Source organism: Pseudomonas sp. Tul2A7, assembly GCF_054790505.1.
The window spans coordinates 1-456251 of record NZ_CP186499.1 but is presented as its reverse complement, the minus strand read 5'-3'; the positions used below and the strand labels follow the sequence as shown (position 1 = coordinate 456251).

General features: G+C 58.9%; 420 protein-coding genes, 5 tRNA genes, 1 pseudogene and 1 riboswitch (1 of these 427 running past the window's edge). Of the genes and pseudogenes, 238 read left to right on the top strand and 188 right to left on the bottom strand.

The annotated features are described in order from the left end of the window. On the bottom strand, window positions 1-1441 hold the 5' portion of the coding sequence (locus tag ACOYXJ_RS02130) for a S9 family peptidase (protein ID WP_460367656.1). 614 nt of this gene lie to the left of the window's left edge; the window shows 1441 of its 2055 coding nt (coding positions 1-1441); it begins with the start codon at window positions 1439-1441; the stop codon falls past the left edge of the window. Between the two features lie 226 nt (window positions 1442-1667). Between ACOYXJ_RS02130 and ACOYXJ_RS02125 the strand changes: the two genes are divergently transcribed. From ACOYXJ_RS02125 to ACOYXJ_RS02115, 3 genes are read left to right on the top strand one after another with little or no spacing between them, the layout of a single operon-like run. Next, window positions 1668-2165, top strand: coding sequence for an MFS transporter (locus tag ACOYXJ_RS02125; RefSeq protein WP_095119087.1), 498 nt, complete (start codon window positions 1668-1670; stop codon window positions 2163-2165). Between the two features lie 15 nt (window positions 2166-2180). Then, window positions 2181-2957 (top strand): class II glutamine amidotransferase, encoded by a 777-nt coding sequence (locus tag ACOYXJ_RS02120; protein ID WP_007911322.1) that lies wholly within the window; start codon window positions 2181-2183, stop codon window positions 2955-2957. A gap of 12 nt (window positions 2958-2969) precedes the next feature. Next, window positions 2970-3512, top strand: a complete 543-nt coding sequence (locus ACOYXJ_RS02115) for a DUF2937 family protein (RefSeq protein ID WP_034153178.1) — start codon at window positions 2970-2972, stop codon at window positions 3510-3512. A 109-nt stretch (window positions 3513-3621) separates the two neighbouring features. Here the strand turns inward: ACOYXJ_RS02115 and ACOYXJ_RS02110 are convergent, their stop codons facing one another. Further along, window positions 3622-4533: a LysR family transcriptional regulator gene (locus ACOYXJ_RS02110; protein WP_460367653.1), complete on the bottom strand. Its 912-nt coding sequence runs from the start codon at window positions 4531-4533 to the stop codon at window positions 3622-3624. 159 nt (window positions 4534-4692) lie between these two features. Here ACOYXJ_RS02110 and ACOYXJ_RS02105 point away from each other — a divergent pair, with 159 nt between their 5' ends. The 4 genes from ACOYXJ_RS02105 to ACOYXJ_RS02090 all read left to right on the top strand — a co-directional run bounded on the left by ACOYXJ_RS02105 (window position 4693) and on the right by ACOYXJ_RS02090 (window position 8409). Beyond that, window positions 4693-5979: an MFS transporter gene (locus ACOYXJ_RS02105; protein ID WP_150708174.1), complete on the top strand. Its 1287-nt coding sequence runs from the start codon at window positions 4693-4695 to the stop codon at window positions 5977-5979. Window positions 5980-6041: 62 nt separating this feature from the next. Beyond that, a complete protein-coding gene (locus tag ACOYXJ_RS02100; RefSeq protein ID WP_460367651.1) occupies window positions 6042-6794 on the top strand; it encodes a 5-oxoprolinase subunit PxpA in 753 nt (250 codons plus the stop codon). Next, window positions 6791-7495 carry a 5-oxoprolinase subunit PxpB gene (gene pxpB, locus ACOYXJ_RS02095; protein ID WP_460367649.1) on the top strand — a complete coding sequence of 235 codons (705 nt, stop codon included), beginning with the start codon at window positions 6791-6793 and terminating at the stop codon, window positions 7493-7495. Before ACOYXJ_RS02100 ends, pxpB begins: the two co-directional genes overlap by 4 nt. Next, complete coding sequence (locus tag ACOYXJ_RS02090) at window positions 7492-8409, top strand: 5-oxoprolinase subunit C family protein (RefSeq protein WP_460367647.1); 918 nt, start codon at window positions 7492-7494, stop codon at window positions 8407-8409. Before pxpB ends, ACOYXJ_RS02090 begins: the two co-directional genes overlap by 4 nt. 107 nt (window positions 8410-8516) lie before the next feature. Here ACOYXJ_RS02090 and ACOYXJ_RS02085 read toward each other — a convergent pair whose 3' ends face one another. Further along, entirely contained in the window at window positions 8517-9695 is a 1179-nt protein-coding gene (locus ACOYXJ_RS02085; protein ID WP_007911295.1) for a vWA domain-containing protein, read from the bottom strand. 12 nt (window positions 9696-9707) lie between these two features. Next, window positions 9708-10553 carry an AAA family ATPase gene (locus ACOYXJ_RS02080; RefSeq protein ID WP_134177678.1) on the bottom strand — a complete coding sequence of 282 codons (846 nt, stop codon included), beginning with the start codon at window positions 10551-10553 and terminating at the stop codon, window positions 9708-9710. Window positions 10554-10754: 201 nt separating this feature from the next. On the opposite strand from ACOYXJ_RS02080, the gene ACOYXJ_RS02075 reads away from it, so the two are divergent. Continuing rightward, window positions 10755-10985 carry a DUF4160 domain-containing protein gene (locus tag ACOYXJ_RS02075; protein ID WP_460367644.1) on the top strand — a complete coding sequence of 77 codons (231 nt, stop codon included), beginning with the start codon at window positions 10755-10757 and terminating at the stop codon, window positions 10983-10985. Continuing rightward, entirely contained in the window at window positions 10973-11470 is a 498-nt protein-coding gene (locus tag ACOYXJ_RS02070; RefSeq protein WP_150795740.1) for a helix-turn-helix domain-containing protein, read from the top strand. The genes ACOYXJ_RS02075 and ACOYXJ_RS02070 overlap by 13 nt, the downstream gene beginning before the upstream one ends. Here ACOYXJ_RS02070 and ACOYXJ_RS02065 read toward each other — a convergent pair. Beyond that, window positions 11467-12543: an AsmA family protein gene (locus ACOYXJ_RS02065; protein WP_460367642.1), complete on the bottom strand. Its 1077-nt coding sequence runs from the start codon at window positions 12541-12543 to the stop codon at window positions 11467-11469. The two genes, ACOYXJ_RS02070 and ACOYXJ_RS02065, sit on opposite strands and share 4 nt — an antisense overlap. Window positions 12544-12670: 127 nt before the next feature. Between ACOYXJ_RS02065 and cysK the strand changes: the two genes are divergently transcribed. Both cysK and ACOYXJ_RS02055 read left to right on the top strand, forming a co-directional pair. Further along, window positions 12671-13645: a cysteine synthase A gene (gene cysK, locus ACOYXJ_RS02060; RefSeq protein WP_095119080.1), complete on the top strand. Its 975-nt coding sequence runs from the start codon at window positions 12671-12673 to the stop codon at window positions 13643-13645. Between the two features lie 184 nt (window positions 13646-13829). Next, complete coding sequence (locus tag ACOYXJ_RS02055) at window positions 13830-14768, top strand: aspartyl/asparaginyl beta-hydroxylase domain-containing protein (RefSeq protein ID WP_038358439.1); 939 nt, start codon at window positions 13830-13832, stop codon at window positions 14766-14768. A 273-nt stretch (window positions 14769-15041) separates the two neighbouring features. Here the strand turns inward: ACOYXJ_RS02055 and ACOYXJ_RS02050 are convergent, their stop codons facing one another. Further along, complete coding sequence (locus ACOYXJ_RS02050; RefSeq protein WP_150795742.1) at window positions 15042-15575, bottom strand: hypothetical protein; 534 nt, start codon at window positions 15573-15575, stop codon at window positions 15042-15044. A gap of 449 nt (window positions 15576-16024) precedes the next feature. On the opposite strand from ACOYXJ_RS02050, the gene ACOYXJ_RS02045 reads away from it, so the two are divergent. Beyond that, window positions 16025-16888 carry a DMT family transporter gene (locus tag ACOYXJ_RS02045; protein WP_150795743.1) on the top strand — a complete coding sequence of 288 codons (864 nt, stop codon included), beginning with the start codon at window positions 16025-16027 and terminating at the stop codon, window positions 16886-16888. 88 nt (window positions 16889-16976) lie between these two features. Here the strand turns inward: ACOYXJ_RS02045 and ACOYXJ_RS02040 are convergent, their stop codons facing one another. Continuing rightward, window positions 16977-17885, bottom strand: a complete 909-nt coding sequence (locus ACOYXJ_RS02040; protein WP_460367638.1) for a DMT family transporter — start codon at window positions 17883-17885, stop codon at window positions 16977-16979. An 85-nt stretch (window positions 17886-17970) separates the two neighbouring features. Further along, window positions 17971-19596: a methyl-accepting chemotaxis protein gene (locus ACOYXJ_RS02035; RefSeq protein ID WP_460367636.1), complete on the bottom strand. Its 1626-nt coding sequence runs from the start codon at window positions 19594-19596 to the stop codon at window positions 17971-17973. A gap of 396 nt (window positions 19597-19992) precedes the next feature. Here ACOYXJ_RS02035 and aceK point away from each other — a divergent pair, with 396 nt between their 5' ends. The 5 genes from aceK to ACOYXJ_RS02010 all read left to right on the top strand — a co-directional run bounded on the left by aceK (window position 19993) and on the right by ACOYXJ_RS02010 (window position 28332). Beyond that, window positions 19993-21714, top strand: coding sequence for a bifunctional isocitrate dehydrogenase kinase/phosphatase (gene aceK / locus ACOYXJ_RS02030; protein ID WP_150795746.1), 1722 nt, complete (start codon window positions 19993-19995; stop codon window positions 21712-21714). A gap of 274 nt (window positions 21715-21988) precedes the next feature. Beyond that, the gene (gene hrpA, locus ACOYXJ_RS02025) at window positions 21989-25900 is read left to right on the top strand and encodes an ATP-dependent RNA helicase HrpA (protein WP_460367634.1); all 3912 of its coding nucleotides are present in this window, start codon (window positions 21989-21991) and stop codon (window positions 25898-25900) included. A gap of 328 nt (window positions 25901-26228) precedes the next feature. Continuing rightward, on the top strand, window positions 26229-27350 hold the full coding sequence (locus tag ACOYXJ_RS02020) for a beta-ketoacyl-ACP synthase III (protein WP_150795748.1): 1122 nt from the start codon (window positions 26229-26231) through the stop codon (window positions 27348-27350). A gap of 137 nt (window positions 27351-27487) precedes the next feature. Further along, window positions 27488-28099, top strand: coding sequence for an RNA polymerase sigma factor (locus ACOYXJ_RS02015; protein WP_460373079.1), 612 nt, complete (start codon window positions 27488-27490; stop codon window positions 28097-28099). After that, entirely contained in the window at window positions 28093-28332 is a 240-nt protein-coding gene (locus tag ACOYXJ_RS02010) for an anti-sigma factor family protein (RefSeq protein WP_150795749.1), read from the top strand. Before ACOYXJ_RS02015 ends, ACOYXJ_RS02010 begins: the two co-directional genes overlap by 7 nt. A gap of 174 nt (window positions 28333-28506) precedes the next feature. Here the strand turns inward: ACOYXJ_RS02010 and ACOYXJ_RS02005 are convergent, their stop codons facing one another. Beyond that, complete coding sequence (locus ACOYXJ_RS02005; RefSeq protein ID WP_460367631.1) at window positions 28507-29829, bottom strand: putative porin; 1323 nt, start codon at window positions 29827-29829, stop codon at window positions 28507-28509. 283 nt (window positions 29830-30112) lie between these two features. Here ACOYXJ_RS02005 and ACOYXJ_RS02000 point away from each other — a divergent pair, with 283 nt between their 5' ends. After that, window positions 30113-31237: a GNAT family N-acetyltransferase gene (locus ACOYXJ_RS02000; RefSeq protein WP_460367629.1), complete on the top strand. Its 1125-nt coding sequence runs from the start codon at window positions 30113-30115 to the stop codon at window positions 31235-31237. A gap of 112 nt (window positions 31238-31349) precedes the next feature. Here the strand turns inward: ACOYXJ_RS02000 and aqpZ are convergent, their stop codons facing one another. The 5 genes from aqpZ to ACOYXJ_RS01975 all read right to left on the bottom strand — a co-directional run bounded on the left by aqpZ (window position 31350) and on the right by ACOYXJ_RS01975 (window position 36549). After that, window positions 31350-32045 carry an aquaporin Z gene (aqpZ, locus tag ACOYXJ_RS01995; protein WP_460367627.1) on the bottom strand — a complete coding sequence of 232 codons (696 nt, stop codon included), beginning with the start codon at window positions 32043-32045 and terminating at the stop codon, window positions 31350-31352. A 280-nt stretch (window positions 32046-32325) separates the two neighbouring features. After that, window positions 32326-34158: an ABC transporter ATP-binding protein gene (locus ACOYXJ_RS01990; protein WP_456023294.1), complete on the bottom strand. Its 1833-nt coding sequence runs from the start codon at window positions 34156-34158 to the stop codon at window positions 32326-32328. A gap of 88 nt (window positions 34159-34246) precedes the next feature. Next, window positions 34247-34804, bottom strand: a complete 558-nt coding sequence (locus ACOYXJ_RS01985; RefSeq protein ID WP_095119068.1) for a peptidylprolyl isomerase — start codon at window positions 34802-34804, stop codon at window positions 34247-34249. Window positions 34805-34807: 3 nt separating this feature from the next. Continuing rightward, window positions 34808-35611 (bottom strand): alpha/beta fold hydrolase, encoded by an 804-nt coding sequence (locus tag ACOYXJ_RS01980; RefSeq protein WP_460367625.1) that lies wholly within the window; start codon window positions 35609-35611, stop codon window positions 34808-34810. A 14-nt stretch (window positions 35612-35625) separates the two neighbouring features. Beyond that, window positions 35626-36549, bottom strand: a complete 924-nt coding sequence (locus tag ACOYXJ_RS01975; RefSeq protein ID WP_007914443.1) for a LysR family transcriptional regulator — start codon at window positions 36547-36549, stop codon at window positions 35626-35628. Between the two features lie 49 nt (window positions 36550-36598). Between ACOYXJ_RS01975 and ACOYXJ_RS01970 the strand changes: the two genes are divergently transcribed. From ACOYXJ_RS01970 to ACOYXJ_RS01955, 4 genes are all read left to right on the top strand, one after another. Then, a complete protein-coding gene (locus ACOYXJ_RS01970; protein ID WP_150795642.1) occupies window positions 36599-36913 on the top strand; it encodes a 3-phosphoglycerate kinase in 315 nt (104 codons plus the stop codon). Between the two features lie 230 nt (window positions 36914-37143). Beyond that, complete coding sequence (locus ACOYXJ_RS01965; protein ID WP_460367622.1) at window positions 37144-37743, top strand: FMN-dependent NADH-azoreductase; 600 nt, start codon at window positions 37144-37146, stop codon at window positions 37741-37743. A 270-nt stretch (window positions 37744-38013) separates the two neighbouring features. Continuing rightward, on the top strand, window positions 38014-38436 hold the full coding sequence (locus ACOYXJ_RS01960; RefSeq protein WP_095119064.1) for a hypothetical protein: 423 nt from the start codon (window positions 38014-38016) through the stop codon (window positions 38434-38436). A 116-nt stretch (window positions 38437-38552) separates the two neighbouring features. After that, the gene (locus ACOYXJ_RS01955; RefSeq protein ID WP_150708190.1) at window positions 38553-39419 is read left to right on the top strand and encodes a carboxylate/amino acid/amine transporter; all 867 of its coding nucleotides are present in this window, start codon (window positions 38553-38555) and stop codon (window positions 39417-39419) included. 106 nt (window positions 39420-39525) lie between these two features. Here the strand turns inward: ACOYXJ_RS01955 and ACOYXJ_RS01950 are convergent, their stop codons facing one another. After that, window positions 39526-40824, bottom strand: a complete 1299-nt coding sequence (locus tag ACOYXJ_RS01950) for a mechanosensitive ion channel family protein (RefSeq protein ID WP_102900304.1) — start codon at window positions 40822-40824, stop codon at window positions 39526-39528. A gap of 191 nt (window positions 40825-41015) precedes the next feature. On the opposite strand from ACOYXJ_RS01950, the gene ACOYXJ_RS01945 reads away from it, so the two are divergent. Further along, window positions 41016-42356 carry a DEAD/DEAH box helicase gene (locus ACOYXJ_RS01945; RefSeq protein ID WP_007914470.1) on the top strand — a complete coding sequence of 447 codons (1341 nt, stop codon included), beginning with the start codon at window positions 41016-41018 and terminating at the stop codon, window positions 42354-42356. Between the two features lie 52 nt (window positions 42357-42408). Here ACOYXJ_RS01945 and ACOYXJ_RS01940 read toward each other — a convergent pair whose 3' ends face one another. The 4 genes from ACOYXJ_RS01940 to ACOYXJ_RS01925 form a co-directional block, all read right to left on the bottom strand. Further along, window positions 42409-43008 (bottom strand): hypothetical protein, encoded by a 600-nt coding sequence (locus ACOYXJ_RS01940; protein ID WP_460367619.1) that lies wholly within the window; start codon window positions 43006-43008, stop codon window positions 42409-42411. 12 nt (window positions 43009-43020) lie between these two features. Further along, complete coding sequence (locus ACOYXJ_RS01935) at window positions 43021-43605, bottom strand: papain-like cysteine protease family protein (protein WP_186612739.1); 585 nt, start codon at window positions 43603-43605, stop codon at window positions 43021-43023. Window positions 43606-43867: 262 nt separating this feature from the next. After that, window positions 43868-44143 (bottom strand): hypothetical protein, encoded by a 276-nt coding sequence (locus tag ACOYXJ_RS01930; protein ID WP_016985949.1) that lies wholly within the window; start codon window positions 44141-44143, stop codon window positions 43868-43870. Window positions 44144-44216: 73 nt separating this feature from the next. Beyond that, window positions 44217-44951: a DUF899 domain-containing protein gene (locus ACOYXJ_RS01925; protein ID WP_460367616.1), complete on the bottom strand. Its 735-nt coding sequence runs from the start codon at window positions 44949-44951 to the stop codon at window positions 44217-44219. Window positions 44952-45126: 175 nt separating this feature from the next. Here ACOYXJ_RS01925 and ACOYXJ_RS01920 point away from each other — a divergent pair, with 175 nt between their 5' ends. Continuing rightward, on the top strand, window positions 45127-45519 hold the full coding sequence (locus ACOYXJ_RS01920; RefSeq protein WP_095119060.1) for a transcriptional regulator: 393 nt from the start codon (window positions 45127-45129) through the stop codon (window positions 45517-45519). Between the two features lie 121 nt (window positions 45520-45640). Here the strand turns inward: ACOYXJ_RS01920 and ACOYXJ_RS01915 are convergent, their stop codons facing one another. From ACOYXJ_RS01915 to ACOYXJ_RS01905, 3 genes are all read right to left on the bottom strand, one after another. After that, window positions 45641-46510, bottom strand: coding sequence for a DUF6279 family lipoprotein (locus ACOYXJ_RS01915; RefSeq protein WP_460367614.1), 870 nt, complete (start codon window positions 46508-46510; stop codon window positions 45641-45643). Window positions 46511-46588: 78 nt separating this feature from the next. Then, on the bottom strand, window positions 46589-47305 hold the full coding sequence (locus ACOYXJ_RS01910) for a TorF family putative porin (RefSeq protein ID WP_122600180.1): 717 nt from the start codon (window positions 47303-47305) through the stop codon (window positions 46589-46591). Between the two features lie 207 nt (window positions 47306-47512). Further along, entirely contained in the window at window positions 47513-47701 is a 189-nt protein-coding gene (locus ACOYXJ_RS01905; protein WP_016985943.1) for a hypothetical protein, read from the bottom strand. Window positions 47702-48041: 340 nt separating this feature from the next. Here ACOYXJ_RS01905 and ACOYXJ_RS01900 point away from each other — a divergent pair, with 340 nt between their 5' ends. The 3 genes from ACOYXJ_RS01900 (at window position 48042) to ACOYXJ_RS01890 (ending at window position 50503) form a co-directional block, all read left to right on the top strand. Further along, on the top strand, window positions 48042-48878 hold the full coding sequence (locus tag ACOYXJ_RS01900; protein ID WP_038363672.1) for a CvfB family protein: 837 nt from the start codon (window positions 48042-48044) through the stop codon (window positions 48876-48878). 46 nt (window positions 48879-48924) lie between these two features. Further along, window positions 48925-49329 (top strand): DUF2177 family protein, encoded by a 405-nt coding sequence (locus tag ACOYXJ_RS01895; RefSeq protein WP_460367611.1) that lies wholly within the window; start codon window positions 48925-48927, stop codon window positions 49327-49329. A gap of 205 nt (window positions 49330-49534) precedes the next feature. Then, window positions 49535-50503, top strand: coding sequence for a DMT family transporter (locus ACOYXJ_RS01890; RefSeq protein ID WP_460367609.1), 969 nt, complete (start codon window positions 49535-49537; stop codon window positions 50501-50503). Here ACOYXJ_RS01890 and ACOYXJ_RS01885 read toward each other — a convergent pair. Then, complete coding sequence (locus ACOYXJ_RS01885; RefSeq protein ID WP_460367607.1) at window positions 50448-51629, bottom strand: MFS transporter; 1182 nt, start codon at window positions 51627-51629, stop codon at window positions 50448-50450. The two genes, ACOYXJ_RS01890 and ACOYXJ_RS01885, sit on opposite strands and share 56 nt — an antisense overlap. A 104-nt stretch (window positions 51630-51733) precedes the next feature. Here ACOYXJ_RS01885 and ptrR point away from each other — a divergent pair, with 104 nt between their 5' ends. Continuing rightward, window positions 51734-52627 carry a putrescine utilization regulator PtrR gene (gene ptrR, locus ACOYXJ_RS01880; protein ID WP_102901747.1) on the top strand — a complete coding sequence of 298 codons (894 nt, stop codon included), beginning with the start codon at window positions 51734-51736 and terminating at the stop codon, window positions 52625-52627. A gap of 142 nt (window positions 52628-52769) precedes the next feature. After that, window positions 52770-52898 (top strand): PA1414 family protein, encoded by a 129-nt coding sequence (locus ACOYXJ_RS01875; RefSeq protein WP_007914492.1) that lies wholly within the window; start codon window positions 52770-52772, stop codon window positions 52896-52898. Window positions 52899-53003: 105 nt separating this feature from the next. Here the strand turns inward: ACOYXJ_RS01875 and ACOYXJ_RS01870 are convergent, their stop codons facing one another. The 6 genes from ACOYXJ_RS01870 to speB all read right to left on the bottom strand — a co-directional run bounded on the left by ACOYXJ_RS01870 (window position 53004) and on the right by speB (window position 58582). Then, entirely contained in the window at window positions 53004-53252 is a 249-nt protein-coding gene (locus ACOYXJ_RS01870) for a phosphopantetheine-containing protein (protein ID WP_034153223.1), read from the bottom strand. A 43-nt stretch (window positions 53253-53295) separates the two neighbouring features. Next, window positions 53296-54021 carry an MBL fold metallo-hydrolase gene (locus ACOYXJ_RS01865; protein ID WP_460367604.1) on the bottom strand — a complete coding sequence of 242 codons (726 nt, stop codon included), beginning with the start codon at window positions 54019-54021 and terminating at the stop codon, window positions 53296-53298. 86 nt (window positions 54022-54107) lie between these two features. Beyond that, entirely contained in the window at window positions 54108-55487 is a 1380-nt protein-coding gene (locus ACOYXJ_RS01860; protein ID WP_422608522.1) for a sodium:solute symporter family protein, read from the bottom strand. A gap of 152 nt (window positions 55488-55639) precedes the next feature. Then, window positions 55640-57142: a purine-cytosine permease family protein gene (locus ACOYXJ_RS01855; protein ID WP_460367602.1), complete on the bottom strand. Its 1503-nt coding sequence runs from the start codon at window positions 57140-57142 to the stop codon at window positions 55640-55642. Window positions 57143-57198: 56 nt separating this feature from the next. Further along, window positions 57199-57621: a YybH family protein gene (locus tag ACOYXJ_RS01850; RefSeq protein ID WP_460367600.1), complete on the bottom strand. Its 423-nt coding sequence runs from the start codon at window positions 57619-57621 to the stop codon at window positions 57199-57201. A gap of 10 nt (window positions 57622-57631) precedes the next feature. Continuing rightward, window positions 57632-58582 (bottom strand): agmatinase, encoded by a 951-nt coding sequence (speB, locus tag ACOYXJ_RS01845; protein ID WP_003222717.1) that lies wholly within the window; start codon window positions 58580-58582, stop codon window positions 57632-57634. A 396-nt stretch (window positions 58583-58978) separates the two neighbouring features. Here speB and ACOYXJ_RS01840 point away from each other — a divergent pair, with 396 nt between their 5' ends. Then, window positions 58979-59872 carry a LysR family transcriptional regulator gene (locus ACOYXJ_RS01840; protein WP_007956593.1) on the top strand — a complete coding sequence of 298 codons (894 nt, stop codon included), beginning with the start codon at window positions 58979-58981 and terminating at the stop codon, window positions 59870-59872. Window positions 59873-59877: 5 nt separating this feature from the next. Then, the gene (locus ACOYXJ_RS01835; RefSeq protein ID WP_460367598.1) at window positions 59878-60474 is read left to right on the top strand and encodes a tRNA-uridine aminocarboxypropyltransferase; all 597 of its coding nucleotides are present in this window, start codon (window positions 59878-59880) and stop codon (window positions 60472-60474) included. 114 nt (window positions 60475-60588) lie between these two features. Here ACOYXJ_RS01835 and ACOYXJ_RS01830 read toward each other — a convergent pair whose 3' ends face one another. From ACOYXJ_RS01830 to ACOYXJ_RS01820, 3 genes are all read right to left on the bottom strand, one after another. Beyond that, a complete protein-coding gene (locus ACOYXJ_RS01830; protein ID WP_095119047.1) occupies window positions 60589-61950 on the bottom strand; it encodes an HlyD family type I secretion periplasmic adaptor subunit in 1362 nt (453 codons plus the stop codon). A 10-nt stretch (window positions 61951-61960) separates the two neighbouring features. Continuing rightward, a complete protein-coding gene (locus ACOYXJ_RS01825; protein ID WP_095119046.1) occupies window positions 61961-64120 on the bottom strand; it encodes a type I secretion system permease/ATPase in 2160 nt (719 codons plus the stop codon). 156 nt (window positions 64121-64276) lie between these two features. Then, window positions 64277-65635: a TolC family outer membrane protein gene (locus ACOYXJ_RS01820; RefSeq protein ID WP_095119045.1), complete on the bottom strand. Its 1359-nt coding sequence runs from the start codon at window positions 65633-65635 to the stop codon at window positions 64277-64279. 532 nt (window positions 65636-66167) lie between these two features. Between ACOYXJ_RS01820 and ACOYXJ_RS01815 the strand changes: the two genes are divergently transcribed. The 4 genes from ACOYXJ_RS01815 (at window position 66168) to ACOYXJ_RS01800 (ending at window position 81683) form a co-directional block, all read left to right on the top strand. Further along, complete coding sequence (locus tag ACOYXJ_RS01815; RefSeq protein WP_460367595.1) at window positions 66168-74771, top strand: retention module-containing protein; 8604 nt, start codon at window positions 66168-66170, stop codon at window positions 74769-74771. 389 nt (window positions 74772-75160) lie between these two features. Further along, on the top strand, window positions 75161-77092 hold the full coding sequence (locus ACOYXJ_RS01810) for a hypothetical protein (protein ID WP_460367593.1): 1932 nt from the start codon (window positions 75161-75163) through the stop codon (window positions 77090-77092). 133 nt (window positions 77093-77225) lie between these two features. Then, window positions 77226-79175 carry a hypothetical protein gene (locus ACOYXJ_RS01805; RefSeq protein WP_460367591.1) on the top strand — a complete coding sequence of 650 codons (1950 nt, stop codon included), beginning with the start codon at window positions 77226-77228 and terminating at the stop codon, window positions 79173-79175. A gap of 228 nt (window positions 79176-79403) precedes the next feature. Then, on the top strand, window positions 79404-81683 hold the full coding sequence (locus tag ACOYXJ_RS01800; RefSeq protein WP_460367589.1) for an autotransporter outer membrane beta-barrel domain-containing protein: 2280 nt from the start codon (window positions 79404-79406) through the stop codon (window positions 81681-81683). A 65-nt stretch (window positions 81684-81748) separates the two neighbouring features. On the opposite strand, the gene ACOYXJ_RS01795 is transcribed toward ACOYXJ_RS01800, so the two are convergent. The 5 genes from ACOYXJ_RS01795 to ACOYXJ_RS01775 form a co-directional block, all read right to left on the bottom strand. Beyond that, window positions 81749-86269, bottom strand: coding sequence for an Ig-like domain-containing protein (locus ACOYXJ_RS01795; protein ID WP_460367587.1), 4521 nt, complete (start codon window positions 86267-86269; stop codon window positions 81749-81751). Window positions 86270-86732: 463 nt separating this feature from the next. After that, the gene (locus ACOYXJ_RS01790; RefSeq protein ID WP_460367585.1) at window positions 86733-87092 is read right to left on the bottom strand and encodes a DUF6124 family protein; all 360 of its coding nucleotides are present in this window, start codon (window positions 87090-87092) and stop codon (window positions 86733-86735) included. 780 nt (window positions 87093-87872) lie between these two features. After that, window positions 87873-90419: a hypothetical protein gene (locus ACOYXJ_RS01785; RefSeq protein WP_460367583.1), complete on the bottom strand. Its 2547-nt coding sequence runs from the start codon at window positions 90417-90419 to the stop codon at window positions 87873-87875. A 123-nt stretch (window positions 90420-90542) separates the two neighbouring features. Further along, a complete protein-coding gene (locus ACOYXJ_RS01780) occupies window positions 90543-90938 on the bottom strand; it encodes a YbaN family protein (RefSeq protein WP_150708304.1) in 396 nt (131 codons plus the stop codon). Between the two features lie 10 nt (window positions 90939-90948). Then, window positions 90949-91536: a UPF0149 family protein gene (locus ACOYXJ_RS01775; RefSeq protein ID WP_007919726.1), complete on the bottom strand. Its 588-nt coding sequence runs from the start codon at window positions 91534-91536 to the stop codon at window positions 90949-90951. A 395-nt stretch (window positions 91537-91931) separates the two neighbouring features. On the opposite strand from ACOYXJ_RS01775, the gene recQ reads away from it, so the two are divergent. The 3 genes from recQ (at window position 91932) to ACOYXJ_RS01760 (ending at window position 96895) form a co-directional block, all read left to right on the top strand. Further along, window positions 91932-94061, top strand: a complete 2130-nt coding sequence (gene recQ, locus ACOYXJ_RS01770) for a DNA helicase RecQ (protein ID WP_460367580.1) — start codon at window positions 91932-91934, stop codon at window positions 94059-94061. A gap of 502 nt (window positions 94062-94563) precedes the next feature. Beyond that, a complete protein-coding gene (locus ACOYXJ_RS01765) occupies window positions 94564-94998 on the top strand; it encodes a MarR family transcriptional regulator (protein WP_016984207.1) in 435 nt (144 codons plus the stop codon). Window positions 94999-95125: 127 nt separating this feature from the next. Beyond that, the gene (locus ACOYXJ_RS01760) at window positions 95126-96895 is read left to right on the top strand and encodes a FimV/HubP family polar landmark protein (protein ID WP_460367578.1); all 1770 of its coding nucleotides are present in this window, start codon (window positions 95126-95128) and stop codon (window positions 96893-96895) included. A gap of 119 nt (window positions 96896-97014) precedes the next feature. Here ACOYXJ_RS01760 and ACOYXJ_RS01755 read toward each other — a convergent pair whose 3' ends face one another. Then, the gene (locus ACOYXJ_RS01755; RefSeq protein WP_110720007.1) at window positions 97015-99204 is read right to left on the bottom strand and encodes a patatin-like phospholipase family protein; all 2190 of its coding nucleotides are present in this window, start codon (window positions 99202-99204) and stop codon (window positions 97015-97017) included. Window positions 99205-99275: 71 nt separating this feature from the next. Here ACOYXJ_RS01755 and ACOYXJ_RS01750 point away from each other — a divergent pair, with 71 nt between their 5' ends. Continuing rightward, window positions 99276-99563, top strand: coding sequence for an Rdx family protein (locus ACOYXJ_RS01750; RefSeq protein ID WP_150708300.1), 288 nt, complete (start codon window positions 99276-99278; stop codon window positions 99561-99563). Here the strand turns inward: ACOYXJ_RS01750 and ACOYXJ_RS01745 are convergent. Then, entirely contained in the window at window positions 99557-100450 is an 894-nt protein-coding gene (locus ACOYXJ_RS01745; protein WP_460367576.1) for a DMT family transporter, read from the bottom strand. The two genes, ACOYXJ_RS01750 and ACOYXJ_RS01745, sit on opposite strands and share 7 nt — an antisense overlap. A 183-nt stretch (window positions 100451-100633) precedes the next feature. Beyond that, entirely contained in the window at window positions 100634-101398 is a 765-nt protein-coding gene (locus tag ACOYXJ_RS01740) for an AraC family transcriptional regulator (RefSeq protein ID WP_460367574.1), read from the bottom strand. 135 nt (window positions 101399-101533) lie between these two features. On the opposite strand from ACOYXJ_RS01740, the gene ACOYXJ_RS01735 reads away from it, so the two are divergent. Further along, window positions 101534-102349 carry a UDP-2,3-diacylglucosamine diphosphatase gene (locus tag ACOYXJ_RS01735; protein WP_095122780.1) on the top strand — a complete coding sequence of 272 codons (816 nt, stop codon included), beginning with the start codon at window positions 101534-101536 and terminating at the stop codon, window positions 102347-102349. 121 nt (window positions 102350-102470) lie between these two features. On the opposite strand, the gene ACOYXJ_RS01730 is transcribed toward ACOYXJ_RS01735, so the two are convergent. Next, window positions 102471-103061: an HD domain-containing protein gene (locus ACOYXJ_RS01730; protein ID WP_150795337.1), complete on the bottom strand. Its 591-nt coding sequence runs from the start codon at window positions 103059-103061 to the stop codon at window positions 102471-102473. Window positions 103062-103075: 14 nt separating this feature from the next. Continuing rightward, entirely contained in the window at window positions 103076-103387 is a 312-nt protein-coding gene (locus ACOYXJ_RS01725; RefSeq protein ID WP_150795336.1) for an Mpo1-like protein, read from the bottom strand. Window positions 103388-103551: 164 nt separating this feature from the next. Here ACOYXJ_RS01725 and ACOYXJ_RS01720 point away from each other — a divergent pair, with 164 nt between their 5' ends. After that, complete coding sequence (locus ACOYXJ_RS01720; protein ID WP_460367571.1) at window positions 103552-104613, top strand: AraC family transcriptional regulator; 1062 nt, start codon at window positions 103552-103554, stop codon at window positions 104611-104613. Here the strand turns inward: ACOYXJ_RS01720 and ACOYXJ_RS01715 are convergent. Further along, the gene (locus ACOYXJ_RS01715; protein ID WP_150795335.1) at window positions 104570-106024 is read right to left on the bottom strand and encodes a TrkH family potassium uptake protein; all 1455 of its coding nucleotides are present in this window, start codon (window positions 106022-106024) and stop codon (window positions 104570-104572) included. The genes ACOYXJ_RS01720 and ACOYXJ_RS01715 overlap by 44 nt on opposite strands. A 121-nt stretch (window positions 106025-106145) precedes the next feature. On the opposite strand from ACOYXJ_RS01715, the gene ACOYXJ_RS01710 reads away from it, so the two are divergent. Then, on the top strand, window positions 106146-106712 hold the full coding sequence (locus tag ACOYXJ_RS01710) for a nitroreductase family protein (RefSeq protein ID WP_123376276.1): 567 nt from the start codon (window positions 106146-106148) through the stop codon (window positions 106710-106712). Window positions 106713-107056: 344 nt separating this feature from the next. Here the strand turns inward: ACOYXJ_RS01710 and ACOYXJ_RS01705 are convergent, their stop codons facing one another. From ACOYXJ_RS01705 to ACOYXJ_RS01680, 6 genes are all read right to left on the bottom strand, one after another. Next, window positions 107057-108397 (bottom strand): sensor histidine kinase, encoded by a 1341-nt coding sequence (locus tag ACOYXJ_RS01705; protein WP_460367569.1) that lies wholly within the window; start codon window positions 108395-108397, stop codon window positions 107057-107059. Between the two features lie 174 nt (window positions 108398-108571). Then, the gene (locus ACOYXJ_RS01700) at window positions 108572-109012 is read right to left on the bottom strand and encodes a Spy/CpxP family protein refolding chaperone (protein WP_460367567.1); all 441 of its coding nucleotides are present in this window, start codon (window positions 109010-109012) and stop codon (window positions 108572-108574) included. Window positions 109013-109243: 231 nt separating this feature from the next. Next, window positions 109244-109921, bottom strand: coding sequence for a response regulator transcription factor (locus ACOYXJ_RS01695; protein WP_016987937.1), 678 nt, complete (start codon window positions 109919-109921; stop codon window positions 109244-109246). 7 nt (window positions 109922-109928) lie between these two features. Further along, window positions 109929-110339: a translation initiation factor 2 gene (locus ACOYXJ_RS01690; RefSeq protein ID WP_038363742.1), complete on the bottom strand. Its 411-nt coding sequence runs from the start codon at window positions 110337-110339 to the stop codon at window positions 109929-109931. Window positions 110340-110449: 110 nt separating this feature from the next. Then, a complete protein-coding gene (locus ACOYXJ_RS01685; RefSeq protein ID WP_008021382.1) occupies window positions 110450-110749 on the bottom strand; it encodes a YciI family protein in 300 nt (99 codons plus the stop codon). Window position 110750: 1 nt separating this feature from the next. Then, window positions 110751-111350 carry a septation protein A gene (locus ACOYXJ_RS01680; protein WP_007919675.1) on the bottom strand — a complete coding sequence of 200 codons (600 nt, stop codon included), beginning with the start codon at window positions 111348-111350 and terminating at the stop codon, window positions 110751-110753. A gap of 87 nt (window positions 111351-111437) precedes the next feature. On the opposite strand from ACOYXJ_RS01680, the gene ACOYXJ_RS01675 reads away from it, so the two are divergent. From ACOYXJ_RS01675 to rluB, 6 genes are all read left to right on the top strand, one after another. After that, window positions 111438-112301, top strand: coding sequence for a PHP domain-containing protein (locus tag ACOYXJ_RS01675; RefSeq protein ID WP_460367564.1), 864 nt, complete (start codon window positions 111438-111440; stop codon window positions 112299-112301). A 13-nt stretch (window positions 112302-112314) separates the two neighbouring features. Further along, window positions 112315-112944: an L-threonylcarbamoyladenylate synthase gene (locus tag ACOYXJ_RS01670; RefSeq protein ID WP_460367562.1), complete on the top strand. Its 630-nt coding sequence runs from the start codon at window positions 112315-112317 to the stop codon at window positions 112942-112944. Between the two features lie 123 nt (window positions 112945-113067). Then, the gene (locus ACOYXJ_RS01665) at window positions 113068-113766 is read left to right on the top strand and encodes a segregation and condensation protein A (RefSeq protein ID WP_172828192.1); all 699 of its coding nucleotides are present in this window, start codon (window positions 113068-113070) and stop codon (window positions 113764-113766) included. A gap of 11 nt (window positions 113767-113777) precedes the next feature. Then, window positions 113778-114773 (top strand): SMC-Scp complex subunit ScpB, encoded by a 996-nt coding sequence (gene scpB, locus ACOYXJ_RS01660; protein WP_460367560.1) that lies wholly within the window; start codon window positions 113778-113780, stop codon window positions 114771-114773. Between the two features lie 143 nt (window positions 114774-114916). Beyond that, window positions 114917-115108, top strand: coding sequence for a DUF1289 domain-containing protein (locus ACOYXJ_RS01655; protein ID WP_007919669.1), 192 nt, complete (start codon window positions 114917-114919; stop codon window positions 115106-115108). Window positions 115109-115251: 143 nt separating this feature from the next. Continuing rightward, window positions 115252-116472 (top strand): 23S rRNA pseudouridine(2605) synthase RluB, encoded by a 1221-nt coding sequence (rluB, locus tag ACOYXJ_RS01650; protein WP_095122761.1) that lies wholly within the window; start codon window positions 115252-115254, stop codon window positions 116470-116472. A gap of 130 nt (window positions 116473-116602) precedes the next feature. Here the strand turns inward: rluB and ACOYXJ_RS01645 are convergent, their stop codons facing one another. Both ACOYXJ_RS01645 and ACOYXJ_RS01640 read right to left on the bottom strand, forming a co-directional pair. Further along, a complete protein-coding gene (locus tag ACOYXJ_RS01645) occupies window positions 116603-117568 on the bottom strand; it encodes a M29 family metallopeptidase (RefSeq protein WP_331695127.1) in 966 nt (321 codons plus the stop codon). Window positions 117569-117639: 71 nt separating this feature from the next. Continuing rightward, complete coding sequence (locus ACOYXJ_RS01640) at window positions 117640-117777, bottom strand: hypothetical protein (protein ID WP_003222780.1); 138 nt, start codon at window positions 117775-117777, stop codon at window positions 117640-117642. A gap of 893 nt (window positions 117778-118670) precedes the next feature. Between ACOYXJ_RS01640 and ACOYXJ_RS01635 the strand changes: the two genes are divergently transcribed. After that, entirely contained in the window at window positions 118671-120089 is a 1419-nt protein-coding gene (locus tag ACOYXJ_RS01635; RefSeq protein WP_095122757.1) for an amino acid permease, read from the top strand. Window positions 120090-120157: 68 nt separating this feature from the next. Here the strand turns inward: ACOYXJ_RS01635 and ACOYXJ_RS01630 are convergent, their stop codons facing one another. After that, window positions 120158-121507, bottom strand: coding sequence for a serine hydroxymethyltransferase (locus tag ACOYXJ_RS01630; RefSeq protein ID WP_460367557.1), 1350 nt, complete (start codon window positions 121505-121507; stop codon window positions 120158-120160). A 533-nt stretch (window positions 121508-122040) separates the two neighbouring features. On the opposite strand from ACOYXJ_RS01630, the gene ACOYXJ_RS01625 reads away from it, so the two are divergent. Together ACOYXJ_RS01625 and ACOYXJ_RS01620 are read left to right on the top strand one after the other, a co-directional pair. After that, the gene (locus tag ACOYXJ_RS01625; protein WP_095122793.1) at window positions 122041-122646 is read left to right on the top strand and encodes a helix-turn-helix transcriptional regulator; all 606 of its coding nucleotides are present in this window, start codon (window positions 122041-122043) and stop codon (window positions 122644-122646) included. Beyond that, the gene (locus tag ACOYXJ_RS01620; RefSeq protein ID WP_007919658.1) at window positions 122630-123508 is read left to right on the top strand and encodes a queuosine precursor transporter; all 879 of its coding nucleotides are present in this window, start codon (window positions 122630-122632) and stop codon (window positions 123506-123508) included. Before ACOYXJ_RS01625 ends, ACOYXJ_RS01620 begins: the two co-directional genes overlap by 17 nt. 53 nt (window positions 123509-123561) lie before the next feature. Here ACOYXJ_RS01620 and queC read toward each other — a convergent pair whose 3' ends face one another. The 5 genes from queC to ACOYXJ_RS01595 form a co-directional block, all read right to left on the bottom strand. Continuing rightward, window positions 123562-124260, bottom strand: a complete 699-nt coding sequence (gene queC, locus ACOYXJ_RS01615; RefSeq protein ID WP_007919656.1) for a 7-cyano-7-deazaguanine synthase QueC — start codon at window positions 124258-124260, stop codon at window positions 123562-123564. A gap of 373 nt (window positions 124261-124633) precedes the next feature. Beyond that, entirely contained in the window at window positions 124634-125035 is a 402-nt protein-coding gene (locus ACOYXJ_RS01610; protein WP_460367555.1) for a hypothetical protein, read from the bottom strand. Window positions 125036-125151: 116 nt separating this feature from the next. Further along, on the bottom strand, window positions 125152-125703 hold the full coding sequence (locus tag ACOYXJ_RS01605; protein ID WP_460367553.1) for an Imm15 family immunity protein: 552 nt from the start codon (window positions 125701-125703) through the stop codon (window positions 125152-125154). Then, entirely contained in the window at window positions 125704-130281 is a 4578-nt protein-coding gene (locus ACOYXJ_RS01600) for an RHS repeat-associated core domain-containing protein (protein WP_460367552.1), read from the bottom strand. Between the two features lie 115 nt (window positions 130282-130396). Next, window positions 130397-130660: a PAAR domain-containing protein gene (locus tag ACOYXJ_RS01595; RefSeq protein ID WP_108225915.1), complete on the bottom strand. Its 264-nt coding sequence runs from the start codon at window positions 130658-130660 to the stop codon at window positions 130397-130399. A 412-nt stretch (window positions 130661-131072) separates the two neighbouring features. On the opposite strand from ACOYXJ_RS01595, the gene arfB reads away from it, so the two are divergent. Then, complete coding sequence (gene arfB, locus ACOYXJ_RS01590; RefSeq protein WP_007920134.1) at window positions 131073-131486, top strand: alternative ribosome rescue aminoacyl-tRNA hydrolase ArfB; 414 nt, start codon at window positions 131073-131075, stop codon at window positions 131484-131486. Here the strand turns inward: arfB and ACOYXJ_RS01585 are convergent. From ACOYXJ_RS01585 to phhA, 6 genes are all read right to left on the bottom strand, one after another. After that, entirely contained in the window at window positions 131483-132670 is a 1188-nt protein-coding gene (locus tag ACOYXJ_RS01585; RefSeq protein WP_460373077.1) for an MFS transporter, read from the bottom strand. The genes arfB and ACOYXJ_RS01585 overlap by 4 nt on opposite strands. 114 nt (window positions 132671-132784) lie before the next feature. Beyond that, a complete protein-coding gene (locus tag ACOYXJ_RS01580) occupies window positions 132785-132967 on the bottom strand; it encodes a hypothetical protein (protein WP_038364048.1) in 183 nt (60 codons plus the stop codon). 70 nt (window positions 132968-133037) lie between these two features. Continuing rightward, a complete protein-coding gene (locus ACOYXJ_RS01575; RefSeq protein ID WP_263597615.1) occupies window positions 133038-133169 on the bottom strand; it encodes a hypothetical protein in 132 nt (43 codons plus the stop codon). A gap of 271 nt (window positions 133170-133440) precedes the next feature. Beyond that, on the bottom strand, window positions 133441-134634 hold the full coding sequence (locus ACOYXJ_RS01570) for an amino acid aminotransferase (protein WP_460367549.1): 1194 nt from the start codon (window positions 134632-134634) through the stop codon (window positions 133441-133443). Next, window positions 134634-134990: a 4a-hydroxytetrahydrobiopterin dehydratase gene (locus tag ACOYXJ_RS01565; protein ID WP_003222798.1), complete on the bottom strand. Its 357-nt coding sequence runs from the start codon at window positions 134988-134990 to the stop codon at window positions 134634-134636. Before ACOYXJ_RS01565 ends, ACOYXJ_RS01570 begins: the two co-directional genes overlap by 1 nt. A 117-nt stretch (window positions 134991-135107) precedes the next feature. After that, window positions 135108-135899: a phenylalanine 4-monooxygenase gene (gene phhA, locus ACOYXJ_RS01560; RefSeq protein WP_150692169.1), complete on the bottom strand. Its 792-nt coding sequence runs from the start codon at window positions 135897-135899 to the stop codon at window positions 135108-135110. A 373-nt stretch (window positions 135900-136272) separates the two neighbouring features. Here phhA and ACOYXJ_RS01555 point away from each other — a divergent pair, with 373 nt between their 5' ends. The 53 genes from ACOYXJ_RS01555 to ACOYXJ_RS01295 all read left to right on the top strand — a co-directional run bounded on the left by ACOYXJ_RS01555 (window position 136273) and on the right by ACOYXJ_RS01295 (window position 193783). Continuing rightward, the gene (locus ACOYXJ_RS01555; protein WP_460367547.1) at window positions 136273-137838 is read left to right on the top strand and encodes a sigma-54-dependent transcriptional regulator; all 1566 of its coding nucleotides are present in this window, start codon (window positions 136273-136275) and stop codon (window positions 137836-137838) included. Between the two features lie 300 nt (window positions 137839-138138). Then, window positions 138139-138879, top strand: coding sequence for a flagellar basal body rod protein FlgF (locus tag ACOYXJ_RS01550; RefSeq protein WP_038363771.1), 741 nt, complete (start codon window positions 138139-138141; stop codon window positions 138877-138879). Between the two features lie 45 nt (window positions 138880-138924). Next, on the top strand, window positions 138925-139710 hold the full coding sequence (gene flgG / locus ACOYXJ_RS01545; RefSeq protein WP_007920118.1) for a flagellar basal-body rod protein FlgG: 786 nt from the start codon (window positions 138925-138927) through the stop codon (window positions 139708-139710). A gap of 52 nt (window positions 139711-139762) precedes the next feature. After that, on the top strand, window positions 139763-140458 hold the full coding sequence (gene flgH / locus ACOYXJ_RS01540) for a flagellar basal body L-ring protein FlgH (protein ID WP_038363773.1): 696 nt from the start codon (window positions 139763-139765) through the stop codon (window positions 140456-140458). A 27-nt stretch (window positions 140459-140485) separates the two neighbouring features. Next, window positions 140486-141574, top strand: coding sequence for a flagellar basal body P-ring protein FlgI (locus ACOYXJ_RS01535; protein WP_042704956.1), 1089 nt, complete (start codon window positions 140486-140488; stop codon window positions 141572-141574). An 11-nt stretch (window positions 141575-141585) separates the two neighbouring features. After that, window positions 141586-142878 carry a flagellar assembly peptidoglycan hydrolase FlgJ gene (flgJ, locus tag ACOYXJ_RS01530; protein WP_460367544.1) on the top strand — a complete coding sequence of 431 codons (1293 nt, stop codon included), beginning with the start codon at window positions 141586-141588 and terminating at the stop codon, window positions 142876-142878. 24 nt (window positions 142879-142902) lie between these two features. Continuing rightward, window positions 142903-144948: a flagellar hook-associated protein FlgK gene (gene flgK / locus ACOYXJ_RS01525; protein WP_102900438.1), complete on the top strand. Its 2046-nt coding sequence runs from the start codon at window positions 142903-142905 to the stop codon at window positions 144946-144948. 13 nt (window positions 144949-144961) lie between these two features. Then, entirely contained in the window at window positions 144962-146530 is a 1569-nt protein-coding gene (locus tag ACOYXJ_RS01520) for a flagellar hook-associated protein 3 (protein ID WP_095122737.1), read from the top strand. 108 nt (window positions 146531-146638) lie between these two features. Continuing rightward, window positions 146639-150232 (top strand): glycosyltransferase, encoded by a 3594-nt coding sequence (locus ACOYXJ_RS01515; RefSeq protein WP_460367542.1) that lies wholly within the window; start codon window positions 146639-146641, stop codon window positions 150230-150232. Between the two features lie 1166 nt (window positions 150233-151398). Then, on the top strand, window positions 151399-152172 hold the full coding sequence (rfbF, locus tag ACOYXJ_RS01510; RefSeq protein ID WP_095122733.1) for a glucose-1-phosphate cytidylyltransferase: 774 nt from the start codon (window positions 151399-151401) through the stop codon (window positions 152170-152172). After that, on the top strand, window positions 152154-153236 hold the full coding sequence (rfbG, locus tag ACOYXJ_RS01505; RefSeq protein ID WP_150795321.1) for a CDP-glucose 4,6-dehydratase: 1083 nt from the start codon (window positions 152154-152156) through the stop codon (window positions 153234-153236). Before rfbF ends, rfbG begins: the two co-directional genes overlap by 19 nt. Continuing rightward, on the top strand, window positions 153233-153793 hold the full coding sequence (gene rfbC / locus ACOYXJ_RS01500; protein WP_102900440.1) for a dTDP-4-dehydrorhamnose 3,5-epimerase: 561 nt from the start codon (window positions 153233-153235) through the stop codon (window positions 153791-153793). Before rfbG ends, rfbC begins: the two co-directional genes overlap by 4 nt. Continuing rightward, window positions 153790-155016 carry a class I SAM-dependent methyltransferase gene (locus ACOYXJ_RS01495; RefSeq protein WP_150795319.1) on the top strand — a complete coding sequence of 409 codons (1227 nt, stop codon included), beginning with the start codon at window positions 153790-153792 and terminating at the stop codon, window positions 155014-155016. The genes rfbC and ACOYXJ_RS01495 overlap by 4 nt, the downstream gene beginning before the upstream one ends. Then, entirely contained in the window at window positions 155013-155864 is an 852-nt protein-coding gene (locus ACOYXJ_RS01490; RefSeq protein ID WP_460367539.1) for an NAD-dependent epimerase/dehydratase family protein, read from the top strand. The genes ACOYXJ_RS01495 and ACOYXJ_RS01490 overlap by 4 nt, the downstream gene beginning before the upstream one ends. Further along, window positions 155861-156931 (top strand): class I SAM-dependent methyltransferase, encoded by a 1071-nt coding sequence (locus ACOYXJ_RS01485; RefSeq protein ID WP_460367537.1) that lies wholly within the window; start codon window positions 155861-155863, stop codon window positions 156929-156931. Before ACOYXJ_RS01490 ends, ACOYXJ_RS01485 begins: the two co-directional genes overlap by 4 nt. Window positions 156932-156948: 17 nt before the next feature. Next, complete coding sequence (locus tag ACOYXJ_RS01480) at window positions 156949-157686, top strand: cephalosporin hydroxylase family protein (RefSeq protein WP_093439633.1); 738 nt, start codon at window positions 156949-156951, stop codon at window positions 157684-157686. 54 nt (window positions 157687-157740) lie between these two features. Continuing rightward, the gene (locus ACOYXJ_RS01475; RefSeq protein WP_460367535.1) at window positions 157741-160656 is read left to right on the top strand and encodes a glycosyltransferase family 2 protein; all 2916 of its coding nucleotides are present in this window, start codon (window positions 157741-157743) and stop codon (window positions 160654-160656) included. 23 nt (window positions 160657-160679) lie between these two features. Beyond that, complete coding sequence (gene pseB, locus ACOYXJ_RS01470) at window positions 160680-161681, top strand: UDP-N-acetylglucosamine 4,6-dehydratase (inverting) (protein ID WP_460367533.1); 1002 nt, start codon at window positions 160680-160682, stop codon at window positions 161679-161681. Continuing rightward, window positions 161678-162835: a UDP-4-amino-4,6-dideoxy-N-acetyl-beta-L-altrosamine transaminase gene (gene pseC, locus ACOYXJ_RS01465; protein ID WP_460367531.1), complete on the top strand. Its 1158-nt coding sequence runs from the start codon at window positions 161678-161680 to the stop codon at window positions 162833-162835. The genes pseB and pseC overlap by 4 nt, the downstream gene beginning before the upstream one ends. A gap of 31 nt (window positions 162836-162866) precedes the next feature. Next, window positions 162867-163487 carry a pseudaminic acid biosynthesis-associated methylase gene (locus tag ACOYXJ_RS01460; protein ID WP_150795315.1) on the top strand — a complete coding sequence of 207 codons (621 nt, stop codon included), beginning with the start codon at window positions 162867-162869 and terminating at the stop codon, window positions 163485-163487. Beyond that, the gene (gene pseF, locus ACOYXJ_RS01455) at window positions 163484-164179 is read left to right on the top strand and encodes a pseudaminic acid cytidylyltransferase (RefSeq protein WP_102900447.1); all 696 of its coding nucleotides are present in this window, start codon (window positions 163484-163486) and stop codon (window positions 164177-164179) included. Before ACOYXJ_RS01460 ends, pseF begins: the two co-directional genes overlap by 4 nt. Beyond that, on the top strand, window positions 164176-165681 hold the full coding sequence (gene pseG, locus ACOYXJ_RS01450; RefSeq protein ID WP_460367528.1) for a UDP-2,4-diacetamido-2,4,6-trideoxy-beta-L-altropyranose hydrolase: 1506 nt from the start codon (window positions 164176-164178) through the stop codon (window positions 165679-165681). Before pseF ends, pseG begins: the two co-directional genes overlap by 4 nt. Continuing rightward, window positions 165674-166726, top strand: coding sequence for a pseudaminic acid synthase (gene pseI, locus ACOYXJ_RS01445; RefSeq protein ID WP_460367526.1), 1053 nt, complete (start codon window positions 165674-165676; stop codon window positions 166724-166726). The genes pseG and pseI overlap by 8 nt, the downstream gene beginning before the upstream one ends. A gap of 226 nt (window positions 166727-166952) precedes the next feature. Further along, window positions 166953-167879, top strand: coding sequence for a ketoacyl-ACP synthase III (locus ACOYXJ_RS01440; protein ID WP_095122707.1), 927 nt, complete (start codon window positions 166953-166955; stop codon window positions 167877-167879). Window positions 167880-167966: 87 nt separating this feature from the next. After that, the gene (locus ACOYXJ_RS01435) at window positions 167967-169256 is read left to right on the top strand and encodes a motility associated factor glycosyltransferase family protein (RefSeq protein ID WP_460367522.1); all 1290 of its coding nucleotides are present in this window, start codon (window positions 167967-167969) and stop codon (window positions 169254-169256) included. After that, window positions 169253-169519 (top strand): hypothetical protein, encoded by a 267-nt coding sequence (locus ACOYXJ_RS01430; protein WP_095122704.1) that lies wholly within the window; start codon window positions 169253-169255, stop codon window positions 169517-169519. Before ACOYXJ_RS01435 ends, ACOYXJ_RS01430 begins: the two co-directional genes overlap by 4 nt. Before the next feature lie 242 nt (window positions 169520-169761). Continuing rightward, window positions 169762-170613 carry a flagellin domain-containing protein gene (locus ACOYXJ_RS01425; protein ID WP_007920059.1) on the top strand — a complete coding sequence of 284 codons (852 nt, stop codon included), beginning with the start codon at window positions 169762-169764 and terminating at the stop codon, window positions 170611-170613. A 73-nt stretch (window positions 170614-170686) separates the two neighbouring features. Next, entirely contained in the window at window positions 170687-171043 is a 357-nt protein-coding gene (locus ACOYXJ_RS01420; RefSeq protein ID WP_007920057.1) for a flagellar protein FlaG, read from the top strand. Between the two features lie 82 nt (window positions 171044-171125). Further along, a complete protein-coding gene (gene fliD, locus ACOYXJ_RS01415; protein WP_095122703.1) occupies window positions 171126-172568 on the top strand; it encodes a flagellar filament capping protein FliD in 1443 nt (480 codons plus the stop codon). Between the two features lie 129 nt (window positions 172569-172697). Continuing rightward, complete coding sequence (fliS, locus tag ACOYXJ_RS01410; RefSeq protein WP_095122701.1) at window positions 172698-173096, top strand: flagellar export chaperone FliS; 399 nt, start codon at window positions 172698-172700, stop codon at window positions 173094-173096. Between the two features lie 11 nt (window positions 173097-173107). Further along, window positions 173108-173404, top strand: coding sequence for a flagellar protein FliT (locus ACOYXJ_RS01405; protein WP_095122700.1), 297 nt, complete (start codon window positions 173108-173110; stop codon window positions 173402-173404). 172 nt (window positions 173405-173576) lie between these two features. Further along, the gene (locus ACOYXJ_RS01400; RefSeq protein ID WP_007920053.1) at window positions 173577-175052 is read left to right on the top strand and encodes a sigma-54 dependent transcriptional regulator; all 1476 of its coding nucleotides are present in this window, start codon (window positions 173577-173579) and stop codon (window positions 175050-175052) included. A 127-nt stretch (window positions 175053-175179) separates the two neighbouring features. Continuing rightward, complete coding sequence (locus ACOYXJ_RS01395; protein WP_180988111.1) at window positions 175180-176373, top strand: sensor histidine kinase; 1194 nt, start codon at window positions 175180-175182, stop codon at window positions 176371-176373. Between the two features lie 5 nt (window positions 176374-176378). Continuing rightward, window positions 176379-177770: a sigma-54-dependent transcriptional regulator gene (locus tag ACOYXJ_RS01390; RefSeq protein WP_460367517.1), complete on the top strand. Its 1392-nt coding sequence runs from the start codon at window positions 176379-176381 to the stop codon at window positions 177768-177770. Between the two features lie 128 nt (window positions 177771-177898). Beyond that, window positions 177899-178228: a flagellar hook-basal body complex protein FliE gene (gene fliE, locus ACOYXJ_RS01385; protein WP_095122696.1), complete on the top strand. Its 330-nt coding sequence runs from the start codon at window positions 177899-177901 to the stop codon at window positions 178226-178228. Between the two features lie 15 nt (window positions 178229-178243). Next, on the top strand, window positions 178244-180031 hold the full coding sequence (gene fliF / locus ACOYXJ_RS01380; RefSeq protein WP_038363829.1) for a flagellar basal-body MS-ring/collar protein FliF: 1788 nt from the start codon (window positions 178244-178246) through the stop codon (window positions 180029-180031). Then, window positions 180024-181043 (top strand): flagellar motor switch protein FliG, encoded by a 1020-nt coding sequence (gene fliG, locus ACOYXJ_RS01375; RefSeq protein WP_016771079.1) that lies wholly within the window; start codon window positions 180024-180026, stop codon window positions 181041-181043. Before fliF ends, fliG begins: the two co-directional genes overlap by 8 nt. Window positions 181044-181047: 4 nt before the next feature. Then, entirely contained in the window at window positions 181048-181854 is an 807-nt protein-coding gene (fliH, locus tag ACOYXJ_RS01370) for a flagellar assembly protein FliH (protein ID WP_095122693.1), read from the top strand. After that, a complete protein-coding gene (gene fliI, locus ACOYXJ_RS01365; protein WP_095122692.1) occupies window positions 181844-183202 on the top strand; it encodes a flagellar protein export ATPase FliI in 1359 nt (452 codons plus the stop codon). Before fliH ends, fliI begins: the two co-directional genes overlap by 11 nt. Window positions 183203-183208: 6 nt before the next feature. Next, entirely contained in the window at window positions 183209-183661 is a 453-nt protein-coding gene (gene fliJ / locus ACOYXJ_RS01360) for a flagellar export protein FliJ (RefSeq protein ID WP_034153294.1), read from the top strand. Window positions 183662-183851: 190 nt separating this feature from the next. Beyond that, entirely contained in the window at window positions 183852-184157 is a 306-nt protein-coding gene (locus ACOYXJ_RS01355) for an STAS domain-containing protein (RefSeq protein WP_095122690.1), read from the top strand. 5 nt (window positions 184158-184162) lie between these two features. Further along, window positions 184163-185866: an ATP-binding SpoIIE family protein phosphatase gene (locus ACOYXJ_RS01350; RefSeq protein WP_460367513.1), complete on the top strand. Its 1704-nt coding sequence runs from the start codon at window positions 184163-184165 to the stop codon at window positions 185864-185866. Window positions 185867-185897: 31 nt separating this feature from the next. Then, entirely contained in the window at window positions 185898-186245 is a 348-nt protein-coding gene (locus tag ACOYXJ_RS01345) for an Hpt domain-containing protein (RefSeq protein WP_150795309.1), read from the top strand. Between the two features lie 104 nt (window positions 186246-186349). After that, window positions 186350-187711: a flagellar hook-length control protein FliK gene (locus ACOYXJ_RS01340; protein WP_460367511.1), complete on the top strand. Its 1362-nt coding sequence runs from the start codon at window positions 186350-186352 to the stop codon at window positions 187709-187711. Between the two features lie 299 nt (window positions 187712-188010). Next, on the top strand, window positions 188011-188514 hold the full coding sequence (gene fliL, locus ACOYXJ_RS01335) for a flagellar basal body-associated protein FliL (RefSeq protein ID WP_007920033.1): 504 nt from the start codon (window positions 188011-188013) through the stop codon (window positions 188512-188514). A gap of 9 nt (window positions 188515-188523) precedes the next feature. Further along, a complete protein-coding gene (gene fliM, locus ACOYXJ_RS01330) occupies window positions 188524-189492 on the top strand; it encodes a flagellar motor switch protein FliM (RefSeq protein ID WP_007920032.1) in 969 nt (322 codons plus the stop codon). Window positions 189493-189548: 56 nt separating this feature from the next. Next, window positions 189549-189998 carry a flagellar motor switch protein FliN gene (gene fliN / locus ACOYXJ_RS01325; protein WP_095122682.1) on the top strand — a complete coding sequence of 150 codons (450 nt, stop codon included), beginning with the start codon at window positions 189549-189551 and terminating at the stop codon, window positions 189996-189998. After that, window positions 189999-190451, top strand: a complete 453-nt coding sequence (fliO, locus tag ACOYXJ_RS01320; protein WP_460367508.1) for a flagellar biosynthetic protein FliO — start codon at window positions 189999-190001, stop codon at window positions 190449-190451. Further along, entirely contained in the window at window positions 190451-191209 is a 759-nt protein-coding gene (gene fliP / locus ACOYXJ_RS01315; protein WP_460367506.1) for a flagellar type III secretion system pore protein FliP, read from the top strand. The genes fliO and fliP overlap by 1 nt, the downstream gene beginning before the upstream one ends. Further along, a complete protein-coding gene (gene fliQ / locus ACOYXJ_RS01310; protein WP_041072975.1) occupies window positions 191206-191475 on the top strand; it encodes a flagellar biosynthesis protein FliQ in 270 nt (89 codons plus the stop codon). Before fliP ends, fliQ begins: the two co-directional genes overlap by 4 nt. A gap of 3 nt (window positions 191476-191478) precedes the next feature. Continuing rightward, window positions 191479-192264: a flagellar biosynthetic protein FliR gene (gene fliR / locus ACOYXJ_RS01305; protein ID WP_038363857.1), complete on the top strand. Its 786-nt coding sequence runs from the start codon at window positions 191479-191481 to the stop codon at window positions 192262-192264. Between the two features lie 3 nt (window positions 192265-192267). Continuing rightward, window positions 192268-193407 (top strand): flagellar biosynthesis protein FlhB, encoded by a 1140-nt coding sequence (gene flhB, locus ACOYXJ_RS01300; protein WP_460367504.1) that lies wholly within the window; start codon window positions 192268-192270, stop codon window positions 193405-193407. A gap of 139 nt (window positions 193408-193546) precedes the next feature. Then, window positions 193547-193783 carry a hypothetical protein gene (locus ACOYXJ_RS01295; protein ID WP_034153303.1) on the top strand — a complete coding sequence of 79 codons (237 nt, stop codon included), beginning with the start codon at window positions 193547-193549 and terminating at the stop codon, window positions 193781-193783. Window positions 193784-193949: 166 nt separating this feature from the next. On the opposite strand, the gene ACOYXJ_RS01290 is transcribed toward ACOYXJ_RS01295, so the two are convergent. From ACOYXJ_RS01290 to ACOYXJ_RS01280, 3 genes are all read right to left on the bottom strand, one after another. Further along, a complete protein-coding gene (locus tag ACOYXJ_RS01290) occupies window positions 193950-194309 on the bottom strand; it encodes a DUF6124 family protein (protein WP_102900463.1) in 360 nt (119 codons plus the stop codon). A gap of 822 nt (window positions 194310-195131) precedes the next feature. Then, on the bottom strand, window positions 195132-197444 hold the full coding sequence (locus ACOYXJ_RS01285; RefSeq protein WP_460367501.1) for a hypothetical protein: 2313 nt from the start codon (window positions 197442-197444) through the stop codon (window positions 195132-195134). Window positions 197445-197712: 268 nt separating this feature from the next. Then, on the bottom strand, window positions 197713-198072 hold the full coding sequence (locus ACOYXJ_RS01280) for a DUF6124 family protein (RefSeq protein ID WP_150795304.1): 360 nt from the start codon (window positions 198070-198072) through the stop codon (window positions 197713-197715). Window positions 198073-198659: 587 nt separating this feature from the next. Between ACOYXJ_RS01280 and ACOYXJ_RS01275 the strand changes: the two genes are divergently transcribed. Beyond that, window positions 198660-199328: a hypothetical protein gene (locus ACOYXJ_RS01275; protein ID WP_460367499.1), complete on the top strand. Its 669-nt coding sequence runs from the start codon at window positions 198660-198662 to the stop codon at window positions 199326-199328. Window positions 199329-199552: 224 nt separating this feature from the next. On the opposite strand, the gene ACOYXJ_RS01270 is transcribed toward ACOYXJ_RS01275, so the two are convergent. After that, complete coding sequence (locus tag ACOYXJ_RS01270) at window positions 199553-200020, bottom strand: hypothetical protein (protein WP_150794384.1); 468 nt, start codon at window positions 200018-200020, stop codon at window positions 199553-199555. Between the two features lie 691 nt (window positions 200021-200711). Here ACOYXJ_RS01270 and flhA point away from each other — a divergent pair. The 14 genes from flhA (at window position 200712) to ACOYXJ_RS01200 (ending at window position 215140) form a co-directional block, all read left to right on the top strand. Continuing rightward, on the top strand, window positions 200712-202841 hold the full coding sequence (gene flhA, locus ACOYXJ_RS01265) for a flagellar biosynthesis protein FlhA (RefSeq protein ID WP_095119910.1): 2130 nt from the start codon (window positions 200712-200714) through the stop codon (window positions 202839-202841). 11 nt (window positions 202842-202852) lie between these two features. Beyond that, the gene (gene flhF, locus ACOYXJ_RS01260) at window positions 202853-204193 is read left to right on the top strand and encodes a flagellar biosynthesis protein FlhF (RefSeq protein WP_008077677.1); all 1341 of its coding nucleotides are present in this window, start codon (window positions 202853-202855) and stop codon (window positions 204191-204193) included. A gap of 116 nt (window positions 204194-204309) precedes the next feature. After that, the gene (fleN, locus tag ACOYXJ_RS01255; RefSeq protein ID WP_003222917.1) at window positions 204310-205140 is read left to right on the top strand and encodes a flagellar synthesis regulator FleN; all 831 of its coding nucleotides are present in this window, start codon (window positions 204310-204312) and stop codon (window positions 205138-205140) included. Next, window positions 205137-205877, top strand: a complete 741-nt coding sequence (fliA, locus tag ACOYXJ_RS01250; RefSeq protein WP_093439777.1) for an RNA polymerase sigma factor FliA — start codon at window positions 205137-205139, stop codon at window positions 205875-205877. Before fleN ends, fliA begins: the two co-directional genes overlap by 4 nt. 166 nt (window positions 205878-206043) lie before the next feature. After that, window positions 206044-206415, top strand: a complete 372-nt coding sequence (locus tag ACOYXJ_RS01245) for a chemotaxis response regulator CheY (protein WP_161986607.1) — start codon at window positions 206044-206046, stop codon at window positions 206413-206415. A gap of 18 nt (window positions 206416-206433) precedes the next feature. Next, the gene (locus ACOYXJ_RS01240) at window positions 206434-207222 is read left to right on the top strand and encodes a protein phosphatase CheZ (protein WP_007920000.1); all 789 of its coding nucleotides are present in this window, start codon (window positions 206434-206436) and stop codon (window positions 207220-207222) included. A 54-nt stretch (window positions 207223-207276) separates the two neighbouring features. Then, window positions 207277-209547, top strand: a complete 2271-nt coding sequence (locus tag ACOYXJ_RS01235; RefSeq protein ID WP_150794385.1) for a chemotaxis protein CheA — start codon at window positions 207277-207279, stop codon at window positions 209545-209547. A gap of 49 nt (window positions 209548-209596) precedes the next feature. Beyond that, entirely contained in the window at window positions 209597-210745 is a 1149-nt protein-coding gene (locus ACOYXJ_RS01230) for a protein-glutamate methylesterase/protein-glutamine glutaminase (protein ID WP_038363876.1), read from the top strand. Further along, window positions 210745-211485, top strand: a complete 741-nt coding sequence (locus tag ACOYXJ_RS01225; protein ID WP_008077689.1) for a flagellar motor protein — start codon at window positions 210745-210747, stop codon at window positions 211483-211485. Before ACOYXJ_RS01230 ends, ACOYXJ_RS01225 begins: the two co-directional genes overlap by 1 nt. Before the next feature lie 12 nt (window positions 211486-211497). After that, entirely contained in the window at window positions 211498-212388 is an 891-nt protein-coding gene (gene motD / locus ACOYXJ_RS01220) for a flagellar motor protein MotD (protein ID WP_034151519.1), read from the top strand. Between the two features lie 43 nt (window positions 212389-212431). Then, complete coding sequence (locus tag ACOYXJ_RS01215) at window positions 212432-213220, top strand: ParA family protein (protein ID WP_007919990.1); 789 nt, start codon at window positions 212432-212434, stop codon at window positions 213218-213220. A gap of 2 nt (window positions 213221-213222) precedes the next feature. Then, window positions 213223-214170, top strand: coding sequence for a CheW domain-containing protein (locus tag ACOYXJ_RS01210; RefSeq protein WP_460367494.1), 948 nt, complete (start codon window positions 213223-213225; stop codon window positions 214168-214170). Between the two features lie 90 nt (window positions 214171-214260). Continuing rightward, window positions 214261-214746 carry a chemotaxis protein CheW gene (locus tag ACOYXJ_RS01205; protein ID WP_095050193.1) on the top strand — a complete coding sequence of 162 codons (486 nt, stop codon included), beginning with the start codon at window positions 214261-214263 and terminating at the stop codon, window positions 214744-214746. 1 nt (window position 214747) lies between these two features. Further along, window positions 214748-215140, top strand: a complete 393-nt coding sequence (locus ACOYXJ_RS01200; protein WP_093103420.1) for a DUF2802 domain-containing protein — start codon at window positions 214748-214750, stop codon at window positions 215138-215140. Between the two features lie 123 nt (window positions 215141-215263). Here ACOYXJ_RS01200 and ACOYXJ_RS01195 read toward each other — a convergent pair whose 3' ends face one another. Further along, complete coding sequence (locus ACOYXJ_RS01195) at window positions 215264-215593, bottom strand: EscU/YscU/HrcU family type III secretion system export apparatus switch protein (RefSeq protein ID WP_016987484.1); 330 nt, start codon at window positions 215591-215593, stop codon at window positions 215264-215266. After that, complete coding sequence (gene fliK, locus ACOYXJ_RS01190; RefSeq protein WP_460367491.1) at window positions 215590-217164, bottom strand: flagellar hook-length control protein FliK; 1575 nt, start codon at window positions 217162-217164, stop codon at window positions 215590-215592. Before fliK ends, ACOYXJ_RS01195 begins: the two co-directional genes overlap by 4 nt. Window positions 217165-217361: 197 nt before the next feature. Here fliK and ccmA point away from each other — a divergent pair, with 197 nt between their 5' ends. The 12 genes from ccmA to ACOYXJ_RS01130 all read left to right on the top strand — a co-directional run bounded on the left by ccmA (window position 217362) and on the right by ACOYXJ_RS01130 (window position 225566). Further along, window positions 217362-217997 carry a cytochrome c biogenesis heme-transporting ATPase CcmA gene (ccmA, locus tag ACOYXJ_RS01185; protein ID WP_016987486.1) on the top strand — a complete coding sequence of 212 codons (636 nt, stop codon included), beginning with the start codon at window positions 217362-217364 and terminating at the stop codon, window positions 217995-217997. After that, window positions 217994-218662: a heme exporter protein CcmB gene (gene ccmB, locus ACOYXJ_RS01180; protein ID WP_008083427.1), complete on the top strand. Its 669-nt coding sequence runs from the start codon at window positions 217994-217996 to the stop codon at window positions 218660-218662. Before ccmA ends, ccmB begins: the two co-directional genes overlap by 4 nt. A gap of 78 nt (window positions 218663-218740) precedes the next feature. Continuing rightward, window positions 218741-219496, top strand: a complete 756-nt coding sequence (locus ACOYXJ_RS01175; protein ID WP_016987487.1) for a heme ABC transporter permease — start codon at window positions 218741-218743, stop codon at window positions 219494-219496. Beyond that, entirely contained in the window at window positions 219493-219669 is a 177-nt protein-coding gene (gene ccmD / locus ACOYXJ_RS01170) for a heme exporter protein CcmD (RefSeq protein WP_460367488.1), read from the top strand. The genes ACOYXJ_RS01175 and ccmD overlap by 4 nt, the downstream gene beginning before the upstream one ends. Next, window positions 219666-220121 carry a cytochrome c maturation protein CcmE gene (gene ccmE, locus ACOYXJ_RS01165; RefSeq protein WP_007919964.1) on the top strand — a complete coding sequence of 152 codons (456 nt, stop codon included), beginning with the start codon at window positions 219666-219668 and terminating at the stop codon, window positions 220119-220121. Before ccmD ends, ccmE begins: the two co-directional genes overlap by 4 nt. 3 nt (window positions 220122-220124) lie before the next feature. Then, entirely contained in the window at window positions 220125-222113 is a 1989-nt protein-coding gene (locus ACOYXJ_RS01160) for a heme lyase CcmF/NrfE family subunit (protein ID WP_127926331.1), read from the top strand. Then, a complete protein-coding gene (locus ACOYXJ_RS01155; RefSeq protein ID WP_095119917.1) occupies window positions 222110-222646 on the top strand; it encodes a DsbE family thiol:disulfide interchange protein in 537 nt (178 codons plus the stop codon). Before ACOYXJ_RS01160 ends, ACOYXJ_RS01155 begins: the two co-directional genes overlap by 4 nt. Beyond that, the gene (locus ACOYXJ_RS01150) at window positions 222643-223113 is read left to right on the top strand and encodes a cytochrome c-type biogenesis protein (RefSeq protein WP_460367485.1); all 471 of its coding nucleotides are present in this window, start codon (window positions 222643-222645) and stop codon (window positions 223111-223113) included. The genes ACOYXJ_RS01155 and ACOYXJ_RS01150 overlap by 4 nt, the downstream gene beginning before the upstream one ends. After that, complete coding sequence (gene ccmI, locus ACOYXJ_RS01145; protein WP_460367482.1) at window positions 223110-224312, top strand: c-type cytochrome biogenesis protein CcmI; 1203 nt, start codon at window positions 223110-223112, stop codon at window positions 224310-224312. The genes ACOYXJ_RS01150 and ccmI overlap by 4 nt, the downstream gene beginning before the upstream one ends. A gap of 25 nt (window positions 224313-224337) precedes the next feature. Then, complete coding sequence (locus tag ACOYXJ_RS01140; protein ID WP_016987493.1) at window positions 224338-224742, top strand: hypothetical protein; 405 nt, start codon at window positions 224338-224340, stop codon at window positions 224740-224742. 207 nt (window positions 224743-224949) lie between these two features. Continuing rightward, window positions 224950-225162 (top strand): type II toxin-antitoxin system HicA family toxin, encoded by a 213-nt coding sequence (locus tag ACOYXJ_RS01135; protein ID WP_401046269.1) that lies wholly within the window; start codon window positions 224950-224952, stop codon window positions 225160-225162. After that, on the top strand, window positions 225162-225566 hold the full coding sequence (locus tag ACOYXJ_RS01130; protein WP_460367479.1) for a type II toxin-antitoxin system HicB family antitoxin: 405 nt from the start codon (window positions 225162-225164) through the stop codon (window positions 225564-225566). Before ACOYXJ_RS01135 ends, ACOYXJ_RS01130 begins: the two co-directional genes overlap by 1 nt. Before the next feature lie 69 nt (window positions 225567-225635). Here the strand turns inward: ACOYXJ_RS01130 and ACOYXJ_RS01125 are convergent, their stop codons facing one another. After that, complete coding sequence (locus ACOYXJ_RS01125; protein WP_460367477.1) at window positions 225636-226823, bottom strand: MFS transporter; 1188 nt, start codon at window positions 226821-226823, stop codon at window positions 225636-225638. 243 nt (window positions 226824-227066) lie between these two features. On the opposite strand from ACOYXJ_RS01125, the gene ACOYXJ_RS01120 reads away from it, so the two are divergent. Continuing rightward, window positions 227067-227687, top strand: coding sequence for a hypothetical protein (locus ACOYXJ_RS01120; protein WP_460367474.1), 621 nt, complete (start codon window positions 227067-227069; stop codon window positions 227685-227687). A gap of 243 nt (window positions 227688-227930) precedes the next feature. On the opposite strand, the gene ACOYXJ_RS01115 is transcribed toward ACOYXJ_RS01120, so the two are convergent. From ACOYXJ_RS01115 to gcl, 8 genes are all read right to left on the bottom strand, one after another. Continuing rightward, the gene (locus ACOYXJ_RS01115; protein ID WP_150794393.1) at window positions 227931-228929 is read right to left on the bottom strand and encodes a sulfate ABC transporter substrate-binding protein; all 999 of its coding nucleotides are present in this window, start codon (window positions 228927-228929) and stop codon (window positions 227931-227933) included. Between the two features lie 103 nt (window positions 228930-229032). Then, window positions 229033-229857: an ion transporter gene (locus tag ACOYXJ_RS01110; protein WP_038363916.1), complete on the bottom strand. Its 825-nt coding sequence runs from the start codon at window positions 229855-229857 to the stop codon at window positions 229033-229035. Between the two features lie 21 nt (window positions 229858-229878). Next, window positions 229879-230793: an urea transporter gene (locus tag ACOYXJ_RS01105; protein WP_460367472.1), complete on the bottom strand. Its 915-nt coding sequence runs from the start codon at window positions 230791-230793 to the stop codon at window positions 229879-229881. A gap of 138 nt (window positions 230794-230931) precedes the next feature. After that, window positions 230932-232347, bottom strand: a complete 1416-nt coding sequence (pyk, locus tag ACOYXJ_RS01100; protein ID WP_110720781.1) for a pyruvate kinase — start codon at window positions 232345-232347, stop codon at window positions 230932-230934. Further along, window positions 232344-233618, bottom strand: a complete 1275-nt coding sequence (locus tag ACOYXJ_RS01095; RefSeq protein ID WP_460367469.1) for a glycerate kinase type-2 family protein — start codon at window positions 233616-233618, stop codon at window positions 232344-232346. Before ACOYXJ_RS01095 ends, pyk begins: the two co-directional genes overlap by 4 nt. Window positions 233619-233781: 163 nt before the next feature. Beyond that, complete coding sequence (locus ACOYXJ_RS01090) at window positions 233782-234675, bottom strand: 2-hydroxy-3-oxopropionate reductase (protein ID WP_007919937.1); 894 nt, start codon at window positions 234673-234675, stop codon at window positions 233782-233784. Window positions 234676-234835: 160 nt separating this feature from the next. Continuing rightward, on the bottom strand, window positions 234836-235618 hold the full coding sequence (hyi, locus tag ACOYXJ_RS01085; RefSeq protein ID WP_460367467.1) for a hydroxypyruvate isomerase: 783 nt from the start codon (window positions 235616-235618) through the stop codon (window positions 234836-234838). 138 nt (window positions 235619-235756) lie between these two features. After that, entirely contained in the window at window positions 235757-237532 is a 1776-nt protein-coding gene (gene gcl / locus ACOYXJ_RS01080) for a glyoxylate carboligase (RefSeq protein WP_460367465.1), read from the bottom strand. 268 nt (window positions 237533-237800) lie between these two features. Here gcl and ACOYXJ_RS01075 point away from each other — a divergent pair, with 268 nt between their 5' ends. Then, entirely contained in the window at window positions 237801-238241 is a 441-nt protein-coding gene (locus ACOYXJ_RS01075; RefSeq protein ID WP_038363926.1) for a GlcG/HbpS family heme-binding protein, read from the top strand. 213 nt (window positions 238242-238454) lie between these two features. After that, complete coding sequence (locus ACOYXJ_RS01070) at window positions 238455-238913, top strand: REP-associated tyrosine transposase (RefSeq protein ID WP_150794398.1); 459 nt, start codon at window positions 238455-238457, stop codon at window positions 238911-238913. A 114-nt stretch (window positions 238914-239027) separates the two neighbouring features. Here the strand turns inward: ACOYXJ_RS01070 and ACOYXJ_RS01065 are convergent, their stop codons facing one another. Continuing rightward, on the bottom strand, window positions 239028-239633 hold the full coding sequence (locus tag ACOYXJ_RS01065) for a TetR/AcrR family transcriptional regulator (RefSeq protein WP_007919931.1): 606 nt from the start codon (window positions 239631-239633) through the stop codon (window positions 239028-239030). A gap of 135 nt (window positions 239634-239768) precedes the next feature. On the opposite strand from ACOYXJ_RS01065, the gene ACOYXJ_RS01060 reads away from it, so the two are divergent. Beyond that, window positions 239769-240683, top strand: a complete 915-nt coding sequence (locus tag ACOYXJ_RS01060; RefSeq protein ID WP_460367462.1) for a DUF808 domain-containing protein — start codon at window positions 239769-239771, stop codon at window positions 240681-240683. Window positions 240684-240857: 174 nt separating this feature from the next. On the opposite strand, the gene ACOYXJ_RS01055 is transcribed toward ACOYXJ_RS01060, so the two are convergent. Both ACOYXJ_RS01055 and ACOYXJ_RS01050 read right to left on the bottom strand, forming a co-directional pair. Then, window positions 240858-241646: an MlaA family lipoprotein gene (locus ACOYXJ_RS01055; protein ID WP_095119931.1), complete on the bottom strand. Its 789-nt coding sequence runs from the start codon at window positions 241644-241646 to the stop codon at window positions 240858-240860. Further along, window positions 241639-242937 carry a serine/threonine protein kinase gene (locus ACOYXJ_RS01050; RefSeq protein WP_095119932.1) on the bottom strand — a complete coding sequence of 433 codons (1299 nt, stop codon included), beginning with the start codon at window positions 242935-242937 and terminating at the stop codon, window positions 241639-241641. The genes ACOYXJ_RS01055 and ACOYXJ_RS01050 overlap by 8 nt, the downstream gene beginning before the upstream one ends. A 224-nt stretch (window positions 242938-243161) precedes the next feature. Between ACOYXJ_RS01050 and ACOYXJ_RS01045 the strand changes: the two genes are divergently transcribed. Continuing rightward, window positions 243162-243530, top strand: coding sequence for a hypothetical protein (locus ACOYXJ_RS01045; protein WP_460367460.1), 369 nt, complete (start codon window positions 243162-243164; stop codon window positions 243528-243530). 95 nt (window positions 243531-243625) lie between these two features. On the opposite strand, the gene ACOYXJ_RS01040 is transcribed toward ACOYXJ_RS01045, so the two are convergent. After that, entirely contained in the window at window positions 243626-245221 is a 1596-nt protein-coding gene (locus ACOYXJ_RS01040) for a glycoside hydrolase family 17 protein (RefSeq protein ID WP_460367458.1), read from the bottom strand. Between the two features lie 285 nt (window positions 245222-245506). Here ACOYXJ_RS01040 and ACOYXJ_RS01035 point away from each other — a divergent pair, with 285 nt between their 5' ends. From ACOYXJ_RS01035 to ACOYXJ_RS01025, 3 genes are all read left to right on the top strand, one after another. Continuing rightward, complete coding sequence (locus ACOYXJ_RS01035) at window positions 245507-246358, top strand: glycine betaine ABC transporter substrate-binding protein (RefSeq protein WP_095119935.1); 852 nt, start codon at window positions 245507-245509, stop codon at window positions 246356-246358. Between the two features lie 241 nt (window positions 246359-246599). Next, entirely contained in the window at window positions 246600-246911 is a 312-nt protein-coding gene (locus ACOYXJ_RS01030) for a DUF485 domain-containing protein (RefSeq protein WP_007919908.1), read from the top strand. After that, window positions 246908-248566 carry a cation acetate symporter gene (locus tag ACOYXJ_RS01025; protein WP_016987517.1) on the top strand — a complete coding sequence of 553 codons (1659 nt, stop codon included), beginning with the start codon at window positions 246908-246910 and terminating at the stop codon, window positions 248564-248566. Before ACOYXJ_RS01030 ends, ACOYXJ_RS01025 begins: the two co-directional genes overlap by 4 nt. A gap of 1185 nt (window positions 248567-249751) precedes the next feature. On the opposite strand, the gene gltA is transcribed toward ACOYXJ_RS01025, so the two are convergent. After that, window positions 249752-251041 (bottom strand): citrate synthase, encoded by a 1290-nt coding sequence (gene gltA, locus ACOYXJ_RS01020; protein ID WP_007919904.1) that lies wholly within the window; start codon window positions 251039-251041, stop codon window positions 249752-249754. Between the two features lie 362 nt (window positions 251042-251403). Between gltA and sdhC the strand changes: the two genes are divergently transcribed. The 10 genes from sdhC (at window position 251404) to brnQ (ending at window position 264375) form a co-directional block, all read left to right on the top strand. Continuing rightward, window positions 251404-251778, top strand: a complete 375-nt coding sequence (sdhC, locus tag ACOYXJ_RS01015) for a succinate dehydrogenase, cytochrome b556 subunit (RefSeq protein WP_038363944.1) — start codon at window positions 251404-251406, stop codon at window positions 251776-251778. After that, window positions 251772-252140 carry a succinate dehydrogenase, hydrophobic membrane anchor protein gene (gene sdhD, locus ACOYXJ_RS01010; protein ID WP_007919900.1) on the top strand — a complete coding sequence of 123 codons (369 nt, stop codon included), beginning with the start codon at window positions 251772-251774 and terminating at the stop codon, window positions 252138-252140. The genes sdhC and sdhD overlap by 7 nt, the downstream gene beginning before the upstream one ends. 3 nt (window positions 252141-252143) lie before the next feature. Next, a complete protein-coding gene (gene sdhA / locus ACOYXJ_RS01005; protein WP_007919889.1) occupies window positions 252144-253916 on the top strand; it encodes a succinate dehydrogenase flavoprotein subunit in 1773 nt (590 codons plus the stop codon). 11 nt (window positions 253917-253927) lie between these two features. Then, window positions 253928-254632, top strand: a complete 705-nt coding sequence (locus ACOYXJ_RS01000; protein ID WP_007919888.1) for a succinate dehydrogenase iron-sulfur subunit — start codon at window positions 253928-253930, stop codon at window positions 254630-254632. Window positions 254633-254883: 251 nt separating this feature from the next. After that, complete coding sequence (locus tag ACOYXJ_RS00995; RefSeq protein WP_093439917.1) at window positions 254884-257715, top strand: 2-oxoglutarate dehydrogenase E1 component; 2832 nt, start codon at window positions 254884-254886, stop codon at window positions 257713-257715. A 42-nt stretch (window positions 257716-257757) separates the two neighbouring features. Beyond that, window positions 257758-258978 carry a 2-oxoglutarate dehydrogenase complex dihydrolipoyllysine-residue succinyltransferase gene (gene odhB / locus ACOYXJ_RS00990; protein ID WP_460367453.1) on the top strand — a complete coding sequence of 407 codons (1221 nt, stop codon included), beginning with the start codon at window positions 257758-257760 and terminating at the stop codon, window positions 258976-258978. A 97-nt stretch (window positions 258979-259075) separates the two neighbouring features. After that, window positions 259076-260512: a dihydrolipoyl dehydrogenase gene (gene lpdA, locus ACOYXJ_RS00985; protein WP_034156249.1), complete on the top strand. Its 1437-nt coding sequence runs from the start codon at window positions 259076-259078 to the stop codon at window positions 260510-260512. A 182-nt stretch (window positions 260513-260694) separates the two neighbouring features. Continuing rightward, complete coding sequence (gene sucC, locus ACOYXJ_RS00980; protein ID WP_007919879.1) at window positions 260695-261861, top strand: ADP-forming succinate--CoA ligase subunit beta; 1167 nt, start codon at window positions 260695-260697, stop codon at window positions 261859-261861. Beyond that, a complete protein-coding gene (gene sucD / locus ACOYXJ_RS00975) occupies window positions 261861-262742 on the top strand; it encodes a succinate--CoA ligase subunit alpha (protein ID WP_008082972.1) in 882 nt (293 codons plus the stop codon). Before sucC ends, sucD begins: the two co-directional genes overlap by 1 nt. 319 nt (window positions 262743-263061) lie before the next feature. Then, entirely contained in the window at window positions 263062-264375 is a 1314-nt protein-coding gene (brnQ, locus tag ACOYXJ_RS00970) for a branched-chain amino acid transport system II carrier protein (protein ID WP_460367450.1), read from the top strand. A 95-nt stretch (window positions 264376-264470) separates the two neighbouring features. Here the strand turns inward: brnQ and ACOYXJ_RS00965 are convergent, their stop codons facing one another. Continuing rightward, window positions 264471-265697: an NHL repeat-containing protein gene (locus ACOYXJ_RS00965; protein ID WP_150794403.1), complete on the bottom strand. Its 1227-nt coding sequence runs from the start codon at window positions 265695-265697 to the stop codon at window positions 264471-264473. Between the two features lie 233 nt (window positions 265698-265930). On the opposite strand from ACOYXJ_RS00965, the gene ACOYXJ_RS00960 reads away from it, so the two are divergent. Together ACOYXJ_RS00960 and ACOYXJ_RS00955 are read left to right on the top strand one after the other, a co-directional pair. Continuing rightward, window positions 265931-266668, top strand: a complete 738-nt coding sequence (locus ACOYXJ_RS00960; RefSeq protein WP_095119943.1) for a DUF599 domain-containing protein — start codon at window positions 265931-265933, stop codon at window positions 266666-266668. Continuing rightward, window positions 266668-267069, top strand: coding sequence for an MAPEG family protein (locus ACOYXJ_RS00955; protein WP_460367447.1), 402 nt, complete (start codon window positions 266668-266670; stop codon window positions 267067-267069). Before ACOYXJ_RS00960 ends, ACOYXJ_RS00955 begins: the two co-directional genes overlap by 1 nt. Window positions 267070-267146: 77 nt before the next feature. Here the strand turns inward: ACOYXJ_RS00955 and ACOYXJ_RS00950 are convergent, their stop codons facing one another. Continuing rightward, the gene (locus ACOYXJ_RS00950) at window positions 267147-267383 is read right to left on the bottom strand and encodes a hypothetical protein (protein ID WP_102900808.1); all 237 of its coding nucleotides are present in this window, start codon (window positions 267381-267383) and stop codon (window positions 267147-267149) included. Between the two features lie 158 nt (window positions 267384-267541). On the opposite strand from ACOYXJ_RS00950, the gene ACOYXJ_RS00945 reads away from it, so the two are divergent. From ACOYXJ_RS00945 to ACOYXJ_RS00930, 4 genes are all read left to right on the top strand, one after another. Beyond that, window positions 267542-268018, top strand: a complete 477-nt coding sequence (locus tag ACOYXJ_RS00945) for a PaaI family thioesterase (protein ID WP_460367444.1) — start codon at window positions 267542-267544, stop codon at window positions 268016-268018. Beyond that, window positions 268015-268467: a PaaI family thioesterase gene (locus ACOYXJ_RS00940; protein WP_460367442.1), complete on the top strand. Its 453-nt coding sequence runs from the start codon at window positions 268015-268017 to the stop codon at window positions 268465-268467. The genes ACOYXJ_RS00945 and ACOYXJ_RS00940 overlap by 4 nt, the downstream gene beginning before the upstream one ends. 82 nt (window positions 268468-268549) lie before the next feature. Continuing rightward, a complete protein-coding gene (gene htpG / locus ACOYXJ_RS00935) occupies window positions 268550-270454 on the top strand; it encodes a molecular chaperone HtpG (protein ID WP_077572237.1) in 1905 nt (634 codons plus the stop codon). 68 nt (window positions 270455-270522) lie between these two features. Continuing rightward, complete coding sequence (locus tag ACOYXJ_RS00930) at window positions 270523-271251, top strand: dienelactone hydrolase family protein (RefSeq protein ID WP_460367440.1); 729 nt, start codon at window positions 270523-270525, stop codon at window positions 271249-271251. 217 nt (window positions 271252-271468) lie between these two features. On the opposite strand, the gene ACOYXJ_RS00925 is transcribed toward ACOYXJ_RS00930, so the two are convergent. After that, on the bottom strand, window positions 271469-272335 hold the full coding sequence (locus ACOYXJ_RS00925) for a pirin family protein (RefSeq protein ID WP_460367438.1): 867 nt from the start codon (window positions 272333-272335) through the stop codon (window positions 271469-271471). A gap of 61 nt (window positions 272336-272396) precedes the next feature. Beyond that, the gene (locus ACOYXJ_RS00920) at window positions 272397-272813 is read right to left on the bottom strand and encodes an OsmC family protein (protein WP_150794410.1); all 417 of its coding nucleotides are present in this window, start codon (window positions 272811-272813) and stop codon (window positions 272397-272399) included. A gap of 129 nt (window positions 272814-272942) precedes the next feature. Here ACOYXJ_RS00920 and ACOYXJ_RS00915 point away from each other — a divergent pair, with 129 nt between their 5' ends. Next, complete coding sequence (locus ACOYXJ_RS00915; RefSeq protein ID WP_460367436.1) at window positions 272943-273998, top strand: amidohydrolase family protein; 1056 nt, start codon at window positions 272943-272945, stop codon at window positions 273996-273998. Between the two features lie 130 nt (window positions 273999-274128). After that, entirely contained in the window at window positions 274129-275754 is a 1626-nt protein-coding gene (locus tag ACOYXJ_RS00910) for a methyl-accepting chemotaxis protein (RefSeq protein WP_460367434.1), read from the top strand. A 532-nt stretch (window positions 275755-276286) separates the two neighbouring features. Here ACOYXJ_RS00910 and ACOYXJ_RS00905 read toward each other — a convergent pair. The 3 genes from ACOYXJ_RS00905 to purM are packed head-to-tail and all read right to left on the bottom strand — an operon-like array spanning window position 276287 to window position 278717. Next, window positions 276287-277000: a DUF3108 domain-containing protein gene (locus ACOYXJ_RS00905; RefSeq protein WP_102900814.1), complete on the bottom strand. Its 714-nt coding sequence runs from the start codon at window positions 276998-277000 to the stop codon at window positions 276287-276289. Between the two features lie 8 nt (window positions 277001-277008). Then, complete coding sequence (purN, locus tag ACOYXJ_RS00900) at window positions 277009-277659, bottom strand: phosphoribosylglycinamide formyltransferase (RefSeq protein ID WP_102900815.1); 651 nt, start codon at window positions 277657-277659, stop codon at window positions 277009-277011. Beyond that, window positions 277659-278717, bottom strand: a complete 1059-nt coding sequence (purM, locus tag ACOYXJ_RS00895) for a phosphoribosylformylglycinamidine cyclo-ligase (protein WP_034156237.1) — start codon at window positions 278715-278717, stop codon at window positions 277659-277661. Before purM ends, purN begins: the two co-directional genes overlap by 1 nt. A gap of 373 nt (window positions 278718-279090) precedes the next feature. Here purM and ACOYXJ_RS00890 point away from each other — a divergent pair, with 373 nt between their 5' ends. From ACOYXJ_RS00890 to ACOYXJ_RS00870, 5 genes are all read left to right on the top strand, one after another. After that, on the top strand, window positions 279091-280149 hold the full coding sequence (locus tag ACOYXJ_RS00890) for a DUF2066 domain-containing protein (protein WP_460367430.1): 1059 nt from the start codon (window positions 279091-279093) through the stop codon (window positions 280147-280149). A gap of 34 nt (window positions 280150-280183) precedes the next feature. Next, window positions 280184-281257: an AI-2E family transporter gene (locus ACOYXJ_RS00885; RefSeq protein WP_102900818.1), complete on the top strand. Its 1074-nt coding sequence runs from the start codon at window positions 280184-280186 to the stop codon at window positions 281255-281257. Window positions 281258-281464: 207 nt separating this feature from the next. Continuing rightward, the gene (hda, locus tag ACOYXJ_RS00880; RefSeq protein ID WP_007919828.1) at window positions 281465-282169 is read left to right on the top strand and encodes a DnaA regulatory inactivator Hda; all 705 of its coding nucleotides are present in this window, start codon (window positions 281465-281467) and stop codon (window positions 282167-282169) included. 214 nt (window positions 282170-282383) lie between these two features. After that, window positions 282384-283001: a C40 family peptidase gene (locus tag ACOYXJ_RS00875; RefSeq protein WP_007919826.1), complete on the top strand. Its 618-nt coding sequence runs from the start codon at window positions 282384-282386 to the stop codon at window positions 282999-283001. A 220-nt stretch (window positions 283002-283221) separates the two neighbouring features. Then, window positions 283222-283758 carry a C40 family peptidase gene (locus ACOYXJ_RS00870; RefSeq protein ID WP_095050233.1) on the top strand — a complete coding sequence of 179 codons (537 nt, stop codon included), beginning with the start codon at window positions 283222-283224 and terminating at the stop codon, window positions 283756-283758. A 134-nt stretch (window positions 283759-283892) separates the two neighbouring features. Here ACOYXJ_RS00870 and ACOYXJ_RS00865 read toward each other — a convergent pair whose 3' ends face one another. Both ACOYXJ_RS00865 and ACOYXJ_RS00860 read right to left on the bottom strand, forming a co-directional pair. Beyond that, entirely contained in the window at window positions 283893-285206 is a 1314-nt protein-coding gene (locus tag ACOYXJ_RS00865; RefSeq protein WP_460367427.1) for a PQQ-dependent sugar dehydrogenase, read from the bottom strand. 66 nt (window positions 285207-285272) lie between these two features. After that, complete coding sequence (locus tag ACOYXJ_RS00860) at window positions 285273-285857, bottom strand: hypothetical protein (RefSeq protein WP_150794416.1); 585 nt, start codon at window positions 285855-285857, stop codon at window positions 285273-285275. 163 nt (window positions 285858-286020) lie between these two features. After that, window positions 286021-286250: riboswitch (cobalamin riboswitch) on the top strand. A gap of 81 nt (window positions 286251-286331) precedes the next feature. Between ACOYXJ_RS00860 and cobO the strand changes: the two genes are divergently transcribed. The 14 genes from cobO to ACOYXJ_RS00790 all read left to right on the top strand — a co-directional run bounded on the left by cobO (window position 286332) and on the right by ACOYXJ_RS00790 (window position 297927). Further along, window positions 286332-286943, top strand: coding sequence for a cob(I)yrinic acid a,c-diamide adenosyltransferase (gene cobO / locus ACOYXJ_RS00855; protein WP_003223053.1), 612 nt, complete (start codon window positions 286332-286334; stop codon window positions 286941-286943). Next, window positions 286940-288340: a cobyrinate a,c-diamide synthase gene (locus ACOYXJ_RS00850; RefSeq protein WP_460367425.1), complete on the top strand. Its 1401-nt coding sequence runs from the start codon at window positions 286940-286942 to the stop codon at window positions 288338-288340. Before cobO ends, ACOYXJ_RS00850 begins: the two co-directional genes overlap by 4 nt. Further along, window positions 288337-288987 carry a 5,6-dimethylbenzimidazole synthase gene (gene bluB, locus ACOYXJ_RS00845; protein WP_460367423.1) on the top strand — a complete coding sequence of 217 codons (651 nt, stop codon included), beginning with the start codon at window positions 288337-288339 and terminating at the stop codon, window positions 288985-288987. The genes ACOYXJ_RS00850 and bluB overlap by 4 nt, the downstream gene beginning before the upstream one ends. Then, entirely contained in the window at window positions 288984-289892 is a 909-nt protein-coding gene (cbiB, locus tag ACOYXJ_RS00840) for an adenosylcobinamide-phosphate synthase CbiB (protein WP_064117343.1), read from the top strand. The genes bluB and cbiB overlap by 4 nt, the downstream gene beginning before the upstream one ends. Then, on the top strand, window positions 289885-290877 hold the full coding sequence (gene cobD / locus ACOYXJ_RS00835) for a threonine-phosphate decarboxylase CobD (protein ID WP_460367421.1): 993 nt from the start codon (window positions 289885-289887) through the stop codon (window positions 290875-290877). The genes cbiB and cobD overlap by 8 nt, the downstream gene beginning before the upstream one ends. Continuing rightward, the gene (locus tag ACOYXJ_RS00830) at window positions 290874-292325 is read left to right on the top strand and encodes a cobyric acid synthase (RefSeq protein WP_460367419.1); all 1452 of its coding nucleotides are present in this window, start codon (window positions 290874-290876) and stop codon (window positions 292323-292325) included. The genes cobD and ACOYXJ_RS00830 overlap by 4 nt, the downstream gene beginning before the upstream one ends. 148 nt (window positions 292326-292473) lie before the next feature. Further along, on the top strand, window positions 292474-292995 hold the full coding sequence (gene cobU, locus ACOYXJ_RS00825) for a bifunctional adenosylcobinamide kinase/adenosylcobinamide-phosphate guanylyltransferase (protein WP_150794421.1): 522 nt from the start codon (window positions 292474-292476) through the stop codon (window positions 292993-292995). After that, on the top strand, window positions 292992-294047 hold the full coding sequence (gene cobT / locus ACOYXJ_RS00820; protein ID WP_460367417.1) for a nicotinate-nucleotide--dimethylbenzimidazole phosphoribosyltransferase: 1056 nt from the start codon (window positions 292992-292994) through the stop codon (window positions 294045-294047). Before cobU ends, cobT begins: the two co-directional genes overlap by 4 nt. Beyond that, window positions 294044-294619, top strand: coding sequence for an alpha-ribazole phosphatase family protein (gene cobC / locus ACOYXJ_RS00815; RefSeq protein WP_460367415.1), 576 nt, complete (start codon window positions 294044-294046; stop codon window positions 294617-294619). The genes cobT and cobC overlap by 4 nt, the downstream gene beginning before the upstream one ends. Before the next feature lies 1 nt (window position 294620). Then, on the top strand, window positions 294621-295352 hold the full coding sequence (locus ACOYXJ_RS00810; RefSeq protein WP_460367413.1) for an adenosylcobinamide-GDP ribazoletransferase: 732 nt from the start codon (window positions 294621-294623) through the stop codon (window positions 295350-295352). A gap of 174 nt (window positions 295353-295526) precedes the next feature. Further along, on the top strand, window positions 295527-295931 hold the full coding sequence (locus tag ACOYXJ_RS00805; protein ID WP_007919794.1) for a MarR family winged helix-turn-helix transcriptional regulator: 405 nt from the start codon (window positions 295527-295529) through the stop codon (window positions 295929-295931). Between the two features lie 53 nt (window positions 295932-295984). Beyond that, entirely contained in the window at window positions 295985-297193 is a 1209-nt protein-coding gene (locus tag ACOYXJ_RS00800; RefSeq protein WP_460367410.1) for an MFS transporter, read from the top strand. Then, window positions 297190-297312, top strand: coding sequence for a hypothetical protein (locus tag ACOYXJ_RS00795; RefSeq protein WP_256586225.1), 123 nt, complete (start codon window positions 297190-297192; stop codon window positions 297310-297312). Before ACOYXJ_RS00800 ends, ACOYXJ_RS00795 begins: the two co-directional genes overlap by 4 nt. A gap of 54 nt (window positions 297313-297366) precedes the next feature. Then, a complete protein-coding gene (locus ACOYXJ_RS00790) occupies window positions 297367-297927 on the top strand; it encodes a glutathione peroxidase (protein ID WP_007919788.1) in 561 nt (186 codons plus the stop codon). A gap of 179 nt (window positions 297928-298106) precedes the next feature. Here the strand turns inward: ACOYXJ_RS00790 and ACOYXJ_RS00785 are convergent, their stop codons facing one another. The 3 genes from ACOYXJ_RS00785 to ACOYXJ_RS00775 form a co-directional block, all read right to left on the bottom strand. Beyond that, a complete protein-coding gene (locus ACOYXJ_RS00785) occupies window positions 298107-299378 on the bottom strand; it encodes an OmpP1/FadL family transporter (protein ID WP_102900832.1) in 1272 nt (423 codons plus the stop codon). Between the two features lie 146 nt (window positions 299379-299524). After that, window positions 299525-300007: a hypothetical protein gene (locus ACOYXJ_RS00780; protein ID WP_460367407.1), complete on the bottom strand. Its 483-nt coding sequence runs from the start codon at window positions 300005-300007 to the stop codon at window positions 299525-299527. A gap of 274 nt (window positions 300008-300281) precedes the next feature. Beyond that, window positions 300282-300506: a hypothetical protein gene (locus tag ACOYXJ_RS00775; RefSeq protein ID WP_034156218.1), complete on the bottom strand. Its 225-nt coding sequence runs from the start codon at window positions 300504-300506 to the stop codon at window positions 300282-300284. Between the two features lie 962 nt (window positions 300507-301468). On the opposite strand from ACOYXJ_RS00775, the gene ACOYXJ_RS00770 reads away from it, so the two are divergent. Then, on the top strand, window positions 301469-301792 hold the full coding sequence (locus ACOYXJ_RS00770; protein ID WP_095119969.1) for an SEL1-like repeat protein: 324 nt from the start codon (window positions 301469-301471) through the stop codon (window positions 301790-301792). Window positions 301793-301967: 175 nt separating this feature from the next. Continuing rightward, entirely contained in the window at window positions 301968-303332 is a 1365-nt protein-coding gene (locus tag ACOYXJ_RS00765; RefSeq protein WP_191622669.1) for a DNA recombination protein RmuC, read from the top strand. 110 nt (window positions 303333-303442) lie between these two features. Here the strand turns inward: ACOYXJ_RS00765 and ACOYXJ_RS00760 are convergent, their stop codons facing one another. Together ACOYXJ_RS00760 and ACOYXJ_RS00755 are read right to left on the bottom strand one after the other, a co-directional pair. Next, the gene (locus tag ACOYXJ_RS00760; protein WP_460367404.1) at window positions 303443-306913 is read right to left on the bottom strand and encodes a hybrid sensor histidine kinase/response regulator; all 3471 of its coding nucleotides are present in this window, start codon (window positions 306911-306913) and stop codon (window positions 303443-303445) included. 258 nt (window positions 306914-307171) lie between these two features. After that, a complete protein-coding gene (locus ACOYXJ_RS00755; RefSeq protein WP_460367402.1) occupies window positions 307172-307714 on the bottom strand; it encodes a TetR/AcrR family transcriptional regulator in 543 nt (180 codons plus the stop codon). 91 nt (window positions 307715-307805) lie between these two features. Here ACOYXJ_RS00755 and ACOYXJ_RS00750 point away from each other — a divergent pair, with 91 nt between their 5' ends. The 4 genes from ACOYXJ_RS00750 to ACOYXJ_RS00735 all read left to right on the top strand — a co-directional run bounded on the left by ACOYXJ_RS00750 (window position 307806) and on the right by ACOYXJ_RS00735 (window position 312586). Next, entirely contained in the window at window positions 307806-308993 is a 1188-nt protein-coding gene (locus ACOYXJ_RS00750; protein ID WP_460367400.1) for an MFS transporter, read from the top strand. A gap of 50 nt (window positions 308994-309043) precedes the next feature. Continuing rightward, complete coding sequence (locus ACOYXJ_RS00745; RefSeq protein WP_460367398.1) at window positions 309044-309355, top strand: cupin domain-containing protein; 312 nt, start codon at window positions 309044-309046, stop codon at window positions 309353-309355. 105 nt (window positions 309356-309460) lie between these two features. Beyond that, entirely contained in the window at window positions 309461-310612 is a 1152-nt protein-coding gene (locus ACOYXJ_RS00740) for a TDT family transporter (protein WP_460367396.1), read from the top strand. A 99-nt stretch (window positions 310613-310711) separates the two neighbouring features. Beyond that, entirely contained in the window at window positions 310712-312586 is a 1875-nt protein-coding gene (locus ACOYXJ_RS00735; protein WP_460367394.1) for an MFS transporter, read from the top strand. Window positions 312587-312700: 114 nt separating this feature from the next. Here the strand turns inward: ACOYXJ_RS00735 and sugE are convergent, their stop codons facing one another. The 3 genes from sugE to rdgC all read right to left on the bottom strand — a co-directional run bounded on the left by sugE (window position 312701) and on the right by rdgC (window position 315169). After that, window positions 312701-313015 (bottom strand): quaternary ammonium compound efflux SMR transporter SugE, encoded by a 315-nt coding sequence (gene sugE / locus ACOYXJ_RS00730; RefSeq protein ID WP_003223093.1) that lies wholly within the window; start codon window positions 313013-313015, stop codon window positions 312701-312703. Between the two features lie 119 nt (window positions 313016-313134). After that, entirely contained in the window at window positions 313135-314100 is a 966-nt protein-coding gene (locus tag ACOYXJ_RS00725) for a bile acid:sodium symporter family protein (protein WP_460367391.1), read from the bottom strand. Window positions 314101-314248: 148 nt separating this feature from the next. Beyond that, window positions 314249-315169 carry a recombination-associated protein RdgC gene (gene rdgC / locus ACOYXJ_RS00720; protein WP_007919763.1) on the bottom strand — a complete coding sequence of 307 codons (921 nt, stop codon included), beginning with the start codon at window positions 315167-315169 and terminating at the stop codon, window positions 314249-314251. 159 nt (window positions 315170-315328) lie between these two features. Here rdgC and ACOYXJ_RS00715 point away from each other — a divergent pair. The 5 genes from ACOYXJ_RS00715 to ACOYXJ_RS00695 all read left to right on the top strand — a co-directional run bounded on the left by ACOYXJ_RS00715 (window position 315329) and on the right by ACOYXJ_RS00695 (window position 317460). After that, window positions 315329-315404 (top strand) — tRNA-Val (locus ACOYXJ_RS00715). Window positions 315405-315423: 19 nt separating this feature from the next. Continuing rightward, window positions 315424-315500: transfer RNA gene (locus tag ACOYXJ_RS00710), tRNA-Asp, on the top strand. 200 nt (window positions 315501-315700) lie between these two features. Further along, window positions 315701-315776, top strand: a tRNA-Val gene (locus ACOYXJ_RS00705). Between the two features lie 19 nt (window positions 315777-315795). Next, window positions 315796-315872 (top strand) — tRNA-Asp (locus ACOYXJ_RS00700). 205 nt (window positions 315873-316077) lie between these two features. Further along, window positions 316078-317460 carry a hypothetical protein gene (locus ACOYXJ_RS00695; protein WP_460367389.1) on the top strand — a complete coding sequence of 461 codons (1383 nt, stop codon included), beginning with the start codon at window positions 316078-316080 and terminating at the stop codon, window positions 317458-317460. Here the strand turns inward: ACOYXJ_RS00695 and ACOYXJ_RS00690 are convergent. Then, on the bottom strand, window positions 317442-318605 hold the full coding sequence (locus ACOYXJ_RS00690) for a catalase family protein (protein WP_460367387.1): 1164 nt from the start codon (window positions 318603-318605) through the stop codon (window positions 317442-317444). The two genes, ACOYXJ_RS00695 and ACOYXJ_RS00690, sit on opposite strands and share 19 nt — an antisense overlap. Beyond that, complete coding sequence (locus ACOYXJ_RS00685) at window positions 318602-320410, bottom strand: di-heme-cytochrome C peroxidase (RefSeq protein WP_460367385.1); 1809 nt, start codon at window positions 320408-320410, stop codon at window positions 318602-318604. Before ACOYXJ_RS00685 ends, ACOYXJ_RS00690 begins: the two co-directional genes overlap by 4 nt. Before the next feature lie 269 nt (window positions 320411-320679). Between ACOYXJ_RS00685 and ACOYXJ_RS00680 the strand changes: the two genes are divergently transcribed. The 7 genes from ACOYXJ_RS00680 (at window position 320680) to ACOYXJ_RS00650 (ending at window position 328759) form a co-directional block, all read left to right on the top strand. Continuing rightward, window positions 320680-321396 (top strand): FKBP-type peptidyl-prolyl cis-trans isomerase, encoded by a 717-nt coding sequence (locus ACOYXJ_RS00680; protein WP_007919751.1) that lies wholly within the window; start codon window positions 320680-320682, stop codon window positions 321394-321396. A 294-nt stretch (window positions 321397-321690) separates the two neighbouring features. Continuing rightward, window positions 321691-322146 (top strand): YkvA family protein, encoded by a 456-nt coding sequence (locus ACOYXJ_RS00675; protein ID WP_016987828.1) that lies wholly within the window; start codon window positions 321691-321693, stop codon window positions 322144-322146. Window positions 322147-322258: 112 nt separating this feature from the next. Beyond that, window positions 322259-322600, top strand: coding sequence for a helix-turn-helix domain-containing protein (locus ACOYXJ_RS00670; protein ID WP_095119981.1), 342 nt, complete (start codon window positions 322259-322261; stop codon window positions 322598-322600). Next, window positions 322597-322968: a hypothetical protein gene (locus tag ACOYXJ_RS00665; RefSeq protein WP_003223109.1), complete on the top strand. Its 372-nt coding sequence runs from the start codon at window positions 322597-322599 to the stop codon at window positions 322966-322968. The genes ACOYXJ_RS00670 and ACOYXJ_RS00665 overlap by 4 nt, the downstream gene beginning before the upstream one ends. Further along, window positions 322969-323376, top strand: a complete 408-nt coding sequence (locus ACOYXJ_RS00660) for an SEL1-like repeat protein (protein WP_460367381.1) — start codon at window positions 322969-322971, stop codon at window positions 323374-323376. Between the two features lie 239 nt (window positions 323377-323615). Next, on the top strand, window positions 323616-328385 hold the full coding sequence (locus ACOYXJ_RS00655; RefSeq protein ID WP_460367379.1) for an RHS repeat-associated core domain-containing protein: 4770 nt from the start codon (window positions 323616-323618) through the stop codon (window positions 328383-328385). Then, window positions 328382-328759: a hypothetical protein gene (locus ACOYXJ_RS00650; protein WP_401047233.1), complete on the top strand. Its 378-nt coding sequence runs from the start codon at window positions 328382-328384 to the stop codon at window positions 328757-328759. Before ACOYXJ_RS00655 ends, ACOYXJ_RS00650 begins: the two co-directional genes overlap by 4 nt. A 43-nt stretch (window positions 328760-328802) precedes the next feature. On the opposite strand, the gene ACOYXJ_RS00645 is transcribed toward ACOYXJ_RS00650, so the two are convergent. Further along, the gene (locus tag ACOYXJ_RS00645) at window positions 328803-330593 is read right to left on the bottom strand and encodes a bifunctional diguanylate cyclase/phosphodiesterase (protein WP_460367377.1); all 1791 of its coding nucleotides are present in this window, start codon (window positions 330591-330593) and stop codon (window positions 328803-328805) included. 132 nt (window positions 330594-330725) lie between these two features. Next, a complete protein-coding gene (locus tag ACOYXJ_RS00640) occupies window positions 330726-332810 on the bottom strand; it encodes a carboxy terminal-processing peptidase (RefSeq protein WP_174244439.1) in 2085 nt (694 codons plus the stop codon). Between the two features lie 138 nt (window positions 332811-332948). Between ACOYXJ_RS00640 and ACOYXJ_RS00635 the strand changes: the two genes are divergently transcribed. Next, window positions 332949-333911: a zinc-binding dehydrogenase gene (locus tag ACOYXJ_RS00635; protein WP_460367374.1), complete on the top strand. Its 963-nt coding sequence runs from the start codon at window positions 332949-332951 to the stop codon at window positions 333909-333911. 133 nt (window positions 333912-334044) lie between these two features. On the opposite strand, the gene ACOYXJ_RS00630 is transcribed toward ACOYXJ_RS00635, so the two are convergent. The 6 genes from ACOYXJ_RS00630 to ACOYXJ_RS00605 form a co-directional block, all read right to left on the bottom strand. Beyond that, the gene (locus tag ACOYXJ_RS00630) at window positions 334045-334698 is read right to left on the bottom strand and encodes an HAD family hydrolase (RefSeq protein WP_007916329.1); all 654 of its coding nucleotides are present in this window, start codon (window positions 334696-334698) and stop codon (window positions 334045-334047) included. Window positions 334699-334732: 34 nt separating this feature from the next. Further along, entirely contained in the window at window positions 334733-335722 is a 990-nt protein-coding gene (locus ACOYXJ_RS00625) for an ABC transporter ATP-binding protein (protein WP_102901195.1), read from the bottom strand. Continuing rightward, window positions 335719-336519: an ABC transporter permease gene (locus ACOYXJ_RS00620; protein ID WP_007916333.1), complete on the bottom strand. Its 801-nt coding sequence runs from the start codon at window positions 336517-336519 to the stop codon at window positions 335719-335721. Before ACOYXJ_RS00620 ends, ACOYXJ_RS00625 begins: the two co-directional genes overlap by 4 nt. Beyond that, window positions 336506-337342, bottom strand: coding sequence for an ABC transporter permease (locus tag ACOYXJ_RS00615; protein WP_172604543.1), 837 nt, complete (start codon window positions 337340-337342; stop codon window positions 336506-336508). The genes ACOYXJ_RS00620 and ACOYXJ_RS00615 overlap by 14 nt, the downstream gene beginning before the upstream one ends. 5 nt (window positions 337343-337347) lie before the next feature. Continuing rightward, window positions 337348-338154 carry an alkaline phosphatase family protein gene (locus ACOYXJ_RS00610; RefSeq protein ID WP_460367371.1) on the bottom strand — a complete coding sequence of 269 codons (807 nt, stop codon included), beginning with the start codon at window positions 338152-338154 and terminating at the stop codon, window positions 337348-337350. A 181-nt stretch (window positions 338155-338335) separates the two neighbouring features. Beyond that, window positions 338336-339403: an ABC transporter substrate-binding protein gene (locus ACOYXJ_RS00605; protein ID WP_007916337.1), complete on the bottom strand. Its 1068-nt coding sequence runs from the start codon at window positions 339401-339403 to the stop codon at window positions 338336-338338. A gap of 350 nt (window positions 339404-339753) precedes the next feature. Between ACOYXJ_RS00605 and ACOYXJ_RS00600 the strand changes: the two genes are divergently transcribed. Further along, on the top strand, window positions 339754-340467 hold the full coding sequence (locus ACOYXJ_RS00600) for a UTRA domain-containing protein (RefSeq protein ID WP_007916338.1): 714 nt from the start codon (window positions 339754-339756) through the stop codon (window positions 340465-340467). A 743-nt stretch (window positions 340468-341210) separates the two neighbouring features. On the opposite strand, the gene ACOYXJ_RS00595 is transcribed toward ACOYXJ_RS00600, so the two are convergent. From ACOYXJ_RS00595 to minC, 8 genes are all read right to left on the bottom strand, one after another. Next, window positions 341211-342545 (bottom strand): amidohydrolase, encoded by a 1335-nt coding sequence (locus ACOYXJ_RS00595; RefSeq protein ID WP_460367368.1) that lies wholly within the window; start codon window positions 342543-342545, stop codon window positions 341211-341213. Window positions 342546-342609: 64 nt separating this feature from the next. Further along, window positions 342610-344763: a mechanosensitive ion channel family protein gene (locus ACOYXJ_RS00590; RefSeq protein ID WP_460367366.1), complete on the bottom strand. Its 2154-nt coding sequence runs from the start codon at window positions 344761-344763 to the stop codon at window positions 342610-342612. Window positions 344764-344840: 77 nt separating this feature from the next. Next, window positions 344841-345017 carry a hypothetical protein gene (locus ACOYXJ_RS00585; RefSeq protein WP_175559679.1) on the bottom strand — a complete coding sequence of 59 codons (177 nt, stop codon included), beginning with the start codon at window positions 345015-345017 and terminating at the stop codon, window positions 344841-344843. 186 nt (window positions 345018-345203) lie between these two features. Then, window positions 345204-346493 (bottom strand): M18 family aminopeptidase, encoded by a 1290-nt coding sequence (locus tag ACOYXJ_RS00580; protein ID WP_034151767.1) that lies wholly within the window; start codon window positions 346491-346493, stop codon window positions 345204-345206. 179 nt (window positions 346494-346672) lie between these two features. Beyond that, complete coding sequence (locus ACOYXJ_RS00575; RefSeq protein WP_007960625.1) at window positions 346673-347308, bottom strand: RluA family pseudouridine synthase; 636 nt, start codon at window positions 347306-347308, stop codon at window positions 346673-346675. Window positions 347309-347399: 91 nt separating this feature from the next. After that, window positions 347400-347654 carry a cell division topological specificity factor MinE gene (minE, locus tag ACOYXJ_RS00570; protein WP_003223146.1) on the bottom strand — a complete coding sequence of 85 codons (255 nt, stop codon included), beginning with the start codon at window positions 347652-347654 and terminating at the stop codon, window positions 347400-347402. Next, a complete protein-coding gene (gene minD / locus ACOYXJ_RS00565; RefSeq protein WP_007913953.1) occupies window positions 347654-348466 on the bottom strand; it encodes a septum site-determining protein MinD in 813 nt (270 codons plus the stop codon). The genes minE and minD overlap by 1 nt, the downstream gene beginning before the upstream one ends. Window positions 348467-348635: 169 nt before the next feature. Next, the gene (gene minC, locus ACOYXJ_RS00560; RefSeq protein ID WP_026000431.1) at window positions 348636-349373 is read right to left on the bottom strand and encodes a septum site-determining protein MinC; all 738 of its coding nucleotides are present in this window, start codon (window positions 349371-349373) and stop codon (window positions 348636-348638) included. A gap of 117 nt (window positions 349374-349490) precedes the next feature. Between minC and ACOYXJ_RS00555 the strand changes: the two genes are divergently transcribed. The 3 genes from ACOYXJ_RS00555 to ACOYXJ_RS00545 all read left to right on the top strand — a co-directional run bounded on the left by ACOYXJ_RS00555 (window position 349491) and on the right by ACOYXJ_RS00545 (window position 354494). After that, window positions 349491-350423: a lipid A biosynthesis lauroyl acyltransferase gene (locus tag ACOYXJ_RS00555; RefSeq protein WP_095050911.1), complete on the top strand. Its 933-nt coding sequence runs from the start codon at window positions 349491-349493 to the stop codon at window positions 350421-350423. A gap of 35 nt (window positions 350424-350458) precedes the next feature. Further along, complete coding sequence (locus tag ACOYXJ_RS00550; protein WP_460367362.1) at window positions 350459-351628, top strand: patatin-like phospholipase family protein; 1170 nt, start codon at window positions 350459-350461, stop codon at window positions 351626-351628. A 73-nt stretch (window positions 351629-351701) separates the two neighbouring features. Continuing rightward, window positions 351702-354494: an RHS repeat domain-containing protein gene (locus ACOYXJ_RS00545; protein ID WP_460367360.1), complete on the top strand. Its 2793-nt coding sequence runs from the start codon at window positions 351702-351704 to the stop codon at window positions 354492-354494. A 69-nt stretch (window positions 354495-354563) separates the two neighbouring features. On the opposite strand, the gene ACOYXJ_RS00540 is transcribed toward ACOYXJ_RS00545, so the two are convergent. From ACOYXJ_RS00540 to puuE, 8 genes are all read right to left on the bottom strand, one after another. Next, window positions 354564-355349: an outer membrane protein OmpK gene (locus ACOYXJ_RS00540; RefSeq protein ID WP_095119997.1), complete on the bottom strand. Its 786-nt coding sequence runs from the start codon at window positions 355347-355349 to the stop codon at window positions 354564-354566. A gap of 372 nt (window positions 355350-355721) precedes the next feature. Next, a complete protein-coding gene (locus tag ACOYXJ_RS00535) occupies window positions 355722-356507 on the bottom strand; it encodes an outer membrane protein OmpK (RefSeq protein WP_016982869.1) in 786 nt (261 codons plus the stop codon). Between the two features lie 163 nt (window positions 356508-356670). Beyond that, the gene (locus ACOYXJ_RS00530) at window positions 356671-358029 is read right to left on the bottom strand and encodes a nucleobase:cation symporter-2 family protein (protein ID WP_110721145.1); all 1359 of its coding nucleotides are present in this window, start codon (window positions 358027-358029) and stop codon (window positions 356671-356673) included. A 167-nt stretch (window positions 358030-358196) separates the two neighbouring features. Further along, entirely contained in the window at window positions 358197-359504 is a 1308-nt protein-coding gene (locus tag ACOYXJ_RS00525; RefSeq protein WP_460367357.1) for a urate hydroxylase PuuD, read from the bottom strand. Between the two features lie 51 nt (window positions 359505-359555). Beyond that, window positions 359556-360059 carry an ureidoglycolate lyase gene (locus ACOYXJ_RS00520; RefSeq protein WP_034151759.1) on the bottom strand — a complete coding sequence of 168 codons (504 nt, stop codon included), beginning with the start codon at window positions 360057-360059 and terminating at the stop codon, window positions 359556-359558. A gap of 141 nt (window positions 360060-360200) precedes the next feature. Then, on the bottom strand, window positions 360201-361196 hold the full coding sequence (gene alc / locus ACOYXJ_RS00515) for an allantoicase (protein WP_007913974.1): 996 nt from the start codon (window positions 361194-361196) through the stop codon (window positions 360201-360203). Between the two features lie 87 nt (window positions 361197-361283). Then, entirely contained in the window at window positions 361284-361799 is a 516-nt protein-coding gene (gene uraD / locus ACOYXJ_RS00510; protein WP_150794448.1) for a 2-oxo-4-hydroxy-4-carboxy-5-ureidoimidazoline decarboxylase, read from the bottom strand. Then, complete coding sequence (gene puuE / locus ACOYXJ_RS00505; protein ID WP_038366990.1) at window positions 361796-362722, bottom strand: allantoinase PuuE; 927 nt, start codon at window positions 362720-362722, stop codon at window positions 361796-361798. The genes uraD and puuE overlap by 4 nt, the downstream gene beginning before the upstream one ends. Window positions 362723-363142: 420 nt before the next feature. Here puuE and uraH point away from each other — a divergent pair, with 420 nt between their 5' ends. Then, on the top strand, window positions 363143-363496 hold the full coding sequence (uraH, locus tag ACOYXJ_RS00500) for a hydroxyisourate hydrolase (protein ID WP_008080901.1): 354 nt from the start codon (window positions 363143-363145) through the stop codon (window positions 363494-363496). A 144-nt stretch (window positions 363497-363640) separates the two neighbouring features. Here the strand turns inward: uraH and ACOYXJ_RS00495 are convergent, their stop codons facing one another. The 9 genes from ACOYXJ_RS00495 to ACOYXJ_RS00455 form a co-directional block, all read right to left on the bottom strand. After that, entirely contained in the window at window positions 363641-365416 is a 1776-nt protein-coding gene (locus ACOYXJ_RS00495; RefSeq protein ID WP_460367353.1) for a hypothetical protein, read from the bottom strand. Between the two features lie 284 nt (window positions 365417-365700). Beyond that, window positions 365701-367620 carry a hypothetical protein gene (locus ACOYXJ_RS00490; RefSeq protein WP_460367351.1) on the bottom strand — a complete coding sequence of 640 codons (1920 nt, stop codon included), beginning with the start codon at window positions 367618-367620 and terminating at the stop codon, window positions 365701-365703. Window positions 367621-367663: 43 nt separating this feature from the next. After that, window positions 367664-369328 (bottom strand): hypothetical protein, encoded by a 1665-nt coding sequence (locus tag ACOYXJ_RS00485; protein WP_460367349.1) that lies wholly within the window; start codon window positions 369326-369328, stop codon window positions 367664-367666. 285 nt (window positions 369329-369613) lie between these two features. Next, on the bottom strand, window positions 369614-371149 hold the full coding sequence (locus tag ACOYXJ_RS00480; RefSeq protein WP_150794452.1) for a hypothetical protein: 1536 nt from the start codon (window positions 371147-371149) through the stop codon (window positions 369614-369616). Window positions 371150-371542: 393 nt separating this feature from the next. Further along, window positions 371543-373408: a hypothetical protein gene (locus tag ACOYXJ_RS00475; protein ID WP_460367347.1), complete on the bottom strand. Its 1866-nt coding sequence runs from the start codon at window positions 373406-373408 to the stop codon at window positions 371543-371545. A 169-nt stretch (window positions 373409-373577) separates the two neighbouring features. Next, a complete protein-coding gene (locus ACOYXJ_RS00470; protein WP_460367345.1) occupies window positions 373578-377111 on the bottom strand; it encodes a calcium-binding protein in 3534 nt (1177 codons plus the stop codon). Between the two features lie 226 nt (window positions 377112-377337). Further along, window positions 377338-377967 (bottom strand): LysE family translocator, encoded by a 630-nt coding sequence (locus ACOYXJ_RS00465; RefSeq protein WP_460367343.1) that lies wholly within the window; start codon window positions 377965-377967, stop codon window positions 377338-377340. Between the two features lie 89 nt (window positions 377968-378056). Continuing rightward, window positions 378057-379406, bottom strand: coding sequence for an NCS2 family permease (locus ACOYXJ_RS00460; RefSeq protein ID WP_460367341.1), 1350 nt, complete (start codon window positions 379404-379406; stop codon window positions 378057-378059). Window positions 379407-379703: 297 nt separating this feature from the next. Further along, window positions 379704-380150, bottom strand: coding sequence for a MarR family winged helix-turn-helix transcriptional regulator (locus ACOYXJ_RS00455; protein WP_150794457.1), 447 nt, complete (start codon window positions 380148-380150; stop codon window positions 379704-379706). Window positions 380151-380232: 82 nt separating this feature from the next. Here ACOYXJ_RS00455 and ACOYXJ_RS00450 point away from each other — a divergent pair, with 82 nt between their 5' ends. After that, entirely contained in the window at window positions 380233-381399 is a 1167-nt protein-coding gene (locus ACOYXJ_RS00450) for an aminotransferase-like domain-containing protein (protein ID WP_460367339.1), read from the top strand. Between the two features lie 159 nt (window positions 381400-381558). On the opposite strand, the gene ACOYXJ_RS00445 is transcribed toward ACOYXJ_RS00450, so the two are convergent. From ACOYXJ_RS00445 to ACOYXJ_RS00425, 5 genes are all read right to left on the bottom strand, one after another. Then, a complete protein-coding gene (locus tag ACOYXJ_RS00445) occupies window positions 381559-381930 on the bottom strand; it encodes a glutaredoxin family protein (protein ID WP_460367337.1) in 372 nt (123 codons plus the stop codon). Between the two features lie 103 nt (window positions 381931-382033). Continuing rightward, window positions 382034-382579, bottom strand: coding sequence for a GTP cyclohydrolase I FolE (folE, locus tag ACOYXJ_RS00440; protein WP_003204506.1), 546 nt, complete (start codon window positions 382577-382579; stop codon window positions 382034-382036). Window positions 382580-382656: 77 nt separating this feature from the next. Beyond that, window positions 382657-383214 (bottom strand): Smr/MutS family protein, encoded by a 558-nt coding sequence (locus ACOYXJ_RS00435; protein WP_038366959.1) that lies wholly within the window; start codon window positions 383212-383214, stop codon window positions 382657-382659. A 74-nt stretch (window positions 383215-383288) separates the two neighbouring features. Then, window positions 383289-383609 carry a hypothetical protein gene (locus ACOYXJ_RS00430; protein WP_007914024.1) on the bottom strand — a complete coding sequence of 107 codons (321 nt, stop codon included), beginning with the start codon at window positions 383607-383609 and terminating at the stop codon, window positions 383289-383291. A 130-nt stretch (window positions 383610-383739) separates the two neighbouring features. After that, window positions 383740-384330, bottom strand: coding sequence for a cysteine hydrolase family protein (locus ACOYXJ_RS00425; protein WP_007914026.1), 591 nt, complete (start codon window positions 384328-384330; stop codon window positions 383740-383742). 239 nt (window positions 384331-384569) lie between these two features. Here ACOYXJ_RS00425 and prmB point away from each other — a divergent pair, with 239 nt between their 5' ends. Continuing rightward, window positions 384570-385478, top strand: coding sequence for a 50S ribosomal protein L3 N(5)-glutamine methyltransferase (gene prmB, locus ACOYXJ_RS00420; RefSeq protein WP_007914027.1), 909 nt, complete (start codon window positions 384570-384572; stop codon window positions 385476-385478). A gap of 108 nt (window positions 385479-385586) precedes the next feature. On the opposite strand, the gene ACOYXJ_RS00415 is transcribed toward prmB, so the two are convergent. Together ACOYXJ_RS00415 and ACOYXJ_RS00410 are read right to left on the bottom strand one after the other, a co-directional pair. Next, on the bottom strand, window positions 385587-386378 hold the full coding sequence (locus ACOYXJ_RS00415) for a hypothetical protein (RefSeq protein ID WP_110721157.1): 792 nt from the start codon (window positions 386376-386378) through the stop codon (window positions 385587-385589). 99 nt (window positions 386379-386477) lie between these two features. Beyond that, a complete protein-coding gene (locus tag ACOYXJ_RS00410) occupies window positions 386478-387431 on the bottom strand; it encodes an alpha/beta hydrolase (protein ID WP_460367334.1) in 954 nt (317 codons plus the stop codon). Between the two features lie 130 nt (window positions 387432-387561). Here ACOYXJ_RS00410 and aroC point away from each other — a divergent pair, with 130 nt between their 5' ends. The 5 genes from aroC (at window position 387562) to mtnC (ending at window position 391781) form a co-directional block, all read left to right on the top strand. Continuing rightward, window positions 387562-388653: a chorismate synthase gene (aroC, locus tag ACOYXJ_RS00405; RefSeq protein WP_099758435.1), complete on the top strand. Its 1092-nt coding sequence runs from the start codon at window positions 387562-387564 to the stop codon at window positions 388651-388653. 31 nt (window positions 388654-388684) lie between these two features. Further along, entirely contained in the window at window positions 388685-389830 is a 1146-nt protein-coding gene (locus ACOYXJ_RS00400; RefSeq protein ID WP_150794497.1) for an MFS transporter, read from the top strand. Further along, window positions 389827-390453, top strand: a complete 627-nt coding sequence (locus ACOYXJ_RS00395; RefSeq protein ID WP_123449599.1) for a methylthioribulose 1-phosphate dehydratase — start codon at window positions 389827-389829, stop codon at window positions 390451-390453. The genes ACOYXJ_RS00400 and ACOYXJ_RS00395 overlap by 4 nt, the downstream gene beginning before the upstream one ends. Window positions 390454-390547: 94 nt before the next feature. Next, window positions 390548-391093: a 1,2-dihydroxy-3-keto-5-methylthiopentene dioxygenase gene (locus ACOYXJ_RS00390; protein ID WP_007914042.1), complete on the top strand. Its 546-nt coding sequence runs from the start codon at window positions 390548-390550 to the stop codon at window positions 391091-391093. 4 nt (window positions 391094-391097) lie between these two features. Next, window positions 391098-391781 carry an acireductone synthase gene (mtnC, locus tag ACOYXJ_RS00385; protein ID WP_460367331.1) on the top strand — a complete coding sequence of 228 codons (684 nt, stop codon included), beginning with the start codon at window positions 391098-391100 and terminating at the stop codon, window positions 391779-391781. Between the two features lie 186 nt (window positions 391782-391967). On the opposite strand, the gene ACOYXJ_RS00380 is transcribed toward mtnC, so the two are convergent. Next, window positions 391968-392246: a DUF3509 domain-containing protein gene (locus ACOYXJ_RS00380; protein ID WP_008080936.1), complete on the bottom strand. Its 279-nt coding sequence runs from the start codon at window positions 392244-392246 to the stop codon at window positions 391968-391970. Between the two features lie 390 nt (window positions 392247-392636). Between ACOYXJ_RS00380 and ACOYXJ_RS00375 the strand changes: the two genes are divergently transcribed. The 10 genes from ACOYXJ_RS00375 to ACOYXJ_RS00330 all read left to right on the top strand — a co-directional run bounded on the left by ACOYXJ_RS00375 (window position 392637) and on the right by ACOYXJ_RS00330 (window position 401814). Continuing rightward, window positions 392637-394475, top strand: a complete 1839-nt coding sequence (locus tag ACOYXJ_RS00375) for a long-chain-acyl-CoA synthetase (protein WP_460367328.1) — start codon at window positions 392637-392639, stop codon at window positions 394473-394475. A gap of 97 nt (window positions 394476-394572) precedes the next feature. Next, entirely contained in the window at window positions 394573-395091 is a 519-nt protein-coding gene (locus ACOYXJ_RS00370) for an ankyrin repeat domain-containing protein (RefSeq protein WP_095120017.1), read from the top strand. A 167-nt stretch (window positions 395092-395258) separates the two neighbouring features. Then, window positions 395259-395789 (top strand): hypothetical protein, encoded by a 531-nt coding sequence (locus ACOYXJ_RS00365; protein WP_150730535.1) that lies wholly within the window; start codon window positions 395259-395261, stop codon window positions 395787-395789. Between the two features lie 71 nt (window positions 395790-395860). After that, window positions 395861-396052 (top strand): PLDc N-terminal domain-containing protein, encoded by a 192-nt coding sequence (locus ACOYXJ_RS00360; RefSeq protein WP_007914053.1) that lies wholly within the window; start codon window positions 395861-395863, stop codon window positions 396050-396052. A 230-nt stretch (window positions 396053-396282) separates the two neighbouring features. Continuing rightward, window positions 396283-397158, top strand: coding sequence for a polyamine aminopropyltransferase (gene speE / locus ACOYXJ_RS00355; RefSeq protein WP_016982904.1), 876 nt, complete (start codon window positions 396283-396285; stop codon window positions 397156-397158). A gap of 218 nt (window positions 397159-397376) precedes the next feature. After that, window positions 397377-397610, top strand: coding sequence for a hypothetical protein (locus tag ACOYXJ_RS00350; protein ID WP_150794501.1), 234 nt, complete (start codon window positions 397377-397379; stop codon window positions 397608-397610). Between the two features lie 209 nt (window positions 397611-397819). Continuing rightward, window positions 397820-398167 (top strand): ribonuclease E inhibitor RraB, encoded by a 348-nt coding sequence (locus tag ACOYXJ_RS00345; protein ID WP_007914059.1) that lies wholly within the window; start codon window positions 397820-397822, stop codon window positions 398165-398167. Between the two features lie 474 nt (window positions 398168-398641). Next, window positions 398642-400051: a circularly permuted type 2 ATP-grasp protein gene (locus ACOYXJ_RS00340; RefSeq protein ID WP_007914061.1), complete on the top strand. Its 1410-nt coding sequence runs from the start codon at window positions 398642-398644 to the stop codon at window positions 400049-400051. A gap of 12 nt (window positions 400052-400063) precedes the next feature. Next, entirely contained in the window at window positions 400064-401014 is a 951-nt protein-coding gene (locus ACOYXJ_RS00335) for an alpha-E domain-containing protein (protein ID WP_016982907.1), read from the top strand. Further along, a complete protein-coding gene (locus ACOYXJ_RS00330; protein ID WP_064391212.1) occupies window positions 401011-401814 on the top strand; it encodes a transglutaminase family protein in 804 nt (267 codons plus the stop codon). The genes ACOYXJ_RS00335 and ACOYXJ_RS00330 overlap by 4 nt, the downstream gene beginning before the upstream one ends. 109 nt (window positions 401815-401923) lie before the next feature. On the opposite strand, the gene ACOYXJ_RS00325 is transcribed toward ACOYXJ_RS00330, so the two are convergent. After that, entirely contained in the window at window positions 401924-402745 is an 822-nt protein-coding gene (locus ACOYXJ_RS00325) for a c-type cytochrome (RefSeq protein ID WP_460373074.1), read from the bottom strand. Window positions 402746-403328: 583 nt separating this feature from the next. Between ACOYXJ_RS00325 and ACOYXJ_RS00320 the strand changes: the two genes are divergently transcribed. The 3 genes from ACOYXJ_RS00320 to ACOYXJ_RS00310 all read left to right on the top strand — a co-directional run bounded on the left by ACOYXJ_RS00320 (window position 403329) and on the right by ACOYXJ_RS00310 (window position 407517). Next, complete coding sequence (locus ACOYXJ_RS00320; protein WP_460367322.1) at window positions 403329-404534, top strand: acetyl-CoA C-acetyltransferase; 1206 nt, start codon at window positions 403329-403331, stop codon at window positions 404532-404534. A 24-nt stretch (window positions 404535-404558) separates the two neighbouring features. Continuing rightward, window positions 404559-406703 carry a 3-hydroxyacyl-CoA dehydrogenase NAD-binding domain-containing protein gene (locus ACOYXJ_RS00315; RefSeq protein WP_460367320.1) on the top strand — a complete coding sequence of 715 codons (2145 nt, stop codon included), beginning with the start codon at window positions 404559-404561 and terminating at the stop codon, window positions 406701-406703. A 91-nt stretch (window positions 406704-406794) separates the two neighbouring features. Further along, on the top strand, window positions 406795-407517 hold the full coding sequence (locus ACOYXJ_RS00310) for an amidotransferase (RefSeq protein WP_150794504.1): 723 nt from the start codon (window positions 406795-406797) through the stop codon (window positions 407515-407517). Window positions 407518-407625: 108 nt separating this feature from the next. Here the strand turns inward: ACOYXJ_RS00310 and ACOYXJ_RS00305 are convergent, their stop codons facing one another. The 3 genes from ACOYXJ_RS00305 to ACOYXJ_RS00295 all read right to left on the bottom strand — a co-directional run bounded on the left by ACOYXJ_RS00305 (window position 407626) and on the right by ACOYXJ_RS00295 (window position 410360). Continuing rightward, window positions 407626-408597 carry a magnesium and cobalt transport protein CorA gene (locus ACOYXJ_RS00305; protein ID WP_053116847.1) on the bottom strand — a complete coding sequence of 324 codons (972 nt, stop codon included), beginning with the start codon at window positions 408595-408597 and terminating at the stop codon, window positions 407626-407628. Between the two features lie 134 nt (window positions 408598-408731). After that, window positions 408732-409454: a lysophospholipid acyltransferase family protein gene (locus ACOYXJ_RS00300; protein WP_150794505.1), complete on the bottom strand. Its 723-nt coding sequence runs from the start codon at window positions 409452-409454 to the stop codon at window positions 408732-408734. Window positions 409455-409670: 216 nt separating this feature from the next. Beyond that, window positions 409671-410360: a crotonase/enoyl-CoA hydratase family protein gene (locus ACOYXJ_RS00295; RefSeq protein WP_150794506.1), complete on the bottom strand. Its 690-nt coding sequence runs from the start codon at window positions 410358-410360 to the stop codon at window positions 409671-409673. 295 nt (window positions 410361-410655) lie between these two features. Here ACOYXJ_RS00295 and ACOYXJ_RS00290 point away from each other — a divergent pair. Together ACOYXJ_RS00290 and ACOYXJ_RS00285 are read left to right on the top strand one after the other, a co-directional pair. Next, window positions 410656-410745: transfer RNA gene (locus ACOYXJ_RS00290), tRNA-Ser, on the top strand. A 202-nt stretch (window positions 410746-410947) separates the two neighbouring features. Next, window positions 410948-411166, top strand: coding sequence for a hypothetical protein (locus tag ACOYXJ_RS00285; protein ID WP_460367317.1), 219 nt, complete (start codon window positions 410948-410950; stop codon window positions 411164-411166). Window positions 411167-411466: 300 nt separating this feature from the next. Here the strand turns inward: ACOYXJ_RS00285 and ACOYXJ_RS00280 are convergent, their stop codons facing one another. After that, window positions 411467-413716, bottom strand: a complete 2250-nt coding sequence (locus tag ACOYXJ_RS00280) for an NACHT domain-containing protein (protein WP_460367315.1) — start codon at window positions 413714-413716, stop codon at window positions 411467-411469. Window positions 413717-414226: 510 nt separating this feature from the next. Between ACOYXJ_RS00280 and ACOYXJ_RS00275 the strand changes: the two genes are divergently transcribed. Both ACOYXJ_RS00275 and ACOYXJ_RS00270 read left to right on the top strand, forming a co-directional pair. After that, window positions 414227-414466, top strand: coding sequence for a hypothetical protein (locus ACOYXJ_RS00275; RefSeq protein ID WP_082729259.1), 240 nt, complete (start codon window positions 414227-414229; stop codon window positions 414464-414466). After that, window positions 414463-414711: a hypothetical protein gene (locus ACOYXJ_RS00270; RefSeq protein ID WP_460367313.1), complete on the top strand. Its 249-nt coding sequence runs from the start codon at window positions 414463-414465 to the stop codon at window positions 414709-414711. The genes ACOYXJ_RS00275 and ACOYXJ_RS00270 overlap by 4 nt, the downstream gene beginning before the upstream one ends. Here the strand turns inward: ACOYXJ_RS00270 and ACOYXJ_RS00265 are convergent. From ACOYXJ_RS00265 to ACOYXJ_RS00215, 11 genes are all read right to left on the bottom strand, one after another. After that, a complete protein-coding gene (locus ACOYXJ_RS00265) occupies window positions 414695-415882 on the bottom strand; it encodes a tyrosine-type recombinase/integrase (RefSeq protein WP_460367311.1) in 1188 nt (395 codons plus the stop codon). The genes ACOYXJ_RS00270 and ACOYXJ_RS00265 overlap by 17 nt on opposite strands. Window positions 415883-416205: 323 nt before the next feature. Then, the gene (locus ACOYXJ_RS00260; protein ID WP_460367309.1) at window positions 416206-416463 is read right to left on the bottom strand and encodes a hypothetical protein; all 258 of its coding nucleotides are present in this window, start codon (window positions 416461-416463) and stop codon (window positions 416206-416208) included. 56 nt (window positions 416464-416519) lie between these two features. Further along, entirely contained in the window at window positions 416520-416741 is a 222-nt protein-coding gene (locus ACOYXJ_RS00255) for a hypothetical protein (protein ID WP_460367307.1), read from the bottom strand. Further along, on the bottom strand, window positions 416741-417004 hold the full coding sequence (locus ACOYXJ_RS00250; protein WP_460367305.1) for a hypothetical protein: 264 nt from the start codon (window positions 417002-417004) through the stop codon (window positions 416741-416743). The genes ACOYXJ_RS00255 and ACOYXJ_RS00250 overlap by 1 nt, the downstream gene beginning before the upstream one ends. A gap of 79 nt (window positions 417005-417083) precedes the next feature. Further along, window positions 417084-417380 (bottom strand): DEAD/DEAH box helicase family protein, encoded by a 297-nt coding sequence (locus ACOYXJ_RS00245; RefSeq protein ID WP_460367303.1) that lies wholly within the window; start codon window positions 417378-417380, stop codon window positions 417084-417086. 48 nt (window positions 417381-417428) lie between these two features. Further along, window positions 417429-420143, bottom strand: a complete 2715-nt coding sequence (locus ACOYXJ_RS00240) for a toprim domain-containing protein (RefSeq protein ID WP_460367300.1) — start codon at window positions 420141-420143, stop codon at window positions 417429-417431. Between the two features lie 6 nt (window positions 420144-420149). Continuing rightward, window positions 420150-420383, bottom strand: a complete 234-nt coding sequence (locus ACOYXJ_RS00235) for a hypothetical protein (protein ID WP_086793340.1) — start codon at window positions 420381-420383, stop codon at window positions 420150-420152. Window positions 420384-420458: 75 nt separating this feature from the next. Then, a complete protein-coding gene (locus ACOYXJ_RS00230; protein WP_459667232.1) occupies window positions 420459-420830 on the bottom strand; it encodes a hypothetical protein in 372 nt (123 codons plus the stop codon). Next, the gene (locus ACOYXJ_RS00225) at window positions 420827-421117 is read right to left on the bottom strand and encodes an Ogr/Delta-like zinc finger protein (RefSeq protein WP_038979812.1); all 291 of its coding nucleotides are present in this window, start codon (window positions 421115-421117) and stop codon (window positions 420827-420829) included. The genes ACOYXJ_RS00230 and ACOYXJ_RS00225 overlap by 4 nt, the downstream gene beginning before the upstream one ends. Beyond that, entirely contained in the window at window positions 421114-421587 is a 474-nt protein-coding gene (locus tag ACOYXJ_RS00220) for a YmfL family putative regulatory protein (protein ID WP_150694801.1), read from the bottom strand. The genes ACOYXJ_RS00225 and ACOYXJ_RS00220 overlap by 4 nt, the downstream gene beginning before the upstream one ends. 29 nt (window positions 421588-421616) lie before the next feature. Next, entirely contained in the window at window positions 421617-421829 is a 213-nt protein-coding gene (locus ACOYXJ_RS00215; RefSeq protein WP_150694802.1) for a DNA-binding protein, read from the bottom strand. A gap of 84 nt (window positions 421830-421913) precedes the next feature. On the opposite strand from ACOYXJ_RS00215, the gene ACOYXJ_RS00210 reads away from it, so the two are divergent. From ACOYXJ_RS00210 to ACOYXJ_RS00200, 3 genes are all read left to right on the top strand, one after another. Beyond that, entirely contained in the window at window positions 421914-422261 is a 348-nt protein-coding gene (locus tag ACOYXJ_RS00210) for a helix-turn-helix domain-containing protein (protein ID WP_201138300.1), read from the top strand. Between the two features lie 87 nt (window positions 422262-422348). Continuing rightward, complete coding sequence (locus ACOYXJ_RS00205; protein WP_460367297.1) at window positions 422349-423125, top strand: zinc ribbon domain-containing protein; 777 nt, start codon at window positions 422349-422351, stop codon at window positions 423123-423125. Window positions 423126-423676: 551 nt separating this feature from the next. Next, window positions 423677-424075 (top strand): hypothetical protein, encoded by a 399-nt coding sequence (locus ACOYXJ_RS00200; RefSeq protein WP_460367295.1) that lies wholly within the window; start codon window positions 423677-423679, stop codon window positions 424073-424075. Window positions 424076-424159: 84 nt separating this feature from the next. Here ACOYXJ_RS00200 and ACOYXJ_RS00195 read toward each other — a convergent pair whose 3' ends face one another. Further along, on the bottom strand, window positions 424160-424507 hold the full coding sequence (locus ACOYXJ_RS00195; RefSeq protein ID WP_350483540.1) for a hypothetical protein: 348 nt from the start codon (window positions 424505-424507) through the stop codon (window positions 424160-424162). A gap of 115 nt (window positions 424508-424622) precedes the next feature. On the opposite strand from ACOYXJ_RS00195, the gene ACOYXJ_RS00190 reads away from it, so the two are divergent. After that, window positions 424623-425081, top strand: coding sequence for a hypothetical protein (locus ACOYXJ_RS00190; RefSeq protein WP_460367293.1), 459 nt, complete (start codon window positions 424623-424625; stop codon window positions 425079-425081). Window positions 425082-425102: 21 nt separating this feature from the next. On the opposite strand, the gene ACOYXJ_RS00185 is transcribed toward ACOYXJ_RS00190, so the two are convergent. The 13 genes from ACOYXJ_RS00185 to ACOYXJ_RS00125 all read right to left on the bottom strand — a co-directional run bounded on the left by ACOYXJ_RS00185 (window position 425103) and on the right by ACOYXJ_RS00125 (window position 436300). Continuing rightward, on the bottom strand, window positions 425103-426383 hold the full coding sequence (locus ACOYXJ_RS00185; protein ID WP_460367291.1) for a phage late control D family protein: 1281 nt from the start codon (window positions 426381-426383) through the stop codon (window positions 425103-425105). Next, window positions 426380-426820 (bottom strand): phage tail protein, encoded by a 441-nt coding sequence (locus ACOYXJ_RS00180; protein ID WP_460367289.1) that lies wholly within the window; start codon window positions 426818-426820, stop codon window positions 426380-426382. Before ACOYXJ_RS00180 ends, ACOYXJ_RS00185 begins: the two co-directional genes overlap by 4 nt. A 6-nt stretch (window positions 426821-426826) precedes the next feature. Beyond that, window positions 426827-429550: a phage tail tape measure protein gene (locus tag ACOYXJ_RS00175; protein WP_460367287.1), complete on the bottom strand. Its 2724-nt coding sequence runs from the start codon at window positions 429548-429550 to the stop codon at window positions 426827-426829. Then, on the bottom strand, window positions 429540-429659 hold the full coding sequence (locus tag ACOYXJ_RS00170; protein WP_095124360.1) for a GpE family phage tail protein: 120 nt from the start codon (window positions 429657-429659) through the stop codon (window positions 429540-429542). Before ACOYXJ_RS00170 ends, ACOYXJ_RS00175 begins: the two co-directional genes overlap by 11 nt. A gap of 8 nt (window positions 429660-429667) precedes the next feature. Further along, on the bottom strand, window positions 429668-430000 hold the full coding sequence (locus tag ACOYXJ_RS00165; RefSeq protein WP_460367285.1) for a phage tail assembly protein: 333 nt from the start codon (window positions 429998-430000) through the stop codon (window positions 429668-429670). Between the two features lie 33 nt (window positions 430001-430033). Next, on the bottom strand, window positions 430034-430549 hold the full coding sequence (locus tag ACOYXJ_RS00160; RefSeq protein WP_095124362.1) for a phage major tail tube protein: 516 nt from the start codon (window positions 430547-430549) through the stop codon (window positions 430034-430036). Window positions 430550-430595: 46 nt separating this feature from the next. After that, window positions 430596-431765 carry a phage tail sheath protein gene (locus ACOYXJ_RS00155; RefSeq protein ID WP_460367282.1) on the bottom strand — a complete coding sequence of 390 codons (1170 nt, stop codon included), beginning with the start codon at window positions 431763-431765 and terminating at the stop codon, window positions 430596-430598. A gap of 107 nt (window positions 431766-431872) precedes the next feature. Further along, the gene (locus ACOYXJ_RS00150) at window positions 431873-432334 is read right to left on the bottom strand and encodes a phage tail assembly chaperone (protein WP_414916936.1); all 462 of its coding nucleotides are present in this window, start codon (window positions 432332-432334) and stop codon (window positions 431873-431875) included. 2 nt (window positions 432335-432336) lie between these two features. Then, window positions 432337-433863 (bottom strand): phage tail protein, encoded by a 1527-nt coding sequence (locus ACOYXJ_RS00145; RefSeq protein WP_460367280.1) that lies wholly within the window; start codon window positions 433861-433863, stop codon window positions 432337-432339. Beyond that, window positions 433856-434479, bottom strand: coding sequence for a phage tail protein I (locus tag ACOYXJ_RS00140; protein WP_460367278.1), 624 nt, complete (start codon window positions 434477-434479; stop codon window positions 433856-433858). The genes ACOYXJ_RS00145 and ACOYXJ_RS00140 overlap by 8 nt, the downstream gene beginning before the upstream one ends. Further along, window positions 434479-435390, bottom strand: a complete 912-nt coding sequence (locus tag ACOYXJ_RS00135; protein WP_460367276.1) for a baseplate J/gp47 family protein — start codon at window positions 435388-435390, stop codon at window positions 434479-434481. The genes ACOYXJ_RS00140 and ACOYXJ_RS00135 overlap by 1 nt, the downstream gene beginning before the upstream one ends. Then, a complete protein-coding gene (locus ACOYXJ_RS00130; protein ID WP_115989328.1) occupies window positions 435387-435731 on the bottom strand; it encodes a GPW/gp25 family protein in 345 nt (114 codons plus the stop codon). The genes ACOYXJ_RS00135 and ACOYXJ_RS00130 overlap by 4 nt, the downstream gene beginning before the upstream one ends. Then, window positions 435728-436300 carry a phage baseplate assembly protein V gene (locus ACOYXJ_RS00125; RefSeq protein WP_460367274.1) on the bottom strand — a complete coding sequence of 191 codons (573 nt, stop codon included), beginning with the start codon at window positions 436298-436300 and terminating at the stop codon, window positions 435728-435730. Before ACOYXJ_RS00125 ends, ACOYXJ_RS00130 begins: the two co-directional genes overlap by 4 nt. Before the next feature lie 134 nt (window positions 436301-436434). On the opposite strand from ACOYXJ_RS00125, the gene ACOYXJ_RS00120 reads away from it, so the two are divergent. Next, complete coding sequence (locus tag ACOYXJ_RS00120; protein WP_460367272.1) at window positions 436435-437226, top strand: DUF4145 domain-containing protein; 792 nt, start codon at window positions 436435-436437, stop codon at window positions 437224-437226. Here the strand turns inward: ACOYXJ_RS00120 and ACOYXJ_RS00115 are convergent. The 12 genes and pseudogenes from ACOYXJ_RS00115 to ACOYXJ_RS00060 form a co-directional block, all read right to left on the bottom strand. Then, window positions 437221-437685: a phage virion morphogenesis protein gene (locus ACOYXJ_RS00115; protein WP_460367270.1), complete on the bottom strand. Its 465-nt coding sequence runs from the start codon at window positions 437683-437685 to the stop codon at window positions 437221-437223. The two genes, ACOYXJ_RS00120 and ACOYXJ_RS00115, sit on opposite strands and share 6 nt — an antisense overlap. Next, the gene (locus ACOYXJ_RS00110) at window positions 437682-438158 is read right to left on the bottom strand and encodes a phage tail protein (protein WP_460367268.1); all 477 of its coding nucleotides are present in this window, start codon (window positions 438156-438158) and stop codon (window positions 437682-437684) included. Before ACOYXJ_RS00110 ends, ACOYXJ_RS00115 begins: the two co-directional genes overlap by 4 nt. Continuing rightward, complete coding sequence (gene lysC, locus ACOYXJ_RS00105; protein WP_460367266.1) at window positions 438155-438367, bottom strand: Rz1-like lysis system protein LysC; 213 nt, start codon at window positions 438365-438367, stop codon at window positions 438155-438157. The genes ACOYXJ_RS00110 and lysC overlap by 4 nt, the downstream gene beginning before the upstream one ends. Beyond that, window positions 438333-438677 (bottom strand): annotated as a pseudogene (locus ACOYXJ_RS00100) (Rz-like lysis system protein LysB); the annotation flags it as partial. The gene lysC and the pseudogene ACOYXJ_RS00100, both read right to left, overlap by 35 nt. Before the next feature lie 17 nt (window positions 438678-438694). Next, entirely contained in the window at window positions 438695-438901 is a 207-nt protein-coding gene (locus tag ACOYXJ_RS00095) for a hypothetical protein (protein WP_460367264.1), read from the bottom strand. Beyond that, window positions 438898-439740 (bottom strand): N-acetylmuramidase domain-containing protein, encoded by an 843-nt coding sequence (locus tag ACOYXJ_RS00090; RefSeq protein ID WP_460367262.1) that lies wholly within the window; start codon window positions 439738-439740, stop codon window positions 438898-438900. The genes ACOYXJ_RS00095 and ACOYXJ_RS00090 overlap by 4 nt, the downstream gene beginning before the upstream one ends. Then, window positions 439737-440060, bottom strand: coding sequence for a phage holin, lambda family (locus tag ACOYXJ_RS00085; RefSeq protein ID WP_460367260.1), 324 nt, complete (start codon window positions 440058-440060; stop codon window positions 439737-439739). Before ACOYXJ_RS00085 ends, ACOYXJ_RS00090 begins: the two co-directional genes overlap by 4 nt. A 45-nt stretch (window positions 440061-440105) precedes the next feature. Beyond that, the gene (locus ACOYXJ_RS00080; protein ID WP_160769727.1) at window positions 440106-440318 is read right to left on the bottom strand and encodes a tail protein X; all 213 of its coding nucleotides are present in this window, start codon (window positions 440316-440318) and stop codon (window positions 440106-440108) included. Then, window positions 440318-440788, bottom strand: coding sequence for a head completion/stabilization protein (locus ACOYXJ_RS00075; protein ID WP_460367258.1), 471 nt, complete (start codon window positions 440786-440788; stop codon window positions 440318-440320). Before ACOYXJ_RS00075 ends, ACOYXJ_RS00080 begins: the two co-directional genes overlap by 1 nt. 104 nt (window positions 440789-440892) lie before the next feature. Beyond that, the gene (locus ACOYXJ_RS00070) at window positions 440893-441591 is read right to left on the bottom strand and encodes a phage terminase small subunit (protein ID WP_460367256.1); all 699 of its coding nucleotides are present in this window, start codon (window positions 441589-441591) and stop codon (window positions 440893-440895) included. Between the two features lie 11 nt (window positions 441592-441602). After that, window positions 441603-442610, bottom strand: coding sequence for a phage major capsid protein, P2 family (locus tag ACOYXJ_RS00065; protein ID WP_086793274.1), 1008 nt, complete (start codon window positions 442608-442610; stop codon window positions 441603-441605). Between the two features lie 43 nt (window positions 442611-442653). Further along, window positions 442654-443484, bottom strand: a complete 831-nt coding sequence (locus ACOYXJ_RS00060) for a GPO family capsid scaffolding protein (protein WP_460367253.1) — start codon at window positions 443482-443484, stop codon at window positions 442654-442656. A gap of 169 nt (window positions 443485-443653) precedes the next feature. Between ACOYXJ_RS00060 and ACOYXJ_RS00055 the strand changes: the two genes are divergently transcribed. The 4 genes from ACOYXJ_RS00055 (at window position 443654) to ACOYXJ_RS00040 (ending at window position 448479) form a co-directional block, all read left to right on the top strand. After that, window positions 443654-445411, top strand: a complete 1758-nt coding sequence (locus tag ACOYXJ_RS00055) for a terminase ATPase subunit family protein (protein ID WP_460367251.1) — start codon at window positions 443654-443656, stop codon at window positions 445409-445411. Window positions 445412-445422: 11 nt separating this feature from the next. Continuing rightward, window positions 445423-446433 (top strand): phage portal protein, encoded by a 1011-nt coding sequence (locus tag ACOYXJ_RS00050; protein WP_460373072.1) that lies wholly within the window; start codon window positions 445423-445425, stop codon window positions 446431-446433. Between the two features lie 1370 nt (window positions 446434-447803). Further along, window positions 447804-448100, top strand: a complete 297-nt coding sequence (locus ACOYXJ_RS00045; RefSeq protein WP_460367249.1) for a hypothetical protein — start codon at window positions 447804-447806, stop codon at window positions 448098-448100. 58 nt (window positions 448101-448158) lie between these two features. Continuing rightward, window positions 448159-448479 carry a YbjQ family protein gene (locus ACOYXJ_RS00040; RefSeq protein WP_095120026.1) on the top strand — a complete coding sequence of 107 codons (321 nt, stop codon included), beginning with the start codon at window positions 448159-448161 and terminating at the stop codon, window positions 448477-448479. A gap of 60 nt (window positions 448480-448539) precedes the next feature. Here the strand turns inward: ACOYXJ_RS00040 and ACOYXJ_RS00035 are convergent, their stop codons facing one another. Then, complete coding sequence (locus ACOYXJ_RS00035) at window positions 448540-448824, bottom strand: hypothetical protein (protein WP_095120027.1); 285 nt, start codon at window positions 448822-448824, stop codon at window positions 448540-448542. A gap of 240 nt (window positions 448825-449064) precedes the next feature. Between ACOYXJ_RS00035 and ACOYXJ_RS00030 the strand changes: the two genes are divergently transcribed. The 4 genes from ACOYXJ_RS00030 (at window position 449065) to ACOYXJ_RS00015 (ending at window position 450793) form a co-directional block, all read left to right on the top strand. Further along, window positions 449065-449253 carry a hypothetical protein gene (locus ACOYXJ_RS00030; protein WP_095120116.1) on the top strand — a complete coding sequence of 63 codons (189 nt, stop codon included), beginning with the start codon at window positions 449065-449067 and terminating at the stop codon, window positions 449251-449253. 322 nt (window positions 449254-449575) lie between these two features. Next, the gene (locus ACOYXJ_RS00025; protein ID WP_038366883.1) at window positions 449576-449947 is read left to right on the top strand and encodes a hypothetical protein; all 372 of its coding nucleotides are present in this window, start codon (window positions 449576-449578) and stop codon (window positions 449945-449947) included. A 137-nt stretch (window positions 449948-450084) separates the two neighbouring features. Then, window positions 450085-450504 (top strand): YMGG-like glycine zipper-containing protein, encoded by a 420-nt coding sequence (locus tag ACOYXJ_RS00020; protein ID WP_007914081.1) that lies wholly within the window; start codon window positions 450085-450087, stop codon window positions 450502-450504. A gap of 121 nt (window positions 450505-450625) precedes the next feature. Further along, entirely contained in the window at window positions 450626-450793 is a 168-nt protein-coding gene (locus tag ACOYXJ_RS00015) for a hypothetical protein (protein WP_007914082.1), read from the top strand. A gap of 301 nt (window positions 450794-451094) precedes the next feature. Here ACOYXJ_RS00015 and ACOYXJ_RS00010 read toward each other — a convergent pair whose 3' ends face one another. Both ACOYXJ_RS00010 and ACOYXJ_RS00005 read right to left on the bottom strand, forming a co-directional pair. Then, window positions 451095-451448, bottom strand: coding sequence for an Imm50 family immunity protein (locus ACOYXJ_RS00010; protein ID WP_224795163.1), 354 nt, complete (start codon window positions 451446-451448; stop codon window positions 451095-451097). A 41-nt stretch (window positions 451449-451489) separates the two neighbouring features. Continuing rightward, a complete protein-coding gene (locus tag ACOYXJ_RS00005) occupies window positions 451490-456214 on the bottom strand; it encodes an RHS repeat-associated core domain-containing protein (protein ID WP_460380867.1) in 4725 nt (1574 codons plus the stop codon). Window positions 456215-456251 lie beyond the last annotated feature (37 nt).

The following is a 456251-nucleotide window of genomic DNA, read 5'->3' as shown; positions in this document are numbered from 1 at the left end:
CCATGCCACGATCCAGAAGGCTCAGACGGGCATGGGAGAACCACGGATCGAGGCTTGAACCGTAAGCGCCATAACCGTACAGATACAGCGGCACCGCTTGGCCGACCATTTCGCGCTTCATCACCAGACTGATCGGCACTTGCGTGCCGTCCGGCGCCGTCGCCCACAGGCGCTGGCTGACGTAGGCATCGGCGTCGAACGGGCCGAGCACCGGGGTTTCTTTCAACACCGCTTGTTCGCCGCTGGCGAGGATCAGTTGGCGAACCTGTGCCGGACGGTTCAACGCCTCGTAGCGCAGACGAATGCGGTCGCTTTCAAATTCCAGGCTGTTTTGCACATAGAGGCTGTAGGCCGCGTCCGGCAATTGCACGCGATAAGGCGTCAGACCGTGTGGGTGCACTTCGATGATCGGCAGGCCACCTTCGCGCAGACTCAGGGTCATGGCCTCGGTGTTGAGGCTGACGCCATCGAGCATCACCGTATCGCTGTGGGGGATCAGGTTTTGCCAGTCGGCTTCGGTCGGCGCGATGCCAGTGTCCGGGGCCTGATACAGGGCGTAGTTGATGCCGTCGCGGTTGGTGCGGATAAACCACGTCCACACGCCATCAAGCAGGCCGTGATCGACATCGTATTCATGATCTTCGACGCGCGGCGCCAGGCAAGTGAACGGCAGGTGCGGCTGATTGGCGTCGAGCGCCCAGACTTCGCTGGTGGTCTTGCTGCCCAGCGACAGCAGCAATTGCTGTTCGGAACTGGAGCGGTAGCAATGCAGGAAGAAACGCCCGTCCGGCTCGTGGAAAACTTCTTCGGCAGCGGTGCCGTCGAGGCGATAACGAAACAGTTTGTGTGGGCGATGGGTGTCGTCGAGTACGCCGAAAAACAGGGTCAGGCTGTCGTTGGCCCAGGTCATGCTGCCGTCGCAGTCTTCGAATTCCAGTTCGCTGACCTTGTCGTTGGACAGCTCTTTGACGAACAGCGTGTAAATCTCATCGCCCGAGGCGTCGACGCTGTAGGCCAGACGCTGATGGTCTGGGCTGATGCTGAAGGCGCCCAGCGAGAAGAAGCCGCCGTTGGCCAGCTCATTCGGGTCGAGCAGCAGTTGTTCGCGGCTTTCGTCGAGGGTCAGGCTGTCGTCCGCCGGTCGCGGGCAACGGTAGTGCCGGGCGTATTCGTCACCGGCGGTGGTGCGCGTGTAATACAGGTACGGGCCCCACGGCGAGGGCAGGGACAGGTCGGTTTCGAGGATCCGGCCCTTGATCTCTTCGAACAAGGTTTCACGCAATTCGGCCTGATCGGCGGTCTGCGCTTCCTGCCAGGCGTTTTCGGCCTTGAGGTAATCGAGCACCGCGTCGGTGTCGCGCTCCTGCAGCCAGGCATACGGGTCGGCACCGGGCGCCTTGTGAGCAATCGGGGCACTGATGACGTTGGCGGATTGGGGCATGGAAGGCTCTCGGACAATGTACGGAATAAGGGTTTTCGCAGCGCTTGAAACCGCCGCAGACCCTGTAGGAGTGAGCCTGCTCGCGATAAGGCCGGCACATTCAACATCAATGTTGTCAGGCTGTCCGTCATCGCGAGCAGGCTCGCTCCCACAGGTCGCATGTCTATTGGGACAAGCCGGACGGGCGAAAAGTCGTTACTATAAGCGCCTCTTTGCCTGCCTTGCCATGGACACCATGACCGAGAACGACTATCTGATCGCCTGGGGCCTCTACGCCTTTGCCGCTGTGGGCTGCCTGTTGGTATGGATGCGCCTGACTACCTGGATGTGGCGCTGGTTGCGCGAGCCGCTGCGCGTGCTGATGGCGGTGTTGCTGTTCAGCCCGACCATCATTGATCCGGTCAAAGCCAAGGTTGCGCCGTCCATTGCCATCACCGCGCTGGACCTGGCCTTCAAGGTCGGCAACAACGCCTGGCGTGCAGTCTCCGATCTGTTCATGTACAGCATGATCGCTTTCGGCATTTACCTGATTTTCGTGGCGATCCGCTTCCCGATCGAACGTGCTTCGCGTGCGCGTCGTGAACAGGCCGAAGCCGCCAAAGCCGCCGCGCGCGCTGATGACCGCGATGACGATCAACCGTTTGGCGGTGCCGGTGATGACCGTTATGGTCGTCCACCTCTGCCGAACAATCCGCAGCGCATGCGGGTCGAGCCGCGCCTGTAACCCGAGAGTCCGCACATGTGTGAATTACTGGGCATGAGTGCCAACGTGCCGACCGATATCGTGTTCAGCTTCACCGGCCTGATGCAGCGCGGCGGCCGCACCGGCCCGCACCGTGACGGCTGGGGCATTGCCTTCTATGAGGGCCGGGGTTTGCGTCTGTTTCAGGACCCGGCGGCGAGTTGCGAGTCGGAAGTCGCCAATCTGGTGCAGCGCTATCCAATCAAAAGCGAAGTGGTCATCGGCCACATCCGCCAGGCCAACGTCGGCAAGGTCTGCCTGTCCAACACTCACCCGTTCGTCCGCGAACTGTGGGGGCGCAACTGGTGTTTCGCGCACAACGGCCAACTCGCCGATTTCACTCCGATCAAAAGCTTCTACCGCCCGGTCGGCGATACCGACAGTGAAGCGGCGTTCTGCGATTTGCTCAACCGCGTGCGTGCAGCATTCCCGGAGCCGGTCGATATAGAAGAGCTGTTGCCGGATCTGGTCGCTGCCTGCGCCGAATACCGCAGCAAAGGCGTGTTCAACTGCCTGCTCAGCGATGGTGACTGGCTGTTCTGCTATTGCTCGACCAAACTCGCACAGATCACCCGCCGCGCACCGTTCGGCCCGGCGCGTCTGAAGGATGTCGACGTGATCGTCGATTTTCAGGCGGAGACCACGCCCAACGACGTGGTCACGGTGATCGCCACCGAACCTTTGACCGAAAATGAAACCTGGACCCGCTACGAACCGGGCCAATGGAGCCTGTGGCGACGCGGTGAATGCGTCAGCCAGGGCAAGACCGAATAAGGATTGCACCCCATGTTGCTCAGTTATGTACGGCTGGTGTTGTTTGCGGCGGGCCTGTTGATCGGTGTCCAGGTGCCGGGATTCATCAATGATTACGCGAAGCGGGTCGAGGCGCATCTGATCGAAGCGCAGACCGGTTTGCGCGGTTTTCAAGGGACTGCCGAGCAGTTCTTCAAGGGCGATATGCAGGCACTGGTGGCGCATTACCGCGCCAGTGAAGATCCGATCTTCCGCAGCGACGCCGACAGTCTGAACACCTTGCTCACGCGTCAGGTGGCGTTGGACAAGCAGTTCCAGGCGATGCAAGGCCCGTGGTACATCCGCTTCCTGCAAGTGGTGCTGGCCGCTGACCCGGATATTCGCAAGGAAACCTGGAACGGCTACAGCTACCAGATCCTGCTGACCCCGGAAGCGATGATCTGGGGCATGAGCGGGGCGTTGCTGCTGTCGTTCGGCATTGAATGCCTGTTCCGCTTGATCGATTGGGTTGTTCTCGGTGGCCGACGCCTGCGCCAGAGCCGGCCGATCGAAGACCGCGACGTGCGCGGTCTCTGATGATCGTTCCCACGCTCTGCGTGGGAATGCCTCAACGGACGCTCCGCGTTCGGCTTTCGAGGGACGCGGAGCGTCCCGGGCTGCATTCCCACGCGGAGCGTAGGAACGATCAACTTAACGCGATGTAGTCCTTGCCCACCTTGATCGCATATCCCTCCAGCACCTGCTGACACAACGTCACAATCTCCTCGACCCACTCGACCCCCACCCGCCACGACACCACTACCTGCAGATTCGGTGGTCGCTGATCGATGTCCAGCAAAGTCAATTCGCCCCGCGCCAACTCTTCGGCGACCAACACCGGTGGCAGCACACCAATCCCAAATCCATCACGCAATAACCGGGTAATCGCCGACACCGAATTCACGCAGTTCAAGCGTGGAGCCAGCACACCGTTGGCCTGCATCAACGCCAGAAGATCCTGATGCGGTCGGGAGTTCTTCGAGTAGGTGATGATCCGCTCCTGCGCCAGTTCGGCAAGGTCGGCGTAGTCGCGGTTGTAGATCGAATTACTGGCGACAATCCAGCCCAGCGGATGGCTGGCCAGCTCCAGACTGCGTACGCTTTCATGGCGCACCAGGTCAGTTTGCAGAACGATATCGAGAAAGCCTTTTTGCAACTGATCGCAGAGGTTCAGCGAAGTATCCGCCACCAGCTCGATTTCCACCCGCGGATACAGATCGGTCATCTGCGCCACCAACGGGCTGAGCCAGGTGTGGATTACCGTGTCCATTACGCCGATACGGACGCGACCAACCTTGCTCGAACGGGTCTCGATCGACTGTTTCAGCGCTGACATCGTGTCGAGCATCTGCTCGGCATACTCCAGCACTTTCAGGCCTTCGGGCGTCAGGCTGACACCGCGTGAATCGCGCAGAAACAGCTTCACCCCCAGCTCACCTTCCAGCACCGCGATGCGGCTGGAAATCGACGCCTGGGTGGTGAACAGCTTGTCGGCGGTCAGGCGAAAACTCTTCAGTCGGGCGACCCAGACAAAGGTCTCGAGAAACTTCAGGTTCATGGGCAAGGCTCGGGTGACAAATTTTTCTTATGGCTAAGGCGGGTTTTTATTCGTTGGACGCAGCAGGGCCGCGCGACGAAAAATCGACGCATCCGGTCCCCACGATAGGCGTCGTCGGGGCTACGAACAAGACCAATAAAAAACCTGCGGAGATAAGCCATGCGTGCTCCCGACACCCTAGAAGTACCCAAGGCAACGGCGCGTCCGGGGCCGTTCGACTGGTATCGCAACATCAACCAACAGGAGCGCCGCACGTTCTGGAGCTGCAAGATCGGCTACGGTCTGGACGGCATGGACACGCAGATGCTCAGCTTCGTCGTGCCGACGCTGATCGCGATGTGGGGCATTACCACCGGCGAAGCGGGGCTGATCCACACCAGCACCTTGATCGCTTCGGCCATCGGCGGCTGGGTCGCCGGAATTCTCTCCGACCGCATCGGTCGTGTACGCACCTTGCAACTCACCGTGCTGTGGTTCGCCTTCTTCACCTTCCTCTGCGGCTTCGCGCAAAACTACGAACAACTGTTGATCGCGCGGACCCTGATGGGCTTCGGGTTCGGCGGCGAATGGACCGCCGGCGCGGTGCTGATCGGCGAGGTGATCCGCGCCAAGGACCGTGGCAAAGCGGTGGGCATGGTGCAATCGGGTTGGGCACTGGGTTGGGGGCTGACGGCGATTCTGTATGCGCTGCTGTTCTCGGTGCTGCCGCCGGAAGATGCCTGGCGCGCACTGTTCATCCTCGGCATCGTGCCGGCGATTTTTGTGATTTTCGTCCGTCGACTGGTGAAGGATCCGGAGATTTACCGCGAGGCCAAGGCGCAGCAAACGCCAGAGAACCAATCAAAGTTCTATGAGATCTTCGCCCCCGGCATGCTCTTCACCACGATTCGTGCTTCGCTGCTGACTACCGGTGCTCTGGGTGGCTATTACGCGATCACTTCCTGGCTGCCGACCTTTCTGAAAAACGAACGCGGCTTGAGCGTACTCGGCACCGGCGGCTATCTGGCGATGGTGATTGTCGGCTCCTACGTCGGCTATGTGATTAGCGCTTATCTGACTGACCTGCTGGGGCGTAAGAAGAACTTCATTCTCTTTGCGGTCGGCTCGTTCACCATCGTTCTGCTCTACACGCAGTTGCCGGTGAGCAACGGCGTGATGCTGTGGCTGGGCTTCCCTCTGGGCTTCTTCGCCTCGGGGATTTTCAGCGGCATGGGCGCGTTTCTGACTGAATTGTTTCCTACACGAATTCGCGGTTCGGGGCAGGGCTTTTGCTACAACATCGGTCGGGCGCTGGCCGCTTTGTTTCCGCTGCTGATCGGTCTGCTCAGCCAGAAGGTGCCGTTGAGCGTAGGCATTGGTGCCTTTGCCGCAGTGTCTTACGGCGTGGTGATTATTGCGGCGTTGAGCCTGCCGGAAACCCGCGGCAAGCAACTCGATGCGCAGTAACTGATAACCTGCGCAGCACAGTCCTACAGATAAAAAGACAAGCACCTACAGGAGTGTTCACCGTGAGCCGCCTGCTATTGAATTGCGACATCGGCGAGAGTTTCGGCAGCTGGACCATGGGTCTGGATGCCGAGGTCATGCCCTTCATCGATTGCGCCAACGTGGCCTGTGGTTTCCACGCCGGTGACCCGAGCATCATGCGCAAGACCGTCAGTCTGGCGTTGAGCCACGGCGTCCAGATCGGTGCACACCCGGCCTATCAGGATCTGGTCGGTTTCGGCCGCCGCTCCATGGCGTATTCGGCGCAAGAGCTGCAAGACATCCTGCATTACCAGATCGGCGCCCTCGACGGCATCTGCAAGGCGCAGGGCGGCCGTGTCAGTTACGTCAAGCCCCATGGCGCGATGTACAACGACATGATGGCCAACCCGGCACAATTGCGTGCGGTGATTCAGGCGGTGGCCGCTTACGACCGCAGCCTGCCGCTGATGCTCATGGCCACCCGTGACAACTCCGCCGTGCAGCAGATCGGCGATGAGTATGGCGTCATCCTTTGGTTTGAAGCCTTCGCCGACCGTGCTTACGACAGTGCCGGCAAACTGGTTTCACGACAATTGCCGGGCGCGGTGCATCACGACCCGGAAAAAATCATCGAGCAAGCCCTGACCATTGCCCGTGGCGACAACCTCAGCGCCAGCGACGGCAGCGCGTTGCGTCTGCACGCCAATACCCTTTGCGTACATGGCGATAACGCCAGTTCGGTCGCCGCCGTGCAACGCATTCGCGAAGCCTTGAATCAGCAGCGTGCCTCATGAACCCAAGGGTTGAAGTGGTGGCACTGGATTGCCTGATGGTGCGTCTGTTTGATGAGATCGCCGAAGCCAACATGCCGTGGATGCTCGCTGCCAGTGAGCGTTTGCGTGCGGCATTCGGCGAGCAACTGATTGATCTGGTGCCGTCCTATACGACGTTGATGGTGCATTACGATTTGACGGCTCTGAGCCCGAGTCAGGCGCGGGAGTTGATCGCCGAGGCGTTGATCGACCTGTCGCCGAATGTGCAAACCGCTGGCCAATGCCATGTGCTGCCGGTCTGGTACGACTTGAGCGTCGGTCCGGAACTGGTCCTGCTGGCCGAGCGCAGTGGGCTGGCAGTGGAGGAAGTGATACGTCGCCACAGTGGTCGCGAATATCAGGTGTTTGCGCTTGGCTTTGCGCCGGGCTTCGCCTTTATGGGGTTGGTGGAGGAGGTTCTGGCGGCGCCACGTCTGAACACGCCGCGCAAGAAAGTCGCTGCGGGCAGTGTCGGCATTGCCGAGCGCCAAACCGCTGCGTATCCCGTGGTCTCGCCTGGTGGCTGGAACCTGATCGGCCGCACCCCGGCGAAACTGTTCGATCGCACACGTGATGGCTACAGCCTGATGCAACCGGGCGACACCGTGCGATTCGAGGCGGTCAGTCATGCCGAGTTCATCAATCTGGGCGGCGACGACACACCACTGGAGGCGCAGGCATGAGCCGACTGACAATTGCAGCGAGTACACCGCTGTGTCTGTTGCAGGACGCAGGACGTTTCGGCGTGCGCCATCTGGGCGTTACCCAGGGCGGCGCCGCAGATTGGTGTTCGATGAGCTGGGCCAACTGGTTGCTGGGCAACGGACTGGATGTGCCGGTGATCGAAATCACGCTTGGCGGGTTTGCCGTAGTCGCTGAAGACGATTGTTTGCTGGCACTGGCCGGAGCTGATCTTGGCGCGCAGATTGATGGTCAACCGCTGGCGCCGTGGCGCAGTTTCAAGTTGGGTAAAGGACAGAAGTTGCTGTTCACGCAACCGTTGCTCGGTGCCCGGGCTTATCTGGCGGCGCCCGGCGGTTTCGAGGCGCCCAAGGTCTTGGGTAGTAGCGCAACAGTGGTGCGCGAGGCGTTCGGTGGTCTGGATGGCCTGGGCTTGCCGCTGGCGAAGGGGGCGGCGCTGAGTTATCGCGGTGAATCGCTGTCGCTTCGCGAAGTGCCTTTGGCGTTACGGCTGGATTTGAAATCGAATGCGCCGCTGGATCTGGTGCTCGGCGCACAGATCGGCCAGTTCAGTGGGCAGAGTTTGTTTGATGCCTTCAACAGTGCCTGGACGCTGGACAGCCGCGCCGATCGAATGGGCATTCGTTTGCTGGGCAAGGCGTTGGAATATCAGGGCCAGCCAATGATTTCTGAAGGAATTCCGCTCGGTGCGGTGCAAGTGCCGCCGGACGGCCAGCCGATTGTGTTGCTCAATGATCGGCAGACGATTGGCGGGTATCCACGTTTGGGGGCGTTGACGCCGTTGGCGTTGGCGCGGTTGGCGCAGTGCCTGCCGGGGGCGCAGGTGCGGTTAAGGCCGGTGGTGCAGGACGTTGCGCACTGTGAGCACATCAAATACCTGCAGCGCTTTGTTTGATCGTTCCCACGCTCCGCGTGGGAATGCCGCCCGGGACGCTCCGCGTCCCTGTGACGCAGAGCTTCAATGGATGCGTTCCCACGCAGAGCGTGGGAACGATCTGGTCGTCATTTGGACAAAAACCGCATCCCTTCCTCAAGCCCGCGCAACGTCAACGGATACATCTGATCCTCGATCAGATCCCGCACGATATTGGTCGACGAGGTGTATCCCCACGTATCTTTCGGATACGGATTGATCCAGATGAGCTTCTTGTACTTCTCCATGAAGCGCTGCATCCACACGTAGCCCGGCTCTTCGTTCCAGTGCTCGACACTGCCGCCGGCCTGGGTGATTTCATAAGGCGCCATGGCGGCGTCACCGATGAAAATCACTTTGTAGTCGGCGCCGTACTTGTGTAGCAAGTCCTGGGTCGAAGTGCGCTCCGAGGTGCGGCGCATGTTGTTCTTCCACACCGATTCGTAAACGAAGTTGTGGAAGTAGAAGTACTCCAGATGTTTGAACTCGGTCTTGCAGGCCGAGAACAGTTCTTCGCAGATCTTCACGTGCGCGTCCATCGAACCGCCGATGTCGAACAGCAACAACAGCTTCACCGTGTTGCGGCGCTCGGGACGCATCTGGATGTTCAGCAGGCCGGCGTCCTTGGCGGTGTGGTCGATGGTGCCGTCGATGTCCAGCTCTTCTGCCGCGCCTTGGCGGGCGAATTTGCGCAGTCGGCGCAGGGCGACTTTGATATTGCGCGTGCCCAGTTCCACCGAATCATCGAGGTTCTTGTACTCGCGCTGATCCCAGACTTTCACGGCTTTGCCCTGGCGCTTGCCAGCATCGCCGACCCGAATGCCTTCCGGGTTGAAGCCACCGGAGCCGAACGGGCTAGTGCCGCCGGTGCCGATCCATTTGTTGCCGCCGGCGTGGCGCTCCTTCTGTTCTTCCAGACGTTTCTTGAACTCTTCGATCAGCTTGTCCAGACCGCCGAGGGACTGGATCTGCGCGCGTTCCTCGTCGCTCAGCGAGCGCTCGAACTCCTTGCGCAGCCAGTCTTCGGGAATCAGCGCCTGCAAATGATCGTCGAGTTTTTCGAGGCCATTGAAGTAGGCGCCGAACGCACGGTCGAACTTGTCGAAATGGCGTTCGTCCTTGACCAGAATCGCCCGTGACAAGTAGTAGAACTCGTCCATGTCGGCGAAGGTCACGCGCTGTTTCAGCGCGTTGATCAGATCGAGCAATTCGCGCACCGACACCGGCACCTTGGCGGCACGCATTTCATTGAACAGGTTGAGCAACATGGCATCAGCCTCTTAGCGGGTGCCGCGACGGCTCATGAACGCCAGGCGCTCAAGCAGTTGCACGTCCTGTTCGTTCTTCACCAAAGCACCGGCCAGTGGCGGAATTGCCTTGGTCGGATCACGTTCACGCAGCACCGCTTCGCCGATGTTGTCGGCCATCAACAGCTTCAGCCAGTCGACCAGTTCCGAGGTCGATGGCTTCTTCTTCAGGCCCGGCACCTTGCGCACATCGAAGAACACGTCGAGCGCTTCGCTGACCAGATCCTTCTTGATGTCCGGGTAGTGCACGTCGACGATTCTTTGCAGGGTCGGGCGGTCCGGGAAGGCGATGTAGTGGAAGAAGCAGCGGCGCAGGAAGGCGTCCGGCAGCTCTTTTTCGTTGTTGGAGGTAATGATGATGATCGGGCGCTTCTTGGCCTTGATGGTCTCGTCGATCTCGTAAACGTAGAACTCCATCTTGTCGAGTTCTTGCAGCAAGTCGTTGGGGAACTCGATATCGGCCTTGTCGATCTCGTCGATCAGCAGAATGACCCGCTCTTCGGACTCAAAAGCCTCCCAGAGCTTGCCCTTCTTCAGGTAGTTGCGCACGTCGTGGACTTTTTCAGTGCCCAGTTGCGAGTCGCGCAGACGGCTGACCGCATCGTATTCGTACAGGCCCTGATGGGCCTTGGTGGTGGACTTGATGTGCCAGGTGATCAACTTGGCGTTGAACGATTCGGCCAATTGCTCGGCGAGCATGGTCTTGCCGGTGCCCGGCTCGCCCTTGACCAGCAGCGGCCGCTCCAGGGTGATGGCGGCGTTGACCGCCAGCTTCAGGTCATCGGTGGCGACGTAGGCCTGGGTGCCTTCGAACTTCATCTGCTAATCCTCGAACGGTAACGCCGACCTGAACGGGCAGGGCGGGGGCGAAATAATCGGATGCCCGACTATAGCGCGCAGGCCGGTCGACTGTGAACGCAGACGGCGTATTCAGTCTCTGAATGGGGCGTCACATGTTGACTCAGTCTCGGCCGATGGCCAGTATTCAGGTATCGCCGATTTGGCGATAGCCTCTCGGTCATGACGACTAAATACCGATTTCGCGACAAATACCGCATTCAGTTGCGCGAGAAGGATCATCCGCCGCCCTATGTGCACCTTATCGGTGGCGGCGTGGATGTGATGCTGAGCCTTGAAACCGTTGGGGTGATGATGGGCAAGGCGCCGCCACTGATTATCAAGGAAGCGCTGGCGTGGGTCTCGGCTCATCAAGTGCAACTATTGGAGGACTGGAAACGATGTTACCCATGAAAAGGCCTCGCCTGTCAGCAGTGCAGGCATTGTCAGACTTTCGATTGGCACTGACCTTTATTGATGGACAGGAACTGACACTTGATCTCTGCCGGGATATTAAAGCTTATCCAGGGTTGCAGCCATTGCTCGATTCCAAGGTGTTTTTGACCGCGACATTGGATGACTATGGCTGGACTGTCGAATGGCTTGAACCCGATATACAGATTGGTGCAAATACACTTTACATGGATGCGCTAGCTCAAAACGCAGCCGATGAAAACACGCGAATCTTTATCGACTGGCGCGCCCGAACGGGACTGTCTCTTAGTCAGGCTGCCGAAGCGCTGGGTGTCAGCGCTCGTAGCATCAGTCGCTACAGTAATGGGCGCGAGGCAGTCCCACGTTCACTGGCGCTGGCTTGCCTGGGCTGGGATTCACTGCAACAAAGCTCAACAATGGCTGCAGAAGAGTCGGGTCGCTATATCGTCAACCGCAAAACCTAACCCGCATCAGGCTTCGGCCGCTCATACCGCGCATTGAATGCCTGTACGAAACCATTGCGCAAAATCTGCAAAAACGCTTCGAACGCGCTGATGTTTTGCTGATGCACGTTGCCGCTGAGCTCGACTTTGGTGGCGAACTGGTTTTTCGCCTGATTCTTCAGCACGGTTTCAGTACCACCGACCAAAGCCTCCCAGACTGAGCGGAAGATGCTCTTGTTGTTGTTTTCCACGTCCTGCTGCCAGTTGAAAACTTCGACGTCGCGCAGCAGTGGTTTGATGTAGCCGTTGACCTTGGCTTTTTTGGCTTGGGCTTCGATCACCACATCACCGTGGCCGGCGTTGAAGTCGAACTTGCCGTAGGCCGAGGCAAAGTCGTTCATGCTTTTGAGTTCGATGTCCTTGGCGCGCAGGCGGAATTCGAAGTCCTCGAAGTTGCTCAGAGGGTCGAACGTTGCGGTGGTTTCCAGCGGTGCATGCCCCAGCAGCAGGGCTTTGCCTTCAAAGCGGGCGTCGCGTTTGCCCTGTTTGTCGACCACGTTGGTCAGGTTGTAGATGTTCGCGTCGACGTTGGTCGCGTTCATGTTGACCGGCGGTTTTGAGTTGAAATTGCGGAAGCTGATCTTGCCGTCGTGAATCTGCACTTCGTCGAGGGTTATCGGCAGCAATTTGCCTAGTTGCGCACGCCAGTCAGTGCCCTGACCGGTTTGAGAGTTCTGCTTGTTGGCTCCGCCATCGACGAAATTGATCTCGGGATTGACGAATTTCACTTGCGCCACCACAGCATGGTCGTACCACAGCGAATGCCAGCTGACAGCAAGATCGATCAGCGGTGCATTGACGAACGGCACCGGCACCTTGCCGTCGACCTTGACGATTTTCAGGCCATTGATCTTGTAGGCGCCGCGCCACCACGCGAGGTCGACGTCAGTGATCTGGCCCCGATAGTCACCCATGTCCGCCAGTTTGCCGTTCAGGTAGTCACGCACCATGTAGGGCAGGGCGATGTGCAGCGCGATCAGCAGCACAACGACGACGGCGAAAATCCCTAGTGGCCAACTGTAGCGACGCTTCATGACGGCAATTCCCTGACGATGTAAGCGATTGACTGTTACGCCGCGCAGACGTTCGACCCGACTGGACTGCGCCAGGCAACAGGCATACCTTTGAAGGCTGAATTCAATGCTGCATAAGGACCCAGCCATGAGCCGTATTTTTGCTGACAACGCCCATTCCATCGGTAATACGCCGCTGGTGCAGATCAACCGCATCGCACCGCGCGGCGTGACCATTCTGGCCAAGATCGAGGGGCGCAACCCCGGTTATTCGGTCAAGTGCCGGATCGGCGCCAACATGATCTGGGACGCCGAAAGCAGCGGCAAACTGAAACCGGGCATGACCATTGTCGAGCCGACGTCGGGTAACACGGGCATTGGCCTGGCATTTGTTGCCGCTGCCCGCGGTTATAAATTGATGCTGACCATGCCGGCCTCGATGAGCATCGAACGCCGCAAGGTTCTCAAGGCTCTGGGCGCCGAACTGGTCTTGACCGAGCCGGCCAAAGGCATGAAAGGCGCAATCGAGAAGGCGGCCGAAATCGTTGCCAGCGATGCTGACAAGTACTTCATGCCATCGCAGTTCGATAACCCGGCCAACCCGGCGATTCACGAAAAAACCACCGGTCCGGAAATCTGGAACGACACCGATGGTGCGGTGGATGTACTGGTGGCCGGCGTCGGCACCGGCGGAACCATCACGGGCGTTTCGCGGTATATCAAGAATACCCAGGGCAAACCGATCCTGTCGGTGGCGGTGGAACCGGTTTCCTCGCCGGTGATCAGCCAGGCGCTGGCGGGCGAAGAGATCAAACCGAGTCCGCACAAGATTCAGGGGATCGGTGCCGGTTTCGTGCCGAAGAACCTGGATCTGTCGATGGTCGACCGGGTCGAGCAGGTCACCGACGACGAATCCAAGGCCATGGCGCTGCGCTTGATGCAGGAAGAAGGGATTTTGTGCGGCATCTCCTGCGGTGCAGCGATGGCGGTAGCAGTGCGTCTGGCGGAGACGCCGGAAATGCAGGGCAAGACTATCGTGGTGATTCTGCCTGACTCGGGTGAGCGTTATCTGTCGAGCATGTTGTTCAGCGATCTGTTCACTGAACAGGAGACTCAGCAGTAATCCAGTTGATTCAGGTCAGCCGCGGTTCAGGATCGTTATGCTAATAAATGCTTTGTTGCGCAATTCTTAACACTGATTCTTGTGTAAGGCGGGTTTTGCCCGGCGCCGGTAGTGTTTATCATGGCCGGCTGCCATGCCGGGTAAAGGGCGTTGCGCAGCGTTGTCTTTATTCAAGGAGTTGTTGATGACCTTTTCGTTTGCCGCCAAGGCGTTTGTGCTGCTGCTCTTTTTGGGCAGCACGCTCTATGTGCATTTGCGCGGCAAGGCGCGTTTGCCGGTTCTGCGTCAGTTCGTCAACCACTCGGCGCTGTTCGCTCCGTACAACGCCTTGATGTACCTGTTTTCCGGCGTCCCGTCGAAGCCGTATCTGGATCGCAGCAAATTCCCGGAACTGGACGTGCTGCGCGACAACTGGGAAACCATTCGCGACGAAGCCATGCATTTGTTCGATGAGGGCTATATTCGCGCGGCGGAAAAGAACAACGACGCCGGTTTCGGTTCGTTCTTCAAGAAGGGCTGGAAGCGTTTCTACCTCAAGTGGTACGACAAACCGCTGCCGTCGGCTGAAACCCTGTGCCCGAAAACCGTGGCGCTGGTCAGCGCGATTCCCAACGTCAAAGGCGCGATGTTCGCGCTGTTGCCGGGTGGCAGCCATTTGAACCCGCATCGCGATCCGTTCGCCGGCTCGCTGCGTTATCACCTCGGCTTGTCGACGCCGAACTCCGACGATTGCCGGATCTTCGTCGATGGTCAGGTTTACGCCTGGCGTGACGGCGAAGACGTGATGTTCGACGAAACCTACGTGCACTGGGTCAAGAACGAAACCGACCAAACCCGCGTGATCCTGTTCTGCGACGTCGAGCGTCCGCTGAGCAACCGCCTCATGACCCGCATCAACCGCTCGATCAGCGCCTGGCTCGGCCGTGCCACCGCACCGCAGAACCTGGATGATGAACGCGTCGGCGGGATCAACCAGGCCTACGCCTGGAGCAAGAGCTTCAGCGACAAGTTCAGTGGCGTGGTCAAACAGTGGAAACGCCGTCATCCGAAGGCCTACCGCGTGATGCGACCGGTACTGGCGGTGGTGGTGTTGACGTTGTTGGGGTATTGGCTGTTTGGTTGAGGCTGGCTCAGGCAATAAAAAACCGCTCCTTGTGAGCGGTTTTTTTTATGAAGAGAAGGTGAATGAGGCGCCAGCGAGGACGCCTCCGGGCTCTTCCGCTGCTGGATTCACCAATGCTTCTCTGATTCGGTGCAACTCCCGTTCAGACAACTTTCCCGAAGGGCGTTTTCTATCAGCTTTTATCGATCTGGCGCCTGGCGCCTTTTTTTCAATGGCAGCCTTCATGGTGCCTCCGGCGTTGATCATTAAATGAGCAGTTGTCCGATACTAGTCTTACCAAATTAGCTTCACAAGCCTACCCTCCGAATCGAATTCAAAACCCAGCTGCCGGTAAAGAGAAATCACCCCTGGGAGAGGCTCCTGAATTTCAATTTGTGTACTGCCGATGATTCGTGCGAAGTGAGTCACGGCGGTCAAAGCAAATGTCGCTACTCGGCTTTTGAGAGGGTGATCGTTATCGGGCTTTCCTTCCAGGCGCACAATTTTCACTCGCAACCGGCTCTGATTAGGGTTTGCAAAGCAAAGTCCGCATAACTCCTGATCAAACCAGATTGCTAAATCGAAGCTAAGTGGTTCTTTGGCTTTCCACCTGGCAACTTCTTGCCAAGAGAAGTGAGGATCAAACCATTCTTCATAGGCACTCAGAGCTTGAGCATCGATTGCTTCGAAACGAACTCTGGAGTGATCAACATCCACTATCCCTTGCTGCAACAAGTCTTTGTGCAGCTTTGCGAAAGTAACCCCAGCCTGTTTCCTGGCCTGAGATTTATACACCTGGTAGCGCAAATACGTCCGTTCCCTTGGCATGTGATCCCGTGCATTCCTTGTCCTCCATGGTTGGGTGTCGCAACTGCAATCCAGCCTATTCACCTTGCAGCCAACTGTCCCTGCTGGCCCTTTGTCCAAATCATTGCAATCCATGTCACCCGCTGGTTATAGTCTGCGCTCGTGAGCCGTACGGCTCACGCTCCACACCTTCAAAAAAGATCAGCGCCAATGCCTGCATCCCTCATCAACGCGGTAGTCGATTCAGCGGTCAACGCTGGCGTCGTGCCGTGCGGGAATCAGCAGCCCAAGCAGATTACTCATTACCCTCCACCTGTCAGTAGCACGCCGGTGTGCGCAGTCGTATCACCACCGGGCGTTGGCGTTTCGGGCTGATCGGCAGTTTTTGCTGACCCCTGCGCCCGCCAGAAAAACCTACTGAATTTCAGCTTCGGCTGAGTTGGCTTCTTGCCTGACTACAGGTGGTACTCATGTTTGTCCTTTCGAAAAAATCCGCGCTCGCGGCGACGTCCACGAGCCTGTTCGTTCTGCTGTGGAGCAGCGGGGCGATCTTCTCCAAATGGGGCCTGGCCCATGCTTCCCCGTTTGCCTTTCTGCTGATTCGCTTCGCGATTGCCTTGTGCGGGCTCGTGCTGCTGGCGCCGCTGCTCAAGCTGAAGCTGCCCAAGGGCGGCCGGCCGATGTTGTTTGCGATTGCCACGGGCGTGGTGTTGTTGGGGGCCTATCAGATTTTCTATCTGCTGGCGCTCGACACCAAAGTCACCCCGGGGGTAATGGCGACCATCATGGGTGTGCAGCCGATTCTCACCGTGGTGTTGATGGAGCGGCAGCGCTCCGCGAGCCGGATGTTCGGGCTGGCGCTGGGGCTGGCTGGTCTGATCATGGTGGTTTACCAGGGTATCGGTCTGGCCGGGATGTCCTGGGCGGGGATGCTGTTCGGGTTGCTGGCGCTGGCAAGCATGACGCTGGGCTCGATCATGCAGAAACGCATCACCGACAATCCCCTCGGTACACTGCCGGTGCAATATCTGGCCGGGCTGTTGTTGTGCGGGATTTTCGTGCCGTTTCAGCCGTTCCACTTTGAATTCGGCAGAGGTTTTATCGTGCCGGTGTTGTGGATGGGGCTGGTGGTGTCGGTGCTGGCGACGCTGTTGCTGTATCGGTTGATCGCGCGGGGCAATCTGGTGAATGTCACCAGTCTGTTTTACCTGGTGCCAGCGGTGACGGCGGTGATGGACTATCTGATCTTCGGCAATCGCCTGGCGACGTTAAGTGTGCTGGGCATGCTGTTGATCATTATCGGTCTGGTGTTTGTGTTCCGTAAAACCGACTAGTCGACAGCCAGGCTCGCTCCCACATTGGAATGCATTCCCGTGTAGGAGTGAGCCTGCTCGCGATAGCCATTTCAGCAGCGCCAGAAGTCTAGCGGGCTGGCACCTGCGAAGGTTTCACCACCGCCGGCTTCAACACCAGCCACAACGCCGCCGCAATCAACACCCCGCCGTAGATATGTGCCATCGACAACGGCTCATCCAGCAGCAACGCCCCCCACAGCACGCCAAACGGCGGAATCATGAAGGTCACGGTCATCGATTTCACCGGCCCGATCGAACTGAGCAGGCGGAAGTAGATGATGTAGGCAAACGCCGTACAACCCAGGCCGAGGCCCAGCAGCGACAGCCAGACATTCCAGCCGCCCCAGCTGACCGGCGGCGCGGTGATCACGCTGTAGCCGAACAGCGGCAACAGGAACAACGTTGCGCCGAGCATGCTGCCCAGTGCCGACAATCGGCTGTCCAGTCCACCGGCCTGATCCAGCCAGCGCCGCGCGAGGAAACCGGCGAAGCCATAGCAAGTGGTCGCGAGCAGGCAGGCGAGGGCGCCCAGCAACAGTTGCATGTCAAATGCCACGGGACCGGCGCGGGTCAGCACGCCAACGCCTAACAGGCCGAGGAACACCCCGCCCAGTTTGGCTGCGGTGAGTTTTTCACTGAAGAACAACCCGCCAATCAGCACACCCATCAACGGCGTGGTGGCATTGAAAATCGCCGAATAACCGGCCGGCAACACCTGAGCCGCAACGGAATACAGCGTCGCCGGAATCCCCGAGTTGATCACCCCCAGCAGCATCACGGTTTTCAGTTTGCCTTTGAAATCCCAGCGCACGCGCATCAGCCCGAGGATCACCAGCAGGCCAACGGCCGCAATCGATACGCGAAAGAACCCGGTCGGAATCGTGCCGATCGCTGGCGCGATAATGCGCATGAACAGAAAACTCGCGCCCCAGATGGCTGCCAGCGACAACATACGGAAAATATCGACAGGGCTCACGGCGGGTCTCCTTCCTTGATCGGGACGAGAGTGTTGCCGAGTGCCCTGACGATGGCAACCGCTATTCGGGCATGCAACTTTTTGCTCAGATCACAAAGCGCGTCACCAGGCCGTTGAGATCAACCGCCAGACGCGACAGCTCCTGGCTCGCAGCCGAGGTCTGAGTGGCCCCGGCGGCGGTTTGGGTCGAGAGGTCGCGGATGGTCACCAGATTCTGATCGACCTCACGCGCCACCAGGGCCTGTTGCTCGGCCGCGCTGGCGATCACCAGATTACGTTGGTTGATCTGCGAGATTGACGCGGTGATTTTCTCCAGCGCCTGGCCCGCGCTGTTGGCTCGGCGCAACGTCTGGCCAGCCTGCTCGGCACTGCTCTGCAACGCACCCACTGTTGCCCCGGTGCCTTGCTGGATGCTGCTGATCATCAGCTCGATTTCTTCCGTGGAATTCTGCGTGCGTTGTGCGAGCGAACGCACTTCATCGGCGACCACGGCAAAACCGCGCCCGGCTTCACCGGCGCGTGCCGCTTCGATCGCCGCATTGAGCGCCAACAGATTGGTCTGCCCGGCAATCCCGCGAATCACCTCCAGCACTTTACTGATGTCCTGCGCCTGAGTGGCCAGGCCCTCGGCTTGTTCGGAAGCACCGAGTACCGCATCGACCAGCTCCTGAATCGAACTGATGGTTTCGCTGACCTGTACATGGCCGTGCTTGCTGTCTTCGTTGGATGCAGCGGACGCTTCGGCGCTGGACACCGCGTTGGCGGCGACTTCGTCCACCGCCGTGCTCATTTCGGTGACCGCCGTGGCGGCTTGCTCGATCTGATCGTTCTGTTGTTGCAGACCGCGGGTGCTTTGCTCCATCACCGAACTCATTTCCTCGGCCGCGGAAGCCAATTGCTGCGCCGACTCGCTGATACCGCGAATGGTTGAGCGCAGATTGCCCTGCATCTCGGCCAACGCATCGAGCAGATGCGCAGCCTCATCTTTACCAGTACTGACGATCTGGCCGCTGAGGTCGCCGGCGGCAATGCGTCGTGCCACGTTCAGTGCCTGATTGATCGGCGTGGTGATGCTCCGGGTCAGCAACCAGGCCAATAACAAGGTGGCAAGCAGGGCGACCACGATGATCGACGCGACGATCCACAAAGCCTGCTGATACATCGCCGCAGCGGCTTCGGCTGCGGCATCCGCACCTTGTTGGTTGAGGCTGATCATCTGCTCCAGCGTCTTGTCGAGCACAGTGCCCTGCGGTGCCAGTTCATTGCTCAAACGCGTGGCAGCCTGCTCGTTCTGCCCCGCGTCAATCTGGCTGACAATCTGATCGAGAATGTTCAGGTATTTGCCGACGGCCGCGTTCAAGCCGTCGAGCATCGCTTGTTCCTGATCACTGGCGATCAAGGCTTTGTGATCGTTGAGGCGCTTGAGCAACTCATCGCGTTGCGCCTTGAGAATGCCTTTGCTTCTGTCGCGCACCGCGGGTTGGGTGACGGCGATCAGACGCAAGGATTCGAGGCGGATGCTGGCGATATTCGCCGCCGCGTCATGAATGCTCTCGATGCTGGGCATCCACGATTCTTCGATCACTGCCGCACTTTCGCGCAGGGTTTTCATTTGGCCCAGACCGAACAGGCCGACCACCACCAGCAGACTGGCCAAAACGGCGAAGCTCAAACTGGCGCGCAAACCTATGCGCAGATTCCGGATAGACATCAGTGTGCTCCTTGATCTTTGAGGGGGAGGTCGTCCTCGTCAGCGAGGATCTTGTTATGAGGCGGGTAACGGCGGGCTGTATATCAAAGCGCCACTATTTTGGTAAGACCAATCTGGCGTCGTCGCTGAGGGTGTGTGAATTTGCAGCAAAGCCACGGCCTAGACGCGTGTATTCGCTATTGGATGCGAAGCCCAGAGAATTCGCGGGCTGGCGCAGGATGAGAAGCAGCACCGCTCAGGCGCTTAACTGACCGAACGGTCGATTTAAAAAACTTTGCAAAACCGCTATCGGCGTACAACCCTGGCGCAGATTTGGCAGAAATTGCACTTCACGCGCACGCCCTTGCGTGGCTAAGCTCAGGCACAGATTTCCAAACGCACGCCGAGGTCTCATCTATGCCGCAGCAATGGCCAGCCACCGACATCGCCCGCATGATCCTCGATGGCTTCGACGATTATCGCGAGCATTTCCGGCGGATCACCGACGGCGCCCGGGAACGCTTCGAGCAGGCACGCTGGCAGGAAACGCAAACGGCGTCGGCGGCGCGGATCAATCTCTATGAAGAAAAGGTCGGCGAAACCATCGCCCGCCTGCGCGAATATTTCGACGATGAAACGCTGATGAACGTCAGCTGCTGGCCGCTGGTGAAAAGTGCCTACATCAGCGTCATCGACCTGCGCTTCGACGATGAGCTGTCCGAGACCTGGTACAACTCGATTTTCTGCGGGCTGTTCAGTCACGACCTGATCAGCGACGGTTGCATGTTCATCCACACCACCCGCCCGAGCCTGCGCCGTGCCCGCGCTGCGCAAACCCGCACGTACAAACCACAGGGACAGCTGTCGGGGATGCTCGCGAGCATTTTTGCCGACTACCGTTTCAGCGAGGATTACGCCGATCTACCCGGCGATTTGCTCCGGCTCGAAGCGCAACTGCGCGAGAACCTGCCGGACTGGGTGTGCAAGGATCCTGAGCTCAGCGTCGAGCTGTTTTCCTCGGTGCTGTACCGCAACAAGGGCGCGTACCTGGTCGGGCGTATCTACACCCGCGACGAGCAATGGCCGCTGGTGATCCCGCTGCTGCACCGCGAAGGGCGCGGGATTCAGATCGACGCGCTGATCACCGACGAAGCCGACGTGTCGATCATTTTCTCGTTCACCCGTTCGTATTTCATGGTCGACGTGCCGGTGCCGGCGGAATTCATCGGTTTCCTGCGGCGCATCTTGCCGGGCAAGCACATCGCCGAGTTGTACACCTCGATCGGCTTCTACAAGCACGGCAAGTCCGAGTTCTACCGCGCACTGATCAATCACCTGGCCAACACCGATGACCAGTTCATCATGGCCCCGGGCGTACGCGGCATGGTCATGAGCGTGTTCACCCTGCCGGGTTTCAACACCGTGTTCAAAATCATCAAGGACCGTTTCTCACCGTCGAAAAACGTCGACCGCGCCACGGTGATCGAGAAGTATCGGCTGGTAAAAAGTGTCGACCGGGTAGGGCGTATGGCCGATACCCAGGAGTTCGCCGACTTCCGTTTTCCGTTGAGCAAGTTCGATCCGGCGTGTCTTGAAGAACTGCTGGAGGTGGCGCCGTCGACGGTGTCGGTCGAGGGCGACACGGTGCTGATCCGTCACTGCTGGACCGAGCGGCGAATGACCCCGCTCAATCTGTATCTGGAGAACGCCAACGACGCGCAGGTGCGTGAGGCGCTGGAGGATTACGGCCTGGCGATCAAGCAACTGGCGGCGGCGAATATCTTTCCCGGTGACATGCTGCTGAAGAATTTTGGCGTCACCCGGCATGGGCGTGTGGTGTTTTATGACTATGACGAGATTTGTTTCCTGACCGAAGCCAACTTCCGTCACATTCCCGCGCCGCGTACACCGGAGGATGAAATGGCTTCCGAGCCGTGGTATTCGATCGGGCCGCTGGATGTGTTTCCCGAGGAATTTCCGCCGTTTCTGTTTGCTGATTCGGGGCAGCGCAAGTTGTTCGACCAGTTGCATGGTGAGTTGTATAACGCTGATTACTGGAAGAGCCTGCAAGAGGCGATTCGGGCGGGGAAGGTCATTGATGTTTTCCCGTATCGGCGCAAAGGCCTCGACAACGAGTAGCTCTTTTAAAAGCCCCTCACCCCAGCCCTCTCCCAGAGGGAGAGGGAGCTGACCGAGGTGTCTTGGGTCAAACGCCGACCTGAAAGATTTTGGCGATTGTGGATTCGGTAAAGTAATTTCAGGTCGGTGAATATCTTCAGCATCCCCCGATCGGTCCCCTCTCCCTCCGGGAGAGGGCTAGGGTGAGGGCCGCAATCCCCCTGACACGCCACAAATCCGCCAAATCTGCGACAATCCGCCCCCTGCACATATAGACGACCGAATTGCCTACCCGATGACCGACGAATCGCCCTCCATCGACAAACTGCTGAAAAACCTCGATCACGCCATGCTCGCCGACCGTCACCGGCTGCGGCGGCAGTTGCTTGAGCTGCGCAAGAAACCCGACGAAGCCAAACTGGCCCAGTGGGTGACGCGCATGCAGGCGTCCTGTGATCAGGTGCTGGCGCGCCGTGCCAGCCTGCCGGTGATTCGTTACGACGACAGTCTGCCGATCGCCGCCAAGCGCGACGAGATCAAAAAAGCGCTGGAAAAACACCAAGTGCTGATCATCGCCGGCGAAACCGGCTCGGGCAAAACCACCCAGTTGCCGAAAATCTGTCTGGAAATCGGTCGCGGCCAGCACGGTCTGATTGGCCACACCCAGCCACGTCGAATCGCAGCCCGCAGCGTCGCCAGCCGGGTCGCCGAAGAACTCGGCACGCCGCTCGGTGCGCTGGTCGGCTATCAGGTGCGTTTCGAGGATCAGAGCGATTCCAACACCCTGATCAAACTGATGACCGACGGCATCCTGCTCGCGGAAACCCAGAATGATCGCTACCTCGAACGCTACGACACGATCATCGTCGACGAAGCCCACGAACGCAGTCTCAACATCGATTTCCTGCTCGGTTACCTGAAAACCCTGCTGCCGCGTCGTCCGGATCTGAAAGTCATCATCACCTCGGCGACCATCGATCTGGAGCGTTTCTCCAAGCACTTCGATGACGCGCCGATTGTTGAAGTCTCCGGTCGTACCTTCCCGGTGGACACCTGGTATCGCCCGCTAACGCTGGAGCAGGACGAAGAGGGCAACCGCGTCGAAGATGACCTGACGGTGGATCAGGCGATTCTCGCGACCCTTGATGAAATCGCCGCTTACGAGCGCAGCGAGCGTCGCAGCCCCGGTGACGTGCTGGTGTTCCTGCCCGGCGAGCGCGAGATTCGCGACGCCGCTGACATGCTGCGCAAGGCGCAACTCAAGCACACTGAAATTCTGCCGTTGTACGCGCGCTTGTCGCCGGCCGAGCAGCAGCGGATTTTCCAGTCGCACCCGGGCCGTCGCGTGGTGCTGGCAACCAACGTTGCCGAGACTTCGCTGACCGTGCCGGGCATCCGCTACGTGATCGACAGCGGCACCGCGCGCATCAGCCGCTACAGCTATCGCGCCAAGGTGCAGCGTCTACCGATCGAAGCGATTTCCCAGGCCAGCGCCAATCAGCGTAAAGGCCGTTGCGGTCGGGTCGAGCCGGGCATTTGCATTCGGCTGTACAGCGAAGAAGATTTTAACGGGCGCCCGGAATTCACCGATCCGGAGATTCTGCGCACCAACCTCGCCGCCGTAATCCTGCAGATGCTGCATCTGCGCCTCGGCGAGATCACCGCATTCCCGTTTATCGAGCCGCCGGATGGCAAGGCGATCAGTGACGGTTTCAACCTGCTGCAAGAACTCTCGGCGGTGGATCGCAACAGTCAGCTGACCCCGCTCGGTCGTCAACTTGCGCGCCTGCCGGTCGACCCGCGCATGGGCCGCATGCTGCTTGAAGCGGCCAAGCTCGGCAGCCTGCAGGAGGTGCTGATCGTCGCCAGTGCGATGTCGATTCAAGACCCGCGCGAGCGTCCGCCGGAGCGTCAACAAGCCGCTGATCAAGCCCACGCGCAATGGAAAGACGTTGATTCTGACTTCGCCGGACTGGTGAATCTGTGGCGCGGTTTCGAAGAGCAGCGCCAAGCATTGACCGCGAGCCCGCTGCGCAACTGGTGCCGCAAAAACTTCCTCAACTATCTGCGTCTGCGCGAGTGGCGCGATTCCCACCGCCAGTTGAGTCTGATCTGCCGCGACATGCAGTTGAGCCTGAATAAAGAGCCGGCGGATTATCCGAAACTGCACAAAGCGGTGCTGGTCGGTCTGCTCAGCCAGATCGGTCAGAAAACCGAGGACGGTGATTATCTTGGTGCGCGTCAGCGGCGTTTCTGGATTCACCCGTCGTCGGGCATCGGCAAGAAGCGTCCGCAGTGGCTGATGACCGCCGAACTGGTGGAAACCACCAAGCTTTACGCGCGCATGGTCGCCAAGATCGACGCCGACTGGATCGAGCCGCTGGCCGGGCACCTGATCAAGAAAAACCATTTCGAACCGCACTGGGAAAAGAAGCGCGGCCAGGTCGTGGCGTTCGAACAGATCACCCTGTTCGGGCTGATCGTGGTCGGCCGCCGCCCGGTGCATTACGGCCCGGTGGATCCGGTGGTTTCCCGTGAGCTGTTTATCCGTGAAGGTCTGGTGCGTGGCGAGATTCAGTCCAGAGCCAAGTGTCTGAGCGCCAACAAACAACTGCTGGAACAGCTCGACGAACTGGAAGCCAAGGCCCGGCGTCGCGATATTCTCGCCGACGAAGAAACCTTGTACGCGTTCTACGATGCGCGGTTGCCGGCGGAGATTCACCAGACCGCGACCTTCGACAGTTGGTATCGAGTCAACAGCCAGAAGAACCCGCAGCTGCTGATCATGCGCGAGGAAGACGTGCTGGCCCGCGAGGCCAGTGAAGTCACCGCGCGCGATTACCCGGACACGCTGCACATCGGCGATCTGGAACTGGCGCTCACCTATCATTTTGAACCCAACCACCCGCGCGACGGCGTGACCCTGCGCGTGCCGGCACCGCTGTTGCCGATGCTGCCGCCGGAGCGCTTGGAGTGGCTGGTGCCGGGGCTGATCGAGGCCAAGTGCATCGCTCTGGTGCGTAACCTGCCGAAAGCACTGCGCAAGAATTTTGTGCCGGTGCCGGACTTCATCAAAGCTGCGCTGCAACGCATGACCTTTGCCGAGGGTTCGTTGCCGCAAGCGCTCGGTCGCGAACTGCTGCGCATGACTGGCGCGCGGGTCAGCGATGAGGCATGGGCCGAAGCCGAGCAAGGCGTCGAGGGGCATCTGCGGATGAACCTGGAAATCGTCGACGGCCAGGGCAAATTCCTCGGTGAAGGTCGCGATCTGGCCGAACTGACCGCACGGTTTGCCGAAGCCAGTCAGGCTGCGCTGGCGGTGCCGCAGAGTGCGAAAAGTCAGCAACCGGTGGAGGCGAAAGTTTTCGCGCCGGTGGCGGAAAAGACTCAGCAGAAGATCGCCGGGCTGTCGATGACGGTGTATCCGGCGCTGGTCGAAGAGGGCGGCACGGTCAAGGAAGGGCGCTTCTCGACTCCGGCTGAAGCCGAGTTCCAGCATCGTCGTGCCTTGCAGCGGTTGTTGATGCAGCAACTGGCGGAGCCGGCCAAATTCCTGCGCGGCAAGTTGCCGGGGCAGACTGAATTGGGCTTGCTCTATCGCGAGCTGGGCCGGGTTGATGCGCTGGTTGAAGACATTCTCCTGGCCAGCCTCGACAGCTGCATTCTTGAAGGTGAAGACCCACTGCCCCGTGACGGTGCCGGGTTGGCGGCGTTGGCCGAGCGCAAACGCGGTAATTGGACCGAGCACGCCGAGCGCGTGGCCCGGTTGACGCTGGAGATTCTCAAGCTCTGGCACGGTCTGCAAAAACGCTTCAAGGGCAAGATCGATCTGGCGCAAGCCGTGGCGCTGAATGACATCAAGCAGCAGATCAATAATCTGGTTTATCCGGGGTTTGTCCGCGAGACGCCGATGCAGTGGCTCAAGGAGTTGCCGCGTTACCTGAAGGCGGTCGAGCAGCGTTTCGAGAAACTCGGTGCGCAGGTGCAGAAGGATCGCGTCTGGAGCGGCGAGCTTGCCGGCCTCTGGGCGCAATACCAGACCCGCGCAGCGAAACATGCGCAGGAAGGCAAACGCGACCCGCAGCTTGAGTTGTACCGCTGGTGGCTGGAGGAATACCGCGTGTCGCTGTTCGCCCAGCAGTTGGGCACCAAGGTCCCGATCTCCGACAAACGCCTGAACAAACAGTGGAGCCAGGTCGAACCCTGACCTTGAGCCATGCGCAATCCCCTGTGGGAGCGAGCCTGCTCGCGAAAGCGGTGTGTCAAACAAGAATCTGGTGACTGACACTCTGCCTTCGCGAGCAGGCTCGCTCCCACATTGGGATGTGGGTTGTGCTTGAGAAAGGCGCCAAAAGTCCACGTTTATGGCAAACTTCGCGACCATAAACGCCGGTTTCGCGACCCAGAGCCTTCGGCCGTGGTGCGAGACGGAATAAAGCGATGCCAGGTTTGCGTCCCCCGGATGGGAATAGACCCTTTGTGTGTTGGTACGACGGTTCCAGCACTTTCTGCCTGAACAGATTAGAGAAACGACCATGCATAACGTCGTCATCAGCGGCACCGGCCTGTACACCCCGGCCAACAGCATCTCCAACGAAGAGCTGGTGCAGTCTTTCAATACCTACGTCGCCCAGTTCAACGCCGACAACGCCGAGGCCATTGCCAGCGGCGAAGTCCAGGCCCTGACCGAATCCAGCGCTGCGTTTATCGAAAAGGCTTCCGGCATCAAGAGCCGCTTTGTCATGGACAAGGACGGCATCCTCGATCCACAACGTATGGCTCCGCGCTTGCCGGAGCGTTCCAACGACGAATGGTCGGTGCTCTGCCAGATGGCCATCGGCGCAGCCGAGCAAGCCCTGCAACGCGCCGGCAAAACCGCCGCTGACATCGACGGCGTGATCGTCGCCTGCTCCAACCTGCAACGTGCCTACCCGGCCATCGCCATCGAAGTTCAGGAAGCGCTGGGCATTCAAGGCTTCGGTTTCGACATGAACGTCGCTTGCTCCTCGGCGACCTTCGGCATTCAGGCGGCGGCCAACAGTGTGCAACTGGGCCAGGCCCGGGCAATCCTGATGGTCAACCCGGAAGTCTGCACCGGTCACCTGAACTTCCGTGACCGCGACAGCCACTTCATCTTCGGTGACGCCGCGACTGCGGTGATCATCGAACGCGCTGACACCGCGACGTCCAAGCACCAGTTCGATGTGGTCAGCACCAAGCTGCTGACCAAGTTCTCCAATAACATCCGCAATAACTTCGGCTTCCTCAACCGCGCAGCGGAAGAGGGCATCGGTGCCCGCGACAAGCTGTTCGTGCAGGAAGGCCGCAAGGTGTTCAAGGATGTCTGCCCGATGGTTGCCGAGCTGATTGGCGAACACTTGGAAGAGAACAAACTCAACGTCGGCGACGTGAAGCGCTTCTGGCTGCATCAGGCCAACCTCAGCATGAACCACCTGATCGTGCGCAAACTGCTCGGCCGCGAAGCCACCGAAGAAGAAGCGCCGGTGATTCTCGACACCTATGCCAACACCAGCTCCGCAGGTTCGGTGATTGCTTTCCACAAATATCAGGACGATCTGGCTGCCGGTTCGCTGGCTGTCTTGAGTTCGTTCGGTGCAGGCTATTCGATCGGCAGCGTCATTCTGCGCAAGCGTTGAAAAGAGGTTTAATTTCCTCTTAATCGCGCCGACTTTTCCTACATCCGAATCGGCTCAAACGCTGTAATTTTTCGGAAATGGCGGCAGGTGAAGACCTGCCGCCGTCATTTTCGGAATCGGCACAAGGAAATTTCTGGATGGCGGCTAACGACACCCAACTGCTTGCGCGCCTGCTGGCCGGTGAGCAACAGGCTTTCAAGGAACTGGTGACGACGTATCAGAGCGCCATGCGCGCGGTGGCGTATGCGATTGTCGGGCAGCGCCATGTTGAAGAAGTGGTGCAGGACGCCTGGCTGTCCGTAGTGCGCCACATCGGCAGCTTCGAAGGTCGCTCCAGTCTCAAGACCTGGCTTCTGACCATCACCGCCAACTCAGCGAAAAGTCGCTATAAACACAATCGCCGCGAAGTGTTGATGGATGATCTGCCATCGCCCCATGGCACGATCGACGACGACCGCTTTTCTTCAGGTGACGGCCATTGGCTGGTCGCGCCGTTCGCCTGGCATCAGGACACTCCCGAAGCGCTGCTCACCGAAGACGAATTGCGCGAGTGCCTGGAGCATACGCTGCTGAGCCTGTCAGAGCTGCAAAGCAGCGTTTTGCTGTTGCGCGAACGGCAAGGGCTGGAGCTGGAGGAAATCTGTAATCTTCTGGAGATCTCACTCTCCAATGTCCGCGTGCTGCTGCATCGGGCACGTTTGAAGGTCTTCGCGACCGTAGAACATTTTGAGGAGACAGGAGAATGTTGACCTGCAAGGAGCAAGTGGCACGATCCAGCGATTATCTCGATGACCAGTTGAGCTTTCGTGATAAGTGGATGGTGCGTCATCACCTGATGTTTTGCCCGAACTGCCGGCGTTTCATTCGCCAGATGCGATTGATGCAAGCCACCTTGAAGGCGCTGCCGGAGAAACCGGAAGAAGGCGTCGATGCTTTGGCTGAACGCTTGGCCGAGCAACGACGAAAAGATAATCCCCTGTAGGAGCTGCCGAAGGCTGCGATCTTTTGATCTTGTTTTCACGATCAAGATCAAAAGATCGCAGCCTTCGGCAGCTCCTACAGGGGGTTTTGCATCCTGCGGGAAATAGCCAGTGCGGGTGAAACGAACGGATGATGGGGATCGTCCCGCTCGCACTGGACTATAGGGTGAAACGCTTTAGAACTTGGCTTCTGCGTCCAGTTGCAGGGTGTTGGCGTCAGCGTCACGCTGACCACGGCTGGCGAAGTCGGCCTTGGTCAGGAAGTACGTGGCGCCAATGGCGAAGTTCTTGTCGATGTCGTAACCGACCTTGAACTTGTGCCCACGCGAACCGGTGGTGCCGTTGGCGAAGTCGGAGTCGGTGAAGGCGCCAACCACGGCATTACGCTGCACGTCACGATAGTTGTAATCGAGGTTCAGACCGAAGACTTTCGACTTGGCACCGAGCAGCCACGCGGTGTCCTGATCGGTCACGGCATCGTTGTTCTTCACGTACTGACCGTAGAACGACAGAGGCATCGGCAGACCGCCGATGTCGACCTGGCTGAACCCTTCATACAGACGGAATTCGTTGTTGGCCGAGTTGCCATTGACTGCCAGGGCGCACGGTGTGGAAGTACCGGTGCAGCGGCTGTCTTCGTCGTTCTGGTAGGCGTAGACGCTGCCGCCCAGGGTTACTTTCAGGTTGTCGCTGATGTTGAAGCGGCTACCCAACTGGCCAGCGGTCAGGCGCAGGTCGTGACGGAATTGCACGCCATCGCCGTCGACGTTGTCCTTGAGGTTGTAGTTACCCAGGCTGCCGAACAGTTCGGCGCTGCTGCCCAACGGGTATTTGTAGGTAACGGCCAGACCTTCCGGGTTGATGTCGCTGTCCCAGATCACGTCGCCCATGCTGACCCACGGCTGAAGCATCTTGCCGCCGATGATGTGCAGGTTCTTGATCTGGTCAGGGTGGTAGTCGATGTAACCCAGATCCAGCCAGATCTGCTTCTTGTCGAAGTAGTTGTCCTGGTCCTGGTTGGTCGAACGGGCATCGTCGCCGCCGCCGGTGGCGATACGGATGCCGGTGTCGACCTGTGGGTTGATCTCGGTGTAGGCGCCCAGACGGGCACGGATGCGCTGACGATCCTTGTCGCGGCCGCCGTTGTTCGGTTCGCCGTCGATCTTGATGGTTTCCTGACGGATACGCACATCGCCTTTGAACTGGGTCTTGGCCGCCCAGGCCAGTTTCTGGTCGAAGACGCTTTGTTCGTTGGTTTTCTTCGCAACAGCAGCGACTTGTTCGTTGGTCTCTTGCTGCGCCTGCTGCGCGATTTGCTGAGCCTTCTGATCCTTGGCCAGTTCAGTTTGCAGTTCGATGTACTGCGCCTGGGAAATGGAACCGTTAGCCTTGAGCATGTCGAGCAGTTTGGCGTCGACTGCAGCACTGGCCGGAACACTCATGGCCAGCAACAAGCCACCGCACAGGGCCGCCGCAGTTTTCGTGGAAGCAAGACGCATAGCAATCTCCGAAGATGAGAGGGGATGGCACAGCCATCCGGGGCACAACCGACAATTTGAACGTCGGAAAACAGTGTCCGGGTAGAACCCGGCGCTCTAAAAACAGGCGCCAGTATCGCGATGGTTTATGACAGAGCAGTGGCACAGTGATGGCAGGTTGATGACGATATCGATTCGCCCTGAACTATTGATCTAGAGCGCTGTCGGCCGATTGCGGGTGTGCAATGCCGCGCAATCGGCGATACTCGCCGGGCGCTGAAGTCCTGTTGTGGAGAGCTTGTTGATGCCGTTGCAACGCCTGCAAAACCTGTCGGAAATCGCCTCGGCAAGCTGGGATGCGCTGGTGCCTGAAAGCCAGCCATTTCTGCGCCATGCCTTTCTCAGTGCGCTGGAAGACAGCGGTAGCGTTGGCCCCCACACCGGCTGGCAACCGGAGCATTTGCTGCACGTCGAGGGCGATCGTCTGATCGCCGCGTTACCCAGTTATCGCAAGTGGCATTCCTACGGCGAGTACGTGTTCGATCACGGCTGGGCCGACGCCTGCGCCCGCGCCGGCATCGATTACTACCCCAAGCTTTTGACGGCTGTGCCGTTCAGCCCGGTCAGCGGCCCGCGCTTGTTGGCGGCCAATGTCGAAGACGGTTTCGAACTGCTCAAGAGCTTGCCCGGCTATCTGGAGATCGAAGGGCTTTCCAGCGCGCACATCAATTTCACCGACGCTTTCACCGATGCGGCGATGGCCGAACAGCCGGGCTGGCTGCAACGCATTGGCTGTCAGTATCACTGGCAGAATCGCGGGTATCGCGACTTCCAGGATTTCCTCGATGTACTCAGTTCGCGCAAGCGCAAGCAGATGCGCAAGGAACGCGAGCAGGTGGCGGGGCAGGGCTTTGAGTTCGAATGGCTGGAGGGGCGCGAGCTGGACGAGGCGCAGTGGGATTTTGTCTACGCCTGTTACGCCAATACCTATGCAGTGCGTCGGCAAACGCCATATCTGACGCGAGAGTTTTTCAGTCTGCTGGCCGAGCGCATGCCCGAGGCGATTCGCGTGGTGCTGGCGAAACAGGGCTCACGGCCGGTGGCGATGGCCTTCAGTCTGGTCGGTGGCGACAGTTTCTACGGCCGCTACTGGGGGTGTCTGGCCGAGTTTGATCGGCTGCACTTTGAAACCTGTTTCTATCAGGGGATGGATTATGCGATCGCGCAGGGTTATCAGCGTTTCGATGCTGGCGCCCAGGGCGAGCACAAGCTGATTCGCGGGTTTGAACCGGTGATCACCCACTCTTGGCATTACCTGCGGCATCCGGGGTTGAAAGCGGCGGTAAAAGACTTCCTGCAACAGGAACGCGCCGGCATTCTCGCCTACGCCGAAGAAGCAAAAACAGCGTTGCCCTACCGCCAAACCTAGATCCCTGTGGGAGCGAGCCTGCTCGCGAAGGCGTCGTGTCAGTCGACATATACGTTATTGACACAACATCTTCGCGAGCAGGCTCGCTCCCACAAAGGGATTTCATACGTCCTCAGGTTTCTTCTTTGCCCAACCAGCGATAGATCCCGCCACCGACCACCGCACCCATCAACGGCGCGACCCAGAACAGCCACAACTGCGCAATCGCCCAGCCGCCGACCATCAGTGCCGGCCCCGTGCTGCGCGCCGGATTGACCGAGGTGTTGGTGACCGGAATCGAGATCAGGTGGATCAACGTCAGGCCCAGGCCGATTGCGATCGGTGCCAGTCCCGGCGGTGCGCGTCTATCGGTGGCGCCGAGGATGATGATCACAAACATTGCGGTCATCACGAGTTCAGTGACGAACCCCGCCGCCATCGAGTACTTGCCCGGCGAATGCTCACCATAGCCGTTGGACGCCAGGCCTGCGGCGATGTCGAAACCCTCCTTGCCGCTGGCGATGTTGGCGATCAGCGCCGCCGCGAGAATCGCGCCGAGCACTTGGGCAATGATGTAGGCGGGTAGCTCTTTGGCCGGAAACCGGCCCCCGACGAACAGACCGACCGACACGGCCGGGTTGAGATGACAGCCGCTGATGTGGCCGATGGCAAACGCCATGGTCAGCACCGTCAGACCAAACGCCAGGGCCACCCCCAACACCCCGATTCCCAGCGGTGAAGACGCGGCGATCACCGCGCTGCCGCAACCACCCAATACCAACCAGAACGTACCCAACAACTCAGTGACTGAACGTTTGAACAGAGACATGAGAGGCGTCCTTGATAGCCCTGCTATCGAGACTGCATCGAGTTGTGCATCCTTGCAGACTTACGACAGGCTCCGTTCTGGAACCTTGGCTGAGTACAGCAGGCTTTTTGCCGATTTCCAGCAAGCACAAAAAAACCGCCAGCACCCGTGGTTGGCGGGCTGTGGCGGTGATCGTTCCCACGCTCTGCGTGGGAATGCTTCAAGGGACGCTCCGCGTCCAGTGACGCGGAGCGTCAAGGGCTGCATTCCCACGCAGAGCGTGGGAACGATCTTGGAGGGGTCAGTCGATGCCGACAAACCCCCCGGTCTGGTGTGCCCACAGCCGTGCATACAAGCCACGGTGAGCCAGCAATTCAGCATGGGTGCCGCTCTCGGCAATCTTGCCGTTCTCCAGCACCACCAGCCGATCCATCCGCGCAATGGTCGAGAGTCGGTGCGCAATCGCGATCACGGTTTTGCCCTGCATCAGGGTTTCCAGGCTTTCCTGAATCGCCGCTTCGACTTCCGAATCCAGTGCCGAGGTGGCTTCGTCCATGATCAGGATCGGCGCGTCCTTGAGCAACACTCGCGCAATCGCGATGCGCTGGCGTTGGCCGCCGGACAGTTTCACCCCGCGCTCACCGACATGCGCATCAAAGCCTGTGCGGCCCTCAGCGTCCGACAGCAGCGGAATGAACTCATCGGCGCGGGCCTTGTGCACGGCATCCCACAACTCGGCGTCGGTCGCATCCGGTTTGCCGTACAGCAAGTTGTCGCGGATCGAACGGTGCAGCAGCGAGGTGTCTTGGGTGATCATGCCGATCCGCGCGCGCAGGCTTTCCTGACCGACTTCGGCGATGTTCTGGCCGTCGATCATAATTCGCCCGCCCTCGACGTCGTACAGGCGCAGCAGCAGGTTGACCAGCGTTGATTTGCCGGCACCGGACGGCCCGATCAAACCGATTTTCTCGCCCGGTTTGATGTTCAGATTGAGGTCGCCGATGATCCCGCGCTTCTTGCCGTAGTGAAAATCCACGTGCTCGAAACGTACTTCGCCACGGGCGACTTCCAGCGGTTTGGCCTGCTCGTGATCGGTGACGCTGACCGGTTGCGAAATGGTGCGCAGACCGTCCTGGACCATGCCGATGTTTTCGAAAATGCCGGTGACCACCCACATGATCCAGCCGGACATGTTGACGATGCGGATCACCAGACCCGTGGCCAGGGCGATCGCGCCGACAGTGATCAGCGACTGCGTCCACAACCATAGGGCCAACGCCGTGGTGCCGACGATCAGCAAGCCGTTCATGGCGGTAATCACCACGTCCATGCTGGTGACCACGCGGCCGGCCATTTGTGCTTTGACGGTCTGTTCTTCGATGGCCTCCTTGGCGTAGTGCTGCTCGAAATTGGTGTGGGCGAACAGCTTCAGCGTGGCGATGTTGGTGTAGCCGTCGACGATGCGGCCCATCAGTTTCGAGCGTGCGTCGGAAGCTTCCACCGAACGATCCTTCACGCGCGGTACGAAGTAATACAGTGCGCCGATGTAGGCGACGATCCACGTCAACAGCGGGATCATCAGGCGCCAGTCGGCTTCGGCGAACAACACCAGCGAACTGATCGCATAGATCACCACGTGCCACAGCGCATCGACCGCTTGCACCGCCGAGTCACGCAGAGAGTTGCCGGTCTGCATGATGCGCTGGGCGATGCGCCCGGCAAAGTCGTTCTGGAAGAAATTCAGGCTCTGTTTGAGCACGTAGCTGTGGTTCTGCCAGCGGATCATGCTGGTCATGCCGGGGCTTAACGTCTGATGCACCAGCAAGTCGTGCAGGCCGAAGAAAATCGGCCGCAGGACGAGGGCAACCACCAGCATCCACGTCAGTTCGAGGGCGTGGTCGCTGAAGAAATTCGGGTTGGGTGTGCCTTGGGCCAGGTCGATGATACGGCTCAGGTAACTGAACAGTGCCACTTCGATCAATGCGGCGAACAGGCCAACGACGAGCAGGGCGGCAAAACTCGGCCAGACCTGCTTGAGGTAATAGGTGTAGAAGGGGAGAACGCGGTCCGGCGGAGACGCCGTCGGGGCTTCACGGAATATGTCGATCAGTTGTTCGAAACGGCGATAGAGCATCAGATAACCGCCCGGAGTACGGGCTCTCCTTTTATCGGTGTGAGCGGCGTGAGGTTGAACTCACGCCGCTCGATACGCCCTGTACAGCTTAGTCGATGACTTTGGCCGACTTGATGAATACAGGGTCGGCAGGTACGTCTTTCATGCCGCTTTTGGTGGTGGTCGGCGAGTTGACGATGATGTCGACCACGTCCATGCCTTTGACCACTTTGCCGAATACAGCGTAGCCGTCGCCTTGGTCGAGGAAGTCGTTGTCCTTGACGTTGATGAAGAACTGGCTGGTCGCCGAATCAGGTACGGAAGTGCGAGCCATGGACAAGGTGCCACGAACGTTAGCCAGACCGTTTTTGTGTTCGTTCTTGATCGGCGCCTTGGTTTCTTTTTGCTGCATCTGTTGAGTGAAACCGCCGCCCTGAACCATAAAGCCCGGGATCACGCGGTGGAAAATCGTGTTGTTGTAGAAGCCGCTGTTGACGTAATCGAGAAAGTTCTTGGTGCTGATCGGCGCCTTGACCGGATCCAGTTCGATTTCGATCTGGCCGTTGGTGGTGTCCAGCAGCACGTGCGGTGCTTTGACCGGCGTGGCTGCCATCAGGTTGGCGGCAAACAGCACAGTACCAGCGGCGAGGGCGAGTTTTTTCAGCATGGGTCAGTGATCCTGAGATTGAGTATCGGCTGCGGCGAGAAACTCCAGCAGCGTTTGATTGAAGCGTTCGGGTTGATCGAGCGGGGTGGCGTGGCGCGAATCGGCGATCACCACCAGCCGCGCATTCGGCAGCAGTTTTACATAGGTTTCTTTCAGTGCCACCGGTGTGTAATCACGGTCGGCGCTGATGACGAGCGTTGGACAGGTCACCCGGGAAAGTCGTTCCTGAACGCCCCAGCCAACAATCGCATCGAAGCTGGCGAGATAAGCACGTTTGTCGTTTTTTGCCCAGCGTTCGGCCATTTTCTGCCGCAGATCGGCTTGTTCCGGTTTCGGAAAAAGCTTGCCGCCCAAGGCTTTGCCGATGCTGGCGAGGCTGAGCACGCGCATCAGACTCCAGCGCTTGAACCACTGCCAGTAGTCATCGCGGCTACGCAGTTTGACTTCGGGCGCGCTGTTGACGATGGTCAGGCTCTTGAGCATTTGCGGATGATCGACGCCGAGCTGGAAGCCGATCATACCGCCCATCGACAGCCCGACGTAATGCACCGGGCCGAGACGCAAGTGCTCGATCAGCGCCACCATGTCGGCGCTGAAACCGGCGATGCTGTAGCGCTCACGGGGTTTGTCCGAGCGCCCGTGGCCGCGAATATCCGGGACGATCACCCGATAGTGCGCGGCGAGCACCGGGATCTGCATTTCCCAATCCAGCGTGCTCGAACCGAGCCCGTGAACCAGCAGCAGCGGCGCGCCGTGGCCATATTCCTCGTAGTGCAGGTTGCAACCTTCGTGCTCGAAATACGCCATCGGTGAACTCCGTGTCAGGCTTGTTCAGGGGCGGCGAACGGTGCGTCCAGCGGCAAGGTGTCGAAGGTACGCAGCAGTTCGATGAGGATTTGCGTGGCCGGGCCCAAGGGTTTGTCCTTGTTCGAATACAGATAGAAGCTGGAATTGCGGTTGCCACCCCTGTCCAACGGTAGCAGCTTGAGCGAACCATCTTTCAGTTCTCGTTCGATCATGTGCCGGGGCAGCCAGGCAAAGCCCAAGCCGCTGCTGACGAACGTGGCCGCCGTGGCGAGGCTGCCGACGGTCCAGCGCTGTTCGGCGCCGAGCCAGCCGACGTCCCGCGGTTGCTGGCGGCCGGAGTCGCGGATGACCACCTGCATCTGCGTTTCAAGATCCTGAAAGCTCAATTCGCGATTGAGCCGATGCAGCGGGTGATCGGGGTGGGCGACAGCGACGAACTCGACGTCACTCAATTCCGCGCCGAGGTAACCGGGAATGCTCAGGCCGGTGATGGCCAGATCCGCTACGCCTTCGAGCAGCACTTCTTCGACACCCGACAACACTTCCTCACGCAGACGCACGCGGCAGCCGCGACTCTGCGGCATGAACGCGGTCAATGCGCGCACAATGCGTGCGCTCGGGTAGGCCGCATCGACCACCAGCCGCACCTCGGCTTCCCAGCCTTGCTCCATGTGATGGGCGAGGTCTTCCAGTTGACTGGCCTGTTTCACCAGTTGCCGCGAACGACGCAATAACACGCCTCCGGCTTCAGTGAGTACGGCTTTACGCCCATCGATGCGCAGCAACGGCACACCGAGTTGGTCCTGCATGCGGGCGACGGTGTAACTCACCGACGATTGCGAACGGTGCAAGGCCTCGGCGGCCTGAGCGAATCCGCCGTGGTCGACCACGGCCTGCAATGTTCGCCATTGATCAAGGGTCACGCGGGGCGCTTTCATCAATAGCTCCTCTTGTCCTAAGCTGGCCGTCCCTCATGGAGACTGCCGAATGAAAAAATTCTGTTGTGTGCTGCTGGCGCTGCTTCCGCTGACTGCTTTTGCCTACCCGATCGATGTGCAGAAAGAACTCAACGGTATGAAGATCGACTACGAGACCTTCGACACCGATAACGACATCGGCTCGATTCGGGTGGCCAACTACGGTGATGTCGATGCGACGTGCAAAGCGGTGTTCAGCAACGGCCCGGAAGCGCCGCGCACCCGTACAATCGATGTACCGGCCGGCAAACATAAAAACGCCACGGCCAAGTTCACCCGCGAGATCATCAAGCTGCGCATCAAACTGAGCTGCGCCCCGAAATAACGGTCGATCCCCTGTAGGAGTGAGCCTGCTCGCGATAGCGGTGTGTCAGATAAGCCTATGCGACTGATACACCGCTATCGCGAGCAGGCTCACTCCTACAAGGGGATGTGTCAGCTTATAAACGAATTTATCGATGTGTTATAGCAATTATTTGCGCTTTTTCATCGATTCGACTCTGTTTAACCTTCACTCCATCGACCTACAACATTCTCGGATGGAGGCTACACACCATGTCCCGCGTTCTGATCATCGAAAGCAGCGCCCGCCAGCAAGACTCGGTATCCCGTCAACTGACCCAGACCTTCATCAGTCAGTGGAAAGCGGCGCACCCCAACGATCAGATCACCGTACGTGACCTCGCCGCGAACCCGGTACCACACCTGGACAGCAACCTGCTGGGTGGCTGGATGAAGCCTGCCGATCAGCGCAACGCCAACGAGCAATCGTCGCTGGACCGTTCCAACGAATTGACCGATGAGTTGCTCGCCGCCGACGTGCTGGTGATGGCCGCGCCGATGTACAACTTTGCGATCCCGAGCACCCTCAAGGCCTGGCTCGACCACGTGCTGCGTGCCGGTGTGACCTTCAAGTACACCGAAACCGGCCCGCAAGGCCTGCTCAGCGGCAAACGTGCCTACGTACTGACCGCTCGCGGCGGCATCTACGCCGGCGGCCCGGCGGATCATCAGGAACCGTATCTGCGTCAGGTCATGGGTTTCATCGGCATCAACGACGTGACGTTCATTCACGCCGAGGGCATGAACCTAGGTGGCGACTTCCAGGAGAAAGGACTGAATCAGGCCAACGCCAAGCTGTCCCAAGTCGCTTGATATGTTAATCGCCAGATAATCGCTGGATGGTCTAGTGACCTGGCGCAACCCCTTCAAGGCTCTACGCGCATCGAACCTCCCTTTGCACTTGTTGCTCCTGAGTGCTGTAGCCCGATTGAACGCATTAGCGAGATCGGGCTTTTTTTTGCCTGCCGTTTCATCAGAAACCCAAAAACAGAATTTTCCTACGTGATTCTCAGGTTGTCTGTCGGAAGGGGCATCCCTAGGCTTTGGCCTTGTCTGAACAGTCAGCGATCAAGGGAGATCACGATGCTCAAAAAAGTCATTGCCGCTATCGCATTCATTTCGGCACCCGCTTGGGCGAGCCCGCCCCCGTTCACCGGCACCGATTACAGCGGGGTTTATGAATGCAAAGGCATGGACAGCCACATTGGCGAGTTCAAAGGCACGGTCGACATGCAACTCAATGCCAGGCAAAGCACTGGGCATTACGGCGCTTACACCTTCAGGCTGACCCTGGCGGATAAATCCGTGTACGACGGTTTTGCCGCTGCCAACGCAGACTCATTGGCGATTTACTTTGCTCACACAGACGCGGCCCTGAAAGATTTCGGTGTCGGTATCGCGCGGATGACCGCGGGCTCTGACGGCAAACTCGCTTTCAGCAAATACTATTACGGCCCTGAATACGAAGGCGGCGGTCACGGCATGGAAAACTGCGTCAAGGGCTGACTCCCCTGATTCCGTGGGGACGGCCAAGGGCGTTCCCACGCATGCTGTCTTTGTGCAGGGTTCGCGATCAGCCGTAAAACCCGCTATCGTCGCCGCCATTCGATTTCGAGGCGAGCATGGGCTATCTACTTTTTGTCACGCTGATTCAGGCGTTTTCCTTCAGCCTGATCGGCGAATACCTCGCCGGTCATGTCGACAGTTACTTCGCGGTGCTGGTACGTGTGGTGCTGGCTGGTCTGGTGTTCATTCCGTTGACCCGCTGGCGGTCGGTCGAACCTTCGTTCATGCGCGGCATGCTGGTGATCGGCGCCTTGCAGTTTGGCGTGACTTACGTCTGTCTGTATTTGAGCTTCCGCGTGCTGACGGTGCCGGAAGTATTGCTGTTCACTATCCTTACGCCGCTGCACGTGACGTTGATCGAAGACGCCCTGAACCGGCGCTTCAATCCGTGGGCGCTGATTGCGGCGCTGGTGGCGGTGGGCGGGGCGGCGGTGATTCGCTTTGACAGCATCAATCCGGACTTCTTCATGGGCTTCCTGCTGCTGCAACTGGCCAACTTCACCTACGCCGCCGGGCAGGTGATGTACAAGCATCTGGTGGCGAAACACCCGAGCGACCTGCCGCATTACCGGCGTTTCGGCTTCTTCTACCTCGGCGCGCTGGCGGTGGTGCTGCCTGCATTCCTGATGTTCGGCAAAGCCAACTTCCTCCCGGAAGCTCCACTGCAATGGGCCGTGTTGCTATTCCTCGGTCTGGTCTCGACCGCGCTGGGCATGTACTGGTGGAACAAGGGCGCATGCATGGTCAACGGCGGCACGCTGGCGGTGATGAACAACCTGCATGTTCCGGTGGGGTTGCTGCTGAATCTGCTGATCTGGAATCAGCATGAGGAACTGGGGCGGTTGTTCCTTGGCGGGAGTGTGATTCTGGCTGCCGTGTGGATCAGTCGACTGGGCATCCGAAAAAAACCGGTCGCTGCATAACCCCTGTGGGAGCGAGCCTGCTCGCGAAGGCGCTGGGTCAGATAAGTATGGGGCGACTGACACATTGCATTCGCGAGCAGGCTCGCTCCCACATTTGATCTTTGGGTTACATCAGGTGCTTCTGCGGCTCGGGAATGCTCGCCGCGCCAAGTACCGCCGGCAGCAGGCCAGAACGCAAATCCCCGCCACTCGGCTGCTGATAAAGGCTCAACCCGAACTCCGGCAACACCGCCAGCAGATAATCAAAAATATCCCCCTGAATCCGCTCGTAATCGGCCCACACCGTGGTGCGGGTGAAGCAGTAGATCTCCAGCGGAATGCCCTGCGCGGTGGTCTGCATCTGCCGGACCATGCAGGTCATGTTTGGCTGAATCTCCGGATGACTCTTCAGATACGCCAGCGCATAGGCGCGGAAGGTGCCGATATTGGTCATGCGCCGGCGGTTCGCTGACATCGCCGCGACATTGCCCTGCGCCTCGTTCCACGCCTTGAGTTCGGCTTTCTTGCGGCTCATGTAATCGGTCAGCAAGTGCACCTGCGAGAGCTTTTCTTCTTCGTCGTCACGGATGAAACGCACGCCGCTGGCGTCGATGAACAGGCTGCGCTTGATCCGTCGCCCGCCCGATTGCTGCATGCCGCGCCAGTTCTTGAACGACTCGGACATCAGCCGCCAGGTCGGAATGGAAACGATGGTCTTGTCGAAGTTCTGCACCTTGACCGTGTGCAGGGTGATGTCGACCACGTCACCGTCGGCGCCGACTTGTGGCATCTCGATCCAGTCGCCGACGCGCAACATGTCGTTGCTGGTCAGTTGCACGCTGGCGACGAACGACAGCAGCGTGTCCTTGTAGACCAACAGAATCACCGCCGACATCGCACCCAGACCGGACAGCAGCAACAGCGGCGAACGGTCGATCAATGTGGCGACGATGATGATCGCGCCGAACACGTACAAGACCATTTTCGCCAGTTGCACGTAGCCTTTGATCGAGCGCGTGCGCGCGTGTTCGGTGCGTGCATAGATGTCGAGCAGGGCATTGAGCAGGGCGCTGACCGACAGCAGCAGGAACAGAATGGTAAACGACAGTGCCACGTTACCGAGAAAGGTCATCGCGGTTTTACTCAGTTCCGGCACCAGATGCAGGCCGAACTGAATCACCAGCGACGGCGTCATCTGCGCCAGACGCTGAAACACCTTGTTGTGGCGAAAGTCATTGATCCAGTGCAGCGACGGCTGGCGGCCGAGCATGCGGCTGGCGTGCAGGATCAGGTAACGCGCCACTCGTCCGAGCACCAGCGCGATCACCAATAACAAGGTCAGCGCGAGGCCAGCCTGCAACAGTGGATGCTGTTCGAGGGTGCCCCAGAGGTTCTGGGCGTTGAGCCAGAGCTGTTTGAAATCCATATGAGCAACGATTCTTCTGTAAGACGCGATGGGTGATTAGAGCATTTAAGACGCCGTGTATTACCGTTGGAGACAAATCGAGCAACAAAAAAGCCACTGATTACGTCCGTTTGTATAAAGAAACTCGGCCTGAGCGCTCGAAACCGGTAACCTATGCAGCTGTTTTTTTGCATATCTTCGAGGTAGCACCCGTGTTTTCCCAATTCGCCCTGCACGAACGCCTGCTTAAAGCTGTGGCCGAGCTGAAATTTGTCGAGCCAACGCCTGTGCAAGCCGCGGCCATTCCGCTGGCGCTCCAAGGGCGTGATCTGCGGGTGACGGCGCAAACCGGTAGCGGCAAAACCGCCGCTTTCGTTCTGCCAATCCTCAATCGCCTGATCGGCCCGGCCAAGGTTCGCGTCAGCATCAAGACGCTGATCCTGCTGCCGACCCGTGAACTGGCCCAGCAGACGCTGAAGGAAGTTGAACGTTTTTCGCAGTTCACTTTCATCAAGTCCGGCCTGATCACCGGCGGTGAAGACTTCAAGGTCCAGGCCGCGATGCTGCGCAAAGTGCCGGACATCCTCATCGGCACCCCGGGCCGGATGATCGAGCAACTCAACGCCGGCAACCTTGACCTCAAAGAAGTCGAAGTACTGGTGCTTGACGAAGCCGACCGCATGCTCGACATGGGTTTCGCCGAAGACGTGCAGCGTCTGGTCGACGAATGCCCGAACCGTCAGCAGACCATGCTGTTCTCCGCCACCACCGGCGGTTCCGGCCTGCGCGACATGATCGGCAAGGTGCTGAACAACCCTGAGCACTTGCAGCTCAACGCGGTCAGCCAGTTGAACTCGACCACCCGTCAGCAGATCATCACCGCCGACCACAATCAGCACAAAGAGCAGATTGTGAACTGGCTGCTGGCCAACGAGACCTACCAGAAGGCTATCGTCTTCACCAACACCCGCGCCATGGCCGACCGCATCTACGGTCGTCTCGTGGCTCAGGAATACAAGGCGTTCGTGCTGCACGGCGAGAAAGACCAGAAGGATCGCAAACTGGCGATCGACCGTCTGAAGCAGGGCGGCGTGAAGATTCTGGTCGCTACCGACGTCGCGGCCCGTGGTCTGGACGTCGATGGTCTGGATCTGGTGATCAACTTCGACATGCCACGCAGCGGCGACGAGTACGTGCACCGCATCGGTCGTACTGGCCGTGCCGGTAACGACGGCTTGGCGATCTCGTTGATCTGCCACGGCGACTGGAACCTGATGTCGAGCATCGAGCGCTATCTGAAGCAGAGCTTCGAGCGCCGTACCATCAAGGAAGTCAAAGGCACCTACGGCGGACCGAAAAAGGTCAAGGCTTCGGGCAAAGCCGTTGGCGTGAAGAAGAAAAAGACTGACGCCAAGGGCGACAAGAAGAAAACCGCCGCCAAAACGCCGACCAAGCGCAAGAGCGCCAACCGTCCGAAGCCGGACTCGTTGGTGAGCAGCGACGGCATGGCACCGCTGAAGCGCCGCAAGCCAGCAGAACCTGCGGCTGAGTAAGTTTCAGGCGCGCATAAAAAACCCGGACAATGTCCGGGTTTTTTTTCGTCCATCAGTTGCCGAGCTGGCCACTGGTGTCGGCGTCAAAGCGCCGCTTGGCCTGATCGGCCGCCGGCTTCAATGCTGCGAGCAAGGCTGCCTCGCTGTACAACCGAGTGGTCGCCAGATCCTTCGGCGTTGGTTCAATCGGGATCAATACATCCTCACCGTCGGCATGCAGCCAGATCGCCACAACATGCAGGGCCGAGACAAACAGCACGCGCAGTTCAACGGTTTTGCCCTGAAGTTGCGGCGCTTGTTCTGCGAGTTTCAGCGCACCCACCGTAGCAGCGGCGTGATCGCCGTGGTTCAACGAAGCGAACTCGACATGCCCGCGCACCTCGGCCAATTGCGCATCGGCAATCGTCACGCCGTCGGCAAATACCAGGTAATGCCAGTCGCCGATTCGCGCGTCTTTCAGACCCTTGCCGCTGCTCAGATCATCCAGACTTAGCGAATAGCCCCGGTAGGCTTCGCTGAGGCTGATTTTTGCAGGTGCTGCGTTGGCGAATTGGCGATTAGCGCCAAAGCCTTGGGTTTGCAGTGCCGCTTGCAGCGCCGGGCGCAACGTCTGTACGCCGTTGGAAGGCGCCTTTGGATAAGTCAGTTGCATGATGTCGCCCTCCTAGTTTTTCACGGTGAAGTAGGTGTGGGTCCAGTTGCCGCCGCCGTTATAGGCACGGGGAAACGCGTTCAGTGCACGGGTCGAATAGCCATAAATCGAATCCGCCACCAACAGGTAATCGCCGTTGGTGCCGTAGATCGTCAGGAAATGCGCCCCACCGCCGTACCAGGCGCAGCGCAAGCCGACCGGGCGGCCCATGCTGATCTGGTTCTGGATGGCCGACATCTGCAGCGAGCCCTGATTCATGCCGTTGTAGCTACGGGTGGTTTGCAGCGCCGAATCCAGATAGCCGTAAATGTTGCACGGCCCTGGCTGATTGCAGCAATTGCGATCGAGCTGGGTGCTGGCCACGCCGCACTGCGTCCAGTTGCCGGTGCCGTAATAGTTGCCGACCGAGGCGGACACGGCGGCCCAGCACCAGTTGGTCTGGGTCTGTTTCTGCATATTGAAGTTGAGGCTGCCGGCGGCGCGGGCGCTGAGCTGTTCAGCGGCTTCGACTTCGGCGAGTTGCGGGTCGAGCAGGTGACCGGCCAGGCACCTTGGCAGTGATTCGCCGGTGAATTGTGTTGCTGCTGTGGTTAACATTTTTCAATCCTCCATGAGTGAAAACAAGCGTCCAGCTTGTGAGGGTGTTGCGGTATTGCTGAGCGATCGGTGCTTAACGGTTGCCATCTTCTGTGGCCGGTTCCGATCTCCTTGCTCGAGGTAACCCTAGTCAGAGATATGCGTTAATGCAAATAAATAAATGCACAAATGCATTTTTAAGCGCAAAAAATCGCAGTCTGCAACAGCTCTTACAGGGTTTTGTGTAGGAGCTGCCGCAGGCTGCGATCTTTTGATCTTGCTGTTAGCCCTCGGTCTTCTTCTCGGCAGAATTCAGTTCTTTCAACCGCTGATCAATCAACTGGCACTTGTCCGGCAGATCCTTGCTGGCCGTGCCCAGGTCCATTTTTTGCAGTTCAGCATTGATCTCCTTGGCCTTGGCCGGATTCTGCTCGGTCAGCTTCGAGACTTCCTTGGCCAGTTGTTCGCGCTTGGCGGTGGCTTCTTCCGGCGTGCAGGCCCAGACGGGCAGGGCGCAGGCCAGGGTGGCGGCGAGGGTGAGCTTGATCAGGGTTTTCATCGGGGCAGGCCTCAGTTCCGGTTAAGGCGGTTAATCGGTTGAGGCCTTGAGCGGGAGAAAAGTTCATTGGTCATCACTCAGAGTGGCAGCAACTCGACCTGGAATCGCCTTCATAACGATCATGATGGCGCACCCATTCCATGATCTCGTCCTCATTCCTGCCCTTGGGCGTGAGGTCTAGATAGTTGTAGGCACCGACCAGCATGTCGAGACCACGCGCATACGTTGAATAGGTGTGGAAGATGTCGCCATTCGTGTCGCGATAAAACACGCTCAGCCCGGGCATTTCTTCCTCGGCGCTGTCAGTCTTTTCGTAGTTGTACGTAGCCTTTCCCGCCGCGACATCCTCAGCCCGTGCGCAAACGCCGAAGTCATAGTTGAAGTCGCAACCCTCTGACGACACCCAGTCAAACTTCCAGCCCATCCGCCGCTTGAAATCCTGGAACTCATTAAACGGTGCATGAGACACAGCAACCACGGCGATATCGTGATGCGCCAGATGCAGGTTGGCGCCATCAATGTGGTCGCTGAGGAACGAGCAACCCTGGCAACCTTCCTCCCAGTCTTTGGCGAACATGAAGTGGTAAACCACCAATTGGCTGTGTTTGCCGAACAAGTCAGCGAGTTTCAGCTCACCGTTGGGGCCTTGGAAGTGGTAATCCTTATCGACTTTTACCCATGGCAACGCACGACGCTCGGCGCTGAGCCGGTCGCGCTCTTTGGTGAAAGCTTTTTCGTCGGCGAGATGTTGCTTACGGGCGGCGAGCCATTCTTCGCGCGATACCACCGGATGATTCTCAACGTTCATGATGATTTCTCCTGCGGGGTTGAAACCGTCTGTTTCAGACTAGTCGTTTAACCCTGCGGGAAATCGACAGACCGCCGGTCGGTCGGCTCGGCAAATGCGGCTGAACGGCTGCGAGCCACTCCGGTCACAACCTATGAACGCGCCATAAATCACGCGCACCGGAGGTTGTATCAGGATGACGACTTATAACTGGGATTTGATTGAACGCTTGCTGCACGAAGTGCAAAACAGCGCCGGCCACAGCTTTGCCCCACGGGCTTATGCCGAAGACTATGCGGCGGAGCAAGCCAGCGCGGGCGAGCCGATCGAGAACCTTGATCACCTGAAAACGCTGGCTTGCGACTATGAAAGACTGTTGCTCCTGCGCGGCTATATCGCACCGCGTCCGGATGAGGAGGGCAGCACCGGAAACAATTTTGTCCTGACGCCGCGCGGTTCCAGCTTGCTGAGTCTGATCGACAGCAGCATTCCCGGCAATGATCACCCGCGTCAGGTGCTGGATGAGCAGGAAGATGCGCTGGCCGAGGCTACGTTCGACGAAGTGGCTTCGAAAGCCCAGATCGCCTGAGTTCACGCAGGCCCCCTGTAGAAGTGAGCCTGCTCGCGATTGCGGTCTTCCAGTCAGCATTGATGTCACTGGAAGTCCGCTATCGCGAGCAGGCTCACTCCTACACTTGAATGCGTAATGCTCAAGGTTTTTGCGCGGCCTTGAGGCATTTGAGGTCGTTGAAGTCTTTACGCACACCCTCGATCTTCTTCAATAACCGCTGACGCTGTTGCGGCGTACTTTCGGTCATCAAGTCCACCGCCAGCGAGCGTCCCTGCGCTTCAGTATCGGCGAAGGCCTTGCGGTAATCCGCTGTCCATAAACTCTCGCGATTGACCAGAAGCGTCTCGATTCTCTGTGGGAATTCGGGACTTTTGCGTTGTGCGACGGCGGCACTGAATTGCTTCTGCCAATGGGCGCGGTTGGCGATCCATTGGGTGTACTGATCGCCCAACGCGGCCGACCAGGCCATGACCCGCTGTTCCTGGGTGGCGCTCAAGGGGCCGAGCCAGTCATTCAAGCGTTTAACCATTCGCGCGCCGCGCTCGGCAATTTGCTGATCAAGCGGTGGTTTGAGGTATTCCTGCTGACGCTTGCGCAGATCCTTGGCAAACGCGTCATTCATCTCGGCAACCTGTTTGTCATCCAGCCCTTGCAGCAACTCGATCGCCGACGGGGTGATCTCTCGAGCGGTTTCGGCAATGGCCTGCTTGGCTTCCGTAGTGCGCGCCTGCAACGCGGCATCGGTGATCTGATTGGTCTCGACCATTGTCTGTAGACGATCGAGCCAATCCAGATAACCCGGCAGTTGCGTGGTGCAATGCCAGTTCAAGTGATCCTTTAGGCGTTCGTTGAACCAGTCTTTCTGCTCGCCGTTCATGTCCAGGTAATCGCCGAGCGTCCACGGAATAATGACGTCGAGATTGCGGTAGGCCAGGCCGACACGGCTGCAGGCGCCGAGGGCGAGGGTAAAGATCAGTAGCGCGGCGATGTGTTTGAACCAGCGAGACATGGGCGAATCCTTGCGTGAGCCTGGCTTCGAGGGACTGATTCCTATGTGAACGCAGAATGAACCCGGCAGTTCAGCCGATCAATAGAACGCGCGCGCAGCCTTGAGGGTGACGAGGCCGTCGCACTCGCTGTTGTGCCCGGAGTAGGCCGAACAATCGCTGCCGCTGAGACTGGAGTTGCTGTAGATCAGATCGAGATCGACGCCCATGAACGGCCGGGACAATTTCACCGACCAGTCGGTAAAACTGCTGACATAACCACCGTCGACGGCGACGGGCGTGTTCAGTTGGTGGGTGGTGTATTTCATGCTGACGCCGATGCCGAATGGCTGGTTGCCGCCAAGATCGGCAAACAAGGTGTTGTTCTGTTTATCGGGGTCATTGCTGAAGGCCACGCCGAAACGACTGCCGAGCAAGGTCAGACCACCGAACAGCTCTTGGCTGTCGAGGGTGTCTACCTTGGGATAGCTGTAGTGGATCATGCCGACTTCGTAGCCGAGGGTCTGATCGAAAGGCTGTTTAAAGCCGACATAGGAATCGATCTCGAGGTTCTTGCCTGGGCTGATGCCCATACTCGGTGCGTACTGGCCGACATAGAGGCCGCTGTCGTGGCTAAGGTCGAGGCCGCCGTGAAAGGAACCGACTGCCGCTGGTTTGACCAGGCCCTGAGCCATGCTACGTGTGGGCGTGGTGCCGAGTTTGAGGTCGAAGTCGCCGAGTTCACGCTGGAAAATCTGCGCGTGCGCGGTCGCACTGGCCAAAAGGCCTACGAGTAATAAACAGGATGTTCTGCGCATGCGTCACTCCATGAACAGCGAGGGCAGGTCGGCGGGCCTGCTGAAACGCTTGATCTAGACGCGTGCAAGGATACCGGCGAATGCTCGGCATTGAAGGCCGTTCGTCGATTTACAAGGATTTTTGTTTAAAACGGGAGGGATGTTACGCGGTGCCAGTCCAGACGCTTCGAAGCTCAAAGCGCCTCTGGACGGGTGTAAAACCGGGTATTACTTCTTGCCCAGGCTGATCTGCTTGGACGGGCCGAATGTCTGGCCACTGACGCCTTTGGCAATTTGCTGAATCTCGCCGCCAGACTTGAGGAACGCTGCGATCTGATCGTTGATCGATTCGCTGGTTTCAACGGCTGGAGCTGGCTTTGCTTTGCTGGTGGATGCTTTTACACGCATGGCGGCCATTAACCTGTAGAAAAGTAACTCGGCCAGGCATCGTACAGGAATAACTTGACAATTGCTTGGTAAATATCCCCCGGAATAACCCAGCGCAGTGCTGCATTATTCTCGATTGAATATTCGATATATCCGGCTAACCTGCTGTTTTAAATAAGAACATTTGGGCTGGGCGGCATTCAAATACCCAACCGCGAGCGGTGCTGCCTGCCAGACGAGCGGCACCTCAGCACAGCCGCACACGAGGAAAATCAAAGCGTTGCGCAGAATTCCGACGCGTGCGGATCTGCCGCCCGACGGCCAGCACAAAAACGGGTAGAATGCCGCCCACGCAATGAGGGTTCTGGAAATGGCTTTAGTCGGGCGTTACAACAGTTTGCAAGTGGTTAAACACACTAACTTCGGTTTATATCTGGACGGCGGTGCTGACGGCGAGATTCTTTTGCCCAATCGTTATATCCCGAAAGATATTCCGACCGAAGATGAAGATTGGCTCAACGTATTTGTTTATCTGGATAGCGAAGACAAACTTCTCGCTACCACGGAAAAACCCAAAGTTCAGGTGGGTGAATTTGCCAGTCTGAAAGTCGTTGAAGTCAACAGCATCGGTGTGTTCCTCGATTGGGGGCTGCCGAAGGATCTGTTGCTGCCGTATTCCGAAGAAAAGCGCCAGATGACCGCCGGCGAATACTGTGTGGTGCATGTCTATCTCGACAAGCATACCCGCCGCATCACCGCCACTGCGCGTCTGGATCGCTACCTCGACAAGACCCCGGCCAACTACAGCCAGGGCCAGGAAGTTGATCTGCTGGTTGCCGAAGCCACCGACATGGGCTTCAAGGCGATCATCAACAACAAGCACTGGGGTTTGATTCACAAGAACGAAATCTTCAAGTTCATGCGCGCCGGCATGATCGAGAAGGGCTACATCAAGGAAGTCCGTGCCGACGGCAAGATCGCCCTGAGCCTGCAGCCGGTTGGCCAGGAAGCAGCGAGCAGCCTGAACTCGAAGATCCTCGCCAAATTGCGCGACAACAGCGGTACGCTGCCGGTCAGCGACAAGAGCGATCCGGCGTTGATCAGCAGCCTGTTCGGCGTCAGCAAAGGCAACTTCAAGAAGGCCATCGGTTCGCTGTACAAGGAAGGCAAGATCGTCATTCATGCCGATCGCATTGAACTAACCTGAGCCTTGGGTGGCCCATGTTGCATGGGGCACACACGAGGTCGGGTCGATGAACAAAGCGCTGATTGCCTACGTTGCCACGCTGGTGACGTTTCTGTTGCTCGACGGTATCTGGCTCGGCCTGTTGATGGCGCCGACCTATCGCGAACTGCTCGGTTCGCTGATGCTCGAAAAACCGCTGCTGGTTCCGGCAGCGGTTTTTTATTGCCTGTATGTTTTTGGCTGCGTGGTGTTTGTGGTGCTGCCAGCAGCGACCTGGCAATGGGCGGCGAAGCGGGGTGCGTTGTTGGGGTTGGTGGCGTATGGCACGTATGACCTGACCAATTGGGCGACGTTGCGCGGCTGGTCGGTGCAGGTGACGCTGATGGATTGGGCGTGGGGGACGTTTGCTACTGCTGTGGCTTGTAGCGTTGGGTTTCTGTTGGCGAGGCGGTTGGGCAAGTCTGCTCGGTAATGTGGGTTGGCAGTGCCGGCCTCTTCGCGAGCAGGCTCGCTCCCACAAGGGAACGCACTCCAAAGTGGGAGCGAGCCTGTTCGCGAAGGGCGGCGCAGCCGACAGCCATTCACCACTGGCGCCACTGAAGCACAAAATGTCTTTTCCAGACGCCTTTTTCTGTCTGACTGATTGATAATCCCCGGCACTGTTTTCTGACCATTGGATGGCCTGCCATGTTGTGTGTATTCGAGGTGTTTCGGTGATTGTCGAGCGGCGCAACGCCGACAGTTTTGCCTTGCAGGTGATGATCGGCCTCTGCCTGATCTGGGGCGTGCAACAGGTGATGATCAAGTGGGCCGCAGCAGACATCGCGCCGGTGATGCAAGCCGCGGGGCGCTCAGGGATTTCTGCGTTGCTGGTCGGCTTGCTGATCTGCTGGAAGGGCGGTTGGGATCAGGTTGGCAACACCTGGCGCGGTGGCTTGCTGGCCGGTGCGCTGTTCGGTCTGGAGTTCTTCTTCATCGCCGAAGGCCTGCAACTGACCACCGCCGCACATATGTCGGTGTTCCTCTACACCGCGCCGATTTTCACCGCGTTGGGTGTGCATTTTCTGTTGGCCAGTGAGCGCCTGCGACCGTTGCAGTGGCTGGGCATTCTGCTTGCATTTATCGGTATTGCGATTGCCTTTGCTGGCGGCGTGTCATGGGACAACCTTGACCGGCGCATGCTGCTCGGCGATGCCTTTGGCGTGCTGGCCGGTGCCTGTTGGGGCGCGACCACCGTGGTGGTGCGCGCCTCGCGTCTGTCGGAAGCACCGGTGACGCTGACCCTGTTCTATCAACTGATCGTCGGCTTCGTCGGCCTGCTCTTGATCGCGCTGTTCAGCGGTCAGATCACCCACGTCAGCCTGACTACCGTGGCGGTAGCCAGCGTGTTGTTCCAGGGGCTGGTGGTGTCGTTCTTCAGTTACCTGATCTGGTTCTGGCTGCTGCGTCGGTATCTGGCAGCCAACCTTGCGGTGTTTTCGTTCATGACGCCGTTGTTCGGCGTCACCTTTGGCGTGATGCTGCTCGGCGAACAATTGAGCGTGAACTTCGTCATCGGCGCCGTGCTGGTGCTGCTCGGCATCACTTTTGTCAGCGCCGAGCAGTGGCTGCGTCGGCGTTTGCGCAGGGCGCTGGGCCAGCGCTAGTCGACTGCATCGCCAGGCCGCCAGCGATCAGCAAGCCGCTGCCGGCGATGATCAGCGCCGGCTGCAAGCCACCGCTGAAATGGCTGCTCAGCGCCGCCAGCAACGGGCCGCTGAGTTGGCCGACGGCAAAGCAGGCGGTCAGCATCCCGGCGTTGCGCTGGGTGGCGTGCGGCGCCAGTTCCCGCGAGCGCTGCATGACCAGTTGCATGCAGGCGAGGAATGGCGTGCCGCACAGGATCACCCCCAGCGCGAGGCCAATGCCGCTGCCCAGCAGGCAAGCGAACACACCGGCCGCTTGCAGGCACAACGTTGCCAGCAACCAGTGGCGCGTCGTTTCGGGATCGTGACGCCGCAGACTCACCAGCAACACACCAAGTGCTGCGGCCAGACCGAAACACGGCCAGAACAGGTCTGCCTGCCATTCCCCGTGAAATTGCGCAGTGGCCATCTGCGACAGGAATGTCGCCGGAATGATGTAGCCGACGCCATACAGCGCATAAATTGCGGCCAACCGCCCGATGCCCCGATTCGATGGACTGACCGGCGCTGCAACCACCGTCGCCGTTGCGACAGGTGTTGGTAGCAGACGCCAGACACCCAGCATCATCAGCAGCGCAGCCGCTGCATAAATCAGCCACAACGTTGCCGAAGTCTGATTCAGCAGATGTGAGATCAGCGCCAACAAACCCGTGAGAAAAATCCCCAAACCCGGTCCGGCAAATACCAGAGCACCCAAACGTGGACGACCCGCTGCGGCTGCCAAGGGTTGGCTTAAAGACGTGATCATCACCAGAACCCAGGCACTTGCCACTCCGGTGCCAAAACGCAGCACCAAGTGCGACCAGAAACCATCAGCCCAGAACGACGCCAGCGTCAGCAGCACGCACAACCACAGGCCGCCATGCAGGCGCCGCTGAACCTGCTGCGGGCGGTGCGCAAACATCGCATCCACCGCGCCGAGCAGGTAGCCGAGGTAGTTGGCCGCCGCAATCAGACCGGCGGCCGTCAGGTCGATCTGCCCTTCGCTGAGCAGGTGTGGCATTTGCGGGGTGAGGGCGAAACGCCCGATACCCATGGCCATCATCAGGGCCACGAAGCAGGCGGATAAGCGAATCAGGGGCGACATGGTCGGGATTCCTTTGAAGGATCATTGACCGTCAGGCTAGGACTGATTGACTTTCTTTAAAATTGAATAATAGTGAGTAACTTGTTCTGTTCTGGAGAAAGGTTGTGGAGTTCAGCCAATTGCGGATCTTCCAGGCCGTGGCCGAGGAGGGTTCGATCACCCGCGCGGCCGAACGTCTGCACCGGGTGCCGTCGAATCTGTCGACCCGGCTTAAACAGCTCGAAGAGCAACTGGGTGTCGAGCTTTTCGTTCGTGAGCGTCAGCGTTTGCAACTGTCGCCTGCGGGAAAAGTCCTGCTGGACTACACCGGCAAACTGTTCGCCTTGCGCGATCAGGCCAGTGCGGCGGTAATGGGCGGGCAGCCGGCGGGGGACTTTGTGATGGGCACCATGTACAGCACGGCGGCGATCCATCTGCCAGCACTGCTGGCGCAGTATCACAAGCAGTATCCGGCGGTGAATCTGCAGGTGCAGTCGGCGCCCAGTGGGGAGTTACTGGAAGGTTTGCTCACCGGTCGTCTTGATGCCGCGTTGGTCGATGGACCGCTGGAACTGGCCGGGCTCGACGGGGTACCGTTGTGCGAAGAGCGGCTGGTGCTGATCACTGAAATCGATCACCCGCCGGTCAGCAGCGCCCGAGATGTCGAAGGACGCTCGGTGTTTACCTTTCGCCAGGGCTGCTCCTATCGCATGCGTCTGGAAGCCTGGTTTTCGCACTACCACGCGACCATGGGCCGGGCGATGGAGATCGAGTCGTATCAAGGCATGCTCGCCTGCGTGATTGCCGGCAGTGGCGTGGCCCTGATGTCGGAATCGATGCTGGCCAGTCTGCCGGGACGCGATAGCGTCGCGGTGCATCCGTTGGCCGAGCCATTCGCGGGTGCGACAACATGGCTCATGTGGCGCAAGGGCATGCTCGGCGCCAACCTCAATGCCTGGATCGAGGTGCAGCAGGCCGTCTATCCTGCGGCTCAGATCGAAACACGAGAAACAGCCTGAACCAATGATGGCGAACTCTGTTCAATTCAGTAACAGATCATTGCGGATTTGGCCGAGCATTACGTAGGACTTCGGACTATTATCAGTGCGAAGCGGCCTCAGAATTCCGGCCGCTCAGCACCACCCTGAAGGGGGCACGACGATGAAAGAGAAAATTCAAAACTGGCTGCACGATTTGGGTGTCGCCCTCGGTTTGATCGAACCGCCTCTGCAACCTGTTCCGATCCGCACCGATGACGAGCAGCGCCGCCGTCAACAACGGCGCCGGTAATGCCCCCCGATCCGAGATCAAGGATTCAAGATCAAGAGATCGCAGCCTTCGGCAACTCCTACACGGATTAATGTAGGAGCTGCCGAAGGCTGCGATCTTTTGCTTTTAATGACGGCCGATCTCAAGCAAAAACCGGCTCAAGTCATTCGCGGTCTTGGCGGTCTTGAGCATGCGGTCTTCCTCGGCGGTGAACGCCGTCAGTCCGAATTCATCTTCCAGGTGAAAGATCAGATCCTCGATATCGGCTTTCTCCAGGCCCAGTTGCACCAGGCTGGTGTTGTCGTTGAATTCACGGGTTTCCAGCAGACGCCGGATATATCGGTGCACGGCGGCACGCACGGCAGCTCTTCTCATGGCAGATTTTTCTGATGGTTGTTGTGCTTGAGTGAAGCAGGCCTCAGGCGTGGCCGCGCAACCACTCGTCAATCATCGAGCGCAAATGCTCCCCGGAAAAACTGCCGAAATGGCCGCCATGCACCGTGCGGATCGGCAACGCCTGCAAACGCTGCAGACTGCTGGCGTAATCCTCAAGATTGGAGTGGTAGGCGTCTTCGATCAGCGGCCCGTCGTAGATGATGTCGCCACTGAACAGCGTCTCAGTCGCCGCTTCATACAGGCTGATGCCGCCCGGCGAATGCCCCGGTGTGTGCAGCACTTGCAGCGTGCGATTGCCCAGATCGAGCACATCGCCGTCCTCGACAAACCCGGTCGCCGGCGCGGCTTTGACCCGGTATTCGGCGTAGCACAACGGGCAGTCCGGGTGCGCTTCAAACATGTCGTCGCCGACGAAGGCGCGGCTCAAATCGTTTTCGCCATCCGGCGCCGCCAGAATGTCAGCTTCGGCGGGATGCACCAGCCGTTCAGCAAATTCATGATGCCCGGCGATATGGTCGAAATGGCAATGACTGGCCACCGCCACCAGCGGTCGCTCGGTGATCCACGGCAATTGTTCGCGCAGGCTGACCAGCCCTGAACCGCTATCCAGCAACAGGTCTTTGTCACGGCCCTGAATGTGCCAGAGGTTGCAGCGGTAAAACGGCCGAATATACGGCTCGTGAATAAGCCGGATGCCATCGCTCAGGTGCTGCACCTCGAACCACTGATCACGAGAAACGATCTTCATCAGTACTTTTCTCTCGGCGTAAAAAAACGAGTGTGGCAACCGACGCCACACTCGTCGAAGAAAGTATCAAGTCGTTATGTTTCAGCTTAGATCGCGCGGGCCACCGAGACAGGGCGGCGCGATGCGAGGCTGACCACGACAAAACTCACCAGACCCACAGCCAGGCTGTAGTAGATCGGCGTGTTGGCATCCAGACCGTCCTTGAACATGAACAGCAGCGCGGTGGCAAAACCCAGGCCCATGCTGGCTATGGCGCCGGCGGTGGTCGCGCGTTTCCAGAAAATTGCACCCATCAGCGGAATCAACATGCCGCCCACCAACAGGTTGTAAGCGAGAGTCAGCGCACTTATCACGTCGTTGACCACCAGCGCGATACCCAGCACGACAATCCCGGTGAGCAAGGTGAACAGACGGTTGATGCCCAGGCTCGACTGTTTACCGCCACGCAGTTTCGGCAGCAGGTCTTCGGTCAACGTGGTCGCCGCAGCGAGCAGGCCGGCGCTGGCGGTGGACATCATCGCAGCGAGTGCCGCAGCGATCACCAGACCCCGGATGCCGTCCGGCAGCGACAGTTTGACGATGGCGGCGAAGGCGTTGTTGACGTTGTCCAGATCCGGGATCAGCACGTGCGCGGCCATACCGATCAGCGCGCAGGCCAGACCGTAGACGATGCAGTAGATGCCGGCGATGCTGCCGGCGTATTGCGCGACTTTGGCGGTCTTGACGGTGAACACCCGTTGCCAGATGTCCTGACCGATGAGGATGCCGAAGAAGTAGATCATGAAGTAGGTGATGATCGTGTCCCAGCCGATGGTGGTGAAGCTGAAGGCAGTCGCCGGCAGTTTCAGCACCAGTTCGTCCCAGCCGCCGACGCGGTATAGGCAGATCGGCAACAGGATGAACATCAGACCCACGGTCTTGATGATGAACTGGACGATGTCGGTGAGGGTCAGCGACCACATGCCGCCAATCGCCGAGTAGATCACCACCACGCCACCACCGACGAGTACCGAAGCCCAGAATGGCAGGTCAAACAGCACTTGCAGGACGGTGCCGATCGCCAGGATCGAGGTCACGCCGATCATCAGTGCGTAGGCGAGCATGATTGCCGCGCTCGCCGAGCGGGCCATCGGGTTGTAGCGCTTTTCCAGGACCTGGGTAACGGTGTAGATCTTCAGTTTCAGCAGCGGTTTGGCGAGGAACAGGTTCAGCGCAACGATGCCGCAACCGAGTGCCGCGCACAGCCAGAAACCGGAAATGCCATGCACGTAACCCAGACGCACGGTGCCGACGGTGGACGCGCCACCGAGTACGGTCGCGGCCATGGTGCCCATGTACAGGCTCGGGCCGAGGTTACGTCCGGCGACGAGAAAATCCTCGTTGGTCTTGGCCTTGCGCATGCCGAAGTAGCCGAGCAAGAGCATGCCGGCGGCGTAGATGAGGACGACGAATAAATCCAAAGCCATGATGGCGTGTCTCCGATTGTCTTTTTTATGTGAGGCTGAATTCGAATCTCACTGTGGGAGCGAGCCTGCTCGCGAAGGCGGTCTGTCAGTCACATCAATGTTGAATGTGCTGAAGTCTTCGCGAGCAGGCTCGCTCCCACAGGGGATCTGCGTCAGGCGGCCTGGCGCAGTTCAGGTTTTTCCACGATTTGGCTGCGGGCATCCTTCGGGCCGAACACTTCCCGCGGTTCCGGGAACAGGCTCAGCAGCGTCAGGTACACCACCGAAGCCAGACCCAGCGTCACTGGCAAACTGACGTCGATGCCGCCGGCCATTTCACCCAGCGGGCCAACGAACTGCCCCGGCAGATTGACGAAGCACAAGCCGACCGCCGCGCTCGGGATCCATGCACCCAGACCGCGCCAGTTCCAGCCGTGGCTGAACCAGTAGCGACCGCCCTGTTCGCCGCGGGTGAACACTTGCAGATCATCCGGGCAGTAGAAGCCGCGACGCACCAGCAGGCCGATGATCATGATCACCATCCACGGGGTGGTGCAGGTGATGATCAGCACGGCGAAGGTCGACACGCTCTGCACCAGGTTCGCCGCAAAACGGCCGATGAAGATGAAGGCAATCGACAGCACGCCGATCAGCAGCGTCGCTTTCACTCGTGACAACACGCGGGGGAACACGCTGGACATGTCCAGCCCGGTGCCATACAGCGACGTGGTGCCGGTGGACATGCCGCCGATCACCGCAATCAGGCACACCGGCAGAAAGAACCAGCTCGGCGACACCGCCAGCAAACCACCGACATAGTTGTTCGCCGCGATGTAGTCCGGCGCCTTGATCGCGACGATGGTCGCGGTGGTCAGGCCGAACAGGAACGGGATGAACGTGGCGATCTGCGACAGCACCACCGCTGCCATGATGCGTTGCTTGGAGGTGTCACGCGGGATGTAGCGCGACCAGTCGCCGAGGAACGCACCGAAGGAAATCGGGTTGCTCATCGCCACCAGCGCGGCGCCGATGAACGCGGCCCAGAAGCCCGGCTGGCCGAGGCTGACGGTGCCGGCGTAATGCGCGTCGAAAGGACCGGCGAAGGCAAAGATGCCCAGCAGGAATAACAGGCTGGCGCTCCACACCGCGATCTTGTTCACCCACAGCAGAAAGCGGAAGCCGTAGATGCACACGGTCAGCACCAGAATCGCGAACAGACCGTAGGCCAGGCCCAGGGTCAAGTCGGTTTCCGGCAGACCGATCAGGCGTTTCGCACCCCCGATCAGCGCATCCCCCGAACTCCACACCGAGAGCGAGAAAAACGCGATAGCGGTCAACAGCGACAGGAACGAACCGACGATGCGCCCGTGCACGCCGAAGTGCGCACCCGACGACACGGCATTGTTGGTGCCGTTGAGCGGGCCGAACAGGCCCATCGGTGCGAGGATCAGCGAGCCAAGCAGCACGCCCGACACAATCGCCCAGACGCCGGCCTGAAAAGACAGACCGAACAGCACCGGGAAACTGCCGAGCACGGCGGTGGCAAAGGTATTCGAACCACCGAAGATCATCCGGAACAAGTCCGTCGGGCCTGCGCTGCGTTCGTGGTCCGGGATCTGTTCGACCCCGTGGGTTTCAATCTGCGTAAGGCTTTGGTCGTTGTTGTTGTTATTCATGATCTGCTCCGATCATAAAGGCGCGCCTCATCGTGCGTGAGGCGTCACCTGTTTGGCTAAGGGGATGGCAGCCCTTCCGGCATTGCGGACAAATGTTCGTGACAGGCCAGCCAATGGCCTTGTTGTTCTAGGCTCGACGCTTGTTTCTTGAAAACAATCGTCTCGCGCTCCTGGCTGAAGTGTTGCTCCCCTTGCATGCGCAGCTCGGTGGCCACGTCATGGATGAAAATCGCCACGTCACCTTGCAGGCTGACAAAGGCGTTGCTCGAGGTGCACGAGAGCACCTCGAAGCCATCCTCGGCGCGCCAGTTGTCCCACAAGGCCTGATAGGCATCGCGCGACAGCAGCGGCTGTTCGAGGGTGTAGAAAACGAAACTCGCATCGGCGCTGAACGCGCCGAAATAAGCTTCGCGATCGTTACGGGCGAAGGCGGCCACCAGCTCGGCGGCCGTTTGCAAAACCTGATCACGTTCGTTCATGACCCGACCCTCAGCGATGGACCACGCCAGGCAGTACGCAGAGCATTTCGTACAGCAGGTTGGCGGCCAGCAGCGAGGTGTTGCCGGTGGTGTCATAAGCGGGCGAGACTTCTACCAGATCGCAACCGATCAGGTCGAGGCCTTGGCAGCCACGGACGATTTCAATCGCCTGAATGGTCGTCAGACCACCGATTTCCGGGGTGCCGGTGCCAGGCGCCCAGGCCGGATCGATGCCGTCGATGTCGAAGCTCAGATACACCGGACCGCCGCCGACTTTCTCGCGCACTTCGGCCATCAGCGGTGCCAGCGACTTGTGCCAGCATTCTTCGGCCTGCACCACGCGGAAGCCCTGATCGCGGCTCCAGTTGAAGTCATCAGCGGTGTAACCCTGCGCGCGCAGACCGATTTGCACCACGCGATCGCAGTCCAGAAGGCCTTCTTCAACGGCGCGGCGGAAGGTCGTACCGTGGGCGATTTTCTCGCCGAACATGTGATCGTTGACGTCAGCGTGGGCATCGATGTGCACCAGACCGACCTTGCCATGCTTTTTATGAATCGCACGCAGGATCGGCAGGGTGATGGTGTGATCGCCACCCAGGGTCATCGGGATCACGTTGTGCTCGAGGATGTTGTCGTAGGCTTCTTCGATGATGCGCACGGCGTCGAGCAGGTTGAAGGTGTTGATCGCCACGTCACCGATGTCGGCCACCGACAGCGAGTCGAACGGCGCAGCGCCGGTGGCCATGTTGTACGGGCGGATCATTACTGATTCGGTGCGGATGTCGCGTGGCCCGAAGCGGGTGCCGGGGCGCAGCGAAGTACCGATGTCCAGTGGCACGCCTACGAAGGCAGCGTCCAGGCCGGCAGCGGTCGGTACATGGGGGAGTCGGAGCATGGTGGCGATGCCGCCGAAGCGCGGCATTTCGTTGCCGCCCAGTGGTTGGTGAAGAATCTTGTCCACGGGTAAGGCCTCATCGTCTTTGTTTTATTTATGTCGGCGCGCCGTGGAGCACAGGTTCGGACGCCGCTGTGGGGCCGATGATGCGAAATGTAGTGAGGGGAAAGAATCGCTACGGGCAAAAACTTAGTTCAGATTTTTCTAAACTAATGACGGCGAGGGGGATTAGACTTTGTCGGGTTCAAGATTGTGATCGGCTGGATATTGCTGCCCTCACCCCAGCCCTCTCCCAGAGGGAGAGGGGGCCGATCTCCATGGCTTTTGAATCCTGAGTTCGACTCGATATCACAGGTCGATGCGCATCCTGAGAGCACCGCGGTCGGCTCCCTCTCCCTCCGGGAGAGGGCTGGGGTGAGGGGCTTTTCCCACAGACACACAGTTGCCAAGCCCGGAGCAGACATGGCCAACGCTTTACCCGACCTGAAACTGTTGCGCATCTTCGTCAGCGTCGTGCGTCATCAGGGTTTTGCCAACGCGCAACAGGAACTCAACCTGTCGACTTCGGCCATCAGCACTTACATGAGCCAGCTCGAAGCTGCGCTCGGCCTGGTGTTGTGCCATCGTGGGCGTGGCGGATTCAGCCTGACCAGCAAGGGTGAGCTGTTCCATCAGGAAACCCTGCGCCTGCTCGCCGAACTTGAAGGTTTCGAGCAATACGCTGCAGCGCTCAAGGGCGAACTGCGCGGCACACTCAACCTCGGCGTGATCGACTCCACCGTCAGCGACAAGGCCTTGCCGTTCGCCGAAGCCATTGGCGCCTACAGCCAGGAACACCCGGCGGTGCACTTGCATCTGTCGGTGATGAGCCCGTACGAACTGCAACTCGGCGTGCAGGACAACCGTCTCGACCTGGCCATCGGTGCGTTCTCCACACGGATGAGCGGTCTGGTCTACATGCCGCTGTACCGCGAGCAGCACTGGCTGTATTGCAGCAGCCGCCATCCGTTGTTCAACGAGCGGCGCATTCCCGAGCAAGTCATCACTCAGCAACGCATGGTCGGACGTGGTTACTGGAGTCAGGCGGAACTTGCCCGGCACGGTTTCAAACACAGCGCCGCCACCGTGGAAAGTATGGAGGCGCAGCTGATTCTGGTGCTGTCCGGCGCCTACATCGGTTACTTGCCGGAGCACTACGCTCAGGCCTGGGCCGACAAGGGCGACTTGCGCGTGTTGCTGCCGGCGACCTTCGGTTACCAGGCGCCGTTTTCGATGATCATGCGCCGGGGCCGCAGCCGTGAGCCGCTGATCCAGACCTTCCGTGATTTGCTTAAAGCACAGCTCAATCAGGCTTAAGAACGATGTCCAGACCTCAATGCACGCGCTGCCTGCGCCCACAAACCCATTGCCTGTGCCCTTTGATCCCGAGCCTCGACAGCCGCACGCGAGTGTTGCTGTTGCAGCATCCGAGTGAGGTCAGTCATGCGCTCAATACCGCACGCCTGGCTGCGTTGGGTTTGACCAATGCCGAGTTGATTGTCGGTGAAGTATTCGAGGATTTGCCAACGCTGTTGAATCTGCCGGGGTATCGGCCGCGGTTGTTGTTTCCCGCCGATGATGCGCAGCCGATGCAGGCTTACGGCGAGTCCGATGAACCACTGTTGCTGGTTGTTCCGGATGGCACATGGCGCAAGGCGCGCAAGATGTTGCACCTCAATCCTCTGTTGGCGGCGTTGCCCCGGGTGACGCTGGCCGAGGGCGGCGTGTCGCGCTATCGCTTGCGCAAGGCGCCGGGGCCGGGGGCGTTGTCGACCATCGAGGCGATTGTGCAGGCGTTGCAGACGCTAGAAGCACCGACGTCATTCGAGCCGTTGCTCAAGCCGTTCGAAGCGTTGATCGAAGGGCAGATTGCGGCGATGGGGGAGGAGACTTTCCAGCGTAACCATGGCGACAAATGATCGTTCCCACGCTCCGCGTGGGAATGCCGCCCGGGACGCTCCGCGTCCCTTCACGACGGTGACGCAGAGCGTCACAGGATGCATTCCCACGCAGAGCGTGGGAACGATCATTGGCTAACGTTCGCGCATCGCCTCGGTCCGGGCTTTCAGCACCGGTTTCAGCAAGTAATCCAGCACACTCTTTTCCCCGGTAATAATGTCCACCGTCGCCACCATCCCCGGAATAATCAGTAGCGGTTTCACATCCCCGCCCAAATGGTTTTTATCGGTACGCACCTGAATCAGATAGAAACTGTTGCCCTTGTCATCGGTAATCGTATCGGCACCGATCAACTCAAGCTTGGCACTCAGCCCACCATAAATCGTGTAGTCGTAGGCACTGAACTTGACCATCGCCTTCTGCCCCGGATGCAGGAACGCCACATCCTGCGGCCGCACTTTGGCCTCGATCAGCAAGTTATCTTCCAACGGCACGATTTCAACCATGTCGCTGCCCGGTTGCACCACGCCGCCGATGGTGTTGACCTTCAATTGTTTGATCACTCCGTGCACCGGGGAGGTCACGGTGGTGCGGGTGACGCGGTCGTCGATGGCGATGCTGGTCGCGGTGATTTTCGACAGGTCGGTGCGTTTCTCATTCAGCTCTTTGGCGGCCTCGGAGCGGAAGGTTTGCTCCGACTCGTCGATCTTGCTGCGGATCTCGGCAATCGCCGATTCGGCGCGGGGGATAGCCAGCGTCGTGGCGTTCAATGAACCGCGGATTTCCACTGCGCTGCGCTTGAGGCGAAGGATTTCCACGGGTGACACCGCACCGGTTTTCACCAGCGGTTCGGACATGTTCATTTCTTGCTGCAGCAACGCCAGACTCGAGCTGAACTGACCCTGCTTGGAGCGAAACTCGGCGAGTTCCTGAGTCTTCTGCCGCAGTTGTTCGCTGAGCGTGCGCTGCTCGCTGGCCAGCCGGCGCTGACGTTGTTCGTACAGCGAACGCTCGTCTTCGGCGACTTGCGGCGCTTTGGCGATGACCTCATCGGAGAGCTTGAACGGCCGGCCCTCGGCCTCCGCCGACAGCCGTTCGACCTGCGCCGTCAACGCATAACGATCCGCCTCACTCTCACCCTTGTTCGAGCGGAAGCGCGTGTCATCCAGACGCAGCAAGGTATCGCCCTTGTTCACCATCTGCCCTTCACGAAAGAAAATCTCGGTGACGATGCCGCCCTCGAGGTTCTGGATCACCTGAATCTTGCTCGACGGAATCGCCTTGCCTTCGCCCATGGTCACTTCTTCGAGCACGGCGAACTTGGCCCAGACCACCGCGCTGATCAGCAGCGCCGCCGCCAGCCACACGGTGATCCGCGACCAGCGCGGCGAATCCTGCAATGAAGCGCCGGCGGTTTCCGGCATGAATTCGGCTTCGGCGCTTTTGCCGAAACTGTCGAAGTAGCCGCGCTCTTTGCTATCGGAGGAAGCAGACATTGGGTAACTCCTAGACCGCTGCCGAGCCGACACGGCCCTTGCGCAGTGCATCGATGACCGCTTCTTTCGGACCGTCGGCGACGACCCGGCCGTTGTCCAGCACCAGCAACCGGTCCACCAGGCTCAGCATCGAGGTGCGATGGGTGACCAGCAGCAGCGTCTTGCCTTGCACCCAGCCGTGCAGCTTCTGCCGCAGCAAGTCCTCGCTGCTGTTATCCATGGCACTGGTGGGTTCGTCGAGCAGCATGATCGGCGGGTCGAGCAGCAGCGATCGCGCCAGCAGAACGGCCTGACGTTGGCCACCAGAGAGCAATTGCCCGCGCTCGCCCACGGGCCGATCGAAGCCTTGCGGATGCTGACGAGCGAGTTCGGTAACGCCGGTCAGTTCGGCCACTTCGAGCATGCGTGAATCGCTGATGTAGCGCGCGCCGAGCGTGAGGTTGTCGCGCAAACTGCCGGCCAGCAGCGGCAGATCGTGGGCGACGTAACCGATCTGTTGGCGCAGGTCGGCGACGTCGAGTTGTCTCAGGTCGAGGCCATCGAGCAGCAGTTGGCCCTCCTCAGGTTCATAGAAACCCATGACCAATCGTGCCAACGTACTTTTGCCCGAACCGCTGCGGCCGATGATGCCGACCCGCTCACCGGGTTTCAGGCTGAAGCTGACATTGCTCAGCGCCGGGGCATTCTGGCCGTTGTAATGAAAGGTCACGCCGCTGACGTCCAGCGCACCTTGCAGTTGCGTGCGTTCCAGCGGCCGCTGTTTGCCGTCGCGTTCCTGCGGCAGGGCCATCAGCGCATCGGTGCTTTTCATGGTCAGTTGCGCTTGCTGATAGCGGGTGATCAATCCGGCGATCTGCCCGAGCGGCGCGAGTACACGGCTGCCGAGCATGTAACTGGCGACCAGCGCACCGACGCTGAGGTTGCCGGCAATGATGCTGTAAACCCCGGCGACAATCGTCGCCATCCCCGAGAATTGTTGAATGAACAACGTGCCGTTGGTGGCCAGCGCCGACAGATTGCGCGCATGGCTGTCGAGGCGGGTGAGGGCGCCGTGGGTGCTTTCCCATTTGTGCTGACGCTCGCTTTCGGCGCTGCAGGCCTTGAGGGTTTCCAGGCCTCCGAGGGTTTCGATCAGCACCGCTTGGCGTTCAGCGCCGAGGCTCAGGCTCTTTTGCACGGTGTCACGCAGACGTACCTGAATGATCATCGCGAAGATGATGGTGATCGGAAACGCCAGCAGCGGAATCACCACCAGCCAACCGCCGAGCAGGCCGATCACCACCAGCATCAGCACCACGAAGGGCAGGTCGATCAGGCTGGTCAGCGTCACTGCCGTGAGAAATTCACGCAGGCCCTGAAAGTCATGAATGCTCTGGGCGAAACCGCCGATGGTCGCCGGCCGTGCCTTCATCGACATGCCGGTGATGCGTTCAAATAAAGTCGCGGAAAGGATCACATCGGTTTTCTTGCCGGCGGTGTCGAGCAAGTGCGCGCGGACCACCCGCAGCACCAGTTCGAAGCCGGTACCGATCAGCAACCCGATCGACAGCACCCACAGGGTCGACGTGGCCTGATTCGGCACCACGCGGTCATAGGTTTGCATGACGAACAGCGGCACCATCAGGCCTAGCAAGTTGATCAGGAAGCTGGCGAGGATCGCATCGCTGTAGAGCCATTTCGACAGCTTCAGGGTGTCGCGAAACCACGCATGCACCCGTGGCACCAGCGGTGAACGGAGGTCTTCGAGTTCATGGCGCGGCCGAGCGAACAAGGCCTGACCGCTGTAGTGCTCGCTGAGCTCTTCGCGGCTGATCCATTGCTCGCCGCCGTCGGCTTCGCTGGGCAGGATCAGTGCTTTTCCGTCGTCGCCGAAGCGCCGTAAAACAGCAGTGCGACCGTCGTTGAGCAGCAGCAGAATCGGCAGGTTGAGCGGCGAGATGTCTTTCAGCTCGCGGCGCAGAATCCGTGCCTGCAACCCGGCCCGGGCGGCAGCGCGGGGCAGCAGGTCGAGGCTCAGTCGTTGTTTGTTGAGGGGCAGTCCGGCACTCAGGCTGGCGCGACTGACTGTCGCGCCATGCAGTTTGCAGAGGATCAACAGACCGTCGAGTAACGGATCATCGAAGCTCAGCCGCGGATCGATCCCGGTGTGGCCGGGTTCCATGCTGGTCATATTGATCGCTCCCCTGTTACCGCTTCATTGATCGTTCCCACGCTCTGCGTGGGAATGCCTCTAGGGACGCTCTGCGTCCAGTGACACGGAGCGTCACGGGCTGCATTCCCACGCGGAGCGTGGGAACGATCAGGGCAAAGCTGACTCCTGCGTTGGTTATTTCAGTTCGGGCAGGCGCGCTTCGTTTTTCACTTCGGTCGCGGCGATCGCATCGGCTGGCAGCACCACCCGTTGCTTGCTCAGCAACTGGCCCATGTTCGCCAGCACGCGGTACATCGAATATTCCTCGGTGTAGCGGATTTCGGTGTAGCGACGGTTGGCGTTGTAGAGCTCGTTTTCACTGTCGAGCAAGTCGAGCAAAGTCCGTTGGCCGAGGCCGAACTGATCCTGATAGGCCGCGCGTACGCGTTTGGTGGTTTCGGCATATTCGCGGGCGGTCGGGGTCTGTTTCTTCGCGTTTTCCATGGCGTTCCACGCCAGGCGGATGTTCTCGTTGAGCTGGCGCAGGGCGTTGTTGCGGATGTCCATCGCCTGATTGATGTCGTGGGCATTGGCGGCCAGGCGGGCCTTGTCGCTGCCGCCACGGAACAGGTTGTAGTTCATCACCACACCCACGCGCCATTCGTTGTCGTGGCCTTCATCGCCTTGCACGTTGTTGTTCGCGCCGACGGCGGCTTCGGCATCGAAGCGCGGGTAGAACGGCGATTTGGCGACTTCGTACTGGCTCTCGGCCGATTGCACGTCAGCCTGGGCGGACTTCAGATACGGGTTGTTGTCGACCATGCTCTGTTGGGCTTCACGCAATTCGGTCGGCAGTTCGCCACGGGTCGAGGCCGGGGTTTCCAGCTCATCGGGCATGCGCCCGACCACGCTGTAGAAGTTTGATTCGGCATCGGCCAGGTCGACTTCGGCGGTGTCGAGGTTGTTCTGCGCCAAGGCCTTACGCGCGACCGATTGATCCGAGTCAGCGGTACTGCCGACGCCACGCTCGGTGCGCAGGCCGATCTGATCGTTGACGCGCAAATGCGCCTGCAGGTTGTTCTTGGCCAGGGTCACCAGTTCGCGACGCTTGAGCACTTCGAGGTAGACCTCGATGGTGCGCAGGGCCAGATCCTGGGCGGTACCTTGCGCGTAATACGCACGCGAATTGGACACGCCTTTGGTGCGCTCGACTTCGTTGGCGGTGTTGAAACCGTCGAACAGCATCTGCCGCAGACGCAGTTCGGACTGGGTGTAATTGAGGATTTCGGTGTGGTGATTGCCGAAGGCCCTTGTGTTGGTGTTGTCGCTGTAGCCACGGCCATACGCGGCGTTCAAATCGACGGACGGATAGAAGCCGCCCTTGGCCACTTTGACTTGTTCATCAGCCGACAGGCGGGCGTCCACGCGCGAGGCCAGTTCCGGGTGAGTGGCGATCGTGCTTTGAATCGCCTCGGTGAGGTTCATGGCCTGGGCTTGAGAAGTGCAAGCCATGGCCAGCAAAACCGCGCTGCAGAGGGGGGTTAGAACGCGCATGGGTGCATCTCCCTGAGTCCTGATGGTGTGTTACTGTCGCCAAATATTTGACGATATTTTTAGGTGTATGCGTTTCACTCTTGTAACAACAGAGCTAAGAACATCCTGAAGCGTAGCTAAGAAAAAATTTTCATAAGGCTTATGCCGAAAAAAACTTATGCGCTTTGTAAAAACCGGCACATTGTTCAGCACGAAAGCCTTTGTTTTATGCGCTTTAGGGAGCGCAAAAAGGCTTGAGGAAAGTTCCACTCACTTTGCGACATACGGCGAAGTACTGCTGAAGGGGAGGGACGCGTAGCGGCTGATGGGTGACAGATTTTTGTCACTCGAGTGATTCATCAGCGTTACGTAGCGTTAGTGGGCGTATGGCTTTGATCAGGATGTGGAAGTGCTTGATAGCACTGATGTTTCCGAAAGAGGCCGCCTGCGAAACGAACTGTTGAAGGTGCGAGCGTCGCCTCCAACAACCCGGTTGAGCCATGGGCTGCTTCGCTTACCAGTGCCGACGGTGGTCGGCAGCGGAGGATTTCACATGGCAACGCTCATCGGCACAGTCACTAAAGTCATTGGCCAGGTTTTCGCCCAGTCAGCCGACGGTACCAAACGCGCACTGGTTGAGGGGGATCGCCTGTTTGCCGGCGATCAACTGATCACCGGCGCAGAAGGCGCCGTCGCCGTTCATCTGCAAAACGGCCAGGAACTGACCCTCGGACGCGGCAGCAGCATGACCATGACCGGTGAACTGCTGGCGGGTCAGGCGGCGCATGTCAATGCCGCGGAGGCCGTGACCCCGAGCGACGCGCAATTGACTGACGTCGAGCAGATCCAGAAAGCCATCGCCGCCGGTGACGACCCGAGCAAAACCGCTGAAGCCACCGCGGCCGGTCCGAATGCCCCGGGCGGCGCACCGGGAGAGGCGGGCGGCGGCCACAGTTTTGTCCTGCTGACGGAGGTTGGCGGACGCGTCGATCCGATCATCGGTTTTCCCACCGCCGGGTTCGGCGGTATTCCTGAATTCCCTGAAGAACGCCACAACGCGGTGATCGACAACGGCGATGACAGCCCGGCTGTGGTGGTGCCGCCACCGGTGAACAATCCGGTGACACTCACCGGTCTGAATGTGGCGGGCGGCGAACTCAACGTCAATGAAGCCAATCTGCCTGACGGTTCGTCGGCCAACCCCGGAGCACTGACGCAAAGTGGCAGTTTCACCGTGTCGGCACCGGATGGTCTGACCAGCCTGAGCATCGGCGGCATCAACGTTATCGTTGGCGGTGTGCCGATCGGCTTCCCGCAATCGATCACCTCGCAACTGGGCAACACCCTGACCATCACTGGCTACAACCCGGCGACTGGCGTTGTCAGCTACAGCTACACCCTCAACGGCAACGAAACTCATGCGGCCGGCGACGGCGTGAACAATCTCAGCGAACAGTTCACCGTGATTGCCGGCGACAGCAATGGCGACACTGCGACCGGCACGCTCGACGTCAACATCACCGACGATGTGCCAAAAGCCTTTGATGACAACAATGGCACGGCGTCTGAAACGCAGCTGACACTGACCGGCAATGTGTTGACCAACGATGTGCAAGGGGCTGATCGCGTGCCCACCGGGCCCGTCACCCCAGGCACTTTCACCGGCACTTACGGCACTTTGGTGCTGAACGCCAACGGCACGTACACCTACACGCTGAACACCAGCGATGCCGACTTCAAAAACCTGCACGGTGGTGGTAACGGCACGGAAACCTTCGCTTACACCATCACCGATTCCGATGGCGATACCAGCACTGCCAACCTCGTCCTGCAGATCCACAACAATGACGATCCGGTGGTCACCAACGGCTTGAACGTTGAAGGCGGGGAGCTGACGGTCTACGAGAAAAATCTCGGCGACGGCAGTGCGCCGGATTCCACCGCGCTGACGCAGAACGGTACGTTCACCATCACCGCACTCGATGGCGTCACAACGCTGACTGTCGGCGGCATCGCCGTGGTCACCAACGGCGTGGCCGCAGGATTCCCGCAATCAATCACCACACCCTTGGGCAGCACGCTGACGATCACCGGTTTCAACGCCACCACCGGCGTGGTTAGTTACAGCTACACCCTGGTCGACAACGAAGCGCATCCCACCGCCAACGGCGCGAACAATCTGCCAGAGCAATTCGCCGTCACCGTGGTCGACGATAACGGCACCACTGCCAACGGCACGCTCGACGTGAACATCACCGACGACGTACCCAAAGCCTTTGATGACAGCAATGGCACGGCGTCTGAAACGCAACTGACACTGACCGGCAACGTGCTGACCAACGACGTGCAAGGTGCCGATCGCGTACCAACAGGACCCGTTACGGCCGGCACCTTCACCGGGACTTACGGCACGCTGGTCCTCAACGCCAACGGCACTTACACCTACACCTTGAACACCAACGACGCCGACTTCAAAAACATCCATGGCGGCGGCAACGGCACAGAAACCTTCGCCTACACCATCACTGATTCGGACGGTGACACCAGCACCGCCAACCTTGTCCTGCAGATCCACAACAACGACGATCCGGTGATCATCAACGGCCTCGACGTGAATGGCGGCGAACTCACTGTTAACGAAAAAAACCTCAGCGACGGCAGTGCGCCGGATTCCACTGCGCTGACGCAAAGCGGCACGTTCACCATCACAGCACTCGATGGCGTCACCACGCTGACCGTCGGTGGCATCGCCGTCGTCACCAACGGTGTGGCCGCAGGTTTCCCACAATCGGTCACCACTCCGCTGGGCAGCACACTGACCATCACCAGTTTCAACGCCGCCACCGGCGTGGTCAGCTACAGCTACACCCTGATCGACAACGAAGCGCATCCAATCGCCAACGGCGCGAACAATCTGCCCGAGCAGTTTGCCGTCACCGTGGTCGATGACAACGGCACCACCGCCAACGCCACCCTCGACGTGAACATCGTCGACGACCTGCCAAAAGCCGTGGATGACAGCAACGCCGGCACTGCGTCGGAAACCCTGTTGACGCTGACCGGCAACGTCCTGACCAACGACGTGCAAGGTGCCGATCGCGTACCGACCGGGCCCGTCACTCCGGGCACTTTCACCGGGACTTACGGCACCTTGGTGCTCAACGCCAACGGCACGTATACCTACACGCTGAACACCAACGACGCCGACTTCAAAAACCTCCACGGTGGCGGCAACGGCACGGAAACCTTCGCCTACACCATCACTGATTCGGACGGTGACACCAGCACCGCCAACCTTGTCCTGCAGATCCACAACAACGACGATCCGGTGATCATCAACGGCCTCGACGTGAATGGCGGCGAACTCACTGTTAACGAAAAAAACCTCAGCGACGGCAGTGCGCCGGACTCCACTGCGCTGACCCAGAGCGGCACGTTCACCATCACAGCACTCGATGGCGTCACCACGCTGACCGTCGGTGGCATCGCCGTCGTGACCAACGGTGTGGCCGCAGGTTTTCCACAATCGGTCACCACACCGCTGGGCAGCACACTGACCATCACCGGTTTCAACGCCGCCACCGGCGTGGTCAGCTACAGCTACACCCTGGTCGACAACGAAACGCATCCAGCCGCCAACGGCGCGAACAATCTGCCCGAGCAGTTTGCCGTCACCGTGGTCGATGACAACGGCACCACCGCCAACGCCACCCTCGACGTGAACATCGTCGACGACCTGCCAAAAGCCGTGGATGACAGCAACGCCGGCACTGCGTCGGAAACCCTGTTGACGCTGACCGGCAACGTCCTGACCAACGACGTGCAAGGTGCCGATCGCGTACCGACCGGGCCCGTCACTCCGGGCACTTTCACCGGGACTTACGGCACCTTGGTCCTCAATGCCAACGGCACGTATACCTACACGCTGAACACCAACGACGCCGACTTCAAAAACCTCCACGGTGGCGGCAACGGCACGGAAACCTTCGCCTACACCATCACCGATTCCGATGGCGATACCAGCACCGCGAATCTGCTGCTGAACATCCACAACAATGACGATCAGGTCTACCTCAACGGCCTCGACGTCAATGGCGGCGAACTCACCGTCTATGAGAAAAACCTCAGCGACGGCACCAGCCCAAACACCCCGGCGCTGACCCAGAGCGGCACCTTTACCGTGACTGCCCTCGATGGTCTGCAAACCCTGACCGTGGGCGGCATCAACGTGGTCACCGGTGGCGTGGCCGCAGGATTCCCGCAATCGATCGTCACGCCACTCGGCAGCACGTTGACCATCACCGGCTATAACCCTGCTACCGGTGTGGTGAGTTACAGCTACACCCTGGTCGATAACGAAACCCATCCGAACGCCAACGGCGCCAACAGCATCACCGAGAACTTCAACGTCGTCGCCACAGACACCGATGGCAGCACGGCCAACGGTCAGATCAACGTCAACATCGTCGATGATTTGCCCAGCGCCCATCCTGATGCCGCATCGGTGGCGGAGGGCGGCACGGTCAGCGGCAACGTGCTGAACAACGACATTGGTGGCGCCGACGGCCCGGCCGTAACCGGTGCGGTGGTCGGCGTGCGCGCCGGCGCCGACACTTCGACCTCGGCCATCGGCGGCCTCAACAGCAACATCAACGGCACCTACGGCTACCTGACCCTGGACGCCAACGGCAACGCCGTCTACCACAGCAATCCCAACGTCGTGAACGGCCCGGGCGCGGTGGATGTGTTCACCTACACCGTGCGCGATTCCGACGGTGATGAAAGCACCACCACCATCACCATTGATGTCGCCAACAGCAAGCTGTGCGCGACCAGCGACACCGACGTCACCGTCTACGAAAAAGCCCTCGACCTGACCAAGGACGGCGCGGATCTGGCCGCCGGCACGGTCACCGGCAGCGACCCGAGCAACCCCGGCGAAACCGCGTCCGGCACCTTGGTCGGTTCGGTCGCTGGTGCGGTCGGTGCAATCAGTTATGCCTTGGTCGGCAGCGCCACCGGCAACTACGGGCAGATCGTTCTCAACCCCAACGGCACGTACACCTACACGCTGACCTCGCCGGCAAGCACCACGCCGCATGCCGACGACGGCGCCAACAGCCTGAGCGAAACCTTCACCTATCAGGCCACCGATTCACTGGGCAACATCGTCACCAGCACCATCGTTGTGAGCATCGTCGATGACGTGCCAAAAGCTGTGAACGACAGCAACGCCAACAGCGCCTCGGAAACCCAGCTGACCCTGACCGGCAATGTGCTGACCAACGATGTGCAAGGCGCCGATGTGGTCGCAACCGGACCGAATGCCGGGCCGATCACCGCCGGCACCTTCACCGGTACTTACGGCACGCTGGTGCTCAACGCCAACGGCACGTACACCTACACGCTGAACGCCAACGATGCCGACTTCAAAAATCTGCACGGCGGCGGCAACGGCACTGAGACGTTCACCTACACCCTGACCGATGCCGACGGCGACACCAGCACTGCCAACCTGGTGCTGAATATCCACAACAACGACGATCCGGTGGTGCTCAACGGCCTCGACGTCAATGGCGGCGAACTCAGCGTCTACGAGAAAAACCTCAGCGATGGCACCAGCCCCAATGCCTCGGCGCTGACCCAGAGCGGCACCTTCACCGTCACTGCGCTCGATGGCCTGCAAACCCTTACTGTGGGCGGCATCGCCGTGGTCACCAACGGTGTTGCCGCAGGATTCCCGCAATCGGTCGTCTCGCCGCTGGGCAGCACCTTCACCGTCACCGGTTACAACCCGGCCACCGGTGTGGTCAGTTACAGCTACACCTTGGTCGACAACGAAACTCACCCGAACGCCAACGGCGCCAACAGCCTCACCGAGAATTTCAACGTGGTGGCGACGGATACCGATGGCAGCACCGCCAACGGCCAGATCAATGTCAACATCATCGACGATCTGCCGACCGCCAAACCCGACACCGGCTCGGTGGCCGAGGGCGGTACAGTCAACGTCAGCGTGCTGGGCAACGACATCAGCGGTGCCGATGGCGCGGCCACAGTGATCGGCGTGCGCGCCGGCAGCAACACCGGCACTTCGGCCATCGGCGGCCTCAACAGCAACATCAATGGCAACTTCGGTTACCTGACCCTCGATGCGGCGGGCAATGCCGTTTACCACAGCAACCCGAACTCGGTGAGCCCACCGGGCGCCACCGACACCTTCACCTACACCATCCGCGACAGCGACGGCGACGAAAGCACCACGACCATCACCATCAACGTCGCCGACAGCAAACTGGTGGCCTCGGTCGATCAGGACGTGACGGTGTATGAAAAAGCCCTCGACCTGAGCAAGGACGGCGCGGATCTGGCCCCCGGTACGGTCATCGGCAGCGATCCGAGCAACACCGGCGAAACCGCCACCGGCACGCTGGTTGGCGCGGTCACCGGCGGCACAGGCGCGATCACCTACACCCTGGTCGGCAGCGCCACCGGCAGCTATGGGCAGATTCAGCTCAATGCCGATGGCACCTACACCTACACGCTGACCTCGGCACCGAAAACCTCGCCGGGCGCCAACGACGGGGCGAACACCCTCAGCGAAAGTTTCACCTACAAAGCCACCGATGCACTGGGCAACAGCACCACCAGTACCCTCGTGGTCAACATCGTCGATGACGTACCAAAAGCCGTGGCGTCGGATCGTTCGGTGGCGGCGGTGGAGATCGATTCCAACCTGCTTATCGTCCTCGACATCTCCGGCAGTATGGCCGACGCCTCGGGTGTGCCGGGCCTGTCGCGGCTGGACCTGGCCAAGCAGGCGATCAGCGCCTTGCTCGACAAGTACGACGACCTCGGCGATGTCAAAGTCCAGCTCGTCACCTTCAGCAGCAACGCCACTGACAGAACGTCGGTATGGGTCGATGTCGCGACCGCGAAAACCATTCTCGCCGGACTGACGGCAGGCGGCGGCACCAACTACGACGCCGCTGTCGCGGTGATGCAAACCGCGTTCAACACCTCGGGCAAACTCACCGGGGCGCAGAACGTCGGTTACTTCTTCTCGGACGGCAAACCCAACGAAGGCGACATCAACGCCGCTGATGAAGCCGCGCTGAAAAACTTTCTCGATGCCAACAACATCAAGAACTACGCGATCGGCCTCGGCAGCGGCGTGAGCAACGCCAACCTCGACCCGCTGGCGTATGACGGCATCAGCCACACCAACACCAACGCGGTGGTGGTCACCGATCTCAATCAACTCAACTCGGTGCTGTCCGGCACCGTACAGGGCGCGCCGGTCACTGGTTCGCTGCTGGGCGAGGGCGGTACCTTCGGCGCCGATGGCGGCTTCATCAAATCCATCGTGATTGACGGCACCACTTACACCTACGATCCAAAAGCCCTCAGCGGCCAGGGCTCGCTGACGCCAAGCGGCGGCATCAATCACGGCACCTTCAACACCGCCAACAACACGCTGAGCATTGCCACCAATAACGGCGGCACATTGGTGATCAACCTCGACAGCGGCGACTACACCTACACCTCGCAGAAAACCACCGCTGTGGTCATCACCGAGAACATCGGCTTCACCGTCAGCGACAACGACGGCGACCTCGCCAGTTCGACGCTGACCGTGAAAGTCATTCCCAACGCGCCGCCGGTGGCGGTTGACGATCACGTCATCACTAACGTGCTGTCGGGCAACATTGTGGTGCCGGGCGAGCTGTTGCTGGCCAATGACACCGACCCCAATGGCGACACGCTCAACGCCACGCCCACCAGTTTCAACACCGGCTGGATCTCGAAAGCGGCGGACTTCACCGGCACCGGTGCGATCAACTTCACCGGCACCAACGTCAACACCGCCGCCAACCAGAACCTGGCCAACGTGCGTAATTCTTTCAGTGCCAACGCCGCGACCATGACCGCCGTGCTGGTGGTCAGTGGCTATCTCGGTGCGGTGACCAACAGCAACGCCAACGATGAAGACCGCATCACCGTCAACCTGCGCCAGGGCGAAACCCTCAATCTGGATCACAACCTGGCGGCCGGTCACGTCACCATGGAGTACTCGATCAACGGTGGCGCCTACACAACCCTGGCGGACGGGCAAACCCTCACCGCTTCAGCCGATGGCGTCTATCAGATCCACATCACCAACATCGCCAATCCCAGCGGCGGCGGTAACCCCAACGCAGCGGAAAACTATCAGCTGACCATGACCCTCAACTACGCCGGGGCCCACGACATCACCCCGGACTTCCACGGCAGCTACACCGCCAACGACAACCACGGCGGCAGCGACACCGCCAACGTCAGCATCAGCTATCAGGACGGCCACACCCTCACCGGCACCTCGGGGGATGACGTGCTGGTGGCTGGCAGCGGCGACAACATTATCAACGCCGGCGACGGCAACGATGTGCTCACCGCAGGCTCAGGCAACAACGAGCTGCACGGCGGTGCCGGTAACGACTTGCTCTACAGCGGCCCGGGCAACGATTTGCTCGACGGCGGTACTGGCAGCGACACCGCCAGCTACGCCCACGCCACGGCCGGGGTCACGGTCAACCTCGGCCTGCTCGGTGCGCAAAACACCCTTGGCGCCGGCACCGATACGTTGACCGGCATCGAAAACCTCGTCGGCTCGAACTTCAATGACACCCTCACCGGCGATAACAATAACAACGTGATCAACGGTGGCCTCGGCAACGACATCCTCAACGGTGGCGGTGGCGACGACCTGCTGATTGGCGGCATGGGCAACAACACCATGACCGGTGGCTCAGGGGCCGATACCTTCCAGTGGCTCAAGGGCAACAGCGGCCACGACCTGATCACCGACTTCACCCCCGGCACCGACAAGCTCGACCTGTCGCAACTGCTGCAGGGCGAAAACGGCACCACAGCGTCACTGGATGACTATCTGCACTTCACTGTCAGCGGCAGCGGCGCCTCGGTCCTCACCAGCATCGACGTCAGCGCCATGGCCGGTGCTACGCCGAACCAGACGATTGATCTGGCCGGCGTCAATCTGGCCAGCCACTACGGCGTGACGCCGGGGGCGGGCGGCGTGGTTGCCGGTGGGCATGACACGGCGACGATCATCAGCGGGATGCTGAATGATCATTCGTTGAAGGTGGACACGGTGTAAACGACGCCTGAAACGACAAAACCCGCCGCCCCGTTCAACCGGGGCGGCGGGTTTTTTCTGCCTGGAGGTTTGGTGTTGCTCTTTCGTCAGTCTTCGCGAGCTGGCTCGATCCCACAGGTTCCGGCGTTGTAACAGGGCTTTGTGATCGGTGCAGATCCCTGTGGGAGCGGGCTTGCACGCGAAGAGGCCGGAATTGACATCGCAGATCGAGATGTTCGCAGGGAGAAGTGGGGTCGACTTCGGGCGGACGGTCAATTCCGACGAGCGGTAGCAATACCTGTAATTTCTGACAGTAGCGGCATTCGGACGATGCTCGTTAAATACAGTCATTCGCTTGATCTTCGACATTACACGGCGATCCCGAGAAAACTGTTCAGAGGGTTTGTGCCATGCCTGATTCAAAAGCGCCTTCCGATCAGCACGTGCTGCATAACGAAAACAGTGCTGAGCCCGAAGCGCCGAAAGTACCGTTGGTCCTGGACCCGGATGATCCGGCAGGTCTGCTGCCGCTGCGGGCACTGGGGCAGGATCTGGAAGTTACTTATATGGGCTGGGACTTCACCACGATTCCCAATCGTACGGATCTGGTTGAACTGGGTTTCACCCCGTTCGGTTCAACCTTCCGCAAAGTCAACGAGCGTAAGTATCCGGTCCCGATCAATGTTCCTTGGCCGCAAACACTCACCGTTCCAAAAGACCTGCTGAGTCAAGGTGTCTACGAGGTATCGATCAGGGTCTCTCCCAGCCTGCAGAACCCCAAGGAGTTCCCCAGGAAAAAAATCACCATTGATACCACCAAGCCCAATTTCGGCAACACACCCGAGCCCGTGATATTTCCCGCCGAATTGAACGGTGTCATCACAGAGAGCTATTTGACGCAGCATGGGCAGGTCATTGTAGAAGTCCCGTTCTACGACGATGTCGCGGAGGGTGATCGAGCGGTTTATTACTGGACGGATAAAGAGAATCCACCTGATAGCGAAACTGAAATCCGAGAACAGGAGTTCAGTGCTCAGGACATCATCGACAAGCACCTGTTGATTACGGTGTATGCCGATGAAATCCGCCAATGGGGGGGCGGGGGAGATCGTTACATGTACTACCGCCTCAGGGACCGCGCCGGCAATACAGGGCCGAACGCCAAGCTGGGGAAAATATACGTCGACCTCACGCCGTTGCCTGGCGTGTTACCGCCCCCTCGTGTGCCATTGTCGCGTAACTTGCTTGATCGCCAGCAGGCCCGCGAGGACGTGCGGGTCGAGATCGACGCTTACGATTTTCCTGATGCCACTCATCGCGTGGCAATTGATTGGGATGGAACGCCGGTGGATGAATTCCCGGTGGATCCAACGGACTTCCCTTTGGAGATCACCGTGCCTTGGCCTGTATTGCACGCACGGGGTAACGGACCATTGCGGCCACGGGTGAGTTACCGGATACGCATGGCGGATGGCAGTTATACACCACCATCCCCGGATATTTCGGTGGCGCTCGATTTGACCATCGCCGGTCAGGATCACACCAACGCGCCGGCGCTGCTCAACGAAACATTGGCCAAACTGGAGGTGCGTGGGCAAAAGTCCGACCAGCCAAACAAAATCATGGGCGTCGACTTTGGCTTGCCGGCAAAAGTACTGCTGACCCTGTACGACCACCCGAATGCGCTGGAAGAGATCGATGTGTATTGGGGCGGAATCGCCGATCCCGTGGCCAACTATCAGGTGAAATCGGGCGATGTAGCGGGCAAACCTGTCGAACTCGAGATTCCTTGGGTGTATATCGAACCCGACCTGGAAAATCCAAAGTTGCCGGTTTATTACGTCACGCGCAATGGCGTTAACGAGCAGAACTCGCGCATTACTGAAGTTGCTGTATCGATCGTTGTTATCACAGATCTTGAAGAGCCGAGCTTTCCCCATGCAGGGAAACAAGGCGTACTCGATTGTTGTTCCAGACCCCGCTTGTGGGAAGGGGTCACCGTACACATTCCACCTCACGGCAGTTTCACAACGAAGGACGACGTGGTGATTTACTGGCAGGGGTGCAGAGGTCTGAACGGCACCGATCCTATAGCGGATGCCTATGCAGAATTTACTAAAACGCTGTCCACCGAGGACGCCGCCAACGGTTTTGACTGGGTAGTGTCCGATTATGAAAAGCTGATTGCACCCATGGTGGATAACGGCTCCGCACTGGTTTATTACATCCTGAACAAACAGGACGGCAGTATCGGTAAGTCACTCCCTGAATTTGTCATCATTAATCGAACCATGCCCAGTGGCAAGGTGTGTTCACCCACTCACGAAGTTGTTTGTCCTTAAATAGTATTTAGTGAAAATCTGAAGCGTTTGAAAGATGTGTGTAAGTCGGCTCAAGTTTTGAGTCGGGGGAACTTTTTATGTCGTAAATCCTGGATTTTAAATAAATTAGTTGGAATGAACGGAGATACACGAGATGACTGCTTACAAGAAATTGACCGGTGAAGATCCTGGCAGGGCTGCCATGAAGGCTGCTCGCGCAGCGAAACCGTCGCGAGCCCCCACACCACCGCAATTGCAGGGGCTCTTAGACGATGTGGTGGGGGATGACCCAAACAAATTACCCAAATCACTTCAGGGAGTGGAAAATGACGTTCTGATTGAGGAAGTCCTCGTTATTACTCCCACCCCGCCGCCGGGTCGGCCAGTTATATTGCAGTTGTTATGGCAGGGTGTCCCGGCCGGAGATCCACTAACAGCAGTTACGCCGGTCACTAGTACGCAGACGCTAAAACTGCCCGCCTCCGCAACAATCGCTGAAGGGCTGTTTTCACTAAGTTATCGATTGACTTATGGTGGTGTGCCCAGAGACTTTTCCCCTGCGGAATTCATTCGTGTAGATAAAGAAGCACCCAACAAGGACGTGGCGGGAGGGGAGGTCGAACTACCCGCCGAATACAGCGATGGTCGCATTACCAAAGAGCGACTGGACGCCGACCCAGTGATTAAGTTGAAGATTCCACTGCACTCTGACCGTAGAACCGGCGATATTGCCAGAGTTTATATGGGGGCCAGTGAACCGGGAGCGTTCATAGGCGAGTATACCGCGCCGGATAGCGGAACTTCAGACATGGAGGTAGAGTTGACCAAAGCGCAGGTCGAGAGCAGCCGAGACGGCAAACGAATTATTTATTACAAATGGATGGACCGTGTCGGCAATGAAGGGCCGAGCTCCCACGAGCTTGACGTCGTTATAGAACTCATGCCCGCGCCCAGTAACCTGAAACCGCTTGAAGTGCCTGAGGCACCCGACCCGGACAACCTTATCTCGATCAAGGATGCATTTCCCGATGTGGGGGTCGTTATCCAGGGGTATGACAATATCGATCCTCTTGACCAGGTAGCTTTGGTTTGGGACGGTATTGCACTACCGCGAAAGTTCGCGTCCGAGGGCTTTCCAATGATTTTCGATGTGCCTTACGCGGATGTAAAACGCAATGGGCTCGGGCCAAGGGCTGTGACTGTGAGTTATTCAGTATGGCGGGGTACGCAGGAATACCCTGAGACAACGGCTGTTCCGGTCAATGTCGATTTACGCAGGCCGGGTACACTGCCACCTGACCCGGAAGATCCGGAAATCGGCAATCCTAATTTGAGTCCGGTTACCGTCCAGGCAGACAAAACTACGGACCCTAACAAGTTCGAATTGATCGATGCGGGCTTTGACGGCACGGCTGCGACAATCGTTGACAAAATTCGCGAAGTTGGCGATGTCTATAAACTCTATTGGGGCGGTGTCGCTGTGCCTGGCCCTGGCGGCGAAGTAACCCTGGACGGCACTGAAAATGACGATGATCCGATCGACTTTACAATTCCTCATGCGTTTATAACTGAGCAAGGTAACGACCTGGCAATCCCCGTTCATTATGAGATCACGAATCCAGCCTACCCGGATGATAATCCCAACAGTTCCTTGCGTCAGCCGGTCAGTGTGTACGTTGTCAAGGTAACTTTACCAACCCCAAAAATCGGTTTCCTGGAGACAATTGGCGGAGATGAATTCCTGAACTGCGCTTCATTGAAGAATATCTCCAATGTCGGTTGGGCAGCGGTTGTGGATGTGCCGGGAGGCGCTCCATTGGAAGAAAACATGGAGTTAACCTTTACCTGGAAAGGTGAAGGGTGGGACGGTACGGATCCGGTGCCCGTACCTGATTATCCTTTTGAGAAAAAACTGACCGGAAACGAGCACACGGCTGGATTTACCGTTTATCTGCCGCATGATGCTGCGCTCCTGCCAATCAAGGATGGCAGCGGAGAAATAACTTATCAGGTGGAAGTAAAGGGGCGTCTGGAAACTTCAGATAAACATGCCGTACAAGTTGTCGTTCGTGATGGCTCTGGCGGAAATTGCCCGTTGACATGATGGCTACTTAACAGGAGTGAAAAAGGAAGGCAGATGTCTTCCTTTTTTATTTTGCAGAACTCTATGCGCTCTATTTCTCAGATGCATAAAGTTCTGACTGTCTATGCGGAAAATTCTCGGTCGATTTAGGACTTGTCCTACGCGTCACGGGATATAGCGGCATGTAGTCTACCGGCGCAATAGGTACGCCTGACAGGTGTGCGGTTTTCTTGGAAGGGAGTGGTGGTGATGAGTGTGTTCGGATCCGATAGCGGTCGTTCTTTTATTCGGCGGGTGGGTGTTTTGGTTTCACCTGTTTTCTTTATAAGTACACCTTTGATGGCGTTGACTGACGTAGGCGCGGGCCAGAACCTGGACATCGATGTGAATACAGGCATCGATAATTATCTGGTTCATGATGGTGGTGTCTTGAATACCACTGACGCTCAATCGTATGAGGTTTTCGTCCAGACCGGGTCTGTCATCAATGCAACGGGAGGGAGTTTTTCCGGGCGCAATGGCAACAGCGGCATAACCGTTACTAACAGCCAGGCAACAGTAACGGGCGCAAACCTGTTCAGTGATGGTGCCGCGCTATGGCTTACACGTCAGGGCGGGACGAGTTCAGGATCTTCTGCGGTGGTGAGCGGCAGCATAATCCGAGGTGGTACCGCAGGTGTATTGATCACAGGGATGAGTACGCTCGAACTCAATGGCGGCGAGGTGACAGGTATGGGTGATAACAGTGTCGGCATCGAGTACTTCGGCGGTGAGGTCCGGGCCAATGGCACGACGATCAGCGGCGGCGCGAATGGCGTGCGGATGTCCTCTGACTCTGCCGGAGTCGGGGACACGCATCTGACGTTGAATGGAGCCACGCTCGAAGGTCGAGCATCGTCAGCTGTTCTTGTGGAGGGTGGCGCGCAGGTTAATGTAGCGATTCTGAACAACTCAACTCTACTCGCCGGCAATGGCGTTCTGCTCGATGTCCAGGATGCTTCGACGGCTGCGGTGACAGTTGCCAAAAGCACTTTGAACGGCAATATCAGTATTTCCGACCGCGGCACCGCCGATCTGACCTTCGATCAAGGGAGGATGAACGGAGATGTTCTGGTTGATGGCAGCTCTACCGCCACGGTCACGCTGGACAACCTCTCGCAATTGACCGGGCGCCTCGACAATGTCGACAGCGTGAACGTCAACAGCAACTCCAACTGGACACTCACCGGCAACGATTCGATCGGTGCACTGGGCATGAACGGTGGCACCGTCACCTTTGGCGCCCAGGACGCTCCCGGTCCGTATTACACGCTCAATGTCGGCTCACTTTCCGGCAATGGGGCCTTTGCGATGAAGGGCGATTTCGCCAGCGGTGAGCATGATTTTCTCAATGTCATCGGTGCTTCGGCGGGGGACTTTGCGCTGGCGGTTGCGGCCTCTGGCCTGGACGCCGCTTCGCCGCAAGCGTTGACGCTGGTGCGTACCGGCACCCTCGACGGTGCAAATTTTGCCTTGGCTGGCGATCAGCGGGTGGATGTCGGCACCTGGTCTTATAGTTTGGCCAGTCGGGAAATCGAGGGGGGAGCGAAGGAGTGGTTTCTCGACCCGACCACCGAAGTCATCAGCCCCGGCGCGCGCTCGGTACTGGCCTTGTTCAACACCGCGCCGACCGTGTGGTACGGCGAGTTGTCGTCGTTGCGCAGCCGCATGGGAGAGCTGCGTTTCAATGGCGGACAGTCTGGCGGCTGGATCCGCACGTACGGCAACAAATACAACGTAGCCGACGGTTCGGGCGTGGGCTACCAGCAGACGCAGCAGGGCCTGTCCCTTGGCGCTGACGCCCGAGTGGGTGAAAGCCAGGTACTGGTGGGCGTGCTGGCGGGCACCAGCGAGTCGGATCTGGACTTGAACCGTGGCACCTCGGGCACGGTGAAAAGTTACTACGTCGGCCCCTACGTGACCTGGCTCGACAGCGATAGCGGTTATTACTTCGACGGCGTGCTCAAGTTCAACCGCTTTCGCAACGAGTCCAAGGTCCGTCTGAGTGACGGCAGCCGCACCAAAGGCGATTACGACAACTGGGGTATGGGCGGTTCGGCGGAATTCGGTCGTCATATAAAACTGGCAGACGGCTACTTCGTCGAGCCTTTCACGCAACTGTCGGCGGTGCAGATCCAGGGTAAACGCTACACGCTGAACAACGACATGCAGGCCGATGGCGATCGCATGCGCTCTCTGCTGGGCAAGGCCGGTGCCACGTTCGGGCGCAACTTCGGTTTCGGTAACGGCGCTGTCGCGCAGCCTTACGTGCGCGCGGCGATTGCTCATGAGTTCGCCTCGAACAACGAAGTGAAGGTCAACAACAACGTGTTCAACAATGACTTGTCGGGTTCTCGCGCCGAGTTCGGTGCGGGGGTGGCGGTGGCGATGTCGGCGCAATGGCAGGTGCATGCCGATTTCGACTACGCCAAAGGCGAGCATATCGAGCAGCCTTGGGGGGCGAATGTCGGGGTGAGGTATAGCTGGTAGTCGATAAGTTGAACCTGAAAATGCCTCGCTTTTGCGAGGCATTTTTACATTCGATGTACGCTGCCCTATCTGATTCCCACCCCAAGCGCAGTGCCGTAATGCTGCACGTGGGCTTCTGCGCCAGTGACCAGATTTTTCATGTAATAGCGGACGATTGGCCAAGAGGATTGTCGGTCAGTTGACCAGTACCAAAAGTTACCCATCGGCCAACGCCCGCCCCATTGACTATGGATTTCTCTGAGCTCACCCATGCTTGGCAATCGCGTTCCTTTTGCCGCAGCCCGGCCGTTAATGGTATTCCAGCTTCCTCCATCCAGGCCGTAGCAATGCACGACTCCCGATACATGCACCAAGTAGGATTGGGATTGACCTACACTGTCACTGGCTGTGATTCGCGCTTGTCCATTGCCCCTGACTGTCACCAGACCCGTGCCGTCAACTACGGCAACATCCGTATTACTGGACGCGTAATGATAGTTTGGATTCGGTACCCCCCCGCTTGCCCTATGGTGCACCGAGGTACCTGGCCCAAAATTCGGATAGGCCGCCCAATTGGCAATGAGAAAGGCCCTTCCAGTCAGCCGCACCTCGGTCGTATTGAACACCAGCGGCGGAATCGGCGAAATGACCGAAAAACGGCGAGACGCCGTATCCTGTTCGGTACTGACGGCCTTGGCTTTGACTTCATGTTGGCCAAGGCCTACCGGCAATGTCGTACTCCAAATGTTGCCGACCGCGCGCACTGTGTGCTTCGGGTTGTTGTTATCGTAAATCTGCACCTGACGGTTGGGTGTGACGGTGCCTCGCAGGGTCACCGAAGTACTTTTGGTCTGCCCACCCGGTTGAACCTCACTGATGCCGTCATGGACCGATGTCAGTGTGGGGGCGATGTGGGCAGCGACGGAAAAGTTCCTTGGTTCACTGTCCACCGGAACAGCACCATACAATGCTCTGGCAATAATGCTGTGGGAGGTGATCGCCAGACTGGTGACCTGCGTCGTCCACGTTTTGTTGGCCGTGACGTTGATCGGTGAGCCAACGGGCACGCCTTTGTTGTAGAGCTGTATCTGTTCTCTCGGAGTGGCTTCACCGCTTAAGGTGACCGTACTGTCATACGTGATTGCGCCTTGCGCAACCGGGCCGACGGAGTCGACAGCGGCCGTGATCGTCGGAGAAATAAAGGCAGCCACGGTAAACACCCGGGGCGGGGCTGACTCCGGATTACTGCCGTATTCGGCCCTCGCGATCAGACGGTAGATATTCAAGGTCAGATTGTTGAAGACATAATCCCAATCGCCACTGGGCTTGACGTCCACGGTGATGATTGGCTTGTTGACGTCGAGCAGGGTGATTTTCTCGTTGGGGCTGGCTTTTCCGGTCAGAGTAACGGTTCGGTAATAAGTGGTGCCATCCATGGGGACGTCACTGCGGATATCGCTCACCCGTGAAATCGTCGGTGTCACGGCCTGAGCCACCACGAAGGTTCTGGGGCTGCCCACCGGCGGATCAATATCGTATAGCGCCTCGGCGGTGAGGCTATAAGTCTTGATCTTCAGATTGTTAAGGCGGTGACTCCATTTGCCCTGCTCGTCGACATCCAGGGTAATGGCCGGCGCATCGGCGCCGAGCAAGCGCACTTGCAGGTTGGGGGTCGCGCTGCCTTCCACGAAGACACTGTTGTCATAAGTGGTGGCGCCCGGTTGGACGGGGCCTCGCGAGTCGGTGATGGCGAGGACTTCGGGGGTTTCTGCAAATTTGACGGTAAAGGTTCTGGGCGTGCTGGATACAGGATCGGCGCCATAAAGAGCCTTGGCGGTGATGCTGTAGTTTCTCTCCGTCAAGATACCGATCTTGCGGCTCCAGCTGCTGTCCGTTCCGACTTTTGCAGTTCCCATTGAAGTGGAAATTGCATCGAACAGCTCAATGGTTTCCTCTCGGGTGGCAGTGCCGGTGATGGTGACTTCATTATCGCGGGTTTTACCACCTTCTTCGATGTCACTGCGTGAATCCGACACTCGGGTAATGACCGGAGTGATGTAGTCATAGCGGGTTCTGATAGTCAGTGGCAATCGGGGAAAAACATAAGCGCGATCTTCCACACCGTCACCATCGAATGCCACTTTGCAAACGACGGTGGCCGGGGTGGAGTGACCCAGTTTCATCAGTTCGCTTTTGAGCAGTGTTTCATTGAGGCCGTTGCTTATTTGCGTCGGCGTTATTTCCTTGCCGTCAATGATCTTGATGATGTGCCGGGTACCGGATGTGGTTTCTCCCTCAAGGAACAACCAGATGACTTGTTTCGGAGCAATGTAATACCACGTTGCGACTAAAACTTTCGCATCGCCGCTGAAAGTCATCAGATCCAGAACGTTATTCGCTGCTTGGGGGACTTGCGGGCGAGGCAACTGATTTTCCGGGTCGGAAAACCCTGAAATGTAAAGATCCAGTGTTTGCGAAGGCGTTGTGATGGTATAGCGCGTTACCTCATATTGAACCGTGACGCGTCTGTCGATGTTTGCACCCACCACTGTAGCTGGCAGGTGGAATCGAACAGTGCCGCTCGAGTGCCCTGGCAGCTCAAGATCCTCGGATGTGCCCGCTCCCGGCGAGCCCAGCCACTTCAACCCGATCATGTCCTGCTCGGGCTTCATGCTCGGGTAACCGACGCTCACATCGACGCCCGTCAACCCACTCATCGGGTCCAGTGTTCCGTCAGGCGCCTGAATAACATCGGGCGGCGGCAAATCCCCCACCAGCTCACCAATGAGCAGATCAAGCGTGGCCGAATATTCATGTCGTCCGTTCGAGGCGCGCAACACCGAATAACGCACTTTCACGTACTGCCCGATGTTCGACGTGACATATTCCTTGTCGACTCTGAAGCGCACAGGCTGGCCTTCACTCACAGTGGTGATCGGCAGCCAGTCGCTGGTACTGCCGAAGGGGTTGGGGCTTCGCCAGTAGTACGTCAGCACATCACCTCTGACGGTTTTCGCCTCGCCGATCAGCACGTGAACGCTGTCGAACACTTTCGATGGATCGAGCACATCCCCAGGCGATTCGGCCTCCTCGACAACAGGTTTAGGCAGCGTTGCCCGGATCTTCTCGACTTTAGCCAGCAAGCGCTCGGACTCCGTGATAGCGAGAAGACCCGGCGCATCGTTGGCGACGACGTAGGAAAGGTCGAGCGTGCCGTTATCAAGCACACTGATGTGTTCATCATTGATGTAGAACGTCACCACGCCTTCCTTGGCTTCGTTGTCGCTGACGATATGCGGAACCTCGTGCTCATACTCGTCGCCATTGGACCGGGTGCCATACCATCTCAGGCAGATCAGATCGCCGTTTTTCATGCCGTAGCGCACATCGACGGTGGCGTAGGGCTCGTCCGGTTCGAGGGTGTCGCCGATCAGTTCGCGAAGGGTCGGCTCGGGCAACATGTTGACGTCGCCAACTACATTCGCAACGATCCGCTGGGAAGACAGCGGGTCGCCGTCCTTTTTGTAGAGAATATAAGAGGCGTCGGCGGTGCCCAGAGCGAGGGTTCTGATCAAGTCATAGGGCACCTTGATTTCCAACACCGTGGGAATGTTGTCGATCTCGCGGGTTTCGCTGCAAACGATCGGTTCAGCGTTGCCTGGCGGTTTACCGATGAAGGTCATTGTCACGATGTCGCCCAGACTGAAGTCCTTGGGGTTGACGTGGATCTGTACTGTTACCGGCAGCTTGTTCAAATCCCGGATGGTAATGACTTTATTGACCGCTTCCTTGAAGATTGGCGGTTCCAGGCGCCAGCCGCCGGCGTCCACGTCGATGTAGGTGCGTTTGGAATGGCGGTCGGCCCAGTTCCACACTTCATCATTGATGTCGTATTTGATTTCCCGTTTCAGGCCATCGCCGACGCGGAGAATGTGTTCCTGTTCGATGCGGATTTCGATCGGTTGCTTGTCGTCGGCCTGGTCTTGGGTAATGAGGTGCGCGGGTAGCGAATAGTCGCCTACCTGCAATCTGACTTTATCGTTCCGCGTGCAGTACACGTAGTGAGGGATTGTGACCGGCACCCCGTTTTTTGCCCATTCGGCGTCTATGACGCCCTGTTCGACCAGCTCGGGCGGCAACTGCACGATGTTCAGTTCTGAATGGCCGTCGGGCAAATGGGGTGCCTTGTCACGATTTCCCGGCTTGTAAAGCTTGATCAATACCCGCAAGGACGCCGACGGTGGATCAGGCTGAGTCTCGCCCACGCGGGTCAGTACATAATGGCAATTCTCAGCCCATCCCGACTCTGCCGGCGTCGGCAAATAGAAGAACACCCGCTGATCGACTTCGTCGGCCGCTACGAGTCGTTCGAGCACTTTCTCGTTGTTCCAGTGGATCTCGAGTTTGTCCCCCTCTTTCATGGGGGGCAGATAAGGATTGATCACGCAAAGCAGGCCCTGCGGATCGTCAGTGGCCACCATGATGTTGATCCCGCCATCGCCGTCTTGCGCCGGTTCGAGCATCCCCGGAATCAGCAGCGGGCGCAGCGCCAGTGTGTCATTGCCTTCCCTCAGGGGAGGGAAGCGGAAAAGTGTGTGAGAAGGCATCAGGCAAGACCTCTTGAAGAGCGCGCAGGCGTCGTGTGGTAGTCGAATTCATCGAGAGGCGGGGTGCTTGCAAGCGCGGGGTGGATGGCGAACATGGGCGTGCACTCCGTGTCGGGTGATGGAGTGATTGAACCTGTGTTGAAGTGTTTGCACACCTGTCAAGTCTGACAGGTTCCGTGTGGTATCCGACGAGTGGTCGTCTGTGGCTTGGACGAGAAAATGTTGCTGTCGGAACGACAAAAACCGCTGTCCCGATTCAACGGGGCAGCGGTTTTTTATGCCTGAAGACATGTGCTGGCTGTGAGGTCGCCTTTGTCGGATCGTCGCTCGGAGCAAGCTTGCTCCCGCAGGTTCGTCGGTGGATCAGGGGTTTGTGAACGGCGCAGATCCCTGTGGGAGCGGGCTCGCCCGCGAAGACGTCAGCAGCCACAACACCTCACTCAAGGCGTGCCACAGAACCGTGCTATTGCGGCACCTCCAGATTATCCATCACCCGATTCACCGCCAGTTCGCCGAGCATGATCAGCTGTGCAATCCCCAACAGCGTCCTGCGTTGCGACGCAGGTATGAGATGGGCGAAGTCATGGGCGATGGTTCTGGCTGAGGCAAGTGTTTCGCTGGCATCGGCCAGCAGTTCCTCGTTTTTGAAGTCCGCGGTGACGGCGTACATCCGGCGGGTTTTGCGTGGCGGTGGGGTCGAGCCGGGTGGGCAGAGGTAGTGATCGAGGGCGCGGTCGGCGGCTTCGTGGAGTTTTTTTGAATCGAGGGATTCGTAGGGCGAGGTGAGGTCGGTTTCGGGTGGGTTGGGTGTTGGTTTGATCATGGTGAAGCTCCTGAATTTATGGAGCCACTCTTTCTCTGTCGCTAAACAGGTGAAGGTGGCAGCTGTACGCAGGTTAGCGAACCGGTCTCAGGCACACCGGTAGACCCAAAGGTCTCCCGCATACAGCCGCCATAACGTAATTGCGGGCAAAGAGTCCCACAACGAAGCCACGAACGCTGATGCACTGAGTTGGTCCGAGTCGCTAAACCCGATCGCTGATTCGTCAGCGACCGCACCACAATAGAACCCGCCCCCAAGGCGCACAAGCCGGCGGATTCTGGCGTAGCTGTAGGCAATGGCGCAAGAATTTGTAGCCTGGAAGGCGTGTCTGGAGGTGTCTTTTAAACACCACAGTTTAAAAGGTGGTATCCGACGAGTGGTCTTTCGTGGAATGGTTAAGAAAAACCTCCTGTCGAAACGACAAAAACTGCTGCCCCGAGTCGACGCGGCAGAGGTTTTTTCCATGCTTGAAGCGATGTAGAGGCTGTGACGCCGCCTTCGCGGGCAGGCGTCAGCCGCCCGACTTATCATTCCAGAATGTCAAAGAGGCGCACTAGTGCGGCAACTCCAGATTATCCACCAGCCGATTTATCGCCTGCGATAATAAATGCGTACTCTTTTCCCCGCCTCATCCCCGAAGGCAGCTCTGCGTGACGGGTCATCTCATTAGCGCATAGCTCAGGATTAGTTTTGTGAGTACTCCGGAACGAACATCACCATCGAGTAATTACCCCATTGTTTTCGTATCTCTAAATAGTCAGATATCTTTAAAGGGAGGGGTTAGATTTTACTATAAAAGAGCTGGATTATCGTGTTTGTATTGTTTAAATCACACCAAAATCGCTGCCGAGAATTGACATCATTCGGATCAAGAATTTCGCTTCTAACTCCACCTGAATACCCCATCGCTAAAACGTTATTATGGTAGTAGCCCTTAATAACTAAAGAGCCATTTGCTTGCTCCATGAGGAAAAAGCTTGCATGAGAACTGCCACCGTAGCGTTCGCACCATACGCGGGTGCTGTCCATGTGGAGCGCATACTCCTGATGATATAAGGCGCGTATTCCTGTTGATCTATCAGGTTGCGGAAGAAAAGCAAACACTAAATGTTGCGAATCTCTTTCGAACGATGGATGAACCGTTGTTTCAACATCCCAAAACATGCGCAGAAAAAGGGGCTCTGTTCCTGAGGCCTTTGTTACGCCGAGTGCATTTGATATTTGCCCTTCTCCGTAAAGAGCTTTAGCAATGTAGCTATGATCGCCAAGTATCACTCCGCTTATGGCTTGGGTCCAGTTACCATTACTATCAGCGGTTGGCGTACCACAGGGTATGGAGCCATCCAAAATTTCAACCTTGAATCCTGGGGTGGCTTTACCTTTCAAAACGATATCGGGATGAGCAGTCATCCCTTGTGGGCTCTGAGAAATCTCGAATCCTTCTCCATCTTTCAAAGAGATGATCTCTGGTTTCACATGCGCCACCCCAACACGGAACACCCGCGAATTGGAATAACTCGTCCCGCCGGCGGCGCGTTTGATCTCGTACCGGGCGATCACCGATCCGCCTTCATTGCCCTTGATCACCGCCGCCGGGATCGGGAACGGTACTCGCTGGCCGGCGGTGAAATCGTTCAGCTTGATCGAGTCGGTATATTCGCCGGTGATCGAACCGATCCAGAACATGAAGACTTCATCGCCTTTGACCGTTTCGATATGCGGCACCGTCAGGGTGGTGCCGGCGGTTTCGGCGGGCAGGACGCCGTTCACCACGCCAGCCACCTCGGGTTCTGGCAGTTCCAGGCGGGGTTCGCCGACTTGCAGGATCTCAGTGTGGATCGACTCGCGAATGGCGCGGGTGGTCTCGTACGGGTCCAGCGTGGCGAGCACCGTCTCGGCAATCAATTGCTGGTAGTAGAACTCGGCCTTGCCGCCGTTGACCGGGGCCAGGTGTTTGCCGTCGATGTTGTACAGCAGCGGTGTCGCGTCGACGATGTCGTTATGGGTGATGGGACGTAAGGGCAGGTCAGGCAGGTAGGGACCGAGGTCGGACCTGGTGCCGAGCATGAATATCTTGAGGACCTGGCCTTCGTCAAAGGATTTGTCGAAGGGGATTTTGAGACGCACCTGTGTGAGGTCGGGGTCCAGCGCCCCGGACACGGCATCCAGCATGATCGGCGCGGCCAGTCGCTGGACTTCGCCGATGGCGCGGATGAACTGGCTTTTGGAATGCAGATGGGGAGGGGAGTCGGCTTTTTTCACGCTGCAGGACAAGGAGAATCTGTTCGTTGCCAGCTGCATCAGCATTGCGTTGGGCAGTTCGAGTTCGACAACACTCGGCAGGTTGTCCAGCGGTGCGCTTTCCACTTTGAAGTCAATCGGCGCGCCCTCGGTCGGCGTGCCTTTGACCCGCACAGTGATGATGTCGCCCAGCTCGAATTTCGGCTTCGAGGTGGCGACTTGTGCAGTACCCGGCTTGCCCGCGAGGGCGTCCAGATCCAGCTCATTGTTTTTGGCTTCCTTGAGGATGGGGGCGTCCAGCGGGTCCGCGTTGACGGCCACTGCCACACGCTGCTCGGGGCTCCAGTCCTCGGAGCGGTTGAACACCTTATCGTACACTTCGAAAACCACCGCCACGCCGGGCGCTTCCGCATCACCGGCCTCGCGGATGACGGCTTCGGTAATGGTCACGATGACCGGCGCCTTGCCTTCAGCCTGTTCCTGGGTCAGCGGCTCACTGAGCACAAAGATCCCGCCCCAGCTGACGCGACAGACATCGCCCGCCGCCGCGTACGGGTAGGGCGCTGTGCCATCGGTCTTGCCAAGGGTGATCAGCACGCCGTCCTCGACGTTGTCCTTGTGGATGCCGCCATCAACGATGTCCTCGGGAAGGGTCATGATCAGTTTGGAATGCCCGATTTCACCATTGTCATCGTGCCCGCCCGGGCGCGTGAGCTTGACCAGCACCTGCATCACTTCGGAGTCTTGATCCGCGCCGCCCAGCGGCTTGACCACATAGGACACCGCGAACGAGCCATCGACCATGTGCCGGGAAGGCACGAACATGCGCAGTTGTGCGCCGACCTCGGTCTTGTCGACGGTTTCCACCCAGACGTTCTGCCCGGTGCCCCAGAAGATCGTCAACCTGTCGCCTTGCGCCATGTTGCCCCACGGCCCCGCCTGGCACAGCAGACCGTTAAGAGGAAAGTTGCCCTGCGCGGCCGCGATGTTGATGCCCCAGATATCGGGATCCTGCGATACCGGGTCTTTGCTGCGACCGGGAATGTTGAGTTCTGTGAGGGCGAGAGGCTGATCAGGCGTCGACATGGCATCGGCTCCGTGCGGGAAGGGGACGGAGTGATTGAACGGCTAAACGGCAAATTGCGCACCTGTCAGATCTGACAGGTCAAGGCTGCTTTCCGATGATCGGTAGCCTCGTTCACCGCCCGCTCAGGATTTGCGCAGCGTTTTCTGGCGCGCGATATAGACCGTCACCAGCACCGCACTGGTCAGCATGAAGCCCCGCGCCCACGGTAGCGGCACCAGATAGCACGAGAACAGAATGCTGGCCCACATCAGCCCGATCGCGTAGATCTTGCCCTTGAGCGGAATGCCGTTGCCATCGAGGTAGTCACGAATCCATGGTCCCAGTCGTGGGTGTTCGACCAGCCATTGATAAAAGCGCGGAGAGCTGCGAGCGAAACACGCCGCCGCGAGCAGGAGAAAAGGAGTGGTGGGCAAAACAGGCAGGAAAATCCCGATCACCCCCAATGCCACGCTGAGCCAGCCGATGGCCAGCAGGATGTAGCGCAACATCAGGGGGCGGTTGCCTATGGGATTGTCCATAGGCCGGATCTTAGTGGTGACGTGGCTTGAGGATCGCCGGTTTTTCATCAGGCGCCTGGCACAGCAGGTACAGCGCGGTCAGGGCTTCCGGGATCTGCACGATCATGTCGTCCATCAGGTTGGCGTCTTTGGCGATGTCTTCGAATTCCGGCTGTTCGTCGAACAGGCCGGAACCGACCATGATCGGCAGGAGCATTTCGCTGACTTCTTCTTCGGCGGTTTCGAACCAGGCGGCTTCACGCAGGAACACGCCTTCCATGAAACCGATGCACCAGCCGCGCAGTTCGGAATCATCCGGCTCTTCGCCCAGATCCAGTTCGCATGGCAGCTCGAATTCTTCATCCGAGGCCAGTTGACGGGCGATGTGCGCCTTGAGGCCGATCAGGGTGGCTTCGATCTCTTCGCGCTGGGCGTCGCTGCTGTAATGCGGCTCTTCGGCGAACAGGGCGTCGATCCACTCACGCTCCGGTACGTCTTCTGCGCAGATCGACAGCGCGGTGAGGTAGCCGTGAGCGGCCACGTAATCCAGCGCCTCGTCATGCAGCTCGTCGGCGTCGAGGAAAACTTGCAGGCGGGTCAGTTGCTCAGCGAAGGACATTACGGGGCTACCTTGGGGAATAAACAATGCGGGAATTCTAGGCCTTCTTGCGCGCTCAAGCCAGCCGCATGGCAGATTTGCCGCAATTGCCGGGCTGCATACAAATCCTGTGGGAGCGAGCCTGCTCGCGAAAGCGCCGTATCAGGCACCTTTGTATTGATTGTCCCACCGTATTCGCGAGCAAGCTCGCTCCCACATGGGATTTGTGTGGCAGGTTTATCAGTGTCTTATCAGCGGCACCCTGTGCAGCGAAGGCCTCGGGTATACTGCCGCGTTTTGCGCTCCCTGCTCGTATTGCGGTTGTCGTGCAATGCGCTCTTACGTTTTGTTTAAGCAGCCCCGGCTGTTCTGAACCAGCCTGTGCAGGGATGTTTCGGTAGATTTTTGGAGTTTTTATGCTCGAACAGGCTCAACGCGTCCTCAAGGACATCTTCGGCTACGACAGTTTCCGTGGCCGTCAGGGTGCAATCATTGAGCGCGTGGCCAGCGGCGGTGATGCGCTGGTGCTGATGCCTACCGGTGGCGGCAAGTCCCTGTGCTTCCAGGTGCCGGCTTTACTGCGCGATGGCCTGGCGGTGGTGGTGTCGCCGCTGATCGCGCTGATGGACGATCAGGTCGCCACCCTCGAAGAGCTCGGTGTGGCCGCCGCCGCGCTGAACTCCACCTTGAGCGCCGAACAGCAGCGCGATCTCGCGGCGCGGATCAAGCGCGGTGAAGTGAAGATGTTGTATCTGGCGCCCGAGCGCCTCGTGCAGCCGCGCATGCTCTCATTCCTGCAGAGCCTGGACATTGCGTTGTTCGCCATCGACGAAGCGCACTGCGTGTCGCAGTGGGGTCACGACTTCCGTCCGGAATACCTGCAACTGGGTCAGTTGGCCGAGCTGTTCCCCGACGTACCGCGCATCGCCCTGACCGCCACCGCCGACAAGCGTACCCGCGAAGAAATCGTTACGCGCCTGCACCTGCAGAATGCCGAGCGCTTCCTGTCGAGCTTCGACCGCCCGAATATTTTCTACCGCATCGTGCCCAAGGAGCAGCCGCGCAAGCAGTTGCTGGCGTTCCTCGCCGAGCGGCGCAGCGATGCCGGCATTGTCTATTGCCTGTCACGCAAGAAAGTCGAGGAAGTCGCGGCGTTTCTCAGTGAGCAGGGCTTTCCGGCGCTGCCGTACCACGCCGGCCTGCCCAACGATCTGCGCGCCTTCAACCAGAAGCGCTTCCTCAACGAGGAAGGCCTGATCATGGTCGCCACCGTGGCGTTCGGCATGGGCATCGACAAGCCCAACGTGCGCTTCGTCGCGCACCTCGATCTGCCGAAATCCCTCGAAGCGTATTACCAGGAGACCGGGCGCGGTGGTCGTGACGGGCTGCCGGCGGATGCGTGGATGGCCTACGGTCTGCAAGACGTGGTGATGCTCAAGCAGATGCTGCAGAACTCCGAAGGTGACGAGCGGCACAAGCGTCTGGAGCAACACAAGCTCGACGCGATGCTGTCGCTGTGCGAAGAAACCCGTTGCCGTCGTCAGATCCTGCTCGCGTACTTCGATGAAGACATGCCCGAGCCGTGTGGCCATTGCGACAACTGTGTCGATGGTGTGCAGACCTGGGACGCCACCGAGCCTGCACGTCAGGCCTTGTCGGCGATTTTCCGTACCGGCCAGCGGTATGGCGTTGGCCATCTGGTCGATGTGCTGTTGGGCAAGGACAACGAAAAAATCCGCAGTTTCGGCCATCAGCACCTGTCGGTGTGGGGCGTCGGCAAGGCGTTGAGCGAGAGCGAATGGCGCTCGTTGTTCCGTCAACTGGTCGCGCGCGGTCTGGCGGATGTCGACCACGAAGGCTATGGCGGTCTGCGTCTGAATGACAGTTGCCGGCCGTTGCTCAAGGGCGAAGTGAGCCTTGAATTGCGCCGCGACCTCAAACCGCAGGTTACCGCCAAAACCGCGAGCAAGAGCCCGGCCAGCCAACTGGTACGCGGCGAAGAGCGCGAACAGTGGGAAGCCCTGCGCGCGCTGCGACGCAAACTGGCCGAAGAACATGGTGTGCCGCCGTACGTCATCTTCCCCGATTCGACGCTGCTGGAAATGCTCCGCAGCCAACCGACTTCACTGGCAGAAATGGCCCGGGTCAGCGGCGTCGGTGCGCGCAAGCTGGAACGCTACGGCGATGCCTTCCTCGAAGTGCTCGGCGGCGAGGTCGAGGCGCCGAAAGCGGTGGCCGACGTGCGCCACGAACTGATCACCCTGGCCCGCGCTGGAATGACGCCGCTGCAGATCGCCGGTCAGCTGCAGTGCTCGGAAAAGAACGTCTACACCATGCTCGCCGAGGCGATCGGCAAGCAGCAGTTGTCGCTCGAGCAGGCACTGGATTTGCCTGAAGAGTTGATGGGTGAAGTGCAGGACGCGTTTCTTGATGGCGAGGGCGAGTTGCCATCGGTCGCCGAGGTTGCGGAGCTGTTTGCCGGGCGTGTGCCGGAGGGCGTGCTGTATTGCGTGCGGGCTGCGTTGCAGTCGGAATTCGAGATGTAATTTTGCCGTCGCCCCTCACCCCAGCCCTCTCCCGGAGGGAGAGGGGGCCGACCGAGGTGTCTTGCGCCATACATCGACCTGAATGACCGAGTCGATTATGGATTCAGCGCCGATCTGCCACGTCGGCGTAATTCCCAAATATTCCCCATTCAGTCCCCTCTCCCTCCGGGAGAGGGCTAGGGTGAGGGCTGTCCAATTCTGGATTCAGCAAAGCACTCCCAAGTCGCTGAATATCTGAAGCATCCCCCATTCAGTCCCCTCTCTCTCCGGGAGAGGGCTAAGGTGAGGGCCTGCCAATTCTGGATTCAGCAAAGCACTCCCAAGTCGCTGAATATCTGAAGCATCCCCCATTCAGTCCCCTCTCCCTCTGGGAGAGGGCTAGGGTGAGGGACCTCAAGATGTAACGATTCAGTACAGACCGCCACTTGCCTATAACTGCAGCTCATGCTTAGCTGGCTAATAATTAGATTTTCTTTATTTTCAGTCTAACCGTGAGTGTTTTATGCCGTTAACCGATCAACACCGCTTTGGCATGCAACTGGCCCAGATGTCCCGTGGCTGGCGTGCCGAACTGGACCGCCGACTGGCCGGGCTGGGTCTGTCCCAGGCGCGCTGGCTGGTGCTGCTGCATCTGGCGCGTTTTGAAGAGGCGCCAACCCAACGAGAGCTGGCGCAGAGCGTTGGCGTCGAAGGGCCGACCCTTGCACGCTTGCTCGATAGTCTGGAAAGCCAGGGGCTGGTGCAACGCCAGTCCGTGATGGAAGACCGCCGGGCGAAAAAAATCGTCCTCTGCGCGCCGGCGCTGCCGCTGATCGAGCAAATCGAAACCATTGCAACACAGCTGCGTCACGAGTTGTTCGAAGGCGTCGACGAGGCGGATTTGAAGGTGTGCATGCGAGTTCACGGGCACATTCTGGGCAACCTGGAAAAATCTTGAGGCACATCCCCGTGCCGTATCTTTGAGAGATCGCGCTGAGCCGACTATAAGAACTACTGGGCAATATCGTGTTCGTACCGGATGTGCGAACGCATAGAAGTCGGTTTTGCTTATTTAAGGGATGCTCATGCTCGCAAGTCGGCACGTGGTACTGCGCGGTGGCGCCAAATGGCTGCTGGTCGTCGGTGTTTTCAGCTATTCGGCCTGGTCGATGGCCTTGGGGCTGGGTGACATCACTGTTCATTCAGGCCTTAATCAGCCACTCAAGGCTGACATCGCGTTGGTCGATGTCGGCGGGCTGACGCAAAACGATCTGGCGGTGCGTCTGGCTACGGCGGATGAGTTCGCCGAGGCCGGGGTCGAGCGAGTGTTCTTCCTCAACGACCTCAAGTTCATTCCGATCCTGCATGGCAATCGCCAGATGATCCGGGTGACCTCCAGTAAACCGGTCAACGAACCCTTCTTGAATTTCCTCGTGCAGCTCAATCAGCCCAATGGCCGTTTGCTGCGCGAGTACACGGTGTTGATCGATCCACCGGGTTCGCCGGGTATCGTGCCGGCCACCGATGAGCCGGATCCACTGGCGCAATCCTCCGGTTTTCCTGCTGTAGAGCCGGCCGTGGCTGCGCCGCAGGCAGCTCAGGGCAAGCGCGATACGCTGCCAACGCCTGCCACCCCGCCCGCCAACGATGCGCTGGCCGAGCAATTGGCCGCCAGTGTGTTGCTGGGCCAGCAACTGCAAAAGACTGTCGACGAACTCAATGCAAAACTGCAGACACAGGATGTGCAGATTGCCGACGGCAAGAAGCAGATCGCTGACCTGCAAACGCGCCTGGTCGAACTTCAGCAAGCGCCGCCACCGACTGTAGTGACACCCGTACCGGCTTCGCCCCCTGTTGTGACGCCGGTCGCGTCCGGCGATGACGGTTTGAACTGGCCATTGCTTGGTGGCTTGTTGCTGTTGCTGGGGGCACTGGCCGGGTTGTTTGTGCACCGTCGCCGGCAACAACAGACACCGGCTGACGAACCGCAACCGCTCTTGCCGCAGGGCAGTGAGCCGGATTTGCCTGAAGCCGAAAACGCAGGATCAGTCAGCGATTCTGTCTCTGCCCAACATCGTGAAGAACCGGCGGCGGGTGATGTGCTGGAAGCAGTAGGGATCTATCTGGCCTATGGCCGACTCGGCGAAGCTGCCGGGCTGCTGCGCGATGCCTTGCACAAAGAACCGGAGCGCACCGATATCGGTTTGCAGTTGCTTGAAGTACTGGGGCGCCAGGGTGACAGCGCCGCGTTTGAACAACAGGAAAGTCATTTGCGTGAGCTGGGCGTGCCTGTCCAGACGTTGCAGGATGTGCGCGCTCGACATCCGAAACTGGCAAGTGCCGCGCTATTGGCCGGCGCGCCGACGGTCATTGCGGCGGCCCCCATTGTCGTTGCACCACAGCTGCCGGAAGATGATTTCGAGTTGAATCTGGGCGAGCTGTCGATGGATTCCAGTTGGGATCTGGAGGACAGTCGCCCGGCCTCAACCGAACCGTCGGCTGACACCTCGGCGCTGGGTTCCGGCTTGCGAGTACTGCCTCAGGATTTCGAGTTGCCGGAGGCGACCAGCGCAGACGCTGAGCTTGAGTGGATCCCCGAACCGGACACCGAGCCGCTGGATGAAGATTTTCTCAATGAGTTTGCTGATCCCGAGCCGTCACTGGCGTTGCAACCGCTGGACTTGCAGGAACCGGAGCCGGTCCACGACGAAAATTCCGGCAAGCTCGAACTGGCGCAGACGTGCATCGATGACGGTGACATCGACAGTGCGATTGCGTTGCTCAATGAGTTGCTCAAGGAAGGGGATGAGCCGTTGAAGCAAACGGCGCGGACGTTGCTGGCGGGGATTCGCTGAACCCGATGGTTTTGCGGTGTATTTTATGCCGCTATCGCGAGCAGGCTCACTCCTACAGGGGAACGCATTCAAATGTAGGAGTGAGCCTGCTCGCGATAGCGGATTGTCAGGCGCCTTGATCAGAAGGTCTGCCCCAGATTCAGATAAACCGCCTGCTCATTCGCATCATTCAACCCATAACTGAAGTTCAGCGGCCCCAGCGGTGTGTCGAAACCGATAAACACGCTGGCGGCGTTGATGTAGCCACTGTCGAACTCATTGTCGTTGTTCCACGCCCGCCCACGCTCCAGCGAGGCGCCGGCATACAGCGGGAAGTCCAGCGGCAGATACGAGCGCGGCGTCAGACGGCGGTAGTACACCGCGCGCATCAGGCTGATGTTCTGTCCGGAAATCGCGTCCTCACGGAAACCCGACAACTGTCGCGCACCGCCGAGCAGGAAGCTTGAGGTCACCACGTTGGCATCATCCAGCGTGCGCCCGTAGCGCCCACCGAGAATCAGCGTGTCCGGGCCATGGCTCATGGCTTTGTCGATTTTAAAGTCCCACTGCCGATAACGCGTGTCCGACCCCAGGCCCGGTTCAAACTGCGTCAGCGTCAGGCTGACGTCCTTGCCTTCGTGAGGGAAGTACACGTTATCCAGTGAGTCGTAGGAATACTTCAGGGCATAGAAACCTTCGTTGAAGTTTTCACTCGGCAGATCCTGATCGCCAATGCGTACATCGGCCTTGCCCCACGCCTCACCGACGCCGAAACGTACTTCGCCATTGTTGCCGATCTGTCGGCCGAAGTTGAGGCCGAAACCGTAGCGCTCGACGCGATACTGCGCGATCGGATCGTTGTCGAGCACGGCTTCAACGTTCTGCGCTTCGAACGAAGCATACGGCGCGACGAAGTAGCGCGAACCGACGTCCAGCGGTTGATAGAACTCGGTGTACAGCTCTTGTTTGTCACCAATTTGCGCGCGGGTCAGCCATTCCGCGCCGAGGCGGTTGATGCCGTTGATGCGGTAGCTGGCGCCGAGGTTGAAGGCGCTGTCGCCGCGCATGTCGTCCGACAGATTGAGGCCGACCCGCAAGTAATCGGTGCCGCTGCGCTTGCCCCGGGCGCTGATCACCAGGGTGTGATCCTGGCCCTTGTGCACCACGCGGTATTGCACCTGCTCGAAGTAGTCGAGGCCATACAAGGTGCCCATGTCCGAGTGCAGTCGGCCCAGATCCAGCGGTTCGCCGATGTGCTGGCGGATGTAGTAACGAATGACGTCGTCGTCGACTTTCGAGTCGTTCTCGACGCGGATCGCGGTAATGATCGGCGTGCGCTGCCCCGGCGAGCGCGCGGCATTGAGTTCGGCATCCTGGGATTCGTCGGGCTTGAGCTGAGCAAGGCGCGCATCGAGGATTCGGGTCGCCCGGTAACCGGCGTCGATCATCTCCTGAGCCTTGCCGAAATCGGTGACACCGAACGCCGCCAGTGCGGGCTGAATCAGCACATCGGAGGATTTCAGCGCGGCCAGTTGTTCTTCGGAGTTACTGCGGGTCATCAGGGTGATCGACTGGTTCAGCACGTCGACCACGGTGGTCAATTGTTTGCGATTGCGCAGCGGGGTGCCGATATCGACGACGATGGCCACGTCCACGCCCATTTCCCGCGCGACATCGAGGGGAATGTTGTCGGTCATGCCGCCGTCGACCAGTAGCCGGCCATTGAGTTCGACCGGGGCGAACACCGCCGGGATCGACATGCTCGCGCGGATCACCTGCGGCAAGTGGCCTTTGCGGAACACCACTTTTTCGCCATTGGAAATGTCGGTGGCGACGGCGCGGAACGGGATTGGCAGTTTGTCGAAGTCGCGGGTGTCGCTGGTGTGCGCCAACAGGCTTTCCAGCAGCAGCGCGAGGTTCTGGCCCTGAATCACGCCCAGTGGCAGGCCGAGGCTGCCGTCGTCGCGAAAGCTCAGCTTCTGTTTGACCAGAAAGTCGCGGTCATCCTGCTTGCGCCGAAACGGCACGTCTTCGCGCGGCGGGGCGTCGGACAATGCGGCTTGCCAATCGATGTTCAGCGCGAGTTTTTCCAGTTCATCAATCTTGTAGCCCGAGGCGTACAGACCGCCGATCACTGCGCCCATGCTGGTGCCGGCGATCGCGTCGATTTTGATGCCTTGCTCTTCCAACGCCTTGAGCACGCCGATGTGCGCCAATCCGCGCGCCGCGCCGCCGGACAGCACCAGACCGACTTTCGGTCGCGGCGCCTCACTGGCATGGACAAGCAGAGGAAGGAAACCAAGCAGCAGGCAGAACAACAGACGGCGCATTGTGAGTCTCGGGGCAAGCGTTAAAGCCGGCTATTATAGCGGCGCCCTCTGTCTCAGGAGTTTCAGCAAACATGACTGTCGCAAAAGCAGAAGTTGTCATCACCTATTGCACTCAGTGCCAGTGGCTGCTGCGCGCCGCGTGGCTGGCGCAGGAACTGCTCAGCACCTTTGCCGATGACCTCGGCAAAGTCTCGTTGGTGCCGGGCACTGGCGGGGTCTTTCACATCACCTGCGCCGGCGTGCAGATCTGGGAACGCAAGGCAGACGGTGGGTTTCCCGAGGCCAAGGTGCTGAAACAGCGGGTTCGTGATCAGATCGACCCTGAGCGCGACCTCGGCCACAACGACCGCACTCAGTGAGACGCGGCCTCGGCGGCGACGGTTTTCTTGTCGGCATGGCCTGACATCCGCGCCGACACGACGATGGCGACAATGATCAACGCGCCGCCGAGCAGCATCTTCGGCGTCGGGGTTTCGTTGAACAACAGCCAGGCGACGGTGATGCCGTAGACCGGCTCCATCGCGAACACTACCGCCGCCGTTCGCGCCTTGATCACCGCCAGACTGGCGACAAACAGGCTGTGCGCGACGCCGGTACAGAACACTCCGAGCAGCGCAATCCACAGCCAGTCGAGTGCGCGCACTTCGCTCAGTTGCGGTGCTGCAACGGGCAGCAGACACAGCGCCACCACGACGTTTTGACACAACGCCGCCTGCACCGCCGGGATGCGCCCGGAGCTGGCGCGGTTGGTCAGTGACAGCAGCGAGAACAGCAGGCCCGACAACACTGCCCAGAGCAGGCCGGTGGTTGCGCCGCTGGCCAGATCGAACGCCGGGGTGACCAGCACCAGACCAACCGTCACCAAGACGACGAGGATGATTTCATTGGCGCGGATGCGTTCGCGGAAAATCAGCCCTTCAAGAATCACCGTGAAGGCCGGGAAACTGGCAAAGCCCAAGGTGGCGATGGCGACGCCAGCAACTTTCACCGAAATGAAGAAACTCACCCAGTGCCCGGCCAGCAGCACTCCACTGAGGGCGAGGCGGCGCCAGTCCACGGCCTGCAGTTTCTGCCAGCCGCTCTGGCTGGCGAAACGAGCGAAGAACGCCAGGGCGAGCACGGCGAAAGCTGCGCGACCAAAGACGATCACAGCGGGGGACGCGGCAGCGAGTTTGCCGAACACACCGGTCAGGCCAAACATCAAAGCGCCAATATGCAGAGCGCCGAGGGCGGTACGCGGAGTCATTGCATTCCTTAATCCAGACACGGTTTCTTGTGATTGATCGTTCCCACGCTCTGCGTGGGAATGCCTCTAGGGACGCTCTGCGTCCAGTGACGCGGAGCGTCACGGGCTACATTCCCACGCGGAGCGCGGGAACGATCAATTAGTCCATTGAACCGCGTCTCGGCCTACAAGTCTGTCGGCAGACTATCGTCTTTTGTTGCAGGAATCGCGCCGAAGCTGGCCGGGTGATGCACCAAACTCACGTAGGACCGCGGCCGAGAAGGCACTTTGCGAGCTGTATCCGACGCGACTGGCAATCTCGCCAATCGGCAGCGCAGTGTCGCGCAGAAGTTGCACCGCCAGATGCAGGCGCCGACTGCGGATGTAATCCATCGGCGTCTGCCCGCATTCGGCCATGAACCGTGCATGCAGGCGCGCGCTGGACAACCCGGCCACGCGCGCCAGATCGGCGACTTGCAGCGGATAAGCGGCGTATTGCTCGATGTGCGCATCCAGCGCGGCGTAGGGCAGGCGACGCGCGACGAGTTCTCCAGGCTGCGCGTGATTGAGACTGGCCAGCAGCAACACCGCGCCTTGTTGCGCGATCAACGGATCGCTGACCGGACTGTTCGCCAGCCAGCTGACCAACTGGCTTTGCCCCGAGTCCAGCGACAGGCGCGCGGGCTGGTCAAGCAAGCGGCGACTTGCATCGGCATGCTCGCCCAAGGAATCTGTCACCCATTGCCCGTCCGGAATATCCAGCACCAGACAGCGGCTGCCGTCGGGACTGCCGCAGGCATGATGAGCGCCGGACGGAATCACCACGAAGCTCTGCTGACGCACTTGGCTGCCACAACCCTCGACCTCGAAATCCAGCGCACCGGACAACCCGAACACCAATTGCGCGTGCTCGTGGCTATGCACGATCAAATCGTGGGTGTACTGACGCAGGGTGAGGATCGGTCGCATGGCAGGTTGTCTCCGAAGTGATCGCCAGTCTACACCGGCGCACGCCGGATGCGTTGTCACACGACTGACTCACGCTTGTCATGGTCGATTAACCGGACAAGCGCAGAGTGGCGAAAACATCGCAGAGGGTTGCCCATGACCAGCGCCGAGCTCGCCCGACCCAGTCGCAAACAACGGGTGCGAACCCTGTGGATCTCCGACGTGCACCTGGGCACGCGCGATTGCCAGGCCGAGCACTTGTCGCAATTTCTCAAGGGCTACCATGCCGACAGGATTTATCTGGTCGGCGACATCATTGACGGCTGGAAACTGCGCGGCGGCATGTACTGGCCGCAAGCGCATACCAACGTGATCCGTCGTTTGCTGACCATGAGCAAGCGCGGCACCGAGGTGATCTACGTCACCGGCAACCACGACGAATTCCTGCGGCGGTATTCGAAGCTGATTCTGGGCAATATCCAACTGGTCGACGAGGCGGTGCATGTCACCGCAGACGGTCGGCATCTGCTGGTGATTCACGGCGATCAGTTCGATGTCATCACCCGTTATCACCGCTGGCTGGCCTTCCTTGGCGACTCCGCCTACGAATTCACCCTGACCCTAAATCGCTGGCTCAACCACTGGCGGGCGCGGTATGGCTACGGCTATTGGTCGTTGTCGGCGTACCTGAAGCACAAGGTGAAAACCGCGGTGAGTTTCATCAGCGACTTTGAGGAAGCCATCGCCCATGAATGTGTGAAGCGCGAGTTGCATGGCGTGGTGTGTGGGCACATTCACCATGCCGAGATCCGCAAGGTGGGGGAAGTGGATTACCTCAATTGCGGTGATTGGGTGGAGTCGTGCACGGCGTTGATCGAGCATTGGGATGGCACGATCGAGTTGTATCGACTGGCGGATGCGCAGGCGCGCGAGGCGGAGCTGAAAGCGGCCAAAGTCGCCGAACTCGCCTGAACGAAAGAGAACCCTGTGGGAGCGAGCCTGCTCGCGAATGCAATACATCAGGCACAGCTTTACTGCCTGACACTGCGCATTCGCGAGCAGGCTCGCTCCCACATTTTGGATTGTGGTGTTCTCAGGCCGGGCTGCGTTCCTCCATCGCTGCTTTGTAAATCGAGTTCTTCGGCTGCGCAAACAGCCTTTCCATCATTGGCTCAAAAAAGCTCAACGGCAGCGTGTCATAGCCCGGATCAAACGCCGCCGCATCGTATCTGGCACAGAACTCGGCGGTCGCTTGATACTGCGGATGGTCGGCGAACTGCTCGCGCAGATGCCGATCCATGCCCAGGTGATGAAAGAAGTAGTAACCCTGAAACACCCCGTGCTTCTCGACCATCCACAGATTCTCGGCACTGACGAACGGCTTGAGAATCGCCGCAGCAATGTCCGGATGGTTATACGAGCCGAGTGTGTCACCGATGTCATGCAGCAACGCGCAAACCACGTATTCCTCGTCGCGCCCGTCACGAAAGGCGCGGGTCGCGGTTTGCAGCGAGTGGGTCAGGCGATCCACCGGAAAACCGCCGAAATCGCCTTCGAGCAATTTCAGGTGAGTCATGATCCGCGAGGGCAACTGTTTGGCGTAGGCACTGAAATCTGCGGCGATGATCGCCCAGTCTTCCTGCGTACCGTCCTTCATGTGAGTGAAGCGGGCATTGGCATTCATTGGCTGACCCTCATTCAGAACGCCACGCGACCCAGAATCATGTCGCGGTACATGACGAAGTCGCCGAGCAGGCTGTACAGCGGGTGCTGGAAAGTCGCCGGTCGGTTCTTTTCAAAGAAGAAGTGCCCGACCCAGGCAAAGCTGTAACCGGCCAGCGGCACCGCCAATAGCAGCAGCCAGGCGCCTTTGGCGATGGTCATCGCCAGAATGAAAATCACCAGTGTGGTGCCGATGAAGTGCAGGCGCCGACAGGTGCTGTTGCTGTGTTCGCTGAGGTAATACGGATAGAACTCAGCGAAGCTGCTGAAATGCTTGATGTTTTCCACGACCGCGTTCTCTGTGGTTATTGTTCTGGCGACGAGTTGTTCTGCGGGTAGCTTATTTGAGTCTAGAGTGATCATTGGCGTGGGCCAGTGACAATCGGCGCCACTTTAGTATCCTTGGCAAATCAGGCCGTAGCATGCGGCCCCTCATGTAAAAGAAAAACGCCATGAGCGAACGAACGACTTCTGCAAGCTGGGCGATGGGGATTGTCAAAGCATTGGAGATGGACGGCCTGGATTGCCGGGTTCTGTTCAAGCAGCTGGGGCTTGATTACACGGCTCTGGATGATCCGGATGCGCGCTTCCCGCAAGATTCCATGACCCGACTCTGGCAACGGGCGGTCGAGCTGTCCGGCAATCCGGCGATCGGCCTGAACATGGGTAAAGTGGTGCGCCCGGCGTCGTTTCATGTCGCCGGCTATGCACTGATGTCGAGCAATACGCTGGCCGAAGGCTTTCAGCGGCTGGTGCGTTATCAGCGGATTATCGCCGAAAGCGCCGACCTGAGCTTCCGTCTGCTGGAAGAAGGTTATGCGCTGATTCTGACCGTGCACGGCGACCATCTGCCGCCGACCCGGCAAAGCGCCGAAGCCTCGCTGGCCTGTGCGCTGGGCCTGTGCGGCTGGTTGACCGGGCGCACGCTGCATCCGGTCAAAGTGCTGGTGCAGGGCGCCGAACCCGACGACCTGGAACCCTACAAACAAGCCTTTCATGCACCGCTGATGTTCAACGCGCCTTACGATGCGCTGATTTTCGAGCGGGCCGACATGGAAGCCCCGTTGCCTACGGCCAACGAGGCGATGGCGCTGTTGCATGACCGCTTTGCCGGGGAGTATCTGGCACGATTTTCCGAAAGCCGCGTGACCCACAAGGCGCGACAGGTGCTGTGCCGGTTGCTGCCACAAGGCGAACCGAAGCGCGATACCGTGGCGCAAACCCTGCATTTATCGCAGCGTACCTTGCAGCGGCGCTTGCAGGAGGAGGGCACCAGTTTTCAGCAGTTGCTCGATGACACGCGCCGCGAATTGGCCGAGCAGTATCTGGCGCAACCGCGCATGACCTTGCTGGAAATCGCTTATCTGTTGGGCTTCGCCGATCCGAGCAACTTCTTTCGCGCGTTCCGCCGCTGGTTCGACACCACGCCCGGCGATTACCGGGCGCGGTTGTTGCAGGCGCCGAGTGCAATCAATGACGCCAAAAGGCCGGAATACACAGCACAAACACCGTAATGATCTCCAGTCGACCGAGCAGCATGCCGAACGACAGGATCCACTTCGCCGCGTCCGGCAGGGTGGCGAAGTTGCCCGCCGGGCCGATGGTTTCACCCAGGCCCGGGCCGACGCCGGACACGGTACTGGCGGCGCCGGTCAGTGCGGTCATCCAGTCAACGCCGAGCAGCGACAGCAGCAGGGCGATCACGCAGATGGTGATGGCGAAGAAGAACGAAAAAGTCAGAATCGAACGGACGATCTCTTCGTCGAGACGGTGGCCGTTGTACTTCTGTTTGATCACCGCACGCGGGTGAATCAGTTGGTTAAGGTTGGCCTTGAGCAGGATGTAGGCGACCTGGAAACGGAAGATCTTGATCCCGCCCGCCGTCGACCCGGAACAGCCGCCGACAAAGCCCAGATAGAAAAACAACATCAGCGAGAAGTTGCCCCACAGGCTGTAGTCGCCAAGGGCAAAACCGGTAGTGGTGACCACCGACGTCACGTTCAGTGCCACGTGGCGCAGCGCATCGAGCCAATGCAGGTTGGTCGTCCACCAGTACCAGGTGCCGAGCACCAGCCAGGTCACCAGCAACATGCCGAGCAAACCCTGCACCTGTTGATCCTTGATCAGCGCCTTACGATTGCCGCGCAACGTCGCCACGTACAGGGTGAACGGCAGGCTGCCGAGAATCATGATGACCACCGCCACCCAGTGCACCGCCGGTTGCGTCCACTTGGCCAGCGACTGGTCGGAGGTCGAGAAACCACCGGTGGAAATCGCCGACATCGCGTGGTTGATCGCGTCGAACGGGCTCATCCCGGCCCACCAGAACGCCAGGCTGCCGAGGATGGTGATGCCGACGTAAGCCGCCACGATCAGCCGCGCCACCATGTGCGAGCGCGGCATGACCTTTTCCGAGCGGTCCGAGGATTCGGTCTGGAACAGGCGCATGCCACCGATACGCAGCAGCGGCAGAATCGCCACCGCCATACCGATAAAGCCGATCCCGCCGATCCAGTGCAGCAACGAGCGCCACATCAGGATCCCGGGGGACATGTTGTCGAGGCCATTGAGCACGGTCGAGCCGGTCGCGGTAATGCCCGACATGCTTTCGAAAAACGAGTCGGTGTAGCTGATGTGCTGGGTCAGCAGAAACGGCAGCGCGGCAAAGATGCACACCACCAGCCAACTGCTGACCGTCAGCAGATACATGTCACGTGGGCGCAGGTGAATGTGTTCCGGGCGGCCGGGAATCACCAGCGCGAGGCCGGCGACGAAGGTGATCATGCTCGCCCAGAGGAACGACGGCAGGTCGCTGGTGCGTTCGAAAATCACCAGAGTGGCCATGGGCACGACCATGGCCACGGCCAGGGTGATCAGGAAGATGCCGATGATGAAACCAATGATCCGTAAGGTCGGCAACGCCATGAAGTCCGCTCGGGCTGATGTGGGAAGGGCGCCATTCTACCCGTGGGGCAGGGCATGTAAACCGGCATCCTGTTGGCAGATGAAGCTAGAATAGCCGCACATTTTTCTCAGGAGGTGGCCGATGCAGGCTCTCGACGCGTTGCTCAACCGTGTTTCCGTTCCACGACTGGTCGAACCGGCCCCCACTGCCGAGCAGCGCGAAGCCCTGTTTGGCGCAGCGTTGCGCGCGCCGGATCACGGGCATTTGCAGCCGTATCGCTTTCTGACCGTCGAAGGCGCAGCGCGCGAGCAAATGGGCGAGTTGCTGGCCGAGGCTGCACAGCTGCAGGAAGGCGAAGTCACCGAAGCGATGATCGACAAGGCGCGCAACGGCCCGCTGCGCGCGCCGCTGGTGGTTGTGGTGATCGCCAAATTGCAGGAGCACGTTAAATATCCTAAGGCTGAGCAGTTGCTCGCTGCCGGGTGTGCGGCGCACGGGATTTTGCTGGCAGCGTATGCGCAGGGGATTGGTGCGGTGTGGCGTACGGGGGATCTGGCTTATTCGCAGCACGTGGCCAAAGGTTTGGGCTTGGTTGAAGGTGAAGAAGTGATCGCGTTCCTGTACCTCGGCACGCCGCAGAAGGAGCCGCGTGTGGCGGAGAAGGTTGATCTGGCTGAGTTCGTCAGCGCTTGGCCGGGTAAGGCCTGAAGATCAAAAGCCCCTCACCCTAACCCTCTCCCGGGGGGAGAGGGGACTGATTGGGGGATGCTCAAGAGGTACGCCGACCTGAGCGATCTTTGCCGAATCCAGATCGACGCGGATTACCGCTCTGTCGAATCCATAATCGACTCGGATTAAACGGTTCTTTCGAATCTATAGTCGACGCGGATTACCGCTCTGTCGAATCTATAGTCGACTCGGATTACGGTTCTGTCGAATCCATAATCGACTCGGTTTTCCAGGTCGATGTCTGACGCAATACACCTCGGTCGGCCCCCTCTCCCTCCGGGAGAGGGCTGGGGTGAGGGGCTTTTCTGGGGTGAGAGTGGCTTTTAGGGTTGGACAACGGCACCAGGCACCAGTGGCAATTCCAGACTCGCAATAAACCCGCCCTGCGGATGATTGGCCAGCATCAAACTCCCACCATGACGCTCCGCCGCTCGCCGCGCAATCGCCAGGCCCAGACCATGTCCCGCCGCCGTCTGCCCCGGCGCGCGATAAAACGGCTCGCCCAACTGACTCAAATGTTCGGCCTGCACCCCTGGCCCATGGTCGCGCACGCTGACGATGATTTTTTCGCCCTGACGCGAAGCCTGCATTTCAATCGCCTGACCCTCCGGGTTGAACCGCTGAGCATTACGCAGCAGATTATCGACGGCACGCTCGATCATGGTCGGCCAGCCCTTGAGGTTCAACTGCGGTTCGGCATCAAGTCGGACAATCTGCTCGGGCGATGCAAGCTTCGCATCCTTCTGCAACGTGCCGAGCAACGCATTCAAATCCACCTCTTCAGCACTGGCATTGTCAGCATCGACTCGCGCCAATACCAGAATTTCACTGATCAACGCTTCCAGCCGATCACATTCACGGGTCAGCCGTGGCCAGAGTTTCTCGCGTTCTTCGGGGTTGGCCCGCTCTGCCAGTGCCAAGGCAATGCGCAACCGCGCCAGCGGCGAGCGCAATTCGTGAGACACGTCGCGCAACAGCTGCCGCTGGCTGCCAATCAGGCTTTGCAGGCGTGCGCCCATGCGGTTGAAATCGTTGGCCAGTACGCCGAACTCATCGCGACGGTTGGCCAGTTTCGCCAGGCTGTTTTGCTGATAGGTGGTCTGCCCCAGATCATGCACCGCGCCGCGCAAACGGCTGAGCGGGCGGGTGATGGAGAAGGTCACCAGCAAACTGAACAGGGTCAGCACCACCAGCGCGATGCCCAGAGCGCTCAGTGGCCAAAGCAGACTTTCGCGGTGCCAGGAGTCGAGTTCCGGGTGCGGTATGCGGTAGATGAACAGGTAAGTGTCACCGGTTTTTTCACTGGTGAACTCATCGGTCAGGCGCCGCCAGGGCAGGCGCCGGTCATCATTGTTTTGCCGTGCCTCAAATGCGGCGGCGCGGCGCGGGAAGGTGCCACGCACCACCGGGTCGCCGGATTCGTTGAGCACCTGGACGTCGATGTGATATTGGCGTTTGCGCTGTTCGAGAATGTCCTGGGCGGCTTCTTCGCCCTGAGCTTCGTAGGTTTGTGTCCATTCGCCGGCGAGGGTGTTGAGGCCTGGATGGCGGCTGAGGATCCACGCGTCCTGGTTAAGCATGTGCCCGAGTAGAATGGACAACCCGGCCACCAGAGCGATGGCCAGCCAGAAGCTCGCGAGAATACGCCAGAACAATGAACGCACAGAAAATCCTCAATCAAACACAAATCCCTGTAGGAGTGAGCCTGCTCGCGATAGCGGTGAGTCAGACAAGTATCCGTTGACTGACACACCGCTATCGCGAGCAGGCTCACTCCTACATTGGATCGGTGGAAAAAGACCCGACGGTGTTTAGCCGTCGAGTCCGGGGTCAGAACATTATTGCGCCTTTTGCGGCTGTTGCGCTTTCCACGCCTTGAACTCGGCCCATTCGGCGCGACGCTCGGCCTGTTTCTTCTGGATCTCGTCGAATTTCTTCTGTTGATCCGGTTTCAGCAGCGCGCGGACATCGGTCTCGGCTTTCTTGTGGTTGGCCGCCATCTCGTCCTTCATGGCTTTCTGGTCAGCCGGCGAGAGTTTTTCCAGATACTTGTCGACCACTTGCTTACGCTCGTGCATCTGCTCGCCCATGATCTTGCGGATCTGCTCACGCTGTTCGCGGGACAGGTCGAGTTGGCTGTACGGGCCTTTGCCGTGCATCTGACCGCCGTGGCGTGGGCCGTCAAGCGGGCCACCCATCGGGCCGCCGTCTTGCGGCATGGCCATGGCGACGGTTGGCAGAGCGGCAGCGAACATCAGAGCGATAAGAGTCTTGCGCATGGTGTATCTCCTTGTCTCGTTCCCGGTACGTTCCGGATGAGTTCAGATTACGGAGATCAAGGTCAGCGGCGGTCAGCACTGCGTAAAGCTTCGGTAAAGACGCTTCGCGTCCAGCCTTACACATACCCTGTGTAGGAGCTGCCGAAGGCTGCGATCTTTTGATCTGTCTTTTAAAAACAAGATCAAAAGATCGCAGCCTTCGGCAGCTCCTACAGTGGGAATGGGCGCGGTTCAGAGGCTGTAGAAGTAACCGCGACTGCGCAGGGCGACGATCCGTGGACGACCGTCGGGATGCGGGCCGATCTTTTTGCGCAGGTTGCTGACGTGCATGTCGAGGCTGCGGTCGTACAGGGTCAACTTGCGGCCGAGGGCGAGCTGCGCCAGTTCCTGTTTGTCCAGCGGCTCGCCCGGCTGTTTGAGCAGCGCTTCGAGCAGACGGCTTTCGGAAACGGTCAGGGTCAGTTCTTTCTCGTCGATGCTGACCACGCCGCGCACCGGGCTGAAACTCAGATCGCCCAGTTCGAGTTGCGTCGAGACTGCCGCCGGATGGCTGCGGCGCAATACGGCGCGCAGGCGGGCGGTCAATTCGCGCGGGTCGCACGGTTTGGCCAGGTAATCGTCGGCACCCAGTTCCAGGCCGAGGATGCGATCCAGCGGCTCGCCACGGGCCGAGAGCATCAGCACCGGCAGGTCGGCGTGGTCGTTGCGCAGTTGCTTGAGCAGTTCCAGACCACTGCCATCGGGCAGCATCACGTCCAGCACCACTGCCGCCGGAGCCGTTTCGGCCAAGGCCTTGCGCGCACTCTGGCCATCGTGGCAGGCGCGCACATGGAAGCCTTCCTGGCTCAGCCAGCTACTCAGGAGTTCGCATAACTCCTGGTCATCATCAATCAATAACAGCTCGCTCATGACTCACTCAATTTAGCCATTGCCGACGTTTTCGGCTTGCTCCACTGGCAAAGATACCGCAGAGCAGCGCCAATAGCGCTACTCCGGCGCCCGTGACGAACCACTGCTGCTGATCAGTCAACAGACGCGGCAGCGGGCTGGCCTGGGCTTCCTTGAGTTGCAGCTTCAGGCGCTGGTTCTCTTGGCGCAACCGGGCAAGCTGGGCGCTTTCGCGGGTATTGTCGGCATTTTGCAGTTGTTTGCTCAGTTCTTCCCGCTGCTGCTCGCTGGCCTTGAGGCGCTGCTGCAACTCGGTGATCTGGCTGCCGGCGCTTAACGACAATGGCGTGGAGCTGCCGCCTTCGGTGGTTTCCTCACCATGGGCGGGCGCCATGATCGACAACGTGACCAACATCAGACACAACGGACCCTTGCGCATCGCGACACCTGTTTCCAAATGGATATTGGGCAGGTTGTCGGCAGGCAAACGAGAATAATGAGCGATTGAGAACGCGATGAACCGAGAAGGTTCATCGCGTGGGGATAGCGTTACGGCAGGACTTGCTTGAACGGCTTGACGAGCACATTGGCGTAGACGCCAGCGGCGATGTACGGATCGGCATCGGCCCACGCTTGCGCAGCACTCAGCGAATCGAATTCGGCGACGATCAGGCTGCCGGTAAAACCCGCTGCGCCCGGATCATTGCTGTCGACGGCCGGGTGTGGGCCTGCCAATACGATGCGGCCTTCGCCCTTGAGCGCTTGCAGGCGTTCCAGATGCGCAGGGCGCGCGGCCAGGCGTGCTTCCAGCGAGTTGGCGACGTCGGTGGCAATGATGGCGTAGAGCATGTCAGTCCTCGGTTTTTGGTGTTGTTGTGGTATCGGCATCGTGCAGGTGACGCGACAGGTAAATGCCCTGTGCGACCAGGAATACCAGGGTCATGCCCAGGCTGCCGAACACCTTGAAATCCACCCAGTAACTCTGGAAGGTAAAGGCGACGAACAGGTTGGCGGCTCCGCAGAACAGGAAAAAAGCGATCCAGGCGATGTTCAGGCGGGTCCACACCGGATCCGGCAGGGTCAGCGCGTGACCCATGATGCGTTTGATCAGCAGGCGATCACCGATGAAGTGGCTGCCGATGAAGGCGACGGCGAACAGCCAGTTGACCACCGGCGCTTTCCATTTAAGGAAGGTTTCGCTGTGGAAGGCCAGCGTCAGGCTACCGAACACCAGGCAGGCGATCAGGGTCAGCCATTGGCTCTTTTCCAGCTTGCGCTGTTTGATGAACAACGCGCCGTACACCACCAGGGAACTGATGATCAGCATCGCCGTGGCGCTGTAAATACCGCCTACAGTCACTTCATGGCCAGCGATGTCGACGACCCGTGGATCAAGTTTGTAAACGATGAAGAACAGCAGAAGCGGGATGAAATCGATGAATTGTTTCACAGTGAGAGCCAGAAGCTGGATGTGGCGGCATAATAACAAACATATGGGCGCGCGATAGCGCCAGCTGATTTGAGGTTACAACTCCCCGTGAATGTTGATTTGCACTGCCATAGCACGGCCTCCGATGGCGCCCTGGCGCCTGCGGTTCTGGTTGCGCGTGCGTTCGAAAACGGCGTGCGAGTCCTGGCGTTGACCGACCACGACACCCTCGAAGGTCTCGCCGAAGCGCGTACGGCCGCCAATGAATTGGGCATGCAACTGGTCAACGGCGTCGAATTGTCCTGTACCTGGGGCGGCGCGACCATTCATGTGTTGGGCTACGGTTTCGACGTTAATGCGGCACCGTTGGTCGAGGCGATTGCCAAGTTGCACGATGGCCGCTGGCTGCGGTCGGAAGAAATAAGCCGCAAGCTCGCCCTTAAAGGCATGCCCGGCGCCCTCGACGGCGCCCGGAAAGTCCAGCAGGAACTGGGCGACAGCGGCAATGCGCCGGCCCGTCCGCATTTCGCCGACTGGATGGTGCGTGAAGGGTTTGTAAAGGATCGCGCCGAGGCATTCCGCAAATGGCTCGGCGCTGGCAAGCTCGGCGACGTCAAGTTGCACTGGCCGACGCTGGAAGACACCGTCGGTACGCTGCGAGCCGCCGGTGCCTGGGTCAGCCTGGCGCATCCGTGGCACTACGATTTCACCCGCAGCAAGCGCCGAAAGCTGATTGCCGACTATATTCAAGCAGGCGGGCATGCAATCGAGGTGGTCAATGGCCATCAGCCTGCGGAACAGGTCGGCAGCCTGGCAATCCTTGCCCGTGAGTTCGGTCTGCTGGTCAGCGCCGGCAGTGACTTCCATGGCCCTGGCGGCTGGTCCGAGATCGGCCAGTACCGGCCGGTTCCCGAGGACCTTCCACCCCTGTGGTGTCGGTTCAAACATGACACAGATATTGCCGCCGTCTGAACAGGTAGAGAATGTGAGTCAATTTTTCCAGATACATCCGGAAAACCCGCAAGCGCGCCTGATAAAACAGGCGGTCGAGATCATCCGCAAGGGCGGGGTGGTGATTTATCCCACGGACTCTTCCTATGCGATCGGTTGCCAGATCGGTGACAAAACCGCGATCGAGCGCGTGCGTCGCCTGCGTCAGCTCGATGAAAAGCACAACTTCGCGCTGATCTGCAGCGACCTGTCGCAACTGGGCAACTACGCCAAGATCGACACCGGCACCTTCCGTATTCTCAAGGCGCATCTGCCGGGGCCGTACACCTTTATTCTGAACGCCACCCGCGAAGTGCCGCGTCTTTTGCTGCATCCGAAGAAGCGCACCATCGGCCTGCGCGTGCCAAGCCATCCGATCGCGCTGGCGCTGCTGGCCGAACTTGGCGAGCCGCTGATGAGCGTGACCCTGATCATGCCCGGCGAAGAAGACCCGCTCAGCGATCCTTACGAGATGCGTCAGTTGCTCGAGCACCAGGTGGATTTGATCATCGATGGCGGCTTCGGCGGCATCAAGGCCTCCACGGTGATCGACCTGACCGGCGATGACCCGGAAGTGATCCGCGTCGGTTGCGGCGATCCGACGCCGTTCATGGTCGAGGCCTGAATGTCCGCAGTGGAATCCGTTGTCGATCCCCAGGCCGGCGCTCAGCAAGAGCTGCCGTTTGCCATGGTCTATGGCCAGGCGGTCATGGAAATGCCGCTCGACCTGTACATCCCGCCGGATGCGCTGGAAGTCTTTCTCGAAGCCTTTGAAGGCCCGCTCGACCTGCTGCTGTACCTGATCCGCAAACAGAACATCAACATCCTCGACATCCCGGTGGCGGAAATCACCCGCCAGTACATGGGTTATGTCGAGCTGATGCAGTCGGTGCGTCTGGAGCTGGCCGCCGAGTATCTGGTGATGGCCGCGATGCTCGCCGAGATCAAATCGCGCATGCTGTTACCGCGCGCCGAAACCGTCGAAGACGAAGAAGACGACCCGCGCGCCGAACTGATCCGCCGCTTGCAGGAATACGAGCGCTTCAAGGCTGCCGCCGAAGGCATCGACGGCTTGAGCCGGGTCGGTCGTGATGTGATCGTGCCCAAGCTCGACGCCCCGGAAGCCCGGGCGCGCAAGCTGTTGCCGGATGTCGCGCTGGAAGAGATTTTGATGTGCATGGCCGAAGTGCTGCGCCGTGGCGATATGTTTGAAAGCCACCAGGTCAGCCGCGAGGCGCTGTCGACCCGTGAGCGCATGAGTGATGTGCTGGAACGGCTCAAGGGCGGCGGCTTTGTGCCGTTCGTCGAGCTGTTCACCGCCGAAGAGGGCAGGCTGGGTGTGGTAGTGACCTTTATGGCGATCCTTGAACTGGTCAAGGAATCCTTGGTCGAGCTGGTGCAGAATGAGCCGTTCGCCGCGATCCACGTGCGAGCCCGAGCCGAATAACGAGTCGAAACATGAACCTGACTGAACCCCGCGAGCTGGCCCCCCTGCTTGAAGCCTTTCTGTTGGCCTCGGGAAAGCCGCAATCACTTGAGCGCCTGTTTGAACTGTTTGAAGAAGGCGAACGCCCCGAGCCTGCGGTCTTCAAGAAAGCCCTGACCCTGCTGGGCAAGTCCTGCGAGGGCCGCGCGTTCGAGCTCAAGGAAGTCTCGTCGGGCTATCGCTTGCAGATCCGCGAGAAGTTTTCGCCGTGGGTCGGCCGCTTGTGGGAAGAGCGCCCGCAGCGTTATTCCCGCGCCTTGCTCGAAACCATTGCGCTGATCGCCTATCGCCAGCCGATTACTCGGGGCGAGATTGAAGACGTGCGCGGTGTGGCGGTGAACAGCAACATCGTCAAAACCTTGTTGGAGCGTGAGTGGATTCGCGTCGTTGGCTACCGCGATGTGCCGGGAAAGCCGGCGATGTTTGCCACCACCAAAGGTTTTCTCGATCACTTCAACCTGAAGAACCTCGAAGACCTGCCGCCGCTGGCTGAACTGCGCGAGATGGAGACCGACCCGGTACTCGATTTCGACGATGCGCCGGTGCCGCAGGGCTTGCAGGAACTGGCCGACGCCAGCGCCGAGCCGGAGGAAGAGAAGGAAGAAACCAGCTTCCATACGTTGTTGCTGGAACTGGACAGCATGGAGGAGGGGATCAAGACCGACTTCGACGATTTGCTGCGGGATGCGGTGGATGGTGAGGTTCCGACGCCTGAAGCAGAAATCGAGACTGAGCCTGAGCCACAGATCGCTGAGCCAACCCTCGAAGTTGAACTTGAAGCTGAGCCAGAAGCCGAACCGGAAGAGGACATTCTTGGCGTCGCCGAAGCCCGCGAGAAGCTGTTGGCCGCCGTCGCCGCCCTCGAACAACCGGCGCCAGAACCCGAACCGGAGCTAAGCGAAGAAGAAGCCGAAGCCCGCGCCTTGGCCGAAGCCATCGAAGCCGAACGCCGCGAATTCGAAGACTGACCCGCCCTCAAAACCGCCGCGATCCCCTGTAGGAGTGAGCCTGCTCGCGATAGCGGTGTATCTGCCAAGAAGATGTTGACTGACACACCGCTATCGCGAGCAGGCTCACTCCTACAGGGATTTGTGTGTTTCTGGAGACTGCGATGAGTTCCACCAAAGACCCGTGCATCAGCCTCTGCAAGTTCACCGACGACATCTGCCTCGGCTGCGGCCGCAGCAAGCGCGAAATCAAGGCCTGGAAGAAACTCGACAAGGACGACAAGCGCACCGTACTGGCCGAAGCCGCGCTGCGCCTGATCAAACTCGGCGGTGCCGGTCGGCGGAAAAAGAAATAACCTTGGCCTGATCGACTAGTCTCTGATGCGCGACGGCGCACATCCGCGTATGATTCGCGACCCTCCGCCGATCCCTTCGGCCGAGAACCCAGATTTCAATGCTTCAGGCGCCGCCTGAACAGACCACACCGGGAGGTGCCCAGATGAGCGACATCATTCAGAAAGACGACCAGGAAATCGGCCCAGCAGGCGAAAAGCTGCAGAAAGTCCTCGCCCGTATCGGCGTCGGCTCGCGCCGTGACGTGGAATCCTGGATCAGCCAGGGCCGGATCAAGGTCAATGGCAAAGACGCCACCCTCGGTCTGCGCGTCGACATGCACGACGCCATCACCATTGATGGCAAGGTGATCAAGCGCGAAGAGGCGGCCGAATCGGTGCGCCGCGTGATCATGTACAACAAACCCGATGGCGAGATCTGCACCCGTGACGACCCGGAAGGCCGTCCGACCGTGTTCGACAAGCTGCCGCGTCCGAAAGAAGGGCGCTGGATCAACATCGGTCGTCTCGACATCAACACCACCGGTCTGCTGATGTTCACCACTGATGGTGAGCTGGCCAACCGCCTGATGCACCCGTCCTACGAGATGGACCGTGAGTACGCCGTGCGCGTACGCGGTGAAGTCGACGACGAGATGATCGAGCGTCTGAAGGCTGGCGTGGTGCTGGAAGACGGCCCGGCCAAGTTCACCGACATCAAACAGGCACCGGGCGGCGAAGGCTTCAACCACTGGTATCACTGTGTGGTGATGGAAGGCCGTAACCGTGAGGTTCGTCGTCTGTGGGAATCGCAAGGTCTGGTGGTCAGCCGTCTGAAGCGCGTGCGTTTCGGCCCGGTGTTCCTCAACTCCGACTTGCCGATGGGCCGTTGGCGCGAAATGAGCCAGTACGAAGTCGACATCCTCAGTGCTGAAGTCGGCCTGACGCCAGTAGCGATGCCGCAACTGAACGCCAAGAGCAAAGACAAGCTTGAGCGCATGCAGCGCAAATCGTCGCGGCCGATGGCCAAGACCGAGCGCGTACGTACTCTGCGTCCAGCCGCTGGCGCGCCGACCGGCCCACGTCCAAGCCGTGAGCCGCAGATCGAAGGTGAGCGTCCAGGTCGCAAGCCAGTCGCCCGTGACGGCGAGCGCACTCCGCGTCCGGCCAACGGTCGTACTGAGCGTGGCGAGCGTGGTGCTCCTGCCGGTCGTGGTACGCCAGTGGCGGATCGTCCAGCGGACACCACCAACAAGCGTCCGGCCAAACCTGCGCCGAAGCGTCCGGGGATCAAGCTGGTTGATGGCGACAAGCCGTCGGGCAAGCGTCGCGGTGCACCGGCCGGTTCCGGTCAGCGTCCGGGGTTTGGTCGCAAGAAACCGGAATAAGGCAGCTGTGAGCTTCTAGCGGCATGCTTCAAGCCAAAGCAGAAACGCCAACCTCAGGGTTGGCTTTTTTTTTCGTCTGGCGCACACCGATCGTTCCCACGCGGAGCGTGGGAACGATCAGGTGTCGGCCCTAAAACACAAACCGCCCATCAAACACCGGCTTGTCATCCAGCGCCAACACCCCACCCGAAAAGATCAGGTCCAGGTGATGGCTGCCTTTAGCGCCACCGCCCAGCCCCAGATGCAACCCACAATGCCGCTCCTCAAACCCGGCATTGCGCGCATACAAATCCTTCACGCCTTCATTGGTGCCAATCCCCAACTCTTCGATACGCCGATTCGACGGATTCGCATCCAGGTACTTGTTGAAATCATGCTCCAGCCCCGGCACCTCGGTGGCGATGCGGCTGATGGTGGAATTCTCGATCCACAGCTCCAGCGGCGACTCCAGCACGCCGTACTTGCGCGCGAACGGAATGGTGCTGAGGAACGTGCCCTTGAACTTCACATGGCCATTGATGGCTTCGCTGTGTGTGGCGATTTCGCCGGGGGCGAGGTCGAAGTTGCCGACACCGTTGATGTCGGTCCACTTCTTGATGCTGCTCAGCGGTGTTTCAAACCATGAGCCGTCATCGTCCTTGAAACTCAGCGTGGTCGCTTGGGACATGCGCTGAATCAGGTGACTGTTGAGCCCGGCAATCCGCTGCGGAGTGACGCTGAAGGTGTCGTAGAAATAATCACCGTAATCCTTGAACAGCAGCGACTTCTTCCAGTTTTCTGCCATCACGCCTTGCAGCGCGCGGACGAATTCCGGGCCGTCGGGGCGTGGGTTGGGCAGGGTGGAAGAGTCGTAGAAGAAAATGTACAGATCGCTGTCGGTAATCGCCGAAGTCAGCGTTGCGGTGCTTTCCAGGTCCAGACGTCGGGCGCTGAACTGGAAACGAGGATGATCGCCAGCCTGTTCGGCGATCGCGCCGGTCAGCGCTTCATAATCAGCCGTGTGGCCGAGCAGTACCTTCGCCGAGTCGAGGCCGGCAAGGGCAGGGTGGTGTTCGAGGTAGTAAAGGAAATGCGAGATCGCGCGGGGCTTATCCATGAGTCCTCCCTGACTGACCGTGAAGAAAGTGGCAGGCACGACCGGCCGGATCGTGCCTGCCCGGTGATGTCTTACAGAGGCCACATCGCCGTGCCGAACGGAACTACCGCGTCGGCTTGCATCATTTCTACTGCTGCCTCGTGGGTCGGTGCTTCAAACCATTCGTCCAGTTGCAGTTCGGTATCCAAGTCTTTTTCCAGTGCTTGCATGGTCGATCTCCTAGATGACTTTCACGGTTGTGACTGGCCGGTCGAGGTGGCCGGCAAGACGTGAAGAACCTAGTTCACGGATTTTTGTAATGCAAAAAACTATTCATTTAATTTTTAAATAGACTTTTTATTCTGTTTTTTCACTGGGTTTTTCTTATTTGAAAACAAAAAACTAGGTCGTGGTTTTCATTAGCAAGCTAGCGACCGTCAATTTGCAGACGTCCGACAGAATTTTCTGAAATGGAAACTTTGCGTTACGCATCGTAAAGAAATGTTTACGAAAAACCCGATAAAACCGAGTGAAACCAACTCGTGATGACCGCTGTAAGGAAAAGCTGCCGCAGCCTGCTCCGCCGCGGGCCCGGCAAGGCTCTGGCACGCTTGTTTCAGCGCCGTTTGCAGGGTGAGATGCGCCCCATGCCTGTCGTGCAGGTGCATAACAAGAAGGAGGCGCAATGAACGCCGTGACTGATCTCCACCTCTCTCCGTGGGACGGTTTTTTCCTCGTCCACGCCGATGGCCTGCAAAGGCTTGACTCAATTTTTGCAGCCGCTCGAGTGTCTCGAGGCGGACACACGCAATCCCGGCAACCATCACGCTGATCCAGCGGGGTCTGGCAGCAGGGGGTTAGCGGTGTACAATGCGCCGCGTTTTAACTGTGACCTTCTGCGTAATCGCAAAAATCTCAAGGCTATCCGCCTTGTTCACTCCGTGGCGCCACAAGCGTTTCGGGTTCGATTTCGTCACAGATAAAAACAAACAGGTGACGCATGACCGTTGTAAATAAGCTGAACTCCTGGTGCCTGCGCTGGGGTTTGATCGGGGCTGCTTGAAATCGCAACCTTGCAGCAACGTCTACTGAACATCATCAAACCTTGCGTGAGACCTTTTTCATGAGTGGACAACCCTCGCAATCAGGCGAGCTGAAACGCGGCCTGAAAAATCGCCATATTCAACTGATCGCCCTCGGTGGCGCGATCGGTACCGGATTGTTCCTCGGCTCGGCCGGGGTACTGAAATCCGCCGGCCCGTCGATGATTCTCGGCTACGCCATCTGCGGCTTCATCGCCTTCATGATCATGCGCCAGCTCGGCGAGATGATCGTCGAAGAGCCGGTGGCCGGTTCCTTCAGCCATTTCGCGCACAAGTACTGGGGCGGCTTTGCCGGTTTCCTGTCGGGCTGGAACTGCTGGATTCTGTACATTCTGGTGGGCATGTCGGAGCTGACTGCGGTCGGCAAATACATTCACTACTGGGCGCCGGACATCCCGACCTGGGTCTCTGCGGCAGCCTTCTTTGTGCTGATCAACGCGATCAACCTGGCCAACGTCAAAGTCTTCGGTGAAGCCGAATTCTGGTTCGCGATCATCAAGGTCGTGGCGATCGTCGGCATGATTGCGCTCGGCAGCTACCTGCTGGTCAGCGGCAACGGCGGCCCGCAAGCGTCGGTCACTAACCTGTGGTCACACGGCGGGTTCTTCCCGAACGGCGTCAGCGGACTGGTGATGGCCATGGCGATCATCATGTTCTCCTTCGGCGGTCTGGAAATGCTCGGTTTCACCGCAGCGGAAGCTGACAAGCCGAAAACCGTGATCCCGAAAGCGATCAATCAGGTGATCTACCGCATCCTGATTTTCTACATCGGTGCACTGGTGATCCTGCTGTCGCTGACCCCATGGGACAGCCTGCTGGAAACCCTCAACGCGTCGGGCGATTCGTACAGCGGCAGCCCATTCGTGCAAGTGTTCTCGATGCTCGGCAGCAACACCGCCGCGCACATCCTCAACTTTGTGGTGCTGACCGCCGCGCTGTCGGTGTACAACAGCGGCACCTACTGCAACAGCCGCATGCTGCTGGGCATGGCCGAGCAGGGCGATGCGCCGAAAGGTCTGGCGAAGATCGACAAGCGTGGCGTGCCGGTGCGGTCGATTCTGGCTTCGGCGGCGGTGACGCTGGTCGCTGTGTTGCTCAACTACTTTATTCCGCAGCACGCGCTGGAACTGCTGATGTCGCTGGTGGTTGCAACGCTGGTGATCAACTGGGCGATGATCAGCTTCTCGCACTTCAAGTTCCGCCAGCACATGAACAAGACCCAGCAGACGCCGCTGTTCAAGGCGCTGTGGTATCCGTACGGCAACTACATCTGCTTGGCGTTCGTCGCGTTCATCCTCGGCGTGATGTTGCTGATCCCGGGCATTCAGATCTCGGTGTATGCGATTCCGCTGTGGGTCGTGTTCATGTGGGTTTGCTACGTGATCAAGAACAAGCGCGGTGCGCAGCAGGCCGTGCACGCGGCAGGTGCTGCCAAGTAAGCGCTGACACAGAAACACAAAACCCGGCCTGAGCGCCGGGTTTTTTTATCGCTGCAAATGTTGAAGTGCTATTGATAGCCGGCGAAAGGATAGTCCCTGCACAGGGTTTCGACCTCTGAGCGAAACTGCGTGAGGAGCAGCGGTTCCAGGGTGTAATCCTGTTCGCCGAGCGGCGCCACCGTGTTCAGAATCCGCACGATCAAATCGACGATCTGGCGGCTGCCGTGGACATCGACCCGGCGTTGCGCCAGCGCGCCCGTGCCGATGCGCAGTCCGCTGGTGACAAGTGCCGAACGGGGATCCTCGGGTACGCGATGTTTGCTGACGATGATCCCGCAATGTCCCAGCGCCGCCTCGGCGATAGCGCCCGTGATGCCACCCCGCAAGCGAACCAGCACCGTGTGGTTTTCACTGCAGCCGCCGACCACCTCATAATCCTTGGCCTGAAACGCTTTGGCCATTTCATCCGCCGTACTGCGGATCTGCGCCATGCAGGTGTCGAATGCTGCGGACATTGCGTAACCCAGCGCGGCAGCCTTCGCAGCGATCATGTTGGCGGCCGGCGCGCCCTGCATTCGCGGGTAAACGGCTTGATCAAGCAGGCGACTGAAGGTGGTCCGCAAACCGGGAATTTTGGTGTTCGCATCAGCACCGCTGAGAATCACGCCACCGCGAGGCCCGGCGAGTTGCTTGTGCGTGCACGTGACGGTGACGTGGGCGGCGTCGATCGGGCTTGGGTGTCGTCCGGTGGCGACGAGCCCGGCGATATGCGAAATGTCGGCGAGCAGGATGGCCCCGGCTTCATCGGCAATTTCGCGAAACCGCTTGAAGTCCACTTCGCGCGAATAGGCGGTGGCGCCGCAGAGGATGACGCGTGGGCGATGGGCGAGTGCGAGCAGGCGCACCTTGTCGTAATCGATCAGGCCGTCTGCGGTCGTGCCGTACTGGATCGCCTTGTAGTAGGCGCCGGAAAACGCGGCGAGGCTGCCATGCGTGAGATGACCGCCGTGTTCCACCGCCATGCCCAGCAAGGTGTCGCCGGGCTCAAGCAAGGCCGTGAGCACTTGGTAAACGGCGTTCGACGCTGAGTGTGGCTGCACGTTGGCGTATTGCGCGCCGAACAGTTGCCGCGCCCGGCGGATGGCCAGCGATTCGACCCGCTCGACATTCTCGCACCCAGCGCTGTGACGCTTGCCGGACATGCCTTCAGCGGTCACGTTGACCAGCACGGAAGCGCAGGCCGCCAAGGTTCGCGGCTGGACTGCGCAGGAGGAGGAGACCAGTGAAAGCGTGTGCTGTTGACGCGTGACTTCAGCGTCGAGAATTGCCGCCAGTTCGGCGTCTTCTGCGCGAAGATCCGCCAGGCCGCGTCGCAGCAAGTCAGCCTGGTTCTTGAGCGGTTCAGTAATGACTGCCATTGCTTGATTCCTTCCCTGGTTTTGCGTGATTTGCGCATGTCCTTGCTTGCCAGATCTGTACAGGCGAATCCGTGTTTTCACCGCTGTGCGCGCAAAACTAAACCCTGTACAGATCCCCCCGTTTTGTCGTTCTGTCACTCTCGAGAATGCGACGCAGGGTTGACGCATCATAAATTTTTCGGTGAGGAACGCCACAGAATTAATCAAAAAATTGAACATTCTTCAAAGAAAATGATTCTTTTTGTAGTCGCGTCGGGTGTAAAACAGCCATGGCTCGGAGACGATTTTCAGGCCTCGGGTGGAAGTCGACAGGAACTGACGAGTCAGTGAGGAGGCTGAAATGACCCCGCACGTTGGCGGAAGCAGCCTGTGAAAGCTGACTTTTTATACCGGACCCAGGGAGGGAGAATGCTATGATCCTGCGCGGCACTGACAGGGATATAACTGCAATTTCCTACCTCACTTGTGTATGTCCGGAATGATCATTCGGGACGTGACATTGATTGCAGTTAAAAATGGATGATAAGCATGTGATGCACAGAAGAGAAAGATCGGAGAATCTGAAGAACAACATCAAATACCTGATAAAGAGTCGCGGGGAGACGCAACTGTCCTTGTGCAACTCCAGTGGTTTGACCCGAACGACCATCTACAACATTCTTGAAGGCAAGGTGGTCAATGTCCAGCAGTCTACTGTGCGCAAGATTTCTGATTTCTTCGGGGTGTCTTACGAAGAAATAGAGACGATTGATTTTGAAGAAAAGGAAATCATCGAAAGCAGTATTTCGCCACAGGGGAACATGAATCCGGCCGCTGTTCCGGTGATTAAAGAAAGTATGCTGCTGCAAAGTCTGGATAAAAGAATTGGTGAGTTGGCCACTATTTATCCACTGACTTACTATTTCGGCGCGTCCTTTAACCTGATTGGTGTGCTTCTGGAAAACGAAATCAGCGGTATGAATGAACCCGGCGATCTGTTGATCGTGCAGAAAGGAGCATCGACCAGCGACAGGGAAAAGCTGGTGTATGACAAAATCACAGCGAAGTTATCTATAAGCCATGAAGGCAACTTTGATACGGATCGTGTATGCGTAATCGGAGATGTAATCGAGGAACGATTTAATGGATTGCAGTGTTGAGTTGGAAAACAGCAAGTACAAGTTGCTGGGGTTCGAAAATGGAAAAAGCCTGGCCGTTATCATGGTCATTGCGACAGGCAAAATAATTAAAATAAAGCTAAGTGAAGTGTTGAATAGTGAGATTATGGATAATCTGAATAAAATCGAAGTGAAAAACCTCTACAAGAAGTTTTACTCCCAGGGCGGAGCACTCACTGCCTACGAAATCAATGACCGGCATGAGAGTTCGTGGATGATCTACATTATCCTGAACCTGATGCTGTTCACGCTTTACATTTTTACCAGTATTGCAGCGACAAAACCGATCTACCTCGAGTATTTCGATATTGTCGTAACGCCGGGCACCTTCCTCTATCCGCTGACATTCCTGATCGTCGACTTGCTTAACGAAACGTTTGGCCTGCGGCTCGCGCGAAAAGCGATCCTGTTCGCGTTCATCAGCAACGCCGCGATTATCATTCTGCTGGCCATCACGACTCATCTTCCGGGATTGCCGGGCTGGAAGCTCGATGGCGCTTACAATGATGTTATCAGCCAGTTGTCCGCAGTTCTGGTAGCGTCTTCTATATCGTTTCTGGTTTCCGAGAACATAAACTCGTACCTGTTGTGCAAAATCAAAGAACTCACAAATTCCAGGTTTCTGTTTTTGCGAGTGTTTTTAAGCACATTGTTTGCTGTGATCATCGACAGCTTTCTGTTCTGCTACATCGCTTTCTACGGGACGATGGAGAATAGCGCGATACTGGGCATGATCTACGTTCAGATCGCAATCAAGGTAGGTTTTGCCTTCTTTAATATCTTGCCGGCCTACGGCGCAAGATCATTGTTCAAGAAATACCTGACGGGTGCGCAGACGCAATAAAGAGAGGAGAGCGCTCACTCGGCATGCTTGAGTGAGCGCTTCTTGTTGCAGTATTACTTTAAGCCAAGTTTCTCTTTCAAGCGTTGAGTCACCTGTACTTTATTGTTCAGGAACTCATTCAAGCCTTTGGCGCGAAGATTACAGGCATCGCAATCGGAACATCCAGTGCCTTTGATGCCGTTATAGCAAGTCAATGTTTCCTCGCGAACCAGATCCAGCTGATGGTGGTAATCCGCCAAGGCCCAGGTTTCTGCCTTGTTCAGCCACATCAATGGCGTATCCAGTTGCAGCTTGTAATCCATGCCTAATTCAAGTGCTTTGTTCAGCGCCTTGACGAATTCATCCCGGCAATCGGGATAGCCCGAGAAGTCGGTTTCACAGACACCAGTAATGACCGTTTTGGCCTGGACTTGATAGGCATAGATAGAAGCCAGCGTCAGAAACAGAATGTTCCGTCCCGGAACGAAGGTGCTTGGCAGACTCTCGCCGGAACTGTTCACGGTCGGGACAGGAATGTTATCGCGCGTCAGGCTGCTGATGGCTAGCTCATTGAGCAAGGACACATCCAGCGTTTTATGCACGGTGACACCGAGCTTTTTCGACAGCTGCTGCGCCACTTCAATTTCTGCGTGATGACGCTGACCATAGTCGAACGTGATGCAGTGGACTTCATCGTAGTGGGTCAGGGCGTGGATCAAGCACGTGGTGGAGTCCTGCCCGCCGCTGAATACGATAACTGCTTTGTTGGTCATGGTTATGCTTCCTGCATTGAGGTCTTGAGGGCAAAGGGGGGAGATGATACTCGAAATGGAGATGGAGTTCGGTACAGAGTCCAGAGGCGCTCGTGAGTCCGTGAGCGGCGATCTTGAGGTGGAGTGAGGCCAGTCCCCGAGGACTTCCTCTTCTTGCAGATGCTCAAAGGTGCAAACGCTAGATCGCAGCTAGCGCGTCCCGTGGCGGATGCTCACGCGGGATGAAGTTCCGCAATGGTTCGATATAGCTGACAGGCCAACCGGCGGCCAAGAACATTGGGACGCGCTTAGGCGTAGGCAGCTTTGATGGAATATATATATGGAACGCTTTACCAAAATTTTAGGTTGGGAGCAATGTGATCTTATCCCTCTGCTAAAGTTGGGGAATATCAATTTTGTTTTTACTGAGAATTAATGACATTTTCTCTATGAACTTCGCTGGTAGATCAGTTGGTGCGCCATACAAATCAACTATCCCGACCTCGACTGCGCTATCCACAATCTGGCAAAAATCGTCAATATCTTGTGGTGGTATCGATTGAGTAAGGTCTGATGGCATATCATCGCCCCTCCCATTAAGTGGCAACAAAGCGCCAATTTTTTCCCATTCATTCTGGTTATGGGTTTCAGGATAATTGTTCAGGTGTGCTATCAAATTGTTGATGGCGCAGTGCTGAAAAGACTTGGCTGTGCAATAAGTCTGCAAAAGTTTTGACGCATAAAGTTGTAGGTCTCTCGGGGAGAACATGGAAAATTCGCTTGAGATCTCTGACATCAATATCTCCCTCCGCAGTCTTTGAAAAAACTCAAGACCGTTCCCATTGTAAGAAAAAATCTAGCTTCGCGACTACTCGCCGCGCTTTCAGAAACCAACTATTGGTAAATGGCTTCTTAAGGCTCAGAGCTTAAAGAGTTTGACTCCTTAATTTTACTGCTCGATATTTTTGGGACGGCAAAAATCCTAATAATTTCATCTTTGGATGCGGAGTCATAAAACCTGCTTTCATGAAAGTCAAAAACAGTCTCAAAACCTAACATGTGAAAGTTCTTTTTTACTTCTTTCATTTCTCGTGACACTGCTTTTCTTTTTTTTACGCGTATATTATCCATAAACCCGTTTGAAGCAGGTCCTGGATAAACAAAAATATTTGGAATAATGACGTCACCCTCATCTAGTCCATCAAAATCGGTGAAAGTAATGGCGTAGAAATCTGGCTTGTCTGTCGTCCCCATTATCTTTATAGAATTCATTAAAAAGATAGCGGTACTCACTAGGAATTCCGAAACTTTATCGTTGTTCATCTCCTCTTTTAAAAAATCCAAGCGGCTGTATCTGGATACGATCGGTATCTCTTCGAAGCTTTCGTAGCTTTCAAAGAACACGTTCATGTTGTTGTACGGTTCTTTACTTATGATTTTGTTATAAAGTTCAACCAGCTTCATTTAAGGGATACTCCATCCATGATCGTTTAGCCATTCTTTTGTTTTCTTGGAAAAAGTCACGTCCCCTTTTCCTTTATCATGTATTGACCCATCAAGATTGTATCCGGACCCGCACTTGCAGTGTGCATGCCATTGGCTGCTAGGTACACTCTGTTCAGGCTCGTCAATTCGAGTAATTTCCGCAGGTGCTTGGCCTCTTCTAACCTTTGATTGAGCCTGTTTGGGTGTGCCTCCAGGTTGTGCACCTTTTTTAGCCAATCCTAATGGATCGACCCAGTTCGAAGGATTCGGAGCGTACTCGAAGAGGTTCAAACCTCCAGCGTAGCCAATCGGGTCTTGGCTGATAAAACGACCTATGCTTGGATCGTAATAACGATACCGGTTGTAATGCAGCCTCGTCTCATGATCGTAATACTGCCCCTGGAATCGTATCGGGTTCATCACGCCATGCTGCCGTGCCCACTCCGAGCGCTGCTCCGTCACCTGTCCCCACGCCTTGTATTGCGCGGTCCAGGCAAGGTTGCCTTGCGAGTCCGTCAATTCCTGCGGCGTGCCGAGGTGATCACATTGGTACCACGCCAACGCATCAAACGGTAATGCCGTTGCCTTGTGATTCCACACCGGATCTTCATCAAGGCTGTATTCACCACTGTAATCCGGCAAACCGATCAGATCGATTGGCGCATGCCGCACAGCCTGAGCGATCGGGACGAAGGTGTCTGGCTCGTAGACATAATGAACCGTGCGACCCGGCTCGCCATCGCTTTGTGCCGGGCTGCTTTCCCACGCGAGGTTGTCGCCATCCCAGCCGTAAAGCGTGAAACCGCAGCCAAGTTCGCGCTGTTTGCGCGCGTGTTCGTTTCTGTTCCAGAGAGAGCCTGCTTCAGGTCGCTGTTTGTAGTGCGCGCGGGAGTTTTTGTGCAGGCGTCGTCCCAGTGCGTCGTAGGCGAAGTCAACGTTCAGACGCGGGTCTTCGAAATGCACCAATCGATCAAACAGGTCCCAACGCAGATCGCTGCGTTGGCCGTTGTGCCAGCGCTGGATCTGGTTGCCGCGGTCGTCGTAGTCGTAGTGGGTGCCGGCGTATTCGCGCAGCAGGTTGTCCACGAGTTTGCTGCGCGGTGGCGTCAGGTCCAGTGGGCGGCGAATCTCTGTCGCCTTGTCGTCCAATAGGTTGCCGGCCGGGTCGAAGGCGAAGGTTTCCATGCCTTGACGTGTGGTGGCGCTGAGCAGTCGGCCGACGGGATCGTAACGATAGGCGAGCGGGCCACGACGGCTGTCGTTGATGTCGGTCAGTTGGCCGGCGGCGTCGTAGCTGTATTCGCGTTTGAGCAGTGTGGATTTGTCGTCGCTGCGTCCCAGCAGTTGTTCTTGCAAACGGCCGGCCGGGTCCCAGCTTTGGGTTTGCAGCAGGTGATTGCCTTGATGGCGGGCGACTTCGCGGTGCAGGTCGTCGCGTTCGTAGCCGATCAGTTCGTGTTCATCGAGGCGCAGGCCCAGCAGGTGGCCGCTGCCGTAAGTCAGCCAGCTGACGCGATGGCCGTCGGGGCGCACGCTGGCGACTCGTTGGTTGAGCACGTCGTACTCGTGCTGCCAGATCGCGACGGTGGGTTTTTCCAGGCCGAGGTAATGCTGGTGCTCGCGCAGCAGGTTACCCGCCGGGTCGTGGAACCATTGCAGGCGGCTGTCGGCGTTGTCGGCCAGCACCAGGTTGCCGTTGCCGTCATAGGCAAAGGTTTCGCTTTGCGACTGCTCGCCCAGGGTGGCGCGACGCTCGGTCAAACGGCCCATCGGGTCGAAGCTCAACGAGATGACGCGTTGGCCATTGATCGATTGCGCGAGGCGACCGGTGAGTGGGTCGTACTGATAGCGTGTGCTGCGCCCATCGAAACCGCGCTCTTCGAGCAGGCGTCCGACCGGGTCGTAGTGGAAGTGCGCGCGTTGTTCGTTTTCGTTTTCCAGGGCCGTTAGCCGTCCGAGACGGTCCCAGCGATAGCGCAGGGTTTGCTCGGCGGCATCGATGCGTTCGGCGATCAAACCGGCGGCGCTATAGCTCCAAGTGGTGCAGCGATCGAGTCCATCAACGTGCGCCAACAGCCGACCTTCGGCATCACGCTCAAAGCGCTCTTCGGTCTTGTCCGGGTGCTTGATCAGCACCAGTTGGCCGGCCTTGTATTCGTATTCGGTGGCGTTGCCGGCGGCGTCGGTGAAGCAGATCATCTGCCCGAATTCGTTGTACTCCCAGGCGCTGGTTTTGCCCGAGCAATCGACGTACTCGACCAGTTGCCCGGCGTCGTTGTAGTCGAGGGTTTTTTCGTTGCCGTTGGCGTCCTTGATCGCGGTGGGCTGGCCGGATTTGTTGTAGGCGTATTCGGTTTTGTTGCCCAGTGGATCCAGCGCTTCGACCAAGTTGCCTTGGTCGTCATAGGCGCGCTGCCACTGACCGCCCTCGGCGTCGCTGATCTTGATCAGCAGATCCTGATCATCGTAGGCGTAATGCATCACCGTGTGATCGGCGCGGATGTGTTCGAGCAGGTTGCTGCGCTCATCGTAGCTGTAGCGATCAGTGCTGCCGTCGGCATTGACGCGGCGCACGATGTTCTTCGCCTCGTCGCGGAAGAACCATTCCGAACGTTCATCGGCGTAACGGATGCGGTAGGTGTAGCCAAGGATGTCGTAGTAGTGCCAGGTCTCGTTGCCGAGGGCATCGGTGACGTAGGTCAGACGAATGTTTTCGTCCCATTCCAGACGCGTGTCGAAGCTGCCGTCGTCGGCCCATTCGCGCACGGCTTTGGCCTTGGCGCTTGAACCGTCCCACTGCAGGTTCATGCCGCGTCCGGTGCGGTCGGTGTAGCGGGTGATCAGGTGATGCTCAAACTGATACGACCAGACGGCGCCGTTCTCGTCCTGCGCCTGAATCAGGTCGCCATAGGCGTCGTACTGATAGGCGCAGAGCTGGCGCAGCGGTTCGCCGTCAACGATCTGCCAGAGGCCGATAAACCGGCCGTGATCGTCGATCATCGTGCCGAGGTGCAAATGGACTTTGGTGAAATCGTTTTCCTGATAGGTGAGCAGGTCGGAGAGCAGCGAGTGTTCGCCGTGACGATGCTCGTAATGCAGCATCACTCCGGCGCCGTTGCGCAGCGAGATATTGCTCAGCACAAAACGCTGGCCACGGCGGACGTAGGTTTCCTTGCGTTCGAAACCACGGCACAGCAACAACTGATCTTCGCTGGTGCGGACCAGGGTGATGTCTTCGATGGCGTCGTAGTGGAACAGGCCGACCTTTGGCAGCGGATAGCTGTGGTCGCGGCCGTCGGCGCTGTAGAACGTCAGGCCATCGTCCACGCAGTCAAAGCGCGTGGTGAATTCGCTGATCCAGCGCGCGCCGAGTTCGCTCTGATCGTAGGCATCGAGGCGCGAGTTGTAGGTGCGCGTCCAATCAATCGGGAAGGGGCCGGGCAGGCTGAAATCGGTATGGCTGAGGCTTTCCGAACCCAGGGCAAAGTTGATGCTGAATTCAGTGGCGCATTTACAGGGACCTTTCTCCGGATTGGGCGCGCTTTTCGCTGGGACTTGCTTGTTGTTAGCGCCCAACTCGCCCTCCGCAGCCGTGTGGGTGGCCTTGCCGGTCTTCTCCGTATGGACCGCGGCGTTCTGCCCATGGGCATTGCGCTTGCGCCACAGGATCACGGCGCTGGAAAGGATCTGCAGCAGCCAGCCGATGGAGTTCTGCACATTTTTATCGTCGAGCTTGCTCAACTGCGTGCGCAGTTCCGGGCCCATCGCGCGCAGTTTGCCGGTCTCGGTGGTGATCTGTGTCTGGAGCTTGTTCGGCAGCAGATTCTGCGCGACGCTGTTGGCCAGGCCCTTGCCTGCTGCTTTCAAGGCGCTGTTGGCGGCCGCTAAAAAGTTGTCGGCCGTCGCGAGGGGGTCGTTGAGGAGTTGGCCGCGCCCGACGCTTGCTCTTGCGCTGGCTTCCTCCAGATCACCCTTGGCATCCAGCCGGCCAAGGGCCGTTGTTTCGATACCGGTGGCAATCTCGTTGATGATTTGTTCGCCGAGCTTGCCAGCGTCCGCCAGAATCCCCGGCAACTTGCCTTTGGCTTGCTCAACAAAATCATCGAGGGTGCCGATGATCGAGGCGTTCAGGTGACCGACCAGCACCTCGATCACCGAGGTGCTGAGCAACAACTTGCTGCTGGCCCTCATCTCCTGCCGCACCAGAAACAGCGTCGGACGCAGGGTCATGCGCGCAGCTGCCATCGACGGCGGCAACGGCAAGACGCCGATCAGGTTGATGCCAAGGCTGGCCCACGTGAGCAAGTCGCGTTGCTTGGCGTCCGACAGGGTGACGATGTCACTCAGCGCATCGACCAGCGCCATGATGTTGCCGACCACCGGCAAGAAACCGGCGACATTCTTGATTCGATCAAGCGTAACCACACCATCGGTGGCGGATTGCAGCCAGGCATCGAAAGCCGCCGCACTGCTGGCGACGTCCTGAACGTCGATGGCATTGAGTGGAACGATGGCGGCTTGGGGCTCACGTGTTGCGACAGCAGTTTCAGTGGTCATCACGGCATCTCACCCGGCGACAAGGTCCGGGCTTTGCGGGCAAAAATTGAAGACCTCAACGAGCGGGCGAGAAAAAGCCGCCTCGCAGAGGTACGCATCAAAGTGAAAAACGGAATTAGCTGACGACAGCGCCTTTCGGGCCACTGGCGATCAGCGCGGCGCCGCAGGCGGTTTTCATGCCGTCCAGTGCGATGGGTGTGCCATCGACGGTGTAGGTGCTGCTGCCCTCGGCAATCGGGAAAACCCCTTTGCACAGCGGGCAGCTGACTTTGTGACCGACCCCGGCAATCGGCTTGCCGTTGAGGTCGGTCTGGGAGAAGGCTTCGAGGACTTTGCCACCGTGAGTGGTGGAGTCGCCCAAGCGAATTGCGTCTTTCATTGCGTCATTCCTTTGACCGAGGGTGGCTGGCTCGGCGAGCGACCCTGTCTTTCCTGCCCGCGTTGAGCGTGCGTTAGTGCTGGTTTGATATCAAAATCCGTGCCAGCCACTATATGGCCATTACGCAGCAAGGGTTTGCGCCGGATGCCTGTGGGATAAATCGATTTTTTCTGGGGAAACAGCCTCAAAGTGCGCAAGAAGTTGCGCAGTGCTGTGCAACTTCTTGCGCACTCGGCTACAGGGCCCGTGCGACGTGGGCTGCAGGCGATTGGCGGGCGTTTTTTTGAAGGCAGGTGCGCAAGAAGTTGCGCAGTTGGGCGGCTCCGAACAAGCGAAGGCCTATGGTGGATCTTCAGCAGGTTGTGGGTCTGTTTCGCGGTATCCTGCGCGTTCTGATTACGGACGTTTTTCCATGCTGGTGATTTCCAACAACGTGCATCTGCCGGATGCCGAGATCGAACTGACCGCCATCCGCGCGCAAGGCGCCGGTGGGCAGAACGTCAACAAGGTCTCCAGTGCCATGCACCTGCGCTTCGACATACCGGCCTCGTCGTTGCCCGAGTTCTATAAGGAGCGGCTGCTGGCGTTGCGTGACAGTCGCATCACCAGCGACGGTGTGTTGATCATCAAAGCGCAGCAATACCGCACGCAGGAAGCCAACCGCGCCGATGCGCTGGAGCGTCTGGTCGAGCTGATTCTCAGCGCGACCAAAGTCGAAAAGAAACGCCGTCCGACCAAGCCGACCCTCGGCTCAAAGAAGCGCCGGCTCGAATCGAAAACCAAGCGCGGCAGTATCAAGGCCGGGCGCGGCAAGGTGGATTTCTAGTCTTCGCGGTACTTGGCGGTGTGCTTGTACAGATACACGCTCAGTGCCAATCCGCTTAGCGAGGCGAGGGCAGCGAAGAGGAAGATTGAGGCAAAACCGAATCCCGCGGCAATCGCCCCGGCCAATGGCCCGGTGACCCCCAGCGACAAATCAATGAACAGCGAGTAAGCACCGACGGCTGCGCCACGACTGGAGGCGGGCACCAGATTCACCGCTTCCACACCCAGCGCCGGGAACACTAGCGAGAAACCAAATCCGCTCAACGCCGCACCGGCCAGCGCCCAGTGCGCGTCCGGCGCCAGCCACAACAGCAGCAGCCCAAGGGTTTCCACCGACAGACAGGCAATCGCCACACGAAAGCCGCCGAGGCGGTTGATCAGGTTGCCAAACAGCAATCGCGCACCGATGAAGCTGGCCCCGAACAGGCTCAGGCACAGCACCGCGTTGTCCCAATGCTGGGTGGCGTAATACAGGGTGATAAAGGTGGCGATGGTGCCGAAACCGATCGAACCCAGTGCCAGACCGCAGCCATGGGGAAACACTTTGCCGAGCACATGCATGAACGGCAGGCGTTCGCCGGCGACAATCGGTGCCGGCGTTTTTGGCCACGCGAGCAACAGGCCCAGCGCGGCGAGCAGGATGATGCTGACGCCCATGCTCCACAAACCCAACTGGCCGACCAGCCACACGCCGAACGGGGCGCCGACGGCCAGTGCGCCATAACTGGCGATGCCGTTCCAGGAAATCACTTTGGCCGTATTTGCCGCACCAACGCGGCCGATGCCCCAGCCGATCGAGCCGGAACCTACGAGGCTTTCGGCGCTGCCCAGCACCAGACGGCCAATTAACAGACTGATCAAACTGAACATCGGCATGCTCGGGGTCCACGCCGAAATCAGCATGAACACACCGCTCAAGCCGCACCCGGCGAGGCCAATCATCACCGCGCGTTTGCTGCCCTGGTTGTCGATGATCTTGCCGGCGTACGGACGGCTGAGCAGGGTGGCGAGGTATTGCACGCTGATCACCAGGCCGGCGATCACCGCACCAAAGCCCAGATCACTGTGGACATAACCGGGCAACACCGCGAGCGGAATGCCGATGTTCAGGTAACCGATAAAGGTGAAGAGGACGATGGAAACGACTTGCAGCGTAACCGCCAGGGGGCGCTGGGGTTCTGGCATAGAGGATGACATGGGTAACGATCCACGGGAGCGGCAGATTAGATAGGCTGCTTATGATACCGGCGCGGACGGATCTGGGGCGGGAAAAGTAGAACTATTTGCCGGGAGGCTACTTCAGGATTTGGCCGGGGCAACCAGTTGTGTGGTGACCAGCGCCGCCAGGGCATTTTCTTCGCTGCCGAAACGGGCGAGCAGGGCGGCTTGTTTCTCGGGCGAGAGACGGTTCCAGATGTCGATCATTTTCTCGGTGGCGCCGATCAGTACGGCAGCTTGGCTTTCAGAGAATTCGTCGGTCATGGCGGGCTCGGGTTTCAGGCAGTGTGGAAAGCGCATGTTAGCGCTTTCCACACGGTCTGTACGACGGGTCTTACTCTTCGTTGTCGGCCGGGCGGCTCTCAACGGCTTCTTTCGGCTCGGCCTGTTGGGCACCGGCTTGCTGCGTGGTCGTCTGCTCAGGTACGTGCAGGCTTGGGAAGGGGAGATTAGGAATCTCGTGCATGGTTGCGCTCCTCGCTAAGTCTGTTGATAGATCTGGTAGATCCGCGCTTTTTGAAAGCCTGCGCAGGATACAGCAGGAAAAATGACAATCAGACTTTTAATTCAAATTAATGCGACAGATGGCCGCAGGGGAGGCAAAACGAAAGGTCACCGCAGAAACAAATGTGGGAGCGAGCCTGCTCGCGAAGGCAGTGTGTCAGGCAACATTTTAGTTGAATGACACGCCGCTTTCGCGAGCAGGCTCGCTCCCACAGGGGTTTGTATCGCTGTAGCTATTTGCAGACGCTGGCGATGGCTTCGGCCAGCAGCGCGAGGCGCGTTGCGTCGATACCGGCGACGTTCGCCCGGCCCGAGCTGACCATGTACACGCTGTGGTGCTGGCGCAGTTGTTGTACTTGCTCCGGCGACAACCCGGTGTAAGAGAACATGCCGCGCTGCACGCCAATGTGCGCAAAACGCTCACGCAAACCGTGCGGTTCCAGCGCTTCGACCAGGCCGCTGCGCAGTTGCGCAATACGCAGACGCATGGCTTCCACCTCATCGGCCCAACGGGCTTTCAGTTCTGGATCGGCAAGGATGGTCGCGACCACCGCCGCACCGTGATCCGGCGGCGTCGACCAGAGGTTGCGGGCGATGTTGGCCAGTTGGCTGCGGATATCGATGAGCTTGTCGGCGGTTTTCGCGCAGACGATCAGCGCACCGGTACGGTCGCGGTACAAACCGAAGTTCTTAGAGCAGGAACTGGTGATCAGCAGCTCGGGCACTTCTGCCGCGAACAACCGGGTCGACCACGCATCCTGCTCTAGACCGTCGCCAAAGCCCTGGTAGGCAAAGTCGATCAGCGGCAGCAGGTTGCGGCTGCGCACCACGTCGAGCACACGCTGCCAGTCGTCATGGCTCAAGTCAAAACCGGTCGGGTTGTGGCAGCACGCGTGCAACAGCACCACATCACCTTTCGGTACTTCGTTAAGCACGGCGAGCATGGCGTCGACGTCGAGGCGATTGTCGCTGCCCACGTACGGGTAGTGACTGACCTTGACCCCGGCCGCGGCGAAAATGGTTTCGTGGATCGGCCAGGTCGGGTTGCTCAGCCACACGCCTTTGCCCGGCAGGCACTGGGCGATGAAGTCGGCCGCCAGACGCAGGGCACCGGTGCCGCCCGGGGTCTGGGTGGCGCCGGCACGTTGTTCGGCGATCAGCTTCGAGTCGGCACCGAGCACCAGCTCATTGATGACTTTGCCGAACAGCGGGTTGCCGTGGCCACCGATGTAGGTCTTGGTGTCCTGGCTTTCGACCAGTCGCGCTTCGGCGATTTTCACCGCTTCCGGGATCGGCGTCAGGCCCTGGGCATCCTTGTAGACGCCAACGCCCAGGTCGAATTTGCGCGGGTTGCTGTCCTGCGCATACGCCTCCATCAAGCCGAGGATCGGGTCGCCGGGTACCCGGCCGATGGCGTCGAAGTGCATTACTTGCGTCCTTCTGCAGTCTTGGCCACTTCGTCAGTGCGCGCGGCCATGATGAAGTCGTTGCGGTGCAGGCCTTTGATCGAGTGGCTCCACCAGGTCACGGTGACTTTGCCCCATTCGGTCAGCAGGCCCGGATGGTGACCTTCAGCCTCGGAGATCTCGCCGACCGCGTTGGTGAAGGCCAGCGCGTGCTTGAAGTTCTTGAACAGGAAGACCTTCTCCAGTTGCATGATGCTGTCGCGTACTTCGATGTTCCAGTCAGGGATCTGCTTGATCAGGATCGGCAGTTCTTCGTCGCTGACTTGTGGCGCATCGGCGCGGCAGGCTTCGCAGTGGGCTTGGTTCAAAGTGGACATGGCGTATTCCTGAAATCGAGTGTGTTTTTTTTATTAAAGCGTTTGAGCCGTCAATGCCGTCACGCTAAACCAAAGTAACGGCGACGGACAGGCTCAATTGTCAGCAAAAGTCGCGGTTCACGCGGCTTTCGGTTTCGGCGGAAATTTCGGCGCGTGCAGACCCAACTGCATGCCTTGGCGCACCATGGCCATGATGTCTTCATGAGCCACGTCGAACAGACGCTTGAGGTTCGGCAGGACAAAGTACAGCGGTTGCAGGATGTCGATGCGGTACGGCGTGCGCATGGCTTCCAGCGGATCGAAGGCCTGATGCTCGGGTTCGTCCGACAGCGAGTAAACGGTTTCTTTTGGCGAGGACAGGATGCCGCCACCGTAGATGCGTTTGCCTTGCGGGGTATCGACCAGGCCGAACTCGATGGTCATCCAGTACAGGCGCGCCAGGTACACGCGTTCTTCTTTGGTCGCTTGCAGACCGAGCTTGCCGTAGGTGTGGGTGAATTCGGCGAAATACGGGTTGGTCAGCAGCGGGCAGTGACCAAAGATCTCGTGGAAAATGTCCGGCTCTTGCAGGTAGTCCAGCTCTTCGCGGGTACGAATAAACGTAGCGACCGGAAATTGCTTACTGGCCAGCAGTTCGAAAAAGGTCTGGAAGGGGATCAGTGCCGGAACGCGGGCAACCTGCCAACCGGTGGTCGCGCCGAGCACCTTGTTGATCTCGCCGAGTTGCGGAATGCGGTCGTGGGGCAGACCGAGTTTTTCGATACCGTCCAGATACTCCTGGCAGGCACGCCCTTCAATCACTTTCAGCTGGCGAGTGATCAGCGTGTTCCACACCGCGTGTTCTTCGGCGGGGTAGTCGATAAAACCTTGCGCATCGGGCTCGCGGGCCACGTATTGCGTCTGCTTCATACTGCTCTCCTGCTAGGGGAATTCGTTCTTGTTATGTCCAGCGATGGACTCAGAATTACCTGAGAGCGGGTTGATGTGCAGCAGGTTGAATGGCCTGTGCGTAGGAAATTTCTCTTTAATTCGTAAAGTTATCGTTACGGTTTGACCGCCGACGCGCATTTTCGGTGATTTTCAGGTTTGAAAAGCCTGATGGCTGTCACATAATCTTGACAACTATCTGCGTGCCACCACAGAAAAGTCTGGCGCGGTCCCCTGTAGGAGTGAGCCTGCTCGCGATAGCGGTGTATCAGTCAGCATCAATATCAACTGACCCAAAGCCATCGCGAGCAGGCTCACTCCTACAGGTTTCTCATCGTTTATTCGGGCGATTTATATGCGCATCAAAGTCCACTGCCAGAACCGCATCGGCATCCTGCGCGACATCCTCAACCTGTTGGTGGCGTACGGCATCAACGTCGCGCGCGGTGAGGTCGGTGGTGAGCATGGCAACGCGATCTACCTGCACTGCCCGAACCTGATCAATATCCAGTTCCAGGCGCTGCGGCCGAAATTCGAGGCGATCGCCGGGGTGTTCGGCGTCAAGCGGGTAGGGCTGATGCCCAGCGAGCGACGGCACATGGAGCTGAACGCCTTGCTCGGCGCACTGGAGTTTCCGGTGCTGTCGATCGACATGGGCGGCTCGATCGTCGCGGCCAACCGCGCGGCGGCGCAGTTGCTCGGCGTGCGGGTCGATGAAGTGCCGGGGATTCCGCTGTCGCGCTACGCCGAAGATTTCGACTTGCCAGAGCTGGTGCGCGCCAACAAATCGCGAATCAACGGCATGCGGGTCAAGGTCAAGGGCGACATCTTTCTGGCCGACATCGCGCCGCTGCAATCGGAACACGACGACAGCGAGGCCATGGCTGGTGCGGTGTTGACCTTGCATCGCGCTGACCGCGTTGGCGAGCGTATCTACAATGTGCGCAAGCAGGAGCTGCGTGGTTTCGACAGCATTTTCCAGAGCTCGAAAGTGATGGCCGCCGTTGTGCGCGAAGCACGGCGTATGGCGCCGCTCGACGCTCCGCTATTGATTGAAGGCGAAACCGGCACCGGTAAGGAATTGCTCGCACGCGCTTGCCACCTCGCCAGTCCGCGCGGGCAGTCGCCGTTGATGGCGCTCAACTGCGCAGGCCTGCCGGAGTCGATGGCCGAGACTGAGTTGTTCGGTTACGGCCCGGGCGCGTTCGAAGGTGCACGCGCCGAAGGCAAGCTCGGGCTGCTGGAATTGACGGCGGGCGGCACGCTGTTTCTTGACGGTGTCGGTGAGATGAGCCCGCGTCTTCAAGTGAAGTTGCTGCGCTTTTTGCAGGACGGTTGCTTTCGCCGGGTCGGCAGCGATGAAGAGGTTTATCTGGATGTGCGGGTCATCTGTGCGACGCAGGTCGACTTGTCGGAGCTGTGCGCGCGCGGTGAGTTTCGCCAGGATCTGTATCACCGCTTGAACGTGCTGTCCTTGCACATTCCGCCGCTTCGCGAATGCCTCGACGGGTTGACCCCACTGGTTGAGCATTTTCTCGATCAGGCCAGTCGGCAGATCGGCTGTTCGCTGCCGAAACTGGCCCCGGCGGCGATGGATCGGCTCAGTCATTACCACTGGCCGGGCAACGTGCGGCAACTGGAGAACGTGCTGTTCCAGGCGGTTTCGCTGTGCGACGGCGGCACGGTGAAAGCCGAGCATATTCGTCTGCCGGATTACGGCGTGCGTCAGCCGCTTGGCGATTTTTCGCTGGAGGGGGGGCTGGACGAGATTGTCGGGCGCTTCGAGAAAGCGGTGCTGGAGCGGTTGTATTCCGAGCATCCGAGCAGTCGGCAGCTGGGTAAGCGGCTGGGGGTTTCGCACACCACCATCGCTAACAAACTGCGCGAATATGAAGTCGGCAAGGATCTGGGCAGCACGTGATTGTTCCCACGCTCTGCGTGGGAATGAAGCCCGGGACGCTCCGCGTCCCAAAGCTGACGCAGAGCGTCCATTGAGGCATTCCCACGCAGAGCGTGGGAACGATCATTTATCCGGATTGCCGCCAAGCGGCATAACACCGCCGGTTTTTCGACTTCGATACATTTCAGATTTCCCCTCGCCATCCCTCAAGTCCTTTGTTTACCGGGCCTTTGTGCGCCAGAAAAAAGTTGGTCTGCAAATTGCTTAAGGCTCAGCAGTACAGCGGTGGGCGGCAAACGTCCGGCATGCAGAGGAAAGAGTGTGGACAAGTACCTTTATGTGGCAATGACCGGCGCCAGCCAGAATGCGCTGGCGCAAAAGGCGCATGCCAACAACCTGGCGAACATCTCCACCAACGGTTTTCAGCGCGACCTGGAGCAGGCGCGTTCGATGCCGGTGTTCGGTGACAGCTTTCCGGCGCGTGCGTTTGCCATGAGCGAACGGCCCGCCACCGATTTCACCCCGGGCTCGCTGGTGCAGACCGGTCGTGACCTCGACGTCGCGGTCACCGGCAACGGTTTTATCGCCGTGCAGAACCCGAACGGCGGCGAAAGCTACGTGCGCACCGGCAGCCTCAACGTCGACGCCCTCGGCGTGCTGCGCGCCGGCAACGGCATGCCGGTGATCGGCAACGGCGGTCCGATCGCCGTGCCGCCCGAGCAGCAGATCGAAGTCGGTGAAGACGGCACCATCAGTATTCGTGCGATGGGCGAAGGCCCGCGCGTCATGGCGGAAGTCGACCGGATCAAACTGGTCAACCCGGACATCAAGAACATGAACAAGGGCCTCGACGGCTCGATCTACACCAAGGACGGCCAGCCGGCGCAGGCTGATGCCAACGTCAAACTGGTGTCGGGTTTCCTCGAGTCGAGCAACGTCAATGCCGTGGAAGAGATGACCTCGGTGCTGGCCCTGGCCAAGCAGTTCGAGTTGCACGTCAAGATGATGAACACCGCCAAAGACGACGACCAGGCCATGGCTCGGGTCTTGCAGATCAGCTAATTATCAGAACGTCGCGCCGAAAAACAGGCGCACGAGGAGAATCGAATGCTTCCGGCTCTATGGGTTGCCAAAACCGGTCTGTCCGCCCAGGACACCAACCTGACCACCATTTCCAACAACCTGGCAAACGTGTCGACCACGGGTTTCAAACGTGATCGCGCCGAGTTCCAGGACTTGCTCTATCAGATCAAGCGTCAGCCAGGCGCTCAGTCGACCCAGGACAGCGAACTGCCGTCGGGTCTGCAACTGGGTACCGGTGTGCGCATCGTCGGCACCCAGAAAAACTTCACCGCCGGTAGCCTGCAAACCACCGAACAGCCGCTGGACATGGCCATCGACGGTCGCGGTTTCTTCCAGATTCTGCAGCCGGACGGCACCACGTCCTACACCCGTGACGGTACTTTCCACCTCGATTCCAATGGCCAGATCGTTAACGCCAGCGGTTTCGCACTGGAACCGGCCATCGTCATTCCGAACGATGCCCAGACCTTCACCGTCGGCCGTGACGGCACGGTGTCCATCACGGTTGCTGGCAACGCTGCGTCTCAGGTGATCGGCAACCTGCAAACCGCCGACTTCATCAACCCGGCCGGTCTGCAAGCCGTGGGCAACAACCTGTTCCTGGAAACTGCCGCTTCCGGCGCGCCGCAAGTTGGCACCCCGGGTCTGGCCGGTTTCGGTACCACCCTGCAGAACACCCTGGAAACCTCCAACGTCAGCACCGTTGAAGAGATGGTCAACATGATCACCACTCAGCGCGCTTACGAGATGAACTCCAAGGTGATCTCCACCGCTGACCAGATGCTCTCGTTCGTAACGCAGAATCTGTAATCAAGTCTATGAGGCGGCCATGAGGTCGCCTGCAACACCGTGAGGTAGGGTCATGAATCGCTTTGTATCTGTTCTGGCATTGAGTGGGGTCGTCTCGCTCGCGGGCTGCGTCGCCCCGACGCCCAAGCCCAATGACCCTTACTACGCCCCGGTGTTGCCGCGCACGCCGCTGCCGGCTGCGGCCAATAACGGCTCGATCTATCAGGCCGGTTTCGAGCAGAACCTGTACAGCGACCGCAAGGCTTTCCGGGTTGGTGACATCATCACCATCACCCTGAATGAGCGCACGCAGGCGAGCAAGAACGCCAACTCGCAGATGGACAAGAACAGCGATAACAAGGTCGGTCTGACCTCGTTGTTCGGCTCCAGCCTGACCACGAACAACCCGATTGGCGGCAACGACCTGAGTCTGAACGCTGGCTATAGCGCCGACCGCTCGACCAAGGGCGACGCCAAGTCCGGGCAGAGCAACAGCCTGACCGGTTCGATCACCGTGACCGTGGCTGACGTGCTGCCCAACGGCATCATCGCTGTGCGTGGCGAGAAGTGGCTGACGCTGAACACCGGTGACGAACTGGTACGCATCGCCGGTCTGGTGCGCGCCGATGACATCGCCACGGACAACACCGTGTCGTCGACCCGGGTCGCCGATGCACGCATCACCTACTCGGGTACCGGCGCGTTTGCCGATACGAGTCAGCCAGGCTGGTTCGACCGTTTCTTCCTCAGCCCGCTGTTCCCTTTCTAGGTGGCTACGTTGAATCTGAAAAGCTTCATGCTGGCGGCGACTCTGATGTCCGCCGCTTTTGGTGCCCACGCCGAGCGGCTGAAAGATATCGCCAGCATTTCCGGCGTGCGTTCCAACCAGTTGATCGGTTACGGCCTGGTGGTCGGGCTTAACGGCACCGGCGACCAGACGACGCAAACCCCGTTCACCCTGCAGACGTTCAACAACATGCTCTCGCAGTTCGGCATCAAGGTGCCGCCGGGATCGGGCAACGTGCAGTTGAAAAACGTCGCGGCGGTGTCGATCAGTGCCGATTTGCCGGCGTTCGCCAAGCCGGGTCAGCAGGTCGACATTACTGTGTCCTCGATCGGTAACTCCAAGAGCTTGCGCGGCGGCACCTTGTTGCTGACCCCGCTCAAGGGTATCGACGGCAACGTCTATGCAGTCGCTCAGGGCAACCTGGTGGTTGGCGGTTTCGACGCCGAAGGTCGTGACGGTTCGAAGATCACCGTCAACGTTCCGTCGGCCGGTCGTATCCCCGGTGGTGCTTCGGTGGAACGTTCGGTGCCGAGCGGTTTCAACCAGGGCAACAGCCTGACCCTGAACCTCAATCGCTCGGACTTCACCACCGCCAAACGTATCGTCGACAAGATCAACGACATGCTCGGCCCTGGCGTCGCGCAAGCCATCGACGGCGGTTCGATCCGGGTCACCGCGCCACTCGACCCGAGCCAGCGCGTCGACTACTTGTCGATCCTGGAAAACCTCGAGGTCGATCCGGGTCAGGCGGTGGCGAAAGTCATCATCAACTCGCGTACCGGCACCATCGTCATTGGTCAGAACGTGAAAGTGTCGCCAGCCGCCGTGACCCACGGCAGCCTGACTGTGACCATCACCGAGGATCCGATCGTCAGCCAGCCCGGCCCTCTGTCCAATGGTCAGACGGCTGTTGTGCCGCGCTCGCGGGTGAATGCCGAGCAGGAAGCCAAACCGATGTTCAAGTTCGGCCCGGGTACCACTCTCGACGAGATCGTGCGGGCGGTGAACCAGGTCGGCGCGGCACCGGGTGACTTGATGGCGATCCTCGAAGCTCTGAAGCAGGCCGGCGCGTTGCAAGCCGACCTGATCGTGATCTGAGGCCGACCGTTATGGATATGCGCAAAAGCGGTCTGGTCAGCAGCAGCGATTCGGGTTCCTACTCGGACCTCAATCGCCTGAATCAGCTCAAGGTCGGCGACAAGAACAGTGATGCGAACCTGCGCAAAGTGGCGCAGGAATTCGAGTCGCTGTTCCTCGGCGAAATGCTCAAATCGATGCGCTCGGCGACCAATGCCTTGGGTGAAGACAACCCGCTCAACACGCCGGCGGCCAAGCAGTACCAGGAAATGTACGACCAGCAACTGGCCGTTTCCATGTCCCGCGAGGGCGGTGGTATTGGCCTTGCCGACGTGCTGATGCGGCAGATGTCGAAGAACAAACCGCTGGCGCCGGGCGAAGCCGCTGCCGCGTCCGCCGCCAAGCAGGAAGAGGCCAAGGCAAAAGCCGCGGCCGTGGTCACACCGGTTGCCGCTGGCACCGTTGCCACCAACGGCCCGTTGTCGCGCCTCAATGGCGAGCGTCCGTTGTGGGCGTCGCGTTCGGTGAATGCGCCGAACACGCAACTCGCTCATCGCAATGACATGGAAATGATCAACCAGCGTCGTCTGGCCTTACCGCCGAAACTGGCTGATCGTTTGCTCGCCGGGCTAGTGCCGTCGGCCACACCGGCAGTCGCAACGCAATTGCCGCAGCGCGCCACGACCGCAGCCACGACCGGTGCCGGGCCGCTGTACAACGGCGACTGGCTGGCGCGCGCCGAGGGCGAAAAAGCCTCTGGCGGCCCGATGCAGGTCTACGGTCGCGCCATGGCGCAGATTCCGCTCGCGCCGGCGAAGAAAGCCTTCAGTTCCGCCGACGAGTTCGTCAATACCATGCTGCCGATGGCCAAGGAAGCGGCCGACCGTATCGGCGTCGATCCGCGTTATCTGGTGGCGCAGGCTGCGTTGGAAACCGGTTGGGGCAAGTCGGTCATGCGCGCCCAGGATGGCAGCAGCAGCCACAACCTGTTCGGCATCAAGGCGAGCAGCAACTGGAAGGGCGATTCGGCCCGGGCAATCACCAGCGAGTTCCGCAATGGCGAGATGGTCAAGGAGACGGCCGAGTTCCGTTCCTATGCCTCGTACAAGGACAGCTTCCACGATCTGGTGACTTTGCTGCAGTCCAATAATCGCTATCAAGATGTCGTGAAGTCTGCCGATAACCCAGAACAGTTTGTACGCGAGTTGCAAAAGGCCGGTTACGCAACCGACCCGAACTACGCAAGCAAGATTTCGCAGATTGCCAGGCAGATGAACAGTTTCCAAAACTACGCTGCGGCGGGTGTATCCACCACGCCTTTATAAGGCACAAGGTATAAGGTCTGAACCATGAGTTTGCTCAATATCGGGATGTCGGGACTGTCGGCCAGCCAGTCCTCTTTGGCTACGACAGGCAACAACATTGCCAACGTCGACACCGCCGGTTATTCACGTCAGCAAACCGTGCAGGGCACCAAATCCTCGCAACAGTACGGCAGCGTTTTCATCGGCACGGGTACAACCCTGGCTGACGTGCGTCGGGTGTACAACTCCTACCTGGAATCCCAACTGCACACGGCGACCTCGCTCAACAGCGAAGCGGCCTCGTACCTGGCTCAGGCCACGCCGCTGGACTCCATGCTGTCCGATACCAACACCGGCCTCACCGGTGTACTGCAAAAATTCTTCACCTCGATGCAAGGCGTTTCGACGTCTGCGACCGATGACACCTCGCGTCAATCGGTGCTGACCGGTGCGCAGGCGCTGACCAGCCGTTTCAACTCGATCGCCAAACAGCTCAACGACCAGAACACCACCATCAATGGCAGCCTTGGCGACATGGCAGCCCAGGTGAACAAACTGGCCACCTCGATTGCCAACCTGAACCAGAAGATCGGCGAGATCTCCACCAGTGGTGGGGCGCCGAACGATCTGCTCGACAGCCGTAACGAAGCCGTGCGCCAGTTGTCCGAGCTGACCGGCGCGCAGGTCGTCGAGCGTGGCACCAGCTTCGACATCTACGTCGGCAGCGGCCAGCCACTGGTCATTGGCAACTCCGCCAATTCCCTGAGCACTGTGCCGCTCAAGGATGACCCATCGCGCATGGGCATCCAGATGGATCGCGGTTCGAGCACCATCGACATCACCTCGGTGATCAGCGGTGGCGAAATCGGTGGTCTGCTGACCTATCGCAAAGAAGTTCTCGATCCTTCGCTCAACGAACTGGGCCGAGTGGCGCTGGTGATCGCCGATCAGATCAACAGCCAGCAAGCCCAGGGCATCGACAAGAACGGTGACTTCGGCGCCGCGATTTTCAACAACATCAACAGTGCCGCGCTGATCAGCCAGCGCAGCATCGCGAAGGATGGCAACAGCGCAGGCTCGGGCAACCTCGACGTCACCATCAAGGACACCGGCAAGCTGACCACCAGCGATTATCAGGTGACGTTCACCAGCGCCACCGACTACTCGGTCAAGCGTTCCGACGGCACCGATCTGGGCACCTTCAGCACCACCACCAATCCACCGCCAGTGATCGACGGTTTCACCCTCGCACTCAAGGGTGGGGCGTTGAGCGCCGGTGACAGCTTCAAAGTGACGCCGACCCGCAATGCCGCCGCGAGCATCCAGACGGTGCTCACCGATCCGAAGAAAGTCGCTGCGGCCGGTCCGTTGACCGGTGTGGCCAGCGCTGCCGGCCTGGGGACTTACACGCAGCCGACGCTCAGCGACAAGATCGATATCTACAACCCGACTGCCCAGGCTGACATGCAGGCGGCACTGAAGAATTCGACGCCGGTCAAACTGGTGTTTGGTGACGTCACGGGCGGCAGCCAGTCTTACAAGTTTGTGGATGCCAAGGGCGGCCTCATCAGCAGCGGCACTATCGTTCCCGGTCAAACGAACACGCTGGACCTGAAAGTCGGCATCGTCGATGCCAGCGGCAACCCGGTGCTGGACACCAGCGTCACGCCGAACGTGCAGAAAACCTTCACCGTGCAGACCACCGTCGGCGGCACGCCGAAGTCGGGCGAGTCCTTCACCATGAATCTGACCGGTGCGGCGTCTTCGGACAACCGCAACGCGCAATCGCTGGTCGCCCTGCAAACCAAGCAGACCATCGACACCGGTTCGGCCAGCAAGGGCATCAGCCTGACTGACGGCTACAACAAGCTGGTGACCAACGTCGGCACCAAGACCGCTCAAGGCAAGTCCGACAGCACCGCGACCACAGCGATTCTGGACAATGCCAAAGGCGCCCGCGATTCGCTGTCCGGGGTCAACCTGGATGAAGAAACCGGCAACCTGGTCAAATACCAGCAGTACTACACAGCGTCTTCGCAGATCATCAAAGCTGCGCAGGAAACTTTCGCCACGCTGATCAACAGCCTTTAAGGAGTCGTAATTCATGCGCATTTCCACCGCCCAGTATTACGGCACGCAAGCGTCGGACTATCAGCGTAACTTCAACAAGGCTGTTGCCAGCGCCAGCGAGGCGAGTAGCCTGACGCGCATCAACACTGCCGCGGATGATCCGGTCGGTGCCGGTCGTTTGCTGCAACTGGGTCAGCAGGCGGCGATGCTGGATCAGTACAAGACCAACGTTGATACCACCAAAAGTGCGTTGACCGTGCAGGAGTCCACGCTGGACTCCATCACTACCGCACTGGCACGCGCCAAGGAACTTGCCCTGGCGGCCAACAACGGCACGGCCACCGACAAGGACCGCCAGGCTTACGCGTCGGAGCTCGGCCAGATCCAGCAACAAGTGCTGGGCCTGATGAACTCCAAGGATGCCAGCGGCAATTACCTGTTCTCCGGTTCGAAAACCGATACCGCGCCGTACTCGCAGAATGCCGACGGCACCTACACCTACAACGGTGACCAGACCACGATCAATCTGGGCATTGGCGACGGCATGACGGTTGGCACCAACACCACCGGTTGGGCCGCTTTCCAGCAGACCATCAATACCGCGCGCACCAACGTCACCATGACTGCGCCAGCCGTGGATGACGGCCGCGTTGTGTTGTCCAACGGTACGGTCGGCACTGCCGCCACCTATGATTCCAAGTTCACTGCCGGCCAGCCGTACACCGTCAGCTTCCTCAGCAGCACCCAGCTGAAAATCACTGATGCCCTGGGCAACGACGTGACCGCTGAAGCGAGCCAGAACGGTCTGGTCAGCAACAGCAGCGGTGCCAACCAGACGGTCAGTTTCCGTGGCGTCGACATGAAGTTGAATATCAACTTGAAGACCGGCGACACCAACCCGGACGCGGTGATTGCCGGCCACAGCTTCCAGTTGTCGACCGCACCCGACTCGTTCACCACCACGCGCAGCCCGGGCAACCCGTCGAGCGCGGTGATCACCGGTTCCAGCATCACTGATCAGGCTGCCTACACTGCGGCATTCCCGCAGGGCGGCGCCGTCCTCAAGTTCACCAGCGCCACCGCGTTCGATCTGTACGCAGCGCCGGTCACTGCCGACAGCAAACCCGTGTCCTCGGGCACTATCGTAGGTAACAACGCTACCGCGGCGGGCGTCACGTTCGCACTCGGCGCTGCCCCGGCTGCCGGTGATCAGTTTTCGATCCAGCCGAACGACCACCAGACCCAGAACGTGCTCGACACCCTGGGCCAGATGATCACGGCGTTGAACACTCCGATCGATGGTGATCCGGTGGCCAAGCAGAAATTCCAGGGCGCGATGGAGGCGGGTATCGGCAACATCGATGCGGCCAACAATCAAATCGGCAACGCCGTCACCGAGATCGGTGCCCGTGGTCAGGCTCTGGATATGCAAGCCATCACCAATGACAGCCTGAGCACCGCGAACACCACCACCCAAGGTTCGATCCGTGATTCGGATCCGGCCGAAGTGATGACTCGTCTGACCTTGCAGCAAACCATGTTGCAAGCTTCGCAACTGGCGTTCAGCAAGATCAGCCAGTTGGGTCTGTTCAACAAGATCTGACCGTCAGCGGGCGTGTAAGCGCCCGTTTGGCCTGCCCCTCAGTTATGTTTTTTAGCGGTTTCAAGGGCTCGCTTTTTCGAGCGGGCTCGTACCGCCTGTGAGCCCGCCGTGAATTCACTTCCTCTTGTCAGCCTCGTCATTCCCGCCTTCAATCCGCGCTTTTTCGAGCGGACGCTGAACAGCGCCGTCAGCCAGAATTACGCCAATCTTGAAATCATCGTATGCGATGACAATCGTGGCCACGAGATCGAAGACATCGTTACACAGGTGACAGAGCAGACCGGGTTCGCAGTGCGTTACGTGCGCAACCCGCGAACGCTGGGGCTGGTCGGCAACCTGAAGGCCTGCCTTGAGCAAGCCCGGGGCGAGTTCATCAAATTCCTGTGTGACGATGACCTGCTGTATTCGGCCTGTATCGAACAGCAAGCCCACGAGCTGCGGCGCGAAGAAGTCAGTCTGGTGGTCGCGCAACGGTTGTTGTGGGATGCCAACGACATCATCCTGCCCGCGCGTCTGGAAAACAGCTCGTTATCGCCGGCCAGTGGCTTGCTCAAAGGCGATGATGTACTAAGCATCTTCGAAAAATTTCCAGTCAACGTGCTCGGCGGTTTCAGCAGCGCAATGTTCCGGCGCGCCGACGTCGCCGAACTGCTGCCGGCCCTGACCGAGGACGGAGCCTGCTTCGTCGCGACGCTGGATTTTGCCTTGTACGTCTGTTTGCTGCGGCGCGGCAACCTGTTGGTCTCCAACAACGTGCTGAGTGCCGAACGTCTCTACCCCGAGCGTCTGAGCGCGCAGCAACCGATGAAAGACGCGGCGGAGATCGAGCGCGAGTGGGTCTCGCAAATGCTCAAGGTCCGCAGCGGCGAGTCGGCACCGGCGCCGGGCTGGGTTCGTTATGTGCCGTTGACCAAGGCCGATGAGTCGCCTCGGGTCTGGGAAGAGCTGCCGCTGAGCCGTACCCTCGGCACCAAGCAGAGCCGTCAGGAGCTGGGGGTCGGTGTCGACAGCTTCAGTTTCGGCGAACTCTATGCACAATGGCTGGCGGTTCGGGTGTTGACCGAGGCGCAGCGCCAATGGCTGCCGGAAACCCTCGCTGGCTGGTCGCACCAGCCGCGCATCGTGCCGATCATCATTGATGGCCAAGGCAGCCGCGATGGTCTGGAACGTACGCTTGATGCGCTCGCCGCTCAGGATTATCCGCCGGAGCTGGTTCTGGTGCTGTCCACAGCTTGCAGCGAAGCGAAGCTGGATGGTCGGGTGTTCCACATGCCGTTGCAGGGTGACGGCCTGGAGCAGATCAACGCTCTGCTGCCGCAACTGGAAGGCGCCGACTGGTTTTATCTGCTGCAGCCAGGTGACTGCCCGGTGACGCCAGCGTTGTTGGTGATGGCCGATCGCATTGCGCACGCAAGTGCGTTGACGTGCCTGTACAGCGACGAAGGCAGCCTGCGCGATGGTGAGTCGGCAGAGCCTGCGTTCAAACCTGATTTCAACCTTGACCTCATGCGCAGTTACCCTTACGTCGGGCGTGCCTTGGCGTTCCAGCGTGAACGTTTTCTGGCCCTTGGCGGTTTTACCTCGACGTTCGCCGAACTCGCGCCCCACGATGTGCTGTGGCGTATGGTTGAAAGCGATGGCCTGCAAGTGGTCGGGCACATTGCTGAGGTGTTGCTGGAGTCGAAATTCGATCTCTCGCAATGGCTCACTGATCCTGGTGTTGCGCAGCAAAGCCCGCGCATTCTCGCAGCGCATCTGCAACGCCTGGGCATCGCTCATGAAATCCGCGACGGTAACAGTGGGCTGCTCAATCGCGTCGACTATCACCATGCCCGGCGCCCACTGGTGTCGGTGGTCATTGTCACGCAGGACCAGACTGCCGCGTTGCAGCGCTGCGTCGAGACACTGCTGGAGAAGACCGCCTACACCGAGTACGAATTGCTCTTGGTCGACAACGGCTGCAAAAGCGCCGAAGCGTTGGCATGGCTGGACGGTATGGCGCAGATGGGCAGCGAGCGGATTCGCGTGCTCAGCTATCCGCAAAAGGGTAACGCGGCAGCGGTGCACAACTTTGCCGTCAGCCAGGCGCGCGGTGAGTATGTGTTGATGCTCAATGCCTTTGCGGTAATCACCCAGAGCGATTGGCTCGACGAACTGCTCAATCATGCGCAGCGTCCGGAGGTCGGGGTGGTCGGCGCCAAGCTGTTCAATCCGGACGGTGGCGTGCTGCACGCGGGTCTGATTCTTGGCTTGAACGGGCCGGTCGGGTTGCCGTTCTATGGCCAACCGGTGCAGTCGGAAGGGTACATGCATCGCCTGCAGGCGGTGCATGACCTGAGTGCCGTCGGCGGCGATTGCCTGATGATTCGCAAGTCGGTGTTCGAAGCTGCCGGCGGGCTGGACGAGCAGGACCTCAAACAAACGCTCAATGTCGTGGACCTGTGTCTGCGCGTTGGCCGCGACGGTTATCTGGTGGTGTTGAACCCCCATGCCATCCTGGCCGTGGGTGCACGGCCAAGTGCGATGGCGACACCGGAGGAAGAAGCGCAGCACATCGAGGAGAGGGACACCTTCTACCAGCGCTGGCTGCCGCTGGTTGCGCGTGACCCGGCCTACAACGTCAACCTGACGTTGCAGGGCGTGGGCGCCACCAACTTCAGTCTGGAGCCGGGCCTGCGCACCGGGTGGAGTGCATTCTCCAAGGCACAGTTACCCAATCTGCTGGTGGTGCCGATCAACGCTTCCGCCATCGGCCATTACCGCATGAGCCAGCCGATGATCGAGCTGGAAGCGGCCAATCGGGCAGAAGGGCGCATTTGCTACGGCTTGCCGTCGATCATCGACATCGAGCGTCAGTCGCCCGACGTGATTGTTCTGCAAGGGCGCTACTCGGAGCACGCCATCGATGAAATTCCTCCGCTGAAAAAGTACTTCAACGCTCGACGGATCTTCGAACTCGACGACTATGTCATCGACGTTCCCCATCGCAACGCGCACATCCGCAACATGCCGAGCAAGCAGGACATGGAGCGCATGGTGCGCCGCGCGATCGGCCTGTGTGATCGCGCGGTCGTATCCACCGCGCCGCTGGCCAACGTGCTGTCGGACATGCACCACGACATTCGTGTCGTCCCTAACATGCTGGCCAAGGACTTGTGGGGCCACCTGTGCAGCCAGCGTCGGACCTCGAAGAAACCCCGGGTCGGCTGGGGCGGCGGCACCAGTCACCACGGCGACCTCGCGGTCATCGCCGATGTCGTGCGCGAGTTGGCCAATGAAGTCGACTGGGTGTTTTTCGGCATGTGCCCGGATGACCTGCGTCCCTACATGCATGAGTTCCATGGCGTCATCGGTCTGGACGTGTACCCGGCGAAACTGGCCAGCCTCAACCTCGATCTCGCGTTGGCGCCGCTGGAGTTCCATATCTTCAACGACTGCAAGAGCAACTTGCGGCTGCTGGAATACGGCGCCTGCGGTTACCCGGTGATCTGCACGGATACTGAGGCCTATCGCGGTTATTTGCCGTGCACGCGGATCAAGACCAACAGCACGGATGAATGGCTGCAAGCGATCCGCATGCACCTGGCGGATCCGGATGCCAGTTATCGCATGGGGGATGAATTGCGTGAGGTGGTGCTGCGCGATTACGTGTTGCGCGGCGATAACCTGCGCTACTGGGAATACGGCTGGTTGGCGGATTGATCGAGCGGGGCTTGGCGGCCTTTGGGCCGACCATGCTCTTGGGGTTTTTGGGGTATATCCGTTGCTGCGGGTGTTGCTGATTAGGGTTCCGCCCTTACGGCGGGTCACTTTTTCCAGACGCCGAAAAAGTAACCAAAAAGGCTTGCTCCTGCGTGCGGCCCGCTCGCTGGGGCTCGGGGTTCCTTCGCTCCGGGATCGATCCGGGCGCAGCGTCTCCGGTTTGCTTCGCTGCACCTCCTCTCGCTGTGTTTGGCTGCGCCAAACGGTCGCTGCGCTCCCACGCCCGGATCAATCCCTCCACTCAGCCTTCCGACGTCGCCTTACAGATCAAAAGCCGCAGCCGAGCTAACGCTCATCCTGTTGAGTGCTGAAGGGCGCAGCGTGGTCGGCTTTGGATTTGTGGTGGATTCGCCCCTCACCCCAGCCCTCTCCCGAGGGAGAGGGAGCCGATTTGTGGGCTTTTCAAAGCTTGAGTTCGACTCGGTATCGCACGTCGGCGTAACTCGCCCAGACACCTCGGTCAGTCCCCTCTCCCTCCGGGAGAGGGCTAGGGTGAGGGGCTTTTGATCTGTTTCAGAATCTGAGTTCGACTCGATATTTCACGTCGGCGTACTTCTCGCAAACTACTCGGTCAGTCCCCTCTCCCTCCGGGAGAGGGTTAGGGTGAGGGGCTTTTGATCTGTTTCAGAATCTGAGTTCGACTCGATATTTCACGTCGGCGTACTTCTCGCAAACTACTCGATCAGTCCCCTCTCCCTTTGGGAGAGGGCTAGGGTGAGGGGCTTTTGATCTGTTTCAGAATCTGGGTTCGACTCGATATTTCACGTCGGCGTACTTCTCGCAAACTACTCGATCAGTCCCCTCTCCCTCCGGGAGAGGGCTAGGGTGAGGGGCTTTTGATCTGATTCAGGATCTGGGTTCGACTCGGTATTTCACGTCGGCGTACTTCTCGCAAACTACTCGATCAGTCCCCTCTCCCTTTGGGAGAGGGTTAGGGTGAGGGGCTTGTGGAGCTGGCGCGTTTCCTGCAAGTCCCCTGTAAATCGCCATAAAACGAGCGTTCGCGGTCACTCCAGCGGCGCACGGATCGGCAAAAGGTTTAGCCAGAAGGCCCGCAAAGCTCAAGAAAGCGGCGCGCAGCCCGGTGAAGAACAAGAGGGGAGACGATGAAGGCAGTTATTTTGGCGGGTGGCCTCGGCACGCGCATCAGTGAAGAGTCGCACCTCAAGCCCAAGCCGATGATCGAGATCGGCGGCAAGCCAATTCTCTGGCACATCATGAAGCAGTATTCCGCCCACGGGATTCATGACTTCGTGATTTGCCTTGGCTACAAGGGCTATGCGATCAAGGACTTCTTCGCCAACTACTTCCTGCACACCTCCGACGTCACCTTCAACATGCGCGAAAACCGCATGGACGTGCACCAGAATTACAGCGAGCCGTGGAGCGTCACACTCATCGACACCGGTGAGGAAACCATGACCGGTGGCCGTCTGCTGCGCGCTGGCCGTTATCTGCAGGATGAAGAGGCGTTCTGCTTCACCTACGGCGACGGCGTTTCCGATATCAACATTGCGCAACTCGTGGACTTCCATAAAGGCCACGGCCGTCTCGCGACGGTCACTGCCGTGCAACCGCCGGGTCGTTACGGCGCGCTTGAGCGTCAAGGCGATCAAGTGCTGGGTTTCACCGAAAAACCTCGCGGTGACGGTGGCTGGATCAACGGTGGCTTTTTCGTACTGTCGCCCAAAGTGCTGCCGTACATCGCCGATGACGCGACCACTTGGGAAGCCGAGCCCCTGGCGCGTCTGGCCGCGGACGAACAACTGAAAGCCTTCGAGCACGAAGGCTTTTGGCATCCGATGGACACCCTGCGCGACAAGAACCATCTCGAAGCGCTGTGGCAGAGCGGGGAGGCCCCATGGAAGCAATGGGCCTGAGTGCGGATTTCTGGCGCGGCAAACGCGTCCTCGTCACCGGGCATACCGGTTTCAAGGGCAGTTGGCTGACCCTGTGGCTGCAAAGCCTCGGCGCGCAAGTCAGCGGTTTTTCCCTCGATCCGTCGACCGAACCGAGCCTGTTCGAACTGGCGCGCGTGCATGAAGGCATCAACGATCAGCGCGGTGATCTGCGTGATCTCGGCGCCTTGCTGGAAATCATCGCCGACACCGAGCCGGAGATCGTGCTACACCTGGCCGCTCAGCCGTTGGTGCGCGAAGGCTATCGCGATCCGCTCGGCACTTACTCCAGCAACGTCATGGGCACGCTGAACCTGCTCGAAGCGATTCGTCAGGTCGGCTGCGTGCGCGCCTGTGTGCTGGTGACCACCGACAAGGTCTACGCCAACAAGGAATGGCTGTGGCCATACCGCGAAGACGAAGCCCTTGGTGGCCACGATCCTTACAGCAGCAGCAAGGCCTGCTGTGAACTGCTCGCACAGTCTTATGCCGCGTCGTTTTTCCCGGCGGACAAGTACGCCGAACACGGTCTGGCCCTGGCCACCGCGCGCGCCGGCAACGTCCTCGGCGGCGGCGATTTTGCCCCTGAGCGCCTGATTCCCGACGTGCTCAAAGCCTGGACCGCCGACGAGCCGGTGACCTTGCGCTATCCGCAAGCCGTACGCCCGTGGCAGCACGCGCTGGAGCCGCTCGCCGGTTACCTGCAATTGGCCGCCGGCCTCTACGAACAAGGGCCGGAATATGCTGGGGCGTGGAACTTCGGCCCGGGCGAGGCGGACATGTGCAGCGTTGGCGAAGTCGTCGAATTGCTCGCCAGCCGCTGGCCGCAGGCGCGCGGTTTGCGCATCGAAAAAAGCGAACTGCACGAGGCGGGTCTGTTGCGTCTGGACAGCAGCCGCGCGCGCCAACTGCTCGGCTGGCAACCACGCTGGACCTTGCAGGCATGCCTGACCCAGACCCTCGACTGGCACCTGGCGTGGCAGAACGGCGATGACATGCGCACTGTCACCCTCGGCCAATTGAACCTGTACCGAGGCGCGCTGTGAGCGAGTTTTCCCTGAAGGCGTTGCCGCTGGCCGGGTTGTTCAGCGTCCAGCACAAACGTTTCGAAGATCAGCGTGGGCACTTTGCCCGGCTGTTCTGCGAAGGCAGCCTGAGTGCGTTCGGCAGTGAATTCCATATCCGTCAGATCAACCATTCCTGCACTCGCGAGAAGGGCAGTGTGCGCGGTCTGCATTATCAGAATGGCAACGCCCCGGAAGCCAAACTGATCACCTGCCTGCGCGGTGAAGTGTGGGACGTGGCGGTGGATCTGCGTCCCGACTCCGAAACGTTTCTGCACTGGCACGCCGAGCACCTGAAGGCCGGTGATGGTCGCAGCCTGTTGATCCCGGCTGGTTTCGCTCATGGTTTCCAGACGCTCAGCGAAGACGCCGAATTGCTTTACTTGCACAGCGCCGATTACGCGCCGGAGCACGAGGGCGGTCTGTCGGTGAACGATCCACGGCTGGCGATTGCCTGGCCGTTGCCTGTCAATAATTTGTCAGCGCGGGATTCCAGCCATCCCGCGCTTGATCAACACTTTGCTGGAGTGCGTCTATGAACTGCCGTGGGTGCGCCGCACCGCTGAGCCTGCCGCTGATCGACCTTGGTACCTCGCCGCCGTCCAACGCCTACGTCCACGCTGATCGCCTGGAACAGGCCGAGCAGTGGGTGCCGCTGAAGGTCGCGGTGTGCCAGCAATGTTGGCTGGTACAGACCGAGGATTACACCAGCGCCGACAGCCTGTTCGACGCCGAGTATGCCTATTTCAGTTCGTTCTCCAGCACCTGGCTGGCCCATGCCGAGCGCTATGTCGCCGAGATGGTCGAGCGCTTTGGCCTGACTGCCGACAGTCGCGTGGTCGAAATCGCCGCCAACGACGGTTATCTGCTGCAGTACGTTGCCGCTCGCGGCATTGCGTGCCTTGGCGTTGAGCCGACCCGCAGCACCGCACAAGCGGCGCGGGAAAAAGGCCTGGAAATCCGCGAACTGTTCTTCGGTCGCGACACCGCTGCGCAGTTGCACAGCGAAGGCTGGGGCGCCGACCTGATGGCGGCCAACAACGTGCTCGCGCATGTGCCGGATATCAACGATTTCCTCGGCGGCTTCGCGACGCTGCTCAAGCCAACCGGCGTGGCCACCTTCGAATTCCCGCAACTGCTGACGCTGATGGCGGGCGCGCAGTTCGACACGCTCTATCACGAGCACTATTCCTATCTGTCGCTGACTGCCGTGCAGACCCTGTGCGAGCGCAATGGTCTGGAAGTGTTCGACGTCAGCCAACTGACCACCCATGGCGGTTCGCTGCGCGTGTTCGTGCAGCGCAAGGACGGCCAGCGCCGTGCGGTTCAACCTGCGGTGCAGCAACAATTGCAAGCCGAACTGGATGCCGGGGTAAAAACCGCCGAGTACTACGCCACCCTCGCGCCCGCCGCTGAACGCATCAAGCATGAACTGTTGCGCTTCCTGTTGCAGGCCAAGGCCGACGGCAAACGTGTGGTCGGTTACGGCGCGGCGGCCAAGGGCAACACCTTGCTCAACTACGCCGGGGTCAAACCGGACCTGCTGGCCTGGGTGGCTGATGCCAATCCGCACAAGCAGGGCAAGTTCCTGCCGGGTAGCCGCATTCCGATTGTGGCGCCGGCGCAGATTGATCTCGAAAAACCGGATTACGTGCTGGTGCTGCCGTGGAACCTGCTGCACGAAGTCAGTCAGCAACTGGCGCAAGTGCGTCAGTGGGATGGCCGCTTTGTGATCGCCGTGCCTGAGTTGAGCGTGCTGTGAAGGTTCTGGTCACTGGCGCCACAGGGTTTGTCGGTCGGCATCTGGTCGCGGCGTTGCTTGCGCGCGGCTGCAATGTTCGCGCCGTGGCGCGTAACGCAGAAACCGCGCAAGGCATGCCGTGGATCAACAACGTCGAGTTCATCGCCGCGGATATTCACGCCGCCGATCTCGATATCCACGCGTTGACCGATGGCATCGACGCACTGGCGCATCTGGCCTGGCCGGGTTTGCCGAACTATCGGGCGCTGTTCCATTTCGAGCACAACCTGATGGCTGATTACCGCTTTATCAAAAGCGCGGTCGAGGCGGGCGTGCAGCAGGTGCTGGTCACCGGCACCTGTTTTGAATACGGCATGCAAAGCGGGCCACTCAGCGAAAGCACCGAGCCGCAGCCGAGCAATCCTTACGGTCTGGCCAAGCACACGCTACAGCTGTTTTTGCAAAATCTGCAGCAGGAACAACCGTTCACCTTGCAGTGGGCGCGCTTGTTCTATCTGCATGGCGAAGGTCAGAACCCCAACAGTCTGTTGGCGGCACTGGACCGGGCGATCGATGCCGGTGAGCCGTCGTTCAACATGTCGGCCGGTGAGCAGCTGCGCGATTTTCTGCCGATTGAGCGCGCTGCCGGTTACCTCGCCGCGATCCTGCAAAAAACCGACTTCAACGGCGTGATCAATTGCGCCAGCGGCCAACCGGTGTCGGTGCGTTCATTGGTTGAACAGCGCCTGCGCGAACGTGGCGCGACACTGAATCTGAACCTCGGCCACTACCCATACCCAACCCACGAACCCCTGGCGTTCTGGGCGGTGACCGAGCGTTTGCAACAGTTACTGGGAGAGCCGCAATGAAGCACGAGTTGTACCGGGTCACCGACCTGCCGGTGCTGCAGAACCGCACCTTTGCCGATGCCGCATCGGCACAGGCCTCGGCCAGTGCCGACATGCAGTTGGTGCAGGACGAGCGCAGCGGTTTGATCTTCAACGCCGCGTTCGACGCCGACAAACTCAGCTACGACGCCGATTACCAGAACGAACAGGCGCATTCCGGTCAGTTCCAGAAGCACTTGAGTGACGTCGAAGGCATCATCGCCAAGCACTTCAAGGGTCAGGAACTGATCGAAGTCGGCTGCGGCAAGGGCTACTTTCTTGAGTTGCTCAAGGGCCTCGGTTATGCGATCACCGGAATCGACCCGGCGTACGAAGGCGAAAACGCCGACGTGATCAAGGCGCCGTTTTCCCGTGGCCTGGGACTGGCGGCTGATGCCATCGTGCTGCGCCATGTGCTGGAACATATTCAGGATCCGGTGAGCTTCCTCGCTGAAATTGCCAACGCCAATCAGGGCGGGCAGATCTACATCGAAGTGCCGTGCTTCGACTGGATTCTCGAACACAAAGCCTGGTTCGATCTGTTCTACGAACACGTCAATTATTTCCGCCTCGATGACCTGCGCCGGATGTTCGGCACCGTGCATGAGGCCGGTCACCTGTTCGGTGGCCAATACCTGTACATCGTCGCCGACCTTGGGACATTGCGCCTGACCCCGGAGCAACCGGTGCCGCGCCTTGCGCTGCCTGACGGGTTCACCGCCAGCCTCGATCGTGCCGTGCAGATCATTCAGTCTGCTCCCGAGCAGGGTTCGGCGATCTGGGGCGCCTCGTCCAAAGGCGTGATCTATTCGCTGTTCCTGCAACGCGCCGGGGTGGCAGTGGATCGTGTGGTGGATATCAACCCGGCCAAGCAGGGGCGTTATCTGCCATTGAGCGGCGCACGGGTGTCCTCGCCACAAGAGGCGATGGACGCGCTGCCCGAGGGCGCCAACCTGTTTGTGATGAATTCCAATTACCTCGAAGAGATCAAGCGGATGACCGGTGGACGCTACGTCTATCACGCCGTCGACAGCGCTTCGTTTCAGTGACCCTTGAGATTATTAAAATGACCGACAACAGCATCAACCAAGCCTTCGAAGCCGAGTGCCGGGAACAGATTGCCCAGCAGGGTGACGACCAGAAACTCACCGGCCTGGCCCGCGATTTCTTCAATGAATCGGCCAAGCACAAATACAGCTACCACTTCTCGTGGATGGGCCGTCCGATCATCCAGCTGCCACAAGACATGATGGCCATGCAGGAGATCATCTGGCAGGTCAAACCGGACCTGGTCATCGAGTGCGGCATCGCCCACGGCGGTTCGATCATCTACTACGCCTCGTTGCTGGAGCTGCAAGGCCACGGCGAAGTGCTGGGCATCGACCTCGACATTCGCCCGCACAACCGCGAAGCAATCGAAAGCCACCCGATGGCCAAGCGCATCAAGATGATCGAAGGTTCGAGCATCGACGCCGGCATTGCCGCCCAGGTGCAGGCTGCGGCCAAAGGCAAGAAAGTCATTCTGGTGCTCGACTCCAACCACACCCACGATCACGTCCTCGAAGAACTGCGTCTGTACGCACCGCTGGTGTCGGTCGACAGCTACTGCGTGGTGATGGACACCGTGGTCGAAGACATGCCGGCCGATTTCTTCCCGGATCGCCCATGGGGCCCGGGCGACAACCCGAAAACCGCCGTGTGGAAATACCTCGAAGAGAACCAGGATTTCGAGATCGACCAGCAGTTGCAAAACAAGCTGCTGATCACCGTGGCGCCGGACGGCTATCTGCGTCGCGTCCGTTAATTCGCAACATCACCAAGCGTTGTTTCGGCGAGTCGCCGGTTGTGGAGAGAAGTTATGCAAGGCAAGTACAGTACTGAACTGGCGCTACCGCTCGAAGAGCTATTGACCGTCGTCCTGATTACTCACAATCGGCCGGCGTTTCTGCGCCGGGCGGTGAAGTATTACAGCAGCTTGCCCTGCAGGATCATGGTGCTCGATTCGACACTCGAACGACCTGAAGGCGACTTCTCCGCCGTCGATTACCACCATGTGCCGCAGTTCGCCTACTGGGGCATGCAGGCCAAACTGGCCTATGGTGTCGAGCATCTGACCACGCCGTACATGGTGCTGGCGGCCGACGACGACTTCATCCTGCATGATTCACTGGCAGAGTCCGTTGGCTTCCTGCATGCCAACCCTGATTACGGTATGTGCCACGGCTACTGCCTGATGTACCTGTCATTGGCCCATGGCGTGAACTACTACCGCCGTGACAAGAAAGTCCAGGAAGACTATGCGTCCGAGCGGGCGCAGGATCGCGTCCTCGATTACATGAGCCAGTACATCCCGCCGTTCTACGCGGTAACCCGTACTGACCTGATGAAAAACTGGCATGCGGCGCTGCCGCCGGGGACCAATTTCCAGTGGCAGGAAATTGGCCATGTCTACTACCTGCTGGCCAGTGCCAAGGCGCGCATCCTGCCGATTCCGTACGTGGTGCGCGAGATCAACTACGGTGTCTCCGAGCACAATACCGATGTGTATCACTCGCTGACCTACGTCGACGCCAAATCGGTCGCCGAACGCGAGGCGTTTGCCGAGTTCCTCGTCTCGCTGCCTACCGCTATCGAAGGGCTGGATCCCGGGCAGGCCAAGGCCTTTGCCCTGGAGAGTTTCGAGGCAATGGCCGACAGCCTGAAGTCCGGGCGTGCGCTGACCGCCGAGCTGATTATCGAGTCGACCTGGAACCAGGAACTGAAGGCACCGGATCGTCGTTTTGGCCCGCTGCAGTATGTCGAAATGCCGTTTTACAACCAGGCATTCTTTGAGCGTCTGGAGCAGTTCGAATTCATCTTGCACACGCTGCCGGCCGGTCGCATGCAACTCGAAGGGCTGGAAGGCGTGTGGGCCCGTCAGGCGCATCTGTTGCAGGCGCGCAACAACGACACGGCGGAAAGTGTGGTTGACCGGTTGTGGCAGGCCCATGATCTCAACGCCTTCAACCAGACTGTGGTCAAACGCCTGGCGGCGCAGCTGGACGTTGTCGGTGACGAAAGCGCCGCGCAAGCCATGCGCGAGTGGATCGCCCGTCTTGAAGCGCTGACGGTCGACGATCATCAGCCAGTCTTCGGCAAAATGAAGTCCGGTCGCCTGTTGCAGTGGCTGGCGGCTCGCACGCCGGCGATCGAACAACTCGAGTCGATTGGCCAACATCTGGCGACTGAAGGCGGTGGCCCGCAATTCGGCATTTTCCTGCTCGACCTGGACAACGACATCGACAAGTTGCAGGTGTCGCTCGACAGCCTGCTGGAAGGTCACTGCAAAGCGTTCAGGATTGTCGTGTTCACCACCGGCGAAGCACCGGCGGCGACGACGGCACAAAACACTCTGCACTTTGTCCGTGTTACCCAAAGCAACTTTGTCGACAAGCTCAACCAGAGCGCTCAGCAGTCGCCAAGCGATTGGTTACTGCTGGGAGAGGCGGGTGACCAGTTCACCGCCAGCGGCCTGTTGCGCGCCAGCCTGGAACTGATGTCGGCAGAGGGTGTACGTGCCGTCGCCACCGACGAGATCCAGCGCAAGGACAATGGCGCGCTGGTTGACGTGTTCCGCCCCGGTTTCAATCTGGATCTGCTGCAAAGCGTGCCGGCACTGATGGCGCGCCATTGGTTGATCCGTCGCGAAGTGTTGCTCGACGCCGGCGGTTATCAGGCCGATTTCAGCAAGGCGCTGGAATTCGACCTGCTGCTGCGCATTATTGAGCAGGGTGGCCTCGATGGCCTCGCGCACCTCGACGAGCCGTTGCTGATCACTCAGGCGGCAGAGCTTGAAGAAAACGCCCACGAGCGTCAGGCATTGTTGCGTCATCTGGGTAATCGCGGCTACAAGGCCAAGGTCACGTCGACGGCGCCGGGCACCTGGCAGATCGATTACCGTCACACCGAACAGCCACTGGTTTCGATCATTGTGCCGGTCATCGATGATCTGCCAGTGCTGCGCCGCTGCCTGGAAGGCGTGTTGCTCCGAACCCGTTACAGTCGTTATGAAGTGTTGCTGGCGGCAAACGCCAATCAGTCGGCAGCGGTCAACGACTGGCTGGGCACGCTGCGCCACGCCAAAGTCAATGTGTTGCGTGCCGATCAGCCGCTGAGCGAAGTCGCGCTGTACAACGCTGCCAGCGAGCAGGCTCAGGGTGAGTATCTGGTACTGCTGGCCGCAGACAGTGAAGTCGTCAATCCGAACTGGATCGATTCGCTGCTCAACCACGCCCAGCGTCCGGAAGTGGGCATCGTCGGTGCGAAATTGGTCGACCGTGACGGCAACATCGCTCAGGCCGGTCTGATTCTTGGCCTCAACGATGGCGTGGGATCGGCCTTCATCGGTGATAAACACGCGGCAGCCGGCTACATGCACCGTCTGGCCGTCGAGCAGAATTACTCGGCCGTGTCGAAGGTCTGCCTGATGGTGCGCAAAGAGCTGTTCAACGTCCTTGGCGGACTGGACGAAGTGACCTTCGTCGAGGGTTATGCCGATGTCGATCTGTGCCTCAAGGCCGGTCAGGCCGGTTACCTCACCGTGTGGACGCCGTTGGTGCAGGTGCTGCATACCGGTGAGCTGCCGCAGGCACCGCAAGCACTGGCGGCACTGCGTGAAAAATGGAGCGATGTCTTCGCGCAGGATCCGGCTTACAACGCCAACCTGGCGCTGAGCGGCAAAGGTTTCACCCTGGGTGAAAATGCCTCGATCAACTGGGCACAGTTGCTCGCTTAAGCGTGCCGGACAGGAATCAGCATATGTTCAACGGTAAATCGATTTTCATCTCCGGCGGCACCGGTTCGTTCGGGCGCAAATTCATTGCGCGTCTGCTCGAGCAATACCAGCCCAAGCGCGTGGTGGTGTTCTCCCGTGACGAGCTGAAGCAGTATGAAATGCAGCAGACGTTCAACGCGCCATGCATGCGTTACTTCATTGGTGATGTGCGTGACGCCGATCGCCTGCGTCAGGCCATGCGCGGCATCGACTACGTGGTGCATGCCGCGGCGTTGAAGCAAGTGCCGGCGGCGGAATACAACCCGACCGAATGCATCCGCACCAACGTCAACGGCGCGGAGAACATCATCGCCGCCGCCATCGACAACGGCGTGAAAAAAGTTGTCGCGCTGTCCACCGACAAGGCGGCCAGCCCGATCAATCTGTACGGCGCAACCAAGTTGCTTTCGGACAAATTGTTCGTCGCCGCCAACAACATTGCCGGCGAGCAGGAAACCCGTTTTGCCGTAGTGCGCTACGGCAACGTGGCCGGCTCGCGCGGTTCGGTGGTGCCGTTCTTCAGCAAGCTGATCGCCGACGGTGTTCAGGAGTTGCCGATCACCGACGAACGCATGACACGGTTCTGGATCACCCTCGACCACGGCGTGCAATTCGTCCTCGACAGCTTTGCGCGGATGCACGGCGGCGAAGTGTTCGTGCCGAAGATCCCGTCGATCCGCATCGTCGATCTGGCGCGCGGCATGGCTGAACATCTGCCGCACAAGCACGTCGGCATTCGACCCGGTGAAAAGCTGCATGAGTTGATGGTGCCGCTGGACGATGCGCGGATGACCCTTGAGTTCGAAGATCACTACACGATCCAGCCGTCGATTCGCTTCACCAGTGTCGATGTCGATTTCGCCGTCGACAGACTCGGTGAGCAGGGGCGTGTCGTCAGCGAAGATTTCGAGTACCGCTCCGACACCAACCCGCATTTCCTCTCGGTCGGGCAGATCGCCGATCTGCACGCGAAGCTCTCGGTATGATTCCCTACGGTCGGCAAAGCCTCGATCAGGCAGACATCGACGCCGTCGTCGAAGTGCTGCAGTCGGACTGGCTGACCCAAGGGCCGAGCATCGAGCGTTTCGAGCAGGCAATGGCCGAGCGTTGCCAGGCTGACTTCGCCGTCGCGGTGTGCAACGCCACGGCGGCGCTGCACATTGCCTGTCTGGCCGCCGGTCTGGGGCCAGGTGAGCGTTTATGGACAACGCCGAATACCTTCCTTGCCTCGGCCAACTGTGGACGTTATTGCGGTGCCGAGGTTGATTTCGTCGACATCGATCCGTTGACCTGGAACCTCGACGCCTTCGCTCTTGCAGCGAAACTCGATCAGGCCGAGCAGGACGGCACTTTGCCGAAGGTGCTGGTGGCGGTGGCGTTCTCCGGGCAGAGCTGCGACATGCGCAAGATTGCCGAACTGGCCGAGCGCTACAACTTCACCGTGATCGAAGATGCGTCTCACGCGGTGGGTGCGTCCTACGCAGGGCGTCCGGTTGGCTGCGGTCAATTCGCAGCAATGACGGTGTTCAGTTTTCACCCGGTGAAGATCATCACCAGCGCCGAAGGCGGCATGGTGTTGACCAACCGCCCGGAGCTGGCCGAGCGCCTGCAACGTTTGCGCAGCCACGGCATGACCCGCGATCCGCAGCAAATGACCGAGGCCAGTCATGGCCCGTGGTACTACCAGCAGATCGAGCTGGGTTTCAACTACCGGATCACTGATCTGCAGGCAGCACTGGGTTGGTCGCAACTGAGCAAACTCGACGACTTCATCGACCGGCGCCGCGAGCTGGCCGCGCGTTACGCTCGCCTGCTGGCGTACTTGCCGGTAACGTTGCCCAGCCCTCAGCCCGAGGCGGAGTCGGCTTGGCACCTGTATGTGATTCGGCTGCAGACCGATCGCATCGGCCTCAGTCATCGTCAGGTGTTTGAAGGCTTGCGTGCTGCCGGTGTTGGCGTGAATCTGCACTACATTCCTGTGCACCTGCAGCCGTACTATCGCGACCTGGGTTTCGCCGAGGGCGATTTCCCCGAGGCCGAGCGTTATTACGCCGAGGCGATCAGCCTGCCGCTGTTTCCGCTGTTGAGCGATGCGCAACAGGATTACGTGGTCGAGCAATTGCGTCGACTGACCGAATAATTGCCGCTGAGGCAAAGGATGAGTATCTGCAATGCGTCATTTGAGTGAGCAGGAAAAGTTCTGGCAGGGCGATTTCGGTAACCAGTACGTCGAGCGCAATATCGGCCAACCACTGGTGGCGGCTAATCTCGCCTTGTTTGCCAAAGCGTTGAGCCGTGCCGCAGGCATCGAGAGCCTGATCGAACTGGGCACTAACGCCGGCAACAATTTGCAGGCGTTGCATCAACTGCTGCCCCGTTGCCAGCTGTTCGGCGTCGAGATCAATGACAGCGCCTGTGCTCAGGCTCGGGCGTTGGACATTGCACAGATCTGGCATGGCTCGCTGTTCGATTTCCCGCGCGAGCGCCGCTACGACCTGACACTGAGTAAAGGCGTGCTGATTCACTTGGCCCCGGAGCTGTTGCCGACCGCTTATGCGCAGTTGTACGCGTTGAGCCAGCGCTACATCCTGATCGCCGAGTATTACAATCCGGCACCGGTGGAAGTGTCCTATCGTGGCAACAGCGGCAAGCTGTTCAAGCGCGACTTTGCCGGTGAAATGCTCGATCGCTATGCCGATTTGCACTTGCTGGATTATGGTTTCGTCTATCACCGCGATCCGCAGTTTCCTGTGGACGACATCACCTGGTTCCTGTTGGAAAAACGTCCTTGAGCAACGTCGCAATCATCCCGGCCCGTGGCGGCAGCAAACGCATCCCGCGCAAGAATCTCTTGCCATTCGACGGCGTGCCGATGATTGTCCGTTCGATCCGCACTGCGCTGGAATCGGGCTTGTTCGATCAGGTCGTGGTCAGCACCGACGATGGCGAAATTGCCGATGTGGCGCGAGCCCATGGCGCGCAGGTGCCATTTTTGCGCCCGGCAGACCTCGCCGATGACTTCACCGGCACGGCGGCAGTGATCGTGCATGCCTTGCAGCAGTTGCCGGCGTTCGATTACGCCTGTTGCGTGTATGCCACGGCGCCGCTGTTGCAGGCGCGCTATCTGCGCCAGGGCATCGAGTTGCTGGAGCAGCACCTGGACAAGTCTTTCGCGTTCTCCGTGTGCAGTTTCGGTTTTCCGGTGCAGCGTGCGCTGACGCTGGACGGGCAGGGTGCGTTGAGCGCTTTGTATCCGGAATTTCGCAATACACGTTCGCAGGATTTGCCCGAAGCATTTCAGGACGCCGGTCAGTTTTACTGGGGGCGCACTGAGGCGTGGTTGCGCGGCGAGGTGCTCTATTCGCCAGCCAGCCTGCCGGTGATTCTGCCCCGGCATCTGGTGCAGGACATCGACACCCTTGAAGACTGGAAGCGTGCCGAATACCTATACGCCGCGCTCAAGGCGGGTGGAGAGCTGCAATGAGAGTGCTGATCCGTGCCGACGCCTCGCCAACCATCGGCAGCGGCCACATTGCCCGCTGCCTGACGCTGGCGCGAGTGTTGCGCGGGCAGGGCAGTCATGTCGCGTTTGCCTGCCGAAAATTGCCCGGGCATCGGCTCGATATGCTCAGCGCCGAAGGGTTCGAGACATTTGCGTTGCCGGATCTCTATTGTGATGAAGACCCACAGCAAGCCATCGAATCAATGCTGCCGTGGCAGGCCGACGTCGACGCGCTGGCTCTGTTGTTGGCCGGCCATGCCGGATTCGACTGGATCATCGTCGATCATTACGGCCTCGATCATCACTGGCAAACCGCCGCCCGGCGCTGGGCGCAGCGCATAGCGGCAGTCGACGATCTGGCTACCCGGCGCTACAGCGCAGATCTTTTGCTCAATCAGAACTTGTCCGGTCTGCATGAAAATTATCAGCCGCTGTTGCCCGACGGCTGTCGCACCTTGCTCGGCCCGCGCTATGCCATGTTGCGCGAAGAGTTCTGTTGCCCGGCCATCGAAATCAAACCCAGGGCTCGCCGTGTGCTGGTCAATTTCGGCGGCTTCGATGCGGCCATGCAGACCCATCACGCGATGCTCGCCCTGGCCGATTACAGCGAGCTGCAAGTGGACTTTGTCGCCGGTGCCGACAACCCGGCGTGGACGTTGATGCAGGCCTTGGCCGAGACGCGGCCGAACTGGCGCCTGCACAGCTTCGTCAGCGATTTCCATCAGCGCATGACTGAAGCGGATCTGTTTATCGGCGCCGGGGGCGGCACCAGTTGGGAGCGGGCGGCGATGGGGTTGCCGACGATTTGCATTGCCGTGTCAAACAACCAGCAGAGCAACGGCGAAGTCATGGCCGCGGCGGGCGCGCATGTGTTCATGGGCGCTCGTGAGCAGGTCAGTGTCGAGCAGTTGCGCGACGCCATCGGCTTTGTCACCGGCAATCATTATTTGCGCCAAAGCCTGGCCGAGCGCTCGCGACAACTGGTCGACGGGCGCGGTGCCGAGCGTGTCGCGGTGGCACTGGCCGGTGCGGTGCTGAAGGTGCGTGCGGCGACCTTGGATGATGCGCAGTTGCTGTTCGATGGGCGTAATGCCGAAACGGTACGGCGCTGGTCGCTGGACAGCGGCGTGATCGACTGGCCGCAGCACCTGAACTGGCTGACGGCGAGTTTGCGCAATCCACAGCGTCTGCTGTTGATCGCCGAGGCGGATGACGGTGCGGTCGGCGTTGTGCGTTATGACCTGCGCGGGTTTGAAGCCGAAGTCTCGATCTACCTGCTCGAACGACGGATGGGTCTGGGGTGGGGCAGGGCGCTATTGGCCCGTGGCGAGGCGTTTGTTGCCGCGCACTGGCCGCAACTGACGGTCATCACCGCTCGGGTGTTGTCGGACAATCGTCCCTCGTTGAATGTGTTTCGTGACGCCGGGTTCACTCAGAGTGCCTGTGCGTTCACCCGTGTTTTGAAGGATTACCCGCATGACTAGTTTCAAGATCGGCAACCGCTTGATCGGTGCCGACGCGCCGCCCTTCATCATTGCCGAGATGAGCGGCAACCATAACCAGTCACTGGACGTCGCCCTGCAAATTGTCGAGGCAGCGGCCAAAGCGGGGGCGCATGCGCTGAAGCTGCAAACCTACACTGCCGAAACCATGACGCTGGATTTGTCTGAAGGCGAATTCTTCATCAAGGATCCGGGCAGTTTGTGGGCGGGTACTTCGCTCTACGATTTGTATGAAAAAGCTCATACACCGTGGGAATGGCATGCACCGATTTTTGCTCGTGCCAAGGAACTGGGCATGCTCGCGTTCTCGACACCGTTCGATGACAGCGCCGTGGACTTTCTCGAAAGCCTCGACGTGCCGGCCTACAAGATCGCCAGTTTCGAAAACACCGATTTGCCGTTGATCCGTCGTGTGGCCGCCACCGGCAAGCCGCTGATCATTTCCACCGGCATGGCCAGCATCGCCGAACTGGATGAAACCGTGCGCGCTGCCCGCGAAGCCGGCTGCAAGGATCTGGTGCTGCTCAAATGCACCAGCACCTATCCGGCGACACCGCTCAACAGCAATGTGCGCACGATTCCCCATCTGCGGGAGTTGTTCGGTTGCGAAGTGGGGCTGTCCGATCACTCGATGGGCGTTGGCGTGTCGGTAGCGGCGGTGGCGCTGGGCGCGACGGTGGTGGAAAAGCACTTCACCCTCGACCGTTCAGCAGGTGGCGTCGATGCCAGTTTCTCGCTGGAGCCGGCAGAAATGGCCAGTCTGGTGGTGGAAACCGAGCGCGCCTGGCAGGCCATGGGCCAAGTGCATTACGGCGTCACAGAGGCTGAACGCAAGTCGCTGGTCTATCGCCGCTCGCTGTATGTCACGGCCGACATGGCCGCCGGTGACACCTTTACCGGGGACAATCTGCGCGCCATTCGCCCGGGTCTTGGTCTGCCGCCCAAGCACACCGACGCCGTCCTCGGCCGCCGCGCACGCGCGCCAATCAAGCGCGGCACGCCGCTGGGCTGGTCGTTGGTCGAATAACCCGATCTGCACCGATTCGGCAAAATAGCGTGACCTGCGAGTCATAACGCGCATCTTCACTGTATTGTATTGATCGGGGAGATGGCGCCTGGCTCGTTTTCGATTCCAGTGATAGCCCTTTGCGCTCCCCGTGGCTGCCCGTTGTGGCGGCCGTTTTCTGTTTGTCGGCGCCCCTCGAAATCCTTGCGAGCGGTGGTCTTGGGCTGTTTTTTATTGGGAAGCCGTAATGATTGGCATAAAAAGCATTGCGAGCTACGTTCCTGTAGCCGGCGTGGACAATTACGCACAAGGTGCAAAATTCGAGAAGGATGAAGAATTCATCCTTGGCAAGATCGGTTCGGCGTTTCTGCCACGCAAAGACGCTGAACAGGAAACCTCCGATCTGTGCGTGGAAGCGGCCAATGCGCTGTTTGCCAGCAACCCTGAACTGAAGCGTGAATCGATCGACGCCTTGATCGTCGTCACCCAGAACGGTGACGAAGAAGGCCTGCCGCACACCGCAGCGATCGTGCAGGACAAACTCGGTCTGCCAACCAACGTTGCCGCGTTCGACATTTCCCTGGGCTGCTCCGGTTATGTCTACGGCATCTACGCGATCAAGGGCTTCATGGAAGCCGCCGGCCTGAAGAACGGCCTGCTGATCACCGCTGACCCGTATTCGAAAATCGTCGATCCGGAAGACCGCAACACCACCATGCTGTTCGGCGATGCCGCGACTGCGACGTGGATGGGCGAAGATCCGACCTGGGCGCTGGGCAAGGCCAAGTTCGGTACTGACGGTTCCGGTGCACCGCATTTGAAAGTGACCGATGGCGTGTTCTTCATGAACGGTCGTCAGGTGTTCAACTTTGCTCTGCTGAAGGTGCCGGCACACTTGCACGAGTTGCTCGATGACTCTGGTTTGAAGGCGGATGACATCGATGCCTTCTGCATTCACCAGGGCAGTGCGGCGATTGTCGATGCCGTGGCGCGTCGCTTCGAAGGCGAGCCGGAGAAGTTCATCAAGGACATGGTCGAGACCGGCAATACCGTGTCGTCGAGCATTCCGTTACTGCTGGAAAAACACGTGATCGATTCCGACTGGCAGCGTATTGCCCTGAGCGGTTTTGGTGTCGGTCTGTCGTGGGGCTCGGCGATCATCTATCGTCCTTGAGTCTGATCAAAAACGGCGGATACAAAAATAGCGTTCAAGGTTAACCTTGAACGCTATTTTTTTGCCTGAAACGGAGCGCGAGGCGCCATGAGCGAGTTTTTTCAAGCCAATGCCGAGGTGTTGCAACGGCGTTGGCCGGCGCTGTTCGAGCGACTGGTGGCGGAAGACACTGCGGCCGTCCAGGCCGAACTGGTGCAGGGGTTGGGTTCGACGCTCAGCGTCAATGGTGTTCAGCTCACCAGCCGCCATGACCGCATCCATGAAGCCCGGATTCAGGCGGCAAGCCTGGCGGACAAGCCGCAATTGCATGTCTACGGTACTTGCCTCGGCGATTTGCCCAGCGTGCTACTGGAGCGCGAAGGGCTTGAGCGGTTGTACGTGCACATCCTCAATGGCGCATTGTTCGCGCTGGTGGTGCAACTGCTCGATCAGCGCCAGTGGCTGGAAGATCCGCGCGTCGAGTTGTTTTACGCCGGCGATCATCCAGACTTTTTTACGCCGTTTTTTGCCCTGCCTGCCGAGATGCTGCTGGCCGACGATTTCAACGCGAAAGTGCGCGATCGCTTGGTCAGCGAAGTGCACCTGAGCTTCAATAATCGGGATTTCGATCCGCAGTCAACGGAGATTCAACAACGTCTGCAGGAATGCCTGCCGGTGCTGCTCGCCGATGCGGATGTGGCGCAGTTGTTCGGCACCTGTGCCGGCCGGGAAATCTACGTGATCGCCACCGGGCCGACGCTGGAGCAGCATTACCAGCGTCTGGCGGCAATCCGTCAACGCGCCGAACGCCCGTTGTTCATCTGTGTCGACACTGCGTATCGACCGCTGCGCGAACACGGGATTGTGCCTGACCTGGTGGTGAGCATTGATCAGCGCATCAGCTTTCGCCACTTGCCATTCGAGGAGTCCGACGGCATCCCGCTGGTGTATCTGCCGATGAGCGATCCGTCGGTGTTGAAGGCGTGGAAGGGCAAGCGTTACGGAGGTTATTCCGCGAGCCCGATCTACGCGAACCTGCGTGAGCAGCATCCGCGAGCGCTATTGCACGTGGGCGGCAGTGTGATTCACCCGGCGGTGGATCTGGCGGTAAAGATGGGCGCCACCGGCATCACGCTGTTGGGTGCTGACTTCGCCTTCCCGATGAACAAGACCCATGCTGGCTGGAACGACGGCGAGCTGGGGCCACCGGTGAATCAGGCGCGGCATTGGGTGCGCGATGGGCATGGTCAGCGGGTCAGCACACAGCTCAACTTTCGCGGTTATCTGTGCGTGCTGGAGCGCTATATCGCTGCGCATCCACAGGTCGAGTTTCTCAACAGCAGCCGCTCCGGGGCGCTGATCGCCGGAACCGGTTTCAACCCGGAGTTTGTGCAATGAGTGCGTTGAGTCTCTGCAAGGATGAATGTCGCCAGTGTGCGGGTTTGTTTCGCCTCGGGCGCGACGTCGAGGCGGCGCTGACGATGGTCGATGTGTTTGAAAAGGCCCAGCAATGTTTAGCGTCTGCCCCGACAGAGGTTCAGCAGGTGTGGGCGCAGCTGTTACTGCAAATGCTCGAATGCCAGGAACGCCAGGACTGGTTGGGGCTGGCTGACTCTATGGAGTACGAGCTGGTGGATTTGCTGGGAAGTGTTCCGGCCTGAACACGCCGACAGCACTGGCCCGCAGGTTTGCACGGCAGTCGGTTTTATGACGTCATTTTTTCGCGGGTGATGTGCTGCTAAGTCTTTGTTTTCGCGGGGGTGGCAGGGTGATGGCAAAATTTTTTCAAAAAGCCCTCAAGCAACCTGCAATCCCGACGATAACTATTACGAAGGTTCTCTAGGCCATACCCGGCGGTTGCCAGGGCCGGAAGCCGCAGTACCCAACCAACGAGGAATTCGTCATGGCTTTAACAGTAAACACCAACACCACGTCGTTGAACGTTCAGAAAAACCTGAACCGCGCTTCCGACGCTCTGTCGACTTCGATGCAGCGCCTGTCTTCCGGCCTGAAAATCAACAGCGCTAAAGACGACGCCGCTGGCCTGCAGATCTCGAACCGTATGTCCTCGCAGATCCGTGGTAACACCCAAGCCATCCAGAACGCCAACGACGGTATCTCCGTTGCCCAGACCGCTGAAGGCGCTCTGCAAGCTACTACCGACATCCTGCAGCGTATGCGTGAACTGGCTGTTAAAGCACGTAACGGTACCAACGGCACTGCTGACCAGACCGCTACCAACGCTGAATTCGCTCAGATGTCCGACGAGATCACCCGTATCTCGGCTTCGACCAACCTGAACGGCAAAAACCTGCTGGACGGTTCGGCTGGTACTGTGACCCTGCAAGTGGGCGCAAACACCGGTTCGGCTAACCACATCGACCTGGTACTGAGCTCCAAGTTCGACGCAGTAAGCCTGTCGGTAGGTAGCGGTACTCTGTCCCTGACCGGTGCTACCGTAACTGGCGCTTCGCAGAACATCGACAACGCGATCACCGCGATCGACGCTGCAATCGCTGCCATCGGTGCAACTCGTGCCAGCCTGGGTGCTTCGCAAAACCGTCTGACCAGCACCATCCAGAACTTGCAGAACATCACCGAGAACACCACTGCTGCACAAGGTCGCGTACAAGATACCGACTTCGCCGCAGAGACTGCTAACCTGACCAAGCAGCAAACCCTGCAACAGGCTTCGACCTCTGTTCTGGCTCAAGCCAACCAACTGCCTTCCGCTGTACTGAAGCTGCTTCAGTAATTTCGGATCGAGTTTGGGCGGGGGAGTGCGCTGGTCGCGCTCTCTCGCCTTTTTACGTTAAGAGGTGATGGGCATGGACATGAGCGTAAAGCTTAACGTGTCTTATCCGGCTCCCAAGCCAGTAACGCCGGTTGCTGACAAACCGTCAGAGACGCCTAAAGTTGCCAAGACTGAAGCGCCGGTCGCTGCGAAGAGTCAGGATTCGGACGACGCCAAACTGAAACTGGCGGTGCAGGAGATCGAAAAGTTTGTACAGTCGATCAAGCGCAATCTGGAGTTCTCGATTGACGAGCATTCCGGCAAGGTCATTGTCAAAGTGATCGCAAGCGAGACGGGTGAGGTCGTTCGACAGATTCCCTCCGCAGAAGCCTTGAAGCTGGCAGACAGTCTGGCCAACGCCAGTCACGTGTTGTTCGACGCCAAAGTCTGATAGCTGGCATGAATAGTGTTTGTCCGTTCTCAAGACGCATGTAACGGTCAAAAGAATGGCAACAATCTGAAGGGAGATGCACATGGCAAGTCCAATTCTACCGGGTTCCGGACTGGGTTCCGGCCTGGACATCGGCGCGATCGTGACCGCGCTGGTCAACGCCGACAAGTCGCCGAAGCAGACGCAGATCGATAATGCGACCAAAACCAACACCCTGAAGATTTCCGGTGTCGGTACGCTGAAAAGCGCATTGGCCGCCTACCAGAAGGCAATGACCGATCTGGGCAGCAAGACCAACCCTGCGTTTGCCGGCTACACGGCGACCTCGGCTACCCCGACAACACTGACCGCTACCTCCGATAACACGGCTGTTTCGGGTACATACAGTGTCGTGGTGAATAACCTGGCCACCGGCTCGAAAGTAGCCAGTGCATCGTTTGCCGGCGGTGCGGCCAGTGCCATTCCGAGTGGTACCCTGAAAATCAGTCAGAATGGCACTGATTACAATGTCGATATTCCGGCCAATGCCACCTTGCAGACCACCCGTGACGCCATCAACAAGGCGCAGGGTGTCAACGGCATTTCCGCCAACATTGTGACCGACAGCTCGGGTGCTTCGCGTCTGGTGATCAGCTCCAGCAAGACTGGCGCGGGCTCCGACCTGAGCGTCAGTGGTATTGCCGGTCTGGAAATTGATGGCACCAAGGTCATGTCTGCCACCCCGACCGCGGGTGATTCCGGGTCTGTGGGCGATATTGCCAAGGATGCGAAGCTGACCATTGATGGTCTTGCCGTTACCAGCAAGAGCAACACCGTGAGCGGCGCCATCAGTGGCCTGACCATGAACCTGGTGGAAGCCAGCCCTACGGCGGTGAAGGTCTCTGTCGATACCAACACCAAGGGTTTGCAGGCTTCGGTTCAGCAGTTCGTCGATGCTTTCAACACGCTCAAGACCACCATCGACAGCCTGTCCAAGGCAACGACGGACGAAGATGGCAAGTTGACGGTGCAGGCGGCGTTTACCGGTGATTCTCTGCCGCGTACGTTGATTGCCGATATTCGAGCTCAGTTGACCACTTCGTCGCCAGGCGAGCTGGGTGTGCTGTCGCAGATTGGTGTCATGACTGATCGTGACACCGGTAAGCTGACGTTGGACGCTACTGCCTTCAACAAGGCTATGTCTCAGCCAGGCATGACGGGCCAGGTGCAGCAGCTGTTCTCCGGCACCGACGACAAAAACGGTCTGTTGGCGCGCATGAGCAAAGCGGTCGATCCTTACCTCAAAGCTTCTGCTGATGGTAAAACCACCACCGGTTTGCTTGATCAGCGCATGACCATTCTGAACAACAACACCCGCAGCCTCACGTCGCAGCAATTGGCGCTGGACCTGCGTGTGGCCAACCTGACCAAGACGTTGACTGCCAAGTACAACGCCATGGACTTGCTGGTAGGGCAGATGAAGGCTACGGCAAGCAATATCACGTCGTTCTTCAGCTCGCTGAACGCGCAGCAATCCGCGAAGTAACGGGCAGGAACGACAAAAACCCGGCTACGCTTTATCGGCGTGTGCCGGGTTTTTGTCTTCTGCTCTAAAGTTTTGTGATTCGTTGGCGATACACTGGTTATACGAGTCATTGTGGCAATGAGGTAGAACATGAATCCGATGTTAGCCCTTCGGCAGTATCAGAAAGTCGGCGCACACGCTCAGACATCCGAAGCGAGCCCGCACCGTCTGGTGCAAATGTTGATGGAAGGTGGACTGGCGCGTATCGCTCAGGCCAAAGGCGCCATCGAGCGCAAGGATATTCCAGGCAAATGCACTTCGATCAGCAAGGCGATCGGCATTGTCAGTGGTCTGCGCGAAGGTCTGGATCTGGAAAACAGTGCGGATACGCTGGCGGACCTGGATGGGCTGTATATCTACATGATGAAGCGCCTCGCCGAGGCGAACATCAGCAGCGATCTGCGCATTCTCGACGAGGTTGCAGGTCTGCTGAGTACGGTAAAAGAAGGCTGGGACGCGATCGCGCCTACGCCAGCTCCGCAGTTCTGAAGGAGATCGTCATGAGTCTTGTATTGCAGCGAATCGCCGATACCCGTGAAGCGTTGGTCACAGCTTTGGCCGAGCGTAATTGGGAAGCCATTGGCGAGCTGGATCTGGCTTGCCGTTCCTGCATGGAAGACGTCATGGCTGAGGCTTCGCTGGACGAGGTCGCGTTGCGCGACAATCTTGAAGAGTTGCTCCATGTCTACAAGGAGCTTCTTGAGGTGGCCATGGGTGAGCGGCAAGCAATTGCGAACGAGATGTCGCAGATCACCCAAGCGCAGAACGCGGCAAAGGTTTACCATCTGTTTGGTTAATTAACACTCAGTTAATCCAGACATGTGCGCCATAAATTTGACTGTGCACGGTTTTTTGACTTAACTAGTGGCTGTTTTCAGATTTCAGGCGTCTACAGGCACATGGTGTCCTGCAAGCGTCTCGCTTGCCCCTAATTTCGGGCATTGAGTTGACTAGGGAAGTTGCTATTGCATGTGGCGTGAAACCAAAATTCTGCTGATCGATGACGATAGCGTCCGCCGCCGCGACCTGGCGGTGATTCTAAATTTTCTTGGCGAAGAAAATTTACCCTGCGGCAGCCATGACTGGCAGCAGGCAGTCGGCTCTTTGTCGTCTAGTCGTGAGGTCATTTGCGTACTGATCGGGACGGTTAATGCTCCTGGCGCGCTTTTGGGCTTGCTAAAGACACTCTCAACCTGGGATGAGTTCCTTCCGGTTTTGTTGATGGGCGATAATTCTTCCGTCGACTTGCCTGAAGACCAGCGTCGTCGTGTGCTTTCGACCCTCGAAATGCCGCCCAGCTACAGCAAATTGCTCGATTCGCTGCACCGTGCCCAGGTCTATCGCGAGATGTATGACCAGGCCCGCGAGCGCGGTCGTCATCGCGAACCCAACCTGTTCCGCAGCCTTGTCGGCACCAGCCGTGCGATCCAGCACGTGCGTCAGATGATGCAGCAAGTCGCCGACACCGACGCCAGTGTGTTGATCCTCGGCGAGTCGGGGACCGGCAAGGAAGTGGTTGCGCGAAACCTGCATTACCACTCCAAGCGCCGCGATGCGCCGTTCGTACCAGTCAACTGCGGGGCGATCCCGGCAGAGCTGCTCGAAAGCGAATTGTTCGGTCACGAGAAGGGTGCCTTCACCGGTGCAATCACCAGCCGTGCCGGTCGTTTCGAGCTGGCCAACGGCGGTACGCTGTTCCTCGACGAAATCGGCGACATGCCGCTGCCAATGCAGGTCAAACTGCTGCGCGTCCTGCAGGAACGCACCTTCGAGCGCGTGGGCAGCAACAAGACCCAGAGCGTCGACGTGCGCATCATCGCGGCAACGCACAAGAATCTCGAAAGCATGATCGAGATCGGCACTTTCCGCGAAGACCTCTACTATCGCCTGAACGTGTTCCCGATCGAGATGGCGCCGTTGCGTGAGCGTGTCGAAGACATTCCGTTGCTGATGAACGAACTGATCTCGCGCATGGAGCACGAGAAGCGCGGTTCAATCCGCTTCAACTCGGCAGCGATCATGTCGCTGTGCCGTCACGGCTGGCCAGGTAACGTTCGCGAGCTGGCCAACCTCGTCGAGCGCATGGCGATCATGCATCCGTACGGGGTGATCGGCGTGGTCGAGTTGCCGAAGAAATTCCGCTACGTCGACGACGAAGACGAGCAAATGGTCGACAGCCTGCGCAGCGATCTTGAAGAGCGCGTGGCGATTAACGGCCACACGCCGGACTTCACCGCCAACGCCATGCTGCCGCCGGAAGGCCTGGACCTGAAAGACTACCTGGGTGGTCTGGAGCAGGGCTTGATCCAGCAGGCACTGGACGATGCCAATGGCATTGTGGCGCGTGCCGCTGAGCGCCTGCGCATCCGTCGTACCACCCTGGTCGAGAAGATGCGCAAATACGGCATGAGCCGGCGCGATGGAGATGAACAGGCGGAGGATTGACGCCTGTTTTTCAACTGCTTCATTTATAAGCAGTTTTTTTTAGGCACGGGTATTGCTACAGCCCTCGCAACGTTCCGTTTAACTGACGGTCAGCCAAGCGAGAAGCACAATGCCCCAAGCCGCCCAGATGTCTTCTGCCTCCAGTCCCGAGGGGCAACCGTCCTCCGTAGAGCAGGCAAGCCGACAGGGTCTTGAGCAGGCCTTCGAGCTTTTCAGCCAAATGTCCAGTCAACTGACGGACTCCTACAGCATGCTTGAAGCGCGGGTCACCGAGCTCAAGGGTGAACTGGCTGTGGTCAGCGCCCAGCGTATGCAGGAGCTGGCGGAAAAAGAGCGTCTGGCCAACCGTCTGCAAAACCTCCTCGATTTGTTGCCTGGTGGCGTCATCGTGATCGATGGCCACGGTATCGTCGTCGAAGCCAATCCGGCGGCAATCGAACTGTTGGGTCTGCCGTTGGAAGGCGAGCTGTGGCGCCACGTGATTGCTCGCTGCTTTGCCCCGCGTGAGGACGACGGTCACGAAATTTCCCTGAAAAACGGCCGACGCCTGTCGATTGCTACGCGTTCGCTGGACGCCGAGCCTGGGCAATTGGTGTTGCTCAACGACCTGACGGAAACCCGCCATTTGCAAGACCAGTTGGCGCGCCACGAACGATTGTCTTCGTTGGGGCGGATGGTCGCTTCGCTGGCCCACCAGATCCGCACGCCGCTGTCCGCCGCTTTGCTCTACGCCAGTCATTTGACTGAGCAGGAACTGCCAGTCGCCACTCAGCAGCGTTTCGCCGGGCGCCTGAAAGAGCGCCTGCATGAATTGGAGCACCAGGTGCGCGACATGCTGGTGTTCGCTCGCGGTGAATTGCCGTTGACTGATCGCCTCACTCCGAACGCTTTGATGCAGGCGTTGCAGGCGGCGGCGCTGACCCATGTGCAGGATCTGCCAATCCGCTGGCAGTGCGACAGTCATGCCGGAGAGCTGTTGTGCAATCGCGATACGCTGGTCGGTGCGCTTTTGAATTTGATCGAAAATGCGATTCAGGCCAGTGCCGCAGACGTGCGCCTGAAAGTGCATTGCTACACCCGCGACAACGCCTTGCGCATCAGCGTCAGCGACAGTGGCAGCGGAATCGAGCCCTTGGTGCTGGAGCGTCTGGGCGAGCCGTTTTTCACCACCAAAGTGACCGGCACTGGCCTCGGGCTGACCGTGGTCAAGGCGGTGGCACGGGCGCATCAGGGACAATTGCAGTTGCGTTCGCGGGTCGGCCGCGGCACGTGCGCGCAGGTCATCCTGCCGCTGTTTTCCGCTGCACAGGGAGCTGAGTAAACGACATGGGCATCAAGGTTTTGCTGGTCGAGGATGACCGTTCGTTGCGCGAAGCGCTGACCGATACGTTGTTGTTGGCCGGCCATGACTACCATGCGGTCGGTAGCGCTGAGGAGGCGTTGACCGCGGTCGCTCGCGAAGCATTCAGCCTGGTGGTCAGCGACGTCAACATGCCAGGCATGGACGGACATCAATTGCTCTCATTGTTGCGCGCTCGTCAGCCGCAGTTGCCGGTGTTGCTGATGACTGCCCATGGCGCCGTTGAGCGCGCGGTCGATGCGATGCGCCAAGGTGCAGCGGACTATCTGGTCAAACCTTTCGAGCCTAAAGCCTTGCTCGATCTGGTCGCGCGGCATGCGCTGGGCAATATTGGCGCGAGCGAAAGCGAAGGCCCGATCGCGGTCGAGCCGGCGAGCGCGCAACTGCTCGAGTTGGCCGCGCGCGTTGCACGCAGCGACTCCACGGTGCTGATTTCCGGCGAGTCCGGTACCGGTAAAGAAGTGTTGGCGCGCTACATTCACCAGCAATCCCATCGCGCCAGTCAGCCGTTCATTGCGATCAACTGCGCGGCGATCCCGGACAACATGCTCGAGGCCACGTTGTTCGGCCACGAGAAGGGCTCGTTCACGGGAGCCATCGCCGCGCAGGCCGGCAAGTTCGAGCAGGCCGATGGCGGCACGCTGTTGCTCGACGAAATCTCCGAAATGCCTCTGGGCCTGCAAGCCAAATTGCTTCGCGTGCTGCAAGAACGCGAAGTCGAGCGGGTTGGCGCGCGCAAACCCATTGCCTTGGATATTCGTGTGGTCGCCACCACCAACCGCGATCTGGCGGGCGAAGTAGCGGCGGGGCGTTTCCGTGAAGACCTTTTTTACCGTTTGTCGGTTTTCCCACTGGCCTGGCGTCCACTTCGCGAGCGCACTGCCGATATCCTGCCGCTGGCCGAAAGGTTGTTGGCCAAACACGTCAATAAAATGAAGCATGCGGCGGCGAAACTCTCGCCTGACGCGCAAGCGTGCCTGACCGCTTACCCATGGCCGGGCAATGTGCGCGAGCTGGATAACGCCATTCAGCGTGCGTTGATCTTGCAGCAGGGCGGTTTGATTCAGCCGCAGGATTTCTGTCTGGCCGGTCCCGTGACGTACACCGCGATGCCAGTCGCCGCGCCGGTTTCAGCGGTGCTCCGCGAGGTGGAAATCGAAACGGATTCGGCCGGCGCCCTGGGCGATGACCTGCGCCGCCGGGAGTTTCAGATGATCATCGACACCCTGCGCGCCGAACGTGGCCGCCGCAAGGAAGCCGCAGAAAAGCTCGGCATCAGCCCGCGCACCCTGCGCTACAAACTGGCGCAAATGCGCGATGCCGGGATGGACGTCGAAGGTTATCTGTTCGCCACCTGACGTCTGCCGCAACGATTTGAAAACGCTTTTCTGAAAGGGGTGCCCATGAGCTGGCACCCTTGTTGCTAATACCTGTGTACCCGCCGAGTGAGTGTCAAAAAATTGCGGGCCGCCCAAGAGAGTAGACCATGAGCCAAGGTATTGAATTTAATCGGTTGATGATGGACATGAAGGCCATGAAATTGGACGCCATGTCTGCACCGAAATCGACGACCGCTGTCCCTGAGCTGGGAGGCAGCAGCTTTTCCGACATGCTCGGTCAGGCGATCAACAAGGTCAGCGATACCCAGACCGCGTCGACTCAGTTGGCCAATGCCTTTGAAGTGGGCAAAAGCGGCGTCGACCTGACGGACGTGATGGTCGCTTCGCAAAAAGCCAGCGTGTCGTTCCAGGCTCTGACCCAGGTACGCAACAAGCTGGTTCAGGCTTATCAAGACATCATGCAGATGCCGGTTTAAGGACGAGATTGAGTCATGGCAGAAGCAGTCGCCGATAACGTTCCGGCCAAGGCCACCCCGATAGACGGCAAACCGCCGTTGTTCGGCCTGTCCTTCCTGGAAAACCTCTCCGAGATGACCATGCTGCGTCAGGTGGGCCTGTTGGTCGGCCTGGCTGCGAGCGTGGCGATTGGCTTTGCCGTGGTGCTGTGGTCGCAGCAGCCGGATTACCGTCCGTTGTACGGCAGCCTTGCCGGCATGGACGCCAAGCAGGTCATGGACACCCTGGCCTCCGCCGACATCCCTTACACCGTTGAACCGAACTCCGGCGCCTTGCTGGTCAAGGCCGATGACCTGTCTCGTGCACGGATGAAACTCGCCGCTGCTGGTGTCACTCCCAGCGACGGCAACATCGGTTTCGAAATCCTCGACAAGGAACAAGGTCTGGGCACCAGTCAGTTCATGGAAGCGACGCGTTACCGTCGTGGCCTCGAAGGTGAGCTGGCGCGGACCATTTCCAGCCTGAACAACGTCAAGGGTGCCCGCGTGCACCTGGCCATTCCGAAGAGCTCGGTGTTCGTCCGTGATGAGCGCAAGCCAAGTGCTTCGGTATTGGTCGAGTTGTACTCCGGTCGTTCGCTGGAGCCAGGTCAGGTCATCGCGATCATCAACCTGGTGGCGACCTCCGTTCCCGAGCTGAGCAAATCGCAGATCACCGTCGTCGATCAGAAGGGCAACCTGCTCTCCGATCAGGCGGAGAACTCCGAAATGACCATGGCCGGCAAGCAGTTCGATTACAGCCGCCGCATGGAAAGCATGCTCACCCAGCGCGTGCACAACATCCTGCAACCGGTATTGGGCAACGATCGCTACAAGGCGGAAGTTTCGGCTGATATCGATTTCAACGCTGTCGAGTCGACCGCCGAGCAGTTCAACCCTGATCAACCGGCGTTGCGCAGCGAACAATCGGTCAACGAACAACGCACCGCCAGCAATGGCCCGCAAGGCGTGCCGGGTGCCCTGAGCAACCAGCCGCCGTCGCCAGCCTCGGCGCCGCAAACCACCGGTGGTGCCGCAGCGCCAGCCGCGATGGTGCAGCCAGGTCAGCCATTGGTTGACGCCAACGGTCAGCAGATCATGGATCCGGCCACCGGCCAGCCGATGCTCGCGCCGTACCCGGCCGACAAGCGTCAGCAATCGACCAAGAACTTCGAGCTCGACCGTTCCATCAGCCACACCAAGCAGCAGCAGGGTCGCCTGAATCGTCTGTCGGTGTCGGTGGTTGTCGACGATCAGGTCAAGGTCAACGCGGCCAACGGCGAAACCAGCCGTGCGCCGTGGAGCGCCGACGAATTGGCGCGCTTCACCCGTCTGGTCCAGGACGCGGTCGGTTTCGACGCCAGCCGTGGCGACAGCGTCAGCGTGATCAACATGCCGTTCTCCGCCGAGCGCGGCGAAGTGATTGCCGATATTCCGTTCTACTCCCAGCCATGGTTCTGGGACATCGTCAAACAAGTGCTGGGTGTGTTGTTTATCCTGGTGCTGGTGTTTGGTGTGCTGCGTCCGGTGCTCAACAACATCACCGGCGGCGGCAAAGGCAAGGAGCTGGCCGGTCTTGGCAGCGACGTGGAACTCGGTGGCATGGGCGGCCTGGACGGCGAACTTTCCAACGACCGCGTGAGCCTCGGTGGTCCGCAGAGCATTCTGTTGCCGAGCCCGAGTGAGGGTTATGACGCGCAACTGAATGCAATCAAGAGCCTTGTGGCCGAGGATCCGGGTCGTGTGGCTCAGGTCGTGAAAGAGTGGATTAACGCAGATGAGTGATAACCGAGCCGCAACCGTCAAGCTGACCAAGGTCGACAAAGCCGCGATTCTGCTGCTGTCCCTGGGTTCGACCGATGCCGCGCAAGTGCTGCGCCACATGGGCCCGAAAGAGGTGCAGCGTGTGGGTGTGGCCATGGCGCAGATGGGCAACGTCCATCGCGAACAGGTCGAGCAGGTCATGAGCGAGTTCGTCGACATCGTCGGCGACCAGACCAGCCTGGGCGTCGGTTCCGACGACTACGTGCGCAAAATGCTCACCCAGGCCCTGGGTGAAGACAAGGCCAACGGCCTGATCGACCGCATCCTGCTCGGTGGCAACACCAGTGGCCTCGACAGCCTGAAATGGATGGAGCCGCGCGCGGTTGCCGACGTGATCCGTTACGAACACCCGCAGATTCAGGCAATCGTGGTCGCATACCTCGACCCGGATCAGGCCGGTGAAGTACTCGGCAACTTCGATCACAAGGTGCGTCTGGACATCATCCTGCGCGTCTCGTCGTTGAACACCGTGCAGCCAGCGGCATTGAAAGAGCTCAACCAGATTCTCGAGAAGCAGTTCTCCGGCAACTCGAATGCCTCGCGCACCACCCTGGGTGGCATCAAGCGCGCGGCGGACATCATGAACTTCCTCGACAGCTCGATCGAAGGCCAGCTCATGGACTCGATCCGCGAAGTCGACGAAGACCTGTCCGGTCAGATCGAAGACCTCATGTTCGTGTTCAACAACCTTGCCGATGTCGACGACCGTGGCATTCAGGCGTTGCTGCGCGAAGTGTCTTCCGACGTGCTGGTGCTGGCCCTCAAGGGTTCGGACGAAGGCGTCAAAGAGAAGATCTTCAAGAACATGTCCAAGCGTGCTGCCGAACTGTTGCGCGACGACCTTGAGGCCAAAGGCCCGGTGCGCGTCAGCGACGTCGAAACCGCACAGAAAGAAATCCTCACCATTGCCCGTCGTATGGCCGAAGCCGGCGAAATCGTCCTCGGTGGCAAGGGTGGCGAGGAAATGATCTAAGCCCATGGACAAGCACGACGACGATGTGACGGATCTGATCCGTGCCCGCGATGTCCGTGGTTTCGAATCCTGGGCGATGCCCAGCTTCGATCCGCCGAAGCCGGAACCCGAGCCAGAGCCGGAGCCAGAACCGCCGGAAATGGAAGAGGTGCCGCTGGAGGAAGTCCAGCCACTGACCCTGGAAGAACTCGAAAGCATCCGTCAGGAGGCTTACAACGAGGGCTTCGGCATCGGCGAGAAGGAGGGTTTTCACAGCGCCACGCTCAAGGTGCGTCAGGAAGCCGAGGTGGCGCTCAGCGCCAAACTTGCCAGCCTCGAGCAACTGATGGTGAACCTGTTTGAGCCGATCGCCGAGCAAGATACGCAGATCGAAAAATCGTTGGTCGACCTCGTGCAACACATCACCAAACAGGTGATCAAGCGCGAACTGGCCATCGATTCCAGCCAGATCGAACACGTCATGCGCGACGCCCTCAAGCTGTTGCCGCTGGGCGTCGATAACGTGCGCCTGTACGTCAATCCGCAGGACTTCGAACAGGCCAAGGCCTTGCGCGAGCGTCATGAGGAAACCTGGCGCATTGTCGAAGACGAATCGCTGTTGCCGGGCGGCTGCCGGGTCGAAACCGAGCACAGCCGCATCGATGCCAGCATCGAAACCCGCGTGGCTCAGGTCATGGCGAAACTGCTTGATCAGTTACACGAGCAGGCCTTGCATCCGGCCGATGCGGATCTGAGCCTGGATATTCCCGAAGACGTAAAACCGGCGGCCACGCCTGAAGAGCCGCTCGCGGACCAATCCGATGCGCCTTGAACGCACCAGTTTCGCCAAGCGCCTGAGCACTTACGCTGAGGCCACCGAGATTGCCGGCGCGCCGATTCTTGAAGGTCGCCTGCTGCGCATGGTTGGCCTCACCCTCGAAGCCGAAGGCCTGCGTGCGGCCATGGGCACGCGCTGTCTGGTGATCAATGACGACAGCTATCACCCGTCGCAGGTGGAAGCGGAAGTCATGGGCTTTTCCGGCAGCAAAGTCTTTCTGATGCCGGTCGGCAGCGTCGCTGGTATTGCCCCCGGCGCCCGTGTGGTGCCACTGGCTGATACCGGTCGTTTGCCGATGGGCATGAGCATGCTCGGGCGCGTGCTCGATGGCGCCGGACGTGCGCTGGACGGCAAGGGCGGCATGAAAGCCGAAGACTGGGTGCCGATGGATGGCCCGACGATCAACCCGCTCAACCGTGACCCGATCAGCGTGCCGCTCGACGTCGGCATCCGCTGCATCAACGGTTTGTTGACGGTCGGTCGTGGCCAGCGTCTGGGTCTGTTCGCCGGTACCGGTGTCGGTAAATCGGTGTTGCTCGGCATGATGACGCGCTTCACCGAGGCCGACATTATCGTCGTCGGCCTGATCGGTGAGCGGGGTCGAGAAGTTAAGGAATTCATCGAGCACAGCCTCGGTGAAGAAGGCCTCAAGCGTTCCGTCGTTGTCGCATCTCCGGCGGACGATGCGCCGCTGATGCGTCTGCGCGCAGCGATGTACTGCACACGCATCGCCGAATATTTCCGCGACAAGGGCAAGAACGTCCTGTTGCTGATGGATTCGCTGACCCGTTTCGCTCAGGCCCAGCGGGAAATCGCTCTCGCAATCGGCGAGCCGCCCGCGACCAAGGGTTATCCGCCTTCGGTGTTCGCCAAGTTGCCGAAACTGGTGGAGCGCGCTGGTAACGCGGAGAAGGGCGGTGGTTCGATCACCGCGTTCTACACCGTGCTGTCCGAAGGCGATGATCAGCAAGACCCGATTGCCGACTCGGCCCGAGGCGTACTCGACGGCCACATCGTGCTGTCCCGGCGTCTGGCCGAAGAGGGGCACTATCCGGCCATCGACATCGAAGCCTCGATCAGCCGGGTAATGCCGGCCGTGGTCTCGGCGGAACACATGCAGCGCGCTCAATACTTCAAACAGTTGTGGTCGCGTTATCAGCAGAGCCGCGACCTGATCAGCGTCGGTGCCTACGTGGCCGGTGGCGATCGCGAAACCGACATGGCGATTTCCCTGCAACCGCAGTTGGTCCGGTATCAGCGTCAGGGCCTCAACGACAAAATCAACATGGGCGAAAGCCAGGCCTATCTCGAAACCCTGTTCGCCCCTGCGGCGGGCGGCTAACCGGTCATGGCCACTGTCAGTCGAGCCGCGCGTCTGGCGCCGGTGGTGGACATGGCCGAGCAGGCCGAGAAAACTGCCGTGCAACGGCTGGGCTATTTTCAGGGCCAGGTGAAAGTCGCGGAAAGCAAACTGGCTGACCTCAATGCCTTCCGGCTGGATTACTCGCAGCAATGGATCGTGCGCGGCAGCACCGGCGTAAGCGGGCAATGGCTGCTCGGTTTTCAGGGCTTTCTGGCGCAACTCGACACTGCGGTTGATCAGCAGCGGCAGAGCCTGGTCTGGCACCAGAACAAGCTCGACAAGGCTCGCGAGGAATGGCAACAGGCGTTCGCCAAGGTCGAGGGGCTGCGTAAACTGGTGCAGCGTTATCGCGAAGAGGCGCAACGCCTTGAAGACAAGCGTGAGCAGAAGTTGCTTGATGAGCTGTCGCAGCGTTTACCGCGACAAAACCCGTTCTAAGCCGCGCCGCTAAACCCTGTGGGAGCGAGCCTGCTCGCGAAGGCATTCGGTCAGTTGACTCAAGTGTTGACTGGCACGACGCTTTCGCGAGCAGGCTCGCTCCCACATTTGTTCCAGTGATGTGCCTTGCTGCAACCCTGTCCAAGTGCTAAACCTTGTACAGGTTCGTCAATGACAAGGAAGCCAGTCAATGTCAGTCGTTACAGAAGTCTCTCCAGATGGTCAAAAACTGACGATTTTGGTCAAGGGTCGCTTTGATTTTGGTCGCCATCAGGAGTTTCGCGAGTCCTATGAGCGGCTCGACACCAAGCCTGAATCCATCGTGGTCGATCTGAAAGAAGCCACCTATCTCGACAGTTCCGCGCTGGGCATGCTGCTCCTGCTGCGCGATCACGCCGGCGGCGATAACTCGGACGTGCGGGTTGTCAACAGCAACTCCGATGTGCGCAAGATCCTCGCCATCTCCAATTTCGACAAGCTCTTCGACATCAGTTGACGGCCATGCAGGTGCAAGAGCCGCTGACCATTCTGATCGCCGAAGACAGTGCCGCCGATCGCTTATTGCTGTCGACCATCGTCCGTCGCCAGGGCCATGAAGTCCTGACGGCGGCCAACGGTGCCGAGGCGCTCGATCTGTTTCGCCGACAGCAACCCGATCTGGTCTTGATGGACGCGATGATGCCGGTGATGGACGGCTTTGAGGCCGCAAGGCAGATCAAGGCGTTGGCCGGCGAAATGCTTGTGCCGATCATCTTCCTGACGTCGCTGACCGAAAGCGAAGCGCTGGCCCGTTGTCTGGAGGCGGGTGGTGACGACTTTCTGGCGAAGCCTTACAACCAGGTGATCCTTGCCGCCAAAATCAAGGCGATGGATCGCCTGCGCCGCTTGCAGGCGACCGTGCTGCAACAGCGCGACCTGATCGCCAAACACCATGATTACCTGCTAAACGAGCAACGCGTGGCCAAAGCGGTGTTCGACAAGGTGGCGCACTCCGGTTGCCTCAGCGCGCCGAATATTCGCTACCTGCAATCGCCATACGCGCTGTTCAACGGCGACTTGCTGCTGGCGGCGTACACGCCGGCGGGTGACATGCATGTGTTGCTCGGCGATTTCACCGGTCACGGCTTGCCGGCAGCGGTGGGCGCGATGCCACTGGCCGAGGTGTTCTATGGCATGACCGCCAAGGGATATGGCTTGGCCGAAACCCTGCGTGAAATGAACGCAAAGCTCAAACGTATCCTCCCGGTGGACATGTTTTGCTGTGCGACGCTGCTGTGCCTGAGCTTTCAGCGACGTTCTGTAGAAGTATGGAATGGCGGAATGCCCGATGGGTATTTGCACCGGATCGCCACGGGCGAGCGCGAGCCACTGAGCGCACGTCATTTGCCGCTCGGTGTGCTGAGCCCGCAAGCGTTCGATGACCGTACTGAAGTGCATTCGATGACGGTCGGGGATCGGGTTTTTCTGCTGTCTGACGGCGTCATCGACACCAGTGATGCCAACGATCAGTTGTTCGGCGTCGAGCGCTTGCAGCAGGTGTTCGCTGCCAATCGCGAGCCGGACCGCTTGTTTGAGGATATCGAACTGGCGCTGCGGGATTTTCGCGGCGAGGCGCGCGACGATGTCAGCATGGTCGAGGTCAGCCTGCTGGAAACGGCGCAGGTCAAGCCGTCGGCGCCGGTGTATTCCGACAGCGGCCAGTCGTGCCCGCTCGACTGGTCGGTGAGTTTCGAATTCCGTGGCGCCACGCTCAAGCGTTTCAATCCGTTGCCGTACCTGCTGCAGTTGCTGCTTGAGGTGCATGGGTTGCGGGCGCAGAGTGGTGCTTTGTATAGCGTGCTCGCCGAGTTGTATTCCAATGCGCTGGAGCATGGCGTGCTCGGTCTGGATTCCAGTCTCAAGCGCGATGCGGCGGGTTTCGCTCGCTACTATCAGCAGCGCAATGATCGTCTCGAGGCGCTGCAGGACGGTTTCGTACGCGTGCATTTGCAGGTGCAGCCACAAGGCGAGGGCGGTTGTCTGGTGATTCGGGTTGAAGACAGCGGCAAGGGATTTGATGTGGCGCGGGTCATGGAGCGTCCGCTGGACGGTATCCGTTTGTCGGGACGCGGCGTCAGTCTGGTCCGGCAATTGGGGCATAACGCCAGTTGGTCGGACGAAGGTCGTAGTGCTCGCGTGGAGTTTTCCTGGGAGGTTGAGGCATAATTCGCGCAATTCTTGATCAAGGAGTGAACAAGTGACTGACACACATATTGATCGCGAGGCGCTGAGCGTACTGCGCGAAGTCATGGAGGAGGGTTATCCGGAGCTTCTGGATACCTTTCTGGCGGATTCGGAAAGTCGCTTGGGCGAGTTGCAAAAGACCTCTGATGCCAAGGTGTTGTCGGAAGTTGCCCATAGTTTCAAGGGCAGCGCCAGCAACATGGGCGCTGTCCGCTTGGCGGCGCTCTGCCAGGAACTCGAATCGGACGCCAAAGACAAGAGCCCGGCGGAAATAGTCAAACTGGTCGCTGAGATCAGTGGCGAATTTGCTGAAGTTCGCCCGGTTTACGAACGCGAAAAACATCCCGCTCACACGCACTGATCCCGCCGCCCGGCGCTTTTCTCAAGCGTCGGGCGAAACTGGCCCGGCACTTGCAGCTATCTCCGTAACTGTACCTACGATCCCAGTGCAGCGGAGACCGTTTCATGCCTGCGACCCCCAACATCCTGCTTCAGAATGCCGCTCAGGCCAAGGCGCAAGCCGCCTCGGCCAAAACGTCGGCGATGGCCGTAGACACTGGGGATAAAGCCTCAAGTTTCGCTAAGGTGTTCGCCGATCAGGGGTCGGGCAAGCCTGTCGCCAGCACCGATAATTCGCCAAAGTCGTTGCGCGACAAGGTCGCCGACAACAGCGGCAAAAAGGATATCGGCAAGGATCAGTCTGCCGCTGCACAACCGGCAGTTGCCGACAGCGGCAACGACTTGCCTGCTGATAAAACCGTAGCGACCGATGACACCGCCGCCAGCAGCGACGACAGCGCCCAGACCCCAGTGGTGGATGCTGCGCCGGTTGACCCGACGCTTGATCCGGCATTGGTCGCCGCTGTGCAGCCAGTGGTCACGGCGCCAGTGGCGCAAGCCCCGGCTGTTGTCGCCACCGCCCAGCCTGAAGCTGAAACACCTGCGCTCGCCGCATTGCCGGGTATGGTCAAAGATCCGGCACCGACCACCGACAGCGATTTCGACCCTTCGGCCGATCCGCTCGACTCGCTACCGGCCGTGCGCATGGCGATGGAGCAGGGCGGGCACATTTCCGCCGCCAGCCAGGCGCAACCGAAAACGACGCCTGCTCAGGCTCAGGCCGACGGTGAATTGACTGCGGCGCAGAACTTCGCTGCCGGCATGGCCAGCATGCTCGACGTGCAAGCCGACAAGGACAGCACCAGCCAGGGCGGCGAAAAAGCCTTCAGTGGTTTGATCGACGATGGCCTCAAAGATCTCAAGACGGCGACCAGCGATACCCGCGTGGATGACTTCGCCAACCGTCTGGCGGCATTGACTCAAGCCGCCACGCCGAAGACCGCGAACGCGGTGCCGGTGAATCAGCCGATCGCCATGCATCAGAGCGGCTGGACCGAAGAAATCGTCAACCGCGTCATGTATCTGTCGAGCGCCAATCTGAAGGCGGCGGATATTCAGTTGCAGCCGGCCGAGTTGGGCCGTCTGGACATCCGCGTGAATATGGTCCCTGACCAGCAGACCCAGGTCACGTTCATGAGCGCGCATCCAAGCGTGCGTGAAGCGCTCGACGGGCAGATGCATCGTCTGCGCGACATGTTCAACCAGCAGGGCATGGGCCAGGTTGACGTCAATGTCTCCGACCAGAGTCGTGGCTGGCAGGGTCAGCAAGGTCAGGAGCAGGCGCATCAGGGCCAGAGCGGTCGCACCAGCGCTGCCGGCGGTCGCCTCGATTCGGCGGATGAAGAATTGGCGCCTGCCGCCATTGCTGAAGCCGCTGCGCAAACCACCAGCGTGATCGGCAGCAGCGCCGTCGACTACTACGCCTGATCAAATCAACAGCCCCTCACCCTAGCCCTCTCCCGGAGGGAGAGGGGACTGATTGGGGGATGCTTGTGAAGTACGCCGACCGGATACTTCTGCTGTGAATCCATAATCGACTCGGTCTTTCAGGTCGACGTTTCACGACAAAACACCTCGGTCGGCTCCCTCTCCCTCCGGGAGAGGGCTGGGGTGAGGGTGCCTTTGACTTTTAGCGTTGTCTCCACCATCACCGACACTTCTGGCATAACACTTGCTCTTGCCTTGCCGTGCGACTGTGAAAACCCGAATAGTGACGGATTATTGGCATGGCGAAGAGCGAAACAGCAGCAGTGAAAGACCCCGCAACCAAAGGCAAACTCAAGCTGATCATTGTGATCGTGCTGGCGTTGCTGTTGGCCATTGGTGCATCCGTGGGGGCGACCTGGTTCTTCATGCACAGCGCCCAGAGCAAGCCCGCCGAGGCCGCCGATGCGGCGCCCGTCGGCAAGCAGCCAGCGATCTTCGAGCCGATGGCACCGGCCTTCGTTGCCAACTACAACCAGAACGGCCGTCAGCGCTACATGCAGGTGAGCATCACCATGCTGGCGCGTAATCAGGCCGATCTGGAAGCGCTCAAAGTGCACATGCCGGTAATCCGCAACAACCTGGTGATGCTCTTCTCCGGTCAGGATTTCGCCACCTTGGCGACCCCGGTCGGCCAAGAGATGTTGCGCCAGAAGGCCACCGCCAGCGTCCAGGAAGTGGCGCAGAAAGAGCTGGGCAAAGTGGTGATCGAACAGTTGCTTTTCACTAATTTCGTACTGCAGTAGGAACACGACATGGCCGTGCAGGATCTGCTGTCCCAGGATGAAATCGACGCGCTGTTGCATGGCGTCGACGATGGTCTGGTACAGACCGATAACGCTGCCGAACCCGGCAGTGTCAAAAGCTACGACCTGACCAGTCAGGATCGCATCGTCCGCGGACGCATGCCGACTCTGGAAATGATCAACGAGCGTTTTGCCCGCTACACCCGTATCAGCATGTTCAACATGCTGCGCCGCTCGGCGGACGTTGCCGTCGGTGGTGTGCAGGTGATGAAGTTCGGCGAATACGTGCACTCGCTGTACGTACCGACCAGCCTCAACCTGGTCAAGATCAAACCGTTGCGCGGCACCGCGCTGTTCATCCTCGACGCCAAACTGGTGTTCAAACTGGTGGACAACTTTTTCGGCGGCGACGGCCGCCACGCCAAGATCGAAGGGCGTGAATTCACCCCGACCGAACTGCGCGTAGTGCGCATGGTGCTGGAGCAGGCTTTCGTCGATTTGAAAGAAGCCTGGCAAGCGATCATGGAAGTCAATTTCGAGTACATCAACTCGGAAGTGAACCCGGCCATGGCCAACATCGTCGGCCCGAGCGAAGCGATTGTGGTCTCCACCTTCCACATCGAACTCGATGGCGGTGGCGGTGATCTGCACGTGACCATGCCGTACTCGATGATCGAGCCGGTGCGCGAAATGCTCGACGCCGGTTTCCAGTCCGACCTCGACGATCAGGACGAGCGCTGGGTCAACGCCCTGCGTCAGGACGTGCTCGATGTCGACGTGCCGATCGGCGCCACCGTGGCTCGCCGCCAGTTGAAACTGCGCGACATCCTGCACATGCAGCCGGGCGATGTGATCCCGGTCGAGATGCCGGACGAAATGATCATGCGCGCCAACGGCGTGCCGGCCTTCAAGGTCAAGATGGGCTCGCACAAAGGCAACCTTGCGTTGCAAGTGATCGAGCCGATCGAGCGTCGCTGAAGCGGCGTTCCAACCCCCAAGCATTTAACTGAATTTTTGCCCGCCGAGGACAAATGATGAACGACGATATGAACGCCCAGGACGACCAGGCACTGGCTGACGAATGGGCTGCTGCCCTGGAAGAAACCGGTGACGGTCAAGCTGACATCGACGCCCTGCTGGCCGCCGACGCAGCCGGCGGCTCGCGTCTGCCGATGGAAGAGTTCGGCAGCGTGCCGAAGAACAACGATCCGGTGACCCTCGACGGCCCGAACCTGGACGTGATCCTCGACATCCCGGTATCGATCTCGATGGAAGTGGGCAGCACCGACATCAACATCCGCAACCTGCTGCAACTCAACCAGGGTTCGGTGATCGAGCTCGATCGTCTGGCCGGTGAGCCGCTGGACGTGCTGGTCAACGGCACCCTGATCGCGCACGGCGAAGTAGTAGTGGTCAACGAAAAGTTCGGCATCCGCCTGACTGACGTGATCAGCCCAAGCGAACGCATCAAGAAGCTGCGCTGAGTGAAACGGTTTCTCTGGGCTTTGCTGGCATTGCCATTGAGCGTGCTGGCCGCCGAGCCGTCGACAGCCACGACAGTGCCTGCCGCCACCGCGCCGATGGTCACCAGCGGCGTGGCCGGGCAACTGACGCAACTGGTGTTTGGCCTGTTGCTGGTGCTGGGCGTGATCTTCTTCCTCGCCTGGCTGTTGCGCCGGGTGCAGCAGGCCGGGCCGGCAGGCAAAGGGCAAGTGATCGAGCTGATCGGCTCACGCGCACTGAGTCCGCGTGACCGCTTGCTGCTGGTGCAGATCGGCAACGAGCAGATTCTGCTCGGCCTGAGCCCCGGCACCATCACCGCGCTGCACGTGCTCAAGGAGCCGGTCGAGGTGCCGAGTACCAGCGAGAAAGCGACCCCGGAATTTGCCCAGCATCTGCTGAAGATACTCGGCAAGGATCAGAAGGATACGAAGTAATGGGTGCGCTACGCATCGTCTTGACGCTGGCCCTGATGCTGGCCGCGCCGCTGGCGTTCGCCGCCGATCCGTTGTCGATCCCGGCGATCACGCTGGGCACCAACGCCGATGGCGCGCAGGAGTATTCGGTCAGTCTGCAGATCCTGCTGATTATGACCGCGCTGAGCTTCATCCCGGCGGCCGTGATTCTGATGACCAGCTTCACCCGGATCATCATCGTCTTCTCGATCCTGCGTCAGGCCCTCGGCCTGCAACAGACGCCGTCGAACCAGATCCTCACCGGCATGGCGCTGTTCCTGACCCTGTTCATCATGGCCCCGGTGTTCGACCGGGTGAACAAGGACGCGCTGCAACCGTATCTGGCGGAAACCTTTACCGCCCAGCAAGCGGTGGAGAAGGCCCAGGTGCCAATCAAGGACTTCATGCTCGCGCAGACCCGCACCAGCGATCTGGAGCTGTTCATGCGCCTGTCCAAGCGCACCGACATCGCCACCCCGGATCAGGCGCCGCTGACCATTCTGGTGCCGGCGTTCGTCACCTCCGAGCTTAAAACCGCATTCCAGATCGGCTTCATGATCTTCATTCCGTTCCTGATCATCGACCTCGTCGTGGCCAGTGTGCTGATGGCGATGGGTATGATGATGCTGTCGCCGTTGATCATCTCGTTGCCGTTCAAAATCATGCTGTTCGTGCTGGTGGATGGCTGGGCGCTGATCATCGGCACCCTGGCCAGCAGTTTTGGAGGTGTCTCGCCATGACGCCGGAAGTTGCGGTCGATATCTTTCGTGAAGCCCTTTGGCTGACCACATTGATGGTCGCGATTCTGGTGGTGCCGAGCCTGTTGGTCGGCTTGCTGGTGGCGATGTTCCAGGCCGCCACGCAGATCAACGAACAGACCTTGAGCTTCCTGCCGCGTCTGCTGGTGATGCTGGTGACCCTGATTGTGGGCGGTCCATGGATCGTGCAGACCTTCATGGAATACATCATCCAGTTGTACAAAAACATCCCGATGGTCATCGGCTAAGCCATGCAATCGCTGCTTCAGCTGACCGACACCCAGATCAGTACCTGGGTGGCCTCGTTCATGTTGCCGCTGTTTCGCGTCGCCTCGATGCTGATGGTGATGCCAGTGTTCGGCACGACGTTGGTGTCGCGGCGGATACGCCTGTATTTCGCCGTAGCGATCACCGTGTGCATTGCGCCAAGCCTGCCGCCGATGCCGGCGGTCAGCCCGCTGGATCTGAGTGGCTTGATGTTGATTGCCGAACAGATCCTCGTCGGTGCGGTGCTGGGGTTTTCCCTGCAACTGTTTTTCCAGGCGTTTGCCGTGGCCGGGCAAATCGTCGCGATCCAGATGGGCATGGGTTTCGCCTCGATGGTCGACCCGGCCAACGGCGTCTCGGTGGCGGTGATCGGGCAGTTCTTTACCATGCTCGTCACGTTGCTGTTCCTGTCGATGAACGGCCACCTGGTGGTCTTCGAAGTCCTTACCGAAAGCTTCACCACGCTACCGGTCGGCAGCGGTCTGATGACCGCGCATTACTGGGAACTGGCGGGCAAACTCGGCTGGGTGCTGGGGGCGGCGTTGCTGCTGGTGTTGCCAGCGGTCACCGCGCTGCTGGTGGTCAACATCGCGTTTGGCGTGATGACCCGTGCCGCGCCGCAACTGAACATCTTCTCCATCGGTTTTCCGCTGACCCTGGTGCTCGGTCTGTTCATCGTCTGGGTCGGTCTGGCGGACATTCTCAATCAGTATCAGCCGCTGGCCACTGAAGCCTTGCAGCTGTTACGCGAACTGGCACGGGCGCGCTGAGTCATGGCAGAGAGCGAAAGCGGTCAGGACAAAACAGAAGACCCCACGGAAAAACGCAAAAAGGACTCCCGCGAGAAGGGTGAAATTGCCCGCTCCAAAGAGCTCAACACCCTGGTCGTGACCATGGCCGGTGCCGGTGCGCTGCTGGTGTTTGGCGGCATGCTGGCCGAAGACCTGATGGAGCTGATGCGCCTGAACTTCACGCTGTCGCGTGAGGTGATCATGGATCAGGGTTCCATGGGCGCATTTTTGTTGAAGTCGGGTCAGATGGCGCTGGTGGCCATCCAGCCGTTCATGATCACGCTATTGCTGGCAGCCCTGATCGGGCCGATCTCCCTCGGTGGCTGGCTGTTTGCGGCCGGCTCCATGGCGCCCAAGTTCAGCCGGATGAACCCGGCAGCGGGCCTGAAACGGATGTTCTCCTTCAAGGCGGTGGTCGAACTGCTCAAGGCCCTGGCCAAGTTTCTGATCACCTTGGGGGTGGCGTTGGTGGTGTTGTCGGCGGACGTCGATGACTTTTTGCGGATCGCCCACGAGCCTCTTGAAATGGCGATCATTCACAGCGTCACGCTGGTCGGCTGGAGCACGTTGTGGCTGGCCTGCGGCCTGATCATCATCGCTGCTGTCGACGTGCCGGTGCAGCTCTGGGAAGCCCACAAGAAACTGCTGATGACCAAGCAGGAAGTGCGCGACGAGCACAAGGATCAGGAGGGGCGTCCGGAGGTCAAACAGCGCATCCGCCAGACCCAGCGCGAGATGTCGCAACGGCGGATGATGGCGGCGATTCCCGATGCCGACGTGGTCATCACCAACCCGACGCACTACGCCGTCGCACTCAAATACGATTCGGAGAAGGGCGGCGCGCCGATACTGCTGGCCAAGGGCAGCGATTTCCTCGCACTGAAGATTCGCGAAATCGCCGTGGCCAACAACGTCATGCTCCTCGAATCGCCGGGGCTGGCGCGTTCGATCTACTACTCCACCGAACTGGATCAGGAAATCCCCGGCGGCCTGTACCTGGCGGTTGCTCAGGTGCTGGCCTACGTCTACCAGATCCGCCAGTACCGCGCCGGCAAGGGCAAACGCCCGGATCCGCTCAAGGATGACTTGCCGATTCCGCCGGATCTGCGTCGCGATTCCTGACGTTGCGGCGAAGCCATTTGTCTGCGCTCCCCCATGACTGTCAACTCTGACAGGTGCAGTCGCCGTGATTTTGCAGTTTGATGCAAGGTGCGGCCGCGCACTGACGCGGTCAGGCAGGCGAGTGCAAGGGAGCAAGGCAATGAAAGGTATTTTCAGCAGCTACGATGAAAAAACCGGAAGCGGCACCATCACGCCGAAGCAATCGGGGCGATCCCTTTCCTTTGCCGAAGCCACGGGGTTTTTTCTGACCGCCAAAGAATACCGATTCAGCATTCCATTGGCTGATGCCTTGCAGACGAACGTTAAAGTCGGCGGCGAGGTCGAGTTCGAATTGCCCAAGAGCAAGAATGGAAAAGTAAAAATCCTCCGGTATTGAGCAACTGTTCGCAAAGCCGCTGAAAACGGGGCAGCGGTTTTATGATCGTTCCCACGCGCAGCAAAGGAATGCAGCCCGGGACGCTCCGCGTCCCTTCCAAAGCCGAACGCGAAGCGTCCTTTGAGGCATTCCCACGCAGGAGCGTGGGAACGATCATCGCGTGTCGCTACTGCGGCAACTCCAGATTATCCATCACCCGATTCACCGCCAGCTCCCCGAGCATGATCAATTGCGCGATCCCCAACAGCGTCCTGCGCTGCGACGCGGGTATGAGATGGGCGAAGTCATGGGCAATGGTTCTGGCTGAGGCAAGTGTTTCGCTGGCATCGGCCAGCAGTTCCTCGTTTTTGAAATCGGCGGTGACGGCGTACATCCGGCGGGTTTTGCGTGGCGGTGGGGTGGAGCCGGGTGGGCAGAGGTAGTGATCGAGGGCGCGGTCGGCGGCTTCGTGGAGTTTTTTTGAATCGAGGGATTCGTAGGGCGAGGTGGGATCGGTTTCGGGTGGGTTGGGTGTTGGTTTGATCATGGTGAAGCTCCTTGATTGCTGGAGCTGCCACATTTCGCTGCGAAACGAAAAGAGGTGGCAGCTGTACGCAGGTTCGCAGACCGGGAATCAAGGAACCCGGCATACCCGAAGGTATCCCGCGCACAGCCGCCATGAAGCATCGTTGCCATTAATCTTGATAGCAATGCACTGGAGCGCTGTGCGCCTTGATTGATCCGGGCTGCGAAACCCGATCGCTGATTCGTCAGCGACCGCACCACAATAGAACCCGCCCCCAAGGCGCACAAGCCGGCGGATTCTGGCGTAGCTGTAGGCAATGGCGCAAGGATGTGTAGCCTTGAAGACGTGTCTGGAGGTGTCTTTTAAACGCCCGAGTTTAAAAGGCGATTTGCGCTGACCGGAATGGCCCTTTCGCGAGCAAGCTCGCTCCCACATTTGGAATGCATTTCCCTGTGGGAGCGAGCTTGCTCGCGAAAGGGCCATCCGGGTCAGCAGAAAAACCCCGATCAAGCCCCGCTGTTTAAATCACTGGTTAAATAAATCCGTCCCCTTTGTCCAAAGGCGTGTCTGGAGGTGTCTTTTAAATACCACAGTTTAAAAAACAAAATATCGGGCGACTGTCTGGGTGAAAACGTGGTCTGCCCCTGAAAGATCCTATTGGTGAATTGTCAGGTGCTATAGCAAGTTTTAAAGGGTCTCTTGGGTAAGAATAAACTTAAGCATGTTTAGATTTCTTTCGTTAATCTGAAATGAATAGTTTTTTACCGCTCAGTTTGGAATAATCGACACTTTGTCCCTTGCAAGGACAAAGTGTCGACGATATTTTAACTACGAAAGCTCATGCTAAGATGTGAATCTGAAGGAGTCTAAAGCCCAACCATAGGCGAACTCGGGTTGCTTTAGGCCTTCAATTTTTAGTTTTTTGATTTCTGGCTTGGAGAACGATATTTTCTGAATCGAAGCTCTGTCTACAGTAATTGAATCCATTTGATCCCCTTGTTCGTTATAAATTGAAAATCTCAAAGTCATACTTTCCGCAGGGGTAAAAAGCCAGAAACTTATTTTCGAATATGTTGAATTAAATACATAGTCCACCACAACTCCAACTTGAGCAGCTATGACCAATATGCCATCTTCTATTTTCCCCGGGTGAGTTTGATTTGATAAGGCATCATATATAGCTACGAAATATCCGCCAGAGAGCCAAGTTATCGATCCGCTGGGAAGTATATAAGGAGTATTTTGTCTAAATTCATAATATTTACCTTTCCCAAAGTTCTCGCTAAGTACAACTTCAAACTTCAACGACTCGGCATAACTCGTCCCGCCGGCGGCGCGTTTGATCTCGTACCGGGCGATCACCGATCCGCCTACATTGCCCTTGATCAGCTCGGCACCGATGGGGAAGGGCACCGGTTGGCCGGCGGTGAACTCGCTCAGCTTGATCGAGTCGGTATATTCGCCGGTGATCGAACCGATCCAGAACATGAAGACTTCATCGCCTTTGACCGTTTCGGTGTACACCACCGTCAGGGTGGTGCCGTCGGTGTCGGCCGGCAGCACGCCGTCGACCACGCCGGCCACTTGCGGCTCCGGCAGTTCCAGGCGGGGTTCGCCGACTTGCAGGATGTCGGCGTGGATCGATTCGCGGATGGCGTGGGTGGCGTTGACCCGGTTCATCGTGCCGAGCAGCGAGTCTTCGATCAGCAGTTGGTAGTACAGCTCCAGTTTGCCGCCGTTGATGGGCGTCAGGTGCGCCGCACCGGGGACGTTGATGCGCAGCGGCTCTTTGGCCTCGATGTCGCCGTTGGTGATCGGGCGCAGCGGCAGGTCGGGCAGGTACGGGGTCAGTTCCGGGCGGGTGCCGAGCCAGAACAGCCTGATCGCCTGGCCGGCGTCGAAGGAGGGGTCGAAGGGGATTTCAATGCGCACCTGGCTCAGCGTCGGGTCGAGCGCACCTGACACGGCGTCCAGTGCCTTCGGGGCTTTGAGCCGTTGTACCTCGCCGATGGCGCTGATGAACTGGGTCCTGGCGCGCAGGTCGTCGGAAGCGTCGTGCTTTTTCAGGCGATAGGACAGCGCAATCTGGGTCTGGGCCAGTTGGCGCAGCACGACGTTGGGCACAGTAATTTCGGGGATGCTGGGCACGCTGAGGAGGACTTTTGCCGGTAACTCAAGATTGATCGGTGCCCCTTCTTTCGGGGTGCCTTTGATCCGTACAAAAAGGGTGTCGCCGACCTCGAAGTCTTTTGGGGCTGGATGGGGGCGGTTCATGGCCACAACCTGCGCCGTGCCATCGGCCTCGCCGAGTTTGTCGACGTCCAGTTTGTTGTTCAGCGCCTCCTTGAGCAGCGGTGCGCCCAACAAGGTCGTGTCGAGCGCCACCACTACGCGTTGTTCGGCACTCCAGTCCTCGGACCGGTTATCGACCACATCGTAAACTTCGAAGGCCACGGCCAGACCGGCGTCGCCGGAATCGCCGCCCTCCTTGATCGTGTCTTCGTCGATGTGCACGATGATCGGTGTCTGCCCCGTTGCCTGTTCCTCGGTCAGCGGATCACTGAGGACAAACACGCCGCCCCAGGTCACCTGAATCACGTCGCCGACGGCGGCATTTGGATAAGGCGCCGCGCCAGCGGTGCCGATGGTGATCGGCACGCCAGCGGCGACGTTGTCCTGATCGATGCCGCCGTCGAGGATTTCCCGGGGGATGCTCATGACCAGCCTCGAATGGCCGGGCTCGTCGTTGTCGTCATGGCCACCGGGGCGGGTGAGTTTGACCCGCACGTTCATCACTTCCGAAGGCTCGGGCGTCTGGTTCAGGCGGGTGACCGCGTAGGACACCGCAAACTGACCCTCGTCAATGCGTGAGGCGGGCACAAACATCTGCAGTTGGGTACCGACTTCACTGCGGTCGATGGTCTCCTGCAGCACCTGCTGGCCGGCGCCCCAATAAATCACCAGCTTGTCGCCCACGCCCATCGGGCTCCACGGCCCGGCGCGGCACAACAGGCCCTGACGTGGAAAGTTGTCTCGCGCGGCGGCCAGGTTGATGCCCCAGACCTTGGGCGTCTCGGACACTGGCCCGGTGCGGCCGGGGATGTCGAGTTCCTTGAAGATCAGGGGGGTGTTGTCGGGCTGTCGGGTGGTGGACATGGGGGACTCCAGGGCGCATGGCGGTGGAGTGATTCAACGCTGGATGGGGGATTTGCGCACCTGTCAGATCTGACAGGTGCGCGGGGGTATCCGACGAGCGGTTTGCTTTTCCTGCTTGAGCGATGTGGGGGCTTTGAAGACGCCTTCGCGAGCAGGCTCGCTCCACAGGGATCGGTGTCGATCATCAGGCTGCGTTTACACCGCCGAACCTGTGGGACGGGTTTGCCCGCGAAGGCGTCAGCCGCCCCAACTCATTACTCAAGGCGCGCTACTGCGGCAACTCCAGATTATCCATCACCCGATTCACCGCCAGTTCGCCGAGCATGATCAATTGCGCGATCCCCAACAGCGTCCTGCGTTGCGACGCAGGTATGAGATGGGCGAAGTCATGGGCGATGGTTCTGGCTGAGGCGAGCGTTTCGCTGGCATCCGCTAGCAACTCTTCGTTTTTGAAATCGGCGGTGACGGCGTACATCCGCCTGGTTTTGCGTGGCGGTGGGGTGGAGCCGGGTGGGCAGAGATAGTGATCGAGGGCGCGGTCGGCGGCTTCGTGGAGTTTTTTTGAATCGAGGGATTCGTAGGGGGAGGTGAGGTCGATTTCGGGTGGGTTGGGTGTTGGTTTGATCATGGTGAAGCTCCTAGAGTCATTGGAGCTGCCAACGTTCGCTGCGAGACGAATGAGGGTGGCAGCTATACGCGGGTCGCAGACCGGGACTCTAGAACCGGCAGACCCGAAGGTCTCCCACGTACAGCCGCCATAAGCAAAGCGGATGTTGTGCGTCCAGAGATCGACGGGCTGCGAGACCCGATCGCTGATGTGTCAGCGACCGGACCACAATAGAACCCGCCCCCAAGGCGCACAAGCCGGCGGATTCTGGCGTAGCTGTAGGCAATGGCGCAAGGATATGTAGCCTGTAAGACGTGTCTGAAGGTGTCTTTTAAACGCCAGCGTTTAAAAGGAGTTTTGCGCTGACTTCACTGGCTCCTTCGCGAGCAGGCTCGCTCCCACATTTGGAATGCAATCCCCCTGTAGGCCTTCGCCTGCTCGCGACAGCGGTCTGTCTGGTTTGAATGGAAAAGCGGAAGACGGGGGGCAGGCCCGGTCTACCGTCTGTCCGAAAACCCGCCCAACCTGATAGTTCTGACAGTAGACGCTTCGCTCCCGCTGAGGTGCCATGGGCATGGGAATAGTCCCGTAGCGCAGAGAGCACGATCATGGCAGAGGCTATCTATAAAAAGCTTGAAGGAATGACACTGGACTTTGTTTCAGGTCGACTGGAGGAGAACCCGAAGGAACAGAGCATCCGTTACACGGCGTGCTTCGATCTGGATCTGGACTTCACCCACTTTGTGCAAATGGCCAATGTCTATATCCCGGGGTATCTCAACAATCCGGTGAATGCCATCAGGCCAGAGCTGGACGGCCTGGCTTACCACTATTCCTACAACTACCTGTTTGATGCGGCGGGGAACATTCGCGACAACCAGGCCTTGTTCGAACTGTTTACCTCGCCCAGGTATTACATGGATCAATGGGCGACCGGCCCTGATCTGGCAGTGCGCTTTGGCAAGCCGACGTTTGAAAGGGTCGGTCGCACGTTACGCATCACGGCGCGCAAGGATTTTCGATCGCTGCAAGATGATCACCTGATTCAACTCGGCGAGTTGCCGGTCATCCAGTTCCATTGGGCACTCAATCTGCTGGAAGGTCATCTGGCAGGTCCCGGGACCCGTGCGCCGGAGACCAAGGTGGTTTTCATGTACATGGATGAGGATTTCGTCGATGTGGAGGGAGAGCAGTTGCTACGCGGTACGCAGTACCTCAATGGCAAAGAACTCAAGTTCGGCGAAATTTTGCCCAAGCAGATTCTGATCGCGCAGTGACCGGCGTTTCGTTTAAAGCAAAAGATCGCAGCCTTCGGTAGCCCCTACAGTTGAAATACGAAACTGTAGAAGCTGCCGAAGGCTGTGATCTTTTGATTTTTCTACCCACGAGAGTAAGGAGCGAAGCAATCCCGCAACCACCGAAAGTCTCCGGGATGGCCCCAGTGCCCTGCGTGCGAGCCTGCTCCTGAAGGGGGCAACACTGACCCCCAATCGACTATTTTTCAAACCACCTTCGGTGAATTCTGCATGTCGAATTTTTTCATTTTTGCTGCGAGTTCATTCTCCGGTACAAGCCTGATTCGGATGTTGTCAAGGTCGGCAATATCAGTTGCACTGAAAGACAAGGTGGCATCGCTGGTGGTGTCTTTCGGTTTGAACAGTCCCTCAAATTCATGCCATTGTTCCCATGTCTTCGGGAGCTTCTGGCGCATCAGTTGTTCAGCGCCTAAGCTTAAAGTAATTTCGGGACCATCGTGGAGGTTGGTGTTGTAGCTGAAGTTGAATTCGTATAGTTTTCCGGATTCTAACGTAATTGTTTTAGTGATCTTTCCAGTCGCTCTAGGGTAATTAAGATAATACTGGTGATCTCCAGTTGTAATCAATTCCCCGCCGTCGATGGGGGACCAACCGTTCCAGTACGCTTTTGTAAAATCGGTGAAGTCATCCAGGTTGGTAAAGTCAGTAGTCATTTCATTCTCCTCGGTATTGATAGACTCGAGCGTTGGTAAGTACAGGCAGCCAAATCTAAAAGGCTGGTGATGTTGCTCTTAGGTATTGCAATCATTGATTTTGAAATGAAGTCTTCGTCTTGGAAGAAATCAATCAAGTGCATCAATCGAATAATTAGTAAGTCGACAACGCCTTGATGGACTCATTAAAACAGGCAACGGGAAAGTGCGCACCTGTCAGAGTTGACAGGTATCAGACGAAATCCGATGAGTGGTCGTTTATCGCTTGGATAAAAAACTTGCTGTCGAGACGCCAACACTCGCTGTCCCGATTGAACGGGACAGCGGTTCTGCGAGTGAGATTACCGAACTGCAACCGCATAGGTGGGCGCCCGTTTAATCGCGCAAGGTGTGTTGGGCGGACGCTTACTCTGATTGCCAAGTAGCCAAAGTTAAAAGGCGATTGGCGCCGTCTTCACTGGCCCCTTCGCGAGCAGGCGCGCTCACAGAGGATTGCATTTCACTCTGACATTTGGAATGCGATTCCCTGTGGGAGCGAGCCTGCTCGCGAAAGCGTCAGCCCAATCAGCAAAATCCTCAGTTGAACACCTCTGTTTCATCACACCGGCAAAAGTTGGAAAGCTTCTTGCAGTACCCCCCGTGAGCCCGCTCTGGGCGTCAAAAGTTTGCTTTAAAGGAACGGGGAAAACCGGTGGATCGCTCTCAGTTATTCAACACAGCTCGCTCGAATGTTGCCGACCTCAGTCGAGGCAATCTGGGCGTGCCGTTGTTGCTGCTGGTCATGTTGGCAATGATGATGTTGCCGATTCCGCCGTTCCTGCTCGACGTGTTCTTCACCTTCAACATCGCGCTGTCGATCGTCGTCCTGCTGGTCTGCGTGTATGCGCTGCGACCGCTGGATTTCGCCGTGTTCCCGACGATTCTGCTGGTCGCGACCTTGCTGCGGCTGGCGTTGAACGTGGCCTCGACGCGGGTGGTGATGCTCCACGGTCAGGACGGCCACGCCGCTGCCGGTAAGGTGATTCAGGCCTTCGGTGAAGTGGTGATCGGCGGTAACTACGTGGTCGGTATCGTGGTCTTCGCGATTTTGATGATCATCAACTTCGTCGTGGTGACCAAGGGTGCCGGGCGGATTTCCGAGGTGAGCGCGCGTTTCACCCTCGATGCGATGCCCGGCAAACAAATGGCGATCGACGCCGACCTCAACGCCGGTCTGATTGACCAGAACCAGGCCAAGGCGCGCCGCCAAGAAGTCGCCCAAGAGGCCGAGTTCTACGGTTCGATGGACGGTGCCAGCAAGTTCGTCCGTGGTGACGCCATCGCCGGCCTGCTGATTCTGTTCATCAACCTCATCGGCGGTATGGCCGTCGGTATCTTCCAGCACAACATGAGCTTCGCCGACGCCGGCAAGGTTTACGCCTTGCTGACCATCGGTGACGGTTTAGTGGCGCAATTGCCATCACTGTTGTTATCCACAGCAGCAGCGATCATGGTGACCCGTGCTTCCGGCTCGGAAGACATGGGCAAGCAAATCAATCGCCAGATGTTCGCCTCGCCGAAAGCGCTGGCGGTGGCGGCAGGGATGATGGCGGTCATGGGCCTGGTGCCGGGCATGCCGCACTTCTCGTTCCTGACCATGGCCGCGCTGGCCGCTGGTGGCGCGTACCTGTTCTGGAAGAAGCAGAACGTGGCCAAGGTCGTGGCGCTGGAAGAGGTCAAACGTCAGCAGGAGCTGCTGCCGTCGCCGGCCCGCGCCATGGAAACCAAGGAGCTGGGCTGGGATGACGTGACGCCGATCGACATGATCGGCCTGGAAGTCGGCTATCGCCTGATCCCGCTGGTGGACCGCAATCAGGGCGGGCAATTGCTGGCGCGGATCAAGGGCGTGCGCAAGAAGCTCTCGCAGGATCTGGGCTTCCTGATGCCCACTGTGCATATTCGTGACAACCTCGATCTGGCGCCCAGCGCCTATCGACTGACGCTGATGGGGGTGATCCTCGCCGAGGCCGAGATCTATCCGGATCGCGAACTGGCGATCAACCCGGGCCAGGTCTACGGCACGCTCAACGGGATCAACGCCAAAGATCCGGCTTTCGGCCTGGAGGCGGTGTGGATCGAAATCAGCCAGCGGGCCCAGGCACAATCGCTCGGTTACACCGTGGTCGACGCCAGCACCGTGGTCGCCACGCACTTGAACCAGATTCTGTACAAGCACTCCAGTGAGCTGATCGGCCACGAAGAAGTGCAGCAACTCATGCAATTGCTGGCCAAAAGCTCGCCGAAACTGGCTGAAGAGCTGGTGCCGGGCGTGGTCACGTTGTCGCAGTTGCTCAAAGTGCTGCAAGCGCTGCTCGCCGAACACGTGCCGGTGCGCGATATCCGCAGCATTGCCGAAGCCATCGCCAACAACGCCGCGAAGAGTCAAGATACCGCCGCGTTGGTCGCCGCTGTGCGCGTCGGCGTATCTCGCGCCATCGTCCAAAGCATTGTAGGCACTGAGTCCGAGCTGCCTGTGATCACCTTGGAACCAAGGTTGGAACAAATATTGCTCAATAGTCTGCAGAAGGCAGGACAAGGCTCGGAAGAGGGCGTTCTGCTGGAGCCAAGCATGGCCGAGAAGCTGCAGCGTTCGCTCATCGAAGCGGCGCAGCGTCAGGAAATGCAAGGTCAGCCGGTGATCCTTTTGGTCGCCGGCCCGATCCGCGCGATGCTCTCGCGCTTTGGCCGCCTCGCAGTCCCTGGATTGCATGTGCTGGCCTACCAGGAAATACCGGACAACAAGCAAGTGACCATCGTTGCGACAGTAGGGCCCAACGGCTGAGGTAGTGGTTTATGCAAGTTAAGCGTTTCTTTGCCGCCGATATGCGTCAGGCCATGAAGCTGGTTCGTGATGAGCTGGGCGCTGATGCCGCCATCATTGGCAACCGCCGCATTGCCGGCGGTGTCGAGCTGACGGCGGCACTGGATTACAAATTGTCGGCGCTGGCGCCACGGGTTCCGAACATGGAACTCGAAGACGAGCTGCGCAAGACCCAGTCGCGCATCGTCACCGCCCAGGCCGAGTTGAGCCTGCGTGGCGAAGCCGATGGCAATAGCAACCGCCAGATCTTCGCCGGCCTGCCGTTGACCGCTGGTTTGCCGCTGACTGCCGCTGAACCGCTGAGCGAGCCGACTTACGCCGCCCCGGCGCGTCCGGCCCCGGCGCCTGCGCAGTCTTCCGGCGGTGTTGATCCGCGCGCACTGGATTCGATGCGTTTTGAATTGAACAGCCTGCGCGAGCTGATGGAAGTTCAGCTCGGCACTCTGGCCTGGAATCAGCTGCAAGGCAGCCGTCCAGCGCAAGCCAATCTGTATCGTCGTCTGCAACGTATCGGTCTGTCCGGCCCGTTGTCGCGCGATCTGCTGGCGATGATCACTGATATCGAAGAACCCCGTCAGGCCTGGCGCATGTTGCTCGCACACCTGGCGCGGATGATTGCCGTGCCGGAAGTCGAGCCGCTGGAAGAGGGCGGTGTGATTGCCATGGTCGGCCCTGCCGGCATGGGCAAGACCACTACTCTCGCCAAGCTTGCCGCGCGTTATGTGCTGAAATACGGCGCGCAGAATGTCGCGCTGGTGAGCATGGACAGTTTCCGCATCGGCGCTCAGGAACAACTGAAGACGCTGGGCCGCATTCTCAATGTGCCGGTAACTCACGTCGATCCGGGCCAATCGCTGGTGCAGGCACTGGATCCACTGCTGCGCAAACGCGTGGTATTGATCGATACTGCCGGCCTGCAAGCCAGTGATCCGGCGCTGCGCATGCAGCTGGAAAGTCTGGCCGGACGTGGCATTCGTTCAAAAAATTATCTGGTCTTGGCAACCACCAGCCAGAAACAGGTTCTAACCGCCGCTTATCACAGTTACAAGCGTTGCGGGCTTGCCGGCTGCATCCTGACTAAACTGGATGAAACGGCCAGCCTTGGCGAAGTGTTGAGCCTGGCGATCAGTCATGAATTGCCGGTCGCGTACCTGACCGATGGCCCACGGATTCCGGATGATTTGCATCTGCCGCGCCGTCATCAACTGGTCAGTCGCGCCGTCAGCGTGCAAATGCAGGAAGAACCCAGCGAAGAAGCCATGGCTGACATGTTCGCTGATATCTATCACAGCCCGACCAAGCAGGTAGGCTGAGGTATTCATGAACAGTTTTTGTACCTACATCGATGGTCTGCCATGCATTGTTCCGGTTGTGAACGCGCAGCCAGTAATGTGGCCTCCGTCTATGCAAGACAAGGTAAAGAAATAACATGGGCAGCATGCATCCCGTACAGGTGATCGCGGTGACCGGCGGCAAAGGTGGCGTCGGCAAGACTAACGTGTCAGTGAACTTGTCGCTGGCGCTGGCAGAGCTTGGCCGTCGGGTCATGCTGCTGGACGCCGACCTCGGTCTGGCGAACGTTGACGTATTGTTGGGGCTGACCCCTAAACGCACGCTGGCCGACGTCATCGAAGGCCGTTGCGAGTTGCGCGACGTGCTGTTGCAAGGCCCCGGTGGCATCCGCATCGTCCCGGCCGCGTCCGGCACGCAAAGCATGGTGCACCTGAGCCCGGCGCAACACGCCGGTCTGATTCAGGCGTTCAGCGACATCGGCGACAATCTCGACGTACTGGTGATCGACACCGCTGCGGGTATTGGTGACTCGGTAGTCAGTTTTGTACGCGCCGCGCAGGAAGTGTTGCTGGTGGTCTGCGACGAGCCAACCTCGATCACCGACGCTTACGCGCTGATCAAACTGCTCAACCGCGATTACGGCATGAACCGCTTCCGCGTGCTGGCCAACATGGCGCAGAGCCCGCAGGAAGGGCGCAACCTGTTCGCCAAGTTGACCAAGGTCACGGACCGCTTCCTTGACGTCGCTCTACAATACGTCGGCGCCGTGCCTTACGACGAAAGCGTGCGTAAAGCGGTGCAGAAGCAGCGCGCGGTGTACGAAGCCTTTCCGCGTTCCAAGTGCGCACTGGCGTTCAAGGCGATCGCGCAGAAGGTCGACACCTGGCCGCTGCCCGCCAACCCGCGTGGCCACCTTGAGTTTTTCGTCGAGCGCCTCGTGCAGCAAACGGCAGGGCCCGTGCTATGACAGCAAGCGGTATGAACTACTACAAGAAGTCGGCACGTGACGCGCAGTACGAGTTGATCGAGCGTTACGCGCCACTGGTCAAACGCATTGCCTATCACTTGCTGGCACGCTTGCCGGCGAGTGTGCAGGTCGAAGACCTGATCCAGGCCGGGATGATCGGCCTGCTCGAAGTCTCGACCAAATATGACGCCAGCAAAGGCGCCAGTTTCGAAACGTACGCGGGCATACGAATCCGCGGCGCGATGCTCGACGAAGTGCGCAAAGGGGACTGGGCGCCACGCTCGGTTCACCGCAATACCCGGATGGTCAGCGACGCAATTCGCTCAATTGAAGCTAAAACCGGCCGTGATGCTAAAGATCACGAGGTTGCGGCCGAACTCCAATTGAGTCTCGACGATTACTACGGGATTTTGAATGACACTTTGGGCAGTCGCCTGTTCAGTTTCGACGACCTGTTGCAGGACGGCGAACACGAAGGGCTGCACGAGGATGGCGCGAGTGCTCATATGGAGCCGTCACGCGATCTGGAAGATGAACGCTTCCAGGCGGCGCTGGCGGACGCGATTGCCAATTTGCCGGAGCGTGAGCGACTGGTGTTGGCGCTGTACTACGACGAAGAGCTGAACCTCAAGGAGATCGGTGAAGTCCTTGGCGTCAGTGAATCGCGGGTCAGCCAGTTACACAGCCAGTGCGCGGCCCGTTTGCGGGGGCGTTTGGGGGAGTGGCGAGCGCGCTGAAGGCAGTGTGGGGACACTGCGAACGAGGCTGGTGCGGTGATGAACGGCACCGGTCTTGCTCTGTTGTGCTCCAGACAGTCTTTGAGTGCTGCGCCGATTGATTGAAGTGGCGCGTCCAGGTGCTGGGCGCGTTTAAGACTGCTTGGAGGTCGAATTGAACAAAGACATGAAAATCCTCATCGTTGATGACTTCTCAACGATGCGGCGGATCATCAAGAACCTGCTGCGTGATCTTGGGTTCACCAACACCGTCGAGGCTGACGATGGCGTGACTGCCATTCCAGTGCTCAACAGCGGAAGCATCGACTTTCTGGTAACGGACTGGAACATGCCGGGCATGACCGGTATCGACCTGCTGCGCCACGTGCGTGCCGATGAAAAGCTCAAGCACCTGCCAGTGCTGATGGTGACTGCAGAAGCCAAGCGCGAGCAGATCATCGAGGCCGCTCAGGCCGGTGTGAACGGCTACGTAGTCAAACCTTTCACGGCTCAGGCGTTGAAAGACAAAATCGAGAAGATTTTCGAACGCATCGGCTGATGAACGCGCGGGGGAGCTATGGAGCATAACGAATCTTCACAGGGCGATTTCGAGTCGACCCTGAAAAAACACGCGGTCGAACTGGTCGAAAGCCTTGAAAAAGGCAGGTTCGGCGACGCTGTGCAACTGATCCATGAGCTCAATCAGACCCGTGACCGTGGCCTGTACCAGGAAGTGGGCAAGCTCACACGTGAACTGCACAGTGCGATCGTCAACTTCCAGATCGACCCGAACATGCCGCAGGCCGAGGAAGTGTCGCAAATCACCGACGCCACCGAACGCCTGGGCTATGTGGTCAAGCTGACGGAAGCCGCGGCCAACCGCACCATGGATCTGGTGGAAAGCGCCACACCGGTGGTCAACAGTCTGGCTGATGAAGCGCAGACCTTGAGCGCCGATTGGGGTCGCTTCATGCGTCGCGAGGTCGGGGCTGAAGAGTTCCGTGAACTGGCGCGCCGGGTCGACGGTTTTCTGTCACGCAGCAGCACGGACAACCGTGCGGTGTCGAGCAATCTCAACGACATCCTGCTGGCCCAGGATTACCAGGACCTCACCGGTCAGGTGATCAAGCGTGTGACCCAGCTGGTCACCGAAGTCGAAAGCAATTTGCTCAAACTCGTGCTCATGGCCAGTCAGGTCGACCGCTTTGCGGGCATCGAACATGACCGCGCCGCGATGCTTGCAGAAAAAGATCCACAAAAACATCTCTCGCAGGGTGAAGGTCCGCAGATTCATGCCGATAAACGAGAAGACGTTGTGTCCGGTCAGGACGATGTGGACGATTTGTTATCCAGCCTCGGGTTCTAGAGTTTTGGAATTTTAGGTTTTTTGGGTTTTTAGACCTGTAGGAGCACCCCATTAATGAGCTTCGGCGCCGATGAAGAGATCCTTCAGGATTTCCTGGTTGAGGCCGGCGAGATTCTTGAGCAACTGTCCGAACAACTGGTCGAGCTGGAAAGCCGCCCGGATGACGCAGATCTGCTCAACGCAATTTTTCGCGGTTTCCACACTGTAAAAGGGGGCGCCGGCTTCCTTCAGCTCAATGAGCTGGTGGAGTGCTGTCACATCGCCGAAAACGTGTTCGACATCCTGCGCAAGGGTGAGCGTCGCGTTGATGCAGAACTGATGGACGTTGTCCTCGAAGCACTGGACGCGGTGAACAGCATGTTCACTGAGGTTCGTGAGCGTGCGCCGATCACCGCGGCCACCCCGGAACTGCTGGCCGCCCTGGCGCGTCTGGCCGAACCGCAATCGGCGGACGAAGCCCCGGCTTCGCCAGTGGCCGAGATGATCGAAGAACTGGTCGTCGAAGGCGACGCGTCGGGCGACATCACCGATAACGAATTCGAACAACTGCTGGACTCGCTGAACGCCGTCAAGGCTGAAGCTGAAGCCCCGGCCGCTGCTGCACCTGCGCAAACGGCCAATGAAGCCGCGAGCGATGAAATCACCGATGCCGAGTTCGAGTCGTTGCTTGATCAGTTGCACGGCAAGGGCCAGTTCGCGGTGGACGCGGTTGCACCAGCGGCGACAGCCCCTGCGGCGCCGGCCAAGGGCGACAGCTCCGACATCACCGACGACGAATTCGAAGCCCTGCTCGATCAGTTGCATGGTAAGGGCAACTTTGCCGTGGACGCGCTGGAGTCGGCGATTGCTTCGGCACCGGCGCCGGCTGCTCCAGCGGCCGCCGCTGCCGGCAGTGATCTGATCAGCGATCACGAGTTCGAATCGCTGCTCGACGAATTGCACGGTAAAGGCAAGTTCTCCGAAGTCGGCACCGCCGCTGCTGGCAGTGCTTCGACCGTCGCCACGCCTGCCGCCAAGGCACCGGCCGCTGCTGCAGCGCCCAAGCCTGCCGCCAAGCCTGAGCCAAAAGCCGAAGCGCCAAAACCGGCTGCCGCTGCTGCACCGGCTCCGGCCCGTGCGCCGGCAACACCGCCACCGGAAAAACCGGCAAGCGAAGCCGAAACCACCGTACGCGTTGACACGGCGCGTCTCGACGAAATCATGAACATGGTTGGCGAGCTGGTGCTGGTGCGTAACCGTCTGGTGCGCCTGGGTCTGAACAGCGGCGATGAAGCCATGCAAAAGGCCGTGTCGAACCTCGACGTGGTCACGGCTGACTTGCAGACCGCCGTCATGAAGACGCGGATGCAGCCGATCAAGAAGGTCTTCGGGCGCTTCCCGCGTCTGGTTCGAGATCTGGCGCGTCAACTGAAGAAAGAGATCAACCTGGAACTGGTGGGCGAAGAAACCGACCTCGACAAAAACCTTGTCGAGGCCCTGGCCGACCCGCTGGTCCACTTGGTGCGCAACGCGGTCGACCACGGCATCGAGTCGCCGGAAGAACGCGAAGCGTCGGGCAAGGCCCGTGGCGGTCGCGTGGTGCTGGCGGCCGAACAGGAGGGCGACCACATCCTGCTGTCGATTTCCGATGACGGCAAAGGCATGGACCCGAACGTCCTGCGCGCCATCGCGGTTAAACGCGGCGTGATGGACAAGGACGCGGCCGATCGCCTCAGCGACACCGAGTGCTACAACCTGATTTTCGCCCCGGGTTTCTCGACCAAGACCGAGATCTCCGACGTCTCCGGCCGCGGTGTCGGCATGGACGTGGTGAAGACCAAGATTTCCCAGCTCAACGGTTCGATCAACATTTATTCGACCAAGGGCCAGGGCTCGAAGATCGTCATCAAGGTGCCGCTGACCCTCGCGATCATGCCAACCCTGATGGTCATGCTCGGCAATCAGGCGTTTGCGTTCCCGTTGGTCAACGTCAACGAAATCTTCCACCTCGACCTGTCGACCACCAACGTCGTCGACGGTCAGGAAGTGGTGATCGTGCGGGACAAGGCCTTGCCATTGTTCTACCTCAAGCGCTGGCTGGTCAGCTCCGCCGCTCACGAAGAGCAGCGTGAAGGCCACGTGGTGATCCTTTCGGTGGGCACCCAGCGGATCGGCTTCGTCGTCGATCAACTGGTCGGCCAGGAAGAAGTGGTCATCAAGCCATTGGGCAAAATGCTGCAGGGCACTCCGGGCATGTCCGGCGCCACCATTACCGGTGACGGCCGCATCGCGCTGATTCTCGATGTTCCAAGCATGCTCAAGCGTTACGCCGCACGGCGTATTTGAATCCGGGGCGGCGGGGCGACAACGTCCCGCTGCACCTAATGGAGTGTTTATGGCAGTCAAAGTCCTGGTGGTGGACGATTCGGGTTTTTTCCGCCGCCGCGTCTCGGAAATTCTTTCTGCGGATCCGAGCATTCAGGTGGTCGGCACCGCCACCAACGGTAAAGAGGCGATTGATCAGGCGCTGGCACTCAAGCCGGACGTGATCACCATGGACTACGAGATGCCAATGATGGACGGCATCACGGCAGTGCGGCACATCATGCAGCGCTGCCCGACCCCGGTGTTGATGTTCTCCTCGCTGACCCACGAAGGCGCCCGGGTCACCCTCGATGCGCTGGACGCCGGCGCGGTGGATTTCCTGCCGAAGAATTTCGAAGACATCTCGCGCAATCCGGAGAAGGTCAAGCAATTGCTGTGCGAAAAGGTGCATAGCATCTCGCGCAGTAATCGTCGTTTCAGTGCTTATAGCGCACCGGCTCCAGCCGCAGCGCCAACGCCTGCACCGGCTCCGGCGCCATCCAGCTTCAGCAGCCACAGCACCAGCGCACCGGCACGTCCGGCACCCGCGCCTGTGCATGCACCTGCTCCAAGCCGTGCTCCGGCTGCCAGCGCTTCGTCGCCGGCACCGAAACGCAAAGCCTACAAACTGGTTGCCATCGGCACGTCGACGGGCGGCCCGGTTGCCCTGCAACGTGTGCTGACGCAGTTGCCAGCGAACTTCCCGGCGCCGATCGTGCTGATCCAGCACATGCCGGCAGCGTTCACCAAGGCGTTTGCCGAACGTCTCGACAAGCTGTGCCGCATCAGCGTCAAGGAAGCCGAGGACGGCGACATCCTGCGTCCGGGCCTGGCGTTGCTCGCGCCCGGTGGCAAGCAAATGATGATCGATGGCCGTGGCGCGGTGAAAATCCTCCCGGGCGACGAGCGTCTGAACTACAAGCCGTGCGTGGACATCACCTTCGGTTCGGCAGCGAAATCCTACGGCGACAAAGTTCTGGCGGTGGTGTTGACCGGCATGGGCGCCGATGGCCGTGAAGGCGCGCGTCTGCTCAAGCAGGGCGGCAGCGCCGTGTGGGCGCAGGATGAAGCCAGTTGTGTGATCTACGGCATGCCGATGGCTATCGTCAAAGCCGACCTCGCCGACGCGGTGTATAGCCTCGACGACATCGGCAAGCACATTGTCGAGGCGTGTATCTGATGGATGTTCTAAGCCTTATCGGGATCATCATGGCGTTCGTCGCCATCATCGGCGGTAACTACCTTGAAGGTGGTCACCTCGGTGCGCTGGCCAACGGCCCGGCGGCATTGATCGTACTGGGCGGCACCATCGGTGCCGCACTGCTGCAATCGCCGATGAGCGCGTTCAAACGCGCCATGCAGATTCTGGCGTGGATCTTCTTCCCGCCGCGTGTGGACTTGGCCGGCGGCATTGATCGCGTGGTCAACTGGAGCCTCACCGCACGCAAGGAAGGTCTGCTCGGGCTGGAAGGCGTGGCCGATGCCGAACCGGACAACTACTCGCGCAAGGGCCTGCAACTGCTGGTCGACGGTGCCGAGCCGGAAGCGATTCGCAGCATCCTCGAAGTGGATTTCTACACCCAGGAAGCCCGCGACATCGAAGCCGCGAAAGTCTTCGAAAGCATGGGCGGCTACGCGCCGACCATCGGCATCATCGGCGCGGTGATGGGCCTGATCCACGTGATGGGCAATCTTGCTGATCCGACCCAGTTGGGCAGTGGCATTGCTGTGGCTTTCGTTGCGACCATCTATGGTGTGGCCAGTGCCAACCTGATCCTGTTGCCGGTGGCAGCCAAATTGAAGTCAATCGCGTTGCGGCAGTCGCGTTATCGCGAAATGTTGTTGGAAGGCATTTTGTCGATCGCCGAAGGTGAAAACCCTCGCTCCATTGAGTTGAAGCTGCAAGGCTTCATGGACTAAGGGAATAACCTCATGGCACGTCGTCGCCACCAGGAAGAGCATGTAAACCACGAACGCTGGCTGGTTTCCTACGCTGACTTCATCACGTTGCTGTTCGCGTTCTTCGTGGTCATGTACTCGATTTCGTCGATTAACGAAGGCAAGTACAAAGAGATTTCCGAAGCGCTGGTCGGGGTCTTCAAGGACTCCGACCGCGCGCTCAAACCGATTCCGATCGGCGACGAGCGACCGAAAACCGTGACCCCGGCCAAGCCGCTGGTCAAGGACGCCGAGCAGATCGACGCCGGTATCGCCGGCGCCAGCGATCCGCTGAAAAGCATCGCCGATGACATCAGCGCTGCGTTCGGCGACTTGATCAGCTCCAACCAGATGACCGTGCGCGGCAACGAACTGTGGGTCGAGATCGAACTCAACTCCAGCCTGTTGTTCGGCAGCGGTGACGCCATGCCGAGCGATATCGCGTTCAACATCATCGACAAGGTTGCAGCGATTCTGAAACCGTTCGACAACCCGATTCACGTCGAAGGCTTCACCGACGATCAACCGATCCGCACCGCGCAGTACCCGACCAACTGGGAGCTGTCCTCGGCGCGTTCGGCAAGCATCGTGCGCATGCTGGCCATGCAGGGTGTGAACCCTGGCCGATTGGCATCGGTGGGTTACGGCGAGTTTCAACCGGTGGCCAACAACGCTACCGCTGAAGGCCGGGGGAAAAACCGCCGGGTGGTTCTGGTGGTCTCGCGAAATCTCGATGTACGTCGCAGTCTCACGGGCACCGGAACCGCCAATGCGCAACCGGACGCTGCGTTGAAGCGTGCTGGCACACAAACTGCACCGACCCCGGTCAAGACGCCGGGACGCGAGAGTGCCGTCAATTCTCCGTCACCCGCATTAACACGCTGAGCTATGTCTCGGTCGAGCATATCGGCCGGGAGGAACGAACTGAATGAGAGTCTGGGCAGTCGCCAATCAAAAGGGTGGTGTCGGTAAAACCACATCTTCCATCGCTTTAGCCGGATTGCTGGCCGAGGCGGGCAAGCGCGTGGTTGTGGTCGATCTCGACCCGCACGGCTCGATGACCAGCTATTTCGGCTACGACCCCGACAGCCTGGAGCACAGCAACTACGACCTGTTTCTGCACAAGGGCAGCGTGCCGCAAGGACTGCCGGGGCAGTTGCTGTTGTCGACCAGCGATGAACGCATTTCCCTGCTGCCATCGAGCACCGCACTCGCGACCCTTGAGCGTCAGTCGCCGGGGCAGAGTGGCCTCGGTCTGGTAATCGCCAAGAGTCTGGCGCAGCTGTGGCAGGATTTCGATTACGCGGTGATCGACAGCCCGCCGTTGCTCGGCGTGCTGATGGTCAACGCCCTCGCGGCGAGCCAGCAACTGGTGATCCCGGTGCAGACCGAGCATCTGGCCGTCAAAGGTCTGGAGCGCATGGTCAACACCTTGGCGATGATCAATCGTTCGCGCAAACAGGCGTTGCCGTTCAGCATCGTGCCGACCCTGTTCGACCGCCGTACGCAGGCATCGATGCATACCTTGCGTGTGCTGCGCGACAAATTCCCAGAAGAGATCTGGCAGGGTTATATCCCGGTCGATACCCGTCTGCGCGATGCCAGTCGTGCCGGTGTCACGCCTTCGCAATTCGACGGCAAGAGCCGTGGCGTGCTGGCGTATCGCGCGCTGCTCAAGCATCTGTTGGCGCAACAACTTGTTCCGCAGGTGGCTTGAGCATGAATCGGCCGCTGAAGTTGACGTCGAAGCCGCAGTTGGCTTTGCAGTCGTATCTGGACAGTTTGTTGGAGGAGATTCCCGACGAATTGCCGGCGCAGGTTGCGGCGCGGCCTGAGGTGATTGAAAGCGCTGAAGCGCTGGATGAATTCCAGGCGGCGGTACTGGAAGAACAGGCGCGTGACGCGCAAAAAGCTGTTGCGCCTGTTGCTGCGCCTGCCGTCGCACCCGTCGCCAAGGCGCCAGTGACGTTGATCGAAGAAGCCGAACCGGTTCGTGCATCGGTCTCGACGTTGGCACCGCTGCTGCAAACTCAGTTGCTGAAGACCGCGCCGGAACCGGCAGTGGTCGAGCCTGCACCAGTGGCGGCACCGGCGCCAGTGGAACAGACGCGGGTGCCGCCGCTGGTGGAGGTACATCTGCCGCCGAGCAATACGCCGCCACCGGTGGAAACCGATGGTCGCCCGGCCTGGGCTTCGGAAGCATTCGAATGCCTGCTGTTCGACGTCGCCGGCCTGACGCTGGCGGTGCCACTGGTGTGCCTCGGCTCGATCTACTCACTGGCCGGCCACGAGCTGACGCCGCTGTTCGGTCAGCCGGAATGGTTCCTCGGGATCCTGCCGAGCCAGGCCGGCAACCTGAAAGTGTTGGACACCGCGCGCTGGGTCATGCCCGATCGCTATCGCGATGACTTCCGTCAGGGCTTGCAGTACGTGATTTCGGTACAAGGTTACGAGTGGGGCCTGGCGGTGCATCAGGTCAGTCGCTCGTTGCGTCTGGACCCGAATGAAATCAAATGGAGAAGTCACCGGGGTCAGCGGCCATGGCTCGCCGGCACCGTGATTGAGCACATGTGTGCATTGCTTGACGTTTCCGCACTGGCCGAGTTGATCGCCAGCGGTGGGGCAAAGCACCTCGGCGGCCACAAGCCGCTACATAAACCGACATAGCAGCCGACATAACAATCAGGCGACGGCATTGTTGAATGCCGCCACACAGAACACACACCGCTCAGAGCGGTTTTTTCGAGGGGTCAGGGTATGAGTAGTCAGGCGACGAATGCAAAAGGTTCTGAAGATCCGATCCTGCAATGGGTGACCTTCAAACTGGATAACGAAACCTACGGCATCAACGTGATGCGCGTGCAGGAAGTGCTGCGCTACACCGAGATCGCTCCGGTGCCGGGCGCGCCGAGCTACGTGCTGGGCATCATCAACCTGCGCGGTAACGTGGTCACCGTGATCGACACCCGTCAGCGCTTCGGCCTGAGCACCGGTGAGATCAGCGACAACACCCGTATCGTCATCATCGAAGCCGACAAGCAAGTCGTCGGCATCATGGTCGACAGCGTGGCCGAAGTGGTTTACCTGCGTCAGTCGGAAATCGAGACGGCGCCGAACGTCGGCAACGAAGAGTCAGCCAAGTTCATCCAGGGCGTGTGCAACAAGAACAACGAGTTGCTGATCCTGGTCGAGCTGGACAAGATGATGAGCGAAGAAGAATGGTCGGAACTGGAGAGCATCTGATTTGATTCTCGAGGTCGCGGTCATTGTCCTGTTCCTCTTCTGGGCAGGCACGCTGGCAATGTTTGTGTCGTACATCAAGGCGCAGCGGGTCATCGCTGCGCAACAGGCTCAGGGCGATGCGCTGCGTGATCAGCGCATCAAGGACCTGGCCAAGCGTGTCGACGATTACCAGAACGGCAACGTGCGCATGGGCGAAGCTCTGCATGAATTGCGCGCGGTGGTGAGTCCGTTGCCGGACAAGATTGTCGCGCTTGAACAACGCGACCCGTCGAGCCTGTCATTCGCCCAAGCGGCGAAACTGGTGGGCATGGGCGCAAGCGTCGATGAACTGACTCAGTCCTGCGGGTTGACCCAGGCTGAAGCGGAGTTGATGCGCAAGTTGCACAAGAACTGATTGTCGTACCAGGATCGTTCCCACGCTCTGCGTGGGAATGCATCTTGGGACGCTCCGCGTTCCGCCTGTGAAATGTGACGCAGAGCGTCACGGGCGGCATTCCCACGCAGAGCGTGGGAACGATCAGTAGTCATCGCCACGATCGGTGACGTCCTTCTCGACCATCGGCGCATTCGGATCCTGCCCCTCGGGGAATTTTCCCTTCAGATTCCACGCAAACGCGATGATCTCGGCGATGGTGCGGTACAGCTCTTCAGGAATGCTGTCGCCCAGTTCCATCCGCGCCAGCAAGCGCACCAATTCGGCGTTCTCATAGATCGGCACTTCGCAATCGCGAGCAATGCGCAGGATTTCTTCGGCCAGTTCGTCATCACCTTTGGCGGTGAGGGTCGGCGCGTGGTTGCCGTCGTATTTGAGGGCGATGGCCTGGCGTGGGGCAGTGGAATCGTTCATGCGGTTTCGTCGACCCAGCGGTGTTCAAGACGGGTTTGGTTGCCTTGCGGCGGGGTGCCGAGGTGGCAGTCGATATCGCCGACGTTGAGCCCGCGATCAAGCAGGCGCTGGCGCAGGGCGAACAGGTTGTTTTCGATCAGGTCTGCGGTGTACGGCCGTTCGGCCCACAGTTGGCTGGACAGGCTGCCGGCGATCAACTGCGCCTGAATCTGCATTGGCCCGAGTGGTTCCATGTCGAACGCCAGATCGACGCGCCACAGTTGCTGTTTGGGCTCGCGCTCGTCGCGACGTTCGTTCGGTTGCGGTTCGCGCTCCGGCGCTTCTTCACGCTGGAACTTGACCTGCAACGGCACGATGTCTTGCAGGTTGCGCATGGGGATTTCCAGCTGCCAGGTGCTGAGCAGGCGCCCGTCGTCGGTGACACCGGTTTGTTCCAGACTTGATAGTTGATGGCTCTGCAGGCGCGAAACAGCGGCAGCGGCGAGGCGCAACAACTGTTCCAGATCGCCTTCGCCGTCCAGACTTTGCAGCAAACGCTCGGGCAGCGGGAAGCTGCTCGGTACCGGTTTGGCGCTGACCTGGCCGAGCATGCCGAGGGCGTTGCGGACGAAACTCGGCAGCGCTTGCGCCAGGGTGTTGGCGGCGATGATCGCGTTGAAACTGGTGTTGCTCGGCAGGCCCGGGGTCAGTTGTGCGATCAGCTTGAGCAGATCGGCTTTCATGTCCGGGGCCAGTGTCGGGTTCTGCCCGGTCAGCAATTTGGCTTCGAAGAACGCGCCGCTGTTGGCCAGGGCAAGGGCCACGCCTTTGGCAGTGCTCAGTTGTTGCACGTCCGGCAGGCTGGCAAGGAGTTTGTCGACCACGGCGCGCAAATCCTGCGATGTCTGATCGGTATTGCTCGGCAGATTTTGCAACGCGTTCAGTAACCCCGTCAGAGATGCCTGACGACTTTGCTGGCCGAGCAGTTGCTGACTGACGGCCAGTTGTTCCTGGCGGCTGCTCATCGGCAGAAACTTGAGAGTTTGTGCATCTTCCACCAGCGCCGAAAGCAAGGTGCCGATGCGCAGTGGCTGCGGGCTATCGATGGTCAGTGTGCTGCCGCTCTGTGCGGTGTTGAGCAAACTGACCAGCGAACGGAATACTGCCGCTTGCCCCGGCGTCTGCGGCAGCGCCTGCGAGGTCAGCACCTTGCCTTGCAGCAGCGTGCCGACCGGCAATTGCGCAGTATCGATGCGGGTGAGGGTGGCGACGCTGCTGGCAATCGCCTGCTGCACGGTAATCGCCAGATTACCCGCCGACGGCTGAGTGATCGCCAGACTGGTGCCTTGGGGCAACGGCAGATTGCTGGTCGCCTGCACGGTGGTCTGGCGTCCGCCGTCGACGGTGACCTTGAGCAATAACTGAAAGGTCTGATCCGCCTGCTTGAGCGACAACACCTCGGCCTTGGCGCTTTGCCCTGCACCGATCAGGCCTTCGACCGGGGTCAGCAGCTTGAGCAGCTCACCGACCTGCGGGCGAACGGTCGCCGGGGTGGTGGGCGGGAGCGGGAGGATGTTCATTTCGCCTGTCATACGCGGACACAACCTGAGGAAAATGCACTCTTGAGAGTAAGGCACGACATGTATAATGCCGCCCGTCTTGCGCTTCGAATAAAAAACATAGCAATTGTTTGACCCAGCTCTCTAGATCGAGCCGTCAATGCATCTATGCTGCATCTCTTTAACGGCCGCGCCAGAGCCGACTTGAACCGTATAAGGCCCGTGATCCCTTGACCAGTCCTGTCCTGCAAACCGTTGCCCTCGCGTGTGAACGTGATCTGCGGCTGCTCTTCGAAAATCTCGAATTGAGACTCGCCAGTGGCGATATGGTGCAGATCAGCGGACCCAACGGCAGCGGCAAGACCAGCCTTTTGCGCCTGTTGTCCGGGCTGATGCAGCCGACCGCCGGGCAGGTCCTGCTCAATGGCCAGCCGCTGACCGAACAACGCAGCGAACTCGCACGCAACCTGCTGTGGATCGGCCACGCCGCCGGGATCAAGGATTTGCTGACCCCGGAAGAAAACCTCTCCTGGCTTTGCGCCTTGCATCATCCCGCCGAACGCGAGGCCATCTGGCAAGCGCTGGCAGCTGTAGGATTGCGCGGTTTCGAAGATGTTCCCTGCCACAGCCTGTCTGCCGGTCAACAACGCCGCGTGGCGCTGGCGCGCTTGTATCTGGACAGCCCGCCGTTGTGGATTCTCGATGAGCCGTTCACCGCGCTGGACAAGCAAGGCGTGGCGCAGCTCGAAGAACATCTGGCCGGGCACTGCGAGCGCGGTGGTCTGGTGGTGTTGACCACGCACCACACGCTGAGCCGGATGCCGGCCGGTTATCGTGATATCGATCTGGGGAACTGGGCAGTATGAGTGTGTTTGGCCTGCTGGTTGCCCGTGAATCCCGACTGCTGTTTCGCCGCCCGGCGGAACTGGCCAATCCGCTGATTTTCTTCGCCATCGTCATCGCTTTGTTCCCGCTGGCCGTCGGCCCGGAAACTCAAGTGTTGCAAAACCTGTCCCCCGGGTTAGTCTGGGTGGCGGCGCTGTTGTCGGTCCTGCTCTCGCTGGACGGGCTGTTCCGCAGTGATTTCGAAGACGGATCCCTGGAACAGTGGGTCCTTTCGTCGCACCCGCTGCCACTTCTGGTCTTGGCCAAGGTGCTGGCACACTGGCTTTTCTCCGGTCTGGCGCTGGTTCTGCTCTCACCGCTGCTGGCGTTGATGCTCGGTTTGCCTGCCGCCTGCCTGCCGGTTTTGCTGTTTTCGTTGCTGCTGGGAACACCGGTGCTGAGCTTGCTCGGCGCGGTGGGCGCGGCACTGACGGTCGGTTTGAAACGCGGTGGCCTGTTGCTGGCGCTGCTGATTCTGCCGTTGTACATCCCGGTATTGATCCTCGGCAGTGGCGCCTTGCAGGCTGCCTTGCAAGGCATGCCGGCGACCGGGTATCTGCTGTGGCTGGGTAGCCTGACCGCCCTGGCGATCACCCTGACACCGTTTGCAATAGCTGCTGGCCTGAAGATCAGCGTCGGCGAATAATGAGGTCTGGTTAAAATTTAACCAGCAAAGACCCTGAGACTGCTCACACCGATGAGCGGCACCCGTGATGGAAACAGTATGAACTGGACCTGGTTTCACAAGCTCGGCTCGCCCAAGTGGTTCTACGGCATCAGCAGCAAGTTCCTGCCGTGGTTGAGCATCGCAGCGTTGCTGCTGATTGGCGTCGGCGTCGTTTGGGGCCTGGCCTTCGCGCCGCCGGATTATCAGCAAGGCAACAGCTTTCGCATCATCTATATCCACGTACCCGCCGCGATGCTCGCTCAGTCGATCTACGTGATGCTGGCGGTGTGCGGTGTTGTGGGGTTGGTGTGGAAGATGAAACTGGCCGACGTCGCCCTGCAATGTGCCGCACCGATCGGCGCGTGGATGACCGCCGTGGCGCTGGTCACCGGGGCGATCTGGGGCAAACCGACGTGGGGCTCGTGGTGGGTCTGGGACGCGCGCCTGACCTCGATGCTGATTCTGCTGTTCCTGTATTTCGGCGTGATCGCCCTGGGCAATGCGATCAGCAACCGCGACAGCGCCGCCAAAGCCTGCGCGGTGCTGGCCATCGTCGGCGTGATCAACATCCCGATCATCAAATACTCGGTGGAGTGGTGGAACACCCTGCACCAGGGCGCGACGTTTACCCTCACGGAAAAACCGGCGATGCCCGCGGAAATGTGGCTGCCGCTGTTGCTGACCGTGCTGGGTTTCTATTGCTTCTTCGGCGCCGTGCTGTTGCTGCGCATGCGCCTCGAAGTGCTCAAGCGCGAAGCCCGCGCCAGTTGGGTGAAAGAAGAAGTGCAGCACAGTCTGGAGGCCGCTCGATGAGTTTTGCTTCATTCGGCGACTTCCTCGCCATGGGCCATCATGGCCTGTATGTCTGGTCGGCCTACGGCATCTGTCTGGCGGTGCTGATCCTCAACGTGGTGGCGCCGATTGCGGCCCGCAAGCGCTATCTGCAACAAGAGGCGCGTCGTCTGCGCCGGGAGAACGGCCAGTGAATCCGCTGCGCAAGAAACGTCTGATCATCATTCTGGCCATTCTGGTCGGGGTCGGCGCTGCCGTCGGCCTGGCGCTCAGCGCCCTGCAGCAGAACATCAATCTGTTCTACACCCCGACGCAGATCGCCAATGGCGAAGCACCGCAGGACACGCGCATCCGCGCCGGAGGCATGGTTGAGGCCGGTTCGCTGCAGCGCTCGAAGGATTCGCTGGACGTCAAATTCGTTGTCACTGACTTCAATAAATCCGTGACCATCGCCTATCGCGGCATCCTCCCGGATCTGTTCCGCGAAGGGCAGGGCATCGTCGCCCTCGGCAAGCTCAACGCCGATGGCGTGGTGGTGGCTGATGAGGTGCTGGCCAAGCACGACGAGAAGTACATGCCGCCGGAAGTGACCAAAGCCTTGAAAGACAGTGGTCAATCCGCCCCAACGCCTGCGAAGGAGGGTTGATCGATGACCTCGGCGATTTTTATTCCTGAGCTCGGCCATCTGGCGATGATCCTGGCGCTGTGTTTTGCGCTGGTGCAGGCCGTGGTGCCATTGGTCGGTGCCTGGCGCGGCGATCGTTTCTGGATGAGTCTGGCCCAGCCGGCCGCGTGGGGACAGTTTGCCTTTTTGCTGTTTGCGTTCGGCATTTTGACCTACGCGTTCATGACCGATGACTTCTCCGTCGCCTATGTCGCCAACAACTCCAATACCGCTTTGCCGTGGTATTACAAATTCAGCGCGGTGTGGGGCGCCCACGAAGGGTCGTTGCTGCTGTGGGCATTGATTCTCGGCGGCTGGACCTTTGCCGTGTCGGTGTTCTCCCGGCAGTTACCGCAAGTGATGCTCGCCCGCGTCTTGGCGGTGATGGGCATGATCAGCACCGGTTTCCTGCTGTTCCTGATCCTCACGTCCAACCCGTTCAAACGCATCCTGCCGCAGATGCCGAGCAATGGCGCCGACTTGAACCCGTTGTTGCAAGACATCGGCCTGATCGTGCACCCGCCGATGTTGTACATGGGTTACGTCGGCTTTTCGGTGGCGTTTGCCTTCGCCATCGCCGCGTTGATGGGCGGTCGTCTTGATGCCGCGTGGGCGCGCTGGTCGCGTCCGTGGACCATCGTTGCCTGGGCCTTCCTCGGCATCGGTATCACCCTCGGTTCGTGGTGGGCGTATTACGAACTCGGCTGGGGTGGCTGGTGGTTCTGGGACCCGGTGGAAAACGCTTCCTTCATGCCTTGGCTGGTCGGCACCGCGCTGATTCACTCGCTGGCGGTCACGGAAAAACGTGGCGTGTTCAAGAGCTGGACCGTGTTGCTGGCGATTGCCGCGTTCTCGCTGAGCCTGCTCGGCACGTTCCTTGTGCGTTCCGGTGTGCTGACTTCGGTGCATGCGTTTGCCTCCGATCCGGAGCGTGGCGTATTTATCCTGATATTCCTGTTGTTCGTGGTCGGCGGCTCGCTGACGCTGTTCGCCCTGCGCGCGCCAGTGGTCAAGAGTCAGGTCGGTTTCAACCTGTGGTCGCGGGAAACCCTGCTGCTGGGTAACAACCTGGTACTGGTCGTTGCTGCATCGATGATCCTGCTCGGCACGCTGTACCCGCTGATTCTCGATGCCCTCAGCGGCGCGAAAATGTCGGTCGGCCCGCCGTACTTCAACGCGCTGTTCATTCCGTTGATGGCGCTGCTGATGATGGTCATGGCGGTCGGCGTGATCGTGCGCTGGAAAGATACCCCGGTGAAATGGCTGGCGAGCATGCTGACCCCAGTGCTGTTGGGTAGCGTTGCGCTGGCGGTTGTTGCCGGTGTTGCTTACGGCGATTTCAACTGGGCAGTGATCGCGACTTTCTTGCTCGCGGCGTGGGTGTTGCTCGCCGGTGTCCGAGACATCGTCGACAAGACTCGCCACAAAGGCCTGATCAAAGGCCTGCCAACCCTGACCCGCAGCTATTGGGGCATGCAGATTGCCCACCTCGGCATCGCCGTGTGTGCGCTGGGCGTGGTGTTGTCGAGTCAGAACAGTGCCGAACGCGATCTGCGTCTGGCGCCGGGCGAGTCGATGGACCTGGCCGGTTATCACTTCGTCTTCGAAGGCGCCAAGCACTTCGAAGGGCCGAACTTCACCTCCGACAAAGGCACCATTCGGGTCATTCGTGATGGTAAGGAAATCAGCGTGCTGCATCCGGAAAAACGTCTGTACACCGTGCAGAACTCGGTGATGACCGAGGCCGGCATCGACGCCGGTTTCACCCGTGACCTTTACGTCGCCCTCGGTGAACCGCTGGACAACGGCGCGTGGGCGGTGCGCGTGCACGTCAAACCGTTCGTACGCTGGATCTGGTTCGGCGGTCTGCTCACCGGGTTCGGTGGCTTGCTCGCGGCGCTGGATCGACGTTATCGGGTCAAAGTGAAAGCCAAGGTGCGTGAAGCCCTGGGCATGACGGGAGCGGCGGCATGAGACGTTGGTTGATGCTGGTGCCACTGGCGATTTTCCTGCTGGTGGCGGTGTTTCTTTATCGCGGTCTGTACCTTGATCCGGCGGAGTTGCCGTCGGCGATGATCAACAAGCCATTCCCGGAGTTTTCCCTGCCCAACGTGCAGGGCGACAAGAACCTGACCAAGGCTGACATCCTCGGCAAACCGGCACTGGTCAACGTCTGGGGCACCTGGTGCATTTCCTGCCGGGTCGAGCATCCGGTGCTGAACAAACTCGCTGAGCGCGGTGTGGTGATCTACGGCATCAACTACAAGGACACCAACGCCGATGCCTTGAAGTGGCTGGCCGAATTCCACAATCCGTATGCGCTGGATATCCGTGATGACGAAGGCTCGCTGGGCCTGAACCTCGGTGTCTACGGCGCGCCGGAAACCTTCTTCATCGACGCCAAGGGCATCATCCGCGACAAGTACGTCGGCGTGATCGATGAGCAGGTCTGGCGCGAAAAACTCGCCGCGAAATATCAGGCGCTGGTCGATGAGGCCAAGCCATGAAGCGTTTCTTAGCCGCCGTGGTTTTGGGCCTGAGTCTGGTCGGCGTGGCCCATGCCGCCATCGACACCTACGAATTCGCCAAAGAAGGTGATCGCGAGCGTTTCCGTGAACTGACCAAGGAGCTGCGCTGCCCCAAGTGCCAGAACCAGGACATCGCTGACTCCAATGCACCGATTGCCGCTGACCTGCGCAAAGAGATTTTCCGCATGCTCGGTGAGGGCAAGGACAACCAGCAGATCATCGATTTCATGGTTGATCGCTACGGTGATTTCGTCCGCTACAAACCGGCGCTCAATGCCAAGACCGCACTGTTGTGGTTCGGCCCGGCCGGGCTGCTGCTCGGCGGTGTTGTGGTGATCGCGGTGATCGTCCGTCGTCGTCGCGGCCAGCGCGCCGAGACCCCGCAAGCGCTGTCCAGCGAAGAACGTCAGCGCCTCGACCAACTGTTGGATAAAAACCAAGAATGATTGATTTCTGGCTTGCCGCAGGGCTGTTGCTTCTGGTCGCCCTGAGTTTTCTGCTGATCCCGGTTTTGCGCGAACGTCGCGCCCAGCGTGAAGAGGATCGAACTGCCCTGAACGTTGCGCTGTATCAGGAGCGCGTCGCCGAGTTGCAAGCGCAGCAGGCTGAAGGCGTACTCGACGCTGCGCAATTGGACAGCGGTCGTGCCGAGGCTGCCCGTGAATTGCTGGCGGATACCGAAGGCGTCAGCGCGCCACGGGTTTCCCGACTGGGTAAACCGTTGCCGCTGTTGGCCGCTGTGCTGGTGCCGGTGTTGGGCCTGGGTCTGTATATGCACTTCGGCGCTGCCGACAAAGTTGAGCTGACCCGCGAATTTGCCCAGGCACCGCAGTCGATGGAAGAAATGACTCAGCGTCTGGAACGTGCTGTTGCGGCGCAACCGGATTCTGCCGAAGGCCTGTATTTCCTCGGCCGTACCTACATGGCGCAAGAGCGCCCGGCGGACGCGGCGAAGATGTTCGAACGCGCAGCCAACCTTGCCGGTCGCCAGCCGGAACTGCTCGGCCAGTGGGCGCAGGCGCAGTATTTTGCTGACGGCAAGAAGTGGTCGGACAAGATTCAGGCGCTGACCGACGAAGCGCTGAAGGCTGATCCGAAAGAAGTCACCAGCCTTGGTCTGCTCGGTATCGCTGCGTTTGAAGGCGAGCGTTATCAGGAAGCCATCGATTACTGGAACCGCTTGCTGGCGCAATTGCCGCCGGAGGACAGCTCCCGTGCTGCGCTGCAAGGCGGGATCAAACGCGCCGCTGAGCGTCTGGAAGCCAGCGGCGGCAAGGTTGCTCAGGCACCGGTAGCCGCGAAGGCCGCGCTGTTGAAAGTCAGCGTCGATCTTTCCAGCGAACTCAGAAGCAAAGTGCAACCGGGCGACAGCGTGTTCATTTTCGCCCGCGCCACCTCGGGTCCACCGGCACCGCTGGCGGCCAAACGCCTGACCGTGGCCGATCTGCCGGTGACCGTCGAACTGGGCGATGCCGACGCAATGATGCCGCAGTTGAAACTGTCGAACTTCCCTGAAGTCCAACTGGTTGCGCGCATCTCCCGCGCCGGCCAACCGACTGCCGGCGAGTGGGTCGGTCGCAGCGGCCCTCTGGCCAGCAGCACCACCGCGCTACAAAAACTGACCATCGACAGCCCGGACAAATAGCCGGACACAACAGGAAAGCACCGCCATGCACACCATCGCCCGAATCACAGTCCTCACACTGGCCCTGGGCTTGAGTGCATGTGCGGTGCAACGACCGGAACCGACCACCAACCTACCGCCAATCCCACCGTCGCAGCCAAGCCCGACCCCATCGACTTCACCGACGCCAGGCAAAAGTATCCCGGCGAAACCGGCCAAACCGGTCCCTCGCACTTCGGCCAGCTTCGCCCCACCACCGGGCGGCAACAGCCACTGGGACCAGAAACTCGGCGTCTACGTCCTCGACGACCAGACCAACACCTTCTACCGCCAGCGCACCTACTACCGCTGGAACAACGGTTGGAGCCGCTCGGTCAGCCCCAATGGCCCGTGGGAAGACACCAACATCCACGGCGTGCCACCGGGGTTGGGCAAGCAGTTCGGGCAGTGAATGCAAACGGCGATCTTTGGATCGCCGTTTTGCTGTGTGCCTGTTGGGTTCGCACGGAAATTGCTCAAGGAAGTGCTGCGCAAAGCTCAGGGTCTAGCGTTTCAATCACACTCTGTAAAACAACCGGACGTCGCTCTCTGGATTTCTGTGCTTGAGTAAAGATAACTCTAGGGTTATTTTTAAAGGGCCAAGGCAAGGAGGCGGTTGGTGCAAAGCAGGCTATTGATTAAGGAGCTGGAGGAGGCAGGCTGGACATTGGATCGGGTCACCGGCAGTCATCACATTTTCAGGCACCGATACAACCCGTACACGATTCCCGTTCCTCACCCGAAAAAGGATTTGCCACTGGGGACGGTCAAAAGCATCAGGAGGCGTGCCGGGTTGTACAACCCGCCAGCCAGTTATGAAGGAGATCCGTAATGCAATATCCAATCTGCATCGAATGGGGTGATGAAAATACCGCCATCGGTATTCAGATCCCCGATATTCCCGGCGCCGTGACAGCAGGGGATAGTTTTGAAGAGGCCTACAAGGCGGCGGTCGAAGTCGCCCACATCATGCTGCAGGAGATTGCGGCGAACGGGGAGTCGATTCCTATGCCGACTTCGGCATCCGCTCATCGCAGTAATCCAGAATTTGCCGAGATGGGCTGGGGCATGCTCGAGCTGGACATTTCGCCCTATCTTGGCAAGACCGAGAAGGTCAACGTAACGCTGCCCGGTTACGTGATTCAGCGCATCGATCGTTATGTGCGCGAGCACAACGTCAAAAGCCGCTCCTCCTTTCTGGCGGATGCGGCGATGGAAAAACTGGTTCGTTATTAAGCTTCCTCGCTCCCCCAGGCTCAGTGAATAACCTGTGGGAGCGAGCCTGCTCGCGAAGCTTTTGCGGCCTTACTCCGTTGCCAATGAACTGCGCTGCGAAGCACTCAAAAACCGCACCAACGCCAGCAGCGGAAACACACTGCCGACAATCACGATCCACAACCAGCCGCCATGCTCATACACCGCACTTGCGACCGACGAGCCAAAGGCGCCGCCGATGAAGATGCTGGTCATGTACAGCGCGTTCAGCCGGCCACGGCTTTTTGCATCCAGCGAGTACACCGCGCGTTGGCCGAGGACCATGTTCATCTGTACGCAGAAATCGAGCACCACGCCGGTCACGGCCAGGCCGATGACGCTGTAGGCCGGGTGGATGAAGGCGGGCAGGAAGCTCAGGCTGGCGAACAGCATGGCCAGCAGCGAGGCGATGCGAGTATGGCCGGCATCAGCCAGACGTCCGCTGATCGGTGCGGCGATGGCACCGATGGCGCCGACCAGGGCGAAGATCGCGATCTCGCTTTGCGACAAACCATGGTTGCGTGCCAGTTCCAGCGGCACCGCGGTCCAGAACAGGCTGAACGTGGCGAACATGCAGCCCTGATAAAACGCCCGTTGGCGCAGTACTGGTTGCTGGCGCAATAGCGTCCACAGCGAACCGATCAGTTGGCCATACGTGGCGCTGTGATCCGGTTGGCGCTTGGGCACGGTCAGCGCCAGCACTACGCTGATCGCCGCCATCAACGCTGCGGCAATCATGAACATCGCGCGCCAGCCCAGGTGATCAGCCACCACGCTCGACACCGGCCGCGCCAGCAGGATACCTAGCAACAAGCCGCCCATGATCCCGCCGACCACTCGGCCACGAGACTCTTCCGGCGCGAGATGCGCGGCCAGTGGAATCAGGATCTGCACCGACACCGAACTGAAGCCCACCAGCAACGAGATCAGCAGGAACACGTTCGGCTGATCGGTAAACGCCGCCGCCAGCAGGCTGGCAATCGCCACCACCGTGGTGATGATCATCAACCGGCGGTTTTCCAGCAGATCGCCCAGCGGCACCAGGAAAAACAGGCCCAGCGCATAACCGATCTGCGTCAGCGAGACGATGAAGCTGGCCATCGTGTCGCTCAGGCCAATGTCGGGCGCGATCAGACCGATGATCGGCTGTGCGTAGTAGATGTTGGCAACGATGGCGCCGCAGCAGAAGGCGAACAGCAGCACCATGCCTCGGGTCATTGCGTGAGTGGTGGTGGTCATAAGGTTTCTCGATCCAGCGAAAGGGAATGCAGTGAGGCTATGGGACAAACCGGGCGGGCAGAAGACGCCGTCGGTTGATATCAGTTATTCCGTTGCGGAATGAACAGGAGCACTCGGCAAGTCATCCATCGGCGGACCTTGCGTCCGACCGTTGAGGGTCGATGATACATTCACTTACATCCTGTTCGATAGCGTGCTTATGTTCGCATTGGCTTGTTCAACATTGATGACCGGAGGATTGCAATGTTTCGTCAGTGGCTTCACCACATAGCAACGATTGTCCTGATCAGCCTGCTGGCTGCGATGAACGTGCAGGCCGCCGACGCTCCTGGCATGCGCCTCGGCGTGCGCGGCGAGATCACTGGGGTCTACGCCGACTCATTGAAAGTCCACGTCAACACTGGCGAGAACGTGGTGATCCAGTTGACCGGCGACACCAAAATTCGCGCCGTCACCCTGGCCAATATCGAAGACATCAAACCCGGCAGTTACATCGGTTCGGCGGCGATACCGCAGGAGGATGGCACGCTCAAGGCGCTGGAAGTGCATGTGTTCCCGCCGGAACTGGCGGGTAGCGGCGACGGGCATCGGCCGTTCGATCTGGCCAAGGGCAGCAGCATGACCAATGGCAGTGTCGGCGATCTGGTGGTGAGCAACGGGCGGGTGCTGACGGTGAACTACAAGGGTGGGCAGCAGAAGATTCTGGTGCCCGAGGATGTGCCGATTGTGAATTTGGTGCCGGGGGATCGGAGCTTGCTGAAGGTTGGGGTGAAGATTGTTACGTTCGTCACGCAGGGTGCGGATGGTACGCTGACGGCGCAGTCTATTTCTGCGGGGAAGGATGGGGTGACGCCGCCGATGTAAAAGCAGACCCTCACCCTAGCCCTCTCCCGGAGGGAGAGGGGACTGATTGGGGGATGCTGAAGGAATACGCCGACATGAAACTGCGGTGCCGAATCCATAATCGATAAGGTCTTTCAGGTCGATGTAACTCGCCAGACACCTCGGTCGGCCCCCTCTCCCTCTGGGAGAGGGCTGGGGTGAGGGTAAAGCGGCCACAAAAAAAGGCGACCACTGTGGATCGCCTTTTTCACGCCTGCTTAAACCTTACTGCCCGCTATAAATCTGGTCAAAAACCCCACCATCATTAAAGTGCGTCTTCTGCACCGTACGCCAGTCACCAAAAGTTTTCTCAACCGAGAGGAAATCAACTTTCGGGAAGCGATCGGTGTACTTCGCCAACACCGCCGGATCACGCGGACGCAGGTAGTTCGCCGCCGCAATCTCCTGACCTTGCGGCGACCACAGGTACTTCAGATACTCATCCGCCGCTGCACGCGAACCTTTCTTGTCGACCACTTTATCGACCACAGACACCGGCGGCTCCGCCTCGGCGGAAACGCTCGGGTAGATCACTTCAAACTGATCACGACCAAACTCGCGAGCAATCATTTCCGCTTCGTTTTCGAAGGTCACCAGCACGTCGCCGATCTGGTTGGTCATGAACGTGGTGGTCGCCGCGCGGCCACCGGTATCCAGCACTGGCGCTTGCTTGAACAGTTTGCCGACGAAGTCCTTGGCCTTGTTCTCGTCGCCGCCATTCTTCAGCACATAACCCCACGCCGACAGGTAGGTGTAGCGACCGTTACCCGAGGTTTTCGGATTTGGCACGATCACTTGCACGCCGTCCTTGAGCAGATCCGGCCAGTCTTTCAGGGCTTTCGGGTTGCCTTTACGGACGATGAACACCGTGGCCGAGGTGAACGGTGCGCTGTTGTTCGGCAGACGGGTGACCCAGTTCTCCGGTACCAGTTTGCCGTTGTCGGCGAGGGCGTTGATGTCGGTGGCCATGTTCATGGTGATGACGTCAGCCGGCAGGCCGTCGATCACCGAACGCGCTTGCTTGCTCGAGCCGCCGAAGGACATCTGCACGGTGATGCTTTCGTTGTGCTCGGCTTGCCAGTGTTTCTGGAACGCAGTGTTGTAGTCCTTGTAGAAATCGCGCATCACGTCGTAGGAAACGTTGAGCAGCGTCGGGGCTGCCTGAGCGATGTTGGCCAAGGCCAGACCGGCGGCGAGAAGTGAGGCGCCAAAGAGTTTTTTCACTGCGCATTCCTTGTTTTATCTGTGTAGGAGCAGGGGTGATGTTCAATTGCCACTGACTATAACGGGGCACGCATAGTCGTTTAAAGATTAAAAAGCTCTTTGCTTATTCCAGTTTCTTGAACAGTGCATTGCCACATCGCGAGCAGAACGCTGCGCCGTGTTCATGGCTGTTTTTCTTGCACACCGGGCAGTCGTGTTGCAGCTGTTCACCGCGCATGGCGTTGGCCAGTTCGGCGGTGAAAATCCCCGTCGGCACGGCGATGATCGAGTAACCCGTAATCATCACCAGCGACGAAATAACCTGGCCCAGCGGGGTCTTCGGCACGATGTCGCCGAAGCCCACCGTGGTCAGCGTGACGATCGCCCAGTAGATGCCTTTGGGGATGCTGGTGAAACCATGCTCCGGGCCTTCGATCACGTACATCAAGGTGCCGAACACCGTCACCAGGGTGCACACGCTGACCAGAAACACGACGATTTTCTGTTTGCTGCCACGCAGCGCCGACATCAAGTAATTGGCTTGCTTGAGGTACGGGCTGAGCTTGAGCACGCGGAAAATCCGCAACATCCGAATGATCCGGATAATCAGCAGGTACTGCGCATCGCTGTAATACAGGGCGAGGATGCCGGGCACGATCGCCAGCAAATCCACCAGCCCGTAAAAGCTGAAGGCGTAGCGCAACGGCTTGGGAGAGCAGTACAGACGCAGGATGTACTCGCCGAGAAAGATGATCGTGAAGCCCCACTCGATGTAGGCCAGCACGTTCGCATAGTTCTGGTGAATGCTGTCGATGCTGTCGAGCATCACGATCACCAGACTGGCGAGGATGATCAACAGCAGGATGCCATCGAAGCGACGCCCGGCACGGGTGTCGCTCTGGAAAATCATCACGTAAAGCCGTTCGCGCCAACTGTTGCTGCTGTCCATGGATAACGCCTGAATCGAAGATCAGCGCAGCCTAGGTTGATTCTCCCCATGAGCGCAAGGCGCACGCTCGACGCTGGCTTTGCCGAGCATCTGAATCCCGGCGCGGATCAGCCAGCCGGCGAGGATAAACGGCGCGGTCAACGTCGCGAGGCCGACGGCGGCAAACAGCGGCGTGACCAGCAGCGCGAGGACGATACCGAGCAGCGGCAGCCACGGTTGTTGGCGTTGCGCGGAGAAGGCGAGGGCGGCGAGCACGGCGTTGTAACTGCCGAGCCCGAGCAGGGCCACGCTGGTTTCATGGTGCAGCAAGCTGGAGCCAAGGCCGATCGCCGACGCCAGCAGCGCCCAGCAAAACGCCCGGCGATCAGCGATCAACAAACCGGCAGCGATCAAAGCGCCGGCCAGTGGATGACCGAGGAACATCACTTGGCCCAGACCGCGTAGTTCGGCGGCGAGCAGGTTCAGCGTGTTCAACTCGACATGCGCGACAGGCGCCGACGGTTCGGCGAACAACAGCAATACCCAGCTCATGGCCACGAACGGCGAGGTGTAGGCCGGAATCGATCGGCTGCTGTACACGTGTTTGAGCCATTGCTGAGTGACCATCGCGCTCAATCCGCCGGCGGCGAGAATCAGCGGCGGCAGCATTGGCGACCAGGGGAAATACAGGCTCAGCAACAGGCCAAGCAAAATGCCGTTGTAGCTGAACAACCCGGCCTGGCGATCAGCCTTGGCGTAGTTGCGCCGTTGCGCCGTGAGCAATCCGGCGACGGCACCGAGCAGCGCACCGGCGAACAGCACGGGTGCCGTCAGCAGAATCGCCAATAGGCACAGCAGGCCGCACAGCGGATGGCGCTGGAGGAATATCTGACTGAAACCGTTGAGCAAAGCCTCGGCCCAGTCGGGGCAGTGGGTGTTGAAATGATTGGCAGGCATGGGCAGTTCATTCGGTACTGATCGTTCCCACGCTCTGCGTGGGAATGCCTCAAAGGACGCTCTGCGTCTGCTCTTGGAACGCAGAGCGTCCCGGGCCGCATTCCCACGCAGAGCGTGGGAACGATCATGGTGGGGGGCTTAAATCAACGTTTCGATCCGCAGCGAGTTAGTCGAACCCGGCTGCCCGAACGGCACTCCGGCAGTGATCAGCAGCGTGTCACCACGCTCGGCCATACCCTGCGCCTGGGCGATTTCCAGCGCGGTCGAGCAAACCTCATCGACCTGACGCAGACGATCATTGACCACCGAATGAATCCCCCACGCCACGCTCAAACGTCGCGCGGTTTGCAGGTTCGGCGTCAGGTTGAGGATCGGCGCTTTCGGCCGTTCCCGCGCTGCACGCAGACTCGAGGTGCCCGATTCGCTGTAGTTGACCAGCACCGCCACCGGCAGCACGTTACTAATGCGCCGGATCGCGCAGCTGATCGCATCGGAAACGGTTGCTTCAGCCTTCGGCCGGCTAACGTCGAGTTGAGTCTGATAGTCCGGGCCGTTTTCCACTTGGCGAATGATTTTGCTCATCATCTGCACAGCTTCGAGTGGGTATTCGCCGGAGGCGGTTTCCGCCGACAGCATCACCGCATCGGCACCTTCGGCCACGGCGTTGGCAACGTCGGTCACTTCGGCGCGGGTCGGGGCAGGGGAGAAGCGCATCGACTCAAGCATCTGCGTCGCTACCACCACCGGTTTGCCGAGTTCGCGGCAGGTGGTGATGATGTTTTTCTGAATCTGCGGCACGCTTTCCGCCGGCACTTCAACGCCGAGGTCACCGCGAGCCACCATGATCGCGTCACTCAATTCAGCGATTTCACGCAACTGTTCAACAGCGGAAGGCTTCTCGATTTTCGCCATCAAAAAGGCTTTGTCGCCGATCAGTGCGCGGGCTTCGATGATGTCCTGCGGACGCTGCACAAACGATAGCGCGACCCAGTCCACACCTAGCTCCAGACCGAAGCTCAAATCGCGACGATCCTTGGCGGTCAGCGGGCTGAGGTCGAGCACCGCTTGCGGCACGTTGACGCCTTTGCGGTCCGACAGTTCGCCGCCATTGAGCACGGTGGTATCGATCGCATCGTCGTACTTGGTGACCACGCGCAGACGCAGTTTGCCGTCGTCGAGGAGCAGATCCATGCCTGCTTCCAGCGCGGCAATGATCTCTGGATGCGGCAGATTCACCCGGCGTTCATCGCCCGGCGTAGCGTCCAGATCCAGACGGAACGCCTGCCCACGATGCAGTTGCACCTTGCCGTCAGCGAACTTGCCGACGCGCAGTTTCGGCCCCTGCAAGTCCATCAGAATGCCCAGCGGATAGTTGAGCTGGCGCTCGACTTCGCGGATCCACTGATAGCGCTTGGCGTGGTCGGCGTGATCGCCGTGGCTGAAGTTCAGGCGGAAGATATTCACTCCAGCCTCGACCAGTTCACGGATGTCTTCGATGCCATCGACAGCAGGCCCGAGGGTGGCGAGGATTTTGACCTTTTTATCAGGCGTCATGATTTGCAGCTCTCAAGGATCAGAATGGCGCGGAAGTCGTTGACGTTGGTGCGGGTCGGCTCGGTGACGATCAGTGCATCGAGCGCCGCGAAGTAGCCGTAGCCGTTGTTGTTATCCAACTCGTCGCTGGCGCTCAAACCGAGGGCGGCGGCGCGGGCGTAGCTGTCCGGGGTCATGATCGCGCCGGCGTTGTCTTCCGAGCCGTCGATGCCGTCGGTGTCACCGGCCAGCGCATAGACGCCGGGCTGGCCTTTGAGGTTCTCGGTCAGGCTCAAGAGGAATTCGGCGTTGCGACCGCCACGGCCATTGCCGCGCACGGTCACGGTGGTTTCGCCGCCGGAGAGAATCACGCACGGCGCCGCCAGTGGCTGACCGTGATTAATGATCTGGCGGGCGATGCCGGCATGGACTTTCGCCACTTCACGGGATTCGCCTTCGAGGTCGCCGAGGATCAGCGTGCTGAAACCGGCCTGACGGCATTTCACCGCAGCGGCATCCAGCGATTGCTGAGGGCGGGCGATCAACTGGAAGTGGCTGCGCGCCAGGGACGGATCGCCGGGTTTGACGGTTTCCGATTCCGGGCTTTGCAGCCAGTTGCGTACTGACGCCGGGATCTCGATGCCGTAGCGCTTGATGATCGCCAGCGCTTCGGCGGAAGTGCTCGGGTCGGCCACGGTCGGGCCGGACGCGATGACGGTGGCGAGGTCGCCCGGTACATCGGAAATCGCGTAGGTATAAACAGTGGCAGGCCAGCAGGCCTTGCCGAGACGGCCGCCCTTGATCGCCGAGAGGTGCTTGCGCACGCAGTTCATCTCGCCGATGGTTGCGCCGGATTTGAGCAAAGCTTTGTTGATCGACTGCTTGTCGGCGAGGGTGATGCCTTCGGCCGGCAATGCGAGCAGGGCAGAGCCGCCACCGGAGAGCAGAAAGATCACGCGGTTGTCTTCAGTCAGGTTGCTGACCAGTTCGAGCACACGTTTGGCCACGGCCAGACCGGCAGCGTCCGGCACCGGATGCGCGGCTTCGACCACTTCGATTTTTTCGCACGGGGCGCCGTGACCGTAACGGGTCACAACCAGGCCAGACACTTCACCTTCCCAGCAATTCTCGACCACTTGCGCCATGGCGGCAGCGGCTTTGCCGGCGCCGATGACGATCACCCGGCCGCTGCGATCGGCAGGCAAATAGGCTTCGAGGACCTGGTTCGGATGGGCCGCGTCGATGGCTGTGGCAAACAGCTCGCGCAGCAGTTGTTGCGGATCGACCGACATGGCGGGCTCCCAATCTTATTGTTCTTGGTTAATGCTGATGATCGTTCCCACGCTCTGCGTGGGAATGCCTCAATGGACGCTCTGCGTCCGCTTCGGCAGGGACGCGGAGCGTCCCGGGCTGCATTCCCACGCAGAGCGTGGGAACGAGCGACGGGGCAGTGGCTTATTTGTTGTCGCGAATCGAGAAGTTGGCCATGTGTTCCAGACCTTTGATCAGCGCCGAGTGATCCCAGTTGCTGCCACCGATGGCCGCGCAGGTGCTGAACACTTGCTGGGCGTTGGCGGTGTTCGGCAGGTTGATGTTCAGCTCTTTGGCGCCTTGCAGGGCCAGGTTCAGGTCCTTCTGGTGCAGGCTGATGCGGAAGCCTGGATCGAAGGTGCCTTTGATCATGCGCTCGCCGTGCACTTCGAGGATCTTCGAGGAAGCGAAACCGCCCATCAGCGCTTCACGCACTTTGGCCGGATCGGCACCGTTTTTCGAAGCGAACAGCAGGGCTTCAGCGACGGCCTGAATGTTCAGCGCAACGATGATCTGGTTAGCCACTTTGGCGGTCTGACCGTCGCCGTTGCCACCGACCAGGGTGATGTTCTTGCCCATGGCCTGGAACAGCGGGAGAGCGCGTTCGAAGGCATCGGCGTCGCCACCGATCATGATGCTCAGGGTCGCAGCTTTGGCGCCGACTTCACCGCCGGACACCGGTGCGTCGAGGTACTGCGCGCCTTTCTCGTTGATCTTCGCTGCGAACGCTTTGGTGGCGGTTGGCGAGATCGAGCTCATATCGATGACGATCTTGCCTTTGCTCAGGCCTGCGGCAACGCCGTCGGCGCGGAACAGTACGTCGTCGACCTGTGGGGTATCCGGGACCATGACGATAATGAATTCAGCTTCCTGCGCGACTTCGCGCGGGTTGGCCAGGGCGACGGCGCCAGCGGCAACCAGGTCAGCCGGAGCGGCGTCGTGGTGCGCCGACAGGAACAGGCTGTGACCGGCTTTCTGCAGGTTCGAAGCCATTGGGTGGCCCATGATGCCGGTGCCGATAAATCCGATTTTAGCCATGAGAAAATCCTCTTGTTTTTATTGCTGCTTCAAGCAAAAAGGGAGCTGCTTTTATGTGGGAGCGAGCCTGCTCGCGAATGCGGTGGAACATTCAATATCCGTGTTGACTGAACCACCGCATTCGCGAGCAGGCTCGCTCCCACAGGGTTTTGCAGTGTTCTTAGATTGCGTTGTGCGACTTCAGCCAGCCGAGGCCTGCTTCGGTGGTGGTCAGCGGCTTGTATTCGCAACCCACCCACCCCTGATAACCGATGCGATCGAGGTGTTCGAACAGGAAGCGGTAGTTGATTTCACCGGTGCCTGGTTCGTTGCGCCCCGGGTTGTCCGCGAGCTGCACATGGTTGATCTCGCCCAGGTGCGATTGCAGGGTGCGGGCCAGATCGCCTTCCATGATTTGCATGTGATAGATGTCGTATTGCAGGAACAGATTGGCGCTGCCGACCTGCTCGCGAATCGACAGGGCTTGCGCCGTGTTGTTCAGGTAGAAGCCCGGGATGTCGCGGGTGTTGATCGCTTCCATCACCAGTTTGATGCCGACGGCTTGCAGCTTGTCGGCGGCATATTTGAGGTTGGCGACGAAGGTCTTTTCCACGGTGGCATCGTCCACGCCTTGCGGACGAATACCGGCCAGGCAGTTGATCTGGGTGTTACCCAGCACTTGCGCGTAGGCAATCGCCAGATCGACACCGGCACGGAATTCTTCAACCCGATCCGGCAGGCAGGCGATACCGCGCTCGCCCTTGGCCCAGTCACCGGCCGGCAGGTTGAACAGCACTTGGGTCAGACCGTTGGCGTCGAGCCTGGCCTTTATTTCGGCAGAGCTGAAGTCGTACGGGAACAGATACTCGACCCCGCTGAAACCGGCCTTGGCGGCGGCGTCGAAACGGGCAAGGAAATCCTGTTCGGTGAACAGCATGGACAGGTTGGCTGCGAAACGCGGCATGGTGGTCTCCCGTTCTAGATTCTCGTTCCCACGCTCTGCGTGGGAATGCCTCAATGGACGCTCTGCGTCCGCTTTGGGACGCAGAGCGTCCCGGGCTGCGTTCCCACGCAGAGCATGGGAACGATCAGCGGTCAGCAGTTAATCAAGCAGCGAAATCGCCGTTGGCGCATCGTTGCCGACCAGCGCCAGGTCTTCGAATTCGTTGACGGCGTTGATCTCGGTACCCATGGAGATGTTGGTCACACGCTCCAGAATGATCTCGACGATCACCGGCACCTTGAACTCTTCGATCATCTGTTCGGCCTTGCGCAGGGCAGGGGCGATTTCCGATGGTTCGAACACACGCAGGGCCTTACAGCCGAGGCCTTCAGCCACTGCGACGTGGTCAACACCGTAACCGTTGAGTTCCGGCGCGTTCAGGTTATCGAAGGACAGCTGCACGCAGTAGTCCATTTCGAACCCGCGCTGCGCCTGACGGATCAGACCCAGGTACGAGTTGTTCACCACGACGTGGATGTACGGCAGTTTGAACTGAGCGCCGACCGCCAGTTCTTCGATCATGAACTGGAAGTCATAGTCCCCCGACAGGGCCACGACTTTGCGGTTCGGATCGGCCTTCACCACGCCCAGCGCTGCCGGAATGGTCCAGCCCAACGGGCCGGCCTGGCCGCAGTTGATCCAGTGACGCGGCTTGTAGACGTGCAGGAACTGCGCGCCGGCAATCTGCGACAGACCAATGGTGCTGACGTAGCAGGTGTCCTTGCCGAACACTTGGTTCATTTCTTCGTAAACGCGCTGTGGTTTCACTGGCACGTTGTCGAAGTGGGTCTTGCGATGCAGGCTGGCTTTGCGCTGCTGGCAGTCTTGCAGCCAGGCACTGCGGTTCTTCAGCTTGCCGGCGGCTTGCCATTCACGCGCGACTTCGATGAACACGGTCAGTGCTGCAGCGGCGTCGGAAACGATGCCCAGATCCGGCGTGAACACACGGCCGATCTGCGTTCCTTCGATGTCGACGTGAATGAACTTGCGGCCTTCGGTGTAAACGTCAACCGAACCGGTGTGGCGGTTAGCCCAACGGTTACCGATCCCCAACACCACGTCGGATTTCAGCATGGTCGCGTTGCCGTAGCGGTGCGAAGTCTGCAGACCGACCATGCCCACCATCAACGGGTGATCATCCGGGATGGTGCCCCAGCCCATCAGGGTCGGGATAACCGGGATACCGGTCAGCTCAGCGAATTCAACCAGCAGATCGCTGGCGTCGGCGTTGATGATGCCGCCGCCGGCCACCAGCAATGGACGTTCAGCCTGATCGAGCAAAGCCAGAGCCTTTTCGACCTGCACGCGGGCAGCGGTCGGTTTGGCCAATGGCAGCGGCTGGTAAGCGTCAATGTCGAATTCGATCTCGGCCATCTGCACGTCGAACGGCAGATCGATCAGCACGGGGCCTGGACGGCCGGAGCGCATTTCAAAGAACGCTTTCTGGAACGCGTAAGGCACTTGGCCCGGCTCCAGAACAGTGGTCGCCCACTTGGTCACTGGCTTGACGATGCTGGTGATGTCGACAGCCTGGAAGTCTTCCTTGTGCATACGGGCGCGGGGTGCCTGGCCGGTAATGCAGAGGATTGGAATCGAGTCGGCCGAGGCGCTGTAGAGCCCGGTGACCATGTCGGTACCGGCAGGGCCGGAAGTGCCGATGCACACGCCGATGTTGCCGGCCTTGGTGCGGGTGTAGCCCTCGGCCATGTGCGAGGCGCCTTCAACGTGGCGAGCAAGGACGTGATCGATGCCACCGACCTTCTGCAAGGCGGAGTACAGCGGGTTGATGGCAGCGCCCGGGATGCCAAAAGCGGTATCAACCCCTTCACGGCGCATCACCAGAACGGCGGCTTCGATTGCTCTCATTTTGCTCATGGTTTTGTGCCTCTTTACGTTTTGTAATTGTATACAAGTGGCTTTGCGCAGAGTGTATTCACGGCGGACGGCGCAGGTCAATCCATTTTCTCAAGCGCCTGTTTCATTCGTCGGAAGCCTGTCTGAGTGTGGCTTTTCGTCGCATGTAGCGCTTTTCGAGAATTATTGTATACAAAAAAATAACTCATTGTGTTCTATTTGTTGCATCGGGCTGCGGCAGAAAAGCGCAGTCCCACGACTTTCCCTATAACAAAATGAGGACGGCACCATGAGCGCTTTAACCTTGAAAGTCGCAGTCAACCTGGTCAACGAAGCCATCAATGCAGGGCGCGGCATCAACGCCGCGCCGCTGACCATCGCGGTACTCGATACCGGCGGCCACCTGATCACCCTGCAACGTGAAGATGGCGCCAGCCTGTTGCGCCCGAACATCGCCATCGGCAAGGCCTGGGGCGCCATTGCCCTGGGCAAAGGCTCGCGCCTGCTGGCACTCGACGCCCAACAACGCCCGGCGTTTATTGCCGCGCTGAACAGCATGGGTCAGGGCAGCGTCGTGCCGGCACCGGGTGGTGTGTTGATTCGGGATCAGGCGGGGAATGTGCTGGGTGCGATCGGGATCAGCGGGGATTTGTCGGATATTGATGAGCAGGTTGCGATTAAGGCGGTGGAGGCGTTGGAGTTGCGGGCGGATGCGGGGGTGGCTGCTTGATCTATAGCGTCTGATTAACCGCCTTCGCGAGCAGGCTCGCTCCCACATTGGATTTGTGCTCAGACACAAAATGTTTGAACACCCCAAGCCCCTTGTGGGAGCGAGCCTGCTCGCGAATACGATCTCAAAAACACATCTTGCTAAAAAACTGACACTTGCTCCCACATTCACAGAGCTAGCCTTTTCATGATCAGGACATGAAAAGGCGAAGGAATGCTGAATCTATCTGCTTCAAATCGTTTGCGCATTGGTCGTTACTCCGAACACAACCGCATCTACCTGCTGACAACCAATACGGCGGGAAGGCAGCCTGTTTTCAGCAACTTTGCACTGGGTCGATTGGTCGCCAGCCAATTTCACGTCGCAGAGGAAATGGGCATTGCCAGTACGTTGGCTTGGGTTGTCATGCCAGATCATTTTCATTGGCTGATTGAGTTGAAGCGCGGTTCGCTCGGAGAGTTGATGCAGCGTACAAAATCCCTCAGCACCAAAGCCGTGAATCTCTCGACGGGTCGACAGACCAGTCTTTGGCAATCAGGCTTTCATGATCGTGCATTGCGCAGAGAAGAAGATCTGGTGAAGTTGGCTCGGTATATCGTGGCTAATCCGTTGCGGGCTGGTTTGGTTAAGAAGCTTGGCGACTATCCGCTGTGGGATGCGATTTGGGTTTGAGCGTTATTCTGTGTTGCCGCCATTCGCGAGCAGGCTCGCTCCCACAGGGGATTTGTGAACACCACAGATCCAATGTGGGAGCGAGCCTGCTCGCGAAGCATTCACCGCGGTCTATCAGTCCGGCTCACAGCCTTTCAACACCAACCGGATAATCGTCTGTGCCGCCGCTTCATAATCCGCTTCGTCCAGCTTGTCCTTGCCGGTGACCGCAGAAATCTGCCAGTCAAAGTCGGCGTAGGTCTGGGTCGCGGCCCAGATGCTGAACATCAGGTGATTAGGGTCGATCGGGGCGATCTGGCCGCGGTCGATCCAGCTCTGGATGCAGTCGATGTTGTGCTTGGCCTGGCCGTTGAGCTGTTCGACCAGGTCGGCACTCAGGTGCGGGGCGCCGTGCATGATTTCGCTGGCGAATACTTTCGAGGCGAAGGGCAGGTCGCGGGAGATGCGGATCTTCGAGCGGATGTAGCCGCTCAGCACTTCGCTCGGTACGCCGTCCGGATTGAACGGGGTCGAGGCCTGCAAAATCGGCACGATGATGCTTTCCAATACCTCGCGGTAGAGGTTTTCCTTGGACTTGAAGTAGTAGTAGACGTTGGGCTTGGGCAATCCCGCCTTGGCGGCGATGTCGCTGGTTTTGGTCGCAGCGAAGCCCTTGTCGGCAAACTCCTCACTGGCGGCACGCAGGATCAGTTCTTTGTTGCGCTCGCGGATTGTGCTCATAAACCCGGTGGTTCCTTGCCTGTTCTGGCGGTTGCGCATGGTAGCACCGGCCTCGCGCAGCGCTCAAGAATGCCCCGCGTGGTCTAAGGTCGCGTTATGCTTCGCAACATTCATACATAAAAGGAAACAGGATTCATGGCAGGAAGCAGTTTGCTGGTGCTGGTCGACGATATTGCCACCGTGCTGGACGACGTGGCGTTGATGAGCAAAATGGCCGCCAAGAAGACTGCCGGCGTGCTCGGTGACGACCTGGCGCTCAACGCCCAGCAGGTCTCCGGCGTACGTGCCGAGCGGGAAATTCCCGTGGTCTGGGCTGTGGCCAAGGGCTCTTTCGTCAATAAACTGATTCTGGTGCCGTCGGCGCTGGCGATCAGCGCGTTCGTGCCGTGGCTGGTGACGCCGCTGTTGATGGTCGGCGGTGCCTATCTGTGCTTCGAAGGTTTCGAGAAGCTTGCGCACAAATTTCTGCACAGCAAGGCTGAAGACGAGGTCGAACATGCGCAACTGACTGAGGCGGTTGCTGATCCGGCGACCGATCTGGTGGCATTCGAGAAGGACAAGATCAAAGGCGCGATTCGCACTGACTTTATCCTTTCGGCAGAGATTATCGCGATCACTCTGGGCACCGTGGCGGATGCATCGCTGACTCAGCAAGTGATCGTGATGTCCGGTATCGCCATCGTCATGACTGTCGGCGTTTATGGATTGGTAGCGGGTATCGTCAAGCTCGACGATCTCGGTCTGTGGCTGACGCAGAAACCTGGGCAGGTTGCCAGGAAAGTCGGCAGCGCCATCCTCAGCGCCGCACCGTACATGATGAAAACCCTGTCGGTGGTCGGCACGGCGGCGATGTTCCTGGTCGGCGGCGGAATCCTCACCCACGGCGTGCCGGTGGTGCATCACTGGATCGAAGGCGTTGGTGCCGCTGCGGGTAGTGCCGGGTTTGCTGTGCCGATGTTGCTCAATGGCGTGGCGGGGATCATCGCTGGTGCGGTGGTGCTGGCGGTTGTTTCTGTCGTCGGCAAACTCTGGAAAGCGATCAAAGGCTGAACGCAATATCCCTGTGGGAGCGAGCCTGCTCGCGAAAGCGTCGAGTCAGTCACCTGTTTCGAGTCTGATGCACCGCATTCGCGAGCAGGCTCGCTCCCACACTGGATTCAGCTGATGCCATGAAAAAGGGCCATTCGACTCGCATCGAATGGCCCTTTTTTGTGCCTGCCGGAATTACTCGGCAATCTGCAGTTTGCGTGACTCGGTGTAGACGTAACGTACTTTCTCGTACTCAAACGGTGAGTTCAGTTGACCGTAGCGGAAACTGGTCTGGTAGCGTTTGTCGACCGCACGCAGGGCCCAGATCTCCGGGTGGTTGGAGCTGACTTCCGAGACGTTGAGGAAGTTGATCGCCGATTCGGTGGTGTAATCCACTGCCAGGCCTGCGGTATCGCGGATGTTCGACGGGCCGAAGATCGGCAGTACGAAGTAGGCGCCGCCCGGTACACCGTAGAAGCCCAGAGTCTGGCCGAAGTCTTCGCTCTGGCGTGGCAGGCCCATGGCGGTGGCCGGATCCCACAGGCCGGCAATGCCGATGGTGGTGTTGAGCAGCAGCCGCGCGGTGGTTTCCATCGAGCGCTGGCCCTTGAACTGCAACAGGCTGTTGACCAGGTTCGGCACGTCACCGAGGTTGTTGAAGAAGTTACTCACGCCCGTGCGCAAAAAGCTGGGTGTGATGTAACGGTAGCCATCGACCACCGGCAGGAACACCCATTGGTCGAAGCGATAGTTGAAGTGGTAAACCCGGCGGTTCCACGACTCCAGCGGGTCGTAGACGTTCAGCGCGTTGAGCGTCGAACGCTCGAACTCGCGCTGATCCAGCCCCGGGTTGAATTTGAGTTTGGACAGCGGCTCTTTGAAGCCGTCGCTGTCGACCACCACGGGCGCGTTGGCTTTACTGTTGTCGGCCTGGGCCACGCCTGCGCAGAGTAGCGCTGCAATCAGCAGGAGATGTTTAGCCACGGAAGAACTCCAGCATGGCGTCGCTGTTGACGCGGTAGTTAAGGTTGCCGCAATGGCCGCCCAGTGGATAAACAGTCAGGCGATCACCGAAGGTCTTGCGCAGGAAACCGAGGTCGCCCGGGCCGAGGATCACGTCGTCGGCGTTGTGCATCACGGCTATTTTCGGGCTGTCGTGCAGGTAATCCTTGAGCGCATACAGGCTCACCTGATCAATCAGTTGCAGCAGGCTGCCGCCGTCGGTGCGCGCACGCCACATCGGAATCACCTGTTCGGTCAGGTAGCAGTCGAAATCGCACTGCAGCGCACGCTTGAGGAACGGCGTGAGGCTGGTGCCTTCGGTTATCGGGAATTTCGGCGGTGTGATCAGGCCGCGACGATTGATCAGGTCCGAGGTAAAGGCAATATCGGCTGCCGAGAAGCGGAACGAAGTGCCGATCAGCATCGCCATCTGTTCGTTGGTCAGGTGTTGCTTGGACTGCTGGAAGTCATAGAGCAGCGCGTCATTGAGGTCGATGTAGCCTTTCTGCTGGAAGTAGCGGGTCAGCTTGGACAACACCAGCTCATAGAATGTGGTGCTGGTGTTGATGCCTTTGACTTCGGTCTGCACCAGCTTGTCGAGGTTGGTGATCGAGGTATAGAGGTTGACCGGTGGGTTGAGCAGCAGGACTTTCTTGAAGTTGAAGCTGCGACGGGTTTCATCCAGGTGCGCGACGAACGCGGCGTCGAGGGCGCCGAGGCTGTATCCGGTCAGGTAATACTCGGTGACTGGCAGCTTTGGATTCTGTGCACGAACGGCCTGCATCACCCGATACATGTCTTCAGCGTCTTCCTTGGTCACGCCCGGCGTGGCGAAGCGTGAAGCGGCGCTGATGAAGTCGAAGCTGGTCGGCGACGACAGCTGGACGACGTGGTAGCCGGCCTTGTAGTAGAGCTTTTTCAGGTACTCGTTGAGCGTGCTGTCATAGCGCGCACCCGTGCCGGCGATCAGGAAGATCAGCGGCGCCGGTTTGTCCTGTTCGGCGATGCGGTAGGTCAGCTTTTTCACCGGCCAGAAATTGTCCGGCAGGATGAACTCGCGCTCCGGACGCAGGGTGACGCTGCGGTCTGACTGATTGATGTCGTCGTCCAGCGGCAATTCCGGGCGCAAGTCCGGCGGGGTCGTGGCGATGGTCGCCTCGAACGGATTGGTCAGGGGATAGCCATAACTGGCGGCGTCGATATCCACCGCCAGTGCGGACGCACTCAAAATAAGGCCGCTGAACAGCGCGGCGAAGCGCAAGGAACGGAGCATGACTAGATCCCTTAGAGGAAGGTGCCGAATGAAGTTCGCAGGCTATGACCACCGGGTGTGCGCCAAAGTGCCATGCTGCGGCACCAAACAGGCAGAATTCGGAGTAATAGTAGCTGGACGATACACTTTGCACGGTGTGAATGAACAGTTAAGTGTTGTTAGCGCTTGCGTACGCATGACGGCAGATTAAGCTGGCCGCCGATTTCTAAAGATTGGAGTGCTTCATGTCCCGCCGCTTGCCCGTGATTGTGCTGCTCGTTCTGTTGCCGTTGTGGCTGGCCGCCAGTTATGGCGCGCGTTATGGCTTTATGGAAGACGGAAAGTGGGTCGGCATCTGCGTCGATGAGGCCAGCCGCTGGGAATGTCAGCTGCGTTCGAACCTTGGCTTGATGATTCACTTCAAGGTACTGGGCTGGACGGCACTGGGCGCGGCGCTGATCGGTTTTGTCTTGCCGGGGCGGGCAGGGTGGTGGCTGGCGGTGCTGGCGCTGGCGTTTGGGGCGCCGGCACTGGCGTTGTACAACACCACGCTGGCGGTGTTTGCGTTGGTGATTGCCGGGTTGCGGTTGGTCCGCGAGTCCCGTACTGCCTGATGGAAAAGATCGCAGCCTGCGGCAGCTCCTACATTGAGATGGCGTACACCTTGTAGGAGCTGCCGAAGGCTGCGATCTTTTGATCTTGCTTTTGATCAGTCCTTGCGAACACGCAGGCAGCGCCACAAAGCACCCACCATCAACACGCTGACCAAAGCCCAACCCCACGCCTGCTGATTCTGCAAACCTTCCTGATACAACTGCGGCGCAATCCCCGCGCCGACTATAAACGTCAGCAGGGCAATTTCCCGGCGCGGCACACTCACTGGGCGACACAGATAAACCAGCGCCGGCAGCACAAACGCCATGCTCGCAAAACTGCGATAACGCGGATCGAAGACCATCTCCAGCATCATCACCGCCGCAGCAAAAGCTGCCGCCGCAACCAGCCAGCCGGCGCGTCGCTCCAGCAGATTGAATGCCCGTTCACGCCAGCCAGTGCGAGCACTCAGCGTCAGCGCCGCATGCGCCAACACCAACAGGTTCAACGCGGTCAGCAAGCCGACCCACAGCCACTCACTGGTGAACCGCGTGGTCACCCGCGCCAGATCACCCCAGGCGCCAATCGAGCAAGCGGCGAGGGCGCCGAGCAATGGCAACACCAAAGCCGAGCGGGTGGTACGAACACGGCCACCAAGGATCAACGTGCCAAGAAAAATCAACCCGCCGACCGCCAGCCATTCCTTCCAGAACGGCACATTGGTCACCGGCCCGGCCAGCACACCCTTGTCCTGACGATCGGCATCGAACAGTCCCCAATACCCACCGACCGCGCCTTCACTGCCGCGCTTCCACGGCTGGTCAAACGCTTCGATGAGGTTGTAGTGCCAGCCTTGCTTCTCGGCCATTGCGACAAAACCACGAATGAATTTGGCCTCGTTGACCCGACTCGGCAGGGCGGTCTCGCGCTGGCGGCCTTCGCTCGGCCAGCCGGTTTCGCCGATCATCACGTCTTTCGGTGCGAACTTATTGCCGAACACTTGGCGCACATCCGCGACATGTTGCAGGGCAACGTCGATGTTTGACGGATCATCTTCCCAGTACGGCAGCAAATGGATGGTCAGGAAATCCACCGCTGGCGCGATTTCCGGATGCTTGAGCCAGAACTCCCAGACATCGGCGTAGGTGACCGGTTGCTTGACCTGGCTCTTGACCTTGTTGATCAACCGGACCAGTTGCGTACCAGTGACTTCCTTGCGCAGCAAGGCTTCGTTGCCGACGATCACCGCGCTGACCACGTCCGGGTTGGCGTTGGCCGAGGCTATCAGCAGGTCGACTTCTTTCTCGGTGTCCACCGGGTTGCTGTTGACCCAGGCGCCGATCATCAATTTCAGGCCATGTTTGCGCGCCAGATCCGGCAACGCCTCCAGACCCGTCATTGAATAGGTGCGAATACATTCAAAGCGTGTTGCCAGCAACGCGAGGTCAGCGTCCATGCGTTCCGGGCGCAGCTTGAACGGCACGTCGAACGGCGACTGATCTTTATCGAACGGGGTGTAGGAGGCGCATTGCAACTTGTGCGTCGGAGTCGCTGCGTCCGGCAGAATTACCGGTTGGCCAAGGCCATACCAGAAGCCGGCGAGGGCAAACAGCCCAAGCAGGCAGGCGAAGAGGTAAGGCAGAAGGGGAAAGCGGGAAGTCGCGGACATGGTCAGGCCGAGTGGCTGCAAAGCGACGCATGTTACCTGCATTTATAGAGGGTTGGTGGCCCGCATGATTTTGCCATGCAAAGTTCGGGCGGATTATTTGGCGTCATTTATATAGTCGCGATTAATGGCCTTGTGATGTCGTTTCTCATTGTCTTGAGGTCGCTGGCAGAGCAGGTCGCGAGCGTCGTCAGGTTGATGATCGAAGCGTCAGCACTCCACTGATGTTCCAGCGAGTTTGCGGTCAGGCGTGATGGGGGCGCTGTGCACCATAACAATACGTTGACGTCGCCCGCCATCCGTCGGGCGCAGCATTTCGGGGAAGTAACGATGAAGATGCGACGACTTTTAGGCGCAGGTGCCGCTCTGGCGCTGGCGATGAGTGCGACACTGGCCAGTGCGGAAACCAAGACCCTGAACATCGGTTACGTTGATGGCTGGTCCGACAGCGTGGCGACCACCCACGTGGCGGCCGAAGTGATCAAGCAGAAACTCGGCTATGACGTAAAACTGCAAGCCGTCGCCACCGGGATCATGTGGCAGGGTGTTGCCACCGGCAAGCTCGACGCCATGCTCTCGGCCTGGCTGCCAGTGACCCACGGCGAATACTGGACAAAGAACAAGGATCAGGTCGTCGATTACGGCCCGAACTTCAAGGATGCGAAAATCGGCCTGATCGTACCCGAGTATGTGAAAGCCAAGTCGATCGAAGACCTGAAAACCGATGACACCTTCAAAAATCGCATCGTCGGTATCGACGCCGGTTCAGGCGTCATGCTCAAAACCGATCAGGCGATCAAGGATTACGGCCTCGATAAATACAGCCTCAAGGCCAGTTCCGGCGCCGGCATGATCGCCGAGCTGACCCGTGCCGAGAAGAAAAACGAATCCATCGCGGTCACCGGTTGGGTGCCGCACTGGATGTTCGCCAAGTGGAAACTGCGCTTCCTCGACGATCCGAAAGGTGTGTATGGCGCAGCTGAAACCGTGAACAGCATCGGCAGCAAAGAACTCGCGACCAAAGCACCGGAAGTGGCCAAGTTCCTGAAGAACTTCCAGTGGGCGTCGAAAGACGAAATCGGCGAAGTCATGCTGGCGATTCAGGACGGCGCCAAGCCTGACGCAGCAGCGAAAGATTGGGTAGCCAAGCACCCGGATCGCGTGGCTGACTGGACCAAATAAAAGCAACACCGCCTAACCCTGTGGGAGCGAGCCTGCTCGCGAATGCGTTCTGTCAGTTGATAAAAATATCGACTGAACCGACGCCTTCGCGAGCAGGCTCGCTCCCACAGTTGTTTTGTGGCGTACCGGAAATTGGCAAAAGTGTCATGGCGTTCTACTACTAAGGTCGTCTGTTACCGCGCTCGCAGCCGCATACATTAGCTATGTTCCAACAATAATCTGTGCTGCGAGGATAAAAACAATGAACGACAGCATTTACCTCTCGATTCAAAACAGTCCCCGATTCAAGGAGCTGGTGCGAAAAAGGGAAAAGTTCGCCTGGATACTCTCGGCGATCATGCTCGGGCTTTACTCTGGCTTCATTCTTCTGATCGCTTACGGGCCGCATATCCTGGGCGCGAAACTCAGTCCTGAGTCCTCGATTACCTGGGGCATCCCGATCGGTGTCGGACTGATTCTCTCAGCCTTCATTCTCACCGCTATCTACGTGCGCCGCGCCAATGGCGAGTTCGACGACCTGAACAATGCGATTCTCAAGGAGGCTCAGCAATGATCCGGCGTCTACTGGCTCTATTGAGTGTTGCGGCTTTCGCGCCGAGTGTCTGGGCGGCGGATGCATTGACGGGTGAGGTGGCCAAACAGCCGCTGAACATTCCGGCGATCCTGATGTTCGTCGCGTTTGTTGGCGCGACGTTGTACATCACCTACTGGGCCTCGAAGAAAAACAATTCGGCGGCCGACTACTATGCGGCGGGCGGCAAGATCACCGGTTTCCAGAACGGTCTGGCGATTGCCGGTGACTACATGTCGGCGGCGTCCTTCCTGGGGATTTCCGCGCTGGTGTTCACCTCCGGCTACGATGGCCTGATCTACTCGATCGGCTTCCTGGTGGGCTGGCCGATCATTCTGTTCCTGATCGCCGAGCGTCTGCGTAACCTGGGTAAATACACCTTTGCCGACGTGGCGTCCTACCGCCTCGGGCAAACCCAGATTCGCACCCTGTCGGCCTGCGGTTCGCTGGTGGTGGTGGCGTTCTACCTGATCGCGCAAATGGTCGGTGCCGGCAAGCTGATCCAGCTGTTGTTCGGTCTGGACTATCACGTCGCGGTGATTCTGGTCGGTGTGCTGATGTGCATGTACGTGCTGTTCGGCGGCATGCTGGCGACCACCTGGGTTCAGATCATCAAGGCTGTGCTGTTGCTGTCCGGTGCCTCGTTCATGGCGCTGATGGTGATGAAGCACGTAGGCTTCGACTTCAACACGCTGTTCTCCGAAGCGATCAAGGTTCACGCCAAGGGCGAAGCGATCATGAGCCCGGGCGGTCTGGTCAAGGACCCGATTTCGGCCTTCTCGCTGGGTCTGGCGCTGATGTTCGGTACGGCTGGCTTGCCACACATTCTGATGCGCTTCTTCACCGTGAGTGACGCAAAAGAAGCTCGCAAGAGCGTGCTCTACGCAACTGGTTTTATCGGCTACTTCTACATCCTGACCTTCATCATCGGCTTCGGCGCGATCCTGCTGGTCAGCACTAACCCGGCCTTCAAAGATGCGGCTGGCGCGCTGTTGGGCGGCAATAACATGGCGGCGGTGCATTTGGCCAACGCGGTCGGTGGCAGTATCTTCCTCGGCTTTATCTCGGCGGTGGCATTCGCGACCATTCTGGCGGTTGTTGCCGGTTTGACTCTGGCGGGTGCTTCGGCGGTTTCTCACGACCTGTATGCGAGTGTGATCAAGAAGGGCAAGGCGAACGAGAAGGACGAGATTCGTGTCTCGAAGATCACCACCATTGCCTTGGCGGTGTTGGCGATTGGTTTGGGTATCCTGTTCGAAAGCCAGAACATTGCGTTCATGGTGGGCCTGGCGTTCTCGATCGCGGCGAGCTGTAACTTCCCGGTGCTGCTGCTTTCGATGTACTGGAAGAAGCTGACTACTCGTGGGGCGATGATTGGCGGCTGGCTGGGTCTGGTGAGTGCGGTTGGCTTGATGATCCTTGGCCCGACCATCTGGGTGCAGATTCTGCATCACGAGAAGGCGATCTTCCCTTACGAGTATCCGGCGTTGTTCTCGATGATCATTGCTTTTGTCGGGATCTGGTTCTTCTCGATTACTGACAAGTCGGCGGCTGCGGATAAAGAGCGGGCGCTGTTCTTCCCGCAGTTTGTGCGTTCGCAGACCGGGTTGGGGGCGAGTGGGGCGGTTTCGCATTGATCGCTTGATGCTTGTTTGAGTGTTTTGCTGAATGCCCCGGTTGAGAGATCGGGGCATTTTTTGTGGGCGGTTATCGGGCAGGCCGTGTTTTTTTGTGGATCGTGTACATATCCGTTGCTGCGGTTAGGGCTGCTTAGGGTTCCGCCCTTACGGCGGGTCACTTTTTTCAAACGCGGTACGTGTCAAGGTACCTGTCGCCTTGGTGTTACGGTTGCTAGTCCATTGCGTCCTTAATTTCAGGACGCTCAGGATTTAAATAAACGGCATCTGCCAGCTCCCACGCCCGGATCAATCCCTCCACTCAGCCTTCCGACGTCGCCTTACAGATCAAAAGCCGCAGCCGTGCTAACGCTCATCCTGTTGAGTGGTGAAGGGCGCAGCGTGGTCGGCTTTGGATTTGTGGTGGATTCGCCCCTCACCCCAGCCCTCTCCCGAGGGAGAGGGAGCCGATGGTGGGCCTTTCAGAATCTGAGTTCGACTCGGTATCCCAAGTCGGCGTATCTCTTCCAGTCCACGCGGTCAGTCCCCTCTCCCTCTGGGAGAGGGCTAGGGTGAGGGGCTTTTGATCTGATTCAGAGTCTGAGTTCGACTTGGTATCCCAAGTCGGCGTATCTCTTCCAGTCCACGCGGTCAGTCCCCTCTCCCTCTGGGAGAGGGCTAGGGTGAGGGGCTTTTGATCTGATTCAGAATCTGAGTTCGACTCGGTATCCCAAGTCGGCGTATCTCTTCCAGTCCACGCGGTCAGTCCCCTCTCCCTCTGGGAGAGGGCTAGGGTGAGGGGCTCTTGATCTGGCTTGTGATCTTGCTTGGCTTTGGCTTTTGATCTTTTGCCCCATCGGCAGGCCGAGCGTAGGTGTTCATCCGGGGGTAGGCGCGCAGCGCCGTGCGGCGCAGCCGCATTCATCGAGAGGAGGTGCAGCGAAGCAAACCGTAGGCGATGCCCCCGGATGGACACCGTAGCGAGGGAACACTGAGCCTCAGCGAAGTGCCGTACGCCAGGGGCAAAGCCTTTTGCTTACTTTTCGGCGTCTGGAAAAGTGAGTCGCTGTAAGAGCGAAACCGCCAGCGGCAGCACCCGCAGCAACGGATATGCCCCCAATCCCCAATCCCAAACAAACAAAAACGGCCCCTATATAAATAGAGGCCGTTCCCGGTACAACTTAAGACGTTATCGCAAGACAGGTCTTATTTACGGTCTTCCAGCTTGGAAATATCACGCGACTCGTAACCAGTGTACAACTGGCGCGGACGGCCAATCTTGTACGGGCTGGAGAGCATCTCTTTCCAGTGCGAAATCCAGCCAACAGTACGTGCCAGCGCGAAAATCACGGTGAACATGCTGGTCGGAATGCCGATCGCCTTGAGGATGATCCCCGAGTAGAAGTCGACGTTCGGGTACAGCGAGCGTTCGATGAAGTACGGGTCGGTCAGCGCGATCTCTTCCAGGCGCATGGCCAGTTCGAGTTGCGGATCGTTGTTGATGCCCAGTTCCTTCAGTACTTCGTCGCAGGTCTGCTTCATTACAGTCGCGCGAGGGTCGCGGTTCTTGTAAACGCGATGACCGAAGCCCATCAGTTTGAACGGATCGTTCTTGTCCTTGGCCTTGGCGATGAACTTGTCGATGTTCGACACATCGCCAATCTCGTCAAGCATGGTCAGCACGGCTTCGTTCGCACCGCCGTGGGCAGGGCCCCACAGTGCGGCGATACCGGCGGCGATACAGGCGAACGGGTTGGCACCCGAAGAACCGGCCAGACGCACAGTAGAAGTCGATGCGTTCTGCTCGTGGTCGGCGTGGAGGATGAAAATCCGGTCCATGGCCTTGGCGAGCACCGGGCTGATCGGTTTGATCTCGCACGGGGTGTTGAACATCATGTGCAGGAAGTTTTCCGCGTACGTCAGATCGTTGCGCGGGTACATCATGGGTTGGCCCATGGAGTACTTGTAAACCATCGCCGCCAGGGTCGGCATCTTGGCAACCAGACGGATCGCGGAGATTTCGCGATGCTGCGGGTTATTGATGTCGAGGGAGTCGTGGTAGAAGGCCGAGAGGGCGCCGACTACACCGCACATGACGGCCATCGGGTGGGCGTCGCGACGGAAGCCGTTGAAGAAGGTTTTCAGCTGCTCGTGAACCATGGTGTGGTTTTTCACGGTGCTGACGAACTGGGCCTTCTGTTCTGCGGTCGGCAGTTCGCCGTTGAGCAGCAGATAGCAGGTTTCCAGGTAGTCCGACTTTTCAGCCAGCTGTTCGATCGGGTAGCCGCGGTGCAACAGAATGCCGTTGTCGCCGTCGATATAGGTGATCTTCGACTCGCACGAGGCGGTCGACATGAAACCAGGGTCGAAAGTGAAGCGGCCCGTGGCCGTCAGGCCCCGAACATCGATTACATCGGGACCAACGGTGCCGGTTAAAATGGGCAGCTCGACGGGGGCTGCGCCCTCGATGATCAACTGCGCTTTTTTGTCAGCCATGTGGCCTCCTATTTATGCTTGAACCATCAGACAGACCCCCCACGCAGGGCCCGCACCACTATAGTGAGATAAATTCGAATGTCAATTTGCCTAAAGTCTTGCTCCAGAAGGCTTTAAGCGCACTTTTTCCTCGAAATTGACTGCCATTTACGCCTTTTATACGACTTGTGCAATCAGCTATTTGGGGTAGGTGATTGCGTTGTCATTAGTAACCTAACTGTCTATACTCGGCCACCGACCGCCAAGGGCTTTTGGGCCTGCTTTATTGGGGGTCGCATCCCTGGGTGGTGGTTACCTGACCAGTGCACTCCCCAACAACTTTGCCCTGATTGTTAGGGGCTCTTCAGTGTGAAAAAAAAGCCGTGAAAAGCCAACGACCTGTAAACCTAGACCTAAGGACCATCAAACTCCCCATCACCGGCGTTACGTCGTTTCTTCACCGTGTTTCCGGCATCATCCTCTTCCTGGGTATCGGCTTCATGCTTTATGCATTGGGCAAGTCTCTGGGTTCCGAGGAAGGTTTTGCCGAAGTGAAGGCATGCTTGACCAGCCCGCTGGCCAAGTTCGTAGCATGGGGCCTCCTGTCCGCTCTGCTGTATCACCTGGTAGCCGGTGTGCGCCACTTGATCATGGACATGGGCATCGGTGAGACGCTGGAAGGCGGCCGCCTGGGCTCGAAAATCATCATCGCCATTTCCGTGGTGCTGATCGTTCTGGCAGGAGTTTGGATATGGTAACCAGCGTTACGAACCTTTCGCGTTCGGGCCTCTATGACTGGATGGCGCAACGTGTGTCTGCGGTTGTTCTCGCGGCTTATTTCATCTTCCTGATCGGATACCTTGCAGCGAATCCGGGCATTGGCTACGACCAGTGGCACGGCCTGTTCGCTCACAACGGGATGCGTATCTTCAGTCTGCTGGCCCTCGTTGCCCTTGGCGCTCACGCCTGGGTCGGCATGTGGACCATCGCGACCGACTACCTGACGCCAATGGCGCTGGGCAAGTCCGCGACCGCAGTACGTTTCCTTTTCCAGGCAGTTTGCGGCATCGCGATGTTCGCTTACTTCGTCTGGGGTGTGCAGATTCTCTGGGGTATCTGAGTCATGGCTAACATTCCAACGATTTCTTTCGACGCCATCATTATTGGTGGTGGCGGTGCCGGCATGCGCGCTGCGCTGCAACTGGCGCAGGGCGGTCACAAGACTGCCGTGATCACCAAGGTTTTCCCGACCCGTTCGCACACTGTATCCGCTCAGGGCGGCATCACTTGCGCGATCGCGTCCGCTGACCCGAACGATGACTGGCGCTGGCACATGTACGATACCGTCAAGGGCTCCGACTACATCGGTGACCAGGACGCTATCGAATACATGTGTCAGGAAGGCCCGGCTGCCGTTTTCGAGCTGGACCACATGGGTCTGCCGTTCTCGCGTACCGAGCAAGGCCGTATCTACCAGCGTCCGTTCGGTGGTCAGTCCAAGGATTACGGTAAAGGCGGTCAGGCTGCACGTACTTGTGCCGCTTCCGACCGTACCGGCCACGCACTGCTGCACACCCTTTATCAGGGCAACCTGAAAGCCGGTACCACGTTCCTGAACGAGTACTACGCTGTCGACCTGGTGAAAAACCAGGAAGGCGAATTCGTCGGTGTGATCGCGATCTGCATCGAAACCGGCGAAACCACCTACATCCGCGCCAAGGCCACCGTACTGGCTACCGGCGGTGCAGGTCGTATCTACGCTTCCACCACCAACGCCCTGATCAACACCGGTGACGGCGTCGGCATGGCTCTGCGTGCTGGCGTACCGGTACAAGACATCGAGATGTGGCAGTTCCACCCGACCGGCATCGCCGGCGCCGGTGTACTGGTTACCGAAGGTTGCCGTGGTGAAGGTGGTTACCTGATCAACAAGCACGGCGAGCGTTTCATGGAGCGTTATGCTCCGAACGCCAAAGACCTTGCCGGTCGTGACGTGGTTGCTCGCTCGATGGTTAAAGAAATCATCGCCGGCAACGGTTGCGGTCCGAATGGCGACCACGTAATGCTCAAACTCGACCACTTGGGCGAGGAAGTGCTGCACAGCCGTCTGCCAGGCATCTGCGAACTGTCGAAGACTTTCGCTCACGTTGACCCGGTTGTTGCGCCGGTTCCGGTTGTTCCGACTTGCCACTATATGATGGGCGGCGTTGCCACCAACATTCACGGCCAGGCGATCACCCAGAACGCCGAAGGCGTGGACCAGATCATCCCAGGTCTGTTCGCAGTAGGTGAAGTGGCTTGCGTATCGGTGCACGGTGCCAACCGTCTGGGCGGCAACTCGCTGCTCGACCTGGTGGTATTCGGCCGCGCGGCTGGTCTGCACCTGGAAAAAGCGCTGACCGACGGCATCGAATACGACGACGCTACCGAAGCCGACATCGAAGCTGCCCTGTCGCGTCTGAACGCGCTGAACAGCCGTACTGATGGCGAAGATGTGGCAACCCTGCGTCGCGAGCTGCAAAGCTGCATGCAGAACTACTTCGGCGTGTTCCGTACCGGCGAATACATGCAGAAAGGTATCGCTCAGCTCGCTGACCTGCGTACCCGCATCGCCAACGTGAAGATCAACGATAAGTCGCAGGCGTTCAACACTGCCCGTATCGAAGCGCTGGAACTGCAAAACCTGCTGGAAGTGGCTGAAGCTACCGCCATCGCTGCCGAAGTCCGTAAAGAGTCGCGCGGTGCTCACGCCCGTGAAGACTTCGAAGATCGTGACGACGAAAACTGGCTGTGCCACACCCTGTACTTCCCGGGTGACAAGCGCGTCACCAAGCGTGCCGTGAACTTCTCGCCGAAGACTGTTCCGACTTTCGAACCTAAAGTCCGGACTTATTAAGGGTGACCGCCATGTTGAAAGTCAGTGTTTATCGCTACAACCCTGATCAGGACGCTGCGCCGTTCATGCAGGAATTCCAGGTCGATACCGGTGGTAAAGACCTGATGGTGCTGGACGTGCTGGCCCTGATCAAAGAGCAGGACGAGGGTTTCTCCTATCGTCGCTCTTGCCGTGAAGGTGTCTGCGGCTCCGACGGCATGAACATCAACGGCAAGAACGGTCTGGCGTGCATCACGCCGCTGTCCGCCGTTGTAAAAGGTAACAAGCTGATCGTTCGTCCGCTGCCAGGTTTGCCGGTTATCCGTGACCTGGTCGTCGATATGAGCATCTTCTACAAGCAATACGAGAAGGTGAAGCCTTACCTGCAGAATGACACGCCGGCTCCGGCCATCGAGCGTCTGCAGTCACCAGAAGAGCGTGAAAAGCTCGACGGTCTGTACGAGTGCATCCTGTGCGCTTGCTGCTCGACCTCTTGCCCGTCCTTCTGGTGGAACCCGGACAAGTTCCTGGGTCCAGCTGCGCTGCTGCAAGCTTATCGCTTCCTGGCAGACAGCCGTGATACCAAGACCAACGAGCGTCTGGCTTCACTCGATGACCCGTTCAGCGTCTTCCGCTGCCGGGGCATCATGAACTGCGTCAACGTATGTCCGAAAGGCCTGAACCCGACTAAGGCCATCGGTCACATCCGTAACATGCTGCTTTCGAGCGGCGTGTGATTCAGCTGCTGTAACCGCTGCACCGTAGAGGCTGTGGCGCGGGCTTCAACCCGCGTCATGGCTATAACCAGAGCAGTAGCCACAAGCTGCCGCTCTTATTTTGAAGAAATGAGACAAGCAGGGGCATCCGGGCTGGTACCCGGACTATCAGTGTGATCCTAAGTGGCTTGTTTTAGTCGCTGCATTCGGACTTCTGCAAGTTTGCTCGGTGTCGACATCGATGGTGTTCCCCTAACCGAGGGTGACCAAGCATGCAAGAAAGCGTGATGCAGCGCATGTGGAACAGCGCCTACCTTTCAGGTGGAAACGCTGCCTATGTGGAAGAGCTTTATGAGCTCTACCTGCACGACCCTAACGCTGTGCCAGAAGAGTGGCGCACCTACTTTCAGAAGTTGCCTGCCGACGGCAACTCTGCCACTGATGTTTCGCACTCGACAATTCGCGATCATTTCGTGCTGCTGGCAAAGAACCAGCGCCGCGCTCAACCGGTTTCCGCCGGCAGCGTGAGCAGTGAGCACGAGAAGAAGCAAGTTGAAGTGCTGCGATTGATCCAGGCCTACCGTATGCGTGGCCACCAGGCAGCCCAGCTTGACCCGCTGGGGCTGTGGCAGCGTCCTGCACCTGCAGACCTGTCGATCAATCATTACGGCTTGACCAATGCCGATCTTGATACGACCTTCCGTGCCGGCGACCTGTTCATCGGCAAAGAGGAAGCGAGCCTACGCGAAATTCACGAAGCGTTGCAGCAGACATATTGCCGCACCATCGGCGCTGAATTTACGCACATCACCGATTCCGAGCAGCGCCAGTGGTTCCAGCAGCGTCTGGAAAGCGTGCGTGGTCGTCCGACGTACTCCGCCGACATCAAGAGCCACCTGCTTGAGCGCGTGACTGCCGGTGAAGGCCTGGAAAAATACCTGGGCACCAAATACCCGGGCACCAAGCGTTTCGGTCTGGAAGGCGGCGAAAGCCTGATTCCGATGCTCGACGAACTGATCCAGCGTTCCGGTTCCTACGGCACCAAGGAAGTCGTCATCGGCATGGCCCACCGTGGCCGTCTGAACGTGCTGGTCAACACCTTCGGCAAGAACCCGCGCGAGCTCTTCGACGAGTTCGAAGGCAAGAAGAAGGTCGAGCTGGGTTCCGGTGACGTTAAGTATCACCAGGGCTTCTCGTCCAACGTGATGACCGCCGGCGGTGAAGTTCACCTGGCCATGGCGTTCAACCCGTCTCACCTGGAAATCGTTTCCCCGGTGGTCGAAGGTTCGGTGCGCGCCCGTCAGGATCGTCGTAATGACGCCACTGGCGAGAAGGTTCTGCCGATCTCCATCCACGGTGACGCTGCATTCGCAGGTCAGGGCGTGGTCATGGAAACCTTCCAGATGTCGCAGACCCGCGGTTTCAAGACCGGCGGTACCGTGCACATCGTGATCAACAACCAGGTTGGTTTCACCATCAGCAACCCGCTGGACTCGCGTTCCACCGAGTACGCCACCGACGTTGCCAAGATGATTCAGGCGCCGATCCTCCATGTGAATGGTGATGATCCGGAAGCCGTGTTGTTCGTGACCCAGCTGGCCATCGACTACCGCATGCAGTTCAAGCGTGACGTGGTGATCGACCTGGTCTGCTACCGTCGTCGCGGCCACAACGAGGCCGACGAGCCAAGCGGCACTCAGCCTCTGATGTATCAGCAGATCACCAAACAGCGCACTACCCGTGAGCTGTACGCTGATCGTCTGACCCAGGGCGGTGTTCTTGATGCAGAGCGTGTTCAGGCGAAAGTCGACGAATACCGCAACGCGCTGGACAACGGTCTGCACGTCGTGAAATCGCTGGTCAAAGAGCCGAACAAAGAGCTGTTCGTGGACTGGCGTCCGTATCTGGGCCACGCCTGGACTGCGCGTCACGACACCCGCTTTGATCTGAAGACCCTGCAAGAACTGTCCGCCAAGCTGCTGGAAATTCCGGAAGGCTTCGTGGTTCAGCGTCAGGTTTCGAAGATCTACGAAGACCGTCAGAAAATGCAAGCCGGCGGCCTGCCGATCAACTGGGGTTACGCCGAAACCATGGCGTACGCGACCCTGGCGTTCGAAGGTCACCCGATCCGCATGACCGGTCAGGACATCGGCCGCGGTACGTTCTCGCACCGTCACGCTGTGTTGCACAACCAGAAAGACGCAGGCACCTACATTCCTCTGCAGCACCTGTACGACGGTCAGCCACGCTTTGACCTGTACGACTCGTTCCTGTCGGAAGAAGCGGTACTGGCGTTTGAATACGGTTACTCGACCACCACGCCGGATGCGTTGGTGATCTGGGAAGCCCAGTTCGGCGACTTCGCCAACGGTGCACAGGTTGTTATCGACCAGTTCATCACCAGCGGCGAGCACAAGTGGGGCCGTCTCTGCGGTCTGACCATGTTGCTGCCACACGGTTATGAAGGTCAGGGCCCTGAGCACAGCTCGGCACGTCTTGAGCGTTACCTGCAATTGTGCGCCGAGCACAACATTCAGGTCGCCGTCCCGACCACGCCAGCACAGATCTACCACTTGCTGCGTCGTCAGGTGATTCGTCCGCTGCGCAAGCCGCTGATCGTGCTGACTCCGAAGTCGCTGCTGCGCCACAAACTGGCTATCTCGACCCTGGAAGATCTGGCCGAAGGTTCGTTCCAGACCGTGATCCCGGAAATCGATGCACTGGACCCGAAAAAGGTCGAGCGCGTTGTTCTGTGTAGCGGCAAGGTCTACTACGACCTGCTGGAAAAACGCCGTGCCGAAGGCCGTGAAGATATCGCCATCGTGCGTATCGAGCAGCTGTATCCATTCCCTGAGGACGACTTGAAAGAAGTCCTGGCTCCATACACCAACGTCAAGAATGCCGTTTGGTGTCAGGAAGAGCCGATGAACCAGGGCGCCTGGTACTGCAGCCAGCACCACTTGCGTCGCAGCATCGGGAACCTCGACAAGTCTCTCGTACTTGAGTACGCGGGCCGTGAGGCTTCTGCTGCCCCAGCTTGTGGTTACGCATCGATGCACGCCGAGCAGCAGGAAAAACTCCTGCAAGACGCGTTTACCATTTAACGCCTTCGCGCACCTGAAACCGAATTTAAGGAACCACAGATAATGGCTATCGAGATCAAAGCCCCCACTTTCCCGGAATCGGTTGCCGATGGCACCGTTGCCACCTGGCACAAACAACCGGGCGACGCCGTCAAGCGCGACGAACTGATCGTCGACATCGAAACCGACAAAGTCGTACTGGAAGTTCTGGCTACCGCTGATGGCGTGCTGGGCGCAATCGTCAAGGGCGAGGGCGAGACCGTCCTGTCCGACGAAGTGCTGGGCTCCATCGTTGAAGGTGGCGCTGCTGCCGCTGCCCCAGCCGCCGCTGCTGCTCCGGCCGCTGCCGCTGCTCCAGCTGCTGCCGACGGCGAAGACGATCCTGTTGCTGCTCCTGCTGCGCGCAAGCTGGCTGAAGAAAACGGCATCAACATCGCTTCCGTTGCCGGCACCGGCAAGGGCGGTCGTGTGACCAAGGAAGACGTGGTGGCTGCTGTTGCTGCCAAGAAAGCCGCTCCGGCTGCCGCGCCTGCCAAGGCTGCTGCTCCTTCGGCTGCTGCTCCTGTGTTCGCCGCTGGCGACCGCATCGAGAAGCGCGTACCGATGACCCGCGTGCGTGCCACCGTGGCCAAGCGTCTGGTTGAAGCGCAGTCGAACATGGCAATGCTGACCACTTTCAACGAAGTCGACATGACTGAAGTCATGGCCCTGCGTTCGAAGTACAAGGACCTGTTCGAGAAGTCCCACAACGGCGTACGCCTGGGCTTCATGTCGTTCTTCGTGAAAGCGGCCACCGAAGCGCTGAAACGCTTCCCGGCTGTCAACGCGTCGATCGACGGCGGCGACATCGTTTACCACGGTTACGCGGACATCGGCGTTGCCGTTTCCAGCGACCGTGGCCTGGTTGTTCCGGTTCTGCGTAACGCCGAGCTGATGAGCCTGGCTGAAATCGAAGGCGGCATCGCAACATTCGGCAAAAAAGCCCGTGACGGCAAACTGTCGATGGACGAGATGACCGGTGGTACCTTCACCATCACCAACGGTGGTACCTTCGGTTCGATGATGTCGACCCCGATCGTCAACCCGCCGCAGGCAGCGATTCTGGGCATGCACAACATCATCCAGCGTCCTATGGCCATCAACGGTCAGGTCGTTATCCGTCCGATGATGTACCTGGCACTGTCCTACGATCACCGTCTGATCGATGGCAAAGAAGCTGTGACCTTCCTGGTGACCATCAAGAACCTGCTGGAAGATCCGGCTCGTCTGTTGCTGGATATCTGATAGAAGCAGTCGCGGGCTACAAGTTTCAAGCTGCAGGAAAGGGCAGCTTGGCTTGGAGCGCGCGGCTTGAAGCTTTTCGCTAAAGAGGATTTTTTGAATGTCGCAGAAATTTGACGTAGTAGTGATCGGTGCTGGCCCTGGTGGCTACGTGGCTGCCATCAAGGCGGCGCAGCTGGGTCTGACCACTGCCTGCATCGAGAAGTACACCGACGCAGAAGGCAAGCAAGCCCTGGGCGGCACCTGCCTGAACGTGGGCTGCATTCCTTCCAAGGCGCTGCTCGACAGCTCCTGGAAATACAAGGAAGCGAAAGAAAGCTTCAATGTTCACGGTATCTCGACCGGCGAAGTCAAAATGGACGTCGCTGCGATGGTTGGCCGCAAGGCTGGCATCGTCAAGAACCTGACCGGCGGCGTTGCCACCCTGTTCAAGGCCAACGGCGTTACTTCGATTCAGGGCCACGGCAAACTGCTGGCTGGCAAGAAAGTCGAAGTCACCAAGCCAGACGGTTCGGTTGAAGTCATCGAAGCTGAAAACGTCATCCTGGCTCCAGGTTCGCGTCCGATCGACATTCCGCCGGCTCCGGTTGATCAGAAAGTCATCGTTGACTCGACTGGCGCACTGGAATTCCAGACCGTACCTAAGCGTCTGGGCGTGATCGGCGCTGGCGTGATCGGTCTGGAACTGGGTTCGGTGTGGTCGCGTCTGGGTTCGGAAGTGGTTGTTCTGGAAGCGCTGGATACTTTCCTGATGGCAGCGGACACCGCTGTTTCCAAGGAAGCCCTGAAAACCCTGACCAAACAGGGTCTGGACATCAAGCTGGGCGCTCGCGTGACCGGCTCGAAAGTGAACGGCGACGAAGTCGTTGTGAACTACACCGATGCCAACGGCGAACAGACCATCACGTTCGACAAGCTGATCGTAGCCGTTGGTCGCCGTCCGGTGACCACTGATCTGCTGGCTTCCGACAGCGGCGTGACCCTCGACGAGCGCGGTTTCGTGCACGTTGACGATCACTGCGCGACCACCGTACCGGGCGTTTTCGCCATTGGTGACGTGGTTCGCGGCATGATGCTGGCGCACAAGGCATCGGAAGAAGGCATCATGGTTGTCGAGCGCATCAAGGGCCACAAAGCCCAGATGAACTATGACCTGATCCCTTCGGTTATTTATACTCACCCGGAAATCGCGTGGGTTGGCAAAACCGAGCAGGCCTTGAAAGCTGAAGGCGTTGAAGTTAACGTCGGCACCTTCCCGTTCGCCGCTTCCGGCCGTGCCATGGCCGCCAACGATACCGGTGGTTTCGTCAAGGTCATCGCTGATGCCAAGACTGACCGCGTATTGGGCGTGCACGTGATTGGCCCGAGCGCTGCAGAACTGGTTCAGCAGGGCGCGATCGGTATGGAATTCGGCACCAGCGCTGAAGACCTGGGCATGATGGTTTTCTCCCATCCGACCCTGTCTGAAGCCTTGCACGAAGCTGCTCTGGCTGTGAATGGCGGCGCCATCCACATTGCCAACCGCAAGAAGCGTTAAGACACAATAAGAAACCACGGCGGTAACGGCCCGTCGTGAGCCTTGCGAGCAAGACTCACCGCGGAATGTCCGCTGGACGCAGTCTTGCGTAGCTCAGCTACGCAAGCAGCAGTCACAGGTGGCGCGGCACTCAAACGAGCGCAGCGCCGAATGCGCAGTACCTAACGAAGACGGTAAAAAGCATGAATCTTCACGAGTATCAGGGTAAGCAGCTGTTCGCTGAATACGGCCTGCCAGTTTCCACTGGTTACGCAGTAGACACCCCGGAAGCAGCAGCAGAAGCTTGCGACAAAATCGGCGGCAGCGAGTGGGTTGTCAAAGCCCAGGTCCACGCCGGTGGTCGCGGTAAAGCGGGCGGCGTCAAGCTGGTTCGCAGCAAAGAAGACGCCAAAGCCTTCGCACAGCAGTGGCTGGGCAAGCGTCTGGTGACTTACCAGACTGACGCCAATGGCCAGCCAGTCACCAAGATCCTGGTTGAATCGTGCACTGATATCGCTAAAGAGCTGTACCTGGGCGCTGTCGTTGACCGTTCGAGCCGTCGCATCGTGTTCATGGCTTCCACCGAAGGTGGCGTGGACATCGAGAAAATCGCTCACGACACTCCAGAAAAAATTCTCAAGGCCACTATCGATCCACTGGTTGGCGCTCAGCCATTCCAGGGTCGCGAGCTGGCATTCCAGCTGGGTCTGGAAGGCAAGCAGGTTGCTCAGTTCGCCAAGATCTTCGTAGGTCTGGCCAAACTGTTCAAGGATCACGACCTGGCTCTGCTGGAAGTGAACCCGCTGGTGATCAAGGCTGACGGCGATCTGCACTGCCTGGACGCCAAGATCAACATCGACGCCAACGCAATGTACCGTCAGCCTAAGCTGAAGACTTTCCACGATCCGTCGCAAGACGATCCGCGCGAAGCGCACGCTGCCAAGTTCGAACTGAACTATGTAGCACTGGAAGGCAACATCGGCTGCATGGTCAACGGTGCTGGCCTGGCCATGGGTACCATGGACATCGTCAACCTGCATGGCGGCAAGCCAGCCAACTTCCTCGACGTAGGTGGTGGCGCTACCAAAGAACGCGTAACTGAAGCGTTCAAGATCATCCTGTCCGACACCAACGTCGCTGCAGTACTGGTCAACATCTTCGGCGGCATCGTTCGCTGCGACATGATTGCCGAAGGCATCATCGGCGCTGTGAAAGAAGTCGGCGTGAAAATCCCGGTTGTTGTTCGCCTTGAAGGCAACAACGCTGAGCTGGGCGCTAAAGTACTGGCAGAAAGCGGTTTGAACATCATCGCTGCTACCAGCCTGACCGACGCTGCTCAACAAGTTGTCAAAGCTGCGGAGGGCAAATAATGAGCGTCCTGATCAATAAAGACACCAAAGTTATCTGCCAGGGTATTACCGGTTCGCAAGGTAGTTTCCACACCCAGCAAGCCATCGAATACGGCACCAAGATGGTTGGCGGCGTAACTCCAGGCAAAGGCGGCACCGAGCACCTGGGTCTGCCAGTGTTCAACACCGTTAAAGACGCAGTAGAAGCCACTGGCGCTACCGCTTCCGTGATCTACGTTCCGGCTCCTTTCTGCAAAGATTCGATCCTGGAAGCGGCATTCGGCGGCATCAAGCTGATCGTTTGCATCACCGAAGGCATTCCTACCCTGGACATGCTGGACGCTAAAGTTAAGTGCGACGAGCTGGGCGTAGTCCTGATCGGCCCTAACTGCCCAGGCGTTATCACTCCGGGCGAGTGCAAGATCGGCATCATGCCAGGTCACATTCACTTGCCAGGCAAAGTCGGTATCGTTTCGCGTTCCGGCACCCTGACCTACGAAGCTGTTAAGCAGACTACTGACGCCGGTTTCGGTCAGTCGACTTGCGTCGGCATCGGTGGTGACCCGATCCCGGGTTCGAACTTCATCGACATCCTGAAGCTGTTCCAGGAAGACCCGAAGACCGAAGCGATCGTGATGATCGGTGAGATCGGCGGTTCGGCTGAAGAAGAAGCGGCTGCCTACATCAAGGCACACGTGACCAAGCCGGTTGTTTCCTACATTGCTGGTGTGACTGCTCCTCCGGGCAAGCGCATGGGCCATGCTGGCGCAATCATCTCTGGCGGCAAAGGCACTGCAGACGAGAAATTCGCTGCTCTGCAAGACGCAGGCGTGAAAACCGTGCGTTCGCTGGCAGACATCGGCAAGGCCCTGGCCGAGCTGACCGGTTGGGCTGTCAAGTAAGCCTCGCGCTTAGCTGACGCTTCACCAAACAAAGGCCACCTTCGGGTGGCCTTTGTCGTTTCTGGCACTCGCTGATTTATAGGCTTGCCCCCAATTACATGCAAAAACGCGACACGGAAACGTCGCGTATCGGATAGTTCGCCCTCTAACAGTGCGTTTGCACAGCAAATTCGTTAGGCTAGCAGCCATTTTTGCGTCTGCCGCCCACAAGGCATGCAACGCGCTTTAAGGGTCAGTCCCATACGGATCGACAGCATTTCCCTAATTACACAGGGCAATCCCCCTCTAAATTCCGATTCAGTAGTGTGGTATTACCTTAATGAAAGTTTTGAAAGGTCAGGACATCCTGGCACTTGGCTTTATGACATTTGCCCTGTTCGTAGGGGCTGGCAACATTATCTTCCCGCCTATCGTTGGCTTGCAGGCCGGACCTCACGTCTGGATGGCTGCACTGGGCTTCCTGATCACCGCGGTCGGTCTGCCGGTGATCACCGTCGTTGCACTGGCCAAGGTCGGTGGGGCAATGGATGCGCTGAGCAGCCCGATCGGCAAGATCGCTGGCGGCATTCTGGCGGCAGCGTGCTACCTGGCAGTCGGCCCGTTGTTCGCCACTCCGCGTACCGCGACCGTATCCTTTGAAGTAGGCTTGGCGCCGCTGACCGGCGAAAGCCCGCTGGCACTTTTCCTCTACAGCTCGGTGTACTTCCTGCTGGTGTTCTTCATCTCGCTCTACCCTGGGCGTTTGCTGGACACCGTTGGCCGCTTCCTCGCGCCATTGAAGATCATCGCGCTGGCGGTCCTTGGTATCGCTGCATTCGCCTTGCCGGCGGGTGACATCGGCCATGGCACGCCTGAGTACGTGGCGGCACCGTTCTCCCAAGGGTTCATCAATGGTTACCTGACCATGGATACCTTGGGTGCACTGGTGTTCGGCATCGTCATCGTTAACGCGATCCGCTCCCGTGGCGTCGAGTCGCCGGCGCTGATCACCCGTTACGCGATCATCGCCGGGCTGATTGCCGGTGTCGGTCTGGCGCTGGTGTATGTCAGCCTGTTCCGCCTTGGTTCCGGCAGCCACGAAGTGGCAGCAGGCGCGACCAACGGCGCGGCGGTATTGCACGCCTACGTGCAACACACCTTCGGTTCGTTGGGCAGCGGTTTCCTCGCGGTGCTGATCTCGCTGGCGTGTCTGGTGACGGCGGTCGGTCTGACTTGTGCCTGTGCCGAATACTTCAGCCGTGTATTGCCACTGTCCTACAAGACTCTGGTGATCATTCTGGCGGCGTTCTCGCTGCTGGTGTCCAACCTGGGCCTGACCAAGCTGATTGCCTTCTCGATTCCGGTGCTGACCGCAATCTATCCGCCGTGCATCGTGTTGGTGGCGCTGAGCTTCTGCAAAGACTTCTGGCATGAGCACGGCCGTATCCTCGGTCCGGTGATGCTGGTGTCGTTCATCTTCGGCACCATCGACGCGCTGAAAGGCGCCGGTCTGGCCGGCTGGATGCCATCGCAGTTGGCGCACCTGCCGCTGAGCGAGCAGGGCCTGGCCTGGTTGGTGCCGTGTGTGATGACGCTGGTGGTTGCAGTGGTTTACGATCGCCTGCTGGGCAAGCGCAGCGAAGCGGTTGCCTGATGTTGCCTGACCCGCCATAAGCGGGTCTTCAACGCTTAAACAGAAATGCCCCGTATCAATCGATACGGGGCATTTTTTATGAAAGCTGATAATTCTCAGCCCTGATAACGTACGACCAGAGCCCCTAAATTGATGTTGTCGCTTGCGCGGCTCAGGAGTATTCGCTTGTCGGGCTGCACTGCCACCGAAATCCACTGCATACCAGGCCCCAGGTAGTGAGTAACGTATCCCTTGCCTTCACCAAAGGTTGTGTCCAGTTCACCTGTTGCCAGATAGCGGCAGGCGAGCATTTGCTCCCTCGTTCTTTGCCCTGTACCTCCCACCACGACCAGACCATCCTTGGGCTCCCCACTCAGATCGAACCAACTGCAACCGTCGGTTAATCCAAGATCAGTGACGATAGGCTTACCCTGATTGAATGCAATATTTGGTTTACCGTCCGGGTTGTACGCGGCCATCATTCCCCTGCGCCCTTTACCCCAAACGTCGTTAGGAGCGGTGTCGACTTCGCCGGCAACAAAAAAACTGCCGTCAGCACGTAGCATCAGGCTTCGTACGCTGGTCGGGTAATCAGATGGGAGGTAGACAGTTCCAGTGCCATCATCGCCGAAGTCTTCATCGGGCGTTCCATTTACATTCAGACGCACGATCACTCCGTTTCGAGAGGCCGCTGTCGTGCCTGCGACTGTGATGACTCCATTCTCAGCAACCGAAATCGAAGAGATGTTCGGTGCAATATCTAACCAGCCTTTGCCGTTAAAAGTGGTATCAAAAATTCCTTTCTGATCAAGTCTGAACAATCGGTTGCTTTGACCGACGAGAATTTTTTCATCAGCGGTCAGTACTACCCTGGTTCTGGAACTCGAGTCAGCGAAAGCCCCTGGTTTTGACGGTTGCGATTCGGGCTGCGGAAGGAAGGGGATGTAAACCGTTCCGAAAATGGCATCTCTTTTACCATCAATCAAGAATCTCGCGAGGGCAAAACGCGTCCCTTCGCCCTCATCATATTGGTACCCGAAAAGCAGTGCCTTTCCATCTTTATAGAGACAGGCACCACTCCCGCTGGCCTGACCCGAACCTGTAAACGTGCCAACGGTCAATCCGTTGTCGCCAAAGTCAGTATCGTTCTTACCGTTCGCAAGTAACTGCGCCAGATGAAAACTGGCCTTGCCTTGTACAAAGGTCTGTCCCACGAGAAAAATTTTCCCGTCCGGGCGCAGGCCTGCGATGCTCAAAGCCTGGCTTCCCAGAGCAAAAGAGTCGGTGTACCCCTGGTTACCAAATGTTGTGTCAATGGGCAGTGCAGCGTTCGAAGGCGTCATGATTGAGTCCTTGTATGGATAAGCGTGCCTGTCAGAATTCCCTCGTCAGAGACAACCTTATGCCCGCCTCAGCCTCGCTGCTACTGTCACAGTTGACAGGTATCAGCCTTCGCAAATTAATAGCGACGGTCTATTTTTGAAAAAATTCGACTGTCGAATGAGCGTGTCTTTTTGCGAGCCAATACGTCGAAACAGAGGTTTACCCCAATCACTCCTCATGCTCAGGAAAACGAATGTCGTTCATCCAAGCCAACCTGATTCACTTGCTCGCCGCCGTCTGGTTTGTCATCTGTTGGGGCGGTTATACCCGTTATGCCTCCTGGAAGGGCCGCGACACAGCGTGCCTGGCCAGTGTGCTGCACCTGTACCGCGAAGACTGGATGCGCCGCATGCTCCTGCGTGACAACCGCATTGCCGACGCCAGCGTGATCGGCAACCTTGAGCGCAACGCTTCGTTCTTCGCCTCAAGCACGCTGATTATCCTCGCCGGTATTCTCACCGTACTTGGCGCGTCCGAGCGGGCAGTGTCGTTGCTGGCAGACATTCCGATGGTGCAACAGGCGTCGCAGGGCATGTCGGAAATCAAGTTGCTGTGTCTGGCGATGGTGTTCGTCTACGCATTCTTCACCTTCAGTTGGTGTATGCGGCAGTACAACTTCGCGGCCGTGTTGGTTGGATCGGCGCCGATGATCGGGGAACGACATGTTTCCGAACAGGAGCGCAAGGCGTTCGCTGCGCGGGCGGCACGGGTGATTTCGATGGCGGCCAACCAGTTCAACTTCGGGCTGCGCTCTTACTACTTCGGCATGACCATGCTGGCCTGGTTTGTCAGCCCGTGGCTGTTCATGCTGATGAGCGCCGGGGTGGTATTGGTCTTGTACCGCCGCGAGTTTCATTCCGACGTTCTCGATGTAATGGTCTATACCCCTACAGAGGCGCCCATCCCCGAGGCGAACAAAGAGGCTGCTTGATGAGTATTCCGTTCTGGTGTGTGTTTATCAGTGCACTGATGATCTATATCGCGCGTATGCCGGTGGGCAAAGCGATGAAAGAGCAGGGGGGGTACAACAATCACCTGCCGCGCCAGCAACAGGCGCAACTGACCGGTTACGGTGCGAGGGCGCTGGCGGCTCACCAGAACAGTATCGAAGCTTTCATCCTGTTCGCAGTCGGTGTGTTGATGGCGCACACCACGCAAACGGCAGGCTGGCTGATCGATACATTGGCAATCATCTTCGTGATCGCGCGGATCCTCTACTTGTGGTTGTATCTGGCCGATCTGCCCAAGCTGCGCAGTCTGGTATGGCTAGTTGGTTTAGTCTGTTCGCTGTTGCTGATGATTAGTCCGACTTTTAGAACTGTCTTGCTCTAAGTCGAGCGTGCCGCTAAATGGCAGGCAAAAGAAAACCCGCACTTGGCGGGTTTTCTTTTTCTGCAGCAAAAAGCGAATTATTGCTTCTTGGCAGCTTCTTCTTGTGCGGCCTGGTTCGATTCAGCCTGAGCTTTGGCAGCTTCGGCGTTTTCTTTCGCAGCGTCGTTCACTTTATCCTGAGCTTTGTTCATGTCTTGCTGAGCTTGTTCAGCATGTTGGTTGGCATCTTGAGCTTTGTCCTCGGATTTTTTATCGCAGGCAGCGAGACCGAGGGAAGCGGTCAACATCAAGGCAATAGCAAAAGTCTTACGCATGGGGTGTTTCTCCTTATGGAAAATAACTACTGGCCTTAAGAACTCGGCGCTACAGGTTAAGTTCCTCATTTCTTTCAGATATATAAGTTTGTTTTTACACGGAACTTTTGCTGTTTTGCTTACTACTGGCAAAAGGCTCTAACGAGAGTAATTATCATATGGCCGAAAACCCCGTTTTTGAGCGTGCGACGCGATTTCTATCGGCGTTGCGTCACTGTCAGGTACTGGGTTTACAGGTGCACAGCGCCTCAAGCGAAGGGCTGACCGTGATCCTGCCGTACAGCCCACAAATCGTCGGCAACCCGGAAACCGGCGTGATTCATGGCGGCGCGATTACGGCGTTGATGGACACAGCCTGTGGCATGTCGACGTTGTGCGTGCTGCCGGAATTCGAGGTTTGCCCGACGCTCGACCTGCGCATCGATTACATGCACGCCGCGGTGCCGAATAAAGCGGTGTATGGCTTCGCTCAGTGCTATCGGGTGACCACCGATGTGATCTTCGCCCGCGGCTTCGCTTACCAGGATGATCCCGAGCAGCCCATCGCCCATGTTGTCGGCACCTTCATGCGCATGGGCAAGGGCCTTAGAGGCACCAAAGGTTTCGGCGGCGCGATCAAGGGAGAAAGTCGGTGAGCGAAGACCTCAAGCAACAACTGCAACAGGCCCATGCGGAAGGCGACTATGCGCCGTTGCTGAAAATGATCCCGTACGCCGGTCTGATCGGCATTGAATGTTCGCGCGTTGGCGATGAACTGTTGTTCAAGCTGCCGGCGAACAAGGACAACATTGGTAACCCTTTATTGCCGGCCATCCACGGCGGGGTGATTGCCGGATTCATGGAGCTGGCTGCTGCCCTGCATCTGTTGATTTTCACCGGCGCGCCCGGCGTGCCGAAGATTATCGATTTCTCCCTTGATTACCTGCGCGCCGGGCAGTTTCGCGACACCTGGGCCAGATGTCAGGTCTGCCGCCAGGGCAGGCGAGTCGCCAACGTCGCCATCACCGCCTGGCAAAGCACCGAAGGCGAACCGATTGCCACCGCTCGTGCACACTTCAAAATCGATGAGCCCTTGAAATCCTGAACAGCGCCCCAAACTCACAAGACAACCCGCCGCCGACCATTTCGGGTCGCGGCCACTGCCATCTGATTGGAGTTTGATGACCATGAGTGTGGAAACTCAAAAGGAAACCCTGGGCTTCCAGACCGAGGTAAAGCAGCTGCTGCACCTCATGATCCATTCGCTGTATTCCAACAAGGAAATTTTCCTTCGCGAATTGATCTCGAACGCCTCTGACGCTGTCGACAAGCTGCGCTTCGAAGCCCTGGCCAAGCCAGAGTTGCTCGAAGGTGGCGCTGATCTGAAAATCCGTGTGAGCTTCGACAAGGACGCCAAGACCGTCACCCTCGAAGACAACGGTATCGGCATGAACCGTGACGATGTGATCACCCACCTGGGGACCATCGCCAAATCCGGCACCGCTGATTTCATGAAAAATCTCTCGGGCGATCAGAAGAAAGATTCGCACCTGATCGGTCAGTTCGGTGTGGGCTTCTACTCTGCGTTCATCGTTGCCGACCAGGTTGACGTATACAGCCGTCGCGCCGGCACCCCGGCCAGCGAAGGCGTGCACTGGTCGTCGAAAGGCGAGGGCGAGTTCGAAGTCGCCACCATCGACAAACCAGAGCGCGGCACCCGTATCGTTCTGCACCTGAAAGCGGCAGAAGACGAATTCGCTGATGGCTGGCGGTTGCGCAACATCATCAAGAAGTACTCCGACCACATCGCTTTGCCGATCGAGCTGCCGAAAGAAGCTGCAGCTGCCGAAGGCGAAGAAGCCCCGGCCGTTGAGTGGGAAACCGTCAACCGCGCCAGCGCTCTGTGGACCCGTCCGCGCACTGAAGTGAAGGACGAGGAATACCAGGAGTTCTACAAGCACATCGCTCACGACTTTGAAAACCCGCTGGCCTGGAGCCACAACAAAGTCGAAGGCAAGCTTGAGTACAGCTCGCTGCTGTACGTGCCGGCTCGCGCACCGTTCGATCTGTACCAGCGTGAAGCGCCGAAAGGCCTGAAGCTTTACGTGCAACGCGTGTTCGTCATGGATCAGGCTGAGTCCTTCCTGCCGCTGTACCTGCGCTTCATCAAAGGCGTGGTCGATTCCAATGATCTGTCGCTGAACGTGTCGCGCGAGATCCTTCAGAAAGACCCGATTATCGATTCGATGAAGACCGCGCTGACCAAGCGCGTGCTCGACATGCTGGAAAAACTGGCGAAAAACGAGCCTGAGCAATACAAAGGCTTCTGGAAGAACTTCGGTCAGGTCATGAAAGAAGGCCCGGCAGAAGACTTCGCCAACAAGGAAAAAATTGCCGGTCTGTTGCGTTTCGCATCGACCAACGGCGACGAAGGCGAGCAGATCGTTGGTCTGGCTGACTACCTGGCACGCGCCAAGGAAGGTCAGGACAAGATCTACTACCTCACCGGCGAAACCTACGCGCAGGTCAAGAACAGCCCGCACCTGGAAGTCTTCCGCAAGAAAGGCATCGAAGTGCTGCTGCTGACCGACCGTATCGACGAGTGGCTGATGAGCTACCTCAGCGAGTTCGACGGCAAGACCTTTGTCGACGTGGCACGTGGTGATCTTGATCTGGGCAACCTGGACTCGGAAGAGGACAAGAAAGCTGCGGAAGAAGTCGCCAAGTCCAAAGAAGGTCTGGTCGAGCGTCTGAAAACCGCGCTGGGCGATTCCGTGGCGGAAGTTCGGGTTTCCCATCGTCTGACCGATTCGCCGGCCATTCTGGCCATCGGCGAGCAGGATCTGGGTCTGCAAATGCGCCAGATCCTCGAAGCCAGCGGTCAGAAGGTTCCGGATTCGAAGCCGATCTTCGAATTCAACCCAAGCCACCCGCTGATCGAGAAACTCGATGGCGAGCAGAGCGAAGAGCGTTTTGGCGACCTGTCGCACATCCTCTTTGACCAGGCTGCGCTGGCGGCGGGTGACAGCTTGAAAGATCCGGCGGCGTATGTGCGCCGTCTGAACAAGCTGCTGGTTGAACTGTCGGTTTAACCAAGTCGTAGAAAAACCCGCTTCGGCGGGTTTTTTCATTCTGGTGTTTAACCAATCAGGAGTCAGAAATGAGCCAAGTCACTGTACGTTCCGTGGTCTATCAAATTGACGGCCAGCCTTATGAAGGTCGTCTGGCGTTCGATGCCGAGCATAAGGGCGCGCGTCCGGGTTTGTTGATGGCGCCGAACTGGATGGGCGTCAGCGCCGGTGCAGAAGAGATCGCCAAGTCGGTGGCGGCCAAGGGCTACGTGGTGTTGATTGCTGACGTCTACGGTCAGGCTGTGCGTCCGCAGAATGCTGATCAGGCGGGTGCGGCGATGATGCCGCTGAAGGATGACCGTGCGTTGCTGCGCAAGCGTATGCAAGCGGCGTTCGAGCAGTTGCAGAAGCAGGGCGAAGCGGCGGTGGATACTTCGAAGCTGGCGGTGTTTGGGTTCTGCTTTGGCGGTTGCTGTGCACTGGATCTGGCGCGCACCGGTGCGCCGGTGAAGGCCGCGGTGTCGTTCCACGGTACGCTGGATTCGCCGAACCCGGCGGATGCGCAGAACATCAAGGGCGCGGTGCTGGTGCTGCACGGTGCTGCCGATCCATTGGTGCCGAAAGAGCAGTTGCCGGCGTTTGAAGACGAGATGAATGCGGCGAAGGTCGATTGGCAGTTGCTGAGCTACGGCGGTGCGGTGCACTCGTTCACTGACCCGCATGCGAATGTGCCGGGCAAGATGATGTACGACGAGAAAACCGCCAAGCGCGCGTTCAAGTCGATGCATGATTTGCTGGATGAAGTGTTCAAGGGCTAAAAGCCTGAAAAGCAAAAGCCCCTCACCCTAACCCTCTCCCAAAGGGAGAGGGGACTGATTGGGGGATGCTTGAGGGTAACGCCGACCTGAAAGGGCTGTGCTGAATCCATAATCGCCAAGATTTTTCAGGTCGATGTATTACCCCGGACACCTCGGTCGGCTCCTTCTCCCTATGGGCGGTCCGACGTTTCGGGAGGGCTGGGGTGAGGGTAGCTTTTCAGCGCGGCAACTCGATCCGCTCAACTTCCCCCGGCACCGTCGGCCAGTCCCCGTTCGCCCATTTGCGCCGCGCCTCATCAATCGCCGCCGGATCGCTCGCGACAAAATTCCAGTTGATCCGCCGCGGCCCGTCCAGCGGCGCGCCGCCGAACACCACCGCGTGCACATCGCTCTCGGCAAACAGGCTCATCTCTTCACCAACCGGCAGCACCACCAGCGCATGCGGCTCGATCGCCTCGCCATTCAGCTGCGCATCCCCACTCAGCACATAAACCGCCCGCTCTTCATGCTCGGTCGGAATCAGCAAAGTGGTCGCGGTCTGCATCTTCACTTCCGCATATAAGGTAGGAGAAAGCACCGGCACCGGCGATTCCAGGCAAAAGCCTGACCCGGCAATCATGCGGATCTGTACGCCAAGGTTATCGCTGACCGGCAATGTCGCTGCCGGATGATGGCTGTAATGTCCCGGGCCTTGCTCGTGATCCTTGGGCGACGCCAGCCAGATCTGTAAGCCATGCATAGTGAAACTCTGATCCCACAGCGGTTCCGGCGTGCGTTCAACATGCGCAATCGCGCTGCCAGCGGTCATCCAGCTGACATCACCGGCGCCGACCACCTGATCGGAGCCCAGGCTGTCCTTGTGCTGGATTTGTCCTTGGAACAGATATGTCAGCGTCGACAGACCGATGTGCGGATGCTGTCGGATGTTCATGCCTTTGCCCGTCGGATAAACCGTCTCGAGCATGTGATCAAAAAACACGAACGGCCCAACGCTGCGGCATTTGGCTGACGGCAAGGGGCGCAGAATCGGCTGGCCTTCGACGTCTTCGGCGCGCGGGCGGATGATCAGAGGTTGCGTGTCCATGGTGCATTCCAGGCTGAGCGGGTGATGCCAGAAGCATAACCCGCCGCTGGCATGAGGAGGATTACTGGCTGTCGAAGCCTTGCGGGGCATGGGTTTCGATCGTCACGTCGCTGGTGGTCATCAGCTTGTGGATCGGGCAACGGTCGGCGACGCGCAGCAACTCCTCGCGCTGAGCGTCAGTGAGCACGCCTTTGAGGGTGAGGGTGACGTGCAGGACGTATTTGCCTTTTTGTTCTTCGCTGTTGTCACGTTTGACGTCGACACCAACGCCGGTCAGCGGGATGTCTTTCTTCTTCGCGTACATCTTCAAAGTCAGTGCTTTGCAGGCACCAAGGGCGGCGTCGAAGTAGTCGTGTGGCTCAGGTGCGGAGCCTTCGCCGCCGGCGGATTTCGGCACGTCGGCAAACAATTCGTGGTCATCGATCTGTACGGTGTGACGAAAACCTTCAGCGGAGACGGTATTGACGGTAACGGTCATGGGAACCTCACTGGCAGTAGGAAAAGTCGTTCAGTCAAACAAGACCTTGCAGTTATAGAGCATTCCCACCGGTACGCGTTCCACTTTCCTGCGGGGATGAACCCTTGTTGTCAGGGCGCGGTCTAGGCTATGCCTACTTCCTGGAGATTACTTGTGTCCCTGTATCGTTTGAGTCTTGCTTGTTTGTTGGTATTTGCCGGCAACGTCAGCGCCCGCGAATACACCTACAGCGATGCACACCTGCATTACGTGGATTTTTTCCAGGAAAGCGCGGGCATGGCGAAATTGCTGACGGCGATGAAGGACGGTTCCGTCGAGCATGTGATGATTTCCGGCATTCCCGTTGCGAAGAAATGGCACGAAGACGAACCGAAACGTCCGCGCTATTACGCAGGTGATGACGCTGATGCCTATTGGTACAGCGCGACTGACGTGATCGTTGCCGATGCGGTGCAGAAACTGCCAGCCGAGAAGCGTCCCTACTTTCATCCGTTCCTCTCGGGCTTCAACCCCAACGACAAGAACTCCGCCGCGCACATCCAGCGCATGCTCGATCTGTACCCAGGGCTGTGGCAGGGCATCGGCGAGGTGTTCACCCGCCATGACGACCTCACAGCGCTGACGTCCGGCGATACGCCGCGTGCCAACAACGAAGCCATGACCAAGATCTATCACTTGGCCGCCGAGAACGATCTACCGGTGATGCTGCATTCCAACATCACTTCCAAGCGTGAGAAGAATCCGCTGTATCTGAAGGAAATCGAAGAGCCGCTGCGTAATCACCCACACACGCGATTCATTTGGGCTCACGCCGGCACCAGCGCTGAAATCCATCGGCATCAGACGCAGCTGAGTTTCTTGCTGCCCACGCTGACGCGCATGCTTGAGGCGTATCCCAACCTGTTTATCGACTTGTCCTGGAGCATGCTCACGCCATACCTGCTAGACGAGCAGGGCACGCCGCGCGCGGAATGGCTGGCGCTGGTCGAGAAATACCCGGAGCGCTTTATGCTAGGTTCGGACGTGGTCGGGCGATTCAACAAACTCGGTCAGGAAATGCACAGCTTCAAACCGTTCCTTGATGCATTACCCGAGGAGGTCGCTGAAAAAGTCGCTCGAGATAACTTTCTGGCGATCCTGCCACGAACGGTGCTCAAGTCCGGTAAAACTGCGCTGAATCGTTAATGCCGACAGTTCGAAGGATCAAGGCCTGTTGATATCGCCTTTTCGTCTTACGCAATTTTTCGCCGGGCCGATACCTTCTAAAGCAACCAGCTGCAGGGTTGATGCAGCGCTTTTGGAAGGAACCAGAGCAATGAGTATCCGTAGTCTCAATATTGCCCCGCGCGCCGGCCTCGGTTTTGGCTTGTTGGCGTTGATGGTATTTGCCCTTGGGGCGTTCGCTTTATTGCAAATGTCGAACATGCGCGCGCAGTCCGACGAGGTCGATAACAATTGGCTGCCGAGTGTGATGGCGGTCGGTGAGATGAGTCAGGACATGCTGCGCCTGCGGGCGCTGACCATGCGGCTGTTGCTCAATCGTGATCCGCAGGCGCTCGAGCAGAACGTTGCCAAGCTAAATGAATTGCGCGATGTGCTCAGTGAAGCCCAGCAGCGTTATGACGTGCTGATTGTCTTGCCTGAAGAGCGCAAGCTGTTCGACCGCTTCAAGGTTGCCGAGCACAAGTATCTGGAGTTTCAGGCACAGGTCATGCAGTTGTCGGCGCAGAATCGGGTCGAGGAGGCCGCGATCATTCTCAATGGGCAGATGAGTCCCTTGGCCGATCAAATCGCAGTGCTTCTGCGCGAACTGGTCGAGTTGAATAAACACAATGCCAATCTCGCCACCGAAGCCGCGCGGTTGGTGTTTACCAGTTCGCGGGTGTGGGTCGGGGTGATGATCGGCGTTACCGCGCTGATCACCATTGGCCTGGCCCTGCTGCTGACGCGCAGCATCGTGTTGCCGCTGGCGCAATCGCTGGGTGTTGCCGAGGTGGTGGCCGGTGGTGATCTGACGGGCGATATCAATATCAGCGGCAAGGACGAACCGGCGCGACTGCTGCACGCGCTCAAGAGCATGCAGCACAACCTGCGCGACACTATTCGGCAGATATCCGAGTCCTCCAGCCAATTGGCCTCGGCCTCGGAAGAGCTGAGTTGCGTCACGGAAGACGCTACGCGCGGGTTGCATCAGCAGAGTCTGGAAATCGAGCAAGCGGCTACAGCGGTTAATCAGATGACAGCGGCGGTGGAGGAGGTGGCAAGCAATGCGGTGGCCACCTCCGAGGCTTCTCGTGAATCCGATCGCATTGCCCAGCATGGCCGCGAGCAGGTGCATCAAACGGTGCTGTCAATCGAGTCGCTGGCCGATGATGTGACAGCCAATGCGAGCCAGGTGGAAGATCTGGCGCAGAAGGTCTACAGCATCAGCAAAGTGCTGGATGTGATTCGTTCGATCGCTGAACAGACCAATTTGCTCGCTTTGAATGCTGCGATTGAGGCCGCGCGCGCCGGTGATGCCGGGCGCGGGTTTGCGGTTGTAGCGGATGAGGTACGGGCATTGGCGCATCGCACGCAGCAGTCGACCCAGGAAATCGAGCAGATGATCGGCGGGATTCAGCAGGGCACTGATTCGGCGGTCAGTTCGATGCAGCAAAGCAATGTACGGGCGCGTTCGACGCTGGAGTTGGCCAAGGCGGCCGGGACTGCACTGGAAGAGATCGCCTCGGCGTTCACGCTGATCAACGAACGCAACCTGGTGATCGCCAGTGCCTCGGAGGAGCAGGCGGCGGTGGCGCGGGAGGTGGATCGCAATCTGATGAACATTCGTGATCTGGCGATGCAGACCTCGGCGGGGGCCAATCAGACCAGTGCGGCGAGTCAGGAGTTGTCGCGGTTGGCGGTGGATTTGAACAGCATGGTGGCGAAGTTTTCGGTTTGAGTTTCGCCTTCAAAAGCCCTCACCCTAACCCTCTCCCAGAGGGAGAGGGGACTGACCGTGGGAGATTAACGATTTACATCGACCTGATCTTGCTTTGGAGAATCCATAATCGACTCGATCTTTCAGGTCGATACATAGCGCCAGACATCTCGGTCAGCTCCCTCTCTCATTGGGAAAGGTGACTGACCGTGGGGGATTAAAGAGTTACGCCGACCTGAGTGTTCTTTGGTGAATCCATAATCGACTCGACTTTTCAGGTCGATGCATAGCGCCAGACATCTCGGTCAGCTCCCTCTCTCATTGGGAAAGGTGACTGAGCGTGGGGGATTAAAGAGTTACGCCGACCTGAGTGTTCTTTAGTGAATCCATAATCGACTCGACTTTTCAGGTCGATACATAGCGCCAGACATCTCGGTCGGCTCCCTCTCCTTCGGGAGAGGGCTGGGGTGAGGGGCGAGCCAGGCACAAGTCTCTAATCCAGCAGGCAAAAAAAAGCCCCGCATTTCGCGGGGCTCTTTGTTCTTGCGGTGGATCAGCTGCCTTTAACGGTTTTGCCGTTGACCGTGCCGTCCTGGAGCATGATGTTGTACTCCTTGCCGTCGGTTTCAACCTGTTGCAGGCGAACCAGCAGGTAATCCCAGTCCTTGGCGAACCACAGGACGGTGATGCGCTTGCTTTGTGTCGGGTCGCGTACGCGCTCGACCTTGATCGCATCGATCTTGCCAGCCTTGGTTTCGACTTTTTCCGAACCCAGTACGCGGAAGTCATAAGTATCGACTTCGCCGTCATCGACCACTTGATAGCTCATGGTCTTCTTGCCGGCGGCGACGTCATGCTGCAGTGCCAGTTGATAGGTGGACTTGTCGACCATGCCACGGTTCAGCGGGATTTTCACCGCGTCGCCACGGTCGGTGCCAGTGACCATCTTGCTGTTCCAGTCGAAATCCAGATCAGCCTTTTTCGCTTTGCCCAGGCCACCACGTTCGAAGTGGTAGGACTGCGGCAGCAGCGTGTCCTTGTCGAGGGTCAGGGTGCTTTCTTCAGTCAGGCTGGCGATCATCATCGAGGCCTTGAAGCTGAGCTTCCAGACGCCGTTGGCTTCCTTGACCAGACTGCGCTCGGCGGTGCCGCTCATGGGCAACTGCTTCCAGTCGGCGGTGTAGCTGGCGGAGAACGGTTGAAGTTCCGCTGCCTGCGCGAAGGGCAGGGCGAGCAGAGCGCAAGCGAAGAGCAGGGCGCGACGCATAATATCTCCTAGTGTCGAATCAAGTGGCCGCTGGCCGCGAGTAACTGGCCATCCAGTAAAGCACCGTGTTCACCGAGTGCCAGCCTGCCTTCGGCAAACCAGCGAACAGCCATCGGGTAGATCAGGTGTTCCTGAACGTGGACTCGCTGCGCAAGACTCTGCGGCGTGTCGTGCAACTCTACCGGTAATACTGCTTGTACGACCAGTGGTCCGCCATCGAGTTCCTCGGTGACGAAGTGCACGGAGCAGCCATGCTCAGTGTCGCCGGCCTCGAGCGCGCGCTGATGAGTGTGTAACCCTTTGTATTTGGGCAGCAGCGACGGGTGGATGTTGAGCAGGCGACCCTGGTAGTGGCGAACGAAATCAGCGCTGAGAATGCGCATGAAGCCGGCCAGCACCACGAGTTTCGGTTGGAATTCATCGATCAGTTCGATCAGAGCAGCATCGAAGGCCTCGCGACCTTCGAATGCCTTGTGATCCAGTGAGCGGGTGGCGATACCCGCGTCACTGGCGCGTTGCAGGCCGTAGGCGTCGGCGCGATTGGAAATCACTGCAGCGATGCGGACCGGGCTGTCGCCGGTCCGCGTGCTGTCGATCAGAGCCTGCAAGTTACTGCCGGTGCCGGACAACAGCACCACGACATCACAGGTTGCGGACATTAATGAGCCTTAAGGTTCTGCAGATCAACCTGAGCAGCGCCTTCGGCAGCGGCAGCGATCTGACCGATGACCCAAGGCTGTTCGCCGGCGTCACGCAGGGTGTTCAGCGCAACTTCAACGTGTTCCTGAGCCACGCAGATAACCATGCCAACGCCGCAGTTCAGCACGCGGTGCATCTCGGTCTCGTCAACGTTGCCTTTTTCCTGCAGCCAGTCGAATACCGCAGGGCGAGTCCAGCTAGCCACGTCAACCACGGCCTGAGCGCCTTTTGGCAGAACGCGCGGGATGTTGTCGAGCAGGCCGCCACCGGTGATGTGGGCCATGGCTTTGACGGCGCCGGTGTCTTTGATCAGCTTGAGCAGCGGCTTCACGTAGATGCGGGTCGGGGCCATCAGCAGGTCGGTCAGCGGTTTGCCGTCAAGCTGGGTGTTTTCGATGTCGGCGCCGGACACTTCGATGATCTTGCGGATCAGCGAGTAGCCGTTGGAGTGCGGGCCGGACGATGGCAGAGCGATCAGCGCGTCACCGGTGGCGACTTTCGAGCCGTCGATGATTTCCGATTTTTCCACGACGCCGACGCAGAAGCCGGCCAGGTCGTAGTCTTCGCCTTCGTACATGCCCGGCATTTCAGCGGTTTCGCCGCCAACCAGCGAGCAACCCGACAGTTCGCAGCCAGCGCCGATGCCGGTTACCACCTGGGCAGCGGTGTCGACATTCAGTTTGCCGGTGGCGTAGTAGTCGAGGAAGAACAGTGGCTCAGCGCCGCAAACCACGAGGTCGTTCACGCACATGGCAACCAGGTCGATACCGATGCTGTCGTGCTTGTTCAGGTTCAGCGCCAGACGCAGCTTGGTGCCGACGCCGTCGGTGCCGGAAACCAGCACTGGCTGCTTGTAGCCGGCCGGGATTTCGCAGAGGGCGCCGAAACCGCCCAGGCCGCCCATGACTTCCGGGCGCGCAGTGCGCTTGGCGACGCTCTTGATGCGTTCGACCAATGCTTCACCGGCGTCGATGTCTACACCGGCGTCCTTGTAGCTCAGGGAGGGTTGCTTGCTCATGATCCAGGCCTTTAGGGGAGGGGATTCAGGGGTAACGACCGAGTTCAGCGGGAACTTCGAAATCGACGGGGCGATGGCCTCACGCGAGTTTCGAGGTGCCCGGCTGTTGCCGGTCTGCGAAGGCGCGCGATTTTATCAGGCTTGAGGGGCAGCGGCCATCCTCGCACCGACGGGCAGGGCCATATCCATGGAAATTTTTTGCAAATGAGCCGTATGAACGCCTGTATAAGGTGGGGCAATTAACCGTCTATCGTTATCACTGTGCAAAAACTTACCGCTGTCGTGTGAATGTTTGGTGCTGGCAGATTGTCACAGCCTTGCTCAACCGATTCACGCGGCCTGTTCCAGCCGCTCCTGTCGACGGGAATTTTCCATGCGTTTTTGTAAATTGTTGTTTGTGGGTTGTTTGTCGCTGATCAGCCTGGCGAGTCACGCCGAAAACCTCAAAGGCCTCTATCAAGTACGTGAACCGGTCAATGGCCAGGCGCCGGAGGAGCGTGATCGCGCCACGCAGGCGGCTCTCGATACATTGGTGTTGCGCCTGACCGGCGATCCGAAAGCTGCGCAAAACCCGGGGCTGGCGGCGATTCGCAAGGATCCGCAGCAGATCATCAGTCAATTCGGTTTCGATGCCGGGCCGCCGGAGGTGCTGAAGGTTGATTTCGATCCGGCGACCACCGAGCAGGCGCTGCGACGTGCCGGGTTGTCTGTGTGGGGCGCCAGTCGGCCGTCGATCCTGAGTTGGTGGCTGAACGATTCGGCTGAGGGCTCGAGTCTGGTCGGTGATGGTCAGGCCGCTGCTGCGCCGTTGCGTCGGGCTGCGCAACATCGCGGCTTGCCATTGCGTCTGCCGTTGGCAGACCTGAGCGAGCAATTGGTTGCCACGGCGCCGGCGCTGGAAGGCACGGATCCGGCGCCGTTGCGCGGCGCTTCCGAACGTTACAACGCTGACGCCCTGCTGGCGGTGCATGCCCGTGAAGAGGGCGGGCAGTGGCAGGCCAAGTGGCACTTGTGGCTGGGCGATCAGAAAGAGGCGGGCAGCGTGCAGGGCGCCGATCAGGCTGCTGTCGCTGACGCGGTGATGCTGGCGGTGGCTGAGCGTCTGGCGCCACGTTTTGTGGCCAAGCCCGGCGCTTCGGGGCAGCAGACCCTGGAAGTCCAGGGCATGAATCTTGAGCACTACGCGGCGTTATTGCGGTTACTCGAACCGTTTGGCGTGCGTCTGCAAAGTGTTGATGGCGATCGCATTGTCTATCGGGTCAATGGCAGCGCCGATCAGATGCGTGCGCAGTTGTCGCTGGCCAAGTTGCAGGAGTTGCCGGCCGAGGCGCCGGTTCCGGTGGCTGCGCCACAGCCTGCGGTTGCAGGTGCGGCACCGGTCGCGGCTCCGGCCCCGAGCCCGGCAGCACCGTCGTTGCGGTTTCGCTGGTAAGTCTTTCCTTATATAGAAGCTACAGGAGTGGTACATGGCCGATACGCGGCGTTGGTTCTGGCTCGGTGGGGTTGTCCTGCTTTGCGCGTTTGTATGGTTGCTGCACCCGATCCTCACGCCGTTTCTGGTAGCGCTGCTGCTGGCTTATCTGTTCGATCCACTGGTGGATCGCCTGGAGCGACTTGGTTTGTCGCGCACCTGGGGCGTGATCGCGGTGTTTGCTTTGTTCACCCTGATCGTCACGGCGCTGATGCTGGTGCTGGTGCCGATGCTCGCCAAACAGTTGCTGCGACTGTACGAACTGGCACCGCAGATGCTCGATTGGCTGCAGCACACGGCAGTGCCGTGGGCGCAGTCGAAGCTGGGGTTGTCGGACGGTTTCTGGAAGTTCGACAAGGTCAAGGCCGCAATCAGCGAGCACATGGGTCAGACCACTGATATTGTCGGCGTGGTGCTGAGTCAGGCGACGGCTTCGAGTCTGGCGCTGATTGGCTGGCTGGCCAATCTGGTGCTGATCCCGGTGGTGAGTTTCTACTTGTTGCGCGACTGGGACGTGATGATGGCCAAGATCCGCAGCCTGCTGCCGCGTGATCGGGAAGAGACCATCGTATCGCTGGCCGGTGAATGTCATGAGGTGCTGGGCGCGTTTGTTCGCGGTCAGTTGCTGGTGATGGTGGCGTTGGGCGTGATCTACGCAGCGGGCCTGATGATCGTCGGGCTGGAGCTGGGGCTGTTGATCGGTCTGATCGCGGGTCTGGCGGCGATCGTGCCTTACATGGGCTTCGTGATTGGTATTGGTGCAGCACTGATCGCCGGGTTGTTCCAGTTCGGTGGCGATCTGTATCCGATGGTTGGGATCGTTGCGGTGTTCATGGTCGGTCAGGCGCTGGAAGGCATGGTGCTGACGCCTTTGCTGGTGGGCGATCGTATCGGTCTGCATCCGGTGGCGGTGATTTTCGCGATTCTGGCCGGCGGCGAGCTGTTCGGCTTTACCGGCGTGCTGCTGGCATTGCCGGTGGCGGCGGTGATCATGGTGCTGGTGCGCCATGTGCACGACTTGTACAAGGACTCTGACATCTATAGTGGCGTTGACGATCCGCAGTTGTAATGGCGCAGGGGCGGCCCGGCGAATAGCCGGGTTGGCCCGCGTCCTGCAGGCGCTGGCGCCAAAGAATCTGTCATAAAACCAGCGTGTTAACGCAAACCTTTGATTTTGCTTGGACTCTGTCGCATTGTGCGCTCAGCTTCACGGGTATAAACTTCGCAAACTTTACACAGAGGCCACTAACGGTTCCTTGAGAACTGTTCAGTCAGCATGAAACCGATTCAGCTGCCCCTAGGTGTGCGTCTGCGTGACGACGCCACCTTCATCAACTACTACCCAGGCGCCAATGCCGCTGCACTCGGCTATGTCGAGCGTCTATGCGAAGCCGACGCCGGCTGGACAGAAAGCCTGATCTACCTGTGGGGCAAACACGGCGTAGGGCGTACGCATCTGTTGCAGGCCGCATGTCTGCGTTTTGAGCAAATGGGTGAGCCGGCGGTGTACTTGCCGTTGGCCGAGTTGATGGATCGCGGTGTCGAAATCCTCGACAACCTTGAACAGTACGAACTGGTTTGCCTTGACGACTTGCAGGTGATCGCCGGCAAGGCTGACTGGGAAGAGGCGATGTTTCATCTGTTCAACCGTCTGCGTGACAGCGGTCGGCGTCTGCTGATCGCCGCGTCAACCTCTCCGCGTGAACTGCCGGTCAAACTGGCTGACTTGAAATCGCGCCTGACCCTGGCGCTGATTTTCCAGATGCGTCCGCTCTCCGATGAAGACAAATTGCGTGCCTTGCAGTTGCGCGCATCGCGTCGCGGTCTGCACCTGACCGATGAAGTCGGGCATTTTATTTTGACTCGCGGCACCCGCAGTATGAGTGCGCTATTCGACTTGCTTGAACAGCTCGATCAGGCCTCTTTGCAAGCTCAGCGCAAGCTGACCATTCCCTTCCTGAAAGAAACGCTAGGCTGGTAACGACGCGGCTTTCAGCGTGTCTCGGCATATTTCAGGCGCCAGAAAATCCGCTTTCCTGCAGGGTGTGCAGGGCGCGTATCGGTTCAAATGGGCTTAAGCGCTTAGATGTAAACGAGAAACCGAGAAGTCACAAAAAGATCGATTGAATTTGCAAATGAGGTTGATAGCGGGCATAGTCTCGGCTTCTTTACAACTATCAGCCACGGTCGTGCCCATGCTAAAGCGCTTCGCACCCCTCGTGCCTCTCGCACTCGTCACCCTGTTGTACGGTTGCGCTGCTCATTCTCCAGTTCAAGAGCAGCCTCAACAGGTTAAAAATTCTGCCACGGCTCAGTCTTCCGTTATTTACCAGGAAGAGCTCGACACCGAAAAAGAACTCAACGAATTCAATGGCAAGAAGCCTTATCAGCTTCCTGTTCTGGCCGACAGCATCCTCGAACGCGGCATGTCCCTGATCGGTACCCGTTACCGTTTCGGCGGTACCTCTGAAGCCGGTTTCGATTGCAGCGGTTTTATCGGCTATCTGTTCCGCGAGGAAGCCGGCATGAACCTGCCGCGCTCGACACGCGAAATGATCAACGTTGATGCACCTCTGGTCTCGCGCAGCAACCTTGAGCCGGGCGATCTGTTGTTCTTCGCCACCAACGGTCGTCGCGGTCGTGTCAGTCACGCCGGGATCTACCTCGGTGACAACCAGTTCATCCACTCCAGCAGTCGTCGCAGCGGCGGTGTTCGCATCGACAGCCTGGGTGACAGCTACTGGAGCAAGACTTTCATCGAAGCGAAACGCGCATTGGCCAACGCTCCGACTGTAGTTACTGCTCGCAAGTAATTCCCTCGATGTCGCTGCGTTCGCGGCGACAATCAGGCTCCCGGCAACGGAGTAGACGTAGACTTTACAAGGTGAAGTTAAAGTCTTACTTGAAGTTTGCCGCGTAGCCGCTAGAATCCTGTATCTATATTGATGGCAAACCGCCTGCGTGCTCACGTAGGCGGTTTTCTTTTCTGTCCATCGGCAGAAAAAGCCGCAGCCAGATCAGGATGTTCTGCTTATGACGATGACGGCCCGCCTCACATTGATCTTCTTCGCAGCGTTGCTCAGCGCCTGCGCCAGTCGTACACCGCCGCCTGCGCCGGTGGTTCGCGCACCGGTCGTGTTCGGCCCGTCCCAAGCTTTTTCACCGGCTGCTGAAGACGTGCTGTTTCGCGCGCTCGGTCTGGTCGGCACGCCTTATCGCTGGGGCGGCAACACGCCGGATTCAGGCTTTGATTGCAGTGGGCTGATCGGTTTTGTCTACCGTGATGCGGCGGGCATCTCTTTGCCGCGTTCGACGCGTGAGCTGATAGTCATGCAGGCACCGAATGTCGGCAAGGAAGGCTTGCAGACCGGCGATCTGATCTTCTTCGCCACCAATGGCGGCTCGCAGGTCAGTCATGCGGGAATTTACGTCGGCGAAGGGCGATTCGTGCATGCGCCGGCTACCGGCGGCACGGTGAAGCTGGACAGTCTGTCGAAGGCGTATTGGCAGAAGGCTTATCTGAGTGCCAAGCGGGTGTTGCAGCCGGAGCATCTGGCGCATAACCCGTAATTCAAGTTGCCCAAAAACTAATGTGTAGGAGTGAGCCTGCTCGCAATGATGGTGTCACATTCAACATCAATGTTGAATGATCGACCGCTATCGCGAGCAGGCTCACTCCTACAGTTGTTTGTGCATGGCGAAAACTATTTGCTGGCCGACACTCGCCACACCTTGTTGCCAACATCATCCGCCACCAGCAAGCCACCTTGCTGATCGATCACCACGCCCACCGGCCGACCCAAAGCATTCTCGTCCTTGTCGAGGAAGCCGGTCAGTACGTCCACCGGTTTGCCGCTCGGCTTGCCACCAGTAAACGGCACGAAAATCACTTTATAGCCACTGTGCGGTTTGCGGTTCCATGAACCATGCTGGCCGATAAACGCGCCTTCCTTGAACTGCGCCGGCAGGTTGTTGCCCTCGGCGAACGTCAGGCCCAAAGACGCAGTGTGCGGTCCGACGGCATAATCCGGGGCAATGGCTTTGGCCACCAGCTCCGGGTTTTGCGGCGTCACGCGCACATCGACATGCTGACCGTAGTAACTGAACGGCCAGCCATAGAAACCACCGTCCTTCACAGAGGTGATGTAGTCCGGCACCAGGTCACTGCCGATCTCGTCGCGCTCATTCACTGCTGTCCACAGCGCGCCACTTTTCGGCTCCCAGGCCAGGCCATTGGGGTTGCGGATGCCTGAGGCGAAAATCCGGTGATTACCGGTCGCCCGATCAACTTCCCAGATCGCCGCGCGACCTTCTTCCTTATCCAGACCATTTTCGCCAACGTTGCTGTTCGAGCCGACCGTGACGTACAACTTGCTGCCGTCCTTGCTGGCGATGACGTTTTTCGTCCAGTGGTGATTCAGCGTGCCGCCGGGCAGATCGACAACCTTGATTGGCTGCGACTTGATCTCGGTCGCGCCGGGTTCGTAGTTGAAGCGCAGCAGGCGATCGGTATCGGCGACGTAAAGATCATTGCCGACCAAGGTCATGCCGAACGGCGAGTTGAGGTTTTGCAGAAACACCGTGCGTGTCTCGGCCACGCCATCGTGATCAGCGTCGCGCAGCAAAGTGATGCGATTCGGGCTTGGCACGCCAGCGCCGGCCTTGCCCATGACCTTCTTCATGACCCAGCCACGAATGCCACTGCTGTCATCAGGCTTTGGCGGGGCGTTGGTTTCTGCCACCAGCACATCGCCGTTGGGCAGCACGTAAAGCCAGCGCGGATGGTCGAGGCCTTCGGCGAATGCAGCGACTTGCGTGCCAGTCGCTGCCGTCGGTTTAGCGCCCTGGGGCCAGCCGATCGCCGGGGCGATGTTCACCGTCGGGATCAGGGTCTTGTTCGGTTCGGGCAGCTTCGGCGACGGGCCGGTACCGTCGGAGACTTGCAGGCTGGAGGTTTCACCGCAGGCGGCGAGACCTCCGGCGAAGGCGATGACAAAAACGAGCTGGGGCTTGCGCATTGCTGATCTTCCCTATGAATGCATTCCTAATCATAGAGGAGGGCGCAAGCCCGATGGTTCAACTGCTCAGCCGCGGGCTTCCTTGAACAGCACGGCGATGCCCGGGTGATAGTTGCCGGCTTCGCTGCGCAATTTGCGATAGGCGTAAGGGAAATACCAGGCGACCGCGCAGGTGTGTTCCTTTTGCAGATCGTCGACCATGTCCTGCAGCTCTTCGGGGCTGGCGCTGTGCTGGGCTTTTTGCGGCGCGACAAACAGGCAGCCAAGCTTGAAGTCGCTGGCATAGCTGATGCGTTTGGCGTCGTTGGTGATGTCGAGCAGGGCTTGAGTCAGATTGAGGTTGGTAACCTTTGGCCAGCGCTGGGTGGCCTGGATAAAGGCGCGGTCTTCGGCGCCGGCGAGAAACAGATCGGCGCGGGCATTGCGCTCGCCTTCTTCATTCTGTTTGCGCGTGGCAGTGTCATTCAAAGTGACCAGCTCGGCCATCCACGCCGCTGCCGAGAGCAGTCCGAGATTGGCTTTCTCGTCATGCCAGTAAGGGGTGTCGCTGTCGCCGCGCACGGCATTGTAGCGGTCGATACAGTCAAACCAGCGTTCAAGCACCGGGCGCAGGAATTCCAGGCGCGGGTTGCTGATGATCATGCCTTGCATCGTCATCATCCTTTATTGTTGTAGTGGGCTTTTCGGGAAAGGCATGGCTCTTTGATATCATTTGTATCAGTGTGGCACAAGATTGGCGGCAGATAATTGATCAGCGGCAGTTATTCGCCCGATGGCCGCCTCTTTAATTGACGCTCCACCCCCAACCCTCTAACCTTCGCGGCTTGTTTCAGGTGCTCTGTGACCGCTGTCGACAGAGTGAAACAGGGAAGCCGGTGAGGGTTGTCTTCAAGCGAAGAACCACCACGATCCCGGCGCTGCCCCCGCAACGGTAAATGAGTGAAAACTGCGCCTTGAGCCACTGCCTCGACAGAAGCGGGAAGGCGCGCAGTCAGGCCAACGCCGCTCATGAGCCCGGAGACCGGCCTGATCCATCCAGCGGCATCACGGTGGGCGATGCCAGGCTTTTTGCCGTCTATTCCTGTGCCTGCCCGCCGTTATCCAGCCTCAACGGAGAGCTCCCCCATGACTGATTCCCCCGAGCGCGACGAACGCCATCTGGCGCGTATGCAGCGCAAAAAAGCCGTGATCGACGAACGCATCGCCAACTCGCCTGACGAGTGCGGCCTGGTACTGGTGCTGACCGGCAACGGCAAAGGCAAAAGCAGTTCGGCCTTCGGCATGCTCGCCCGCGCCATGGGCCACGGCATGCAGTGCGGCGTGGTGCAGTTCATCAAGGGCCGCAACAGCACCGGCGAAGAGTTGTTCTTCCGCCGCTTTCCCGAGCAAGTCCGCTTCCACGTGATGGGCGAAGGCTTCACCTGGGAAACCCAGGACCGTCAGCGCGACATCGCCGCCGCCGAAGCCGCGTGGGCTGTCTCTCGCGAATTGCTGCGTGATCCATCGATCGGTCTGGTGGTGCTCGACGAACTCAACATCGCCCTCAAACACGGCTACCTCGATCTTGATCAGGTGCTTAGCGATCTGCAGGCGCGTCCGCCGATGCAGCACGTGATCGTCACTGGTCGTGCGGCCAAGCCGGAAATGATCGAAATGGGCGACACGGTCACCGAAATGGGCATGCTCAAACACGCCTTCCAGGCCGGTATCAAAGCGCAGAAAGGCGTCGAACTTTGAATCAACCACGTCACTGCCCGGCGGTGCTCATCGCCGCGCCGGCCTCCGGTCAGGGCAAGACCACCGTCACCGCCGCGCTCGCCCGTTTGCATCGCAATCAGGGGCGCGAGGTGCGTGTGTTCAAATGCGGCCCGGATTTTCTCGATCCGATGATTCTCGAGCGCGCCAGCGGTGCGCCGGTGTATCAACTGGACATGTGGATGGTCGGCGAGCAGGAAAGTCGTCGGCTGTTGTGGGAAGCCGCCGCGGAGGCGGATCTGATTCTGATTGAAGGCGTGATGGGCCTGTTCGACGGCACGCCTTCCAGCGCCGATCTGGCGCGGCACTTCGGCGTGCCGGTGCTCGGCGTGATTGATGGGACGGCGATGGCGCAGACCTTTGGTGCGTTGGCGCTGGGCCTGGCGAAGTATCAGCCGGATCTGCCGTTTGCCGGTGTGTTGGCCAACCGTGTCGGCACGTTGCGCCATGCGCAGTTGCTCGAAGGTAGCCTCACTGAAGGCCTGCGTTGGTGCGGCGCATTGTCCCGCGAGACCGGTATCGAACTGCCGAGTCGCCATCTCGGCCTGGTCCAGGCCAGCGAACTGAATGATCTCGATGTGCGTCTCGATGCCGCCGCCGATGCATTGGCCAGCAGTTGCGAGGTAGCGCTGCCACCGGCCGTGGAATTCGCCGCGCCTGATGTGATCGCCGTCGAACCGTTGCTGAAAAACGTGCGAATCGCCGTTGCCCGCGATGAAGCGTTTGCCTTCACCTACGGCGCGAGTCTCGATCTGTTGCGGGCGATGGGCGCCGAGTTGAGTTTCTTCTCGCCGATCCGTGACACGCAATTGCCTGGCGCTGACAGTCTGTATCTGCCCGGTGGTTATCCGGAATTGCACCACGTTGCGTTGTCGCAGAACACCGCGATGTTGGAGGCGATTCGCGCGCATCATGCAGCGGGTAAACCGTTGCTCGCTGAGTGTGGCGGGATGCTGTATTTGCTCGATTCGCTGACTGACGTTGAAGGTGCTCGCGCCGAATTGGTTGGGCTGCTCAAAGGCGACGCGGTGATGCAGAAGCGTCTGGCGGCGTTGGCGTTGCAAGCGGTGGATCTGCCGGAAGGCTCGCTGCGTGGGCACACGTATCATCATTCCCTGACCACCACCGAACTGACGCCGATTGCGCGTGGCTTGAGCCCGAATGGTGGGCGCGGTGCCGAGGCGGTTTATCGTGAGGGGCGGATGACGGCCTCTTATGTGCACTTCTATTTTCCGTCGAATCCTGCGGCTGTCGCTGCACTGTTTGCGCCTGACTCCGAAGCCGCCTTCGCGAGCAGGCTCGCTCCCACAGTTGAAACAGTGGTGACTGAAGCAATGCAATCCCCTGTGGGAGCGAGCCTGCTCGCGAAAGGGCCATGACCGACAACGCATTCTCCGAAGCCGAGCGCGAAGCAGTTTATCGAGCCATCGCCGAACGCCGCGACATGCGCCACTTCACTGGCGGCACGGTCGAGCCGGAGCTGCTGCGCCGACTACTGGAAGCCGCCCACCAGGCCCCGAGTGTCGGCCTGATGCAGCCCTGGCGCTTCATTCGCATCAGCGACCGCAGCCTGCGCGGGCAGATCCAGAACCTCGTGGAAGAAGAGCGCGTGCGCACCGCAGAAGCCCTCGGCGAGCGCAGTGACGAGTTCATGAAACTCAAGGTCGAAGGCATCAACGACTGCGCCGAAGTGCTGGTCGCGGCGCTGATGGATGATCGCGAAAAACACATCTTCGGTCGCCGCACGCTGCCGGAAATGGACATGGCGTCGTTGTCTTGTGCGATCCAGAATTTGTGGCTGGCCTCGCGCGCCGAAGGCCTCGGCATGGGTTGGGTTTCGTTGTTCGAGCCGCAGGCGCTCGCCGATTTGCTGAAGTTGCCCGAAGGCGCCAAGCCTCTGGCCGTTTTATGTTTGGGTCCGGTCAAGGAATTCTATCCGGCGCCGATGCTGGTACTCGAAGGGTGGGCGCAGGCGCGTCCGCTGAATGAGTTGCTGTTTGAGAATTACTGGGGAGTGAGTCAATGAGTGTGGCGTTGTTGAGTGTCGCCGCAGTGGCGCTGGATGCGCTGCTCGGTGAACCGAAACGCTGGCATCCGCTGGTGGCGTTCGGCAATTTTGCCGGGCGCATCGAGCAACGTTTCAACGCCGGTGGGCGTGGCTGGCGCAGCCATGGCGTCACCGCGTGGGTGATCGCGGTGCTGCCGCTGACCTTGCTCGCCACAGCGTTTTCCTGGGCGCCGTACGTGGGGTGGGTCGTCGAGATTCTCGCGCTGTATTGCGCCCTCGGCATGCGCAGCCTCGGTGAGCATGTTGCGCCGGTGGCTGCGGCTTTGCGTGCGGATGATCTCGATGAGGCACGCAAGCGTGTTGGCTATCTGGTCAGTCGCCAGACCGATGAGCTCGACAGCACTGCCGTCGCTCGTGCTGCCACTGAGTCGGTGCTGGAAAACGGCAGCGATGCGGTGTTTGCCGCGCTGTTCTGGTTTGTTGTGGCGGGTGCGCCGGGCGTGGTTCTTTATCGCTTGAGTAATACGCTGGATGCGATGTGGGGCTATCGCAACGAACGCTTCGAACGTTTCGGTTGGGCGGCGGCGAAAATCGACGACGTGCTTAACTATATTCCTGCGCGTCTGGTGGCATTGACCTACGCGCTGCTGGGCAAAACCCGACTCGCGTTGAAGTGCTGGCGCACACAGGCGCCGAAGTGGGACAGCCCCAACGCAGGTCCCGTGATGGCGGCCGGCGCCGGTGCGCTGGGCGTGGAATTGGGTGGGCCGGCGATTTACCACGGTGAACTTCACGACCGTCCGCAGCTTGGCGAGGGCGCAGCGGCTGACGCAGATTCCATCGACCGTGGCTGGCAATTGGTCCAGCGCGGGGTATGGTTATGGCTGCTGATTCTCTGCGTGGGGGCTGAATTCTATGCTTGAGCACGGTGGCCGGCTGCGCAAGGCGGCACACGATTACGGCATTGCCGAGGCGGACTGGCTCGACCTGTCCAGCGGCCTCGCGCCGTGGCCGTTCCCGATCCCGGAAATTCCGCTGCGCGCCTGGGCGCGTTTGCCGGAAACCGACGACGGACTGGAGCAAGCCGCGTGCGATTACTACGGTGCCGCGCAAGTGCTGCCGGTGGCCGGTTCGCAGATGGCTATCCAGTTGCTGCCGCGTTTGCGCCGCGCCGGCAAAGTCGGCGTGTTGTCACCGTGTTATGCCGAACATGCCGAAGCCTGGCGCCGCAGCGGTTACATCGTGCGCGAAGTGCTGGAGCAGGAAGTCGAATTCTTTCTCGACAGCCTCGACGTGCTGGTGGTGGTCAACCCGAACAACCCGACTGGTCTGAGTCTGACCCCGGCACGATTGCTCGACTGGCACGCGCGGCTTGCCCGGCGTGGCGGCTGGCTGGTGGTCGATGAAGCTTTCATGGACAACACGCCGCAACTGAGCCTGGCGCCGCATGCGCATCAAGTCGGGCTGATCGTGTTGCGTTCGTTCGGCAAGTTTTTCGGCCTCGCCGGCGTGCGTCTGGGTTTTGTGCTGGCCGAGCGCAAGTTGCTCAAACTGCTCGCCGAACAGGTCGGACCTTGGGCGGTCAGCGGGCCGACGCGGGTGCTCGGTCAGGCCTGTCTGCAAGATACTGAAAACCACACACGCCAACGGATTCGCAGCGATGAAGCCAGCGAGCGGCTGGCAGCGTTGCTGGAGCGCTACGGCTTCAAACCCCAAGGTGGTTGCGCGCTGTTCCAGTGGCTGATCACCGAACACGCTGAGGTGCTGCACGAATTCATGGCCCGTCGCGGCATCCTCCTGCGCCTCTTCACCCACAACAGCAGTCTGCGTTTTGGCCTGCCTGCCGATGCCGCTGAAGAGGCGCGTCTCGAACAGGCTTTAAGCGCTTTCGCCAAGGACCACCCATGACCACCCTGATGGTGCAAGGCACCACTTCCGACGCCGGTAAAAGCACACTGGTGACGGCGCTGTGCCGCTGGGCGACTCGTCAGGGCGTGGCGGTCGTACCGTTCAAACCGCAGAACATGGCGCTCAACAGCGCGGTGACTGCCGACGGCGGTGAAATCGGCCGCGCGCAAGCGGTGCAGGCGCAAGCGGCGTTTCTTGAACCGCACACCGATATGAACCCGGTACTGCTCAAGCCGAACAGCGACACCGGCGCGCAAGTGATCATCCATGGTCGCGCCGTGACTTCGATGAATGCCGTGGCGTATCACGACTACAAAGCCATCGCGATGAAAGCTGTTTTGGCTTCTCACGAGCGACTCAGCGCTGCCTATCCGCTGGTGATGGTCGAAGGCGCAGGCTCGCCGGCCGAGATCAATCTGCGCGCCGGCGACATCGCCAACATGGGCTTTGCCGAGGCGGTGGATTGCCCGGTGCTGCTGATTGCCGACATCAATCGCGGCGGGGTTTTCGCCCATCTGGTCGGCACCCTGGAGTTGCTCTCGCCGAGCGAACAGGCGCGGGTCAAGGGCTTCATCATCAACCGCTTTCGCGGCGACATCGCCTTGCTGCAACCGGGCCTCGACTGGCTGGAACAGCGCACCGGCAAACCAGTGGTGGGCGTGTTGCCCTATGTGATGGATCTGCATCTGGAGGCCGAGGACGGCATCGATCAGCGCCAGACCGACAAGGCCGAACAAGTCTTGAAAGTGGTGGTGCCGGTGCTGCCGCGCATCAGCAACCACACCGATTTCGATCCGCTGCGTCTGCATCCGCAGGTCGATCTGCAATTCGTTGGCCCAGGGCAGGCGATTCCTGCGGCTGACTTGATCATCCTGCCGGGCTCGAAAAGCGTGCGCAGTGATCTGGCCTATCTGCGTGCCAATGGCTGGGATACGGCAATCTCTCGGCACTTGCGTTACGGCGGCAAAGTGCTGGGGATCTGCGGCGGTCTGCAGATGCTCGGCGAGCAGGTGCATGACCCGCTCGGACTTGAAGGTGCGCCGGGCACGAGTGCCGGTTTGGGCATGCTGGCGTTCGAAACCACACTTGAGGCCGAGAAGCAGTTGCGCAATGTGCGTGGACGGCTGGCGCTGGAAGATGCCGAAGTCAGCGGCTATGAAATTCATGCCGGCGTGACCAGCGGACCGGCGTTGGAAAATGCTGCGGTGCATCTGGATGACGGCCGTTGCGACGGTGCGCAGAGTGCCGATGGACAAGTGTTCGGCACTTATCTGCATGGCCTGTTTGAATCGCCGGCGGCGAGTGCGGCGTTGCTGCGCTGGGCCGGGTTGAGCGATGTGCAGGCGGTGGATTATCACGGCTTGCGCGAGCGCGATATCGAGCGGTTGGCGGATCTGGTGGAGAAGCATCTGGATACCGAGCTGTTGCGCCGGCTCTGTGGGATTTGAGTTGCCTGTGCTGGCCTCTTCGCGAGCAGGCTCGCTCCCACAGTGAATGCGGTTAGCCATACATTTTGAGTACAACTCATAACCCTGTGGGAGCGAGCCTGCTCGCGAAAGCGGCGGTTGCCTCACTTGAATTTTCCTGGATAAAACCATGCTCCAACTGATCCTCGGCGGCGCCCGCTCCGGCAAAAGTCGTCTGGCCGAAAAGCTCGCCAGCGATAGCGGTCTGGCCGTGACTTACATCGCCACCAGCCAACCCCTCGATGGCGAGATGAGCGATCGCGTCGCCCATCACCGCGCCCGCCGTCCCGCCGACTGGGCACTCATCGAAGAACCTCTGGAACTGGCCCGTGTCCTGCGCGAAAGCGCCAGCGCCGAGCGTTGCTTGCTGGTCGATTGCCTGACCCTGTGGCTGACCAATCTGCTGATGCTCGACGACGCCGAACGTCTCGCCGCCGAGCGCGAAGCCTTGCTGAACTGCCTGGCATCCTTGCCGGGTGAAATAATTTTTGTCAGCAACGAGACCGGAATGGGTGTCGTGCCGCTGGGCGAATTGACTCGCCGCTACGTCGATGAAGCCGGTTGGCTGCATCAAGCTCTGGCCGAGCGTTGTCAGCGTGTTGTCCTGACCGTCGCCGGCCTGCCCCTGACTCTGAAAGGACCTGCGTTATGACTCAAACCTGGTGGCTGAATCCGTGCAAACCGGTCGACCTCAACGTCGTTGAACAAGCGGCGGCGCGGCAACAGCAACTGACCAAACCCGCCGGTTCCCTCGGGCGTCTGGAATCGGTCGCGGTGCAACTGGCCGGCCTGCAAGGCCAGGTCAAACCGACTTTGGAACAGGTCTGGATCGCGATTTTTGCAGGTGATCATGGCGTGGTCGCTGAAGGGGTTTCGGCATTCCCGCAGGAAGTCACCGGGCAGATGCTGCTCAATTTCGTCAGCGGCGGTGCGGCAATCAGCGTGCTGGCGCGTCAGCTTGGCGCGCAGCTGGAAGTGGTCGATCTGGGTACGGTGAATCCCGCGCTGGACCTGCCGGGTGTGCGTCATTTGAACATTGGCGCGGGTACAGCGAACTTCGTGCTGGGTGCAGCGATGACTCAGGCTCAGGGCGAACTCGCGTTGCAGGCCGGTCGCGACAGTCTGTTGCGGGCGAAAGCGGCGGGCGCGCAGTTGTTCATCGGCGGCGAAATGGGCATTGGCAACACCACGGCGGCGAGCGCATTGGCCTGTGCCTTGCTCGATTGCCCGGTGGCGCATCTGACCGGCCCCGGCACCGGGCTGAATGCCGAAGGCGTCAGCCATAAAGCACAAGTGATCGAGCGTGCATTGGCGTTGCATGCTGCACAGCGTGGCGATGCGTTGCAGACGCTGTTCAATCTCGGTGGTTTTGAAATCGCCGCGTTGGTTGGCGCGTATCTGGCGGCGGCTCAAGAAGGTGTGGCGGTGCTGGTTGACGGCTTTATCTGCACGGTCGCTGCGTTGGTCGCGGTGCGTTTGAATCCTGAGTGCCGCGAGTGGTTGCTGTTCGGTCATCGTGGCGCGGAGCCGGGCCATCGTCATGTGCTGGAAACCCTGCAGGCCGAGCCGTTGCTGGAGCTTGGTCTGCGTCTGGGCGAGGGCAGTGGCGCGGCGCTGGCGGTGCCATTGTTGCGTCTGGCCTGTGATCTGCACGGGCAGATGGCGACGTTCGCTGAAGCGGCGGTAGCGGATCGTCCGGCATGACATTGCATCTGGATCTGCTGCGCCATGGTGAGACTGAACTCGGCGGTGGTTTGCGCGGCAGCCTCGATGATGCGCTGACTGAAAAGGGTTGGGCGCAGATGCGTGCGGCCGTGGTCGAGAGCGGGCCGTGGGATCGGATCGTCAGTTCGCCGTTGCAGCGTTGCGCTCGCTTTGCCGCCGAACTGGGTGAGCAGTTGGATCTGCCAGTGCAATTGGACAAGGATCTGCAAGAGCTGCATTTCGGCGCATGGGAAGGGCGGAGTGCAGCGGCGTTGATGGAGACGGATGCCGAGGCCTTGGGGCTGTTCTGGGCTGATCCGTATTCCTTTACGCCGCCGCAGGGTGAGCCGGTCAGCGAGTTTTCCTCGCGTGTGCTGGCAGCCGTTGCTCGCCTGCACAGCGCATACGCCGGTAAGCGGGTTTTGCTGATCAGTCACGGTGGTGTGATGCGCTTGTTGCTGGCGCAGGCGCGAGGGTTGCCGCGCGAGCAGTTACTCAATGTCGAGGTCGGTCATGGCGCGTTGTTTGCGCTGACGGTCGAGGCGGATGGTTCACTCAAGGAAGGTCACTGACATGTTGCCGCTGTGGATCGCCCTGCAATTTCTCAGTAGCCTGCCGATTCGTTTGCCGGGCATGCCTGAGCCGGAACAACTGGGGCGGTCGCTGCTGTTTTATCCGTTGGTGGGGTTGCTGTTCGGGGTGATCCTGTGGGCGTTGAATCTCGCCTTGAGCGGCGCGCCGTTGCTGCTGCATGCGGCGTTGTTGCTGACGGTGTGGGTGTTGCTCAGTGGCGCACTTCACCTGGATGGTCTGGCTGACAGCGCCGATGCCTGGCTCGGCGGTTTTGGTGATCGCGAGCGTACGCTGACGATCATGAAGGATCCGCGCAGCGGGCCGATTGCGGTGGTGACGCTGGTGTTGGTGTTGTTGCTCAAGTTTGCTGCGCTGCTGGCGCTGATCGAGCAGGGGCATGGGCTGGCGTTGATCATCGTGCCGTTGCTGGGGCGGGCGGCGCTGTTGGGGTTGTTTTTGACGACGCCGTATGTGCGTGCGGGCGGGTTGGGGCAGGCGTTGGCGGACCATTTGCCGCGCAAGGCGGGGTGGTGGGTGCTCGGCGGTAGTGCGCTGGCTTGCGTGTTGATTGCCGGGTTTGCCGCGTTCGTCGCGTTGGTGATTTCGGTCGTTGTGTTTGTCTGGCTGCGGCAGTTGATGATGCGGCGGTTGGGCGGGACGACCGGTGATACGGCGGGGGCGTTGCTGGAATTGCTGGAGATGGTGGTGTTGGTTGGATTGGTTTTGGTCTGATGGATTTCTACTGTTCATGCCGGCCTCATCGCGAGCAGGCTCACTCCTACAGTTGACCGCATTCCCCTGTAGGAGTGAGCCTGCTCGCGATAGCGGTGTGTCAAACACCACAAATGTTATGGGTAAACTCATCTGTAACTTGATTTAACACAGTCGCGGGTATATACACGCATCATGCTTCCTTCTCAGTGTTTGTGCACCAACCTGCGTCGCGCCGCTCGTGGCGTCAGCAGGCATTACGACGGCGCTCTCGACGGCTTCGGGATCAACGTTGCCCAGTATTCTTTGCTGTGCAACCTGCAGCGTCTGGATCAACCGAGCATCTCGGAACTGGCCGAAGCCATGGGTCTTGATCGCAGCACTCTCGGGCGCAATTTGCGGGTGCTGGAGGGTGAGGGGCTGGTGGCGCTGGCCGAGGGCGAGGACATGCGTAACCGCATCGTCAAGCTCACCGAGACCGGCGTGCAACGCCTGGCAGCGGCACTGCCGGCCTGGGAAGCGGCGCAGCAGCGGTTGATTGACCGACTGGGTGCCGAGAAGCGTGAAACCTTGCTCAGATTGCTGGATGAACTGGCCTGAGGCCGGTTTTTTCCAAACTCAAGCGGGTATATACCCGCAAGCGGAGAATAACAATGACATCGATGTGGCGTACGTGCGGTTGGGTTTTGGTCGGAAGTGCGCTGATTTTGGCGTTGTCATTGGGCGTGCGGCACGGTTTTGGCCTGTTTCTGTCACCAATGAGCGCGCAGTTCGGCTGGGGGCGAGAGGTGTTCGCCTTCGCCATTGCCTTGCAGAACCTGATCTGGGGCCTGGCGCAACCGTTTACCGGCGCATTGGCTGACCGCTTCGGCGCGGCAAAAGTGGTGCTCATCGGTGGGCTGCTCTACGCGGCGGGCCTGGTGTGCATGGGCCTGTCCGACTCGGCAGTGACGCTGTCACTGAGTGCCGGTCTGCTGATCGGTATTGGCCTGTCGGGCACTTCGTTCTCGGTCATTCTTGGTGTCGTGGGCCGGGCCGTGCCGCCAGAGAAGCGCAGCATGGGCATGGGTATTGCCAGCGCCGCCGGTTCTTTCGGCCAGTTCGCCATGTTGCCGGGCACGCTGGGTCTGATCGGCTGGCTCGGCTGGTCGGCCGCGCTGCTGGTGCTGGGCCTGCTGGTGGCGCTGATCGTGCCACTGGTGAGCATGCTCAAGGATAAGCCGCTGCCGGTGCTCGGCCATGAACAAACCTTGTCCGAGGCCCTGCGCGAAGCCTGTTCGCATTCGGGTTTCTGGTTGTTGGCGTTCGGTTTTTTCGTCTGCGGTTTTCAGGTGGTGTTTATCGGTGTGCACCTGCCTGCGTATCTGGTCGATCAGCATCTGCCCGCCAGTGTCGGCACCACGGTGCTGGCGTTGATCGGGCTGTTCAATATTTTCGGCACTTACACTGCTGGCTGGCTGGGCGGGCGCATGTCCAAGCCGCGTCTGCTGACAGCGTTGTACCTGTTGCGCGCGGTGGTGATTGTGCTGTTTCTGTGGCTGCCGGTGACGACCACGTCGGCCTACCTGTTTGGCATGGCGATGGGTTTCCTGTGGCTGTCGACGGTGCCGTTGACCAACGGTACGGTGGCGACCTTGTTTGGTGTGCGAAACCTGTCCATGCTCGGCGGCATCGTGTTCCTGTTCCATCAGTTGGGATCGTTCCTTGGCGGCTGGCTGGGCGGGGTGGTGTATGACCGAACCGGGAGTTATGACGTGATCTGGCAAGTGGCTGTTCTTTTGAGTCTGCTGGCGGCGGCGCTGAACTGGCCGGTGCGCGAGCGTCCGGTCGCACGTCTGCAAGCCGCTGCGAGCGCCGTATGAGTCAACTCTGGTCACGAATCGTCATCACCGCACTCGGCGCCGCATTGCTGGCGCTGGTGTGGTGGGGCTGGCATCAGGGTGGTCTGGCGTTGATGCAGTTGGGCATGAGCATTTGCTAGAAACAGGCATGGCGAGTAACGTCAAACTCTGACGACTGCTCAAGGATGCTCGACATGCTGATGCGCTGGTGTGCTGTTCCCGCGTTGCTGATGGCGTTGACTGGTCTGGCCCAGGCCGCCGACTGTCCCGAATTGCTGCAGGGCTCGCTGCCCAAACTGCGAGCCAAGGAATCCATCGATCTGTGCAAGCAGTACGCCGACAAACCGTTGGTGGTGGTCAACACCGCAAGCTTCTGCGGTTTCGCGCCGCAGTTCGAAGGCCTTGAGGCGTTGCATAAGCGCTACGAAGGGCAAGGGCTGGAAATGCTCGGCGTGCCTTCCAATGACTTCAAGCAGGAGTCCAAGGACAGCGCCGAGACCGCCAAGGTCTGTTACGCCAATTACGGCGTGACGTTCGCCATGACCGAGCCGCAGAAGGTTCGTGGTGATGATGCTACGCATCTGTTCCAGGTGCTGGCCGCACAGAGCAGCGCACCGAAGTGGAATTTCTACAAGTATGTGGTCGATCGCCAGGGCAAGGTGATCGCCAATTTCTCCAGCCTGACCAAGCCTGATGATCCGGAATTTATTGCCGCGATCGAAAAGGCTATCGCCTCGAAACCCTTGAAGCCCTGATCTGTAGGAGCTGCGGCACGCTGCGATCTTTTGATTTTAAAAAAACAGATCAAAAGATCGCAGCCTCGTTGCACTCGACAGCTCCTACAGGTCGCACAAATTTCAGGCATTAAAAAGCCCCGCCTCTGCAAAGAGAGCGGGGCTTTTTGTGGGCGAGGGGTTAGCCTCGCCACACACCATCAGAAGCGGTAAGTAGCGCCGACACCGAAACCGTTTGCCGAGTTTTCATACTTGGCGTCGTAGCTCTGGCCACGGTTGTTTTCGTTGCGGATCTTCACTGACTCTTCTTTCAGGTACGAGTAAGCGACGTCGATGGTCAGGTCGTCGGTCGGGCTCCAGCCGGCACCGATACTGAAGATGGTGCGGTCGCCAGTCGGAATGCGTGGCGAACGGTCTTCGTTATTGGTCGGCGACTGGTCGAAGGTCAGACCGGTACGCAGTACCCATTCCTTGTTCAACTGGTACGAAGTACCCACGGCGTAGGCCCAGGAGTCATGCCAGTTCTGGTCTTCGTTGATCGAACCGAACTGGCCGGCCAGCAGCGGCTGCACACCGGAGTTTTTCACGGTGATTTTTTCCAGCTGGCTCCAACGGGTCCAGGTGGTACCGGCATACACGTTCCAGCGATCGTTGATCGCCTGGGTAACCGAGAGGTCGACCGATTCGGGTGTGGTGATCTTCAGCGAAGCGTCGTACTTCTGGCTGGCGCCCAGACCGACTGCGGCCAGTGCGCCGTAGTTGACCTTGGTGTTGCCTTCGAGCTTGTAGTCGACTTTCGAGTGGTAGGTCAGGCCCACGCGAGTGGTGTCGGTGGCTTGTACCAGCAGGCCGACGTTGTAGCCCAGGGCGGTGTCGTCACCCTTGATCTTGACCTTGCCGTCCGGCAGGGCTTGAGTGATCGACAGGTTGGATTCCAGCGCACCGTCAATGCGGTTGATGGTCGGGCCGAAACCGATCGACACCTTGTCGTTGAAGGCGTAGCTGATGGTCGGTTGGAACGTGATGACTTGCACTTCGGACTTGCTGCCGAAGTAACGGCCGGCAAAGCCGTTTTCATAATCAGTGATCAGGCCGAACGGCACATAAACACCGAGGCCGAATGCCCAATGCTCATCGATCGGTTTCACGTAGAAGCCCATAGGTACAGCGGTGAAAGGCACCATGTCGCCTTTGTTGCTGCCGCCGTTAGGGCTGGAGCTGGCATTGCTGATATCGGTATGAGCATCGACAACGGCTACACCACCGGTAACTTGTTCACGCTTGATGCGCGACATGCCGGCAGGGTTGCCATAAACAGTACTTGCGTCGTCAGCAGAAGAAGATCGCCCGGCAAAACCAGTCCCCATCCCACTGATGCTTTGTTCGTTGAGGGCAAAGCCGGCCGCGAAAATTTGAGTGGAGGCAAGGGTAACGGCGAGGCTAAGGGTGGTTTTGAGCATGACTTTTTTCATTATTAGAACTCCTGATGATCACCGGGGCGAAAATTACCAACATTTTCGTCCCAGCGCTATAGTCCGTATGCCTTGAGTTAGAGCGGTTTTGTAGGACAATCCGACCAGAATCGCGACCTGTTGTGCGATCTTCTGAAACCGGTCGGTCAGCAGGCGACCTGATTCACCGTTGAAACACAGGTGTACCAGGCGTAAGTGAAGTCGCGCAGGCGACCTTGAGGTTGAAAGGTCTGACGCCAGATACGCGCCATTCCCAGCAAATCGTTGGAATCGGGGAGGGTGGGGTTTTGCTCTTCCACAAGGAGCCAGGCAATGGCCGTGGCGTAACGCAGATTCACAGTCAGTTCCAGGTGCGGGCCAGTCAGGAAAGCATGCTGGCTGGCGAGGCCGCGAACCAGGCTGGCGCGTTCCGGATCGAGTGCCAGGTAATCATCCCAAAGGGCTTGATGGCGCTGCTCGGCGATGCGGTAAAGCCCGTGGCCGCGGCGGTCATGCAGGGCGGAACCCAGGGCTGACTGGCTGGCGGCGATGCCCAGCAGCAGAGATTCGGCAGTCGCGCTGTGACGTCCCAGATAGATCAGCGTAGGACGGATCACGTAGCGGCACAGTTCGCTGGCAGCGATACCCATAAAACCCTCGGTTCTTGTTATTGATGGCGAGTCCTGAAGGGGGGCTTGGCAGCAGTGGATCGGTTCAGGCTCGCCGCAAGCGGATCACGCCGCTTGAGTTGAAGTGTAGTGTCATATTCGCGACGTAAAGGCCTGTTTTTAAAATATTTCCGGCTTCGAGTTATAACCGTTATATCCGTTGGTACTTAAGCGCCAACGGCTAAAAGTGAAACATCAGGCAATAAAAAGCCCCGCATTTTGTGCGGGGCTTTTGCTTTTGCAGCCTTTTCGGCTCTCAGGCAATCAATGCCTGACGGGTACGGTCGATCACGGCCTGCAGCGGTTCGGCGCTGGAGTACTGATCGGGGTACAGACGCTCGCTGTGGCGGGCGATACCGTGTTCGTTGACCAGTGTGAAGCTGAAGCAGCCTTTGCGAGCGGCCATGATCAGGCAGTTCATTGGTGCAAAAGCGTTGGTTAGGGTGCGAATGGCATCCTGAGTATGGATTTGAGTAGACATAGTTATTAGGTGTTCCTACAAATGACACGGATAAGAACCGTGCAACGTTAAAACGTTCCAGTAACGTCGACCACCATTGGTCGAACGAAGAACCCGACTGGAACAAAGCAGCCAGTTTGAAGCGCAATTAAGTTGGCGCGCTTGGGCTGGCAGGTAGGTACTTAGGAGGGCAGGCAACACATCAAGGGCAAAGGTTCTGGGCCCGGGGTGAAGATCCTGATCAATTTGCAGGTTGGTTCGGTCAGAGTAAGTGGTCTTCGCAACACCCTTCGCATCATTCGAAGGCAGTGTCGTCGCAAGATTTACCTGGAAACCATCGAGGGGTCGTTCCCGCTTTTTTCGGTAGGGCTTCTTGGTAGAAGGCTGCCCGTGGGGATGTGTTCGACCGGAATTGACTTTCAGCTTGGTACTAACGCCGCGGATACTAACGGATCGAAATGCTTAAAGCAAACCCTGGCTTGAAAAAGACTGAAATCGACCACTGCTTCAGCTCCGCTGATCTGCAGAATCAGCCCAGATGGTGCAGATTGCTACCGTCGGTCGGTGTAGCTCCAATGACAAAACTGTGTGTTTACGCCGCTTATCCCCAGAGTCATGGTGAAAACGCTCGGAAAAAGTGCATCGATATAACCCAGTAACAGGTACTTGTGCACATTGGTTGCGCGACCTGTAACGGCACTGTCACATCAATCCTGACCCCGATGGCTGCCTGTAACGAAAGTTTAAGTCAATGAAAAACATCGCTTTTTTTTGTTGGTGAAAAAATCGTCAGTTTGACTGCGGGCCCCATTCCATAAGGCTTTGCGAGGGTTGGAGGGCGGTTGTCCACTGAGTTATCCACAGCTTCTGTGGATTGTCCCGAGCGCTTGCTCTAGGACGGGCGTGCCGGGTTGTTTTTCGACTTTACCTGTAAGAAAAAGAGAGTAGAGTGGCGCGCCTTCCGATTCGTCCCACAGTGCTTTATGAAGTTTCGCTCAGTATCAGACTCTGTAACCTCAGAACCTCCCCGTGTTACTCCGCCCAAGCGCTTTACCGTTCGCGTTGCCGAATGGCTGCTCGACAGCCCGCGCCTGAGCGCCAGCCACAATGCCAAACACCTCGCTGGCCGCCTGCTCAAGCAACCGGCGCGTGAAGGTGTCGTCGCCGCGCAAAGCCGTCTCGGTCAACTGATGTGCCGCGAGTGCGGTAACGCTCGGGATCGGCGCATCGGTCAGGATCTGCTGCGCCAGGCCGCCCGCGCTGGTGATCGTCGCGCGCAGCAGGAACTCGGTCTGCTCGAAGACTGAGCTGTCCAAGACCTGACACCTTGGTTAACCTTCAGGCTTTATCGAATCGGCAGGAGTCGTTATGGCTATGGACTTGACCAGCGTGTTGCTCGGTCTCGCAGGGGCAGGCCTGCCATTGTTGGCACTCGCCTGGCAACTGCAGCGCCGGGCGAGCAATGGCCAAGCCGAGGTCGCCTTGCTCGAAGAGCGGCTGGCCATGGCCCAACTGGCCCAGGACGGACTTAACGCGCAACTCGACGCCAGCCGCGATGAAGTGGCCGATCTCGGCCAGGCCAATGCCGCCAAGCAGGCTGATCTGGCCGCTCTGCGCCGGGAAGTCGAATTGCTGCAGATCGAGCGTGACGACGCCCGCGATGCCTCCCACGCCTGGAACCTCGAACGCGCCAATAAGGAAGCTGAACTGCGCCGCCTCGACGCACAGGCCGCTTCGCTGAACGCCGAACTGCGCGAACAGCAGGAAAGTCATCAGCAACGCCTCAGCGACCTGCAAGGCTCGCGCGATGAACTGCGGGCGCAGTTTGCCGAACTGGCCGGGAAGATCTTCGATGAGCGCGAGCAGCGTTTTGCCGAGACCAGTCAGCAACGGCTCGGTCAACTGCTCGATCCGCTGAAAGAACGCATTCAATCCTTCGAAAAACGTGTGGAAGAAAGCTATCAGGCCGAGGCCCGCGAGCGCTTCTCGCTGGCCAAGGAGCTTGAACGGTTGCAGGCGCTCAACCTGCGTTTGAGCGACGAAGCGACCAACCTGACCCGCGCCCTGAAAGGCCAGAAAACCCAAGGCAACTGGGGCGAGCTGATTCTTGAGCGGGTGCTCGAACACGCCGGTCTGGAGAAGGGCCGCGAGTACCAGACGCAGGTCAACCTCAAAGGCCCGGACGGCGAGCGCTTCCAGCCTGACGTGATCATTTACCTGCCGGGCGACAAGCAAGTGGTGGTGGACTCCAAGGTGAGCCTCACCGCGTATCAGCAGTACGTGGCTGCCGACGACGATGCCCTCGGGCAGATTGCAATCAAGCAACACGTGCTGTCGTTGCGCAATCACGTCAAAGGCCTGGCCGGCAAGGATTACAAGCGTCTTGAAGGCCTGCACAGCCTGGATTTTGTTTTGCTGTTCGTGCCGATCGAAGCGGCGTTTTCGGCGGCGTTGCAGGCCGAGCCGAGCCTGTTCCAGGATGCCTTCGACCGCAACATCGTCATCGTCAGCCCGACCACGTTGCTGGCGACACTGCGGGTGATCGACAGTCTGTGGAAGCAGGAGCGCCAGAGTCAGAATGCCCGGGAAATCGCCGAGCGCGCCGGGTGGCTGTACGACAAGTTTGTGCTGTTTATTCAGGATCTCGACGAGGTCGGCAATCGCCTGCAACAGTTGGATAAAGCTTACAGTTCAGCGCGCAACAAGCTCACCGAGGGGCGCGGCAACCTGGTCAGTCGCAGTGAACAGCTGAAGTTGCTCGGTGCGCGGGCGAGCAAAAGCTTGCCGGCGGATTTGCTGGAGCGGGCGATGACGGACGTCGATGGTCTCGTCGAACTTCCGGAATAGCCCGAAAAGCTTCGTCGGATCGCCGCCCGGAGCAGGCTCGCTCCCACAGGGATCACCTAAACCTTGTGGGAGCGAGCCTGCTCGCGAAGGCGTCAGTGCAGCACATGCACCTACAACGGCAAGTACCGACTCAACAACGCCCGCAACGCCGCCGGCTTCACCGGTTTGGCCAGATAATCCAGCCCCGCCGCATGCACCTGCGCAACCATCTCCGGTCGCCCGTCAGCACTGATGACCACCCCCGGCACCGGCTCACCCAGATGCGTGCGCAACCACGCCATCAACTCGGTGCCGGTATCCCCGTGATCGAGGTGATAGTCGACCAGCGCCACTTGCGGTCGCACCCCGTCGTTCAACAACGCCGCGCATTCCTCACGATTACGCGCCGTCCATACCTGACAGCCCCAGCGGCTCAGCAGGCTGTTCATGCCGATCAGAATGCTGTCTTCGTTGTCGATGCACAGCACTTGCGCGCCGCTCAGCAATCTGCCACTCAATTCAACCGCGGCGCTCGCCGGCACGGCTTGTGAGCGAGCCAGCGGCACGCTGACGCTGAACACGCTGCCGCGGCCTGGCCACGAACGTACACGCAAAGTGTGGCCGAGCACCCGGCACAAGCCATCGGCAATTGCCAAACCCAGCCCGAGGCCTTTTTCGGCGCGGGTCTGATGGCTGTCGAGGCGCTTGAACTCCTCGAAAATCACCTGTTGTTTGTCTTCAGGAATCCCTGGTCCGCGATCCCACACTTCCAGACACAATTCGCCGCCACGTCGACGCACGCCCAGTAACACCGGGCCTTTGGCGTAGCGAAATGCGTTGGTGAGGAAGTTCTGCAGAATTCGTCTGAGCAATTTGATGTCGCTGTCGATGCGCAGATGACTGCCGCGCACACGGAAGATCAATCCCTGTTCCTGTGCCAGTGCCTTGAACTCGGCACCGAGAGTGTCGAACAGCTCATTGACGGCGAACGGCTTGCGATCGGGGTTGATCTTGCCGTTTTCCAGTCGGGAAATATCCAACAGATCGCTGATCAGATCCTCAGCCGAGCGCAACGAGCTGTCGAGGTGTTGCACCAGTTTTTGCGCCTCGCTGCTCAAACCGTCGTCCTGATGGGAGAGGGCGGCGGAGAACAGCCGGGCGGCGTTCAGCGGTTGCATCAGGTCATGACTGACCGCCGCGAGAAAACGGGTTTTCGACTGGTTGGCGGCCTCGGCGGTGCCTTTGGCTTCGGTCAGCGCGACGTTGAGTTGCGACAGTTCCTGAGTGCGTTCGCTGACCCGTTGCTCAAGCCCTTCGTTGGCTTCGGTCAACGCCTGCTCGGCTTCGCGGAACGCAGTGATGTCGGTGAAACTCATGACGAAACCGCCACCGGGCATCGGGTTGCCGATCAGCTCGATCACCCTACCGTTGGGGAACAAACGTTCAGAGGTATGCGCGCGGCCCTGACGCATCCAGTGCAAACGCCGGGCAACGTGGACTTCCGCTTCACCGGGGCCGCACAAACCGCGCTCGGCGTTGTAGCGGATGATGTCGGCAATCGGTCGGCCAACGCTGATCAAACCGTCCGGGTAGTTGAACAGCTCCAGATAGCGCCGGTTCCAAGCCACCAGTTTCAGTGACTGGTCGACCACACTGATGCCTTGGGTGATGTTCTCGATCGCACCTTGCAGCAGAGCGCGGTTGAACTGCAGTACCTCAGAGGCTTCGTCGGCGATTCGGACGACGTCTTCCAGTTGCATTTCCCGACCTTCGATGGCGGCTTTTACTACAGCACGCGTCGAAGAAGCGCCAAGCACACCGGCCAACAAGCGCTCGGTATGGGCGATCCATTCGCCGTCGGCATTCTGGTTCGGGTTGAAGCCTTTGCCTTGGCGATAGGCGAAGCGAATGAAGCTCTGGCGCGCACGTTCTTCGCCGACGAAACGCGCGGCCAATTGCAGCAAATCGTCAATCTGCACCGCCAGCATCGAGCGTGCACTCGGCCGTGCGCTGATCTCCTGTCCGATGAAGCGCCCGGCCTGCCAGTGTTCCGATACGCGGGTACGCGACAGCACCGAAACCCAGGCGAAAAGGGTGAAGTTGCCGGCCAGCGACAGCACTACGCCTTGGGTCAGCGGGGTGATCGGCAGGTTCAGCGGATTGCTGTGCAACCACGCCAGCCCTGGAAAACTGCTCAGCGACCAGCCAAGGCTGTGCGCGGCGATCGGCAGGATCAAGGTGTAGAACCAGAGGAAAGTGCCCGCCGCCAAACCTGCGAAAACGCCGCGACGGTTGGCCTGTTTCCAGTACAAGGCGCCGAGCATGGCCGGTGCCAGTTGGGTGACCGCCGCAAAGGCAATCTGGCCGATGGTCGCCAGGCTTGCGGTCGAGCCAAGCAAGCGATAGCTGACGTACGCCAGCAGCAGAATCACCACGATGCTCACGCGCCGCACCGACAACATCCATTGGCGGAATACTTCGAACGGGCGCTCGGCGTTATTGCGGCGCAGCAACCACGGCAACAGCATGTCGTTGGAAACCATGGTCGACAACGCCACGCTGGCGACAATCACCATGCCGGTTGCCGCTGACGCGCCACCGATAAACGCCAGCATTGCCAGCGCCGGATGCGCCTGCGCCAGTGGCAGGCTGATCACGAAGGAGTCGGGCAAGACGTCACTTGGCAACATCATCTGACCGGCTAAAGCGATCGGGACTACAAACAGCGCCGCCAAGGCGAGGTACGCCGGAAATACCCATTTGGCCAGGCGCAGATCCTGCGGATCAATGTTCTCCACCACCGTGACGTGGAACTGCCGAGGCAGACAGATGATCGCCATCATCGCCACGCCGGTCTGCACCACCATCGACGGCCAATTGATGGTTTCTTTCCAGTATTCCTCCAGGCGCGGGGCGAGCATGGCCTGGTTGAACAGATCATCGAAACCGTCATACAGGCCATAAGTGACGAAGGCGCCGACGGCGAGAAAAGCGAACAGTTTGACCAGCGATTCGAAAGCAATTGCCAGCACCATGCCCCGGTGGTGTTCGGTGGCATCGAGGTTGCGCGTACCAAAAACGATGGTGAACAGTGCCAGCACCAGCGACACGATCAGCGCGGTGTCCTGCGCACGAGTGCCCATGGCATCAGCCCCGGCACCGATCAACAGGTTCACGCCGAGGACGATACCTTTGAGTTGCAGGGCAATGTAGGGTAGGACGCCGACCAGACAAATCAGCGCTACGACCACCGCCAGCGATTGCGATTTGCCGTAGCGCGCGGCGATAAAGTCAGCGATGGAGGTGATGTTCTCCTGTTTGCTGATCATCACCATTTTTTGCAGGACCCACGGCGCGCCCACTAACAGCAGGATCGGCCCGAGGTAAATCGGCAGGAATGACCACAATTGCTCGGCGGCTTGACCGACTGCGCCGAAGAACGTCCAGCTGGTGCAATAAACTGCCAGCGACAGGCTGTACACCCAGGCACGCACGCGCGGCGGCAACGGCGCGCTGCGACGGTCGCCGTAGAAGGCGATGGCGAACATGATGGCCATATAGGCCAGGGCGACGGCGGCGATCAGCCCGGTGGACAGCGACATGCAACACTCCCGACAAAAGACTCCCCGGCACTCCTGCCCGGGCGGACAGTCTCGCATGCGCGGGGCGGTTAGTCAGTGTCGACCAAGGTCGTGGCGTGGCGGGGTGTCGCAGGTTTGAATGGAGGCGTTGTGCGTTGACATTGCCAGGCATCGAACCCTGTAGGAGCTGTCGAGTGAAACGAGGCTGCGATCTTTTGATTTTTCAAAATCAAGATCAAAAGATCGCAGCGTGCCGCAGCTCCTACATGAATATCGGCGTCAGTCCAGACGCAGCGCAATATCAATCAGCCGATGCAGCTCATCCGCCTCCAGCGCCGCCGCCGAAAACAGAATCCGGAACACCACCGGCGCCACCACCAGATTGATCAACCGATCGACACTTGGCGCCGCTTCATCCGGATGCCGCTCAATGATCGTCTGCAATTGCGCGCCAATGATCGTCACGCAATACCCCGGCGTAGCGCTCGCCTGCACGTCGCGCATCATGTTGCGCCCAGGCTCCGAACTCATCTCATCAAGATACTGCTCGGCCCACGCACGAATATCACTGCGCAAGCTGCCGGTCTGCGCCGGCTCGCTGTCCGGGCGCATGCGGGCGAGGGCGACGTCTGCCAGCAACGCGGACAGATCACCCCAACGCCGGTAAATCGTCGATGGCGTCACCCCGGCGCGAGCGGCGATTTGCGGGACGGTCACGGTCGAGCGCTCCTGTTCTTGCAGGAGCGCACGGACTGCCGAATGAATTGCATCTTGCACCCGGGCACTGCGGCCGCCGGGGCGTAAACCTTCTTTAATAGCCATGCGGCAGACCTTAACACAAAGAATTTGCTTTAAGCGCGAGGCAGTAGCACACTCCACAAAAGCAAAAAATTAGCTTTTGCGGAGTGTGCCCATGATCAGCCTTGCTTCCAATCGATCCAGCCTGTGGTTTCTGGCGATTACTTTACTGAGTTTTCTCGCCGCCTCCACGGCGCCGACACCGCTGTATCACTTGTATCAGGATCAACTGCATTTCTCGGCAGCCGTTCTGACCCTGATTTTCGGCGTCTACGCCCTCAGCCTGTTGGCGGCGCTATTAACTGTCGGCTCGCTGTCCGATCACCTGGGACGTAAACCGGTGATCTTCACCGCCGTGCTGCTCAATGCGTTGGCGATGTTGCTGTTTATCTACGCCGACAGTGTGGCGTGGCTGATCAGCGCGCGCGTTCTGCAGGGTTTTGCCACCGGCATGGCCACCGCTGTTTTAAGCGCAACATTGCTCGATACCGATCGTCAGCAGGGGCCGTTGATCAACAGTGTGGCGCCGTTGCTCGGCATGGCCTTGGGCGGCATGGGCTGCGGTTTGTTGGCCGAATTTGCGCCGGCACCGCTGCAACTGACCTATTGGCTGCTGCTCGCACTGTTTGTATTGCAGGGCATTTATGTGTGGCGTCTGCCGGAAAGCGTTACGCCGCAAGCCGGAGCGTGGACATCGTTGCGGCCGACTTTGCATGTGCCGGTGCAGGCACGCTCAACGTTGTGGCGAGTGTTGCCGCTGAACACCGCAACCTGGGCGCTCGGCGGTTTCTACGCCTCCCTCGCGCCATCGCTGGTGCGCACCGCCACCGGTTCGACTTCCAATCTGATCGGCGGCGCAACCGTGGCTGCCCTGACGGTGACCGGTGCATTGATGATTTTCACGCTGCGCAATCGTCCCGCCGCGCGAGCATTGCAGTTGGGCGCGAGCCTGCTGCCGATCGGTCTGGTGTTGATTCTGCTGGGCGTGCACAGCGCCAGTCTGTCGGTGTTTTTCCTCGGCACGCTGGTCGCCGGTTGCGGCTTTGGTTCGGGATTTCTCGGTGCCGTGCGTAGTCTGGTGCCGCTGGCTTTGCCTCACGAGCGGGCGGGGTTGATGGCGGCGTATTACGTGCTCAGTTATCTGGCGTTCTGTCTGCCGGCGTTGCTCGCCGGGCACTTGTCGCGCAGCTACGGCTTGTTGGCGACCACCGATGGTTACGGGGCAATTCTGATCGTGCTGGCTTTAGGCGCCCTGTTGCTGAGCCTGCGTCCAGCGCCATCCAAAGTGTGCCGCGTTCCATAAACGGCGCGCTTTCGGTTAGCCTTGCCCAGCCTCTTCTCACGGATCGACTCATGAAGATTATTCGCAGCAAGACCTTCACCGCCGAGCGCGCCTGGGGCGCGCTGGACATCGCCAACATGAACGGCATCAGCACGCGCCTGCACTGGACCGATCAGCCGTACAAATGGCACATCAATGACGGCGAGGAAGTGTTTGTGGTGCTCGATGGCCAAGTGCTGATGCATTACCGCGAGCAGGGCGAAGAAAAACAGGTGCAGCTGGATGTCGGCGACATCTTCTATGCGAGCGTCGGCACCGAGCACGTCGCCCATCCACAAGGCGCAGCGCGGATTCTGGTGATCGAGAGCGAAGGCAGCATTTAACCGCTTATTGGTAAAACAGATAACAGTTAGAGAAATTACCCGTTATATAGATATTCGATTCGGTTCTACCATGAACTCAACCTCACCAGAGGACAGGAGTTCATGATGATTTGCCCCAATAGCGCCAAACCCGGCATCAAGCCGTTCAGCCAACTTCAGCATCCACGCGAAGTGATCCGTCAATTCACCCCGAACTGGTTCGCCGCGACCATGGGCACTGGTGTGCTGGCGTTGGCGCTGGCACAACTGCCTTTGGTCATTCCAGGCCTGCACGCCATCGCCGAAGGTTTGTGGTTGTTCAACATTCTGTTGTTCACCCTGTTTACCGCTGCGTACGCTGCGCGCTGGATCTTGTTCTTCGATGAAGCGCGGCGGATTTTCGGCCACTCCACGGTATCGATGTTCTTCGGCACGATTCCGATGGGCCTGGCGACAATCATCAACGGCTTTCTGTTGTTTGGTCTGCCGCGCTGGGGCGACGGCGTGATTCATCTCGCCGAAGTGCTGTGGTGGATTGATGTGGCCATGTCACTGGCTTGCGGCGTGCTGATTCCGTACATGATGTTTACCCGTCAGGAACACAGCATCGACCAGATGACCGCCGTTTGGCTGTTGCCGGTAGTGGCGGCAGAAGTGGCAGCGGCCAGCGGTGGTTTGCTTGCACCGCATCTCACCGATGCCCACTCACAACTGGTGGTGCTGACGACAAGCTACGTGCTCTGGGCCTTTTCCCTACCGGTAGCGTTCAGCATTCTGACGATCCTGCTGCTGCGCATGGCCCTGCATAAACTGCCCCACGAAAACATGGCCGCTTCGAGCTGGCTGGCCCTCGGCCCGATCGGCACCGGTGCGCTGGGCATGTTGCTGTTGGGCGGTGATGCACCAGCGATTTTCGCGGCGAACGGTTTGCAGGGCATCGGCGAAATCGCTGCGGGTCTGGGGCTTATTGCCGGGATCACCCTGTGGGGCTTCGGGTTGTGGTGGATGCTGATGGCGCTGCTGATCACCGTGCGTTACTTGCGTGACGGCATTCCGTTCAACCTCGGCTGGTGGGGATTCACCTTCCCGTTGGGCGTGTATTCGCTGGCAACCCTGAAACTGGCGAGCACTCTGAACCTGACGTTTTTCAGCGTAGTCGGCACGCTGTTGGTGATGTTGCTGGCGGTGATGTGGCTGATTGTCGGCAAACGCACCGTGCAAGGTGCGTGGCGTGGCGAGCTGTTTGTCTCGCCATGTATTGCAGGTTTGAAGAAATAACCTGAAAGTTTTAGGTAAGGTGTGGCCTGGATCGCGGTTCGAGAATCCAATAAGCAGTACCCAGGCCTCTCTACCTTAAACATCAGGGAAACACGGAAGATGAGTCACCCCTCACAGTTCAACCTGCTGCGCACCCGGCGCTTCCTGCCATTCTTCATCACGCAGTCGCTCGGCGCGTTCAACGACAACGTGTTCAAGCAGTCGCTGATCCTCGCCATTCTTTATCGGCTGACCATCGAGGGTGACCGTTCGATCTGGGTCAACCTGTGTGCGTTGCTGTTTATTCTGCCGTTCTTTTTGTTCTCGGCATTGGCCGGGCAGTTCGGAGAGAAGTTCGCCAAGGACGCGTTGATCCGTCTGATCAAGCTCGCGGAAATCGCGATCATGGCCGTAGGATCGGTCGGTTTCCTCTTCGATCACCTGTCGCTGATGCTGGTGGCGCTGTTCGCCATGGGCACGCATTCGGCGCTGTTCGGGCCGGTGAAATATTCGATCCTGCCGCAGGCGCTGCGTGAGGATGAACTGGTTGGCGGCAACGGCCTGGTGGAAATGGGCACGTTTCTGGCGATTCTCGCCGGCACGATTGGCGCCGGGGTCATCATGTCTTCCTCGCACTACGCGCCGCTGGTGTCCTGCGCCATCGTCGGGATTGCCGTGCTGGGCTATTTGGCCAGTCGCAGCATTCCCCGTGCAGCGGCATCCTCCCCGGAAATGCGCCTGAACTGGAACATCTTCAGCCAGTCGTGGGCGACGTTGAAACTCGGTCTGGGCCAGACGCCGGCGGTGTCACGCTCGATTGTCGGCAACTCATGGTTCTGGTTTGTCGGGGCGATTTACCTGACGCAGATTCCGGCCTATGCCAAAGAGTGGATGCACGGTGATGAGACCGTGGTCACCCTGATTCTGACGGTGTTCTCGGTCGGTATCGCGCTCGGCTCGATGCTCTGCGAGAAACTGTCCGGGCGCAAAGTCGAGATTGGCTTGGTGCCGTTCGGCTCGTTTGGTCTGACCGTGTTCGGTTTGCTGTTGTGGTGGCACTCCGGCGGAATTCCCGACAGCGTCACCGGCCACAGCTGGATTGAAGTGCTCGGCTTCGTGCACACCTGGGCGGTGTTGATCGATATTCTTGGCCTCGGCATCTTCGGTGGTTTCTACATCGTGCCGCTGTATGCCTTGATCCAGTCACGTACCGCTGAAAACGAGCGCGCGCGGGTGATTGCCGCCAACAACATTCTCAACGCGTTGTTTATGGTGGTATCAGCCATCGTCTCGATCGTGCTGCTGAGCGTGGCCAAGCTGTCGATCCCGCAGTTGTTCCTCGTGGTGTCGCTGCTGAATATCGGCGTCAACGCCTACATCTTCAAAATCGTCCCCGAGTTCAGCATGCGTTTCATGATCTGGCTACTCAGCCATTCCATGTACCGCGTCGAGCACCGTAACCTTGAGGCGATTCCCGATGAAGGCGCGGCATTGCTGGTGTGCAACCACGTGTCGTTCGTCGATGCCTTGCTGATTGGCGGTGCGGTGCGTCGGCCGATTCGCTTTGTCATGTACTACAAGATCTACAACTTGCCGGTGCTGAACTTTATCTTCCGCACGGCGGGGACAATTCCGATTGCCGGACGTAATGAAGACATCCAGATTTACGAAAAGGCCTTCACCCGGATTGCTCAATATCTGAAGGACGGCGAGCTGGTGTGCATCTTCCCGGAAGGCAAGTTGACCGCCGACGGCGAGATAAACGAATTCCGGGGCGGGCTGACGCGGATTCTCGAGGAGACGCCAGTGCCGGTGATTCCGCTGGCATTGCAGGGGTTGTGGGGGAGTTTCTTCAGTCGCGATCCGAATAAAGGTGTGTTTCGGCGGTTGTGGTCGCGGGTGACGTTGGTGGCGGGAGCGCCGGTAGGCATTGATGTGGCTGAGCCGGCGAAGTTGCAGGGGTTGGTCGGGGAGTTGCGCGGGGCTGTCAGATAGCCGGCGATTTTAACGGCCTCTTCGCGAGCAGGCTCGCTCCCACAGTTGATCGTATTCCCCTGACGGAACGCGATTGAATGTGGGAGCGAGCCTGCTCGCGAAAGCGGTAGTGGCTTAAGCGCTGACCTTAAGCCCAATCAACCCGGTAATGATCAACGCCACACTGGCCAGCCGAATCAACGCCATCGACTCGCCAAACAGGATGATCCCGGCAATCACCGTGCCCACGGCACCAACACCGGTCCAGATCGCATAGGCCGTACCCAGCGGCAATTCTTTCATCGCCAAGCCAAGCAGGCCAAGGCTGATGGCCATGGCCGCAACGGTCAGTACGGTGGGGAGCGGGCGGGTGAAGCCGTCGGTGTATTTCAGGCCGACGGCCCAGCCGACTTCGAACAGGCCGGCGAAAAACAGAATGATCCAGGACATGCAAGACCTCCATCGATTGACGGGGTCGTCCCCAGATTAATGACTCGATCGAGCCGCAGGGTCGTCCCCGCGTTGCGCGCTAGTTTGACGAGCATTAACCCGGGGATCAAGTTTGCGCCTCAGTCGGCCGCTTGTTGCGCCAGCGCATCGCGATCTTCCTTCTCACTCATGCGCCGGAAGTACGTCGACAGCAGTGCCCCGGAAATATTGTGCCAAACGCTGAACAGCGCGCTCGGCACTGCCGCCAATGGCGAAAAATGCGCACTGGCCAACGCCGCGCCCAATCCCGAATTCTGCATGCCCACTTCCAGCGCCAGCGATTTGCGCTGGGCCAGCGGCAACTTGAACAGGCGCCCGGTGAAATAACCCAGCAGATAACCGAAGCTGTTGTGCAGCATCACCACGGCCATGATCAACAGGCCGGATTCGGCGATTTTCGCCTGACTGGCGGCCACCACGGCAGTGACAATGATCACGATGCTGATCACCGATACCAGCGGCAACACATCGACGGCGTGACGAACCTTGTCGCCGAGCAAACGCTGGGCAACCACGCCAAGGATGATCGGCAGCAGCACCACTTGCAGGATCGACCAGAACAGCTCCATGAACGACACCGGTAACCACGCCGAGGCCAGCAGCCAGATCAGCGCCGGGGTCAGCAGCGGGGCGAGGAGGGTGGTGACGGCGGCAATGGCTACCGACAACGCCAGATCACCGCGAGCCAGCCAGGTCATCACGTTGGACGACGTGCCGCTCGGGCAGCAGCCGACCAGAATCACCCCAACGGCGATTTCCGGCGGCAGATGAAACACCTGGCAAAGCAACCACGCCACACCGGGCATGATCACGAAATGGGCAACCACGCCCAGCGCCACGCGCCATGGATGGCGGGCAACGGCAGCGAAGTCGTCGAGTTTGAGGGTCAGGCCCATGCCGAACATGACAAGCCCGAGCAGCGGTACGATTGCGCTTTTCAGACCGAGGAACCACGCCGGTTGCAGAAACGCAACCACAGCAAAAATCAGAACCCAGTAAGCGAAGGTGTTGCCGACAAAGCGGCTGAGTGCAGCCAGTGCGCGCATGGCTTGATCCTTATTATTAAATGATCAACACAAAAACAATTGTGGGAGCGAGCCTGCTCGCGAAAGCGGCGTGCCAGACACATTAATGTTAACTGTCACTCCGCATTCGCGAGCAGGCTCGCTCCCACAGTTTTGAAACTCGTCAGGATCAGATCCCCTGCGGAGTCTCTTCCCCACCCAACGCTTCAACCAGCGCCGGCAGGAAATCACCGAAGGTCAGCATCATCAGGGTGAAGCTGGCATCCAGTTGACCCAGTGCCTCATCACCACCGTCCTGTTCCGCCTGATCCTGCAACAGATCTTCGAACTTCAGACGTTTGACAGTCATCTTGTCGTCGAGCATGAACGACAGTTTGTCCTGCCATGCCAGCGACAACTGAGTGACCACTTTGCCGGTGCTCAGGTGCAGCTGGATTTCTTCGCTGGTCAGGTCCTGACGCTTGCAACGCACGATACCGCCGTCTTCGTGGGTGTCGCGCAGTTCGCACTCGTCCAGTACATAGAAGTCGTCGGCGGCTTTTTGCGTGGTGACCCATTCGGTCATGGTCGCGGTGGGCGACATTTTCACGGTCAGCGGACGGACGGGCAGGGTGCCGATCACTTCACGCAGGGTCGACAGCAGGTCTTCGGCACGTTTCGGGCTGGCCGAGTTGACCAGGATCAGACCCTGTTTCGGCGCGATGGCGGCGAAGGTCGACGAGCGACGGATAAAGGCGCGCGGCAGGAACGCCTGGATGATTTCATCCTTGATCTGGTCGCGTTCCTTCTTATAGACCTTGCGCATCTGCTCGGCTTCGATCTCTTCGACCTTTTCCTTGACCGCGTCACGCACGACGCTGCCCGGCAGAATGCGTTCTTCTTTACGCGCGGAAATCAGCAGGAAGTCACCGCTGACGTGCACCAATGGAGCATCTTCGCCTTTGCCGAACGGCGCGACGAAACCGTAGGTGGTCAACTCCTGGCTTGCACATGGACGCGCCAGTTTGGTGGCCAGTGCAGTTTCCAGCGCCTCGGCATCGACAGGCAGGTCTTGGGTCAGGCGATAGATAAGCAGGTTTTTGAACCACATGGGGTGAGTCTCTCCTTTATACAAAGGAGGGCATTATTGTCTTCGCCGTCTCATAGGCCAACCCTTCTCTAAGCCTTTGGAAGGCCTGAGAAAATTATTTAAAAAAGTGCTTGCCAGAGGTTGGGTCGCTCCGTAGAATGCGCGCCACACCGAAGCGAAGGGTGATTAGCTCAGCTGGGAGAGCGTCTGCCTTACAAGCAGAATGTCGGCGGTTCGATCCCGTCATCACCCACCATTCGTTTCAAGTGTTTAGCGCAGCGGTAGTTCAGTCGGTTAGAATACCGGCCTGTCACGCCGGGGGTCGCGGGTTCGAGTCCCGTCCGCTGCGCCATATTCGGTAACCTGGACCACTGAACGCCAGGTCACCACGGAAAAACCCGCCAAAGCGGGTTTTTTTCTGCCTCAAGGTTTGTACAGTTGTACCCGCGGGATGTGTCGTTTTATTGGTTTTCGGATTTATTTGAAAAAAACTTCAATTAAATCAACACTTTACGAAAACTTGTGGCATAATGCGTCCCGTAACGAAGCGAAGGGTGATTAGCTCAGCTGGGAGAGCGTCTGCCTTACAAGCAGAATGTCGGCGGTTCGATCCCGTCATCACCCACCATTCGTTTCAAGCGTTTCGCGCAGCGGTAGTTCAGTCGGTTAGAATACCGGCCTGTCACGCCGGGGGTCGCGGGTTCGAGTCCCGTCCGCTGCGCCATATTCGGTAATCTGGAACACTGAACGCCAGATCACCACAGAAAGCCCGCCTTGTGCGGGCTTTTTGCTGTCTGGGGTTTGGGTATTTTTCGCTACCCATAACTATGTAGTGCCTGCCGGTTCCGTCGCTTTCGGACAATGAGCAATGTTCTTCATGACGCTTCTACGTCATAGAGCCAGCCAATTGCCCGACGAGAGCCAATCCAATGCCAAATCTTGCTGAAACTTCTGCCGCCGATGACGGCCAAGCGCTGTCGTTCCTGTCATCCAGTCCAGCCTTTCTTTCCAGCGATGACGCCGCTGCCTGTCTGCACGGCCTGTTGAAGGCCCCACGAAACGGCGAATTCAACGGGTTCATTCTGAAAACCGTTGATGCACGATTCATTTGCGCAGAGCGTATAGATGCGCCGATGGCCGACGACAAGAATCATCAGAGCGACGCAACCACCGGGCAACATGGCATACCCGCTGTAGTCGTCAGCGCGGCGGGGGAGCTGATTGTCCCGAGCGGCCTCACCCTTGAGGCGAGTTTTCACGCCCGTCCAGTGAAAGCGCAAGGTGCCGATGAGGCCACAACCGAATGGATTCAGCGTAATCGTTTCTTCGCAATCTCGGATTTGTCGGAAGTGATGAATACGCACCGAAAATTCGCGAAATGTTATCTATCCGCGCGTAATGGAGGGCTTCTGTCATACACATCGAAAAACTCGTCGTTTGAACAGGAGCTTTCGCCGCGACTTACCAGGAAAAGTAACGGCCAGCCTCGACGATTTGAGGCGTTGTATGAAGATGGTTCGATTCCAAGCAGCCTGTGGATCTTGCTGACGTTGGCCGCCGGAACAACAATGGTCGTCGTAACCGGTGATCTCTGGCGGCACCGGGGCCATCTCAACGCCAGTTGGAGGGCGGATATCCTGCAAGTACAGCCGGCAAACTCAGCAATGCCGATCTTCGGGCCGATCTTTCGGGATGCCAAGGATGTCGCGCTTTATCTGCATACCAAATTACCTGAGTCGACGGCAGCGCAGCCAAATGTCGGCTTCATCCTCAAACATAATGTCAGTGATTTTTTTATCCTGACCGAACCGGTTTCCAGCCCTTACGCCAGCTTCGACCGGGCACTACTGTTTCCCAAGGATCAGCACGGCAATCCATTGATCCCCCGCGAATTTCGTGTGCACGGCATTTACCATTCGATTCAGCCATTACCATCGGCACGTCTGGCACCGAGCGAAGTGGACCTTCAGCAGAATTTCTTCTCTGCAGCGGACCTCAAGGTCAGTCTGGACCATGTAATCGTGGCACCTCATCAACGTGTTTTCGCCATCACCCGCGATGGGGCGGTGCTACGTTTCGCCAAGCCGGTCATGCCCAAGGTCCGCGCGCTGCTTGTCGAACTGGCGCAAGGCCTTGAGCAGAAGTTGATCACTGGCGGGATCACGCCGACGATATTTGTCGACAAAGTTGCCGACGCCGGGATCCTCAGTGTTCTGTTCCCGAGCAAGACCTGGCCCACCATGGGAAGGATCACGGCATCGACCAGTATTGTTGCCCGCAGGCGCCATACGGATCATTCGCTGTTGCGTTGATGGCGATAGTCGCTAATTGCCTCGTACACCGCTTTGCGCAGCCGGTTGATGCCGCCGATCGGGCGATGCGCCTCAACGCCAAACCAAGGATTGAACGACAGGTTGTCGCATTGCAGATTCAGCGCCGGATCATCGAAATCCTGCGGCGGCAGCGTGATTCGCGCCACGGTTTCGAAAGGCGAATCCTGCTCACGCCATTCGATGCTGGTGTCTTCGATCGGCATGTATTTATTGGCATCCTGGCGCTGGATTTGCAGCATAAAACAGGCCGGCACCCGATCCGCCGACAACTGCTGATTCAACGCGCTGCGCAGGAAGTTCGGCAGGTCGTGGTTCTGTTTGGGCAATGTGTAAGCGGGGCAATTGTCCGGATCGGGTGCCACACGAAACTTTGCATTCGCGTTGCCGAATTTGTAGGGCGAAACCGAAAAGTATGTAGTCGCCGTCGGGCTGTCCGGCGGCGGCGACAATGTTGCCAGGGCAATAAACAAATGACGGATCTGCCAGCTGCGCGGGTCCCATCCGGGGAAAAACGCCATGACCTTCTTGCCGTCAGCCTGCGCTGCCACATTCTGACGATACTCGGCGACATCACTGACAAAGAAGTTCGGATGGCTGAACATCACGAAATCCTGTTCATGCGCTGCCTGACGGTTGTCGAGCAACTGTTTTCCCGAAACGTCCAGCAGTTTGATCGCCATGCCCCTGGCGTCGCGGATGCTGTCGAACTGTGGGTAGGCATTGCCATTGGACAGGCGCATCATTGCCTGCCAGGTTTTGCCTGGCTCACTGAATACGCCTTGGCGCAGCGACTGCGCCAGTTCCGGCAGAACCTGCACCTGAGCCTTGACGCAGCCGTGCGCCTTGGCATGTGCGTCGCGCAGATACCGTGTGCTTTCGCGATGTTGATCGACGATGCGCACGGCAGTCTGAATCACGTCCTGAGTCATCGCGGCTTCGCCGGGCGGAATCTGCTCCAGCGTCGAAACCGGGCCGCGGTGCTGCCAGGCAAACCATGCCGTGGCAGTGGCCCAGCCGAGGAGGCCGATGACGACCATTATCAGCAGGACTTTGCCAAGCAGGCGTCCAAGCCACAACCAGACTCTGGCCAACAGCGGCAGTTCTTTCTTGAAGGCCGAGATCATGGCAGTTGCGCCTCCAGTGGGCCGCCGAGGACTTTCAGGTATTCAAGCAGCGCCCAGCGTTCTTCAGGCAGCAGCAGCCGGCCAATCACGCCATTGCCGCGTTCGCCCGCGCGGAATTCATGGCCACTGTTGTGGTTGCCAGTGATGCGCGTGTCGAACAGGAAGCCATTGGTGAAGGCTTCGGTGCGATAACCCAGATGTCGCGGATCGTATTCGAATGTGCCTTTAAAAAAGGTCGTGGCGCGCTCATCTTGCGGCGACAGCAACTGATAAATGCTCGGCACCGAGCCGTTGTGCAGAAATGGCGCAGTAGCCCAGACACCGGCTAGCGGCCGGGCTTTGTAGGCGACTTTTTCGCGCACGCCGATTGGCAGGCCGAAGCCGTCCAGCCGGGGCTTTTCCTGTGGTGTGACGTTGGCGTCGCGGTAGGCGCGGTCTTCGACGAAGGCGGTGACATAAGCCAGGCCCCTGGCCACCGACAGTTGGCTCAGGTCCAGAGGTTCCTTGGGTGTCGGATGCAGTTTGACGTCCAGGGTTTCGAGTTCTTTCAGATCCCATTGCAGAGCTGTCAAATCGTAACGGTGACTGGCGATATTGTTCGCGGCGGTCGGGTCGGTGCCGATGACATCGACCGGCAGCATGTGCAAATGCTGCACCCAGCGCTCACCTTCCTGCGTCTGGCGCGGTACGTGACAACCGGCGCAATTCTCGGCAAACAGCGTGCGCCCCTTGGCTGCCATTGGTTTGTCGATGGCGCCAAGCAGCTCCTCTGGCCAAGTGGGCGACTTGAGCTTTTGCAGGGTTTTTTCGATCTTGTGCAAATCACGCACGCGCACGCTGGAGGCATAGCGTGCAGTGCCTTGCAGCGGCTGGCCGTTGCCATCGAAAAAATTCAGGGTGGCGCCGACGCCTAACGCTTCGCCGATGTTGCGCGCCATCGGCTGCTGCGCCGAGCCGTTCCACTGCACCCAATCGAACGTCCACATGTCCCAGAGCTGCGGGTAATCCACCGGGGCATTGGCCACGCGGTAGTTGGCGGGGGAGATCGCATCGCCAAACGACGCATTGGCAATGCGTCCAAAAGCATCGGCGCGGCCGGGACCTTCTTCGGTCGGGTAGAGGCCGCGATGGGTATCGTTCCAGGCGACTTTAAGGAATGTGTTCAGTGAAGTCTTGAAGTCTTTGCGCAATTGCTCGTGGCGCGCGTCGTATTCATCGCCCAGCACGGTTCTGGCAAAGCGTTCGAATTTCCATGGGTTGTAGTAAGTCGAGGTCAGACTTGCCACCAGAGCCTGTCCGAAACTTCCGCCGCGCAAAGTAGGAACACTGGAAGGCAGCACATGTTGCGCGGTACCGCCGTCGATCCGTACGGCCTGGCCTTTGAAACGCAATTCGCCGGTGTGGCAAGCGGCGCAAGTGATGTCCAGATATTGCTCGGAGCTGCCGGGATTCTGGTGCCGGGCAAAACCGACGGGGAGGTTACCCGGATTGTTCGCCGTGGCTTTCTGCTGCGGATCAATCAGAAAACCGAAACGCGCGAGGTAATCGGGTGAGGCGAAACGTTGCGCCGAGAAGGGCAGTTCCAACGCCTGGAACCACTCATAGCGCAGGCCTTTGACCTGCGTACCCTGAGGCGTGAAATAGTAGGTTTGCCGGTCTTCGTCACTCCACTGATCGAGGTAATGCACCTGCTCGGCGGGGGTATAGAAAGGCAATTTCGGGTTGGCGACGTAATACAGCACCACTGCGAGCACGAGTCCCAGCAGCACGACGATCAGGATCAGTACACGGAATAAAAGGCGCAAGATAAACATCCTTGTCGAATTGTTCCGCTGTTATGCCTGAGCCTGCACTATGCGGCAAGTGGCCATTACGCCAGATGATGCAAGAAGAAACGACGCTGATTGTCGGGACAAGATGACAGAAGCTTCATCGTCGCTTCGCGCCAATGCGTTTTAATCCCTGAACTTATCGGAAGTTTCCTGCTCTCATGCCGGTAGCCATTGGTCGTGGCGGCCTGATAAGCTCGCGGCTTTACTCGATTGCCCTTTCGGCGCATGAACAAGGAAATAGCATGAAACAGCATCGGTTGGCGGCGGCGGTTGCCCTGGTTAGCCTGGTCCTCGCGGGTTGTGATTCGCAGACCAGCGTAGAGCTGAAAACCCCGGCGCAAAAAGCTTCCTACGGTATCGGCCTGAACATGGGCAAGAGCCTGGCTCAGGAAGGCATGGATGATCTGGACTCCAAAGCGGTAGCCCAGGGCATCGAAGATGCCGTTGGCAAGAAAGAACAGAAGCTGAAAGACGAAGAACTGGTCGAAGCCTTCGCTGCACTGCAAAAGCGTGCTGAAGAGCGCATGGCCAAGATGAGCGAAGAGTCGGCAGCCGCCGGCAAGAAATTCCTCGAAGAAAACGGCAAGAAAGCCGGCGTGACGACCACCGCTTCGGGTCTGCAGTACGAAGTGGTCAAGAAAGCCGATGGCCCACAGCCTAAGCCGACTGACGTAGTGACTGTTCACTACACCGGCAAGCTGACCAACGGCACCGTATTCGACAGCTCCGTGGAGCGCGGCAGCCCGATCGATCTGCCGGTAAGCGGCGTGATCCCGGGTTGGGTTGAAGGTCTGCAACTGATGCACGTTGGCGAGAAGTACAAACTGTACATCCCTAGCGATCTGGCTTACGGCGCTCAGTCGCCAAGCCCGGCAATCCCGGCCAATTCGGTTCTGGTCTTCGACCTTGAACTGCTGGCCATCAAGGATCCAGCCAAAGAAGCTGCTGCTGCCAAGTAATTGGTAAAGGCTTCAACAACAACGCCTCGCTTATGCGGGGCGTTGTTGCATCTGGAGTCTGGCAAGGGTAAACAGAGCGAACCGATGCCGGTCGCGAGAGTCATAGCCATTGAGGCTGCCCGCGCTAGCCGCCCTGAGCAGCCAAGTCAATGAAATATTGGGGTTTTTTATGTGAGTAAAAAACGCCCGATCTGAGCGCAGCCCTTATGAAACGGGGCTTTCAGCGCTGAAATGCAGCTCTGTTCACAAGGTTATCCACAATTTGTGTGGATAACATTTCAACGGGAGGAATAGATGAAAGCTCCGTGGAATTTCGCTCGATTCCTGCCCCTGGCCGGTCGCCTGCTGGCACGCGGCCGCTTGCCGACCTTATTGTTTGCGGTCGCCAGCAAAGGCGCCGCGCAAGGCAATCGCCTCGGTAAACTCAAGGACGACTTACGTTTACTCCAGGCGTTGTGCCTGGCCTATTGGCGCGGCGAGTATCGGGCCATCAGTGGCAAAGCATTGATTTCGGTCGTGGCGGGGTTGATGTACTTCCTCAGTCCGGTAGATGCGATTCCGGATTTCATTCCGGTGTTCGGCATGCTCGACGACATTGCCGTCCTCGCCTGGCTGATGAAAACCCTCGACGATGAACTCAATGCTTTTCGTCTTTGGCGCAACCGTCAGCAGCCGGAAAAACTCGCCGTCGTCGAACGCCTGCCGGATACCCCCGAACAACTGCAACTTCAGGGGCCGAAAAAAACCTGATTATCAATACCCTCGTACAGATAGATACCCCCCGCGACCTTGGCCGCTGTTAGGATTACACTTCTAGGGAAAAGTGCCGACTCGCTAAGTGTTGTTGTCCTACGGGGTAGTCATGGATATTCAGATAATTGCACGCGATGGCGAACCCGAATACGCGGTTCTGCCGTGGGCTCAGTATCAGGCTCTACTAAAAGCAGCAGGCATCAACGAAACACCGTCGCGTCCGGCAGTCACGCCGCTCGCGGCCACACCAGACCCGATTCTTCCAGGCCTGGATCAACTACGCAGTTTGCGCGAAGGGAAGGGCATCGCCATTGAGGCGCTGGCCCGCACGGTAGGCATCAGCCCGTCTTATCTGGCCATGATCGAAAGTGGCGAGCGTCAGCCTGACGCCGCGATTCGCCGCAGCCTGGCCTGGGAATTGACGGTGCCAGGGTGGAGGGATGAATCGTGAGCGTACGCATCAGTCGTCAACATTGGGACGGATTGCTCGGAGAACTGGATCAGGCGCGCCGCCAGCGTCATCTACTGACTTATCGGGCCTTGCTCGAGCGGTTGCAATTGCCGACACCGGCCATGCAAACCTTGACTGCCGCGCTTGAGCATCTGGCCGCGCTGGATGCCAAGGCCGAACAACCGTTGCGCAGCTCACTGGTGATCAGCCAAGGCGCGAGTCGCCTGCCACGCACCGGTTTCTTTGAATGTGTTGAACGTCTGGGACGTTTTTCAGGGCCGTCGGATGGTGTTGCTGCGGCCTCTTGGCATGCCTCGGAAGTTGTCCGCGTTTTTGAATACGAGTACCCGGAATCGGCGGAGGCTTGAGTGTTTTTACGACTCAAGGCGCGGGCCAGTTACTGGCTGGCCCGCAGGCTGTTTCACTGGTCATGGTTTGTCCGTCAACCGCGCGGCTGGCGCTGGCTCGAAGGGCAGTTTGCGCGCATGGCCAACCTTGGCGATGTCGGGGCGCAAAGCTTCTATGGGCACATCCTGACCTTTCGTGGTGTCGGCCTGGGGGCGCGTGAAGAAGGTGTGCGCCTGTTGCGGCTGGCGGCACTTGCGGGTGATGGCAAAGCGGCTTACCAGATCGGTGTGATCAGCCTGGCGGGAACACCGAGCAAGTCGCCGGATCCTGTCGAAGCCGCACGCTGGTGGGGCATGGCCGCCAAGGCCGGGCATCCGTTGGCTGAGCTCAAATTAAAAGAGCTGAATGCTCGCGATTCAACACAGTAAATCCATTTATGTCCGTTCAAATAAACGCGGTGTGAGGTTTTCCTCATGCCGCGTTTACGTTTGTGTGCGCCTGTTTATCTATGAGTGATTTTTTACAGACAAGTCCTACAGTCATCGCCTACTTGCCTGACTTCTTTCCTGATTGATCCCCCGCACAGTTCCCGCGCCTAATTTTTGCGCGAGGGAACGCTCATGTTTGATCTGCTTATTCAGTCCACTTCGCACATCCGCGTGCGCTGATGGAAGCCGTCAGCCGCATCGAGCAAGCACTCGACAGCTTTCCCGCCACCCTCAGCCTTTACCGCGAGCAGCTCAAGCATTGGGTCAGTCGAGCGGCGGACAAGGTCAGTCACGCGGCGGATCTGCCGTCGCTGATGGGCATGGAGCGGGTCATTCGCTTCGGCTCCGATAGCACTGTCGTCAGCAGCACCGACAACGAGTTTTTCTCCGGCGTCGTCCAGTGCCCGGAGAGCGGCCCGATGCTGATCGAAAGCAAATTCGAGTCGGTGTACGACATTCCGCTCGGCAACATCGTGGTCGATGTGATCGCCATGGACGGTGGCGCAACCACCCCCATCACCCTTGATGCGCAAGGCAAGGGCTCTTTCAAAGGAGTACCTGGAAAGTTCTATCGGGTGCTGGTGCACAGCGTTGTCACTCCGGATCAGGTCGAGGATCTTTTCAAAGCCTATGACGGCCTGACCGCTGAGCTGGATGGCTGGCTGCGCAGCGAGTGGCAGGGTTTCAAGCCGCAGTGGTCGCAGTCGGTGGCGACGGCAGCGGGCAACGGCATGCTCGCCGGGAGTTGGGCGGCGATCGAGGGGGTGTGGGACAGCATTGGTTTGCTGTCGGACATTTTCAAGGATCCCGGAGCGTTCGCCGAGCGGTTGGGTGAGGGCGCCACGCAGTTGATGGCGCTGGCAGCGACAGCCCCCGACGTCATGGAAAAGCTTCAACTTCTGGTCAGTGACGAAGCTGCACTGTGTTTGTTGCTTCGCACGGCCAGCCTTTGGCTGGAGATGCTGCCGCCCAGTGAAATCGCCGGCAAAACTGCTGAAGCGGCGTCGATGATGATGGTGCAGTTGCTCATCGATGTGCTGATCAGCGTCGTCTTGACGTTCGTCAGTGGTGGCGCAGGCATCGCTTATCTGACGCTGCGTCTGGCGGATCGCGCCGTTCAGTTGCTGTCGGCGGTCAAGCGTTTGGTGCAGGCGATGTTCAGCATCGTCGAGGGCTTCATCAAATACGTCGATCAATACAAAAGCGTTGCCGCCCGAGGCATCGCCGCCGGGGTGAAAAAGGGGCGCATGCAATTGCGCTGGAATGCGCAGCGCAACACTTTGTTGAAGAAAGACGAGCCTCACGACGACTCGCCGGATCAGGCGAAAAATCCCAACGGTGACAGCGCCGATTGCGTGCCCTTCACCTGCACCAATGGCTGCCCGGTGTCGATGGTCACCGGTGAAGAACTGCTGACCCTGAGCGATGCGGTGCTCGATGGCGTGTTGCCGTTTGAGTTCACGCGGTTGTATCGCTCCAGCGCCGCCGAGATCGATATCGGGCTCGGGTTTGGCTGGAGCCATTCGCTGGCGCATCGGCTGGAGTTTGAGAATGACTTTGTTGTCTGGGTCGATCACGAAAACCGGCGTACCCGTTTTCCGTTGCCGAGCGTTGAACGACCGGCGATTCACAACAGCCTGTCGCGGGCGGCGATTTTCCTTGGCGATGAACCGGAAGAACTGATCCTCGCGCTGGCCGGGGAAACAGCGCGGTTTTATCACTTTCGCGCAGGACGACTGACGGCGATCAGCGATGCCTATGGCAATCGTCTGACGGTACAGCGCGATCGGTCTGACCGGGTGCAGCGACTGGACAACGGCGCCGGGCGTTCGCTGCTGTTGCGCTATGACCGCGCGCAGTTGCTGGGTGTGGATTATCAGGTGTTTCGCGACGGTGCCTGGAGCACCGAACAGGCGCTGGTCAGTTACCGCTACGACGCTTACCAGCACCTGATCGAAGCGACTAACGCCGTCGGTGACAGCGAGCGTTACGACTACGACGACGCCCACGTGATTCTGCAGCGGCAACTGGCCGGCGGCGCGAGTTTCTTCTGGGAGTGGGAGCGTTCGGGGAAAGCGGCGCGTTGCGTGCGCCACTGGGCGTCGTTTTCGCAGATGGACACGCGCTACGTCTGGAAGGACGACGGCAGCGTCGCGGTGCATTACGTCGATGGCACCGAAGAAACCTACGTCCACGACGAACGGGCGCGGCTGGTGCGTAAAGTCTCGGCGGATGGTGGCGAGCAGCTCAAGGCGTATGACGATGCGGGGCGGTTGATCGCCGAGCAGGATGCCTTGGGTGCGGTTACCGAATACCGCTACGACGAGGTCGGACGGCTGATCGCGCTGATTCCGCCAGATGACGCGCCCACGTCCTACGAGTATCGCAACGGTTTCCTGCATAAACGCTCTCGCGGCGATGCGGTGTGGATCTATCGGCGCAATGCCGAGGGTGATGTCACCGAAGCGGTCGATCCTGACGGTCAGGTCACCCATTACTACTACGACACCCGGGGTCAGTTGCTGTCGATCCGCTACCCGGACAGCAGCCGGCATCGGCTGGTCTGGAATGCCCTCGGCCAGTTGACCGAAGAAACCCTGCCCGACGGTGGCGTACGGCGTTTTTCCTACGATGCGCTGGGGCGGCGGACCACCACCGCCGACGAACACGCTGCGGTCACCCGTCAGCATTGGGACGCCGTTGGCCGACTGATTCAGACGACATCTCCTAACGGCAGCACCCGCGCCTACAGCTACGGCGCCTACGGTCAGGTTACTGCCGAGCGCGATGAACTGGGGCGCATCACCCGCTACGAATACGACGATGATCTGCACCTGGTCTCGCGGCGGATCAACCCCGACGGCACGCGGGTGCAGTACCGCTACGACCATGCGCAACTGCTGCTCACCGAGATCGAAAACGAGTCCGGGGAAAAGTACCGGCTGGACTACACACCGACCGGGTTGATTCGCCAGGAATGCGGTTTTGACGGCCGCCGCACGGCGTACGCCTACGACCTCAACGGCCATCTGCTGGAGAAGACCGAGTTCGGGGATGACGGCTCTTGTTTGCTCACCGCTTATGAGCGCGATGCTGCCGGGCGTCTGCTGCTCAAAACCCTGCCCGACGGGATCAAGGTTTCCTACCAATACGACCGCCTCGGCCGACTGATCAGTGTCGACGACGGTCAGCAACACCCGCTGGCCTTCGAGTACGACCGTCAGGACCGGCTGATCACCGAACATCAGGGCTGGGGCACCCTGCGTTACCGCTACGATGCCTGCGGCCAGCTCCAGCGCATGCGCCTGCCGGACAACAGCAAACTCGACTATCACTACGCCAAGGGCGGTGCACTGGCCGCCATCGACCTCAATGGCGCATCGCTGACCCGGCATGTCTACCAGTCGGGCCGCGAACAACAACGCCAGCAAGGTCTGCTGCTCAGCGAATATGCCTACGACGATCAGGGACGCTTACTCGCCCACGCTGTAGGCCATCAGCACGATTCACTGTACCGCCGCGATTATGCCTACAGCGCCAACGGCAATCTGGCGCACATCGCCGACAGCCGCCACGGCCAGCGTACCTACGGCTACGACGCCCTCGATCGCCTGATCCGCGTTCATCACTCACGCGACGAACTGCCGGAAAGCTTCGCCCACGACCCGGCCAGCAACCTGCTGATGCAGGACCGTCCCGGCCCGAGCCAGATCAAGGGCAACCGCCTGCTGATGCAGGGCGACCGCCACTACGACTACGACGCCTTCGGCAACCTGATCCGCGAACGCCGTGGCCGCGCGCAGACTCTCGTCACCGAATACCGCTACGACTGCCAGCATCGCCTGATCAGCCTGACCCGACCCGACGGCCAGATCGCGACTTACCAATACGACGCTTTCGGCCGACGCATCCGCAAAACCGTCAACGGCGAGACCACCGAGTTCTTCTGGCAAGGCGACCACCTCGTCGCCGAAAGCAGCGAACACGAATACCGCAGCTACGTCTACGAACCCGGCACCTTCCGCCCGCTCGCCTTGCTCGATGGCAAAGGCCCGAAAAAAGCCTGTCCGTTTTATTACCAACTCGACCACCTCGGCACCCCGCAAGAACTCACCGACTACAGCGGCGACATCGTCTGGTCGGCGCAATACGACGCCTACGGCAAAGTCGCCGCACTGACCCTGGCCGGTGAGGACTACCTGAACCAGCCGCTGCGCTTTCAAGGGCAGTACTTCGACGGCGAAAGCGGACTGCATTACAACCGGCACCGGTATTACGACCCGAGGCTGGGGCGGTATCTGACGCCGGATCCGATCAAGTTGGCGGGTGGGCTGAATCAGTACCAGTACGTGCCGAATCCGACGGGGTGGGTGGATCCGTTGGGGTTGAGTTCTAACTGCCCGCCGCCGAATAAGCCTGGGTGTGAGGCGCCGGGTGGGATTGGTGGGGCTAAGGTTGATGAGGGGGAGCCCGCCCTGCCGGAGATGTCGGCGCAGGAACGGCGAGCGAGGATTGATGACTTGGCGGAGGCAAATGCTTTCAGGCGTTTGGATGAAATGGAGAAAGCCACACCAGGCGCACACTTCGTAGAAAAACATGGCAAACAAACCACATTGGCCTCTCAGCAAGAACGTTCAGTGACGGGAAGAAATCCATCGACCGGAGTCATAGAGCTTTACACCAACGGAAGGCGAGCAGGGCAGCCAAAAATTCCCAGTGCAGCCACTCACTTTTTTAGTAATCGAGACCAACTGAACGCCATACATCGTGCCCAGCTTATTTTTAGGCGGAACGGACAAATCGCGTCGAAGGAGCCAATGAATATGGGCAAAATTGTAGGTGAAGGATACAAGAGGGGGGGAGTCATTTACGGACAGCAAACACATGCAGTAGTAATTCTTGATAGAGCCGGCAAGCCGATAACCTCTTATACGGAATTTATGGAATGAAACGTAAACCTGAGTATTTTGTTTTGCGTGGTCTACTGTTTCTATTTGATATAGAAAATACTGACGACGACGCTCGTGAAAAAATCATTGTTTCAAAGAACGTGAATGATAAGAAGGAGCTTGCCGAGCTATTCGATATTCTTATGAAGCCTGAGTTTCTCTCTTATAGCGTTGAAGAGCGCGAGTGGTGTGTTGAAACGTTGAAACACTATTTGGACGTCGATGATGACTTTGATGCGGTATTCACGAAAATCACCACCTATTTCGATGATGATGTAGAGGATCAACGGCAGTTTATGCAGGTTTTGTTGAGTTGTTTATTGAGGTATCAAATCGAAAATCTAAAGGTTGACCCAGTAAAAAAATTTGATTGAGCTGCCTCTTCGCGCGGCCAGAGGGTTTGGCAACTTTCAGGAATCAGCATTGGCCGATTAGTTTCGATGGGTGTAGCTCGGCAGCGGTAAGACTATCAATCACATGCACGCTATACCCCGGAACATTCTTCGCATGATGCTTCGCCTGCGATGCCATCTCAGCAAGCTGACTGGCATCCAACTGTGCGCAGGCTTCGGGATGTAGATGCACCACGCCGATGGACAGTGACAACAACGGAAACTCCTGTCGCACCCCTTGGCGATTCGGCGCAATAAAACATCCCGCCTCAAGATGTTCGGGGCGATAGAAGCGTCGGCATTGGCTCTGGAAGTCATCAAGCAACTGATTGAGTCGTTTGCGCCAATCTTCGGGGCCAAGGACGAGCAGAAAGTCGTCGCCGCCAATATGGCCAACGAAGTCGCGGGACGGGTCTACGCGTTCGTTGAGGCATTGCGCCAGGCACAGCAGGACTTCGTCGCCGCGCCCGTAGCCATAGATGTCATTAAAGGGTTTGAAACTGTCGATGTCGACATAGCAGATGACTGACTCGCGGCCTTGTTGCAGCAACCGCGTCAGGCATTGCTGAATCGGCACATTACCCGGCAACAAGGTCAGCGGGTTGGCATAACGAGCCTGTTGGATTTTCAGTTCGGTGATCAGTTTAAGCACGTCGATCACCCTGCCAAGGCCGAGGTAGCCGCCGTTAAGGGTGATGATGAAGTCCTCTTCGATGCGCTGGCGGGCGCGGCTGGTGATCAGGCGGCTGACCTGTTGCAGCGACTGGCTCATTTCCACGGCGAGGAAATCGTCGTTCATCAGGCGGCTGATCGGTTTGCGCGCGAACAGGTCGGTGGCGAACGGTTTGAGCAGCGCATCCGACAAGGAGTGGCGGTGGACGATGCCGCAGGGTTGGCCTTGTTCGTCGAGTACCGCCAGTGAATTGAGGTTGGCCTGGCGGCGGAAGGCTTCCAGCACGGTGGCGGTGGGTGTGTCGCGATGCACGGCCGGTTGGTCGTTGAGCAGGGCGCTGAGGTCGCTGCCTTCGTCGTTCAGCGCAACGCTGCTACTGTCGTGTTTGGGCATCAAGGCGCGTGCATCGCGTGGTGGGTGTTCTTGGGGGCGGCCAAGCAGGTAGCCCTGCACCAGATCGACGCCCATTTCCGTCAGCACCGCAAGCTCTTCGGGAAGCTCGATGCCTTCGGCGATGACTTGCGCGCGCGAGGCTTTGGCGATTTGCAGGATCGAGCCGACGAACTCGCGCTTCAACGCGTCCTGGTGAATGCCATCGATGAAGTGCCGATCGATCTTTACATAATCCGGACGCAGTTCCGACCATAGACGCAGGCTCGAATACCCGGCACCGAGATCATCCAGCGCAATGGAAAAGCCCATCGCGCGATAGTGATGCAAGGCCGTTTGCAGTAACTGGAAATCGTCGATCGGTGTTTGTTCAGTCAGCTCGATGACCACCTGACTGGGTGGAATGCCGAAATCCTGCAGCAACTGCAACGTGCGCCCCGGTTGATGCGCGGCTTCAAGCAAGGATTCTGGCGAGACGTTGAGAAACAGTTTGCCCGGCAACTGCTGCTCGTTGAAGCGGCGACAAGCACTTTGGCGGCAGGCGATTTCCAGCTCGCTCAAACGTCCGGCCTGACGGGCCACGGCGAACAGCGCGATGGGCGAGTGAAGAGGGCTATTGGATGGGCCGCGAGTGAGGGCTTCGTAACCGAGGATGCGGCGCTCGGAGAGGCTGATGATCGGTTGGAACAGGCTGTGTAAACCGCTTTGAGTCAGGATCGAGCTCAAGGCACTCAGCTGTTCGGTCGTGGTCATGGCAATCTCTGGCGATAAAAAAAGGACTGGGAGCGCTCTTTTTCAAGAGAAGCTCCCAGTCCTTTATTGCACGACAGAATGATGACTGTTTGATGACGATCCGGGGATCGTCAGCACTAAATTGCCATCATCTTACTTCTTGGCCACCTGATTGCTCAGCTTCAGGTAATCCAGCAGGACGCGCCCGGTTTCGCTCAGGTAGGCATCGTCTTCTGGTTTGACCTTGTCCGGGTCGGCGGCCGCGAGGGCGTCTTCGTCTTCTTTCTTCAGCTCTTTAAGCGGCTCTTCGCCTTTGGCCTTGCGACGAATGTTTTCCATCGTCAGCTGTTTGGCGTCGATGTCGTTGTGCTGGGCACGGCGCTCGGCTTCGTTGAGACTGACGGTTTTTTCTTCCATCAGTTTCTGCGCCAGGGCCAGCTTGTCACGGATGAACACGAACTCGGCATCCTTGGCGGTGCGGGTGTCATGTTCGGATTTGAGCTGGGCCAGGAATGGCTTGAACGGATCGGCCGCCGGTTTGATTGCCGCGCGGATGGTGTCCCACGGCATGGCTTCCGGCAGAGCGCTCTCGCCGATTTCCTTGGTGTCGATCAGCGACGGGTAGTCGATGTCCGGCAATACGCCCTGATGCTGGGTGCTCTGACCGGAAACCCGGTAGAACTTGGCCAGGGTCAGCTTCAGTTCGCCATGGTTGAGCGGCTGAATGGTCTGCACGGTGCCCTTGCCGAAGGTCTGGCCACCGATGATCAGCGCGCGGTGATAGTCCTGCATGGCGCCGGCGAAGATCTCCGAAGCCGAGGCGGACAAGCGGTTGACCAGCAACGCCATCGGACCTTTGTAGAACGCGCCCGGGTTTTCATCTTCGAGTACGTCGACACGGCCATCGGCATTACGCACGAGTACGGTCGGGCCTTTGTCGATGAACAGACTGGTCAGCTCGGTGGCTTCCTGCAGGGAACCGCCGCCGTTGTTGCGCAGGTCGATGACCACGCCGTCGACTTTGTCTTTCTGCAGCTCGGTGAGCAGCTTCTTGACGTCGCGGGTGGTGCTCTTGTAATCCGGATCACCGGCACGGAATGCCTTGAAATCCAGGTAGAAGGCTGGAATTTCGATGACGCCGAGTTTGTAGTCCTTGCCGTCCTGTTTCAGGTTGAGCACGGACTTCTTCACGGCCTGGTCTTCGAGCTTCACCGCTTCACGGGTGATCGGCACGATCTTGGTGGTCTGGTCGTTCGGCGCATTGCTCGCCGGAATCACTTCCAGACGCACCACGGTGCCTTTCGGGCCGCGGATCAGCTTGACCACTTCATCCAGACGCCAGCCGACCACGTCGACCATCTCTTTGTTGCCTTGGGCAACGCCGATGATCTTGTCGGCCGGGGCGACCTGTTTGGTCTTGTCGGCCGGGCCTGCCGGCACCAGACGCACGACTTTCACCTGGTCGTTGTCGCTCTGCAACACGGCACCGATGCCCTCGAGGGACAGGCTCATGTTGATGTCGAAGTTTTCAGCGTTATCTGGCGACAGATAGTTGGTGTGCGGATCGTACGACATCGCGAAGGTGTTGATGTACGCCTGGAAGATGTCTTCCGGACGGGTCTGGTCCAGGCGCGCCAACTGATTCTTGTAGCGCTTGGTCAGGGTTTCCTGAATCTGCTTCGGCTCTTTGCCGGCAATCTTCATCCGCAATACTTCGTCCTTGACGCGTTTGCGCCACAGGTCGTCGAGTTCAGCGGTGGATTTGAGCCAAGGGGCGTCCTTGCGGTCGATCAGCAAGGTTTCCCTGGTGGTGAAGTCCATCTTGTCGACGCCTTTGTTCAGCTCGGCAAGGGCGAAGTCCAGCCGCGACTTGACGCGGTCCAGATAGCGCTTGTAGATGGTGAACCCGGCGTTGAGGTCGCCGCTTTTGAGGAAGTCGTCGAACTGCGTCTTCCACTTGTCGAATTCGCTGATGTCGCTGGCCATGAAGTAGCTGCGCGACGGATCCAGCAGCTTGAGGTAGCTGTCGTAGATGATCACCGAGCGCGCATCGTCAAGCGGCGGCTTGCTGTAGTGGTGACGCTTGAGCAACTCGACGACGTTCAGGCTGGCGATGACTTCATCGCGATCAGGCTGCAATTTGTCCCAGCTGTTGGCTGCGAATGTATTGCCCGACACCGGCAACAAACCGATACCGATGAAAAGAGCGAGGGCGGTGCTGGGGAGCAAATGCTTCATGCTGATTCGACGCGGGGACAATTGATAACGCATATTAGGCCGTCTTTGAAGTCGCCGGTTCTACGAGAGCCGGTCGCATAATGCAAAAAGCCCGGCGCTACAGCTTCGGGCTCAGTCCAGACTCACTATGGAGGCACTGTGAAGGCATTGCAAGGCGTTGACGGTCAAGTGGCATGGGTTGAAGAGCCGAGTCCTACGTGTGATGTAGGACAAGTCCGCATCCGAGTGGCGGCGGCAGGCCTCAATCGCGCCGATTTATTACAGAAAGCAGGGCTTTATCCGCCACCGCCAGGGGCCAGCCAAGTGCTCGGTCTTGAGTGCTCCGGGGTCATCAGCGAGGTTGGCGCGGGCAGTGCCTGGCAGGTCGGCGATCGGGTTTGCGCCTTGCTGGCCGGGGGCGGCATGGCTGAAGAGGTGGTCGTCGACGGGCGGCACGTGCTGCCGGTTCCCGAAGGCGTCTCGCTGATCGAGGCCGCGGCATTGCCCGAGGTTTATGCAACAGTCTGGCTGAATGTGTTTCAACTTGCGGCGCTCAAACCGGGTGAGAAAGTTCTCCTGCATGCCGGCGCAAGTGGAATCGGTTCAGCCGCCATTCAGTTGTGCAAGGCGTTCGGCAATCCATGCTGGGTCAGCGTCGGTTCGGCCGAACGTTTGGCCTACTGCGAGGCGCTGGGCGCACAGGGCGGGGAAGTGCGCACCGATGATCTGGAGAGTCTGCGTGATTTCGGGCCGTTCAATGTGATTCTCGACCCGGTTGGCGGCAATTACTCGGCGCTGAACCTGAAGCTGATGGCGCTGGATGGGCGCTGGGTGTTGATCGGTTTGATGGGCGGGCGTGAGGCTAAGCTGGATCTGGCGCAGGTTTTGGCCAAGCGTGTGCAACTGCTGGGCTCGACGTTGCGCAGTCGTGACGATCAGTTCAAGGCGGACCTGTTGAGTGATCTGGGCCAGCAGGTGTGGCCGTTGTTTGCTGAGGGGCGGTTGAGTCCGCAGTTGGCCAAGGCGTTTGCGGTGAAGGATGCCGAGGCGGCGTTTGCGGAGTTGGCGAGTAATACCGTTTCTGGAAAACTGGCATTGGTGATTGACGAAAGTCTGAGCTGAGATCAAGGCAAAAAGCCCCTCTCCCAAAGGGAGAGGGGACTGAACGGGTTGTTCTGTCGGGCTACATCGACCTGATGCATCGGGTCGAACTCAGGTTTGGAATATCAGCCTGCCTGTGCAGATTAAATCTTTGTCATTTCCAGAGATGGATTGGCCAGTTGGCCTTTTCGGCGTGCTCCAGCAGCACTGGATCCGGATTCACCACGTGCGGGAAATCCACCTTCAGCAACAACGGCAGATCATTGCGCGAGTCGGAATAGAAACTCGCGCCCTCGAGGTTCTCCTCTTCGGCATCCAGCCATTCCAGCAAGCGGGTGATCTTGCCTTCGCGGTAGGTCAGGGTGCCAACGGTATGCCCACTGTAAACGCCGTGGGCGACTTCCAGTTCGATGCCCAGAATTTCATCGATGCCCAGTCGATCGGCAATCGGTCTGACCAGGTGCGTGCCCGACGCCGAGATCACCAGAATCCGGTCGCCGGCCTTGCGGTGGGCGGCGATGGTCTTGGTTGCGTCGCTGAAGATGATCGGTTCGATAAAGTCTTCAACCCATGGCCCGACCAGGTGCTCGACTTCTTCCGGCGTGCGCCCGATCAGCGGTTCCAGGCTGAACTCCATGTAGTCTTCCATGCGCAATTTGCCATGGCTGTAGGCGTCCATCAGTTCGTTGTTCTTGCGCATGAACGATTCAGGATCGACCCAGCCCAGGCGCCCCATCTGCTCGCTCCAGAGGGTGGCGCAGTCGCCGTGGATCAAGGTTTCGTCCAGATCAAAAATTGCCAGGGCCATCAGTGCAGTTCTCTCTTCAACGTCAGCAAAGTCATCAGGCTACCTCACACAGGGCCGTCGGATCGATGGAAAGTGACAGTCGCTGACCGTCGGGATGGAGATCGGCCGCCGAGCGGTTGAGCACATCCACCACCAGTTCCACGCCGCGCGCTTCGATCCGGTAACGGATGACGTTGCCGAGCAGGCTGTGGCTGCGGATCTGCGCGTCGAGTTCGCCGTTGAGGCTCAATTCGATGGCTTCCGGGCGAATGGCGATGCGGTGGCTGATCGGGCGCTGCAGCAGCTTCGACGCATCGTCGGCATCGAGCAGGTTGTAGTTGCCGATGAAGCCTGCGGCGAACACATCGACGGGTGCGGTGTACAAGGTTTCAGCATCGCCGCTTTGTACGATTTTTCCCTGATTCATCAGGAAAATTCGATCAGACATGGTCAGCGCTTCTTCCTGATCGTGGGTGACGAAAATCGTCGTCAGGCCGAGTTCGCGCTGAATCTGGCGGATCTGTTCACGCAGGTGCTTACGAATGCGCGCATCCAGTGCAGACAGCGGCTCATCGAGCAGCAACAGACGCGGACGTGTGACCAGCGAACGGGCGAGGGCCACGCGCTGGCATTGGCCTCCGGACAACTGATGCGGATAGCGGCTGGCGAAGTCGTTCAGTTCAACCAGTTTCAACACCTCGGAAACGCGTTTATGGCTGTCGTCGGCGTTGACCTTTTGCATGCGCAAACCGAAGGCAACGTTCTGTTCCACGGTCATGTTGGGGAACAGCGCGTAGCTCTGGAACACCATGCCGATCCCGCGTTTCTGTGGGCTCAACGGCACGATGTCGACGCCATCGAGGAGGATCTTGCCGCCATCGACCGGTGTCAGGCCGGCGATGCAACGCAGCAGTGTGGATTTGCCGCAACCGGAGGGGCCGAGCAGGGTGACGAATTCACCCTTGTTGATTTCGCAGTCGATGTCGCTGAACACGGTCGTGCCGGCGTAGCTTTTCTGCAGGTGTTGGACGCTGACATAGCTCATTCGCTTTTGTCCTTGTTCAAGATGTTGGCGATCCAGGTCAGGACCAGCACGAAAAAGAAATACGAGATGACCAGCGCACTGGTGAAGTGGCCGCTGCTGTTGCGCATGTTGTTCAGATACACCTGTAGGGTTTCGTAGCGTGTGCCGACGAGGATGTTGGCGAACACGAACTCACCGAACAGGAATGAGAACGACAGCAGCAGCGCGACCATCAGGCCTTTGCGCAGGTTTGGCAGAACCACCAGAAACGCCGCCTGAAAGGTGCTGGCACCCAGCAGTTGCGCGGCGTCCATCAGGTCGCGCAGGTTGATCGCTTGCAGGTTGTTGGTGATTGCCCGGTACATGAACGGCAGCGCCACGGTGAAGTAGCAACCGATCAGAATCCACGGCGTGCCGACCATCGCCATCGGCCCGGAACCGTAGAGTTGCAGCAGTCCCACCGAAGACACCACCGGCGGCACCGCGAAGGGCAGCAGGATCAGGATGTTCATCAGCGCATCGAGCTTCGGAAAGTGGTAATGCACCACGAACAGCAGCGGCAGGATCAACACCACCGACAACACCAGCGCACCGACGCACACCAGCAACGACTGGCCGAAGGCGTGAAGAAAGCGCGGATCGCTCCACAACTGGATGTACCACTTGAAGGTGAAGCCGCTGGGCAGAATGGTCGCCGACCAACTGCTGGCGATCGAGTAGACCAATGTGCCCACGAGTGGCAGCAAGAGGATGGCAAACAGCAGGTAAACCACGACGCGGTGGTAGAGGCCGGCCGGGCCGGATTCAGCGCGAGACATGGTAGCTCCTCTTCAACAGCAGTTGATGCACGACGGTGACGATGGTCATCAGCGCCACCAGCACCACGGCCAGGGCGCTGGCCAGATTCGGGTCGAGGGAAATATCGCCGGAGACCATTGCCGCAATACGGATCGGCAGCACGTTGAAGTTGCCCGTGGTCAACGCGTACACCGTGGCATACGCGCCGAGGGCGTTGGCCAGCAGAATCACGAACGTGCCGAGCAGCGCAGGCGTCAATACCGGCAGACCGATGTGTCGCCAGAACTGCCAGCCATTGGCGCCGAGCAGTGCGGCGGACTCGCGCCAGTCTTCACGCAAGGCGTCGAAAGCCGGATAAAGCAGCAGCACGCCGAGGGGAATCTGGAAGTAGGTGTAGAGGATGATCAGACCGGTTTTCGAGTACAGATTGAAGTCCTGAATGATCCCCGACTGCTTGAGCATGATGGTGATGCTGCCGTTGAAACCGAGCAGGATGATGAACGCGAACGCCAGCGGTACACCGGCGAAGTTGCTGGTCATGTTGGCGAAAGCGTTGACGAAGTTGCGCAGTTTCGAGTCGACCCGGCGTAGCGAATACGCGCCGAGTACGGCGATGATGATGCCGAACACGCTCGACCAGAAACTGATCTCGAGGCTGTACTGGATCGCCTGCAAGTAGAACTTCGAACTGAATATCTTGCTGAAGTTGGCGAAGCCCCAGCCGAACTCTTCCGATTGCAGGCTGTTGATCATCACCCAGACCAGCGGGGCGATTTCGAAGACGATAAAGAACAGCGCGAAGGGCACCAAGCACAACGCCGCCAGCCATTTGCCGCGAGTCATCGAGTTCACTTGAGCAACTCCCGGCACACAGGTTTGTCGTGGGGCACGCCGAGCAACTCGCAGACGGTGCCGCAGATTTCCGTCTGCTTGGGTGCTGCGCTCGCGTTGAGGCTGAACGCGTCACCGAGGACAAACAGCGGCACCTGACGTTCTTCTGGCAACAGGCCGTTGTGCGAGCGATCGTTGTTCATGCCGTGGTCGGCGGTCACCAACACCTGATAGCCAGCGTCGAGCCAGCTCTGCAGATAATCGGCGAGGATGATGTCGGCGAAGCGCGCGCTGTTGCGGTATTGCGAAGAGTCGAGGCCGTGCTTGTGCCCGGCGTCGTCGATGTTCATCGGGTGAATCAGCAGGAAGTTCGGGTCGTGGCGCAGGCGCAGGTTTTCGGCGTCGGCGAACAGATGCGAATCCGGGTAGTGATCGCTCCAGTAGAAATGCCCGTGCTGGATCGGTAGCGACAGATTGTCGGTGTGGCGGTCGCGGGCGGCTACGAACGGCGAACGGTTATACAACTCGCTGACCCAGTGATACGCCGCTGCAGCGGTTTTCAAACCGGCATCGCGGGCGTAGTGATAAATGCTGCGCTGGTTGGACAGGTGCGAGACGTTGTTGTGGACGATGCCGCTGTCGATCGGCGGCACGCCGGTGAGAATGCATTCATAAAGCGGTCGGGACAGGGCCGGCAGTTCGCACTCCAACTGGTAGAGCGCGGCGCGTCCTGCGCCAACATAAGCCTGCAGATGCCCCATGGCGTGACGCGCGACCTCGTAGTTGAGGCCGTCGAGCACGACAAGGATGACGTTGTGCTTCATAGGGGCAAAAACTCCGCGAAACAGGAAATTTCAGATTCAGCCGAGATCCCCTGTGGGAGCGAGCCTGCTCGCGATAGCTGTTGAACATTCAACGACAATGTTGACTGAACTACCGCTATCGCGAGCAGGCTCACTCCTACATGGGGATTTGTTTCAGATCACACAGTAGTGATCAGCTGGTTTATTTCATCTCGACGATGACTTCCTCGTTCCACTGCTGTGGCAGGGCTTTCGAAGTCTTTTCCCACGCATCGGCGTCTTTGATCGGGGTGACCTTTTTGTACTGTTCGTTCGGCAGCAGTTTGGCCTTCACGTCTTCCGGCAGTTGCAGGTGCTCGGCACGGATCGGGCGGGCGTTGCCGCGGGCGAGGTTGGTCTGGCCGGCGTCGCTGAAGATGTATTCGCGGGTCAGCTTGGCGGCGTTCGGGTTTTTCGCGTACTTGTTGATGATCGTGGTGTAGCCGGAAATCACCGAACCGTCGGATGGGATCAGCACCACGTAGTCATCCGGGTTGGCCATTTTGGCTTTGTAGCTGAGGCCGTTGAAGTCCCAGACGACACCGACTTCGATCTCGCCTTTTTCCATGGTGGCAATGGTCGGGTTGGCCATCGACAGGCGACCCTGTTTGGCGATGTCGGCGAACAGCAGCAGCGCAGGCTTGATGTTTTTCTCGTCGCCACCGTTGGCCAGTGCCGCAGCCAGAACGCCGTTGGCGGCTTGGGCGGCGGTGCTCACGTCACCGATGGAGACCTTGTATTTGCCGCCCTTGAGGTCAGCCCATTTGGTCGGTACTTCGGAGCCGTGCAGCAGTTTTTTGTTGACGATGAACGCGATGGTGCCGGTGTAGGCCAGTGCCCAGTTGCCGTCCTTGTCCTTGGCCCAGTCCGGGACTTGATCCCAGGTGCTTGGCTTGTACGGTTGCACCACGCCTTGCTTGACCGCGATCGGGCCGAAGGCGGCACCGACGTCGCCGATGTCGGCGGTGGCATTGTCTTTCTCGGCGGCGAACTTGGCGATTTCCTGGGCGGAACTCATGTCGGTGTCGATGTGTTTCAGGCCGTAGGTCTTGGCCAGGTCTTCCCAGGTGCCTTTCCAGTTGGCCCAGTCATCGGGCATGCCGACACTGTTGACGGCGCCTTCCGCTTTCGCAGCGGCTTCGAGGGTTTTCAGATCGGTGCCGGCCGCCATGGCGGAGGTGCACATTGCAATGGTCGAGCCTAACAGTGTTGCCAGGAAAAGCTGTTTCATTCCGAAGCTCCTTGGTCGTGTTCAACGCTGCGATTGCGGTATGTGTTGGTCTAGGTCAGCAATACCTGAGCCAATTTAAGGGGGCTGGATGACACTTTGATGTCGGCGGCCTTGTGGCAGGCCTTTTATTTGCCCGGTATCGGCAGGTGCCAAGTAAGCGTAGACCATGCTCAAAGCCCCGCAGAGCAGGGAATTGGCCGATGTATTGCAAGTCGTGAAGACGACCGTTCGGTAGTTTTGTCATCTCTCGGTCATCTGCACTGCCTAGGCTTGCATCATCAGAAAACGGCTTGATCGCCATGCGGTTTTGCCCCGAAACAGTGCTGGTCTAGTCCAGATAGGTAACGTTGATGCGCGATGAGGCAACAAAAGCGGTGACAGCGATTGGCCAGGTGTTGCAGGAGCAGCTTGATCACGGGTTGTTGGCGGCGGGCAGCAAGTTGCCGGCCGAGCGCAAGCTCAGTGAGTTGTTCGGCACCACGCGGATTACTGTGCGTGAGGCGTTGTTGCAACTGGAGGCGCAGGGGCAGATTTATCGTGAGGAACGGCGTGGCTGGTTCGTTTCGCCGCCGCGTCTGGCGTACAACCTGATGCAGCGCAGTCACTTTCACGCGATGGTCAGTGCGCAGGGGCGGGTGCCTTCGACTGAGGTTATTTCGGCGCGGTTGCAACCAGCGTCGGCGGCGGTGTGTGCCTGGTTGCAGCTTCCGGCGTTGTCGAGTGTGATTCAGATTTGTCGTTCGCGGCGGATTGATGGGCGGCTGGTTTTATATGTGGAGCATTATTTGAATCCGCAGTTTTTTCCGGGGATTCTTGAGTTTGATTTGAATCAGTCGATGACCGAGTTGTATGCGCGGCATTACGATTTGCACTATGGGCGGGTGCGCTTTGAGATTGTTCCGACTTCATTGTCGGTGGATGCGGCGGCGGCTTTGCGGGTTTCTGTGGGGAGTCCGGGGTTAAGGATTGCTCGGGTCAATTATGATCAGCATGAGCGGTTGATTGATTGTGACCTGGAGTTTTGGCGGCATGATGCGATTCACGTCGGGGTTGATGTTGTTTGAGGCTTTGGCCTTGGCGGCCTGTGGGCCGACCAGGCTATTGGGTTCTGGGTGAATATCCGTTTCTGCGGGTGTCGCCTCTGACGGTTTCGCTCTTACAGCGACTCACTTTTCCAGACGCCGAAAAGTAAGCAAAAGGCTGGGCCCCGGCGTTCGGCCCGCTCGCTGGGGCTCGGGGTTCCTTCGCTCCGGGATCAATCCGGGCGCATCGCCTCCGGTTTGCTTCGCTGCACCTCCTCTCGATGTGTTCGACTTCGTCGAACGGTCGCTGCGCTCCCACACCCGGATCAATCCCTCCACTCAGCCTGCCGAAGGGGCCAGCACGGCAAGATCAAGAGCGGTACTCGAGCTTGCGCTCATTGTGTTGAGTGGTGAGAAGCAGAAGCGATATAGGTTTACCGGTTGGACTCAATCCCTGTGGGAGCTGGCTTGCCGGCGATGGCGGCCTGACAACCGACCTGTTTCTTGCGGATGTACTCGATCCCTTGTAGGAGTGAGCCTGCTCGCGATGGCGGCCTGACAGCCGACCTGTTTCTTGCGGATGTACTCGATCCCTTGTAGGGGTGAGCCTGCTTGCGATGGCGGCCTGACAGCCGACCTGTTTCTTGCGGATGTACTCGATCCCTTGTAGGAGTGAGCCTGCTCGCGATGGCGGCCTGACAGCTGCCCCATTTCTGACAGGCTGCACACGGTCCAAATGTGGGAGCGAGCCTGCTCGCGAAAGCGCCCCCACAGTCACCTCATCCCTATTTGCCTGCCCCCGCATTGGCATACAAATAATCCGTCGCCAGCGAGGCCAATGTCCTCACGCCGACCACCAGCGCCGACTCATCCACAAAGAACCCGGGATTATGATTCGGCGCTGCCTTGCTCATGTCCTGATCTCTTGGTGTCACGCCGAGAAACACAAACAACCCCGGTACTTCCTTGGCATAGAACGAGAAGTCTTCCGCGCCGCCCACCAGCGGTGCGTTCACCACATCATCCTTGGCCGCCCACTTCAAAGTCGGCAGCATTTTTTCCGTCAGCGTCGGGTTGTTGATGGTCGGGTCGTATTTTTCGATGATGGTGACGTCGGCTTTCGCACCACCGCTTTCGGCGATTTTTTCCACGGTCTGGCGGACGTCGGCGTGCAGTTTCTGGCGGATGCCGTAGTCGTAGGAGCGGATTGTGCCGGTCATGTCGACGGATTCGGGAATGATGTTGTAGCGCGTTCCGCCGTTGATGGTGCCGATGCTGACCACCGAGGGATAAGAGGAGATATCGGTGCGGCGGCTGACCACGGTTTGCAGGCCTACGATGGTTTGTGCGCCGACGGTGATCGGGTCGATGCCGTCCCAGGGGCGGCCGGCGTGGGTTTGTTTGCCGAGGATTTTGATACGTAGATCGTCGGAGCTGGCGAGGGTGGCGCCGGGGCGGTAGGCGATCTGGCCGGCGGGGACGCCGGCCCAGACGTGCAGGCCGAAAACGGCGTCGGGTTTTGGCGATTTCATCACGCCTTCCTCGATCATCATTTTTGCACCCCAGGTGTTTTTGCCGTCGGGGATGAAGTCGCTCGGGCCTTCTTCGGCGGGCTGGAAGTAGAACACCACGGTGCCGGGCAGGGTGTCGCGCATGCCCGTGAGAATTTTCGCCGTGCTCAGCAGGATTGCGGTGTGGGCGTCGTGGCCGCAGGCGTGCATGACGTCGACTTCTTTGCCGAGGTAGGTGCCTTTGGCTTTCGAGGCGAACGGCAGATCGGAGACTTCCTTGACCGGCAGTGCGTCCATGTCGGCGCGCAGGGCCACGGTCGGGCCGGGGAGGCCGCCTTTGAGGACGGCGACCACGCCGGTGCGGGCGACGCCGGTTTTGACTTCGAGGCCCATGGCTTTGAGTTGTGTGGCGACCAGTTCTGCAGTGCGTTTTTCGGTGTTGCCGAGTTCTGGATGAGCGTGGATGTCGCGGCGGGTTTCCAGCAGTTCCGGCTCGAGCTTTTGCGCTTGTTCGGCGATTTGCGTGCGGGTGCTTTCCAGCGTGGCGGCGCCGGCGTGGCTGGCGAACAGGGTCAGTAGAACGGCTTTGGCAATGCGCGTCAGTTGCATCGGTTTCTCCTTGATTATTGTTGTCGGGCTTCCCTGCCTGTGACTGCAACCGCGCGCTTGAGTGCTATTCCTTCGGCTCGCCGCCACCGGCAGTGATCACTTGCACGCTCATGCGTGGCGTTGCCAGATCGAGTCCGGCTTCGTCGAGATGGCGCTTGAGCGACAGGTTGAAGGCTCGGGACACTTCCCACTGTTTGATCGGCGCAGTCTTGAACCGCGCGCGCAGAATCGCGCTGCCGGATTCGAAACTTTCGACGCCCTGAATCTCCAGCGGCGACCAGATATTGCGCCGTTGCAGTGGATCGGTACGCATCTTCTGACCGACTTCGCGCATCAGTTTGATCGCGTCGTCGATTTCCATGTTGTACGGCACCGCGACACGGAAGATCGCGTAGCCGAACTCGCGGGAGTAGTTCTTGATGCTTTTGATTTCGCTGAACGGGATGGTGTGGACGATGCCGTCGATGTCGCGCAGGCGCACGGTGCGGATGGTCAGGCCTTCGACGGTGCCGAGGTGGCCGCCGACGTCGACGTAGTCATCGATGGCCAGCGAGTCTTCGATGATGATGAACAGGCCGGTGATCAAGTCCGCGACCAGTGACTGCGCGCCGAAACCGATGGCCAGACCGATCACGCCGGCACCGGCCAGCAGTGGCGTGACGTTCATGCCCATGTTCGCCAGCGCGACGATCAGCGCAATGATGAAAATCGCCACGAACAGCACGTTGCGGATCAGCGGCATCATCGTTTGCGCACGGGCATTCGCCAGGCCTTTGCGCGAGCGGGTGAGGGCGTGATGCACGGCGGTGTCGGCGAGGATCCAGATCAGCCAGGAGAAAATCAGCGTACCGATCAGGCTGAACAGTTTGACGCTGACATCATGCCCTTCGCCCTCGGCGAAACCGATCAGCGACTGGCCCCACACGCGCAGGCCGAGCTCGATGAAGACCAGCCAGACCACCAGGTGCGCGAGAGTGTAGAAGAAGTTTTTCAGGCGTTCGGAGTACAGCGCGTGGCGTTTCGGCCCGCGTTGCGGTTTCAGTGAGTGGCGGCGCACGAGGCCGTTGATCACCATACACATCACCAGCAACACGGTGCAGATCAATGACTGACGTAATGCCGTGCTGGTGTCTCCGGCGGAAACGAACGTGGCGAACAGCGAGATGCCGACCAGCACCAGCGCTGGCACGTACCAGAAGGTGCCGAGGATTTCGATGGTGTCGCTGAGGGCGCGGCGGGTCAGGCGTCGCGACAGCGGCTGATTGCGGATCAGGTGCGCAATCGGTCGGCGGAAACGCAGGATAAACAGACCGGTCGACAGCGCCGCGAGGACATTGGCCACGGTCGCTGCGGTGTGCGCCAGATGCACGCCCAGACTTTCGATCAGACGCGGATCATTCAGCGCTTCACCGAACGCAGCGAAACTGCCGATCAGCCACAGCGGCCGAAACGCCTGATGACGCAGGATGTACAGCGCGCGATGGCGGTGCGGGCCATCGAGCAGGGAAAACGCGATCACGCAGATCGCCGAGAAACAGGTGCCGACCACCAGTGCATAAGCCAGCACCATCGCCAGGCTTTTACCCAGAGACGATGGCAGCGCGTAGCTCATGTAAACGGTCATCACCAAGGCGATCAGCCACGGCCCGAGCTTGCGCAAAGCGAAGCGCAGCATGTCGAGGGCTTTGGGGTGTTGCGGCAGTTCTTCGGTGAGGCCAAAGCGCATGCGTACCCGATGGCCGAGCCAGATCAGCGCGGCAGCGAGCAGGCTCCACACTGCAAGGATCATGGCGAAGCCGAAGATGATCGGCAGCCATTCGTTGGCCGGCAACATCATGCCGCTCAGCTCTTCCTTGGCCAGGTCGAACTCGTTGCCCCAGCGATTGAGCGGGCTGTCGGCGCCGGTAAATTGTTTTTCGAAGTTGGACAGGGTGCCGCCGATCAGGCCGAGCACGCCTTCTTCAGGGCTGGCCTGAGCCTTTTTGGTGGCGTCGCGCAGCTTCTTCAGATCGGTCAGCAACTGTGCGCGTTGCTTGTCGTTTTCCAGCGACTTGATGACTTCGTCGAGGGACTGGCCGAGCGGCTCCTGCGCTTCGGGCTGGGCTTTGTTGGTGTTGAGCAGACCGGGCAAACCGACCGCGTGGGCGGGGGCCAGCGGCAGCAGCGTCATCAGGCAGACGAGGAACAGGCTGGGCAGAGCAAAAAGACGAGCGAACACTAGGCGGTCAACCTCGCAAGGGGCGGATTCGCTGGAGTGTACGAGGCCCACTAAAGCAATGCGAGCCGGGCGCGGATTTATTCGTTGAGTTTGGCGAGGATCTTGTACACCACCGTGGCGAGGATCGTCAGCATGCCGACCCACATGGCAAACACCCCGGCGTTCTTGTCACGGAAGTTGAAGCCGATGGCCAGCAGGATCATTCCGCTCAGAATCGGAATGAGCATGGCGTGGAACGAAGACATCGAGATCATGGAGACTGCCTTGTCGAAATGAATGATGTAAGTCTAGGTCGGTTTTGGGTGGGTCGTTCTGATGTGTATCAGAATCGAGTCAGTCCAGAGATGAAATATGTGTTGTCTTGACTGGCGCTTTCGCGAGCAGGCTCGCTCCCACATTGGAATGCATTCCAGGGTAGGAGCCAGTCTGCTGGCGAAGTTTTACGGCAACTCGCGGCAGGCGTAGAACGCGCTCAGCACTTTGACCAGATGCGCCAGGTCATGGCTGCCGCACAGTTCGCGGATCGAGTGCATGGCGAAGGTCGGCAAGCCGATATCGACGGTACGCACACCGAGGTGGCTGGCGGTGATCGGGCCGATGGTCGAGCCACAGCCCATGTCGCTGCGCACCACGAAGCTTTGCACCGGGACTTCTTCGGCCATGCACAGATGGCGGAAGAAGCCGGCGGTTTCGCTGTTGGTCGCGTAGCGCTGGTTGCTGTTGACCTTGATCACCGGGCCGGCGTTGAGTTTCGGGCCGTGGTTGGCGTCATGCTTTTCTGCGTAGTTGGGATGCACACCATGGGCGTTGTCGGCCGAGACCAGCAGGGATTTCTGGATGGTGCGGACGAACTCGTCACCTTCCGGCAGCAGGCGGCGCAGGGTCTGTTCGAGCATCGGGCCGTCGGCACCGCAGGCCGAGCAGGAACCGACTTCTTCGTGGTCGTTGCATACCAGCACGCAGGTTTCGTCGGTTTCGGCGGTGAGCAAGGCTTGCAGGCCGGCGTAGCACGACAACAGGTTATCGAGGCGCGCGCCGGCGATGAAGTCGCCATTGAGGCCGATGACCGCAGCACTTTGCGTGTCGTAGAAGCTCAGCTCGTAATCGAGCACGACGTCGGCGTTCAAACCATGTTCGCGGGCCAGTTGATCAGTGAGTACGGCGCGAAAATCGACGCGCTCGTCACCGGCAAATTGCGCGAGGATCGGCGGCAGTTCGGTCTGCGCGTTGATCGCCCAGCCCTGATTGGCTTCACGGTTGAGGTGAATGGCCAGGTTGGGAATGATCGCGATGGGTGCCTTGAAATCGATCAACTGGCTTTCGACCTTGCCGTCGCGGCGGAAGGTGACGCGGCCGGCCAGCGACAGGTCGCGGTCGAACCATGGCGCCAGCAGCGCGCCGCCGTAGACTTCAACGCCGAGTTGCCAGAAACCCTGACGCTGCAGTTCCGGTTGCGGCTTGACCCGCAGGCACGGGCTGTCAGTGTGCGCGCCGACCAGGCGGATGCCGCCGTGCAGTGGCGAAGTGCGGCCCATTTTGATCGCGACAATCGAGGAGTCGTTGCGGGTGACGTAATAGCGGCCGTTCGGCTCGGTGGTCCATGGCTCGCGCTCGTCGAGGCGCACATAACCGGCAGCCTCCAGACGCTGCACCAGACTGGCAGTGGCGTGGAACGGGGTAGGGGAGGCCTTGAGAAAGTCGATCAGGCCTTGGTTCAACTCTTCGCGCATAAGAAACTCCAGACAGCAGTGGGCGGGAGTTTAACGCATCGGCCGGGGAATTGAATCTGCACCCGAACCCTTGTGGGAGCGAGCCAGCTCGCGAAAGCGATTGATCAGTCAACATCAATGCTGAATGTGATACCGCTTTCGCGAGCAGGCTCGCTCCCACAGGGGTTCAGTGTGGTCTGTCAGAACGGTGCAGGGCACTCGAAGCGCAGGCGTTCGCCGGTTTGCGGATGGGTGAAGCTGAGCATGCTTGCGTGCAGGCACAGGCGTGGCCATGCCGCCAGCGCTTGCTCGTGGGCGTAGAGCCCGTCACCAAGCAGCGGATGCCCGATCGACAGCATGTGCACGCGCAACTGGTGCGAACGACCAGTGATCGGCGTCAGCTCTACACGACACCAGTCACCGCAACGCTCCAGTACACGCCAGAAAGTCAGCGCATGCTTGCCGAATTCGTGATCGACCACGTGACGCGGCTTGGTCGGTGGGTCGTAACGCAGCGGCAAATCGATGCTGCCACTGTCGAGTTCCGGCTGACCCCAGGCCAAAGCGGTGTAGGCCTTTTCGGTTTCGCGGTCGTGAAACTGGCGCGACAATTCGCGGTGCGTGTCGGCGTCACGGGCGAGCAGAATGATGCCAGAGGTTTCCCAGTCCAGGCGATGGACGATGCGCGCTTCCGGGTAGCCGTTTTCCTGCAAACGGGTAATCAGGCAATCCTTGTTGTCGTCGGCGCGACCGGGCACCGAGAGCAGCAACGTCGGTTTGTCGACCACCAGTACGGCGGCGTCCTGATGGATGATGCGGATGTTGGACAGCGGCATTAAAACAGCCTCGTAACAAATGCCAACGGCGGTTCAGGGCCATTCCACAGTGGGAATGGCCCTGAACCGCCGTCGTTCCTGCCGGATCGACTCAGCGATCAGGCAGGGTGATGTTGAGTTCCAGAATCGAGCAACTGCCCTGGCTTTCCAGTGCAACATGTACGTCGTCGTTGCCGATGTTGACGTACTTGCGGATCACGTCGACCAGTTCCTTCTGCAAGGCTGGCAAGTAATCCGGCGTGCTGCGCTGGCCGCGCTCATGCGCCACGATGATCTGTAGACGCTCTTTCGCTACCGAGGCGGTACTTGGCTTTTTGTTGGCACGAAAGAAGTCAAAAAGGTTCATTACCTACCTCCAAACAGGCGCTCGAAGAATCCCTTCTTCTCGACATCGAGGAAACGGTGGGCTTTTTCTTTGCCCAACAGGCGGTCGACGGTATCGCTGTAAGCCTGACCGGCATCGCTCTGGTCGTCGAGAATCACCGGTACACCCTGGTTGGATGCCTTGAGCACCGCCTGGGATTCCGGGATTACGCCGAGCAGGGTTACCGAGAGGATTTCCTTGACGTCTTCAACGCCGAGCATTTCGCCCTTTTCAACACGCTCCGGGTGGTAGCGGGTGATCAGCAGGTGTTCCTTGATCGGGTCTTCGCCACGTTCGGCGCGACGCGATTTGCTCGCCAGCAGCCCGAGCATGCGGTCCGAATCTCGTACCGAGGACACTTCCGGGTTGGTCACGACGATCGCTTCGTCAGCGAAGTACATGGCCAGGTGTGCACCTTTCTCGATGCCGGCCGGGGAGTCGCAGACGACGAACTCGAATTGTTCCTTGAGCTCCATCAGGACTTTTTCCACGCCTTCGACAGTCAGCGCGTCTTTGTCGCGGGTCTGACTGGCGGCCAGTACGTAGAGGTTTTCCAGGCGCTTGTCTTTGATCAGTGCCTGTTGCAGGTTGGCTTCGCCGTTGACCACGTTGACGAAGTCATACACCACGCGGCGCTCGCAACCCATGATCAGGTCAAGGTTACGCAAGCCCACGTCGAAGTCGACGATCACTGTTTTGTGGCCGCGCAGAGCGAGGCCGGTACCGATAGCGGCGCTGGTGGTGGTCTTACCCACACCACCCTTGCCGGATGTAACCACGAGAATCTTGGCCAAGGTGTTTCACCCCTAAGGAAGAAGGACTTTTTAGCCCCTGAAAAACATCTCTTGAAAACTACTGCAGTCGGACAGCCTTGGCTGGAATTCGGCGTTGAGCCTTTTTCCTACTTCGTTTGAGCCGTTTTCGCTACGTTTTAGAGATGCTTGGAAAATGCGGCAGTATCCGTTAAAGCCGAATGATGTTCAACACGTCGCCCGACAGGCTGACCTGTACGCCCGAGCCCCACATAGGGTCGCGACGCAAATCTTCGGAAACCTTGTAATGACCGGCGATGGAGATCAGTTCAGCGCTCAATTGCTGACAGAAAATCCGTGCCTTGGTGTCACCCTTCACGCCGGCCAGCGCCCGACCGCGCATCGGGCCGTATACATGGATGTTGCCATCGGCGAGAAGTTCCGCCCCCGGACTGACCGAAGACACCACGACCAAATCGCCACCCTGCGCATATATCTGTTGGCCACCACGTACTGGCGTGGTGATGACGCGGGTCGGTTTGACCGTTGGCTCCGGCGGTTTTTCCGGTTTCTTTTTGACTTCGGCTTCGGGTGTTTCCAGCGGCCGTTCGCGGGCGCCCGACGGCGGCAGCACCGGAATGTCGATGGCGATGGCGGCGGCGATGTCTTCGATGCGGCTGGCGCGAATCGCCAGGGTGCGCAGGCCATGTTGACGGCAGACGCGCATCAGGCCCGGCAGATCGACGGCGCCTTCGCTCGGCGGCAGTTTGTCCAGCGCCAGAACCAGCGGCGCGTTGCTGAAAAAGTTCGGCGCCTGGGCGACTTTGGCGGCCAATTGCCGATCGAGGCTTTCGAGGTCGTTACGGGCCAGTTCCAGCACAGTAATGGCCAGCATGCTGCCCTTGAGCTGGAATACGGGATCTTGGTCTAACGGTTCGGTTTGGCTCATGTCGGCATACAACGGCTTGTCACTAAAAGTGCCGAGACTTATAACGAGAACGCCCGCAGGCCGCAAGCCGGGTCGAACGATGTAGAATGCGCGGCCACTGTATTTACGGAAGCTTTAATGGATCGCCCGCGTTTTCGAAAAGCATTTCTTGCTCCACGCTTCTGGCCGCTCTGGTGCGGTCTGGGGCTTTTATGGCTGATCGTCCAGTTGCCGTATCCGGCGTTGCTGACCATCGGTCGAGTTTTGGGCGCGTTGATGTATCGCGTGGCCGGCGACCGGCGGCGCATTGCCAAGCGCAATCTTGAGCTGTGCTTCCCGGAAAAATCCGCCGCCGAGCGCAAACGTCTGCTCAAGGAAAACTTCGCCTCCACCGGCATCGCATTCTTTGAAATGGCCATGAGCTGGTGGTGGTCGCGTGAACGTCTGGCCAAGCTGGCCCACGTCGAAGGCCTGGAGCATTTGCAGAAGGCCCAGCGCGAAGGCAAAGGCGTGATCCTGATGGCGGCGCATTTCACCACGCTGGAAATCGGCGCGGCGCTGCTCGGCCAGCAGCACACCATCGACGGCATGTACCGCGAGCACAAGAATCCGTTGTTTGACTATGTTCAGCGTCAGGGCCGCGAGCGGCACAACCTCGACTCGCTGGCGGTGGAGCGCGACGACGTGCGTGGCATGCTCAAGCTGCTGCGTTCCGGTCGCGCGATCTGGTACGCGCCGGATCAGGATTACGGCGCCAAGCAGAGCATCTTCGTGCCGCTGTTCGGCATTCAGGCTGCGACCGTGACGGCGACCACCAAGTTTGCCCGCTTGGGCAAGGCGCTGGTGGTGCCGTTCACGCAGGAACGTCTGGCCGATGGCAGCGGTTATCGCTTGGTGATTCATCCGCCGCTGGAAGATTTCCCCGGCGAAACCGAAGAAGCCGACTGCATCCGCATCAATCAGTGGGTCGAGAGCGCCTTGCGTGCCTGCCCCGAGCAATATCTGTGGGCGCACCGTCGCTTCAAGAGCCGTCCACCGGGCGAGCCAAAGCTGTACGCCAAACGCGGTTGATTCACCCATCCTTTTAAGCACCATGGAGTGTTGCGATGAGCCCAGCTGAACCGGTCACAGGTTTGATTCTTTCCGGCGGCGGGGCTCGAGCGGCGTATCAGGTGGGGGTGCTGGCGGCGATTGCCGAATTGTTGCCGTTGGGCGCCGACAATCCGTTTCCGGTGATCGTCGGCACCTCGGCTGGGGCGATCAATGCGGTCAGTCTCGCCAGTGGTGCCACGGATTTTCGCGCTGCGATCGAGCGTCTCACCTTGTTCTGGCAGGGCTTTCGCAGCCATCGCGTGCTGCGCAGTGACTGGCCCGGGGTTATCCGTCAGGCCAGCCGCTTTGTCAGTCACAGCCTGCTCGGCCTCGGTCGGCAATTGCCGGTGGCGCTGCTCAACAGTTCGCCGCTGCGCGAACTGCTCAATGAAAAACTGCACATGCCCGGCATCGCCGAATCGATTGCGCGCAAGCAATTGCATGCGGTGGCGGTGACTGCGTTCGGCTATGAGTCGGGGCAGGCGGTGACGTTCTATCAGGGCGGCGGCAAGATCGATTCATGGCTGCGCCATCGGCGCATTGGTGTGCCGACACAGCTGTCGGTGGATCACCTGCTGGCCAGTTCGGCGATTCCATTGCTGTTCGCGCCGGTGAAAATCGGTGATGAATATTTCGGTGATGGCGCCGTACGGCAATCGGCACCGATCAGCCCGGCATTGCATTTGGGCGCGAGCCGGGTGCTGGTGGTCGGTGTCAGCGGCAACCCGCGCGGGTTTGATCCGCAGCAGCCGCTGGAGCGCGCCTACACGGGGCAACAGCCGACGCTGGCGCAGATTGGCGGGCACATGCTCAACAGTACGTTTATTGACAGTCTTGAGAGCGACATCGAGCTGCTCCAGCGTCTTAACCAGTTCAGTCACCTGATGCCCGTCGGCACGCCGACCCGCGAGTTGGGTGTGGCACCGGTGGAGGTGCTGGTGATTTCGCCGAGTCAGCCGATCGATGAGATCGCGGCGCGGCATCGTCAGGAGTTGCCGGCGGCGTTGCGTTTGTTTCTGCGTGGGCCGGGAGCGACCAAGACGAGTGGGGCTGGGGTGTTGAGTTATCTGCTGTTCGAGGCGGGGTATTGCAGCGAGTTGATTGATCTGGGGCGGCGCGATGCGTTGGCCAAGCGCGAGGAGTTGTGCCGGTTTCTCGGGGTCTCGATACCTGAAGTCGCTTGACCTGTCAGGTTTGACAGTAGACGTGTGTGCGTTTACCTCTATAAGTTGAAGCCCTTGTCCAGAGGGTTTGCCAATGACGACCGCACAATGGACTGATGCTCACACACCGTCACTGTCGGTAGTGGATTCGCGCGGTTTTGCTGTGCGCAATATTGGCTATTGCCGGAGTCCGTTGAATCCGGCCGTTGAGGCTCGGATTACGCAAAATCGATTTGATGCGGTCGGTAGGCTTGCGGCTTGTTGGGACCCGCGATTGCGGGAAGCAGCGCCGAAACCGAACCTTGAAAACACCTTTGATTTGCAAGGCCGGCCTCTGCTGATTGATAGCGTCGACGCTGGCTGGCAGTTGAGCTTGTTGAATGAGACAGGTGAGACGCGTTCATTCTGGGATGGTCGTGGTAGCCAGCGGCATACTCAATACGATGAGCTTCAGCGTCCGACAATTGTCTCGGAGCATCTGATGCACGAGTCACCTAAGGTTTGCGACCGATTTATCTATGGCAGTGCGGTTGGCGAGTTTGCCGATCACAACCAATGCGGTCAGCTCATCCGACACGACCATCCTGCCGGCAGTCGCGGCCTCGACGAGTACGGTGTGACGGGTTTGCCGTTGTCAGAGCAGACGCGTTTTCTGCGCGATCTGCAGGAGCCTGACTGGCTTGACGAAAGTACTCACGCTAACCTGGAAGATGAGGTTTTTGAGACTGCGCACCGCTACAGTCCGTTGGGGGAGCTGCACAGTCAGACCGACGCCAAGGGCAACATCAGACTTTTCAATTACAACAGGGCGGGTCAGTTGAGTGACACCCGACTCAAGCTTGCCGATTCTGGCGACGTACCAAGCTTGCTGGTCAGCGAAATCCACTACGACGCGCTAGGCAACAACCTTAGCGAACGAGCGGGCAACAGCCTCTTGAACACGGCTCGCTTCGCTGCTGACGATGGGCGTTTGCTGCAATTGCAATCCAGCGATGCTAATGGCCAAACGCTGCAGGATTTTAATTATGAATACGATCCTGTCGGCAACGTCAGCGTAATCGAAGACAAAGCTCAACTCACCCGGCACTTCAACCAGGAGCGTATCGATCCGCTTTGCCGATATACCTATGACAGCCTTTATCAACTGATCAAAGCGATCGGCAGTGAAGTCAGCCAACCGAGTTACGGCCCGGCGCTGCCGATCTGGCAAACCACGCCGCTGGACCCCAATCAGTTACGCAACTACACGCAAATCTTCAACTACGACGCCGCCGGCAATCTTCAAACACGACATCACTCTGGTGCGGAAACCTTCGAGATGTTCACTTCGTTGCACAGCAATCGCAGCGTTGCAGAAGAAAGCAATCTGACTGGCGGCTTTGATGCAAACGGCAACCAGTTGGAGCTTTCACGCGGCCAGCAAATGACGTGGGACGTTCGCAACCAGTTAAGTAGCGTGACGATGGTCAGGCGTGTCGACGGTCCGGATGACACTGAAAGTTATCGCTACGAACGCCCGGGTCAGCGCTTGCGCAAAGTCCGATCGACGCAATCCGCTCGTCGCACGCTGCTCTTTGAAGTTCGCTATCTGCCGGGGCTGGAAGTCCATCGTGACATGGCCACTGGAGAGGAACGGCACGTCGTAAGTGTTGAAGCTGGACGATGCAAGGTTCGTGCATTGCACTGGGTAACCCGGTCGCCTCGGGATACTGGTAGCGACCAGTTGAGGTTTAGTCTGAGCGACCATTTGAACTCGAGCACTCTGGACCTGGATGAGCGGGGTGCGTTGTTGAGTCGGGAGGTCTATTACGCTTATGGCGGAACGGCTATATGGGCGGGCACTAGTGAGATCAAGGCCAACTACAAAACGGTCCGTTATTCGGGGAAGGAGCGTGATGCGACTGGACTTGTTTATTACGGTTATCGGTATTACGCGCCTTGGTTACAGCGGTGGCTAAGTGCCGATCCTGCGGGTGATGTAGACGGTTTGAATTTTTTTATGTTTTGTGGGAATGGACCGGTATCAAAGGTTGACCATCAAGGATTGCAGTGGAGCGAATCAAGGTTTCGATCGAGGTATGGCCCGACAACTTATCTCGATGAGCAAGAGGGTAGTGCCGGAGAAAGAATAGTTGAAACTGTACAAGGTGGGCTGGATGCCGCAATTGCCGCTGTTGGTGTTGTGGAGTCTGCACTTGGGGCTGAGGGTGGGGGGGGGATTGATCCTTTGGCGGCGTACTATGTTGATAACACTTTTGGGCCGCAGGCAGATCGTTCCACGTTAGTTGACACACTGGGAAAAATGAAGGAAATGCTGACGTTTTACTCCTTGCTCCCGGGGAATGTTCTTTTTGTTACTCGACCTTATGTCAAACGTGCGACGGGTGAGGGACGTGATGCCGAGAGACTTTATGCCGGCGTTCGTATTGTTCCCAAAGATCCCATGGAGCGTATGGTGATCACTGAAGATGAACTGAATAGCGAGGGCACACTTGATATTGCTTTTATTCACGCTGCGGCAATAGGTCTTGGCGCTCACGAAGTGATGCCCTACACGAGGGGGTATCCGATGATTGCACCGTATGCCACTGCCTATTTCGGAGAAGACCTGATAAGTGGCGAGTTTGATGGTGTGATTGTTTCTCGTGCCATTGATCGCCTTCGACTACCAGACATTAAATACTTTTTTGGATCAAAGGGTTTGTCTGGTCTGGAGGGTAAACTCAAGGAAGACCCAAGCATAAGAGCCAGCATTCTGATGCAGGACGCGGGAGTATTAACTTTCTTCGTTAAAACTTTATCTGTCGCCCTGGGTGGTTCACCACCGCCACCGTACCCGCGAGAACTGAGAGAAGCAAAGGCGCAAACCTATCCGTCAAAGGGATGATCTTAAGGTTGGACGGTGCAGGCAGGAGTTTCACTGTTGTCGTAATAAACCTGCCTGCAGCGATATCAATCAGAAGTGGAACTTCACCAGGAAGCTCGTGGTGCTCTGATTGGTCTTGAACGCACCGGTATCGTCGATGCCGTACTTGTCTTTCCAGTAGTCGTATTCCACACCGACATACAACTGCTTCTCGCCAAAACTCAACGCCTTGCCCAGGTCGTATTTGACCTGCGGGTTGAAGTGCAGGTTGGCGTGGTAATCGCCTTTGGAGTTGGAGTCGTTGTCGGTGACCCAGTCCATGAAGCCGTCGATCAGGATGTCCGACTTGCCGACCGGGATGGTGTAGGACCAGACCGGAGTGATCTGCCAGACGTTGTCACCGGCGCGAGCACCCTGGGTGTGGCGCTGATAGAAGTTCAACTGGAAGTAGTCGAAGCCCGGGATCGCCAGGTCGAAGCCTGGACCGATCAGGTACGACTCGGTGTCGCCTTCGCCGAACTCGTAAGTCATCGCCACCAGCACGTCTTTGATCGGGCCGAACTCGATCTTCTGGTCGAGCACTTTGCCCAGCGAGATGCGCGGGCTGAACTCACCGTAGTAGGTGTTCGGACCGTTGCTGAAGTCCTTGCCACCGTTGTAGAAGATCTTGTCGAAGAAGAAGAAGTTGTCCCCATAAGTCCACGCATCGGCATGCTCGAAGGTGACGGTCTGCTGGATGCGCGGGTTGACCTGGAAGTCCTTGCCATACAGGTAGGTCAGGCTGTTGTTCTGCCACTGCAGCAGGCCCTCGGCCATGGCCTGGCCGCCGGCCAACATCGATCCCGCGAGCATCAGGCTGGTGCACATACGTTTCATTCGGTTGCTCCCAAAGTAGGTGTTCCACGTTTATTTTTTTAAGATCGGCGCTCTGGTGTGGCGCCTTTTTTCGTTGCTGCAAAAGTCATCCGATCGGTCAGCTTCGTTGCTGTTAGCAAGAGCCGAGCCAAGGCTTTCGAAAAGCAAAAAAACACCCGTTCGACTGCTGAAAAACAGTCGATTGAGTGTGTTTTCGGGTGCCTCGGTACTGACCGGGGCCGGGATAAGTTGGCTTTTCGGTCAGGAATTAAATCCGGGCTTTTTTTTAGACCGAATTCAAGAGGCCGCGGAGAATACTGACTCAACGGCCAGGTCTCAAGTGCCCCGCAACAGAGCACCGACGACAGGCATGGGGCACGGTTGCGGGCCATCTTAGAAGTGCACCTTGACCAGCAGGCTGGCGGTGTTCTGATTGGTGTCGAAGTTGTGGGTGTTTTCGACGCCGTATTTATTTTTCCAATAACTGTATTCGGTGCCGACGTACAGCTGCTTGTGGCTCCAGCCGAGGGCTTTGCCCAGGTCATATTTGATCTGCGGGTTGATGTGCAGGTTGGCGTGATAGGTGCCGCGCGAGTTCTCATCGTTGTCGACCACCCAATCGAGGTAGCCGTCGATCAGCACATCGGAATTGCCTAAAGGAAAGCTGTAGGACCAGCCGGGGGTGATCTGCCAGACGCCGTCGCCGGGGCGCGGGCCTTCGGTCTGGCGGCGGAAAATGTTCAGGGTGACGTAGTTGAAGCCGGGCACTTTGAGGTCGAAACCGGGGCCGATCAGATAGGCCTCGCTGTCGCCTTCGCCATACTCGTAAGTCATCGCCAGCAACACGTCCTTGATCGGGCCGAACTCGAGCTTCTGGTCGAAGATCTTGCCGAACGAGAAGCGCGGGGTGAATTCACCGTAGAAGGCGTGCGGGCCTTTGTTCGCGTCTTCCTTGCCGTTGTAGAAGATCTTGTCGACGAACAGGAAGTTGTCGCCGTACTTCCACTTGTCGGCGTGCTCGAAGGTCAGCGTCTGCTGGATCGACGGGTTGATCGCGAAATTCTTGCCGTACAGATAGCTCAGGCTGTTGGTCTGCCACAGCAGTAAATCGCCGGCCATGGCCTGACTCGCGGCCAGCAGGCCGCCACTCAACAGAACGTTGGTTTGCGTGCGAATCATCTGTTGCTCCCTCTTGTTTTTATTGTTTGAGGCGCAGAGCTGTTGCTTAGCCCTTGTGGGAGCGAGCCTGCTCGCGAAGAGGGCGTGTCAGTCGCCATCATTGTTGAATGACACACCGCTTTCGCGAGCAGGCTCGCTCCCACAGGGTTTTGTGGTGACTTCGTTAGTGCTGGTGTGCGTGGCAGTCGTTGATCGCTGCGCGCTCTTTGCCGCCGAGAATGTTGAACAGCAGGTTCAGCGTCAGCGCACTGAGCGTGGCCATGGCGATGCCGCTGTGGGTAATCGGGCTCATCCACATTGGCAGGTGCGCGAAGAACTCCGGACGCACCACCGGGATCAGGCCCATGCCGATGCTCACCGCCACCAGCAACTGGTTGCGACGGTCACCGATGTCGGCTTCCTGGAGGATCTTGATGCCGGTGGCCGCGACCATGCCGAACATCGCGATTGCTGCGCCGCCGAGTACCGCCGGAGGAATCGACGCCACCAGAAACGCCGCTTTCGGCAACAGGCTCAGGACGATTAGCAAGCCACCTGCAACGATGGTCACCGAGCGGCAGCGCACGCCGGTCATCTGCACCAGGCCGATGTTCTGCGCGAAAGAGGAGTGGGTAAACGTGTTGAAGAAACCCGCCACGAACGAGGCGCCGGCATCGCACAGCAAACCGCGACGCAGCATGCGCGGGCAGACTTCCTGGCCGGTGATTTTGCCCAGCGCGAGGAACATCCCGGTGGATTCTACGAAGATGATCACGACTACCAGACACATCGACAGGATCGGTGCGAGTTCGAATTTCGGCATGCCGAAATGCAGTGGAGTGACGAATTGAACCCATGGAGCGTTGGCCATGCCGCTCAGGTCGACCATACCGATCGCACCGCACAGCAGGTAGCCAAAGCACATGCCGATCAACACGGAAATATTGACCCAGAAACCGCGCATAAAGCGGTGAATCAACAGAATGGTGCCCAGCACCAGGGCGGCGATGGCCAGGTAAATCGGTGAACCGAACTGTGCAGCGGCAGCGCCGCCACCGGCCCAATTCACGGCCACGGGGAACAGCGACAAACCGATCGAGGTGATGACCGTGCCGGTCACCAGCGGCGGGAAGAAGCGTACGACCTTGGACATGAACGGCGCGATGAGCATGCCGAAGAAACCGGCGGCTATCGTCGCACCGAAGATGCCTTGCAGGCCGATACCGGGCATGCCGGCCATGGCGACCATGCTGCCGACCGCGGCGAAACTGGCGCCCATCATCACCGGCATGCGGATGCCCATCGGGCCGATGCCCATGGACTGGACGATGGTGGCGATACCGGCGACCAGCAGGTCGGCGTTGATCAGGAAGGCAATTTCTTCACGACTCAGGCCAGCGGCCTGTCCAATGATCAGCGGCACCGCGATGGCACCACCGTACATCAGCAGAACATGTTGCAAACCGACCAGGATCAGTTGCAAAAGGGGCAATCGCTGAATGGCGGGTGCGTCGGGGATGCGCGCTTTGGACAGCTCGGACATGCAACACCTCGGATCTTTTTATTCTTGTGATTGAACAGCTGCCGGGTTGCTCGCAGCTGTTTCTGTGCATCAGGTAAAACCGCGTTGCGGCGATTCGCGAGCAGGCTCGCTCCCACAGGAAATGCGCGATCTCTGTGGGAGCGAGCCTGCTCGCGAAGCTTTGTTGCTTAGTTGGTCTGTGCTCCCTGGGCGATCCATGCACCAATCAGGTCACGTTCCTGCTGGGTCATCTGCGTGATGTTGCCCAGTGGCATGATCTGCGTGGTGATGGCTTGCGCCTGGATGCGCGCCGCGTTCTGGCGGATCTGCTCAGGGGTGTCGAGCATCACACCCGCCGGAGCTGCGCTGAACAACGGACTGGTTGGTTTGGCCGAATGGCAAACCGCGCAACGTTCTTGAATCACGGTGTGGACTTTGTCAAAGCCAGGACCTGCGTTGGAGGCTTGTGCGGGTGCTGCAGGTTCAGCAGGGGCTGCCGGTGCCGCTTCAGCCGGTTTCAAACCACCGCCCAGTGCCGTTTCCGGCAACGGTTGGTACTCGATTTTCGCTGGTGCCTTGGCCACTTCCGGCGCGGTCGACATCGGCATCGGGCCGGTGACGTACGCCAGACTGATCATGCCCACCGCCGCAACCGGCAGAGTCCAGGCAAACTTGTGGCTGTCGTGACGGGTGTTGAAGTAGTGACGCACCAACACCGCCAACACCGCGATCCCGGCCAGGATCAACCAGTTGTACTGGCTGCCATAGGTGCTCGGGAAATGGTTGCTGATCATGATGAACAGCACCGGCAGGGTGAAGTAGTTGTTGTGACGCGAACGCAGCAAGCCTTTGGCTGGCAGCGCCGGGTCCGGCGTACGGTTTTCGGCAATCGCCGCGACCAGTGCGCGTTGCGCCGGCATGATGATGCGGAACACGTTGCCGACCATGATGGTGCCGATGATCGCGCCGACGTGCAGGTACGCACCACGACCGCTGAACACTTTGCTGAAGCCATACGCCGCGCCGATGATCAGCACGAACAGAATGAAGCCGAGCAGAGCAGGGCGTTTGCCCAAGGCCGAGTCACACAGGAAGGAGTAGATGAACCAGCCGAGGAACAGCGAGCCGATACCGATGGCCACGCCTTCCGGGCCGCTCAGGGTGCTGCCCGGAGCCAGCAGGTAGAGCGTTGGGTTGGAGTAGAACACCACGCACAGCAGCGCGATACCCGACATCCAGGTGAAGTAGGCTTCCCATTTGAACCAGTGCAGGTTCTCCGGCATCGCCGGCGGGGCCAGTTTGTATTTTTCGAGGTGATAGATACCGCCACCGTGGATCGCCCACAAGTCACCGGCCAGGCCGGTTTTCGGGTTGACGCGGTTGAGGTTGTTCTCCAGCCAGACGAAGTAGAACGACGCGCCGATCCAGGCCACGCCAGTAATCATGTGAACCCAGCGCACGCTCAGGTTCAGCCATTCCAACAGATGTGCTTCCACAGTCTTTACCTCTCGCCTGTCACTCTTGTTGTCGAGTGATCAGACCTTCTCTTATTGGTGGGGGGCGAGGATCAAACGCTCATCCTCTTTGAAAAAATGCTCATCGCAGTTATTGCCTGTGCCACTGCGATCAACCACCAGGAAGTCATCCCGCTTTTCGATCGTCAGCACCGGGTGGTGCCAAACGCCGCGATGGTAATTGATGCCCTGCCTGCCGTTGGTGACGAAGGCGCGGACCAAGCCTGATACAGGTTCATCGCCAACGGGCGCGACCACGATCAGAAAGGGGTTGCCGAGCAGCGGAATAAAAGCCTGGCTGCCCAGCGGATGGCGTTCCAGCATGCAAACGGTCAGCGGCATGTCCTGCGCGTCGGCGCGGAAGATGCTGATGATCGCGTTGTCCTCAGGCTGAGCGGTTTCGACCGTCGCCAGTTTATGGAAGCGCATGGTCGAACCGTTGTTGATCATGAAGTGATCGCTGCCGTCGGTTTCGATCACGTCACCGAAAGGGGCGAAGGCTTCTTTGCTCAGCGGTTCAATCGTCAGTGTGCGCATGCTGTTCTTCTTTTCGTTGAGTGATCGTTCCCACGCTCCGCGTGGGAATGCAGCCCGTGACGCTCCGCGTCACATCCAGAACGGACGCAGAGCGTCCAGTGATGCGTTCCCACGCAGAGCGTGGGAACGATCATTGCGGTGTTATTTAGCGACCTTGCCGAGAACGCGCAGGCGACTCACACCACCATCCGGGAACACATTCAGGCGGATGTGGGTGATCGGGCCCAGCGCCTTGATCTGCTCGACGAAGGTGTGTTCGGCGTGCATTTCCAGCTTCTGGCTCGGCAGCAGTTCACGCCAGAACAGCGACTGGGTTTCGATCTGGCTGTCAGTACCGCCCTTGACGAACGCGCCCTGGATCGAGCAGGTGTCCGGGTAGTTGCCTTTGAAGTGCAGGGTGTCGACGACGATCTTCTCGATCTCGCCCGGGTGACCCAGCGCGACGATGACCCAGTCATTGCCCGGGGTACGACGACGTGCAGTTTCCCAGCCGTCGCCCATGTTGATGCCACGGCCCGGGTTGAGGATGTTGCTCATGCGACCGAAGTGTTCGTCGGAGCAGGCCAGCGCACGGCCACCGTTCAGAGCAGCCGCCAGGTCAACCTGTTCGTTGTCGCCAACAGCCGACCAGTCGCGGAACGGAATGCCGTACACGCGCAGACGCGCGACACCGCCGTCCGGGTAGATGTTGAAGCGCAGGTGGCTGAACGCCTGGTCGTTGCTGATTTCGTGGTAGTGGTGGCTGTTGCCCTGCAGCTCGACGGCCGACAGCACTTCCGTCCACTGGGTGTTTTCATCAGGCTCGCCCGACGCCAGGAAGCACGCTTCCAGAGAGGCCGATGGCGGGAAGTTGCCGGTGAAGAATGAAGTGTCGATGTCCACGCCTTTGATCGAGCCCGGTACCCCCAGGCGGATCACCGCGCTGTCGAAGCCTTCGAAGCGCTTGCGGCGCGACTCCCAGCCGTCCATCCACTTGCCGTTGTCATCGAACACGCCCTCCTTCCATACGGCCGGGGTCGGTTGGAACAGACGATTGGCGTCTGCGAACCAGTCATCGGTGACCGAGATGATTTTGGTGCCCAGACGGGCATCGGCCAGGTTGACGAATTTTTCGAAAGGTACGGCGTAAGCTTTCATTCTTCTTGTCTGCCTTTAAAAAAGTGGCTGGGGATGCTTGCAAGACCCTGGGTACTCTCCGCGTTTGATGTACTCGGGTCAGGCTTGCTAAAGGGTCAGTAAACGGAACAGGGCAATCTTGTTGATCTCCGCCAGCGCGCATTTGAACTCAGTGTCTTGCGAGTTGTGAATGCGCGTTTCGAACGCCGCGAGGATCTGATGCCGGTTGCTGCCTTTTACCGCCATGATGAAGGGAAACTTGAACTTGGCTTTGTAGGCGTCGTTCAGCTCGGTGAAGCGCTGGAACTCTTCGGCCGTGCATTGGTGAATACCGGCGCCAGCCTGTTCATTGGTGCTGGCTTCGGTCAGTTGGCCCTGGACGGCAGCTTTGCCGGCCAGGTCCGGGTGAGCGTTGATCAGGGCCAGCTGACTGGCGTGATCGGCGCTCAACAGGATGTCGCTCATGCGCTGGTGCAGGGTTTCGATCTCGTCGATCGAAGCGTCAGCGCCCAGGTCGTAGGCCTTCTCGGCCACCCATGGCGAATGTTCGTAGATGTCGGCGAAAGCTTTGACGAAAGCGTCGCGGCTCAGGTTCGACGGTTGCAGGGTTTGAAAGCGGCTCATTGGGCGGCCCCTTGGTACGGCTGGGTTTCGTGCCAGTGACGCGCGATGTCGACGCGACGGCTGAACCACACCTGTTCATGACTTTTGGCGTATTCGATAAAGCGTTTGAGCGAAGCGATGCGACCCGGACGGCCGATCAGGCGGCAGTGCAGACCAATCGAGAGCATCTTCGGTGCTTCAGCGCCTTCGGCGTAGAGCACGTCGAACGCATCTTTGAGGTATTCGAAGAAGTCGTCACCCTTGTTGAAACCCTGCACTTGGGTGAAGCGCATGTCGTTGGTGTCGAGGGTGTACGGGATCACCAGATGCGGCTTGCCGGTCGGGTTGTTCGGTTCCCAGTAGGGCAGGTCGTCGTCGTAGGTGTCGCAGTCGTAGAGGAAACCACCTTCTTCCATGACCAGACGACGGGTGTTCGGCCCGGTGCGGCCGGTGTACCAGCCCAGTGGGCGCTCGCCGGTGATTTCGGTAAGGATGCGGATCGCTTCGAGCATGTGCTCGCGTTCCTGCGCTTCGTCCATGTACTGGTAGTCGATCCAGCGGTAGCCGTGGCTGCAGATCTCGTGGCCGGCATCGACCATCGCGCGGATCACGTCCGGGTGGCGCTGGGCGGCCATGGCGACGGCGAAGATAGTCAACGGAATGTCGAATTCCTTGAACAGTTTCAGAATCCGCCAGACGCCGGCACGGCTGCCATACTCATAAAGCGATTCCATGCTCATGTTGCGCGCGCCTTGCAGCGGCTGGGCAGCAACCATCTCGGAAAGGAATGCTTCGGATTCTTTGTCGCCGTGCAGAATGTTGCGCTCGCCGCCTTCTTCGTAATTGAGTACGAACGACAGGGCGATGCGGGCATTGCCCGGCCAGTGTGGGTGAGGAGGGTTACTGCCGTAACCGATCAGGTCGCGTGGGTAGTCAGCGCTCACTGCAGTCTTCCTTCTTGTTCGTTGACAGATTTGTGTGGCGGCCTGGCAGGCTGGCGTCACAGCGATGGGCTGATTGTATACAACTTTATTCGCAATTTGTAAGCCTGAATTTTCGCATTTTTCACCGACTGTCATCTTTTGCTGCTATTGGCGTAAGCCTGCAAGAAACCTGCCTGACCAGTCAGCTAATGGATAGGAGGTTCAATGAATAGGCGTGTTGCTGGCAGAACACGAGGAAACCCCCGAATGGCGGGGGGGATGTGAAAAATGTCGTTTTTATTGTGTACAATTTTTTTGAAAAGTGTCTTAATCAATCGCTCGCCGCAGCGTTTCGTGCTCCGAATCGGTGCGGTCTCCTTTTCAACTGACTTCGGGAGGCGCGAAGTCTGACTGCTCCACGCAGGCAGGCGCGCAGAATCAATGGGACGTTTGACAACACACGTTTTGGACGCTGCACACGGTTGCCCGGGCAGTTCGATCAAGGTCGAGCTGTACCGCGTTGAAGGTTCGCAACTGGAATTGGTCGCCAGTGCGGTAACCAACAGCGATGGCCGGGTCGATGCGCCGCTGCTGCAAGGCGATGATTATCGTACCGGCGTTTATCAGGTTCAGTTCCACGCGGGCGATTACTACCGCGCCCGAGGCGTTCAGTTGCCGGAGCCGGCCTTTCTGGACGTGGTGGTGCTGCGTTTCGGCATTTCTGCCGAACAGGATCACTACCACGTGCCATTGCTGATTTCGCCTTACAGCTATTCCACGTACCGGGGCAGCTGACCCCCAAGCAGCTGCCCCCACCGGGAAGCGACTGCGCATATAGCTTCTTTGGTCTTTCGCCCGCTCACACTGCGGGCTTTTTTTCGCCTGAGTCAGGCTGATGTCAGACCTGGCCAGGCTGAAGGCTTGAACCTGACGCGATCGTTATTTTTGGCGGAAAACAAAAAGACTCGGTTGGCCCGAAGGATCTCTTTCCAGACCGCCTATCAAATATACGACCTTGTCTTCGGCGAGTGCTTTGTTCAACAGTGCCTTGTCGGAAGGCTCATGTTTGTTGACCAGCGCTTTGGTTCGCAGCCAGTTCGTGACATCGAAATCCAGGTAGTTGGGCTGCATCAAGGCCGGGAAACGCAGGATGAATACAAGGTCGACACCTTGCTGGTGAATCATCAACGCATCTTGCTGGGCCGCCGATCCCCGAAAGCTATAGGAAACCTGATATCCCTGTTCCGTCAGAATGCTCTGGAACAGTGTTCGCAGTTTTTTGCTGCGATACTCGTCGTTGATCTTGCGCAAATGCTGAGGCACGCGCTGCAAATCGAAGTCGATGCGTTGCAGGCTTTCGGCGAACCCTGACGGTTTGGCAATGTAACTCTCGCCGGGTCGGGAAAGCGCAGGCAGTAACAACAACGGGTCGACCAGATCGTATCGGCTGACTTTTTGATCCCACATGTTTTGCGGCCTGACTGCCCAATACTGGAAGGTTTCAAACAAATCGTTCAGCCCGTAACCATTGAGCGTTTCGGCGTGATTGGCGCGATTGAACATGGCGCGGGCGACGGCACTCGCCGAATGCTCTGCCATGTATGGAAAAGTATCGGCCACGTACTGCGCGAGGGGTTTTTTAAATGGAGGGCCAGCGACGACCTCCCATTTGTCGTTGATCGGTATTCCCCATCTTTCCTTCAACTTCACTGCGCCCTTGGGCTGCAACTGCGGGGTGGTGCGTAACATCTGCTCGAAAGCCTCGAAGCCTTCGGCGGCGAACAGTGGGGGTTTGATAAAGACCAGGGCGTCAGTGGCATGTCCCGCCTGCGAAACGATCGGATAGTGTTGTCCGGCGATCTCGATAGAGTCTCCGGTGCTTGGTTTTACGGCGCTTCCCCAGGCATGCCAGTCGCTGGCAGATGACACAGGAGCAGACGGCCCGGTAGCGTCCGGTTCAGCCTCCAGACGTGGCCGTTTGCTTGGCCCGGCTGTCGGCTCCTCGGCGCCGGGGGCTGGTCGGCGATTGTCCGCTTGCACCGCGCCGCCGACCTTGCGACGCCAGAGCGTTGTTTGCGGTATCTGCTCGACCAGATCACCGGTTGACCGCTGTCCGGACCACGCCAGTTCAAACTGGCCATCATCGTTGCGGCGCACCATGGCAGTGCCTTCTGCCATGTTGACGTAGGCGTTTTTGTGCTTGTCGTGACGAATTCCGGTTGTGGTGTCCGGATCACTTGTCAGCAGGGCTGCCAGGTGCGGGGGCAGAAAGAGCGATGTCTGTGAGGGAGGCGCGGGTGCCAGCACTGGCGGTAACCGGGTTTCAGACGTTGGCGGGCGGGAATACCAGTCGGCCTCGAGACGCCAGCGTGGCTGACCGGCGATTTTTTTCAGTAGGGGAGGCGTTACACCCGGCGCGGCGGGCCAGGGAATCTGCAAGTCGCCATCGACGTTGTGTTCGGCGCGGTAATAGCCACCTTCACCAAGATGCGCATAAAGGTGACCTTCGGGACTGAAGAACAAGCCGTCCACGGATTCATGCGGTCGCAGCAGATGACTCTGCAAGGCGGGCCAGGAAATCTCCCTGAGTTTCGCATTGAGGGCGGTAGTCACTGGATCGGTTATGTACGTCACTGTTACTTGTGGGCTTGTATCCCTCCCTGAACTTGCGGTGGGAACGTTGTCGAGGAACGAGGCAAGCAACGGGCCAGGCATAGGGCCAATCATAAGGGCGGGCGAATGGGGCGGCCCCTGATCCTGCACCGGTCGGGTCGTAGAAGTATCAGGCGTTCGATTGCCTATCGGGGGCTTGGGTGGTTTAGTCATTGGCGTATCTCTAAGTGATCGATCGTTGAATGTTGTCGGGCCATCGGTTGAATGAATGGGCCGTGCAGCGTTTGTTGCCGGGTGCCTGTAACGGTCGTCCCGCAGGCAACAAATGACCATCGTCGCCTTGCGACGTTGGGTTATTTCATTGGTTGTACTTGTCCTGAAAAGACTCAGCCCTCCCTGACGATAAACAGCGTTGCCAGACGTTGCGTGCGTTTATCAATGCCACCCAATAGATGGACCAGCCGCTGTTCCTCTCTATAAGTGGCCAATGTTTGCTGTTTTTCACCCATACGGATTTGCAGGTCGGTATCGCTCCAGGCAATACCGGGCGTTGCGTTGCGCTGTATTTGCTGACCGCTGACTGCAGGGAAGGTCAATACAAACAGGCTGTTGATCTTTTCCCGGTGAAACAGCAGCGTGTTTTCACCAGTGCTGAGCGTTGCAGGCTCGAGGCGGTAGCCGTTTTTCGTCAGTACGGCGCTGAACAGTTTTCGCAGTTCAGGTGTCGCCGGCAGCACGGCATGATCGATCCAGAGCTGAGCAAATTGCCCCGGATCGAAATCCAGTCGCTGCAAACCTTCACCCAGCGAGGAAGGAAGCGCTGATGACCGTTGGGCCTCATTCAAGGGCGGCAGTTTGCGCAACAGGCAAAGTGGCTCGGCCAGATCCTGTCGCTGCACCTTGTTGTTCGTCCGGTCGGCCCAGAAGCGCAACGTCTGATTCAATACCGCCAGACCGTGGCCGTTGATGATTTCGGATCTGTTGGCCTGGTTGTACATGGCTCGGGCGAGGAAACTGGTCGATTCCTCGGTGAGATATTTGAAATGGGCTGAAATGTATTGCGTCAGCGGCAACTCGAACGGCAAGCGCTGGCCCAGAACGCTCCATCGATCATTGATCTTGACCACCCACCGGGGTTGCAAGGCGGGGTCGGTGACAAGCATGCGCTCGAAACTGTCATACAGATCCGGTGAAAACCGTGGGTGTTTCATATAGGCCATGGGGGTGTCGGCGATCAGGGTCTGAGTCACCACCGGGTAATAAAGGTTGTCGATTTCAATGTGCGTCTCCAGCGGCCAAGGGGTTGTCTTGCCCCAGTCGCGCCATGCCCCATGAGACAGATCAAGCGTGCCATCGCTGGACGAAATCAGGCTTTGGGCAAGTGCCTGCGTATCGCTGGCACTGTCTGCGTCGTTGCCCATGAACGACCGTTTACCGGGGCCAGGTGCGGAGTCGGTCGGCGTCGCAGGTCGGCGCCTTTCCTGACGTGGATTGTCGTGGCGGGCAGAGGTTTGCGGATTTTTTTGCCGCCAGTAGAGCGTTCCGGGCATCCGTTCCAGAAATACGCCAGAGGGGTGGCGATCTGCGGCGGAGGTTTGCTGATAATCGCCCTTGTCATTTTTCCCCACCATGACCGTGCCTTCGGCGGTGTCCACATAGGTTTTTCGGTACCGGTCATACCGGATCGCATCAGGTGAGTCTGTTGCTGGAGAAAGCCGGGCCGCCAGATGCGGCGCCAGGTATGTCGGCGTGTGACCGGCAATCGGGCCAGGCGGGGGCGTGAAGGGGGCTGGTCTGCCTGAGTCTTCGACAAGCCAGTCCGGGATCTCGAAACGCCACAATGACTGGTCCCTGATTTTGCTGATGAACGGGCCGGGCACTCCGGGGGCGAAATCGAAGGGAATCTGATAGCGACCGTCGGATTGGCGCTCGACCAGCAAATGGCCTTCGTTCTCGACAGCGGCATAAATCCTGCCATCGGCGCTGGTGGACAAGCCGCTGTCGATATCCAGAGGAATCAACAAATGCAGGTTTTCAGCGGGCCAGGTGAGCGAGCGCAACGCAGTATTGGGTGACAATGGACGGTGGGCAGGCAGGTCGCTGACCAGCACCGATGGTGGGGGTGTCAATTCGCCGGTCGGCACATGGGGTGTGAGGTCAGCCATGCGCTGTTCACCCACCCGCACGGTGTCGATAGCCGCGCCAGGGACGGGACTGATATCAGCCGACTCCGCCGCCGGTGAACGGGGCCCCGTGGTGGGATCGGCTACGGCGGTACCCGGGATTTTTTTTGGTGGTTTGGCCATGCAGGTCATTCTCGATGGGGTTGGTTGGGGATGGACATGGCGCTCAACCTTCTCTGACGATGAACAGCAGCGTCTGCTGCGCAGAGACGGTTTGCGTGCCGCCGACCAGGTAAATGACCTTGTCGGGTTCGAGCATTTGCCGCCATCTGGATCGCGCCAGGCGGGCCCTGAGTGTCGGCGTCAGCAGTTCATCGCCAGGATCGCTCCTGCGATTCACCCTCCCGTCCGGGGTGCTTGGACGCAGACGCAAGACAAACACCACGTCCAGAGTGCTGCGCTGAAACAGCAAGGCATCCTCGCTGAACAGTCGACTGGTGCGATCCACGGCATAACCGTTGTCCTGCAGAAGCTCGCTGAATAACGCGCGCAGGCTGGAGCCGGGGGCGTGCACGGCCTCACGCCATCGTTGTTCGAACATCCGGGTATCAAAGTCGATGCGTTCCAGACCCGTGGCAAAGGGCGAGGGCAGCAACAGTGTCTGTCCATTCAGATGGGCGGAGGGTTGGGTGGGCAACACGGGAAGCATCATCAGCGGGTCAGCAAGCTCGCGTCTGGAGGCGAGGGCAAGGGTTCGGTTTTCCCAGTGATAGAAGGTGTCGAACAACACGCGCAGTCCATCACCGTTGATGACTTCGCTGTGGTTGACCTCGTTGAACGCTGCTCTGGCGATGGCGCTCAAGGAGTGGTCGGCCAGGTACCGGAAAGAGGTGGCTACAGACTCAGTCAGCGATTTTTCGAATGACGGGAGTTCCACCACTGTCCATTGGTCATCTTTCCTGATGGCCCACTTCGGTTGCAGTGACGGATTGTTCTTGAGCATCTGCTCGAACGCGTCGTATCGACCCGGACTGAACAGCGGGTGTTGAAGGAAGACCAGGGTAGTGTCAGGCAGTACGCGTTGCGGCACGATCACGTAGTGCTGACCGTCTATTTCTATGGAGTCATGCCATTCGGGTTTGAGGGTCATCCCCCAGTGCCGCCATTCCCCGGCAGACGTGGCCGGTGTCAGCGGTCGGGCATCGGCTGTCGTCCCGGATATTGACCCTGTGTCGTCTGGTTTTTGCTCCTCTGCCAGGCGGGGACGTTTGCCGGGTGCGGGCGAACTTTCGTCGGCCTCGCTCGCAGGCCGTTTGTGCACGGGGTGCGGTAAATCATGCTGCGATGATGATTGCGGCGTTTTTATCCGCCACTGTCCGCTACCCGGAATCTGTTCAACGTCTGCGCCGAGCCAGTTTCGTTCGTGGGCGGAAGCCTGCCGGTAGTGCCCTTCGGGTTGCCGACGCACCAGACAGAGCGTGCCGTCTTGCATCTCGACATAGGTCGCTCCGCGTTTGTCGTGACGGAGGCCGTCCGGGCTGGCCGCGGTATTTCTTGTTCGCCAGTTGGCCTGGTCGGCCGTGAAGTGACTGGGCAATTCGCCGCCTGATGCGCCTGCCCTCGCACGATCTGCCTCGGGGGAGAGCACCGCTCGATCAACCGAGTCGGGCCTCCACAAGGGCTGACCGTCGATCTGTTGCAGAAACGGGCCGGGCTCCCCCAGAGACGCAGGCCAGAAAACTCGATAACGCCCGTTCGTTTGACGCTCGACTTGCAGGTAACCCTCGCCGATGACCTGCGCATACGTGCCGCCCTGCGGGCTGTGAAACAGGCCATTGTCGATCGCGCGCAACATATGAGCATTGGCAGCGGGCCAGGTAATGGAATTCATATTGCTCTCCAGCAACCTGGCAATCGATTCAGGCGATGCGTTGACCACTACCGATGGCAGGCGCCCGGTCGCGTCTGGTGCAACATCCGCCGACGGTTCTGGGGTGCGGACAGCGTTGCCTGCCGCGAGATCGGGAGTGTCGGTGCCGGAACGGGGGCCCGCGGACTGATTCGATCCCGGTCTCGGCGGAGTCGACAAGGTGTCGGGCGATATGGTCAGTGGAATTGGTTTGGGTGGCTTCACCATCCTTGGTGCTCCATTGGGTTATTGGGTTGCAAACGGCTTTCAGCCTTCTCTGACGATGAAGAAACTCTTTTTGCCCGGCCCGGTTGGTTGCACGCCGCCCACCAGATAGATGACCTGTTTCTGGGCCAGGTGGATGTTCAATTCGCGCTGGGCCACGGGGGTCAGCCTTGCCTGAAACGCGGAACCGGAGATTTCGCTGCCTGGTAAGGTGGGGCGAGGAATCGAGTGACCGGTGATGCGCGGCAGTTTCAACACGAACACCGCAGCGACGCCTTCGCGGTGAAAGATCAATGCGCCTTCCTGCAATGCGCGCGAGGACGGATTGAGCGTGTAGCCGTTGTTGCGCAGAAGCGTGCCGAACACGTTGCGCAGATTGGCAGGGGTGGGTGCTGCTGCGTATTCGGCCCATTCACCGGGAAACTTCTGTGGATCGAAATCGATCCGCTGAAACCTATGCGCGTTGGACGGGGGCAAGGAAAGGAGGCCGCCGGGATACAGTGGGTCGGGCTGTGCCGACAGTCTGGGCAACAGCATCAACGGGTCGAGAAGGCCGCGTGTGGTCGGCGCTTCGTTATTGATGCGGTCGTGCCAGTGCCGAAAGGTCAACACCATCATCGACAACGCATGGTTGTCGAGGGCTTTGGATTGTCTGCTGTGATCGAATACCCCGCGTGCGAGGGCGCGCTCGGTATGTTCCGACAAATATTTGAAGGCACTGGAGACGTATTGCGCCATTGGCATTTCGAACGGCAAATGGTTTTCCACGACGTGCCATTGGCCGTCGCGCTGGATTGCCCACTTCGGCTGATGTGAAGGCTCATTGACCAGTACGTGTTCAAAACCGTCGTAGCCCTCGGGCGAAAATCGCGGATGTTGTACGTAAACCAGGCCGGTGTGCGGTTGACCGCCAGTGGAGACAATCGAGAAGTGGGCGCCGTCTATTTCTATCGAGTCGCCCTGTTCCGGTTTGCTGGTTTTCCCCCAGTTTTTCCATTGGCCAGCAGACAGATCCAAAACATTCGGCTGTCGCGAAATCAACGACTCCATCAATGCGTCTGCCCGAGCGGTGTCGGCCTGTTCATGACGCGGCCGTTTGCTCGGCCCCGCCGTTTCAGCAGGCGGGAGCTCTGGATCTGCCTGCGGACGTTTTGCCGTCGTGGATGTCGGCTCTACTCGCCGCCAGAGTTTGCTGGCGGGAATCAGTTCAACCTCAGCGCCAAGCCAGTTTCGGTCATGGGCCGAGGCTTGCCGGTAATGCCCCTCGGGTTGTCTGCGCACCAGCCAGAGACTGCCGTCCTCCATATTGATATACGACGCACCACGTTTGTCGTGACGAAAACCTTCCGGCGTGTGCGGGGTATTCATCAGCAGTGCCGCCAGCTCAGGTGCAATGTTGATGTTGCCGGCCCCCTCCGCAGCACCTGCGTGCGGCGGCGTCGAGTCTGCTGCTCCCGGCGCCGGTTGCGTGGGTTGGACGAGTGAGTGGGGCAGCGGGTCGGGCAGGGCGTTGACGATGACGCTTGGGCGCTGGCCGGGCACATCGGAGGCGATCATCGCTGAGGATGAACCCGGCATCGGACTCCCGCCTGCCGTGTCGGCGATGGGAAGCCCGGTGCCTGCGCGCGTATCCGCCGGGGTGTCTGGCCTCGGCGGAGGCAGTGATGTATCGGCTGACGTTGAAGCCGGAATTTTCTTGGGTGGCTTAGCCATTGAAGTGCTCCGATAAAGCGGCATCCGAGGCTCTGCAGCGGACGCGCCAAAATGATCAGGCGAACTTGCGCCGCAACGATTCTGAAATCGCGCGGCGGGTTTCAAGAGCACTTATGTTCGGCAATCGGCAGTCGTGGCGTGCGGTATATACGTCTTGCTTTTTGGCCAGATGATGCAAGGCATGTCAGTGTTATCGAAGAGTATCCGTGGCCGCTTGGGAACCCTCGAGGCGCGAGACACAGGGGTTCCCGGCGGGCTTCAACGCTCTCTGAGAATGAACACCGAATCGGCGGCCGACTCGGTCTTCAGCACGCCGCCGATCAACCACACCAGATTCTTTTGCGCGTCGGCGCTCGTCAGCGCGAGGTGCGCGGCACTGCCGATGCGTGCGGGCAGATCCGGATCGGCCAACTCGGTACCCGGCAGGGTTTTATGCAACACCAGTTCATGTTTGATCACCCCCAGTTTCAGGAAAAAAACCGTCTCCTGATCTGCGCGTTTGAAGACCAGCGCCGGTCTGCGGTGATCGTGCGTCAGCGGGAAAACGTCATAGCCACTGCGGATCAGCAGGGCGCCGACCAGACGCCGCAGGTTGTAGTCAGAAGGGTCAGCCGAGTAGTGCCGCCATTCGAACGCGAAATGCTGCGGATCGAAGGTGAGCCTGTGCAGTTCACCCTCGACCTGCGGCCGCAGTTTGATGACTTTCCTGCCCGCGATTTCGCTGGTGGAAGCGACGGGCAACAGGTTGAGCGGGTCGGCATAGGCAGGCACCGTGGGGAAGGGCTTGTGGTTCCACTGATGCAACACGGCCTGTATGTTCATCAGTCCGGTGGCCGTGATGGCAGGTGGGTAATCCGACAGTTCGAACAGTCTTCTGGCGACGGCCCGTGAAGTGAACGCGGAGAAATCCACGAAGGTCTCGGCGACGGATTGCGACAACGGCTTCTCGAAGAAGCGTTTGCCCGGTCGCGCCTCGCCCGGCTCATACCCGATGCGAAAGGTTGCAACCGGCTGCAAGTCAGGTGCGTCGCGCAACATCTGTTCAAAGGCATCGAAATACGCCGGTACAAACTCCGGGTGTTGCAGGAAGTACACCTTGGGAAGCCGGTTGGGGGCCGTGCCGATTGGCACGATCGAGTAATGAAGCCAGCCCAATTGCACCGACTCTCCCGATGACGGTGGGTTCAAATGTCCCCACGGCAACCAGAAATATGGTGTTTGATCCGCGTCAGCGGAGGTTGGCTGGTCCGGATCCGCACCTTTATCGAGCCGTGGTCGCTTGCTTGGGCCAGGCTGGGCAGCGTCTGACTCGGCAGTGGGACGCAGGCCGGATGGCGCGGGGGACTGTTCAGTCGGACTGACCGGGACTTTCCGGCGCCAGAGCTTTGTGCCCGGAATCATCTCCACCTCGGCACCGGAGGACGATCGTTCGCTGGCGGATATTTCCTGGTAGTGCCCGTCGCGGCGCTTGCCCACCAGAACCATCCCCCCTTCCATTTCGACGTAGGCTTTATTGTGCTTGTCGTAACGGATTCCGTCCGTCGAAAGTGCCGGCTCCAGCAGAGCAGTCAATTGAGGGGCAAGGTAGGCGGGTGAGCGTGAGGTGGGGGGGGACTCGGCCGAGATCGGTGGTGATTGCCAGCCAGGGCGTTCGATCCGCCAGCGTGGCTGGCCGTCGATTTTCGCCAGGACCGGCCCGGGAACCCCGGGCGCGAAGGAAAGAGGTACGTGGTAGATCCCCTGTGCGTTCTGCTCGACCTGAAAGCGGCCTTCCGTACCTATTTCTGCGTATATGCGCAAATCCGGCCCCTCAAACAGCCCGCTATCCGCGGCACCGAAAGGCGCCAGTTCCGCATAGCGACTGCGCGGCCAGGCGATTTCGTTCCTCGCCGATTCGACGGCCAGTTGCGGCATGTCGCTCACGATCACGGCGGGTCGACTCAAATCAGCGTCAACCTGCACATTCGGTAAATGCGCGAAGGGCGTCGGATCGCCAGGCAGTCGCACGGTGGAAGGGCCGGCTGCCTGAAGACGATTTGTGAGAGGCTCTGCCTCGGGTAGTCGTGTGGTGGCGGGTGTATCGGTACTGGCGGAACCAGCGACTTTCTTTGGGGGCTTGGCCATGAACAACATCCTGTTGATAGGCGTTTCTGAATAAAGGAAATGATCTGTTTGCATTCGCCGGACGCACGCGCTGCCAGCTCCGATGAGTCGGGCCTGGGAAGGTTTCGAGGCGTCAGTGATCGTTGTTGCGGATGATGCAGGTCTGTCGGGCGTTACCCGGCGCAGAGGCTCACGCCGCCGGAACCTCGATCAGTGGAGGTGCCGGGGTTAACAGGCTTGGTCGTTGATGCGTGCAATATCTGAAAACCTGCAGTTGCGAGTAATCGATGACTCGACGCTTGTCGCTATCCAGGATCCATCGCCGCATCGGCAAGCTGTAACTCAGTGTCCCGGGCTCATTGTCGGCCAGGGCGATGTACCTGACTTTCAACACTTTGTCGGCGACCGATGCGAATTCGTCCGGCAACGCCGCCGTCGCATCGGGCTCTTTAAAGAACCGCGCGTCCAGTCCATCCTGATACACCCAGTCAAAGGAGAGGTCGACGGTGTGGACGATGCCCTTTTCGGTGATCACACGCACCTGGTCGATGAGGTCTTCGCTGTCGTAAGTCGGCAGGTGAATAACGCAGGTGCCGATTTGCAACTGGTTGTTTTCGAGGGTGATGTCGACTTTGCCGAGTTCCGTGGCGTCCAGGTCCCAGGTGGATGCAAATGGCAGGCGCAGGCTGGAGCTGGCAAGGGCGCCCGGCGTACACAGACGGATATGCATGTTGGCGGCAAGGTGAACCAGGTACGTCGAGCCCTGGCCTTCCAGTGTGTCCAGCCCGGGCTGGAGCGCATAAGCGTAGAGCTTGGCGCATCCGGCATTGGCCTTCAGTTGGTACGGCTCATTCTGCGCCAGGTCGTAGGCGTAGTCGCCGGGCAGCAGTTGCAGCGGGAGTGAAATCGAAGTGGTCCATTCGGTGAAGGCAAACACGGCAAATTTTGCATCAGCCGGTTGTGCCTCGGTTTCCGGAGTCAGGCGTAAATTCGCTGCGACGCCATCCTTGAAGACCAGTGTCACTTTATGATCGAGATAAGTGTCCATGGCTCTCATGATCTTCAGCAGATTCATCGGGTCCATGCCGCCACGCTTGGTCGAGTAGCCTTTGATGAGTAACGATTTATCTGCAAAGTGGCAGGACAGATCACACCCCACCACCAGGTCGCCATTGGCGTCGGATATTCTGGCGCAGAAGCGGGCCTCGACTTTGCTTAGTTCTGCGCTTGAATAGTCCACAAACAGACGGGTTACCGAATTGCGTTTTTTCGCTAGATAAAGCGTGGTCAGGTCATGGGTTTTCGGGATGAACAAGTCCAGCGGTCTGTCGTCTTTGATGATATGTGTATCGGCGTTAAGAATAATCGGGCCCTGTCGTCTCCCGACTTTGCTAATCACTGCATGTACATCAATGTTCTTGTTGTGTTCGATGGTTTCCGGCAAGTCCGGTACCAGGTGAAAGTCATCCTTGGTGATAAACGTCAGCTTATTGTTTTTCAGCGTGAGCCTGCTATCCACTTGCTGATAAATGTCATGGACGGAAACAACATTCCTGGGCATCTCATAAAAGTCGAATCGTGATGTGATTACCAAGCTGTTTTCTTTGATGGCCCAGCTTTCAATCTGATCCGCTCGCCAGTTCAACGCAATAACGCTGGCCTGTTCACCGTCCTCGAAGATGGCCAGATCGCCAGGGACGTGGGCAATGATGTAAGTATCCATTCCCGCGTTTCCGTGTGCAGAGGCACCGGTGTGAGACAGGACTATCTGGTCATCGCCACCGCCTGCGGTGATCGTGTCCCTGCCTTGGGATCGGATGATATTGGGGCCGTCCGTACCGTTGACGGTTGAAGTGGCGCCACGCACGGTCTCAATGTTTTCAATACTTTCGAGCAAACTATGGAAGGTATGTTTTTTCCCGTCCTCTGCTTCACTGTCTGTCACGCTGACATGCAACGTACCGTATTGCAGGTCGACGTCATAACCGGAGCCTCCGGGCAATCTTGAGATGTAGTTGCCTTCCAGCACCAGCGTATCGTTGCCAGAGCCGCCCCTGATCTTCGAATACCCGGGCACGTCGGCGCCCGTCGCGATCAGCTTCCCGGCCGCTTCGAAGACAAACCGGTCATCCTTTTCGCCTCCCGTGAGATCTTTTATTCCCGCGCCGTAATGAACCGTGTTGGGTTTTTCTTTCACTCCTTTGATCACGTCTTTACCGTCGCCGATGAACCAGATGACGCCTTTGTGCGCTGCGGCGGTTCCAAGTTCTGCGCCGGGAGTATCAGGTGTGACGCCGTCTCGGGCATCGATCGTGTCATCCCTGCCTTTGATTTTTGGCACATCGACCGTTTCCCAACTGTCCTGCTTGGTCCACCAGTTTCTGATCAACCTGCGGCTCGGCTCGAGTTCTACTTCGAATGCGCCGTTGACGACAGCTTCGAGCTTTTTCTCCCAGGTCCCATCGAGCAATCTTCGGGCGGTCCGTTTTAATTGCCGGCTATGTTCAACCGTGGCTTTGGCTATGGAATAGCGGTCCTGGACATCTTTGTCGGGACTCTTTCCCACGAACGAAAACCAGCCTGTACGCCAGCGCTCCTCGTCGGTGAGTTCGATGTAATCATCAATGTCATCGACGATCCGTACGGCGCCATAAATCTGTGAGCCGACGGCAAGCAACGCACCAGCGAGAAGGCCGACCGGCCCGGCGAATGAAAAACCGGCCAGTGCGGCCAGGCCGAGAATCACTGTCATGCCGGCACTGGCGATACTCAAGCCAGCGCTGACGTAATGGTCTATGGCCTCTTTGCCTTTTGCATTGTCGGCAGCATTGAATGACCTGACGGCGGTATAGATATCGAAAGGCAGCGTCAGGGCGCCACCGACCAGGCCTCCGGAGCGGCTCAACCTGATCGCAAATCGGGTTTTGACAAAGTCGGTGTAGGCACTGTGTCCGGCTTTGAGCATCTGCGTCGCGGACCGGGTCACGGCGATATCAACGGCAATGGAACCCAGCTCGGAGGCGAGGCCGGTGGTGTTGATCACGATCTCGTCGGTATTGTTGGTTCTTATCCCGTCATAAATTCCGCGCAAGCCCATGTAAATTCCAAACCCTTGAATACCGAGGCTCGAACCCAGCGTCGTCGTACTTTTGGCGATATTGACCCAGCGATGTGTTTTTCGGGGTAATTGCGCGTGTCTGAGATCGAGTCTCTGTGCCGCATTCAAGAGTTTCTGCAGTTTGCCGCGATAGCCGTCCGCATCGATCTCCTCGCCAACTGCTTCTTTCATTACAGGAGGCGCCGTCAGTGGACGTCGGCTGGCAACTTCGAATAGCAGCGACGGCAATAGATAACTGTCTGTACCCGCCGATTGCCGCATCTGCAGTTCGACATTGGCCGGGTTGAACTGTAACGAGTTGATGAAAGAGCGCTTCGGTGTGCGGAAAAAAGTGTTTCGACCGTTCAAGGACTGACCGTCGATCGTGGCGCCCAATATATCGAGGGAAACGCGGGTCACCGATAGCGAACCAATCTCGATCGGACCGAACAAGTCATCGACCATTTTCAGTTGAGCGGTCTTTGCAGGGTTTTTTGGCAGCGCTGAATTGTCCGACTCACTGGTCAAATCCAGAGTCGAAGTTGTTTTTTCATTGGTATGAATATCGATGTCGTTAATGACGACGGTGTCATGGTGTATGACGGAGTCTTGAATCAATGTGGCCATTTGAACATCCTTGTTCAGGGCAATTTGTTGTACGGAATAGACGTGATGTTATGAGCAAATCCTTGTTGCTGTATATCGATGGGGTATTGCGATGTATTACGATTGGGCGCTCATCAGGCCGGGCAATTAATGCCGCTACGCAGTACCGGGGATGAGAAACCACCCTGGATATTTAAATGCAGGGTGGTTGTCATTGGCGGTTGTTCAATGCACGGGTTTATTTCAATCAGTGGCTGCTGAGCAAAGACGCGGCGCCTGCTCCACCAAACAAACCGGCGCTGATCCGGTTGAACCAACTTTGTCCCTTGCCGCTACGCAAGTAGCGCGCTGCGCCATGGGCGCCAAGGCCGTATGACAGCTTGCACAGCAGATCCAGCACGGTCCAGGTAGCGATCATGACCAGTAACTGCGGCAGGAATGGTTGTTCGGCGTTGAGAAATTGGGGCAGGAAGGCGGCGAAGAACAGGATGTCTTTCGGATTGCTTGCACCCAGCACGAAGGCGCGCCCGAACAGTGCGCGGAAGCGTGGTACGGCCGCTGTTTGCGGGACTTCGGCACCCGTCGATGGCTGGCGCGATTGCTGCCAGCTCTGCCAGGCGAGGTAGAACAAGTAAAGAGCGCCGACAATTTTAAGAGCGCTGAACAGCTGTTCCGATGCCAGCAGTAGCGCGCCCAGGCCCAGCGCCGAGGCACTGAGCAAGCAGATCGATGCTGTTACCCCGCCAAGAAACGCCGGGTAAGAACGGCGCAAACCGTAATTCAGACTGTTGCTGATCATCAGCAGTGACAGTGGCCCCGGAATGAGGATCACCACTAATGCAGCGCCGCTGAACAGCAGCCAGGTTTCCAGACTCATCACTTTCCTCCTTTTTTGTTGGTATCGAGAATGTGCAAAAGCCCCACCCGCGAGGGTGAGGCCGTTTTGAAGCTTGAACCGCGGGCCGCTTACAAGAAGATGAACTTGGCGATGAAAATCGCGCAGAGCACCCACAGGCTGACGGAAATTTCCTTGTACTTGCCGGTACCGGCCTTCAACGCCACATAGGTGATGAAGCCCAGCGCGATGCCGTCGGCGACCGAGAAGGTCAGTGGCATCATGATCGCGGTGACGATGGCCGGGATGGCGTCAGTGGCTTCGTCCCATTCGATGTGGGCCATGCCGCCCATCATCAGCATCGCCACGTAGATCAGCGCACCGGCGGTGGCGTAAGCGGGAATCATGCCGGCCAGCGGTGCGAAAAACATTGCCGCTATAAATAGCACACCTACGGTGACTGCGGTAAGACCAGTCCGACCACCAGCGGCTACGCCGGCAGCACTTTCTACATAGCTGGTGACAGGTGGAACACCGACCACGGCGCCGAAGACGCTGGAGGCACTGTCGGCTTTCATCGCCCGGGAGAGGTTTTCGATACGGCCGTCGGCATTGACCAGATTGGCGCGCTGGGCAACGCCCATCAGCGTGCCGGCGGTGTCGAACATGTGCACAAAGAGGAAGGCGAGTACCACGCTGATCATGCTGACGTTGAACACGCCGGCCACGTTCATCGCCATGAAGGTCGGGGCCAGGCTCGGCGGAGTCGACATGATCCCTTCGTAATGCACGATGCCCAGGCCCCAACCGGCCAGGGTCACGGTGATGATGCTGATGAGGATCGCGCCGAAGACACGGTGATAACTGAGGATCGCGATCATCAGAAAGCAGATGGCCGCGAGCAGCGGGCCAGGCTCGCGCAGGGAGCCGATTTTGATCAGCGTCGCCGGACTATCGACGACGATGCCTGCAGTTTTCAGGCCGATCAGACCTAGGAACAGACCGACACCGGCACCCATCGCAAAGCGCAGGCTGACCGGAATGCTGTTGAGCAACCACTCACGAATCCGCGAGAAAGTCAGGATCATGAACAGCACACCCGAGACGAACACCGCGCCCAGCGCAGTTTCCCAGTTGTAGCCCATGGTGCCGACCACGGTGTAGGTGAAAAACGCATTGAGGCCCATGCCCGGCGCCAGACCCACTGGCCAGTTGGCGTACAGGCCCATCAACAGGCAGCCCAGTGCAGCGGCGATACAGGTGGCGACGAAGGCTGCACCGTGATCGATCCCGGCATCGGCCATGATGTTCGGGTTGACGAAGATGATGTAGGCCATGGTGATGAAGGTTGTCAGACCGGCAATCAGCTCGGTCTTCACCGTGGTGCCATGCAAGCTGAGTTTAAACAGACGTTCCAGCAGGCCACTGCGTAATGGTGGCGAGAGGTCCAGCGTCGATGCTTCGGATTTGCGGCTTTCCACAGCGAGTACTCCTCAAGAGTTTTATTGTTATTTCCAGGGCCGGACCCATGAGGGGTGGCAGCGACCTTTGAGGCATACGCGAATTTGTTGACCATGCGGTCAGGAACTCGCACGCTGTGGATTATGCTTTTGTGTACAAATAAAGCAAATATTGTTTTTGGTTTTGTTTACGAAAGTTCCGTCGATAGCGATATATCGCCCTTGAGGGCCCCATCGCTGGCAAGCCAGCTCCCACAATGATCTCTGGTGTCCACAAAACCTGTGGGAGCTGGCTTGCCAGCGATGAGGCCCGAACAATCAATCGATAACTGTCTGGGTATTCCCCAAAGCCAAGTTCACCGCCAGCCAGCCATTCACCGCCGCCTCACCAGCCTCGGCAAACACCCGCTCCAGCAATTTCACCTGCTCACGGCGCAACGCCTGCTCAAATTTCGCACCTTCCGCCGTCAACTCCAGGAGCCGCTTACGCTTGTCAGCCTCGGACGCCACGCTGTCGACCAGATGCATTTCCTGCAACTGCCGCAACGGCATGTTCAAGGCTTGTTTGCTTACGCCGAGCAATCCGAGCAATTCCTTCACGCTCAAATTCGGGTAACGCGCGATGAAAAACACAATGCGCTGATGCACCCGCGACAGCCCACGGCGCTCGAGCATTTCATCAGCCTTGGCGGTGAAGGCCTGATAGCCGAAGAAAAACGCTTCCATCGCCTGTTGTTGGCTTGCAGGGTTTTTAAGGTCAAGCATGTTGACGTACTCGCTCAAGCTGTCGTAATTTCAGTCAACCAGTTTGACTCATTTTTCACATCCTTTGCTACCGGTGACCGCCATGGCTTTTTCCGAACGTGTCTCGCGCCTTAAAAGTTCTTTGATCCGTGAAATACTCGCCGCCGCCCAGCGTCCGGAGGTCATGTCGTTCGCTGGCGGCTTGCCCGCCGAAGCCATGCTGCCAAAAGTCGAATGGGCGGACATGCCGCTGGCGCTCGGTCAATACGGCATGAGCGAAGGCGAACCGGCGTTGCGCGAAGCGTTGGCGGCAGAGGCGAGGGCGCTTGGCCTGGATTGCGCGGCGAGTCAGGTTCTGGTGGTCAGTGGTTCCCAGCAAACCCTCGATCTGGCAGCCAAGTTGTACATTGACAAGGGCACGGAAATTTTGCTGGAGGCGCCGACCTATCTCGCTGCGCTGCAAATCTTCCAGCTGTTTGGCGCCGATTGCCTGACCGTGGCGCAGGAGTCCGACGGCCCGAATCTGGCGCAATTGCGCGAGCGGCTGGAGCAGCGACGTCCGGCGTTCATCTATCTGATTCCAACATTCCAGAACCCGTCCGCCGTCCGCTACAGCGAGGCGAAGCGTGCTGCCGTCGCCGCATTGCTCGATGAATTCGGCGTCACCCTGATCGAAGATGAACCCTATCGTGAACTGACTTTCGATGGCGGTAGCGCCAAACCGATTGCCGGGCGTCTGAAGACGGCGAGCTGGATTTACACCGGCACCGTGTCGAAAACCCTGCTGCCCGGTTTGCGCGTTGGCTACCTGATCGCCAGCCCGGACCTGTTCCCGCATCTGCTCAAGCTCAAACAATCGGCAGATCTGCACACCAACCGCATCGGTCAGTGGCAGGCGCTGCAATGGATCGGCACGGAGAAGTATCAGCAGCACTTGAGCGAATTGCGTGGGTTCTATCGGCAGCGGCGCGATGTCTTTCAAGCAGCGCTGGAAAGGCATTTTTCTGATCTGGCGGATTGGAACATGCCGCAGGGCGGGCTGTTTTTCTGGCTGACGTTGAAGCAACCGCTGGATACGCGAACGTTGCTCAACGAGGCATTGGCCAATGATGTGGCGTTCATGCCGGGTGAGCCGTTCTTTCCGGAGCCGGATAACCATCATGGGCATTTGCGCCTGAATTTCAGCCATATCGATCCGGCGCGACTGGATGAAGGTTTGAAGCGATTAGCGACGGTGGTGCGGCGGGCGCAGGTAGATAAAGCGGCTTGAAAACAAATAAACCGGCTCGAGGGCCGGTTTATTTTCGTTTGAGATTTTTGGTGCCTGTAATGACCTCATCGCGAGCAGGCTCACTCCTACAGGGGAACGCATTCCAAATGTAGGAGTGAGCCTGCTCGCGATAGGGCCATCAAGCCTGATGCAGATGCATCAGACCGCCGCAAACCGCTTGTCCAGATAATCAATAATCACCTTGGACTCATACATCCACGTCGTCTGCCCATTCTCTTCAATGCGCAGGCAAGGCACCTTGATTCGGCCACCCTGTTCCAGCAGCGCCTGACGATCCTGCTCGTTGTTCTTCGCATCCTTCAGCGCCACCGGCACATTCAGGCGACGCAGCGTACGGCGGGTTTTCACGCAGAACGGGCAAGCATGGAACTGATACAGGGTCAGGCCTTGCGCGGCGGCATTGATCTGGGCCTGAGTTTCGGCAGGGCGCTGTTTCTTGCCCGGACGAGTAATGAAGTCGATGAAAATAACCAGTTGGCCGAGGCCGACACGAAGCGCTTTGACGAACACGTTGAAGCCTCACGGTGCAAATAAAGAAAGGCGCGCAGCTTACCCGATTTTTCACGGGCGAAAAAAAACCGGCGATGAATGCCGGTTTTCTTCGTGCAGCAAATTACTTGATCAGGCTGAGAAACTCGCTGCGAGTCGCGGCGTTTTCACGGAACTCGCCGAGCATCACCGAGGTGATCATCGAAGAATTCTGCTTCTCGACACCGCGCATCATCATGCACATGTGCTTGGCCTCGATCACCACCGCCACGCCCAGTGCACCAGTCACTTGCTGCACCGCATCGGCGATCTGCCGGCTGAGGTTTTCCTGAATCTGCAAGCGGCGAGCGTACATATCAACGATCCGCGCGACCTTCGACAGGCCCAGCACTTTGCCGCTCGGGATGTACGCAACGTGCGCCTTGCCGATGAACGGCAGCAGGTGGTGTTCGCACAACGAGTACAACTCGATGTCCTTGACCAGCACCATTTCGCTGTTGTCGGAGCTGAACAGGGCACCGTTGGTGACCTCTTCGAGCGTCTGTTCATAACCGCGGCAGAGGTACTGCATGGCTTTGGCGGCACGCTTTGGCGTGTCGAGCAGGCCCTCGCGGGACACGTCCTCGCCCAATTGGCCGAGAATCGCGGTGTAATTCTGTTCCAGGGACATGAAACTACCTGTGGGGATTTTCGCAAAGGGCAAGGGTACGGTGGCGGACACAACCCTGCAAGTTCGGTGTAACGGGATTATTCGTCGCGACCTTCCATCATGGTGCGTTTAAGCATCACGTAAACCGCACCGGCCCCGCCGTGTTTCGCCTGGCACGAGCAGAAACCCAGCACTTGCGCGTGCTGGCGTAACCAGGTGTTGACGTGGCTTTTGATCATCGGCCGCTTGCCGTCCAGGCGCACAGCCTTGCCGTGGGTGACGCGCACGCAGCGGATTTCGAATTTGGTCGCTTCGGCGAGAAACGCCCAGAGCGTTTCGCGGGCCTTTTCCACGCTCATGCCGTGCAGGTCGAGGCTGCCCTCGAACGGAATCTGGCCGACCTTGAGCTTGCGCATCTGACTTTCCTGCACGCCGTCACGGGACCACATCAACTCGTCTTCCGGGCCGACATCAATCACAAACTGATCGGACAGGCCATCAACGGTAGCGGTGTCGGTGCGCACGGTGGCGGACTGGCGCAGCTTGGCGATCTGTGCGCGGTCAGCCTTGGGTTTGCCGGTGTCGGCGCGGTCGTGCTTGATCGGCTTGACGCCTTGGATCGCACTTTTGAACAGGGAAAAATCGTCGTCTTGCATGTCAGCCTCCGCGAAGGGCGGCCAGTTTACCCAAGTCGAAACAAAACGGCCCGGCAAAAAGCCAGGCCGGTGAGTCAGTCGTGTTTTTTCATCAGGTGCGGGGACATGTTCAGTTCCCGCGATTGCCGTGCGCGACGGCGGCAGCGGCGCCACAGGGCGACACCGAAATACAGAAACAGCAAACCGACCGCCAGAATGATCGCCGAGCCCATCGGCGTAGCATTCAAGTCACCGAGCGCTGGCGGGCGCCCGAGCAGGCTGGCCGCCCCGGCCATCGCCAACAGCACGCCGAACGTCGCCAGAATGGCGGCGATCGCTGCGCCGAATCGAAAACGCCAGTTGCTTTGGCCTTTGGGCCGCAAGCGGCGTGCGTCAAATCCATCGGATAACTTCATTCCGACCTTCCTCAATGGGTATCGGCCCTTCGACCGGGAGTTGACCGGGTTGTTCCTGAGGCTATGGCATTTGCGGCAAATGAGAGGATTTTGCGGATGAGCGGCGCCGTGAGCCGCTCATCAGAGCAGATCAGATCAGGTCTTGAGTCAGTGCGAGGGTGGCGAAGTTGTCCGCCATGATCGCCATTTCGGCTTCCTGCACAACGGCGGCGCTGAGCACGCGGCCCTTGAACGGCAAGTCGCGGGTGGCGCAGGCGTCTTCCACCAGGGTGCAACGGAAGCCCAGGTTCTTCGCTGCACGTACGGTGGTGCTGACGCTGGAATGGCTCATGAAACCGCAGACGATCAAGTCGAGCGAGCCAAGGTTTTGCAGACGATCGAGCAACTCGGTGCCGTGGAACGCGCTCGGCAGCAGTTTGCCAATAATGGTTTCATCACCTTGTGGCTCAAGGCCGGGGATGAATTCGCCGCGTTCGCCCTGCGGGTCGAACAGGCCACCGACGGTGCCGAGGTGACGCACGTGCACGATCGGCCGACCGGCTGCACGGGCTGCGGCAACCACTTGTTTGATGTTCGCGACGGCCGCGTCCATGCCGCTCAGGGCCAGCGGGCCACTGAGATACTCTTTCTGGGCATCGATGATGACCACGGTGGCATGGCTCAGTGTGGCCGCTGCATAACCGCGACCGCTGAGTTGAAACATCGTTTTTGGAACGGACATTCTGGGGCTCCTTGGGGTGGGGCTTTTGCGACATTGTCCTCTGGCTGAGCGGTTCTGTGAATCGCTACCATCGTAGGCACCGTCGTTATTGGCCTGCAGCCTTGTCAAGTTACACGTTCTGTTCAATAGCTGATGCAAAAAACAGAAAACTCCTACCGTCGCTGCGATGTTTTTCCTGCGTCGTCGTCAGGCGTTTTGGCTGGTAGAATCGCCAGTCGTTTTTTCTGGAGTTCTGCCCCGTGATCACTTCCCGACTTCGTACCCTGCGCGACCACATCCGTTGGGCCGTCAGCCGCTTCCATGGGGAGGATCTGTTTTTCGGCCATGGCACCGACAATGCCTGGGACGAAGCGCGGCAACTGGTGCTCGGCGCTTTGCACCTGCCGTGGGAAATCGCCGACAGCTACCTCGATTGCGCGCTGGAAGACGATGAGCTGGTCAATTTGCAGCGTTTGCTCAAGCGCCGTATCGAAGAGCGCATTCCCACCGCTTACCTGTTGGGCGAGGCGTGGTTCTGCGGCATGTCGTTTATCGTCGATGAGCGTGTGTTGATCCCGCGTTCACCGATTGGCGAACTGATCGAAAACCACTTTGCCCCGTGGATCGGCACCGAACCTGCGCGCATTCTCGACCTGTGCACCGGTTCCGGTTGCATCGGTATCGCCTGCGCCTACGAGTTCCAGAACGCCGAAGTGGTGCTGGCGGATCTGTCGTTCGAAGCGCTGGAAGTGGCCAACCAGAACATCGAGCGGCATGGTGTCGATGAGCGCGTCTATACCGTTCAGGGTGATGGTTTTGATGGTTTGCCGGGTCAGCGTTTCGACCTGATCGTGTCGAACCCGCCTTACGTGGATGCGGAAGATTTCGCTGACATGCCGGACGAATATCAGCATGAACCGGAGCTGGGTCTGGCCTGTGGTGATGATGGGCTGAACCTGGTTCGACGCATGCTCGCTGAAGCGGCGGATCACCTGACCGAGAAGGGCTTGCTGATCGTTGAAGTGGGCAACAGCCAGGTGCACGTTGACGCGCTGTACCCGGAAGTCGATTTCGCCTGGCTCGAATTCGAGCGCGGCGGGCATGGCGTGTTCATGCTGACGGCGGAGCAGTGCCGCGATCATCAGGCGCTGTTCGCTTCCCGCGTTTAACCGGCCGATCGTTCCCACGCGGAGCGTGGGAACGATCAAGCACAGGAAAATGCATTCCAAGGTGGGAGCGAGCCTGCTCGCGAATGGCCGCGACTCGGGTTCAAGCTGTTACCGGTGTGTGGCAATCCAGATCAACAACCCCGCCTGAAACACCGCAAACGCCACCAGACACGTGATGGTGAAACGCAACCCGGCATCTTCACGCTTGAACTTGCTGACCTTGTCTTCCTGCTTCTTCAGCTTCACTTCCTGCTCGGCCAGATTCTGCTCGGCCTGCTGAAGCATCTGCGCCGCTTCAAGAATTTCGACGATCTGCAGCTTTTCGCTGTTCCAGTCGCCGAGCAAATCGCCAACCTGCACTTCCTTGACGCTGCCCTTCAAATGCTGGGCATCGGCGTACACCACATCAAACCCGTGCACGCGCAAAAAGTGATCGCGACGCAGACGCGTGTCTTCGTTCAGCGCGTCCTTGTTGTTCAAGTCCATGCCGTCGACGGTGTAGGTCGGCCAACGCTTTTTCGCCCAATTGATGCCTTGCGCGGCCATGTAACGGCCGATGCCACGGTTCATCGGTTCGATCTGCAAGCCGCTGTCGGGGCCGAAGTGCACACGCTTGGTGGTGTGATCGACCCACACGTCCAGCTGATTCTGCTCTTTGCGCACACGCTGGCCGGGCAGTTTGATCGCCATGCGCATCAGGCTTTTTTCTTTGCTGTTGCGCTCGGCGTAACCGAATTCGACGAAGCGCAATGGCCGCCCGCCAGTGTTGCGATCAGTTTGCAGCGGGGCCAGGCGGAGCATCTTGTGGTGCTCGACGTGGACATCCGCCCACGGCAGCTCGACCGCTGGCGGTGCGTCTTTTTCAGCGGTGGTGTCGGGTGAAGTCTGGGTATCAGTCATAACGGCGAGATCCTGTCCAAGCCCTGCTTGTCGCCAGCTGTTGCGCTGGCGACAAAGGCTTATCGGCCGTTTTTTGCAGGACTAGAGGGCAAACAACGCTTAACTGGCGCGAAGTCCGTCAATAAACTCGATGATCTTGCTGCCCAGTTCCGCTGCCAGCGGCAAATTTGGATCCTTGTACGAAGCCAATTGCCGCTTCATATCGTTGTGAACGATGCGCATGACATGGTTCATGCCGTCGATCACCGCGAGTTCGGCGTCGGGTTTGGCGGCCTTTAGCGCTTGCGCATCGCCAACGCCGACCTGCATGTCGTTGCTGCCCTGAACGATCAGCGCCGGCATCTGCAATTGCGCGAAGGCTTTTGCCGGATCCTGACGGAACAGCGAAATCAGATACGGCTGCACGCTCGGGCGGAAAATCACCTGCAACGGTTGCGGCACATTGTCATCGGTGTTGCCAGCCTTGAGGCTGTCGAGCAATTCATTGCTGCGCAGCATCAGCGGCGGTGGCAGGCTGCGGGCCAGTTGCTCGCGGATCACCTGATCGACCGGACGGGCGCTGCCGGACAGGGAAATCACCGCCGTCGCATCGACTTTCGGCGCGGCGAGGCTGGCAATCAGCGCGCCTTCACTGTGGCCGAGCAGGATCAATTTGCCGAAACGCGGATCGGCCTTGAGCTTCTGCCCCCACGCCACCGCGTCCGCCGCGTAGGCTTCTACCGACAAATTGCGCTCATCCGGCGTCGCCGCCAGGCTCGCCGCAACTCCGCGCTTGTCGTAACGCACGCTGGCGATGTTGTGTTTGGCCAGCACCCACGCCAAGCGTTTTAGGCTGTCGTTGCGCCCACCGTCGGGGTTGTTTCCGTCACGATCCGTAGGACCTGAGCCAGAAATAATCAGGACAACCGGCACAGGGTTGTCGGACTTCGGCAGCAACAGCGAGCCGAAAAGCTCACCGGTACCGGTATCCAAAGTGACCGGACGTTGTAGGACCGTAGCTTGGGCAAAGCCTGTAAAGAGGGTAAGACTCAAGATCAAAACTCGCAGCATCATCACGCCATCATTCGCCAAGGTGCCGGTTGGACTCGCCAGCACCACTAAGGTTCGAGGATGAACTACTCGGTTAGCCTGCGTATACTGGCGCGCATCACGAATTTGGGTTTGATTTCACGGAGCGTCCTGCATGTCCGGCAATACCTACGGCAAGTTGTTCACTGTCACCACCGCTGGCGAAAGCCATGGTCCGGCGTTGGTCGCCATTGTCGACGGCTGCCCGCCGGGCCTGGAGATCTCCCTCGAAGACCTGCAGCGCGACCTCGATCGCCGCAAGCCCGGCACCAGCCGCCACACCACCCAGCGTCAGGAAGCCGACGAAGTCGAAATCCTCTCTGGCGTGTTCGAAGGGCGCACCACCGGTTGCTCGATCGGCCTGCTGATCCGCAACACCGACCAGAAGTCCAAGGACTACTCGGCGATCAAGGATCTGTTCCGCCCGGCCCACGCCGACTACACCTACCACCACAAATACGGCGAACGCGACTACCGTGGCGGTGGCCGCAGTTCGGCGCGCGAAACCGCGATGCGCGTGGCGGCCGGGGCGATCGCCAAGAAATACCTGGCCACCCAGGGCATCGTCATCCGTGGCTACATGAGCCAGCTCGGCCCGATCGAAATCCCGTTCAAGACCTGGGACTCGGTGGAAGATAACGCCTTCTTCAGTCCGGATCCGGACAAAGTCCCGGAGCTGGAAGCCTACATGGACCAGTTGCGCCGTGATCAGGACTCGGTTGGGGCGAAGATCACCGTCGTTGCCGAAGGTGTGATGCCGGGCCTGGGCGAGCCGATTTTTGACCGTCTCGACGCCGAACTGGCCCATGCGCTGATGAGCATCAACGCCGTTAAAGGCGTGGAAATCGGCGCCGGTTTCGCCTCGGTTGCCCAGCGCGGTACCGAACACCGCGATGAAATGACTCCGGAAGGTTTCCTCAGCAACAACGCGGGCGGCATCCTTGGCGGTATTTCCTCCGGTCAGCCGATCGTTGCCCATTTGGCGCTGAAGCCGACGTCGAGCATCACCACCCCGGGTCGTTCGATCGATATCCACGGCAACCCTGTGGACGTGATCACCAAGGGCCGTCACGACCCGTGCGTCGGTATCCGCGCCACGCCGATTGCCGAAGCGATGATGGCCATCGTGCTGATGGATCACTTGCTGCGTCACCGTGGCCAGAACGCCGATGTGCGCGTGAGCACGCCGGTGCTGGGTCAGCTTTGATGGCAGGCCTTGAAGCCGTCGCGGCATAACCGTGGCGGCGCTCCCTTACTGGCGGCTGTCCAGTTTCTATCTGTTCTATTTCGCCTTGCTCGGTTCGACAGCGCCGTTTCTGGCGCTGTACTTCGATCACCTCGGCTTCAGTCCGGCGCGGATCGGTGAACTGGTCGCGATCCCGATGCTGATGCGCTGCGTGGCGCCGAACATCTGGGGCTGGCTCGGCGATTACACCGGCAAACGCCTGGCCATCGTGCGCTTTGGCGCGGCGTGCACACTGCTGACCTTCTCGTTGATTTTCGTCAGCAAGACCTACGCTTGGCTGGCGATGGTCATGGCGCTGCACGCATTCTTCTGGCACGCGGTGCTGCCGCAGTTCGAAGTCATCACCCTGGCGCATTTGCAAGGGCAGACCTCGCGTTACAGCCAGATTCGCCTGTGGGGCTCAATCGGTTTCATCATCACCGTTGTGGTGCTGGGCCGGCTGTTCGAATGGCTGAGCCTCGACATCTATCCGGCGGCGCTGGTGTTGATCATGGCCGGCATCGTCCTCAGCAGTCTGTGGGTGCCGAATGCGCAACCGCCGCAAGGCAATCGGCCGAGCGGTGAGGGCTTTCTCAAGCAACTGCGCAATCCCGGCGTGCTGGCGTTTTACGGCTGCGTGGCGCTGATGCAAATGAGCCACGGCCCGTATTACACCTTTCTGACCTTGCACCTGGAACGACTCGGTTACACACGCGGCACCATCGGCATGCTCTGGGCCGTGGGTGTGGTCGCAGAAGTGCTGATGTTCATGGCGATGAGCCGGATTCTTGCGCGGTTTTCCCTGCGTCGGGTGCTGATGGCGAGTTTTCTGCTGGCGGCGCTGCGCTGGTTGCTGCTAGGTTCGTTCGCCGAGTTCCTGTGGGTGCTGTTGTTTGCACAGGTGCTTCATGCGGCGACCTTCGGCAGTTTTCACGCCGCTGCCATCGCTTTCGTGCAACGTAGCTTCGGCGCGCGCCAGCAAGGGCAGGGCCAGGCGTTGTACGCCGCACTGGCCGGCACCGGCGGTGCGCTCGGTGCGTTGTATTCCGGTTACAGCTGGAATGCCCTCGGCGCGACATTGACCTTTAGTATTGCCAGTCTCGCGGCGCTCGCTGCTGCCGTTATCATTGCCACACGTATGCAAGAGGACAGGCCATGAGCCTTACGCGTGAACAACTCGCCCAGCAAATCGTCGACGCCGGGCGCTTTCTTTATGGTCGCGGCTGGTCGCCGGCCACCAGCAGCAATTACTCGACGCGCCTGTCGCCGAGCGAAGCGCTGCTGACCGTGTCCGGCAAGCACAAAGGCCAGTTGGGTCTGGACGATGTGCTCGCCACCGATCTGTCGGGCAACAGCCTGGAACCGGGCAAAAAGCCGTCCGCCGAGACCTTGCTGCACACCCAGCTGTATAGCTGGCGGCCGGAGATCGGCGCAGTGCTGCACACCCATTCGGTGAATGCCACGGTGCTGTCGCGCCTGACCCCGCAAGACTTTATCGAGTTCGAAGACTACGAATTGCAGAAAGCCTTCAGCGGCATTTCGACCCACGAATCCAGGGTGCGCGTGCCGATTTTCGACAACGATCAGGACATTGCGCGCCTCGCCGCCAAGGTGCAGCCTTGGCTCGACGCCCATCCCGATTGCGTCGGTTATCTGATTCGCGGCCACGGCCTCTACACCTGGGGCGCGCAGATGAACGACGCGCTGCGGCAGATCGAGGCCTTTGAATTTCTGTTTGAATGCGAGTTGAAAACCCGCAGCGTCATGAACCGCCAAGGCTGACTTCACCAGAAGTAGCCCATTTGCCTGATGAAATGCTGTGCCCGACCGGTCTGCAAGAACCGGACGGCAAGGCCGATACCGAGGAATTGCCCCAATGAGCAGCCTGTCCGTCTATCACGTTTCCAGCCCCGATATTCCCAACAAGGTGCTGACCCACTTCGAAGACATCGCCTCGACCCTGGCCGAGCAGGGCGTGCGCTTCGACCGCTGGCAAGCCGCGGCGAAGATTCAGCCCGGCGCCACCCAGGAAGAAGTGATCAGCGCTTATAAAGAGCAGATCGACAAATTGATGACCGAGCGCGGTTACATCACTGTCGATGTGATCAGCCTGAACAGCGATCACCCGCAAAAAGCTGAATTGCGCGCCAAGTTCCTCGAAGAACATCGCCATGGCGAAGACGAAGTCAGATTTTTCGTCGCCGGCCGTGGGCTGTTCACTCTGCATATCGACGATTACGTCTACGCCGTACTGTGCGAGAAGAACGATCTGATCTCGGTACCGGCCGGCACCAAGCACTGGTTCGACATGGGCGAGCATCCGCACTTTGTCGCGATTCGCCTGTTCAACAACCCTGAAGGCTGGGTTGCCAATTTCACCGGCGAAGACATCGCCGGCCGCTTCCCGCGTCTGGAGGACTGATTCGATGTCGATCAAAGCCATTGTCACTGACATCGAAGGCACCACCAGCGCGGTGAGTTTCGTGTTTGACGTGCTATTTCCCTACGCGGCCAAACATTTGCCGGATTTCGTTCGGCAGAACGCCGAACGCGCCGATGTTGCCGAGCAACTCGACGCCGTGCGCCGTGACAGCAACGCGCCGCAGGCCGATGTTGAACGGGTTGTCGAGATTCTGTTGAGCTGGATCGAGGAAGATCGCAAAGCCACGCCGCTCAAAGCCTTGCAAGGCATGGTCTGGGCCCAGGGTTATCACGCCGGGCATTTGAAGGGGCATGTTTACCCGGATGCCGTTGAAGCGTTGCGACGCTGGCATGCTGCCGGTTATCAACTGTTTGTGTACTCGTCGGGATCGATCCAAGCGCAGAAGCTGATTTTTGGCTGCTCGGAGGCGGGGGATCTGACACCGCTGTTCAGCGGCTATTTCGACACGACGTCGGGGCCCAAGCGTGAGGCGCAGTCGTACACCAATATCCAGAAAGCCATTGGCGTCGAACCCGAAGAAATCCTGTTCCTCTCGGATATCGTCGAAGAGCTCGACGCCGCGCAAGCAGCCGGCCTGCAAACCTGCGGCCTCGCCCGTGAAGGCGGCGAGCTGGGCAGCCACATCACCGTCGACACGTTCACCGGCATAGAACCCGAAGCTTTCTAACCCACACTCGATCCAAATGTGGGAGCGAGCCTGCTCGCGAAAGCGTCCGTTCAGCCAGCATTTTCAGTGGCTGACACAGCCTATTCGCGAGCAGGCTCGCTCCCACAGGGGATTGGCGTCAGCCACAAAAAAACAGGCCGTGAAGCGAAAGCTCCACGGCCTGTCTTGTTTAAAGCGCTTTATAAATTACAGCGAGTGATAAGTCGGCAGAGCAAAACGCTGCTGGCTCTGCAGCATGGCAATTTGCGGCAGTTCACTGGCTTGTTCAGCCAGGTCGCGGCGAATTGCACTGATCGCCCACGACAATTGGTCGCCGGCATGCAGTTGCTGATAGGTCAGTGCGCGTTTGAACACTTTGCCGTCGCTGCTGCGCAGAGTCAGCAGAATCCCGCCATCGGGACGTGGCGCAGTGGTGACGTCGAAGTTGGAGAACAGGGAGGTAAATTTTTCTTGGATCAGGCTCATGTCTTTCAGCTCCGTATGCACTTGAATGGCAAGCATGCAGAGGAGGTTGCAGCGATTGTGCCAGCATTTGAAATTAATAAAATCCTTATAAATCAATAAGTTAAAAAATAGGAAAATTCAGGTTGTCGTGCAAACTGCATGAATGGCCATCGTGCATCCTGCATTTTGCGGGATCGTTGTCGAAACAACGGAACCAATCGCTTACCCGATGATCATCGCCGCCGTCGGCCGATCAGCGGATACAAAACATTGCAAAAACCGCGTGTACAGCCCGAGAAGCGCTGACGTATTTTCGATCTCGACCCGCGCTCGAACGCGTCGGTTGCTTCAAGCCAAAGCCCGAAAAATAAAAACATCGACCTGCACGCCAAGGTCGGACGGGGAGCTTCCATGAGCCACGCGCCAAGCGACACGATTACCTGGGGCATGATGCTCCGCAAACTGCCGATGATTGCCAAAGCCATTCCGCGAGTGGTCAAGGGCATGAAGGTGGCCAATGTCACGGATCCGACCCAAAGCTGTGGCCTTGGCTGGACGTTCGAGCAAGCGACACTGCGCAATCCCGAAGGGCCTGCGCTATTACAGGGTGAAGTGCTGCTGACCTATGCGCAGGTCAACCAATGGGCCAACCGCATCGCGCACTATCTGAACGGGCAGGGCATTGGCAAGGGCGACGTGGTCGCGGTGTTCATCGAAAACCGCCCGGAACTGCTGGTGACGATTCTGGCGCTGGCCAAGGTCGGTGCGGTCAGCGCGCTGCTCAATACCTCGCAGACCCGCGACACGCTGATCCACAGTGTCAATCTGGTAGCGCCGGTGGCGATTGTCGTCGGCGAAGAGCTGCTTCCGGCTTATGCGGCGATTCGCGAGCAAGTGGCGATCACCGCGCCGCGCACCTGGTTTGTCGCCGATCAGGACACCTACAGCCATCCGGGCATTGCGCCCGAAGGCTACGTCAATCTGATCAGCGCCAGTGCCGATGCCTCCAGCGAGAACCCGTCGAGCAGTCAGCAGGTGTTTTTCGACGATCCGTGTTTCTACATTTACACCTCCGGCACCACCGGCCTGCCCAAGGCTGGGGTGTTCAAGCACGGGCGCTGGATGCGCAGCTCCGCCAGTTTCGGCATGATCGCCCTCAACATGGGCCCCGATGACGTTGTCTATTGCACTTTGCCGCTGTATCACGCCACCGGTCTTTGCGTGTGCTGGGGCTCGGCAGTCAACGGCGCCTCGGGCTTCGCGATTCGTCGCAAGTTCAGCGCCAGCCAGTTCTGGAACGACGTGCGTCGTTATCGCGCGACCACCATCGGTTATGTCGGCGAGTTGTGTCGTTATCTGGTCGATCAACCGGCCAGCGCCGATGACAGTCGGCACGACGTGCGCAAGATGATCGGCAACGGCTTGCGTCCCGGCGCCTGGGCCGAGTTTAAGACCCGTTTCGCCGTCGAGCACATCTGCGAGCTGTATGCGGCGAGCGACGGCAATATCGGTTTCACCAACATTCTCAACTTCGACAACACCATTGGCTTCTCGCTGATGGCGTGGGAGCTGGTGGCCTACGATCATGACAGCGGCGAACCGCTGCGCAGCGCTGACGGTTTCATGCGCAAGGTTGGCAAGGGCGAGCAGGGCTTGCTGCTGGCGCGGATCGACGAGAAGGCGCCGCTGGACGGCTACACCGATCCGCAGAAAACCGCCAAGGTCGTGTTGCACGACGTGTTTAGCAAAGGCGATCGCTTTTTCAACACCGGCGACCTACTGCGCAATATCGGTTTTGGCCACGCACAATTTGTTGATCGGCTCGGTGATACGTATCGCTGGAAGGGCGAAAACGTCTCGACCACTGAAGTCGAAAACCTGTTGCTGCAACACCCGCACATCTCCGAAGCAGTGGCTTATGGCGTGGAAATCCGCAATACCAACGGCCGTGCCGGGATGGCGGCGATAACGCCTGCGGAATCCCTTGCGACGCTGGATTTCGCCGAGTTGCTGACCTTTGCCCGGGAGCGTATGCCGGCCTATGCCGTGCCGTTGTTCCTGCGAGTGAAGGTCAAGATGGAAACCACCGGCACCTTCAAATATCAGAAAACCCGCCTGAAAAATGAAGGCTTCGACCCCGGTCAGACGGGCGATGATCCGATCTACGCCTGGCTGCCCGGAACGCAGACTTATGTTCGGGTCACTGACGACGTATTGGCCGAAATTCATCAAGGCAAACATCGTTATTGAATCTGGCTATGAGACGGCTTGAGAAAAAGGGGGTGACAGCCACCGTCGCGCTCGGGAAACTGTCGGCTTTCCGATTGACCGAAAGTGGAGTTGCCCCATGTCCGACCAAAGCCGCCAGATGACCCCTGAAGAAGCTGCCGAATTCACCGAGCAGGTTTTCAACAAGGCGCGTGACGGTGATGCTGAGATGCTCGATCGCCTGGTCAGCGCCGGTTTGCCGGTCAACCTGAAAAATAGCAAGGGTGACACGCTGCTGATGCTGGCGAGCTACTACGGCCATGTCGATGCGGTGAACGTACTGCTTAAACACAAGGCTGACCCGGAAATGCGCAATGGCAACGGCCAGAGTCCGATTGCCGGTGCGGCGTTCAAAGGTGATTTGGCAGTGGTCAAGGCGCTGGTCGAGGCGGGTGCCGAGATCGAAGGCTCGTCGTTTGATGGTCGTACGGCGCTGATGATGGCGGCGATGTTCAACCGCGTTGCAATCGTTGAATACCTGATCAGCAAAGGCGCCAACGCGCAGGCCAAGGACGCCAACGGCGTGACGGCGCTCGACGCTGCACGGACGATGGGCGCGGTTGATACCACGGCGCAGCTGGAAAAATTGTTGGGTTGATAAGATCAGAAGATCGCAGCCTGCGGCAGCTCCTGCACTGATTGCGTTTGTGGCCCGTTTCGCGGTCGAACGCTGAATTTGCAGGAGCTGCCGCAGGCTGCGATCTTTTGCTTTGTGCGCTATCCTCCGCGCCCTCGAAATTCACCTTCGCCACAGGATCCGCCCTCATGAAAGCCGCACTCGTCGAACTCATCAGCAAAATCAGCTCCGGCTGCATGGGCGAGGACGAGATCGTGAAAGTCGCCGACGAAGCGGCACAGGCCTACGCCGATGCCGATGCCTTTCTGACAGCCAATCCGGACATCAACTACGACGACACCTTTCCGATTCCGCTGGGCGAGTGGGTGGTGGTCGGCAGTCTGCCGGAAACCGTGCTGTTCCAGGCTGACACCTACGTTGACCTGTTCGCGCAGATCGTTGCCTCTTTTGGCCCGGGCGTTGATTTCAACCTCAAGCCCAAGCAACTGGCCAAGACCGAAGCACTGACTGCGCTCAATCGAATCCAGGTGCAAATGAGCAGCATGAACAAGGAAAACGGCGGTTACACGCTGATGAACTTCAGTCAGTTGCTCGACGACGAGCTGCAGATGGTTTTGGTCTACGGCAACGACGTGCCACGGGTACTGGAGTTGTGCGCCGAAGTCGGCATCGCCGCGGCGCCATCGCTTGAAGCCCTGAAGATCGCTGTTCACGTCTGAACGCAATAAAAGGGAACCCTGCGCGCGACCGTCTATCCTAAAAGTGCATGCCACTATTCTGGAGCGACACTATGGGTTCCACGTTCAACGGTCTGATTGGCCTGATCATCCTTGCCCTCGACATCTGGGCCATCATCAACGTGTTGAAAAGCGGCGCGACCACCGGGATGAAAATCGTCTGGGTGCTGCTGATCATCCTCCTGCCGGTGCTGGGCCTGATCATCTGGGCGATTGCCGGACCGCGGGGTAACGTGCGGATCTGATAACACCGCATTACCCCTGTGGGAGCGAGCCTGCTCGCGAAAGCGCTAGATCAGTCACCGACAATGTTGACTGGTACGCCGCCTTCGCGAGCAGGCTCGCTCCCACATGGGATTGTGGTCTGCCGATGAAGTGAGGTTCGACCTGTCATCTTCGGCAACGTAGAATGCGCGCCTTTCCCGGGCAATCGTCCCCACGATTGACGCCCGCGCATTCATCGGAGCACTTGACCATGACCGTCACCAAAACCAGCGAGTACCTGGAAACCCTCTACGAAGGCTACGGCCAGCGTTTTCGCATGGAAAAACTGCTGCACGAAGTGCGCACCGAACACCAGCATCTGGTGATTTTCCAGAACCCGCGCATGGGTCGTGTAATGGCGCTGGACGGCGTGATCCAGACCACCGAAGCCGACGAATTCATCTACCACGAAATGCTCACCCACGTGCCGATCCTCGCCCACGGCAGCGCCAAGCGCGTGCTGATCATTGGTGGCGGTGACGGCGGCATGCTCCGTGAAGTGACCAAGCACGCCGGTGTCGAGCACATCACCATGGTCGAGATCGACGGCACCGTGGTCGACATGTGCAAAGAGTTTCTGCCGAACCACTCCAGCGGCGCCTACGACGATCCACGCCTGAACCTGGTGATCGACGACGGCATGCGTTTCGTCGCCACCACCACGGAAAAATTCGACGTGATCATCTCCGACTCCACCGACCCGATCGGCCCGGGCGAAGTGCTGTTCTCGGAGAACTTTTACCAGGCGTGCCATCGCTGCCTGAACGAGGGCGGCATCCTCGTGACCCAGAACGGCACGCCGTTCATGCAGATCGACGAAGTGAAAACCACGGCCGGGCGTCTGAACAGCCTGTTCCCGGACTGGCACTTCTATCAAGCCGCAGTGCCGACCTACATCGGTGGCTCGATGACCTTTGCCTGGGGCTCGACCAACCCGGCTTACCGCAAGCTGAGCCGTGAAACCCTGCAACAGCGCTTCATTGGCAGCGGCATCGTCACTCGCTACTACAACCCGGAAATCCACATCGGCGCCTTCGCTTTGCCGCAGTACGTGCTGCAGGCGATCAACAAGCCAAGCAACGATTAAATAATCGCTGCAAAACTTTGTAGGAGTGAGCCTGCTCGCGATTACGGTCTGTCTACCAACATCACCGTTGGATGGGAAATCGACATCGCGACCAGGCTCACTCCTACAGTAGATGTCGTTTTTTCATCTTCGCCCGCTGTAATCCTTTTGAACCAACTTTCGGCGTACCAGTCGATTTAGGTGTAAGCCCACTTGCGGGTTTGATCGAGGAGGCACCGATGCAAAAGTGGAAAGTCACTTTCGTGGACGATCATGGTGAAATTGTCGATGAGGTGTTCGAGCAGGCGGAATGCCCCACTGATGATGAGGCCGCTCGAATGGTCAAGGCGCGACTACTCCCTGTCGCCGCCGAACTGGATCTAAACGATCTGGAAGGGCGCACCGCCGATGCCGGGGTGAAAAGCCTGAAAACCCAGAACAGCATCGAAATCCGCAGCATCACCCCAATCTGAAATTCTTCTTGTCACCTTCAACACCAGGCCTTGGCAGCGGCTCTAACTTGGGGCTACTCTGCAAGCGAGATCAGCGAACGGATCGCTAAGGTCTGGTCTTGTCAGCTACATGCTTGTTCCCGCGTGCAACCACGTTGCCGTCGTACTTTGGCCTAAGGCCCGGGGCGGGAATACGGAAAGTCTATCCATCTATGCGAGGGGGACGATTCATGAGCACAGCCTATCAAGAAGACATCAGCAGCAATGTTCTGCGCCGCATGAAAGAAGGCGGTTTCGATTTTTCCCGATTCCATCCCATCGAGTTCTACGCGATTTTCCCGGACGAGGAGCGGGCGCGCAGGGCGGCAGGCAAATTTCGCGGTGAGTCCATCAATGCCCAGGTCAGCGTGCGTGATGACGGTGCGTGGGCGCTGGAATTGAGCAAAGTGATGTACGCGACCTATGACGATATCGGCGACTTCGAGCAGGGTTTCTCTGCCGTGGTTGAACCTCTGGGCGGCATTATCGAAGGCTGGGGTGTGAAACAGGAGGTGCGCAACCGCCACCGTTTGAACTGATCTCTGGTTTCATTTGTTGAACAACGGCTGACCTTCGGGTTGGCCGTTGTCATTTCCGGCGTAAGCAAAACCCTGAAACAAGAAACCGAGGCAAAAAAAAACCACCGGAGAGGGTGGCTAAAAGGGAAGACCGATAAGGAGAGGAAACCGGTCAGGGTTACAGCGGGGCGGGCTGCGAGGGCAGTCCAGGTCAGTTGAGCTGGCGACTTCGCGGCGCTGTGCGCGGGGAAGTTTTGCAGCGAATGCGCGGATTATCCGCAGGCAGTGCCGGGCAGTGAAATCAACTCTGACTATGCTGGTGATAGGCGATGCAGTGCGTCGCAATGAAGCGGGGGCAATCCGGTTGGGGCATTTGCCGCACAGGAATGGTGCGGTGCCTGCGGCGTGTATTTCCAACCGATTGAAATCAAAGCGTTTATGCCGATGGCACGGGCCTTGCGAAGGCCTGTATGTCCGGGTGACAAGGAGTACGGCATGATCCGCACCTATTTTGATGAGATGTACGATGCCGGCGGCCAGGTTCGCCCGCATTATCGCGAGTTCGCCCGCTGGCTGGCCGACACGCCTGACGAGCTGCTGGCCCAACGGCGACGCGAGGCTGACTTGCTGTTCCATCGCGCCGGGATCACTTTCACGCTCTATGGCGACGAGCAGGGCACCGAGCGCCTGATTCCTTTCGACACCATCCCGCGCAGCATTCCCGCCAGCGAGTGGCGAATCGTCGAGCGCGGCTGCATCCAGCGGGTCAAGGCGCTGAACATGTTTCTCGCTGACCTCTATCATGAGCAGCGCATCATCAAGGCCGGGATCATTCCTGCGGAACAGGTGCTGGCCAACGAGCAATATCAGTTGGCGATGCAAGGCCTCGATCTGCACCGTGATATCTATTCGCACATCTCCGGCGTCGATCTGGTGCGCGATGGCGACGGCACTTATTACGTGCTCGAAGACAACCTGCGCACCCCGAGCGGCGTCAGCTATATGCTCGAAGACCGCAAGATGATGATGCGCCTGTTCCCGGAGCTGTTTGCCGCGCAGCGCATTGCGCCGATCGATCACTACCCGAACCTGCTACTCGACACCCTGAAAAGCTCAAGTCCGATCGACGACCCGAGCGTCGTGGTGCTGACGCCCGGACGCTTCAACAGTGCATTCTTCGAGCACGCGTTTCTCGCCCGGGAAATGGGCGTGGAACTGGTCGAAGGCGCGGATCTGTTCGTGCGTGACGACAAAGTGTTCATGCGCACCACCGACGGCCCGAAAGCGGTGGACGTGATCTACCGCCGCCTCGACGACGCGTTCCTCGACCCGCTGGCGTTCAATCCCGACTCGATGCTCGGTGTGCCGGGGCTGCTGTCGTCCTATCGCTCCGGCAATGTGGTGCTGGCCAACGCCATCGGCACCGGTGTGGCGGATGACAAATCGGTGTATCCGTTTGTTACCGACATGATCCGTTTTTATCTCGACGAAGAACCGATCCTGAAGAACGTGCCGACCTGGCAATGCCGCAACCCGTCTGAACTTTCCCACGTGCTGGCCAATCTTCCAGATCTGGTGGTCAAGGAAACCCAGGGTTCCGGCGGTTACGGGATGTTGGTGGGGCCGGCGTCGACGAAGGCCGAAATTGATGCCTTCCGCGAACGGATCAAGGCCAAGCCGCACGCGTACATCGCGCAACCGACGCTGTCGCTGTCGACCTGCCCGACTTTTGTCGAAAACGGTATCGCACCGCGCCATATCGACTTGCGTCCGTTTGTGCTGTCCGGGCGCGAAACACGGGTGGTGCCCGGCGGTTTGACCCGTGTCGCGCTGCGCGAAGGCTCCCTGGTGGTGAATTCCTCCCAGGGCGGCGGAACCAAGGACACCTGGGTGGTCGAGGATTGAAGGAAGCTTGCCATGTTAAGTAGAACTGCCTCGGATCTGTATTGGATGTCGCGTTACCTGGAGCGGGCGGAAAACCTCGCCCGGATGCTCGACATCAGTTACTCGCTGTCGTTGATGCCGCAGGACGGTCGCGGCGACGGTTTGCACGAATTGGCCATGCCGTTGCTGATCACCGGCACCCTCGACGATTATCTGGAGCGCCATGGCGCGCTGCATGCCGAGCGCCTGTTGCACTTTTTCGCCCTCGATGCGGCCAATCCGGCGAGCATCTACAGCTGCCTCGGCGCGGCGCGGGCCAGTGCGCACGCCGTGCGCGGGCGCATCACGGCGGACATGTGGGAGAACATCAACTCGACGTGGCTGGAGATTCGCGGGATCGCCGAGCAGGGCCTCAGTCGCTATGGCATGAGCCGTTTCTGCGAGTGGATCAAGGAGCGTTCGCACCTGTTCCGTGGTGCGTCGTACGGCACGATCATGCGGAATGATGCGTTTCGTTTCATTCGCCTCGGTACGTTCATCGAACGCGCGGACAACACCCTGCGATTGCTCGATGCCCGCTATGAAATGGCTGGCGATCAGGCTGAAGCAGTCAGCGACGGTACGGCCCACGCCTACTACCAGTGGAGCGCCTTGCTGCGCGCCTTGTCCTCCTTCGAGGCCTACACCGAAATCTACCGCGATGCGCCCGGCGCCCGTCACGTCGCCGAGTTGCTGCTGTTGCGCGCCGATGTACCGCGCTCACTGCGGGCCTGCACCGAAGAGATTGATCAGATTCTCGCGCAGTTACCCGGCGCCAACGGCCGACCGGCGCAGCGTCTGGCGGCAGAGATGGACGCACGCTTGCGTTACACCGGCATCAACGAAATTCTCGAGGAAGGCCTGCACGCCTGGCTGACCGAATTCATCCCGCTGGTGCGCCAGTTGGGCAACGCCATTCACAGTTCCTACCTGGAGGCTGCATGAGACTTTCCATAAGCCACGAGACCACCTATCACTACGAAGATCAGGTGCGGGCGAGCATCCAGTACCTGCGACTGACACCCCACGACAGCGAGCGTCAGCACGTGTTGAGCTGGCAACTCGACCTGCCACGCCCGGTGCGTGCGCAACTCGATCCGTTCGGCAATATCCTGCATGTGCTGACCATGGATGAGCCGCACGAAGCGATCATCATCGGTGCGCGGGGGCAGGTTGATATCGATGAGTTGCGCGAGGCCGAGCATGAGAGCCAGTCGGCGCTGCCGTTCCTGCGTTTTACCCGGCTGACAGAGGCAGATGAGGCGTTGCGCGCGTTTGCCGAGAGATCCTGCAAACAGCGGCGCGATCGCACCGCGCTGATCGATCTGATGCACGGTTTGAATCAGCACATGACCTACACGCCGGGGTCCACCGAGGTCGATACCAGCGCCGCTGAGGCCTTCGCCGGGCGTGCGGGTGTTTGCCAGGATCATGCTCACGCATTTCTGGCGTGCGCACGCAGCCTCGGGATTCCGTCGCGTTATGTTTCGGGGTATTTGTACAGCGAGGATTGTGAACATTTGGCCAGCCACGCCTGGGCAGAAGCGTGGCTGGATGACGCCTGGTACAGCTTTGACGTGACCAATGAGTTGGCGCGGCCGGAGCGGCATTTGAAGCTGGCGGTGGGCCTCGATTATCTCGACGCCTGCCCGGTGCGCGGCATGCGCCGCGGCGGCGGGTGTGAGCAGATGCATGCGAAGGTGTTCGTCTCGCCAACGCCGATCATCTCCGTGCAACAACAGTAACGGGTTCACGCATAACCCGAGCCTGCTCGCGATAGCGGTCTGACAGTTGAATTATCAGTGTCTGACACTCCGCTATCGCGAGCAGGCTCACTCCTACAAGGAAATGTGCTCAGGGCTTAACCTTGCGTCCGGCCATGTGCCGCAAATAGCCCACCAACATCTGCAAATCCCCCTCCGGCAACACCTCTACCGAAAACCCCGGCATCTTCGCCTGCGGCCACTGCCGCAAACTCTGCGGATCACGAATGTAGCGCTTGAGGAAATCCGCGCCGAAATACTCGGTCGGGTTATACGGAATATTCAGATCCGGCCCGAATTGCGCGTCTCCCGCACCGTTCAATCGGTGACACGCCAGACAGTTCTTCTGAAACAGCGCAAACCCGCGATTCACCGGGTCATCCGCCTTCAACGCAGGATCCGGCAGCAGGGCAGGGAAGCGCTCGGCCACCGGCGCCAAGCGCTTGATGCTCGCGACTTCGAACGGCCATTGCTCCGGGCTGATATTGCCCGCCTGTGGATCGGTCCAGACCAGATAAAACGGCCCGGCGCTGTGCTTGCCTTCCGACAGCGGTGGCCATGGTTGAGCCGGATCTTCGATGGCCAGCCAGGCCCGTGCGCCCTCACGGTTGAGCAACGGCGCAGCAGCCAGCTCCGCGGCAAACCCGTCCAGTGCCACCGCTTGCAGGTGATCTTGCGGTTTGATCCCGGTCAGCAGCGCGGCCACGGGCACGGCGCGATAGGTCATGTCCTTCTTGTAGGACACATCGTCTTTGATCGTGAGGGTTTGTATCTGAGGATGCTTGAGCAATTCCTCGGTCTGCCAGGTGCGGCTGCTTGCGCCCAGTTGCAGATCCAACTGTGCGGCAGACAAGGGCATGCTCAGCAGCATGGCCCCGAACACAATGAGCGCTTTCAAATGATCGCCGTCCATGTCGTAGGAGTGCGCCAAGGTTGGCACAGCCACGCTGGCCCGGGTAGCGGGCCAGTCACATTTTCAGTGGCGATAAACAGCACCTGCCGCTTGGTTCAGCCGATGACCTTGGTCAGATTCGGCAAAATCAACAACAGCGTCGTGGCGAAAAGAATGAGCCCTGCTTGACGTACTTTCGGTTGTTTGAACATGGCTTGACCGCCTTTATTGTTATTTCCTGATGCTTGCCTGCATATCCATGACGGCACGCGTTGCACTTCCTGTTGAAGAACGCCTGCCTCGGCAAAACCCGACGACCATGACGTACATGTTCTACATTAGGGGCCACGTCACGCTTGGCTTAGATCCATTTCGTCTGGAGTGCTGAGAAACTGCGATTAAAAAGGCATGAGGCGTATTGCCAGCTTCTTTGCCGCCCGCTGGCTAGACAACTCGCCGACCTGAACCGGTTCACCCGCTGGCCAATGACCGTCCGTCTGAGCGGGTGCGTCAAGCGCATTGAGCGCTGTGGTCATTGAATCCGAGAGCGCTCGGGCGAAGAGTGGGGGCAAGAAACCACTCCACGCACAGGTTCGAGGACGTCATGACTCAAGCTTTGATTTTCGACGCGTTACGCACGCCCCGTGGCAAAGGCAAGGCCGATGGTGCTCTGCACAGCGTCAAACCGGTGAATCTGCTGGCCGGTCTGCTGACCGCGCTGCAGGAACGTACCTCGCTGGATACCAGCCAGGTCGATGACGTGGTCATCGGCTGCGTCACGCCGATTGGCGATCAAGGCTCCGACATCGCCAAAACCGCCGTGCAAGTGGCCGATTGGGATGTCAGCGTCGCGGGTGTGCAGATCAACCGTTTCTGCGCCTCGGGACTCGAAGCGGTCAACCTTGGCGCAATGAAAGTGCGTTCGGGCTTCGAAGATCTGGTGGTGGTCGGTGGCGTCGAGTCGATGTCGCGGGTGCCGATGGGCAGCGATGGCGGCGCCTGGGCGCTGGACCCGCAAACCAACCTGCACAGCCACTTCACCCCGCAAGGTGTTGGCGCTGACCTGATCGCCACGCTGGAAGGCTTCAGTCGTCAGGACGTCGATGCCTACGCCTTGCACTCGCAACAGAAAGCCGCACGGGCGCGGGCTGACGGCTCGTTCAACAAGTCGCTGGTGCCGGTGCAAGACCAGAACGGCATCATCCTGCTCGATCACGATGAGTTCATTCGTGCCCAGTCGACTCTGGAAGGCTTGGGCAAGCTCAAGCCGAGTTTCGAAATGATCGGTCAGATGGGTTTTGACGCCACGGCGCTGCGGGTCTACAGCCATGTCGAACGCATCAATCACGTGCACACACCGGGCAACAGTTCCGGGATCGTCGACGGCGCTGCGCTGATGCTGATCGGCTCCGAAGCCAAAGGTCGGGCGCTGGGCTTGCAACCGCGGGCGCGCATCGTCGCCACGGCGGTCACCAGCACCGATCCGACCATCATGCTCACCGGCCCTGCACCAGCCACACGCAAAGCGCTGGCCAAGGCCGGGCTGCGCGTCGAGGACATCGACCTGTTCGAGGTCAACGAAGCGTTTGCCTCGGTAGTGCTGAAGTTCATCAAGGACATGGCCGTCGACCCGGACAAGGTCAATGTCAACGGCGGCTCTATCGCCATGGGCCACCCGTTGGGCGCCACCGGTTGCGCGATCCTCGGCACCCTGCTCGATGAGCTGGAAGCGCGACGCCTGCGTTATGGCCTGGCGACGCTGTGCGTCGGCGGCGGTATGGGCATTGCCACCATCATCGAACGCCTCTGAGCCCCGAATTCAAGGAACCTTGTTATGAGCGAAGCCATTCGTTACGAAAAAGGCCAGGACGCTATCGTCGTGCTGACCATCGACATGCCGGGCCAGAGCGCCAATACCATGAACGCCATGTACCGCGAGGCCATGGCCGCATGCGTGGCCCGGCTGGTGGCGGAAAAAGACAACATTGCCGGGGTGATCATTACGTCGGCAAAGAAAACCTTCTTTGCCGGCGGCGACCTCAATGAGCTGATCAAGGTCGGCAAGCCTGAAGCCAAAGCGTTCTACGACATGGTGCTGATCCTCAAAGCTCAGTTGCGCACTCTGGAAACCCTCGGCAAACCGGTGGTCGCGGCGATCAACGGCGCGGCGCTGGGCGGCGGTTGGGAAATCTGCCTCGCCTGTCATCACCGCGTGGCTTTGGATGATGCGGCGGTGCAACTCGGTCTGCCGGAAGTGACCCTTGGCCTGTTGCCGGGCGGTGGCGGAGTAGTACGGATGGTGCGCATGCTCGGCATCGAGAAAGCGCTGCCGTATTTGCTCGAAGGTAAAAAGGTGCGGTCGCAACAAGCGTTGCAGGCGGGTCTGATCGATGAGTTGGCGACTGATCGCGATGAATTGCTGGCCAAGGCGCGGGCCTGGATCGTTGCCAATCCGACGGCAGTGCAGCGCTGGGATGTGAAGGGTTATCAGATTCCGGGCGGCACGCCGTCGAACCCGAAAGTCGCGCAGATGCTGGCGATTGCGCCGTCGATTCTGCGCAGCAAGACCCAAGGGACACTGCCGGCGCCGGAGAAAATCCTCTGCGCGGCAGTCGAGGGCGCTCAGGTCGATTTCGACACCGCGCACCTGATCGAAACCCGTTACTTCACTGAACTGACCACCGGGCAGATCTCGAAAAACCTGATCGGCACATTCTGGTTTCAACTCAATGGGATCAACGCCGGTAGTTCGCGGCCGCAGGGCTTTGCGCCTTATGTCACGCGTAAGGTCGGCGTGCTTGGCGCTGGGATGATGGGGGCGGGGATTGCCTTTGTCAGTGCTTCGGCGGGGATTGAAGTGGTGCTCAAGGACGTCAATCTGGCTGCCGCCGAAAAAGGCAAAGCACATTCTGCGGCGTTGCTGGACAAGAAAGTCGCTCGCGGACAGATGGATGCTGCGAAGCGTGATGAGGTGTTGGCGCGGATCAAGCCGTCCGAAAGTGATGCCGACCTCGCGGGTTGCGATCTGATCATCGAGGCGGTATTTGAAGATCGCGATCTCAAGGCCAGGGTTTCCTCTGCCGCCCAGCAAGTGGTCGGCGCCGACGCGGTCATCGCGTCGAATACATCGACGTTGCCTATCACCGGGCTGGCGGCTGCCGTGCCTGATCAAAGCAAATTCATCGGCCTGCATTTCTTCAGCCCGGTAGAAAAAATGCCGCTTGTGGAAATCATCAAAGGCGCACAAACCAGCGACGAAACCCTCGCCCGAGGTTTTGATTTCGTTCTGCAAATCAAGAAGACGCCAATCGTGGTCAACGACAGTCGCGGCTTCTTCACCTCACGGGTGTTCGGCACCTTCACCAACGAAGGCATCGCCATGCTCGGCGAGGGCGTAAGTGCGCCGATGATCGAGACCGAAGCGCGCAAGACCGGGATGCCGGTCGGGCCTCTGGCGATCTCTGACGAAGTTTCCCTCAGCCTGATGAGTCATATCCGCCAGCAAACTGCCAAAGACCTACAGGCAGAACGGAAGCCGCTGATTGAGCACCCGGCCTTCGCCGTGATTGACTTGCTGCTTCACGAATACAAGCGTCCGGGCAAAGCGGCGGGAGGCGGTTTCTATGATTACCCGGCGGGAGGCCAGAAACATTTGTGGCCAGAACTGAAGGCGCGCTTCGAGAAGCCCGACGGGCAGATCTCGCCGATAGATGTGCGTGATCGGCTGTTGTTCGTGCAGGCCATCGAAACCGTGCGCTGTGTGGAGGAGGGCGTGTTGACCTCGACGGCGGACGCCAACGTCGGCTCGATCTTCGGTATCGGTTTTGCGCCGTGGACGGGCGGTGCGTTGCAGTTCATCAACCAATACGGGGTGAGGGATTTCGTCGCTCGCGCGCAATATCTGGCCGAGCAGTATGGCGAGCGTTTCGCGCCGCCGGCGCTGCTGCTGGATAAAGCTGCGAAAGGTGAAATGTTCTAAGGGCGCTTGCACTTCGGGGCTTGCCTTGCCATGGGGTTTCAAGGCAGGCTCTGAGGTGTTCATTATTCCCATCACGTGTCAGGTATTTTTTATGTCGCTACGCATCTGCATTCTGGAAACCGACATCCTGCGTCCGGAGCTGGTCGATCAATATCAGGGTTACGGGCAGATGTTCCAGCGCCTGTTCTCGCAGCAACCGATCGCCGCCGAGTTCACCGTCTACAACGTGATGCAGGGCGATTACCCGAGCGATGACCTGACCTTCGACGCATACCTCGTCACCGGCAGCAAGGCCGATTCGTTCGGCACCGATCCGTGGATCCAGACCCTCAAGGAATACTTGCTGACTCGTTACGAGCGCGGCGACAAACTGCTCGGCGTGTGCTTCGGCCATCAGTTGCTGGCGCTGCTGCTCGGTGGCAAGAGCGAGCGCGCAACTCAAGGTTGGGGTGTCGGCACCCACAACTACAAACTCGCGGCCAAGGCGCCGTGGATGAGCCCGGTGCGTGAGGAACTGACGCTGCTGATCAGCCACCAGGACCAGGTCACAGCGCTGCCGGAAAACGCCACGGTTATTGCTTCCAGCGATTTCTGCCCGTTCGCGGCGTATCACATCAATGATCAGGTGCTGTGCTTCCAGGGGCATCCGGAATTTATCCACGATTATTCGCGAGCGCTGCTGGATCTGCGTCAGGAAGCGTTGGGTTCGCAGATCTACACCAAGGGCGTGGCAAGCCTCGAGCAGGAACACCATGGTGCGACGGTAGCGGAGTGGATGATGCGTTTTGTGGCGCATAAGCCAGAAACTGTCTAAGGCCAAAAGCTTCGCGAGCAGGCTCGTTCCCACATTGGATTTGCGGTGCGCCACCGATCAATGTGGAAGCGAGCCTGCTCGCGAATGTTCCAGACAACTCGGTCTGCTCTACAACCACCCCGATTTCTTGAAGCTCGCCCACAAACTTACACATCCCACCGCAATAAACCCCAGCACGCCGAAATAGCCGTAGTGCCAGCTCAACTCCGGCATGTTCTGGAAGTTCATCCCGTAAATCCCCGCCACCGCCGTCGGAAACGCCAGGATCGCCGCCCAGGCAGCAAACTTGCGCTGTACCACGCTTTGCCGTGATGCCTCGAGCAACACACCGATCTCGATGGTCTGGCTGGCAATGTCGGCCAAAGTGCTCAGGTCTTCCATCTGCCGCGTTACGTGGATCTGCACATCGCGGAAGTACGGGCGCATATTCTTGTCGATAAACGGGAAACTCAGCTTCTGCAGTTCCTCGCCAATCTCCACCATCGGCGCCGCGTACCGGCGCAGTCGTACAACGTCACGGCGCAAGCCATGCAGCTTCTGAATGTCACGCTCATTCAGTGCGCTACACAGCACGTTGCGCTCCAGTTCATCGATTTCGGCATGGATCGCTTCACCGACTGGCTGATAGTTCTCGATGACGAAATCGAGCAGCGCATAGAGTACGAAATCTTCCCCATGCTCCAGCAACAGTGGGCGTGCCTCACAACGTTGGCGGACATGGGCGTAGGACGCGGAGTGGCCGTTACGCGCGGTGATGATGTAGCCCTTGCCGGCAAAGATGTGCGTCTCGATGAACTGCAGAACACCGTTTTCGCGGATGGGCGAGTAGGTGACGATAAACAGAGCGTCGCCAAAGGTTTCCAGTTTCGGTCGACTGTGTTTTTCCAGAGCATCTTCGATGGCCAGTTCGTGCAGGTTGAACTGACGTTGCAGGTTGGAAAGCTCTTGAGCGTCCGGCTCTTCCAGACCGATCCAGACAAAGTGACCGGTTTTCGCGGCCCAGGCAGCGCCTTCGTCGAGGGAAATATTGGTGACTTTCTTGCCTGCGCTATACACCGCAGCAGCAACAACTCGACCCATGGTGGTGATTCACTTCTTCTTGGCAGGTGGCAGGGAATACAAGGCTTCAGCTTAGCCGTGTCGCTGCTTGAGAGTCAGTGAAATCTGTACAGTTCACCGGGCAAAAGAAAACCCGCACAGGGCGGGTTGTCTTCTTAGGCGGCTTGCAGTTGCCGGTCCATCGATTCAATGCACTCGCGCATCTGTTCGCGGCACTGATTGATGAGCATGGGCATGTCATCCATGGTCAATCCGGCTGTGGGAATTGCCGGCAACGAGCGTATGAGGATTTTCCCGCTGCGCCAGCGATTCAGGCGCATGTGCTTGATGTAACTGCTGACGCAAACCGGAACGATCGGTACGCCGGCGGCGATCGCCATCTGGAAGGCACCTTTCTTGAATGGCAGCAATTCTTCACCGAGGTTGCGCGTGCCTTCCGGGAACACCCAGATCGAGGTGTCTTCGTTCTGCAGGGTATTGGTCGTGGTAAGCATCGATTGGCGCGCCTTGTGCGCATTGCCACGGTCTATCAACACATTGCCGGCCAGCCAGAACAATTGTCCGAACAGCGGTACCCATTTCAGGCTCTTTTTGCCGATGCACACGGTACGGCGTGGCACTACGTTGCCAAATACGAACAGGTCATAGTTCGATTGGTGATTGGCGATGATCACGCAGCTGTCGGGTTTGTTCAGCAAACCGCTGACATCGGATTTCACCCGTAAACGCAAAATACACATCGCCGGCAATGCGTAGAGGCGGGCGCACAGACGGCTGTTGTCCGGATTGAACGGGCGGCATATCCCGAGGATCACCCCGAGCACACCCGCAAAAATAAAGTGCAGGCCCATCAACAACATACGAAACAGGAACAGCATTTTCAGGCCCCACCGGGACAAAAGGTGGCGCAGTGTACGGATGTGCACTGTTTTCGGCAATTGCCGCTATAGAGTCCGGAGATGGCCGATGTTTAAGCGCATGTTTCCAAATGGAGGGTCAGACCTGTCCTAGAGCTGCCGCAGACTTTTAAACCTTGCGCGTAAGAAAAAGCCCGACACGACGGTCGGGCTTTCTTTACGTTCTTGAATCCAGGCTTAGCCCAGATGCTCCTGATCCTGGATGATCGCGTTATCCAGCGTTTCCAGCAGTGCCTTACGGACTTTCAACTTGGTGTTCTTGTGCGCGAGCATGTTGATCTTCTTCAACTGACGCGCAGCGGCGAGCGCAGCACCTTGCAGTTCCTCGGCGGCAACCACCTTGTCGAGGAAGCCGGCATCCACGGCGCTTTTCGGATCGAACATCTCGCCATTGATCACCGAGCGGTGGAACGCCGAGCGACGCAGGCGATCACGAGCGAGCTCGATACCGGCGTGGTGCATGGTCATGCCGATCTGCACTTCGTTCAGACCGATGCTGAACGGGCCGTCGACACCGATACGGTAATCGGCAGACAACAGAATGAAAGCGCCCTTCGCCACGGCATGACCCGGGCAAGCGACGATCACCGGGAACGGGTGAGAGAGCAGACGACGGGCTAGCGTCGAACCGGCAGTCACCAACGCTACCGCTTCTTTAGGGCCGGCGGTCATGACTTTCAGGTCATAGCCGCCGGACAAAATCCCCGGCTGACCGGTAATGATCACGATGGCACGATCCGTCACCGCCTGATCCAGCGCCGCGTTGAATGCCGCAATCACGTCCGGAGAAATGGCATTGACCTTGCCGTTGCTCAAGGTCAGGGTCGCGATACCGTCTTCGAGGTGGTAGGAAATCAACTCACTCATGACGCTATTCCTTGTAAGAAAGATGGGCAGACGTTACCCACCGCCGCAGGCCAGGTAAAGCGCTGTGACTGACCCGCCAGTCACCGTTTCACGGCCCATCCAGCGTGGCGAGGCATTGCGCTTCTATATAGAAGGGCCGCACCCACCGAAGATTGGCCGGTTTGCCATGGCCTGCCAGCGGGCAAAACGACTTTTTCTCTTAACCGCATGAAAATTCTGAAAAAAAGTTTGCCATCGGAAAAGCTTTCGACTACATTAGCGCGCCTCGACAGACAGAACATGTTTGAAGAGATACGGTGAAGTGTCCGAGTGGCTTAAGGAGCACGCCTGGAAAGTGTGTATACAGGAAACTGTATCGAGAGTTCGAATCTCTCCTTCACCGCCACATTCAGTAAACGCAAACCCCTGATTTTCCTAGAGAAAGTCGGGGGTTTGTGGTTTTTGGCGTCTGAAAAAAGGCCATATGGGACTGAAATGGGACTGGGGCGCTATTTTGGTGCAAAAATGGCCACCACCATGGGTGGCTGACCTTCGCCAGCGATTCGATGAGCTAGGCTTCTGCGAATCGAACTCCAAGGAAGGCTGCTATGCCAAATAACTCAGATTCCAACATTGCCACTGCAGATGCACTCACGTTACTACTGCACAACCAGCATGCGCTTGCGGCGGCGATAGAGGAGGTCACCAAGTGGCTTTCGGAGAAAGGCGTAGGGACAGTTGCAGAGAACGCTGTCGGGGCCATGGAAACCCTGGATGAAAACGCGAAAGCGATTACAGATGCAATCACGCTACTCCGTCGGCTTTAGGGAGTCATCTAGGCTGCAATCGGCCAGAAGCGGTCAGTCTGCCTCTCCCCAGCATGGAAAGCACTAAGCTCATATGGTCACGGCTACTCCCGTCGACCGAGACTGATACTGACCGTCAACGACGCTCCAATGAGCGGCATTGACGGTCTATGCGCCGAATTTTAGGACTGCTTGGACAAACCGTGTGATTTTACCGAACTGTTGTGCCTGGAACTCATGGCATGACTGCATAGTACGAAGGTTGACGAAGTGCTCCTCTTACTTCCGACCCGCGCTCCAATAAATACAGTAACTATTTATTTATTGCTTTAGGGTAGACGCTTCTTTCCAGATCGGGTCTTCGGAAAGAGTCAGTTCAGAGCGAATTTTATTCATTCGGTCTGTATACCTACGAATAGGTTTGTATACCCAGCCGTCATCTCCCTTTGCCCTGTCTATAAGGCCCTCTCGCAAAAGCATTTTGATAATAGAGTCTACTAGTTTTGGGCTGAATTTTTGGCCGTAACCACCCTTTAATAGTGATGCTTCTTCTCTTCCACCACCAGGCTGGAAAAAAATCTTATGAATTATAGAAAGAAACAATTTTTGTGCTGGAGGTAGAACGCTTTCTTTGATTCTTGAAGCATTGGAAATTCGCTCATAGTTAAAGGCCTCAGTATTTGTAACCCAGGCAGGGAGGCCTTGTGAATCTGAAACCCCAAGTGCGTGTGAAACGATGCACCCATCAATCACCACGCCATCTTGTACTGTTATTGGTGTTGCTCCAAGAAATAAATGTTCAATTTCGGAGTCCTTGATCACCAGGTTTTTTATTATTCGAGCACTAAAATTTAACACTGGGAAAACTGAGCCAGACAGCTGGAGAGACTGAAAGTCTAATGGGTCTCCACCAAAAATTGTTAGAATTGAAACTATCTCGCCAAGCTTTTTTGTGTTTCGGCTATTACCATTTTTCCTTATATAAGAAAAACAATGTTGCTCCAAGTCGAAGACTTTAATTGTTTGTGCGGCATGAAATGCCCCAAGATGGCGGAGTGATTGGCACCATTGAACTTGATCGTGTATGTCCTTCATGTTAATAACGTCTACTACAAGCGCTTCCGCACGAAGGATGTCAAGAACATTAAGATCAAGGAAATGTCGGTCAGGAGACTCTGGTTCTATCCTGCCGAGAGTACACATTCTTGAAAGGAGTTGGCGACCACTTTGGTCTGGAACTGATCCTACTACCGCTTGGTATGCTGTATCAATATCACTGGGGGAAAGACGGCCATTGGCTGTGACGGAGTAGCGGGTAACGGACGCTAATCTGTGAAGAATCGCGTGAATGGTTTGAGGGGCAATCGAACCGCCCACTCCGCTAGACTCACGTCTACAAACTGCGTGAATAAAGGTGCCCCAGAATTCGTACTCACCATGCTGGCGATTTAAAATAACGCTAACGTCTGCTGGGTCTAGCTCAACGAGGAGCTGGAAAACTAATGGCTTCCGCGGTAACCACTCAGGCACAAGGGACTTAATGCCGATTGCGTGTAGGTATTTATTCCCTTCATCTTCTGAGAATTCTTCCGGTGCCTCAATGCACTCCGTGTTAGACCCATCGGATAAACCGAGGCTTTCTAGCATTTCCTCGCTACTATCGAAAAAATGCGATCGACCGGTTATTAGTATCCCCGTTTTTCCACGAGTAATTAAATCGCGAACGCCTTGTACTGCTCTTCGTCGAAGGCTTTTTCTGTCTTCGACTCTCGCGTCATGAACTTGAGTGCCGATCTCGTCAAACCCGTCCAACAGGAGGATGAGTTTTCCAGAGTTAAGGAGTCGAATAACATTGTCTATAGAACTGCCGATGCCGATAATACCGAGGTGTCCTGCTATAACTTCTAACGCGCTTGAACTGCTCCAGTGATCTCGTAGGTTTATTGCCAGCGGGTAAGCGCCTGATTCTCTTGTTTGATTTCTAAGTAACTCATATACCTCACGTACACACCGGCTTTTACCAGTCCCATAATCTCCGGTAAGTACAATGTTTTGGCCACGCTGTAAACATGTGGCAATATTTTCTACCGTGTATTTTTTTGAGCCATCTGTTTCAGAGTAACGAACATGAATGAATTCGCGAGGATCATTTGCACCTGTTTTTGAATCTACCGCACTTCCAAAAGGCGATCTTTTTCGCAAAGTGTCGTAGGAAGCGAAATCAAAAAAATCTTTACTAAATTCATCGGCCGAACACACCTTTATATGGCTGCTTTTGCCGGCTTCAATCATACTGAGGGTAGGCTCACCTTCTAATACGATGTAAGCTCGGCAGATTATACCCTCAACCGCGAGCCTGATTTTCGTAGGTTTTATCTTGTTGAGGTCATCACGCACCTTCTGAAGGGTTCTTTCAGTAGTGACTTCTATGATGATAACTTCATCATCGGAAATCCGAATAACACTGTCAAAATCAACCCCGTCAATATGCTCTGCTTTGCAAGGTGCCCCCCACTTTAGGGAGGCAATCGCGCGAACGTATTCTTCTAAGTTCTTCCATGTAGCAGACATATCTCAGCACCTGCGGACAGATAAATTGTATTAGTTGATATGCCTTGCGTGAGGCAATCACTATGTTTAATGTTGTGGGTGTTAATCTCGCAAAATTTACTTCTGACGGCGAAGCTGACCAACTTTCAATGACATTGTGTTCAAAGGTTCTGCAAAGTCCATTTTCCTGCTCCGTTGCACGTTCACCCGATCGGGGTCGTAGAGGCGTAACGCTACTATGCCTTCCTCCAATTCTGATACTGGTGTTTTATCCACGCTGGACGCATGACTAGGTGAGTGAAATCTGGTTTGTCCGCTCGGGCTTTTTAACCCTCTGGTTTTCCACCGGTTGAATCCACAGCCGATAGCGGCCATTCATGACCGGTTCATTGAATTCCAGCCTATGTTCAATCGGCCCCCACACCAGGCTCAGGTGTGGGGGCCTTTTTTTGTGGCCGTGGAAGCCGGTCCCCCCAGGGCTGGTCTACCATTCCCTCTATATCTGGTTGATCTCTGGACGTGGGAGTCCGCATGACTGATGCATTGGCGGCACTGAAACTGCCGAACGCAGTGGAGGTGCAAACCCTGAAACTGCTACACCAAATTGAACTGGCACACACGGCTGACGACCTGTTTCGCGCCAGTGATCGTGCCGAAGGTTTCGTGCTGGGCCTGGAGACGGTCAAGGTGCTGAACGCGGCCAGTATCGAAGGTTTGTATAAGACCTTCGAGGCAGCGGCCACGGCGCGGCGTCAGGAGCACGAGCAGTGATCGGCGAAGGTATTCACGAAGAGGTGTTGCGCGCCCTGGTCGAACAACACGCGGTGCGCGAATGCCTGGTGGCCAGGATCAACGGCGGCCCAGAATGGGGCCTGTCGATTCGCCTGGGCGGCAGCGGCGCACGCTGGGTGCCGGTGCGCTCGCGACGTGAGTCACTGCGCACCTGGGCCAGCTTGACCGCCGTTGGACGTTTTGCCGAAGGCGTGGGCCTGAGTGGATTCAATGTAGAGCTGTAACCGGTGACAGCTTCAAGGCCATTTGCAACATCCCCACCACGTCGGGTCCGTCTTCATTGATCCACGTCCCATAGTGCTGACGGATCATGTTGCCGTTGGTATGGCCCATCTGTTCGGCGATCCAGTCGATCGACGCCACCCCGGTGGTCAGCAACTGGCTGGCGTAGGTGTGCCGGCACTGCCCGGGTCCGCGATAGCGAACGCCGGCGGCGAGCAAATGCGCCTTGAAGAAGCGATCGCGCACCACGAAGTCGTTGGCGTGCGGCAGGCCGCTTTTGGTATTCAGGAACACAAAGTGCAGTTTGTGTTTTCGCACCGTCTTGTTGTCCCGCTCAACCACCTCCACGGTTTCCGCTTTGCGTCTGCGGGTCAACGCATCGATCTTCTGCAGGGCGTCCCACGCCGGGGCCAGCAGGCGAACTCGGCGCGTCGATCGGCGGGTTTTCGTCACCCGGTAGGCGCCGCGTACCTTGGACCGGCGAAAGGTCACCGTGCCTTGCTCCAGGTCGACATCCTCCCAGGCCAGCGCAATGGTTTCCGAAACCCGTGGCCCCGCCCAAATCATGAATTGGATCATCAGCAGCTCCTGCGTCCGATTGGTGGGTGTCTCAAGAATCTGCTTGATCTCCGCCCTGGTGAACGGGTCCGGCGCTTCAGGGTCGGGTAATCGCACAAACAAACCCTCGGTCGGATCATGAGCCACCTTTTTGCGAGTGCGGTACAGCCGAAAGACTTGGCGCACGTTACTGATGACGTCCCGAATAGTCTTGTTCTTCAGGCGCTTCGACAGCGTGTCCTGCACCCACTCCTGCAAATCCAGATGATCGATCTGGTCGATCTGCACCTTGCCCCAGCGCGGTCGCACATGGACCTCGGCCTTATTGGCATATCCTCGATAAGACGTCGCAGCAACGCTGTTGCTTTTGATCTTCAGCCACAGGTCGAGGTAGTGACCGAAGGTGTTCTCGACCAAGGTGGCCGAATCAGGAAAGTGCCGGCTGTAATTGAAAGTGCCAGCCTTGATCTCGTATTCAATGATGTTGACCAGGTGCGCGGCCCGCTCCCGGTTGGCTGCGGTATTCCCGCCGGGCAAAAGCTCCCGGTACCGCTTGCCGTTGTAACGAAAATAGACCCGCACCGAATTGCCACGGGCCTCTACGCCATGTGCCATACACGTCCCTAAACGATGAACTGAACCACTGATCAGCAGAGCAAAGCAGAAAGGCCTAACATCGGGCCTTTCTGTGTTGCCGTAGGTTGGAGTGTTGCTGATCAGTCCTGACGAAGTAACCAGAACAATCCGGCGCTTTTTCTAGGTGGAGAAGGAATACCGGACCGGGCCTCCTCTGCTCTGCGCAGTGACGCAATCACTTGCCGTGCTTTGCTGCATTTACGGTGGTTGCCGTGGGCGCGGGATTTGCCACATTGATCACAGACGCCGGTGAGGTCCAGATTCCAGGGAAACGATTTTCTTCTCTTCATCGTGTCCCCCGATCACAGCCGAAACGATTGAAGCGTGAGGTGAGGCTGATTTTCGGATTCAGTCTTGGCGCTGCCGGCGTCCGGCGTTTCGCAAACAAACCGATGCCGAGGTCGATTGGCCGGGGTCAGGGCGCTTTCCAGAGTATGGGCGGTTCTCGCGCATTGATCGTAGGCGTCCCCGCTGACCCATTGCTGGACAGGAATTACCTGGCAGTCGAGGCGGGATGCGTCGGTGCACAGGTATAAAAACAACAGAGCTGTTGCCTGCATGGTGCTTCTCCTTCGGGCGATGGGGAGTTGCAGCTCCCCATCGCCCGTCATTCAAATTAGCGCGCGTAGCGCTGTGGCTTGTTCTTCTTCGCTTCCGCCCGTGCCGTCATCAGCTCGGCCCACTCGGCGGCCTTGCGCTGCTGCCGGATCCGACTACAGGCCTGATGCTTGCGGGTGGATCGGGCCTTGCCGCAAATGTCGCAGCAACTGGGAAGGTCAAGCCGATGGCTCGCCATGGGCGGACGGGTGCGTGCCACAGAATTGGCTGAGGGCTGCATCAGGCGTCCCCCAGCAATGCGCGGGTGAGGGCGTTGCGCTCGCCCTGGTGAGTCAGCTTGTTCAACGGCTGCAAACTGGTGCGGCCATTGCGAAGCTTGATTATCGCCGTTGCGCTGTCGATCTCTGCAATCTTCCCTTCGCGAACGCTGAGACTGACGCTGTGCCCGGTGCTGCGTGCAGCGACGAAAGTCACGTCATCGCCGACTTTGAAGGCGTTCGTGGTAGCCTCTGTACTGCTGCCGCTTGGGTTTTGTGCTTGCATGGTGCTTCTCCTTTGGGGTGGTCGGTGGCGAGGGGGTGCAGCCCCTCGGCACCAATTCTTTTCGGCATGAACTCGTTGTTCAGCCGGCGCGGCGAACCAGGTGAATCGTCAAGTCCTCCAGCTGCTCGTTCCCAGCGGCCTCCCTCTGCCACTGCAAAACCTCATCGATCTGTTTGCTCGAGCAGTCATCGACAAGCAGCGTCCGCTCACCGCGCTCTAGCCTGACTTCCATGATTCCGAGCAGGCCGTGATGCGAATACGCATCCGCATGAATGATCCCTGCCTGTTTGCCTTCAGCCTGTTGCTGGGCCTCGATCGATCTCAGCTTCGTCGTCTTGCCCGTGCCGGCGTCGCCGGTGATGATCTGAACTTGCATGGTGCCTCTCCTTTGGAATGTGCCCAGCGTTGCAGCGCTGGTTGCGGTTTACGCGCTCTGAAAAATCCAGCAGCGCACGGTGGTGGGTTTGTTGAACATCGCGTTGCCGGCGGCTTGTGAAGCGCGCACGGCGCTGTAAACGGCCTTGTTGGATTCCAGCCATTTGTGGCTGCGGCTGTTGACCAGCAGCCCGCGCAGGGTCTTGAGGTCAGCGAGGTTCTGCCGATGCTCGCTGGCCTTCTCGGCGAACTCGTTGAGGTTGATCGCGATGAGTTTCGGGTCGGTGCTGTGGTTGACCTGCGGGCCTTCGCCCAGGCTTTCGAGGTATTCGTAGACTTCCCAAAATTCGGCAACCAGCGGGTGGTCAGCACTGATCGCGGCCTGCCGCTCCGACGCCATGACCATCAGCGCCTGATGCGTCGTGGCGACGTGGTTGTCATCGAGCGGGCAGACCAGGCGCAGGCAGTCGACCAGGGCCATCAACTGGCTGTGGTTCTTGATGATCCGTTCCACGCGGATTTCTTTGAGCTTGCGCAGCTGCTGCTCATGGACCAGCACGCGTTCGGAGAACTTGGCCATCACCTGCGCTTCAGCGCGCACGGCGAGCAGCAGGAAGTGGCTCAGTTGCTCGACCGGGATCAGGTTCAGGTTGTCAGCGGCGGCACGGCTTTCGGTGGTGACTTCCGGGCGCGCAAAGTGGGATTTGATAATCCGGGTCAGGATCGCTTCTGACGCGCTGACATCGGCGTTCTGGCTGATCGCAATCGCACCCCGGAACGGTGGTTCATAGGTCTCGTTACCACTGGTTTTCATGCCCTTGGTGCCGAGCGTGCCGCCGCCGTAGAAGTCTTTCAGTTCGTCCCAGTCGAAGCCCTTGGCGTGCGCTTTATCCGGCTCGTTGCGGTCGCCTTCGATCAGCACGACCGGCATGTTGGAGACTTGGCCCATGGCGCGCTGTCGACCGGCACGGGTCGATTTCGACGGGTCAAAACCTTCATGCTCGCGGCCGAGCAGTTTCCACAGGAAAGTCAGCAGCGTGGTCTTGCCGGCGCCGGCTTCACCGGTGACCTCAAGGAACGGGAAGGACTTGTACTGCGCGCGGATCTGCTCGGCGAACAACGAGCCAAACAAGAACGCGAGGGCGACGATGCCCTTGGCGCCAAAGCACAGCCACAGCATCGGCAACCAGTCGGTGCGGTACTGGTTGCTGTCGCGCTGAATGTGCATGGCGATCGACTTCTGCAGCGTCTTGAGCCGCAGCTTGCCGAACTCGAAAAAGTCCTCTTTGTTCACCACGCTGACGATGCCGCCGCGTACCGCGAGGTCGCCAAAGACGTAGCAGCCGTGCAATTTGCTGTAGCCGATAAAGTCGATGGTCTCGACGGTCTTCAGGCCGAACAGCTGATCCTTCATGATCTTGTCGAGTTGCTGCCCGCTGCCGGTGAACACGGCACCGGCTGCCATGCTGAGCAAGCGTTTCTTGAATTCGCTGGCGGCCGCGACCTGGCCACCGGTGAAGGTGTTCTTCACGCTGCCACTGTCGTGCGGGAAATCGACGCGGAAGTAGTACCAGGATTCGTCGGTGACTTCGTTGCGCTGGAAATACAGCGCTTGCGGGTAGCAGTTGGCGATTTCCACCACGCCGCCGCATTGTCGCAAAGCCTTGTCGCGGCGCTGCTTGTCGTTCAGCAACTGGTCTTCGTGGCGCTCGGAGGACTCCAGCGCCTGCATGGCCTTGTTGAATTTCTCCAGGTCCATCTTGAACCAGTAAAGCCGGCTATCGAAGCCGAAGTGAAACTCGTGGCGCTCCCGCCATTCATACATCAGCACGCCTTTCTCTGAGGCGCTTTCGGCGATCAGCAAGGCGCCGTGGTAACGAGCAGTGGCCAGATCCTTTTCGATCTGCTCGGCACGTTCGCTCTCGCCGTCAATGAATGCCCAGCGCTGATGCAGGTCGTTCCAATCGACCTTGCGGCTGTCCGACTGCGGGATCTGCGCGGCTTCACACTCGTAGCCCAAGGCGCGAGCCTGACGCACCCAACGCTTGGTGTATTTGTGCGCTCCGGGTTCATTGTCCAGTGCCCAAATGAGCTTGGGCAATTTACCGCCGCGCTGCCGGGCCAGCTCTTTCAGCGACTCTTCAGGAAAGAACGAGGAGGACATAGCCGAGACCGCTGCAATGCCGTTATGCACCAGGGCGATGGCATCGAAGATACCCTCGACAACCCACAGCTCTTTGACTTCCAGCAGTTCGACGCACGGCGGGCACCACCAGAATCCACGCGGGCTGTCACCAGGCTTGAACCGCGCTTTCATCTTGCCGAACCGGTGCGGCCGGTCGATCAGGCGCTCCCAGTAGCCACCTTTTTCCAACGCAAAACGCACCGTCGCGCTGCCGGCATTCAGTTCGCCGGAGAAATACGTTTCCTGCGTGAACCAGCCCTGAATCAGATCAAGCCGAAAGCCTCGGGCGAATTCCAGATAGGCACGGGCGGTGGCGCTGGGGTGTTGCTCGCTGGCCGGCGCGCGCTTGCTCCAGTCCTCGAACAAGTCTTCATAGATTTCTTTAACGTGCCAGGTCTGGCCACACTTGCCCCGGCCGCAGCGGATCATCCACGGGTCATCGTGGAAGGCGTACAGCTCCTTTTTCTTGCACGCCGGGCATTCGCCCTGGCGCATGTATTTGCCGGCTTTGTGCTTGAGTCCGTAGTCGGATTCAAGGCGTTGCAGGATGTCGGCGCGCAAATCGTGTTTCATGTTCATCGGGGCTTACTTCACTTCGCCGAGACTGTGTTTAAGAGCGCCTATCAGGCGTTTTTGCGCGGCCATCACCGGGAAGGCCGACAGCAGCGAGCCGTGCCGTAATCCCTCGGGGATCATGCGAAAGCGATCGTCATACCAGTACTCGTTGAACTGCATCGAGTACTGAGCGCGCAGTGCCTGGAGCAGGGCTTCGGCCTGTGCGCGGGGCAGTTTTGCGGTGATGGCGATGTCGATTTCCATGATCCACCTCGGATTTCAGGCAAAGCTCACCCAAACCCACGGGAAGCGGGGCAGGGCGGGTTGTTTAAAAATGAGTTACTGAGGGTGGTGCTTGTGCGCGGAATCGCGCTGGGCGAGCAAGGTCTGCGGCAGCAGTCTCGCCGGTACCGGGAAGCGCAGATCGGCGCGGGTATCGATCAAGTGCACGACCGTGCAGCTGGGGTTGTTGCCCCAGTCCACACCGATCCACTTGCGCTGATTGATCACCTGCAATTCAGTCCAGGCGTTGTGCACCAAGCGCTCCGCCATGAAGACAGGCACCTCCAGCGACGTGGCCAGGTGGCGAACGCAGTTTTCATAGAGCAAGTCCGAGTCCACCAGGTACTGCGCTTCGTGCCGTTGCAGGTAAGCGAACGCGGCACGCTGCATGCTGCTGCGGTAATCGTGGGTCAACTGATCGTGGTTCATTGCGCACACTCCATTTCCATTTGGTCGAGCAGGTCGGGTTGATCGTTGGCGGTCTTCATCGCAGCGCGGCGCAAGGCGATGTCAGCGATGGGCAAACGCACTGATGGATTGGCCATGCCGCTGGGACTCATTTCGTGAGTCATCTCAAACTCAGCACGCACCGACCAGCCGCAGGCCTCGTTGGTGCATTGCAGATAGGCCACTCGCAGGAAAATGTGTGTGCCTTCGCTGGTGCGGATACGCATGCGGCCGAGGCAGTGCGGGCAAACCAGTTTGTATGTACTCACCCAGCGATCCCCCGACCGTGCAGTTGAATGGTGGCCAGCACTTCGGCGTAGCGGGCGGACATGTAGTGCACCAGAGCGTTGATGATTGCTTGGGCTTCGCAGGACTCAATGACACCGTCGTCGAGTGCTTTGGCAATGATCTGATCAACCATCCCGCGCTTGGCGGCGGCTTTGACTGACCGGTTGTACAACTCGACGTTGTCCAGATCCGCCGATGCTGTCAGCGGGACGAACATTCCGCCGTATTTGGCTGCGATGTAATCCGGCAGGAAGGTTGTTCCTGCTACCTGTTCGAGGCGATGAATGTGGTCATCACTCAGTGGTCGGCTGCCGGCGTTTTCATAGGCCTGGTTGTCGAACTTTTTGAGTGGCATTCCCAAGTCGGCAGCGGCGTAAATGCGGCCTCCTTGGTAAGCACCGATCACTGCGCTGACCACGTCTTTCCTGTTGGCTAGAACTGGGCGTTTCATCTTCTGGTTTCCTCCCTGAGCCAACGGGCTTAGTTTTCAATCACGCCGTCTTTGATACCGAGCAGTACCGCGGCGCGATGAGACTCGCCCCGCAGACATTTCTTCTGTCCGTTCAGCACGGCATACACCGTAGAAGGCGTGAGGTTGTGTTGATCGGCCCAATCCTTGGCAGATAGACCTTGATGCGCGAGGCGCTCGCGGGCGCCTTGGCACGCTTGCTCCGTGGGGTATCCGTTCGGCATAGTCTCGTTTCGTGTGATTTCGTGTGATGACAGGCGAAGTATTTCCCATGATTGTGGGAATGTCAAATCGCTATGGAGACATTTGTGGGAATTGGTGATCGCCTGAAAGAAGAGCGCGAACGGTTGGGCTTCAATCAAACCGATTTCGCAGCGAAGGCTGGTGCCTCAAAAAACAGCCAATACAACTACGAGAAGGGCGAACGTAGCCCTGATGCGACCTATCTAGCCGCAGTGGCTGAGAAGGGAGTCGACGTGTTGTATGTGGTGACCGGTGAGCGCAAGCCCACGACGGTCGAAAGCATCAGTCCCGACACGGCAAAATTTCTTGAGTTCTATCAGCGCGTCACGGACTTGGATCGAGAGGTGCTGCTTCGTATGGTTTCGGCTTTTGCAAAAGCCGCGAGCATTGATGGGAAAAAAGAGAACGACTGACCTGGGCAATGACTGTTCAGGTGTGTAGGCGCAACACGCCGGCCACGATGGCCGGCTTTTTCATGGATATAGAAAGGAGCTGTTCGAATGGCTTTGAAGCCCTGTAAGTCTTGCAAACACAAAGTAGATATTTCAGCGAAGGTTTGTCCCAGCTGTGGCGTTGCCGATCCGGGAGTCACCCTGGGCCAGAAGATCGGCGGGTTTGTCATTCTGGTAATCATCATCGCTGTGACAGTGTCGATGTGCTCTCGGGGTAACGAAGACGAGCCTGTCGAAAAGGTAACGCAGAGTGTTGCGACCAAGGCTTACACGATCACTAAAGACGATTTCCAAGAGGGACGACCTCGTAAAGTTGAAGTCGTTTTACCCAAGCGTGTAAGTGACGCGGAGCTGGCTGAAGTAGCCAAGTCCGTTCGCGCCGATACAAAGTCGAAGCCCAAGACGACATTCATCGGCTTCAGGATCGAAGGCCAAAACGACAAGGCCTACTGGGCCAATGCCAGTTTTGACCCCGACTACAAAAGCTCGCTCATCGGCCTTAGCGCGCAGGACTATGAAACTCTGAAGGGGCTGGACCTGAAGGAGTATCCAGATCGGCTGGGTTCCTGGTTGCGCGACGGTGCTCTTGGTCATTTGGTCGTGTTGTACAAACGCGATGGCAAATATTCCATGGACCAAATCTTTGCGAGTGGTGGGAAAAACACATATAGCTATCGAGCAGAGAAGCTTGCTGATGGTGGACTGCGCCTGGATGAGCCAGACAATATGTTCAATGAGTACTACGTAGTCGATGCAAAGGGGAACTTGCAGGGATGGGGTGAGAACGGTGTCTACATGACCCTGCCACCGCGTCCGGTACTGTAAAACCCGGCGCAACTGCTACTTACATTTCCAACGTGGTGCATAGGTACGGGAGTAGCCATCTGGAAGGCGACACCCATTCAGTCCGGACCCAAATGATTTAGCGGGGCTGGTGGCACAGAAAAACGTGCTGAGAATGGGTGACTCCCGGGCGGTTCAGGGCCTGCGAATGGCCCCCCGCCCATCACAAGGAAATGGAGTACGCACGATGGAAAACCTTACCCCTTTGGAGCACCTTTTTTTGCAGCTTCTCGCGAAGCTGGATGACCAGCAGCGGCAGGATGTGCTGAGGATCATGGAGGCGCTTGTGCAGTCAACGAAGTAAGGCGTTACACGAGGTAGCTCCGGTAGCTTTCCGGGGCTTTCACGTTTGTAGGCACGTTCACGGGAGGCGCTTGTCCTTCCGCTGTGCAGCTCAAGAAACAGATGCATAAGTCGACAAACTTTATGGAGTGAGAACTCTGCAGGGACGTATCTGAAGAGGCTTTACCGTCTATTCCACGCGGCCTGCAACGAGTTCTCCATTGAAATGGCACACGGAAAAGGTCAGATTTGTGGAAGTTGAAAAAGAAGTCAAAGCGGCGAAAAAACTAGCGGTTCGAGGCCTGATCATTGCGGTAGTAGGTTTTGTTTTTGTTTTGGTCTCGTTGCTTCTGGGGATTTACGGATGGGCGGATCTCAATGGATGGGTGGCGGTAAAAAACCTTGTGGGCACTATCTACACTAATACTCAGTTTCCAGTGCTGGGGTCCCTCTGGAAGATTGCTGCCCAGCCCAATTTGAATGAACCACTACAGCTGCAAAACCTAGGTTTTTTTGGTGAGATTGTGGTGTTTATGATCGGTGCAGCGATGGTAGGCACTGCTAATAGGACACTCACGGATGTCGCCAAAGCGTCACATGATGCGACACAGGAGCGTCGGAAAGAGCAGCTCAAGAAGCAGCAGCAATAAGAGTTAAAAGGACAGGCATGAAAGGAAGGCGAAGTTTTCATTGACCATTGCAAGCAAATGCCCGGCTATCAGCCGGGCATTTCTTCAAACAATGACGGTTTCGGAAAAATCGCAAGAGTCACACTTATATAAACGTGAATTCGCCCCTAATGCGCCGAATGTCGCGTCTGGTTTCGAGGATACTAGTTTATAGGTTCTGTTATTACAGCTAGGGCAGCGCTCACCGGTGGCACTGGTTAATGAGCTGATTTTCTCTTTCAGTTGCGCATTTTCTGATAGCAGGTCTGCAAGCTTGAGCTTGACCTCTGATAGCTCGAGGCTGAGATCGGCTAGAATTCCTTTAAACTCAGCGTTCTCAATATTTTTGCTGATGTCTTTCAACCGCAGTGCAAGGTTTACTGCCGTTGAAACTGTAGAAATTAGGTCTGTCATTCTGCTTCCTTGATGAGTGGTCTCTTCTGCTTGCAGTATAGAGTGATGAAAAAATTTCTAAGAGTGAAAATATCCGGCGTCAAACCGATCAGAGAACGATGGAAAGAGGACGCTTATGAAAAGCGAGTATTGGGTCAGCATCAGTATCAGCATGGCGTTTTTGACGTTTTCCACCGGAGCGCTCGCCGAGCGTTGCGACACAATCTTGGCAAAGCTTCAGCAGGAGCGCCATCTAACACTGGTCAAGCAGACCGAAGGCAAACAGACTACCGAATATCGTGACGGTTTAAACACCACCCTCTCTTTAAGCTGTGCACTCGGATTGCCGAACATCATGGTTTCATGGGACGGTGCGAGGCCTGACCAGCAATTCTATGAGCTGGTCGGTAGAGCTGGCAGCTTAGTTTCAAGGCGCTCTGCGTCCGATATTGCAAAGTTTTCGGAGAAATGTCGGACGAAGGCGCTAAACGACAGCGGAGAGATTGCAAAAGTTGAGCTGAAGGGGCTTGCCATTGAATGCCAAGCTTTTGATCGCGACGGTGGGGGGACGATCATTTCTGTGTTTGCGGGATAACGACTACGTGGTTTGCCCCTTTCAGGTGGGGCTTTCTTCCTTGGTTGTTTGCAGCCGTTGGAATTCTCGATTAACCGCTCTCTTAGCTGTCTTCTCTGATGCATACAGCCACCGCAACCGCCGAGGTTTGCTCTGGTCGCCAGCAGTCATTGTTTTCTCTTGCCCGGTTTTTTTGTCGCGGTAGTGAGCAATGATCCCTGTGAAGTCTCCCTTGTTCTCCTCCGCCAGATCCTCAACAGTGTCCTCCGGTAACTTGCTCTCCAGCTCAAGGCTGACGGTGTAACCATTATCTGCGCTGAGCGTGTGTTGCACATTTCCGCCGTACCAAATGATTTCGTCGATCTCAGGCTTCACACCTTCCAACGTATAGGTCAACTCAGGTATCAGATCCGGTCTGCCCATGGCCAGGGTATAGCTGAGCGTCGCGCTGCCACGTTGTAGGCGATTGAACTCGGCCCGCGCGGCGCGCAGGGCTGACTGTCGGTCACTGTAGGTGTGCCGCAGATCCTTAAGGTTTTCGCCACCGCCGGCGATGGCTTCTTGTTTCTTGGCGCTGTTCACATCGTAGAAGTAAGCGCGCACGCCGTCGTAGCTATCTCGGTCTGCTTGCAGGTAGCGGTGCTGGTCGCCGTCGGCGCGGGTAAGCGTGATGTGGGGCAGCTCGGCGCCGCTGGCGGTCTTGCCACCGCCGGCGGGCAGGCACAACAGGCAACCGGCTTTGACTGTGACCACGGCGTCGAACTCTTCGCCGACACGGCTGATCAGGTTGGCGTCGGACTCGTTGGCCTGGTCCAGTTGCAGGATGGGCAAACCGTCGAGTGCGCCGGCGATGGTGGCCGTCAGACCGTTGCCTAGGGCGACATCGCCCAACACGTCACCGAGCGTGGTGTTGCTCCAGCTGCGCTCGCGTTTGGTTTTCAGGCCTTTGCGCAGATCTGCGGATCGGGCGCGAATACTCAGCACGTCGGGAGAGCCGGAATGTTCGGTTTCATCGACGGTATAAGTGCCCTTGTCGACCAGTCCGGTATCGCTCCAGCCCAGCCACAACCGAATCACCGCGCCCTTGGGTGGGATGGCGAGCAGCCCGTCGTGGTCGCTGAGGGTGATGCTCAGTTGATCGGCTTCGATGCCGCGATTGTCGGTCAGGCCGAGGCTCATCAGGCGCGGGCTGATCAGTTGGGCGATGTCATTGCCGTCCACGGTGATACGGAACGCCGGCACCGGGTAAGCGGCCTCGCGCTTGTAGCGCTCGATGGTCTTGTCCAGAAAACCAGTGACACGGGAGAGGGTGGCGTCGATCACAGCAGCGCCCTCATGATGCTGACGCCGGCGCTTGTGCCGGCGCCGATCAGGTCGATACGGTCGTCATCGATGCGCTTGAGGCTGAGGGTGAATTCGATGCGGCGCGGTGTGCCGTCGCGGAAGAAAATCGTCTTGGTTTCACTGAGGCTTTCGATGATCCATAGACCGTAGATGCGGCCGCTGCCTTCGACCATCGGCCATGCCTTGCCGGTGTTGGCCATCAAGCGCAAGGCGTCGAGGCTCAGGGCCCTGCCGGCGAGTTCCGGCAGGATGATGCCGGGCAGGGTGATGGAGTCATCACCACGGCCGACGAACTGGCGGGCCGGCGCGGCGCCGACGCGGTTGCTGCTGGCGTGGCGCCATTCGGTTTGGCGTTGCAGTTCTTGGTAGGCGGCGGTGGAGAGGCTGAAAACGAACATGCCCAGGGCTAGCATCATGGCGGGTTACTCCAGGTCGGACAGTTTGCTGCGCTGGCGGGCGCTCTTTTCGCTGGAGACGCGGGCCAGCTCGGCGCGCACGGCGCGGGCGATCGCGCGCTCGTCCATGCCGGGCGTGGTGTGGATGTTGATTTCGTAGGTGTCGTGACTGTCGTAGGCTGCGGCCGGTGCCGGACTGATGGGCGCGCGATTGTCGATCGACACTGAAGAGGATGCGGCGGCGCCAGTCGGCAACTGCGGCAGCCCAATGGAGCCGAGCGGGCCAGCCACGGCGCCGAGCGCACGTTGTCCAGCAGACACGACTTGTTTGCCCATGTCAGTGATGGCGCCCAGCGGGCCGTCCTGACCGCTTTGCAGACCTTGGGTCAGACCGGCCATGGTGAAGCCGCCAAGCGCGGTGAACACGCGGGACGGGCTGTGGATGCCGAGCTTTTCCTTGAACATGTTGATGGCCGAATCAGCGATAGAGCTGACGGCATTCGTGATCTGGCCCAACCCCGCGAGCAGTCCGTTGACCAGTCCGTTGACAAGCATGTTGCCGAACTCCGTAAAGCGGCTCGGCAGATCTACACCGAGGTAACTCAGTACGCCGGCGAAGGCCTGGTAGATCAAGCCGATGGGGCTGAAGTTGGCGAGCGTGGTGAGGATGCCGCCGATACCGCCGCTGAACCCGGCTTTGATCTCGGTCCAAGCGTTTGAGAAGTAGAGTTTCACCGCATCCCAGTTGCTGTAGATCAGGTAAGCCGCACCGGCGAGGACCGCAACGACGGCACCGATGGCTAGCGCCACCGGGTTGGTGGCGAGGCCCCACAGTGCAATGCTAACCGTTCGCAGGGCAGTCACCAGTGCGCCGCTGAGTGTGCTGGCCAGCGTGCGAAGACCTTGGCCCAGCATGGGGAGTGCATTGCGGGCCAAACCGGTGATGGTGGGGGCGAGCTTTTGCATAATTCGCAGCGTGCCACCACCCTGCATGCCGAACATCGCCATACCGTAACGGATCACGGCAAACGGGCCGAGCAGGCTGGCCATGCCGATAGCGAGGCCACCGAACATAAACGATAGACCCGCGACCAGCGCCACGACTTTGACCAGGCCGCCGGCGAGCTTCGGGTTTTCCCGTGCCCATGCGCCGACGTTGTTGGCGACTTCACCGAGAGTGTTGATCAGCTCTTTCAGCTCCGGCGCGACGGCGGCACCGAACTCGGCCATGGCGTTGGTGAAGCTGCCTTCGGCGGCTTCCATGACGTTGGTCAAGGTGCTGAGTTGCTCATTGACCCGTGTGCGCAGGTCGGCTTGATTCTGGAGCTTCTGCTGCACCTCTTTGTAACCCGCCAGCCCCTTGTTCATCATGGTGTTCAGGGTGGTCATGGTTTCCGAGTCATCACCGAATAGGTCCTTGATGGTCTCGGTACGGTCTTCGTCGTTCAGCCCCTTGAGCTTTTCGACCTGGGCGAACAGGTTCTCCAACCCGGCGAAGTTGCCTTCCTTGTTGGTGAAGCTGAATTGAATCTTCTGGCCCTTGAGTTGGCGGATCTTGTTGACGTCGTCGACCTTGTCCTTGTTCAAGCCCGCCTGAAAGATTTTGCGGAAGGCGTTACCGGCCGCACCACCCTCCATGCCGGCCTGATCCATCATGATCAGCAACGGGGCCAGTTCGTTGGCAGCCTCAATACCGGATTTCTTGATGGTGTCCATCACCGGGGCGATCTTGCTGAAGCCCTGCAGCATGTTGGTTGAATCGACACCGGAGTAGAACCCGCGCTGAATGGTGTCCATCAAGGCCATCATGTCCTTCTCGGACGTGCGCGTGGCGTCCTGCATCTTGGCGGCGAACTCGGCGGCTTCGGCCACTGGCATTTTCAACTGCACGCCCAGGTACGCGGCCGCTTCGCCGGTCCCGCCGAGGATGCTTTGTGCGCTGAGGCCTTGGCGGCGCAGCATGGTCATCATTTCTTGAAAGTCGGCGGTGGTGCCGGGCAAGCGGTCGCCGAGCTTGGTGGCGAGGTCGGTGATTTTCTGGAAGTCCTCGGCCACCTTGCCGGTGTTATCCATCATCGACACTTTCAGCTGCGTGGCTGAGTCTTCGTTCGGTGCGAACGCGCCCACGGCTTTGGCGAGCGGGCGACTGGCGGCGTAACCCACGCCCAACCCAGCGGCGCCGTTGACCGCCATGTCACTTGCAAGGCTTTGTGTCTTCGCCAGTTTGGCGCGCTCGGCGGCCATGCGTTTTTGCTGGGCATTCAACGTGACCAGTCGCTTGCCCTGTTCGCTGATCGTTGCATTGGTGGCGCCGATCTGCTCGCGCAGCTGGCGCTCGTGGATGCCGAGGTCTTTGGTGCTGATCCCTGCGCTGTACAGCTTCGAACGCAGTGTCTGTAACTGTTCGGACTGCTGCTGGTGTTGTTCCTTGAGCCGCTGAGCCTCACGCACGGCCGTGCGGAAATCCTTGGCCATGGCCTTGGTCGGAACGCCCGTGGCAGCAAACTGTTGGCTGAGCGCGCGAACTTTGTTGCGGGCCGAGGTGAGGGCAGTTTCAGTCTGTTCAGCGGCAGCGCGCTGGGTGCGCCACGCGCTGACGTCTTTCTGCTGGGCATTGAGTTCCTTGAGCCGGTCGCGCGCGTCCTTGAGTGCGCGGGCAGCGCTGATGCTGCCCTTGTCGATGGCCTTCAGGGGACCGCTCGCCCGGTCAATCGCGTTGAGCAGTACCTGAAGTTTTAAGTCATTCGCCATCGGTGGAACTCCGCACCCTGGCGCGCTCGCGCCAGTCCATCAGTTCTTGCAGGCAGAGCTGATCCATATCAGCCGGTGCCCAGTGAAAAACCACGGCCAGATCGGCCATGGCGTCCTCTACGCAACGAGGGAGGCGTCCGTCCTCACCGACTTCTGCAACAAAAAATGCGCGACCTTGTTGCCGCAGGCGAGCAGGTCGGCCGGGTCCATGCCGGCGGCTTCGGTGGCGGTGATGCTCGGCGAGGTGATTCGCGGCAGCACCTTGAGCAGGGCGGCGACATCGAGGTTCAGCAGATCCACCAGGTGCACACCGCGCAGCTCACCGGAACACGGCTTGCGCAGGGTGAGGCTGTCGATTTGATTCTTGCCGCGCAGGATCGCGGTATCGAGGACGACGGTATTGTCATCGACTGCCGGCAGGGCTTCAGTGTTGGTTTCTTCGGTGTTCATGTGCTGCTCCAGGTAATGGATTTAGGGAGTGGTTCAAAGGCCGATTGCGGAGCGCTGTTTCTCCAGCATGTCCACGCCGTTGACCTTCTCGATGAAGTTGAGCAAGTCGATTTCGATGATGTCTTCGTTGTCGACGATCAGCTTGTAGTAGCTGCAGGTGGTGGTGATGCTGTGTTCGGTGTCTTCACCTGGCGCCGCGTCGCCCATCTCGATCGTTTCGTGACGGCCACGCACGATGATTTCCACGGCGCTGATTTCGCCGGTGTCGTCTTGCTGGAACGAGCCGGCGAAGCGCAGTTGCACACCGGACGCATTGACGCTGCCGAACTGCTTGAGCGCGATCAGATCCAGCCCGCCGGTTTTCCATTCGAACTGGATGCCGTCATCGGAGAAGCCGAGGTCAGCCTTGACCGGGCCGTTCATGCCGCCGCCGCGATAGCTTTCCATCTTGCGTCCGAGCGGCGGCGGGGTGACGCTTTTGGCAACGCCCTGGTAGGTGTTGCCGTCGTTGAACAGGTTCATGTTTTTGAGTTTGCGAGGCATGGCCATGGCGTTGGTCTCCGGGGTACGGACTCCCCCGCAGGGGAGCGCCGATTCAGGCGTTCACTTTGCTGGCGAACTGGATCAGGTAGCGGTCGGTGATGCGCTGGCGAAGGGTCAGGTCTTCCAGCGGCGGCACAGGCGTGTAGTCGTAATCGAGGTAGAGCTTGCCGGCCTTGAGCGTGTCCTTGTCGTTGATGTCTTCCGGGTACCAGCAGTCGCCGCCGATCAGGTAGCCGCTGCCGACCATTTCGCGGAACTTGGCCTTGATGCTCTCGATCATGTCGCGCACCAGGGACGGGTGCATGGGCTTGTCCACGGCCCACATCTGCGCTTCGGCCATGGTGTCGGCGAGGATCTGCGCGGTGCGGGTGTAGTTCTCGAAAGCAAACAGCGGATCGTCGCTGCACGTGCGGCTGCCCCAGAAACGGAAGCCGCCTTCGTTGATCAGGGTGGTGACTTCGTTGCCGTTGAGGTAATTGGCATCGGTGGCCGGGTTTTGCAGATCCCAGAACACGTCGGCGCTGATGCCGGTGACGCCGTTCACCGCGACGTTGGACAGAGTTTTGTGCCAGCCCACTTCCTGGTCGATCTTGGCGCGCAGACCGAGTGCACGGGCGACGGCCGAGGCCTTCGCAGTTGCGCTGGTGACGGTGTCCCAGTTCTGGAAGTCCGGCCAGATCACCATGACTTCGCGGGCGCCGAAGTTCTCGCGATAGGCGACGGCTTCTTCCTTGGTTTTGCAGTCCCAGGCACTGACGTAGGAGAAGGCGCGTAGCTGCTGGGCGATGCTTGCCAATGCGGTGGCCACGGGTTGGCTGTCCAGACCTGGCACGCCGAGGATGCGCGGCACCATGCCGACTTTGGCCTTGGCGGCGAGCAACGCTTTCATGCCGGTGTATTTGCCGTCGGCGGTGGTGGTACCGATCAACGCGCTGGCCGTTTCCGCTTCGGTGGCGCCTGCTTTGACGCGCACGACGATGGTGTAGGGCTTGGTCTGGTCAGCGATGGCTTGAAGGCTGGCGGCCAGGGTGCCGGTGGTGCCGGCCTTGCCGACGGCGGTCTGTACGTTGGTGAGCAGCACCGGCGTGTCGAGCGGAAAAACGGTAGCGTCGGCATCGTCGGCCGTGCAGACCATGCCGATGACGGCGGTGGGGATGGTGCGAATGGGGCGGGTGCCGTCGTTGAGTTCGAGCACCCGCACGCCGTGAAGATAATCGGCCATGGTTTTGCCTGCGCAGTAAATGAGATGACAGTGCACAGGCTGCCGCGCGCGCGCCGGATGGGCGAGCGTGCGGGCTTGTAGTAAGAGGAATTACAACGTGTCGAGTATTACTGAGTGTTCTCGGCAAGCCATTCAGGCTCGGTAGGTCGGTGCTCAATCAATGGAAACTGCGTGCCTTGTGGCCAGTCACGAAGCTGACGCCGGTATGCCTGCAACTCGGTGTACTGCTCTGCTGATAGAGTGGTGGAGTCGCCTTGCTCGACCTCATCGCGGTGACGTGATACCAGCGGATCGGTAAGTGTCAATTGCCCGTCGCGCCAAGCACGCTCGATTGATTCCAGCGCCTCGACATCCAGCGGCGGCGGATCTATCGCAACGGGATAACCGTCAGGATCAGGGATAATCAATTTCCCATCACTCTGCGCGGCTACAAGGCCTGCGTGAAGTTCATCTGTGATTTCCCTGGCACCGTTCGGAATGGTGCAGCCTGGACTTCCCATTTGCCCATGAATGTCCGAGTCAAAAAAACCACCCCGAGTATCATCGATACGACTGTAAAACTTGCCCATGCTCAATACCCGATAGCGATGTAGTCAAAGTAAAAGTTGGCGTTCGATCCACGGGAAATAGTGGCGCCCGACTTGTCCCGTCCATTGTGTGAGTACGCAGATCCACCGGTTTGCCAGGGTGTCAGTACCAACGCGACACACGCATTGGGAAATGAAACAGGAAAAGTTAGTGGGATCGTTGCCGCATTCGACGCGTTAGAGACATTCCCCGCCTTAATGATCAGCCCCGGTAGCTGCTGATTCGCAGCACCAGTGCCCATCACCGCGGCAAATTCCGGCGCGTACTTCAGCGCCGCAACACCTTCCTCAAACACATAGTTTGTGTCGCCGCACGCAATCACGCCGTTTGATTGCATCGGAATGGTGACGCTGTTCAGGCTCCTTGCCAGCGCGACAATGATGTCCGCACCCTGTCGAGTCACCACGACATCACCGGTCCCGATATTCTGAATGTAAAACTTCGAGCCGCTAGGACTTGCGCTCAACAACGGCAGCGTGAGGGTTGCCGGTCCAGTCACGACAATGCGGCGACCAGCCAAAGTCGGAGACAGTGCAGCAGTCGGTGCATTGATGCTCGTTTGCCCACTGAAATTGCCCAGCGCCCGCTGCACAAATGCGGCATTGACCGCTAATAAGCTGGCGTCGAACTGGGCAGGCGTGGGTACGGTTGGTGTACCCAAAAATGCCGGAGAGTACAGTGCCGCGAGACCGTAGGTGACGTTTTGAAATGTCAGCGACGTGGTACCCAGAGCAATCGTCCCGTCAGTGATCAACTGCCAACGGCTGTCGGCTAAGGTCGCACCCTGTTCGACCGATACCAACAGCGCCGACGTTACTTCGGCACTGCTGTCCGCATCCGCTGCACGCACCCAACCTGCCTGTGCCGCCACCCAAATGCCGTTGTCCTTGGCGGAGGTTTGGTTTTTCACCAGCACCCTGTCACCTGCTGCCAACGCGACGCCGTCTATGGTCTGCAACCCTGTCAGCGCGATGTTGGCGGTGGTAGCCACCCGCACTGACTGTTTGTTATCGAGCTTGTATAGCTCTTCCAGAATTTTCGTATCGACGTATTCACGGGTTGCCAGTACCACTGACGGATCGATCTTCAACTGAATGTTCGACGTGCCGCTGGTGATGATGTGCATCCGCACGACCTGGTTACGGCCGGAACCTTGTGCGAGCAATGGCTTGTAGCTTGGCGCTACGTTGGCGACGGCCGAGAACACACCATCTTTGTCTTCGAGCGCCAGTTCGCGGATCCACCACCCGCCGACGTCAGGAGGAAGAACCAGTTCGGCGATAAGGACATTGTCGTCGGTCGGCGAAACACGCAGCTGATTGAGCTGGGCGCGGTACCGCTGATTGATCAGCTTGGTCTGCGCGGGGCTGGGTACCGGATCGGTGCCGTTGGCATCACCGATCAGCATGTAACGTGGCTCCCAAGGAATGCCGAGGGCGTCGCAGTTGGTTTTCTTGGCGGCGCCCAGCGTCGTCAGCATGCCGCCGAAAATAGAGTTCTGATCAACCATGGGGGTACACATCCAGTTCGTCGAGGGTGTAAAGACTCACGCCGCTGTAACTCCGGACGGATACGTCGATGTCCGGGTTGTTCCAGGGATACACGTCGATTTCGTCACCGTCGTTAACGGCGAACCCAACGAATGCGTCGAGCCGGGTTTCAAGAATGATGTCGAGGCCGGTGAGGTGGCGGGTGAGGGGCTTGGCGTCGTCGATCAGCCACACCAGCTCCTGATACATTGCCTCGGTGATGCCGGAGTCGAGGACGCCGATGCGCAGCGTGAAGGTGCCCGGTGTACCAGGCGGCACGGTCTGCCACCATTCCGCGACCTCGATCAGGTAGCCGAGCGGTTCAACGACGCGCCGTAGAGCGCCGATAGTGCCCTTGTGGGAGTGCACGTAGTACGCGGCACGGCAGGCGGCACGCTTGGCGGCTTCTGACCATTTGCTGTCCCAGCGATCGACCGAAAACGCCCAGGCCAAGTACGGCAGTAAGGGCAGGGGGCATAGGTCAGGGTTGTAGAGCGTGCGCAGTGGAATCGGCACGCGCTGGATTGCTGCCAATGCCTGTGCGGCTTGGCGTTCCAGTGGTGTCGAGTTGCCTGGTAGAAGTGGCTGGTAGGTCATCACTCAACCCCCAATGTCAGTTCTACGCTCGTGCAATACGGCGCCTGGTACTTGGTGGCGACGATGTCTTCCCAGTCTTCCAGCACTACTTTGCGCACGCCCTCGACGTGCAGCGCGGCATGCACGATGGACTCGGAAACCTCCAATGCTAGGCGCCGGCGCTGATGCACAAACTGGAGCAACTGTGCTTCGGCTGCTGCGAGGACCAATTCGGTTTCAGGTCCGTTGCTCAACGGGTAGATCCGCGCCTTGATCTGGTAGTTGATGATCTCGGCGCCCTGGACGGTAAGGCGATCCGCAACGGGGCGGCGGTCGTCGTCGCTGAGGTAGGTTTTGACCTTGTCGAGCAGAGCCGGGGACGCTGTTCCATCGCCCAGCACGGATTGCACGGTGACCACGGCTTCGGCGGGCGCTGGGCTTTCGGCGGTGGCGTCGGCAACCTGTCCGTCAGCGGATCGGGCATGAAAGATGTAGCTGTTGCGCGGGCCGGCGGTGCTGAGGCCTTCCCATGCCATTTGCGCGCGTTCGCGCAGGCTGTCGTCGCTTTCTATCAGCTTGGGGAGGGGCGGTACAGCTATCGGGTTTGCAGCTTGAATGACCAGCCGCTTCACATTGAAGTTAGCGGCGAGCTGTTCGAGGTCGTTGCCCTTGGCCAGGGCGATCATATTGGCAACGGATGCTTCATTGACCCGCTGACGCCAGACGGTTTCCCGGTAGGCGTTTTCCTCGAGTAATTTGGTCAGCGGCTCCGACTCCATGTTGAGGCGTGCAGCGATCTCCGCTTGTTCCTCCACAGGCCAAAGGCTGACGGCGTAGGCCTTGCGCTCGGCAAGGATCTGTTCGTAATCGATCTGTTCGACGATCTGCGGCGCCGGCAGTTGGCCAAGGTCGATGGCGACAAAAGTATTCATACGCTACCCCCCAGTTGCAGAGGCACGCTCAGGCTCAGCGGCTGATTGTTATCGACGATGGTGCCTTCGAACTCCAGCGACGCCTGGCCCTGAAGGTTCGCGCCGATGAACTGGATACGGCTGAGGCTGATGCGGGTTTCCCAGCGCATCAGGGCCATGACGGTGGCGGCGTAGACCTGCAACCGGGTGAAGTCGTTAAACGGCTGATCCACCAACTCGGGGAGCAGGCTCCCGTATTCGCGTCGCATGACGCGGGTGCCGATGCGCGTGGTCAGGATATCGGTGATGGACTGGGCGATGTGTTCGACCAAGCCCAGGGCTGCGCCGGTTTCTCGGTTCATTCCGGTTTCCCCGTTTTCGCGCTGCCGGGCATGACATTGCCGTGCAGGTGCTTCACCAGACTGATGCCGGCCGCGATGACATCTTCGGACACGGTGACCATGCCGGTGACGTTCTGGTTGCCGGTCTGGGTGTAATCGCCCTCATGGGTGATCGGGCCGACGATGTGGATGCCGCCCGTGCTGACCAAGTTTGTAGTGCCGCCTTCGGCCAGCGTGGCGTTGAGGTGGTGCGCGACGCTGTCGTACTCGATGACAGTGCCGTCGCGGTAGGTGGTTCGGTGCAAGCCTTCGCGGTCGCCGTTGGCCGGGATGTTGTCGCTGAACAGGCCGGTCAGGACGATGCCGTTACCGAGTTGGCCAGATGGGCTGAAAAGGATGACCTGCTCCTCTACGGTCGGCGGGTTCCACTCTCGGTCGGCTCCGGTTCTGGGAGCAATCCACGGCAGCCATCCGGTGGTCAGTGTTCCGGTTTTCACTTGCACACGCGGTGGCTTCATCTGGACGGCGGCGATGGTGCCGAAGCGGATGAGGTTTTCGATCAGGCGGGCGAGGGAGGCTAAGTCGTTCATGGCGCCGATGGTGGCGCCACGCGTGCGCAAGCGCAGCTTTGTCAACTTGTAGCAAGCTTGGTTACAGTCCAGTAATGTGCTGCTGTGGCCGACGGGGTAACCATTTTCACGGTTCAGAAATCAAAGGAATGTAAATGAAATATATCTCACCATCTATACAAGAAACTGCATTCAACTGTCCGCACTGTGGGGCACTTGCAAAACAGTTTTGGTCAAATTTGTTCATTGATGTTTACTCTGACGATAAGCCACTTCCTAGACTCATTGACAAGGCTTTTCTTGATGGGTTGGATCTTAGCGATATTAAGGATACTGCTGAGCGAGAAAAGCTTCATTCTTTGTTTGTGCAGCTGGCAGAAGGCACGCCTTTTATCGATGTTAAGGATGATGGCACGTATTTGAGGCGTCAGATTAGGAATTGCAACGTCAGTAATTGCTTTAACTGTAAAAAAATCTCTATTTGGATATACGATAAATTAATGTATCCAGTTGTTGGTAATATTGTTCCCGCTAACTCTGATATGTCTGAAGATATCAGGCGTGATTATGAAGAGGCTGGATCGATTCTAAATCAATCACCTCGTGGTGCTGCAGCTCTTTTGAGACTTGCCATTCAAAAGCTTTGCAAAGAACTGGGGCAGCCTGGTGAAAACATTAACGAAGATATTAAATCGCTCGTTGCAGCTGGATTGGATGCCAGGGTTCAGCAATCGCTTGACGCCGTGCGTGTTATTGGTAACTCAGCTGTCCACCCTGGGAAAATTGATATCCGGGATGATCGTGCAACTGCTGAAGCCCTATTCAAGCTTCTTAACTTGATTGTTGATAAGACAATTTCCGAACCTAAGCACATTAAAGAAATATATGAATCTTTGCCTCAAAACCTGAGGGAGGCAATTGTGAAGCGCGATACTCCTAAGTCATGAGTTACTTGTGAAATGTGTCAGAAGGCCGTCGCGGATCAAATCTATATCCGCGTCGATGAAGCCAAGTAACTCTCTTTGTTCGTACCGCACATCGGGTGCACCGCGTTCGGCTCTGTCCTTCAAGCCGTACTGGTGCACCCTAGCAATTCGGGCAATCCGTCCTGTAAAACCGACGCTAATACTGTTTCCGTCGCCTTTGACTTTCAAAAAGCTCGCAGTGCGCAGCTTCTGAAACATCTGTACCTTGCGCTTCACCCGTCCTTTTTTCCCTCGTAGGTTGCGCTGCTTTCTCGGCGCATATTTACTGCTGTCCGGGTTGCGCTGGGCGATAATTCGCTGTTGCTGGCTGCGACGCAGGGCCTGGCCAATGTTGCGGGCCAGCTTGTTGCGCGATGCCGGTTCCAGTTGGCCCAGTAGGCCGGCGGCCCAATCCTCCAGCGTTTCCAATCGGTTGGTCATTTCGGCAGTACCCATTCGCTACCGGTACCCTGCGCTCCTGGTATCCAGTTTGGATCGAGAAAGTCAACCGCCCGTTGCGGCTCGCCGGGATGTCGAATGGTAGTGTTGCCCTGGTCATCCTTGCCCACCACCACACGTTCAGTCAGCGGCAGCGTCAGGCTCATATCCACTTTGCTGTTGTCGAGAATGTCAGCCTCGAACTGGATGCCGTCAGCGGCCTTGCTCAGATTCTCCAGCAGCTCGGACTGGTGAACGCTCAACCAACCAAGCAGCGGCAGCATTACGCTGTCGGGATGGCCGGCGAAGTCGGTAAGGATGACCTGCAGGTCGAAGCTGTACTCGAACGACAGCGTCTGCGCGGCGGTGCAGCGGATCTTGCCGTTGTCGATGAAGATCAACAGTCGGTCGGGGTTGTGCTTGAGTTCGGCCACGGTGGCGAGCAGGTGCGCTTTTAGGCTGTCGGGCTTGTTCATCGTCGGGCCTGCTGGTGTTGGTAAACCATGTCTACTTGGCTCGCACAGTCTGCCCACGCGGCCTCAACGCGATCCTGGTCGGTGAGCTGATCACCGTTACTGCGCGGCTTGGTCGCCGGAAGCGTGCACGGCACCACGGCCGGACAGCCACTGACGATAAGCGTCGGCGCCGGTGAAGGCGGGGCGCTCGCGCAGCCGGCGAGCAGCATCAGGCAAAAGCTGGGCAGCCCAATTGCGTAGATCAGCGTTTTCACGTTTCAGAGCCTCGATGGTGAGTTCGCGCTTCGCCAGGCCTTGGCGCAGTTGATCCTGTTGCGCACGCAGGGTGGTCTGGGCGTTGCGTTCCTGTTTCAGGGTGTCGCGCAAAGCGTTGGCGTTGGCGAGGTTGTGTTCGGCTTGTTCTTGAGCGCGGCTGGCGTCTTGCTCGGCCAGTTGCGTGTCTTTGTTCGCCCCGCTGATGCGCAGCTCCTGACTCCAGATCAGCAGCCCCAGCGCTGCAAGCAATGCAACGCCGAGCATGGCCTGCCGCAGGATGCTCACGCCCGGTACCAGCCAAGCTGATTCATGTCGCCGATGTCCATGCGCTGGATCGGTCCGCGAATGATGATGACTTTGCGCTGAGGGTTCTGGATGCGGAGCGCGTCGCGCAGCTGCACCATGTCCTGCTGATCGCTGTTCTCTGGCACTACCAGCAGATCACCGTCCAGGACATTCAGCCGCTGCACCGCGTCGTAGTCGATCATGCCGCCACCGCCTGCCCGCAACCGCAGTCGTCGTGCCGTTCGCAGGCGCGCTGAAGTTTGATGTCGTACAGGTTTCGCTGGTAGTCCGGTCCGTTGTAGAGCTTGGCGAACTCGGCCCATTTGCGGCCCTTCAGCGCCTTGTGAAGCACTGGATCGGTCTCGATGAAACGGACGAACGCGTCGAATTGCTGCGATTCTCCCGCGCTCATGGCGGCGACAAATTCCTGCACGCTGTTGTAGCCCAGGCGCTGCCAGTGAAAGCCCATGATCTGGAACGCGCCCCACGATGCGGACTCCAGCGCGGCGGTGTCGTCGATCAGGCGAGCGGTCGCCAGGCGCTGGTGTTCGGCGCTGCCACCGGCATAGCCGCCGGATTTCGGATTGACGATGGCCGGGTTGGTTGCGGCCAACTGATCAGCGTGGCGTTTGAGCGCGGCGGGGTCGTCGCCTTCGTGCCGAACCTTCGCCAGCTGGCGATACATGATGTGCCGTTCGAACAGGATTACCGGTTTGCCGTTATCGAGAAAGCCACTGCCTTTCGATTCAACTTCATTGACCGCGTACACGCTGGCCAGCGGCACGCCGAGGCGTTCGGCAGCGTTGACCAGGTCGGTGTTCTTCAGCAACTGCTGGCAATCGGTGCCAGCAAGCGCACTTTGTGTCTTGTTGCCGGCGACGCCATCGGCCACCAAACCGATGTTGAGCTGATAGGCGCGCACGGCGTGTTCCGTGGCGTCGCCGTAATCACCATCGACGTTCAGTTTGGCGCCGTGTTGGTTGAGGCTCTTTTGCAGATTGCGCACCGCTTGCGAGCGGTCACCGTGGCGAAGTGTGGTCATAGTTGCCCTACCTTGCGGTTGAAAATCTTCTTGGCGGCCGCGCGAGTGCCCTCGACGCCGAGCAGCCCGATGACGCCTCCGAAGAACGGCGCAGTCGAGGCTGGAATCCCCAGCAGTGACAGCCCGTGACTGGCGGACAGAGCGAGTGCGCCGCAAAGGGGAGCCTCGATCACCATCCGGCGCACGGTGCCGCCGCCGTAGATCACTCGAAGGCTCGCAATGACAACGGCCAGCAGGCCGGAGTAGATGGCGGGCCAGTTCTGTTCGAGCCAGGCGGCGAGCCAGGCCCAGGTGTCGGGACGGTCAGGCATGCGTTTCATTCCATGATCCAGAGTGGTTGGGTTCAAGGGCGCGGTGCGGGCGGTTCAGTCCCATAGGTTCACCATCTGCCGTTGCGGGGCGGCGGCTTGGGCTTCTGGCATTTGCACCAGGAGGCCTTGCGGCAAGGTCGGGCCGTGGTCGGCAAGGCCGGGGTTGGCTTCGAGAACAGCTTCGGTGACACCGGCGGTGCGTCCGTAGTGACGCCAGCACAGGGCATCGACGGTGTCGTTCTGCTGGGCGCGGATGCTGACGGCCATCAAATCAACTCCACGGTGGTGCGGCCGAGGCCGAGGAAGTCGCGCACGGCCCAGCGCTGGTCGCGGCGCAATTCGTCGATGCTCGGACTCAGTTCTTCGGCATTCTGGTTGCCGCTGTTGGTGCTGTCGTAAGAGCGGTAACGCTCGCAGATCTCCGCTCCGGTCGCGGCGTAGATCGCCCGTTGGTAGAGGTGAACGAGTTCAGATTTGTCCTCGATCTGCTCGGCCGGGACGTCCTCGAGGGTGGCGTAGCCTTGGGCCTGTTTGGCGCGGCGCCAAGTGGCGAACTCGCGGTTCACGCTGATGGCGGCGGCGATGGTCGCGGTTTCCAGTCGGATCGGCGTGACGCTGGAGTCGATGCGCAAAGTGCCGCGCACGTCGTCGAGGTCGATCGACGGCCAGAAGGGGTCGGTGTTGATGTGGCCGCTCGGGGCAGGGGCACCGGTGCCGCCGGCTATGAATCCGCTCATGAATCTGCGCTCTGTTGTAGGTCGCCGGTGGTCGGGGCTTCATGTTCAGGAGGAGCGGCCTGGCCGATCCGCCCCGAGCCGGCGGGGTGCGTGGGGACGCTCGGTTAGCTGCCAGCGGCAGCAAGTTTGTTGAGCAGGCGTTCGGCCCGCTCCAGATCCTTTTTGCCACCGCAGGCGTCGTGCAGGTCGATGGCTTTTTTCAGCAAGTCGATGCCGGCTTGTACCTGACCCGGTTGGCCGGGCTTTTCGTCGGTGATGCCTTCTAGCGTTGCGCGCCCCATGGCGAGGAACAGCTTGGCGCGTGCCTGGTCGGGCATGTCTTCGGCGTCGGTCAGTTCCGCGGTGCGGTGCAGGACGGCCAGGTCGAAAGGCTCGCCGACCTTCTGCGACTTGAACGCGGCGGTCGCGACTTCTTCGGCGACCAGACAGCCCAACGTGCGGGCGAAGCGGTCCGGCATGACCATCTTGTGTTGCAGCACGTACTGGGCGATATCGAGGCCACCGGTGAAGTCGCCGGCGTCGAAGCGCCAGACCATGATGGTGGTCAGCACTTCGTCCTGGGCACCTTGGCCGGCGTCCAGCACGCCTTGCACGTAGGGAATGTACTCAGGCAACAGCTGACGCTTGAGTTCGGCCTTGCCCTGATTCGATTGCACCTGTTTCAGGCGCAGGCGATCTTGCAGCAACTGGTTGAGCTGATGTTCGTAGGCCGTGGCGCCGGCCATGGTTTGCGTGGGTTCAATGGCTGCCGCCTCCTTGGCGGCAGTGACGCGTTGAAAATGACGACGGCAAGGGTTGGTCATGGTCGTCGCCCTCAAGCCAAGGTGATGTTTTCGGCCATGGCCGCACAGCCAAGGTCTTCGATCACATAGCTTTCGTTGACCGATTCGAAGTTCTCGATGCGGTCGCGTTTGGCGTTGTCGACGACGGTGCGGCGTCGGGTACCTTCCTGCCAGTAGATCGACAGGTTGTCGAGGCGAGTGACCAGCAGGCCGTTAGGCGGGAAGTGCGGTACCCGCACGGCCGGCAGATTGCCCAGACGTTTCTGGCTGGTCACGATGTCGGCAGCCAGCATTTCAGTAGGTGCCTGCGTTTTGTTGATGATCGGGAAGTACTTGTCTGCCAACAGCTGACGGCCGCAGATGACCACCAGATCGGTGTCTTCCTGATACCACGGGTCAATAAACTCGTTGACCATGCTGACAACCAGCGCATCGATATTTTCGAAGTCCTTACCGGCTCCGATTTCGATTTTGCCGCTGCCAGCTGCTACCTCGGCCATGACGCGGGCTTCGTTTTCGGTGCGCATTTTTTGCAACCAACCGATGTTGACGTCCTGCAACAGCGGGTTGGTGGCTGGGTTCGACGTGGCGGCGCGGCTGGTACCGTTCCAGCCGATCATGATCCGGTTGAGTGCCTGGGCTTTGATGATCGCGTCGCGGATACGCGCCTGGAAGTCTTTGAACTTCGCCCACTGATCCAGCTTCTGGTAACGCAGGCCGGTATCGAAGTTGGTTTGCGTGCAGGTATACCCGCGATTGTCCAGGCTGCTCGGGTCACGGGGTTCGCGATCCTTCACGGTGGTGTCGGTGGTGCTCGCAATCGTGCCATCGATACCGATGCCGATTTTCTCGCCGGACTGCTCGGATACGCCGTAAATGTTGATCGAGCTGAGGAACGAACTGGATTCCTGAATACGCGTTTCCAGCGTCTGGGCAACGCTCGGTGCGGCGGTGAATTTGGTGGTGACGTCGCTCACGCCGTGCAGCTGAGCAAGCTGTTGCAGGTAAGCGTTGAACAGAACTCGTGTGTCGTTACGCATGGTGATCGTCCTTCGTTTTTCGGGGCTTTGGTGGGGCTGACTGTCAGCAGTCGGTCACGACCGAGTTATCGCCGCCGGTAATCGGAGGGCGCGTCTTTTGGTTGTGGTCTTGGGTGGTGGAGAGCTTGGTCTTCAACTCGGTGAAGTCCTTGCTCAATTGATCCAGTCGGGTACTCAGGCCTGCGGAGAATTTCTTTTCGGCGGTCAGTTGGTCCGGCAGGTCCTTGACGTGTTCGGCGACGGCTTCGACCGCATCACTGATCTGGGAAAACTCGCTGTCGTCCTTGGTCTGTTTGCCTTTGAGCAAGTTTTGCACCTTGCTGAAAAGCTGGGCGCCGATGCTCGGCTTTTCCTCGATCTCTTCGAATGTCAGCTCGGTTTCGACCGCCTCGGTGAACATCGAGGTCGCGGAGTAATGGCGATCCTTGAACGGATTGGCTTCGGGTTTTTGAACGGAGAACGCGAGGACGTCGGTACCCAGGCTGGCAGGCGAGTCGGTCACCGCCAGACCAACGATGTACGCCTCACCTGTATCGGAAAAGCTGTCGTCGATTTCGATGGAGGTGTAAATCTTTTGCTTCGCCTTGTTCATGGCGATCAGTTCAGGCGTCGGCTCAACCTGGGCGAACAGCGCCAGTTTCTTCTGGCCGTTCATGTCCACTTCTTCGGTCTTCACTGCCAGCACGTCGCCGTAGGCCTTGAACGGACTGTCGGGCAGCACGCTGCGGTAATGTTCCAGCCAAATGCGGGCGCCATAGGTGGACGGGTTGAAGTTCTTCGCGGCCTGTTCCAGCCAGCTGCGTTTGATGGTGCGCTTGTCTGAGGTAGCTCCCTCGACGGCGACGCGGAACCAGTTGCTGCGAAATTTCTTCATGCCGGGAATCCTCATTGCGTAGGGCGCCTGCTGTTGGCTGAGCAGTGCGTTGCGATGAGGGGCATGGTCGTGACGCGCGCGAGTTGCGGCAATGAGGCGGGACTGTAAGGGCGGGGGCTACAAGGGGCGGTGCTGTTGAGTCGCGGTCGCGGGCGGCAGCATCGCGGCCATGACTACGACCGCACTGCTGCCCATCGATCCGCGCCGCCAATCCAAGTTCCTCTACTGGATGGGTTGGCGCATCTGCGAGATTGCCGAGGCTACGGGCGAAAAGGAAAAAACGCTACACAGCTGGAAGGCTCGCGACGAGTGGGACCGGGCCGACAACGTCGAGCGTATCGGCGGGGCACTGGAAGCGCGGTTGGTGCAGTTGATCCTCAAGGACAATAAGAGCGGCGGCGACTTCAAAGAGATCGACCTGCTGCACCGGCAGTTGGAGCGCCAAGCGCGGATCCAGCGCTTTCAGGTGGGCGGTAGCGAAACCGACCTCAACCCGAATCTGGCGAAACGCAACGCCGAGCCGAAGAAAAAGGCCGTTAAGAACGAGATTGACGAAGACCAGATCGAGCTGCTGCGTGAGGCCTTCATCGATGGCTGTTTCGATTATCAGAAAGACTGGTACCGGGCTGGCAATCAGCGAACCCGCGTCATCCTCAAGAGCCGGCAGATTGGCGCGACTTACTACTTCGCCCGCGAGGCGTTCATCGATGCGCTGGACACCGGGCGCAACCAGATTTTCCTGTCGGCCTCAAAGAACCAGGCCTATTTGTTCCGGGGCTACATTCAGGCGTTCTGCCGTGAGGTGATCGGCGTCGAGCTGACTGGCGATCCCATCGTTTTGCCCAACGGCGCCGAGCTGTTTTTCCTCGGTACCAACGCCCGTACCGCCCAGGGCTACCACGGCAACTTCTACTTCGATGAGTTCTTCTGGACGTTCAAGTTCGAGGAGTTGAACAAAGTCGCTTCGGGTATGGCGATGCACAAGAAGTGGCGCAAGACTTATTTTTCCACGCCTTCGAGCATGGCCCATGAGGCCTACACCTTCTGGACGGGCGAGCGCTTCAACAAAGGCAAGCCCGCCGCGCAGCATACGGAGGTGGACGTATCCCACGGCGCGCTCCAGCAGGGCCGTTTCTGTGAGGATCGGCTGTGGCGGCAGATCGTCACGATTCTGGACGCAGAGCGGGGTGGGTGTGACCTGTTCGACATCGAGGAGCTGCGCCGGGAGTACAGCCCCGAAGCGTTCGCCAACCTGCTGATGTGCGAGTTCGTCGACGACGGCGCGAGCATCTTCCCGCTAACCCTGTTGCAGTCCTGCATGGTGGATAGCTGGGTCGAGTGGGCCGAGGACTACAAACCTTTCGCCATGCGCCCGTTCGGCGACCGTCAGGTTTGGATCGGTTACGACCCGGCCGAGACGGGCGACTGCTCGGGCATGGTTGTAGTCGCGCCGCCGCTGGTGCCGGGAGGCAAGTTCCGCATCCTGGAACGCCACCAGTTCCGCGGTATGGACTTCGCCGCGCAGGCCGCATTTATCAAGAGCGTCTGCAACCGTTACTGGGTGACCTACATCGGCATCGACGTCACCGGCCTGGGCAGCGGCGTGGCTCAGCTGGTGCGCCAGTTCTTCCCAGCGATCACTACTTTCAGCTACTCGCCCGAAGTCAAAACCCGCCTGGTACTCAAGGCCTACGACGTGATCCACAAGGGCCGGCTCGAATTCGATGCTGGCTGGACCGACATGGCCCAGTCGCTGATGGCGATCCGCAAAACCGTCACCGCCGGCGGACGCCAGTACACCTACACCGCCGGCCGCAACGACAACACCGGCCACGCCGACCTGGCCTGGGCGCTCTTCCACGCATTGCACCACGAACCGCTTGAGGGGCAGACCACTGCCAACACCGGGCGTATGGAGATTTACTGATGACCGAACAAATGGCCAACCAGACGTTGCCCGCGACCACACCCGCCACAGGCGCCGGGACTCAGGTGTTTTCCTTCGGCGAGCCGACGCCGGTGCTGGGGGGGCGGGAGGTTCTCGACTATCTGGAGTGCTGGTTCAACGGGCGGTGGTATGAGCCGCCGCTGTCGCTGGATGGGCTGGCCCGGTCGGTGGGGGCGAGCGTGCATCTACATTCGGGATTGATGTTTAAGCGGAACCTGTTGAGCAAGACGTTTATCCCGCATCCGCTGTTGTCACGGGCTTCGTTTGAGCAGTTTTCCTTGGACTTTTTGTGTTTGGGCAATGGGTACTTGGAAGGGCGCCGCTCGCGATTGGGTGGGGTTAGGAAGCTGGAAACGCCGTTGGCCAAGTACATGCGCGCCGGGCCGGATGGGCAGTTTTACCAAGTGCGTGGGTGGAAGGATGAACACGCGTTTGAGCCGGACAGCATTTTTCACCTGCGTGAGGCGGATCTGCATCAGGAGATTTATGGGCTGCCGGAGTGGATCAGTGCTTTGCAGTCGGCGTTGCTGAACGAGTCGGCGACGCTCTTTCGGCGCAAGTACTACGAGAACGGCAGTCATGCCGGGTTCATCTTGTACATGACGGATGCGGCGCAGACTGAGGCTGATATTGATGCGTTGCGTAAGGCGCTGAAGGAATCGAAGGGGCCGGGGAATTTCCGGAATTTGTTCGTGTACTCGCCGACCGGTAAGAAGGACGGCATTCAGTTAATTCCGGTGAGCGAGGTGGCGGCGAAGGATGAATTCAACTCTATCAAGAATCAGACTCGTGATGATGTTCTGGCGAGCCTGCGCATTCCGCCACAGCTGATGGGCATTGTGCCGCAGAACGCGGGTGGGTTCGGGTCGATCAGGGAGGCGACGCAGATATATGCGTCCAACGAGCTGGAACCCATTCAGACGCGAATGACTGAGTTGAATCATTGGCTAGGGGAGGAGGTTTTGCGTTTCAAACCCTATGAAATCGCGGGGGAGGCCTAAGAAGGCTATCTTCGAAAAAGAGAAGTCTTGCTAGGCATGACCATAGGGTCATGCGAGTTGTAGTCGACCAATGCGATATGTGAATCGTTGAATTTCTGAAAATGGACTACGTAATTCGACGTTTTATACCCGCCTGCCGGGTTGCGACAACTATTCCAGCGGGGATAGCCGATATGAACATGCCAAAGTCTATGTCGCTTAGCAAAAGCGATCTTAACCTGACGGTTGGGGTCTGAATGAGGAACGTTGTCGTTGGGCCCTTTTTTTCCTATAAACGTGCGAAGACCATTCGTCTCGAAGTGGAATACAAATTCCTCAATGAGGTCTTGCTCTTCTTGGGAAAGATTTATAAAAAGGCTAGTGAAATGTTCGCTGAATTCTACTTGGTTCGGCATTTAGTGGCGTTCTCGCGCATCCATTCACGAAAGCTTTCGCGTGGCATACCTTCAGGCATAACGAAGCGCTGCCCCTCCTCGATAGCTTTTCTCATGCGCGTGATGTCGAAATTGACCTCCTCTGACGAAGGGTCATGCGGTGCTGGCTGGTATTCTCTTTTCATGATCCTTGCACCCACTGGGTGATTGTGGCTCTACGCCTGAAACAGACAGCCATAATTTATGGTGACGATTTCACTGAAGGTATAGTCTTTGATCGCCTGCGCAACCTAAAAGTTAATGGTGCAGACGAATATCCCGACGGAAGGTCAATTCGCCATCAGCTCTGAAAGCAGCTTAGCATCTCGGCTTTCCCTTCCTACAGTCGCCTCTCTGAAGCCATTCGAATTCGTGTGATGTTGCGATTAGCTGCCCCCTGAGGCGGCTTTTTTCGTTAATGAAACAAGCCAGACGTGATCCGTTATTCGAGGCCATAGGCGTGCTTCAAACCTGGCGCGCGCCGTCATCCCCCCACCTCGCCTGCGGGCTAAATGGGTCTTTTTTTCCGCAGCCCTGCGATCCGCTGAGCGCAGCCACGGCTGGGCTTTGTGATACTGAATGAATGAGACAAAAAGCCTGCGAATCCCTGCGAAGGGTAGGGCACCCGATGCGTTTTACCAGGGTCGTTAGTTCGTCAGACATGGGGCACCGTCAGGCGCTGATTTTCAGGAGCGCAGTCGGAAAAAAGTAATGTGGTAATTCGCATATCGGTAGATCGCTGAAAGCCCAGTATTCATTGGCTTTGCTGGATTACTTCAGAAAGTAATTTTGAGTAATGGAAAAAGTAATGTGAGCGTAAGTGACTGATTTATAAGGGGGGGATAAATAAAAAAATTACTTCCTTAAAAGGTAATAACCTTACCTATACATTACTTTAAAATTACCTTGTGCCGATCCCTCGCAGGCCAGTTAAATCAAGGCTCTCAGGCCGGTCAGTTGATTAAGTTACCGAAATTACCTTTTTCCGATGCCGCTCCCAAAAAAAAGATTTCCCTCTATGGCCCTTGGCGTATTCGACTGCCGCGCAAACTCATGGGACCGCCGTGGGACCGCTTGCGCGCTAACTATCGTCCTGAAACCCTTATAAACCGGGGGGCGATGTCGCGAAAATCGCAATCGGGCGGTTTCGAATCTCTCCTTCACCGCCACATTCAGTACACAAAACCCCTGATTTCGAAAGAAGTCAGGGGTTTTGTGGTTTCTGGCATCTGGATTTTATTGGCTGTGCAGTGATGTCTGCTGTGACCGAATACAATTGCGGGCTTATTTATCAGTAAAGGGACGACATTTCATGATCATTTCCACCACTCACACCATCGAAGGCCGGCAGATCACTGCATATCTGGATATTGTCAGTGCCGAGTCGGTGCAGGGGGTCAATGTGATCCGTGACATGTTTGCCGGTATGCGCGATTTTTTCGGGGGGCGTTCGCAGACGCTGGAGCGGGCGTTGAAGGAGGCGCGTATTCAGGCGACTGAGGAAATCAGGGAGCGGGCGCGTGCTCTGCAGGCGGACGCGGTGGTCGGAGTGGACTTCGAGATCAGCATGCCCGGCGGCAAGGGTGGGATGGTTGTGGTGTTTGCGACGGGGACGGCCGTGAAGTTGCGCTGAATGTTGATCGCCAGGCAAGTGAGCCCATCCAGATAATGAATGGGCTCTTTTTCTATGCCATCAGCCCTGTGGCTTGAGGATCACAGCGCCTTTAGCGTCATAGGTCAGCGGCGTGTCGATGGCGACAAGCGCAGGTGTGTCGGAAGGTTGACTCGGTTGCACCGGCTGGCTTGGATGGTAAATGACGCCAGGCTGCAGAACCGGCGTATCGGGGCCCGGATATTTGATGGTGATTTCACCGGAAGCGATCTTTTCCTTGAATTTTTCCGCCCCGGCTTTGCCGGCTGCGATTTGTTCGTCCGTGAGCTTTACGACGGGTAGATTCGGGAATCCGTTGATTTGCATGTTCTCTCCTTGAGATTCATTTGTATGAAAAAGGGCAACGGCCTGTCTCCGGAATTCTTTAGTAATGCGGGACCAACGGCTCATCGTAGAGTTTGATTTTTGTAGGCCATTCGTCGGGCTTCAGCTGATATGAACAACAAGTCCAGGAATGACCGACTAGTCTCAAAAGCCATGGAGGTCGATATTTTTTCAGGCAAAAGGTTTTTTGCCGGTCTCGGCCTGTTACGAAGGGGCGAAGATATGACTGATCCGTATATCGAAGACGATGGCGCTGAATTTTCCTTCAACAACTGCGTACGGTGCGGCCAGACCGAGTACCAGTCAGGTTTTGGCGAGGATCCGGTGCAGATCGGCAAAATCAAATCCACGGCACCGAAAGGACCGAAGGCGAAATTTCTCCCCAAGGTCACCCCGCGAGCCAGAAAATAATCTTTGTCTGAATAACCCCGTCATCGAGCGGGGTTTTTTATGACTGTGCGTGTGAAGAAATTTCTTACAGTTGATGACGGCAAATCAATTTGCTTTCACAAACTTTTCACGTCTACCGCAGTAGGGTGAAGCCATCCGTTAGAAAGCAAGTCTCCAGCCCGTCTCCCCAGCGGGCTTTTTTTTGCCTGTCATAAAACCTTTTCCGGAATCGCTGTCCAATCGGCGCCGAGTGCGCGAGGTCTCTGCGTTGGTCTGGACTTTTGCGCGGCGGCAGCATTAAATCCCGGCCCTTTTTGTCATCCCAATTTTTGAGGTTTTCGTCATGCGTTTAACACTGCCTGCTCTGGTTCTGGGGCTTCTGGTTGCTCAAGGTGCAATGGCTGCTGGCGATGGTACTGCGGCGCTGGGCGGTGGTCTGGGTGGCGCGCTGGGTAATGTCGTCGGCCAGAAAATGGGCGGCAGCACTGGCGCGGCCATCGGTGCTGGCGTAGCAGGCGCGGCGGGTAGCGCAATGGCCGCGCGCAAGGGTAGCCGGACCAAAGCGGCGATTGGCGGCGGCGTTGGTGCAGCCGGCGGTTCGGTGATTGGCAACAGCCTGGGCGGCAAGACTGGCGCCACGATTGGCGCAGGTCTGGGCGGTGCGGCTGGTGGCGCGGTGGGCAGCAACTTGTCCAAAGGTCACAAGCGTCACTGAGACTGATCATTTGTCAGAATAAGCCCGGCTCGATGTCGGGCTTTTTCATGGCTGAACGTTTTCCCCGTTCGACTCTCCAATCTTACATAGGCCCATGTCTGGGCGGACTGTCCCGCTTCGGGAACTGTGAGGTTCATATGCGCTTGTCATTATCTGCACTGTTTTTCGGTTTGCTGGTAGCACAAGGGGCGATGGCCGCTGGTGATGGCACCGCCGCTGTGGGTGGCGGCCTGGGCGGCGCGCTCGGTAATGTGGTCGGTGGACAACTCGGTGGCAGTACTGGCGCGGCGGTAGGTGCAGGCGTTGGCGGCGCGGCCGGTAGTGCCGTCGGGGCGAATAAACGCAATCGCACCGAAGCTGCCATTGGTGGTGGTCTCGGCGCGGCGGGCGGCTCGGTCGTCGGCAACAGCCTCGGCGGCTCTACGGGTTCGACCATTGGCGCAGGGTTGGGCGGTGCGGCGGGTGGTGCGGTCGGTAATAACCTCGGTGACGATGGTGGATCTCATTCGGGCGGCGGTCATAAGCACAAGAACAAACATAAAAACCGCCATCATTGATGGTGGGTTAAACGGAAACCCGGCATTTGCCGGGTTTTTTGCATTTGCTCGTCGGACTCCGGAACGATTGTCTGTAGGGCTTTTCGAACGTTTTACACGCCACGAGATGATGAGGTTTGCCATGACTCCCGAGACTGAAGGCAAGGAAGAGAAAGGTTCGAGTGGACTGCCGTTTATCAACGACCCGGGGAATGAGGATCCGGGGTCGTTGATGGATGATGCGACGGTGCCGTTGAATGATTCGGATGAGGCGGATATGGAGTATGAAGAGGACGAGGATGAGCAGTGATCGGATGTTCGTGAAGATTTGAGAGTTTTAATCCGATTTCAAGGGCCTGAGTTCAACAGGTCCTACAGAGGTATTGGTGACTCAAAAAGGCTACTTGTCAGTCATTGGAAGTCGGTGAAGCGAATCCAGGTAGAGGCGATTTTTTTGTTGTGCTAAAAATGTGATGTGTCTGAATCTCAAGTTTGGAGTTTTTAACCTATCTAGGTTTATGCTGAGCTAGTGAATGTTGAACTGGTTTCGGTATATGCATGAAGTTGTTTGATGCCTCCCGGCAACGAGACCACCCGTCGCTCAACGAAATTCAGAAACGCAAGTCTGTTAGATATACGCTAGGTTCTCTCAGTCTTAATGATGACGTGGTGAATGTTATATTCGAAGTGCTTGATACAGCGGAAATCATATACCTGTCCCCAATGCTTTGTATGGATAGATGTAAGTTTTTTTGAGTTGGAATGTTGGATGTCGTCAAATCTCTAATTTCACCGCATGTTAGTCCGATTCGGCACGCATTGTAGCCTATGGTTTCCCATTTTTTCGGGGGGGTGTCCGGAGTTTCTCTAATATCAAATGCCAAGGTCAACGTTGAAAGATTGTTGTCCATGTTTAAAGCAAATAGCTTGATCTCACCAATAGATATATTCCTGCTGAATACCATGTTGAAGAATTTGCTGCCTTCTATCTCATTCCAGTATTTCATTATCGTCCCTTGAATGGATAATGATCGTTCGTGTTTTTTACTTTGCCATTGCGTGTGTCATCCGCGGGTCGTATGTTTATGTGAGGTCCTTGATCTCCTCGATTATTTGTGTCTCCATATTTATGTCCCGCTGAGTGGTCTTGGAGTGTCAATATAAAACCATCCTCTCGGGTGAATCTATATTCTCTGGTTATAATCGGCTTTCCGCTGCTGTCTAGAATGTTATTTCCTTTTCTATCCGTCATGTTGGCATAAGTGAACTGCTTCTGCCTGCCACTTACCTCATCAATTTGAATGTCAGGCTGTTGCCCTTTCGGTATTCCGGCATCAACTTTTGCCTGCCTGAATGCGCCGCGCCTGGAAACCTCTGGGAGCTCAACTTCATCAGGTTTTGGACAATTGATCGATTTTCGACCTTTGGGTGGACAATTGGAACTCAACCCCAACGGATCCACCCACCCCGTCGGATTCGGCACGTACTGGTACTGATTCAGCCCACCGGCCAACTTGATCGGATCCGGCGTCAGATACCGCCCCAGCCTCGGGTCGTAGTACCGGTGGCGGTTGTAATGCAGGCCGCTTTCCCCGTCGAAGTATTGCCCCTGAAAGCGCAGCGGTTGGTTGAGGTAGTCCTCGCCGGCCAGGGTCAGCGCGGCGACTTTGCCGTAGGCGTCGTATTGCGCCGACCAGACGATGTCGCCGCTGTAGTCGGTGAGTTCCTGCGGGGTGCCGAGGTGGTCGAGTTGGTAATAAAACGGGCAGGCTTTTTGCGGGCCTTTGCCATCAAGCAGCGCGAGCGGGCGGAAGGTGCCGGGTTCGTAGACGTAGCTGCGGTATTCGTGTTCGCTGCTTTCGGCGACGAGGTGGTCGCCTTGCCAGAAGAACTCGGTGGTCTCGCCGTTGACGGTTTTGCGGATGCGTCGGCCGAAAGCGTCGTACTTGTAAGACGCGGTCTGGCCGTCGGGGCGGGTCAGGCCGATCAGGCGGTGTTGGCTGTCGTAGCGGTATTCGGTGACGAGTGTTTGTCCGCGACCACGGCGTTCGCGGATCAGGTTGCCGAAGGCGTCGTAGTCGTAGTGGCGGTCGCCCTGCATCAGCAGGCGGTTGCCCTTGATCTGGCTCGGGCCGGGGCGGTCCTGCATCAGCAGGTTGCCGGCCGGGTCGTGGGCGAAGCTTTCCGGCAGTTCGTCGCGTGAGTGATGAACGCGGATCAGGCGATCGAGGGCGTCGTAGCCGTAGGGGCGTTGGCCGTGGCGGCTGTCGGCGATGTGCGCCAGATTGCCGTTGGCGCTGTAGGCATAATCGCGGCGGTACAGTGAATCGTGCTGATGGCCTACAGCGTGGGCGAGTAATCGTCCCTGATCGTCGTAGGCATATTCGCTGAGCAGCAGACCTTGCTGGCGTTGTTGTTCGCGACCCGACTGGTAGACATGCCGGGTCAGCGATGCGCCATTGAGGTCGATGGCGGCCAGCGCCCCGCCCTTGGCGTAGTGATAGTCGAGTTTGCTGTTGTCCGGCAGGCGCATGCGCTGGAGCTGGCCGCAGGCGTCGTAGCTGTAGCGCAGGGTGCCCCAGCCCTGATGTTCGGTGATCAGCCGGTCCTGACGGTCGTACTCGAAGGCCAGCGGGTGTTGCTGACCGTCGTCGACACTGATCAGTCGGCCGAGGCGGTCGTATTGATAAAAAACCTTGAGGCCGTCGGGCAGGGTTTTGGCCAGAAGACGCCCGGCCGCATCGCGCTCATAAGCGGTGAGTAAACAAGAGCCGTCATCACCGAACTCGGTCTTTTCCAGCAGATGGCCGTTGAGGTCATAGGCGTACGCCGTGCGGCGGCCGTCAAAACCGCTTTCCTGACGAATCAACCCGGTCGGCGTGTAGTCCAGCCGATATTTTTCCCCGGATTCGTTTTCGATCTCGGTGAGCAATAACTGCGCATGGTCATAGCGGTACTGCACCCGTGTGCCGTCGGGGTTGATTCGCCGCGAGACCAGGTGCAGGTCGTCGTCATATTCATAACGGGTGATACGCCCCAGCTCATCGCGCTCGGCGGTGACCTGACCGTAGGCGCCGTAGCTGTAGGCGCGGGTGCTGCCGGTAGGAAACGTCGTCTGAATCAGTCGGCCAACCGCATCCCAATGTTGCCGGGTGACTGCACCGTGTTCGTCCGCAGCCGTGGTCCGGCGCCCCAGCGCGTCGTAGGAAAAGCGCCGTACGCCACCGTCGGGCAAGGTTTCTTCGGTCAACTGGCCGAGGGCATTCCACACCAGCCGATGCCGACTGCTGTCCGGGTAGCGGATCGACAGCAACTGACCCCGGGTGTCGTAGTAGTAATGGGTGACCTGACCGTCAGGATCGACCGCTTCGGTGACATCGCCTTCGGCATTGCGCCGATAGATCCACTCCGCGTCACCGCGAGAGCGTTTATGCAGGAAACCGTTGCGATACTCGTAGGACGTTGGCGCGTCAGCCGGCGGAATCAGCGCAATCAGCCGTCCGACTTCGTCGTAGCGGTATTCGGTGACCGCGCCCAAGGCATCCTGCTCGGCGATCAACCGCCCCGCATCGTCATACGCCTTGAGCTGCTCGCCACCATCCGCCGAGACTTTACGCACCAGCCGCGCCCGTTCGTCGTGGACGTAGGTTTCTTCGGTGCCATCGACGTAATGCACCGCGACGCTGCCGTCGTCCTTCCAGACGTAGCGCGTGTCCATCTGCGAAAACGACGCCCAGTGGCGCACGCAACGCGCCGCTTTCCCCGAACGCTCCCACTCCCAGAAGAAACTCGCGCCGCCGGCTAGTTGCCGCTGCAGAATCACGTGGGCGTCGTCGTAGTCGTAACGCTCGCTGTCACCGACGGCGTTGGTCGCTTCGATCAGGTGCCGATAAGGGTCGTAGCGGTAACTGACCAGCGCTTGTTCAGTTACCCACTCCGCGTTCTGAAAAACCTGGTAATCCACACCCAGCAACTGCGCCCGGTCATATCGCAACAGCAGCGAACGCCCGGCGCCGTTGTCCAGTCGCTGTACCCGGTCAGAGCGATCGCGCTGCACCGTCAGACGATTGCCATAGGCATCGCTGATCGCCGTCAGTCGTCCTGCACGAAAGTGATAAAACCGCGCTGTTTCCCCGGCCAGCGCGAGGATCAGTTCTTCCGGTTCATCGCCAAGGAAAATCGCCGCCCGCGACAGGCTGTTGTGAATCGCCGGTCGTTCAACGCTCGGCAACGGAAAACGGGTACGCCGGTTTTCGTGATCGACCCAAACAACCTCATCAGCGAAAAACTCCAGCCGATGCGCCAGCGAATGGCTCCAGCCAAACCCCAGCCCGATATCGATCTCGGCGGCGCTGGAGCGATACAACCGCGTGAACTCAAACGGCAACACGCCATCGAGCACCGCATCGCTCAGGGTCAGCAGTTCTTCACCGGTGACCATCGACACCGGGCAGCCATTGGTGCAGGTGAAGGGCACGCAATCGGCGCTGTCACCGTTGGGATTTTTCGCCTGATCCGGCGAATCGTCGTGAGGTTCATGCCGTTCCAACCGGCTCGAAGCGCCAGACTTGTCCCGCACAACAGGCGCCGGATTCGGCACCGTCAACACCAGCGAATCGGCCTGACGAATGTTCAGCGGTATCGCCGGTGTCGGTTTCAACTCAACGTCGCGCACATTGAGCATCAGCGGCTTCAAAACGCTGGCATGCCGCGTCAAATCCGCCGAGGACGTCAGTTCGGCCAAGCGCAAAGCCGAGGCCGCCAACCACTCCCGAGCGCGTGGTGACTTGACCTTCGCCAGCACTTTGCTGCTCAGGCGCACCGGCACGCCGACGCCACCCGACAACGCCGTCAGCAGAAAACCGATCAGCAGTTCGGCCCGAACCTCGGCCACCACTTCAGCCAGGTGCTGCGGTGGCAGCATCTTCAGCCAACTGCTAAATGCGGCCATATGAATGAACAGCAACGGTTCGTCACTGAGGATCAGCAAGCCGTTGGCAATGGCGTCGCTGGAAGCATTCAACAACGCCTCAAGCTCGGCCTCGCTGAGGTATTCCAGCAATTTTTCGGTGTTGGCCTGCAGGTCGGCGAGGAGGGCGAATACCTGTTTAATGTCGTCCCAGACGCCATTCAGGGCTTTCTCGAACCCGCGCCAGTCGGCCTGTTGCAACTGACCGTAACGCTGAAGAAACCCGGCGCTGGAAAACTCCGTCCACTGTGGTTGAAACCCTGCCCACTCCGCGCGCAGCCAGCCTTCCAGGCCTGCAATGACGCCTTCATAAGAGGCATACAGCGCACGCACATGGTCGGTGGACACATCGGGAAAGAAGGTGATGCGATAACGCTGGCCCCGATCGCAATCGGTCACCTGCAGAATGCCGCTGGGGCCGATGGTGTAACGCAGCGGCTCGCCGAAAGTCAGCACACCGCCGACATCGGCAAGCACCGGTTCGAGCGTCACCGGGGTGTTGCCGATCGGCACAAACCGCGCGGCCTCGAACATATGCACCAGCGTCAACGCCCCGCTGGCCGAGCACATGACCACCGATGAGCTGAGCGGTTGGCGCGACTTGATCGGCGCGCTGAGGCGCACGTCGTTGCCGACGGTGAAGACCTGCTCGACATCCAGCGCCGTCCCGGTCCAGAACTGTTCGGCCCAGGCGTCGTAGTTGTTCAGGCACAGGCGGAACTCGCGGATCAGGTTGTCAAAATCCGGTTCATCGGGATTCAAAGCAGCAACAACGAGCAGGCCGATGCTGTTGTTCAGA

Excerpts from the sequence above, each read along its gene's own strand:
- ACOYXJ_RS02125 (WP_095119087.1), top strand. The coding sequence starts at position 1,668 with ATGGACACCATGACCGAGAACGACTATCTGATCGCCTGGGGCCTCTAC.
- ACOYXJ_RS02120 (WP_007911322.1), top strand. The coding sequence starts at position 2,181 with ATGTGTGAATTACTGGGCATGAGTGCCAACGTGCCGACCGATATCGTG.
- ACOYXJ_RS02115 (WP_034153178.1), top strand. The coding sequence starts at position 2,970 with ATGTTGCTCAGTTATGTACGGCTGGTGTTGTTTGCGGCGGGCCTGTTG.
- ACOYXJ_RS02110 (WP_460367653.1), bottom strand. The coding sequence starts at position 4,533 with ATGAACCTGAAGTTTCTCGAGACCTTTGTCTGGGTCGCCCGACTGAAG.
- ACOYXJ_RS02105 (WP_150708174.1), top strand. The coding sequence starts at position 4,693 with ATGCGTGCTCCCGACACCCTAGAAGTACCCAAGGCAACGGCGCGTCCG.
- pxpB (WP_460367649.1), top strand. The coding sequence starts at position 6,791 with ATGAACCCAAGGGTTGAAGTGGTGGCACTGGATTGCCTGATGGTGCGT.
- ACOYXJ_RS02090 (WP_460367647.1), top strand. The coding sequence starts at position 7,492 with ATGAGCCGACTGACAATTGCAGCGAGTACACCGCTGTGTCTGTTGCAG.
- ACOYXJ_RS02085 (WP_007911295.1), bottom strand. The coding sequence starts at position 9,695 with ATGTTGCTCAACCTGTTCAATGAAATGCGTGCCGCCAAGGTGCCGGTG.
- ACOYXJ_RS02080 (WP_134177678.1), bottom strand. The coding sequence starts at position 10,553 with ATGAAGTTCGAAGGCACCCAGGCCTACGTCGCCACCGATGACCTGAAG.
- ACOYXJ_RS02075 (WP_460367644.1), top strand. The coding sequence starts at position 10,755 with ATGACGACTAAATACCGATTTCGCGACAAATACCGCATTCAGTTGCGC.
- ACOYXJ_RS02070 (WP_150795740.1), top strand. The coding sequence starts at position 10,973 with ATGTTACCCATGAAAAGGCCTCGCCTGTCAGCAGTGCAGGCATTGTCA.
- ACOYXJ_RS02065 (WP_460367642.1), bottom strand. The coding sequence starts at position 12,543 with ATGAAGCGTCGCTACAGTTGGCCACTAGGGATTTTCGCCGTCGTCGTT.
- cysK (WP_095119080.1), top strand. The coding sequence starts at position 12,671 with ATGAGCCGTATTTTTGCTGACAACGCCCATTCCATCGGTAATACGCCG.
- ACOYXJ_RS02055 (WP_038358439.1), top strand. The coding sequence starts at position 13,830 with ATGACCTTTTCGTTTGCCGCCAAGGCGTTTGTGCTGCTGCTCTTTTTG.
- ACOYXJ_RS02050 (WP_150795742.1), bottom strand. The coding sequence starts at position 15,575 with ATGCCAAGGGAACGGACGTATTTGCGCTACCAGGTGTATAAATCTCAG.
- ACOYXJ_RS02045 (WP_150795743.1), top strand. The coding sequence starts at position 16,025 with ATGTTTGTCCTTTCGAAAAAATCCGCGCTCGCGGCGACGTCCACGAGC.
- ACOYXJ_RS02035 (WP_460367636.1), bottom strand. The coding sequence starts at position 19,596 with ATGTCTATCCGGAATCTGCGCATAGGTTTGCGCGCCAGTTTGAGCTTC.
- aceK (WP_150795746.1), top strand. The coding sequence starts at position 19,993 with ATGCCGCAGCAATGGCCAGCCACCGACATCGCCCGCATGATCCTCGAT.
- hrpA (WP_460367634.1), top strand. The coding sequence starts at position 21,989 with ATGACCGACGAATCGCCCTCCATCGACAAACTGCTGAAAAACCTCGAT.
- ACOYXJ_RS02020 (WP_150795748.1), top strand. The coding sequence starts at position 26,229 with ATGCATAACGTCGTCATCAGCGGCACCGGCCTGTACACCCCGGCCAAC.
- ACOYXJ_RS02015 (WP_460373079.1), top strand. The coding sequence starts at position 27,488 with ATGGCGGCTAACGACACCCAACTGCTTGCGCGCCTGCTGGCCGGTGAG.
- ACOYXJ_RS02010 (WP_150795749.1), top strand. The coding sequence starts at position 28,093 with ATGTTGACCTGCAAGGAGCAAGTGGCACGATCCAGCGATTATCTCGAT.
- ACOYXJ_RS02005 (WP_460367631.1), bottom strand. The coding sequence starts at position 29,829 with ATGCGTCTTGCTTCCACGAAAACTGCGGCGGCCCTGTGCGGTGGCTTG.
- ACOYXJ_RS02000 (WP_460367629.1), top strand. The coding sequence starts at position 30,113 with ATGCCGTTGCAACGCCTGCAAAACCTGTCGGAAATCGCCTCGGCAAGC.
- aqpZ (WP_460367627.1), bottom strand. The coding sequence starts at position 32,045 with ATGTCTCTGTTCAAACGTTCAGTCACTGAGTTGTTGGGTACGTTCTGG.
- ACOYXJ_RS01990 (WP_456023294.1), bottom strand. The coding sequence starts at position 34,158 with ATGCTCTATCGCCGTTTCGAACAACTGATCGACATATTCCGTGAAGCC.
- ACOYXJ_RS01985 (WP_095119068.1), bottom strand. The coding sequence starts at position 34,804 with ATGCTGAAAAAACTCGCCCTCGCCGCTGGTACTGTGCTGTTTGCCGCC.
- ACOYXJ_RS01980 (WP_460367625.1), bottom strand. The coding sequence starts at position 35,611 with ATGGCGTATTTCGAGCACGAAGGTTGCAACCTGCACTACGAGGAATAT.
- ACOYXJ_RS01975 (WP_007914443.1), bottom strand. The coding sequence starts at position 36,549 with ATGAAAGCGCCCCGCGTGACCCTTGATCAATGGCGAACATTGCAGGCC.
- ACOYXJ_RS01970 (WP_150795642.1), top strand. The coding sequence starts at position 36,599 with ATGAAAAAATTCTGTTGTGTGCTGCTGGCGCTGCTTCCGCTGACTGCT.
- ACOYXJ_RS01965 (WP_460367622.1), top strand. The coding sequence starts at position 37,144 with ATGTCCCGCGTTCTGATCATCGAAAGCAGCGCCCGCCAGCAAGACTCG.
- ACOYXJ_RS01960 (WP_095119064.1), top strand. The coding sequence starts at position 38,014 with ATGCTCAAAAAAGTCATTGCCGCTATCGCATTCATTTCGGCACCCGCT.
- ACOYXJ_RS01955 (WP_150708190.1), top strand. The coding sequence starts at position 38,553 with ATGGGCTATCTACTTTTTGTCACGCTGATTCAGGCGTTTTCCTTCAGC.
- ACOYXJ_RS01950 (WP_102900304.1), bottom strand. The coding sequence starts at position 40,824 with ATGGATTTCAAACAGCTCTGGCTCAACGCCCAGAACCTCTGGGGCACC.
- ACOYXJ_RS01940 (WP_460367619.1), bottom strand. The coding sequence starts at position 43,008 with ATGCAACTGACTTATCCAAAGGCGCCTTCCAACGGCGTACAGACGTTG.
- ACOYXJ_RS01935 (WP_186612739.1), bottom strand. The coding sequence starts at position 43,605 with ATGTTAACCACAGCAGCAACACAATTCACCGGCGAATCACTGCCAAGG.
- ACOYXJ_RS01930 (WP_016985949.1), bottom strand. The coding sequence starts at position 44,143 with ATGAAAACCCTGATCAAGCTCACCCTCGCCGCCACCCTGGCCTGCGCC.
- ACOYXJ_RS01925 (WP_460367616.1), bottom strand. The coding sequence starts at position 44,951 with ATGAACGTTGAGAATCATCCGGTGGTATCGCGCGAAGAATGGCTCGCC.
- ACOYXJ_RS01920 (WP_095119060.1), top strand. The coding sequence starts at position 45,127 with ATGACGACTTATAACTGGGATTTGATTGAACGCTTGCTGCACGAAGTG.
- ACOYXJ_RS01915 (WP_460367614.1), bottom strand. The coding sequence starts at position 46,510 with ATGTCTCGCTGGTTCAAACACATCGCCGCGCTACTGATCTTTACCCTC.
- ACOYXJ_RS01910 (WP_122600180.1), bottom strand. The coding sequence starts at position 47,305 with ATGCGCAGAACATCCTGTTTATTACTCGTAGGCCTTTTGGCCAGTGCG.
- ACOYXJ_RS01905 (WP_016985943.1), bottom strand. The coding sequence starts at position 47,701 with ATGGCCGCCATGCGTGTAAAAGCATCCACCAGCAAAGCAAAGCCAGCT.
- ACOYXJ_RS01900 (WP_038363672.1), top strand. The coding sequence starts at position 48,042 with ATGGCTTTAGTCGGGCGTTACAACAGTTTGCAAGTGGTTAAACACACT.
- ACOYXJ_RS01895 (WP_460367611.1), top strand. The coding sequence starts at position 48,925 with ATGAACAAAGCGCTGATTGCCTACGTTGCCACGCTGGTGACGTTTCTG.
- ACOYXJ_RS01890 (WP_460367609.1), top strand. The coding sequence starts at position 49,535 with ATGGCCTGCCATGTTGTGTGTATTCGAGGTGTTTCGGTGATTGTCGAG.
- ACOYXJ_RS01885 (WP_460367607.1), bottom strand. The coding sequence starts at position 51,629 with ATGTCGCCCCTGATTCGCTTATCCGCCTGCTTCGTGGCCCTGATGATG.
- ACOYXJ_RS01875 (WP_007914492.1), top strand. The coding sequence starts at position 52,770 with ATGAAAGAGAAAATTCAAAACTGGCTGCACGATTTGGGTGTCGCCCTC.
- ACOYXJ_RS01870 (WP_034153223.1), bottom strand. The coding sequence starts at position 53,252 with ATGAGAAGAGCTGCCGTGCGTGCCGCCGTGCACCGATATATCCGGCGT.
- ACOYXJ_RS01865 (WP_460367604.1), bottom strand. The coding sequence starts at position 54,021 with ATGAAGATCGTTTCTCGTGATCAGTGGTTCGAGGTGCAGCACCTGAGC.
- ACOYXJ_RS01860 (WP_422608522.1), bottom strand. The coding sequence starts at position 55,487 with ATGGCTTTGGATTTATTCGTCGTCCTCATCTACGCCGCCGGCATGCTC.
- ACOYXJ_RS01855 (WP_460367602.1), bottom strand. The coding sequence starts at position 57,142 with ATGAATAACAACAACAACGACCAAAGCCTTACGCAGATTGAAACCCAC.
- ACOYXJ_RS01850 (WP_460367600.1), bottom strand. The coding sequence starts at position 57,621 with ATGAACGAACGTGATCAGGTTTTGCAAACGGCCGCCGAGCTGGTGGCC.
- ACOYXJ_RS01840 (WP_007956593.1), top strand. The coding sequence starts at position 58,979 with ATGGCCAACGCTTTACCCGACCTGAAACTGTTGCGCATCTTCGTCAGC.
- ACOYXJ_RS01835 (WP_460367598.1), top strand. The coding sequence starts at position 59,878 with ATGTCCAGACCTCAATGCACGCGCTGCCTGCGCCCACAAACCCATTGC.
- ACOYXJ_RS01830 (WP_095119047.1), bottom strand. The coding sequence starts at position 61,950 with ATGTCTGCTTCCTCCGATAGCAAAGAGCGCGGCTACTTCGACAGTTTC.
- ACOYXJ_RS01825 (WP_095119046.1), bottom strand. The coding sequence starts at position 64,120 with ATGACCAGCATGGAACCCGGCCACACCGGGATCGATCCGCGGCTGAGC.
- ACOYXJ_RS01820 (WP_095119045.1), bottom strand. The coding sequence starts at position 65,635 with ATGCGCGTTCTAACCCCCCTCTGCAGCGCGGTTTTGCTGGCCATGGCT.
- ACOYXJ_RS01815 (WP_460367595.1), top strand. The coding sequence starts at position 66,168 with ATGGCAACGCTCATCGGCACAGTCACTAAAGTCATTGGCCAGGTTTTC.
- ACOYXJ_RS01810 (WP_460367593.1), top strand. The coding sequence starts at position 75,161 with ATGCCTGATTCAAAAGCGCCTTCCGATCAGCACGTGCTGCATAACGAA.
- ACOYXJ_RS01805 (WP_460367591.1), top strand. The coding sequence starts at position 77,226 with ATGACTGCTTACAAGAAATTGACCGGTGAAGATCCTGGCAGGGCTGCC.
- ACOYXJ_RS01800 (WP_460367589.1), top strand. The coding sequence starts at position 79,404 with ATGAGTGTGTTCGGATCCGATAGCGGTCGTTCTTTTATTCGGCGGGTG.
- ACOYXJ_RS01795 (WP_460367587.1), bottom strand. The coding sequence starts at position 86,269 with ATGCCTTCTCACACACTTTTCCGCTTCCCTCCCCTGAGGGAAGGCAAT.
- ACOYXJ_RS01790 (WP_460367585.1), bottom strand. The coding sequence starts at position 87,092 with ATGATCAAACCAACACCCAACCCACCCGAAACCGACCTCACCTCGCCC.
- ACOYXJ_RS01785 (WP_460367583.1), bottom strand. The coding sequence starts at position 90,419 with ATGTCGACGCCTGATCAGCCTCTCGCCCTCACAGAACTCAACATTCCC.
- ACOYXJ_RS01780 (WP_150708304.1), bottom strand. The coding sequence starts at position 90,938 with ATGGACAATCCCATAGGCAACCGCCCCCTGATGTTGCGCTACATCCTG.
- ACOYXJ_RS01775 (WP_007919726.1), bottom strand. The coding sequence starts at position 91,536 with ATGTCCTTCGCTGAGCAACTGACCCGCCTGCAAGTTTTCCTCGACGCC.
- recQ (WP_460367580.1), top strand. The coding sequence starts at position 91,932 with ATGCTCGAACAGGCTCAACGCGTCCTCAAGGACATCTTCGGCTACGAC.
- ACOYXJ_RS01765 (WP_016984207.1), top strand. The coding sequence starts at position 94,564 with ATGCCGTTAACCGATCAACACCGCTTTGGCATGCAACTGGCCCAGATG.
- ACOYXJ_RS01760 (WP_460367578.1), top strand. The coding sequence starts at position 95,126 with ATGCTCGCAAGTCGGCACGTGGTACTGCGCGGTGGCGCCAAATGGCTG.
- ACOYXJ_RS01755 (WP_110720007.1), bottom strand. The coding sequence starts at position 99,204 with ATGCGCCGTCTGTTGTTCTGCCTGCTGCTTGGTTTCCTTCCTCTGCTT.
- ACOYXJ_RS01750 (WP_150708300.1), top strand. The coding sequence starts at position 99,276 with ATGACTGTCGCAAAAGCAGAAGTTGTCATCACCTATTGCACTCAGTGC.
- ACOYXJ_RS01745 (WP_460367576.1), bottom strand. The coding sequence starts at position 100,450 with ATGACTCCGCGTACCGCCCTCGGCGCTCTGCATATTGGCGCTTTGATG.
- ACOYXJ_RS01740 (WP_460367574.1), bottom strand. The coding sequence starts at position 101,398 with ATGCGACCGATCCTCACCCTGCGTCAGTACACCCACGATTTGATCGTG.
- ACOYXJ_RS01735 (WP_095122780.1), top strand. The coding sequence starts at position 101,534 with ATGACCAGCGCCGAGCTCGCCCGACCCAGTCGCAAACAACGGGTGCGA.
- ACOYXJ_RS01730 (WP_150795337.1), bottom strand. The coding sequence starts at position 103,061 with ATGAATGCCAATGCCCGCTTCACTCACATGAAGGACGGTACGCAGGAA.
- ACOYXJ_RS01720 (WP_460367571.1), top strand. The coding sequence starts at position 103,552 with ATGAGCGAACGAACGACTTCTGCAAGCTGGGCGATGGGGATTGTCAAA.
- ACOYXJ_RS01715 (WP_150795335.1), bottom strand. The coding sequence starts at position 106,024 with ATGGCGTTGCCGACCTTACGGATCATTGGTTTCATCATCGGCATCTTC.
- ACOYXJ_RS01710 (WP_123376276.1), top strand. The coding sequence starts at position 106,146 with ATGCAGGCTCTCGACGCGTTGCTCAACCGTGTTTCCGTTCCACGACTG.
- ACOYXJ_RS01700 (WP_460367567.1), bottom strand. The coding sequence starts at position 109,012 with ATGCGCAAGACTCTTATCGCTCTGATGTTCGCTGCCGCTCTGCCAACC.
- ACOYXJ_RS01695 (WP_016987937.1), bottom strand. The coding sequence starts at position 109,921 with ATGAGCGAGCTGTTATTGATTGATGATGACCAGGAGTTATGCGAACTC.
- ACOYXJ_RS01690 (WP_038363742.1), bottom strand. The coding sequence starts at position 110,339 with ATGCGCAAGGGTCCGTTGTGTCTGATGTTGGTCACGTTGTCGATCATG.
- ACOYXJ_RS01685 (WP_008021382.1), bottom strand. The coding sequence starts at position 110,749 with ATGCTCTACGCCATCATTGCCACCGACGTCGCCAACTCGCTGGAAGCA.
- scpB (WP_460367560.1), top strand. The coding sequence starts at position 113,778 with ATGAACCTGACTGAACCCCGCGAGCTGGCCCCCCTGCTTGAAGCCTTT.
- ACOYXJ_RS01655 (WP_007919669.1), top strand. The coding sequence starts at position 114,917 with ATGAGTTCCACCAAAGACCCGTGCATCAGCCTCTGCAAGTTCACCGAC.
- rluB (WP_095122761.1), top strand. The coding sequence starts at position 115,252 with ATGAGCGACATCATTCAGAAAGACGACCAGGAAATCGGCCCAGCAGGC.
- ACOYXJ_RS01645 (WP_331695127.1), bottom strand. The coding sequence starts at position 117,568 with ATGGATAAGCCCCGCGCGATCTCGCATTTCCTTTACTACCTCGAACAC.
- ACOYXJ_RS01640 (WP_003222780.1), bottom strand. The coding sequence starts at position 117,777 with ATGCAAGCACTGGAAAAAGACTTGGATACCGAACTGCAACTGGACGAA.
- ACOYXJ_RS01635 (WP_095122757.1), top strand. The coding sequence starts at position 118,671 with ATGAGTGGACAACCCTCGCAATCAGGCGAGCTGAAACGCGGCCTGAAA.
- ACOYXJ_RS01630 (WP_460367557.1), bottom strand. The coding sequence starts at position 121,507 with ATGGCAGTCATTACTGAACCGCTCAAGAACCAGGCTGACTTGCTGCGA.
- ACOYXJ_RS01625 (WP_095122793.1), top strand. The coding sequence starts at position 122,041 with ATGCACAGAAGAGAAAGATCGGAGAATCTGAAGAACAACATCAAATAC.
- ACOYXJ_RS01620 (WP_007919658.1), top strand. The coding sequence starts at position 122,630 with ATGGATTGCAGTGTTGAGTTGGAAAACAGCAAGTACAAGTTGCTGGGG.
- queC (WP_007919656.1), bottom strand. The coding sequence starts at position 124,260 with ATGACCAACAAAGCAGTTATCGTATTCAGCGGCGGGCAGGACTCCACC.
- ACOYXJ_RS01610 (WP_460367555.1), bottom strand. The coding sequence starts at position 125,035 with ATGTCAGAGATCTCAAGCGAATTTTCCATGTTCTCCCCGAGAGACCTA.
- ACOYXJ_RS01605 (WP_460367553.1), bottom strand. The coding sequence starts at position 125,703 with ATGAAGCTGGTTGAACTTTATAACAAAATCATAAGTAAAGAACCGTAC.
- ACOYXJ_RS01600 (WP_460367552.1), bottom strand. The coding sequence starts at position 130,281 with ATGACCACTGAAACTGCTGTCGCAACACGTGAGCCCCAAGCCGCCATC.
- ACOYXJ_RS01595 (WP_108225915.1), bottom strand. The coding sequence starts at position 130,660 with ATGAAAGACGCAATTCGCTTGGGCGACTCCACCACTCACGGTGGCAAA.
- arfB (WP_007920134.1), top strand. The coding sequence starts at position 131,073 with ATGCTGGTGATTTCCAACAACGTGCATCTGCCGGATGCCGAGATCGAA.
- ACOYXJ_RS01585 (WP_460373077.1), bottom strand. The coding sequence starts at position 132,670 with ATGCCAGAACCCCAGCGCCCCCTGGCGGTTACGCTGCAAGTCGTTTCC.
- ACOYXJ_RS01580 (WP_038364048.1), bottom strand. The coding sequence starts at position 132,967 with ATGACCGACGAATTCTCTGAAAGCCAAGCTGCCGTACTGATCGGCGCC.
- ACOYXJ_RS01575 (WP_263597615.1), bottom strand. The coding sequence starts at position 133,169 with ATGCACGAGATTCCTAATCTCCCCTTCCCAAGCCTGCACGTACCTGAG.
- ACOYXJ_RS01570 (WP_460367549.1), bottom strand. The coding sequence starts at position 134,634 with ATGCACTTCGACGCCATCGGCCGGGTACCCGGCGACCCGATCCTCGGC.
- ACOYXJ_RS01565 (WP_003222798.1), bottom strand. The coding sequence starts at position 134,990 with ATGTCCACTTTGAACCAAGCCCACTGCGAAGCCTGCCGCGCCGATGCG.
- phhA (WP_150692169.1), bottom strand. The coding sequence starts at position 135,899 with ATGAAGCAGACGCAATACGTGGCCCGCGAGCCCGATGCGCAAGGTTTT.
- ACOYXJ_RS01555 (WP_460367547.1), top strand. The coding sequence starts at position 136,273 with ATGCGCATCAAAGTCCACTGCCAGAACCGCATCGGCATCCTGCGCGAC.
- flgG (WP_007920118.1), top strand. The coding sequence starts at position 138,925 with ATGCTTCCGGCTCTATGGGTTGCCAAAACCGGTCTGTCCGCCCAGGAC.
- flgH (WP_038363773.1), top strand. The coding sequence starts at position 139,763 with ATGAATCGCTTTGTATCTGTTCTGGCATTGAGTGGGGTCGTCTCGCTC.
- ACOYXJ_RS01535 (WP_042704956.1), top strand. The coding sequence starts at position 140,486 with ATGCTGGCGGCGACTCTGATGTCCGCCGCTTTTGGTGCCCACGCCGAG.
- flgJ (WP_460367544.1), top strand. The coding sequence starts at position 141,586 with ATGGATATGCGCAAAAGCGGTCTGGTCAGCAGCAGCGATTCGGGTTCC.
- flgK (WP_102900438.1), top strand. The coding sequence starts at position 142,903 with ATGAGTTTGCTCAATATCGGGATGTCGGGACTGTCGGCCAGCCAGTCC.
- ACOYXJ_RS01520 (WP_095122737.1), top strand. The coding sequence starts at position 144,962 with ATGCGCATTTCCACCGCCCAGTATTACGGCACGCAAGCGTCGGACTAT.
- rfbF (WP_095122733.1), top strand. The coding sequence starts at position 151,399 with ATGAAGGCAGTTATTTTGGCGGGTGGCCTCGGCACGCGCATCAGTGAA.
- rfbG (WP_150795321.1), top strand. The coding sequence starts at position 152,154 with ATGGAAGCAATGGGCCTGAGTGCGGATTTCTGGCGCGGCAAACGCGTC.
- ACOYXJ_RS01495 (WP_150795319.1), top strand. The coding sequence starts at position 153,790 with ATGAACTGCCGTGGGTGCGCCGCACCGCTGAGCCTGCCGCTGATCGAC.
- ACOYXJ_RS01485 (WP_460367537.1), top strand. The coding sequence starts at position 155,861 with ATGAAGCACGAGTTGTACCGGGTCACCGACCTGCCGGTGCTGCAGAAC.
- ACOYXJ_RS01480 (WP_093439633.1), top strand. The coding sequence starts at position 156,949 with ATGACCGACAACAGCATCAACCAAGCCTTCGAAGCCGAGTGCCGGGAA.
- ACOYXJ_RS01475 (WP_460367535.1), top strand. The coding sequence starts at position 157,741 with ATGCAAGGCAAGTACAGTACTGAACTGGCGCTACCGCTCGAAGAGCTA.
- pseB (WP_460367533.1), top strand. The coding sequence starts at position 160,680 with ATGTTCAACGGTAAATCGATTTTCATCTCCGGCGGCACCGGTTCGTTC.
- pseC (WP_460367531.1), top strand. The coding sequence starts at position 161,678 with ATGATTCCCTACGGTCGGCAAAGCCTCGATCAGGCAGACATCGACGCC.
- ACOYXJ_RS01460 (WP_150795315.1), top strand. The coding sequence starts at position 162,867 with ATGCGTCATTTGAGTGAGCAGGAAAAGTTCTGGCAGGGCGATTTCGGT.
- pseG (WP_460367528.1), top strand. The coding sequence starts at position 164,176 with ATGAGAGTGCTGATCCGTGCCGACGCCTCGCCAACCATCGGCAGCGGC.
- pseI (WP_460367526.1), top strand. The coding sequence starts at position 165,674 with ATGACTAGTTTCAAGATCGGCAACCGCTTGATCGGTGCCGACGCGCCG.
- ACOYXJ_RS01440 (WP_095122707.1), top strand. The coding sequence starts at position 166,953 with ATGATTGGCATAAAAAGCATTGCGAGCTACGTTCCTGTAGCCGGCGTG.
- ACOYXJ_RS01435 (WP_460367522.1), top strand. The coding sequence starts at position 167,967 with ATGAGCGAGTTTTTTCAAGCCAATGCCGAGGTGTTGCAACGGCGTTGG.
- ACOYXJ_RS01430 (WP_095122704.1), top strand. The coding sequence starts at position 169,253 with ATGAGTGCGTTGAGTCTCTGCAAGGATGAATGTCGCCAGTGTGCGGGT.
- ACOYXJ_RS01425 (WP_007920059.1), top strand. The coding sequence starts at position 169,762 with ATGGCTTTAACAGTAAACACCAACACCACGTCGTTGAACGTTCAGAAA.
- ACOYXJ_RS01420 (WP_007920057.1), top strand. The coding sequence starts at position 170,687 with ATGGACATGAGCGTAAAGCTTAACGTGTCTTATCCGGCTCCCAAGCCA.
- fliD (WP_095122703.1), top strand. The coding sequence starts at position 171,126 with ATGGCAAGTCCAATTCTACCGGGTTCCGGACTGGGTTCCGGCCTGGAC.
- fliS (WP_095122701.1), top strand. The coding sequence starts at position 172,698 with ATGAATCCGATGTTAGCCCTTCGGCAGTATCAGAAAGTCGGCGCACAC.
- ACOYXJ_RS01405 (WP_095122700.1), top strand. The coding sequence starts at position 173,108 with ATGAGTCTTGTATTGCAGCGAATCGCCGATACCCGTGAAGCGTTGGTC.
- ACOYXJ_RS01400 (WP_007920053.1), top strand. The coding sequence starts at position 173,577 with ATGTGGCGTGAAACCAAAATTCTGCTGATCGATGACGATAGCGTCCGC.
- ACOYXJ_RS01395 (WP_180988111.1), top strand. The coding sequence starts at position 175,180 with ATGTCTTCTGCCTCCAGTCCCGAGGGGCAACCGTCCTCCGTAGAGCAG.
- ACOYXJ_RS01390 (WP_460367517.1), top strand. The coding sequence starts at position 176,379 with ATGGGCATCAAGGTTTTGCTGGTCGAGGATGACCGTTCGTTGCGCGAA.
- fliE (WP_095122696.1), top strand. The coding sequence starts at position 177,899 with ATGAGCCAAGGTATTGAATTTAATCGGTTGATGATGGACATGAAGGCC.
- fliF (WP_038363829.1), top strand. The coding sequence starts at position 178,244 with ATGGCAGAAGCAGTCGCCGATAACGTTCCGGCCAAGGCCACCCCGATA.
- fliG (WP_016771079.1), top strand. The coding sequence starts at position 180,024 with ATGAGTGATAACCGAGCCGCAACCGTCAAGCTGACCAAGGTCGACAAA.
- fliH (WP_095122693.1), top strand. The coding sequence starts at position 181,048 with ATGGACAAGCACGACGACGATGTGACGGATCTGATCCGTGCCCGCGAT.
- fliI (WP_095122692.1), top strand. The coding sequence starts at position 181,844 with ATGCGCCTTGAACGCACCAGTTTCGCCAAGCGCCTGAGCACTTACGCT.
- fliJ (WP_034153294.1), top strand. The coding sequence starts at position 183,209 with ATGGCCACTGTCAGTCGAGCCGCGCGTCTGGCGCCGGTGGTGGACATG.
- ACOYXJ_RS01355 (WP_095122690.1), top strand. The coding sequence starts at position 183,852 with ATGTCAGTCGTTACAGAAGTCTCTCCAGATGGTCAAAAACTGACGATT.
- ACOYXJ_RS01350 (WP_460367513.1), top strand. The coding sequence starts at position 184,163 with ATGCAGGTGCAAGAGCCGCTGACCATTCTGATCGCCGAAGACAGTGCC.
- ACOYXJ_RS01340 (WP_460367511.1), top strand. The coding sequence starts at position 186,350 with ATGCCTGCGACCCCCAACATCCTGCTTCAGAATGCCGCTCAGGCCAAG.
- fliL (WP_007920033.1), top strand. The coding sequence starts at position 188,011 with ATGGCGAAGAGCGAAACAGCAGCAGTGAAAGACCCCGCAACCAAAGGC.
- fliM (WP_007920032.1), top strand. The coding sequence starts at position 188,524 with ATGGCCGTGCAGGATCTGCTGTCCCAGGATGAAATCGACGCGCTGTTG.
- fliN (WP_095122682.1), top strand. The coding sequence starts at position 189,549 with ATGAACGACGATATGAACGCCCAGGACGACCAGGCACTGGCTGACGAA.
- fliP (WP_460367506.1), top strand. The coding sequence starts at position 190,451 with ATGGGTGCGCTACGCATCGTCTTGACGCTGGCCCTGATGCTGGCCGCG.
- fliQ (WP_041072975.1), top strand. The coding sequence starts at position 191,206 with ATGACGCCGGAAGTTGCGGTCGATATCTTTCGTGAAGCCCTTTGGCTG.
- fliR (WP_038363857.1), top strand. The coding sequence starts at position 191,479 with ATGCAATCGCTGCTTCAGCTGACCGACACCCAGATCAGTACCTGGGTG.
- flhB (WP_460367504.1), top strand. The coding sequence starts at position 192,268 with ATGGCAGAGAGCGAAAGCGGTCAGGACAAAACAGAAGACCCCACGGAA.
- ACOYXJ_RS01295 (WP_034153303.1), top strand. The coding sequence starts at position 193,547 with ATGAAAGGTATTTTCAGCAGCTACGATGAAAAAACCGGAAGCGGCACC.
- ACOYXJ_RS01290 (WP_102900463.1), bottom strand. The coding sequence starts at position 194,309 with ATGATCAAACCAACACCCAACCCACCCGAAACCGATCCCACCTCGCCC.
- ACOYXJ_RS01285 (WP_460367501.1), bottom strand. The coding sequence starts at position 197,444 with ATGTCCACCACCCGACAGCCCGACAACACCCCCCTGATCTTCAAGGAA.
- ACOYXJ_RS01280 (WP_150795304.1), bottom strand. The coding sequence starts at position 198,072 with ATGATCAAACCAACACCCAACCCACCCGAAATCGACCTCACCTCCCCC.
- ACOYXJ_RS01275 (WP_460367499.1), top strand. The coding sequence starts at position 198,660 with ATGGCAGAGGCTATCTATAAAAAGCTTGAAGGAATGACACTGGACTTT.
- ACOYXJ_RS01270 (WP_150794384.1), bottom strand. The coding sequence starts at position 200,020 with ATGACTACTGACTTTACCAACCTGGATGACTTCACCGATTTTACAAAA.
- flhF (WP_008077677.1), top strand. The coding sequence starts at position 202,853 with ATGCAAGTTAAGCGTTTCTTTGCCGCCGATATGCGTCAGGCCATGAAG.
- fleN (WP_003222917.1), top strand. The coding sequence starts at position 204,310 with ATGGGCAGCATGCATCCCGTACAGGTGATCGCGGTGACCGGCGGCAAA.
- fliA (WP_093439777.1), top strand. The coding sequence starts at position 205,137 with ATGACAGCAAGCGGTATGAACTACTACAAGAAGTCGGCACGTGACGCG.
- ACOYXJ_RS01245 (WP_161986607.1), top strand. The coding sequence starts at position 206,044 with ATGAAAATCCTCATCGTTGATGACTTCTCAACGATGCGGCGGATCATC.
- ACOYXJ_RS01240 (WP_007920000.1), top strand. The coding sequence starts at position 206,434 with ATGGAGCATAACGAATCTTCACAGGGCGATTTCGAGTCGACCCTGAAA.
- ACOYXJ_RS01235 (WP_150794385.1), top strand. The coding sequence starts at position 207,277 with ATGAGCTTCGGCGCCGATGAAGAGATCCTTCAGGATTTCCTGGTTGAG.
- ACOYXJ_RS01230 (WP_038363876.1), top strand. The coding sequence starts at position 209,597 with ATGGCAGTCAAAGTCCTGGTGGTGGACGATTCGGGTTTTTTCCGCCGC.
- ACOYXJ_RS01225 (WP_008077689.1), top strand. The coding sequence starts at position 210,745 with ATGGATGTTCTAAGCCTTATCGGGATCATCATGGCGTTCGTCGCCATC.
- motD (WP_034151519.1), top strand. The coding sequence starts at position 211,498 with ATGGCACGTCGTCGCCACCAGGAAGAGCATGTAAACCACGAACGCTGG.
- ACOYXJ_RS01215 (WP_007919990.1), top strand. The coding sequence starts at position 212,432 with ATGAGAGTCTGGGCAGTCGCCAATCAAAAGGGTGGTGTCGGTAAAACC.
- ACOYXJ_RS01210 (WP_460367494.1), top strand. The coding sequence starts at position 213,223 with ATGAATCGGCCGCTGAAGTTGACGTCGAAGCCGCAGTTGGCTTTGCAG.
- ACOYXJ_RS01205 (WP_095050193.1), top strand. The coding sequence starts at position 214,261 with ATGAGTAGTCAGGCGACGAATGCAAAAGGTTCTGAAGATCCGATCCTG.
- ACOYXJ_RS01195 (WP_016987484.1), bottom strand. The coding sequence starts at position 215,593 with ATGAACGATTCCACTGCCCCACGCCAGGCCATCGCCCTCAAATACGAC.
- fliK (WP_460367491.1), bottom strand. The coding sequence starts at position 217,164 with ATGACAGGCGAAATGAACATCCTCCCGCTCCCGCCCACCACCCCGGCG.
- ccmB (WP_008083427.1), top strand. The coding sequence starts at position 217,994 with ATGAGTGTGTTTGGCCTGCTGGTTGCCCGTGAATCCCGACTGCTGTTT.
- ACOYXJ_RS01175 (WP_016987487.1), top strand. The coding sequence starts at position 218,741 with ATGAACTGGACCTGGTTTCACAAGCTCGGCTCGCCCAAGTGGTTCTAC.
- ccmD (WP_460367488.1), top strand. The coding sequence starts at position 219,493 with ATGAGTTTTGCTTCATTCGGCGACTTCCTCGCCATGGGCCATCATGGC.
- ACOYXJ_RS01160 (WP_127926331.1), top strand. The coding sequence starts at position 220,125 with ATGACCTCGGCGATTTTTATTCCTGAGCTCGGCCATCTGGCGATGATC.
- ACOYXJ_RS01155 (WP_095119917.1), top strand. The coding sequence starts at position 222,110 with ATGAGACGTTGGTTGATGCTGGTGCCACTGGCGATTTTCCTGCTGGTG.
- ACOYXJ_RS01150 (WP_460367485.1), top strand. The coding sequence starts at position 222,643 with ATGAAGCGTTTCTTAGCCGCCGTGGTTTTGGGCCTGAGTCTGGTCGGC.
- ccmI (WP_460367482.1), top strand. The coding sequence starts at position 223,110 with ATGATTGATTTCTGGCTTGCCGCAGGGCTGTTGCTTCTGGTCGCCCTG.
- ACOYXJ_RS01140 (WP_016987493.1), top strand. The coding sequence starts at position 224,338 with ATGCACACCATCGCCCGAATCACAGTCCTCACACTGGCCCTGGGCTTG.
- ACOYXJ_RS01130 (WP_460367479.1), top strand. The coding sequence starts at position 225,162 with ATGCAATATCCAATCTGCATCGAATGGGGTGATGAAAATACCGCCATC.
- ACOYXJ_RS01125 (WP_460367477.1), bottom strand. The coding sequence starts at position 226,823 with ATGACCACCACCACTCACGCAATGACCCGAGGCATGGTGCTGCTGTTC.
- ACOYXJ_RS01120 (WP_460367474.1), top strand. The coding sequence starts at position 227,067 with ATGTTTCGTCAGTGGCTTCACCACATAGCAACGATTGTCCTGATCAGC.
- ACOYXJ_RS01110 (WP_038363916.1), bottom strand. The coding sequence starts at position 229,857 with ATGGACAGCAGCAACAGTTGGCGCGAACGGCTTTACGTGATGATTTTC.
- ACOYXJ_RS01105 (WP_460367472.1), bottom strand. The coding sequence starts at position 230,793 with ATGCCTGCCAATCATTTCAACACCCACTGCCCCGACTGGGCCGAGGCT.
- pyk (WP_110720781.1), bottom strand. The coding sequence starts at position 232,347 with ATGACGCCTGATAAAAAGGTCAAAATCCTCGCCACCCTCGGGCCTGCT.
- ACOYXJ_RS01095 (WP_460367469.1), bottom strand. The coding sequence starts at position 233,618 with ATGTCGGTCGATCCGCAACAACTGCTGCGCGAGCTGTTTGCCACAGCC.
- ACOYXJ_RS01090 (WP_007919937.1), bottom strand. The coding sequence starts at position 234,675 with ATGGCTAAAATCGGATTTATCGGCACCGGCATCATGGGCCACCCAATG.
- hyi (WP_460367467.1), bottom strand. The coding sequence starts at position 235,618 with ATGCCGCGTTTCGCAGCCAACCTGTCCATGCTGTTCACCGAACAGGAT.
- gcl (WP_460367465.1), bottom strand. The coding sequence starts at position 237,532 with ATGAGCAAAATGAGAGCAATCGAAGCCGCCGTTCTGGTGATGCGCCGT.
- ACOYXJ_RS01075 (WP_038363926.1), top strand. The coding sequence starts at position 237,801 with ATGAGCGCTTTAACCTTGAAAGTCGCAGTCAACCTGGTCAACGAAGCC.
- ACOYXJ_RS01070 (WP_150794398.1), top strand. The coding sequence starts at position 238,455 with ATGCTGAATCTATCTGCTTCAAATCGTTTGCGCATTGGTCGTTACTCC.
- ACOYXJ_RS01065 (WP_007919931.1), bottom strand. The coding sequence starts at position 239,633 with ATGAGCACAATCCGCGAGCGCAACAAAGAACTGATCCTGCGTGCCGCC.
- ACOYXJ_RS01060 (WP_460367462.1), top strand. The coding sequence starts at position 239,769 with ATGGCAGGAAGCAGTTTGCTGGTGCTGGTCGACGATATTGCCACCGTG.
- ACOYXJ_RS01050 (WP_095119932.1), bottom strand. The coding sequence starts at position 242,937 with ATGCTCCGTTCCTTGCGCTTCGCCGCGCTGTTCAGCGGCCTTATTTTG.
- ACOYXJ_RS01045 (WP_460367460.1), top strand. The coding sequence starts at position 243,162 with ATGTCCCGCCGCTTGCCCGTGATTGTGCTGCTCGTTCTGTTGCCGTTG.
- ACOYXJ_RS01040 (WP_460367458.1), bottom strand. The coding sequence starts at position 245,221 with ATGCAGGTAACATGCGTCGCTTTGCAGCCACTCGGCCTGACCATGTCC.
- ACOYXJ_RS01035 (WP_095119935.1), top strand. The coding sequence starts at position 245,507 with ATGAAGATGCGACGACTTTTAGGCGCAGGTGCCGCTCTGGCGCTGGCG.
- ACOYXJ_RS01030 (WP_007919908.1), top strand. The coding sequence starts at position 246,600 with ATGAACGACAGCATTTACCTCTCGATTCAAAACAGTCCCCGATTCAAG.
- ACOYXJ_RS01025 (WP_016987517.1), top strand. The coding sequence starts at position 246,908 with ATGATCCGGCGTCTACTGGCTCTATTGAGTGTTGCGGCTTTCGCGCCG.
- gltA (WP_007919904.1), bottom strand. The coding sequence starts at position 251,041 with ATGGCTGACAAAAAAGCGCAGTTGATCATCGAGGGCGCAGCCCCCGTC.
- sdhD (WP_007919900.1), top strand. The coding sequence starts at position 251,772 with ATGGTAACCAGCGTTACGAACCTTTCGCGTTCGGGCCTCTATGACTGG.
- sdhA (WP_007919889.1), top strand. The coding sequence starts at position 252,144 with ATGGCTAACATTCCAACGATTTCTTTCGACGCCATCATTATTGGTGGT.
- ACOYXJ_RS01000 (WP_007919888.1), top strand. The coding sequence starts at position 253,928 with ATGTTGAAAGTCAGTGTTTATCGCTACAACCCTGATCAGGACGCTGCG.
- ACOYXJ_RS00995 (WP_093439917.1), top strand. The coding sequence starts at position 254,884 with ATGCAAGAAAGCGTGATGCAGCGCATGTGGAACAGCGCCTACCTTTCA.
- odhB (WP_460367453.1), top strand. The coding sequence starts at position 257,758 with ATGGCTATCGAGATCAAAGCCCCCACTTTCCCGGAATCGGTTGCCGAT.
- lpdA (WP_034156249.1), top strand. The coding sequence starts at position 259,076 with ATGTCGCAGAAATTTGACGTAGTAGTGATCGGTGCTGGCCCTGGTGGC.
- sucC (WP_007919879.1), top strand. The coding sequence starts at position 260,695 with ATGAATCTTCACGAGTATCAGGGTAAGCAGCTGTTCGCTGAATACGGC.
- sucD (WP_008082972.1), top strand. The coding sequence starts at position 261,861 with ATGAGCGTCCTGATCAATAAAGACACCAAAGTTATCTGCCAGGGTATT.
- brnQ (WP_460367450.1), top strand. The coding sequence starts at position 263,062 with ATGAAAGTTTTGAAAGGTCAGGACATCCTGGCACTTGGCTTTATGACA.
- ACOYXJ_RS00965 (WP_150794403.1), bottom strand. The coding sequence starts at position 265,697 with ATGACGCCTTCGAACGCTGCACTGCCCATTGACACAACATTTGGTAAC.
- ACOYXJ_RS00960 (WP_095119943.1), top strand. The coding sequence starts at position 265,931 with ATGTCGTTCATCCAAGCCAACCTGATTCACTTGCTCGCCGCCGTCTGG.
- ACOYXJ_RS00955 (WP_460367447.1), top strand. The coding sequence starts at position 266,668 with ATGAGTATTCCGTTCTGGTGTGTGTTTATCAGTGCACTGATGATCTAT.
- ACOYXJ_RS00950 (WP_102900808.1), bottom strand. The coding sequence starts at position 267,383 with ATGCGTAAGACTTTTGCTATTGCCTTGATGTTGACCGCTTCCCTCGGT.
- ACOYXJ_RS00945 (WP_460367444.1), top strand. The coding sequence starts at position 267,542 with ATGGCCGAAAACCCCGTTTTTGAGCGTGCGACGCGATTTCTATCGGCG.
- htpG (WP_077572237.1), top strand. The coding sequence starts at position 268,550 with ATGAGTGTGGAAACTCAAAAGGAAACCCTGGGCTTCCAGACCGAGGTA.
- ACOYXJ_RS00930 (WP_460367440.1), top strand. The coding sequence starts at position 270,523 with ATGAGCCAAGTCACTGTACGTTCCGTGGTCTATCAAATTGACGGCCAG.
- ACOYXJ_RS00925 (WP_460367438.1), bottom strand. The coding sequence starts at position 272,335 with ATGGACACGCAACCTCTGATCATCCGCCCGCGCGCCGAAGACGTCGAA.
- ACOYXJ_RS00920 (WP_150794410.1), bottom strand. The coding sequence starts at position 272,813 with ATGACCGTTACCGTCAATACCGTCTCCGCTGAAGGTTTTCGTCACACC.
- ACOYXJ_RS00915 (WP_460367436.1), top strand. The coding sequence starts at position 272,943 with ATGCCTACTTCCTGGAGATTACTTGTGTCCCTGTATCGTTTGAGTCTT.
- ACOYXJ_RS00910 (WP_460367434.1), top strand. The coding sequence starts at position 274,129 with ATGAGTATCCGTAGTCTCAATATTGCCCCGCGCGCCGGCCTCGGTTTT.
- ACOYXJ_RS00905 (WP_102900814.1), bottom strand. The coding sequence starts at position 277,000 with ATGCGTCGCGCCCTGCTCTTCGCTTGCGCTCTGCTCGCCCTGCCCTTC.
- purN (WP_102900815.1), bottom strand. The coding sequence starts at position 277,659 with ATGTCCGCAACCTGTGATGTCGTGGTGCTGTTGTCCGGCACCGGCAGT.
- purM (WP_034156237.1), bottom strand. The coding sequence starts at position 278,717 with ATGAGCAAGCAACCCTCCCTGAGCTACAAGGACGCCGGTGTAGACATC.
- ACOYXJ_RS00890 (WP_460367430.1), top strand. The coding sequence starts at position 279,091 with ATGCGTTTTTGTAAATTGTTGTTTGTGGGTTGTTTGTCGCTGATCAGC.
- ACOYXJ_RS00885 (WP_102900818.1), top strand. The coding sequence starts at position 280,184 with ATGGCCGATACGCGGCGTTGGTTCTGGCTCGGTGGGGTTGTCCTGCTT.
- hda (WP_007919828.1), top strand. The coding sequence starts at position 281,465 with ATGAAACCGATTCAGCTGCCCCTAGGTGTGCGTCTGCGTGACGACGCC.
- ACOYXJ_RS00875 (WP_007919826.1), top strand. The coding sequence starts at position 282,384 with ATGCTAAAGCGCTTCGCACCCCTCGTGCCTCTCGCACTCGTCACCCTG.
- ACOYXJ_RS00870 (WP_095050233.1), top strand. The coding sequence starts at position 283,222 with ATGACGATGACGGCCCGCCTCACATTGATCTTCTTCGCAGCGTTGCTC.
- ACOYXJ_RS00865 (WP_460367427.1), bottom strand. The coding sequence starts at position 285,206 with ATGCGCAAGCCCCAGCTCGTTTTTGTCATCGCCTTCGCCGGAGGTCTC.
- ACOYXJ_RS00860 (WP_150794416.1), bottom strand. The coding sequence starts at position 285,857 with ATGCAAGGCATGATCATCAGCAACCCGCGCCTGGAATTCCTGCGCCCG.
- cobO (WP_003223053.1), top strand. The coding sequence starts at position 286,332 with ATGACTGATTCCCCCGAGCGCGACGAACGCCATCTGGCGCGTATGCAG.
- bluB (WP_460367423.1), top strand. The coding sequence starts at position 288,337 with ATGACCGACAACGCATTCTCCGAAGCCGAGCGCGAAGCAGTTTATCGA.
- cbiB (WP_064117343.1), top strand. The coding sequence starts at position 288,984 with ATGAGTGTGGCGTTGTTGAGTGTCGCCGCAGTGGCGCTGGATGCGCTG.
- cobD (WP_460367421.1), top strand. The coding sequence starts at position 289,885 with ATGCTTGAGCACGGTGGCCGGCTGCGCAAGGCGGCACACGATTACGGC.
- ACOYXJ_RS00830 (WP_460367419.1), top strand. The coding sequence starts at position 290,874 with ATGACCACCCTGATGGTGCAAGGCACCACTTCCGACGCCGGTAAAAGC.
- cobU (WP_150794421.1), top strand. The coding sequence starts at position 292,474 with ATGCTCCAACTGATCCTCGGCGGCGCCCGCTCCGGCAAAAGTCGTCTG.
- cobT (WP_460367417.1), top strand. The coding sequence starts at position 292,992 with ATGACTCAAACCTGGTGGCTGAATCCGTGCAAACCGGTCGACCTCAAC.
- cobC (WP_460367415.1), top strand. The coding sequence starts at position 294,044 with ATGACATTGCATCTGGATCTGCTGCGCCATGGTGAGACTGAACTCGGC.
- ACOYXJ_RS00810 (WP_460367413.1), top strand. The coding sequence starts at position 294,621 with ATGTTGCCGCTGTGGATCGCCCTGCAATTTCTCAGTAGCCTGCCGATT.
- ACOYXJ_RS00805 (WP_007919794.1), top strand. The coding sequence starts at position 295,527 with ATGCTTCCTTCTCAGTGTTTGTGCACCAACCTGCGTCGCGCCGCTCGT.
- ACOYXJ_RS00800 (WP_460367410.1), top strand. The coding sequence starts at position 295,985 with ATGACATCGATGTGGCGTACGTGCGGTTGGGTTTTGGTCGGAAGTGCG.
- ACOYXJ_RS00795 (WP_256586225.1), top strand. The coding sequence starts at position 297,190 with ATGAGTCAACTCTGGTCACGAATCGTCATCACCGCACTCGGCGCCGCA.
- ACOYXJ_RS00790 (WP_007919788.1), top strand. The coding sequence starts at position 297,367 with ATGCTGATGCGCTGGTGTGCTGTTCCCGCGTTGCTGATGGCGTTGACT.
- ACOYXJ_RS00785 (WP_102900832.1), bottom strand. The coding sequence starts at position 299,378 with ATGAAAAAAGTCATGCTCAAAACCACCCTTAGCCTCGCCGTTACCCTT.
- ACOYXJ_RS00780 (WP_460367407.1), bottom strand. The coding sequence starts at position 300,007 with ATGGGTATCGCTGCCAGCGAACTGTGCCGCTACGTGATCCGTCCTACG.
- ACOYXJ_RS00775 (WP_034156218.1), bottom strand. The coding sequence starts at position 300,506 with ATGTCTACTCAAATCCATACTCAGGATGCCATTCGCACCCTAACCAAC.
- ACOYXJ_RS00770 (WP_095119969.1), top strand. The coding sequence starts at position 301,469 with ATGAAGTTTCGCTCAGTATCAGACTCTGTAACCTCAGAACCTCCCCGT.
- ACOYXJ_RS00760 (WP_460367404.1), bottom strand. The coding sequence starts at position 306,913 with ATGTCGCTGTCCACCGGGCTGATCGCCGCCGTCGCCCTGGCCTATATG.
- ACOYXJ_RS00755 (WP_460367402.1), bottom strand. The coding sequence starts at position 307,714 with ATGGCTATTAAAGAAGGTTTACGCCCCGGCGGCCGCAGTGCCCGGGTG.
- ACOYXJ_RS00750 (WP_460367400.1), top strand. The coding sequence starts at position 307,806 with ATGATCAGCCTTGCTTCCAATCGATCCAGCCTGTGGTTTCTGGCGATT.
- ACOYXJ_RS00745 (WP_460367398.1), top strand. The coding sequence starts at position 309,044 with ATGAAGATTATTCGCAGCAAGACCTTCACCGCCGAGCGCGCCTGGGGC.
- ACOYXJ_RS00740 (WP_460367396.1), top strand. The coding sequence starts at position 309,461 with ATGATTTGCCCCAATAGCGCCAAACCCGGCATCAAGCCGTTCAGCCAA.
- ACOYXJ_RS00735 (WP_460367394.1), top strand. The coding sequence starts at position 310,712 with ATGAGTCACCCCTCACAGTTCAACCTGCTGCGCACCCGGCGCTTCCTG.
- sugE (WP_003223093.1), bottom strand. The coding sequence starts at position 313,015 with ATGTCCTGGATCATTCTGTTTTTCGCCGGCCTGTTCGAAGTCGGCTGG.
- ACOYXJ_RS00725 (WP_460367391.1), bottom strand. The coding sequence starts at position 314,100 with ATGCGCGCACTGGCTGCACTCAGCCGCTTTGTCGGCAACACCTTCGCT.
- rdgC (WP_007919763.1), bottom strand. The coding sequence starts at position 315,169 with ATGTGGTTCAAAAACCTGCTTATCTATCGCCTGACCCAAGACCTGCCT.
- ACOYXJ_RS00695 (WP_460367389.1), top strand. The coding sequence starts at position 316,078 with ATGCCAAATCTTGCTGAAACTTCTGCCGCCGATGACGGCCAAGCGCTG.
- ACOYXJ_RS00690 (WP_460367387.1), bottom strand. The coding sequence starts at position 318,605 with ATGATCTCGGCCTTCAAGAAAGAACTGCCGCTGTTGGCCAGAGTCTGG.
- ACOYXJ_RS00680 (WP_007919751.1), top strand. The coding sequence starts at position 320,680 with ATGAAACAGCATCGGTTGGCGGCGGCGGTTGCCCTGGTTAGCCTGGTC.
- ACOYXJ_RS00675 (WP_016987828.1), top strand. The coding sequence starts at position 321,691 with ATGAAAGCTCCGTGGAATTTCGCTCGATTCCTGCCCCTGGCCGGTCGC.
- ACOYXJ_RS00670 (WP_095119981.1), top strand. The coding sequence starts at position 322,259 with ATGGATATTCAGATAATTGCACGCGATGGCGAACCCGAATACGCGGTT.
- ACOYXJ_RS00655 (WP_460367379.1), top strand. The coding sequence starts at position 323,616 with ATGGAAGCCGTCAGCCGCATCGAGCAAGCACTCGACAGCTTTCCCGCC.
- ACOYXJ_RS00650 (WP_401047233.1), top strand. The coding sequence starts at position 328,382 with ATGAAACGTAAACCTGAGTATTTTGTTTTGCGTGGTCTACTGTTTCTA.
- ACOYXJ_RS00645 (WP_460367377.1), bottom strand. The coding sequence starts at position 330,593 with ATGACCACGACCGAACAGCTGAGTGCCTTGAGCTCGATCCTGACTCAA.
- ACOYXJ_RS00640 (WP_174244439.1), bottom strand. The coding sequence starts at position 332,810 with ATGAAGCATTTGCTCCCCAGCACCGCCCTCGCTCTTTTCATCGGTATC.
- ACOYXJ_RS00630 (WP_007916329.1), bottom strand. The coding sequence starts at position 334,698 with ATGGCCCTGGCAATTTTTGATCTGGACGAAACCTTGATCCACGGCGAC.
- ACOYXJ_RS00625 (WP_102901195.1), bottom strand. The coding sequence starts at position 335,722 with ATGAGCTATGTCAGCGTCCAACACCTGCAGAAAAGCTACGCCGGCACG.
- ACOYXJ_RS00620 (WP_007916333.1), bottom strand. The coding sequence starts at position 336,519 with ATGTCTCGCGCTGAATCCGGCCCGGCCGGCCTCTACCACCGCGTCGTG.
- ACOYXJ_RS00615 (WP_172604543.1), bottom strand. The coding sequence starts at position 337,342 with ATGACTCGCGGCAAATGGCTGGCGGCGTTGTGCTTGGTGCCCTTCGCG.
- ACOYXJ_RS00610 (WP_460367371.1), bottom strand. The coding sequence starts at position 338,154 with ATGAAGCACAACGTCATCCTTGTCGTGCTCGACGGCCTCAACTACGAG.
- ACOYXJ_RS00605 (WP_007916337.1), bottom strand. The coding sequence starts at position 339,403 with ATGAAACAGCTTTTCCTGGCAACACTGTTAGGCTCGACCATTGCAATG.
- ACOYXJ_RS00600 (WP_007916338.1), top strand. The coding sequence starts at position 339,754 with ATGCGCGATGAGGCAACAAAAGCGGTGACAGCGATTGGCCAGGTGTTG.
- ACOYXJ_RS00595 (WP_460367368.1), bottom strand. The coding sequence starts at position 342,545 with ATGCAACTGACGCGCATTGCCAAAGCCGTTCTACTGACCCTGTTCGCC.
- ACOYXJ_RS00585 (WP_175559679.1), bottom strand. The coding sequence starts at position 345,017 with ATGATCTCGATGTCTTCGTTCCACGCCATGCTCATTCCGATTCTGAGC.
- ACOYXJ_RS00580 (WP_034151767.1), bottom strand. The coding sequence starts at position 346,493 with ATGCGCGAAGAGTTGAACCAAGGCCTGATCGACTTTCTCAAGGCCTCC.
- ACOYXJ_RS00575 (WP_007960625.1), bottom strand. The coding sequence starts at position 347,308 with ATGCCGCTGTCCAACATCCGCATCATCCATCAGGACGCCGCCGTACTG.
- minE (WP_003223146.1), bottom strand. The coding sequence starts at position 347,654 with ATGAACCTTTTTGACTTCTTTCGTGCCAACAAAAAGCCAAGTACCGCC.
- minC (WP_026000431.1), bottom strand. The coding sequence starts at position 349,373 with ATGAGCCAAACCGAACCGTTAGACCAAGATCCCGTATTCCAGCTCAAG.
- ACOYXJ_RS00555 (WP_095050911.1), top strand. The coding sequence starts at position 349,491 with ATGGATCGCCCGCGTTTTCGAAAAGCATTTCTTGCTCCACGCTTCTGG.
- ACOYXJ_RS00550 (WP_460367362.1), top strand. The coding sequence starts at position 350,459 with ATGAGCCCAGCTGAACCGGTCACAGGTTTGATTCTTTCCGGCGGCGGG.
- ACOYXJ_RS00545 (WP_460367360.1), top strand. The coding sequence starts at position 351,702 with ATGACGACCGCACAATGGACTGATGCTCACACACCGTCACTGTCGGTA.
- ACOYXJ_RS00540 (WP_095119997.1), bottom strand. The coding sequence starts at position 355,349 with ATGAAACGTATGTGCACCAGCCTGATGCTCGCGGGATCGATGTTGGCC.
- ACOYXJ_RS00535 (WP_016982869.1), bottom strand. The coding sequence starts at position 356,507 with ATGATTCGCACGCAAACCAACGTTCTGTTGAGTGGCGGCCTGCTGGCC.
- ACOYXJ_RS00530 (WP_110721145.1), bottom strand. The coding sequence starts at position 358,029 with ATGTCCGAGCTGTCCAAAGCGCGCATCCCCGACGCACCCGCCATTCAG.
- ACOYXJ_RS00520 (WP_034151759.1), bottom strand. The coding sequence starts at position 360,059 with ATGCGCACACTGACGATTGAACCGCTGAGCAAAGAAGCCTTCGCCCCT.
- alc (WP_007913974.1), bottom strand. The coding sequence starts at position 361,196 with ATGAAAGCTTACGCCGTACCTTTCGAAAAATTCGTCAACCTGGCCGAT.
- uraD (WP_150794448.1), bottom strand. The coding sequence starts at position 361,799 with ATGAGCCGCTTTCAAACCCTGCAACCGTCGAACCTGAGCCGCGACGCT.
- uraH (WP_008080901.1), top strand. The coding sequence starts at position 363,143 with ATGGGACGTTTGACAACACACGTTTTGGACGCTGCACACGGTTGCCCG.
- ACOYXJ_RS00495 (WP_460367353.1), bottom strand. The coding sequence starts at position 365,416 with ATGCCTGGCCCGTTGCTTGCCTCGTTCCTCGACAACGTTCCCACCGCA.
- ACOYXJ_RS00490 (WP_460367351.1), bottom strand. The coding sequence starts at position 367,620 with ATGGCCAAACCACCAAAAAAAATCCCGGGTACCGCCGTAGCCGATCCC.
- ACOYXJ_RS00485 (WP_460367349.1), bottom strand. The coding sequence starts at position 369,328 with ATGAATTCCATTACCTGGCCCGCTGCCAATGCTCATATGTTGCGCGCG.
- ACOYXJ_RS00480 (WP_150794452.1), bottom strand. The coding sequence starts at position 371,149 with ATGCCGGGTTCATCCTCAGCGATGATCGCCTCCGATGTGCCCGGCCAG.
- ACOYXJ_RS00475 (WP_460367347.1), bottom strand. The coding sequence starts at position 373,408 with ATGGCCAAGCCCCCAAAGAAAGTCGCTGGTTCCGCCAGTACCGATACA.
- ACOYXJ_RS00470 (WP_460367345.1), bottom strand. The coding sequence starts at position 377,111 with ATGGCCACATTGATTCAAGACTCCGTCATACACCATGACACCGTCGTC.
- ACOYXJ_RS00465 (WP_460367343.1), bottom strand. The coding sequence starts at position 377,967 with ATGAGTCTGGAAACCTGGCTGCTGTTCAGCGGCGCTGCATTAGTGGTG.
- ACOYXJ_RS00455 (WP_150794457.1), bottom strand. The coding sequence starts at position 380,150 with ATGCTTGACCTTAAAAACCCTGCAAGCCAACAACAGGCGATGGAAGCG.
- ACOYXJ_RS00450 (WP_460367339.1), top strand. The coding sequence starts at position 380,233 with ATGGCTTTTTCCGAACGTGTCTCGCGCCTTAAAAGTTCTTTGATCCGT.
- folE (WP_003204506.1), bottom strand. The coding sequence starts at position 382,579 with ATGTCCCTGGAACAGAATTACACCGCGATTCTCGGCCAATTGGGCGAG.
- ACOYXJ_RS00435 (WP_038366959.1), bottom strand. The coding sequence starts at position 383,214 with ATGCAAGACGACGATTTTTCCCTGTTCAAAAGTGCGATCCAAGGCGTC.
- ACOYXJ_RS00430 (WP_007914024.1), bottom strand. The coding sequence starts at position 383,609 with ATGAAGTTATCCGATGGATTTGACGCACGCCGCTTGCGGCCCAAAGGC.
- ACOYXJ_RS00425 (WP_007914026.1), bottom strand. The coding sequence starts at position 384,330 with ATGTCCGTTCCAAAAACGATGTTTCAACTCAGCGGTCGCGGTTATGCA.
- ACOYXJ_RS00415 (WP_110721157.1), bottom strand. The coding sequence starts at position 386,378 with ATGACTGATACCCAGACTTCACCCGACACCACCGCTGAAAAAGACGCA.
- ACOYXJ_RS00410 (WP_460367334.1), bottom strand. The coding sequence starts at position 387,431 with ATGATGCTGCGAGTTTTGATCTTGAGTCTTACCCTCTTTACAGGCTTT.
- aroC (WP_099758435.1), top strand. The coding sequence starts at position 387,562 with ATGTCCGGCAATACCTACGGCAAGTTGTTCACTGTCACCACCGCTGGC.
- ACOYXJ_RS00395 (WP_123449599.1), top strand. The coding sequence starts at position 389,827 with ATGAGCCTTACGCGTGAACAACTCGCCCAGCAAATCGTCGACGCCGGG.
- ACOYXJ_RS00390 (WP_007914042.1), top strand. The coding sequence starts at position 390,548 with ATGAGCAGCCTGTCCGTCTATCACGTTTCCAGCCCCGATATTCCCAAC.
- mtnC (WP_460367331.1), top strand. The coding sequence starts at position 391,098 with ATGTCGATCAAAGCCATTGTCACTGACATCGAAGGCACCACCAGCGCG.
- ACOYXJ_RS00380 (WP_008080936.1), bottom strand. The coding sequence starts at position 392,246 with ATGAGCCTGATCCAAGAAAAATTTACCTCCCTGTTCTCCAACTTCGAC.
- ACOYXJ_RS00375 (WP_460367328.1), top strand. The coding sequence starts at position 392,637 with ATGAGCCACGCGCCAAGCGACACGATTACCTGGGGCATGATGCTCCGC.
- ACOYXJ_RS00370 (WP_095120017.1), top strand. The coding sequence starts at position 394,573 with ATGTCCGACCAAAGCCGCCAGATGACCCCTGAAGAAGCTGCCGAATTC.
- ACOYXJ_RS00365 (WP_150730535.1), top strand. The coding sequence starts at position 395,259 with ATGAAAGCCGCACTCGTCGAACTCATCAGCAAAATCAGCTCCGGCTGC.
- ACOYXJ_RS00360 (WP_007914053.1), top strand. The coding sequence starts at position 395,861 with ATGGGTTCCACGTTCAACGGTCTGATTGGCCTGATCATCCTTGCCCTC.
- speE (WP_016982904.1), top strand. The coding sequence starts at position 396,283 with ATGACCGTCACCAAAACCAGCGAGTACCTGGAAACCCTCTACGAAGGC.
- ACOYXJ_RS00350 (WP_150794501.1), top strand. The coding sequence starts at position 397,377 with ATGCAAAAGTGGAAAGTCACTTTCGTGGACGATCATGGTGAAATTGTC.
- ACOYXJ_RS00345 (WP_007914059.1), top strand. The coding sequence starts at position 397,820 with ATGAGCACAGCCTATCAAGAAGACATCAGCAGCAATGTTCTGCGCCGC.
- ACOYXJ_RS00340 (WP_007914061.1), top strand. The coding sequence starts at position 398,642 with ATGATCCGCACCTATTTTGATGAGATGTACGATGCCGGCGGCCAGGTT.
- ACOYXJ_RS00335 (WP_016982907.1), top strand. The coding sequence starts at position 400,064 with ATGTTAAGTAGAACTGCCTCGGATCTGTATTGGATGTCGCGTTACCTG.
- ACOYXJ_RS00330 (WP_064391212.1), top strand. The coding sequence starts at position 401,011 with ATGAGACTTTCCATAAGCCACGAGACCACCTATCACTACGAAGATCAG.
- ACOYXJ_RS00325 (WP_460373074.1), bottom strand. The coding sequence starts at position 402,745 with ATGGACGGCGATCATTTGAAAGCGCTCATTGTGTTCGGGGCCATGCTG.
- ACOYXJ_RS00320 (WP_460367322.1), top strand. The coding sequence starts at position 403,329 with ATGACTCAAGCTTTGATTTTCGACGCGTTACGCACGCCCCGTGGCAAA.
- ACOYXJ_RS00315 (WP_460367320.1), top strand. The coding sequence starts at position 404,559 with ATGAGCGAAGCCATTCGTTACGAAAAAGGCCAGGACGCTATCGTCGTG.
- ACOYXJ_RS00310 (WP_150794504.1), top strand. The coding sequence starts at position 406,795 with ATGTCGCTACGCATCTGCATTCTGGAAACCGACATCCTGCGTCCGGAG.
- ACOYXJ_RS00305 (WP_053116847.1), bottom strand. The coding sequence starts at position 408,597 with ATGGGTCGAGTTGTTGCTGCTGCGGTGTATAGCGCAGGCAAGAAAGTC.
- ACOYXJ_RS00300 (WP_150794505.1), bottom strand. The coding sequence starts at position 409,454 with ATGCTGTTCCTGTTTCGTATGTTGTTGATGGGCCTGCACTTTATTTTT.
- ACOYXJ_RS00295 (WP_150794506.1), bottom strand. The coding sequence starts at position 410,360 with ATGAGTGAGTTGATTTCCTACCACCTCGAAGACGGTATCGCGACCCTG.
- ACOYXJ_RS00285 (WP_460367317.1), top strand. The coding sequence starts at position 410,948 with ATGCCAAATAACTCAGATTCCAACATTGCCACTGCAGATGCACTCACG.
- ACOYXJ_RS00280 (WP_460367315.1), bottom strand. The coding sequence starts at position 413,716 with ATGTCTGCTACATGGAAGAACTTAGAAGAATACGTTCGCGCGATTGCC.
- ACOYXJ_RS00275 (WP_082729259.1), top strand. The coding sequence starts at position 414,227 with ATGACTGATGCATTGGCGGCACTGAAACTGCCGAACGCAGTGGAGGTG.
- ACOYXJ_RS00265 (WP_460367311.1), bottom strand. The coding sequence starts at position 415,882 with ATGGCACATGGCGTAGAGGCCCGTGGCAATTCGGTGCGGGTCTATTTT.
- ACOYXJ_RS00260 (WP_460367309.1), bottom strand. The coding sequence starts at position 416,463 with ATGCAGGCAACAGCTCTGTTGTTTTTATACCTGTGCACCGACGCATCC.
- ACOYXJ_RS00255 (WP_460367307.1), bottom strand. The coding sequence starts at position 416,741 with ATGCAGCCCTCAGCCAATTCTGTGGCACGCACCCGTCCGCCCATGGCG.
- ACOYXJ_RS00250 (WP_460367305.1), bottom strand. The coding sequence starts at position 417,004 with ATGCAAGCACAAAACCCAAGCGGCAGCAGTACAGAGGCTACCACGAAC.
- ACOYXJ_RS00245 (WP_460367303.1), bottom strand. The coding sequence starts at position 417,380 with ATGCAAGTTCAGATCATCACCGGCGACGCCGGCACGGGCAAGACGACG.
- ACOYXJ_RS00240 (WP_460367300.1), bottom strand. The coding sequence starts at position 420,143 with ATGAACATGAAACACGATTTGCGCGCCGACATCCTGCAACGCCTTGAA.
- ACOYXJ_RS00235 (WP_086793340.1), bottom strand. The coding sequence starts at position 420,383 with ATGGAAATCGACATCGCCATCACCGCAAAACTGCCCCGCGCACAGGCC.
- ACOYXJ_RS00230 (WP_459667232.1), bottom strand. The coding sequence starts at position 420,830 with ATGAACCACGATCAGTTGACCCACGATTACCGCAGCAGCATGCAGCGT.
- ACOYXJ_RS00220 (WP_150694801.1), bottom strand. The coding sequence starts at position 421,587 with ATGAAACGCCCAGTTCTAGCCAACAGGAAAGACGTGGTCAGCGCAGTG.
- ACOYXJ_RS00215 (WP_150694802.1), bottom strand. The coding sequence starts at position 421,829 with ATGCCGAACGGATACCCCACGGAGCAAGCGTGCCAAGGCGCCCGCGAG.
- ACOYXJ_RS00205 (WP_460367297.1), top strand. The coding sequence starts at position 422,349 with ATGGCTTTGAAGCCCTGTAAGTCTTGCAAACACAAAGTAGATATTTCA.
- ACOYXJ_RS00195 (WP_350483540.1), bottom strand. The coding sequence starts at position 424,507 with ATGACAGACCTAATTTCTACAGTTTCAACGGCAGTAAACCTTGCACTG.
- ACOYXJ_RS00190 (WP_460367293.1), top strand. The coding sequence starts at position 424,623 with ATGAAAAGCGAGTATTGGGTCAGCATCAGTATCAGCATGGCGTTTTTG.
- ACOYXJ_RS00180 (WP_460367289.1), bottom strand. The coding sequence starts at position 426,820 with ATGATGCTAGCCCTGGGCATGTTCGTTTTCAGCCTCTCCACCGCCGCC.
- ACOYXJ_RS00175 (WP_460367287.1), bottom strand. The coding sequence starts at position 429,550 with ATGGCGAATGACTTAAAACTTCAGGTACTGCTCAACGCGATTGACCGG.
- ACOYXJ_RS00170 (WP_095124360.1), bottom strand. The coding sequence starts at position 429,659 with ATGGCCGATCTGGCCGTGGTTTTTCACTGGGCACCGGCTGATATGGAT.
- ACOYXJ_RS00165 (WP_460367285.1), bottom strand. The coding sequence starts at position 430,000 with ATGAACACCGAAGAAACCAACACTGAAGCCCTGCCGGCAGTCGATGAC.
- ACOYXJ_RS00160 (WP_095124362.1), bottom strand. The coding sequence starts at position 430,549 with ATGGCCATGCCTCGCAAACTCAAAAACATGAACCTGTTCAACGACGGC.
- ACOYXJ_RS00155 (WP_460367282.1), bottom strand. The coding sequence starts at position 431,765 with ATGGCCGATTATCTTCACGGCGTGCGGGTGCTCGAACTCAACGACGGC.
- ACOYXJ_RS00150 (WP_414916936.1), bottom strand. The coding sequence starts at position 432,334 with ATGGGCAAGTTTTACAGTCGTATCGATGATACTCGGGGTGGTTTTTTT.
- ACOYXJ_RS00145 (WP_460367280.1), bottom strand. The coding sequence starts at position 433,863 with ATGGTTGATCAGAACTCTATTTTCGGCGGCATGCTGACGACGCTGGGC.
- ACOYXJ_RS00140 (WP_460367278.1), bottom strand. The coding sequence starts at position 434,479 with ATGACCTACCAGCCACTTCTACCAGGCAACTCGACACCACTGGAACGC.
- ACOYXJ_RS00135 (WP_460367276.1), bottom strand. The coding sequence starts at position 435,390 with ATGAATACTTTTGTCGCCATCGACCTTGGCCAACTGCCGGCGCCGCAG.
- ACOYXJ_RS00130 (WP_115989328.1), bottom strand. The coding sequence starts at position 435,731 with ATGAACCGAGAAACCGGCGCAGCCCTGGGCTTGGTCGAACACATCGCC.
- ACOYXJ_RS00125 (WP_460367274.1), bottom strand. The coding sequence starts at position 436,300 with ATGAACGACTTAGCCTCCCTCGCCCGCCTGATCGAAAACCTCATCCGC.
- ACOYXJ_RS00120 (WP_460367272.1), top strand. The coding sequence starts at position 436,435 with ATGAAATATATCTCACCATCTATACAAGAAACTGCATTCAACTGTCCG.
- ACOYXJ_RS00115 (WP_460367270.1), bottom strand. The coding sequence starts at position 437,685 with ATGACCAACCGATTGGAAACGCTGGAGGATTGGGCCGCCGGCCTACTG.
- ACOYXJ_RS00110 (WP_460367268.1), bottom strand. The coding sequence starts at position 438,158 with ATGAACAAGCCCGACAGCCTAAAAGCGCACCTGCTCGCCACCGTGGCC.
- lysC (WP_460367266.1), bottom strand. The coding sequence starts at position 438,367 with ATGCTGCTCGCCGGCTGCGCGAGCGCCCCGCCTTCACCGGCGCCGACG.
- ACOYXJ_RS00095 (WP_460367264.1), bottom strand. The coding sequence starts at position 438,901 with ATGATCGACTACGACGCGGTGCAGCGGCTGAATGTCCTGGACGGTGAT.
- ACOYXJ_RS00090 (WP_460367262.1), bottom strand. The coding sequence starts at position 439,740 with ATGACCACACTTCGCCACGGTGACCGCTCGCAAGCGGTGCGCAATCTG.
- ACOYXJ_RS00085 (WP_460367260.1), bottom strand. The coding sequence starts at position 440,060 with ATGAAACGCATGCCTGACCGTCCCGACACCTGGGCCTGGCTCGCCGCC.
- ACOYXJ_RS00080 (WP_160769727.1), bottom strand. The coding sequence starts at position 440,318 with ATGGCCGTCAGCATCCGCGCCCAGCAGAACGACACCGTCGATGCCCTG.
- ACOYXJ_RS00075 (WP_460367258.1), bottom strand. The coding sequence starts at position 440,788 with ATGAGCGGATTCATAGCCGGCGGCACCGGTGCCCCTGCCCCGAGCGGC.
- ACOYXJ_RS00070 (WP_460367256.1), bottom strand. The coding sequence starts at position 441,591 with ATGACCAACCCTTGCCGTCGTCATTTTCAACGCGTCACTGCCGCCAAG.
- ACOYXJ_RS00065 (WP_086793274.1), bottom strand. The coding sequence starts at position 442,610 with ATGCGTAACGACACACGAGTTCTGTTCAACGCTTACCTGCAACAGCTT.
- ACOYXJ_RS00060 (WP_460367253.1), bottom strand. The coding sequence starts at position 443,484 with ATGAAGAAATTTCGCAGCAACTGGTTCCGCGTCGCCGTCGAGGGAGCT.
- ACOYXJ_RS00055 (WP_460367251.1), top strand. The coding sequence starts at position 443,654 with ATGACTACGACCGCACTGCTGCCCATCGATCCGCGCCGCCAATCCAAG.
- ACOYXJ_RS00050 (WP_460373072.1), top strand. The coding sequence starts at position 445,423 with ATGGCCAACCAGACGTTGCCCGCGACCACACCCGCCACAGGCGCCGGG.
- ACOYXJ_RS00040 (WP_095120026.1), top strand. The coding sequence starts at position 448,159 with ATGATCATTTCCACCACTCACACCATCGAAGGCCGGCAGATCACTGCA.
- ACOYXJ_RS00035 (WP_095120027.1), bottom strand. The coding sequence starts at position 448,824 with ATGCAAATCAACGGATTCCCGAATCTACCCGTCGTAAAGCTCACGGAC.
- ACOYXJ_RS00030 (WP_095120116.1), top strand. The coding sequence starts at position 449,065 with ATGACTGATCCGTATATCGAAGACGATGGCGCTGAATTTTCCTTCAAC.
- ACOYXJ_RS00025 (WP_038366883.1), top strand. The coding sequence starts at position 449,576 with ATGCGTTTAACACTGCCTGCTCTGGTTCTGGGGCTTCTGGTTGCTCAA.
- ACOYXJ_RS00020 (WP_007914081.1), top strand. The coding sequence starts at position 450,085 with ATGCGCTTGTCATTATCTGCACTGTTTTTCGGTTTGCTGGTAGCACAA.
- ACOYXJ_RS00015 (WP_007914082.1), top strand. The coding sequence starts at position 450,626 with ATGACTCCCGAGACTGAAGGCAAGGAAGAGAAAGGTTCGAGTGGACTG.
- ACOYXJ_RS00010 (WP_224795163.1), bottom strand. The coding sequence starts at position 451,448 with ATGGTATTCAGCAGGAATATATCTATTGGTGAGATCAAGCTATTTGCT.